Origin of the sequence: Acinetobacter sp. ACIN00229 (genome assembly GCF_016106645.1) — a bacterium.
Classification (GTDB): domain Bacteria; phylum Pseudomonadota; class Gammaproteobacteria; order Pseudomonadales; family Moraxellaceae; genus Acinetobacter; species Acinetobacter oleivorans.
Genome location: NZ_JADWOM010000001.1, coordinates 1 through 326,087, shown reverse-complemented (window position 1 = coordinate 326,087; position 326,087 = coordinate 1). Strand labels below are relative to the sequence as shown.

284 protein-coding genes, 2 tRNA genes, 1 other RNA gene and 1 pseudogene are annotated in these 326,087 nt (G+C 38.7%); 165 read left to right on the top strand and 123 right to left on the bottom strand.

Annotated features, from left to right (window positions below; genetic code table 11):
* Positions 1 to 74 precede the first annotated feature (74 nt).
* The 3 genes from I7H67_RS01435 to I7H67_RS01425 form a co-directional block, all read right to left on the bottom strand.
* Positions 75 to 1,421 carry an OprD family outer membrane porin gene (locus I7H67_RS01435; protein ID WP_198306894.1) on the bottom strand — a complete coding sequence of 449 codons (1,347 nt, stop codon included), beginning with the start codon at positions 1,419 to 1,421 and terminating at the stop codon, positions 75 to 77.
* Positions 1,422 to 1,498: 77 nt separating this feature from the next.
* On the bottom strand, positions 1,499 to 2,884 hold the full coding sequence (locus tag I7H67_RS01430; RefSeq protein ID WP_198306893.1) for an MFS transporter: 1,386 nt from the start codon (positions 2,882 to 2,884) through the stop codon (positions 1,499 to 1,501).
* A 172-nt stretch (positions 2,885 to 3,056) separates the two neighbouring features.
* Positions 3,057 to 4,001: a dihydrodipicolinate synthase family protein gene (locus I7H67_RS01425; RefSeq protein WP_192836569.1), complete on the bottom strand. Its 945-nt coding sequence runs from the start codon at positions 3,999 to 4,001 to the stop codon at positions 3,057 to 3,059.
* 187 nt (positions 4,002 to 4,188) lie between these two features.
* Here I7H67_RS01425 and I7H67_RS01420 point away from each other — a divergent pair, with 187 nt between their 5' ends.
* The 9 genes from I7H67_RS01420 (at position 4,189) to I7H67_RS01380 (ending at position 14,653) form a co-directional block, all read left to right on the top strand.
* The gene (locus I7H67_RS01420; protein ID WP_086354988.1) at positions 4,189 to 5,079 is read left to right on the top strand and encodes a LysR family transcriptional regulator; all 891 of its coding nucleotides are present in this window, start codon (positions 4,189 to 4,191) and stop codon (positions 5,077 to 5,079) included.
* Between the two features lie 136 nt (positions 5,080 to 5,215).
* Entirely contained in the window at positions 5,216 to 5,737 is a 522-nt protein-coding gene (locus I7H67_RS01415; RefSeq protein WP_005303210.1) for a sigma-70 family RNA polymerase sigma factor, read from the top strand.
* On the top strand, positions 5,738 to 6,754 hold the full coding sequence (locus I7H67_RS01410) for a FecR family protein (RefSeq protein ID WP_198306892.1): 1,017 nt from the start codon (positions 5,738 to 5,740) through the stop codon (positions 6,752 to 6,754).
* A 139-nt stretch (positions 6,755 to 6,893) separates the two neighbouring features.
* Positions 6,894 to 10,067 (top strand): TonB-dependent receptor domain-containing protein, encoded by a 3,174-nt coding sequence (locus I7H67_RS01405; protein WP_320158866.1) that lies wholly within the window; start codon positions 6,894 to 6,896, stop codon positions 10,065 to 10,067.
* A 193-nt stretch (positions 10,068 to 10,260) separates the two neighbouring features.
* A complete protein-coding gene (locus I7H67_RS01400) occupies positions 10,261 to 11,052 on the top strand; it encodes a Slam-dependent surface lipoprotein (protein ID WP_198306891.1) in 792 nt (263 codons plus the stop codon).
* Positions 11,053 to 11,154: 102 nt separating this feature from the next.
* Positions 11,155 to 12,621 (top strand): porin family protein, encoded by a 1,467-nt coding sequence (locus I7H67_RS01395; protein ID WP_198306904.1) that lies wholly within the window; start codon positions 11,155 to 11,157, stop codon positions 12,619 to 12,621.
* Positions 12,622 to 12,631: 10 nt separating this feature from the next.
* A complete protein-coding gene (locus tag I7H67_RS01390) occupies positions 12,632 to 13,552 on the top strand; it encodes an energy transducer TonB (protein ID WP_198306890.1) in 921 nt (306 codons plus the stop codon).
* 32 nt (positions 13,553 to 13,584) lie between these two features.
* Complete coding sequence (locus tag I7H67_RS01385) at positions 13,585 to 14,184, top strand: biliverdin-producing heme oxygenase (protein ID WP_191012747.1); 600 nt, start codon at positions 13,585 to 13,587, stop codon at positions 14,182 to 14,184.
* A gap of 28 nt (positions 14,185 to 14,212) precedes the next feature.
* Entirely contained in the window at positions 14,213 to 14,653 is a 441-nt protein-coding gene (locus tag I7H67_RS01380) for a YbaN family protein (protein ID WP_005303220.1), read from the top strand.
* Between the two features lie 5 nt (positions 14,654 to 14,658).
* On the opposite strand, the gene I7H67_RS01375 is transcribed toward I7H67_RS01380, so the two are convergent.
* A complete protein-coding gene (locus tag I7H67_RS01375) occupies positions 14,659 to 14,934 on the bottom strand; it encodes a hypothetical protein (RefSeq protein WP_013198670.1) in 276 nt (91 codons plus the stop codon).
* Positions 14,935 to 15,256: 322 nt separating this feature from the next.
* Here I7H67_RS01375 and I7H67_RS01370 point away from each other — a divergent pair, with 322 nt between their 5' ends.
* On the top strand, positions 15,257 to 15,964 hold the full coding sequence (locus tag I7H67_RS01370; RefSeq protein WP_151766820.1) for a YoaK family protein: 708 nt from the start codon (positions 15,257 to 15,259) through the stop codon (positions 15,962 to 15,964).
* 149 nt (positions 15,965 to 16,113) lie between these two features.
* Positions 16,114 to 18,027: an esterase/lipase family protein gene (locus I7H67_RS01365; RefSeq protein WP_198306889.1), complete on the top strand. Its 1,914-nt coding sequence runs from the start codon at positions 16,114 to 16,116 to the stop codon at positions 18,025 to 18,027.
* A 54-nt stretch (positions 18,028 to 18,081) separates the two neighbouring features.
* Here the strand turns inward: I7H67_RS01365 and I7H67_RS01360 are convergent, their stop codons facing one another.
* The 7 genes from I7H67_RS01360 to betI all read right to left on the bottom strand — a co-directional run bounded on the left by I7H67_RS01360 (position 18,082) and on the right by betI (position 27,073).
* The gene (locus I7H67_RS01360) at positions 18,082 to 19,416 is read right to left on the bottom strand and encodes a basic amino acid/polyamine antiporter (RefSeq protein WP_107881073.1); all 1,335 of its coding nucleotides are present in this window, start codon (positions 19,414 to 19,416) and stop codon (positions 18,082 to 18,084) included.
* Positions 19,417 to 19,421: 5 nt separating this feature from the next.
* A complete protein-coding gene (locus tag I7H67_RS01355; RefSeq protein WP_198306888.1) occupies positions 19,422 to 20,300 on the bottom strand; it encodes a homocysteine S-methyltransferase family protein in 879 nt (292 codons plus the stop codon).
* 216 nt (positions 20,301 to 20,516) lie between these two features.
* Complete coding sequence (locus I7H67_RS01350; protein WP_198306887.1) at positions 20,517 to 20,987, bottom strand: hypothetical protein; 471 nt, start codon at positions 20,985 to 20,987, stop codon at positions 20,517 to 20,519.
* Between the two features lie 91 nt (positions 20,988 to 21,078).
* A complete protein-coding gene (gene mqo / locus I7H67_RS01345) occupies positions 21,079 to 22,719 on the bottom strand; it encodes a malate dehydrogenase (quinone) (RefSeq protein ID WP_191899647.1) in 1,641 nt (546 codons plus the stop codon).
* 511 nt (positions 22,720 to 23,230) lie between these two features.
* Positions 23,231 to 24,889 (bottom strand): choline dehydrogenase, encoded by a 1,659-nt coding sequence (betA, locus tag I7H67_RS01340; RefSeq protein ID WP_198306886.1) that lies wholly within the window; start codon positions 24,887 to 24,889, stop codon positions 23,231 to 23,233.
* Positions 24,890 to 24,984: 95 nt separating this feature from the next.
* A complete protein-coding gene (gene betB / locus I7H67_RS01335; RefSeq protein WP_191899646.1) occupies positions 24,985 to 26,457 on the bottom strand; it encodes a betaine-aldehyde dehydrogenase in 1,473 nt (490 codons plus the stop codon).
* Entirely contained in the window at positions 26,450 to 27,073 is a 624-nt protein-coding gene (gene betI / locus I7H67_RS01330; RefSeq protein WP_004794057.1) for a transcriptional regulator BetI, read from the bottom strand. The genes betB and betI overlap by 8 nt, the downstream gene beginning before the upstream one ends.
* Positions 27,074 to 27,338: 265 nt before the next feature.
* Here betI and I7H67_RS01325 point away from each other — a divergent pair, with 265 nt between their 5' ends.
* The 4 genes from I7H67_RS01325 to I7H67_RS01310 all read left to right on the top strand — a co-directional run bounded on the left by I7H67_RS01325 (position 27,339) and on the right by I7H67_RS01310 (position 32,542).
* A complete protein-coding gene (locus tag I7H67_RS01325) occupies positions 27,339 to 28,961 on the top strand; it encodes a BCCT family transporter (protein ID WP_004794056.1) in 1,623 nt (540 codons plus the stop codon).
* Between the two features lie 120 nt (positions 28,962 to 29,081).
* A complete protein-coding gene (locus I7H67_RS01320) occupies positions 29,082 to 31,148 on the top strand; it encodes a choline transporter (protein ID WP_005303243.1) in 2,067 nt (688 codons plus the stop codon).
* 11 nt (positions 31,149 to 31,159) lie between these two features.
* On the top strand, positions 31,160 to 31,774 hold the full coding sequence (locus I7H67_RS01315; protein ID WP_004794054.1) for a MarC family protein: 615 nt from the start codon (positions 31,160 to 31,162) through the stop codon (positions 31,772 to 31,774).
* 252 nt (positions 31,775 to 32,026) lie between these two features.
* A complete protein-coding gene (locus I7H67_RS01310) occupies positions 32,027 to 32,542 on the top strand; it encodes an acyl-CoA thioesterase (RefSeq protein WP_005303245.1) in 516 nt (171 codons plus the stop codon).
* A gap of 115 nt (positions 32,543 to 32,657) precedes the next feature.
* Here I7H67_RS01310 and I7H67_RS01305 read toward each other — a convergent pair whose 3' ends face one another.
* On the bottom strand, positions 32,658 to 32,858 hold the full coding sequence (locus tag I7H67_RS01305) for a hypothetical protein (protein ID WP_000761577.1): 201 nt from the start codon (positions 32,856 to 32,858) through the stop codon (positions 32,658 to 32,660).
* Between the two features lie 499 nt (positions 32,859 to 33,357).
* Between I7H67_RS01305 and I7H67_RS01300 the strand changes: the two genes are divergently transcribed.
* On the top strand, positions 33,358 to 34,356 hold the full coding sequence (locus I7H67_RS01300) for a CobW family GTP-binding protein (protein ID WP_198306885.1): 999 nt from the start codon (positions 33,358 to 33,360) through the stop codon (positions 34,354 to 34,356).
* 45 nt (positions 34,357 to 34,401) lie between these two features.
* Here the strand turns inward: I7H67_RS01300 and dctA are convergent, their stop codons facing one another.
* Positions 34,402 to 35,664 carry a C4-dicarboxylate transporter DctA gene (gene dctA / locus I7H67_RS01295; RefSeq protein WP_151822883.1) on the bottom strand — a complete coding sequence of 421 codons (1,263 nt, stop codon included), beginning with the start codon at positions 35,662 to 35,664 and terminating at the stop codon, positions 34,402 to 34,404.
* A gap of 188 nt (positions 35,665 to 35,852) precedes the next feature.
* Between dctA and I7H67_RS01290 the strand changes: the two genes are divergently transcribed.
* The 5 genes from I7H67_RS01290 (at position 35,853) to pgaD (ending at position 40,826) form a co-directional block, all read left to right on the top strand.
* Positions 35,853 to 36,383: a YaeQ family protein gene (locus tag I7H67_RS01290; RefSeq protein ID WP_005303252.1), complete on the top strand. Its 531-nt coding sequence runs from the start codon at positions 35,853 to 35,855 to the stop codon at positions 36,381 to 36,383.
* Between the two features lie 87 nt (positions 36,384 to 36,470).
* Positions 36,471 to 36,809 carry an FKBP-type peptidyl-prolyl cis-trans isomerase gene (locus I7H67_RS01285; RefSeq protein WP_002117532.1) on the top strand — a complete coding sequence of 113 codons (339 nt, stop codon included), beginning with the start codon at positions 36,471 to 36,473 and terminating at the stop codon, positions 36,807 to 36,809.
* A 243-nt stretch (positions 36,810 to 37,052) separates the two neighbouring features.
* Entirely contained in the window at positions 37,053 to 39,047 is a 1,995-nt protein-coding gene (pgaB, locus tag I7H67_RS01280) for a poly-beta-1,6-N-acetyl-D-glucosamine N-deacetylase PgaB (protein WP_198306884.1), read from the top strand.
* 13 nt (positions 39,048 to 39,060) lie between these two features.
* Complete coding sequence (gene pgaC / locus I7H67_RS01275; protein WP_198306883.1) at positions 39,061 to 40,317, top strand: poly-beta-1,6-N-acetyl-D-glucosamine synthase; 1,257 nt, start codon at positions 39,061 to 39,063, stop codon at positions 40,315 to 40,317.
* An 89-nt stretch (positions 40,318 to 40,406) separates the two neighbouring features.
* Complete coding sequence (gene pgaD, locus I7H67_RS01270) at positions 40,407 to 40,826, top strand: poly-beta-1,6-N-acetyl-D-glucosamine biosynthesis protein PgaD (RefSeq protein WP_005303256.1); 420 nt, start codon at positions 40,407 to 40,409, stop codon at positions 40,824 to 40,826.
* 45 nt (positions 40,827 to 40,871) lie between these two features.
* On the opposite strand, the gene I7H67_RS01265 is transcribed toward pgaD, so the two are convergent.
* From I7H67_RS01265 to I7H67_RS01250, 4 genes are all read right to left on the bottom strand, one after another.
* On the bottom strand, positions 40,872 to 41,432 hold the full coding sequence (locus tag I7H67_RS01265; RefSeq protein WP_198306882.1) for a TetR/AcrR family transcriptional regulator: 561 nt from the start codon (positions 41,430 to 41,432) through the stop codon (positions 40,872 to 40,874).
* Between the two features lie 28 nt (positions 41,433 to 41,460).
* Complete coding sequence (locus I7H67_RS01260; RefSeq protein ID WP_198306881.1) at positions 41,461 to 42,339, bottom strand: alpha/beta fold hydrolase; 879 nt, start codon at positions 42,337 to 42,339, stop codon at positions 41,461 to 41,463.
* A 36-nt stretch (positions 42,340 to 42,375) separates the two neighbouring features.
* Positions 42,376 to 43,164: a crotonase/enoyl-CoA hydratase family protein gene (locus I7H67_RS01255; protein ID WP_198306880.1), complete on the bottom strand. Its 789-nt coding sequence runs from the start codon at positions 43,162 to 43,164 to the stop codon at positions 42,376 to 42,378.
* Positions 43,165 to 43,358: 194 nt separating this feature from the next.
* A complete protein-coding gene (locus I7H67_RS01250; RefSeq protein ID WP_198306879.1) occupies positions 43,359 to 44,303 on the bottom strand; it encodes a DMT family transporter in 945 nt (314 codons plus the stop codon).
* A 400-nt stretch (positions 44,304 to 44,703) separates the two neighbouring features.
* On the opposite strand from I7H67_RS01250, the gene pnuC reads away from it, so the two are divergent.
* Positions 44,704 to 45,285 carry a nicotinamide riboside transporter PnuC gene (gene pnuC, locus I7H67_RS01245; RefSeq protein WP_005303266.1) on the top strand — a complete coding sequence of 194 codons (582 nt, stop codon included), beginning with the start codon at positions 44,704 to 44,706 and terminating at the stop codon, positions 45,283 to 45,285.
* A 14-nt stretch (positions 45,286 to 45,299) separates the two neighbouring features.
* Positions 45,300 to 45,599 (top strand): hypothetical protein, encoded by a 300-nt coding sequence (locus I7H67_RS01240; RefSeq protein ID WP_198306878.1) that lies wholly within the window; start codon positions 45,300 to 45,302, stop codon positions 45,597 to 45,599.
* Positions 45,600 to 45,645: 46 nt separating this feature from the next.
* On the opposite strand, the gene I7H67_RS01235 is transcribed toward I7H67_RS01240, so the two are convergent.
* A complete protein-coding gene (locus I7H67_RS01235; RefSeq protein ID WP_013198655.1) occupies positions 45,646 to 46,458 on the bottom strand; it encodes an IclR family transcriptional regulator in 813 nt (270 codons plus the stop codon).
* Positions 46,459 to 46,731: 273 nt separating this feature from the next.
* On the opposite strand from I7H67_RS01235, the gene I7H67_RS01230 reads away from it, so the two are divergent.
* From I7H67_RS01230 to I7H67_RS01165, 14 genes are all read left to right on the top strand, one after another.
* Complete coding sequence (locus I7H67_RS01230) at positions 46,732 to 47,037, top strand: non-heme iron oxygenase ferredoxin subunit (RefSeq protein WP_002117586.1); 306 nt, start codon at positions 46,732 to 46,734, stop codon at positions 47,035 to 47,037.
* A gap of 27 nt (positions 47,038 to 47,064) precedes the next feature.
* Positions 47,065 to 47,364: a recombinase-like helix-turn-helix domain-containing protein gene (locus I7H67_RS01225; protein WP_005070730.1), complete on the top strand. Its 300-nt coding sequence runs from the start codon at positions 47,065 to 47,067 to the stop codon at positions 47,362 to 47,364.
* A gap of 16 nt (positions 47,365 to 47,380) precedes the next feature.
* Positions 47,381 to 48,448 (top strand): aromatic ring-hydroxylating oxygenase subunit alpha, encoded by a 1,068-nt coding sequence (locus I7H67_RS01220; protein ID WP_005303271.1) that lies wholly within the window; start codon positions 47,381 to 47,383, stop codon positions 48,446 to 48,448.
* On the top strand, positions 48,441 to 49,205 hold the full coding sequence (locus tag I7H67_RS01215; RefSeq protein ID WP_192836544.1) for an SDR family oxidoreductase: 765 nt from the start codon (positions 48,441 to 48,443) through the stop codon (positions 49,203 to 49,205). Before I7H67_RS01220 ends, I7H67_RS01215 begins: the two co-directional genes overlap by 8 nt.
* Before the next feature lie 11 nt (positions 49,206 to 49,216).
* Positions 49,217 to 50,146, top strand: a complete 930-nt coding sequence (locus I7H67_RS01210) for a VOC family protein (RefSeq protein WP_198306877.1) — start codon at positions 49,217 to 49,219, stop codon at positions 50,144 to 50,146.
* 28 nt (positions 50,147 to 50,174) lie between these two features.
* The gene (locus I7H67_RS01205) at positions 50,175 to 51,386 is read left to right on the top strand and encodes an NAD(P)/FAD-dependent oxidoreductase (protein ID WP_013198651.1); all 1,212 of its coding nucleotides are present in this window, start codon (positions 50,175 to 50,177) and stop codon (positions 51,384 to 51,386) included.
* A gap of 42 nt (positions 51,387 to 51,428) precedes the next feature.
* The gene (locus I7H67_RS01200) at positions 51,429 to 52,652 is read left to right on the top strand and encodes an MFS transporter (protein WP_144733237.1); all 1,224 of its coding nucleotides are present in this window, start codon (positions 51,429 to 51,431) and stop codon (positions 52,650 to 52,652) included.
* Between the two features lie 23 nt (positions 52,653 to 52,675).
* Positions 52,676 to 53,197, top strand: coding sequence for a cupin domain-containing protein (locus tag I7H67_RS01195; RefSeq protein WP_013198649.1), 522 nt, complete (start codon positions 52,676 to 52,678; stop codon positions 53,195 to 53,197).
* A 36-nt stretch (positions 53,198 to 53,233) separates the two neighbouring features.
* Entirely contained in the window at positions 53,234 to 54,058 is an 825-nt protein-coding gene (locus tag I7H67_RS01190) for an alpha/beta fold hydrolase (protein WP_198306876.1), read from the top strand.
* Positions 54,059 to 54,073: 15 nt separating this feature from the next.
* Positions 54,074 to 54,868, top strand: coding sequence for an SDR family oxidoreductase (locus tag I7H67_RS01185; protein WP_198306875.1), 795 nt, complete (start codon positions 54,074 to 54,076; stop codon positions 54,866 to 54,868).
* 15 nt (positions 54,869 to 54,883) lie between these two features.
* Positions 54,884 to 55,675, top strand: a complete 792-nt coding sequence (locus tag I7H67_RS01180; protein WP_198306874.1) for an aspartate dehydrogenase — start codon at positions 54,884 to 54,886, stop codon at positions 55,673 to 55,675.
* A gap of 13 nt (positions 55,676 to 55,688) precedes the next feature.
* On the top strand, positions 55,689 to 57,155 hold the full coding sequence (locus I7H67_RS01175; RefSeq protein WP_198306873.1) for an aldehyde dehydrogenase: 1,467 nt from the start codon (positions 55,689 to 55,691) through the stop codon (positions 57,153 to 57,155).
* 38 nt (positions 57,156 to 57,193) lie between these two features.
* Positions 57,194 to 58,834 (top strand): thiamine pyrophosphate-binding protein, encoded by a 1,641-nt coding sequence (locus I7H67_RS01170; protein WP_198306872.1) that lies wholly within the window; start codon positions 57,194 to 57,196, stop codon positions 58,832 to 58,834.
* A gap of 155 nt (positions 58,835 to 58,989) precedes the next feature.
* The gene (locus tag I7H67_RS01165) at positions 58,990 to 60,186 is read left to right on the top strand and encodes a hypothetical protein (RefSeq protein ID WP_198306871.1); all 1,197 of its coding nucleotides are present in this window, start codon (positions 58,990 to 58,992) and stop codon (positions 60,184 to 60,186) included.
* Positions 60,187 to 60,248: 62 nt separating this feature from the next.
* Here the strand turns inward: I7H67_RS01165 and I7H67_RS01160 are convergent, their stop codons facing one another.
* Positions 60,249 to 61,547: an MFS transporter gene (locus tag I7H67_RS01160; RefSeq protein ID WP_013198643.1), complete on the bottom strand. Its 1,299-nt coding sequence runs from the start codon at positions 61,545 to 61,547 to the stop codon at positions 60,249 to 60,251.
* Between the two features lie 234 nt (positions 61,548 to 61,781).
* Here I7H67_RS01160 and def point away from each other — a divergent pair, with 234 nt between their 5' ends.
* On the top strand, positions 61,782 to 62,264 hold the full coding sequence (gene def, locus I7H67_RS01155; protein ID WP_004703146.1) for a peptide deformylase: 483 nt from the start codon (positions 61,782 to 61,784) through the stop codon (positions 62,262 to 62,264).
* 177 nt (positions 62,265 to 62,441) lie between these two features.
* On the top strand, positions 62,442 to 63,764 hold the full coding sequence (locus I7H67_RS01150; RefSeq protein ID WP_151826934.1) for a glutaminase: 1,323 nt from the start codon (positions 62,442 to 62,444) through the stop codon (positions 63,762 to 63,764).
* Here the strand turns inward: I7H67_RS01150 and I7H67_RS01145 are convergent.
* Positions 63,731 to 64,519: an AraC family transcriptional regulator gene (locus I7H67_RS01145; RefSeq protein WP_069122469.1), complete on the bottom strand. Its 789-nt coding sequence runs from the start codon at positions 64,517 to 64,519 to the stop codon at positions 63,731 to 63,733. The genes I7H67_RS01150 and I7H67_RS01145 overlap by 34 nt on opposite strands.
* A gap of 105 nt (positions 64,520 to 64,624) precedes the next feature.
* Between I7H67_RS01145 and I7H67_RS01140 the strand changes: the two genes are divergently transcribed.
* Positions 64,625 to 65,845 carry an MFS transporter gene (locus tag I7H67_RS01140; protein WP_198306870.1) on the top strand — a complete coding sequence of 407 codons (1,221 nt, stop codon included), beginning with the start codon at positions 64,625 to 64,627 and terminating at the stop codon, positions 65,843 to 65,845.
* Positions 65,846 to 65,914: 69 nt separating this feature from the next.
* Here I7H67_RS01140 and I7H67_RS01135 read toward each other — a convergent pair whose 3' ends face one another.
* Entirely contained in the window at positions 65,915 to 67,060 is a 1,146-nt protein-coding gene (locus I7H67_RS01135; RefSeq protein WP_198306869.1) for an aldose epimerase family protein, read from the bottom strand.
* A gap of 172 nt (positions 67,061 to 67,232) precedes the next feature.
* Between I7H67_RS01135 and I7H67_RS01130 the strand changes: the two genes are divergently transcribed.
* Positions 67,233 to 67,679: a hypothetical protein gene (locus I7H67_RS01130; protein ID WP_198306868.1), complete on the top strand. Its 447-nt coding sequence runs from the start codon at positions 67,233 to 67,235 to the stop codon at positions 67,677 to 67,679.
* Positions 67,680 to 67,690: 11 nt separating this feature from the next.
* Here I7H67_RS01130 and I7H67_RS01125 read toward each other — a convergent pair whose 3' ends face one another.
* Entirely contained in the window at positions 67,691 to 68,566 is an 876-nt protein-coding gene (locus I7H67_RS01125) for a LysR substrate-binding domain-containing protein (protein ID WP_081037658.1), read from the bottom strand.
* A 184-nt stretch (positions 68,567 to 68,750) separates the two neighbouring features.
* On the opposite strand from I7H67_RS01125, the gene I7H67_RS01120 reads away from it, so the two are divergent.
* The 4 genes from I7H67_RS01120 (at position 68,751) to I7H67_RS01105 (ending at position 72,759) form a co-directional block, all read left to right on the top strand.
* Positions 68,751 to 69,500, top strand: a complete 750-nt coding sequence (locus I7H67_RS01120; RefSeq protein ID WP_198306867.1) for an SDR family NAD(P)-dependent oxidoreductase — start codon at positions 68,751 to 68,753, stop codon at positions 69,498 to 69,500.
* A 77-nt stretch (positions 69,501 to 69,577) separates the two neighbouring features.
* The gene (locus tag I7H67_RS01115) at positions 69,578 to 70,879 is read left to right on the top strand and encodes an MFS transporter (protein ID WP_198306903.1); all 1,302 of its coding nucleotides are present in this window, start codon (positions 69,578 to 69,580) and stop codon (positions 70,877 to 70,879) included.
* 19 nt (positions 70,880 to 70,898) lie between these two features.
* Positions 70,899 to 71,744, top strand: coding sequence for a transketolase (locus tag I7H67_RS01110; RefSeq protein ID WP_198306902.1), 846 nt, complete (start codon positions 70,899 to 70,901; stop codon positions 71,742 to 71,744).
* A 10-nt stretch (positions 71,745 to 71,754) separates the two neighbouring features.
* Positions 71,755 to 72,759, top strand: coding sequence for a transketolase family protein (locus I7H67_RS01105; RefSeq protein WP_198306866.1), 1,005 nt, complete (start codon positions 71,755 to 71,757; stop codon positions 72,757 to 72,759).
* An 80-nt stretch (positions 72,760 to 72,839) separates the two neighbouring features.
* Here the strand turns inward: I7H67_RS01105 and metH are convergent, their stop codons facing one another.
* Positions 72,840 to 76,526, bottom strand: a complete 3,687-nt coding sequence (metH, locus tag I7H67_RS01100) for a methionine synthase (RefSeq protein WP_198306865.1) — start codon at positions 76,524 to 76,526, stop codon at positions 72,840 to 72,842.
* A gap of 463 nt (positions 76,527 to 76,989) precedes the next feature.
* Here metH and I7H67_RS01095 point away from each other — a divergent pair, with 463 nt between their 5' ends.
* Entirely contained in the window at positions 76,990 to 78,621 is a 1,632-nt protein-coding gene (locus I7H67_RS01095) for an inorganic phosphate transporter (RefSeq protein WP_198306864.1), read from the top strand.
* Between the two features lie 164 nt (positions 78,622 to 78,785).
* Positions 78,786 to 80,120: a D-serine ammonia-lyase gene (locus tag I7H67_RS01090; RefSeq protein WP_198306863.1), complete on the top strand. Its 1,335-nt coding sequence runs from the start codon at positions 78,786 to 78,788 to the stop codon at positions 80,118 to 80,120.
* Between the two features lie 42 nt (positions 80,121 to 80,162).
* On the opposite strand, the gene I7H67_RS01085 is transcribed toward I7H67_RS01090, so the two are convergent.
* The 5 genes from I7H67_RS01085 to I7H67_RS01065 form a co-directional block, all read right to left on the bottom strand.
* Positions 80,163 to 81,710 carry a hypothetical protein gene (locus I7H67_RS01085; RefSeq protein WP_198306862.1) on the bottom strand — a complete coding sequence of 516 codons (1,548 nt, stop codon included), beginning with the start codon at positions 81,708 to 81,710 and terminating at the stop codon, positions 80,163 to 80,165.
* 553 nt (positions 81,711 to 82,263) lie between these two features.
* Positions 82,264 to 82,428: a hypothetical protein gene (locus I7H67_RS01080; protein ID WP_016138934.1), complete on the bottom strand. Its 165-nt coding sequence runs from the start codon at positions 82,426 to 82,428 to the stop codon at positions 82,264 to 82,266.
* Positions 82,429 to 82,535: 107 nt separating this feature from the next.
* A complete protein-coding gene (locus tag I7H67_RS01075; protein WP_198306861.1) occupies positions 82,536 to 83,540 on the bottom strand; it encodes an SUMF1/EgtB/PvdO family nonheme iron enzyme in 1,005 nt (334 codons plus the stop codon).
* Positions 83,537 to 85,213: an arylsulfatase gene (locus tag I7H67_RS01070; RefSeq protein WP_198306860.1), complete on the bottom strand. Its 1,677-nt coding sequence runs from the start codon at positions 85,211 to 85,213 to the stop codon at positions 83,537 to 83,539. Before I7H67_RS01070 ends, I7H67_RS01075 begins: the two co-directional genes overlap by 4 nt.
* A 170-nt stretch (positions 85,214 to 85,383) precedes the next feature.
* Positions 85,384 to 86,001 (bottom strand): rhomboid family intramembrane serine protease, encoded by a 618-nt coding sequence (locus I7H67_RS01065; RefSeq protein WP_151827422.1) that lies wholly within the window; start codon positions 85,999 to 86,001, stop codon positions 85,384 to 85,386.
* Positions 86,002 to 86,158: 157 nt separating this feature from the next.
* Between I7H67_RS01065 and nfuA the strand changes: the two genes are divergently transcribed.
* Positions 86,159 to 86,797, top strand: a complete 639-nt coding sequence (gene nfuA, locus I7H67_RS01060; RefSeq protein ID WP_005303330.1) for a Fe-S biogenesis protein NfuA — start codon at positions 86,159 to 86,161, stop codon at positions 86,795 to 86,797.
* Between the two features lie 169 nt (positions 86,798 to 86,966).
* Entirely contained in the window at positions 86,967 to 89,231 is a 2,265-nt protein-coding gene (locus I7H67_RS01055) for a TonB-dependent siderophore receptor (RefSeq protein WP_198306859.1), read from the top strand.
* Between the two features lie 23 nt (positions 89,232 to 89,254).
* On the opposite strand, the gene I7H67_RS01050 is transcribed toward I7H67_RS01055, so the two are convergent.
* Entirely contained in the window at positions 89,255 to 90,262 is a 1,008-nt protein-coding gene (locus I7H67_RS01050; protein ID WP_005303333.1) for a hypothetical protein, read from the bottom strand.
* A gap of 26 nt (positions 90,263 to 90,288) precedes the next feature.
* On the bottom strand, positions 90,289 to 91,314 hold the full coding sequence (locus I7H67_RS01045; RefSeq protein ID WP_151828185.1) for an alpha/beta fold hydrolase: 1,026 nt from the start codon (positions 91,312 to 91,314) through the stop codon (positions 90,289 to 90,291).
* 285 nt (positions 91,315 to 91,599) lie between these two features.
* On the opposite strand from I7H67_RS01045, the gene I7H67_RS01040 reads away from it, so the two are divergent.
* Positions 91,600 to 92,214, top strand: coding sequence for a carbonic anhydrase (locus tag I7H67_RS01040; protein WP_004793989.1), 615 nt, complete (start codon positions 91,600 to 91,602; stop codon positions 92,212 to 92,214).
* Between the two features lie 35 nt (positions 92,215 to 92,249).
* Here the strand turns inward: I7H67_RS01040 and I7H67_RS01035 are convergent, their stop codons facing one another.
* Positions 92,250 to 92,873, bottom strand: coding sequence for an arylesterase (locus I7H67_RS01035; RefSeq protein ID WP_151827993.1), 624 nt, complete (start codon positions 92,871 to 92,873; stop codon positions 92,250 to 92,252).
* Between the two features lie 44 nt (positions 92,874 to 92,917).
* On the opposite strand from I7H67_RS01035, the gene I7H67_RS01030 reads away from it, so the two are divergent.
* Entirely contained in the window at positions 92,918 to 93,610 is a 693-nt protein-coding gene (locus I7H67_RS01030) for an ABC transporter ATP-binding protein (RefSeq protein ID WP_192455493.1), read from the top strand.
* A 3-nt stretch (positions 93,611 to 93,613) separates the two neighbouring features.
* Complete coding sequence (locus I7H67_RS01025; RefSeq protein ID WP_198306858.1) at positions 93,614 to 96,073, top strand: ABC transporter permease; 2,460 nt, start codon at positions 93,614 to 93,616, stop codon at positions 96,071 to 96,073.
* A 1-nt stretch (position 96,074) separates the two neighbouring features.
* On the opposite strand, the gene I7H67_RS01020 is transcribed toward I7H67_RS01025, so the two are convergent.
* Positions 96,075 to 96,884, bottom strand: a complete 810-nt coding sequence (locus I7H67_RS01020; protein ID WP_107881116.1) for a rhomboid family intramembrane serine protease — start codon at positions 96,882 to 96,884, stop codon at positions 96,075 to 96,077.
* Positions 96,885 to 96,960: 76 nt separating this feature from the next.
* On the opposite strand from I7H67_RS01020, the gene mtgA reads away from it, so the two are divergent.
* Both mtgA and ppk1 read left to right on the top strand, forming a co-directional pair.
* Positions 96,961 to 97,638: a monofunctional biosynthetic peptidoglycan transglycosylase gene (mtgA, locus tag I7H67_RS01015; RefSeq protein WP_004793982.1), complete on the top strand. Its 678-nt coding sequence runs from the start codon at positions 96,961 to 96,963 to the stop codon at positions 97,636 to 97,638.
* 105 nt (positions 97,639 to 97,743) lie between these two features.
* Positions 97,744 to 99,825: a polyphosphate kinase 1 gene (gene ppk1, locus I7H67_RS01010; protein ID WP_004793981.1), complete on the top strand. Its 2,082-nt coding sequence runs from the start codon at positions 97,744 to 97,746 to the stop codon at positions 99,823 to 99,825.
* Between the two features lie 59 nt (positions 99,826 to 99,884).
* Here the strand turns inward: ppk1 and I7H67_RS01005 are convergent, their stop codons facing one another.
* The gene (locus I7H67_RS01005) at positions 99,885 to 100,013 is read right to left on the bottom strand and encodes a hypothetical protein (protein WP_081399186.1); all 129 of its coding nucleotides are present in this window, start codon (positions 100,011 to 100,013) and stop codon (positions 99,885 to 99,887) included.
* Between the two features lie 57 nt (positions 100,014 to 100,070).
* Between I7H67_RS01005 and I7H67_RS01000 the strand changes: the two genes are divergently transcribed.
* Positions 100,071 to 100,661, top strand: a complete 591-nt coding sequence (locus I7H67_RS01000; protein ID WP_198306901.1) for an SPOR domain-containing protein — start codon at positions 100,071 to 100,073, stop codon at positions 100,659 to 100,661.
* A 29-nt stretch (positions 100,662 to 100,690) separates the two neighbouring features.
* On the opposite strand, the gene oxyR is transcribed toward I7H67_RS01000, so the two are convergent.
* From oxyR to rubA, 4 genes are all read right to left on the bottom strand, one after another.
* A complete protein-coding gene (gene oxyR / locus I7H67_RS00995; RefSeq protein WP_004793979.1) occupies positions 100,691 to 101,599 on the bottom strand; it encodes a LysR family transcriptional regulator OxyR in 909 nt (302 codons plus the stop codon).
* A gap of 6 nt (positions 101,600 to 101,605) precedes the next feature.
* Positions 101,606 to 102,550: an esterase EstB gene (gene estB / locus I7H67_RS00990; protein ID WP_198306857.1), complete on the bottom strand. Its 945-nt coding sequence runs from the start codon at positions 102,548 to 102,550 to the stop codon at positions 101,606 to 101,608.
* Between the two features lie 52 nt (positions 102,551 to 102,602).
* Positions 102,603 to 103,784, bottom strand: coding sequence for a rubredoxin reductase RubB (rubB, locus tag I7H67_RS00985; RefSeq protein ID WP_198306856.1), 1,182 nt, complete (start codon positions 103,782 to 103,784; stop codon positions 102,603 to 102,605).
* A 94-nt stretch (positions 103,785 to 103,878) separates the two neighbouring features.
* Entirely contained in the window at positions 103,879 to 104,043 is a 165-nt protein-coding gene (gene rubA / locus I7H67_RS00980; RefSeq protein ID WP_000760495.1) for a rubredoxin RubA, read from the bottom strand.
* A gap of 435 nt (positions 104,044 to 104,478) precedes the next feature.
* Here rubA and I7H67_RS00975 point away from each other — a divergent pair, with 435 nt between their 5' ends.
* Entirely contained in the window at positions 104,479 to 104,919 is a 441-nt protein-coding gene (locus tag I7H67_RS00975; RefSeq protein WP_198306855.1) for an SRPBCC family protein, read from the top strand.
* A 52-nt stretch (positions 104,920 to 104,971) separates the two neighbouring features.
* Here the strand turns inward: I7H67_RS00975 and I7H67_RS00970 are convergent, their stop codons facing one another.
* Positions 104,972 to 105,460, bottom strand: a complete 489-nt coding sequence (locus tag I7H67_RS00970; RefSeq protein WP_004793973.1) for a YqiA/YcfP family alpha/beta fold hydrolase — start codon at positions 105,458 to 105,460, stop codon at positions 104,972 to 104,974.
* A 258-nt stretch (positions 105,461 to 105,718) separates the two neighbouring features.
* Between I7H67_RS00970 and lysS the strand changes: the two genes are divergently transcribed.
* From lysS to cysN, 5 genes are all read left to right on the top strand, one after another.
* A complete protein-coding gene (lysS, locus tag I7H67_RS00965) occupies positions 105,719 to 107,248 on the top strand; it encodes a lysine--tRNA ligase (RefSeq protein WP_004793971.1) in 1,530 nt (509 codons plus the stop codon).
* A 184-nt stretch (positions 107,249 to 107,432) separates the two neighbouring features.
* Complete coding sequence (locus tag I7H67_RS00960; RefSeq protein ID WP_198306854.1) at positions 107,433 to 108,875, top strand: capsule assembly Wzi family protein; 1,443 nt, start codon at positions 107,433 to 107,435, stop codon at positions 108,873 to 108,875.
* 254 nt (positions 108,876 to 109,129) lie between these two features.
* A complete protein-coding gene (locus tag I7H67_RS00955) occupies positions 109,130 to 109,261 on the top strand; it encodes a hypothetical protein (RefSeq protein ID WP_002117520.1) in 132 nt (43 codons plus the stop codon).
* The gene (gene cysD, locus I7H67_RS00950; RefSeq protein WP_000140408.1) at positions 109,254 to 110,162 is read left to right on the top strand and encodes a sulfate adenylyltransferase subunit CysD; all 909 of its coding nucleotides are present in this window, start codon (positions 109,254 to 109,256) and stop codon (positions 110,160 to 110,162) included. Before I7H67_RS00955 ends, cysD begins: the two co-directional genes overlap by 8 nt.
* Before the next feature lie 30 nt (positions 110,163 to 110,192).
* Positions 110,193 to 111,806, top strand: coding sequence for a sulfate adenylyltransferase subunit CysN (gene cysN / locus I7H67_RS00945; protein ID WP_151827535.1), 1,614 nt, complete (start codon positions 110,193 to 110,195; stop codon positions 111,804 to 111,806).
* Between the two features lie 54 nt (positions 111,807 to 111,860).
* Here cysN and I7H67_RS00940 read toward each other — a convergent pair whose 3' ends face one another.
* Positions 111,861 to 112,418 (bottom strand): DUF2239 family protein, encoded by a 558-nt coding sequence (locus tag I7H67_RS00940; protein WP_198306853.1) that lies wholly within the window; start codon positions 112,416 to 112,418, stop codon positions 111,861 to 111,863.
* Positions 112,419 to 112,632: 214 nt separating this feature from the next.
* Between I7H67_RS00940 and I7H67_RS00935 the strand changes: the two genes are divergently transcribed.
* Positions 112,633 to 113,145 carry a hypothetical protein gene (locus I7H67_RS00935; protein ID WP_198306852.1) on the top strand — a complete coding sequence of 171 codons (513 nt, stop codon included), beginning with the start codon at positions 112,633 to 112,635 and terminating at the stop codon, positions 113,143 to 113,145.
* A 40-nt stretch (positions 113,146 to 113,185) separates the two neighbouring features.
* On the opposite strand, the gene I7H67_RS00930 is transcribed toward I7H67_RS00935, so the two are convergent.
* The 3 genes from I7H67_RS00930 to I7H67_RS00920 form a co-directional block, all read right to left on the bottom strand.
* Complete coding sequence (locus I7H67_RS00930) at positions 113,186 to 114,523, bottom strand: CitMHS family transporter (protein ID WP_107881123.1); 1,338 nt, start codon at positions 114,521 to 114,523, stop codon at positions 113,186 to 113,188.
* Positions 114,524 to 115,091: 568 nt separating this feature from the next.
* A complete protein-coding gene (locus I7H67_RS00925) occupies positions 115,092 to 116,417 on the bottom strand; it encodes a hemolysin family protein (protein ID WP_004793961.1) in 1,326 nt (441 codons plus the stop codon).
* 112 nt (positions 116,418 to 116,529) lie between these two features.
* A complete protein-coding gene (locus tag I7H67_RS00920) occupies positions 116,530 to 117,519 on the bottom strand; it encodes a LysR family transcriptional regulator (protein ID WP_004703082.1) in 990 nt (329 codons plus the stop codon).
* Between the two features lie 587 nt (positions 117,520 to 118,106).
* Here I7H67_RS00920 and I7H67_RS00915 point away from each other — a divergent pair.
* A complete protein-coding gene (locus I7H67_RS00915) occupies positions 118,107 to 119,711 on the top strand; it encodes an isocitrate lyase (protein ID WP_005303365.1) in 1,605 nt (534 codons plus the stop codon).
* A gap of 58 nt (positions 119,712 to 119,769) precedes the next feature.
* Here the strand turns inward: I7H67_RS00915 and I7H67_RS00910 are convergent, their stop codons facing one another.
* On the bottom strand, positions 119,770 to 120,240 hold the full coding sequence (locus I7H67_RS00910) for a copper resistance protein NlpE (protein ID WP_192836516.1): 471 nt from the start codon (positions 120,238 to 120,240) through the stop codon (positions 119,770 to 119,772).
* 187 nt (positions 120,241 to 120,427) lie between these two features.
* Positions 120,428 to 120,751, bottom strand: coding sequence for a hypothetical protein (locus I7H67_RS00905; protein WP_005042208.1), 324 nt, complete (start codon positions 120,749 to 120,751; stop codon positions 120,428 to 120,430).
* 201 nt (positions 120,752 to 120,952) lie between these two features.
* Between I7H67_RS00905 and I7H67_RS00900 the strand changes: the two genes are divergently transcribed.
* From I7H67_RS00900 to I7H67_RS00865, 8 genes are all read left to right on the top strand, one after another.
* Positions 120,953 to 121,828: an urease accessory protein UreD gene (locus tag I7H67_RS00900; protein ID WP_198306851.1), complete on the top strand. Its 876-nt coding sequence runs from the start codon at positions 120,953 to 120,955 to the stop codon at positions 121,826 to 121,828.
* A 100-nt stretch (positions 121,829 to 121,928) separates the two neighbouring features.
* Positions 121,929 to 122,231, top strand: a complete 303-nt coding sequence (gene ureA / locus I7H67_RS00895; protein WP_002117495.1) for an urease subunit gamma — start codon at positions 121,929 to 121,931, stop codon at positions 122,229 to 122,231.
* An 11-nt stretch (positions 122,232 to 122,242) separates the two neighbouring features.
* Positions 122,243 to 122,551: an urease subunit beta gene (locus I7H67_RS00890; protein WP_013198608.1), complete on the top strand. Its 309-nt coding sequence runs from the start codon at positions 122,243 to 122,245 to the stop codon at positions 122,549 to 122,551.
* 37 nt (positions 122,552 to 122,588) lie between these two features.
* Entirely contained in the window at positions 122,589 to 124,289 is a 1,701-nt protein-coding gene (gene ureC, locus I7H67_RS00885; RefSeq protein ID WP_005303373.1) for an urease subunit alpha, read from the top strand.
* Positions 124,290 to 124,362: 73 nt separating this feature from the next.
* A complete protein-coding gene (gene ureE / locus I7H67_RS00880; RefSeq protein ID WP_198306850.1) occupies positions 124,363 to 124,845 on the top strand; it encodes an urease accessory protein UreE in 483 nt (160 codons plus the stop codon).
* The gene (locus tag I7H67_RS00875; protein ID WP_016138901.1) at positions 124,832 to 125,497 is read left to right on the top strand and encodes an urease accessory protein UreF; all 666 of its coding nucleotides are present in this window, start codon (positions 124,832 to 124,834) and stop codon (positions 125,495 to 125,497) included. The genes ureE and I7H67_RS00875 overlap by 14 nt, the downstream gene beginning before the upstream one ends.
* A gap of 24 nt (positions 125,498 to 125,521) precedes the next feature.
* The gene (gene ureG / locus I7H67_RS00870) at positions 125,522 to 126,136 is read left to right on the top strand and encodes an urease accessory protein UreG (RefSeq protein WP_002117800.1); all 615 of its coding nucleotides are present in this window, start codon (positions 125,522 to 125,524) and stop codon (positions 126,134 to 126,136) included.
* Between the two features lie 9 nt (positions 126,137 to 126,145).
* The gene (locus I7H67_RS00865; protein WP_198306849.1) at positions 126,146 to 126,715 is read left to right on the top strand and encodes a HupE/UreJ family protein; all 570 of its coding nucleotides are present in this window, start codon (positions 126,146 to 126,148) and stop codon (positions 126,713 to 126,715) included.
* Positions 126,716 to 126,756: 41 nt separating this feature from the next.
* On the opposite strand, the gene rsmD is transcribed toward I7H67_RS00865, so the two are convergent.
* Complete coding sequence (rsmD, locus tag I7H67_RS00860; RefSeq protein ID WP_198306848.1) at positions 126,757 to 127,308, bottom strand: 16S rRNA (guanine(966)-N(2))-methyltransferase RsmD; 552 nt, start codon at positions 127,306 to 127,308, stop codon at positions 126,757 to 126,759.
* A complete protein-coding gene (gene mrdA, locus I7H67_RS00855; protein WP_191899604.1) occupies positions 127,308 to 129,326 on the bottom strand; it encodes a penicillin-binding protein 2 in 2,019 nt (672 codons plus the stop codon). The genes rsmD and mrdA overlap by 1 nt, the downstream gene beginning before the upstream one ends.
* Positions 129,327 to 129,561: 235 nt before the next feature.
* Here mrdA and I7H67_RS00850 point away from each other — a divergent pair, with 235 nt between their 5' ends.
* From I7H67_RS00850 to I7H67_RS19825, 4 genes are all read left to right on the top strand, one after another.
* Positions 129,562 to 130,080, top strand: coding sequence for a hypothetical protein (locus tag I7H67_RS00850; protein ID WP_004793942.1), 519 nt, complete (start codon positions 129,562 to 129,564; stop codon positions 130,078 to 130,080).
* A 61-nt stretch (positions 130,081 to 130,141) separates the two neighbouring features.
* Positions 130,142 to 131,455 carry a membrane protein gene (locus I7H67_RS00845; protein WP_004793941.1) on the top strand — a complete coding sequence of 438 codons (1,314 nt, stop codon included), beginning with the start codon at positions 130,142 to 130,144 and terminating at the stop codon, positions 131,453 to 131,455.
* Between the two features lie 86 nt (positions 131,456 to 131,541).
* A complete protein-coding gene (adk, locus tag I7H67_RS00840) occupies positions 131,542 to 132,195 on the top strand; it encodes an adenylate kinase (protein ID WP_005303386.1) in 654 nt (217 codons plus the stop codon).
* A 71-nt stretch (positions 132,196 to 132,266) separates the two neighbouring features.
* On the top strand, positions 132,267 to 132,404 hold the full coding sequence (locus tag I7H67_RS19825; RefSeq protein ID WP_013198601.1) for a hypothetical protein: 138 nt from the start codon (positions 132,267 to 132,269) through the stop codon (positions 132,402 to 132,404).
* A 37-nt stretch (positions 132,405 to 132,441) separates the two neighbouring features.
* Here I7H67_RS19825 and nth read toward each other — a convergent pair whose 3' ends face one another.
* Positions 132,442 to 133,131 (bottom strand): endonuclease III, encoded by a 690-nt coding sequence (gene nth / locus I7H67_RS00830; protein ID WP_198306847.1) that lies wholly within the window; start codon positions 133,129 to 133,131, stop codon positions 132,442 to 132,444.
* On the bottom strand, positions 133,132 to 133,923 hold the full coding sequence (locus I7H67_RS00825) for an RnfABCDGE type electron transport complex subunit B (RefSeq protein WP_198306846.1): 792 nt from the start codon (positions 133,921 to 133,923) through the stop codon (positions 133,132 to 133,134).
* A 272-nt stretch (positions 133,924 to 134,195) separates the two neighbouring features.
* Here I7H67_RS00825 and gdhA point away from each other — a divergent pair, with 272 nt between their 5' ends.
* Positions 134,196 to 135,599 carry an NADP-specific glutamate dehydrogenase gene (gene gdhA / locus I7H67_RS00820; protein WP_198306845.1) on the top strand — a complete coding sequence of 468 codons (1,404 nt, stop codon included), beginning with the start codon at positions 134,196 to 134,198 and terminating at the stop codon, positions 135,597 to 135,599.
* Positions 135,600 to 135,653: 54 nt separating this feature from the next.
* Here gdhA and I7H67_RS00815 read toward each other — a convergent pair whose 3' ends face one another.
* The 5 genes from I7H67_RS00815 to I7H67_RS00795 all read right to left on the bottom strand — a co-directional run bounded on the left by I7H67_RS00815 (position 135,654) and on the right by I7H67_RS00795 (position 142,066).
* Positions 135,654 to 136,763: an META and DUF4377 domain-containing protein gene (locus tag I7H67_RS00815; RefSeq protein WP_198306844.1), complete on the bottom strand. Its 1,110-nt coding sequence runs from the start codon at positions 136,761 to 136,763 to the stop codon at positions 135,654 to 135,656.
* A gap of 170 nt (positions 136,764 to 136,933) precedes the next feature.
* Positions 136,934 to 137,710: a DODA-type extradiol aromatic ring-opening family dioxygenase gene (locus I7H67_RS00810; protein ID WP_198306843.1), complete on the bottom strand. Its 777-nt coding sequence runs from the start codon at positions 137,708 to 137,710 to the stop codon at positions 136,934 to 136,936.
* Between the two features lie 112 nt (positions 137,711 to 137,822).
* Entirely contained in the window at positions 137,823 to 138,302 is a 480-nt protein-coding gene (gene rlmH / locus I7H67_RS00805) for a 23S rRNA (pseudouridine(1915)-N(3))-methyltransferase RlmH (protein WP_004793934.1), read from the bottom strand.
* Between the two features lie 304 nt (positions 138,303 to 138,606).
* Positions 138,607 to 141,036, bottom strand: coding sequence for an endopeptidase La (lon, locus tag I7H67_RS00800; protein WP_005303397.1), 2,430 nt, complete (start codon positions 141,034 to 141,036; stop codon positions 138,607 to 138,609).
* 445 nt (positions 141,037 to 141,481) lie between these two features.
* On the bottom strand, positions 141,482 to 142,066 hold the full coding sequence (locus tag I7H67_RS00795; RefSeq protein WP_198306842.1) for a 5-formyltetrahydrofolate cyclo-ligase: 585 nt from the start codon (positions 142,064 to 142,066) through the stop codon (positions 141,482 to 141,484).
* A 223-nt stretch (positions 142,067 to 142,289) separates the two neighbouring features.
* On the opposite strand from I7H67_RS00795, the gene I7H67_RS00790 reads away from it, so the two are divergent.
* From I7H67_RS00790 to I7H67_RS00780, 3 genes are all read left to right on the top strand, one after another.
* The gene (locus I7H67_RS00790) at positions 142,290 to 142,634 is read left to right on the top strand and encodes a hypothetical protein (RefSeq protein WP_005303401.1); all 345 of its coding nucleotides are present in this window, start codon (positions 142,290 to 142,292) and stop codon (positions 142,632 to 142,634) included.
* Between the two features lie 113 nt (positions 142,635 to 142,747).
* Positions 142,748 to 142,861 carry a hypothetical protein gene (locus I7H67_RS00785; RefSeq protein WP_198306841.1) on the top strand — a complete coding sequence of 38 codons (114 nt, stop codon included), beginning with the start codon at positions 142,748 to 142,750 and terminating at the stop codon, positions 142,859 to 142,861.
* Between the two features lie 92 nt (positions 142,862 to 142,953).
* Complete coding sequence (locus tag I7H67_RS00780; RefSeq protein ID WP_198306840.1) at positions 142,954 to 143,274, top strand: hypothetical protein; 321 nt, start codon at positions 142,954 to 142,956, stop codon at positions 143,272 to 143,274.
* Positions 143,275 to 143,406: 132 nt separating this feature from the next.
* Here I7H67_RS00780 and ssrS read toward each other — a convergent pair.
* The 3 genes from ssrS to I7H67_RS00765 all read right to left on the bottom strand — a co-directional run bounded on the left by ssrS (position 143,407) and on the right by I7H67_RS00765 (position 144,620).
* Positions 143,407 to 143,590: non-coding RNA, 6S RNA (gene ssrS, locus I7H67_RS00775), on the bottom strand.
* Positions 143,591 to 143,778: 188 nt separating this feature from the next.
* Entirely contained in the window at positions 143,779 to 144,063 is a 285-nt protein-coding gene (locus tag I7H67_RS00770) for a cell division protein ZapA (RefSeq protein ID WP_003652859.1), read from the bottom strand.
* On the bottom strand, positions 144,060 to 144,620 hold the full coding sequence (locus I7H67_RS00765; RefSeq protein ID WP_003652857.1) for a hypothetical protein: 561 nt from the start codon (positions 144,618 to 144,620) through the stop codon (positions 144,060 to 144,062). Before I7H67_RS00765 ends, I7H67_RS00770 begins: the two co-directional genes overlap by 4 nt.
* Positions 144,621 to 144,684: 64 nt before the next feature.
* Here I7H67_RS00765 and I7H67_RS00760 point away from each other — a divergent pair, with 64 nt between their 5' ends.
* The 5 genes from I7H67_RS00760 to I7H67_RS00740 all read left to right on the top strand — a co-directional run bounded on the left by I7H67_RS00760 (position 144,685) and on the right by I7H67_RS00740 (position 149,628).
* Positions 144,685 to 145,314 carry a UPF0149 family protein gene (locus I7H67_RS00760; RefSeq protein WP_005303405.1) on the top strand — a complete coding sequence of 210 codons (630 nt, stop codon included), beginning with the start codon at positions 144,685 to 144,687 and terminating at the stop codon, positions 145,312 to 145,314.
* 67 nt (positions 145,315 to 145,381) lie between these two features.
* Positions 145,382 to 146,701, top strand: coding sequence for a Xaa-Pro aminopeptidase (pepP, locus tag I7H67_RS00755; RefSeq protein WP_198306839.1), 1,320 nt, complete (start codon positions 145,382 to 145,384; stop codon positions 146,699 to 146,701).
* A 31-nt stretch (positions 146,702 to 146,732) separates the two neighbouring features.
* Entirely contained in the window at positions 146,733 to 147,941 is a 1,209-nt protein-coding gene (locus I7H67_RS00750) for an FAD-dependent monooxygenase (RefSeq protein WP_198306838.1), read from the top strand.
* A complete protein-coding gene (locus I7H67_RS00745) occupies positions 147,938 to 149,170 on the top strand; it encodes an FAD-dependent monooxygenase (RefSeq protein ID WP_198306837.1) in 1,233 nt (410 codons plus the stop codon). Before I7H67_RS00750 ends, I7H67_RS00745 begins: the two co-directional genes overlap by 4 nt.
* A 206-nt stretch (positions 149,171 to 149,376) precedes the next feature.
* Positions 149,377 to 149,628, top strand: coding sequence for a hypothetical protein (locus I7H67_RS00740; protein WP_005303414.1), 252 nt, complete (start codon positions 149,377 to 149,379; stop codon positions 149,626 to 149,628).
* Positions 149,629 to 149,688: 60 nt separating this feature from the next.
* On the opposite strand, the gene I7H67_RS00735 is transcribed toward I7H67_RS00740, so the two are convergent.
* Positions 149,689 to 150,090, bottom strand: coding sequence for a MerR family transcriptional regulator (locus I7H67_RS00735; protein WP_198306836.1), 402 nt, complete (start codon positions 150,088 to 150,090; stop codon positions 149,689 to 149,691).
* A gap of 65 nt (positions 150,091 to 150,155) precedes the next feature.
* On the opposite strand from I7H67_RS00735, the gene I7H67_RS00730 reads away from it, so the two are divergent.
* Positions 150,156 to 150,797 carry a cation transporter gene (locus tag I7H67_RS00730; protein ID WP_198306835.1) on the top strand — a complete coding sequence of 214 codons (642 nt, stop codon included), beginning with the start codon at positions 150,156 to 150,158 and terminating at the stop codon, positions 150,795 to 150,797.
* A gap of 56 nt (positions 150,798 to 150,853) precedes the next feature.
* On the opposite strand, the gene I7H67_RS00725 is transcribed toward I7H67_RS00730, so the two are convergent.
* A complete protein-coding gene (locus I7H67_RS00725) occupies positions 150,854 to 151,456 on the bottom strand; it encodes a LysE/ArgO family amino acid transporter (RefSeq protein WP_004793913.1) in 603 nt (200 codons plus the stop codon).
* A gap of 105 nt (positions 151,457 to 151,561) precedes the next feature.
* Between I7H67_RS00725 and I7H67_RS00720 the strand changes: the two genes are divergently transcribed.
* Positions 151,562 to 152,452 (top strand): LysR family transcriptional regulator ArgP, encoded by an 891-nt coding sequence (locus I7H67_RS00720; RefSeq protein WP_198306834.1) that lies wholly within the window; start codon positions 151,562 to 151,564, stop codon positions 152,450 to 152,452.
* 2 nt (positions 152,453 to 152,454) lie between these two features.
* On the opposite strand, the gene I7H67_RS00715 is transcribed toward I7H67_RS00720, so the two are convergent.
* On the bottom strand, positions 152,455 to 152,841 hold the full coding sequence (locus I7H67_RS00715; RefSeq protein ID WP_198306833.1) for a hemin receptor: 387 nt from the start codon (positions 152,839 to 152,841) through the stop codon (positions 152,455 to 152,457).
* Positions 152,842 to 152,931: 90 nt separating this feature from the next.
* Entirely contained in the window at positions 152,932 to 153,768 is an 837-nt protein-coding gene (gene rsmI, locus I7H67_RS00710; protein ID WP_009390409.1) for a 16S rRNA (cytidine(1402)-2'-O)-methyltransferase, read from the bottom strand.
* Positions 153,769 to 153,976: 208 nt separating this feature from the next.
* Here rsmI and I7H67_RS00705 point away from each other — a divergent pair, with 208 nt between their 5' ends.
* From I7H67_RS00705 to I7H67_RS00695, 3 genes are all read left to right on the top strand, one after another.
* On the top strand, positions 153,977 to 154,378 hold the full coding sequence (locus I7H67_RS00705; RefSeq protein ID WP_003652834.1) for a YraN family protein: 402 nt from the start codon (positions 153,977 to 153,979) through the stop codon (positions 154,376 to 154,378).
* Positions 154,379 to 154,455: 77 nt separating this feature from the next.
* Complete coding sequence (locus tag I7H67_RS00700) at positions 154,456 to 155,163, top strand: BON domain-containing protein (protein WP_005303429.1); 708 nt, start codon at positions 154,456 to 154,458, stop codon at positions 155,161 to 155,163.
* A 3-nt stretch (positions 155,164 to 155,166) separates the two neighbouring features.
* Positions 155,167 to 156,030, top strand: a complete 864-nt coding sequence (locus I7H67_RS00695) for an alpha/beta hydrolase (RefSeq protein ID WP_151987249.1) — start codon at positions 155,167 to 155,169, stop codon at positions 156,028 to 156,030.
* Between the two features lie 28 nt (positions 156,031 to 156,058).
* Here the strand turns inward: I7H67_RS00695 and nudC are convergent, their stop codons facing one another.
* The 3 genes from nudC to dnaQ all read right to left on the bottom strand — a co-directional run bounded on the left by nudC (position 156,059) and on the right by dnaQ (position 159,952).
* Positions 156,059 to 156,802, bottom strand: coding sequence for an NAD(+) diphosphatase (nudC, locus tag I7H67_RS00690; RefSeq protein ID WP_005303431.1), 744 nt, complete (start codon positions 156,800 to 156,802; stop codon positions 156,059 to 156,061).
* A complete protein-coding gene (locus tag I7H67_RS00685) occupies positions 156,802 to 158,445 on the bottom strand; it encodes a chemotaxis protein (protein ID WP_198306832.1) in 1,644 nt (547 codons plus the stop codon). The genes nudC and I7H67_RS00685 overlap by 1 nt, the downstream gene beginning before the upstream one ends.
* Positions 158,446 to 158,575: 130 nt before the next feature.
* Positions 158,576 to 159,952: a DNA polymerase III subunit epsilon gene (dnaQ, locus tag I7H67_RS00680; RefSeq protein WP_198306831.1), complete on the bottom strand. Its 1,377-nt coding sequence runs from the start codon at positions 159,950 to 159,952 to the stop codon at positions 158,576 to 158,578.
* A 233-nt stretch (positions 159,953 to 160,185) separates the two neighbouring features.
* On the opposite strand from dnaQ, the gene I7H67_RS00675 reads away from it, so the two are divergent.
* The 6 genes from I7H67_RS00675 (at position 160,186) to I7H67_RS00650 (ending at position 170,346) form a co-directional block, all read left to right on the top strand.
* Complete coding sequence (locus I7H67_RS00675) at positions 160,186 to 163,401, top strand: lytic transglycosylase (protein ID WP_198306830.1); 3,216 nt, start codon at positions 160,186 to 160,188, stop codon at positions 163,399 to 163,401.
* A gap of 15 nt (positions 163,402 to 163,416) precedes the next feature.
* Entirely contained in the window at positions 163,417 to 165,252 is a 1,836-nt protein-coding gene (locus tag I7H67_RS00670; RefSeq protein WP_198306829.1) for an extracellular solute-binding protein, read from the top strand.
* Positions 165,253 to 165,283: 31 nt separating this feature from the next.
* Positions 165,284 to 166,336 carry a microcin C ABC transporter permease YejB gene (locus I7H67_RS00665; RefSeq protein ID WP_198306828.1) on the top strand — a complete coding sequence of 351 codons (1,053 nt, stop codon included), beginning with the start codon at positions 165,284 to 165,286 and terminating at the stop codon, positions 166,334 to 166,336.
* Positions 166,336 to 167,346 carry an ABC transporter permease gene (locus I7H67_RS00660; RefSeq protein WP_198306827.1) on the top strand — a complete coding sequence of 337 codons (1,011 nt, stop codon included), beginning with the start codon at positions 166,336 to 166,338 and terminating at the stop codon, positions 167,344 to 167,346. Before I7H67_RS00665 ends, I7H67_RS00660 begins: the two co-directional genes overlap by 1 nt.
* Positions 167,321 to 168,916, top strand: a complete 1,596-nt coding sequence (locus I7H67_RS00655) for an ABC transporter ATP-binding protein (RefSeq protein ID WP_198306826.1) — start codon at positions 167,321 to 167,323, stop codon at positions 168,914 to 168,916. Before I7H67_RS00660 ends, I7H67_RS00655 begins: the two co-directional genes overlap by 26 nt.
* A 185-nt stretch (positions 168,917 to 169,101) precedes the next feature.
* Positions 169,102 to 170,346, top strand: a complete 1,245-nt coding sequence (locus I7H67_RS00650; RefSeq protein WP_192455425.1) for an NADH:flavin oxidoreductase/NADH oxidase family protein — start codon at positions 169,102 to 169,104, stop codon at positions 170,344 to 170,346.
* Between the two features lie 5 nt (positions 170,347 to 170,351).
* Here the strand turns inward: I7H67_RS00650 and I7H67_RS00645 are convergent, their stop codons facing one another.
* From I7H67_RS00645 to pyrC, 5 genes are all read right to left on the bottom strand, one after another.
* The gene (locus I7H67_RS00645; RefSeq protein ID WP_198306825.1) at positions 170,352 to 171,035 is read right to left on the bottom strand and encodes a glutathione S-transferase; all 684 of its coding nucleotides are present in this window, start codon (positions 171,033 to 171,035) and stop codon (positions 170,352 to 170,354) included.
* Between the two features lie 228 nt (positions 171,036 to 171,263).
* Positions 171,264 to 173,378, bottom strand: a complete 2,115-nt coding sequence (locus I7H67_RS00640) for a TonB-dependent siderophore receptor (RefSeq protein ID WP_198306824.1) — start codon at positions 173,376 to 173,378, stop codon at positions 171,264 to 171,266.
* 183 nt (positions 173,379 to 173,561) lie between these two features.
* Positions 173,562 to 173,637, bottom strand: a tRNA-Glu gene (locus tag I7H67_RS00635).
* 18 nt (positions 173,638 to 173,655) lie between these two features.
* Positions 173,656 to 174,318 (bottom strand): ribonuclease T, encoded by a 663-nt coding sequence (gene rnt, locus I7H67_RS00630; protein ID WP_002117536.1) that lies wholly within the window; start codon positions 174,316 to 174,318, stop codon positions 173,656 to 173,658.
* Positions 174,303 to 175,337, bottom strand: coding sequence for a dihydroorotase (gene pyrC / locus I7H67_RS00625; protein WP_004793881.1), 1,035 nt, complete (start codon positions 175,335 to 175,337; stop codon positions 174,303 to 174,305). The genes rnt and pyrC overlap by 16 nt, the downstream gene beginning before the upstream one ends.
* A 149-nt stretch (positions 175,338 to 175,486) precedes the next feature.
* Between pyrC and I7H67_RS00620 the strand changes: the two genes are divergently transcribed.
* Positions 175,487 to 176,749, top strand: a complete 1,263-nt coding sequence (locus tag I7H67_RS00620; protein ID WP_198306823.1) for a GGDEF domain-containing protein — start codon at positions 175,487 to 175,489, stop codon at positions 176,747 to 176,749.
* Between the two features lie 62 nt (positions 176,750 to 176,811).
* On the opposite strand, the gene argG is transcribed toward I7H67_RS00620, so the two are convergent.
* Positions 176,812 to 178,170 (bottom strand): argininosuccinate synthase, encoded by a 1,359-nt coding sequence (gene argG, locus I7H67_RS00615; RefSeq protein WP_009390370.1) that lies wholly within the window; start codon positions 178,168 to 178,170, stop codon positions 176,812 to 176,814.
* Positions 178,171 to 178,434: 264 nt separating this feature from the next.
* Between argG and I7H67_RS00610 the strand changes: the two genes are divergently transcribed.
* The 3 genes from I7H67_RS00610 (at position 178,435) to I7H67_RS00600 (ending at position 181,131) form a co-directional block, all read left to right on the top strand.
* Positions 178,435 to 180,465: an NADPH-dependent 2,4-dienoyl-CoA reductase gene (locus I7H67_RS00610; RefSeq protein WP_198306822.1), complete on the top strand. Its 2,031-nt coding sequence runs from the start codon at positions 178,435 to 178,437 to the stop codon at positions 180,463 to 180,465.
* Positions 180,466 to 180,550: 85 nt separating this feature from the next.
* Positions 180,551 to 180,640 (top strand) — tRNA-Ser (locus I7H67_RS00605).
* A 317-nt stretch (positions 180,641 to 180,957) separates the two neighbouring features.
* Complete coding sequence (locus tag I7H67_RS00600; RefSeq protein WP_198306821.1) at positions 180,958 to 181,131, top strand: hypothetical protein; 174 nt, start codon at positions 180,958 to 180,960, stop codon at positions 181,129 to 181,131.
* Positions 181,132 to 181,187: 56 nt separating this feature from the next.
* Here the strand turns inward: I7H67_RS00600 and I7H67_RS19605 are convergent, their stop codons facing one another.
* Positions 181,188 to 181,550 carry a hypothetical protein gene (locus I7H67_RS19605; protein ID WP_227602507.1) on the bottom strand — a complete coding sequence of 121 codons (363 nt, stop codon included), beginning with the start codon at positions 181,548 to 181,550 and terminating at the stop codon, positions 181,188 to 181,190.
* Between I7H67_RS19605 and I7H67_RS00590 the strand changes: the two genes are divergently transcribed.
* From I7H67_RS00590 to I7H67_RS00475, 24 genes are all read left to right on the top strand, one after another.
* Positions 181,507 to 182,553 (top strand): DnaJ domain-containing protein, encoded by a 1,047-nt coding sequence (locus I7H67_RS00590; RefSeq protein WP_198306899.1) that lies wholly within the window; start codon positions 181,507 to 181,509, stop codon positions 182,551 to 182,553. The genes I7H67_RS19605 and I7H67_RS00590 overlap by 44 nt on opposite strands.
* A gap of 3 nt (positions 182,554 to 182,556) precedes the next feature.
* Positions 182,557 to 182,805, top strand: a complete 249-nt coding sequence (locus I7H67_RS00585; RefSeq protein ID WP_198306820.1) for a hypothetical protein — start codon at positions 182,557 to 182,559, stop codon at positions 182,803 to 182,805.
* 103 nt (positions 182,806 to 182,908) lie between these two features.
* Positions 182,909 to 184,018, top strand: coding sequence for a hypothetical protein (locus I7H67_RS00580; protein ID WP_198306819.1), 1,110 nt, complete (start codon positions 182,909 to 182,911; stop codon positions 184,016 to 184,018).
* A 110-nt stretch (positions 184,019 to 184,128) separates the two neighbouring features.
* Positions 184,129 to 184,422 (top strand): hypothetical protein, encoded by a 294-nt coding sequence (locus tag I7H67_RS00575; protein WP_198306818.1) that lies wholly within the window; start codon positions 184,129 to 184,131, stop codon positions 184,420 to 184,422.
* Positions 184,423 to 184,475: 53 nt separating this feature from the next.
* Positions 184,476 to 185,525: a DUF932 domain-containing protein gene (locus I7H67_RS00570; protein WP_198306817.1), complete on the top strand. Its 1,050-nt coding sequence runs from the start codon at positions 184,476 to 184,478 to the stop codon at positions 185,523 to 185,525.
* 790 nt (positions 185,526 to 186,315) lie between these two features.
* On the top strand, positions 186,316 to 187,125 hold the full coding sequence (locus I7H67_RS00565) for a class I SAM-dependent methyltransferase (protein ID WP_198306816.1): 810 nt from the start codon (positions 186,316 to 186,318) through the stop codon (positions 187,123 to 187,125).
* A gap of 37 nt (positions 187,126 to 187,162) precedes the next feature.
* On the top strand, positions 187,163 to 187,888 hold the full coding sequence (locus I7H67_RS00560) for a DUF1826 domain-containing protein (RefSeq protein WP_198306815.1): 726 nt from the start codon (positions 187,163 to 187,165) through the stop codon (positions 187,886 to 187,888).
* A gap of 29 nt (positions 187,889 to 187,917) precedes the next feature.
* Positions 187,918 to 188,829 carry an aldo/keto reductase gene (locus tag I7H67_RS00555; RefSeq protein WP_198306814.1) on the top strand — a complete coding sequence of 304 codons (912 nt, stop codon included), beginning with the start codon at positions 187,918 to 187,920 and terminating at the stop codon, positions 188,827 to 188,829.
* Entirely contained in the window at positions 188,804 to 189,220 is a 417-nt protein-coding gene (locus I7H67_RS00550) for a VOC family protein (protein ID WP_198306813.1), read from the top strand. Before I7H67_RS00555 ends, I7H67_RS00550 begins: the two co-directional genes overlap by 26 nt.
* A 190-nt stretch (positions 189,221 to 189,410) precedes the next feature.
* Positions 189,411 to 191,747: a TonB-dependent receptor plug domain-containing protein gene (locus I7H67_RS00545; protein ID WP_198306812.1), complete on the top strand. Its 2,337-nt coding sequence runs from the start codon at positions 189,411 to 189,413 to the stop codon at positions 191,745 to 191,747.
* A gap of 51 nt (positions 191,748 to 191,798) precedes the next feature.
* The gene (locus I7H67_RS00540; RefSeq protein ID WP_198306811.1) at positions 191,799 to 195,008 is read left to right on the top strand and encodes a non-ribosomal peptide synthetase; all 3,210 of its coding nucleotides are present in this window, start codon (positions 191,799 to 191,801) and stop codon (positions 195,006 to 195,008) included.
* Positions 195,005 to 197,635 carry a lantibiotic dehydratase gene (locus tag I7H67_RS00535; protein ID WP_198306810.1) on the top strand — a complete coding sequence of 877 codons (2,631 nt, stop codon included), beginning with the start codon at positions 195,005 to 195,007 and terminating at the stop codon, positions 197,633 to 197,635. Before I7H67_RS00540 ends, I7H67_RS00535 begins: the two co-directional genes overlap by 4 nt.
* 14 nt (positions 197,636 to 197,649) lie before the next feature.
* Positions 197,650 to 198,978, top strand: coding sequence for an MFS transporter (locus tag I7H67_RS00530; protein ID WP_198306809.1), 1,329 nt, complete (start codon positions 197,650 to 197,652; stop codon positions 198,976 to 198,978).
* Complete coding sequence (locus I7H67_RS00525; RefSeq protein WP_198306808.1) at positions 198,975 to 202,121, top strand: non-ribosomal peptide synthetase; 3,147 nt, start codon at positions 198,975 to 198,977, stop codon at positions 202,119 to 202,121. The genes I7H67_RS00530 and I7H67_RS00525 overlap by 4 nt, the downstream gene beginning before the upstream one ends.
* A 19-nt stretch (positions 202,122 to 202,140) precedes the next feature.
* Positions 202,141 to 202,839 carry a 4'-phosphopantetheinyl transferase family protein gene (locus I7H67_RS00520; protein WP_198306806.1) on the top strand — a complete coding sequence of 233 codons (699 nt, stop codon included), beginning with the start codon at positions 202,141 to 202,143 and terminating at the stop codon, positions 202,837 to 202,839.
* Between the two features lie 42 nt (positions 202,840 to 202,881).
* On the top strand, positions 202,882 to 203,082 hold the full coding sequence (locus tag I7H67_RS00515) for an MbtH family protein (RefSeq protein WP_265091379.1): 201 nt from the start codon (positions 202,882 to 202,884) through the stop codon (positions 203,080 to 203,082).
* A 17-nt stretch (positions 203,083 to 203,099) separates the two neighbouring features.
* The gene (locus tag I7H67_RS00510; RefSeq protein WP_198306807.1) at positions 203,100 to 206,297 is read left to right on the top strand and encodes a non-ribosomal peptide synthetase; all 3,198 of its coding nucleotides are present in this window, start codon (positions 203,100 to 203,102) and stop codon (positions 206,295 to 206,297) included.
* Positions 206,298 to 206,316: 19 nt separating this feature from the next.
* On the top strand, positions 206,317 to 207,015 hold the full coding sequence (locus tag I7H67_RS00505) for a 4'-phosphopantetheinyl transferase family protein (RefSeq protein WP_198306806.1): 699 nt from the start codon (positions 206,317 to 206,319) through the stop codon (positions 207,013 to 207,015).
* Between the two features lie 42 nt (positions 207,016 to 207,057).
* Positions 207,058 to 207,258 carry an MbtH family protein gene (locus I7H67_RS00500; protein ID WP_265091379.1) on the top strand — a complete coding sequence of 67 codons (201 nt, stop codon included), beginning with the start codon at positions 207,058 to 207,060 and terminating at the stop codon, positions 207,256 to 207,258.
* 17 nt (positions 207,259 to 207,275) lie between these two features.
* Positions 207,276 to 210,416 carry a non-ribosomal peptide synthetase gene (locus I7H67_RS00495; RefSeq protein ID WP_198306805.1) on the top strand — a complete coding sequence of 1,047 codons (3,141 nt, stop codon included), beginning with the start codon at positions 207,276 to 207,278 and terminating at the stop codon, positions 210,414 to 210,416.
* Between the two features lie 24 nt (positions 210,417 to 210,440).
* Entirely contained in the window at positions 210,441 to 212,795 is a 2,355-nt protein-coding gene (locus tag I7H67_RS00490) for a hypothetical protein (RefSeq protein ID WP_198306804.1), read from the top strand.
* Between the two features lie 30 nt (positions 212,796 to 212,825).
* Positions 212,826 to 213,323: a dCTP deaminase domain-containing protein gene (locus tag I7H67_RS00485; RefSeq protein ID WP_198306803.1), complete on the top strand. Its 498-nt coding sequence runs from the start codon at positions 212,826 to 212,828 to the stop codon at positions 213,321 to 213,323.
* 11 nt (positions 213,324 to 213,334) lie between these two features.
* On the top strand, positions 213,335 to 213,856 hold the full coding sequence (gene dcd, locus I7H67_RS00480; protein ID WP_198306802.1) for a dCTP deaminase: 522 nt from the start codon (positions 213,335 to 213,337) through the stop codon (positions 213,854 to 213,856).
* Positions 213,857 to 213,858: 2 nt separating this feature from the next.
* Positions 213,859 to 215,025, top strand: coding sequence for an alanine--tRNA ligase-related protein (locus I7H67_RS00475; protein WP_198306801.1), 1,167 nt, complete (start codon positions 213,859 to 213,861; stop codon positions 215,023 to 215,025).
* A 51-nt stretch (positions 215,026 to 215,076) separates the two neighbouring features.
* Here the strand turns inward: I7H67_RS00475 and leuS are convergent, their stop codons facing one another.
* Together leuS and I7H67_RS00465 are read right to left on the bottom strand one after the other, a co-directional pair.
* The gene (gene leuS / locus I7H67_RS00470; RefSeq protein WP_198306800.1) at positions 215,077 to 217,824 is read right to left on the bottom strand and encodes a leucine--tRNA ligase; all 2,748 of its coding nucleotides are present in this window, start codon (positions 217,822 to 217,824) and stop codon (positions 215,077 to 215,079) included.
* A gap of 465 nt (positions 217,825 to 218,289) precedes the next feature.
* The gene (locus I7H67_RS00465; protein WP_198306799.1) at positions 218,290 to 219,561 is read right to left on the bottom strand and encodes a tyrosine-type recombinase/integrase; all 1,272 of its coding nucleotides are present in this window, start codon (positions 219,559 to 219,561) and stop codon (positions 218,290 to 218,292) included.
* A 952-nt stretch (positions 219,562 to 220,513) separates the two neighbouring features.
* Here I7H67_RS00465 and I7H67_RS00460 point away from each other — a divergent pair.
* Together I7H67_RS00460 and I7H67_RS00455 are read left to right on the top strand one after the other, a co-directional pair.
* Positions 220,514 to 222,262, top strand: a complete 1,749-nt coding sequence (locus I7H67_RS00460) for an FAD-dependent oxidoreductase (protein ID WP_198306798.1) — start codon at positions 220,514 to 220,516, stop codon at positions 222,260 to 222,262.
* Between the two features lie 382 nt (positions 222,263 to 222,644).
* Positions 222,645 to 222,962 (top strand): hypothetical protein, encoded by a 318-nt coding sequence (locus tag I7H67_RS00455; RefSeq protein WP_198306897.1) that lies wholly within the window; start codon positions 222,645 to 222,647, stop codon positions 222,960 to 222,962.
* A gap of 154 nt (positions 222,963 to 223,116) precedes the next feature.
* Here I7H67_RS00455 and I7H67_RS00450 read toward each other — a convergent pair whose 3' ends face one another.
* A complete protein-coding gene (locus I7H67_RS00450; RefSeq protein WP_198306797.1) occupies positions 223,117 to 224,208 on the bottom strand; it encodes a M48 family metallopeptidase in 1,092 nt (363 codons plus the stop codon).
* 20 nt (positions 224,209 to 224,228) lie between these two features.
* Positions 224,229 to 225,317, bottom strand: coding sequence for a YjgN family protein (locus I7H67_RS00445; RefSeq protein ID WP_198306796.1), 1,089 nt, complete (start codon positions 225,315 to 225,317; stop codon positions 224,229 to 224,231).
* 927 nt (positions 225,318 to 226,244) lie between these two features.
* Here I7H67_RS00445 and I7H67_RS00440 point away from each other — a divergent pair.
* A complete protein-coding gene (locus tag I7H67_RS00440) occupies positions 226,245 to 226,799 on the top strand; it encodes a TetR/AcrR family transcriptional regulator (protein WP_198306795.1) in 555 nt (184 codons plus the stop codon).
* Positions 226,800 to 226,893: 94 nt separating this feature from the next.
* Here the strand turns inward: I7H67_RS00440 and I7H67_RS00435 are convergent, their stop codons facing one another.
* From I7H67_RS00435 to I7H67_RS00400, 8 genes are all read right to left on the bottom strand, one after another.
* The gene (locus tag I7H67_RS00435; protein ID WP_005303542.1) at positions 226,894 to 227,253 is read right to left on the bottom strand and encodes a hypothetical protein; all 360 of its coding nucleotides are present in this window, start codon (positions 227,251 to 227,253) and stop codon (positions 226,894 to 226,896) included.
* A gap of 378 nt (positions 227,254 to 227,631) precedes the next feature.
* On the bottom strand, positions 227,632 to 228,990 hold the full coding sequence (locus I7H67_RS00430) for an amino acid permease (RefSeq protein ID WP_198306794.1): 1,359 nt from the start codon (positions 228,988 to 228,990) through the stop codon (positions 227,632 to 227,634).
* Between the two features lie 147 nt (positions 228,991 to 229,137).
* Positions 229,138 to 230,583, bottom strand: a complete 1,446-nt coding sequence (locus I7H67_RS00425; protein WP_198306793.1) for an NAD(P)/FAD-dependent oxidoreductase — start codon at positions 230,581 to 230,583, stop codon at positions 229,138 to 229,140.
* An 18-nt stretch (positions 230,584 to 230,601) separates the two neighbouring features.
* Positions 230,602 to 231,933 carry an APC family permease gene (locus I7H67_RS00420; protein WP_198306792.1) on the bottom strand — a complete coding sequence of 444 codons (1,332 nt, stop codon included), beginning with the start codon at positions 231,931 to 231,933 and terminating at the stop codon, positions 230,602 to 230,604.
* A 187-nt stretch (positions 231,934 to 232,120) separates the two neighbouring features.
* Entirely contained in the window at positions 232,121 to 232,828 is a 708-nt protein-coding gene (locus I7H67_RS00415) for a cache domain-containing protein (RefSeq protein ID WP_192455814.1), read from the bottom strand.
* Positions 232,829 to 232,893: 65 nt separating this feature from the next.
* Entirely contained in the window at positions 232,894 to 233,613 is a 720-nt protein-coding gene (locus I7H67_RS00410; protein WP_005303556.1) for a FadR/GntR family transcriptional regulator, read from the bottom strand.
* Between the two features lie 55 nt (positions 233,614 to 233,668).
* Positions 233,669 to 234,439 carry a nuclear transport factor 2 family protein gene (locus tag I7H67_RS00405; RefSeq protein ID WP_198306791.1) on the bottom strand — a complete coding sequence of 257 codons (771 nt, stop codon included), beginning with the start codon at positions 234,437 to 234,439 and terminating at the stop codon, positions 233,669 to 233,671.
* A gap of 28 nt (positions 234,440 to 234,467) precedes the next feature.
* Complete coding sequence (locus I7H67_RS00400) at positions 234,468 to 235,898, bottom strand: gamma-aminobutyraldehyde dehydrogenase (RefSeq protein ID WP_198306790.1); 1,431 nt, start codon at positions 235,896 to 235,898, stop codon at positions 234,468 to 234,470.
* A gap of 524 nt (positions 235,899 to 236,422) precedes the next feature.
* Between I7H67_RS00400 and I7H67_RS00395 the strand changes: the two genes are divergently transcribed.
* The gene (locus tag I7H67_RS00395; RefSeq protein ID WP_198306789.1) at positions 236,423 to 236,872 is read left to right on the top strand and encodes a hypothetical protein; all 450 of its coding nucleotides are present in this window, start codon (positions 236,423 to 236,425) and stop codon (positions 236,870 to 236,872) included.
* 112 nt (positions 236,873 to 236,984) lie between these two features.
* On the opposite strand, the gene I7H67_RS00390 is transcribed toward I7H67_RS00395, so the two are convergent.
* Positions 236,985 to 237,407 (bottom strand): Lrp/AsnC family transcriptional regulator, encoded by a 423-nt coding sequence (locus tag I7H67_RS00390; protein ID WP_198306788.1) that lies wholly within the window; start codon positions 237,405 to 237,407, stop codon positions 236,985 to 236,987.
* Positions 237,408 to 237,543: 136 nt separating this feature from the next.
* Here I7H67_RS00390 and I7H67_RS00385 point away from each other — a divergent pair, with 136 nt between their 5' ends.
* The 4 genes from I7H67_RS00385 (at position 237,544) to I7H67_RS00370 (ending at position 242,339) form a co-directional block, all read left to right on the top strand.
* Complete coding sequence (locus tag I7H67_RS00385; protein ID WP_198306787.1) at positions 237,544 to 238,779, top strand: aspartate aminotransferase family protein; 1,236 nt, start codon at positions 237,544 to 237,546, stop codon at positions 238,777 to 238,779.
* On the top strand, positions 238,776 to 239,870 hold the full coding sequence (gene astA, locus I7H67_RS00380; protein ID WP_198306786.1) for an arginine N-succinyltransferase: 1,095 nt from the start codon (positions 238,776 to 238,778) through the stop codon (positions 239,868 to 239,870). Before I7H67_RS00385 ends, astA begins: the two co-directional genes overlap by 4 nt.
* A 399-nt stretch (positions 239,871 to 240,269) precedes the next feature.
* On the top strand, positions 240,270 to 241,733 hold the full coding sequence (locus I7H67_RS00375; RefSeq protein WP_004793843.1) for an amino acid permease: 1,464 nt from the start codon (positions 240,270 to 240,272) through the stop codon (positions 241,731 to 241,733).
* 267 nt (positions 241,734 to 242,000) lie between these two features.
* Positions 242,001 to 242,339: a hypothetical protein gene (locus I7H67_RS00370; RefSeq protein ID WP_227602505.1), complete on the top strand. Its 339-nt coding sequence runs from the start codon at positions 242,001 to 242,003 to the stop codon at positions 242,337 to 242,339.
* A gap of 51 nt (positions 242,340 to 242,390) precedes the next feature.
* Here the strand turns inward: I7H67_RS00370 and I7H67_RS00365 are convergent, their stop codons facing one another.
* Positions 242,391 to 243,851 (bottom strand): coniferyl aldehyde dehydrogenase, encoded by a 1,461-nt coding sequence (locus I7H67_RS00365; RefSeq protein WP_198306784.1) that lies wholly within the window; start codon positions 243,849 to 243,851, stop codon positions 242,391 to 242,393.
* 130 nt (positions 243,852 to 243,981) lie between these two features.
* On the opposite strand from I7H67_RS00365, the gene I7H67_RS00360 reads away from it, so the two are divergent.
* Positions 243,982 to 245,052 (top strand): AraC family transcriptional regulator, encoded by a 1,071-nt coding sequence (locus tag I7H67_RS00360; RefSeq protein ID WP_198306783.1) that lies wholly within the window; start codon positions 243,982 to 243,984, stop codon positions 245,050 to 245,052.
* Positions 245,053 to 245,072: 20 nt separating this feature from the next.
* The gene (locus I7H67_RS00355; RefSeq protein ID WP_198306782.1) at positions 245,073 to 245,513 is read left to right on the top strand and encodes a hypothetical protein; all 441 of its coding nucleotides are present in this window, start codon (positions 245,073 to 245,075) and stop codon (positions 245,511 to 245,513) included.
* Between the two features lie 34 nt (positions 245,514 to 245,547).
* Here I7H67_RS00355 and I7H67_RS00350 read toward each other — a convergent pair whose 3' ends face one another.
* The 9 genes from I7H67_RS00350 to I7H67_RS00310 form a co-directional block, all read right to left on the bottom strand.
* A complete protein-coding gene (locus I7H67_RS00350; RefSeq protein ID WP_198306781.1) occupies positions 245,548 to 246,453 on the bottom strand; it encodes a DMT family transporter in 906 nt (301 codons plus the stop codon).
* A gap of 145 nt (positions 246,454 to 246,598) precedes the next feature.
* Positions 246,599 to 248,350, bottom strand: coding sequence for a tannase/feruloyl esterase family alpha/beta hydrolase (locus I7H67_RS00345; RefSeq protein ID WP_198306780.1), 1,752 nt, complete (start codon positions 248,348 to 248,350; stop codon positions 246,599 to 246,601).
* 32 nt (positions 248,351 to 248,382) lie between these two features.
* Positions 248,383 to 248,772 (bottom strand): PaaI family thioesterase, encoded by a 390-nt coding sequence (locus I7H67_RS00340; protein WP_198306779.1) that lies wholly within the window; start codon positions 248,770 to 248,772, stop codon positions 248,383 to 248,385.
* 40 nt (positions 248,773 to 248,812) lie between these two features.
* Positions 248,813 to 249,349 carry a DUF3237 domain-containing protein gene (locus tag I7H67_RS00335; RefSeq protein ID WP_151745192.1) on the bottom strand — a complete coding sequence of 179 codons (537 nt, stop codon included), beginning with the start codon at positions 249,347 to 249,349 and terminating at the stop codon, positions 248,813 to 248,815.
* A gap of 58 nt (positions 249,350 to 249,407) precedes the next feature.
* The gene (locus I7H67_RS00330; RefSeq protein WP_198306778.1) at positions 249,408 to 250,658 is read right to left on the bottom strand and encodes an OprD family porin; all 1,251 of its coding nucleotides are present in this window, start codon (positions 250,656 to 250,658) and stop codon (positions 249,408 to 249,410) included.
* Positions 250,659 to 250,739: 81 nt separating this feature from the next.
* The gene (locus I7H67_RS00325) at positions 250,740 to 251,879 is read right to left on the bottom strand and encodes an acyl-CoA dehydrogenase family protein (RefSeq protein WP_198306777.1); all 1,140 of its coding nucleotides are present in this window, start codon (positions 251,877 to 251,879) and stop codon (positions 250,740 to 250,742) included.
* A gap of 75 nt (positions 251,880 to 251,954) precedes the next feature.
* Complete coding sequence (locus I7H67_RS00320; RefSeq protein ID WP_198306776.1) at positions 251,955 to 253,841, bottom strand: feruloyl-CoA synthase; 1,887 nt, start codon at positions 253,839 to 253,841, stop codon at positions 251,955 to 251,957.
* An 82-nt stretch (positions 253,842 to 253,923) separates the two neighbouring features.
* Positions 253,924 to 255,375 carry an aldehyde dehydrogenase gene (locus I7H67_RS00315; protein WP_198306775.1) on the bottom strand — a complete coding sequence of 484 codons (1,452 nt, stop codon included), beginning with the start codon at positions 255,373 to 255,375 and terminating at the stop codon, positions 253,924 to 253,926.
* Between the two features lie 37 nt (positions 255,376 to 255,412).
* Positions 255,413 to 256,252 (bottom strand): p-hydroxycinnamoyl CoA hydratase/lyase, encoded by an 840-nt coding sequence (locus I7H67_RS00310; RefSeq protein ID WP_171056853.1) that lies wholly within the window; start codon positions 256,250 to 256,252, stop codon positions 255,413 to 255,415.
* 248 nt (positions 256,253 to 256,500) lie between these two features.
* On the opposite strand from I7H67_RS00310, the gene mhpT reads away from it, so the two are divergent.
* The 3 genes from mhpT (at position 256,501) to I7H67_RS00295 (ending at position 259,075) form a co-directional block, all read left to right on the top strand.
* Positions 256,501 to 257,733: a 3-(3-hydroxy-phenyl)propionate transporter MhpT gene (mhpT, locus tag I7H67_RS00305; RefSeq protein ID WP_013198528.1), complete on the top strand. Its 1,233-nt coding sequence runs from the start codon at positions 256,501 to 256,503 to the stop codon at positions 257,731 to 257,733.
* Positions 257,734 to 257,803: 70 nt separating this feature from the next.
* Positions 257,804 to 258,259 carry a MarR family winged helix-turn-helix transcriptional regulator gene (locus I7H67_RS00300; protein ID WP_151799043.1) on the top strand — a complete coding sequence of 152 codons (456 nt, stop codon included), beginning with the start codon at positions 257,804 to 257,806 and terminating at the stop codon, positions 258,257 to 258,259.
* 123 nt (positions 258,260 to 258,382) lie between these two features.
* A complete protein-coding gene (locus tag I7H67_RS00295; RefSeq protein WP_198306774.1) occupies positions 258,383 to 259,075 on the top strand; it encodes a GntR family transcriptional regulator in 693 nt (230 codons plus the stop codon).
* A 43-nt stretch (positions 259,076 to 259,118) separates the two neighbouring features.
* On the opposite strand, the gene I7H67_RS00290 is transcribed toward I7H67_RS00295, so the two are convergent.
* The 5 genes from I7H67_RS00290 to I7H67_RS00270 form a co-directional block, all read right to left on the bottom strand.
* Positions 259,119 to 260,063, bottom strand: a complete 945-nt coding sequence (locus I7H67_RS00290; protein ID WP_198306773.1) for a PDR/VanB family oxidoreductase — start codon at positions 260,061 to 260,063, stop codon at positions 259,119 to 259,121.
* Positions 260,064 to 260,075: 12 nt separating this feature from the next.
* Positions 260,076 to 261,152, bottom strand: coding sequence for an aromatic ring-hydroxylating oxygenase subunit alpha (locus I7H67_RS00285; RefSeq protein ID WP_198306772.1), 1,077 nt, complete (start codon positions 261,150 to 261,152; stop codon positions 260,076 to 260,078).
* A gap of 233 nt (positions 261,153 to 261,385) precedes the next feature.
* The gene (locus I7H67_RS00280; RefSeq protein WP_198306771.1) at positions 261,386 to 262,573 is read right to left on the bottom strand and encodes an OprD family outer membrane porin; all 1,188 of its coding nucleotides are present in this window, start codon (positions 262,571 to 262,573) and stop codon (positions 261,386 to 261,388) included.
* Between the two features lie 12 nt (positions 262,574 to 262,585).
* Positions 262,586 to 263,539: a formylglycine-generating enzyme family protein gene (locus I7H67_RS00275; RefSeq protein WP_198306896.1), complete on the bottom strand. Its 954-nt coding sequence runs from the start codon at positions 263,537 to 263,539 to the stop codon at positions 262,586 to 262,588.
* Between the two features lie 25 nt (positions 263,540 to 263,564).
* Entirely contained in the window at positions 263,565 to 265,250 is a 1,686-nt protein-coding gene (locus I7H67_RS00270) for an arylsulfatase (protein ID WP_198306770.1), read from the bottom strand.
* A 372-nt stretch (positions 265,251 to 265,622) separates the two neighbouring features.
* Between I7H67_RS00270 and I7H67_RS00265 the strand changes: the two genes are divergently transcribed.
* The 3 genes from I7H67_RS00265 to I7H67_RS00255 all read left to right on the top strand — a co-directional run bounded on the left by I7H67_RS00265 (position 265,623) and on the right by I7H67_RS00255 (position 270,732).
* Complete coding sequence (locus I7H67_RS00265) at positions 265,623 to 266,969, top strand: MFS transporter (protein ID WP_198306769.1); 1,347 nt, start codon at positions 265,623 to 265,625, stop codon at positions 266,967 to 266,969.
* 31 nt (positions 266,970 to 267,000) lie between these two features.
* Positions 267,001 to 268,281: an OprD family outer membrane porin gene (locus tag I7H67_RS00260; protein WP_198306768.1), complete on the top strand. Its 1,281-nt coding sequence runs from the start codon at positions 267,001 to 267,003 to the stop codon at positions 268,279 to 268,281.
* A gap of 252 nt (positions 268,282 to 268,533) precedes the next feature.
* Positions 268,534 to 270,732, top strand: coding sequence for an OsmC domain/YcaO domain-containing protein (locus I7H67_RS00255; protein WP_198306767.1), 2,199 nt, complete (start codon positions 268,534 to 268,536; stop codon positions 270,730 to 270,732).
* Between the two features lie 65 nt (positions 270,733 to 270,797).
* On the opposite strand, the gene I7H67_RS00250 is transcribed toward I7H67_RS00255, so the two are convergent.
* From I7H67_RS00250 to I7H67_RS00235, 4 genes are all read right to left on the bottom strand, one after another.
* Positions 270,798 to 272,468 carry a GMC family oxidoreductase gene (locus I7H67_RS00250; RefSeq protein ID WP_198306766.1) on the bottom strand — a complete coding sequence of 557 codons (1,671 nt, stop codon included), beginning with the start codon at positions 272,466 to 272,468 and terminating at the stop codon, positions 270,798 to 270,800.
* Positions 272,469 to 272,495: 27 nt separating this feature from the next.
* Entirely contained in the window at positions 272,496 to 273,389 is an 894-nt protein-coding gene (locus I7H67_RS00245; protein ID WP_198306765.1) for an alpha/beta hydrolase, read from the bottom strand.
* A gap of 72 nt (positions 273,390 to 273,461) precedes the next feature.
* A complete protein-coding gene (locus I7H67_RS00240) occupies positions 273,462 to 274,316 on the bottom strand; it encodes an SDR family NAD(P)-dependent oxidoreductase (protein WP_057074190.1) in 855 nt (284 codons plus the stop codon).
* 44 nt (positions 274,317 to 274,360) lie between these two features.
* Positions 274,361 to 275,848 (bottom strand): flavin-containing monooxygenase, encoded by a 1,488-nt coding sequence (locus I7H67_RS00235; protein ID WP_198306764.1) that lies wholly within the window; start codon positions 275,846 to 275,848, stop codon positions 274,361 to 274,363.
* A gap of 135 nt (positions 275,849 to 275,983) precedes the next feature.
* Here I7H67_RS00235 and I7H67_RS00230 point away from each other — a divergent pair, with 135 nt between their 5' ends.
* Entirely contained in the window at positions 275,984 to 276,997 is a 1,014-nt protein-coding gene (locus I7H67_RS00230; RefSeq protein ID WP_035331466.1) for an AraC family transcriptional regulator, read from the top strand.
* A 43-nt stretch (positions 276,998 to 277,040) separates the two neighbouring features.
* On the opposite strand, the gene ttdB is transcribed toward I7H67_RS00230, so the two are convergent.
* The 3 genes from ttdB to I7H67_RS00215 are packed head-to-tail and all read right to left on the bottom strand — an operon-like array spanning position 277,041 to position 279,893.
* The gene (gene ttdB, locus I7H67_RS00225) at positions 277,041 to 277,649 is read right to left on the bottom strand and encodes a L(+)-tartrate dehydratase subunit beta (RefSeq protein ID WP_000722967.1); all 609 of its coding nucleotides are present in this window, start codon (positions 277,647 to 277,649) and stop codon (positions 277,041 to 277,043) included.
* A complete protein-coding gene (gene ttdA / locus I7H67_RS00220; RefSeq protein WP_002163154.1) occupies positions 277,646 to 278,545 on the bottom strand; it encodes a L(+)-tartrate dehydratase subunit alpha in 900 nt (299 codons plus the stop codon). Before ttdA ends, ttdB begins: the two co-directional genes overlap by 4 nt.
* 49 nt (positions 278,546 to 278,594) lie before the next feature.
* Positions 278,595 to 279,893: an MFS transporter gene (locus tag I7H67_RS00215; RefSeq protein WP_086400112.1), complete on the bottom strand. Its 1,299-nt coding sequence runs from the start codon at positions 279,891 to 279,893 to the stop codon at positions 278,595 to 278,597.
* A gap of 238 nt (positions 279,894 to 280,131) precedes the next feature.
* Here I7H67_RS00215 and I7H67_RS00210 point away from each other — a divergent pair, with 238 nt between their 5' ends.
* Entirely contained in the window at positions 280,132 to 281,052 is a 921-nt protein-coding gene (locus I7H67_RS00210) for a LysR family transcriptional regulator (RefSeq protein WP_016141783.1), read from the top strand.
* Positions 281,053 to 281,109: 57 nt separating this feature from the next.
* Here I7H67_RS00210 and I7H67_RS00205 read toward each other — a convergent pair whose 3' ends face one another.
* The 4 genes from I7H67_RS00205 to I7H67_RS00190 all read right to left on the bottom strand — a co-directional run bounded on the left by I7H67_RS00205 (position 281,110) and on the right by I7H67_RS00190 (position 285,506).
* On the bottom strand, positions 281,110 to 281,988 hold the full coding sequence (locus I7H67_RS00205; RefSeq protein WP_005299303.1) for a class I SAM-dependent methyltransferase: 879 nt from the start codon (positions 281,986 to 281,988) through the stop codon (positions 281,110 to 281,112).
* 113 nt (positions 281,989 to 282,101) lie between these two features.
* Positions 282,102 to 283,625 (bottom strand): flavin-containing monooxygenase, encoded by a 1,524-nt coding sequence (locus tag I7H67_RS00200; protein ID WP_151827267.1) that lies wholly within the window; start codon positions 283,623 to 283,625, stop codon positions 282,102 to 282,104.
* A gap of 22 nt (positions 283,626 to 283,647) precedes the next feature.
* A complete protein-coding gene (locus tag I7H67_RS00195; RefSeq protein WP_198306763.1) occupies positions 283,648 to 284,481 on the bottom strand; it encodes an SDR family NAD(P)-dependent oxidoreductase in 834 nt (277 codons plus the stop codon).
* A gap of 65 nt (positions 284,482 to 284,546) precedes the next feature.
* Positions 284,547 to 285,506 carry a metal-dependent hydrolase gene (locus I7H67_RS00190; RefSeq protein WP_005299295.1) on the bottom strand — a complete coding sequence of 320 codons (960 nt, stop codon included), beginning with the start codon at positions 285,504 to 285,506 and terminating at the stop codon, positions 284,547 to 284,549.
* A gap of 522 nt (positions 285,507 to 286,028) precedes the next feature.
* On the opposite strand from I7H67_RS00190, the gene I7H67_RS00185 reads away from it, so the two are divergent.
* Entirely contained in the window at positions 286,029 to 286,649 is a 621-nt protein-coding gene (locus I7H67_RS00185; RefSeq protein WP_002163161.1) for a TetR/AcrR family transcriptional regulator, read from the top strand.
* Between the two features lie 76 nt (positions 286,650 to 286,725).
* On the opposite strand, the gene I7H67_RS00180 is transcribed toward I7H67_RS00185, so the two are convergent.
* A complete protein-coding gene (locus I7H67_RS00180) occupies positions 286,726 to 287,448 on the bottom strand; it encodes a pirin family protein (RefSeq protein ID WP_005299292.1) in 723 nt (240 codons plus the stop codon).
* 572 nt (positions 287,449 to 288,020) lie between these two features.
* Here I7H67_RS00180 and I7H67_RS00175 point away from each other — a divergent pair.
* From I7H67_RS00175 to I7H67_RS00165, 3 genes are all read left to right on the top strand, one after another.
* Positions 288,021 to 288,248, top strand: a complete 228-nt coding sequence (locus I7H67_RS00175; RefSeq protein WP_013198505.1) for a hypothetical protein — start codon at positions 288,021 to 288,023, stop codon at positions 288,246 to 288,248.
* A 320-nt stretch (positions 288,249 to 288,568) separates the two neighbouring features.
* On the top strand, positions 288,569 to 289,888 hold the full coding sequence (locus I7H67_RS00170) for an NCS2 family permease (RefSeq protein ID WP_004793782.1): 1,320 nt from the start codon (positions 288,569 to 288,571) through the stop codon (positions 289,886 to 289,888).
* A gap of 116 nt (positions 289,889 to 290,004) precedes the next feature.
* On the top strand, positions 290,005 to 291,003 hold the full coding sequence (locus tag I7H67_RS00165) for an adenosine deaminase (RefSeq protein ID WP_192835077.1): 999 nt from the start codon (positions 290,005 to 290,007) through the stop codon (positions 291,001 to 291,003).
* A gap of 44 nt (positions 291,004 to 291,047) precedes the next feature.
* On the opposite strand, the gene I7H67_RS00160 is transcribed toward I7H67_RS00165, so the two are convergent.
* Complete coding sequence (locus tag I7H67_RS00160) at positions 291,048 to 291,605, bottom strand: cytochrome b (protein ID WP_192835078.1); 558 nt, start codon at positions 291,603 to 291,605, stop codon at positions 291,048 to 291,050.
* A gap of 236 nt (positions 291,606 to 291,841) precedes the next feature.
* On the opposite strand from I7H67_RS00160, the gene I7H67_RS00155 reads away from it, so the two are divergent.
* Together I7H67_RS00155 and rnhB are read left to right on the top strand one after the other, a co-directional pair.
* A complete protein-coding gene (locus I7H67_RS00155; protein ID WP_192835079.1) occupies positions 291,842 to 292,231 on the top strand; it encodes a hypothetical protein in 390 nt (129 codons plus the stop codon).
* A gap of 70 nt (positions 292,232 to 292,301) precedes the next feature.
* Positions 292,302 to 292,868, top strand: a complete 567-nt coding sequence (gene rnhB / locus I7H67_RS00150) for a ribonuclease HII (RefSeq protein ID WP_013198503.1) — start codon at positions 292,302 to 292,304, stop codon at positions 292,866 to 292,868.
* 67 nt (positions 292,869 to 292,935) lie between these two features.
* Here rnhB and csrA read toward each other — a convergent pair whose 3' ends face one another.
* The 3 genes from csrA to alaS form a co-directional block, all read right to left on the bottom strand.
* The gene (gene csrA / locus I7H67_RS00145; RefSeq protein WP_004793773.1) at positions 292,936 to 293,190 is read right to left on the bottom strand and encodes a carbon storage regulator CsrA; all 255 of its coding nucleotides are present in this window, start codon (positions 293,188 to 293,190) and stop codon (positions 292,936 to 292,938) included.
* Positions 293,191 to 293,435: 245 nt separating this feature from the next.
* A complete protein-coding gene (locus I7H67_RS00140) occupies positions 293,436 to 294,716 on the bottom strand; it encodes an aspartate kinase (protein ID WP_004793772.1) in 1,281 nt (426 codons plus the stop codon).
* Positions 294,717 to 294,781: 65 nt separating this feature from the next.
* A complete protein-coding gene (gene alaS, locus I7H67_RS00135) occupies positions 294,782 to 297,418 on the bottom strand; it encodes an alanine--tRNA ligase (protein ID WP_198306895.1) in 2,637 nt (878 codons plus the stop codon).
* A 270-nt stretch (positions 297,419 to 297,688) separates the two neighbouring features.
* Here alaS and gap point away from each other — a divergent pair, with 270 nt between their 5' ends.
* The 6 genes from gap to I7H67_RS00105 all read left to right on the top strand — a co-directional run bounded on the left by gap (position 297,689) and on the right by I7H67_RS00105 (position 304,027).
* Positions 297,689 to 298,708, top strand: coding sequence for a type I glyceraldehyde-3-phosphate dehydrogenase (gap, locus tag I7H67_RS00130; protein ID WP_005299057.1), 1,020 nt, complete (start codon positions 297,689 to 297,691; stop codon positions 298,706 to 298,708).
* 165 nt (positions 298,709 to 298,873) lie between these two features.
* On the top strand, positions 298,874 to 299,947 hold the full coding sequence (locus I7H67_RS00125; protein WP_198306762.1) for a hypothetical protein: 1,074 nt from the start codon (positions 298,874 to 298,876) through the stop codon (positions 299,945 to 299,947).
* 198 nt (positions 299,948 to 300,145) lie between these two features.
* Positions 300,146 to 301,312: an ATP phosphoribosyltransferase regulatory subunit gene (locus tag I7H67_RS00120; protein WP_003652693.1), complete on the top strand. Its 1,167-nt coding sequence runs from the start codon at positions 300,146 to 300,148 to the stop codon at positions 301,310 to 301,312.
* 63 nt (positions 301,313 to 301,375) lie between these two features.
* The gene (locus I7H67_RS00115) at positions 301,376 to 302,695 is read left to right on the top strand and encodes an adenylosuccinate synthase (RefSeq protein WP_198306761.1); all 1,320 of its coding nucleotides are present in this window, start codon (positions 301,376 to 301,378) and stop codon (positions 302,693 to 302,695) included.
* 119 nt (positions 302,696 to 302,814) lie between these two features.
* Complete coding sequence (locus I7H67_RS00110; RefSeq protein WP_013198498.1) at positions 302,815 to 303,132, top strand: hypothetical protein; 318 nt, start codon at positions 302,815 to 302,817, stop codon at positions 303,130 to 303,132.
* 115 nt (positions 303,133 to 303,247) lie between these two features.
* Positions 303,248 to 304,027 (top strand): M48 family metallopeptidase, encoded by a 780-nt coding sequence (locus I7H67_RS00105; protein ID WP_013198497.1) that lies wholly within the window; start codon positions 303,248 to 303,250, stop codon positions 304,025 to 304,027.
* A 55-nt stretch (positions 304,028 to 304,082) separates the two neighbouring features.
* Here I7H67_RS00105 and I7H67_RS00100 read toward each other — a convergent pair whose 3' ends face one another.
* Both I7H67_RS00100 and crp read right to left on the bottom strand, forming a co-directional pair.
* The gene (locus I7H67_RS00100; protein WP_151767709.1) at positions 304,083 to 305,132 is read right to left on the bottom strand and encodes an NADP(H)-dependent aldo-keto reductase; all 1,050 of its coding nucleotides are present in this window, start codon (positions 305,130 to 305,132) and stop codon (positions 304,083 to 304,085) included.
* Between the two features lie 159 nt (positions 305,133 to 305,291).
* Positions 305,292 to 305,999 (bottom strand): cAMP-activated global transcriptional regulator CRP, encoded by a 708-nt coding sequence (gene crp / locus I7H67_RS00095; RefSeq protein WP_004793675.1) that lies wholly within the window; start codon positions 305,997 to 305,999, stop codon positions 305,292 to 305,294.
* Between the two features lie 241 nt (positions 306,000 to 306,240).
* Here crp and I7H67_RS19600 point away from each other — a divergent pair.
* The 3 genes and pseudogenes from I7H67_RS19600 to I7H67_RS00085 form a co-directional block, all read left to right on the top strand.
* Positions 306,241 to 306,303, top strand: a pseudogene (locus I7H67_RS19600) (hypothetical protein); the annotation flags it as partial.
* Positions 306,304 to 306,438: 135 nt separating this feature from the next.
* Positions 306,439 to 306,861: an OsmC family protein gene (locus I7H67_RS00090; protein WP_005041936.1), complete on the top strand. Its 423-nt coding sequence runs from the start codon at positions 306,439 to 306,441 to the stop codon at positions 306,859 to 306,861.
* Between the two features lie 94 nt (positions 306,862 to 306,955).
* Entirely contained in the window at positions 306,956 to 307,381 is a 426-nt protein-coding gene (locus tag I7H67_RS00085) for a GNAT family N-acetyltransferase (protein ID WP_198306760.1), read from the top strand.
* Here the strand turns inward: I7H67_RS00085 and I7H67_RS00080 are convergent.
* Positions 307,378 to 308,187 carry a peptidoglycan DD-metalloendopeptidase family protein gene (locus I7H67_RS00080; protein WP_198306759.1) on the bottom strand — a complete coding sequence of 270 codons (810 nt, stop codon included), beginning with the start codon at positions 308,185 to 308,187 and terminating at the stop codon, positions 307,378 to 307,380. The genes I7H67_RS00085 and I7H67_RS00080 overlap by 4 nt on opposite strands.
* A 300-nt stretch (positions 308,188 to 308,487) precedes the next feature.
* Here I7H67_RS00080 and clpB point away from each other — a divergent pair, with 300 nt between their 5' ends.
* Positions 308,488 to 311,067, top strand: a complete 2,580-nt coding sequence (clpB, locus tag I7H67_RS00075; RefSeq protein WP_013198493.1) for an ATP-dependent chaperone ClpB — start codon at positions 308,488 to 308,490, stop codon at positions 311,065 to 311,067.
* A 51-nt stretch (positions 311,068 to 311,118) separates the two neighbouring features.
* On the opposite strand, the gene I7H67_RS00070 is transcribed toward clpB, so the two are convergent.
* A complete protein-coding gene (locus I7H67_RS00070) occupies positions 311,119 to 311,613 on the bottom strand; it encodes a CinA family protein (RefSeq protein WP_151822031.1) in 495 nt (164 codons plus the stop codon).
* 268 nt (positions 311,614 to 311,881) lie between these two features.
* Here I7H67_RS00070 and I7H67_RS00065 point away from each other — a divergent pair, with 268 nt between their 5' ends.
* Positions 311,882 to 312,298 carry a hypothetical protein gene (locus tag I7H67_RS00065; RefSeq protein ID WP_151826927.1) on the top strand — a complete coding sequence of 139 codons (417 nt, stop codon included), beginning with the start codon at positions 311,882 to 311,884 and terminating at the stop codon, positions 312,296 to 312,298.
* A gap of 18 nt (positions 312,299 to 312,316) precedes the next feature.
* Here the strand turns inward: I7H67_RS00065 and rlmKL are convergent, their stop codons facing one another.
* Entirely contained in the window at positions 312,317 to 314,527 is a 2,211-nt protein-coding gene (gene rlmKL, locus I7H67_RS00060) for a bifunctional 23S rRNA (guanine(2069)-N(7))-methyltransferase RlmK/23S rRNA (guanine(2445)-N(2))-methyltransferase RlmL (RefSeq protein WP_198306758.1), read from the bottom strand.
* Positions 314,528 to 314,766: 239 nt separating this feature from the next.
* Between rlmKL and I7H67_RS00055 the strand changes: the two genes are divergently transcribed.
* The 5 genes from I7H67_RS00055 (at position 314,767) to I7H67_RS00035 (ending at position 320,000) form a co-directional block, all read left to right on the top strand.
* Positions 314,767 to 315,111 carry a hypothetical protein gene (locus I7H67_RS00055; protein WP_005299015.1) on the top strand — a complete coding sequence of 115 codons (345 nt, stop codon included), beginning with the start codon at positions 314,767 to 314,769 and terminating at the stop codon, positions 315,109 to 315,111.
* 122 nt (positions 315,112 to 315,233) lie between these two features.
* Complete coding sequence (locus I7H67_RS00050) at positions 315,234 to 316,250, top strand: aspartate carbamoyltransferase catalytic subunit (RefSeq protein WP_003652674.1); 1,017 nt, start codon at positions 315,234 to 315,236, stop codon at positions 316,248 to 316,250.
* Positions 316,251 to 316,262: 12 nt separating this feature from the next.
* Positions 316,263 to 317,498: a dihydroorotase gene (locus I7H67_RS00045; RefSeq protein WP_198306757.1), complete on the top strand. Its 1,236-nt coding sequence runs from the start codon at positions 316,263 to 316,265 to the stop codon at positions 317,496 to 317,498.
* A 213-nt stretch (positions 317,499 to 317,711) separates the two neighbouring features.
* A complete protein-coding gene (locus I7H67_RS00040) occupies positions 317,712 to 319,127 on the top strand; it encodes an OmpA family protein (protein WP_111854727.1) in 1,416 nt (471 codons plus the stop codon).
* A 93-nt stretch (positions 319,128 to 319,220) separates the two neighbouring features.
* Positions 319,221 to 320,000, top strand: a complete 780-nt coding sequence (locus I7H67_RS00035) for a Rossmann-like and DUF2520 domain-containing protein (RefSeq protein WP_192836390.1) — start codon at positions 319,221 to 319,223, stop codon at positions 319,998 to 320,000.
* Positions 320,001 to 320,013: 13 nt separating this feature from the next.
* Here the strand turns inward: I7H67_RS00035 and I7H67_RS00030 are convergent, their stop codons facing one another.
* Positions 320,014 to 320,640, bottom strand: a complete 627-nt coding sequence (locus tag I7H67_RS00030; RefSeq protein ID WP_192836391.1) for a glutathione S-transferase family protein — start codon at positions 320,638 to 320,640, stop codon at positions 320,014 to 320,016.
* Between the two features lie 175 nt (positions 320,641 to 320,815).
* Positions 320,816 to 321,532 carry a tRNA (guanosine(46)-N7)-methyltransferase TrmB gene (trmB, locus tag I7H67_RS00025; protein WP_004642023.1) on the bottom strand — a complete coding sequence of 239 codons (717 nt, stop codon included), beginning with the start codon at positions 321,530 to 321,532 and terminating at the stop codon, positions 320,816 to 320,818.
* A gap of 145 nt (positions 321,533 to 321,677) precedes the next feature.
* On the opposite strand from trmB, the gene I7H67_RS00020 reads away from it, so the two are divergent.
* The gene (locus tag I7H67_RS00020; RefSeq protein ID WP_198306756.1) at positions 321,678 to 324,116 is read left to right on the top strand and encodes an ExeM/NucH family extracellular endonuclease; all 2,439 of its coding nucleotides are present in this window, start codon (positions 321,678 to 321,680) and stop codon (positions 324,114 to 324,116) included.
* 207 nt (positions 324,117 to 324,323) lie between these two features.
* Entirely contained in the window at positions 324,324 to 324,935 is a 612-nt protein-coding gene (locus I7H67_RS00015; protein WP_003652661.1) for a glutathione binding-like protein, read from the top strand.
* A 64-nt stretch (positions 324,936 to 324,999) separates the two neighbouring features.
* Here the strand turns inward: I7H67_RS00015 and I7H67_RS00010 are convergent, their stop codons facing one another.
* Positions 325,000 to 325,344, bottom strand: a complete 345-nt coding sequence (locus I7H67_RS00010; protein WP_005303582.1) for a hypothetical protein — start codon at positions 325,342 to 325,344, stop codon at positions 325,000 to 325,002.
* 172 nt (positions 325,345 to 325,516) lie between these two features.
* On the bottom strand, positions 325,517 to 326,087 hold a 571-nt coding region (locus I7H67_RS00005; RefSeq protein WP_198306755.1), incomplete at its 5' end, for an FAD-dependent oxidoreductase.

The window sequence follows — 326,087 nt, the reverse complement described above, 5'->3', positions numbered from 1 at the left end:
AACTCAAAAGTTTATCGATTTAAATTGGTTAATTAATAAATATAATAAAGTTAAACTAAACGTTTAACCTGCTCTTAAAATGTATAGCGATAATTAATAAATACACGGTGCTGGTCCCAATCTTTTCGAGACATACCATTTATTTTTTCACCTAGGTTTGCATTTTCAAACTTAGACTCATAATGCAAAAATGAATAACGCACATCTAAGTTTTTCACCCACGGCAAGGCATAACTCACCGTAAAGTCAAAATAACGCTCTTTACCCTCAATATCACTGCTAATGTTACTTTGGTGAGCACCAAAGCCATAAATATACTTCGCCTCGGTTTTTAAACCTTTGACATAGTCTTTCCAGTTATATTTCAGCCGAAGGGCAACGGCGGTTTCATCGTTATTGGTAAAGTCGGGGCCAATGGTCGCAGAAGTCGGAAACGGATTAGTGCCGTGGTCTTGCGTCAAAACCGAGTTGCGGGCGGAGTGCACGGCAAAGTTATCTTCAATCCAAAAACCATCAAACTTTGAAACGGCAATGCCGCCTTCAATGTTATTTTTGGCCACATTTACATCGACAAAATAACCATTGCCACTGTTGTTAATGTCTTGGCCTTTGACACAGTCCAGCTCGGACTCGGCACCACATTTAAACAGCTTGCCATCATCACGCGAGAAAAAAGCACCTGTGTTAAATGTCCACACCAAGCCATGCAAGGGCAATTTATATTGAGCAATCGCCCCGTACTTTTTTAAATAATCTTTGCTATTTAAATATTCGGCATTCACGCTCCAGTTTTTGTACTGATACTTGCCACCAAGCAAACCGACATAATCAATTCGCTCGTCATTCTCAGTCACAAACTTTTCAAAAGAGTCCATGCTGCGCGGTTTCCAGCGGTCATAGTAGGCTATATAAGTCTGTAGCTGATCATTCAGTTGAAACTGCCCACTCGCACCTGAAAAAGTGTCAGGCACCGCGCGGTTATTGGTACTTTTAAGTAACAGAGAGTCTTGCAACTGACGGCCTAACTTAATTTCGCCTTTGTCACCGAGTTTTGCTTTGAGGTAGAGCTGTCCTAAAGTCGCAAAGTTTTGGTCGAGCTTGCCGTTATTTTCGACCTCTAAAAGCTGAGCACTAGGCTTGCCAGAGTCAAATAACTTGGTGACTGCATAGAGTGAGCTATCTACCCCAAGCCAGTTCCACAAGTAAGGTGACTGATAATTTAACTCAAGCCCTAAAGCACTTTGCTCATATTCATTCGACGAAGGTGAAGGGTTGGCAAGCGTGGGGTGGGCGGTGCCTTCATCGTTCCAGTAACGGGTGTTGAGTTTTAATTCTAACTTGCCAAATTCTTGAGGAAGTTCTGCATAAGCGTTGCTCACACTGCCTAAACCAATACAGCCCCATAGCAAATATTTATTCATTTTAAATTCCTTTTTTAAGCATGAATAAGCCCTTTGCCTAACGCTGGGTTAGGCAAGCTTTTTATGAAATGGATGAATTAAGGAGAGAGTTTTTCGAGCACTTGGCCTTTGGTTTCAATGGCAAACAAGAAGGTCACAAGGCCACCAATCAGCGCCACAACGGCAAGCACACTAAACACATATTGAATGCCGTAACCACCAACCACAAGGCCCACCATAACAGGCCCAATCGCAGAGCCGGCACGGAGCCAAGCGGTACTAAATCCAATGCCCATCGCACGTAGGCGAGTAGGGTAAAGTTCGGCAGCGTAGAGGTATAAAGAGAATGAAATCGTCTGCAAAATGGCATAGCTAATTGTTGCGAAAATTACCACTTCCATCGCCGATTTTGCGCCTAAAACCGAGAGGCTCATGAGTGGAATAATTGCTAAGAAAAACGCTGCACTGTACCAAGGGCGGCGGCCGACTTTATCAATCATTAATGCACAGATAATAGAGGCAATCACACCCACGCCCGACGTAATCCAGCCATAACCTAAACTGGTTTGAAGTGACAGGCCAAAGTGTTGTTTGTAGAGAGATGGCAGCCAAGTCACCATGGCATTGTTCACCATATACACGCAAAACCACATGCCCCACAGTGTAAAGGTACGTTTGCGGTAAATGCCACGGAACAGCTCACGCCAGTCGGTTTTTGCCATGCCTTGCGGGTTAATTTCTTTAACCACAGGTTCAGCCAAAGTTTTACCGCTTTTGATGGCACCGTATTCAAAGCTTTTGACGACTTTATCTGCTTCTTTAAAACGGCCTTTGGAAGCAAGCCAGCGTGGTGACTCAGGCAAGAAAAACCGTAAAGGAATCACCAGTAAAGATGGAACTAGGCCCACAATAAACATGACTTTCCAGCCGTAAATGGGCATCAGAAAAAATGCTGCCATGCCTGCAAACATAAGACCGAGTGGGAATAAAACTTCATAGAGCAAGAAAAACTTACCGCGCTTTTCTGCACCAATAAACTCATTAATATAGGCACTCGCGACAGGTACTTCACCACCTGTTCCAATACCTTGTAAGAAACGGAAAATTAACAGTGACATTCCGCTCCACGCAAACAGACAAGAAATGTCCATTGCCACAAACAGTAAAATGGTAAAAGACAGTACTTTTAAACGACCGACTTTTTCGGCAAGTGAACCAAAAAAGATGGCACCGACCAGTTGCCCGACATAGCCCGCAGCAATGATCGCACCGACATAGGCAGGCGTCAGGTGCCATTCGGTAATGAGTTGGGGTAAAGCAAAGGCAATCGCAAGAACAGTATAGGCGTCAAAAAAGGTCGCTATACCAATGGTAATTCGCATAAATTGCAAACGTCCGGTGACTGGTAGCCGTTCAAGTCTTGCAATAATTTCCGCATTTTTTTGATGATGACTAATTGGTTCTACATCCGCTAGATTTGTCATCTTCTATCTCCTTATGACTACATTCCTCGTAGTTTTTTTGTTCTATTTCGCACTACCTGTTCACCACAGTTTGCATGCTTTTTATTATTATTTTTAAGTGACATGCCCGATGTTTGGCCTCAGGCAGCGTACAGGAAAAAAAGGCTAGCGTACATGCTAGCCCGAATAGAATTTAAGCAACGGCTTGGGTTAAATCGACCTTGCCAATTCCGGCTTGACGCATCGCATCATGAATTTCTTGCTCAGCACCATCTGCCAGTGGAAGCAATGGCGAACGCACAGTGGCATGGTCCAAAATTCCGCGAGCAACCAATGCATGTTTAAGTGCTACCGTGCCTTCCATGTGTGAACCACGGTGATAAACATTGCGAGTCACTGGTAAAAGTTGATCGTGAAGTGCACGTGCTTTGGCGTAATCTTTGGCTTTACCTGCTTTAATCATTTCAATTAAAAGCTCAGGGGCAATGTTGCCATAACCAACCAAAGCGCCGTCTACATCAAACATGGTGTGAAGCAAATATTCATCGTGGCACGTCAAAATCTGTAAGTCTGGACGTTCACGGCGAATAATTGGAATTTCGACATCCCAACGGCGCATGTTACGCACACCATTTTTCATGGCAAACACGCCTGGCTGTGCAGAAATATCGAGTAGGGTGTCTAGGTCGTAAGTGGCCTTCGTTGCGTCTGGGTATTGGAATAAAATAGATGGCAAACCACTTTCTTCATAAATCGCTTTATAGCGGTCTTGTGGTGCGCCTTTTTGATAGCCAAAACGCAACCAACCATGTGAAGGGTAAATTAAACCTGCCGAAGCACCAGCGCTGACTGCACGTTTTGCTTCTTCTGCTGCAACCGAAGTACCTTCGAGCGTAATCCCAGCGATTACGGGAATTTTGTCATCTACCGATTTAACAAAGCTTTCGATGACCTGCATTTGTTCTTTTTGCGACAAGAATGTTCCTTCACCTGCATGCCCAAGAACAACCAAGCCTTTCACACCATCAATACTGCCTAACCATGAACCTAAACGTTGAATTGCATTATGGTCTACTTGTCCGTCACGGGTAAAAGGAGTCACAGGTGCTGGGGTTAATCCACGTAAATCTAAACTCATAATCGTACTTCCTATACAGTGTAATTAAATATTCTCTGGTTCTTAATCTGACTTAAATCGTGTTGTAGAGAACATGATTGGAGTATAGAAATAGGTGAGCTATGTAGGAATTACCAATTCTTGAATTTCAGTTATACTGAAAATGTATAGCTCAAAATACTGCCTATTTACGATTTAGGAAGAATCGATGAATTATGAATTATGGAAAATATTTTTAGATGCGGTGGAACTCGGTAGCTTAAGTAAAGTCGCCATGCTGCATAACACCAACCAACCGCAAATCAGTCGGCAAATGAACGAACTTGAGGCCCAATGTGGCGGTCGTTTGTTTAACCGAACTGGACGCGGCGTCGAACTCACCGATTTAGGCCAGCATTTACTTCCTAAAATTCGTTCATGGCTGAACGTGACCGACCAACTTAATAATGAAATTTTGCACTCAACCGATACACCGATAGGTACGGTTCGTATTGCTAGTTTGCCGTCTACTGCACATCCGTTGTTATCGACTCTGTATAAAGTGCTTCAAGAGAAATATCCCTTAATTAAGCTGTCGGTGCGTGAAGGGCAAGGCGTGCATTTAGAAAAATGGCTTGAAGATGGCAGTGTCGATTTAGCCATACTTTATCGGTTTAACCCAACGCCTAAACAGGGCGATGTTTACCTTACCGAAGCTGATACTTACTTGGTCGGCTGTGAAGGAGATGCGCTCACTCAGGCCAATGAAGTCGAATTTAAAAAGGTAAGTCAGTTACCACTGGTCACGTTTTGTAGGCCAAGTAACTGGCGGAACTTTTTAGACCACATGGCTTATGAAAATGGGGTAGAACTAAATATTGTGTTTGAAGCGGACTCGATTAGTTTACAAACGCATTTGGTTTCCGAGTCTCGCATGTATACCATGCTGGGGCCACAAGCGTTAAAGAAGGCTAGCCAATACACCTCAATTCAAGCTGCAAAAATTATTAATCCCGCACTCAAGCGTTATATTTCTTTGTCTATTTCTAAACATGGCTATTTAACGCCTGCGTGTAAGGCGGTGATGGAAGAAATTAGGAATTTGGCCGATTTACTTTGAGAAAAGTGCAGTAAAGCGAGCGGGCAATTAATTTAATTTATTAAACAGTGATTTAAGTTTTACTTGAATTATTGCTTGACTTATTTAAATGATAATTATTATCATTTGTGGGTTCCTTGTTTTGAGTCCAATTGCTGTGAACAAAACTTCTTTGCTTGTAGATCAGTTATATAGAAGTCACCAAAGCTGGCTTCACCAATGGTTGAGACAAAAATTAGGTAATACTGATCAGGCCGCAGATCTGGTTCAGGACACATTTATTAAACTGCTACAAACCCGAGACGAGCTATTCGGCATTAAGGAACCGCGCGCCTATTTGACGTCGATTGCTAAAAACCTGCTGATTGACCAAGTACGCCGTAAACGCATTGAACAGGCTTATTTAGATGGCTTGAGTCAAATGGAATATATGCTTGAAGCGGTGGCTTCACCCGAAGACCAGATGCAAATTATTCAAGCGATTAACCAGCTTTGCAAAGCACTAGAAGGGGTTTCTGAAAAAGCACAGCAAGCTTTTATTTTGCATTATCTCGAAGGCTATACCCATAAAGAAATTGCCGAGCGTTTAAATGTATCGACCAAAATGATTCAAAAATATTTGGCGAGCTGTTTAATTCAGTGCTACCAAAACCGACAAGACATGGACGCTTGCATTTAAATGGCCATGGATAAAAGCAAACATCACCAACTGGTTGAAGAAGCCGCGCATTGGATTGTTCAACTGAGTTCGGATGATGAAAGCTCACGAAAAACTGCCAAGCAAAAATTTGAAGAGTGGAAAAAAACCAGTGAGCAACATCGCCAAGTGGCTGCCGATATTGAACAGTGTATTGGTTCAATTCAAAAACTTTCCCAAACCAGCGGACATAAAAAAGTCACCAAGGTTGCTCTTAAAGCTGGCCTAAGCTCAGGCAAAGCCTATAAACATTTGCGCGCAGGAACAGCTTTTGCTGTTGTGTTTGTTGCCATGACTGGGGCGTTATTTTATTTAACCGATACTACAGTGGCCTATGTGACTGCCGATATTCAAGGGCAATCGGGGCAGTGGACTACGCAAACCTTGCCAGACGGTTCACGTTTAATTTTACGTGGCAAAAGTGCAGTTAATCTTGATTTTAAAACCCACCAGCGAGTGGTTGAGTTGGTGCAAGGTCAAATTTATGTCGATGTTGCCAAAGATAAAACTAGACCGTTTTTGGTCAAAACCAGTCATGGGCAAATTCAGGCACTTGGCACAGCTTTTAGCGTTAGTTATGACCCTTCGGCAACCGAACTCAACATGTTGCACTCAAAGGTAAAAGTAGAAGCGACACAGATTAAAACGAGCCAATTGCATGCGACTCGCCAGGCCATTGTTGAAGCAGGGCAAGCTATTAAAATAGACCAAAATGGCGTACAAAAATTGCCTGCATTGAATGTTTATAACGAACAACAAAAATGGCAAAAGCATCAACTCATGGTAGAAAACCTGCCGCTGAATCAAGTGCTACAAGAGCTAGACCGTAACTACAAAGGCAAAATTATTTTTAATGATGCGGCACTGCAACATGTGCGGGTCAATGCTGTATTGCCTTTAGACCAAACCACAGAATCGCTTAAGCTTTTGGTTACGGTTTTTCCAAACCTGAAAATTAAACAAATCACGCCGTTTGTGGTCATGGTTTCTTTAAAATAATAAAAAATTAAATTTATTTTCGTTTTTAGGTTCCACTTTTTTGAAAGTCGTTCGTCATAGTAAGTAGAAGCAATAAATATGGATCATTTTAATCTGTTGGATTGAATGATTCTTATTACGATTTACTGGGGCGGGGCAAATGAAAAAAGTGGGAACGGGGCAAAAGCGGAATCGATCGATTTTTCGATTCTCAACATTGGCGTTTGCCATACATGCTGTGTCGATGGGGGGGCTTGTTACGCTACCTATGCAGCAGGCCTATGCAGAAACAGCTGGAGTTAAAAGCTATAACATTCCTGCTGGTCGCCTTGCTAACGTATTGAATCAGTTTGCCGAACAATCGGGTACTTCAATTGCAATGGATGCTCAGCAACTCCAAGGGTTACATAGCCTAGGCTTAAAAGGCAATTTTGTTGTTGAGCAAGGTTTTGAGCAGCTTTTAAAAGCAACCGAATTTAATGCTGTAAAGGTTGGGCAGGGCTACACACTCAGCAAAAAATCTACACCTCGGGTAAGTTCATCTAAGGTTCAGGCCGCTAGCCTGCCGCCAAGTAGTGCCGTAATTGAAGAAGATGCATCGGTACGACTTACGCCAATTGTGGTGTACGGCAAAGAAGACCGTGACACAGAAGGCTATAACAAAGTGTATGACGCAAACCGCTCTTCGGTCTATGCGGGCAAAGACTATGTCGAGCGCTTTAAGGGAACCAACCCAGCCGATGTTTTACAAGGCATGGTGGGAGTCTATAGTGGCGATGCCCGTAACAGTGGCGCACTCGACCCAAGTGTACGTGGTGTGCAGGGCGTTGGCCGTGTGCCTTTAACCATTGATGGTACCGAACAGTCAATTGCGGTATGGCGTGGTTACAACGGGGTAAACAACCGCAACTATATCGACCCCAATCTCATTGCGGGCATTGAAGTCATTAAAGGCCCATCTTTAGAGCGCAATACCACGACTTCTGTTGGCGGCGGTGTAGTCGTTAAAACGCTAGAGGCCGATGATATTGTTCGTCCGGGTAAGTCTTTTGGTGCCGAGTTAAAAGTAGAAGGTTCAACAAACTCAATCGATCCATCTTTGCCAGACATGAGTAAAGTAGGCCAAAACTACGATAACACAACGCCTTGGATCGATATGAATGGGGCCAAATATGACCCCGATATTTATAAAAAGAACCGGACCAGAAGTGATAACTCTCATTTTTCGGGCGATGACTTGGCGGGCCGACTGGCAATTGCCACCAAGCAAGATAAATTCGATTTACTGGCAGTTTATGCAGTACGTGAGCGCGGTAATTATTTTTCGGGGACACATGGCGCGGGCTACTATAAACGAGCGACGCCAGACAGTAGCCTCGACTTTATTCCTTACTTTGCCTATGCCTATCAACCGGGCGATGAAGTTCCCAACACTTCAAGCCATATGGAGTCGTGGTTATTAAAAGGGACCTATCGCCCAACAGATAACCAGACCCTTAAACTGACTTACCGAGATACCAAAAATATTTTTGGTGAAATTATGCCGTCTCGAATTGTTTGGGGCATTACGCCTGATTTGGGTGTTCCGCAGTGGCCTTTAAGCAATATTCACTCTAAAGCCTATAGTCTCGAATATAAATTTAAGCCTGAGAATAATCGCTGGATTGATTTTTATGCCAACATTTGGCAAACCGATACCGAAAGCCAGACATACACACGTGGTGGGTGGCCAACCACAATCGACTTTCGAGATAACACCATTATTAACACGGCGATAAGCCATTCTGACAATACGCGTAAAGGCATTACGGTCAGTAATAAAACTCGTTTGTTAGACCAGCTTGATTTGACGCTCGGTGGAAGTTTCTTAAAAGAAAAGCTGACGTCCGACGATATATATGGCGAATTTGGTCCAAGTTATTCGCTTTATCAGGCACTGCCACGGGCAGGGCGCCGTGAGGAAAAAACGTTCGACTTTAACTTTAATTATCGACCACTGTCTTGGTTAAGTTTTGATGCGGGTATGCGTTATCGCTCGTATTGGGCTGTTGATGACTTTTTAAATAAGTCTTTGCAGAGTGAGATTGACCCGAGTTTAAATCCGCTGTTTACCAAAAAAAGTAGGCTTAAAGAATATACCTTTGAATATCAAACCATGCCTGAGAGTTACACCTCGACTCAGCAGCGTTTAATCAATGTTTTAAAACAGCGCTATGCCTCAAAAAATCCTGAGTGGGATGGGCAGCTCGGCACTGTACCTGCATCAGAGAGCACGTTGTATAACATGATCTGGTCACAGAAAAATACGCTGAGCTGGAAAGCAGATGCAAATGGGCAATTGTCGCTTGCCGATAATCCTTTAAACCAACTCAATGCCTCTGGCCAAAAGTACGTCGTAACTGGCGGAAACTTTATGTCGGTGGTAGACCAAGTTCCGGTTGAGTCTGCCGACAAAGTTAAAGATAGCGGCTGGGCACCGCAGTTAGGCGCCTCAATTCATCTCACGCCAAACAGCAGAATCTATGCACGCTATGCAGAGGAATATCGCTTACCAAGTTTGTTTGAAAGCACTGTCGGTTTTTCTGCCATGTTGCCATATCAAGCAATCAAACCTGAACACGCTTTTAATTACGAAGTGGGTTATGTCTATGACATGCGTGATTGGTTCAGCACAGCGCGCAATGCCGACATTAAGCTCGCTTATTACTACAACAAAACCAAAAATGTGATTGAGCGTGACCAAAACCTTATTTTTACCAATATGGATGAGCAAAAACTATCAGGTCTAGAGTTACAAAGTCGTTTTGATAATGGTGGTTTTTTCACAGACTTGAGCGTGGCCTATAACTTAAAAAATGAAGTGTGTGACACCAATAGCGCCATTAACAAAATGATTTTAGGCGGTACGGTTCAAACCGAGCAGGGCCTTGCGTTCCGCGAACCGTATCAGCGTTGTGTCGATGACGGTTTCCCAAATGGCTACTTAGTAACAATGGCTACTCCTGAACTGAGTTTCCACGGTTTGCTTGGCGCACGCTTTTTTGATGAAAAGTTAGAGCTCGGTGCACGTGCAACATTCTATAAAGCTTATGAAAGCCCACTACGCAAAAACAATGATGCTAGTGTCAATAAAGGCTATTACCTCAATGTGCCTTTGGCTTGGGATGACACGTGGATTTTTGATGCCTATGCGCGTTATCAGGTCGATAACTACAACACGGTTGAATTTGTCGGCAGTAATCTTTCTAACCAGTTTTATATCGATCCTTTAACTCGTAGTGCCATGGCCGCACCTGGCCGAACGATGAAAATTAGTTGGACCACCAAATTTTAAACAGAATTTGATTCCCTCTACACATACATAAAAGGGGAGTCAGGTAACGGTAAATAATAATATTGAATGATTATTATTTACAAAAAAGACCGAGTAGGTTTGCAGCTGGGCCTACTCAATAAACTAAAAATAGCGAAATCGTTATTTTAAATTAAACAATAACTTAGTTTTAAAAAAGATGGAGTAACAACAAATGAAAATCTCTCAATTGTTCTTGGGTCTCGTTGCTTGTTCAACTGCATTTGCTTATGCAGGAATTGATGGTATTTCGAGTAATGAAAGTAACATCAAAATCGGTGCTGCTGCCAATGCAAACCATCCGGGTGGTGTAGCAGCGGTGTCGGTTCAAGCTGCCGGTGCACCATATAACGCTTTTACAGGTTTTAGTTCGTTAAAAGGTTTGGCTCAGGCTTTTGCTGCGCAGGGAACGAGTAATACCAATGTAACGGTTGGCAGCAAAACCTTTAATATTTCGCATATTCCAGTGTCTGCAATGCCACCTTCACACAGTGCGTTAGGTAATTTTAACTTTGGTCAGGTGGGCACACAGGAAGTCTATTTTGGTGAATGGTGGAAAGCGGGCGACACGTCGGCAAGCGCGAGCCATACTGTTTACTACGCGGGTGATAACACCAATACCACGGTTCCAACCGCGGGTACTGCAACTTATACCGTTGCAGGGATTAACGGTTCTGGAAGCAATCTGTTAAGTGGTACGTTCACGGCAAATTATGGCGCGGGTACACTTGAAGGAACGCTTACCGGAACAGGTACGGCTGTTTCATCATTAAGCCTAGATGGTGTGGCATTTAACCCGGGTACTGCTGCGTTTGCAGGTTTGGCAACGGCTAACGGTACGGCTGGTGTCGACAACTCTGGTGTGGTGCAAGGTCAATTCTTTGGTGCAAATGCTTCGGCTTTAGCGGGTATTGCCCAGTTTGATAACGTGTCTTACAACACTGCATTTGGCGGTGCTAAAAATTAATGAATGCGAAAGGAATCTACACACGTAGATTCCTTTCGTTTTTGGGCTTTTGCTTGGTTGCTTCAGGTTTATTGTTTTATGAAACGAACGCTTTTGTGCTGTCTGACATTGTTGAGTTGTCCATTTTTATATGCCGATGAAGACACACAGCTTCGTCTTAATCAAAGCTTGGACCAAACACTTTTACAAGAACAGCGCCAGTTTCATGAGCAGGGAACCATTCGTAGTACCGAGCAATTACCTAAACTTCAAATTAATGGACAAGAATACAGTGTTGAGCAAAACCCGAATGATCTTGCCAAGGCGTTATATTTGGCAGTCATGCAAAAACAGTGGCTCAAAGCCAAGGTTTATTTAGAACATTATAAGAAATATGTTGGCTATGATCGGGCTTTAACCGACTTTGCCGAAGGGGCAGTTGCACGTTCTCAGGGGCAACTGAAATTGGCTGAACAAAAATTTCAAAGCAGCCTAAAACAACAACCTCATAATTTAATTTGTGAACTTGAGTTAGCGCGCGTGCTGTTTGAACAACAGAAAAATAAGGAAGCAGCACGCCTTTTTATTTCCATTCAAGACAAACTGAAACAAAGTGACCCTGCGGTAATCCCGTCTGGGGTTTTAACAACAGTGAATACTTTTGTTCAGGCATTAAAAAAACGAGACTCTTGGCAAGGCTCGGTTTCAGCGGGTTATACCTATGTCAGTAATTTAAATAGTTCCTCTGAACAGAGTAAAACATGGACGCTTTATGGCAAAGATAGTAAAGGTAATATTATCCCGATTGAGCAAGTTACCCGTGGGACGCCTAAAGCTGAGTCGGCAACGGGTTTAGATTACGAAGCCAGTCTGATTAAACGCTATGCGATTAAGGGGCATCATGGCGTGGCTTTACGTGCGCTGGCGTTTGGACAGTCCTATAACGACCACGCGGCATTTAATGAATCTACCATTAACATTAATGCAGGCTACAGCTACTTTGACTTAAAAAATCAAATTGGGGTGAGTCCGCTATTTGAACATAAACGTTATGGCAATGATGGCCTTTACAATGCGTGGGGTGCACGTGCCGAGTGGATGCATTTTATCTCGGCAGATAAAGCCTTCAAGCTTGAGGCTGAGAGTAAAGATTTAAATTATCAGAAATATAAAACCCTAGATGGGGTAGAAAGCTCAGCTTTTGCTACTTTTTGGAAAATCCTCCCAAATCAGTGGACCGTTTTTAGTGGTTTAGACGTAGTCGACCATTCGACCCAAGAAAAATATATGGCTGCCTACCAACAGCAAGGTGTGCGTTTAGGCTTAAGTAAGTCTTGGAGTGCTGGTTTTAACACTACTTTATTGAGTTCTTACCGTTGGCGCCAGTTTGACAAATATGCAGAAACTTTCTTAGCACGCCGTCATGATTTTGAACAGAATTATACCTTTGTTATGCAAATGCCGCGCTTTGAGTTTTATGGCATGACGCCTAATTTAACCTATCGCTATAACCATAATAAAAGCAATGTCGATTGGCTGTATTCCTACGATAAACACAACATTAGCCTCAAGCTTGAGCATCGTTTTTAGGGAATAAGTCATGAAATCAAAATCTTTATTCCCAACACATAAGCCGATGGTTATGTTGCCTTTATTACAAGGGCCGAAGCATTTTTATAAGTGCTTAACCGTAGTGGTGGTGATTGGTCTGCATGTGTTTGTTATCTGGATGCTGAGTCATTTAATTGAACCTTATACTTTTCAAGCATCGCCAAAAGTAGATGCATTAAAAGTAAGTTTTGTGTCATTAGCGCCTGCTAAAAAGCCATCGACTGAAAAGACCGAAAGCCAACCTAAAAAAAGTGTAACGCCTCAATCTACTTTAAACAGTTCGGTATCTCATGCGCCCGATCAGCCAAAAAACTCGCCTACCAATGTTCAAACATTAGCGTCAAAAACTGCCTCTAAAGAGGTCGTGCAAAATAATTTAAATGACAAACAGCAAGCACAACCAAAAACGACTTTAAACAATTCAGCTTCAATCCAATTAGCGCAGCCTACAGAACGGCGAGCGGCTCATAACGATAAAAAACTGAGTTCGGCAGAACTTGAACAAACGCAAACTGAGCATTTGCCACAAAACATCAATAGCGAAGCCAAAAGTGGCGGTGTCAAAACACCCGCAATGCAGCAAGAGTATTCCAAAGCACCGAGCACTCAAGTTGAACACGATGATGTTGTTCAGGTGAGTAGTGTAGATGTGCTGAGTTTTGGCGGGCTTGACTATGATGACCGCGAGTTAAAACAACAGAATCGTTTGGTTGAGCTTCGGATTCGCATTAATGAAAAAGGCCAGCCGATCGACATCCAATTACGTCAAAGTTCAGGCATTCAAAGCCTTGATGAACGGGTCATGCAAGCTACACGTAAATCCAGATTTAAACCCCACAAAATTAATGGTCGAGCCGTGACCATTGTTGTGGATTTTCCAGTCCAACTCAAACTCAATCGGGGCCGTTAACCGATGAGCGATATCTATTTTGCAGGAGAAAGATGATGAACTCATCTACAGACCAAATCATTAGCAACAGCTTGTCTTTACGTTTGAAACAAGAAACTGCTGCTGAACACGAACGTATGCATCAATTAATGTCAGAGGCAAAGGTATTTTCAAGTAAAGAAAAATACGCGCAATTTACGTTGTCTCAATATTATTTCCAGCGTGAAATTGAACATCTTTTTGAAAAAGAGGGTGTGGCAGGACTGATTCCAGACCTCGACATTCGTGGCCGCTCAAAACAAGCACTTGCTGATTTAAATGATTTGGGTATTCAACCTAATGAACCGCAATTACAGAGTGAAAACGTACAACTACCCGAAGCTTTAGGCTGGATTTATGTGTCTGAAGGTTCAACTTTAGGGGCTGCATTTTTATTTAAAGAAGCTCAAAAGCATTTGGGTTTTTCTGAAACGTTTGCTGCGCGTAATTTAGCGGCCTATCCCGAAGGACGCGCTAAAGTCTGGAAACGTTTTGTTCAAGCACTTGATGAAACAGGCTTTGACCAAACCCAGCAAGACCGAGTCGTTCAGGGAGCTTTAGATGCCTTTGGATATTTTGGTCAAGCGCTTGATCAGCTTGATGAATTGAAATAATAAAAAGTGGATAAAGGGAATACCCGATATGGACAAACTCAATCAAGTAAATGTGATCGTAAAACATGAGCAGTCGCTAGCACCTGCTCAACCAGTCAGTAAGCTTGCCCGTTCTGTTTGGGCGCGTTGGGTGTTTATTGGTTTGGCTTGGTTGTGTATTGCGCTTGGCATATTGGGTATTTTTATTCCGGGTTTACCCACCGTTGATTTTATAATTTTGGCTGTGTTCTTTGCGGCTCGAGGCTCTGAAAAACTTCATCAATGGTTTCGAAATCATCGTTATATCGGTCCACTCATTCGCGAGTGGCAAGAACATCGACGTATTCCTAAAAAAGCAAAATACATCTCGACGTTGAGTATGAGTTTGGCTGCGGGACTGATGATTTGGACTATTCCACATCCGTGGTTTGTCTATCCGGCAATTTTATGTATGGCAGGGGTATTGGTGTGGATGTGGCTTAAAAAATGAAAGAATTATGATTGGCACTGTTGCATAGTACGCTTCATGGTTTTTACAAAATCACGCGGTACTTCAGGGCTTTGTAAACTTAAACTGCCAAGTTTATGCATGAGTTTAGGAGAGTATTGACGTTCTAAACGATGATAAATACATGTACAACTTGCACGGCTATGACCTGCTGCCATACATTTTAAATAGAAATCACGTTGAGCATTATTTTTTTGACCCGCGAAGGCAATAGATGCAAATAATAATCCACCTAGAAAAACTGAAAAATTATAAAGTGACATATATCTACTCTTGGTTGTTGTTTTTCATTATCCATATCTTGGCATAACTTTTTCAGGTTCAAAACCAATTGATATCAACTTGCGGCTTCATCATAGTTATAACAGTTTTAGAGGTCAAATTGATTTGAAGTTGAGAACCGTTTATTGTTTTAAAAACACTCAATTTTAATTGTTGCCATTTTAAAGACAGTGTTGCGACATTACACACCCTATTTTTTTACATCATTTTTTGTTTTCATAAACACTTTAGTATTACTTATTTTTTAAATCATTTATATACAACTTACTAGTTTTAAAACTCTAATTTAACAGGATATTTTATATGGCAGATACCCCAATTCAAAAAGAGACAGAAAGTACCTGGGCAATATGTCGAGATCCTGTTTTGTTGACTATGGTGGGTGGGGCAATTGATACCATAGGTTTTATTGCGCTGTTTGGTTTTTTTACCGCGCATGTTACGGGAAACTTAGTATTGGCAGGTGCTGCATGGGTTAAAGGCGGCGCTGGCATATGGATTAAGCTTGCTGCTATTCCGCTATTTATTTTGACGGTGGTGATCACGAAACTGTTAATTGACCGTAGTCAGGTTAAGCACAAAACCCTGTCTTATTTATTTTTATTTGAAGCTATTTTTCTATGTGCCTTTATGGTTGCAGGACTTTACTTTGAACCATTTAAAAATCCGGATGCATTAACAGTTGCAGTAACAGGCGGGTTGGGTTTAATTGCTTTGGCTATTCGTAATACGTCCAGCAAAACCCTCATTAAAAATATTAGCCCAAGTACCATGATGACAGGCAACACCACGCAACTTGGTATTGATATTGCCAACTTGCTTAAAAACAATAATGCAGCAAATCGGGCAAGTTTTCTAAAAAGTGCCAGTATTGTGATTGGTTTTGTAATTGGTGCTTTCTTGGGAGCGATACTCTATGTCTATTTTGACTTCTGGAGTGTAGCGCCATTTATTTTACCAATTTTCTATTTCTCATATTTAGCTTCACAGCAGAAGTTTAACCAAGCTTGATTAGAAAAAATAATAAATTAGCCTGAATTAAAATGAGTTCAGGCTTTTTTTCGCAATAAAGGAAAATGGAAGCTGAACCGAAATTGTTCGTTCACTGCTTTACAGGCATAATGACCAGATGGGGAATACATTCGATTAAGGAATGCACAATGACAAAGTCTTATCATTATTCAATCATAACAATAATGGCTTTGCTCAGTGGCTGTCAGGTCATTAATTTAAAAGAAAGTAATTTAAGCAATGCTTTAAAAAGTAAGAATGAAAGTATTCTGACCGATGGCACCTTAAGTCATCAAACTCAAAACTTGCTGTATTTAGTTAAAAAAAATGAAAAATCTTGTCTGCAAAATTTTGATGATTGTTTAAATAAAATTCAAAGTTTGTCTGAAAATAGCAGTCGAGAAGAACGCTATGCTGCGCTCAGTGAAATTTATTTGGCAAAAGCTTTAGACGTCGGACGTAATAGCCAATGTAATGTCATTAATAAAAGTAGTAGTTGCATTGAGCAAGAGTTAGCGCTGTTTGATAAAAGCTTGCGCTATAGTTATGTCTATTTATTTGACTCTGAAGAATCACCGTTTGATCGTGTATTTGACCATCGCCAAAATCAGGTGCGTATTTTTTATAACGTGGCTTTGTCGAAGCTCATGACCACGTATTTTAATCATTTAAATACGCATCGTTTTCCACCGCTGCTTAAAGCAGATGGGCATGAGTACCACGTCAATTTTGATCATGCTGTAGATGTACAAAAAATTGAAGTCGATACTTTTCGCTCTAGCTATAACATGAACTTTTCTGGTTTTAATACCGTTAACCGTAAGGATGGTTTAGGGGCAGAGTTTATTGTCGGGCGTAAAGAAAATGATGTAAATCACGGCTTCATTTTAGACCCCGATGCTTTTTACGCTCACCAGAATAATCCGAACATCCATTTACCGCGCTTCTTTCCAGTCACTGCCATTGCTTACCCAAAACAAAAAGCCACAGCAGAACAGGTCATTGCTGGAGCAGATTTAGAAATTGCGATGTTTGATCCATATCGACAAGACCGCGTAAAGGTTGAAGGTGTGGACTATCCGCTTACTGCAAACTATTCGGCGCCTTATGGGCTATGGCTGTCAAAATATAATTTAGGCGCAGCAGGTTATTGGTCTTTAATTAATAAAGAAAACAATTTAATCATGCCGCATTTATATATGCTGGAACCCTTTAACCCGAATAAGAAAATCATTGTATTTATTCATGGCTTGGCAAGTAGCCCAGAGGCGTGGGTGAGTCTAACCAATGACATTATGGGCGATGCTGAATTAAGGAATAACTATCAAGTCTGGCAGGTGTTTTATTCAACCAATATGCCGATTTTTGAAAGTCGTTTTCAGATTTATTCTTTGCTGAATCAAGCTTTTCAAAATGTTGCTAAAGACAGCTACGCTGCACATGATGCAGTGTTAGTCGGACATAGTATGGGCGGAGTGATTAGCCGTTTATTGGTAAGTGATGCCGATGTTTCAGAGCAAGCCATGCAAAAAATGAATGAAGCCCAGCTAAACAGTTTAAAAGAAAATCCTGTGGTGCTAGAGCGTTTTCAGTTCAAAGCGTTGCCTTATTTTAAGCGGGTTGTTTTTGTTTCGGCACCGCATCATGGTACTGACTATGCTGACCGATGGTTTACCCAAATTGCCCGCCGTATTATTCGTTTGCCAGCTGACTTTTTTATTGCAGTTGAAATGAGAGATGAGAAAAACACAAAGCTCAGAAAAGGTTTAATTGAAAATGGGGCGAGTAATTTAAGTCGTTCTTCTAACTTTATGCAGCTTACGCAAGCCATTCCACCATCGTCCAATGTGGTCTATCACTCGATTATGGGGAATATAAATGGGACGACTGATAAGTTAAAAAGCAGCGATGGGATTGTGCCATATCAAAGTTCACATTTAGGTGGTGAACAGTCGGAACTGATGATTAAGGGTGGGCATTCGATTCAAACTACCCCAGAAGCGATTTTAGAATTACGCCGTATTTTACGGTTGCATTTAAAGCAGTCACAGCCTTTAAAATAGAATTTTTTGATTTAGAAAACCACTGCTGAAATGACTCAACAGTGGTTGAAATGATTAATTAAGCTGATTTTGTTTGAGCGATTTTTTATGCTCGAAATAGCTGATGGAAAAAATAATCAAGCCGACCAAATACAACACTACAGACAGAAGTAATAAATCTAATCCTGCCGCATAGAGCAACCAAAGTGCATAAATGGAAGCGACACTTGCAATGGCAATATGCGGCGTGCGTTTATGGCGAATGGATTCTTTAAGATAAAAAGCCGACACCAGAAAATAAGGCAGCAAAATCATCACTGATGAAATTAATAAAAGCTGGGTGTAATTTTTATTGAAAAAATACACAGCAATCAATGCACCTTGCACGACAATGGTGGTTAGCCAAAGTGATGAAATGGGTACATTATTTTGATTATTCTTTAAAAATAATTTCGGGAATGCACCATTTTTTGCAGCCAAATATGGAATTTCAGTGGCGAATAACGTCCAGCTTAAATAAGACGAAGAAACTGAAATAATAAGCCCGATAGTAATAACAATCGTGCCCGGTAAACCGATGAGTTGCTGCAAAATGGTTGCCATTGATGGGTTGTGCATGCCAGCAAGAGCCTCACGACTCACCACGCCATAAGCCAATACGGTCACCATGACGTAAAAACTTAACGCCAGTAACACACCTAAAATGGTCGCTTTACCAATGTCATGACGTTTTTTTGCACGAGATGATAAAACCACAGCACCTTCAATACCGGTAAATACCCAAAGGGTAATGAGCATTAGGTCTTTCACTTGCTGCCAAAGCGGAACTTTTAAAGAGAAGTCATTTAAGTTGAGTTTGAACAAATCAAACTTAAAGGCAATGAAAGTAAAGAAGATGAAAACCACCATTGGAATGATTTTGGCAATGGTTGCCAGTAAATTCACAATCGCAGCTTCTTTAATGCCTCGACTCACTAACCAGTGCACCAGCCATACAAAAATGCTTGAACCAATCAGAGAGTAGAGTGTATTGCCTTCACCAAAAATAATATGGTCTTTACTATCGGTAAACATGCCGACGCCTGAAAAGGCAATCACCACATAACCGACAATACCAATGGTAGTACATAACCAATAGCCCCACGCCGAGCAAAAACCAATCAGGTCTCCAAAACCTTCCCGCGCATAGTTATAAATACCACCGTCAAGATCTGGTCGTTGACGCGTTAAATGCAATAGCGTGAGGGCCAAGAAAATAATGCCGACCCCGGTAATGAGCCATGCAACAAGAAGGGCAGAGCCGTTAGCGACTTGAGCCATATTTTGGGGTAGGCTAAATACGCCTGACCCCACCATAGAACTAAAGACCAGCGCTGTAAGAGACAATAGTCCAATTTTGGCAGCAGACATGGTATTTATTCTTTAAAAAATTGAGAAAGTTCAGCAATGTGTTCTGGACCAATGCCACAGCAACCGCCGACTAGACTTGCACCTGCTTTCTGCCATTGTTTAGCAAAACCAAGATAAGCTGGAGCGTCTAAGTCTTTACGAATTTCATCCAGACCATCGTTGGCAGTAGCGCTTTCATCTTGCGGTGGGAAGGCGTTGGCATAAGCACCAATCTGCACTGACTCTGGAATGAGTCCTTTAATTTGATTAATTGCTTGCAAGATCACTTCAGGTTGGCAGCAGTTAAATAACACTGCTTTAGCATTTGATTGTTTGATGAAATCAGCCACTTGTTGCATGTTTTCGCCAGAGCGAAGTAATGCTTGTTCGTGTTTAATTTCATCTTGCAGCGTGAATGACACCCAATAGTCTTTACCATCTTTTGGTAATAGCGCATGCACTGTTTCGACTTCTTTTAAGCACGATTGAGTTTCAGCGAGCCAAAAATCAACCTCTGGTGCCAATGTGTTAATGATTGGCTCAGCAAGGTTTTTAGCTTGTTCAGGTTGGAACAAGTCTGCACGGTAAGAGCCAAATAACGGCGGTAAGCAGCCTGCAATTTTGACATTTTTGCCGCTTTCTTTAACTGCATTTTTTGCTTGTTCGATTGCAACTTGAATTAAACGCACGCCGTCAGTTTCAAAGCGTTCTTGTCCGATATGAAAAGGCACAACAGCGTAGTTGTTAGTCGTAATGACTTCTGAACCTGCGTTAATAAAATCGAGATGTACTTCTTTTACTGTTTCTGGTGCTTCAATCAGTGCAAGAGCAGACCATTCTGGTTGACGAAACGGAGCGCCACGACGGGCCAATTCACGGCCTAAACCGCCATCTAAAATCTTCATAAATTACAACATAAAGGGAGAAAAAATATTTGATTAATCTAGCGTGTAGATGAGCCGTGTTCAATCGCGAATATGCTCGATATATTTCTAAATAAATTAGATTGTTATGAATATTTTTTCTTAAAAGGATTTCTGTAGATGATGTTCAGTTTTACTGATGAACTTCATGTGAAAAAGAACACGTATTTAATTGAAAATATAGAATAAAAAATAATCTTACAATGCGCCAAATTGTTGCCAGCTTTCACCTGTGTGCTGGGTTTGATAATAGGCTTGAAGTTGTTTTAGCTGGGTAAAATGTATGCTACACCAAATCAATAAACTGATTAATAATAAAAGCTTACATAAGCTGCGAGTCTTGTTCTGATAAATAAAAGCAAGCACAGCAAAAAACAGTGCAGGTAAAAATATAAAGAGCTGAATAGGCGAGAAAAATAAATGAGCAGTACTGAAATATAACGCCGCTGAACTCATCAGCACATTTAAAACCGAGCATAGCTTTTGATATTTACCGAGCTTAAATGTATAAGCTGTTATAGCAAGTAACACTGCTGAGCTGACATAAATGGCTGTACCACCAATCATCCACATATAAAAACCGCTTACCAAAAGATAAGCCAGTAGCAAAACAAGCACGAGCTTAAAACAAAATGACAAGAGGCGAGGTGATGAGTTTAAAGGCGTCATAGCAAATCTAAATATCTCAAGTGAGGGCTTAAAAAACAAAAGGACGAATCGAAATTCATCCTTTTGATATTTTATTTATACATCGTCAAACTTAGTTTGCTTTTGCAACTGGGGCAGCAGCAGTTTCATCGTTTGCAGCTTTGAACGGAGATGTATAGTTCAAGCCAAGCGTAGAACTTGTGTACTGACGAACTTTGTCGAGTAACACAGGGTCTTTGCTTAAGTCTTGTTTGTAAGACACTACAATTTCATGAAGCTTCTGATTCCACTTACCTTCAGTTTGCTGAGGGAACGCTTTTTCAAGTAAGTTAAGCATGATGTATGGAGAAGTCGAAGCACCCGGAGACGCACCTAACAATGCAGTTACAGCACCATCTTTAGACGCAAAGATTTCTGTACCGAATTGAAGCGTTGCTGGTTTACCCGGCTCTTTTTTGATGATCTGAACACGTTGACCACCTTGGCTTAAACGCCAGTCTTCAGCTTTCGCATCTGGGTAGTATTTACGAAGTTCATTTAGACGATCTTCATCTGACATCATTACTTGGCTCACCAAGTATTTAACAAGATCAAGGTTTTCCAAGCCAACAGTAGTCATTGGTAAAACGTTGTTTTTGTTAGTTGATGCAAGCAAATCAAGCTGAGAACCATTTTTCAGGAACTTGTTTGAATACGTTGCAAATGGTCCAAACAATACATATTTTTTACCGTCGATATAACGTGTATCAATATGTGGTACAGACATTGGAGGAGCACCAAGTTCAGCACGGCCATAAACTTTTGCTGTGTGCTGAGCAGTAATTGCTGGGTTATCAGTAATTAAGAACTCACCACCAACAGGGAAGCCAGCATATTGTTTCGCTTCTGGTAAACCAGTAAGTTGCAATAATTTAACTGCTGCGCCACCTGCACCAATAAATACAAAACGTGTTTTAACGTGATCTACTTTACCGGTTTTCAAATTTTTGAAAGACACAGTCCAAGTTTTGTCATCATTTTGGCTGATGCCAGTCACTTCAGTTGAAGTCTGTAATTTGAAATTCGGGTTTTGGTCTAAACGATTCACTAATTGTTTAGTGATAGAACCATAGTTTACGTCAGAGCCAACATCCATACGGGTCGCTGCAACTTTTTGACTAGGGTCACGATCGTTCATTACTAAAGGTGCCCATTGTTTAATCACAGCTGGGTCTTCAGTAAATTTCATGCCTTTGAACAACGGGCTTTGAATCATTGCAGCATAACGTTTTTCTAAGAATTGAACGTTATCGCCCCAAACGAAAGCAATGTGCGGAACTGGGTTAATGAATGATTTAGGTTCAGCTAAAACGCCTTGTTTTACCTGATATGACCAGAACTGTTTTGCTACTTCAAACTGAGAAGCAACTTTTTCAGCTTTGACAATTTCCATCTTACCGTTTTTTTCTTCGGTATAGTTCATTTCCATAAAGCCAGAGTGGCCTGTTCCGGCATTGTTAAAGCCGTTTGAACTTTCTTGAGCAACTTGGTCAAGACGCTCATACATACGAATTTGCCAGTTTGGTTCAAGCTCAGTTAAATAAGTACCAAGAGTGGCACTCATGATGCCGCCGCCAACAAGAACAGCATCAACAACTGGCTCATCTTTTGCAGTTTCGACTTGTTTTGACGCAGTTGGTCTAAACAAGAAAACAATACCTGCAATTAAAATAAGAATGATTAATACCAGAAGGTATTTCAAAAACTTTTTCATGTAAGGGGGACCTTAAAATAAGTTATTTGAGTCACTTAAGGAGTGAGGAAACCTAGACAGCGTATCCAGACAAAATGGATATAAATGCGAAACTGAATTCTCAAAATTAGAGAACTTCGAAAAAAATAAAAATGACTTGGGATTATCGCAAACACTCTATATTTTAGACTAATTTTGCATTGACAAGACAATTTTTATAATAAATGGGGTTCATCAAAATCATAAATATGATTTATATTTAATCAATTTGAGCTTTTGTAAGATAGTTTAAGTTAATTTTTTTTATTTTAAGTATTTGAAATTAAAATAATAATATTGATTTGACTAAAGTTAAATCATTTGAAGAATATTTGCCTATAAAAATAGATTAATTTTTATTTCATCCCATATTGATGTAAATAAGCTCCTTACACATGCTTATTTTCTGTCATACATAGTTCTTATTAATATTGGCTCAATGAATATGAAATTAAGGGCATATCTCTGCATAAGAAATATGCCCTTTAAGATTTTATGGTGCTACATAGAATGGTGCAGTTGAACGTGGTAATGCTTCACGTCCACGAATCTGGTCTGCAATTTTCTCGGCAATCATAATGGTGGTTGCATTTAAGTTACCGGTAATAATCAGCGGCATGATTGAGGCATCAACTACACGCAAACCATTCATACCGTGTACGCGACCTTGACCATCTACGACAGCCATTTCGTCTTCGCCCATCTTACAGCTACAAGATGGATGGTAAGCAGTTTCTGCGTGGTTACGAACAAAGTCATCAAGCTCTGCATCAGTTTGCAAATGTTTACCCGGACTAATTTCTTCACCACGATATGGATCAAGTGCAGGTTGCTGCATGATTTCACGTGTAATTCGAATCGCATCACGGAACTCACGCCAGTCTTGTTCAGTCGACATGTAGTTAAACAAGATACTTGGATGCTCAAACGGATCTTTTGATTTCAGTCTAATACGACCACGTGAAGGTGAACGCATTGAACCGACGTGTGCTTGGAAACCATGTTCTTTCACGGCATTACTACCGTTGTAGTTAATGGCAACTGGCAAGAAATGGTACTGAATGTTTGGCCATTTGAACTCGTCCGAACTACGGATAAATCCGCCCGCTTCAAACTGGTTGCTTGCACCAATACCTGTGCCGTTAAATAACCACTCGGCACCAATCGCAGGTTGGTTATACCATTTCAAGGCAGGGTATAAAGAAACGGGTTGCTTACATTTATACTGTAAGTACATTTCCAAGTGGTCTTGCAGGTTTTCACCTACACCCGGTAAATCATGAACGACATCAATGTCCATTGATTTTAAGAAATTGCTTTCGCCAACACCCGAGCGCTGTAAAATTTGTGGTGAAGCAATTGCGCCTGCACACAGTAACACTTCGCGTTTAGCCAGAGCACGTTGTAAGTTGTTTTGATCGGCGCCAATAATATATTCAACACCAATCGCTTGTTTTTGATTAAACAAGATTTTATTGGTCGTGGCATGAGTCAAAATAGTCAGGTTTGGACGACCTTTTGCCATATCCAAATAACCACGTGCAGTACTTGAACGGCGACCTTTTGGGGTAACCGTGCGGTCCATTGGACCAAAGCCTTCTTGTTGGTAACCATTTAAGTCGTCAGTACGTGGGTAACCTGCCTGTACACCGGCTTCAACCATGGCATGGAACAAGACATTGTTGCCATTTTTCGGCGTAGCAACCGACACAGGGCCATTGCCACCATGATAGTCATTTTCACCGATATCACGCGTTTCGGCTTTTTTATAGTAAGGCAAACAGTCGGCATAAGACCAGTTTTCAAGGCCTTTATGAGTTGCCCATTGCTCTAGATCCATTGCGTTACCGCGGATATAGCACATACCATTAATTAAAGATGAGCCACCTAAACCTTTACCACGACCACATTCCATACGGCGGTTATTCATGTGTGGTTCAGGGTCGGTTAAATAAGCCCAGTTATAGCGACGACCTTGAAGAGGGTAGGCCAAAGCTGCCGGCATTTGTGTACGGAAATCCAAGCGATAATCTGGGCCACCTGCCTCTAAGAGTAAAACGGTGGTATCTTTGTCTTCAGTCAGACGCGCAGCGAGTACATTTCCGGCAGATCCTGCGCCAATAATAATGTAATCATATTCTTTAATATTCATAACTATCCTTTTTTTACTAACAGTTTGCCTGAGCAATCTATAAAGACTGCTCGGCATATGTGATTTAGGTTGAAGTGTTTAGAGCGATTGAGGCATTAAAAAATGCTTTGATAATCGCCAAGTTCAACTTGAATAGATTTGATACGGGTATAGTGCCCAAGTGTGGTCAAGCCATTTTCACGGCCCACACCAGATTGTTTGTAGCCACCCACTGGCATTTCGGCAGGCGATTCGCCCCACGTGTTAATCCAGCAAATACCAGCTTCAATTTGGTGAATAATGCGATGAGCGCGGCTAATGTCTTGAGTAACAACGCCAGCAGCTAAACCAAAGGTCGTGTCGTTGGCTCGACGGATGACTTCTTCTTCGGTTTCATAGCTTAAAATGCTCATGACAGGTCCAAAAATTTCTTCTTGAACAATCGCCATTTGGTCAGTGCAGTCGCTAAATACCGTCGGTAATACATAAGCGCCGTTTGCAAGTTCGCCTTCTGTTGCACGGCCACCGCCAATTAACACTTTAGCGCCTTGTTGTTTGCCTGACTCAATGAAAGACAACACTTTTTCCATGTGAGGGAAACTAGTGAGTGGTCCGAAGTTTGTGTCTTCAGCCATTGGGTCGCCAATGCGAATACGTTTTACTCGTTCTACAACGGCTTTTTCAAAGTCGGCTAGAAGTGATTTTGGAACAAATACACGTGTACCGTTGGTACATACCTGACCTGAGCTAAAGAAGTTTGCCATGACTGCAATATCAGCTGCACGGTTAAGGTCAGCATCTTCACAAATAATCAGTGGTGATTTACCACCAAGTTCCATGGTCACTTCTTTAAGTGTAGAGCCAGCAGCGCTTGCCATGACTTTTTTGCCAGTTTCCACACCACCAGTGAATGAGATTTTTTCAATCACAGGATGTTCAGTGAGCCACTGACCGATTTCACGGCCAGCACCTTGCACCACGTTAAATACGCCGTCTGGAACGCCTGCTTCTGTATAGATTTCTGCAAGTTTAAATGCAGTAAGTGGAGTGGTTTCACTTGGTTTGAAAATCATGGCATTACCCGCAGCAAGGGCAGGAGCAGATTTCCATAGAGCAATTTGGATTGGATAGTTCCAAGCACCAATACCAGCAACCACGCCTAAAGGTTCACGGCGTGTATAAAAGAAACTTGATTCACGAAGCGGAACTTGGTCACCCTGAATGGCAGTTGCCAGTCCTGCATAATATTCGAGTACATCTGCGCCAGTCACGATGTCGACTGTAGATGTTTCGCTAAAAGCTTTGCCTGTGTCGAGTGTCTCAAGACGTGCAAGCTCATCATTACGTTCACGAAGAATGTCGACAGCACGACGCAAAATACGTGAACGCTCCATGGCAGTCATGGCAGCCCAGATTTTTTGTCCTTGTTGGGCACTTTGTACAGCAGCTTCAATATCTTGTTCAGAAGCTTGTTGAAGAGTCGCGATTGTCTCGCCGTTGGCAGGGTTAATACTATTAAATGTTTTTCCACTGGTTGCGTTAACGTAGCGTCCATGGATATACAGTTGATGAACTTGTGCATCACTCATTTTGTCTCTCCTGCAAAGGCTTGTTCGCAAATTGAACTTGCGTTTGTACATAATCGTAAGCAATGGAACGGGCAAGGTTGCTGTCAAATTCGTTATGACGGCTTAAACTGCCTCGTAACCATAATCCATCAATCAATGCTGCCAACCCTCTAGCGGCAACACTGGCCTGTTGTTCATTCATTAACTTGAGGAAATAAAACTTCAAGTTAGAGTACAGGCGTTGATCATTAATCTTTTGTAAGCGGCTTAAGTCTGGTACATGCATACTTGCTGACCAAAAGTCTAACCAGACCCGCATTGCTTTTTCATTGACCTGACTAATGTCAAAGTTCGAGTCGATAATGGCCTTAATTTGGCTCTCTGGATGCGAATCTGCTTCTGTTCTGTACTGTTCGGTTTTACGACGCAGAACATTTAACATTTCTTGCATACAGGTATTTATCAACCCTTGTTTGTCGCCAAAATAATGGCTGACAATGCCGGTCGACAGCTCGGCTTTTTTTGCAATTTGAGCAATGGTGGTATTGGATAACCCCACTTCATAAATCACGTCGAGTGCGGCATTCATAATTTCTTCACGTCGCACGTGCTCTGGTTTTACTCTGCGTTTTGTCATGTTTTTCCACATCAGCACTTTTAGTGGTGCTTTAAATTCAGCATGTTAACTTGCAGAGCATCATAGCACTTTTTTTATCATACTTGTTATTGATTGAACGTTCAATCAATAACAAGTATGATATGTAAAAATCAATGAATTTTTGAAGATTAGCACGAGGAATAAAGCGCTAAAATCAAAGATTCTTAAGGATAGGATGATGTGCATAAGTACATTACTTATCACGTTATTTTGAGAAAATACACCGATTGCAAGGAGCAATAAGATGGTGTTGAAAAGTGATAAATATTCTTCAGACCATATTCGGTTAAATCGTTTTGTATTTTGGAGTTCAGCCATCAGTATTGGCATTTTTGGCCTACTTTTTGTGCTGTTTCCAGAAAAAAGTCAGTTTTGGCTGACCTATGTACAAGAGCAGGTAAATCACTTTTTTGGGTGGTATTACATGTTGGTTATTGTGCTGTGTTTGGGCTTTGTCGCTTGGCTCGCTTTTTCAAAAGTAGGGCAGATTCCTTTAGGAAAAGATGACGATAAACCTGAGTTTAGTTATCTGGCTTGGACTTCAATGTTGTTCTCGGCAGGGATTGGTATTGCACTACTTTATTATGGTGTTGCTGAACCTGTTGATCATTTCTTAAGACCGCCGGAAGGTGAGTCAGGAACCATTCAGGCAGCCCGCAATGCCATGACTTATAGCTTTTTGCATTGGGGCATCCATGGCTGGGTACTCTATGCATTGCTCGGAGTCACGTTAGGTTATTTTGCTTTCAGACAAAATTTACCCCTAGCTTTGCGTTCGGCGCTTTACCCAATTTTTGGCGAGCGTGTCCATGGCTTGGTCGGTGATTTCGTCGATGGCTTTGGAATTTTAGCGACGGTTATTTCCTTGGTCACCAACTTGGGAATCGGAGCATTGGTGCTGGTATCAGGCATTTGTTATTTACTTCCGCAAATTCCTAATAACTCAGTGACCTTAATTGCTGCTGTTCTCATTATGATGAGTGTTGCCACGATCACGACAGTGGTTGGCATTGAAAAAGGTTTGGCGTGGTTATCACGTATTAATTTACGTCTACTGTATGCGTTACTTTTATTTGTATTTTTAACAGGTCCTACAAATCATTTATTAAATGGTCTTGTACAGAATATGGGAGATTATCTAAGCAATTTTATTGGTAAAAGTTTTGATATGTATTTATACAATCAAAAAGCCAGTGGCTGGTTAGGGTCGTGGACCGTATTTTATTGGGCTTGGTGGATTGCTTGGGCGCCTTTTGTCGGCATGTTTATTGCGCGCATTTCAAAAGGACGTACGATTCGTGAGGTTGTCTTAGGTGTATGCCTGATTCCTCTCGGTTTTACGCTGGCTTGGATCTCGGTTTTTGGAAATACTGCCATTTACTTTATTTTGAACCAGAAACAGAAAGTTTTGGGCGATATGGTTTTAACTGATCCGGCATTGTCTTTATTTAAGTTACTCGAATATCTGCCGTTTAATCCTTATGTTGCTGGCATTGTTGTTGTAATTTGTTTCGTTTTATTTTTGACACCAGTTGGCTCTGGTACACTAATGATCGCTAATTTGTCCTCAAAAGGGGGCACCAATGATAGTGATTCACCGATCTGGTTACGCGTTTTTTGGTCTGTGGTAATTACCATTGTAAGTATTGGCTTGCTTTTAGCCGGTAGTTTTAACTCCATGCAAAGTGCTGTGGTGTTATGTGGTTTACCATTTTCAGTCATTATTTTGCTCTATATGTTTGGTTTAGCCAAAGCGTTAAAGCAAGATGATTTTGACCCTCAATTAGTGAAAAAACAGTTAGCTGTTTCAAAAGACATTTCGGTTCCGTCGAATTGTGACCAGAATAAAGTGACTGAGGTTTTATAACCTCAACCGATCACATCTATATATTATTTTTTGCGTTTAAAGTCGTCTTTTCATTGTTTTAAATAAGAGTGAAAAGACGAAATTAAATATTTTGTTTTTATTTTATTCCTTGAGGATTGTATGGCAACAGATAATCCAAGAGCAGTTGATGATTTAACATTATCTAAATCTAAAAAAGACCCGCTCAACCGTGTGGTTTTTTATTTTTCAGCTGTACTTATTTTAATTTTTTCTCTCGTCACGTTTTTGTTCAATGATTTTGCAAATAGAGTCATGAACGCCGTACTCCAGTGGGTAACCTCAACCTTTGGTTGGTATTATCTGCTTGCCGCAACGTTATATATGGTTTTCGTGATTTTTATTGCCTGTTCAAGATATGGCAGTATTAAATTAGGACCTAAGCATTCAAAACCTGAGTTTAGTTTACTCAGTTGGTCTGCGATGCTGTTTTCGGCTGGTATCGGTATCGATCTGATGTTCTTCTCGGTCGCTGAACCATTATCTCATTATATGCAACCTCCAGTCGGAGCAGGCCAAACCTATGAGGCAGCACGCCAAAGTATGGTCTGGACCTTATTCCACTATGGCTTAACCGGTTGGTGTATGTATGCCTTGATTGGCATGTCATTGGGATACTTTAGTTATCGTTATAATTTGCCACTCACCATTCGTTCTGCACTTTACCCAATTTTCGGGAACAGAATTAATGGGGCAATTGGGCATAGTGTTGATACGGCTGCCGTCATCGGGACAATTTTTGGTATTGCGACGACCTGCGGGATTGGAGTGGTACAGCTGAATTATGGCCTACATGTGTTATTGGGGTTACCAGAAAATATCTGGATGCAATTTATCCTAATTGCTGTCGCGGTCGGTATTAGTGTTATTTCGGTGACATCTGGGGTCAATAAAGGCCTGCGGATTTTATCTGAAATCAATATTTATGTTTCGGTCGGGTTATTGCTGTTTATTTTATTCTTAGGAAATACTGAGTTTTTACTCAATGCCCTTGTTCAAAATATTGGTGACTATTTAACTCGTTTCCCTGCTTTAGCATTACAAAGTTTTGCTTTTGAACAGCCTAAAGAATGGATGAGTAGTTGGACTTTCTTCTTCTGGGCGTGGTGGATTGCTTGGTCTCCATTTGTAGGACTCTTTCTGGCACGTATCTCAAGAGGGCGTACCATTCGTGAGTTTGTATGCGGTACCTTAATTATTCCGCTTCTATTTACACTCACATGGTTATCCATTTTTGGTAATAGTGCATTGCACAGCGTTATTTTTGAAGGCAACCAAACCTTAGCTGCGACTGTGTTAGCAAATCCGGCTCATGGTTTTTATGACCTGTTAGCGCAATATCCGGGCTTTACCTTTATCGCTTCAATTGCCACCGTAACAGGGCTTTTGTTCTACGTGACTTCTGCCGATTCGGGAGCGCTGGTTTTAGGTAATTTCACGACTAAACTTACGAATATCGATAATGATGCTCCGCGTTGGTTAAGCGTATTTTGGGCAGTGGCAATTGGTTTATTAACGCTTGCTATGCTCATGACCAACGGAATTACTGCTTTGCAAAACGCGACCATCATTATGGGACTACCTTTTAGTTTCGTGATGTTCCTTGTGATGGCTGGACTTTATAAGTCACTGAGGCTTGAAGATTACCGGCAAGCCAGTCGAAGTATGAATGCAGCTCCGGTAGTAGGCAATGTCGATATTCTGAATTGGAAACAGCGTTTAACTCGAGTGATGCATCATCCGGGAACCACTGAAACTCAACGCATGCTAGATGCAGTTTGTCTACCGGCTGTTCAGGCCGTTGCAGGTGAACTTATTAAGCAGGGCATGAATGTAGATGTGCAGCAAACGCCGCTTGAAGATGAAGAAACGCTTTTCCATCTGGATTTCACTATTCATTTGGAAGAAGAACAAAACTTTGTTTACCAGATCTGGCCTGTACGCTATAGCGCACCGAACTTCAGTCAACGTGTAAAACGAGGTAAACAGTTCTATTACCGTCTTGAAACCTATCTTTATGATGGCTCTCAAGATAACGATCTGGTCGGTTACAGTAAAGAACAGGTTATTAATGACATTTTAGATAAATATGAAAGACATATGACGTTCTTACATATTAATCGTATTAGCCCAGGGAATCGTCCATTGTTCCCAGATCCACAAGCTTAAGAGGAAAATGCATGGCTTCTCCTTATCTACATTCTTTTGCTTTATTTTTCTCGTTGCTCAATCCATTTCTAATGAGCATCTACATGATTGGCCTGATCCGTCATTCAGAAGCCAAGGTGTTTAATAAAGCACTGATTCAGGGAAGTTTGATTGCTTTTGTCGTGTTCATGCTATTTGCATGGGGCGGCGAAACAATTTTTAGTAAATATCTGAATGTACGTTTTGAAGCCTTTCAGATATTTGGAGGCCTCATCTTTTTGGTGATTGGCTATCGCTATGTTTTTCAGGGTGCTGATACGATTGGTGAAATGCGCGGTGCACCAGAGCATCTGGCCGGCACCATTGCCATGCCGTTTATGATCGGTCCGGGCACCATTAGTGCTGCTGTGGTTACAGGTATTGAAATGTCAATTGGTGAGGCAGCTCTAGTGATTGCCTTTACCTTATTTTTAACCTGTAGTATTTTGATTTTGATGAAATTTTCACATGATCATTTACGCTATAAACATGCCAAGCATATCGACCGCTACTTTGATATTGTCGGGCGTTTATCCGCTTTATTAATCGGTACGATCGCCATTGATATGATCATTAATGGTGTGACAGGCGTTATTACTAAAGTATAGCGAGCGGCCTATAACATTGTGCTATGCCATTAAGTGTGAAATAAAATGGCATAGCATCTTCTAAAAAAACTAAGATAAATAAAAAAAGCTTTAAAAAAGAACTTTAAAAATAATGCCTTAAAAATTTAAATTTTAAAAAACAATCAAAGATATTAAAAAATACAATGCTATGTTGTGGATTTAAGCATGTTTTTTTTGTGAATTATCAACCATAATGTTTACTGAGCTTGTTTTAAGACACAGAGTTTAGCTATGCCTACATTAGATGAAATAACCACAGCAACTGATGATCAGTCTGAATTGACGATGTCAGTTTTGATGACGCCTGATATGGCAAATTTTTCAGGTAATGTTCATGGTGGTACGATTCTAAAACTACTAGACCAAGTCGCTTACGCTTGTGCAAGTCGTTATTCGGGTGGCTACGTAGTGACTTTATCTGTAGATAAGGTAAATTTTAAAGAACCTATTTATGTAGGTGAGCTGGTAACCTTCTTGGCAAGTGTTAACCATGTAGGCCGTACTTCAATGGAAGTCGGAATACGTGTTGAAGCCCAAAATATTCAGAAGCGCACAGTACGCCATACCAATAGCTGTTATTTCACTATGGTTGCTGTTGATGAACAGGGCAAGCCATGTGAAGTTCCTCATTTGAAACTTGATACAGAGTGGAAGCGTTGCCGCTTTGAAGCAGCTGAGCACCGTAAAGTTTTACGTCTACAAGAAAACCATAACCCATCTTGTAGCATGTATAAAAAATCTTCTTAAAAAAAAGGATCGAACCGCAGCATGGTTCGATCCTTTTTCTTCTTTACTAAAATTCAACGTCCATATTTCATTTCAGTAAAATTATCTCTGAGCTTGGAGGAGAGTGCTGAGAGAATTAACGAGTTGCAGGAGCAGCTTCAGAAGCAGAACCTACAGCATCAGATGCAGCATTTGCAGTGTTTGCTTGTTCTTGAGTTGAAACAACAACTTTTTCTTCACCAGCAGTGTTATGTGCTTGGTCGTGCTTAGAAGCAGCGAAAGTTGAAGCAGCAGTTAAAGCAAGTGTAGTAGCGAGTAAAGTTTTAGCTAATTTCATTTTATGGCATCCTTAAATTTCATTTAAAAATAAATTAAACCTAATCTTTCCTACATACATGAAACCTGTATGGCTGAATGACTAAGCTAGGACACATGCTAAGCCGAGGTTTGGATTACATCAATTAACTTAACAATCTATTACGCCTATCTTAACAATATGAAATATACGGGCCGTTTATGTGCGGAATCTGTAAAATTAAAGGGCTTAATTACACCTTAAAATGTGTAAAAATATTTCTTATCGAATGAAAAAAGATCAATTGTGTTACGTAAAACTTACACTTTGGCATGAATTGTGAATACGCATAAATAGAATATTCCGTTTGAATTTTAATTGTCAAAAGTTAATTTAGATTTTGAGTGAGATGTATGTCACATATTAAGTGTTTTGGCCTGATAATTGAAAAGTATATCTTCAAAGTGAAAAATCATTTTCATGGGATTTAAACAGTGATATACCTTTCTTAGTTTTGAAACCTTGTTGATTTGAGTCGCTTGTGAAATTTATTGCCCAAAAAACTGTTCCTACCCATATTATTTCCGGTTTTTTAGGGGCAGGCAAAACCACATTATTACAGCATTTATTAAGTCAAAAGCCTAAAGATGAAGTCTGGGCTGTATTAATGAATGAGTTTGGGCAAATTGGAGTAGACCAACAACTCTTACCTCAAGATGAAGGCTATGCAGTCAAAGAATTATTAGGTGGTTGCTTGTGTTGTAGCAGTCAATTGCCTATGCATATTGCTTTAGCTCGTCTATTGAGTGAACAAAAGCCAGATAGACTCTTTATTGAACCGACTGGACTTGGGCATCCTTCACAGTTATTTGAACAACTGACTGAGCCGCATTGGCAAAGTAGTTTAGCCATGCGAGCATTAATTACTGTTGTTGATGGTAGCCGTTTGCACGATACAAACTGGGTTAAACAAAACCTTTATAAAGATCAGTTAAAAGCTGCCCAGATTGTGGTGGTGTCACATACGGATGTGATGACTTTTGAAGATGATCAGGCGCTTGATTTATTAAAAGAAGAATACAAGCCTTATCACCAAGAGTGGATTAAAACTGAAAATGGTCAGTTAGCGTTAAATAAAATTGATGTAGCTGCTCGTTTAACTGAGCGATCTATACAGCCTTTACTTAAACTTCAAAAGCAAATGACTGAAACAGAAGCTAAGAAGGAAATTCAGCAATTACCTTATCATTATGTCGAGTCGGCACAAGGCTATATTGTGGCAGGTTGGAAATTACCTAAACGCTGGAAATTCGATTTTTATAATTTGCTAGATTTATTGTGTGCGCAGCAAGACTGGCTTCGAATTAAGGGAATTTTTAATACAGATCAAGGTTGGAAAGTTTTTAACTTTAATCCTGATCAGTTTAATTATAAGTCTGGCGAAGAGGGTATTGATAACCGTATTGAAATCATTAGCGAACATCATCACGATTGGTTGGCTTTTGAAACGTCGTTACTTGCTTGTCAGCTTGAAGAGTAGAGAACATTAAACCAAAAGTAATTCAATGTTCTCTGAAGAGTGGGATTAAGGTTTGCTATCTAACACAGCTTTAGCTTGAGCATGGTCAATATCTTTTTCCCAGTGTGCAATCACTACAGCAGCAACACAGTTACCGATGAGGTTGGTGCAGGCACGAATAATGCCAATGAACCAATCGACTGAAAGTAGAAGCACTAAACCAATTGCAGGAAGGCTTGGAATAACTGACAGTGTTGCTGCAAGAATAACTAAAGCAGAGCCGGGAATACCGTGGGCACCTTTAGAAGTGATGAGTGAAACCAGCAAAATAGCCAATAGGTCATGAGTGGATAAATCAATATTGCAGGCTTGTGCAATAAAGATTACCCCTAAAGTTAAGTAAATTGAAAACCCATCTAAGTTAAAAGAGTAACCCGTAGGAATGACCAGACCTACCGTTGAATCCTTAATTCCCAGATTTCTGAGTTTTTTCATAATTTGGGGTAAAACAGAGTCAGAAGATGCTGTACCCAAAACAATCGCTAACTCATCTTTAAAATAAGCCACAAATTTGAAAATGTTGAGACCGGCAAGTTTTAAAATTGAACCTAAGACAACCACAACAAATAAAATGCAGGTCGCATAAAACAGTAAAACCAAATAGCCCAATTGTAGAAGTGAATCTAAACCAAATTTGGCGGTGGTATAGGCCACTGAACCGAATACACCAATCGGTGCTAAACGAATAATCAGACCCATAATTTTAAAGAAGACTTCTGAAAAAGCTTCAAGCGCCTGACGTACTAACTCTGCCAAATGTTTAGGAATTAAAAGTAGTGATACACCAAATAAAATAGCGATGAGTAAAACTTGTAAAATATCGCCGTTTGCAAAAGCGGCAGTGAATGTTTTCGGAATAATATTGAGTAGAAATTCCGAACCTGTGTGCATTTCATGAGCGCGTTCGGTATAGGTGCTTAAATCTTTTGCATCTAAATGGCTGATATCGATATTCATACCGACGCCCGGTTTAAATACATAGGCCACAATAATGCCTAAAACTAAAGCAATACTGGTGACCACCTCAAAATAGAGAATAGTTTTTGCACCGACTTTGCCCATTTTTTTGATGTCGTTTGCACCATAGATTCCCAGTACAACGACACAAAACACAATGGGTGCAATCAGCATTTTAATCAAAGAAATAAAACCATCGCCCAATGGCTTTAAAGATAGGGAGAAATCATGAAAACCAGCCCCAACTGCAACTCCTAGCAAGAGAGCACAAAGAACCTGTAAAAATAAACTACGTTTAAGCTTTTGCCACATAAGTCATCAATTTTAGCAAGAGGAGAATATTTCTCTTTCAAGCAAAAAGCCGGCCAACTCTAAAGCAAGCTGAGCGTTTTGGAAGAATATGCAAATTTCCAATTACTATGCTTTGCATTGTTCAGTTTTTTTATAATTTTTACCTAAAATCGAGTATCCTTAGCGCCAAATTTTGGAACATATTAATCATGGCGCTTAAAGCAACAATTTATAAGGCAGACTTGAATATTGCCAATATGGATGACCATATTTATGGTGATTATCAACTGACGCTTGCCTTGCATCCTTCGGAAACTTTAGAACGTTTAATGGTTCGTTTGATGGCTTTTGCCCGTTTCGCAAGTGATGAACTTGAGTTTACTAAAGACCTTTTTGAAACTGACGAGCCTGCGTTATGGCAAAAAGATTTAACGGGTCAACTAGAAACTTGGATTGAAGTCGGTTTGCCGTCTGAAGATAAAGTTAAAAAAGCCAGTGCGCGTTGTAAAACGGTTGCGGTTGTTGTTTATGGCACACAAGTCGAAGACTGGTGGAAACGAAACAGTAAAATTAAAACCTTAAGTAATGTTCAGGTGTGGCAAATTGCTCCTCAAAGTACAGCCGAGCTTGAACAGCTCTGTGAACGTACCATGCAACTACAATTAAATGTGATGGACAACGAGTGGACGCTTTTAGGTGAAAAGGGTCAGGCAAATGTTGTTTGGACACAGTTACAGTAATTTAGAAAAGCGCAACAAATTCTACAGATTCAGTTGGTACACTAAGTACTAATTGCGATTTTAGAAATTCAGTTTAAGGGTTAAACCATGTCAAATGAATTAGAAATTATCGATTTAAAAGTAGGTGAAGGCAAAGAAGCGGTTAAAGGTGCTTTGATTACAACTCACTATACAGGTTGGTTAGAAGACGGTACTAAATTCGACTCTTCAATTGACCGCGGTAACTATTTTGAATGCGTGATTGGTACAGGCCGTGTAATTAAAGGCTGGGACCAAGGCATTATGGGAATGAAAGTTGGTGGCAAGCGTAAGTTAATCGTGCCTGCTCATTTAGCTTATGGTGAGCGTAAAATGGGTAAGATTATTCCGGCTAATTCTAATTTAATTTTTGAAATTGAATTATTTGATGTCAAAACTCGTGACTAGTGAAAATTGAAAGCCCTTTAGGGGGCTTTCTTGTTTATATGAGCTTTAAATATAAATACATTATTAATTTATATTTTAGCTTTTTGAATATTTAAGATTATTTTCAGATTATTTGATTATAAATGCTGACTGAAAAACTGTTCATTTGTGACCAGTGTGATATTAAGACCAACTTTCAAAAAGTTTGAGCTCTAACATCAAATTTCACATAAGTAATCTATATTGTTATTGAGACGCTATTTCATGATTATCCGCTTTGCATCTCCTTTGTTGAACATATCACTTGGCTTAGCCTTGGCAGGTTTGTCAGGCATGGCATTAGCCAAACCACCTAAACTGGACGCTTCAACACTCACGGTGATTGGTTATCATGAAATTACCGATACTAAAAATGCGTTAATTCCTCAATATGCAGTGACGACTCAACAATTTACACAGCACGTTGAGTGGCTACAGAAAAATGGGTTCCATTTTATTACGGTTGATCAGTTGATCCGTGCTCATCAGGGTAAATTTCAACTGCCTACAAAACCAGTTTTATTAACTGTAGATGACGGTTATCAGTCTTTTTATCAAAATGCTTATCCAGTTCTTAAAGCTAAAAAAATTCCGGTTGTTTTGGCTGTAGTGGGTTCATGGTTAGAGCCAAAAGCTGGCCAAAAAGTAGATTTTTCAGGGGAAGAAATTCCACGTGATAAAATCTTAAGCTGGAATGAACTTAAAGAGATGCAAGATAGTGGTTTTGTAGAAATCGCCAATCATAGCTATCATTTGCATCGTGGTATTACAGGGAATCCGCAAGGCAACTCTGAACCTGCTGCAACGACTCGTTTTTATGATGTTAAAACTCAAACATATGAGAACGATAAACAATATGAAGCACGAATCTATGACGACCTGAAAAAGAATAATGATTTATTAAAAGCGCATGGCTTACGTTCGCCGCGTATTATGGTGTGGCCATATGGTCGCTATAATATGCAAATTGTCCAAATTGCAAAAAAATTGGGTATGCCAGTGACCATTACACTTGATGATGGGGCAGACCATGCAAAACAATCTCTACAAAATATGAGCCGTATTTTGGTAGAAGGTGGAATGACAACTGATGATTTGGCTCAAGAAATTAAAAACCGTGAATTAAATTTAACGGATAATAATCGTCCGCAAAAAATCATGCATGTCGATCTGGACTATATTTATGATCCAGACCCGAAACAACAAGAGCGTAATTTAGGACACTTGTTAGATCGAATTAATGGCATGGGTGTAAATACAGTTTATTTACAGGCATTTTCAGATCCAGATGCGAACGGTTCTGCGGATATGGTTTATTTCCCAAACCGCCATATTCCAATGCGTGCAGACTTGTTTAACCGTGTTGCATGGCAAATTCAAACGCGCACTTCTGTAAGCCGTATTTATGCGTGGATGCCGTTATTGGCGTGGGAACTACCAAAAACCGATCCTGTTTCTAAGGACTTAGTGGTAACTCAGCAGGAAAAAGCGGGTGAGCACCTTAATATGGGTTATATCCGTTTAAGTCCGTTCTCAGCAGATGCACGCCAAACTATTCGTGAAATTTATCAGGATTTAGCTAAATCAACGCCGTTTAACGGACTTTTATTCCATGACGATGTCACCTTATCTGATTATGAAGATGCAAGCCCTGATGCTTTAAAAGCCTACGCAAAACAAGGTTTGCCAACAGATTTGGCAAAAATTCGTGATAACGATCAAGACTTGCAGAAATGGACTGCATATAAGACAAAATATTTAGATGATTTTGCAATGCAACTCGTTGATGACGTGAGACAATATGAACCGTTCTTGGTGACTGCACGTAACTTATATGCGCAGGTGGCTTTAAAACCATATGCAGAAAACTGGTATTCACAATCGCTTGAAGAGTCATTAAAGCATTATGATTTTACAGCTATTATGGCAATGCCTTATATGGAGCAGGTCGATAATTCAGATCAGTTCTATAAAGACATGATTGATCGCGTGAAACAATATCCTAATGGCCTCAAGAAAACTGTTTTTGAATTACAGGCAACCGACTGGCGTAAAAATGAAAAGGTACCTTCAACTGAAATGGCAGCAACAATTCATTCACTGTATCAGCAAGGTGTAATGCATGTCGGATATTACCCTGATGACCCAATCAAAGATCACCCGGATGTTGACGTAATGCATAAAGCATTTGCTGAAAAATCATCTCGTCTTGTGCCGTAGTCGAGGCTGAAACATGACAATCTTTGCTGCAATATGGTCGCATGCCTTAAAATTCGTTTTTTACTATCCATTATTCATGTCGTATTTATGGATGATGGGTGCGATCATTTTCTATTGGAGAGAACGTCAGGCTCCGTCTTATGATCAACCCGCTCCATTGGAAAGTTATCCAAAAGTCGCTGTATTAGTTCCTTGTTTTAATGAGGGGGATAATGCAGAGGAAACCATTAGCCATGCTTTAAAACTGGACTATCCTCATTTTGAAGTCATCGCGATTAATGATGGCAGCTCAGATAATACAGGTGAAGTACTTGATCGTTTAGCAGAACAACATGAAAAATTGCGTGTTGTTCATTTGGCGCAAAACCAAGGTAAAGCCATGGGATTGCAAGCCGGAAGCTTAATGACCGATGCCGAGTTTTTAATTGGTATTGATGGTGATGCTTTACTTGATCCACATGCAGCAAAGTGGATGATTCGTCATTTCCTTGAAAATCCAACGGTTGCAGCTGTTACTGGAAACCCGCGTATCCGTACTCGCTCAACTTTATTAGGGCGTATTCAGGTTGGTGAGTTTTCTTCGATTGTGGGCATGATTAAACGTGCACAGCGTACCTTCGGTCGCTTGTTTACTGTATCGGGTGTAATTACAGCTTTTCGTAAAAGCGCCGTTCACCAAGTCGATTATTGGTCACCAAATATGTTGACTGAAGATATCGATATTACTTGGAAGTTACAGCGTGCAGGTTGGGATATTGAGTTTGAACCGAATGCTTTGGTTTGGATTTTAATGCCTGAAACCCTCAATGGGTTGTGGAAGCAACGTTTACGTTGGGCAATGGGTGGCGCACAAGTATTAATTAAAAATATTGATGTGTTCACTAAACCAAAATTGAATTTTTTATGGCCTTTAATGTTTGAGCTTTGCTTAACTTTAGTCTGGTCATATTTAATGCTAGCGATGGCTTTGTTGTGGTTGGTACATTTTATTTTACCAGTCCCTGCATTAGCTGTTGTGAGCTCCCCATTTTTACCGTATGGTACCGGTATTTTATTGGGGGCAACCTGTCTAATTCAGTTTGCTTTAAGCAAATGGATGGATAGTCGTTATGAACCGCATCTAGGAAAAAACTATTTCTGGATGATCTGGTATCCATTGGTCTTTTGGCTAATCACTATTTCAGCAACCATTGTGGCATTTCCAAAAGTCTTACGACGTGGAGATGAGAAACGAGCACGTTGGGTGAGCCCAGATCGGGGCATTCGCTAGAATGAAATGCAAGAGTCATGAGATTTTAAAGATCGTGCTGTATTGATGTCTGGGGAAAAACCACAGCACTTCGTTAGGTAAAGAGAGAAATGAAGACAGATTCGTTGATTATTGATTTACGCCGTCAATTACCATGGCATAAACGCTATGCTTCTACAACAAGCACAGCCATGATGTGGGCGGTTTGGTTGTTGTTGTGGCGTCCGTTCGTGTTTGTATGGCTATTGGTTGAACTACAAAAAACTCATTTGGTACACCGTTTATTTAGTGCCTTTGGTGTAGGAATTGAACATGGCCTTACCGCATTAATTGCTTGTGCAATTTGCTTATTGTTATGGAGCCATTTGCTACCAGAGCGCCGTGTCGGTGGCAGTGCACTTAAAGCAAAACAGACTGATGATTATGCGCGCTATTTTGATTTACCTGAACATGAAATTGAGCAGGGGCGTAGCCAAAAAATTACAGTCGTTCACCACGATGAATTAGGTAAAATCGTTAGAGTTGAATAATGATTAGCTAAAAAATAAAGCCCACTTTAAGTGGGCTTTATTTTTTTAAGAATGAAGAAGTCCAAGAATACGTTGCTTAACTTGATTGATGTAAAACTCATCATGAGTGACACGGTACATCAAGATTGCCCCCTCATAATCAGCAATACTTTGTTTTGCTAAAATCTCAGCTCGATCTTGAGCAATGCAACAAGCAAAAATAGAGTGAATAGCCAGTTGCCAGTCCTGAAAAATACTGCGTATTTTGGCTAAAATTTCAGGTGAACCATACGCCGCTTCCATTGAAATTACCCCAATCAGACAACCATTCACCCCTTGGGTAAAAAACTGAACAGCACGTTTATGCATTTGCTCAAAACGTTCAATGGCTGAGAGTTCTGAACTTACGGTAGTTCCAAATAAAGAATGGATTAAATATTGATGAGTACCATTTAACACTTCAAGCAAAAGCGCTTCTTTATTTGGATAATAATAATAAAAAGAAGCTTTGGTGAGGCCGCAAGCTTTTGCCAGCATGTCCATGCTCGTTCCTGCATATCCATAAGTTTTGAACTGCAAAGCGCAGTGCTTAAGCAGATCTTCTTTGGTCAGTTTTTGCGGTCTCATTTCACATTATCCAAAACATAAAGCAGTTTTATAAAAAATCATCAAAAGTGGTTCGGATTTTATTCCAGATGTGTTCAGCATCTTTTTTAAAGTAGCCCATGTGGCCAATGGTTTTTATGGCAACATCTTGAGGTTGAAGACTGACGTATGAGACTTGAGCTTGTCGATAATGTTGCATAAATGCGCGACAAGAAGCGGGTAAAGCCCAATCATCATCTAGGGCAGAGACTGCATAAATTGGGGTTTTGACAGAAGCATATTGTTCAATTAAGTGTTGTTGTTCTGGATCAGCAAAAAAATACTTAGGGTTTTTACACCATTTACGCCACTGTTTATAAACATTTAAGGGTAAATCAGAACCCATATTAAATTTGCTCCAAGGCAAATAACCTGTCACGGCAACGATAGGTGGAAACACAATATTCCAGACCACTTGAACTTTAAAGCGTTCTTTCAGTGGCATATAGCCGTGCCAGCCAGCACCTGTACCAAATGTATAGCAGGCCAGTAATTTATCATGATTAGGTAGTAGACCTAGCGCATGGCCACCATAGGAATGACCAACCATGAAAAGAGGTAATGGTTCTTTTGATAAATATTCAATCGCACCTGCTAAGTCATATTGCCCCCAATCTAAATAAGACATATCAAATCCTTTCAAAGATTTTGGACTCGATTTTCCTACCCCTCGATAGTCAAATGTGAATATCTGATAGCCAAATTGTGTCATATATTCAGCGAAGCGGCGGTAAAACTCATGTGGCACACCCGTTGCTCCTGCAACGACAATATTTGCTTTAACTGGTATCGTTGTAAAGTAACGTGTGCCTTTAAGTTGATAACCATCTAAAGCTGGGAATTGTACAGTTTGGCTAAGCTGTTCATTTATTTGAGTTGCTGATTGCATTGCTTTTCTCTTTTATTTTTCTAGCGTGATGAAATTTTATTTACCTTTAAAAACAGGCGGTCTTTTTTGCAACATGGCAAACACACCTTCTTGAACATCTTCTGTGGTGAGTAAAGGCTGAAGATGGCCCTGTAATTGACTAAATGCAGTTTCATAACCTTCATTAATCGCTTCACGGGCAGAAGCGAGGGTCGCTTTTACAGCAAGTGGTGCGGCTTGAGCAATATGTTCAGCCAGTTCTATTGCACGGTTGATTTGAGTACCTTCTGGACATATCTCTGTAATCAGGTTCATATCAAAAGCGGCTTTTGCATCAAAAGAGTCACCGGTGAGTAAATAGCGCATGGCTTTGGCCCAACCCGCAGCTTGCGTAAATCGTGCTGTGGCTCCACCAAAAGGTAAGATGCCACGTTGCACTTCCATCTGTGCAAACTGGGTATTTTCACTTGCTAAAGCAATATCTGCATTCAGAAATAGTTCGATACCAGCGGTGTAGCAATAACCTTGTACTGCAACAATTAAAGGTTTACTCAGTTTTCGTCCAACTGTACCCCAAGGGTTCACTTCTTCATCACTAAAATCAAAAACACCTGTAGCGAGCTTGGGTTGTAACTCAACTAGATCTAATCCAGCTGTAAAATGTTCACCATGAGCAAAGATAATTGCACAGCGAAGAGCATTATTATTTTCATATTCAGTAAGCGCCAGTGATAAATCTTTAATTAGATGGCTATCAAAGGCATTACGTTTTGCTGCCCGATCTAGACCAATTAAAAAAATGTGTCCGCGAGTTTCACGGCTGACTTTTCCTTCTTGATTTGACATTTTTCCGATGTCCTTTGTTTATTTTTAATAAGTTTTTAAACGATCGTTTAAAAAGTGTCAAATAAAATTTGTTGACTATTCCGTAAACAAAAATAGAAGGGCGATTAAAATAAAACTAAGTTTTTATTATTAAGGTTAATGTAAGGATGAGGGAGAGAATAACCTGATGAGTGTTCTCAATCAGGTTATAAATATTATGTTGGACGACGTGAATACATCAATAACCCTACGCATAACAAGGTTAAGCCTAAAATAAGATGTGAGCTGAGCTGCTCATGGTTGAACCATGTTCCCCAAAATGTGGCTAACACTGGAGTGATAATGGTAATAAGTAGCACAGTCGTCGGTTGTAGTATTTTGATGAGCTGATAATAAAAAATCATGGCAAGCACAGAGGAAAAGACCGCGCTATAGACTACTGCTAGCGAAATTTTCAGGCTTGGAAATTCAGTGGGAAGATACGACCAAAAGAAAGGTAACAAGCATATATAACCGACCCATGAGACAAGGGTAGCACCTGTCATTTGTGTAATGGGTGGAATATGCGCTCCGACAGATTTCACGGCAAACGTCGACAAGACATAAAACAGCATCGCAATCAGCTCTAACATAATACCGATGCGGTTGAGCTGAAAACCTGATGAAGACAGTCCTAAAGTAAAACTCATCCCGACAAGAGCAATACCGAGACCAAGCCATTGCCATACTGAAAATCGTTCGCGTCCTAATAAAAAGGAGCTAATCAGTCCAGATACTAACGGAGAGGTGCCGTAAATAATTGAAATAATGGCAGAGGGGACTTTATCTGCACCCATATAGCAAAACGCCATAGAGCCAAATAAGCCAATGGCTCCAGCACAATAACTTAAAACAGCTTTTTTACTAAAGATGAGCTTTAAGCGAAAAAATCTTAGACACAGCAAGGCGATTGGAATCGCCAAACTGAATCGAATAAATAATCCCCATGCCCAGTGAATTTCTTGTACTGTCCAGACGGCCGCGAGTGGAGTAAGCGACCAAATAATGACGACAGCAATAAATTGGCCGGCTGTAGCAAGGCGAGTCGGAGATGAAGATAATGCTACAGCCGGCTGAATCTGCGGGGTGGATATACTCTGTTGTTCAAATAATGGCTTCATAGAAAGCTCCAGAAAGTTTGGTTTTTGTGTTTTAAAAGGACATAAAAAAAGCCGCGTTTTATGGCGGCTTGTGATGAAAATCAGAGGATATATTACAAATTAAATATCTCGATTTTCGTATCTAAAGCGCCAAATTGTCCTAAATAAGGACGTCGCCAATTGACCACATAGAACTTAATCTCTGGGGCGTATGATTGACGCGCTAGACAACAATAGGCTTTAGATAAAAACATGATAAATATATTAAAATATAGATGATATTTTTATAACATATAAATGGAAAAGTACAAATTAGATTCAAGCATGAGACATGGTTTTTTTGATTACTTTAAATTAGTAGTTTGCTTAGCTTCATATTTTTCTCATAATACCTCGTCAAATTGATCTCAATAAGCAGCTTATGTCACCTCTAGAAATCTTTGCGGTCTTAATTAGTCTCATTGGAGTTGGATTAACCGTCATCCGTAATATGTGGTGTTGGCTGTTTAATTTCTTTGCCTTTGTTTTATATGCCTATTTGTTTTACGAATTTAAGCTATATGGCGAAACAATTTTGCAGTTCTTTTTTATGGTTGTAAATTTTTATGGCTTTTACTATTGGTTCAAAGGAAAGCAGCAAGATCACGACATTCGTATTGAACCGATTGCAGTTCAAACCGCTATCATCCAAATGATTATTGCTGCGGTAGGTGGCTTACTGTTTGGTTTAATTCTTAAAAACTTTACCGATGCAGCAGTACCGATGCTCGACTCACAGCTTGCAGCATTTAGTTTACTGGCAACGTATTGGACCAGCCGAAAGCATATTGCGACTTGGGTACTATGGGTATTTGTCGATATTATTTATGTGGGCATGTTTATCTATAAAGATTTATTTTTAACAGCTGCTTTATATGCAGCATTTGTTTTGATGGCCGCTTATGGTTGGTATCAATGGGAAAAAGTTAAAAAGAAACAGCTTTTAGCCTCTAACCAGCTTTAATTTGGAGAGTGATCATGTTGTTGAGCTTAGATGTTTATAAACAACAACAGTTTGATCTGATTGCTGCAAAAATAATGGCAGAGCCAAAACAGTATTGTGAATTTAGTTCAGTATCGGATTTTTATAATGCTGCGTGGCTCAAAGATTTCCCACAAGGCAGCCAGATTTCTGCCACTGGCTTAGATGATGGTGCTGAAGAGTTTTATGCGGTTGTTCAATTTAAACAGCAGTATTTAAAATTTGATATTAAAGAAAGCCTTTCGGCACTGATTTTTCAAGATGTGAATGGGGACATATCTAAGTGTAATTTTTAATTTAAGAAATAAAATCACAAAAAAAGCGACTTAACGTCGCTTTTTTTTAATAAATAAATTTGGAAATTTTGTTTGCTGTTTCAACGACTAGGCTTGCGATATCTTCTTTAAATGTTTTTTCATCGTAAGTGGTAATTGGACAACTCACAGAGATAACAGCAACCATTTTCCCGTTTGACTGTTTAAAAATAGGTGCAGCACAGGCTGCCATATCATGATTGTAATGACCCCAGCTCACCATGGTTTTTTGGGTTTTTACATAGACTAATCTTTGTAATAGGGTTTTTAAATTGGTTGGAGTCAGTTCAGAAAAACTATCCCAATCATCAAAGTTACGGTAACGCTGACGTACTTCAGTTTCAGGCAAATCAGACAATAACATTTGACCAATGACGGTTGCATGAGCAGGCCAGCGAGTCCCTAAGCTAATGTTGCTCGTGAAGGTTCCCATCGACTGAATGTTATTTACAAAGACAATATGAGTGCCTTCTAAAATTGAAAGGTGTACCGCAAGTTTGGTTTGGTCACGTAGTTCTTTCATTAATGGTGTCGATAAATCGAGTAATGAAAGTTTAGATAAACTATTAAAACCAAGCTCCATGACTTTAGAATCGAGAGCATAAGTTTTTTGAGATGCTTTTCTTAAATAGCCACAAGATTCGAGTGTATAGATCAGACGAAATGCACTAGAACGGTTCACTTCTAAAATTTCAGCAATTTCTGTAATGGTCATTTCTTGCGCTTGTTGGTTAAATGCTTGCAAGATAGCTAAACCCCGTACAAGTCCGGGTACTAAATAACGATCATCATTTTTTGTTGTTTCTGATTCTTGCGAATCTTCTTCAATTGCTATGCTCATTCGTGTCATTTTCCTATAAATAAAACATGATTCAATTTGGGGCATGCTGCTTTATTTTATAACTATTGTAATTGTTAAAAATGCATAAAACAATTTTTATATTCAAAACTTTGTTTCTTGTTTGAAACGTAACAAAATATTTAAAATTAATTAAGTAAATGAATTTCATATTTATTTTTACTTTGACAAAAAATGATCAAGGGTATTATGCTTAGCCTGTGTTTTGAAAATCAAATTATGTTTTGTATATAAAACAAAATGAGGACGCAAGGTATGAGTTGGATCTCAGTTTGTCAGCAGGGTGACGTTAGCGAAGATGAGCCGAAAGCCATCGAAATTGAAGGGAAAAAAATAGGCGTATTTTTCGTCGACGAAAATTACTTTGCTATCGAAAATGTTTGCCCTCATGCGTATGCCTTATTAACCGAAGGATTTATCGAAGATCAAACTGTTGAATGTCCATTGCATGAAGCAATTTTTGACATTCAAACAGGTGAGCTAAAAAGTGGACCCGGGTGTAGAAACCTATGTACTTACCCAGTTCGTGTTGAAGGACAGGATATTCAAATTCAACTCTAGTCCTCACATGTACAAGGAAGCAGAACAATGAAGACATTTAATGAAAAGTTGGCAAGCTGGATTCATGCAACGCCGGCAACCGAAGCAGGTATCAACAATATTCAAATTCCTGGTCAATCTGAATTGTTGGTTTGGCAAACACGTTATAAAGAACCAACGCTCTACGAACAAGATTTTGTAAAGAACTTGATTCAGGCATTTTCTGCGGGCGCAACAGAGTTAGATGACGTTGTTTCTGCACTTAATCAACAGGGTTTCCGCTGTGAATCTGGTGATGAATGGACTTCTGCAAGCTTTACAGAAGAAATGCAACGTTTAGGTTATTGATTCAGGGACGAATAAAATGAACGCAATCGTATCAACTTCACAAAGCGCTGAAGAATATTTAGAACTTGGTTTACGTGACCAATGGCATCCTGTTTTAGCAAGTTGGGAAGTCGCTGCTAATCCAGTTGGAATTACTCGTTTAGGCGAAAACATTGTGGTTTGGCGTGATGCCGAAGGTCAGGTTCATGCACTTGAAGACCGCTGTCCACACCGCGGTGCTCGTCTTTCCCTTGGTTGGAACTTAGGCGACCGAGTGGCTTGCTGGTATCACGGTGTTGAAGTTCGTGCTGATGGTGTGGTTGCCGATGTGCCAGCCGTTCATGAATGTCCAATGACTGGAACGAAATGTTTAAAGAACTATCCGGTAATTGAGCAACATGGCGCAATCTTCATCTGGTTTGGTATCGATGCAAATGAACAGCCAAAACCGCTTGAGTTTCCAGAGCAACTTGCAAGCGAAGAGTGGAGTGCATTCCTTTGCCAAGCAGACTGGAAAGTAAACCATCAGTATGCAATTGATAACGTGATGGACCCAATGCATGGTAGTTATTTACATGCGACATCGCACTCGATGGCAGATGGTGATCGTACCGCAGAGATGAAACACCGCACGACCGATAATGGCTTTGTTTTTGAAAAAGAAGGTCAATTAGGCGTGAACTTCGACTGGGTCGAATACGGTTCAACAGGTGCGAGCTGGTTACGTCTTTCAATTCCTTACCGTAAACAATTTGGTCCAGGTGGTGAGTTCTGGATTGTGGGCTATGCAACGCCAATTGATGCCAACAATACCCGTGTATTTTTCTGGCGCTGCCGTAAGGTGAGTGGTTGGCAACGAAATGTATGGCGCTTCTTGTATCGCAATCATTTAGAACAATTGCATTGGGATGTATTGGAACAAGACCGAATTATTTTAGAAAACCTTGCGCCAAATGCGCGTGAAAAAGAGTTCCTATATCAACACGATGTTGGTCTTGCACGTTTACGCCGTTTAATGAAAAAAGAAGCTGAGAAGCAATTAAAGAAAATTGCTGCGCTAAATGCATCAAACCGTATCGAGATGCAGGAAGAAGCTCATGGCTAATGTAGCGTTGTTGCAAGGCAAAAAAGTTTTAGTAACTGGTGCTGCACGTGGTTTAGGCCGAGATTTCGCTCAAGCCATTGCCGAGGCAGGTGCTGAAGTTGTGATGGCAGATATTTTGTCTGACTTGGTGCAACAAGAAGCACAAGCGTTACAAAAACAAGGGCTAAACGTTCATGCTGTCACCGTTGACCTTGCCAATGCAGATTCTATTGAAAATGCGGTTGCAAAAAGCGTTGAAGTATTAAAAGGACTAGATGGCCTTGTGAATTGCGCGGCACTGGCGACCAATGTCGGTGGAAAAAATATGATTGATTACGATCCTGAACTTTGGGATCGGGTCATGAATATTAATGTGAAAGGTACATGGCTAATCAGTAAGGCATGCGTTCCCCATCTAAAGCAATCGGCGGCTGGCAAAATTATTAATGTTGCTTCTGATACAGCACTTTGGGGTGCACCGAACCTAATGGCTTATGTTGCGAGTAAAGGTGCAATTGTTGCCATGACGCGTTCAATGGCAAGAGAGTTGGGACAATCTAATATCTGTGTCAACACATTGTCACCAGGGCTTACTCTGGTTGAAGCAACCGAGTATGTGCCTCAAGAACGTCACGATTTATATGTGAACGGAAGAGCGATTCAACGTCAGCAACTTCCACAAGATTTAAATGGAACAGCATTGTATCTACTGTCGGATTTGTCCTCTTTTGTGACAGGTCAAAATATTCCGGTCAATGGCGGTTTTGTCTTTAACTAAGGAGTAGTCAAATGATTACAGGGATCGAGATTTTAAAGTTTGGAGTTGAAGATAGAGCCGCTTCAAACAAGTTTTTGGCAGATTTTGGTTTAAGCCAAAGTACTTCGGATATTGAAGGCACAGATCTTTACCAAACTCAAAATGGTAGCAAGATTTATCTATTTAATTGTGAAGATGACCGTTTGCCTGCTGCCATTGAACAAGGTTCAACTTTACGTGAAGTCACGTGGGGTGTTGAAAGCAAACAAGACCTAGGCGACTTGGCAGCTCGCTTGGCCGATGGAGAAGGTTTTAAACGTTCTGAAAATACAGTTCAGTGTCTTGACCCAAATGGCATGACCATTCGTTTTGAACAAAGTTTTGTAAAAGAAGTACCAGAACTTAAAACGGAAGGTATTAACCAATACGGCAACATTCAACGTGTGAATGCAGCAAGTCCTGTCTATGAAAAAGGTCAACCTGTTGCGATTGGACACGTGGTGTTCTTTACACCAGATTTGGCAAAAACTGAAAATTTCTATATTGAAAAAGTAGGCTTTCATTTATCGGATGCCTATAAAAATCGCGGTGCATTCTTACGTTGTCGCGGTAAAGGTTATCACCATGATTTATTCTTGCTCAGTGTTCCAAATAAACCTGCTGGCTTAAATCATGTTGCGTTTGTAGTACGTGATATCCATGAAGTAATTGGGGGCGGTTTAAATATGAATCGTTCGGAGTGGTCAACCTTTATTGGACCGGGACGTCACCCAATTTCTTCTGCTTATTTCTGGTACGTCAACTCACCATTGGGTGGCGCATTTGAGTACTACACCAACGATGATTATTTGACAGAAGAATGGCAACCACGTGTAGAAGAACATCGTCTAGAGCTTTTCACTGAATGGGCGATTGAAGGTGGTCTTGATGACACCACCCGCCGTCAGGTGAAGCCTGTTTAACAGGTATTGCTGAACAAGGAAGATGGCTATGGAAAAGATCGTAATTGTAGGTGCCGGACAGGCAGCGGGTTGGGCAGTAAGCACACTACGCCAAAACGGTTATGTGGGCGAAATTCACGTGGTTTCAAATGAAGACCAAGTGTTTTATGAGCGTCCACCACTGTCTAAGCAAGTACTTTCAAAAGAAGCAACTTATGAAAGTTTGAATCTGTTCTCTCCTGAGCAGGTTCAAGAGTTCAAGGTTCAATGGCATAAACCGGAAATTGCGACAAAAGTCGACCGTGAGCAAAAACAGGTTCATTTAGAAAGTGGCCAAGTTTTGCCGTATGACAAATTGTTGATTGCAACCGGAAGCCGTGCACGTGTACCGGTCAATACATGGCAGTTCATTCCAAATGTTGTGACCTTACGCAATGTGCAAGACTGTGAACGTTTGGCTGAAATTTTAAAGAATGCAAAAAATGTCGCTGTGATTGGCGGTGGCTGGATTGGTTTAGAAATTGCAGCAACTGCACGTAAGCAAGGTAAAGATGTTCATATTTTTGAATATGGCGACCGTTTATGTGCAAGAAGTGTGAGTCTGGAAGTGTCTGCATTTTTAAAAAATATACATGAAGCCCAAGGTACACAAATTCATTTAGACAGCAAGAGCCTTCATTTGGTTGAAGCGCCTAATCAGAAAGTTGAAGTGGTGAATCACCCACAAAATAGTCAGTTATTTGACTGTGTTGTGGTAGGTGCGGGCGCTGATATTGCCAAAGAGTTAGGTGTACACGCTGGTCTCGATGTGAAAGATGGCATTGTGGTGAATTGCTTTGGGCAAACTTCAGATCAAAACATTTATGCCGCAGGTGATGTTGCGATTCATCCGGGCTTGGGTTATTGCATTCAGTCTTGGGCGAATGCGCAAAATCAGGCGATTGCCGCAGCGAAATCAATGCTCGGAATTGAAACTGAATATAGCGATATTCCATGGCTTTGGTCTGATCAATATCACTTTAACATCCAGATTTTAGGTACTTATCAGCCTGAAAAAACAAAGGAAGTGGTCATTCGCCAAGGCGGTGAAGATCAGGTGAGCTATTTATATCTGGACCATGAAAATCGTTTGCTCAACATGATTGCCATTAATGACTCGAAGCTAGTCAAACTGGCAAAACGTTGGATGCAAGCCAACACCGTTTTAGATCCAAAACTATTAGCAGATGCTGAATTTAATGTCATGAAGTTAAAACCGTAAACATTAAATCTGGTTCTCATTACCAAATCGAAGGAATGACACATGAGTAATGAAGAAAAAAGTGGATTGAAGCATTGGGTACCTGCTTTTGTCCTTATGGTGTGTGTGGTACTGGCATTTTTCGACAAGATTAGTATTGCGGTTTTATTTTCAGATCCTCATTTTCAAAGTGCAATGGGAATTGCTGAAGATAAGGCCAAGCTTGGATGGCTCATGACAAGTTTCTTGCTTGCTTATGGTTTTTCATCAGTCTTTCTAAGCTTTTTGGGTGACATTTTTAACCCCAAGAAAATGCTGTTCTGGAGCGTGACCTCTTGGGGTTTACTCATGTTTTGCATGGGCTTCACCACCAGTTATTCAGGCATGTTGATTTTACGTGTACTGCTCGGTTTAGCAGAAGGTCCCTTATTTGCCTTGGCATACACCATTGTTAAACAGACTTACACAGACCATCAGCAAGCACGTGCTTCTACCATGTTCTTACTTGGAACACCGATTGGTGCATTCCTTGGGTTCCCGATTACTGCAAATGTTTTAGCGCACCATGACTGGCACACCACGTTTTTTGTGATGGCTGGTTTAACACTCATTGCCATTTTCAGCATTGTTTTTGGTTTACGTAACTTGCAGCTCAAGAAAACTGTCGAAATTGATGGTGAGAGTAAACGTACCAATTTCAAAGGCCACATTGCTAACACTAAATTGCTGCTCAGCAACAGCGCATTCTGGTTGGTGTGTCTCTTTAACATTGCGTTGATGACGTATTTGTGGGGCTTAAACAGCTGGGTTCCTTCTTACTTAATGCAAGACAAAGGATTCAATCTCAAAGAGTTTGGGATGTATTCAAGCTTTCCGTTCATTGCCATGTTAATTGGCGAAATTATCGGTGCGTTTTTATCTGACAAGTTAGGCCGCCGTGCAATTCAAGTATTTAGCGGTTTATTACTCGCGGGCATCTTCATGTATGTGATGGTCATTATGACTGAGCCACTATTGATTATTGCTGCCATGTCTTTAAGTGCTATGGCGTGGGGCTTTGGAGTAGCGGCGGTATTTGCTCTGCTTGCAAGAGTGACGACCTCAAATGTAGGGGCGACTGCGGGTGGAATATTTAACGGTTTAGGTAATTTTGCAAGTGCAATTGCGCCTGTTCTTATCGGTTACATCGTGATGCAAACACATAGTTTTAATTTAGGAATTACCTTCTTGGCTGCTGTCGCTGTCATTGGATCGTTGTTCTTAGTTCCTCTTTTAAAACGTTATTAATTCACTGTATAGGAGTTTAAAAAATGACTACACAACAATTCGAATCGTGGGCACAACCAGAAAATGCTTCTTTAGAAGATTGGTTAAACACGCGTATTGCTCGCTTTGAGACACGTAAATATGACTTTGAGGCTTTGAAGTTCCAAGCTGATTACGACCCGAAATATCGCCGTGCACAAATGCGTTACATGGGTACCGGTGCAACAGGTGTTGCAAATGACGGTAACACCGTTCCAGCAGAAAACTTCACGTTTTCAACCATGGTTCTGCCACCACAGTGTGAAGGTCCTTTGCACATTCATCACGATGTTGAAGAAGTGTTCTTTATGCTTCGCGGCGAAATTGATTTGTTCATTGAGCACAACGGCGAAAAATTTGAGACTCGTTTAAAAGAGCGTGACCTGATTTCAATTCCACCGGGAATTTACCGTGGTTTGTTTAACCCAGGTCAAGAAGATGCCTTGATGTGTGTGATGTTAGGAACAGGTAAACCAACCATTCCGAACTATCCACCAGAGCATCCATTGTCTCAAATCAAACGTTAATTGTTTGATGAAGTGAATAAAAGGAAAGAATTGAAAATGATGACACTCATTGAAAAGTTAGCAGAATTTCCGGTGAAAACCGTCACTGTTCAAGGCCAGCAGCAAGCCTATCGGGAAGCCGGTCAGGGCGAGTACCTTGTGCTGCTGCACGGCATTAGTTCAGGTTCTGCTTCATGGGTGAACCAACTTGAAGTGTTGTCTCATCATTTTCATGTCATTGCCTGGGATGCACCGGGCTATGGCAAATCAGATGAACTTTTAACTGATCAGCCGAATGCTACCGATTATGCAAAGCGTTTGGCAGCGCTGTTTGAAGTTTTAAAAATTGAAAAAGCAATTGTTGTTGGCCACTCATTAGGCGCCTTACAGGCGAGTGCATTTGCTGCACTTTACCCAGAGCGAGTAGAGCATTTGGTGATCGCCAATTTGGCTCAAGGCTACCAACGCCACGATGAACAAACACAAATTCAGGTTTTTGAAAAAAGACCAAAAATGTTGAAAGAGTTAGGCGCTAAAGGTATGGCAGAAAGCCGTGGGCCTCATTTGATTTATAAACAAGAACCACAAGCCTTGGCTTTAGTTTCAGAGGTGATGCAACAGTTGACCCTACAGGGATTCACCCATGCATCGTACTTACTTGCCTATGACGAAATACGTAATTATTTAACAGATTTACAAGTCCCATGCACAGTGATTGCAGGGCAGCAAGATCAAATCACTCCTGCGTTAGGTATACAAGAGCTTGCTCAGGAATTGCAGTTGGAACAGCACTACATCATCCAAGATGCAGGACATCTAAGTTATGTCGACCAACCGCAAGCATTTAACCAAATTATGTTGACGATTCATGAACAATCGTAAGAGAGATTAAGGATTATGAGCTTCCAAGTTGAAGGAAAAGTTGCAGTTGTTACGGGTGGCTCCTCTGGGATTGGGCTGGCTGCTGTTGAAATACTGGTTGCAGAGGGTGCAAAAGTAGCTTGGTGTGGTCGCGATGAAGAGCGCTTGAATGCGTCAAAGCTCTATATTTTAGAGAAATATCCACATGCCAATATTTTTACCAAAGCATGTAATGTATTGAAAAAAGAAGAAGTTCAACAATTTGCCAAAGACGTAAAACTCAATTTGGGCAATGTTGATATGCTCATTAACAATGCTGGACAAGGCCGCGTTTCAAACTTTGAAAATACGCAAGATGAAGACTGGATGAAAGAAATTGAGCTGAAGTATTTCAGTGTTTTACATCCGGTACGGGCTTTTCTTGAAGATTTAAAACACTCTGCAAATGCATCGATTACCAATGTGAACTCTTTACTGGCGTTACAACCAGAGCCACACATGATTGCCACTTCATCAGCACGAGCGGCGTTGTTGAATCTGACACATTCTTTGGCTCATGAGTTTACTCAGTATGGTGTTCGTGTGAACTCGATTTTACTCGGAATGGTCGAATCCGCGCAGTGGAAACGTCGTTATGAAACTCGCTCAGACTTAAACCAGTCATGGGAAGAATGGACAGGCAATATTGCTAAAAACCGCGGTATTCCAATGCAGCGTTTAGGCCGTCCTGAAGAACCTGCACGTGCTTTAGTTTTCTTGGCATCACCATTGGCATCTTACACCACAGGTTCGGCAATAGATGTCTCAGGTGGTTTTAACAAACATTTATAAATATTAGGTGCTGTCATGAAAAAGTTGATGATGATTGGTTTTGGCGCAATGGCAGCAGAAGTGTATGCCCATTTGCCTCAAGATCTGCAACTCAAATGGATTGTCGTGCCATCTCGCAGCATTGAAAAAGTGCAGTCACAAGTTTCTTCCGAGATTCAGGTGATTTCCGATATTGAGCAATGTGATGGTACGCCAGACTATGTCATTGAAGTGGCAGGTCAAGCAGCAGTGAAAGAGCATGCTCAAAAAGTTTTAGCGAAAGGCTGGACCATTGGTTTGATCTCGGTAGGTACTTTGGCTGATAACGAGTTTCTGGTTCAGCTTAAGCAAACTGCTGAAAAAAATAATGCCCATCTGCATTTATTGGCAGGTGCCATTGCTGGCATTGACGGTATTTCAGCAGCCAAAGAAGGTGGCTTGCAAAAAGTCACTTACAAAGGCTGTAAAAGTCCAAAAAGCTGGAAGGGCAGTTATGCAGAGCAATTGGTCGATTTAGACCATGTGACTGAAGCTACGGTTTTTTTTACCGGAACTGCTCGTGAAGCTGCCATGAAATTTCCGGCAAATGCCAACGTCGCTGCAACGATTGCACTTGCCGGGCTTGGAATGGACGAAACCATGGTCGAATTAACTGTTGATCCAACAATCAACAAAAACAAACACACCATCGTGGCAGAAGGTGGCTTTGGGCAAATGACCATTGAACTGGTTGGCGTGCCGTTAGCAAGTAACCCGAAAACATCAACTTTGGCTGCGCTTAGCGTGATTCGTGCTTGTCGCAACAGTGTAGAAGCAATACAGATTTAAGAAGGATTTGATCATGGCAAAGGAAATTTATATTGCAGGTGAATGGCGATTAGGCCGTGGTACAGTCATTCAAAGCCTGTTTCCGGCAGATCAGTCGGTAAACGCTGAGCTTTCAACAGCAACGCTTGAAGATGTAAATGAAGCAATTGAGAAAGCAGATCAGGCTTGGCGTCAACCAAGCTGGAGAAACAGCTTGCCGCATGAGCGCGCACGTATTCTCTACAAAGTTGCAGACATTATTGAAGCACGTGTAGATGAGTTAGCGAAATTACAAACCCGCGATAATGGTAAGCCTTTAACCGAAACTCGTGGTTTGGTGATGAGCGCTGCGGCGACTGCACGTTATGTTGCAGCAGCATGTGAAACAATGAATGACGAGCTCACCACTCAACGTGCTCCAGACTTTATGACCATGAGTGTGCATGAACCTGTGGGTGTTGTGGCAGCAATTACGCCTTGGAATTCTCCAATTGCGAGTGAAGTTCAAAAGCTTGCTCCAGCTTTGGCAGCAGGAAATGCAGTTGTATTAAAACCAGCAGAAGCGACTTCCCTCATTGCTTTAGAGCTTGCCAAAATTTTTGAAGAAGCAGGCTTACCCAAGGGGTTACTCAGTGTGTTAGTTGGTCGCGGTTCTATCATTGGTGATGCAATTGCTCAGCACCCATTGGTTCGTAAAATCTCTTTTACAGGAGGAACAACCACGGGCCGTCATTTAGCGCATATTGCAGCGGACAAACTCATTACCACTTCGCTTGAGTTAGGTGGTAAGTCACCAACAATCGTTCTGCCAGATGCTGATGTGGAACTCGCTGCCAAAGGCGTAGCGTACGGTATTTTTAGTTCGGCAGGCCAAGCGTGTATCGCAGGTTCTCGCTTGTTTATTCATAGCAGTCTTTACGATCAGTTTTTAACGCGTCTGGTTGAAATTACTAAAGGCTTACGCGTGGGCCATCCTGAACAGGCTGGTGTGCATTTAGGACCACTCGTGAATGACAAACATTTGCAGTCGGTTGATCGCTATGTGCAGCTTGCTAAAAGCGAAGGTGGTCAAGTTTTGGTTGGTGGCGAAGCATTAACAACTGGTGACTATGCCAAAGGCAGTTATTACTTACCCACTATTATTACGGGTTTAAGTAATAGTGCCCAAACCTGTCAGGAAGAAATTTTTGGCCCTGTTTTAGTCGTTATGAAATATGACAACGAACAAGATTTGATTGCTCAAGCCAATGACAGTTGTTTTGGTCTTGCAGCTGGCATCTGGACTGAAAGTTACCGTAAAGCTTGGTGTATTGCACGTGTGTTAGAAGTGGGAACCGTGTGGATTAATACCTACAAAAAGTTCTCGATTAGTGCGCCGTTTGGTGGCTTTAAAGACAGTGGTATCGGGCGCGAAAAAGGCCGTTTGGGCATTTTATCGTACATGCAGCAAAAGAGTATTTATATGGGGCTGAATGAACAGCCTAACCCTTGGTGCGATTAATAGATTCAAGGACTGAAAACAAATTTTGAGGAACAGACATGACTGAACGTGTAAATGTAGGCGAAGCAATCGCAAGAGTTTTAGAAGCGCACCAAGTTGATAGTATTTATGGTGTTATTTCCATCCACAATTTACCTATTGCCGACGCAGTAGGACGCCGTGAAAAAATGCGTTTTGTAGCAGCGCGTGGTGAAGCTGGTGCGGTCACTATGGCAGATGCACACTCACGCTTTAAAGGCTTGGGGGTAGCACTGACCAGTACGGGTGCTGGGGCTGGCAATGCGGTGGGTTCACTGATTGAAGCAATGAATGCTGGTAGCCCTGTATTGCATTTAACAGGTCAGGTTGAGCGTGAATATCTTGACCGTGATGCAAGTTTCATCCATGAAACCAAAGACCAACTTACGTTTTTACGTGCATCAAGCAAAGCGGCATTTCGTATTACAAGTCCAGACAATGCAGTGGGTGTAATCCGTGAAGCCATCCGTGTGGCAACCACTGTTCCAATGGGGCCAGTAAGTGTTGAATTGCCAATTGATGTACAAGCGGCAGAAATTGATTTGCCACTTAACCTTGGGCCAGTCAAAGCATTGCAATTGCCACAAGCAGATCAAGCTGAAATTGATCTTCTTGTAAGCGAAATCAAAAAAGCAAAACGTCCAATTTTCTGGATTGGCGGTGGAACTTTAAATAGCATTGCAGAAGTGAAAGCAATTGCAGATTTAGGTATTCCGGTTGTTTCATCGACTCATGCTCGTGGGGTGTTGGCAGATGATCATCCACGTAGCTTAGGTGCTTTTCATAACTCGGCAGGTGTTGAGCAGTTATTAAAAGATGCTGACTTAATGGTTGTGGTGGGTTCTCGTTTACGTAGTAATGAAACTAAAACTTATTCGGTTGAATTCCCTGAAAATATTATTCAGGTAGATGCAAACCCAGTGGCACAGCAACGTAATTACAAAATCCGCAACTTCATTTGTGGAGATGCCAAAGATGTCTTAACACGTGTATTAGAACAGCTTAAAGGAACCTCAAAAGTTGATGCCGATTACGATGCTGCTGTAGTAGCTGCTAAACAAGCTGCAATTGATGCACTGCGTAAGCAAATCGATAAGTACGCTTTAATTTGTGATCATTTGCGTGCAGCTTTACCTCAAGACGGCATTTTTGTACGTGATATCACCATGTCGGGTAGTACATGGGGTAGTCGTTTATTTCCTGTACAAGCACCAAACCAAAACATCCACTCACTTGCGGGTGCAATTGGGTTAGGCCTTGCAACAGCAATCGGCGCTTCAATTGCTAACCCTGACAAAAAAGTAATTGGTTTAGTCGGCGATGGCGGCTTAATGCTTGGCATTGGTGAGATTGCAACCATGGTGCAAGAAAACACCAATATGGTCCTAATGATTATGAATGACGGTGGTTATGGCGTAATGCGTGGCATTCAAAATAATTACTTCGGTGGTCGCCAGTATTTCAATGAACTGCATACGCCTGACTACAAACTTCTTGGCGAATCAATGGGTGTGAAAAGTTGGAAAGTCGGTAGTGCAGATGAGTTTAAAACGGTTATTCAAGAGGCTGTCGCTTTTGAAGGGCCAACTGTGATTGAGCTCGATATGAACTCGATTGGACCATTAAACTTCGCGGGTCCACCGCAAAAGAAACTGTATTAACCAGTTTGGATGGTTTAGTACATATGCGATGGGAGCTGCTAAGCCATCCTTTTTTTAGATAAATTTTTTTGTCTAAAAAACAATAAAAACGAAGTTTTACAGGTAAAACAAATAAAGTTCCAGCAGGATGCTGGAACTCAATAAAGGATGTAGAGATGAAAAAGACTTCATTGATCATGGCATTCATTGCACCGCTTACGCTGGGGGTAAGCGTCAATGCATTTGCAAAAGACTCATTGCTTGAATGGAAAAGTGATGATGGCACCGACTCATTAAAGTTAGGTGGGGTGGTTCGGTTAAATCAACGCTATGAAGATTGGGAAGGGCCAAACCGTGGTTTTGGTAAGCTCCATTTTGATATTTTCAGGGTTGATCTCAAAGGTAAATTTGATGATGCCTACATCAATGCCAGTTATATGTTTCAAGACCAACAGAAAACGTCCATTGAAAAAGCATACGTGGGTTATAACCTAGATGCCAATAACAGCATTGAAGCGGGTCTGGTCTATAAACCTTTCACGATTTATCCATACCCACAAAATGGCTGGACCTATCACATTCCTTTCTTTTTAGGTTATGGCAATAACATTGCACCGGGGATTAACTGGAATTATCACGACAAAGACTGGGATTTAAAACTCGGTTATTACCCGCAAATGTTAGAGACGAATTTGCGTTATTCACCAGAGAGTGCAACTTATGATGACTTGGCTGGAAATGCATTTCCATCTCAAAAAGCCTATCAAAATGAAAAGCGTAATCAGGTGAATACCCGCATTGTTCGCAAGTTAGAAACTGATTTCGGTAAGCAAGAGTTCGGTGTATCGGGTGCAATTGCTCAGTTACATAATGATATTACCGATAAAGACGGCAAATATTATGCAGTCGGTTTGCACACCGAAAACAACTACAAACGCTTTAATTTACAAAGTTCTGTTATTCATTATCAATACGATGCGAAAAATCCAGATGGTGTAAATAATGACATGACTTTAATGGGCGCGAATGGGCTTACACCAGCCTATTTCATTGCTTCGGAAGGGACCATTGCCAGTTTAAACCTTGCCTATACATTGCCTGTCACCAATATGGGCAAGCTAAAAGCCATTAAGTTTTATAATGACTATAGTTACCTTGATAAAAAACGCGATGATTGGTCCGACTCGCAAATGAATACCACAGGGATGATGTTTATTGCTTCACCCTTTATGGTTTGGGCAGATTATACGTGGGGTAAAAACTCCAACATTATTGGTGGCTCTACAAACTCAACGGGTTATACCTCTGCAACCTCGCCAAACAGCGACAAATGGTTATACCGTATTAACTTTAATATCGGCTTTACTTTCTAAAGTAAGCAGCAATAAAAAAACCACGCAATCGGCGTGGTTTTTTATCTAATAACTTAAGGCGTTTAATATCTGTTTTTTTCAAACTTATTCCAAAATACAAAAGCAGTCACAAAGGCTAAAATTGTTAGCGCGAAAATATAATACATCGCACCAATATCACTATATTGACTGAGCCAATGCACTAAAGGCAGTGTCATACCACCAACAATCGCATAAGACAAATTATAAGAAAATGAAATGCCCGAGAAACGCACAGGCGCGGGGAACATTTTGACCATACTGCTCGACACCATGCCGACTGTACCAGAGCATAGACCCAACAACATATATAAACCAAAAATGGTTGAGTGGGCCGCGTGCCCCAAACTGTTATAAAAAACTGCTGCTGTGAGTGCAACGGCAAGTGCACCGACCATCATGACTTTGCCACAGCCAAAACGGTCAGCAAAATAGCCAGCCAAAATACAGCCGACCATTTGCATGACAATGGCGGCACTTTGCATTTCAAAAGTCTGTGCGCGCTCAAAGCCAAATGAACCAATCAATAAATTTGGCATGGCTAAAATGACCACCACCACACAGCCCGTTAAAAACCATGTAAATAACATGCCAATGGCAACGGCTGTTTTATGCGTTTTTAACACTTGCTTGACTGGCATTTCTTTGGAAATTTCTTTACGAGCCTGCATAGCTTTAAACACAGGTGTTTCTTTTAAATAAGTCCGTAAATAAAGTGCGACTAGACCAAAAATACCACCTGCAATGAAAGGAATACGCCATGCCCAGTCGTGAATCTGTCCTTCACTAAAATTGAGTGAAATCCATAAAGACATCAGCGCGCCTAGTAAAATCCCTAAAGACAGCCCAGCGGTGAGTAAACCATTTGCCAGTCCGATTTTTCTTTCGGGTACATGTTCTGACACAAAGGTCCATGCGGCTGGAATTTCACCCCCAATCGCAATCCCTTGCACCACACGCATAAGTAGTAAAAGTAGGGGGGCCAAATACCCAATATTTTCAAAGGTCGGCAATATCCCGATAAACAGGGTAGGTAGCGCCATTAGCAAAATAGAAAGTGAAAATAGTTTTTTACGCCCGACCAGATCACCAAAATGGGCCATGACAACCCCGCCTAATGGCCTAAAAAAGTAACCTGCTGCGAAAATACCGTAAGTGTTAAGCATGGCCCAAAATGGGCTGAGTGTGCTGGGGAAAAACAGGTCAGAAATGATTTTGGCGTAAAACACATAAATCACGAAATCGTAAAATTCTAAAGCACCGCCCAATGAAGAAAGGGCAAGGGTTCGTTTATCTTCTTTATTAAGATAGTTCGCATCCTGCAAAGTTAAGTCCTGATCCATTTTTTACTTAATTGTTGTAATTGAAGTTTGGATATTAATGGAAAAGTGAAGTAAAAGTAAATGGAGGAAATTTGTTCTATGAAGAGGTGTAGATTTTCATTACTCAAATAAAAAAGCTTTAAAACAAAAAACGCATTAGATGAAACAAAAACAGATGTAGGAATGACTTTTCTTTTGAGCTGTTCAGCGACACAATAAAACTTGTCATATTGAGTTTAATGAGAGATTCAAAGGATGAGCGTAGTTTTACCAGTCGCAAAGCGTGGTGAAGATATCTTAAAACTGATTGCGGCTCCTGTCTCGGCAAATGAGTTGAACAGTGATTGGCTTTATCAGCTTGCCGCTGCTATGCAAGCAACCATGCTTGAGCGCAATGGAGTGGGGATTGCCGCACCGCAAGTTTATATTTCTAAACGCGTCATTATTGTGGCTTCTCGACCAAACCCACGCTATCCCGATGCACCTGAAATGGATGCTGTGGTGATGGTGAATCCTGAAATTTTAGAGTTCTCAAATGAAACGCTTTTGGGTGAAGAAGGCTGCTTAAGTGTGCCAGATGAGCGTGGACAAGTTGAACGTGCAGAAATGGTTAAGGTTAAATATTTAACACTTCAGGGTGAAGCCGTTGAAACAGTTTTCCATGGTTTTCCGGCTCGAATTGTTCAACATGAAGTGGATCATTTAAATGGAGTTCTATTTGTAGAAAGAATAATCTAATCTTCTATTTAAAGTTTTTAAAAACGTATAATGAGCTTGAAATAAATAAGCCATCGGAATTACAATACTTATATCGTGATTTTTATTTCACTAAAAAATTATAATTTTAATATTATCAGCAGGTTGTGCTGAAAAAATGATCGAAAGTGTAAATCTCCTCATTTAAGGTTACTGACCATGAAAACCCCTCTCCCAGATTATTTGGCAAATGTGATAGAAGCCTGTGAGGTAGATAATAGCGGACATCTAGCTGACTATATTCCAGAGTTAGCAAATGCAAATCCAGATCGATTAGCTTTGGCCATGTCTACGGTAGATGGCGAAATTTATTCGATTGGAGATGATGATGTTGAATTCACCATTCAATCGATTTCTAAACCGTTCGTATATGCCTATGTTTTACAACAGCTTGGCATTGATGCAGTACTTGCGAAAGTAGGGGTAGAGCCTTCGGGGGAAGCCTTCAATGAAATTTCATTGGGTAAAGACGGACGTCCGAAAAACCCGATGATTAACTCTGGCGCAATTACTGTACATTCCTTGATTCAGGTCAAGCATGGTTTACATAGCGCAGAAATTCTACGCCGTTTTATGAGCGAGCTTGCAGGGCGTGAATTAAGTTTTGATGAGTCTGTCTATGATTCGGAAGTCAAAACTGCTTACCGTAATCTTTCGATCGGTTATATGTTGAGAACGGTAGGGATTTTGGAAACTGACCCTGTCGATATTGTGAATGGTTACATTCGTCAATGTGCGATCATGGTTACAGTTAAAGACTTGGTACGTATGGGCAGTGTACTTGCCAATGGTGGGGTTGACCCTAAAACTGGAAAGCGTTTGTTAAACCGATCTGTGGTTAGACAAGTGCTCAGTGTCATGATGAGCTGTGGCATGTATGATGCCGCGGGTGACTGGCTGTCGACTGTAGGTATTCCTGCTAAAAGTGGTGTAGCGGGCGGTATTTTAGGTGTGCTGCCGGGGCAGGTCAGTATTGCTGCTTTTTCTCCTCGTTTAGATGAGCATGGTCATAGTATTCGAGGCATCGATATTTTAGAGCGGTTATCTCGTGACATGGGATTACACCTCATGGAAGGTACACCTTCTGCACAAACGATTGTACAAAGTCATTACCGTACCGGAAAAGATGCTTCATTAAGTGTATATGTGCTTCGCGGTGTATTGAAATTTACCGAAGCTGAAATGTTGTTGCGCATTTTACAAGATGAGACAACTGACCAAAGCACAATCGTCATTGATTTAACCCAGATTTCACTTATCCACGATGTGGGTAAACGTATGTTCTTAGAAGGCGTAGATCGTCTGATTGATGATGGACATACGCTTGTTTTAGTTGATCCTGAACAACGATTAGATCATGCGAGAACTGGTAAAGATCGTGAGCTTCATGTCTACCATGATTTTGATGATTTGCTCGAAAAGCATGACCTACCTGCAAAAAAAAAGACTTATAGCGACATCGCAGAATTTCTAAACTGCTGAGGTGTTTTTCCTAGATGTCGCTTAAACATCGCACTGAACGCACTGGGGTTGTTATACCCCAGTGATTCAGAAATTCGAGCAATAGATTCACCATTCGCGATTTTACTTAAGGCAAGTGCAATATGCATTTGCTGGACCCATGCCCGATAAGAAAGTCCAGTTTCTTTTTGGAACATACGCATTAGGGTTCTAGAACTCGCACCAATCTCATCAGCCCAATCTGTTAAGTCTTTTGAATGGTCAGGAGTATGTAATAACTCTTGGCAAATTTTTAATAGTCGTTTGTCTTTCGGCCATGGAATCTGAATAGGCAACAAATTGGCCCGATGGATTTCTTCAAAAATCAAAATTTGTAAAGAACGGGAAAGCTCTTGAGACGTCGCCGTATTGGGCGTGTCTTCTCGTTCAATTTCATTTAAACGAATCAAAAGTTCATGCAGCAGGTTAGTGACTCGAATAATAAAGCAATGTTGTCCCATTAAAGCTGCTGCATTTACTTCAACCAATGCCGTATTTAACTTCACGTGACTTAGTGAAATCACGCTGTGCTCAACATGAGCAGGAATCCATAAGGCACACATGGGTGGCACAATCCAGACATTGTTCGGTGTAAACACCTGAATGTTTCCTGTGGATGCATACAAAAACTGCGCACGTGTATGTGTATGAGTCGGCGTGATTTCTCGGTAAGAATGCTCAGAAGATAGTCCAATCACAAGTTCAGACAAATCAGACTGAATAAGAGAATCGGACATAAACCATCCTAAAAATTGTCACTTATACAATGATTATTGGAAGATAACTTTATAAGCGACAATTTACAATAAGCATCTTACTTAGAATATTGGAGTTTTTCAGGTATGACGTCTTCAATACAATTGAAAGATGGTATTGCCAATACCGTTGCAAATGATCAGCCTCAAGGAATGATTATTAAAATTGTAGGCGCTGTAGCAGTCGCACATTTACTGAATGATTTAATTCAAGCAGTGCTACCAGCTATCTATCCAATGCTAAAAGCAAACTTTTCACTTAGTTTTGCTCAAGTTGGCCTGATTTCGTTTGTATATCAAATTACAGGTTCACTGCTCCAGCCTTGGATTGGACTTTATACCGATAAACATCCAAAACCGTATCTTCTACCACTCGGAATGATGGTCACATTCTGTGGCATTATCTTGTTAGCATTTTCACCAAGCTTTACAGTATTGTTATGTGCATCTGCACTTATTGGGGTAGGTTCTGCAACTTTTCACCCTGAAGCTTCACGGGTGGCACGAATGGCATCGGGTGGACGCTTTGGTACAGCCCAGTCGACTTTTCAGGTGGGCGGAAACACAGGTACTGCCATTGGCCCATTGTTGGCAGCGTTATTGATTGTTCCATTTGGGCAGCATGCAGTTGCGGGCTTAGTAATATTTGCACTTTTAGCGATTTGGGTTTTATTTGGCGTAAGCCGTTGGACGGTAAGTCACGCTAAAAATCAGATAGCTACACGTGCAAACCAAGTACAAAGTAAATTGCATGGCCGTAAGCTAATTATTGCTTTGAGCACAATTAGTTTATTGATGTTTGCTAAATTTACCTACATTGCTAGCATTAGTAACTACTTTACTTTTTATCTGATTCAAAAGTTCCATATCAGTATTCAAACAGCTCAATTACATTTGTTTGCCTTTTTAGCAGCTGTTGCTTTAGGCACATTTGCAGGTGGCCCGATTGGTGACAAAATTGGCCGTAAAGCTGTGATCTGGGTATCATTTGTTGGTATGGCGCCGTTTGCATTAATGATGCCGTATGCAAACTTATTTTGGACAACAGTTTTCTCAATTATTGCAGGTTTGGTGTTGTCATCTGCTTTTGCTGCGATGGTGGTTTACGCACAAGAAGCTGTTCCGGGCCGTGTGGGTATGATTGCAGGTTTAATGTTTGGTCTTATGTTTGGGGTAAGTGGTATTGCCGCAGCTGGGTTAGGGCATTTAGCTGATATTAACGGCATTGAATGGGTATTTGGTTTATGTTCATTCCTGCCATTACTTGGATTTGCAACTGCATTTTTACCAAACACAAAAGTTAAATAAATGAAAAGACTCTCAGTCATATTCAGCTGAGAGTTTTTTTTTAGATAAATATAGTGTCAATTCACAATACTATTTCTGAATACCAAATTTAAATACGGTGACACTGTTATAAGTTTGATTTGGATTCAAACGTGTAGAAGGGAAAGATGGTTGATTCGGGCTGTCTGGAAAATGTTGTGTTTCTAATGCTAGCGCATCTGCTTGTCGATAGAGTACGCCATTTGCACCAGCAACATTTCCGAGTAAATGATTGGCTGTATACATTTGAAGGCTTGGTTCAGTGGTTAAGACTTGCAGTGTCCGTTTAGATTTTGGATCAAAAACATGAGCTGCAAGATTTAACTTCCCTTGAGACTTTTGATTAAGTACCCAAGTTTGGTCATAGCCATATCCATAGGCCAATTGCTGATGATTCGCTCGAATATCTTTCACAATTGCTTTAGGCGTTCGAAAATCAAAAGGTGTACCTGCAACCGAAGCTATTTCACCTGTGGGTAAAGAGTTTTGATCGGTTACCAATACACGGTCTGCATTAAGTTGTACAACATGATCCAGTACGCCATAAGGGTTATTACCAGCGCCTGACAAGTTGAAATAACTGTGGTTGGTGAGATTGACGACTGTCGGTTGATCAGTTTTGGCTTTATATTCGATCTGGAATTCATTTTGATCTGAAAGACTGTAGATCACTTCCACATCTAACTTTCCGGGAAAGCCTTGATCTCCATTTGGACTTGTTAACTTAAGAGAAGCTTTAACAGTTTCACCTTTGGAAACGAGGGGCTTAACTTGCCAAACACGTTTGTCAAAACCCGGATTACCGCTATGTAATGAATTCGGTCCATTATTTTTTTCAAGATTATACGTTTTTCCATCTAAGCTAAATTTAGCATTGCCAATACGGTTCGCATAACGACCAATTAACCCACCAAAATGAATGCCTTCCTTGGTATCAGTGACTTCATAGCCTTTTAGATCATCGAAGCCTAAAACGATATTATTTTGTTTACCTTGTGCATCGGGAGTCAAAATTTGTGTAATTACGCCCCCATAACTAATAAAAGAAACAGACACTCCTTTGTTATTGCTCATGGTGTACAGATCAACTTTTTGACCATCTTGAGTTGTGCCATATGGTTTTACATTTAATGTGGCTGCATTTGTAATTTGCGCAAAGCTATAAAGGGTGAAACTTAAAATTACTAATTTTTTCATGCTTATACTCTATTTTTTAATCGTAGGATTGGATGAATATAAGATTGATTTTTCGTCTTTTTAAAGAGTTTTTTATTATATATAGTGTTAATAATGATTAGCGCTGTTAACTCGAAGTATTGAACAAGCTGGTACTAATCCTATTAGTAAAACTCAACGGTAAGCTATTTTTATGAATCATCCCGAATCGGTTTTAAAATTTTCGCTTGGTTTTAATGGCTTATCATTTGACTTAGACAATCAGCACATCCAACTCGAACAAGGCTTGGGTTTCGTTGAGACGAACAGTATTCGTCATGGTGTTATTGATGAGCTTGCTATCGAAAAGATGATTTATTTTATTGAAGAGATCATAGAGTCTCAGCCCCTAAGAAATCTAAAGATAAGTGGGGTAGCTGTTACGTCTGATGCTGCTATGACACACCTCAGTGAGTTATTTTTTAGTGCAAAAAAGAAAATCAGCCGTATTGAGCTTGAACATGGTTTTAATAGTTTTATTGAGCGTTTGAGCTACTACACAAACCCAGTGGCTCCAGATCAGCTTTCTGTTTTTACCTACTTTGTATTTGTTCGAGAGATGATGCATCACTTAAGAGTGGAGGAAATTCAGATCCTTTAAGAAATGACTTCTCAATCCGCTAACTCATCATGAATCCAGTTTAAAAACAGTTCAATTTTAGGAATAAATTGATGGGTTCGTGGATATACCAAGTGATGAGCAGAGATAGGAATCGATAGCTCATCTGCAAAAACTCTAACTAATTTCCCAGATTCTAAATAATTTTGAGTGAGCAAATTACTTTCTAAAACAAAACCTAGCCCGTGTGTGGCTGCCTCAAGCGACATATAAGAGCGGTCAAAACTCAAAGTGTAGGGAAACTCAGGAATGCTTAAACCCTGATGGGCAAACCATTGTGGCCAAGTAACCAAGGTTGAGCGCGATAAAATCAGTTCTTTTTTTAATAAATCTTGAGGTTTATTTACTGGACTACGTTCAAGTAGTTTGGGGGATGCAAGTACTTCTAGCTTTTCATTACGAATCGTTCTGATTTCTACCCCTGTCCAGTTGGGCAAACCATGACGAATATCAATATCGATCTTGTCGCGAGTAAAGTGCAAATTTTCATAAGAACACGACAGATTGACCTGAATCATTGGAAACTTTTCTTTAAATGATTCGAGGCGAGGTAGTAACCAGAGCAAACCAAAACTTGGAGATGAGTGAATATATAGACTGTCTTTCGGGCTTTTATCAGCAGCTTTTTCAGTTGCTAACATCAGGTTATGCAAAATGGTCGTGACATCTTGAAAATAGCGTTCGCCAGAAGGGGTAAGCGTCACACCACGAGCACCACGAATAAATAAACTCTGCCCAATCATTTCTTCAAGCTTAGCAATTTGATGACTTACTGCTGAAGGGGTGAGATTCAAATGCTCGGCTGCCTTCGCAACATTGCCGAAACGGGCGGTTTGTTCAAAAGCCTGTAATGTTTTAATTGAGGGCATCTGGTTGAAATTGTTTTCACTACTATCCATGAAATGATCCGTTTTTATCCCTAAAACTTATTTAAAAATAGCATAGGCATGAATTTTTTTCATGCCTTGTTGAATTCGAGCTGATTGCTGGGCTTTGTGAAAAAAGAGATTCTAAGTCAGAACTCAGGAAATAAAGCGTAAAAGAGGATTGAACATGTTACTACAAGGAAAAGTGGCATTAATTACTGGTGCAGCATCAGAACGTGGAATTGGGCGAGCAACCGCAGAAATCTTTGCACAACAAGGTGCCAAAGTCATTATTGTTGATTTAGATCTTGCTCAAAGCCAAAACGCTGCAAAAGCACTTGGTGAAGGACATTTAGGTCTTGCTGCAAATGTTGCAAATGAAGAACAGGTCAAAGCAGCTGTTGAACAAGCACTACAGCACTACGGCAAGATTGATATTTTAATCAATAATGCTGGCATTACTCAGCCAGTTAAAACACTCGATATTCAGCGCAATGACTATGATCGTATTTTAGACGTCAGCCTGCGTGGAACACTCATTATGTCGCAAGCTGTTATTCCATCTATGAAAGCAAATGGTGGTGGAAGCATTGTGTGCTTATCTTCAGTTTCAGCACAACGTGGTGGCGGTATCTTTGGCGGACCGCATTATAGCGCTGCAAAGGCAGGGGTTTTAGGTTTGGCAAAAGCGATGGCTCGAGAGTTCGGCCCTGACCAAATTCGTGTAAATTCGCTTACTCCGGGTCTAATTCATACTGATATTACTGGCGGTTTAATGAATGATGACCGTCGTCACGACATTCTTACAGGTATTCCACTCGGACGTTTAGGTAAAGCACAAGACGTTGCAAATGCAGCATTATTTTTGGCAAGTGATCTGTCAACTTACCTAACTGGTGTAACGCTCGATGTAAATGGTGGCATGCTGATTCATTAAGGCTTGTCATTTAAAAACTAAAAATAGAATGATGGTCACAAGAGGATACTGTGGCCAAATGTAAAGGGATTCGCATGATGGATACAGTATTTTCATCTGAAGTAGATACGGCGCTTCGTAAGTCAGCCTATCGAAAAATTGCATTTCGGCTCATGCCATTTTTAATGCTTTGTTATTTTTGTGCCTATTTAGATCGAGTAAATGTGGGTTTTGCCAAGCTCCAGATGATGAGCGATTTACAGTTTAGTGAAGCTGTATATGGGCTAGGTGCAGGGATTTTCTTTATTGGTTATTTCCTTTGTGAAGTGCCAAGTAACATCGTACTTCACAAGGTAGGTGCAAGACGTTGGATTGCCCGTATCATGATTACATGGGGCATTTTGTCTGGCTGTTTTGCCTTTGTTGAAACTGAATGGCAATTTTACACCTTACGTTTTTTACTCGGTGTTGCAGAAGCTGGTTTGGCTCCGGGATTGTTGCTCTACCTCACTTACTGGTTCCCGTCTTACCGCCGTGCACGCATGACTGTACTTTGGTTTATCGCGATTCCAATTTCAGGAATGATTGGTGGGCCACTTTCAGGCTTAATCATGGACCGAATGAGCGGTGTACATGGCTGGTTCGGGTGGCAGTGGATGTTCCTCATTGAAGCCATTCCTACTGTGCTTGTTGGCCTATTGGTACTTGCTGTTTTAAAAGACTCTGTTCAAGACGCTAACTGGTTAACCCAAGATGAAAAAAACTTGGTGAAGCAAGAGCTTGCTCAAGATAACCAGCACAAGGAAGGTCATGCTAGCGTTAAAGATTTCATCGCAGATAAACGGTTATGGTTACTCGCAGGCATCTATTTTTGTGTAGTGATGGGTCAATACGCCATTACCTTTTGGCTACCAACTCTCATTCGTAACTCAGGCATTAGTGATAACTGGCATATTGGGCTACTTACGAGTCTTCCTTATATGTGTGCCATTGTGGTTATGCTTTTGGCAGGGCGTAGTGGTGACCATTTCCAAGAACGCCGTTGGCACTTAATTATCCCAATGTGTGCAGGCGCTATAGCACTCACATTTGCGACTTTATTCGCTTCAAATCTAACCCTCTCTTTAATTTGCCTTTGCATCGCAGCCTCAGGTGTGCTGACGGCATCCTCTTTATTTTGGATGTTACCGACCAACTTCTTGGGTGGTGTTTCGGCAGCGGCAGGTATTGCAGCCGTCAATAGCTTCGCCAACCTCGCAGGCTTCTGCTCACCTTATTTAATCGGTTGGGTCACCACCAACACAGGTTCAAATGCAATCGGCATGTTCTTAATCACAGCAGTATTAATTTTCGGTGCCAGCTTGGTTCTGCGTGTTCCAGCAAAACTGGTTAATCGTTAATAAGGAATAGTAAATGACAATGTTAAATATTGATAAATCAGGCCAAATTGCCGACTTGCAACAACGTGCCTACCACATTCGCCAGCATGCTCTACGTATGGGGCAAGTACAAGGTCAAGGCTATGTTGGACAAGCTTTAGGTGCAGCAGATCTACTGGCAGTATCATACTTCCATGCGATGAAATATCAGCCAGAAAACCCTGAATGGGAAGGCCGTGACCGTTTTTATCTCTCTATTGGGCATTATGCAATTGCACTTTATGCAGCCTTAATTGAAGCAAAAATTATTCCGCTTGAAGAACTTGAAACTTATGGAGCCGATGATAGTCGTCTACCGATGTCGGGCATGGCTTCATATACACCGGGCATGGAAATTACAGGTGGCTCATTGGGTCATGGTCTTGGAATTGCAGTCGGCGCATGTTTAGGACTGAAACAGAAAAAGTCGGATGCTTTTGTCTATAACTTACTGTCCGATGGTGAGTTAAATGAAGGCTCAACATGGGAGGCAGTGATGTCTGCTTCTCATTGGAAACTAGATAACTTAATTGCCATTATTGATGTGAATAATCAGCAGGCAGATGGGCACTCCAGCGAAATTTTAGCGTTTGAACCGATTGTAGACCGTTGGCAGTCATTTGGTTGGTATACCCAACGCGTAGATGGCAATGACATGGAGGCTTTACTTAAGGCATTTGATCAAGCACGAAACTATAAGGGAACATGCCCACGCGTCATTATTTGTGACACCAAAATGGGTAAGGGTGTGTCGTTCTTGGAAAGCCGCGAAAAAACGCACTTCATTCGTGTTGATGAACATGAATGGGACGATGCTTTAAATATTTTGACCCACTACGGACAGTAAGGAATACACCATGAGCCAGTTAGTCAATCCTCCTAAGAAAAAACTAACCACTTCGGCAATGATTGCTTCTATTGCTGCCGAGGGCCAACCGACCAAACCAGCCCCATTTGGACATGCACTAAATGTCTTGGCAAAGGAGCGTGACGATATCGTAGGTTTGTCAGCAGATTTATCAAAATATACTGACCTGCATATTTTTGCTAAAGAAAATCCAGACAAGTTTTTCCAAATGGGTATGGCAGAACAACTTTTGATGAGCGCAGCAGCAGGACTTGCTCGTGAAGGATTTGTTCCCTTTGCGACCACCTATGCTGTGTTTGCATCACGCCGTGCCTACGATTTTATTTGTATGGCGATTGCGGAAGATAACCTGAATGTCAAAATTGTGGCGGCACTTCCGGGCTTAACCACAGGCTACGGCCCAAGCCATCAGGCGACTGACGATATTGCGATTTTTCGTGCAATGCCAAACCTCATGATCATTGACCCATGTGATGCCTTGGAAATCGAACAAGTAATTCCTCAAATTGCCGCTCATAATGGCCCTGTATATATGCGTCTATTGCGTGGGCAGGTTCCATTAGTACTCGATAAATACAATTACCAGTTTAAATTGGGTAAGGCACAGGTGATTAAACCGGGTAAAGACTTACTCATCATTTCCACTGGTTTATTGACCATGCGTGCGCTTGAGGCAGCGGAAGAGCTTGAAAAAGAGGGCATTGAGGTTTCAGTGTTACATGTACCTACGATTAAACCTTTAGATGAACAAACCATTCTGGATGAAGTCGCAAAAGGTGGCCGTCCTGTTTTAACTGCTGAAAATCATTCAGTCATTGGTGGGTTAGGAGAAGCTGTTGGCTCATTACTTCTAAAAAATGGACAACATCCTCGTTTTGACATGATTGGTTTGCCAGATGCATTTTTAGATGCAGGGGCATTACCAACCTTGCATGATCGATATGGTATTTCAACTGAAGCAGTTAAAGACAAAATTAAGTCACATTTGAAGTAGAAATCTTAACTTTCCAAATTGAAAAGGGCGTGATGGAATTTCCTTCACGCCCTCTTTTTTAGACAGAGTTATTTAAAAACTCAAACAATCGAATCATCTAAATTCGGCCCTAACCAACGCTTCGCTTCATCCAGTGTCCAACCTTTACGTTTTGCATAATCTTCAAGTTGGTCTTGAGAGATTTTACCCACGTTAAAGTATTCACTTTGTGGATGCGAATAATAGAAACCACTGACTGAAGATGGTGGCATCATTGCAAAGTGTTCAGTCAGTTTAGTACCGATTTTGTCTGTAGAACCTAACCAGTCAAACAACACCGCTTTTTCAGAGTGCTCCGGACACGCTGGGTAACCCGGCGCAGGGCGAATACCGACATATTTCTCTTTAATGAGTTCTTCATTGGTCAGTGTTTCATCTGCTTTATAACCCCAGAACTCTTTACGAATGCGTTCATGTAAGTGTTCGGCAAAGGCTTCAGCAAAACGGTCTGCCAACGACTGAACTAAAATTGCAGAGTAGTCATCACCTTTGGCTTTGTACTCATTTGCCAATTCTTCTGCACCAAAAATCGATACAGTGAATCCACCTAAGTAGTCCTGTTGCTCACGGTCAGTACGAATGTAATCTGCTAAAGACAAGTTTGGTTTACCTGTTATTTTGTCTGATTGCTGACGTAAATGTTCAAAAGTATGCGTAACATTTTGACCAGCTTCATCAAATACGCTCACTGTGTCGGCATCTGTGCGCTGAGCAGGGAACATACCAAATACAGCACGTGCATCAAAAAGGTTGTTGTCGATAATATCTTTCAACATTGCTTGAGCTTGGTTGTACAAATCTGTTGCAGCTTCGCCAACCACTTCATCTTCTAAAATTTTCGGGAACTTACCTGCCAAACTCCAAGAAATGAAGAATGGTGTCCAGTCAAAATATTCTACAAGTGTTGCAAGTGGGTAATTGGTGAGGACTTGTGTTCCCAAAAGATTTGGTTTTGCAGGAACATAACTCTCATCAATTTTAAAGCCGTTTTTAACAGACTCTGCATAAGTTAGCTTGGCAGCTTTAGGCTGTTTGTTAGCTAAGCGCTCACGAATTTTGACATATTCAGCACGGTGCTCTGCAATAAAGTTTCCACGCATTTCTTTTGAAAGGAGAGTCGTTGCAACACCTACAGCACGTGAAGCATCGGCAACATAAATCACCGCATCGTTTTGGTACTGAGGGTCAATTTTTACTGCTGTATGTGCTTTTGAAGTTGTTGCACCACCAATCAATAAAGGAATGTTAAAACCTTTACGCTGCATTTCTTTCGCAACAAACACCATTTCATCTAAAGATGGCGTAATCAGACCTGATAATCCAATGATGTCACATTTTTCATCAATTGCAGTTTGCAAGATTTTCTCGCAAGGCACCATCACGCCAAGGTCAATAATGTCATAACCATTACAGCCGAGTACCACGCCTACAATATTTTTACCAATATCGTGTACGTCTCCCTTAACAGTTGCCATCAGGACTTTACCTTTAGATTGGCTACCTGTTTTTTCAGCTTCAATGTATGGGTTGAGCCAAGCTACAGCTTGCTTCATAACACGTGCAGATTTCACAACCTGTGGTAAGAACATCTTGCCTGAACCGAACAAGTCACCAACAACGTTCATGCCGTCCATCAAAGCGCCTTCGATTACATCTAAAGGACGTTTGGCTTTTAGGCGAGCTTCTTCTGTGTCTTCGTCAATGTATGTGGTAATACCTTTGACTAATGCATATTCAAGACGTTTCTCTACAGGTTCGTTACGCCATTCAAGGTTTTCTGCTTCGCGCTGCGCACCACTATGACCACGGAACTTTTCAGCGACTTCAAGTAGTTTTTCAGTAGCAAGTTGACCAGATTCACCTTGGTTCTGGTTTAAAACAACATCTTCAACTGCATCTTTGAGTTCTTTAGGAATATCGTCATAAATTGCCATTTGTCCGGCATTTACAATCCCCATAGTCATGCCTTGTTTAATGGCATGATATAAGAACACAGAGTGAATCGCTTCACGAACAGGCTCATTACCGCGGAACGAGAATGAAACGTTCGATACACCACCAGAAATCATGGCGTGAGGTAAGTTTTGTTTAATCCAACCTGTGGCTTCAATAAAATCGACGCCATAGTTATTGTGTTCTTCAATACCTGTTGCCACTGCAAACACGTTCGGGTCAAAAATAATATCTTCGGCAGGGAAGCCTACATCATTGACCAAAACATCATAAGAACGTTTACAGATTTCGCGTTTACGCTCAGCAGTATCGGCCTGACCAGTTTCATCAAAGGCCATCACAATAATTGCAGCACCATATTGACGACACAAGCGAGCTTTTTCGACAAACTCGTCATAACCTTCTTTTAAGGAAATCGAGTTAACAACGGGTTTACCTTGTACACATTTTAAGCCTGCTTCAATGATTTCCCATTTCGATGAGTCAATCATGATAGGCACACGTGAAATATCTGGCTCAGATGCCACAAGGTTTAGGAAATGTACCATCGCATTTTGCGAATCGAGCATCCCTTCATCCATGTTAATGTCGATAATCTGAGCGCCAGCTTCCACTTGTTGCTGTGCAACTTCTAAAGCTTCGGCAAAGTTTTCTTCACGAATTAAGCGTAAGAATTTTTTTGAACCAGTAACGTTGGTACGTTCACCGACGTTAACGAACAATGAGTCATCATAAATATTAAATGGTTCTAAACCACTTAAGCGACAAGCTGGTTTAGTTTCAGGAATTTGACGTGGTGCAATGTCTTTTACAGCATTGGCAATCGCACGAATATGGTCTGGTGTCGTACCACAGCAACCACCGGTAATATTGATTAAACCACTTTCTGCAAATTCTTTTAAGAAGGCGGCAGTTTGTTCTGGTGTTTCATCATATTCACCAAAAGCATTTGGTAAGCCTGCATTTGGATGAGCAGAAATAAAAGTATCAGCAACATCAGACACGGTTTTAACGTGAGGACGCATTGCATCTGCACCAAGGGCACAGTTGAAACCAATTGAAAGTAAGTCACCATGGCGTACAGAGTTCCAGAACGCTTCAGCAGTTTGACCTGTTAAGGTACGACCTGAAGCATCGGTAATGGTCCCTGAAATCATGAGTGGTAATTCATGACCAAGTTGTTTAAAGACTTCTTTCACCGCAAAAATTGCAGCTTTACAGTTTAATGTATCAAAAACGGTTTCAATCAGAATGATATCTGCACCGCCTTCAATCAGCGCATGAGTTGCCTCAATATAGTTTTCTTTTAGCTCATCAAAGGTAATGTTACGAAAGGCAGGGTCATTTACATTAGGTGAAATTGAACAGGTACGCGATGTTGGACCGAGTACACCTGCTACAAAACGCGGTTTATCTGGGGTTGAATATTTTTCACAAGCTGCTTTGGCTAAACGTGCTGCTTCACGGTTAATCTCTGGAACAAGATCTTCCATGTGGTAGTCAGACATTGAAACACGCGTGCCGTTAAAGCTGTTGGTTTCAATAATGTCTGCGCCTGCATCAAGGTAAGCTTCATGAATGCCTTGAATGATTTCGGGTTGAGTCAGCACAAGAAGGTCATTGTTACCTTTTAAGTCATATGCCCAATCGGCAAAACGCTCACCACGGTAGTCGGCTTCTTCTAGTTTATGGCGTTGAATCATGGTACCCATCGCACCATCAATAATCAGAATGCGTTTGGCAAGAAGCGCTTTTAGGGTGGCAAGCGTAGACATAAAAAACCCCGATATCGTACAAATTTAAAAATGCGGCGCTATTGTAACAGAATAGTTGCACAATTGATGAGCTATAACGACCCACCATTCACTTGTAATAGATTTATTAAAAAACGGCTTTTATGACAAATAGAGACTGTTTTTTCATCAAATATTCATAAAATGATCATGATATTGAAATATTTCATCGCCAATATTCCGTTTTATGACAATTATGCTGTTTAAAAAACAAGCATTCGGGTAATTTTTTATATATTTTTGCTTTAAAAATAGTCATAAATAAGGAAGATATAAATTGATTTAAATTATTGTATTTTAATAAAAAAATAAATTTCATAGAGGAAAGGTGCATCAAATGAGGTCAAAATATGAAAAATTGACTTCATCAGGCGCCGCTTTGTCATATAATTGTCATAATTTAATTTAAGAATACAGAGGATTTTTTTATCCTCTTACCGTCTGCATGAATTCTAATCTACCCCCTGTTTCGGATTCAAAACTTGCGGCAAACCTGCAAGTCAAATCGACGAATGTACATGTCCCGACACCTAAGTTTTTTATGCCGGTGTTTCTGACGATTATTGTTGCAACACTTATTTATATTGGATTTCAGGTGAGTGCTGATTTAGCACACGTACCACCTTTGAGTCTTTATTCGGTTATCCTTTTATCTACTGCACTCTTGATTGCTTTAGGCTTTGAGTTTGTAAATGGCTTCCACGATACTGCAAATGCAGTAGCAACAGTGATTTACACCAATGCTTTACCTGCACCAGTTGCAGTCATGTGGGCAGGTTTTTGTAATTTTCTTGGGGTAATGGTTGCAAGCGGCGCAGTCGCTTACGGCATTATTGCATTGTTGCCTGTTGAACTGATTATGAACATGGGTAGCGGTGCCGGTTTCGCAATGGTTTTTGCGCTTCTAATTGCTGCGATTCTCTGGAATTTAGGTACTTGGTTCTTGGGTATTCCTGCTTCTAGTTCTCATACCTTGATTGGTTCAATCTTGGGTGTGGGCATTATGAACCATCTGTTGAGTGCATCGACTGGCGTAACGACCAGCGGTGTTGATATGGATCAGGTGATTAAAGTCGGTAAGGCATTATTATTTTCGCCTTTAATTGGTTTTGCTTTTGCAGCGATTGTATTCTTGTTGGTTAAAACTGTTTTTAAACGCCAATTAGAATTATTCCAGCCGCCAGAGGGTAATAAACCACCACCAGCAATCATTCGTGCAATTTTAATCTTTACCTGTACAGGTGTAAGTTTTGCACATGGTTCTAATGACGGTCAAAAAGGTATGGGACTCATCATGCTGATTTTGGTTGGTCTGGTGCCGTTGGCTTATTCATTAAATAAAAACCTTGATACACAACAAGTTCAATCATTCCATCAGCTTTCTTCTCAAACTGCCGTATTTTTGAATCAAAATCAGCCAGAATTAAGCGATGAAAAAGCACGTCTTATTCTGACTAAATACATTCAAACTAAACAGCAAACTCCAGAAGTAGTGCCTGCATTGGCAAGCATGACTGACCACTTGGGTGAGCGTGTTTCTAGCTATAGCAACTTAAAAGATATTCCAGAAGCTGAAATTAGCGAAATTCGTAATGACATGTATTTAAGCACCACTTCGTTTAAGCGCTTGGATAAAGCAAATGCATTACCAAAAATGGATCAATCACAAGAAAAACTTGTGAAAGAATACCGTAGTAGCTTAGATTCATTCTTACAATACATTCCAACTTGGGTGAAAGTAGCAGTTGCTTTGGCACTTGGCTTAGGCACCATGGTTGGCTGGAAACGTATTGTTGTGACTGTAGGTGAGCGTATTGGTAAGCATCATATGACTTATGGTCAGGGGATGTCTGCTGAGCTTGTAGCAATGAGTACAATTGCAGCTGCTGACGGTTTAGGTATGCCTGTTTCAACAACACACGTTTTAAACAGTGCTGTTGCAGGTACCATGGTTGCGAATAAATCAGGCTTAAACTTCAATACAGTGAAAACAATTTTATCTGCATGGGTATTTACACTTCCTGCAACAATCTGTTTATCAGGCGGTTTGTACTGGTTATTCTTGCAGTTTGTATAAAAGCATTTAAAACATTAAAGCCACTGTGAACAGTGGCTTTTTTATTTGTTTCTTTTTTAAGTTCAGTCTATTTTCATGTACATTCAATTATAAATTAACAAGTTGTTATAGAGCATCAAGCAGCTTTAAAAGCTGAGCTTAAACTTTTTATATCAGGATAGATTATGGATGCGGTTCAAATAGATCAGCTAAAACAACAATTCCCACTTATTGAGACATTGCAAGCCTATAAAGAGACATTTTGGTTTACACCTCATCGCTATCCTTTAATAGAAGCTTTAGAAAAAGTTGGACTCACAGCAGAGGACGTAAGTGAAGCGGAAGCAAGACTAGCGCGTTTCGCACCTTATTTAGCAAAAGTGTTTACTGAAACTCAAGCACAACATGGAAAAATTGAATCAGATATCGTTGAAATTGCGAACATGCAGCAAGCACTTTCCTCAACAGAACAAGTGCAACTGAGTGGAGCATTCTGGCTAAAAAAAGATAGTCATTTACCTATTTCAGGTTCAATTAAAGCCCGTGGTGGTATTTATGAAGTCTTGGCTCACGCCGAAAAATTGGCAATTGAGGCAGGGCTTCTCAAGTTGGAAGACGATTACACTAAACTCGACCAAGACGCATTTCGCACGTTTTTTTCTAAGTATCAAATTGCAGTAGGTTCTACAGGCAACCTTGGGCTTTCGATTGGCATTATGAGCGCCAAACTGGGTTTTAGAGTCACAGTCCATATGTCTGCCGATGCTAGACAGTGGAAGAAAGACAAACTGCGTTCACTGGGCGTCAACGTGGTGGAATATGCTAGTGACTATGGTGTAGCTGTTGAAGAGGGACGAAAAGCCGCAGAACAAGATCCACACTGCTTTTTTATTGATGATGAAAACTCGAGAACATTATTTTTAGGTTATGCCGTTGCAGGAATACGCTTAAAACAGCAATTTGAGCAAAAACAGATTAAAGTTGATGCTGAACACCCATTATTTGTTTATTTGCCGTGTGGCGTCGGTGGTGGCCCAGGTGGCGTGAGTTTTGGGTTGAAACTTGCTTTTGGTGAGAATGTACATTGTATTTTTGCTGAACCAACCCATTCGCCTTGCATGTTACTTGGTGTGCACACAGGCTTGCATGATCAGATTTCAGTAAATGATATTGGCATCGATAATGTTACCGCCGCAGATGGACTTGCAGTAGGGCGTGCTTCAGGTTTTGTTGGACGTGCTATGCAACAGCTAATTGATGGCTATTACACCATTCATGATGAACGTTTGTATGAACTCATAGCACTTCTAAATCAAACTGAAAATATTCAGCTTGAGCCTTCAGCAGTGGCAGGAATGATGGGTCCATATTATGTTCAGACGAGTCCTGATTATTTAGCTTTACATCAACTATCAGCTGAAAAGTTGCAGCAGTCAAATCATGTGGTATGGGCGACAGGAGGTGGTATGGTACCACCTGATGAAATGCAAAAATATCTTTCACACTTTCAAAATAAATAAACACAGAAAAAAGCCCAATTCTAGAATTGGGCTTTAATTAAACTATTTTTTAGATGATTTTCCAAAAGGTAGTTTTTCGGTTGCAAAGCCATAGATTGCAGCAAAAGGCAGGGCAGTTCTTGCTAAATAAGCAACACGCCATAATCCGCCGTGGTTAGCACCTTCCATCATGAGTTCAAGCGGATGGTCCAGTTCAGTTTCAGGATTTGCTACAGAAGACTCATTTCTTAAGTCATGAATCCAGAGTGCCGCCATAATGGCATTGGTCGTTTCAGGGCTAAATGCTTCTACATCAAAAAGCTCTGCACCATTAAAAGCTGCTTTCAATAATGGATTTTTAGTCACAGAGTGAGTCGTTGTAGATGGAGCAATATTAATACTGACGTGTTGTCCTTGATGACGGGCCAAAATAGCACGCCATTGTTGAATGCGTTTTGCCAAAGCATAGTTTGGGCCTTGTTCAACCACTAGACAGTCGGCAATACCATAAGTTTTTCCATTTTCACAATCAATCAGGTCTTGATATGGTGCTTGGAAAAAACGATTTAAGGAAAGTGTAGAAACACCTTTCACCGCCATTTTTTGTAGTTTTGTGCGTGATTTAAATTTTTGTTGAGCAGCTTTTGCTACTTCTTTAGGAACTGCATAAACATCGGTTGGCGTACACATAAACATAAGGCTCGTATCAGACTTATGCTCGCTCACAAATTGCATGATGCTATCCATTGCCATGGATACACGAACGTGCTTTTCACCATCTAAATAGGCGATTGCGGCCAAATCTAACTTTTGTGGAAACTGCACTAGCCACTGTGCAATTTCTGGTAATTGAGTCAATAAATTTGCACCCAATTTATCTTTTAGTTCAGAAGCTTTTGCTGAAGATGCAATTTGTTCAACGCTTGGAGCAATGAGCGTTGCGTTTCCTTGTTGAATCGTATTTAAAATTTTGCCCCAGACACGTGGGTTTGGTAAGTCGACAGCAATAATATTCGCTTTCCATTTGGCTAACCAAGGTAGAGGACCAGCTTCTGAAGCCGCACCAAACAACACCATGGTACGGTCAGATAAATCAAACCATTCTGGATGAGCGGTAGCTTCACGCAAAGCTTTTGCATGACTTGGTTCAATAATACCAGTCTCTTCCCAACGTTGAATTTGGTCTAGTAAGCTTTGTCCACTGAGCTTTTGTCCTTTGTAAGGAACATACCACTCCGGAGCCGCATCACTTTCACCTTTAAGTTTTACTGTATGAAGGGGGGTAGATGAAGCAATATGAACCGCATCTTTTAAAAGGTAATGTTTACTATCACGATAGTAATCAAAAAGGTGGTGAGCTTTATGCAAGCCCTGCTTAGCAATAGTAATTGGATTGCTACTATTTGAGATGCCTTGCTTAACAAGCGCTTTAAAATAAATAGGGTAGTTTTTTCGCCAGTTTTTTTCATTCAACACTTGTTGCGCGGTTTTATTATCTACAACAGATAAAGCCTCTGACAAAATCTCTTGGCCTGTAAGAGATGTGCTTTGTTTTTTTGTTGAGGCGTGTACTGGAAATTGTAGACCTTCGACTTGACTTGTGCTGGACATAAAATATCTCGTTATAAGACTGGGTTAATATACAGATGTATACATTATCTATGCCAATGAAAGGAAACGAGTGGCAATAACTGACAAAATAATATTGAATATTTATGTGATGAAACATGAAAGAGCGATTTATTGTGATAAATTCATCTCATTTTGGTCTTAATTTTTTTCACATTTTTAGAACATTTTTATAGACTTACGTTACATAAATGATTATTTTGTATGGAGCAAATACATCAGTTTTAACCTGAAGGTAAAATGTTCAAAATGTATCAATAATACAGATGCAGAAATGATTAAAAACTAGACTTTTTTCTTAAAGGATAAGAGAAGTCAGACGGAATAAGAAAGAATTGGGGTGAAACTAGATAGAAGACAACGTAAGATTGTCTTTTAAAAATCTTGGGGATATGGTGATTTTTTTACACCATAATTTTCTAGTTTCATCCCATCTATTTTTGGGTTGGAACCCACTATTTTGTACTCAGCTTATCATTCAATCAAACTCTATTTCTTTAACGTAACTTCAAAATTACTTTAAGAATGAGTGTTTCTAACAGCGTCCTTTTTTAGCTTGTCCTGGTGGGCAAAAGTCCCCGGGATGATTGTGATAAGGTGAATCTGGATCAATCACAATACTACCTTCCCGTGTATGAACTGCACAGGCTGATAATGACATTGTGAAAATTGCTGCTACACAAAGAAATAATGCTTTCATCATGTTCTCACTTTTTTATCATTCTCCTTTGTACTATAGAAATATATTGATTATTTTTTGATCTACTTTTCGTTAAAAATATATTTACTAATTCCAATTAAAAGAAACTAATCAGATCTTAAAATTGTTCGAAAGCCAACATGGGTTGCTGCTAAATCAAAGTCTTGCGGATAACGACTGCTGTTTCGATAACGCGAACAATAATTTTGGGCACATAGAAAAGATCCGCCTTTAATTACATATTGTGTACTCGCAATTTGTTGTTGTCTTAAATCAGAATAATTTCCCATATGTTGGTCATGAGCACCTTGATAAGGAGAGGATGTCCATTCCCATACATTTCCAATCGTATCAAATAGTTTGAAATCGTTTGGCGCAAAACATCCAACGGGTGCTACATCTTTAAAGTGATCTTGATTTAGGTTTTGAAAAGGGAATTCACCTTGCCAGTAATTTGCTTGTGGATGTTGATGTTCATCGGTAGGCGCTTGATGTAAGGGCGTATCAGTTTTTGAGTTGGCTTTAGCTGCATATTCCCATTCTAGTTCTGTTGGTAAATCATGTCCGAGCCAGACTGCATAATGTTCAGCATCATTTTTACTCACATATCGCACAGGCTCATTCGAATTGGCTACCGCACCATTACTGCCATTTGGAGTTTTCCATGTATACCCCGATTTTAGCTGCCACCATTGCTGTGGATGATAAGGATCTGGTGAGAAAACAGCGGCCTGCTTTTGTTTTTCGGCATCGGTAATATAGCCTGTTGCTTTTACGAAGCTTGCAAATTGAGCAACGGTAACTTCAGTCTGATCAATCCAGAATCCTTTAACTTCTCGTTGTTTTTTTCCAAAATTAAGTTCATCGGGATAGGCTTTCTCAGAACCAAAATTAAAATTGCCATCGGCAATTAAAACCATTCCAGCTGTAGGTTGTTTGAGCCAACCTTGAGGTAGTCCAGAGTAGTTTTTACACTTTTCAATAGAACCCAGGTCAGCTAAAGACGTTGGCTGTTGAGGCGAGGGTGCTGATTCAGAAACTTTTGAAGATTGGCTACAGCCTGTCATAAAAGACAGACTGATTGCGGTAACTAAAAATAGTTTTAATCTCATTTGGGGTTATATTCCTGCACACCATTTTTCTCAGTATATTTTTGATAAACCGATAACAACTCTTGCACTTTTGCTGGATAAAGTTGCGCAACATTGTGCTTTTCTCCACGATCAGTGGCAATGTTATACAACTCCCAAGTTCCTGTGCCTAACTCAGGGCGCCCTTGAACTGCAATTTTCCATTCACCTTGTTTTGCATATTTGCTGCCATGTAATTCATCGGCAAAACTAAAATTTGCAGGGCGAATGGTAGTGGTTTTATTTTCAAGTAAAGGCTTCCATGAAATCCCTGATGGTGTATTAATGGTACGACCATTGTATTGGCCTTGAGGCACTGGAATATGGGCATATTCTAATAGGGTTGGGAAAACATCGAGTACAGATGCAAAGCTATTATTGGTTTCTTCTGCTTTTTTCTGGTTCGGTAATTTCACAATAGCAGGAGCAGTGGTTGCACCTTCGCCAGCTGTATCTTTCCATAAATGAAATGGTGCCGCGCTGACCTCGGCCCAACGTGGTCCAATATAGTGATATGAAGTTGGTGTGCCCACATTTGCTACAGAGTTATCAAAGCCAGATTCACTGCCATATCCGCCACGTACAAAACCTTCGGCACCGTTATCGGAAACAAAGAAAATTAAAGTGTTGTCATAAAGATTATTTTGTTTGAGGTATTGAATAATGCGGCCGACGTTAGCATCGAGGTTTTCTACCATGCCTGCATAGATTTCCATTTTACGTGCTTCTAATGCCTTTTGTTCGGTTGTTAACTCATCCCATTTTCCATATTTTTGTGGGGCATTTTGAGTTGCAATTGGTTCTGCTGCCTCAAAGTTTGCAGGGATAATTCCAAGCTGTTTTTGCTTAGCAATACGTGCGTTACGAATAGCATCGTAACCGACATCATAAACTCCGCGATATTTTTCACGGTATTCAGCAGGTGCTTGAATTGGCCAGTGAGGTGCTGTATAGGCAGCATAAGCAAAGAACGGTTTACCACTATTTTTGCCTGAGTCTAAGTAGCTCAGTAATTTATCGGTAAAATAATTTGTCGAGAAAAAGTCATCAGGCAAAGCGGAAACAGGAATAACTTGACCATCTTCTGTGTAAGTTGAATTTCGTTTAAACGCACTTGGCGCTTGCTTAAAGTGGTGATCTAAACCTTGTAATAAAGTAAATGAATGATCAAAACCTTTTGCATGTGCATTTGTTTCTGGAGTTAGCCCTAAATGCCATTTACCGCTGATGTACGTGCGGTAACCATTATCTTTAAGTACTTGTGCGATAGATAGAGAGCGTTCATTTAAATATCCCTCGTAGCCTGGTTGTCCTTTCAAATGTTCTGGTGTCAGTTCAGCCATTGCACCAATACCAGCTAAGTGGTGATCAGTACCAGAAATGAGTTGAGAGCGTGTTGGAGAACAAGTCGGAGCAGTATGATAATCCGTTAAAAGGCGGCCTTCTTGAGCCAAACTATCAATATTAGGTGTATGAATTTCACCACCGAAAGCTCCTAAATCGGAATAGCCTAAGTCATCCGCCATAATGAACAAAATATTAGGCTGCTTTGGAGTACTTGCCGCAGTTTCTTGATTATCGTTGTCATTACATCCAGCTAAAGATAAGCTAAATAAAGCAATGGAAAGGCTAGATAAAATTGCTTTGTACGTCATTGTATCATCTGAATTATTAAAAGAATTGGCACGAGTTTAATCAGATGGTTTTTGCAATCAAAACAAAGAAATGATCAAAGATAATCAGAAAAAAGACTGAGAATTTATAGTGATAAATTAATGAGAAAAAAAGAAAAGCCCACAAGGGGCCTTTCTTTAATTTATTTTGTTTAGAAAGGAAGGCGAGTTAGTTGGTCTAAGAAATGCGGAATAACTTTTGGTTCAAGTAGAATTGTTACGATGATTCCGTAAGCCGCACCCCATAAATGAGCACTATGGTTAATATGAGTATTACCACGCTTACCAGCCCAAATACTGTATGCCACATATAAAACTGCAAAAATAATAGCGGGTACAGGAATGAAAAATACGAAAATCAGCTTCCACGGCTGAAATAGAATATAAGCAAATAACACTGCTGAAACAGCACCTGAGGCGCCTAGGCTGGCCCAATTCGCATCATTTTTATGCTGTAAATAGCTTGGTAAAATCGCGAAGATTAAGCCACCTAAATAGAACAACACAAAACCCATGTCGTAGAAATATTGGCGATAAAAACTTTCAATAATACTGCCAAAGAAGAACAAGGTAATCATGTTGAAAAGTAGATGTGTTCCATCGGCATGGATAAAGCCATGAGTAATGAAGCGATCAATCTGTCCACGTTGCATTGCAGGTGGCCAAAAAATCAGCCGGTTCATCACGTTTTGGTTGCTAAAAGCAATTAAAGAGATAATGACCGTAATAATAATAAGAGTAACTGTATGGTTAAATGGCAAATGCAACATAAGAAATATTTAAAAAATGATCAATACTGGCTCAATAATGCCATTAAAAACTTAAGTTGAAACCCTGTTGTGTATAAATCCGACAAATTTAGTTGATTTTTTTTAAATCCACCTCATCTTCGGTTAATATAAAGGCATCAGCTTGAGGAATATTGTTATGTCGACTGAGAACACCAACACTGCTGTTGCAGAAGAAATTCCAAACCTTTTGATTACACCATCTGCACAAGAGTATTTGCACGATTTATTAACGAAGCAAAATACTCCGGGAATTGGCGTTCGAATTTTTGTTGAGCATCCGGGTACGCCACGTGCCGAATGTTGTATGGCATATAGTGCTCCAGAAGAAGTGATCCCAACAGATTATAAACAGGACTATCCTGATTTTCCTGCGTATATTGATGCACCATCTATTCCATATCTTTTAGATGCTGTAATCGATTACAATAAGGACCGTTTTGGTGGTCAGCTCACTTTCCGTGCACCAAATTCTAAGGTTCCACGTGTTGGTCCAGATGCATCAATTGAAGAACGTATTACTTACATTCTTCAAGCAGAAATTAACCCAGGTCTTGCAGGGCATGGCGGAAATTGTAGCTTGGTAGAAGTACAAGATGATCCAGAACATGGTTTAACTGCTGTATTGAAATTCGGTGGTGGTTGCCAAGGCTGTTCTGCGATTGACGTTACCTTGAAACAGGGCGTTGAAACCACTTTAAAAGAGCAGATTCCTGAGCTTCAACGTGTGGTTGACCAAACTGACCATACGCAAGCAGAAGGTGCTTATTTCAAATAATTAAATTATTTGAAAAGTGACATAAAAAAGCCTCGCAATGAGGTTTTTTTATTATTCAATATAAATAATGATAATTATTATCAATATCATTTGTAATTTTATTTAGATTTGTTACAATGCCGAACTTAAAATGAGAGATGTTTAATAAATCAATATATTGGGAATACTTATGTCGAAGCGTATTATCCAGTCAGTGCTTTCTGTTTCAGTACTGGCAAGTATGATGTCTATAGCTTATGCTGCACAAAATGAGCAAGAACAAGCTGAACAAGCATTAGAAAAGCCTGCTGAACCTGTGAAATTGGAAACAATTTTTGTAACTGCTGAAGAGCAAGTGAAGCAATCGCTCGGTGTGTCGGTTATTACCAAAGAAGATTTAGAAAAACTACCAGTTCGTAATGATATTTCTGACTATGTACGCCGTATGCCAGGTGTTAATTTAACAGGCAATAGTGCAACGGGGCAGCGTGGTAATAATAGACAAATTGATATTCGTGGAATGGGTCCAGAAAATACGCTCATTTTAGTGGATGGAAAACCAATTAACTCTCGTAATTCAGTTCGTTATGGCTGGAAAGGAGAGCGTGATACACGAGGTGATTCAAACTGGGTTCCAGCAGAAGCAATCGAATCGATTGAGGTTTTACGCGGACCAGCCGCAGCTCGTTATGGTTCGGGTGCAGCAGGTGGTGTGGTTAACATCATTACTAAAAAAGTGACGAATGAAACCCATGGCTCAGTAGAGTTTTATACTTCACAACCTGAAGATTCTAAAGAAGGCGCATCAAATCGTGTTGGCTTTAATGTAAGTGGGCCATTGATTAAAGACGTTTTGTCTTATCGTTTATATGGTAATTACAATAAAACAGAAGCTGACGATGTCGATATTAATAAATCAATAGGCAGTACCGCAGCTGGCCGTGAAGGCGTTAAAAATAAAGATATTTCAGGCCGTTTAGCTTGGCAGGCAACAGATCAACAAACTGTGTTACTTGATGTCTCTTCTAGCAAACAAGGTAATATTTATTCTGGTGACTCTCAGTTAAATGCAAATGCTGAAGCGGATGCGATTCTTTCGGAACTTATTGGTAAAGAAACCAATACCATGTACCGCGATAGTTATGCATTAACGCATGAAGGGGATTGGTCTTGGGGTAAAAGCAAGTTAGTTGCTCAATATGATAAAACTCACAATAAACGTCTTCCTGAAGGTCTGGGCGGCAGCACAGAAGGAAAAATTAATAATCTGGATGACAAAGCCACTTCACGCTTAGAAACTCTTCGGTTAAATGGTGAAGCCAATATTCCTTTTGAATATTATGTACCACACGTATTAACACTCGGTACTGAATGGGTTGAAGACAGATTTAAAGATAATATTTCGACAAATCAGGGAGCAGACAGCAGCGGTTCAGGTTACGGCGATCAATTAGCTAAAGGCAATCGCAGTAAAATGGAATCACGTATTGCTTCTGCATATATCGAAGATAACTTAAAACTTACCGACAGCACCGATGCCGTAATAGGTTTGCGTTTCGATGATCACAGCAAATCTGGTTCTAACTGGAGCCCAAGCTTAAACATTACTCAAAGACTCAATGATTATTTCACTTTAAAAGGTGGGGTAGCAAAAGCGTATAAAGCACCAAACATGTATCAAAATGCCGAAGGATACTTACTCAGTACGAACGGCAATGGTTGCCCGGCCAATATTGAGTCACGTTGCTTGTTGCAAGGTAATGGGGATTTAAAACCAGAAACTTCGGTAAACAAAGAGTTAGGCATTCAGTTCCAAAAAGATATCGTAAATGCGAGCTTAACTTGGTTCCGCAATGACTATAAAGATAAGATTGTGGCTGGTACAAATGTTGTTGGAACAGTTGATGGCTCAAGTACCAACGCAAATACAGGCGCTGTGACCAACACCAAGTGGAATATCTTACGCTGGGAAAATACACCTAAAGCATTAATTCAAGGTTTTGAAGGAAGTTTAGGCTTAGACTTTGGCGATATTCGTTGGACCAATAACTTTACTTACATGATGGACTCGAAAGATAAGCAAACGGGTAATCCATTATCTTTAGTTCCAAACTATACGATTAACTCAATTTTTGATTACGACATTACAGATCAGTTAGATGTGAATTTTGTATTCACTCAATATGGCCGTCAAAAATCTCGCCAGTTTGCTGAAAATAGACTCGAATCGGGCATTGGTTCAGGTGGAACAAATTCTGCGATTAAGCCAAGTACTGTAAAAAGCTATAGCACCGCTGGTATTAATGTTGGTTATAAAATTTCAGACAATATTAGTACGCGTGTTGGCGTAAGTAACTTGTTTGATAAACAAATTTTAAGAGACAGTAATTCGATCAGCCAAACCTACAATGAGCCAGGCCGAGCTTATTACGCTTCTTTAAAATATTCTTTCTAATCAAGACAAATAACAAAGGCGCTTTAAGCGCCTTTGTTGTTGATAATATTTAATGCTTTTTCAGAATAATAAAATTTCTCTAGGTAAACACGGGCGCGGCGTCTTAAATGTCCCGTTATAACTAATTGCTGTAATACAGGCACAAGTAACTGAGTCAGTTCATGTTGAATTAAACTTTCATTAATATTGAGATCATGCAGTAGCAAGTCAAAATTACGTTCCTGATTTCGAACATACCATGTGTAAATACCATCATGGACTTGTTGTTTCAGGTAATCAGTTTGACGCATGTGATCCCAAATCTCGTGTCCTAAACCTACAGTCTTTGATAAATCTTGAACTTCTACATAGTTTTTTAAAACAGAAAGTGGCATAGATTTAACTTTATGCCAAACATTTGCCTGAAAATGATAGAGCTTGTCATTGTCAAAATGTTGATTTAAAACGCGCTCACTCATTTGACTTAGTTTTAAAATATTCTTTTGCAAATAATGATTAATCGTGTCGTCTAAATTTGAATCAGTCACTGTTTCTAGAACAGATTTCCCCATTTTCATAAAACGGCCTACACCCGGTACACGTTTTGACATTGATTCATCTAAGTAATCATGCATTGTTTGTTGAATCAATTGAGTCAAGAGTGCTGAAAATGCAGGATTATTCACAATCATTTTAATGATTTTTTTACGATGCTCTTCTTTACTTGCAACGTATTGCGCAATTCCATCAATTGTTAAAACAGGAATAACATCTTCAATTGTTGTATTTTCATTAGCTGGATGAATAAGTGCAAAGCGAATATGTTCTGCAATTTGTTCAAGCAGAAAATCAGAAGCAGGAGTTTCTAAAATCTGCTTTTGAATCAGCTGCTGAATTTGTTCAAAGGTCCAGAGGTGTTGTAGTTGCTGACTACCCAACCAATGATAAAATTGCTCAAATTCTTGTTGAATGATTTGGGGCTGAGCAAATTCCTCATCTAAAAAATCAAGATGAGCTTCAATGAGTTTTTCTATAAGCGGTTGGGTAGACATAAGGTCTCACAAGTCCGAAGTTTTATTTAAGGTGTAGTCGTTTTTAAAGACTGATTTGTTTCTACTTTAAGTAAAAACGGTACATATTGTTGAATAACCAGTTGCTCGGCTTCCAATATTGGCATATGGCCGACATTCTCTAAAATAACCGGAGGCTGGGCATTCTTTAAAAGTCGTTTTAGTTCACTTGCTACTTCTACGTTAATAATCTTATCTTGCTTACCCCATAAAATCAGTGTTGGGGCATCGATTGTCTTGGTGAGCACTGCAAATGAATCTGGCGTATAGACTTTATTGAGTGCAATAAGCTGATCAACCAGTTTTTGCGTTTGAGGCGCCTGATTAATCATCAGCTTTTCTTGAGCTTGAAGGAACTCTTTAGGAATAAATGGAGGATTAAACATGGTTTGCTTTAACAAATAATTAAAGTCACCTTTTTTAGATACTAAAAGTTGTTTTAAGTAAGCTGGATCTTTTAGGTAAATTGTATTTGCAGAACGGAAAATACCGCCACTATCAACCAAGAATAGACTTTTAGTTTCAAATGGATATTGTCCAGCATAGAGTAGGGCAATCGAACCACCAAGTGAGTGGCCGGCAATATGAATTGGGCCTTTTAAATTGGCAGCTTCAACAAATCGACGTAACTTTTCAGCAAGATTAGGTACTGAGTAATCGAAATCCTGTGCAACTAAGGTTTCACCACTACCCGGTAAGTCTGGAATAATAACGTGGTAATTTGCTGTGAGATAACGTGCAACTCGGTTCCAGTTATCACGACTCCCTCCTAATCCATGAATAAGAAGCAATGTCGGTTTAGCCGTAGAACCACCTTCACTATATGACCATGTCACCTCGCCAACTTTTAAACTTTTACTTTGTAAACCTGCCCAACTGCGCTCTTGCTGTAAAATATTCTGAAAGTTTATATCTATGGTATCAGCTGCTTGCGTCTGAAAAACACCTGTTATTGTTGTAAGACTACAAGCCAAGGCAAGTGCCATAGCTGTTTTCTTTATGGTTGTTTTGGTTGATACAAACAGCGTCGTCATAAGATTTCATCCTTGAGGCATAAGCGAGTTTGAAAATTATTGAAAAACTTTGCCAATGAGTCATTTGCCAAATGATCAAAAGGAGAAAAATTATAGTCAATCCGAGAACCAAAGTATGTCTATTTTTTCGCTAAACAGTAAGGAATTTGCGATAAAAATTACATTCAAATAGAGATCGTATTTTTAAATTTTTTCATGGGAAATGATTTAATTTTTTGTCAGTGACATTCAAATTTTGACACATTAAAATGATTTCCAACCTTGAAAAAACAATGGAAATATAAAATGCCTACCGCGCAAGAAGTTTTAGATCGTCTGAAAGCTGGTAATCAACGATTTGTAAATGGAAATAGTTCCCTTGCAAAAACCTTATCGCATCATGAACGCGCTGAAATGGCAAAGGATCAAAATCCGTTTGCGATTGTATTAGGTTGTTCAGATTCACGTGTTCCAGCAGAAATGGTATTTGATCAAGGTCTTGGTGACTTATTCGTAATCCGTGTTGCTGGTAATGTGGTTGCTCCTTCACAAGTCGGTAGTGTTGAGTTCGCGGCAGAACGCTATGACTGTCCAGTTGTTGTTGTATTAGGACATAGTCATTGTGGCGCTATTCAGGCGACAATTGATACGTTAATGAATCCTGATCACCCGCCATCATCTAACTTAATGTCGATTGTGAACCGTGTTCGTCCGTCAGTTGAAATTTTAATGCAGACTGATTTAAAAAATGATTTGAAAAAACTTTCATGTCATGCGGTACGTTCAAACGTTTTTGCTTCGGTAAATCAATTACGTCATGGTTCGGCTGTATTGGAGAGCCTGATTGCGAAAGGTGAGTTGATTGTTGTTGGTGCAGAATATTCGCTAGAAACTGGTGAAGTAACCTTTTTTGATTTCTGATTATATTAAAAATAATGCTTAAAGATAAAAGGTGCCTACAGGGCACCTTTTATATATGGATAAGCTAAATTAAGTAATTTTGACTGTGCTTGAGCATTGGGATGAATCAAGTCATTTTGCATAAGCTGTTTTTGACCTGCGACTCCATCAAGAAAAAACGGTAGCAATTTCACCTGATATTTTTGGCTGACAACTTTATAGTTATTTTCAAAAGCTTTGCTATACGCAGCCCCATAATTTGGCGGAATTTTCATGCCAAAAAGAATAACTTGGGCTTTTTGTTTTTGGCTTAATTGGATGAGCTGATCCAGATTTTTTTGAATCATTTGAGGTGGTTGACCACGTAAGCCATCATTTCCGCCTAATTCAATCACGACCACATTTGGCTTATAAGTCTGTAATAGCTTAGGTAATCGGGCTAAAGCGCCGCTGGTTGTTTCTCCACTAACACTTGCATTGACCACTTTGTGTTGTTTGGGATACTGTTGGTCTAAGCGTTTTTGCAGTAATTGTACCCAACCTTGTTTGGGATCAATTCCGTAACCGGCACTAATACTATCTCCTAAAATTAAAATAGTTTTCGCCGATACAAGCATAGGCAGCATACTTAATGAGATGAGCATGATGCTTTTAGAACCAATCAAAAAAGATTTAGACATTTGTACTTCGACCCTGATTCTGAATACATAGGACTTTTTACATCATGCCACAACCCATCATTGCTGCCCATCAAGTTACACAAACTATTCAGATTAACCAAAATCAGTTTACGATTTTAAAAGATATCGATTTAGAAATTTTTGAAGGGGAGCAGGTGGCAATTACTGGGCGTTCTGGCTCAGGTAAATCAACATTGTTGGGAATTTTGGCAACTTTAGATCAACCATTTGAAGGTGAAGTTTGGCTGTGTGGGCAAGCTGTTCATCAGTTAACAGAGGAACAACGTGCCCAAATCAGAATGCAGCATATTGGTTTCGTATTTCAGTCGTTTCAACTCTTGCCTCAGTTGAGTGCGCTTGAAAATGTGATGTTACCTTTACGGTTACGTAAAGATTTCGATTATAAAACCGCAGAGAAAAAAGCTTTAGATTGGTTGCATCGAGTAGGTCTTAGTCGTCAAGTTGAACAAACACCTAAAGTCTTATCTGGAGGGGAGCAACAACGTGTGGCGATTGCACGAGCTCTTATTGCAGAACCACAAATTATTTTTGCGGATGAACCTACCGGAAACTTAGATGGTCAGACAGCACAAGAAATTGAAAGTTTGCTCTTTGATTTAAACCGAGAGTTAGGTACGACACTGATTTTAGTGACTCATGATCGTAATTTAGCAGCCCTTTGTCAGCGTCATGTTGAGTTAGATGATGGCCGACTAAAGACAGTACAGGGTGGTTAAATTATGCGTAATCTTCTCAAGCCGCTCTTCCTACAAAGTTTTCGTACGGGTGGATTATATCTACTCATTATTGCTTTATCGCTTGCGATTAGTGCGACCACAGCCCTGAAATTTAGTAATGACCAAGTGAAGAATGCAGTCAGTCTGCAAGCCTCGCAAATGCTGGGTGCAGATTTAGTTCTGTCGAATAACGAGCCTATCGAACAGCTGTGGAAAAAAAGAGCAGAACAGCTTGGTTTAAAGCAAACTAATGTCACTCTATTTAGTTCTATGGCTCATACACAAGATCAGTTTGTCATGGTCAATGTAAAAGCGATAGAACCTGCATTTCCACTCAGAGGACAGCTTGAAATTGCGCCAAAAACTCAAGCGATTCAATCTGGTGAAGTCTGGCTAAGCCAAAGAGCAGCGGATTTATTAAAAGTAAAAAGAGGAGATATTGTTTCTATTGCTGACGGTACCTTCCGTTTTAGCGGCGTGATTGTGCGTGATTCAAACCAAGAACTGGGTTTTTCTGGTTTTTCACCTACCGTTATTATTCATCAAGCCGATATTGCTAAAACTCATGCAATTCAAACTGGCAGTAGAATCGATTATCGACTGTTAATGTCTGGTCAACCTGAACAAATTCAGAGGTTTAGTAAGCAATTTAAGCAACAGCATCAACCTTCTAAAGAAACAGATGAAGCGGCGGGTCTACGTTTGCGTGATGCGAGCGAATCAAATAGTCGGTTATTACGCCCGCTTGAAAACCTAGATACCTTTTTGCAACTGGCCAATATTTTAACGATTTTGTTGTGTGGGATTGCCATCGCTTTAACGAGTCAAAGATATGTTCAGCAAAACCAAGATCATATTGCACTTCTCAGATGCTTAGGAGCCAGTAAGTTCCAAATTTTATGGGCCTATATTGGATTGCTTTGTATTGTCAGTGCGATTTCAATTGTGATGGGAAGCCTATTAGGTTTAGTCATGGGGTATGGCCTGCTGCAACTTATGCTGCAATTGATTCCTCAATTAGAGTTAAATTTTTCGCTAATACCACTTTTACTTGGGCCTTTACCAATCGCTATTTTTACGAGTGTGATTGTGCTGCTCGGTTTTATTTTGCCAAGCATTTGGGAGCTTTTAAATACACCTCCAATTCGGGTGATTCGCGAAGAAGCCAAATCTCGTAAATCTTTATTCTTTATGTTTTTTGCTGGCATTAGCAGTCTGATTGTTTTTAGTTTGGTGTTGAGTGAAAACTTGATGCTCAGCATTGTGGTTTTGGCTGCGATTATTGTTCTTTGTATTTTGCTGTATACCGTTGTTTGGCTTTTACTTCGTAGTTTAAAAAAGATGAAAAATCGTTTGTCTTTTTATATTCGTTCGCCCTCGCAAAGTGCCTTACAAATTACCGCATTAGCGTTAGGCTTAAGCCTCATTACTGTATTAAGCGTATTAAGAACAGATTTATTACAGCGTTGGCAGCAACAGCTTCCTGAAGGAACCCCGAATCAATTTGTATATGGTTTACCTCCATTCGATTTAAAACCTTTTGAGCAGCAATTAAAGCTACATGGTTGGCAAAGCACGCCGCTCTATCCAAATATCCGAGGCCGACTAGTAGCAAAAAATGATGTACCTTTTTCAGAAGAAGCCATAAAACAAAATAACTCTTTGCGCCGTGAATTGAATTTAACGCAATCAAATCAATTACCGAATGACAACGCAATTACAAAAGGACAAGCTCAGTTTAATGGCATTGGGCAAGTTTCAGTTGAAAGTAAAACTGCCGAAAGTTTAGGAATCCAAATTGGAGACAAGCTGACCTTTAGCTTGCCTGAAGGTACATTACAAGCCAAAGTTGTGAATTTCCGGAGTGTAGAGTGGGAAAGCTTTAGTCCTAACTTTTTCTTTATTTTTTCCCCTAAAACCTTAGATGAAAATGCTGGAAGTTATTTAGGTAGTTTCTATGTACCTAAGCAAGATCAACCTAAAATGATCAATATTATTCAGCAGTTCTCAAATACAGTATTTATTGATGTTGATCGAATTTTAGATGAAGTAAAACGCTTAATGAATGTCTTGGTCAAAATAGTGACTGTACTGGCAGCGTTGGTCGGTTTTTCAGGCGTATTGGTACTGATTGCATGTTTAAACCTATTAATGGACGAGCGACGCCGTGAGGTTGCTTTACTACGCTCATTTGGTTTATCTAAAAATAAAATGAAGCAAATGCTCAGTTTTGAGATTGGATTCCTTGGTCTGTTAGCAGGCATAGTTGCCTGCTGTTTTGCGGAGGTGATTAGTGCGATTGCTAGTTATAAAATGAATATGGCAATACAGTGGCATTTTGAAATATGGCTGATTTTACCTCTTGGCATGATGCTGCTTTGTGCATTGATTGGTCGTTATCGACTCGGTTATCTTTGCAACTTACCACCTTTACAAAGCTTAAGAGAATTAAATCAGCTTTAACTTAAGGGATAATTCCAGGATTTTGGATGATGATTTCATGCCATAGCGGAAGTAAAGGTGAGTTGAGTTGTACACAGTACATATAAAAACCACCCGTAATGATTACTGCGCCTAACAAGCCTAAAATCTTGAGCACACTTTTAAACTTACTGACGTAGCTTAAGTACCACATCAGTGCAAGAAATGCCCCAATAACCATGCCGCCAATATGTGCGGCATTATTAATACCAGTTGCGACAAAACCAAAAATAAGGTTGATTGCCATAATCATTAATAATGCTTTTTTATCGAGTATGTAGGCTTGATGCGGAAGTGGTGGAAATAAGGAAAGTACTGTTAACGCAGCACCTAATCCCATTACGGCGCCTGAAGCACCTGCACTGACATGAGGAAGTAAGCTCTGGTCAAAATGTTGCAGTAATTCATGTCCATTTTGAATGGTCATATAACTACTTAAAAGACTACCGAATAAACCAGCAAGTAAATACATGCCTATAAAATAGAAGCGACCAAATAGTGACTCGGCAACATTACCGAAAATATATAAGGCCCACATGTTGAGCATGAGATGGACTAAACCAAAATGAAAAAACATGCTGGTAAATAGACGTTCAGGCTGCCCAGAAAAAGTAAGTGGTGTAAAATCAGCTCCCCAATGAATAGCATCTTTCATGGCTGGGTCACTAATATCGACGCCAGATAGAATTTGCCAGACAAACAAACCTACATTGATTGCGATGAGCAGGGCAGTCAGCCACCAAGTTTGTACATTGAGTTTACGATTAATGTGCGGAGGCTGATATTGAGTCATGCTATGCTTTTGTTATATATGAACATGCTTTACAGCTTAACATGAAAAAAGTTGAATACAGGAGATCAGGACGAACATGAAAGCTTTTATTGTTCGCGTGTTGTTAATTTTTATTGGGGCGATTCTCCTTATTCAACTTTGGATTTTTTCGAGTTTGGTCTGGTGGCGGACACATGAAGTGGATACGACCATGTTCATGCGAATTGATTATTGGTCTGATACATCAGAGCCAATTGTCCATCAGTGGCTGGACTATGATGATATTAGCGACAATTTTAAACATGCAATTTTAGCAGGCGAAGACGCAAAATTTATCCATCATCATGGCTTTGACTGGCAAGGTATCCGTTTTGCCCTTGAGCGAAATAATGAAGAGGGTGAAGTAGTTGCGGGTGGTTCTACCGTGTCTCAACAGCTTGCAAAGAACTTGTTTTTATACAACAAACGTTCATTTATTCGTAAAGGCCAAGAAACGGTCGCGACTTGGATGATGGAGCGGATGTGGTCAAAACGCCGAATTCTTGAGGTATATATGAACTCAGTTGAATTCGGCAAAAATTTGTATGGTGTTGAAGCAGCCGCTCATCATTATTATGGTAAAAGTGCTAAAAGCTTAACGCGTGAACAAGCTGCTTTCTTAGCTGCGTTATTGCCTGATCCGAAATATTATCAAGATCACCGCAACGATCATAAACTACAATATAGAAAACGCGTTATTTTACGTTATATGAATAGCACCCAGATTCCTGAATAAAGCTGTTTTAAAGATGTGTAAATTTTTTAGTTTTTACCAAATTGTCATATTTTTGCAGCATACTGGTTTATAGAGATTTTGGCTGGATAGAGAATAGAGTTAGACATGAATACAGCGATTACAGCAACAACGACCCCAATAGAATATAGTTATAATGACCGTTATATAAATCGTGAATTGTCTATTCTTGACTTCCATTTGCGTGTATTGGAGCAAGCGGTAGACCCTTTACATCCATTGCTTGAGCGAATGAATTTCTTGCTCATTTTTTCGCGTAATCTCGATGAGTTCTTTGAAATTCGTGTTGCGGGAGTGATGGAACAATTTTCTCTAGGCAATGAAAGTCGTAGCCCTGATGGTCTTACACCAAGACAGGTTTTACAAAAAATCTCTGAAACTGCTCATGCTGCGATTGAGCGTCAATATCGAATTTTAAATGAGGAAATCTTACCTAAGTTACGTGAGGAGGATATTTGCTTCCTACGTCGTGGTGAGTTAACTCCAGCTCAATCTGCTTGGGTGAAAAAATATTTTCAGGAACAAGTTGCACCTGTATTAACACCAATTAGCCTAGATCCAGCACACCCGTTCCCTCGACTTGTTAATAAAAGCTTGAACTTCATTATTACGCTTGAAGGTAAAGATGCTTTTGGTCGTCAAATTGATTTGGCTGTTGTGCCTGCGCCACGTTCATTACCACGCGTTGTACGCCTACCAGACGAATTAACAGGTGGTAAAGAACATCATGTAATGTTATCGGCAATTATCCATGAACATGTGTCTGATTTATTCCCAGGAATGACAGCAACTGGGTGTTATCAATTCCGTGTGACACGTAATGCAGACTTGGCCTTGAATGAAGATGTTGAAGACTTAGCTAAAGCATTAAAAGGTGAATTAAGTTCTCGACGTTTTGGTCGTGCAGTTCGCTTGGAAGTAACCCATAACTGCCCACAGCATATTTATGAGTACTTACTGGAAGAGTTCGATTTAACTGATGAGCAATTATATAAAGTTGATGGCCCAGTAAATTTAGCTCGTCTAGTTTCAAACTTTAAACGTCCTCATTTACGTTATGACTCGCATACGCCGGTTGTGCCTAAAGTGTTTAAAAAGACCGAGAGCATTTTCTCGGCAATGCAGAAGCAAGATATTTTACTGCATCATCCGTTTGAATCTTTTGCTCCTGTAATTCAGCTACTTCGTGAAGCTGCTCGCGATCCGCAAGTATTAGCAATTAAGCAGACGTTATATCGTAGTGGTGCTGATTCTGAGATTGTGCAAATTTTGGCAGAAGCGGCGCGTAATGGAAAGGAAGTCATTGCCGTTATTGAATTACGTGCTCGCTTTGATGAAGAATCAAATATTGAAGTAGCAAACGTTTTACAAGAAGCTGGAGCAGTCGTTGTTTACGGTATTGTAGGTTATAAAACCCACGCCAAAATGATTATGGTCGTGCGCCGTGAAAATAATAAATTGGTGCGTTACGTTCATTTAGGAACGGGTAACTACCATGCGATGAATGCCCGAATTTATACCGATTATGGTCTCATGACCACAGATAAAGATCTGTGTGAAGACGTACACCGTATATTCCAAGAGTTGACCGGCATGGGCAAAATGGCGAAATTGAAAAAGCTATTACATGCACCGTTTACCCTACATGCTCAGCTTATTAACTTTATTGATGAAGAAATTGCCAATGCTAAAGCAGGCCGTAAAGCTCAGATCATTGTTAAAGTAAATGCATTAACCGAAGTCCAGTTAATCAATAAATTGTATGAAGCTTCTCAGGCGGGTGTTCAAATTGACCTGATTATCCGTTCGATTTGCTGCTTACGTCCAGGTTTGCCGAACCTGTCGGAGAATATTCGAGTGCGTTCAATTGTAGGGCGTTTCCTTGAGCATACTCGTGTTTATTACTTCAGTAATAATGGCGATGCACGTATTTACTGTTCAAGTGCAGACTGGATGGACCGTAATTTATTTAATCGTGTTGAAGCGTGTTTCCCTGTTGAAGACCCTGCATTGAAAAAACGTATTTATCAACAAGGTTTGGTAAATTACTTACAAGATAATCAACAGGCATGGCTGCTACAAGGGGATGGTACTTGGATTCGTGCTGAGCCAGCAGAGGGTGAAAAATTGCATAATGCTCAAAGGGCGTTATTAGAAATCATTAAATAATGAACTTTCAAGACTAAATAAAAGCCGACATTTTGTCGGCTTTTTTAATTGACTGAAATTCAAAGTAATTTAGTTAGTTTTTCTAAATGGTTGCTGGATAAACGATAATAATTTGAAGCACTGCAATATGTTTTGAAAATATGTGATTTTTTACATAAAACATTGAATTTTAAAAATATACAAATCACGAGAAATCTACTTTAATACGCCGCATTAAATATACTTAACTTTGGTAAATGAATAAGATGCAATGCTTTATTAGAAGTTTACTTATTAAAATACTTTTGGGGATAATACCAGTGACCGCTTACGCAGATCAGAAGTGTTATGGAGATATCATCGTCTTTCAAAGATTTGATGATCAAGCGATATATCCTTATTTTGTAAATCCTTCTAATGATAAAGCTAACAAAAGTGGAGAGAAAAATAAAAAAATAATCATCCAAAAGAGAAAACCAAAACAAGATGAGTTTTTAGCCCAAAAGAAAGTTGAAGATGTCCACACCAAGAAAGTAGAAGAAAAGAAAAATTTTGACAGTAAAAAGCAACTTGATGCAGCTGTCGCTAAAGAAATCTTGGAAAATGGTGAAAAGAAATGGATGGTACAAGTTGCGCTAGCATCTAATCAAAATAAGGCAAATATGGTTCAGTCGCAGTTAGAAGCAAAAGGGTACAAGGTTGTAACCAGTGCAACGACTAAAGGCATACGGGTCATGGTCGACCCTGCAAATGACTATGCCATTGCACAAATTATTAGAGAAAAAATTATTGCTGATAATAGTTTAAATATGCCATCTGCGTGGGTGTTTAAGTGGGCATCCTTAACGCCGCAATAAAATAAAAAGGAGTCCGAAGACTCCTTTTTTTATTCATGTATTCTTGTCGTGATTTTCTGCATAATTTGCAGTAATACATCGAACTCACTTTGCAATGGTGTACTTTTACGAGTCACTAAAGCTAAAGTACGGCTCGGAGCATCTTCAATTGGTTTTGCAGTAATCTGATCATTAAACTTGATCATACTATTTTCAATTGCAATTTCTGGTAAAAGCGTAAAGCCTAAATCAGAAGAAACCATTTCAACTAACGTTGGTAAAGAACTTGCTTTTAAACGGTTGTCGTTTTTACGCTCACCGATCGGGCATGCACTTAAAACATGGTCACGTAAACAGTGGCCTTCTTCAAGCAAAATTAATCTTGATAAATCAAGATCATCTAGAGAGTTTGCTTGAAGAGCATTTGTATCTTGCTTACTACATACAAGGTACAAGTTTTCTTTCGAAATTTCAGCGACTTTTAGGCCTCTAGTGTCAAATGGTAGAGCAAGAACGATCATGTCTAGATTACCGTGTTCTAAACGCTCTACAATTTTTTCACTTTGTGCTTCATGCAAATGCAGCTGAATTTTAGGTAACTGCTGATGCACTTCATCAAGTAACCGTGTCAGGATAAAAGGTGCAATTGTTGGAATAACACCCAAATGCAAATCACCCGTTAACGGCTCACTCATTTCACGGCTCAAACGCATTAAATCTTGAGCATCTGCTAGTAGTACACGGGCGCGAGCAACGACTTGTTCACCTAAAGGTGTTAAACGCACATTCTGGCGATCACGTTCTACCAAAACGCCACCTAATAACCGTTCAAGCTCCATGATGCCGCCTGATAAAGTCGATTGAGTGACAAAAGAGCGGCGTGCTGCTTCAGTAAAATGCAAAGTTTCCGACAACGTAACTAAATATGATAGCTGTCTTAATGATGGTAATGCAGCCATAGTGTCCTAGTCTGATGATTTAAAATGATGCGCAAATAAACCGCTAAGCTGTGGAATAAAATGTGCAGGGATATCATGCCCCATTCCATCAATTAATTCAAACTTAGCACCGGAAATTGCTTTTGCTACAGCCTTACCGTGGCTAGGCGGAAGTAAGCGATCGCGAGAGCCATGTAGGACTAAAGCGGGTTGCTTAATTTCACGGTCGAGTTGTAGTAAAGAGCCTGTACATAATATTGCTAAAAACTGTTGAAGTACACCAGCAGGATAGTAGCTACGTTGATAAAGTTTACGTGCTGTTTGTATTGCTTCAATCTGGTTGATATAACCAGGTGAACCAATCAATTGAAATAGTTTTAAACTATGATTAACAATACCTTCCTCGTCACGTGTCTCGGGTTTACCAATTAAACTCAAAAGTTGTTTCGGAAAAGGAGGTGGTAAAAAAGGCTGGTTATTGCTTGTAAACATAAGCCCTAACTTCTCAACCTTTTCTGGATATTTTGCTGCAAGAATTTGAGCAATCATCCCACCCATTGATGCACCAATTATATGCGCTTTGTTCACGCCTAAACGATCAATCAGCATAGATACATCATCTGCCATATCATGCAGCGTATAAGGTGCACCCTGATTAGTTAGCCCCAGTGCAAAGCGGCCCATCAATTTAACAGTATTTAAGCGTTTACCTTCGTGACGTACTTTTGAAGAAAGGCCAATATCACGGTTATCAAAACGAATAACACGAAATCCTTGATCAATCAGCGATTTACAGAAAAAATCTGGCCAAAAAAGCATTTGGGCGCCAAGGCCCATAATCAGCAAAATGGTTGGATGCTCTGGCTTTCCACCTACTTCTACATGTAACTCAATTCCATTGCCTAAGTTGACTTTGGTTTCTTGCATGAAAGATGTGTACGGTGAAATGTTAAACTGTAAGGCGCTATTCATGTTATTCATTCCTTAAAGGAATACCCTCTAATGAGTATTCCTGATACAAACCTTATGCTTGGGCTGGAATAAGATCTGGAACAAGCTTTGTTAAAGTTAAGCGTTGTTTACCTGCGGTTGCACCTAACAATACAAAACCACGCAATGTTCCTTCATTGTCAATTGCTTTGGCAAGCATACCATCGTCGAACTCTTCTGTTTCCCAGTTCACTTCTACATCAACCGGAGCAGGCAAAACTGTAAGTGGGGCTGCTGGCGTTTTTACTGCAACTGGCATAGCCGGGTAGTGCACAGCAGTTTGTTGCCCACTGAGTGTTTTTGCGAGAGCACGAGCCTGTTGCATAATCGGCATTACATATGGCAGTAAAGTACCGTTTACCTCTGCGCAATCTCCAATTGCGTAGATGTCTGCTTGATTTGTTTCTAATAAACCATTGGTAATAATTCCACGGCTCGTTTGAATATCTGCACTTTTAGCAAGTGAAATATTTGGCTGTAAACCAATCGCAGAAAGAACAAGGTCCGCAACCAATGTTTGTCCGTTTGCGAGTGTTATCGCATAGTCTTCGCCATTATTAATTTTGCTTACTTTTTCAACCGTGGTTCCAAGTGCAAATTTTACTCCAGCTTCCTCAAGATTTTGCTGGAAAGCAGAAGCAATATGTTCTGGAAGTAAACGGCCTAATGGTTGAGGAGCTAAATCAATCACAGTGATGTCATATTCACTATGCAGTAAGTCGTTGGCAAATTCACAACCAATTAAACCAGCACCTAAAATAACAACACGTTTATCTTTACGCTGAGCTAGATTTTCACGGAAAGCGCGGTAATCAATCAATGAGTTCACCACATGAATGTCATCGCTACCATCACCTGCAATTGCAAGGCGAATTGGGTTAGCACCTACAGCTAAAATCAGTTTTGAATAGGGTTGCTTTGACGTTACACCATCCCTTTCTAGAACAAGTTCATGCTCTTCAGCTAAAATCTCTTTTACAAAAGTAAAAGGCTCAATACGCATATTGAGTTGAGTACCCATTTTAGCCGCATCACCTAAAGGAATTTGTTCTGGTGCTTTTTTACCTGCAAATGCATTTGATAATGTTGGCTTTGCATAGTTCACTGCATCATCCGCACAAATCATCACAAGTTCTTGCTCTGGGCTAAGCTTACGGAACTCACGTGCCAAGGTATAACCCGCCATGCCTGATCCGATAATGACGATAGGATGCATTTTTTTCTCCAGAGTTAGAATTATTTATTTAATACGGTGATTGGTAATATTCGTAAAAAAGACCATGTCAATCATGGCCTTTTACTTTACGCTCTTAGATTTCGATCATTTCGAAGTCAGCTTTTGAAACGCCGCAATCAGGGCAAGTCCAGTCATCAGGAATATCTTCCCATTTTGTTCCAGCTGCAATGCCGTCTTGTGGCCAACCTTCCGCTTCGTCATAAATCCATCCACAAACGATACATTGATATTTTTTCATGAGACTCTCCGCACTGATAAGTTTGCTCAAAGCTGCCTTTCAGTAAAACTATTCCATCTATTAATAATGTAACTACGATCCGGTCAATAATAACCAATGTGCCTTTGATCGGATATCAAATTTTTACGCAGTTCTACATTCAAAGTAAAGTAAATAACGGAGTTTAATCATTCGTAAGCAAAGATGAATGGCAGGTTAGGACAAATAAGTGGTTATTTAGGCAAAACTTCGCCATAAACTAATAATAATTAATGCATTCTCACAGTTAATTTTATTTGTGAAAATATCATGAAATAAAGAGTGCCAAATCATTTAAAAAATTCATCTCATATGAAAGCTAAATAACAACAAACTACGATGCTACAGAATGTCATTATTAAAACCGAAAATTAAAATTTGCTGTCATTAAGACGGTATAAATCAGGGAAGTGAAATATGGAAAATTTAGTATATAAAGTGGAAATTGATGCTCCTATAGAAAAAGTGTGGGACATACTTTGGAATAGTGAGACATATAACGCTTGGACGAAATTCTTTGCACCAGATTCCTCTATGCGTACTGACTGGCAAGTAGGTGGAAAAACTTATTTTCTTGATGGCGAAGGAAATGGGATGGTTTCTACAATTGAACAAATGCAAAAACCAGAAATATTGATTTTTAAACATTTAGGAATGATTAAGGAGGGTAAAGAAGATTTAGAAAGTGAAGAAGTTAAAGGTTGGAGTGGTTCTCAAGAAAAATATTTTCTAAACCAAAAAGATAATATAACCACTTTAAAGGTTGAATTGGCCACCTTGCCCGAATATATGGGCATGTTGAAAAGTGGCTTCGTTCAAGGTTTTGATGTGGTTAAAAAAATGGCAGAAGCAAAATAAAGCTTTTTTTAATCACATATAAACCAGTTTCTTATAATCAAATGATAGAAATCTAGGCTAAATATTTTTTATAAATTTTTATAATCAGATCATTAATTCGAGAAGGATAGGCTAAGCGATGATGTCCACCTTCAAACGTTTCAATATTCATGTAGGGTGCAAGTTTTTCTTGAACCTGATACATATCAAGTTGCTCATCTCCTAATTCTAAATAGGCCATTTTAGGATTAGAGAGCATGAGTTCATCTTCAGAAAGCTGAGGGTAGTCTGCCCGAAAATTAGGGGTAAGACTTGGATTTGCCACAATCACCGCTAATTTATGTTGAGCAGCAGTTTTTAGCGCCCAATAGCCTCCAATGCTATGACCCACCAATAAATCTGGTTTGATCGTTTGAATAGCCTGATGGTAAAAATACTCAACAGATGCATAACTTAAGTTACGATAATCGACGTCAATACAAAATTTTTCAGGATGTAAAATGGCATGGAACTTTGTCGATTCCCGGGAAGAATCCAAGCCATGTAAAAATAGAATTTTCATTATTTACTACACAATCTCATTGATAAAATAAAAGGCAAATCGGGCCTTTTGAATATCGAGGTTATTTGGATTTTTTTATATTTTACTAAATGCTTTAAAAAATGATCTTAGCGATTGGTCTAAGTCACTTTGCCTTTAAAAAGTAGTGTTTTGTTCTATAAAATTGTCTTTTTTCATTTTTGTTTGATTGAAATCATTCGAAAAACTTCCGCAATCTGTTAGGATATAGCACTTAATTTTTACTTAATCGAGGCAGAGATGACGCAACAAAACGCTCAATCGACTTCTGAACCAACTATTTCCGAAAACGATTTAATTGCACAGCGTCATGCCAAATTAAAGCAAATCCAAGATGTTGCGAAGGAAACTGGAAAGAGTCCTTGGCCGAATACCTTTAAGCGTGAACACTACGCAGCTGATCTACAAGAACAATTTAAAGATCAGTCGAAAGAACAAATTGAAAGCGCTGAGCATGTCTATGTAAAAGTGGCTGGCCGTGTCATGTTAAACCGTGGTTCTTTCATGGTTATTCAAGATATGACAGGTCGTATTCAGCTATATGTTGACCGTAAAGGTTTACCAAAAGATATTCTTGAGACCATTAAAGGTTTAGACCTTGGTGACATTATTGCTGCTGAAGGTTATATCGGACGTTCAGGAAAAGGTGACTTATATGTTCACCTTGAAGGTTTTGAACTTCTTACAAAATCTCTTCGTCCGTTACCAGATAAATTCCATGGCTTAAATGACACAGAAGTTAAGTACCGTAAACGTTACCTTGACTTAATTGTGAATGAAGAAACACGTAAAACTTTTGAAATCCGTGCCAAAGTTGTTGCAGGTATTCGAGCATTCTTAAACAATGAACGTTTCATGGAAGTTGAAACGCCAATGATGCATGTGATTCCGGGTGGTGCGTCTGCGCGTCCGTTTGAAACACATCATAATGCTTTGGATATGCCTTTATTCTTGCGTATTGCACCTGAGCTTTATTTAAAACGTTTGGTTGTTGGTGGTTTCGAACGTGTGTTTGAAATTAACCGTAACTTCCGTAATGAAGGTGTGTCAACGCGTCACAATCCTGAATTTACGATGATCGAGTTTTATCAAGCTTATGCTGATTATAAAGACTTGATGCAATTAACTGAAAACATGCTTGAAAAATTGGCTTTGGATATTCTGGGTACAACTGATGTGCCTTACCAAGGTGAAGTGTTTAGCTTCAAAGGGCCATTCAAGAAAATCTCTATGTTTGATGCGATTTTAGAGAATAACCCACAATTTACGCCTGAAAATGTTGGTGACCGTGAGTTCCTTGCTCAATTTATTCGTGAAGAATTAAAAGAACAAGTTAAGCCTGGTTTTGGTTTAGGTAAGCTTCAAACGATTGTATTTGAAGAAACTGTTGAAACTAAACTTCGTCAGCCTACATTTATTACTGAATATCCAGCTGAAACTTCTCCACTCGCTCGCCGTAATGATGACAATGCACATATTACTGATCGTTTTGAGTTTTTCATTGGTGGCCGTGAATTGGCAAATGGTTTCAGCGAGTTAAATGATCCAATTGATCAAGCTGAACGTTTCCAAGCTCAGGTTGCTGAAAAAGACGCTGGTGATGATGAAGCAATGCATTACGATGCAGAATTCGTTGAAGCGCTTGAGTATGGTTTACCTCCTACCGCAGGTGAAGGTATCGGTATTGACCGTTTGGTGATGTTATTTGCCGATGCTCCAAGTATTCGTGATGTAATTTTATTCCCGCACATGCGCCGTAAAGAAGGTTAATCTTCTAGAGGCAAAAAGGCAGTATTTATACTGCCTTTTTTATTACTTTTATATCTCAAAAACTTACCTATCTACACTAATCTTAAAATAGCGTTAAATAATGTAATTGCACAGTTTAACAATTGCAAAGTTGTGATAAAAAATTTAAGGTGTTGCTCATAAATAACTTTGAGAATTGGCTGGCATGTTTCTAAGAAAAACACTTTCGATTGCAATATTGGCAACTGCTTCATCCGCTATTTTTGCACAAGGTTTAGTGCTAAATAATGAGGACTTGCGTACAGACTTAAACTGGTTGAATCAACAAGGTGTTATTAACATCAGCACCTCAACTTGGCCGTTAAGTGGTGATGAAATCCAGAGAGCACTCTCTCAAGCACAAGTGACGCATCCAGCTCAACAAAAAGTTATTAATTCAGTTCTTAATGCATTAAAAGCAGATAACGATACGGTTAAAGTGGGCGCTTTTGCTGAAACCGATATCAAAAATATTCCGCAAGCATTCGGTGATAACCAAAAAGCACAATATCAAGGTTCTTTAGAGTTTAATGCGGGCGGTGAAAACTGGGATGCAAAAATTCGAGTAAATGCAGAAAAAGACCCACAAATTGATAATGGTCAAGATGTGAATGTTGAAGGCTCATATGTTGCTGGTAAACTTTGGAATCAGTGGGTAGTTGCGGGGCAAATTCCAACATGGTGGGGTCCAGGCCATGATGGTAGCTTAATTCGTGGTGATGCTAGCCGTCCGGTTTATGGTGTAACAGCACAACGTGCAGTGCAAAATGCTTTTGAGAGTAAATGGTTATCTTGGATTGGACCGTGGCAATATCAGGCTTTTGCTGGTCAATTAGATGATTATAAAGCAATTCCAGATGCTAAGTTATTAGGTTTGCGTGTAACTGCAAGACCATTACCATATTTAGAACTAGGCGCTTCTCGAACTTTGCAATGGGGTGGTGAAGGGCGTTCAGAAAGTTGGAATTCTTTATGGAATGCCATTAAGGGAAATGATAATGTCTATGATGCATCTGAGGATAGATCTAATCAAATAGCAGGATTTGATGCCCGTTTAAATCTGCAAACTCTTTTAAACGCACCTGTGGGTGTTTATGGTCAATATGTAGGGGAAGATGAAGCTGGCTTACTTCCTTCTAAAAAAATGTATTTAGCAGGTGTTGATTACTCTTCTAGCTATAATGATATGCCTTATCAGCTCTATGCTGAATGGGCTGACACGCGTACAAATAACGATGTGAAAGGTATTTCTTATAATCATTATATCTATAAGGATGGCTATTACCAACATGGTTTCCCTTTAGGCCACGCGATGGGTGGTGATGGACAAATGTACTCAGTGGGTGGTGATATCCGCTTTGATGTCATGAACCGTTTAAGTGGTCGTGCAATGGTGGTTAAAGTTAATCAATCTAACTTGGCAATCAATAAAGCATTCCCTAAAGACGATGAAATTAAAGCCCTTGATTTAACTTGGACGCATTACATCAAACCTGATCTTCCATTAAAAATTAATGGTTGGGTAAGTGATTCTGATCTAGAAGGTAATGATGCGGGTGCATCTATTGGGATTGAAATTCCATTAGAACGTAAAATGTTCGGTTTCTAAGAATAGATCACGTTTTAGAAAAGAGAAGCGATCAAAGCTTCTCTTTTTTTATGGTTTTTAGAGAAATCTAAAGACTAGAACATGATTTGCTTAAGTGGGCTACACAAGCTACGATTGCAAAGTTACGCAAGTGAATCAGCATATTACATGTATATGATGAAATCGAATATCAATATGAAAAAACAAGCAAAAGGAATCGGTTTTAAATCACTATAATGCATAACTAATGCTATAAGCCATATAAAGGCTTGTGGTTGGATTATCTATCACGAAAAATTGGAGTTGTTATGGCACTCGTTCCTCCACATGGTCTTCTAGGTGGTGGTTTAATACTACTTCTAGATTTTATGGGCAAAATGGATAGAGAAGGACGTGTTCATGACTGAATCAAGACTCACACATCTCAAGCAACTTGAAGCTGAAAGCATTCATATTATCCGTGAAGTTGCTGCTGAATTTGAAAATCCAGTCATGCTTTACTCAATTGGTAAAGACTCTGCGGTAATGCTTCACCTTGCGTTAAAAGCATTTTACCCAGCGAAACTTCCATTTCCTTTATTGCATGTAGATACAGGTTGGAAGTTTAAAGACATGATCGCGTTTCGCGATAACATGGCAAAAACGCATGGCTTTGATTTAATCGTTCATCAGAACAAAGAAGGTCGTGAAGCTGGAATTAATCCATTCGATCATGGTAGTTCAAAATATACAGATATTATGAAAACCCAAGCTTTAAAACAGGCTTTGGATAAATATCAATTTGATGCTGCTTTTGGTGGTGCGCGTCGTGATGAAGAAAAATCACGAGCGAAAGAACGTGTTTACTCATTCCGTGATAGTAAACACCGTTGGGATCCTAAAAACCAGCGTCCTGAACTTTGGAATCTTTACAATGGTAAAGTGAACAAAGGTGAAAGTATTCGTGTATTCCCTTTATCTAATTGGACTGAGTTAGATATTTGGCAATATATCTATTTAGAAAATATTCAAATCGTTCCTCTTTATTTCTCTGCTGTTCGCCCAGTAGTAGAGCGTAGCGGTACATTAATCATGGTTGATGATGAACGTATGCGTTTAAAAGAAGGTGAAGTTCCACAGATGAAGTCTGTACGTTTCCGTACGCTTGGCTGTTATCCATTAACTGGTGCAGTTGAGTCTGAAGCAGATACGTTACCTGAAATTATCCAAGAGATGCTTTTAGCCACGAGTTCTGAGCGTCAAGGTCGTATGATTGACCATGATGAAGCGGGCTCAATGGAAAAGAAAAAGCAAGAAGGCTATTTCTAAGACAATTTCTAAATTTGTGGAGTTTGAGCAATGTCTCATCAATCAGAATTAATCAGTCAAGATATCTTGGCCTATTTAAAGCAACATGAACAAAAAGATCTTCTGCGTTTTTTGACTTGCGGTAACGTAGATGATGGTAAAAGTACACTTATTGGACGTTTACTCTACGATTCAAAATTGATTTATGAAGATCAATTGCAAGCTGTAACGCGCGATAGTAAAAAAGTAGGAACCACAGGTGATGCACCAGACTTGGCATTACTTGTAGATGGTTTACAAGCTGAGCGTGAGCAAGGTATTACCATTGATGTGGCTTACCGCTATTTCTCAACTGAAAAACGTAAGTTTATTATTGCTGATACCCCAGGACATGAGCAATATACGCGTAACATGGCAACTGGTGCGTCAACTGCTGATCTTGCAATTATCTTGATTGATGCGCGTTATGGTGTACAAACTCAAACTCGTCGCCATACGTTTATTGCTAGTTTACTTGGTATTAAAAATATCGTTGTTGCTATCAATAAAATGGACTTGGTTGAGTACTCTCCTGAACGCTTCACTGAGATTCAGATTGAATATGATGCTTTCGTAAGTCAGTTAGGTGACCGTCGTCCAGCCAATATTCAGTTTGTACCGATTTCTGCTTTAAATGGCGATAACGTAGTAAATGTTTCTGAGCATACAGCTTGGTACAAGGGTCAAACCTTGATGAGCATTCTTGAATCTGTGGAAATTAGTCGTGAATCAAACAAACACGAATTCCGTTTCCCAGTTCAATATGTGAACCGTCCAAACCTCGATTTCCGTGGTTTCGCAGGTACTGTTGCTTTGGGTGAAATCAATGTTGGTGATGAGATTGTTGCATTACCATCAGGTAAGCGCTCAACAGTTAAAGAAATTGTAACATTCGATGGAAATCTAGACCAAGCTGTTGCAGGTCAAGCGGTTACATTAACGTTGAATGATGAAATTGATATTAGCCGTGGTAACGTATTAGTACGTGCAGGTGAACAACCATTAATTTCTCGTAGTGTTCGTGCTTCAGTAGTATGGATGAATGAACATCCACTGGTGAAAGGCAAGTTGTACAACGTTAAAATTGGTACACAGACTGTTCCTGCCAAAGTAACTAACATTCACTATCGTGTGAATGTGAATACGCTTGAGCATACTCAGGTTGAAGAGCTTGAGTTAAATGCAATTGCAGACGTTGTGGTTGAGTTTGATGCACCAGTCGTATTTGATCAATATCAAGATTCACGATACACAGGTTCATTTATTTTCATTGATCGTTTAAGCAATGTAACGGTTGGTGCGGGTATGGTTGAGTCTGCGGTAGAGTGGACTGCACATAGCAATCCTGTTACTGCTGAAGATCGTGCTGCACGTTTAGGTCAAAAACCTGCGGTGATTGGGATTTCTGCACAGTTAATCGAGAAAGCTCAAGTTTTAGAAAGCTTATTGATCCAACAAGGTGTAGTTGCGATTGCAAAAGCTAACTTAACTGCTGAGCAAATTACTTTATTGCGTGAGACAGGTGTTGTGGTTATCACTACGGCTGTGGATGGTACAGATACAGAAGTTACTGCTGAAACTGTTGAAGAAGCAGTTGAAAAAGTTGTGGAATTAGTCCGTCTTTAATAGGCTGAATTGATTTTGAGAAAACCCGCGTAAGCGGGTTTTTTTTTATTGGGCTTAGAAAATACTTTGAGTTTTTAAAGTTAAATATTCTCTTAAATCTTTAGGATAGCTCTGAATCATCTTTAAAAATATATCTCGATCGCCTTGATATAAGGCGCGTGTTGCTTCTTCGTAATTTGGCATATTACCCAACATGGCAGACATAAAACGGTCGATGGCTTGTTTAGCGAGCATAATATTACCTTCAGAATTTGGGTTATTTAACTCTTTATCAATTAACTTACGAATTACTGCTGATGCACTCGCACTTTGTTGATCTAACCAATCCCAATGTTTTTTCTGTAAAGTGATTTCACGCGAAATTACTCCGAGTTTAGGTCGTCCAACCTTTTTAATTTCTTCTGGTTCAGCATAACGTTGTTGAAATTCTTGTTCCGAACCAGAAAGATCAAGATCAATTTGTTGACCTGTTTGATCATTAAAAATCAGAATATTTTCCGTTGTTTTCGGAAGATCTTTGAGTTTTTTTGCAAGTTCAACTAGGGAGTCGCTCGCAATAAGCGTGCTTCCAGTGAAAGCAGTATAGGTGATTTTAGTATTCATTTTAGTCATATATTTTTATCTGGGTAAAAAAATATTATCAGGGTAAAATTATTTTGGCAAATAATTAATTTTATAACCAAAGAATTATTTGATTTTATGAGTGTTGTCTATGAAGTTAGGACTATAAAAATAGTCAAGATAATAGGCTATTTAAAATTTTACTCTGCTTTGATATCGCTTTTATGAGACAATGTTTTTTTTATTTTTGTGTATTAGGACTCCCATGATTGAGCAATCTCCTGAATCTTTAAGCGATATCGAAATTTTAGACATTTTACAGTCTATGAAAAAAGATAAGCTGGATACGGAAGCAAATGAGATTATCCGTAATGGGGGGAAAGCTGGGCGTCAAGAAGCACATAAACAGGCTTTAGTTGCGTTGAATGCAAACTTTGAAGAAAAGTTTGTAGAAGCTGCTACGCTGGCATTAGGCTTGAATTCAGGTCAGGCGAAAAAGATTCGTTATAAAAAAGACCGTATCCGTATTTTTAAAGCACGTGGTATTGATTATTTAGCTATTGATGGTGCAGAAACCGCTCAGGTTTTAGCTCAAGTTGCTCAAGCGATTAGTCGTGAAGATGCGATCGTGACTGAAGGTCTACACAATATTTTTCCATTTTGGAAAGAGGGTTGGCCAATGGTTCAGTTTGATAATGCTTATAAAATTTTAGAAGAAGATATTACATTGCATTTTCAAATTGTGTTAGATCTCTTAATTGAATATGTACAGAAATAAAAAAAGCCCCGATTGGGGCTTTTTTATTGCATATGAATAATTAAAGCGTGCTAAATAGTGGGAAAACACCAATCACTAAAGCAGTACCCATTAATACCATACAAGTTATGAATGCCCACTTTAAAGTGAACTTTTGATGGTCAGCAAAATCGACTTTAGCAAGACCGCATAACAAATAGGTTGATGGAACAAGAGGTGATAGCAAGTGTACAGGTTGACCTACAATCGAAGCGCGAGCGATCGCTTCTGCACTAATACCATAATGTGAAGCAGCTTCAGCAAGAATAGGTAAAACGCCATAGAAGAAAGCATCATTTGACATAAAGAATGTCAAAGGCATACTTACTAAAGCTGTGATCGGTGCAAGGTATGGACCCATGCTTGGAGGAATCATTGCGACGAATTCTTTAGACATCGCCTCAACCATACCTGTGCCAGATAAAATACCTGTGAAAATACCCGCTGCGAAAATTAAGCCCACAACAGCTAAGACACTGTCTGCATGCATTGCAATGCGTTTTTTCTGCATATCAACATCTGGGTAGTTAATGAGCATTGCAATACAGAACGCTATCATGAACAACACAGACATAGGTAGAATGCCTTTGATCAAAGCAATCATAAGAAGGATTGTGAGCACCATATTTACTTTACGTAAATGTGGGCGAGTCGCTTCAGGATCTTTCGATACGGTAATATTGTCACCATGGTGAGTTTCAAGTTCAATAACGCCTAAACGTTTTTGCTCGTAACGACCATATAAGTATGCCAAGAAGAATAACCAACCAATACTAATGACCATTGGGATAATCATTGGTACGAAAATGTGGCTTGGGTCAATTTGCAAGGCGCTTGCAGCACGAGCTGTAGGGCCACCCCATGGTGTTAGGTTCATTACACCGCTACATAACAGCATAAGTGCAGTCATGATGAGTGTATTCATTCCTAAACGTTGATAAAGTGGTAGCATTGCAGCTACACAAATCATATAGGTTGTTGAACCATCACCATCTAAAGAAACCATTGTGGTTAAGAACACGGTTCCCATTGTGATTTTTAAAGGATCACCTTTAACCTTTTTCAAAATCCATTTAACCGGTGGATCGAAAAGACCTGCATCGATCATTAAGGCAAAATATAAAATTGCGAATAAAAGCATTACGCCAGTTGGCGCTAATTTTTTGATGCCATCCAGCATCATCTCACTGAGACCTTTGAGTTCAATGTGACTCAAACTTTCAAAGTAGTGACCTAGGCCCCAGGCAACAAGAGAAAAAATAAATGGGATGAGAATTAAAGCAATAATAGGGCTTAAACGTTTGGACATGATTAAGTACATGAAGCACAAAATCATGCCAACACCAAGTAATGTCAGCATACAATCAATCCTTTGCCTATAGTTTTACTGAACAAGTTTATTCAAAACTCTGACCTTGGTTATTCTTATTAATTTTTATTAAAAAGACAAATAATATATTTAGTTTATTTGGTTAATATATATTCAGTTGGAGGGGTATATTTAGGCGAAATACTGAACATATATATTAAGATTATAGTAAGCTTATAATAAATGTGATTCATTATAATAGATTATAAAGGTTTTATAAGAATAAAAATTATATGATATTTTTTTAAATTATATGTGGTTTGATGGGGGAAATGAGAAGAAGAACCATTTAAAGACTTGCTTTGAGCTAAGTTCCATAAGTTCTGAGGCAATGTAAATTGGGACTTAACTCTTAGTGGTAATTGATATATATGGATTATTCTATTATTTTTCAGTATTTAAGATTTAATATAAATGATGATTTAAATAATATTGCTTTTAAATTAAAAGAGCAACTTGAATTTATGAATCTAAAATAATTATTACACATATTTGAAAAATTTATTTAGATTTAAAAAATACCCCACATAAAATTGTGAGGTATTTAAATTAATATAAATCAGTTGTCATCAATTGATGAATGTACTTCAGTTTGTTCTAAAATTCGAGTTACAAGAAGTTGGTCAATTTTAAAATGATCGACATCGACTACTTCAAACTTGTATCCACCAAATTCTACAAAATCTGCCGGACGTGGAATTTTGCGCAGGCGGTACATCATGAAGCCTGCTAAAGTTTCATAATTTTCTTCATCAGGCATTTCATCAATTTCAAGCGCGTGTCTTAAGTCATCAATTGGTGTGCTGCCATCAATTAACCATGAGTTGTTGTCACGTTTAATGATTTGTTGCTCTTCATCAATTGGAGTGACCCAGTCGCCCATAACCGTAATCATAATATCGCTTAAAGTAATAACACCTACGACAAGCGCATATTCGTTTATCACAACCGCAAACTTTTCTTTTGTAGAGCGGAAGCGATCAAGTAATTCCGAGAGGGTTAAGGTGTCAGGAATCATCAAGACAGTACGAATGGTTGATTCATTCAATTGAGTTGGAGATTGGTTGTTTAAAATGCGAACAAGAAAGTCTTTGGCATCGACGTAACCAATGACTTGATCAATATTTTCATTACATACCAAAAATTTTGAATATGGATACTCTGCTAATTTTTGGCGAATGCTATCTTCATGTTCATTTAAAGTGAAATAAACAACATTTTCACGTGTAGTCATGCTCGAAGGTACGTTACGTTCTTCTAATTCAAAAACATTCTCAATAAAGTGATGTTCTTGTTTCTGAAGTACGCCTGCTTGAGCACCTGCATCCATTACTGCTGAAATATCATCAAACGTAATGTTGTCTTCTCGCGTTGTATTCACTTTAAACAAACGGAATAGCAGGTTGGCAATTGCATTAATTCCCCAAGCTAAGGGTTTGCAAATCTTAATAAAAACCTGAATTGGGTTAATAACACTAATTGCAATTTTTTCAGGTGCAATCATAGCCAAACGTTTTGGCATTAGATCGGCAAATAAAATAAAGAGTGAGGTTACTAAGGTAAAGGAAAGGGCAAAACCGATCGTTTGTGTCCAGGGACCTGTATAAAAGCGGTCCACTAAAGTGACGAAATAAGGACGAAAAGCAGCTTCACCCAAAATACCGCCTAAAATTGCAACTGCATTTAGACCAATTTGAGAGGCTGCAAAAAAGTCAGCAGATTGTTCTTGTAAATCTAGTACTTGTTGGGCGCGTTCTTCACCCGCTTCGGCTAGAATTTTTAGTTTAACTTTTCTGGCACCTGCTAGTGCAATTTCAGTTAAAGATAAAAAGCCTGCTCCGATGATAAGCAGTACGATGATAATGATATTTTGAAAGAGACTCACAAATCACCTGAGGTTCATCATTATTATGACTATGTTTTAACATAAAAAAGCGCTGAGGTAATCAGATTGATTGCTCAGCGCTTGAAGATAGGACAATTAAATTAAAATTTATTTAATAGTGAGAAAATTGTGAATTATTGGTTAGAAATTCACGGTTTTCTTCTTCAATCATTTGACGAGCAACAAATAAGATAAGTTGGCGCAGCCAGCGATGAGCAGGGTGATGATGTAATAACGGACACCAAGCCATTTTAAGTTCGAACTCTGGAATATAAAAAGGAGGATCCTTTATAACCAGTTTAGGATTCTGTGTTTGTAGGCGTGCCATGCGTGTTGGTAATGTAGCAATAAGATCTACATTTTGAGCAAGTAATGCAGGCATTTGGTAGTGGCGAGTAAATACAGAAATTTTACGACGTTGACCAATACGTTCTAATGCTTGATCAATCCAGCCTAAACCACCTTGTTTGTCGGGGTTTACACCAAAACCTACACCCATACCTGTTTTAGAAACCCAGATATGTTGTGCATCTAAATAGCTTTTTAAATTTAAATGAGTCACAGCAGGATGTTTGTCGTTCAGAATACAACTGAAACTATCGCGCCAAACTAAAACCTGATGGAAACTTTGCGGTATTTCATTAAATCTATTAATTGCAAGATCAACTTTACCTTGCTCCATATCTCTATAAGACACATCACTCGGTGTAAGAAAATCAAGAACAACGTTTGGAGCTTCAGAGCGGAGCGCTTTGACAAGACGAGGAACTAAAGTTGCCTCAGCATAGTCAGATGTCATAATGCGGAAAACGCGATTACTTGTATAAGGGCGGAATTCGGTACGGGGTTCCAAAATCATGGAGAGATCAGAAAGGGCATCACGAATACGAGGCTGTAATTCAAGTGCACGTTCTGTTGGAGTCATGCCTTCGGACGAGCGGATAAGAAGAGGGTCATTAAATAAATTACGCAAACGACGTAAAATATTACTCATTGCAGGCTGAGTTACCCCAAGCTGTTCGGCTGCGCGTGTAACATTTTTTTCACGAAGAAGTACATCAAGATATATTAATAGATTAAGATCTACTCGCTCCAGATTCATAAAAAAAATACCGAAAATAAAACCCTGAAATTGTTTCAAATTATGCCATATCTAATAACTATTGTGTGAAAAAATGATGAGAAAAACGACATTTTTTGTAGGAATTAAGTAGGGGTGGGAGGTGCTTCAAAGGCTCGATTTTATTGTCTTTGCTGCGTTTTTAAGTATGAAGGAGATAAATAGAATATATTTATATATAACTAACTACTTTCTAGCATGTAAATTGACTTTTTACATTGGCAAAAATAGCCTAATTTACAATTGACTTTTTAAATTAAAAATGGCTGGAAAAACTTCAAAAATTGTATAAAAATAAGACTTACTAGGTTTTTAGAATAAAATTCTATACTCCTTTAGAATAATTTTATTTTTATAAACAAAGTGTTAATGTTTTTGGTTTTATCTATAATATCGATTTATCGGTATATTTTTTAAATAAATACTGAAGATTAATAAAGGATATTGGATTAATTGATTGGCTAAGTCTAAGCTGTGTTCATGACGAAGCAGCTGGTGTCATAAGAAATTTAAGTACATGACTCTAGGCTTCAATCGATGAAATCCTAAAATGAATACAGGACAATATCATGACTACATATCAAACAGCGATTGATGCAATCCGCGAACTAAAAGCAAAATTCGGTAGCACTTGGCGCGATATTAGCCCAGAAGATGCTGCACGTATGCAAATGCAAAACCAATTCAAAACTGGTTTAGATATTGCTAAATATACAGCTGCGATTATGCGTCGTGATATGGCTGCTTATGATGCTGACTCTAGCAAATATACTCAATCATTAGGTTGCTGGCACGGTTTTATCGCACAACAAAAAATGATTGCGAACAAAAAATACTTCGGTACGACTGAACGTCGCTATATCTACCTTTCTGGTTGGATGGTTGCTGCTCTTCGTTCAGAATTTGGTCCACTTCCTGACCAATCTATGCACGAAAAAACTTCAGTACCTGCATTAATCGAAGAAATCTACACTTTCTTACGTCAAGCTGACGCAAAAGAATTAAACGATTTATTCCGTGCGCTTAAAAAAGCAAACGAAGCTGGTGATACTGCTAAAGCTGCTGAAATCACTGCTCAAATCGACGGCTTCCAAACTCACATTGTGCCAATTATTGCTGACATCGATGCTGGTTTCGGTAACGAAGAAGCGACTTACTTACTTGCTCGTAAGATGATTGAAGCTGGTGCTTGTGCGCTTCAAATCGAAAACCAAGTATCTGATGCTAAACAATGTGGTCACCAAGCTGGTAAAGTAACTGTTCCACACGAAGACTTCATCGCTAAAATCCATGCATTACGTTATGCATTCTTAGAGATGGGTCTTGATGACGGTATTATCGTTGCGCGTACTGACTCTGAAGGCGCTGACTTGACTCAAAAAATCCCAGTGGTTAAAGAGCCAGGTGACATTGCTTCTCAATACATCAGCTACTTAGATACTGTTGAAATTGACATTGCTGATGCTCAAGAAGACGAAATCTTGATCAAACGTAATGGTAAATTACACCGTCCTAAGCGTTTAGCTTCTGGTTTATATCAGTTCCGTGCTGACACGCAAATTGACCGTGTTGTACTTGACTGTGTATCTAGCCTTCAAAATGGTGCTGACCTTCTTTGGATCGAAACTGCGACTCCAAACGTAGAAGAAATCGCACACATGGTTAACCGTGTTAAAGAAGTTGTTCCAAATGCTAAGCTTGTTTATAACAACAGCCCATCATTCAACTGGACTTTAAACTTCCGTCAACAAGCTTACGACCGTTGGGTTGCTGAAGGTAAAGACGTTTCTGCATATGACCGTGCTAAATTAATGAGCGCTGAATATGATAATACTGAATTAGCTGCTGATGCAGATGCTAAGATCCGTACATTCCAAGCAGATGCTTCTCGTGAAGCGGGTGTGTTCCATCACTTGATCACACTTCCGACTTACCATACTGCTGCTCTTTCTACACATGAGCTTGCACAAGGTTACTTCGGTTCTGAAGGTATGTTGGCTTATGTTGCTGGCGTACAACGTAAAGAAATCCGTGGTGGTATCGCTTGTGTTAAACACCAAGCAATGGCGGGTTCTGACATCGGTGATGATCACAAAGAAATCTTCTCTGGTGACAACGCTCTTAAAGCACATGATGATGCTAAAAACACAATGAACCAATTCGCAGCTCACTAAGAATTGATTTCAAAAGAAAACCCGCTCACATGAGCGGGTTTTTTTATATTAAAAATAATTATTTTTTCAAAACATAATGCTCAGCTAAAGAGCCTTCAATTTTCTTACCTTCCATATCTAAAGCAGTTGCCGTATTTTCACCAATAAAAAATTTACGGTTTTGTCCTTTATCATCTAACGTAATGACTGAAGTATTATCTTTGTCAAAAGTAAATGTACCATGGGTTTCAAATGGTTTCTTATCACCTTTGCCAAGATAAGTTTCAGTCAATTCATAAGTTTTATCATCTTTTAACTCTAAATCAGTTTTGATGCCTTCACAGTCCGCACATGGAAGAGTGCCTTTATATGTGCCATTCCAATCTAGTGAGTTTTCAGCTGTATGAGCAGTATCTACTGCATTGTTATTCGCTTCAGTAGTTTGTGCTGGAGTAGAGGCTTGTGTCGTTGTATCGGCTTTATTTTCGTTTTTGCTACAAGCAACAAGAAGGGCACTTACAAGTGCAACTGATAATAATGTTTTTTTCATGATGATCTAAACCTCGGAAAATAAATAAAAAAGCAAATAACAGGCTATGAAATATAAGAGCTTAATAAAAGTTTAAGTATGTAATTTAATTTTAACAAAAGGTAAAGTGAGTAAATTTTGGAATAATTATTAAAACAAAAATAAAAAGCAGGTATCCACTAAAACGATTTAATGAATACCTTATAAATTAGGGTTGCGCTGAAACTCCACCTAGAGAGTCACATGCTGATTTATAGAGTTGGTATTGTTGCTTTAAAACTTCATCTAGCGGCATGTCGAATAATTCTTCACCATTTTTGTAGCTTTCTACGTATGAAGTTGCTTTTTCTTTGCTTACCGCTAAAGATTGCTGGTAATAAGAATTAATCGAGCTTGTCGCAAGCTGGCTTGTCTCAACATTTTTACATTCGAAATTGTGCAGGATTTTTTCTGCACGTTTGACCTCACTAGATTGGCCAAAAATACACCCAGTTAAAAAGACAAGTGGGGTTAACACGAAAAAAAGTTTCATGGAGAGCAAGTATAGAAGCAACGGTGGGCGCTATTGTATAAACAATTCCATAAGTTACTGTGGTTTTATGTTAGACATTGATGATTTTTTAACTTATTAAAATCGAAAAATTGTATCTAATTTTATCAGTGGGCTTATTTTCATATTTGGTGCGTATTTTGCTTATAACTTTAAGCACTTATTTTGAACATATGAACCAGAATGAATCAGGTACAAACGTTTTCAAAAAACTCTTTAGCACCATTTTGGTATGCACAATTAGAGCTCGGATTTTGTTTTGAAAATTCACGCACCATAATGAGTCATAGAAAGCATCATGGCCCCGTTAGGGTGCAAAAAATGCTCTGGCCTGAAAGAACGGGTGTATGTCATGCCATTATTGTTCATCCTCCAGCAGGAATTGCAGGAGGAGATCATCTGACGTTTGAAATTGAAACCAAAGATCAAGCTCATGCGGTAGTAACTACTCCGGGTGCAGGGAAATGGTACAAAACCAATGGTAAGCAAGCTTTTCAACATATTCACTTGCATGTGAAAGATCAGTCCATTTTAGAGTGGGTTCCACAAGAAACGATGCTGTTTGATGGAGCGTTAGCACATTCAGAAACTCATATTCACCTTGATTATGCTGCGAGTTTTATTGGCTGGGATATGTTGGTGCTTGGGCGACAGGCACGTGCGGAGCGCTTTGTTCATGGGAGTTATCACAACCAGTTTAAATTATGGCGAGAACATAAGTTATTGGTTGCAGATACATTGTATTTTGAAGGAGGAGATCGTTGGCTGAGTTCATGTTTGGGGATGAATAATCAAGCCGTAATGGGAAGTTTTTGGGCCGTCGCTCCCGAGAAGTATCGCTCAGCTTTTTATTTAGAACAGCAGTTAGAACTCATTCGTGAATTGATGATGCGTATGCAAGCACCTGTCACATTAACATTATTGGATGATGTGGTTTCGGCTCGTTTTCTGGGAAATGATGTACGACATTGTCATGATGCTTTTGCGGCTATACGGGCAAGATTAAGACGCTATTGGTTTGATTTAGATGAAGAATTTCCAAGAATCTGGAAAACTTAAGTTACGTTAAATTGCGTATTTAAAAAACAGTCAATACAAGTATGCTACTTTTGAGCACGTATTTTGCTTAAACAATATAAATGCAATTTAGGAAAGAGAAATGGAACTCAATCCAACGGAAAAAGATAAGTTACTCATTTTTACTGCAGGTTTAGTGGCTGAGCGTCGTAAAGCGCGTGGATTGAAACTGAATTATCCAGAAGCTATTGCTTTTATTTCAGCAGCTTTACTTGAAGGTGCACGAGACGGTATGACGGTCAGTGATTTGATGCATTACGGCACTACCTTATTAAAGCGCGAAGATGTGATGGATGGTGTGCCAGAAATGATTGCTGAGGTCCAGGTCGAGGCAACTTTTCCAGATGGCTCGAAATTAGTCACAGTCCATCAGCCAATCGTATAAAAGGAACGCTTATGATCCCCGGTGAAATCATTACTCCAGATGCTGATATTGAACTGAATGTTGGGCGACAAACTTTAAAAGTTGTAGTTGCCAACATTGGTGATCGACCTATTCAGGTGGGTTCTCATTTTCATTTTTATGAAGCAAATGATGCATTACAGTTTGATCGCGAAATGGCGAAGGGTTTTCGACTGAATATTGCAGCTGGTACAGCAATTCGTTTTGAACCGGGACAAACTCGAGAAGTGGAGCTTGTTGCTTTGGTTGGCAAACGAGAGGTTTATGGTTTCGCAGGTCGCGTCATGGGCAAGTTAGATTAAACATAACAACGATAATGAAAGAGATGAGTAATAAGTTATGAAAATGTCACGTCGTGCATATGCTGAGATGTTTGGTCCAACGGTTGGTGATCGTATTCGTTTGGCGGATACAGAGCTCTTTATTGAGGTTGAGCAAGATTTAACGACTTATGGTGAAGAAGTTAAATTTGGTGGTGGAAAAGTTATTCGTGACGGGATGGGGCAATCACAGCTTTTAGCTGATGAAGTTGCTGATACGGTTATCACCAATGCTCTAATTGTGGATTGGTGGGGAATCGTAAAAGCTGATGTTGGCTTAAAAAATGGCCGAATTTGGAAAATAGGAAAAGCTGGAAATCCAGATATTCAACCAGACATTACGATTCCTTTAGGGGCTGCAACAGAAGTGATTGCGGGTGAAGGACAAATTCTAACAGCAGGTGGTATTGATACCCACATTCACTGGATTTGTCCTCAACAAGTTGAAACTGCGTTAATGTCAGGTACAACAACCATGGTCGGTGGCGGTACAGGACCAGCAGCCGGAACCTCTGCAACGACAGTAACTCCAGGGCCTTGGCATATTGCTACTATGTTACAGGCCATTGATGATTTGCCCATGAATATTGGTCTATTAGGCAAAGGAAATTTGAGTTTACCTGACCCAATTCGTGAGCAAATTAAAGCTGGAGTAATTGGCTTAAAGCTGCATGAGGATTGGGGTTCAACACCTGCTGCTATTGATAACTGCTTGAGTGTGGCGGACGAGTTTGATGTGCAGGTAGCGATTCATACAGATACTTTAAATGAAAGCGGTTTTTTAGAAGAAACTCTAGCTGCATTTAAAAATCGTACGATTCATACATACCATACCGAAGGTGCGGGTGGTGGGCATGCACCTGACATTTTAAAAGCGATTGGGCAAAGTAACGTATTGCCGTCTTCTACTAATCCAACGCGACCTTATACCATTAATACCATTGATGAGCATTTAGATATGCTCATGGTTTGCCATCATTTAGACCCAGCAATTGCTGAAGATATCGCTTTTGCAGAAAGTCGTATTCGCCGTGAAACCATTGCAGCCGAAGATATTCTGCAAGACTTAGGCGCAATTGCCATGATGTCATCGGACTCTCAGGCGATGGGACGCGTAGGTGAAGTGATTTTACGTACTTGGCAAACTGCCCATAAAATGAAAATTCAACGTGGTCCTTTAGAGGGTGATAATGAGTTTCATGATAATAATCGGGTTAAACGCTACATTGCTAAATATACGATTAATCCAGCAATTACCCATGGCCTAAGTCATGAAATCGGTTCGATTGAAGTCGGGAAACTTGCTGATTTAGTGTTATGGAAGCCAGCCTTTTTTGGTGTGAAACCTTCGATGATTATTAAAGGTGGCATGATTGCAGCAGCACCGATGGGTGATATTAATGCTTCAATTCCAACCCCTCAACCAGTGCATTACCGTCCAATGTTTGGTGCCTATCCACGTGGTGTACATAACACTTGCATTACCTTTTTATCTCAAGCAGCGATTGATGAAAAAGTTGCTGAAAAATTAAACCTGAAGAAGCTAATTAGTCCGTGTAAAAACACACGCGAAATTAGCAAAACTGACATGAAACACAACACATATTGCCCTGTCATGCATGTACATCCCGAGACTTACGAGGTACGAGCTGATGGTGAGTTATTAACGTGTGAACCTGCTGATGTATTACCCATGGCTCAGCGTTATTTCTTGTTCTGATGAGTTTTATCGAGGTGAATTACCTCATTAATTTATACAACATGAATGAAATAAATAAGGAGAGAAGAGCTAAATGAAAATTTATACACAACGCCTTGAACATATTTCTACTGATCAAGCATTTGAAACGGTTGAACTGACTTTTGATACCCGCCAAAAATCCCGCTTTCGGGCGACTTTAGCGAGTGGTGTAGATATTGGCGCTGATTTACCACGTACTGGCATTTTGCGTAGTGGTTCATATATTGCAACTCAACAAGGTGATGTACTACGTGTAGATGCAAAGCCTGAACGTTTGATGCAAGTTAGGGCAGCAAGCGATTTTGATTTGCTTAAAGCGGCTTATCACTTAGGTAACAGACATGTGCCATTAATGTTGACGCCTACTGCTTTATATTTTGAACCTGATCATGTGCTTGCAGAAATGGTAGAAGGACTGGGGCTTGCAGTCTCAGAAACTGATCATCCGTTTGAACCTGAAAGTGGTGCCTATGCACAGCATAGTCATGACCACCGCTTAAGCCCAATCAAAGCTTTGCATCATGTCCATTCATAACGCAGCGCAATTACTTCAATTGCTGACATTGTCTTCTACGGCATTGCCAGTTGGAGCATATTGCTATTCACAAGGTGTAGAAACAGCCATCGATATTGGCTTAATACACGATGAAGCCTCGGCAATTGCTTATTTTGAAGAAGTGCTGGAAATGCTGTTAGTACGGTTTGAGCTACCCGTATTAAAACGACTCATGCAACATCATGATGATCAAGATCAGTTTCTGATTTGGGCAAATTTATATAAGGCAAGTCGTGAAACTAAAGAGCTTTTGGCAGAGTCTCAACAGCTGGCATTTTCTTTGAATGCGTGGATTAGAGATGTTTTAAAAAAACCTGTTGAAGTTAAAAAGCAGTTTGGTTTTGTGCCTGTCTATGCACAGCTCTGTGGTCGACTTGGGCTTAACGATGTTGATGTGCTCACAGCTTATACCTTTACCGTTTTAGAAAATCAGGTTTTAGCAGCAGTAAAAACTGTTCCTTTAGGGCAAATGGCTGGACAAAGAATTTTATGGCACTTACATGGTTTGGTGCCCCAAGCTGTGGAAAAAGCTTTGCAACTTGTTGATGAGCAATTGAGTAGTGCTTTACCCCGTTATGCGATGCTGAGCATGAAACACGAAACACAATATTCAAGGTTATTCAGATCTTAAGTTTAGGAAAGAAGGATAAAAATCATGACAGAACGTAGTCCATTACGAGTTGGAATTGGCGGACCGGTAGGTTCGGGTAAAACTGCGCTTACACTTAATTTATGTTTAGCCTTACGTAATAAATACAACATGGCTGTGGTGACAAATGATATTTACACCAAAGAAGATTCAAACTTTTTAACCCGTAACGAAGCGATGTCGCCAGATCGTATTGTGGGGGTAGAAACAGGTGGTTGCCCTCATACGGCAATTCGTGAAGATGCTTCAATTAACTTGGCTGCAATTGATGATTTGTGTGAAAAGTTCGAAGGCTTGGAGCTTATTATCATTGAAAGCGGTGGCGATAATTTAGCTGCAACATTTAGTCCGGAGCTTTCTGATTTAACTCTATATGTGATTGATGTCGCAGGCGGAGAAAAAATCCCTCGTAAAGGCGGGCCTGGTATTACTAAGTCAGATTTACTGATTATTAATAAAACAGACCTTGCACCAATGGTCGGTGCGAATCTTGATGTGATGGATCAAGATGCGAAACGGATGCGTGGAGAAAAGCCATTCTTATTTTCAAATATGAAAACCCAAGATGGTCTTGAAGAAATCATTCAATTTATCGAGAAGCAAGGGCTGTTTAAAGCTTAAGGAGAGATTATGAACTTCATTAAAAAATGGGGCATAGGGCTCCTTGCATTATTGCCGGCACTTGCAATGGCACACCCAGGACATGATCATGAACATTCGGGTTTTATAGCGGGTTTTATTCATCCATTTACTGGCTTAGATCATTTAATCATGGCTTTGGCTTTTGGTGTTCTACTCTGGTCGGCAGCTAAGCAATGGAAAATTGCAGGTGTCATAACTTTAAGTGTAACCCTCATTATTGGCTTTTTAATCGGTGCTCAAGGCTTAGTCCCTGTAAATGTTGCTGAATATGGAATTATTACTTCTTTAGTCGTTACAGCAATTGCACTATGGACAAAATCAAATCGGATTTTACCTATCGCTGCGGCATTGCTTGCAAGCTTTCATGGCATAGCGCATGGTGTTGAATTAGCACACTCAGGCCATGTCGTTGCATTAGTAATGGGTATGGTTTCAGCTATGGCTTTAATTTATTGTGGTGGCTTAGCATTGGGTGCTGCACTTACACGATATGTGCCATATGGCAAAAAAATTGTTGGCGCCTGTGCAGCAGTTGTTGCAGTGATTGGATTAAGTTAGTCATAACTTTGAAAGTAAAAGGTAGCATTAGGCTACCTTTTTTATTCAGCTACTTTTTGATAAAGCCCTGCGTGAACAGTACCAGCTTTCGTTGTTTTAACTTGTTGCCATGTTGAAGGGAGGAGAAGTTGAGATAAATCTCGATCAGCTTCAACATAAATATACCCATTCTTTTTAATATGGGGTTCTGCCAAGTTTGAAAGTTCTTGCCATAAATCTAGGCTATAAGGTGGGTCTAAAAACACAACATCAAACTGTTCTTTTAAACGGGGTAAAGCTTGCTGAGCAGTCGCATTGATTAAATGACAGTTTTTGGCTTTTAATAGCTCAACATTATCTTTTAAAAAACGTGCCTGAGTTTTGTCTGGTTCAATCATATAAACTGATGCAGCACCACGCGACAATGCTTCAAAACCTAATGCGCCAGAGCCTGTGCAAATATCAAGTACATGCGCATTTTGAATATCCCACATGAGCCAGTTAAACAGAGTTTCGCGTACTCTGTCTGGTGTTGGGCGTAAGCCCTCAATGCTAGCGAAGGGAAGTACTCGTCTTTTCCATTCGCCACCAATAATGCGTAATTGATTCTTCATTATTCATCGACCTCATTGGTTGCAGGGCGAGCTGGTGTAGCCTGTGGTGTTGAGGCTGCGGGTGCAGTTGAAGTAGCTGATGCTGGAGTAGAGCTAGCAACTTCGCCACCGCTTGATAGCTCACCTGGCTTAATTCCAGCGGTCATTAGTCCACCATTGACTTGATGGTTTGCTGGTCGGACTGGGTTTTTCTTACGAGTTAATAACCAGTAATCAAAAATAGGTCTTGCAAGTTGAGCAGCAGAACCACCATGACGACCATTTTCCCAAATCACGGCAATCGCAATTTCTGGCTTATCAGCTGGTGCAAATCCAACGAATAAACCATGGTCAAGTTGGCGTTCGCTTAGGGCTGCTTCATTGTAGCGTTTACCCTGTGCAATACTTTTAACCTGCGCAGTTCCTGTTTTTCCTGCAATTTGATAGAGAGGTGTACGAATGCCTCGACCAGTACCTGATTGAATTACATCAATCATGGCATCGCGCATTTGAATCCAGTCTTCATCTGTTCCGTTGAAGTTGATTTTGCCATCAGGTGCATTACGTACAGTAAATGGTTTTGCACCATGCGTTGCACGTAAAACATGAGGGGTGACATGAGAACCATGATTGGCTGTAATTGCAGTCGCCATAGCAAGCTGTAACGGTGTAGCAGTAAATGCACCTTGACCAATACTCACCGAAATCGTTTCACCTTTCATCCATTTGGCTTTGCGAGTACGCATTTTCCATTCAGGATTTGGGTAAAGACCTTCACTTTCACTTGGTAGATCGACACCTGTTTTTTGACCGAACCCAAATTGACGCATCCATTGGTTCATTTGATCAATACCCATTTGATGGGCAAGAATATAAAAATAGGTGTCACATGACATAATGATGGCTTTATGCATGTTTACGATACCGTGACCAGTTTTTTTCCAGTCGCGGAACTTATGCGAATCGCCAGGTAAGTGGAAATAGCCTGGGTCAGAAATGGCTGTTGACCAGTTTACAATACCGTAGTGTAAGCCGCCCATCGCTTCCATTGGTTTAATGGTAGAACCTGGAGGGTATGCACCTTGTACCGCACGGTTATAAAGCGGTTGATCTAAATTATCCCGTAAGGAACTATAATCTTTATGATTAATACCCGTCACAAATAAATTAGGGTTGAAGCTTGGGCTAGATACTAAAGCCAGAATTTCACCCGTACGAGGATCGATAGCAACAATGGCACCACGACGGCCTGCGAGCTGTTGAGATGCAACAACCTGTAAACCATAATCTAAAGATAAATAGAGGTCATTGCCACGAGTAGGATCTTTACGGCCTAAATGGCGCAATATGTTACTGTGAGCATCTGCTTCAACAGATTCATAACCTGGTGTTCCGTGTAGCAAATCTTCATAGCTTTTCTCAACGCCAATCTTTCCAATCAGGTTGGTTCCAGCATATAAATCTTTATCAATACTTTTTAATTCTTTATCGTTAATACGCCCTACATAACCAATCACATGAGCAAATAACTCACCGTGTGGATAGTAACGGGTCATCTGTGTTTCGATTCTTACGCCGGGAAATTTATATTTAGCTTCACTGAACTTGGCAATATTGGCTTCGGTTAGATTAAGTTTAATTGCGACACGTTCAGTTTTTCGAGCAGTTTTTATACGACTTTTGAAACGGTCAATATCTTCTTGTGTTAAATCTAAAATAGGCTGTAGCTGCTCAACAACACCATCCACATCTTCTACATCGGTTTTACTTAAAGTTGCTGTAAAAACAGGATAGTTATCTGCCAGTAATACACCATTTCGGTCATAGATATAACCACGAGCAGGTGGAAGTGGTTGCAAGCGAATTCGGTTTTTATCAGATGCTGTAGAAAATTCGTCGTAGTGAAAAATTTGCAGATAAGCGTATCGGCTAATCAGCACTAATAAGCAAACGATAACAAGACCTACGGCAAAAAAGATTCGTCCTCGATAAATGCGCTTTTCTTGCTGGATATCTTTTAAAGGAAAGTGCTGCTTCATAAGGATCGACTTAATGACATAGGGTAGAAAAATAGCTGCTTATTCTAACGCAAGAGCGCTTAAAATATTGCATAATTTTCAAAGTTTCCGTGCATTTCGATAAGATACGTTTTGACTTTGCAGACAACAAAATTGTAGATACTTGTATATAAGAAGCAAAATAATTCTGTTAAAGTCTCTCATTCAATAGAATAGGGTTGTTCTCACCATACGATTAGGGAAAATGGAGAAAATAATGAGAAAAATTTATCCCTTACTTGCAGTTTTGACGGTAAGTAGTTGGGCTCATGCTCAAGACTATTCGTTTCTTCCAGAAGCAAAATTAGCAGGCCATACTGCATCTACGTGGAATGTGGGTGCCGGTTTTACACAAAAATTATTACATTTAAACGGCGAATGGGTAAACCCTTATGGTATTGCCTATGCCAAAGTTGGCGCATTTTTGAATGGTGACAAAACTGCTGGTGGCCAAGTCGGGTTTCGATATCCGTATTATCTTACTGGCACAGATAAAAATGGTTACTATATTGGTTTTTATGCTGGGCATCTCGATAGTAAAGAGGTCGATGGTGATTATAAATCCCGTTTAGGCGCTGGTGTCGATTTGGCCTATGTATTGTTGAATTCAGAAAGAATTAGTACTTTTAGTGTGGGTATTGGCGCGGCGGAAAAACTAACTGACCAGAATGGGGCAGTTGCTGCGGATACTAAACCACAGATTCAATTTTCTTATTCTCTAAGTTTTGGTTTATAAAACAAAGCAGTTTATCGTTAACTCGCCATAAGCAGAGCACAAATAAATACGAGAGTCTTACATGTTAGAGTACGTCAGCGGATTGTGGCAGACCTTTTTACACAGACCTGATTTTTGGGCCGTTTTGAGTATCATTCCAGTCACTGCCTTTGTTACATGGGCACACGTTTGGATGGCTTTGAAAATGGTGTTTTACCCAATTAAATTTTGGGGATTCCATTTAGGTCCATTACCAGTAGGTTGGCAAGGTATTGTGCCACGTAAAGCTGGACGTATCTCGGGTATTATTACTGACAATACATTATCTAAGTTAGGTTCATTGCGTGAATTTTTAGAGGCAATGGACCCTGAAGATATGGCACGCATTATTGGTGAGCAGGTTGGATTTGAACTTGAACATCTGATTGATGAAGTCATGATCGATCGTAATGCTGTTCTTTGGGAAAATTTACCTTATTCGATTAAACGCCGTATTTATGCGCAGGCGCATAAACAATTACCAGGGGTATTAAGAGAATTAGTGACTGAGCTGACCATGAACGTCGAGTCACTGGTTAATATGCGTGAAATGGTAGTGAGCCAAATGGAAGGTGACCGCCGTTTAATGGTACGTATGTTCTTAAAAGTTGGGCAAAAAGAAATCAACTTTATTTGGCATATTAGTGCTTTAATTGGAATGTTCTTTGGTATTTTCCAAATGATTGTTTGGTTTGTCGTACCTTGGCACTGGACTGTACCGTTTTGGGCTTCAATTTGGGGCTTTTTAACGAACTGGATTGCGATCTGGATGGTATTTAATCCGATTGAACCACATTATATTCGTTACCCACAGATTTTTAGACTAACAAAAGATCGTAAGTTCCCTTGGATTGTACCTGTTCTTCGAATTGGGACTTATAATTTCCAAGGTGCTTTCATGAAGCGTCAAGAGGAAGTCTCTGATGTGTTTTCAAGCGTAGTAACAGAAGATTTAATTACGTTAAAATCGATTATGACCGAAATGATGTATGGGCCGCGTAAAGATAAAACTCGCCGCATTGTGAAGCGTCATATTAACGAAATTATGGAAACACCGTTAGTTCGTACATCTTTACAGCTTTCTTTAGGGCCAAGAGAGTACGCAAGATTAAAGACGGACTTGATTGATCGATCAATTGAAATTACGATGGGACCCGTATGTGACCCAGCGCTGAACGCAAGCCGGGCACAGAAGATTTTTCAAATGTTTAAAGAGCGTATTCGCGAACTGACACCAAAAGAGTTTCAGAATTTATTGCGTCCTGCATTTCAGGAGGATGAGTGGATTCTTATTGTACTAGGTGGGGTAACCGGATTTATTGCTGGTACAATACATTTGTTTGTGGCTTTCTTATAATTCGACGTCGGGCAGGATCTATTGAAGATTAACGAGACTTTTTCTGCCGGACTTCATATTCATTGTTTTAAATGAGGATGTTTTTTATGCGCATTATTTTACTCGGACCACCTGGAGCAGGCAAAGGGACTCAGGCTCAGTTGATCTGTAAGCGCTACAATGTCCCACAAATTTCAACCGGTGATATGCTCCGTGCTGCAATTCGTGAAGGTACTGAATTAGGTCTAAAAGCTAAAAGTGTAATGGAATCTGGTGGTTTGGTTTCAGATGAACTTATTATCGGTTTAGTAAAAGAACGTATTGCTCAGCCTGACTGTGTAAATGGCTGCATTTTCGATGGTTTCCCACGTACGATTCCACAAGCTGAAGCTTTGGAAAAAGAAGGGATTAACATTGATCACGTGATTGAAATTGATGTTCCTGACGAAGAAATCGTACAACGTCTTTCTGGTCGTCGTCAGCATCCAGCTTCTGGCCGTGTTTATCATACAGTTTACAATCCACCTAAAGTGGAAGGTAAAGATGATGAAACTGGTGAAGATCTTGTTCAACGTCCAGATGACCAAGAAGAAACAATCCGTAAACGTTTAGCTTCTTATCATACAGAAACTGAGCAATTGGTTGGATTCTATCAAAGCCGTGCTGCATCTGGTGAGAACGCACCGACTTATGACAAGCTTGATGGCTTGCGTACAATTGAAGATGTACAAAAAGATTTGTTCAACATCTTAGACAAATAATTTAATATTGTTTGTGATAATGAGCCCTCTTTGTGAGGGCTCTTTTCTTTCATTCAGTGCAGGAGAACAATATGAAAATCATATTGATTTTGGTGGTATTGCTAAGTCTGGCACTCGTTATATTTTTAAGTTATCAGAGCTATAAAATGCTTAGACAGGTACAAAAACAAGCAAAAGAAGGGCGTAACGAGAAAAAACGTCTAAAGTAAGATTGACTGGGTATATTACCTATACCCAACCATATTTTTAAGCTTCAATATTTTTAATAGCAATTTGCTTTTGTGCACCAAATTCAAAGCGATCAGGCCAGTTGCAAACATCTGCAACTACACATTCAGCACATTTAGGTTTACGGGCGATACAACAATAGCGGCCATGCAATATGAGCCAGTGATGTGAATCTAAAATAAATTCTTTAGGAATGACCTTAATTAAACGGTGTTCAACTTCAAGTACATTTTTACCTACGGCTAAACCAGTTCGATTTCCCACTCGGAAAATATGGGTATCGACAGCCATAGTCGGTTGTCCAAAAGCTGTATTTAAAACAACATTTGCGGTTTTACGTCCGACACCCGGTAAAGCTTCCAAGTCTTTTCTGTTGCTTGGAACTTCTCCGTTAAATTGTTCCATTAAAATCTTACAGGTCTTAATGACATTGTCGGCTTTAGCGTTGTAAAGGCCAATTGTTTTAATATATTCCTTTAATCCATCTACGCCTAAGTTGTAGATTTTTTCGGCTGTATTAGCCACAGGGTAAAGTTTATCAGTTGCCTTATTCACACTCACGTCGGTTGCTTGAGCTGACAACATAACTGCAATGAGTAACTCAAAAGAAGATGAGTATTTTAACTCGGTTTGAGGAGAGGGCCGTTGTTCACGAAGGCGTTCAAAGAAAATTTGAATCTGCTTTTTCGTCATATTTTTGACAGCCATTCAGACCTCCTGTAATTGCATGAGTTGCTGTTGTAGTTCTTCGAGTTGAAGACGTTTTTTAGCATCTTCACGTACACCTAGCTGTTTTTCCAGTTTCTTAATTTGTGTACGAATTTTAGCTAACTCAATTGTAGTTTTAGCATCAGTTGGCACAGTCTCTTTAGGTTTCTCAATGAGTTCAATTGAAGGTAATTCATCAAGTTCCTGAGAAAACTGCGCAAACAGTTGAGTATCTATTTCAGCACGTACCACTGGACCTTTACGGTGACTGCGACGCTTTTCTTCACGCTGAATGTGAGAGTAATAACGTTGTCTTAAATCATTTTGCTCTGCAGTACGTTGTTGTTCATTTGGTAAAGCTTGCGTGTCTTCAATCAAATCAATGCAATCTACGGGACATGGTGGAATGCATAACTCACAACCTGTACATAAGTCAGTCAAGATGGTATGCATGAGCTTACCACTGCCAATAATAGCATCTACAGGACAAGCACTAATACATTTGGTGCAGCCAATGCATTCATCTTCACGAATAATTGCCTTCATTCGCTGTGGGCGGCCATCTGTTTGTATAGGCCATACACTTCTTTCAGCAATTAACGGAGAGCGATTTAATAGATTTGCGAGTGCATCAGCAACAGGTTGTCCACCTGGAACACATTTATTTGCTTCTTCACCTTCAGCAATCGACTTTGCGTAGGGTAGACATCCATCACGATATCCACATAGACCACATTGTGTTTGTGGTAATAACGCATCAATCTCGCGTATGAGAGAAATAGATGAATTCATAGTGGGCAAATAGCTTGGTTAAAACGATGCGATAATGAAGAAAAAGCTAAGTAAGGTCAATGGATTTTAACGAATTTATCGGGTTTTTAATTGACCTAAAATGTCGCTAATTCTGCACAATAATAGATCAATAAAAGTGAAAAGTTAAATGACTATTTCTTATCTTTAAGTAGTTTTTCTAAAAATAAGTTTTTGATAATTAAGGTTAATAAAATAATTTAAAATAACTATTGTTAAAATTGATGGAAAGGGATTTAATATTTTGCTGCTAAATGATGCATTTTATAATGTATTGCACCAATTTAATTCATTACTATGCTGAGGACCGTGCATTGAAATATAACAACCTGAATGAATTCCTGAATTACGTGCAAGCGCGTGATCCGCATCAACCTGAGTTCTTACAAGCTGTCGAAGAAGTCATGACGAGTTTGTGGCCATTTATTGAAAAAAATCCGGAATATGCAGAGCAGGGTTTGTTAGAACGCTTAGTTGAACCTGAGCGTGTGATTCAATTTCGTGTTTCATGGATGGATGATCAAGGTCAGACTCAAGTTAACCGAGCTTTCCGTGTTCAATACAATTCAGCAATTGGTCCATTCAAAGGGGGAATGCGTTTCCACCCATCGGTCAATCTATCAATTTTAAAATTTTTAGGTTTTGAGCAGACTTTTAAAAACTCACTTACCACTTTACCAATGGGTGGGGGGAAAGGTGGTTCAGATTTTAACCCTAAAGGTAAATCTGATGCTGAAATTATGCGATTCTGTCAGGCATTAATCATTGAGCTTTATCGCCATTTAGGACCAAATACTGATATTCCTGCGGGTGATATTGGTGTGGGTGCGCGTGAAGTCGGTTATATGGCAGGCATGATGAAAAAGCTGAGTAATGACACCGCTTGTGTCTTTACCGGTAAGGGAATTTCATTTGGTGGTAGCTTAATGCGTCCTGAAGCAACTGGCTATGGTACGGTTTATTTTGCAGAGGAAATGCTCAAAGCACGTGGACAATCTTTTGCTGGTAAAACTGTTTCAGTATCTGGCTCTGGTAACGTTGCACAATATGCAGCAGAGAAGGCCATGTTCTTAGGGGCAAAAGTTGTTACTTTATCTGACTCAAACGGCACAGTTTATGTAAAAAATGGCTTTACAGATGAGTTGCTTGTTGAAGTCATGGAGCTGAAAAACGTTAAGCGTGGTCGAATTTCTGAGTTTGCTTCTAAACATGGTTTTGAATATTTTGAAGGAAAAACTCCTTGGCATATTCCTGTCGATATTGCTTTACCATGTGCAACGCAAAATGAATTAACAGGTGAAGATGCTAAAACGCTTATTGCAAATGGCGCAATTTGTGTGGCTGAAGGCGCTAATATGCCATCTACACTTGAAGCAGTTGAACACTTCATCGAAGCTAAAATTTTGTATGCGCCAGGAAAAGCATCTAATGCAGGCGGGGTAGCAACATCTGGTTTAGAAATGTCTCAAAATGCAATTCGTTTAAGCTGGACACATGCTGAGGTCGATGAACGTTTACATGCAATTATGAAAGACATTCATGCCAATTGTGTAAGATACGGTACTAAAGAAGACGGGACTGTCAACTATGTTGATGGTGCCAATATTGCAGGTTTTGTAAAAGTGGCTGATGCAATGCTTGCTCAAGGTATTTTCTAAAAATAGAAATAAAAAATCCGATGCAAAAGCATCGGATTTTTTTAGTCTAAAAACTTATTTTTTAGGTTTTTTAACTAATTCTTGCTCAACAACCATATCTAATACATCAGCTTGACTAGATTGATCTGCTGCTGGGTTTTTCACTTCAAAACGTTTTACACGTAAAATTACGCGTTGATCTGGATTGTGTTCAAAACCTTCAATTTGGCCATAATATAATGACCAGTTTTTGTCAGCGTAAGTTTTAACGCCTTTGTCATCATATTTAATTTCACGAACTTGCATACAAGTTTGTGGTGCAACACCAGTACATGATTTAGTTTGTGGAGCAACTTCTAGGAAAACAGTTTTTCCTTCAGATTGATATTTTGCTTCAGGTGTCATTTTACCAGTAAAGGTATATTTTTGACCTTGAGCATCAGATACCGTTAGTGTTGGTTGATCAACGTTTGTGGTATTGAGTTCAAACGGAACCGCACGTTTTTGGAAAAGGCTGCTAGAAAATTGTTCCTGTTTCATTAAAGCAGGTTCACACGCCATCATTGTTGACATTACATCAGCAGTTACGATGGTATTGTTTTCAACTTTCCAAGTTGTTCCTTGGCGGTTACAACCCGTTGCGATCGATAAACGGTCGTTAGTAAAGTTAAGAACGATAGGTTTTTTTGTGTTTTCAGGCTGATAAGACCAAGAGTAGTCTGTTAAAGCTTGAGTATTCACTGCTTTTTGACCTTGGAAAATATGCTTTTGACCAGTTTTGTCTGTCACGCTTAAAATCACCTGACCATTATTGTTGCTAATTTCGATTGGCAATTTTGCGTCACTAAAGATGCTATTCGACAATTGTTCTTGTTTCATTAAATCATCTTGGCAAGCCATCATTGTTGAAACAAGGTTAGAAGTAACAAGTTGGTTACCTTCAACTTTCCAAGTACCGCCTTGGCCATTACAACCTGTATTGATTGCTAATTTGCCATCTGCATTAAAGTTAAGGATAAGTGGTTTAGAAGCTTTTACATTTTGATAAGTCCAAGCATATTCACCTAAAGTGGCTGCAAGGTTTTGTTGTTGCTCAGATACAATTGGAGCAGGAGTATTGGTAACTGTTTGACACGCCATCAAAGAAAAAGGTAATAACGCAAGAATTAAATATTTAATTTTCATTTAAAAAAACTTCAAGTAAAAAAACAACAGCAATAAGCTTAAAACATTCTTAAAAAAAGAAAATGTAAACATTTGATTGTTTCGGTTTTTAAAATGTATAAGTTTGTAAGTTATTCTAATTTTCAACAAAAATAATGGTATACCCCGCGAAACGGGGTATTTGCTAATAATTAATCAAAACGATAGATATCCATGCCTAGCGAGCCCATTGTGAAGCTGCTGTGAACAATCGTAAAGCGATTGCCTGTACCCATAGCAAAAAACAATGGGGCAAAATGTTCTAAAGTAGGATGATTGCGTTTTACATAGGGCAATGATGGCCAGTCTAGTACGCCATCATAATCTTGATGGGTAAGTTTATTCACAACAGCATTTCTAAACGTTGAGGCCCATTCTGGAACTTTAGAGTTGTCTCCTTGCCAAGATAGCTCTGCAAGATTATGAGTGATACTGCCTGAACCAATGAGTAAAATCTGTTTGTCACGTAAAGGCGCGAGTGTTTGTCCTATGCGATAAATTTCTTGTGCGCTTAAATTGGTTGGCAAAGAAATCTCGACGACAGGAATGTCAGCATCAGGATACATATGCAATAGAGGCATCCATACGCCATGGTCACGAGGGCGCGTACTATTCGCATGAGCAACTAAATGAGCATCTGCCAGTAATTTTAAGATTTCTTCAGCAAGTTCTGGTTGCCCAGGGGCGCTGTAGCGAATTTCATATAACTCTTTAGGAAAGCCGCGGAAGTCATGCCATGTTTCAGGACGAGTCGAAATACTCACTTCAAGTGCTTTACTTTCCCAATGTGCCGACATCACAATGATTGCCTTAGGTGCTGGAAGATTAGCACCTAAGCGGTGTAGAGCAGGGCCTACTTGTTCTGGATCAAGTGCAAGCATGGGTGAACCATGTGAAATAAACAGTCCGGGAAGGGTTTGTAGTTCCATTGCATTACACCTGAGTTAAAAAGCAGAATAATAGTTATTATGCCAAAATCAGGACATGTTAAAAGTATCCTGATTTCAACGGATTGTTCCTGAAATGAAACGGTTGTTGTTTTTATGCACGGTGATAGGGATGATTATGATTAATAGTCATTGCTCGATATAGTTGCTCAATTAATAAAACACGTACCAAAGGATGGGGCATTGTAAGTTTTGAAAGTGACCAATGCCATGCGGCAGCTTTACGTACTTGATCTGATAAACCGTCTGGTCCACCAATAGCAAGTGCTACATCATTGCCTTCAAGCATCCACTGTTTCATGGTGTCAGCTAGTTTCTCTGTGCTGAGTTCTCGGCCACCGACTTCTAGAGCAATTAAAGTTTCATTCGGTTTTAAAGCATTTAAAATACTTTCACCTTCAATTTGACAATATTTTAAAATATCCGCTTCTGAATCATTCTTACCACGTTTGGCCATAGGAAGTTCAATGACTTGAGTTTGCACAAAAGGCTGAATACGTTTGAAGTAATCTTCAAAACCAGTGAGAACCCAAGCAGGCATTTTTTGACCAATAGTCAGAATACGAATTTTCATATTATCTATTCATTTAAAACAGCTGGCGCATTATACCTGAGGAAGAGATAAGTTCGTGGTAGTAAATAGGCATAAAAAACGCAGTCCAAAAAACGGTGTTGGACTGCGATCAAATGATCATCTGTCTGGAGTTCAGATGATCATAGAGAATAAAACAAGGCTATCTATAAAATAATAGATAGCGAAGAATACTTAATTTAATTAAATACTCTTAATACCTATTATGAGGATGGTTGGATATTTTTCAATCAAATTGTGTAACAAAAAAAAGAGAGCCGAAGCTCTCTTTTTTTTCACACTTTAATTAGTGACGTGCTGCTTTTGAACCTTCCACCGGTTTTACAATCGGTGTTTTAGGTAAAGGCTTTGGCATCGAAACTAATGCTAAAGGCAAGATGTCATCAATACTTTTCACAGCTTTGATTTCTAAACCTTCTTTAACATTGGCTGGAATTTCTGCCAAATCACGAACGTTATCTTGTGGAATAAATACAAGTTTAATTCCACCACGGTGTGCTGCAAGAAGTTTTTCTTTTAAGCCACCAATACGCATTGCACGACCACCTAAGCTTGTTTCACCAGTCATTGCAATATCAGGACGAATCGCAATACCTGTAAATGCTGATACAAGCGCAGTTGTTAATGCTAAACCAGCAGATGGACCATCTTTTGGTGTTGCACCTTCTGGTAAGTGAACGTGTACATCAGTTTCTTCAAAACGAGAAGCTTCAATACCTAGTTCATCGGCACGCGTGCGTACTAAAGTCATTGCTGTAGTAATAGATTCTTTCATTACATCACCAAGTGAACCGGTTGTAATGAATTTACCTTTACCTTTGACAGCTGCAACTTCAATGGTAAGTAACTCACCACCTACAGATGTCCAAGCTAGACCATTTACGCGGCCTACTTGCGCTTCATCTTCTGCAATACCAAAGTCAAACTTGTGTGGACCTAAGTATTCTGGAAGATTGGCAGAAGTCACATCAAGTTGTAAGTTTTTAGACTTTTTACTTACTGCTTCTTTTACCACTTTACGCGCAATTTTAGACACTTCACGTTCTAAACTACGTACACCCGCTTCACGTGTATAGCGCTGAACAATATCACGAATCGCTTCTTCATGAATTGTTAACTCTTTTGCACGCAGACCATTGTTCTTAATCGCTTTTGGAACAAGGTAACGCTCAGCAATGTTAACTTTTTCATCTTCGGTATAACCCGGTAGACGAATAACTTCCATACGGTCAAGCAATGCCTCAGGAATATTCATGCTGTTTGCAGTACAGATAAACATCACCTCAGATAGGTCAAGATCAAGATCTAAATAGTGATCGTTGAACTTACTGTTTTGTGATGGATCTAATACTTCAAGTAATGCAGAAGCAGGATCACCACGGTAGTCTTGTGCCATCTTGTCAATTTCGTCGAGTAAGAACAGTGGGTTCTTCACGCCAACTTTTGTTAAAGACTGCACGATTTTACCTGGCATCGCACCAATATAAGTACGACGGTGACCACGAATTTCAGCTTCGTCACGTACGCCACCGAGTGCCATACGAACAAACTCACGACCTGTTGCTTTCGCAACTGATTCACCAAGCGAAGTTTTACCTACACCAGGAGGGCCTACTAAACATAGGATCGGGCCTTTGAGTTTTTTAACACGAGACTGAACAGCTAAGTATTCAACAATACGATCTTTAACGTCATCTAAGCCGTAGTGATCGGTATCAAGAATCTCTTGAGCTTTCGCAAGGTTAATGCTGACTTTGCTCGCCTTATTCCACGGCGTATCTAAAATTACTTCTAGATAGTTACGTACAACAGCCGCTTCACTAGATGCAGGTTGCATTGCTTTAAGCTTACGGAACTCAGCTTCAGCTTTTTTACGTACATGTTCAGGTAAATCGGCTTCAGTAAGACGTTTTTCTATTTCAGCAACGTCATCTTCAGCGCCACCATTCATGTCAGAAAGTTCACGTTGAATGACTTTCATTTTTTCATTTAGAAAGTATTCACGTTGGTTTTTTTCCATTTGGCGTTTTACGCTGTCATGCAAAGTTTGTTCAATTTGCTGTTCGGCAGATTGATTTACCAAGTAGCTCATAAGCTCTTGCAAATGTGCTTCAAATTCATCGTGCTCTAAAAACTTCTGTTTAATTTCAATATTTAGAGGTACACGTGTTGCCACGAAGAACATAAGCTGTAGCAAGTCTTCAATTTTATTAGCAGCTGCAACCAGTTCACGTGCATTGCGTAATTTTGCTTCAGCATATTGAGCAAATAAATTACGCAACTCTTGTAAACGAGTCTCTTGAGTAGCTTTATCTACGTTAATTGTCATTGGACTTAAGCTATGCTCAGCAGTCAAATGGCTATCTTCATCGATAATTTTTTCAAGCTTAGAGCGCTGTAGCCCTTCAATCAGTACTTTTATACAGTTTTCATCATTCTCATGATTTACAACCTGAACAATCTTAGCGACAGTTCCGTACTGATAAAGGTTATCGTGATCAATATCTTCTGTAAGCGAATCTTTTTGCGCAACTACAAATACTAAATTGTCACTGTTACGAGCCACATCAACTGCATTGATCGATTTTTCACGACCCACGAATAACGCAATTTGCATGTGTGGGTAGACCACTACATCACGTAACGCTAAAAGTGGTAATACACTTGGAACCTGAGGCTCTAAGTCAGTTTTTTCATTCATAATAAGTTCAGACATGGGCACTCCTAATGAGTGACAACGAGGTTGCCATGTTTTTTATAGTGATGTGTATTTCAAAAATTACAAGGGCCTCTCTATAGAAAATGTGGAAAAAATGACTAATTTAGTCAACTTTTTTATTAAAATATTATGAATCAACGGATTAATTCTTAAGAAGAATAAAATTTTGTAGAAAGGATAGGTAATTTAGCTTAATAATTATGAAATATTCATATAGTAGAAAAGACGTTTGGATGGAAAATAACCATTTTCTTATGTCATTTATCGGCATTGTATAATTAACAATAATGCAAAACTTATTTAATATTGAACATTAAATAGCCGTGTTACTATAAGTTGGTAAAACGGTCTGTCACGTAGAAGTAACCATCCTTAGGGTGGTTACTTTTATGATTTTAGGGGCATTAAAAACTTAAGACTAATTTTAATTTTCATATAGATATTATCTTTTAAAATAATAAATATGTTGAGGGGTAAGTAAAGCATCTAAGGGTTGATCCCAACTTTGACGTTTTAAAGTATGTTCAATAAATTGAAATTGATGAGCCATTCCCAAACGATAAGGTCTATGTTTTGCGCTTGCTAATGTACGGTCATAATAGCCGCCTCCCATACCAATACGTGTTCCGTAGTGATCACAAGCTAAAAGTGGCATCAACAGTAAATCAAGTTTTGATACATGTTTTCCTCTTGTTGCCATGGGTTCTTTCATACCCAACGGATGATGTGAAAAGCGTCGATTTAAATATTGGTTTTTAGATATTTTTACCCAAACTAAACGTTGATTCATAGAGCAAATCATAGGTAAATAAACTTGTTTATTTTTTTGAAAACATAACTTTATGAGCAGTTCTGTATGAACTTCTCCGAAGGCGTGCAGGTATAAACCAATTTTTTTTGATGAATGAAAAATAGCAAGACTGTTTAAATGATGGAGAACATTAAGCTGAGCTTTTTTTTGCTCCAATGGGGACAAAAAGCGTCTTTTAGATCTTAAATTTTTTCTAATAAAACTAAGTTCATTCATGGGTAAATCTAACAAAGATTTGAGATCAGTCGAGCAAAATTATACCTATTTTTCTTAAGATTTATGGAAATAGAGAACTAATTAAGAAATAACTTTAAATTTACTTGATGCGAGGTATATTCTTTAGCGATAAAAAATTCTATTTCTTTACGTATTACCAGTATTTATTTACATTTAATCAGATAAGAATATTTAAAAGGATGAATGTGAAATTGTTAAGCCTATGAAGTTAAAAATTTTAACCATTACAATAAGCGCCGTATTGATGCTAGGCGGGTGTACAAAACAAACAGAACCTGAAGCTGCTGAAGTTGACTATAAAGCTCAATTTGAAGAGTCTGACCGTAAAATTGGAGAGTTTTTAGATCAACTGGATAATCCGAATACACCACAAGAAGTTAAAGTCAAAATCTTGTGCCATGACTATCCTGAGGTTTATAAGACCCAATATATGCCTGCATTAATTAAAATTTCACCTAAACCTTATACCGAAGAAAAATTATTGTCAGATTTGAAGAGTGCAACTGATTACTACAAAGATGCCTTTGCGATTCGGTGTAACCAATAATTAATTGATGTTTTAGCTCTCAAAAAATCTGATAAGTGTGAATTGATTGGCATTATTAAGTTGTGGTAAATTTCATTTTGTCTTTATAGTTGCTAATTTAGGGGGTTCTAGATATGGAAATCTTGAAATTCTTACAGAGTTTTAATACGGTTGGTACATACTTAACGATTGCTTCAACTGCTTTAGCTGGGCTTATTATTTATTTTTACGTGATTAATCCAGCGTAATCTTTTAAAAAGAAATAGTAAGAAATCTTCTATTTCTTTTTTTATAATTAAATTTTGTTATAAATTTCAAACTATAAAAATAAGGTAGGATCATGAAGTTTAAATTATTTATTCTTAGTTTTTTAGCTTTAGGATGTCATGCCGACGACAATGTAAGAGATCCTGATATTTGTAATGTAGTAAAAAAAGTCGCTTATACTGTCATGGAAGCACGTCAACAAAAAGTTCCATCTCAAGATTTGCAACAGATAGCGAATGGTCTTGAAGACCCAGAAGCCAAACAACTTTACCAAGATTTAATTAACTCGGCTTACTCTGCCAAAATATTTAGAACCAGTTTCTTTAAAAGAAAGGCAATAGAAGATTTTCAAGCAGGCTGGTATGAAGAGTGTCTGAGTAGAAATGAAAAATAATATTAGAGAAGGCGGAGTAGATTAATCAGATAAGCTGCAATTTAATGTTTAAAAAGAAAATTTTAGACTGAAAGGTCTGTATGGAAAGCTAAATTAAAATAAATATTTTGAATTTTTCTTAAAGTTAAAACTAAATGCTCCGAAGATGCCGCTGCATGTGTCGTTACCCTGAACCCGATGAGTTCAAGGTGGACGCGACGTATACTTGCTGGGTTTCCTACACGAGGGTAGGCATACACTCTAAATATACAGAACACATCCATAAGTTTAAGTATCGGCAGGGGAATAGACCCGCTGGCGAACATCCCAGAGACAGTTTAAGTATAACCGATCTGACCATGTTGGCAATCACCTAAACCTCTGGAACTGTAAACTTAGTTTGCGTTTGATGAAGCTTTGTACATTAACAGGCATAAAGTAATTTCAATTACGCTTAATAGTGCCAATAAAAAACGCCTTGCATCTATTATTCATAGAGCAAGGCGTTTTTGTATGGATAATTTATTAAACAATTTGTTCAACATCATCCAATATCGTTTGCAGTAAACGTTCACAATGAGTGTATTCTTGCAAAGACTTATTAAGGCTCAATACTTCTTGAGTCAATTGTAGAGCAACCATAATGACCAGTTTGTTGTGCTCAACACGTGGAGCACTACGACGCATCTCATTAAATTTCTCATTGAGAAGTTCTGCTGCACGTTCAAGTTCATCTTTTTTGTCTAAAGTAGTCGCGAGTCTAAAGGTCTGCTCAATCAGCCTAAGCTCTACCATGACTTGTTCACTCATGATTGGGTCTCCTCACCAGTTTCAGCATTAGGATGGGCAAGCTGCTGAATTTCTTGAGCATGCTGATCTTGAGCAGTGCCTAAAATTCCTAAACGTTGAATAATGGCTTCAACTTTTGATTTAGCAAGCTCATTTTTTTGTAACAAACGATCACGATCTTGTTGTAAATCATGAAGCTCTTGTTGAGTTTGACGCTGGTGGGCTTGTAACTTTTCTTTTGCGACACGTAATTCATTGCGCTCGGCAAGAATTTCTTGAAAACGATTTTTTAAGTCAGTCGTACTTTTTTCTAATCGGCTATAACGTTCCGCAAGTGTGTTAGCATCCTGATTCAACTGTTGAAATTGACCTTTTAACTGAGATAGTTGCTCAGTTACCGACTCAATTTCCTCTTGTTTTTTAGTGATAATACTATTTTTTTGCACAACTTGTGCGTGATGCTCTGTTTCAGCCAGTTCTTTAGCTTCTGAGAGTGCCGCATGTTCACTCTCTAAATGATGTAAGCGTGTTTTTAATACGCTAATATGCGCTTGTAGCCGCTGTAATTGTTCTAACATAACGAGGTCGCACAGAATTGCAATCAAAGGTAATATATACAAAGTATAGAGATTGGATAAACGAATGCAAGACGATATTTCAGGCTGGACAGATTGGAACGCTCATTTTGAAGGAATTGAAGAAATTTCAAGCCCTAGTGAGTTACATGGTCTATTAACAGGTATTGTTTGTGTGACAGAAGCGCCGACGCGTGAACAATGGTCACAAATTTTAACAACCCTTAATGTGCCAGAGTTAAGTGAAGATGCTCTAACGCTTTTAACTGATGAAGCAGAAGATGTTATTCATGCGTTATCTGAAGATGAATTAGATTATTTACCTATGCTTCCTGACGATGACCATCTACTTCAAGAGCGTGTACAAGCTTTATCAGATTGGTGTGCAGGCGTTGTATTAGGTTTTGGATTGGCATCGGGTCATATTCGTCCAGATGAGCTTGAGTTGATTGAGAACCTTCAAGATATTGCAGCAGTCGAATTTGAAGACTCTGACAATGATGAAGAAGGTGAAAGCAGCTACGAAGAGTTATATGAATTTGTACGCTTAATTCCTGTAAGTTTGTCTATTGGCAGAAAAAAAATTACTGTAGCTGAAAGTTCTTTATTGAAAAAATTTCATGCAAAAAGTAAATCTGCTGCGTTAGATACAGAACAAAATATTGTAGAAATGTTTACTCCACATCGCCCAAGCTAATTGAGGCGATGTGTTATTGGTTGTATTTTATTTTTTGACTTTAAAATTCTAAATCAAGTAGATCATTATGAAATTGCCTCAAGCTGATTTTCGACATCGTAGAGACCGTCTGGCAGAAAAAATGGGTCCAAACAGCATTGCAATTATTGCAACGCGTGAAGAAATGTACCGTAATCGTGATGCGGATTATAAATTCCGTGCCGATAGTAGTTTTTTCTATTTGACGGGCTTTGCTGAGCCTGAGGCAGTTGCTGTTATTGAAACCTTCGACGATGAAGACTATAGCTATAGTCTTTTTTGCCGTGAACGTAATCGCGAGATGGAAATCTGGAATGGTTTCCGTGCTGGAGTTGATGGTGCAGTTGAAGACTACGATGCTGATGAAGCATATGTAATTGATTTGCTTGATGAAGAAATTATTGAAAAATTATTAAATAAAGAGCGTCTTTATTATCGGATTGGGCACGATGCTGAGTTTGACGCGCGAGTGAGCCAGTGGATTAAAAAAGCAGATGCCGAGCACCGACATGAAAACGCTCCCGCTCAATTGCTACAGCTCGACCGTATTGTTGATGAAATGCGTTTAGTTAAGTCACCACAAGAACTTGAGCTAATGCAAATTGCTGCAAATATTAGTGCTGAAGCACATACGCGTGCGATGCAAACGGTGCACCCAGAAATGATGGAATATGCTCTTGAAGCTGAACTCAATTATATTTTTGGGAAAAATGGCTGTGTTCCGTCTTATAACAGTATTGTAGGCGGTGGAGCTAATGCTTGTGTTTTACATTATGTTGAAAATAACAAGCCACTCAAAGATGGTGATTTAGTCTTAATTGATGCTGCATGTGAATATGAATTCTATGCTTCTGATATTACTCGTACTTTTCCAGTCAATGGTAAATTTAGTGCTGAACAAAAAGCATTATATGAAGTTGTATTGGCTGCCCAATATGCAGCGATTGACGCAGTTCGTATTGGTAATTCATACCGTGAACCTCATGAAATAGCAGTTAAAATTTTAACTGAAGGTCTAGTTAATTTAGGTTTACTCAAAGGTGATGTTAACGAACTCATCGAAACTGAAGCATACCGTCAGTTTTATATGCATGGTACAGGTCATTGGCTAGGTATGGATGTACACGATGTCGGGTCTTACAAAAAAGGTGAAGACTGGCGTCAATATGAAGAGGGTATGGTGATTACAGTTGAACCTGGTTTATATATCGCACCAGATGATGAAACTGTAGATGAAAAATGGCGTGGTATTGGTATCCGTATTGAAGATGATGTGATCGCAACTTCGAAAGGACCACGAGTTTTAACTGCTAATGTGGTTAAAGATATTGCAGATATTGAACATTTAATGGCGCAAGCTAAAGCATAATTAAACGTTTTCGCCAAAGGAGCAAAACTCGATGCAACAACAAGTGATTATTGTAGGTGGGGGCATGGTGGGTTTGAGCCTTTCACTCATGCTCGCGAAGGCTAATATTGCGGTAAAGCTATTAGAAGCTGTGAAATACCCAAACTATGATGATCAAAATGTTGCTCCTTACCATTCGAGTTTTGATGCGCGTAATACGGCTTTATCGCGTCGTAGCGTACAGATTTATCAGAAGCTAGGGTTATGGGATGCATTACAGCAACATGCGACCCCAATTTTGCAGGTCCACATTACTGAGCAAGGCAGTTTTGGTAAAGCACGTTTAATTGCAGAACAAGAGAAAGTCGAAAGCTTTGGTCAGGTAATTGAAAATGCTTGGCTTGGGCGTGTGCTTTTAACTCAAGTACGTCAGCAACCTTTGATTGAACTCATTGATGGTGTACAGGTTACCGCTTTAACTCAAGATGCCGAACAAGTACATATTGAAGCTTTACGTGGTGAGGAAACCTTAAAACTTGAGTCAAAACTATTAATTGCGGCTGATGGACGTGATTCTTTTTGTCGTCAGGCAATTGGCGTGGGTGTGGATGTTCACGATTATGATCAGGTTGCAATTGTGACTACGGTTCAGACATCCAAACCACATGGACAGATAGGTTTTGAACGGTTTAGCGCATTAGGTCCTTTAGCCTTATTACCTCTACCGGGTGAGTACCGCCGCTCAGTGGTGTGGCCTGTGAAAAAAGGCACTGAAAATGAATGGTTGGGCGATGAAAATGACCAGCATTTCTTAAGTGCTTTACAACAAACTTACGGTGACCGAGCAGGTAAATTTGAAAAAACGGGTAAACGTTTTAGTTATCCGCTTTCGCAAGTGCTTGCACATAAACAAGCTGTTGGTCGCGTTATTCTAATGGGTAATGCAGCGCATACAATTCATCCGGTTGCAGGGCAAGGTTTTAATTTGTGCTTACGTGATGCAGATGTTTTAGTACGTTATTTAGTGAACCAATTAACTACTTCTGATGATTTAGGTAACCCTGATAACTTACTGGCCTATGAGCAAGCTCGTTTATCAGATCAGCAGCGCGTAATTAAGTTCTGTGACACTGTAGTTCGTGGTTTTAGTAACCAAAATCCATTATTAAAATTAATTCGTAATACGGGATTAATTGCGTTTGATGTCATTCCAGGTGTAAAACCATTAGTGGCTAACTATGCAATGGGGTTAAAAGCATGAGTGAAGTGTTGGATGTCGTCATTGTTGGTGGTGGATTGGTTGGTGGTTTAACTGCTTTATTACTTGCGCAAGGTGGCGTACAACCCACAGTGCTTGATGCGGCTCCTGTGCTTGATGTTGAAAAAACATTAAGCGTGATGAATCCACGTGTTTTAGCACTTAGCCAAGCGACCATTCATTTGCTTAAAACGGTAAATGTTTGGGATGATCTTGCACGTCAAATTCCTTATACAGGCATGCAGGTCTGGAATCTTAATGGCTACGGTGAAATTAATTTTGGTCAAGATTCTGCACGTCAGCCTTTAGCTGAGCAAGCCTTGGGTTCTATGGTGGAGCCCAGTGTACTGAACGTTGCCATTCAGCAAAAAATGTTGCAGCAGCTTACAGATTACCGTACTCAAGTTCGTGTTACACGTATTGAGCAAGGTGTTGGATGTTGGCATATTCAATTAGCAGATGGTACGACACTTAAAACTAAACTTCTTATTGGTGCAGATGGTGCGAATTCATTTGTACGCGAACAGGCTTTTATTGACCTCGATGTACTAGATTACAAACAAGCAGCTATTAGCTGTGCAATCAGAACAGCAAAGCCTCATCATTATGTTGCCCGCCAAATTTTCCTACCTACAGGACCTTTGGCATATTTACCAATGGCAAGTCTTGAAGAAACGCAAAATGGATATTGGCAATCGATTGTCTGGACACTACCAGATGATTATGCCGATGAATATTCAGCTTTAAACGATACAGCATTTATGCAGCTTTTAACTCAAGAAAGCCAACACATGTTGGGTGAGGTGTTAGAAGTTCGTTCAAGAGCACAATTTCCGCTCAAAGCTCGCGCTGCAAAACAATATGTAAAAGCAGGTTTAGCTTTGATTGGTGATGCAGCACATGTGATTCATCCACTTGCTGGGCAAGGAGTAAATATTGGCTGTCTTGATGCGGCAGTGCTGTGTGATGTATTGCTTCACGATTTAAACCGTGGTGTATGGGCACATGAGCAAACTTTATTGCGCTATGAACATCGCCGTAAAGGTCAGAATGATGCAATGATGCATAGCATGTCGGCAATTGGTTGGCTTGAAAGCAGTGAGTTATTTCCAGTCGTGTGGGCTCGCAATATGGGGCTTAAGCAAGTTGAGCTGACACCGGTTTTAAAAGACCGATTTATGCAACAAGCAAATGGTTTAGGGGCTTTACAAAGTACCCGCTATAAGCATTAAAATATTTACTGGGTCTATACTCTACTGAGTGAATTAAATACAAGTAGATATTTTTTGAACAATCATTTATATATCATTACCAATTTGGTCATAAAAGATACGGAATTGACCAAATTGGCTCTTTGCTAAATGCAAAGAGGTTGCTAAATTTCTGAGGTCTTGGGACCATAGCAATGATGCAATAAAATCATTCTGGGGAGTGTGAAATGTCAGATATCAATGATTATGAAGATGCAGAAGATTCTGCTGTAGATGAAGATGAAGCGAAAGCAGCCGAAAGCGGTGCAGCTGATGAAGAAGCAGGCAGTTTGAGTGATACAGACCTTGCCGAAGCAGAAACGCTGACTGTAACTGCTAAACAGAAACAGCGCCAAGCGTTGGAAGATGAAGTTGCCGCATTTTTAGCTCGAGGTGGTAGAATTACCGAAGTTCCTCCTGATGAACATAGCGACCATTAATCTTAAAAAAGCATCACATGAGTGGTGCTTTTTTATTTGTATGAATTTATCAAAATAGGTTTAAGGCGAGCTTTGCAGTTCTTTTAAAATTCCACACTCATCCACTGTTCGATTGGTAGAGCAGTGCTGTTTTAAATCAATTAAAGAGTCTTTTAAAAGTAATAATCTTTCAATTTTTTCAGTTACTTCATTTAAGTATTTATCTACTAAATTATCAATTTTTGTACATGCCTGTTTAGGCTCAGCTTTCATTTCTTTTAACGTTTTAATATCACTGAGTGAAATATCTAATTCGCGGCAATGTTTAATAAACAATAGGTCGTTGAGGGTCTGCTCGGTGTAAATACGATAATTATTTTCTGAACGTTGGATACGATCAAGTACACCTACTTTTTCGTAATAACGGATCGTATCAATTGGAACATCCGCTTTTTTTGATAATTGACCAATAGAAAGACTCATAAGGCTTGACTCTGGAGCTACTCAAGGGTTTTTAATCACTATAAAAGAGTTCTTGAGGAAATAAAATGGCTGGATGTGGTTGTGTTTCAACATGTTCTCCTTCAAAAAAAGGGAGTCCACGTTTTAGAAAAGCGTTATGGATTGCTCTTGTGATCAATGCGTTGATGTTTGTAGTAGAAATATTGGGTGGTTATAAGGCTCAATCTGTTTCGCTATGGGCCGATGCATTAGATTTTGCCGGAGATGCAGCAAATTATGCATTATCTTTAGTTGTGCTTTCGATGAGTTTATATTGGCGCGCAACAGCTGCATTACTTAAAGGAATAACGATGGCCGCTTTCGGTATTTTTGTTATTGCAAAAGTGGTTTGGTCTTATTTTTATGGTGTTTCACCTGAACCAATGGTCATGGGAGCAATTGGCGTGATGGCTTTAATTGCTAACGTTTCAGTCGCACTTATGCTCTATGCGTACCGTGATGGAGATGCCAATATGCGTTCTGTTTGGTTGTGTAGCAGAAACGATTCTATTGCCAATATTGCTGTGATTTTAGCGGCCGTTGGCGTATTTGGAACAGGTAGTGTATTTCCAGATTTATTTGTTGCCTTTGTAATTGCGTACTTGGGTGTGTCTTCTGGTTACGCTGTCATAAAACAGTCTCAGCAAGAAAGAAAACAGTCAAAACTGGTGTTGGGTTCTCAAGCATAATTTTGAGCGCATAAAAAGTACCATTCGGACATGGTACTTTTTACTGTTTGAATGCATTAGATGAGAAGCGATATTGCGATACTCCACATAACACAACCAATAATGAAATCTAAGATTTTCCATGCTTTAGGATTGATAAATAATGGTTTTAATAATCTTGCGCCATAACCTAAACTGAAAAAGAAAATCCAAGATGCAACAATGCTGCCCAAAGCGAAACTAATTTTGTCTTCTAGCTGAGTTGCAACTGAACCAATCAGAACAATGGTATCTAAATAGACATGTGGGTTAAGCCAAGTAAAGGCAAGACAGGTCACTAGTGCTTGAGTTAAAGTCTGTTTCTGGCTGCTATCAAGCTCCATACTCTGGGTGGTTTTTAAGGCAGCATAGAATGCTTTGGCACCGTAGACCAATAAGAACGTTGCCCCTAAATATTTAGCGACCGTAATTAAGATGGGTGATGCTGTCATGATTTCGGCAAAACCTAACACACCAAACGCGATTAGAATTGAGTCGGACAGCGCACAGATTAAACATAGCCAAAATACGTATTGCTGTTTGAGCCCTTGTTTTAGAACAAAAGCATTTTGAGCTCCAATTGCTACAATAAGGCCGCTACCAATACCGAAACCTTTAAAAAATATACTAAGAGAGAACATAACAATAAGGTGGAAAAATCAGATGTGGGAATTATCTGACTTTTTCTTAAGAAATAAGTAAAATTAAGAATATTTAGGTTTGGCTAAAAAATATTTAGGTTCTATATGTTAGATAGCAAACAGTGTGAAGCCTTTCTTGCAGTCGCAGAAGTGGGAAGTTTTGATGCAGCAGGTGAACATTTATATATTACGCCCTCGGCAGTGTCCTTACGTGTGCAAGCTTTGGAAAAGTATTTAGGCCAAATTTTAATTATCCGTGGGCGACCATGTGTACTCACACAAGCAGGGCAAACATTATTGCAACATTTACGTCATACGAGATTAATGGAGCAAAACTTATTACAAGGTTTGATGGGGAAATCATCTGAATCGGAATTCTATAAGATTGCTCTAGCATCCAATGCAGATTCGCTAGCGACTTGGCTTTTACCGAGCATTCAGCAAACACTTTTTAAAGAAAAAATAATCTTAGAACTAAAAATTGATGATCAATCGCATACGCATACTTTATTAGAAACAGGGCAAGTCAACGCATGCATCTCGGCAGAAGAACAGGTCATATCAGGCTGTTTAGCTCAACCACTCGGGAAAATGCGTTATAAAATGTTGGCTTCTGCTGAGTTTGCAGCTGACTGGTTTAAGCATGGCGTAAACCGAGAAACTTTAAGAAATGCACCAGCTGTAATTTTTAACCATAAAGATCTTATGCATTCAGAGGTATTACTGAAATATTATGGTTTGCCTTTGCAGAGCTATCCTTATAGTTTTATTCCTGCTACAGATGCGTTTGTGAAAGCAATCCAATTAGGTTTGGGATATGGCATGGTGCCTGAACTTCAGGTTCAATCTTTACTAAGCAATGGAACTTTAGTGGATGTTATACCTGAGGCTGGGCTCGACATTCCGTTATATTGGCACCATTGGAAAAGGCAGTCTAAACAGTTGGATGCACTTACGGAAACTATTGTCGAGTCAGCAAAACACATATTGAGATAGTTTTAGAGGTTTCTCTTTAAATGGCGAGTGGAAATATGCTGAATATAAAACTCTATATCTTGTGCTGAGTAACCTAAAAGTTGTCCAATTCTTCGTTCAAGCTCTATGCATTTTTCAAAATTAGTTTCTTTAAATAAAGTTTCAATACACATCATGAGTTCATTTAAATCTGCTAAAGCTGCATCTTTATAGATCAGCATAATTGAAAAGGGTAAAGGTAGAGAAGTTTCAATATCTTTACTCCGCATTGATAAAGTACCTTGTTCGAGATGCTGTAAAAAACTGACAGGTAATAGATCGTAAAATAGAGCGATAGATTTCTCGCCTAAAAGTAATAATTCTAGTTCTTGCCCTTCATGGGGGCCAAGTTTGCCCATTTGTTCAGTCATATTAGTACTCTTATTCTTATATCTTATTATGCAAAATTAACAGATGGTGATGACAAAGAGTCTGTGTCATCACCATATCTAATTAAAAAATTAAGATTGTGTTAACTCGAGCGCACGTTGATAAGCGACTTTCTTCTTAATTCCTGTTAAATCGGCAGCGAGTTGAGATGCTGCTTTAACTGATAAGTCTTGAAGTAAACGTTTTAAAAGTTCATCTAGTTTTTCTTGTTCTAGATCTGTTTTTGCAGCTGCACCACCCACAACCACTACAATTTCACCTTTTTCTTGGTTGTGGTCATTTTCAATGAAGCTGACCAAATCTTTTAAGGTCATTTTTTTAATGGTTTCAAAGGTTTTGGTAATTTCACGTGCAAACCCTACAGGGCGGTCTTCACCAAATACCTGAGCCATATCTTTAATAGACTCTAAAATACGATGAGGGGCTTCATAGAAAATTAAAGTCTGGGTTTCATTCTTAAGTTTTTCTAATTGAGAAATACGTTGCGAAGCTCTAGATGGTAAAAATCCTTCAAAGCTAAAACGATCACTCGGTAAACCTACCGCACTTAAAGCAGCAATAGCAGCACATGCGCCTGGCACTGGAACAACTTTAATACCGTTCTCTTGAGCAGCACGGACTAATTTAAAGCCTGGATCACTGATGAGCGGTGTACCTGCATCACTAATTAAAGCAACGCTATCGCCAGCAAGTAATTTTTGAACTAACTGCTCAATTTTATTGCTTTCATTGTGGTCATGGCATGCAGTAAGTTGAGTCGATATATTATAGTGCTTAAATAATTGTGCTGATTGACGCGTATCTTCGGCAGCTACAATAGAAACTGATTTTAAAATATCAATTGCACGGAAAGTCATATCATCTAAGTGCCCGATTGGGGTGGCTACAACAAATAACTGAGCACTCATTTGGTTTTACTCCGTACAGATAAACAATTTTAATGGGGTAGTTTACCCGAAATTATGATTTGGGCGTGAACAATGTCTGCTAGCTTGAGCTTTTCGAAAATGATCTGATTTTCATTTGTTCGATTTAGAACTGATATGTCAGATGAATTTAAGAAAATAACTTACGTATAAAAACATCTAGAGATGCTTTTCATTGGGGAAAATAAAAATGTTATTAGCGCAGCAGTTGGGGAAATGGGCAGAGCAAACTGCTTTAAACCTTTTACAAGCACAAAACTATGTATGGGTCACAAGTAATTACCATTCACGCCGTGGTGAAGTGGATTTAATCGTCAAAAGAGGGCAAGAGTTAGTTTTTGTTGAAGTAAAAGCACGCACTATAGGAAATTATGGACAAGCTTGTGAAATGGTAACGTGGACAAAACAGAAGAAAATTATCAAAACTGCGATGCGTTTTTTACAGCGCTATCCATCTTATCAGGATTTTTATTGTCGTTTTGATGTGATTTGTTTTGATTTTCCACAGAAAATTGCAAAAACAGTACAGCATGACTTTTCAAAATTCCATTATGATCTGCAATGGATCGAAAATGCATTTACTTTGGATTAAGAGTTCATTACTCTTTTGAGCAAATTTAAGTCTGATGCTTTATGATCAAGCCAAGAAATTGATAGGAGTCTGGTGGAGTGTTAAACCGTATTGCTGTAACAATGCTTTGTGTCGCAAGTTTATCAGGTTGCGCAAGTTTTATTTCTGGTGGAACAGGCACAGCTCCAGTGGGCACAGATAGCGGTGTCCGCAGTCTAGGCCAAGTATTCATTGACTCTTCAATTAAACGTACAGCGAATATCAACATTTATAAACTTGATCAACGTTTCAAGCAGTCACGTATTAATATTGAAAGCTTCCACAGTACAGTTTTATTAACTGGCCAAGTGCCAGACCCGTACTTGAAACAATTGGCAGAAGACAACCTTAAAGCCATGAGTGATGTGAAAGCCGTACATAACTATATTACGGTGGGTAACAAAGTTAGCTATAACACCATCATGCAAGATGCGGGTGTAACAGCAAATACACGTGCTCTTTTAATGAAAGCGCCAGTTGTATCGGACAGTAAAGTACTTGTCCATACTGAAGATGGTGTTTTATATGTGATGGGCCGTTTAAATACCGCTGAAATTAATGATTTAAATAATGTGCTTCAAAATGTTGGTAACGTGACCAAAATTGTGACGCTCATTGATAATGTTGATTTGGCGCCTGCTCCAGCAGCGAGTACTGGTAGCACAACGACTACACCAATTATTAATAACGTCATTGCTCAGCCAACAGTTCAAACACCTGTTGCAATTGATCCTGACCAAACAGATCCTGCTTCGACTGCACAGTAATATATGAATCTGATTGAACAACTACAAAGCAAAATTGAACAGGCGCGAACTCTCTATAAAGAGTTCCGCCTGTATGATTTGGGGAGTTTTGCTTTAAACCGTTTTACGCCAAAAGATGGTTTTGAACAGGTTCCAAATGTTCGTTATGGGCTAAAGCCTCGCCACCGTTTGGATATTTATCGATCTGTTAAAAAACTATCTCATCAGCCTCTCATTGTCTTTGTGCATGGTGGGGCGTGGCAACATGGTAATAAACGAGATTACCTTTTTATTGGTGAGACCTTTGCCAAAGAAGGCTATGACGTTGCTGTGATTAACTATCAGTTAGCACCTAAAAATATTTTCCCAAGTTTTGTTGATGACCTGACTCAGGCATTGAATTATTTGCATCAAAACCAAGACAAGCTAGAAATCTCTACAGAAAATATTGTACTTATGGGGCATTCAGCAGGCGCATTTAATGTCATGTCTGCTGTTTATCACCCTGATTCAACTAAAATTGAGTGTCTAGGGAAAATTAAGGCAATAATCGGTTTAGCTGGGCCTTATCATTTTGACTATAAGGGTGACCCACTGGCCGAAGATGCGTTTGATCAAGGCATCTCTTATAAAGAAGTCATGCCATATTATTTCGTCAATCAAAATAATATTAAACATTATCTTTTAATGGCTGAAAATGATCAGATTGTGAAAAAACACAATACTTTAGATATGGATCAAGCGCTTAGAGAGAAGGGTAATCACAGCCATATCGCCGTGATTCCTAAAACTGGACATATTACAATTTTGGCTAGCCTTTCTAGTTTTATTAGTCATTATTTCAGAACTAAAAGAACGATCTTACATTTTCTTGAAGAAGTGTTTTAAGCGAGAATATCGCTTAAAACACGGCAAATTACCCTGCTTGGGTAATCTGCATAATCATTGAATGAGCAATACTGCCTTTAAATGGAATTTCAGGTAATTGATCAATCTTGAAGAATTGTGCATCTGCAATTTCTTCTTCTTGCAGCTTAATTTCACCAGACTCATATTCTGCTCTAAATGCAACCATAAGGTTACTTGGGAACGGCCAAGGCTGACTTGACATATACTGAACATTTTTAAGTCTTAGGCCTACTTCTTCAAAAGCTTCGCGTTGTACCGCTTCTTCAAGCGTTTCACCGACCTCGACAAAACCTGCAATCAAACCATACATGTTGGTTTTATTGTGGACTGACTTCGCTAGTAAGATTTCATCATCACCTCGAGTAATGACCGTAATAATGCACGGGTTTACACGAGGGTATTGGTGATAGCGACAAGAAGGGCACACCATTGCATATTCAGTTGGATGAACTTCTGTTGGGTGTCCGCAGTGACTACAAAACTTATGATTGCGTCGCCATTCAAGTAATTGTACAGCGCGGCTTGCTTGCAAGAACTGTTCTTTCGACCAACTTGTAATGAGTTGACGAATTGGAACCAGTTGTAAGCCTTCGGGAATGGGTTCCTCAGCAAGCAAGTCACGTGCAATGACCTGCTCATCATGAGTGAAAAGTAAATCACTTGCTAACTTTTCGACTTTGGGTAGTTGAAGGTTTTGATCAACCAGTAATTGTTGATGATGAAAAATATAAGCAAGTGATAATTCAGACATTAAGCTGCCTTTTCTTGAAGTTGTTGACTACTCGACAATGCTACATTAAACATGGATTGTAGAACAGGTTGTTTATTTTTTAAATTGTCAACCAACATGTCAAGGCCCGCTAATACGTTAAAAATACAGTGAATTTGGTCTGTATTAAAAGGCTGGTTTTGCTCAAGTTGTTGTTGAACAAATTGAGCAGTTTGAAGTAAAGCATCTTGTTGAATGGCACTTCCTAGGAATTCGGCCGCGCCTGCTAGCTCTTTTAGTGAACCTGCAATTGCTTCAATATTCTGTGTTGAATCATTTGCATATAACGTAAGGCTCTGACAAATAAAATCAATTAGATTTTTTGTCTCGGTGAGTAAGGCTTGATGTGCCTCATCAAGGCGATCTAAAGAAATATTCGTATTATTCACGTTAAGTTGTAAGCGGCTAGACGTATATTGGCGGACCAAAATACCAATTGAGTTCATGGCAGACAAAATGCTGTCCATAAGCTGCTGTGCATAGTTTTCATTACTTAATATATTGAGCTGACTTAAACTGCTCGCTTGTTGAGAAAGCTCAACTGAGGCTTCATCAAGGTTAAGTAGTTTGAATGTATAAGCGAGCTGTAAAAGACTCGTTTGCAATTGTTGTGCTTTTTCAGTCGACATATTTTGATAGTTATATTCAATATCGTTACGCACTTTATTCATTTCGCTCAAAATCAATTGGCTCACAGAGTGCATGGTGTCGAAGTCAGGGCCAAAAAGATGGCGGCTTAAAACCAGTAGTTGCGTGTCTGTTTGTATTTCATCGCCTATATGGAGTTGGTTGCGAATATGGTGAGCAACCTCATCTTCTTGAGCAATAACTATACTTAAAATATCTGCAAGTGCAGGCAAATCAGGCTTGAAAGTTTCCGGCATTGCTAAGAACTGACCAATATAACTTTCAATATTAATGAGTACACGTAGGCGTGAATCATTTAAAAGCAAGTTATCAATATGGTCAAAAGTATAATTTACGAGTTGCCAATATTGTTGGCTTGGCTGGTGTTTTGCCAAGCTGACCAAATAGGTACCGATCAGTTTAAAAGCTTGATAATGATGATTAGATTCTGTTTTATTTAAAAATTGATGCAGAGATAGTTTATAGAGTTGATGGATAAACTGAGTTTTTTCATTAATGAATACTTCTGGGAATGGAAGTTCAAACGAAGCATTTGCAAGTAAAGGAGCAATCGCTTGCCCAGAAGAGGTCAGTGGTTTATTTAAAGCTAATTCTAAATTATTTAAGGTATTAAGAAGAAACTGAGGAACTTGTAATTCACGCAAGCAGATAAACTCAATATATCGCTTTACCATGGTCGTGCCTTCACTCAGCGCAACGACATCGTCGGTATTAATTTGGGTTGGTTTCGCAATAATTTTTTGCATCAGCTCAGTTGAATATTGAGTGATTTTTGCAAGATAGGGGATATCAATTAAACGTAGGACCTGAGTGCATTGCTTAAATTGTTCTAATGCATCATCAATACCAAAAGGGAGCGTTTGTTCTTCAATTAAAGTGCTTACTGCACCTTCAACCAGTTTTATTGAGCGATCAATTTCATGTTTGATGATGAGTAAAGCTGTTGGATCGAAATGAATCGAAGTATGCTCAGACATAAACGTTCCCCTTTGAAAAAAAATCAATTGTTATATTCGTAGTGCTCGGTAATTTGAGCTAAAAATCTATGTGACTAATATAACTTAACTTACAAAGGGGAAAAGCTAAAAACGCTAAAGAATCAAAAATTTATTTTGCAAAAAGGCAAGGTTCTCCATGTTTTTTCTCAAATTCTTTGACCCAAGTCTCATGTGTATTTAGCTCTTCTTCAGAAGGGTAAATAACTGGTAGGTCAATTTGAATCCTAGTTTTATTTGTTGTGTTCTGGCTATTTTCACTTTGGGATAAGGCATCTATATCAAAAGAAACCTGTCCACCTGTCATTGCTAGGTAAACGTCTGAAAGAATTTCAGCATCGAGTAATGCACCGTGGAAGGTACGGTCACGTGCCGGAATTTCATAACGTCTTACAAGGGCATCAAGCGAGTTTTTTTGTCCCGGATGTTTGCTTTTTGCTAAAGCTAACGTATCTGTTACCTCACATACTTCGGAAAGCGCGGGAAGACCAGCGCGTCTAAACTCCATATCAAGGAAGTTCATATCGAAGGTTGCGTTATGGGCAATAATCTCTGCGCCTTTTAGATAATCAAAGAGAGTGTCGGCAATTTCCGCATAGAGCGGTTTATCTTTTAAGAAATTATCACTGATACCATGGATATTTTCTGAGTCACCCACTGGTTTTTGCGGGTTAATATAAATATGAATTGAGCTACCGGTAAGTTTCCGGTTAATCATTTCAATAGCGCCTACCTCAATAATTCGGTCGCCATCTTGGAAATAAAAACCAGTGGTTTCCGTATCGAGAATCAGTTGTCGAGGCCCTTGTAATTGTAATTTGGCTTCAGTCACAACAATTTGAGGATGAATATTATTAATGGGTTGCTTACTTTCTGGCTCAGCAGCTTCAACTTCAATAACTTCTTCTTCCACAATAATCATCTTAACTTCTTCGGGCTGTTCAAGATCAATATTATCTTCTTCGGCTACTTCTGCCATATCAAACCCAAAAGGGTCATCAAGCAACCAATCCTCTTCAGGCTTTTTTATATCTTGCAGGGCAGTCGCTAGAACTGTTTTTTTTTGAAGTGCTGTTTGATCGGCTCCGATATTTGCAAGCTCATCGGCCATTTCGTTGCCTGCATGTCCAGCATGGCCTTTAATCCAGTTCCACTCAATATTTCTACCTGCACATACAGCATCTAATTTTTGCCAAAGGTCAGGATTTTTTACATCTTTCCAGTTTTTCTTTTTCCAGCCATGAATCCATTCAGTAATGCCTTGCTTCACATAATTTGAATCTGTCCAGATAATTAAGTGAGCATCGGGTGGGCAAAATGAAACGCCTTCAATCGCAGCAGTAAGCTCCATGCGGTTATTGGTTGTCTCAGGTTCACCGCCAAATAATTTATGCTCACCCTGCTCGGTAATGACATATGCGCCCCAACCACCTAAACCCGGATTGCCACGACATGCACCATCAACATACAGTGTGATTGTTTGAGACATAAATCGAAACCTAAACTAAAAGAAAAAGAACTGAATATGGTGTATTGTATACGCAAAAAGTTCGGTTCCATCGTTACAAAGCAAGGTTTTTTTAATTTCTTGTAACATTTCCATGCAAATGACATCAAATTATTGCCTTGTCTATCTTGCACGCTTTACTACAATGGCATCGAAGACCTAGGGTTTGTGGCCAGACCCCAAAAAAATATTACGCGAGTTGTTTGGAAGTTTTTATGTATAAACCAACCACATTTGTGTGGCAGCCATCTGCGGCATCATTGTTCAAAATTACCGTACTTAGCTCTGCTTTAGCTGCGTTGGGTATTACAACAGGCTGTTCATCGACTCCGCAATCTGCAAAAACCTCAAAATCGAAACAGGTCAGTGGTGCAGGTTATTTAGATGCGAGTAGTCTTGACTCTTTGGAAGACTTACTTTCAGCAACCGATATGCGCGCTGTAGAAGGCGATCGTCTGCTTATTTTGAAGCATGGTGATGTCTGGAAGCGTATGTCTGTGGGTTTCAAAATGGACTTGAATCATTGGGATTCACGTATTGAAGCTCAGCGTAGCTGGTTTATTTCTCGTCAGCCTTACCTTGATCGCTTGAGTGCTCGTGCCAGTCGTTATTTGTACCATACTGTAAAAGAAGCTGAACGCCGTGGACTACCGACAGAACTTGCATTATTACCTGTAATTGAAAGTTCTTATGACCCCGCTGCAACAAGTAGTGCAGCAGCAGCGGGCCTATGGCAGTTTATTCCAAGCACTGGTCGTATTTATGGCTTAAAGCAAACTGGTATGTATGATGGGCGCCGAGATGTGGTTGAATCGACTCGCGCAGCTTATGAGTTTTTAGGAAGTCTCTATAACCAATTTGGTTCTTGGGAACTTGCATTAGCTGCCTATAATGCTGGCCCTGGACGTATTCAGCAGGCGATTAACCGCAACCAAGCTGCTGGTTTGCCAACTGATTATTGGTCATTAAAATTACCTCAAGAAACAATGAACTATGTTCCACGTTTCTTAGCAGTTGCTCAAATTATTAAAAATCCAAAGGCTTATGGTGTAGAACTACCACCTATTGCAAATAGACCCCATTTCCGTGAAGTGACTTTATCAGCACCTTTAACGTTAAATGAAATTGCTTCTACAGCAGGATTAAGCCGTGCAGAACTTTATGCATTGAACCCGGGATATCGTGGTGAAGCAGTAGACCCTGCGAGCCCAATGCGTATTTTGATTCCAGCAGATTTAAGTCCTTCAATTGATAATAAATTAAAAGGCAAAAAAACGGGTGGTAGCTCGGGTTGGTGGGCAAATGCAACTTCACCGTCTACACCGACAACTGTTAGTCCTTCTACTACAGTGACAACAAGAACAACACCAACAACACAAGTTCAGCCAGTTAAACCTTCTTCACCAGTGAAGAATACTTCAACGATTTCAAAATCTACACCACGTGGTTCTGATGCATTGGCTGCCTTTGCAGCATCAGCGGATGTACCAAGTGCGCCGCGTATTCCTGTAGCTGTGACCAATGCAGCTAACATTACGAAGCCTGTTAAGATGGAGCCACCAATTTCAGCTGCAGAGCGTGAGAAGATTTTAGCGGCAGTACGAGCTGAAGGTGAGAAAGAAACAGTTCAACAAGCTTTAGAGCCGCAACCAACACAAGCTGAAAAAGATCAAGTCGTTGCTGAATTAAAAGCAATCGCGCCTAAAGGAACCGAAATTGTCGATCCGTATGATGGCAAAATTAGGTTAACCGCAATTCAGACGAGCCAGTCAGTTGCAGAGCAACAAGGTAAAGAGGTCAGTAGAGGTTTTGCCTATCCAAAAACTTTAGCTGAAGACGTGACTGTAGCTAACTCTGAAGATGGACAGCGTAATAAAGACAAACCTTACATCAAGACTGATACTGATGTAGTGGTTGTACAGCCTAAAGGTAAGCGTAGTACCTATACTGTTTTACCGGGTGATACGTTGGCCGTTATTGCAATGAAAAACGGGGTAAACTGGCGCGATGTTGCTAAGTGGAACCAGATTGACCCTGAAAAGACGTTATATGTAGGTTCAACACTTTACCTCTATGATGCTAAACCACAAGAAACTCAAACAACATCTAAAAGTACAGCTAAACCAGATGTATATGTAGTTGAAGCTAACGACAGTTTAAGCGGTGTTGCTAATCAGTTTAATTTGTCAGTAAGACAATTGGCTGAATATAACGATTTATCAGTAACAGATGGTCTATTTGTTGGGCAAAAACTACTGTTAAAAGAGCCGAAGAATAGTCGCTCAAGTGCTAAAGTCGAGCCGAAAGCAGTTCAGGCAAATGCAAAACGTATAGCAACGAAAAGTTATACTGTGAAGCGCGGTGAATACCTTAAATTGATTGCAGATCGTTATGCGCTCTCGAATCAGGAACTTGCTGAATTAACGCCTGGTTTATCTGCGGGTAGTAACTTGATGGTTGGCCAAAAAATTAATGTGCCAACACAAGATATTTCTGTAGATGAAGTTGCTGAAACTAAAACTTCTAGTAAATCTGAGAAGGCTGCTGCTAGTATTTCTTATAAAACAGAAGGCTATAAAGTACAGCGCGGTGATACTTTATCGAGTATTGCAACGAAATCAAAAATTAGCCTAGCTGAGTTAGCCGAGTTAAATAACTTAAAAGCAAATAGTCATGTACAGCTTGGTCAAACGATAAAAGTACCAGCAGGGTTAAGTGTTCCAGAACAATACGTTGTAAAGTCGGGTGATAGCTTAAATGCGATTGCGAGTAAATATAACTTGCAAACAGGTTATTTGGCTGACTTAAATGGTTTGTCTCGTACTGCTGGGTTACGTGCTGGTCAACGTTTAAAACTCACAGGTACAGTTGAAGAAGAAGCACCAACTAAGCCTTCTAAAAATACTAAAGAAGAAACACCAGAAACGTATACAGTCAAATCTGGTGATAGCTTAGGTAATATCGCTAACCGTTATCACTTACAGTTGGACTACCTTGCATCATTAAATGGTCTTTCACGTACCAGTAGCGTTCGTGTAGGGCAACGTTTAAAGCTAACAGGTGATGTACCTACAGTAGAAACAGCTAAAGTTGATACCAAGTCTTCAACTAAAACAGTTGCGGCTGGTAAAAACACTGAAAGATATACTGTTAAATCTGGTGAGTCTTTAAATAGTATTGCGAGCCGTGCAGGTATTTCAGTGCGTGAACTGGCTGAAATGAATGCATTAAAAGCGAGTGCTAATTTACAGCGTGGTCAAAATATTGTGATTCCAAAAACTGTTGTGGAATACAAAGTGAAGCGTGGCGATACATTAATTGGCCTTGCCAGCAAATATGGTTTAGAAACCAATTTCTTGGCTGAGCTGAATGATTTGACACCTTCTACTCAGCTTCGCATTGGCGATGTCATTAAAGTGCCTAATTTATAAAATAATTAGCAACTTATGCATAAATCATATTTTCAACTGAGCCTGCTAGTCGGGCTCAGTGTCGTTTCTCATGCTGTTTTTTCTGCACAGCAAACCACTTCATATATAGCGATTCATTCCAAGCCTAAATATTTAGGAATGCTGGCTATGCCATATGCAAATCCTAATGCACCTAAAGGTGGTTTGTTAAGTCAGGCGGCTCAAGGAACTTTTGATAACCTCAATAGTATGAATGGTAAGGGGAATGCTACAGAAGGCGTTAATTATCTTTTTGATACTTTAATGACCCAATCGCTAGATGAGGTCGGGGTTTTATATCCTCTTTTGGCAGAGAAAGTTACTTATGATCCAGAAAAAACGCAGTCTGTTACTTTCTATTTAAACCCTAAGGCGCGTTTTAGTAATGGACAGCCAGTCACTGCGGCAGATGTTAAATTTAGTTTTGATGCATATCAGACTAAGTCCAATTTAGGTTTACAGATGTACCTTGCTGATTTGGCAAAAACAGAAGTAATAAATGCCCATCAAGTAAAGTTTAGTTTTAAGTCTACGCATAATCCTAAAATGCCTTTCATTTTGGCAACCTTACCGATTTATTCAAAAACAGATTGGCAAAAAAGAGACTTTAGCCGAATTACTCTACAACCAATTGTTGGCTCGGGACCTTATGTGGTTGAACGAGTTGATGCAGGTAGAAGTATTAGTTATAAAAGAAATCCGAATTATTGGGCAAAAGACTTGCCTATTAATAAGGGGCGCTATAATTTTGATCGTTTAAAATATGTCTATTATCGAAATTGGGATATTGCTTTTGAAGGGTTTAAATCTGGGCAATACACTTTGCATGAAGAAACTAACCCAAAAAAATGGGTAACCGATTATCGCTTTCCAGCCGTAAAAGCAGGGTTAGTTACTCAATATAAGTTCCGTCACCATAACCCAATTGCAACTGAAAGTTATGTCTTTAACACACGACGTAAACCTTTAAATGATATTCGTTTTAGACAAGCCTTAACCTATGCCTATGACTTTGAATGGCAGAATAAAGCTTTGTTTTATGGTCAATATCAACGCCTTCAAAGTTATTTTGAAAATAGCGAATTGGCTGCAACGGGTCAGCCTTCGAAAACTGAATTAGCAATATTGAAACCATTGCTGCCTAAGTTATCTCCAATAATGCAAAAGGGTGTTTTAGCAGATTGGAAATACCCAGTGTCGGATGCGAGTGGATTTAACCGTCAAAATTTATTAATTGCGCGGCAGCTGCTTATACAGGCTGGTTATAAAGTTAAAGATGGACAGTTGTTGACGCCTGAAGGGAGAAAAGTTCAGCTTGAGTTTTTAATTCAACAAGATGGCAAACAACGAACACTCATGCCTTTTGTCCGTAATCTTAAAAAACTCGGTGTTCAAGTTAATTTACGTCAAGTCGACGCTCCTCAATATTTAGAGCGCACCCGCCGTTACGACTTTGATATGACTACGATGAATTTGCCGCAATCTCTCAATCCGGGCAATGAGCAGACTCAGTTTTGGGGGAGCATCGCCGCAGCGCAGGATGGAAATTACAATTATGCTGGAATTCGCAACCCCGTAATTGATCAAGTGATTTCAAAACTTGTTGCGAGTAAGAGCCGTGACCAACAGATTATTTATACTCGTATTCTCGATCGATTACTGAGGGCTGGTTATTATCAAATTCCGACCTATGGTAAAGGTGAAAACTGGTATGCTTATTGGAATATGTATCAACAACCTAAAACTAAACCAGCACTTTCGTCTGGAATAGATTATTGGTGGAGTGATGCAAATAAAGCCAAAAAAGTTGCCAAATATTTACATCAACAATAAAAAGCACCTGCCATAAAGGAAATCCTGTTATATGGGTTCATATATTCTCAAGCGACTTCTTTTAATGATTCCCACATTGTTTGTCATTTTATTGATTAACTTTGTGGTTGTGCAAATTGCACCGGGTGGGCCAGTTGAGCAAGCAATACATCAAGCTGAAGGTGATTTGGGAATTGGACGTGCATTAAGTGCAGAGACTTATTATCAAGGTGCTCAAGGTTTGAGCCCTGAAATGGTTGAACAAATTAAGGCGCAGTATGGCTTTGATCGTTCTGCTCCTGAACGTTTTTTCCTCATGTTAAAAGGCTATTTAACTTTAGATTTTGGACAGAGTTTTTTTAAAGATAAACCAGTCGTGCAATTGCTGTGGGACAAAATGCCTGTTTCTATTTCGCTTGGGATGGTAAGTACTTTTCTGATTTATTTAATTTCGATTCCGCTTGGTATTAAAAAGGCGAGACAGCAAGGTTCATGGTTTGATCGCTCCACCTCGTTAGTTCTTGTGGTGGGATATGCTGTACCAAGTTTTGTATTCGCTATTTTGCTTGTGGTTTTTTTTGCAGGTGGCTCTTATTTTCAATGGTTTCCATTACAAAATCTTGTGTCAGATAATTTTCATCAACTCAGTCTTTGGGGCAAAGTTACCGACTATTTATGGCATATGACTTTGCCACTTATTACGATGGTATTAGGCGGTTTTGCCAGTTTAACGTATTTAACCAAATATTCGTTTTTAGAAGAACTCAATAAACCCTATGTTTTAGCTGCTTATGCAAAAGGATTGAATAGCCAGCAAGTCTTATATAAGCATGTATTTCGTAATGCTATTTTAGTCGTACTCGCAGGGTTGCCAGAAGTGCTAGCGGGTATTTTCTTTGTGGGTAATCTCTTTGTAGAAATTATTTTTCATTTAGATGGTGTGGGTTTATTGGGCTTTGAAGCCATTGTCCAGCGGGACTATCCTGTTATTTTTGGTGTCCTATTTTTCTTTACTTTATTTAGTCTAATTTTACGTCTCATTTGCGATGTGCTGTACCAATGGATTGATCCTCGGGTTCACTTTGACGCACAAGGAGGCAAATAATGTCTTTGATTGTGCGGACACGATTACAACGTTTTAGACAACATAAATTAGGTTGGGCCAGCTTTATTTTATTTAGTCTGATTTTGATTTTGTCATTAGCGGCGGAGTTGATTGCTAACGATAAGCCGCTGTTAGTGAAGTATGAAGATTCTTACTATTTGCCTGTGTTAAAAACTTATCCTGAAACTGCGTTTGGCGGAGTATTTGAAACAGAAGCTGATTATAAAGACCCTGCTGTACAAGCGCTTATTGAGGCTAAAGGATGGGCAGTTTGGCCGCTCATTCAATTTTCATATCAAACACCCAATTTAGACTTGGCTGTTCCTGTACCGTCATCACCCTCCAAGCAAAATTGGTTAGGAACAGATGATCAGGGAAGGGATGTTTTAGCCCGCATTCTTTATGGATTAAGAGTATCGTTGCTTTTCGGTTTAGCCTTAACCTTTTGTTCCGCTTTATTTGGAATTACCGTAGGTGCCATTCAAGGTTACTATGGCGGTTGGGTAGATTTATTAGGACAACGTTTGGTTGAGGTCTGGAATGGCTTACCCATGCTTTTTATGGTCATGATTTTAGTCAGTATGTTTGTTCCAAATGTATATTGGCTATTTTTCATTATGTTGTTTTTTGGCTGGACCGTTTTGGTGGGAATTGTCAGAGCAGAATTTTTAAAAGCTCGCCAGCTTGATTATGTACGTGCAGCCCAAGTTTTGGGAGTGACCGATCGCGCTATTATTTTTAAGCATATTTTGCCCAATGCGATCAGTTCGAGTTTGTCTCAGTTACCTTTTATTTTAACGACCAATATTAGTGCTTTAACTGCTCTTGATTTTTTAGGGTATGGACTGCCGCCCGATGCAGCCTCATTAGGCGAGTTATTATTACAAGGTAAAAATAATTTAGATGCGCCATGGCTAGCAATTTCTGGCTTTTTTAGTCTGGCTATCGTTCTTTCACTTTTAATTTATATTGGGGAGGCGGCCCGTGATGCGTTTGACCCAAGAAAATAATTTAAATATCACCTCAACGTTGTTAAAGGTAGAGCATCTTTCGGTTCAAACCAAAGACCAAAAAGTTTTATTAGAAGATCTAAATTTTTACTTAAGCGAAGGTGAAACACTCGCTATTGTGGGCGAGAGTGGTTCAGGTAAATCGATGAGTTGCTTAGCAATAATGGGATTGCTGCAAGAAAAATTAGAAGTAACGGGTCAGGTCTGGATTGGCTCAAAAAACATGCTTGAGTTAGATGAGAGAGCTCAATCATATTTACGTGGTCGAAAAATCGCTATGATTTTTCAGGAGCCTGCTACTGCGTTAAATCCGCTACATCGGGTTGAGAAAATTGTAGGAGAAAATCTTCTTTTATCAGGTTGTTCAAAACGCGAGGTTCGACAGCGAATAGTTGAGCTGCTAAAAGATGTGGGAATTGTTGAACCCGAACAAATTTTAAAACGCTATCCACATGAGCTCTCTGGTGGACAAAAACAACGTGTCATGATTGCGATGACATTGGCGCTTCAGCCTAAAATTTTGATTGCTGATGAACCTACTACTGCGTTGGACGTGGTCTTACAGATACAAATTTTAGAGCTATTAAAATCTTTACAAGCAAAATATGGAATGGCACTTATTTTAATTAGCCATGATCTGAATTTAATACATCACTATGCTGAGAAACTGATTGTATTGCAAAGTGGGCGTGTAGTAGAGCAAGGTGAACTGAGCCAAATTTTTGCAAACCCTAAAACAGCTTATACAGCACAATTGTTAGATCATGATTTTGGAAGTGCAGAGTCTAGACCCGCTCAGCAGAATGTTTTATCACTTCGACAGCTCAGCGTGCAATTTCCTATAAGAAAAGGAGTTTTAAATCGCTTTCAAGGATATTTCACTGCAATAGAAGATTTGAGTTTCGATCTTGCACAAGGTGAATCACTGGGGGTAGTTGGTGAAAGTGGTGCGGGTAAGTCATCTTTAGCTCTGGCTTTGGTTCAGCTTATTAAGAGTAACGGGAAAATTGTTTTTTTAGGGCAAGATTTGAATCAGTTACAGCCAAAAGTGCTACGGTTGATGAGATCAGATTTTCAACTTGTATTCCAAGACCCATTTGGCAGTTTAAACCCCCGTATGACAGTAGGGCAGATTATTGCTGAAGGGTTAAAGTTAAAAGCTGTGAATGAAAAAGAGGTAACCCAGCAAGTTGAATCTGCTTTGGTAAAAGTTGAATTGGCGGAAGATTTTCAACATCGTTACCCTCATGAACTTTCAGGCGGGCAACGTCAACGTGTCGCCTTAGCCAGAGCTTTGGTGGTTCAGCCTAAACTTTTAATTTTGGATGAACCTACATCGGCCTTAGATCGAACCACGCAAAAAGCTATGATTAAGTTGTTGCGACAATTACAGCAGGCTGAGCAGTTAAGTTATATTTTTATTAGTCATGATCTAAATATAGTGAAATCACTGTGCCATAAAGTGATGGTATTACGTCATGCTAAAGTTGTTGAATATCAGGAAACTGAACTCCTATTTTCTAAGCCTCAAACTGAATATACCAGACAATTAATTAAAGCATCTCTTTAAGATTTTATTTTAATTATTTGTTTTTTAATAGAATAAATCTAATTTTAAACTTATGCAAAAGTTGCATATTTTTATATTCTTTAAAATTGACATGTGCTATTGTCAGTTATCGATTATGTCTTGATACGCTCAATAACTCATTTAAATTAGAGTAATTGCTCTATAATTCAAAAAAGAGGTTAACCATGAACCAGATTGCTCAACCCATCACAATTCGTAATACCACCTTTAAAAACCGAATTATTAAAGGTGCGATGAGTGAGGCGCTTGCAAATTATGAAGGCCAACCAAATGATTTACATTTGGGCTTATATGGTGCTTGGGCAAAAGGTGAACTTGGCTGTGCCATTACGGGCAATGTCATGGTAAATGCTGGAGCAAAAAATGAACCGGGTGTTGTGGTTATTGAAACTGAACGTGACCTTGATCGATTAAAAGAGTGGGCGGCCTTAGGTAAAAAATATGGCATGGTGCAATTGATTCAATTGTCACACCCAGGTCGTCAGTGTCCCAAAGGTTTAAATAAAGAAACTGTGGCGCCATCGGCAGTACCTTTTAGCCCAGCTTTAGCAACCATGTTTGGAACGCCACGTGAACTTACTCATGATGAAATTCTAGATATTATTAATCGTTTTGCGAAAGCAGCTCAGATCTGTGAAAAAGCAGGTTTCGAAGGCGTGCAATTGCACGGCGCACATGGTTATTTAATTAGTCAGTTTTTATCGCCATTAACCAATAAGCGCACAGATCAATGGGGCGGTTCAGTTGAAAATCGTAGCCGTTTTTTATTAGAGGTTTATAAAGCGGTACGTGAAGCAACCTCAGAAAATTTTATTATTTCCGTGAAGCTTAACTCGGCTGACTTCCAGCGTGGCGGTATTAGCGAAGAAGATGTGATTTCAGTGTTTAAAGCAGTAGATGAAGCTGGTATCGATTTAATTGAAATTTCAGGCGGTACTTACGAGGCACCAGCAATGGCTGGAGCTAAGGCGGATAAGCGTAAAGCTAGCACGATTGCGCGTGAAGCATACTTTTTAGATTTTGCTGAGAAAATCCGCCAGTATGTTAAATGTAAGCTCATGGTGACAGGTGGGTTCCGTACTGTAGCGGGCATGAATGCTGCACTCGCAAGTGGCGCATGTGACTTTATTGGTATTGCTCGCCCATTTGCCGTGGAAACCGATTTAACAGAACGTTTAATTGCAGGGCAAGACGTGCGTTATGCCGTAAAACCGATTAAAACAGGTTTACCTTTTGTGGATAAAATGGCAATTATGGAAATTATTTGGTATGCCGCTCAATTTAAAACCATTGGCAAGGGTAAAAAACCAAATCCAAAACTTTCACCACTTGTGGTGTTTTTAAATTATGCCAAAGGCAATATTAAAGCGGTGATTCAAGGACAAGTGAATTCGCGTAAGTCTGCATAATTTCATTACCATGCAGTGGTCCAGTAAGCGTTAAATGTAGAAGCAGACCATTGGCCTTTAATTAAAGCATTGTTAAAGGCAGGTCTGTTTTCTATTTGGGCAAGATAACGGTGTATATGTTTAAACTGACTATAATTTTGTGAGCAAGCTAGTAATGGAAACCACATCAAAATATCAGCAATAGTAAACTGATCTCCGGCAAACCATGCATGTTGCTCTAAATGTTCATCAATCATTCTCATTTGTTGTTGTAGTGATTGATTGAGATAGCCTTGATCGAATCCATATTTTAAAAGTTTAGGAATGAAACGGATCGGAAAAGGTGTGCGCTCTGCAATTTGGTGAAAGATTTGTTTGAGTACTAAATCGGGAATGAATGTTGCCTCACAATAATTTTTCCAATAATAAAAATTTAGGGGTTGTTGGCTTGATAGGCTGTTCGGTCCCAATTGTGGGTGTAAATGAGATAGGTAATCTAAAATTGCTGAGGTTTCAGCTAAGACTGAAGTCTTTTCTTGTTCAATAATTTCGAGAGTTGGAAATTTTGATAATTGATGAGGTGAGTTTTTATCTTCGCCTATGCCTGAATGATCTTTAATAGTGAGTTCATAGTCGAGTCCTAATTCTTCTAAAAACCAAATGATGCGTTGAGAGCGCGAATTTTTTAGGTGAAATAATCGAATTTGCATGTCATGTTCAAATTATAGTTTTGATCTATGTTGAGTATAGAACATAATTTAATTATAAAAATATTTATAAATCAGTAGATTATATTTTTTTATAAAAGTAGCTTAATAAAAAGCCACTGCCTTAAAAATGCAGTGGCTTTTTAGTGTTTGATATCCCTAACGAGATCTGACCTACAAGTTTGTCGCCTTGAAGAGACTACCGTATATCAGATCTTTTTATAGTTCAGTTTAGAACGTATAGCTCATACCTAATTGAACCGTACGTGATTCACCCGGATAAGCATATAAATTGAAAGCACTTTCATCATAAACTTTGTCAAAAATATTTTTCAGATCTAAGGTAAGACGAACTTTTGGTGTCGCTTGATAGTAAGAAACCAAATCTGTAACCGCATAACCTTTCATGGTGTAAGTACTATTGGCTGTTTGTCCTGCACGCTTATCAATATATTTTTGATTAATTCCTAGACCTAAGCCTTCTAAAGGGCCATCCTGAAACTCGTAGATATTTAAAAGATTAAAACTATTCTTTGGAATATTGGCTAAGGTGGTTCCTTTTTTCAAAGTATTGTCTTTGCTGACTTCTGCATCTGTATAGGCATATCCACCAATAATTTTCCAAGCTGGAGTAATTTGCCCTGCAACATTTAGCTCAATACCTTGGCTGCGGACTTCACCAGCAGCAACTTTATAGGCTGAATCTATAGGATCTAGAGTTAAGACATTTTCTTTTTTTGCATAAAAAATAGCAGAGTCAACCGATAGCATATTGTCGAGTGCTTGCCATTTAAAGCCTAACTCGTAAGCCATGCCTTCTTCTGGGTCAAAACTTTCTCCATTACGGCTAGCACCAGTGTTTGGTTTAAAAGATTTTGCAGCATTGCTATAGATTGAGAGGTCATCACGAGCTTTAAAAACCAACCCTAAACGTGGAATAAACGCATCATCACTGGTATTCCAGTTTGCAGTATTCGGTAATAGGTTTTTGTAATCATGTTCATAGTGCTCAAAACGCAAACCCAGTAGCGCGCTTAAGCGCTCATTTAAATCGATTTGGTCTTGTACAAAAAGAGCAGTTGTTTTTAAGTTTTCACGGTCATGTGTCGTAACCCGATTAAGCTCAGGCAGCGGTTGGCCTAAAACAGGATTATAAATATTAATAGGGTAACTACCGACATCACCACTTGAACGAATAATGTATGACTTGTAATCATAATTTTCATATTCAAGCCCAGTCACTAAGGTATGTGTTAAACCTAAAAGCTGGAAATTACCTGTTAAGTTAATTTGGGCATCTGTATCTTGCCATTTCAATTCACGATAGTTGTAATTCCGGCCTAAAGTTTCACCGTCATTTTGAATACCATTTGCCTCTACTGCATAGCCATGCAATTTGCCATTTAAATATTGCACACCAGCATTCAGCTTCCATTCATTTCCAAGGTCGTGCTCGACTCGTAATTGAGTCATATTGTTATCATTGTAGAGTCGATTATTGTATTTACCCGTTTCCCACAAATAAGTGTCTGGTGAACTAATAAAAGATTTCTGACCTGCATAACGTGTTTGCCCACGGTCAAGCGGATGCTGATTTCTTAAAATATCGGCTTCAAAGGTAACTTCAGTCGCGTCGGAAGCTTGCCATTGAATGACTGGCGCAATGCCGTAACGTTTAGATTCGACATTGTCGCGATAACTATCGCCACCTTCTGCAATCACATTTAGACGATAACCGATGTTCTCTGCATTAGGTACAGTTCCTGTCGTGTCTACCGTGGTGCGGTATAAACCTTCATTGTTAAGCTGGGCACCTAAAGTAGTTTGTTGCTCAGACTTTGGTGTTTTAGAAATTAAGTTAAAAGTACCACCCGGATCACCACGGCCATACAAGCTAGAAGAGGGACCACGTAAAACGTCTACGCGTTCAATCGTGTTGCTATCTGGAGCGTTCGGATAACCGCGGTTAATCGGGAATCCATTACGGTAAAACTCACCGCTAGTGAAACCACGAAGGTTAAACCCTGTTAAGCCTTGACCCCCAAAGTTATTAGCACGAGTAACACCGCCAGCTAAATCAAGCACTTCGATTAAACGTGTTGCTCCAATATCTTCAATTACTTTTTGAGTCACCACACTGACAGATTGCGGCGTATTTTTTAATGCAACTTCACTTCGTGTTGCGCTACTTGAACTATCAACTTTGTAGGTTTGGTCAGCTGTCTGTTGGGCTTTAATTTTGATAGTTGCAAGGGTCGTTGAGGAATCATTAGTTTCTGCGAAAGCACTTGAGATACAGCAGAGCTGAGCGATGCTCAGGGAGAGGAGGCGAAGCTTAAGATCCATTTAAAACCTTGTTGATAATAAATATCAGTATAAAAATAAGAATTATTATATTGTAAATCTATGTAAAGGAAATACTGTATCAGTGATATTTAAATACAAATGTATTTTATTTGGAAATAAGAGAGGTTAAAACAATAAATAGAATGTTAAGAAAAAAAAAGAAATTTTATAAGAATAGAATAATGGCGTCCCTACGGGGATTCGAACCCCGGTTACCGCCGTGAAAGGGCGATGTCCTAGGCCTCTAGACGATAGGGACGTTGAGGATGGCGGTATCTTAAGAAGCCGCCACCAAACTGTCAAGTAGATAAGGAGACAGTTTGTTCAAAATATAGCAAAACAGTTCAGCAGTCTTCTGAGTATCGTATAAAGCAGAGTGTGCTTCTTTACCATCGAACTCAATTCCAGCTTGAATGCAGGCTTTAGCAAGGACGGTTTGTCCAAACATAACAGCACTTAAAGTAACTGTATCCATGACTGAAAAACTATGAAAAGGGTTCTGGTTTTTTGTGCTTGTACGTGCAATTGCAGCTTGAACAAAACCAAGATCAAAATGAGCGTTATGACCGACCAATACTGCATGCGTACAGTGTTGCTGTTTACGAACTTCATTGACCGACTTAAAAATACGGCGTAATGCAGTGCGTTCATCTTCAGCCATTGCTATACGCATTGGATTGAATGGATCAATACCAATAAAGTCTAGCGAACGGCGGTCGAGGTTAGCCCCCTCAAATGGGTTAATGTGCGCATGAAATGCTGGACCAGGGACAAATTGTCCCTGAGCATCATACACAATTGGAATGCATGCAATTTCTAGCAATGCATCTGTCTGGGCATTAAAACCTGCCGTTTCAACGTCAACAACAACAGGTAAGAAGCCACGAAAACGTTGGCCAATGACCGGGACAGAGGTTTCTTGTGTCACACTTTTCTCCATTGCAGCGTTTTCCCGGCATGCAGCGGGATAATTTTTTGATCATCTAAATAATCAAAAGATTCTGGGACAAGGTTATCTTCTTTTACCAAAGTAATGGTAGAAGTATTACGTGGTAGACCGTAGAAGTCTGCGCCAAAATGGCTAGCAAAACCTTCTAAGCGCTCTAATTTACCCACTTGGTCAAATGCTTGGGCATAAAGCTCAATTGCATTAGGTGCACTATAACAGCCCGCACAGCCACAAGCATTTTCTTTTGCATTTTGTGAGTGAGGAGCGCTATCTGTACCCAAGAAAAATTTAGGGTTACCACTCGTTGCAACTTCAAGCAAAGTTGTTTGATGTGTTTGGCGCTTTAAAATTGGCAAACAGTAAAAATGCGGTTTAATGCCACCGACCAACATATCATTACGGTTAAATAATAAATGCTGAGGAGTGATTGTTGCCGCAACATTACGGTCATGCTCTAAAACAAAATGAGCCGCATCGCTTGTTGTAATGTGCTCAAGTACCACTTTAAGTTTTGGAAACTGTTTTAAGAGTGGGTTGAGTACTTCGTCAAGGAAACGTTTTTCACGGTCAAAAATATCGACATGGTTATGAGTTACTTCACCATGAAGTAATAATGGAACTTGATGTTCTTCTAATTGTTCAATAACTGCATAAACCTTACGGATATCACTCACACCATTATCAGAGTTGGTGGTTGCGCCCGCTGGATAAAGTTTAATTGCATTTACATGTCCAGATTCTTTAATTTTACGAACTTCGTCTGGTGAGGTGAAGTCAGTAAAATAAAGCACCATACGCGGGTCAAAATTGAGACCTTCTGGAACATGAGCAAGAATACGTTCACGGTAAGCCAGCGCTTCTTCCACAGTCTTTACTGGTGGAACAAGGTTTGGCATACAGATCGCACGAGCAAACTGTTTAGCCAAATCAGGTACAGTACGTTTTAATGCTAAACCATCACGTAAATGTGCATGCCAGTCATCTGGCTGGAGCAGGGTAATAGAGTCCAAGGCAGTTCAAACTTCGAAATAAAACAAATGATAATCGATAAAGTGTGAAAATGGTAACGAGAATTACGGACAAATGGCAAAATAAAGCGCAAGAGGCCTCAAAAAATAATGTTATATTTTGTTAATGTGTAAGAGGTAGGAATCGGGTAGTGGTAAATAGGGGAAATGTACAGGAATTACTCAAAGCAAAAGAAGAAATAGAATATCTGGTAACTTTACATACCCATCGTTATGCCAATACACCTTTGCCTCATCAATTAGAAAAAAAGTTCTGGTGTTTAAATCTTGAACGAACTAAACAAAATATCTCCAAATTTTTAGCAAGTGGCGTTCTCACCTATCTCATTTTTATTTTATTAGCGCTCCCTACAGACTACTTGGTGATTGGCGTACCTTACATTACTTGGGACTTTATTTATTGCTTACTGAGTGCAATTAATATTGCTTGTGCGCTGCTGCTATTTTGGGTTTTTGCCAAGTTTAAAAAACTCACTAAATATTTTTACGTCGCTGCGTGCGGGATTGTATTTTTTACCATTATTTTCAATGCAATGTTACTGCTTAGTGTAGGAAATATCGCTCTTAAAAATCAGTCGATGTTGCTACTTTCTTTTTTATATATGCTTGGCTTTATTTTGAGTGGTATAAAGCCTCTACATATGCTTTATGTGGGTTTAACAGCAGCAATTTTTGTTTTTTCTTCATTGATTTTATTGCAAGCGAATTGTGACTATATTGCTTTGGGACGGGCATTGTTTGGTAGCTGTATTTTAGGTTTTTCAATTAGTACGATGCTTACGTCTAGGGAAAGAAGTCTTTTTTTAAATAATCAGCTTGCTGAGCTTAACGAAAAGATTTTACGTATTGAGGCATCTGAATTGCTTCATTTAAGTCAGCAAGACGCACTCACTAAAATTTCTAATCGACGTACTTTCGATGAGATGTTCGACTTCTTTTACTATCGGGCAAAACAAGAGCAACGACCATTGGCCGTTTTATTTATTGATATCGATTTTTTTAAGAACTATAACGATTTTTATGGGCACCAGATGGGGGACAAGGTCATCTCGTCTATTGCCTCTGCAATTAAGAATTCGATTCGTCATGTTGATTTTGTTGCCCGATATGGCGGAGAAGAGTTTGTGGTTCTTTTGCCAAAAACACCTGCTCAAGGTGCATATGCTGTAGCTGCTAATATTTATAAAGCGATTGAGCGCCAAGCGATTCCTCATGCTGCATCTTTGGTCTCTACGCATGTAACGATTAGTTTGGGTTTTACTGTTTACACAGAGGGCTTGAAAGTTACTCAGGAAAATTTAATTCATGCTGCCGATCAAGCTTTATATCGGGCTAAGCAGCTTGGGCGTAACCAGATTTATTATCAGACTTTACAAGTCGCCGAAATTGCCTAAATAAATTATTAAAAATAAAAAGGCCACCTTAATAGGTAGCCTTTTTTGACGCTATAAGAAAATTATTTTTTCTTACTGTCTAATTGAGGAATAGCAGAACCTTGACCGATTGAAAGTAAACCAGCATCTGTATAGATACCAAGTTTTGCACGTGTATCGGTAATGTCGAGGTTACGCATAGTCAACTGACCAATACGGTCCATAGGCGAGAACATTGAATCGCCTTTTTCCATTGTTAAACGTTCAGCTTCGTACGTTAAGTTTGGAGATTCAGTGTTCATGATGGTGTAGTCATTACCACGACGCAGTTCAAGAGTAACTTCACCTGTAACAGCTTTAGCAACCCAACGCTGTGCAGTTTCACGCAACATAAGTGCTTGAGAGTCGAACCAACGACCTTGGTAAAGTAAACGACCTAAACGTAAACCGTTAATGCGGTATTGTTCGATCGTATCTTCGTTATGAATACCAGTAACCAAACGCTCGTAAGCAATATGAAGAAGGGCCATACCAGGTGCTTCATAAATACCGCGAGATTTCGCTTCGATAATACGGTTTTCGATTTGGTCAGACATACCTAAACCATGACGACCACCAATACGGTTTGCTTCAAGAATAAGCTCAACTGGATTGTTAAAAGTTTGACCGTTTAATGCAACAGGTACACCTTCTTCAAAACGTACAGTTACTTCTTCTGGTTTGATCTCAACTTCTTCTTTCCAGAAAGCAACGCCCATAATTGGGTCAACGATTTTGATACCAGCATTTAGATATTCAAGATCTTTTGCTTCGTGAGTTGCACCCAACATGTTTGAGTCAGTTGAATACGCTTTTTCTTTTGACATTTTGTAGTCAAAACCGTTGTCGATCAGGAACTGTGACATTTCTGCACGGCCACCGAGTTCATCGATGAAGTTTTGATCTAACCAAGGCTTATAAATTTTAAGATTCGGGTTGGTCAACAAACCATAACGATAGAAACGTTCAATATCGTTACCTTTATAAGTTGAACCGTCACCCCAGATGTTTACGTCATCTTCTTTCATTGCAGTAACTAACATTGTACCTGTTACTGCACGACCTAATGGAGTCGTATTGAAATAAGGAACACCACCTGTACTGATATGGAATGCACCACACTGAATTGCAGCAATACCTTCAAGTGCAAGTTGTAAGCGGCAGTCAATTAAGCGAGCTTTTACAGCGCCGTATTGTTCTGCTTTCTTTGGAATTGCATCGTAGTCATCTTCATCAGGCTGGCCTAAGTTTGCAGTATATGCATAAGGCTCTGCACCCTTTTGTTTCATCCATAATAAAGCAGCTGAAGTGTCTAGGCCTCCGGAGAAGGCAATCCCAACTTTTTTGCCTACTGGTACATGCTGCAAGATAGTTGCATTATCAGTCATTGCTAATCCTAACATTTATAAAAAAGACCCCGTACAGGTGGTCTCGAGAATTCTGAATGGCGGCTATTGTAGCACTATTCATGGTGCTTTTTTTGGCAAAAAAAGCATTAATTCACTTGTTATGATTGGTATTTATTATTTGGATAAAATACGCGATTGTCTTCTTTATATATAGATTGACCATAATCTCGAATAAAAAATAATTCTGGGTCATCCAAAATTATCAAAAAAGTATTAAAGTACTATGCAACAAGTTGCAAAAAATTATTGGGACGCAGCATGACAAGTTACGCCAATTTATTAAAACCATTACATTTAGGCTTTACCACCATTAAAAACCGTGTGGTGATGGGATCCATGCATACGGGACTTGAAGACCGTTTTTTTAACTATCCAAAACTAGCAGCTTATTTTGAAGAGCGTGCAAAAGGTGGGGTTGGCCTGATTGTGACAGGTGGTATTTCTCCGAACCGTCAGGGATGGTTGGCACCTGCAGGTGGAACCATGAACAGTCTTTTTGATGTTCCTCAGCACCGTTTGGTAACCCATGCTGTTCATAAACATGGCTCTAAAATCTTAATGCAGATTTTGCACGCTGGCCGATATGGTTACCAACCATTTGTTGTGTCTTCAACGGCAATTAAATCTCCTATTTCACCATTTAAACCACGTCAGCTTTCTGAAAAAAATATTCTCAGCACAATAGAAGATTACGCACAGTGCGCTGATATTGCCAAAAAAGCAGGCTATGACGGTGTCGAAATTATGGGCTCGGAAGGTTATTTAATTAACCAGTTTTTAAGTAGCCACGTTAACCAGCGTACTGACCGTTGGGGCGGTGAAATTGAAAACCGTATGCGCTTTTCAGTTGAGATTGTTAAAGCGATTCGCGCCAAAGTTGGTGAGAAATTTATTATTTGTTTCCGCTTGTCTTTACTCGACCTTGTGCATGATGGTAACACCATGCAAGAAGTAGTTACTGTTGCAAAAGCTTTAGAAAAAGCAGGGGTGACTTTATTAAATACCGGCATTGGCTGGCATGAAGCGCGTGTACCGACCATTGTAACCTCTGTGCCTCGTGCAGCTTTTGTCGATTACACGGCGCATGTAAAACAACATATTTCTATTCCGATTATTGCATCAAACCGAATTAATATGCCTGAAACTGCCGAAGAAATTTTGGCAACTGGCAAAGCAGATATGGTTCAAATGGCACGTCCTTTATTGGCTGACGCATTTTGGGTAAATAAAACTGCGACTAACCGCGTTGATGAAATTAATACGTGTATTGCTTGTAACCAAGCCTGTTTAGACCATGCTTTTAAAAATAAGCGTGTGTCTTGTTTAGTGAACCCACGTGCAGGCCATGAAACAGAACTGGTTTATTTAAAAACCAAGCAGCCTAAACGTATTGCTGTTGTAGGCGGTGGTGTAGCAGGTATGTCCGCGGCAACTGTTGCGGCAAGCCGTGGTCATGCAGTGACGCTATTTGAAGCAACTTCAGATGTGGGTGGTCAATTTAACTTTGCCAAAGTTGTGCCGGGTAAAGAAGAATTCCACGAAACGATTCGCTACTTCAAAGTACAACTCGAAAAAACAGGGGTGGATGTACGTTTAAATACTCGCGTGAATCGCGAGCAGCTTGAACGCGAAGGTTTTGATGAAGTGATTATTGCAACTGGTGTAATCCCTCGTGCATTAAAAATTGAAGGAAGTAATGCACCACAAGTTCTTTCATATGCTCAAGTTTTAAAAGGGGCAGAAGTGGGGCAAAAAGTAGCAGTGATTGGTGCTGGCGGTATTGGTTTTGATGTATCTGAGTTTTTACTTAAACCTCCACATCAACCACAGCCTCAACCTTTAGCCGAGTGGCAACGTGAATGGGGCGTAGACCCAGATCCGAATTATGTTTCTGAAGGTGGTATGCAGCCACCAGTGGTTGAACCAGCAATCCGTGAAATTTATTTACTACAACGTAAAACAACACCTCTCGGTATTGGCCTTGGCAAGACTTCAGGTTGGGTACACCGTGCACAGCTTAAAAAGCATGGTGTGCGTATGTTACGTGGTGTGCAATATAAAGCTGTCACTGATGAAGGGCTTTGGATTGAGCACAATGGTCAAGATCAGCTTTTACGCGTAGACACTGTTGTAGTGTGTGCAGGTCAAGAGTCGGTAAAAGACTTGATGCCAAAAGAAGGTGAGTCGACTATAGCGAACTACCATATTATTGGTGGAGCAAAGCTCGCAGCAGAGCTAGATGCGAAGCGTGCGATCAAAGAAGGAGCAGAATTAGCTGCTCGATTGTAAAATTGATGAAACAATATGCACTTGAACACAAAGCAATGATATTTTTCTTGAATAAAATGAATAAGCTTTGTATTCTTACGCACATGGAAGCGTGGCAGAGCGGTTTAATGCACCGGTCTTGAAAACCGACGAGGGTGTGAGTCCTCCGTGAGTTCGAATCTCACCGCTTCCGCCAAAATTCTTAATAAGCCCTTGTTTTTACAAGGGCTTATTTTTTATCTGTTATTTTACCCCTCAACCTACCCCACATTAAAACTTGGATAAGAATAGTCAAAATAAGAATAATTCACATGGCTTTGGATTGAGGTTTAGATTCCTTTAAGCATTTTCTAACTTCATTTATTAATTTTCAAAACCTATATAGAAGCACATGAATTGCAGCTTTCTTAATCGTTTGGATTCTTTAAAGCTAATATAGCGTCATTTGATGACGTACTTATCTTTTAATTATAGTGAGGTTGATTAGAATCCTAATTAAAGGAGGTTAGTCATATGAATAAAGCTGTCGTGCATTTAATGCAAAATGAAGGCAAGGAAATTGTCTTGCATTGTCAACGTGACACAAACAATGAAATTATGAGAATTTTTGATTTAGAGGGTAATGTTTTGCCTTTCAATCAAAGAACCAGATGTGTTATTTGGAATGCTGAAGTTTGGTATTATTGAGTCACATATAAGAGCAGCATGAAGGGAATCATGCTGCTCTACACAAAATTTTTTATTTAACGATCATAATGAGCTTGGCCCCGCTCAATCTTAAGACTCAACTCTTGACCTCGACTCCTAAACCAGTAATCGGGAACTGTGAGTTGAGTTTTTAATATATTTAATCTATTACCCACATGCACTTGATTAATATCATAGTAATTCTGCTCTTGTTCCTGATAAAGGGGAGCTATACCTGAGTTCATTGTGTAAACCTCTCCTAAAGCTACACGATCAAGATTTAAGTCTTTAAAGAATGGTTCGATGGCATTGTAAAGATGAGTATCTTTAAACGGAACTAAATCAGAAAACTTTTTCCGAACAAAGAATAGAAGCCTGATCGTACACGTCTGCTCTATATCGACCTCTTCCCGAGACAATATTTATTTTGCTCCAGTGGTTCCCAATAAAAAGCTGCAAGGTGCCATGACCTATCTTCCTCATGGCGTGAACCCTAAAGATGTATTGATGCTGATTGATGACACTGTATTTGGCAGTGCCAAGGTCGGGATGTGCCTTACGGCAAAGGGACTATTTTATAAAGCCAGTTTTGAAGATGAGCAGGCTTATCTGTTTGAGCATATCCACAGGGTGGATGCGGATATTGGCATGATTACCAGTTCCATTCTGATCAATGGCCATGATGAACTGAGCTTTAGCCAGCTTGATAAAGGTGCGACTCGTGCTTTGGTCGCATTCTTAAATGAATGTTGTCAGGGCAAACAAGCAACCAAGCAAACGAATGTAAATATTGATGTAGAGATGCAGATCATGATTGATCTGTTTGCCTATTTTATTACGTTTAGTGCGGGGCAGTGGAATACCCGATCGAAAGAAGCGGTATCCGATCATTTTACTAAACTGAATGATAAAGCAGTGCATCAGTATGTTGAGAAACTACTGAATGAACAGATGCGTTTCGATTATGAAGACTTATTACATCGTCTGGCAGACCTGAAAGATCAGCTTGCTTATAACTTCCGTAGAGAGATGATTGAACAACTAGTCTATGCCATGGCCCTAGGTCAAGTTGAGCAGAATCAAGCGGATTTATTCATGACTCATTTGTGCCGAGTATCTAACGTTTCTAGGGCTGTTTTTCCTGACCTCATCAAAATCATTTATCAATGTCTGGCTGGTGAGATGAATCAGAATAAAGCTCCTGATCTGAATAATGAGCAGCTACAGGCCTGCAAACTTCTTGAACTTCAGCCCGAAGTTCTTACCGAGCAAACTATTCAAGTCGCTTACCGAAAAAAGATGGCAGACTTTCACCCCGATAAGTACCAAAGCTTACCCGAGTCAGTACAGCAGCTTATTGAGCAACAGGCCAAGCAAATCAATCAGGCCAGAGCCGTATTAAAAGCCTATTTGGGAGCGTAGCTAATGAAGATCAATACCCTACGGCTCAAACGGCGCTGGAAATGGTATGCAGCTTATATGGTAATTTTTATCCTGTCCTTTACGTTGTTTTATGCCTATGACCATGCTCAAGATCAATCAACAGAACAGATGTTGGAAGAGATTAAAAGTCATTCAGTCACTGTTGATGATAGCGCCGTAACCAGTATTCACAGTGAATCGGAAGTCCCTGCTTTTAATCAAGCTGACCTTAATCAGGAAAAACATAAATAAAGAAAATTCAAATACACATTACCCCTGTGAAGAAGGTACTGATCTTAATTGGAATCTTTCGATTGGCCTTGCCAATCACATGAATAAATTTAGAGGACTTACCATGATGAAAAAACAATTACTTTGCTGCTGTATTGCCAGTGTTTTATTTTTAGGTGGCTGTTCAAAAAAAGAGGAACCACAAACAACGCAGGGTGAATATGGTGATGTCTCAGGTTCAGTTGAAACCGAAACAGGAGTACTTTCTCCTGTGATTCTGTCTAAAACGGCTGTTCAACCTTTGCGTCTGATTGATGGTGATATTCTGGGTAATTTTCCAGATGATGATTACCGATATGCAAGCCCAGCTAGATTTCCACTTAATATCGTTGAGAGACGGGATGATCAGGATACTCATTCATTTGACCAGATTGCTGCGATATTAAAACAAAACCTGAAATTACGTGACGATCAGATTTTAGTGATGGGACGTGAAAGCGGACCGATGGAAGGGATGGATCAGGTTCTGTTTGATTTAACCAATGACCAGCTTTATCAGTTTGCCAACAATCTGGTGATCAATTATGTCCGTATGTTAAAAACACCGATCATTAAACCAAAAGGTGAGTTTGAAACCACGGAACAGTACCAGTTACGTGTAGAGCAGACAAAAGCAGAGTTGGAAGCTTATCAGGTTGATTATGATGTTAACCTGTTACAGAACGCATTAAATAAAGCCATGCGTCGGCTTTATATCAATCAGGGATTTGCAAACCCTGATTATCAATACGATGTCGATAAAGGTATTCTGACTTTAAAGTTTGAAGAGAGCGCATCATCTCGAAGACTGGAAACCTTGTTAACTCTATCTATGGCAGCAGCAGAAGCACAGGAACTGGTCAAAGGTTCGGGTTGGGCACGAGCTTATATCATGGACTTTAAACAAAACCACTTAAAAGTGTCAGGGGTACTGTTCTTTAAGTTCCGTTCCCATATCACCCAGCAACAACGGGTAGGCGGTGAATCGCTCATCTATACCCAAGTGTATAAACCACTGAAGTTTGAACAAAAGTCGAATGACTCATGGCTAGAGCCGAACGTCGATTTTGCAACGCTACCATTTCAGGATGTATTGAGCTCACCAGCAAACCAGTTTGAATTTGGTTTAAAGCATTATCTTTCAGCAGAGACTTATACCAAACAATGGGAAGCAAAACGCCAACAGGTTGAATAGCGCTATTGTATTGGATTAGGTATTTCACTTGATTTAAAACTTACCCATAACAGAGGACTTGCCGATCAGGCAGGTCCTTTTTTTATGCCTTTTATTTAAGGAGGAACTACATGCACCAATGTCCTTACTGTCATTCATTACACATCACATTAGTACGCCAGACTGAGCCCAGTTCAGGTGTATTTGCCAAGCTTTCATCATTCTCGCCGATGTCTCTGGCAGCAGCCTGTATGCAGTTGTCAAAGCGAAGTCCCGTTCACCCTTTGGTAGGTGGTTTTGTTGGCTTGGTTATCGGGGGCATGTTTCTGCTCTATGTCCAGCATCAAGACAATATGGTGACGCTGTTTTACCAGTGTGAGCAATGTTTGGAGCATTTTGAAATCCAGCAATCAGGATTCGCGTAACTCTCATTATTTACAACATTCAAATTATTTAAATCACTTAAAGGAAATTACTTATGGCACATCAAATAGAAACGATGGCATTCGTTGGTCAAACCCCTTGGCATGGTCTAGGTAATCAACTCTCTCAGAATCAGCCGATAGAAATCTGGGCGCAGCAAGCAGGTATGGACTGGCGAATAGAATCATCCAATGTCAGTTATATGGCAAAGAATGAACGGGGACAAAATATCCTGATGCCTTATGAAGAACAACGAGTGCTATACCGTTCAGATACGCATGCACCGTTATCAGTAGTAAGTCAGCGCTACCAAGAAGTACAGCCGATGGAGATTTTAGAATTTTACCGTGACCTTACCGAGCAGGCAGGCTTTGAACTGGAAACGGCAGGGGTACTCAAAGGTGGGCGTAAGTTCTGGGCATTGGCAAGAACAGGACAATCGGCAGCATTAAAAGGCAAGGATGTCAGTAATGGCTACATTTTGTTGGCAACCGCATGTGATGGCACATTGGCAACCACGGCGCAGTTTACTTCGATTCGTGTGGTGTGTAATAACACCTTAGCGATTGCCTTACGCGGGCAGAATAGCAGTGCAGGTGTGGTGAAAGTTCCACACAGTACCAAGTTTGATGCTGAAAAGATCAAGCAACAATTGGGTATTTCAGTTCGTGCATGGGATGAACACATGTATGAAATGAAGCAACTCAGCCAGCGTAAAGTCACCCAACAGGAAGCAGCAGCTTACTTTGATGCTGTGTTTAACAACACGAACCTGAGTATTGCCGAACAGGACGAAAGTATCATTCAGTTCTACCGTAATGTAGCTAGGCCTAAACAAATCCATTCATCCAGAGCTGACAGTAAAACCGAACTAAATGGGCGTGCTATGTCTAAGGTCATGACCATGTTTAATGGGCATGGACGTGGGGCTGAGTTAGCCTCAGCTAAAGATACGGTGTATGGTTTGCTTTGTAGTATCACCGAGTTTGTAGATCACGAGCGACGTGCGATTTCCACGGATCACCGGATGGATTCAGCATGGTTTGGGGCAGGGGCCAACCTTAAACAACGAGGACTGGAGCAGGCATTAAGAATGGTGTCTTAATTCAATCATTTATTTAGTTTCATTTAAGCTTAGTGATTTAGCCTAAGCTTATTATGTATGCTGCATCTGAACAAATTGATAAAAAAGCCTATTTTAGCCAATTTTTCAGCTATGATTTTTTACCTTTTCTTTTGAATATAGAAATTGTGGTTACTTATAATAAACCTTTATGAGATTAAAAAATACTTTATTAAGGTCAATGTAATAATAGTTAATATTCTTAGAATTCTGACATATTAAACCTGCCTTTTAATAGCCATGCGTAGTAGGCTATCTATGAGAACCAATTACTAGAGTAAGGGGGATCTTTAAAAAGATAAATTTTTAATTTTTTTGTTCATAAAAATAGAGTGATATTTTGCATTAATATGGTGCAAATATTTTTATAATAGTGCATCTATATATTTTTTGGTGCAATTAATATGGGTATTTTTTATATAAAACTAATAGATAAAGCTATTAAAATTTTGGCATGATATATGCAACTTAATAAAATAAATTAATCATTTTGTATTTAAGGTGGCTTAAAGTGGGTGGTGTTTTTTTAGAAAATTATTTTATCTTAAAAATAGTTGGTTAAGTTGTGGGATATTTAAATTTTGCTAGATAAATAGATGTATGGAGCTTTGCTTATGAATTTTTTAGAAAAAAATAGCTCTTTAAAACAGATGAGTTAACAGTATTTATGCTGATATTAGTTTAGTAAATAATGAGTTATTTGGAAAATATGAATGATGCGTTTCATATTTAAAACATTATTTTATATTTGTAGAAGTTATTTGGAACTTAAATGATCAATAAAGAATTTATAGAAAATCTTAGTTATCCAGATTTTGTTGGGTTTATTAACCAATGGAATGTTTTGCCTGGTGCTTATGATACGATTAATAGATGGGCGATTTTTGGTCATGTGAATTCGTCATCAAAAATCCTTCAATTTGCATGTACAACAGGTTTTCAATCAAGAGAGTTGGCTCTTTTAACGGGGTGTAGTGCGGTTGGTGTTGATATATCAGCCTCATCTATTGAAATGGCTCGTTGGAATGCAGAGCAATATGCACCTAACGCGAATTTAAACTATATAAATACTGATGCTATTAATTTTGAAAGTAATGAAAAATTTACACATGTGGCTGTAGGTGCTGGTTTAAAATTTTTCCAGAAACCAGAATTAGCAATGAGTCAATGTTTATCTTTGTTAAAAGATGGGGGTTATATATTAGCGTCACCCTTTTGGATTATTAATCCCATCCCTGAAAAAGTACTTAAAGCTGCCTCAAGTGTTTTTGGAATAGAACCTACATGTACTGGTTATGATGAGGTTATGAATTTATATAGGGGATTGGATGTGGTTTATGAACAACATTTTGATTTACGCATTGAACCTGAGGAAGAAATAGAAAAATATTGTGATGCAACTATAAATCGTACAAGTGTGATCAGGAATATAACGGATCCTGATGTTCTATTAGTTATGAAAAATAGGCTAAGAGATATAAGGAAAATGTCAAACCAACTCAGAAGTTATCAGAAATATTCTGTTTTGGTTCTACGTTATAGAGAAAAAAATTATCCAAACAGATATGTAGAGCTATTCTGAAAATATTTTAATTGTACAAAATTAGGATGTGATTTAAATGCTTAGTAAAGAAGATTATAGTAGATTTTTAAATTCAGATTTGAATTATAAAATATTTGAAAGTCCAAAATTTCTCTGTTCTCAGGAATGTTACGATCTAACTTATGCATTACCTCATGATTTTGTTTTTCACTTTTTGCATCGTGATTTTACAGAATTTGAAAAATTATTATCAGATAAACTCATATCATCGCTTTCTAAAGAAATATGTGAGGGGGCGATAATAAGAATTGTTGATGAGCTCAAATATATATTGTCTAATTTTGTATTATTAACAGGGAATAAGAGACCTATAGCTTCTTTGCGTGTGGTTACCCCTGAATATTTAGAAAAAGAAAAACCTTCTGTATCTCAATACTATCATAGAGATTCAACAGCATTAACCATCACCAAAGTTTATTTTGGGGAAGGGGCTATTTACGTTGATAATAATAATGTACGACGTGAATATTTTTCAAAAAACTCAATTCAGAAGCCTAATATAAAAGATATAGAGATTCTATATGATCCTTTGAAGATACATACAGTACCTGATGGGGGGGTACTTTTGCTTAAAGGTGAGGTATATGAGGATATTGATAGTAGAAGCCGTCAGTTAATCGATATGTTTGTATCGGTGGATGAAATTCCAGACTTTAATCGAAATAATGGACTCATTCATAAAGGGGGAGGATTTGTAATGGGGAGTCGCAGGTTGGTATTTACTTCTAGTACATACTTATAAAACTGATATTAAATATTATTGGATTAATCATGAGATCAATTTTCTTTGGTACTTGGCAAACATCCTCTTCAAGTTGGTCAACAACTAATATTGATGATGTGAAAGATGGCTTAACATATGCAATTGAGCAAGGTGTTGCAAATTTTGATACAGCTCCAAGTTATGCAGATGGATTAGCTGAGGCTAGTTTGGGAGACATTTCTAAAAACTCTGAACAAAAAATACGAATAATGACTAAGATTCCTCCTGATATGTTAGCTTCAACTCTTGTTCATAAAAGTATAAATAATTCTTTAAATCGTTTACGAGTAGAAACTATAGACACTGTTTTTATCCATTGGCCTGCGGGTTCTATGGGAACAGATTTAATACCAGTTGAAGAAACTTTAAATACTTTGGAAGAACTACGTAAGGCAGGAAAAATTTTAAATATAGGTTTATCAAATTTTGAAACTAAGGAAATTATAGATATAACCCAATCATATCGTATCGATGCAATTCAAAATTGTTATTCATTATTATGGCGTTCACCTGAATTAGGTTTACTAGATTTTACTCGAAAGAATAATATTCCTTTTTATGCATATTCACCGGTTGCAGCAGGTTTATTATTTTTGCGTCAATTTGAGGATATTTTTGAATCAGACTCTGATCATAGAAAGTACATAAAATTACTTGGTGTTCATGGTGATCAAGTGAAAGCTACTATTAAGCTACTATTAAGCTGCTATGACAAAAATATATTGGCTGAAGTTGGTATTCGTTGGTTGTTATCAAAGGGTGTAATACCAATACTTGGTATTAAAAATAAAGACACAATTAATTTTGCAATAAGAGCTATGGCTTTAGGGCCGCTAGATCCACTTGAAGTTATGAAATTAGATAATTTGACACAATCATTAAAGGAATCTATTGGTGAAGATTATTGTCTCTGGGGATGAGTCAATCCCTATATTACATTTAGATCATGTCGCTTTTCGTATTACTAAACCAGAAGAGAGTATTAAATTCTATGAGGAAGTATTTAATTTAAAGCTAATAGATAAATATGAAGATAAAGAGTCTAAGTTTACTATTTTTTTTCTAGGCGGAATTCCACCACATCATGTAATTGAATTAATATGGAATTGGGAAGAAATAGAGATTAACAAAAGTCGTCAATTATCTCATATTGCTTTTCAAGTAAAAAATATAAGTTCTATTTTGGATGTGGCGTTAAAAAATTATGGAACCTTATTGGAATCTCCGCATCTGAAAAGTCCACAACACAAACGATGTTATATTGAAGATCCTAATGGTATAGCCATTGAACTTAATGAAATTATAAGATAATTCAAACCAAATATAAAATAATATAAATTTTGATTTAGGTTGGATTTATAGTCATATAATTTCATTTGTGAATTTTGCATAATATTTGCTTTAATTATTTTGTTTTTTTAATGCTTGGAGAGAAATTTTGTTTTATTAGAATAATAAAATATTAATTGCTCATTTGTGATTTGTGAAAAGAGTATTTCATATGAAAGAAATTAGTAGAAATAGTGTAGCTAATCTAATAGTTTTTATGAGTTTTAATTCAAATATTGATAGACGTGATACTAATTTTTTAATGAAGAGTATCAATAATCTCATTTATAAGTGTAAAAAAATTATATTGAAATTCTTCTTTCATAACTGCTTGCTGTGGTTATTATTAATTATTACTTTTAAAACAAATGCAGCGAGTGATGGAGAAACTTTAAATACTAGCAATTTAAATAAGAATATAACCTCTGTAATAAGAGTACCAGTTATAGGGAATGCCGCCACTAGCAATCGCCGTTATGCAACAGCATCTAAAATTATAGTTACACATGAAGATCTAATTCGATTTGGTGATGCAACCATTGCAGAAGCACTTCAGCGTGTGCCGGGTATTTCTATTACCCAAAAACAGGGTAAGGAAACAGAAATTGGGTTAAGAGGGCTTGGAAGTGGCTATACTCAGATACTTATTGATGGTTCTTCTATACCCAAAGGTTTTTCTGTTGAGTCACTTTCGTTAGACCTTATCGAACGTATTGAGGTACTAAAATCACCTACGGCAGATATTGGTTCACAAGCTATTGGGGGGACAATCAATATTATTATGAAAAAGTCGACTATTCGACCAACACGTTCAGCTAAATTAGCGATTGGCCAGCATGATAATCGTCCATTAACTAGTGTGTCAGCTGATTATGCCAAAAAAATCAATAACCTTTCTTGGCGTATCTCATCTAGTGCTTCATTAACTAATGATAGTTGGCCCACAAAATCAGAGACTTCTGCCTCAATGTCTAATGGAACATCAATTTTCTCACGTGATACTATTATTGATGAGCGTAATCGTTTGATAAGTTTTGATATTTCTCCTAGTTTGGACTACAAAATAGGAGAAAAGACTTCTTTGGGTTTAAATGGATGGATTCAAGCTAATGAGGCGAATTATTCTAATTTGGATCAGCGTATAAATATTGTTGATCAACCACCACAATTTATTAGTGATGTTTTGACTACAGATACTAATATATTGCAAGGACAATTAATTGCTCAAATTAAAACTTTGGTTGGAGAAGAGGGTAAATTTGAAAATAAAATAGTGTTTGCTGAGAGTCGGAGAAACTCTGAAGCAGAATTAAGCGGCTATGGGGTAGAAAGTCTTTTACTAAAGAGGTCAGTCCAATCTAAGGTATTAGAGCGTTCAGGTTCTTTATCTGGAAAATTCTTAGTGAATTTGATTGAAGAACATAATTTTTCTGCTGGTTGGGATGGGAAAATTGTCCAGAGATCAGAGAGTCGATTACAACATGAAACCAGTCCAGTAAATGATTACCCTACGGAAGATTTGGATGAAAATTATAAAGCCAGAATTTATAATCTGGCAATATTTGCACAAGATGAATGGGCAATCTCTTCAGAAATTAGTGCTTATTTAGGGTTTAGATGGGAAGGCTTGCAAACTAATACGGATGGCCAGGATTTAGTAAGCGTATCTAATCGTTCGAGTGTATTTAGTCCAATGCTTCAATTTGTGTGGAAATTACCCGATACTGATTCAAATCAGATTCGCTTTAATTTAGGGCGTACTTATAAAGCCCCTACAGCACGTGAATTGACACCCCGCCGATGGGTCGTAACGGATAATTCAGCAACTACACCAAACTTTCAGGGAAATCCTGACTTATTACCTGAACTGGCGTGGGGGATGGATGTTGGTTATGAGCATTATTTCGATAAATCTAGTTTTGTAGGAGTAAGTGCCTATGCTCGGCGTATTGATAATATTATCCTACCATCTGTAACGCAAGTTGATGATATATGGATTGAAACTCCAAAAAACTCAGGTAAAGCAAATGTACAGGGGGTAGAGTTTGAAGCAAAAGGTAAATTAAGTTCTTTGTTTTCTTTAGAGCCAACCCATGTACCTGATATAGATGTTCATTTGGGCTTTACACGAAATTGGTCAAAAATTGAAAATATCTTTGGTCAGGGCAATCGTTTGGCAAGCCAACCTGAAATAACAGCATCTATAGGTGGAGATTGGTATATCCATAATACTAAGTGGACAACTGGGTTCAATTTTATATTCGAACAAGGTGGCTTTTCACGGAATAGTAATACTAACTCAATGTTTAATTCTGATGGGAAAAAATTAGATATCTACTTTTTATGGACACCTGATAAGAATCGAAAAATACGATTCTCTCTAACGAATATATTAACTCCTACCAAGAGAAAAAGTATGTTCTATGAGGATGAAAATATTATTGTTGAAGATAATAGTTATACAAAATCATTCTTAACTGCTAAGGCACAAATAGAGCTAACATTTTGAATTATTTTGTAATTTATTTAGTGTCCGAACAGGGGTGAGAGTACATCTTCTATGAAAGAACTATTTTCTATTTTACCAGAGCAATATGATATTTCTGCAGCCATAAACAAAAATGGCTATGTAAACATTTCTAATAAAAGTGATGATGATTCTGAATGGTTTCCTTTATCTGCATACCAATTGAGGATCTGGAATGCAGATCAATTATTGAATGATGCTAGTTATAATATACCTATAACGTGGAAAATATCAGGAGCTCTAAATATTAATGCTCTTAGTTTTGCTTGGTATGAACTGCAAAAAAAACATGAGGCACTTCGTCTTCGAATAGAAAAGAGAGGTGTAAATGTGATGCAAAAAATCATTTCCTCTAGTAAAAGGGGGGGATTATCTCCTTTGTATTTTAGGGAAATAGATGAATTTGATTTAAGTTCAATAGTGAAAAATCAAGTCAATGAGTTGTTTAATTTAATAGAAAAACCACCTATTCGGGGATGTTTATTACGCTTGAATGATCATGAGCATTATTTAATAGTAATATTACATCATGTAGTTTCTGATGGTTGGACTGTTGGCTTATTAGCTAAAAATATTTCAAGCTATTACTCATTCGCCTTACATGAAAAGAATCCACTACTACTTACGAATACAGCATATTTAACAAAATTTGTAGAGCAAGAAAATTATTTAAGTGCTAATCGGTTAGATTCTGAAAACTTTTGGAAAACACATTTGACTGGGAGTAATAATAATTTAGAGTTGCCATATGACTATTCAGCTAACAGAGATAGTACCTCTAGTGGAGATTCTGTTTCTTTCATAATTCCTCAAGAAATTGGACAATCTCTTAGAGATTTTTCTATTCACAATCATTGCACAGTTTTTTCAATACTAGTATCAGTGCTACAGATTCTTCTATTTCGCCTTAGTGGTCAACATGATATACGAATTGGATATCCTGTTGCTCGTAGGACTGGTTCATTGAGAGCGCGAATAGCTGGATGTTTAATTAACACCCTAGTTTTGCCTATTTCTCTGGATGAAAATTATACATTAGATCAACTCGTTAGAAAAAATCAAGAATGGTTACAGCAGGCAAGTAATCATGAGGATACTCTTCTTGAGCAAATGCATGATATTGTGCAATCATCGGGTCTTTTCGAAGTCCTATTTAACTTTAATAAATTTGATGAGCCAACTTTAGAACTAGAAGGCCTGCATATCCAAACTTTGGCAAGACGTTCGACAAACTCGCCATACCCCATTACATGGATTGTTTCCGGCAAAGGGACCTCTTTTCAGGGGAGAATAGAATACCAAAAAGACAAGTTTAACCGTACTTCAATCGAATATTTATTGGATAATTGGTTAACACTAATTAAGTCATCACTTTCTTTATCAAATCAATCGATTAAAACATTGAACTGGATACACCCTGAGCAAGTAAAAAAAATATTTAGTTTAAGTGATGTTCTTGAGGAAAATATTCCAATTTTTGTCCATCAAGCTTTTGAAATGCATGTTCAAAAAACACCTGATGCTATAGCAGTATCTTGTAATAATGATAAGCTAACTTATCAAGAGCTTAGTTCAATAGCATCACGATTAGCATTGAAGTTAATAGAGATAGGTGTCCAAGATGAATCGCCTGTAGCAGTATGTGTATCACGTGGAGTAAATCTACCAGCTTGTTTGTTGGCTGTTTTTATGGCAATGGGAATGTATTTACCATTAGATCCATTATGGCCTGATGCACATATTAAGCGGATAATATCAGATGCAAGAGTACAATATGTAATTGTAGATTCTGCTCAGGCATCAAGATTTACTGATTACAATGCAATATTAGTCGAGGACTTTATTTGTAATGAACTCGTCCACATCATTAAACCAATAAAAAAATCAGCAAATCTAGCTAGTGCGGCCTACTGTATATATACATCTGGTTCAACAGGTATGCCTAAGGGAGTTATTGTTTCCCATTTAGCATTAGCACATCATATTAATGCTGTAAGTATGACTTATGCAATTAAGGAGACCGATAAGATACTACAGTTTGCTTCAGCTGCCTTTGATACCTCATTGGAGCAAGTCTTAATTGCATTGATTAATGGAATAGAGCTAGTTATACGAGATCATACTATATGGACTATTGATGAGTTGTTACGCCAAATTCAAGAGAATAATGTAACTATTGCAGATATCCCAACATCTTACTGGTATTTATTGTCTAAAAAGAGTTTTGATATACCTAAGCTGCGATTGCTTATCGTTGGTGGTGAAGCTGTCGTAGCATCAGAGGTGCCTAAAGTACCCAAGCTACTTCAGATACTCAATGCATATGGACCTACTGAAGCAACTATTACATCTACATTAGGAGATCTAGATGATACTCTTGGATGTAGAGGGCCTTATATTAGCATTGGCTGTCCTATACAAGGGACAGGTATACGTATTCTTGATGATCAGTTGCAGATGGTACCAATAGGTGTTCCAGGTGAAATTTTTATTTTTGGCAATCGACTGGCTCGAGGATATCTTAATAAACCGAATCTGACTGCAGAACGATTTTTACCAGATCCATTCGGTTCACCCGGTACACGTATGTACCGATCTGGGGATATGGGTAGATGGCTATCACATGGAAGAATTGAATTTCTTGGTCGGAATGATCATCAAGTAAAAGTACGTGGGGTACGTATCGAGCTTGGTGAAATTGAAGCTATTCTTTTGAGGGATCAAAGAATACAAAACGCTGCCGCTGTTATTCAACATGAAAATAATACTTGTATTTATGTTTTTATTAGTCCACAACTTCAAGATAAGGATTTGAATGATATTAAAAGCTTTGTCCGAGTAGAGCTTCCCGAAACTTTACAGCCAACACAATGGATTATGTTGGAAAATTTACCTTTAAATGTTCAAGGTAAAATTGATCGTTCAGTCTTAAAATCGATTATAAAGACCACTTCTAACAATAAAGAGAGCATTTCTTCTAGGGTAGAAAATATTAATTGTAGCGATACATTAAAATGTTTATTGACCATCCTGCAAGAGTTGTCTCCTACAGTTATAAATGAAACAAAAATTGATACACCTTTACATGATCTTGGAATTCACTCAGTTTTATTAATTCAGTTAATAGAACGCTGTAAAGATACGTTTAATGTTTCACTAAAAATTAGAGAAATATTAAAAGCCGGAACTATTCTTCGTATCGCAGAATTAATTGACTTTATTATAAAAAAAGAGGAAAAATGAAGATAAAATATATCGTGACATACGGTAAAAATTGTTCAAATGGTTTTGTAAAAGTGCCTTTTAACAATACTTGGCCGGATCATTTACTTTCCCCAAGTTCTTCTGGATGGACATGGTGGAAAAGTGCCGTATTAAGAAGTGCGGGATTTCCTGCAATAAACCTTTCAATATTATCAGATGTAGTAATTGGAGAATTAGCAGACGAGGCAAATAAAGCTGAATTAATATTTAATAATCAGTTAGCTAATTTCATTCAGGCTCTAGAAGATAAAGTAGTAATATTACGCAAAAGCGAAGAGTATAATTACCGAAAACAAGAACTTCGGAATATATATAAAATAAAAAAACTAATTAGAGTACTTATTGAACAAGGCTTTAGCGCGATATCTTCTAACGAAAATGCTACAGTTTTCCCCGAGGAATTAAGAATTGCATCAATTAAACGAGATGAGGCTTTCTCAAAACTAAAATTAGGATATCCCCAGGCGCTTGAAAGATTAAGTCAAGCTATCAAATCGTTCGCTAAAGATGAAAACTTTAGAAAAGCAATAGGATGGCAAAATCCTGAAGCAGTACAAACAACCGTTAATGCATTGGCATTAGATAAGTCAATGTCTGATAGCAAAAGAAAACAAAGAGAATCTTTAATTGCTAGTTATGTGCAACGTTATTGTGTAAAGAACGATACTATTGGTTTTTTCGGACCAATGGCTTGGGTTGGGATTGAAAAAGATTTAGATAGATCAGAGTTTAGGATAGGTCATAATTTAGTTCGTTCATCTTCTGTTCATTTTGAAGATTGGGTAATTGAAACTCTAGCACTAAAAATTGCATCAAATGATAAATATATTCCTTGGCTAGTGGCATTCCGGGAACCATTTCTCTATGTGGAAAACAATATTCTTTACTTTCCAAATGGTAATAAAGTCCAATTAAGTGAAAATGAAGCAAGATTATTAGTATTTTGTGATGGTATTAGGACGGCAGGTGAAATAGCAAAGATAATTCTAGCAGATCCATTTAGTTTATTTACAACAATGGAAGAAGTATTCGCTGGTTTGAGAGAATTAGAGCGAATGAGACGAATAAAATTGGCTTTTCCCATTCCATCATGTCCTGATAATCCTGATTTAGCATTATATCGTAGCCTCTTTGAAATTGATGACAATACTTTAAGAACAGAAGCCCTTATAGGTTTGGATTCGTTAGTCACATGTAAAAGAGAAATCCAAAATGCGACAAATTCATCAGAGAATCTTCTCAATGCCCTTAATAAATTAGATCAAAAATTTATAGATATTGTTGGTGGATCAAGTCGTCGCCGTTTAGGGGAAACTTACGGAGGGCGGGGTATAGTTTATGAAGACTGTCACCGAGACCTTACAATGGTATTAAGTTCTACAGCCTTAAAAGATACATTTCAGCCACTTGAATTGGTAATGACAAGTGCAAGATGGTTTACTCATTCGATATGTAGACAATTTGAAATTGCTCTAAAAAAAGAGTTTACCAAATTCCAAGCCGAACAAAAAAAAATTGAGATTTACCTTCCTGATTTTTGGCTTAAAGTTCAATCTATTATATTTAAGGGGATGTTACCCATTGAGGAATTAGCTTCTGAGCTTAGACTTCGTTGGGAAAATATTCTATTAGCTAATGTTTCCCCAATAGAAAATAAAGTAGAGCTATCGAGTGAAGATATCTATTCCCAAGTAACATCAAGTTTTCCTCAAAAAGGTTATGCTTGGCGTCTTGCAAGCCATCAATGCCCAGATATTATGTTCTGTGCACAAAGCCCAGAGCATCTACTTAATGGACAATATTTAGCTGTATTGGGAGAGGTGCATATTGCGAGCAATACACTTACTACTAATTCATTTGCTTCACAACATTCTAATGCCAATCGTCTTCTTAAAGATTTAAATCGTGATCTTGGAACGCCATATATCATGCCAAAATTAAGCCCAATGGCATCTGGTATACCCACTCGTACTCAATTTCTAGATGACCCCGAATCAGCTATAGAAATAGTATTTTCTAGTGGATTTATTCCTGTAAATCGGAAAACTGCGATACCTATTGCTGATCTAAATGTTATTGACTTACATGGATGTTTAATGGTGCAGCACAGAAAAAATACCTGGTGTGCACCTCTTATAGAAGTATTGGGAGACTTTTTATCTTTGAGTGTTATAAATCATTTCGGATTAATGCATAAGCGAGATCATACTCCACGCGTAACCATAGATAAGCTTGTAGTACAGCGTGAGACATGGTCTTGTTTGGCAGATGATCTCACTTTCGCGTGTATAAAGGAGGAGTGCGAGCTTTTCCGTATGGCTCGTATGTGGAGGGATGCTAAAGGTTTACCAAATACTGTATTCCTTAAAATGAGTTGGGAGGATAAGCCTATTTACATTGATTTCAATAGCATAGTCTCTGTCAGAATATTAGCAAAGCAAATTCGGAATGTAATGGGAGCCGTTTCAAATGAGTCTCATCGGCTTACTTTTTCAGAAGTTTTGCCGAATCTTGATGAGTTATGGCTTACAGATTTGGATGGTAAACGCTTCACTAGTGAGTTTAGGTTTGTTGCTATGCATAAGAATGATATTCAAATACATTAATTGGATGGGACAGAATGAAAGTAATATTTAAGAAAGAAAATTCTAAATTATTTGTTCCATATAGTGTTTATTGGCTATTAATAACTAGAGCTCTTAGTACTTTTGGAGCTAGCATGACTATATTTACAATTAATATATGGGTTTTTGAAAAAACACGGTCATATGCTTTATTTGCTACTATGATTTTATTGAGTCTGCTGCCTAATTTAGTTTTGGCTCCAATTGTTGGGGTGATAGTGGATAACTATAATAAGAAATATTTATTAGCTGCATGTGAAGGTATAACCGCTCTTATAGTTTTTTTTGCTCTAATTATATTCCTAAACAACTCTTTTGGGCTTTTTCAGGCATGTTGCGTGACATTTGCTCTAAGTACTGTAAGTAGTTTTAGATGGACTTTAATGGGTGCAACAATTGGAAACATTGTACCTTCAAAATTATTAACTCATGTCAATGGAATTGAACAGTCTTTAGCTGGTGTTGTTGAAATTGGAGCCCCTTTAATTGGAGCTGTAATGTTATATAGCTTGGGGCCTGAGTGGGTATTTTCTACTGATATTTTAACATCAATTGCTGCATTAGTTACAATAATAATGGTGCTTAACGGTAAATTGCTAGCACCTATAAAAACACAAAAAATAAATATTGGTTTTTTGCATAACGCATTATATGGCGTACGTTGGATTATAAAAAACCCTCGTTCTTTTAGGCTACTTATTTTTACTACTACCTATAACTTTGCAGGTGGAGTTTTTACAGTAAGTTTTATTCCGCATTTTTTATCATTTAGTAGTAAAGAGTCTCTAGGTGTTGCACTTGCACTCGAAGGTGCTGGTGCCCTTTTGGGAGGGATATTAATTGCTAAAATTCAGTATTTAGGAAATCGTCTAGAACAATTTATTTACCTTTATGCAAGTATTTTTGGGGTGTTGATGATTATATGGGGTGGGATTAGGAGTGATATTGGAGGGTTCATAGTCGTTATTTTTAGTGGGATGGTAGTTTCAATGTTAATCGCCACAGCACAAACAATTTGGCAGATGGATGTTCCATCAGAGATACAAGGGAAAGTATTCGCAGCACGTAGAATGATCTCATATTCACTTATTCCATTAGCCACTTTACTTTCAATTCCATTTTCAAAATATATTACTGATTTTTTGATAGGAAATTCTCCATTATTGCAAAAAATTTGGGGAACAGGCGGATCAGCTGGTTTAGGGATGCTACTTTCTATTTTAGGTATTATTTTAGTTATTGTTAGCTTATTTACCCTATATCGAGCCAGAAAATATATTTTTACAATATCAACTGTTAATTCTAAAGAGTCTTTTCTTTCATGAAAACTATAATTCCTATGAGTATTGGTCAACAAGGCATATGGTATCTTGCTAAAGTTAGTAGTGAATCTTGTGCTTCATATAATGTTGTCCTTGCATTCAATGCATCTAAATCAATTGATGAAAAACTACTTAGGCAGGCTTTGGATACTATTTTAGAAGAGCATCCCTGTCTTGGAGCATATGTAACGGTCCGAGACTTTATTCCTAGTTTTGATTGTACTAAACGCTTAAAAATACCAGTCAAACGAGTAAAAGGTAGTTTACAAGATTATGCATATATTGAAGCAGGAGCACCAATTGATCTAGATACAGGACCTTTATGTCGAGTGGTCATCGTGGAAAGTGATGTGGGTACAGGTTTACTAATTACAGTCCATCATATTGTATTTGATAGTGTGTCAGTTGGAATTTTGATTGATAAACTGTCGAGCTATTATCATTCTAATAAGCTATCAACTCATAAGACGGTCTTAGAGTATTCCTTTTTAGAAAGAGAAGATGCATTTTTAAAGAGTGATGTAGGAAAGACACTACTGCGAAAAACAGCTGAAGGCTTGTTAGATCTTTCTTTTCCTTTCTCTTTACCTATGGTTAGAGTAAAGCAAAAGATGAGTGTAGGACTGGCTGGTAGTGTTTCTATAAATATTTCCCCTGAATTAACGAAGAGTATTCGTAACCTTGCAATTGATATAGGAACAACTCCAGCAGCTATACATCTTTCTGTATTCTTTATACTTCTTTGGCAATATATACATAGTGAAGATTTAGCATTAGCTTTGCCTATGGATGCAAGAATAGCTAAAGATCAATCAACAATTGGTTATTTAGTTAATATGTCTATTTTACGGGTGGCGCTGAACCCAAAAGAAACGTTAATAAATTTTATTGAAAAAGTTAGCGATCAGCAATTTGAAGCATTAGAAGCTAGGAATATTCCTTTTCCTCTACTCATGAAAGAGGTAAGAAAATTGGGAGGAAAACCAAGTGAAGCATGGATGAATTTAGTTTTTGATTATTTACCTATCAGTAAGCGTGTATGGAAGCTGGGTGATATTGATTTAGTTGTTGATTCCATCCAGACTAAATATGCTAAGAATCAATTAAAATTGGAAGTTGAAGAGATACAGGATGATATTACACGTTGTGTGATGGATTTTGACACTACATTAATACAGATTAATATAGTTCAAAGGATGCTCAAGCACTATCATTTTCTCATAAAAGAAATTATCAATAATCCTTCTCTAAAGTTAGAAAGTTTACCTCTATTAACTGAGCTAGAACAACAAGAAATTTTGATTGACTGGAATAATACTGAAGTTAAATATCCAAGAGATAAAAATATATGTGAGCTTTTTGAAGAGCAAGTCCAAAAAACACCAGATGATATAGCAGTAGTTTTTGGAGATCAACAAATCACATATAGAGAACTTAATATTAAAGCTAATCAATTAGCCGGTTATTTAATCGGAATTGGTGTTAAACCTGATAGTTTAGTTACAATATATATGTCGCGCAGTATCGAAATGATCATTACTGTATTAGGAGTTTTGAAAGCTGGGGGAGCTTATGTCCCTATTGATATAGAGTATCCGATAGAGCGATTAAAATATATACTACAAGATACAGCAACTCAAATATTATTAACTAAAAGTATTTTATCTAATCAATTACCACAAGAAAATATCAAAATAATTTATCTTGACCAAAATTGGCATGAAATTCAGAAATATTCTCCATCAAATTTGAAGCAAATATGTTATGCCGATAATTTGGCTTATTGTATATTTACCTCAGGATCGACAGGAAAACCTAAAGGTACATTGAATACGCTTCGTGGTTTTACGAATCTCGTACAGTGGTATTCTGGTGAAATTATAAACAATATTAATCCAATAAAAATGTTACTAATTAGCTCATTTGGCTTTGACTTAACTCAGAAAAATATTTTTGGAACATTAGTTAATGGGGGAAGAATTATTATTCCACAAGGTGAAATTAGTGATATTGATCAACTGAGATTGACGGTATTAAAGCACAATCCTACTCATATTAATTGTGCTCCATCTGTATTTAATGCATATAAAGATATTTTAGCTAATGATTCAGTACATACTGTAATTCTTGGTGGAGAGGTTATTAATTCATCATTAATAGAGTTTTTTCAAAAAAGGCGAATAAATCTAATTAATTCATATGGGCCAACAGAGTGTTCTGATGTAGTTACTTTTTATCGATATGAGGCTAATTCAACAAATATAGCAGTCATACCGATAGGCCGCCCAATTTCAAATGTACAGATATATATTTTAGACTCGAATTTTATGCTTGTTCCTGTTGGAGTTACTGGAGAGCTTTATATTTCAGGGGATGGCGTAGGAAGGGGCTATTTGAATAGGCCTGATTTAACAGCAGAAAAATTTGTCCCAAATCCCTTTGGAAAACCTGGAAGTCGTATGTATCGAACTGGAGATTTGGCGCGATATTTGCTTGATGGAAGTATTGAATTTGAGGGTCGTAAAGATCATCAAATTAAGATTAGAGGATTTCGGATTGAGCTAGGTGAAGTTGAATCAGCTTTGCAAGAAATTAAAGCTATAGAAAAAGCCGTTGTATTAGTGAGCGAGGAGCTAGATAAAAGACTAGTTGCTTATTTAGTTACAGAGGATGGAGTAAATTTAAATATTATGGAATTAAGAGCTCAGCTACAGAAATTGCTTCCTGAATATATGATTCCATCGGATTGGATCTTTATTCATGAGTTTCCATTAACTCCTAATGGAAAAGTGGATCGTAAAGCGTTAGCTGGGCTTAAAGGTTCACGGGAGGCAGTTAGTAATGGATATATTGCGCCTCGTACAGAAATAGAAAAAATTGTTGCAACTATTTGGGAAGAGGTACTTAAGGTTGAGCGAGTTAGTATTAATGATAATTTCTTTGCTTTAGGAGGTCATTCTTTATTGGCTACCCAGATAATCTCACGTGTCAGTGAAAAGTTTGATAAAAAAATCGCGTTGAGGTTACTACTGGATGCTCCTAACTTGTGTGTGTTTTGTGAGCGACTGGATCAATTCTTTTTAACAGGAGAAAAGCAAATAATTCCAGCTCTGACACGCCTTACTCGACGTTCCTCTAATTTTTAATATATTCCTGTAAATAAGAATGCACTCTATTTTATCAGTAATGCCAAGTTCTGGACCATATATTTTACCTTTAGGGACTAAAAGCAGCATGTTGAGTTTGAATAAATTAGCATCTCAAATAAAAGAGAAAGAGCTTTTAGAGCATTATCCTTATCTTGCAGATGCTATCTTTCAAAGAAAATTAGAACATCATGCTGGTAGAGTTTGTGCTAAATGGGCTATTAAGGCACTCAATATTAATAATACCTCAAACACAATTTCGATTGGCAGTAAAGGTGAACCTATATGGCCTAGAGGTATTATTGGTTCAATAACACATACCCAAGATTTTGCCTGTGCTGTTGTTGCACCTGCATCTGCCTATATTGGGATTGGGATTGATTCTGAAAAATGTGTTGATGAGGATGGGTGTGCTGATATCACCAATGTTTGTCTAAGTATAAAAGAAAGTCAATTATTAAAAAATGAATTGTTGACCAAATGCCAGTTAGCAACGTTGATGTTCTCTACCAAAGAAGCTTTTTATAAAGCTGCCTATCCATATGTAAAGCGCTTCATTGATTTTGATGAGCTTGAAATCACTGATATTGACCCTTTATCTGGGCAAATATACATGAATTCGGATGTTTTAGGTTCTAGGAGTAGTTTTCATATTTGTGGGAGATACGTAATTAGAGACAATTATGTCCATACAAGTGTTGTGCTTTATAAAAAGTGAAAAATGACAATATTTTAGTAGAAATTAAATTAACGAATATATTTGGAGGCAGTAATGCAGCAAGATGAATACATTGTAGTAATGAATGAAGAAGAACAGTTTTCTATCTGGAAGGCTGATTATAAAGTCCCGGCTGGTTGGTTTATTCAACCGATGAGAGGTTCTAAGGAAGACTGCTTGGAATATATCAATATACATTGGACAGATATGCGTCCTGCAAGTTTAAGACGTCAAATGGATTAGATTAGAGGAGATTACTTATGTCGAATATAGACCTATTTCCAGCTTCTTATGCACAGCAGCGATTATGGTTTTTAGATAAGCTATATTCGAATACTAATATGTTCAACATACCCTTTGGCTGGTTTATTGAGGGGCAGTTAGATCCTGAGATACTCAGAAAAGTGCTCCTCCATATTACATATCGTCATGAAGCTTTCCGTACAAAATTTATAGAGAAGGATTCAGTCCTTTTTCAAGTGATCAATTCAGAAGCGCATTTATCATTAGAAGTTTTTAATACATCAGCTATGGGGGACTCCTGTAAGATTGCAAAATTAATACTTGGAAATATGGCAAGAGAACCTTTCGATCTTCAAATTGGTCCCCTATTTAGAATTGTTCTTGTGGAGCATTCCAACTTTCAGCATTCTTTACTATTTGTCATTCATCATATTATTTTTGATGGGTGGTCAATAAATGTATTGGCAGAGGAATTAGATCGTCTTTATGAGGCTTTTAGTAATGGTTCAGTTAACCCATTAGCAGATTTATCAGTTCAATATGTTGATTTTGCTGCATGGCAACATAACTGGTTAGGTGGGGATGTAATTGATAAGCAAGTTGATTACTGGAGAAATAAGCTAAAAAATTTAAACTCGATGCTTGATTTACCTTTTAATAAGTCTCCAACCACATTGACTAGTCATAGAGCTAACTCTATTAGTATTATACTTGAGGCAGATGTAGTCACTTCTTTGCGTAAAATAAGTCAGAAAAATCAAGTAACCATATTCATTTTTTTAATTTCAGTATTTGGCATATTAATTAGTCGATATAGTCGACAAAATGATATTTGTATTGGTTATCCTGTATCCAATAGAAATCATATTGAGCTTGAAGGAGTCATCGGTTTTTTTGTAAATATTCTTCCATTAAGAATTCAGCTAGAAGAAGTTACAACTTTTGAAGAGTTATTAAAAAAAATACGTGAAAATATATTTGAAGCAAGTGAATATCAAGATATACCTTTTGAAAAAGTTGTAGAAATATTGCAACCCTATCGTGAATTAAATAGGGCCCCTTTATTTCAGACCCTTTTTACATTAGATACTTTAATTCCAAAAAGAATACGGAATTCATATCTAAAAATGACCCCTTTATTGACTTCTTCAACAAATGATACCCAACTTGATTTGACTTTAAGTTTAACAGAAACAATAGAAGGTTCTATTTCAGGGGTAATTGAATATAAGGCTGATTTATTTGATCAAATTAAAATAGAAAAGATGGTGGAACATTTTAATGTACTTTTGAAATATGTGGTAGCAGATCCTCAATCTGAAATTAAAAAAATCCCTCTATTAACTGAGCTAGAACAACAAGAAATTTTGATTGACTGGAATAATACTGAAGTTAAATATCCAAGAGATAAAAATATATGTGAGCTTTTTGAAGAGCAAGTCCAAAAAACACCAGATGATATAGCAGTAGTTTTTGGAGATCAACAAATCACATATAGAGAACTTAATATTAAAGCTAATCAATTAGCCGGTTATTTAATCGGAATTGGTGTTAAACCTGATAGTTTAGTTACAATATATATGTCGCGCAGTATCGAAATGATCATTACTGTATTAGGAGTTTTGAAAGCTGGGGGAGCTTATGTCCCTATTGATATAGAGTATCCGATAGAGCGATTAAAATATATACTACAAGATACAGCAACTCAAATATTATTAACTAAAAGTATTTTATCTAATCAATTACCACAAGAAAATATCAAAATAATTTATCTTGACCAAAATTGGCATGAAATTCAGAAATATTCTCCATCAAATTTGAAGCAAATATGTTATGCCGATAATTTGGCTTATTGTATATTTACCTCAGGATCGACAGGAAAACCTAAAGGTACATTGAATACGCTTCGTGGTTTTACGAATCTCGTACAGTGGTATTCTGGTGAAATTATAAACAATATTAATCCAATAAAAATGTTACTAATTAGCTCATTTGGCTTTGACTTAACTCAGAAAAATATTTTTGGAACATTAGTTAATGGGGGAAGAATTATTATTCCACAAGGTGAAATTAGTGATATTGATCAACTGAGATTGACGGTATTAAAGCACAATCCTACTCATATTAATTGTGCTCCATCTGTATTTAATGCATATAAAGATATTTTAGCTAATGATTCAGTACATACTGTAATTCTTGGTGGAGAGGTTATTAATTCATCATTAATAGAGTTTTTTCAAAAAAGGCGAATAAATCTAATTAATTCATATGGGCCAACAGAGTGTTCTGATGTAGTTACTTTTTATCGATATGAGGCTAATTCAACAAATATAGCAGTCATACCGATAGGCCGCCCAATTTCAAATGTACAGATATATATTTTAGACTCGAATTTTATGCTTGTTCCTGTTGGAGTTACTGGAGAGCTTTATATTTCAGGGGATGGCGTAGGAAGGGGCTATTTGAATAGGCCTGATTTAACAGCAGAAAAATTTGTCCCAAATCCCTTTGGAAAACCTGGAAGTCGTATGTATCGAACTGGAGATTTGGCGCGATATTTGCTTGATGGAAGTATTGAATTTGAGGGTCGTAAAGATCATCAAATTAAGATTAGAGGATTTCGGATTGAGCTAGGTGAAGTTGAATCAGCTTTGCAAGAAATTAAAGCTATAGAAAAAGCCGTTGTATTAGTGAGCGAGGAGCTAGATAAAAGACTAGTTGCTTATTTAGTTACAGAGGATGGAGTAAATTTAAATATTATGGAATTAAGAGCTCAGCTACAGAAATTGCTTCCTGAATATATGATTCCATCGGATTGGATCTTTATTCATGAGTTTCCATTAACTCCTAATGGAAAAGTGGATCGTAAAGCGTTAGCTGGGCTTAAAGGTTCACGGGAGGCAGTTAGTAATGGATATATTGCGCCTCGTACAGAAATAGAAAAAATTGTTGCAACTATTTGGGAAGAGGTACTTAAGGTTGAGCGAGTTAGTATTAATGATAATTTCTTTGCTTTAGGAGGTCATTCTTTATTGGCTACCCAGATAATCTCACGTGTCAGTGAAAAGTTTGATAAAAAAATCGCGTTGAGGTTACTACTGGATGCTCCTAACTTGTGTGTGTTTTGTGAGCGACTGGATCAATTCTTTTTAACAGGAGAAAAGCAAATAATTCCAGCTCTGACACGCCTTACTCGACGTTCCTCTAATTTTTAATATATTCCTGTAAATAAGAATGCACTCTATTTTATCAGTAATGCCAAGTTCTGGACCATATATTTTACCTTTAGGGACTAAAAGCAGCATGTTGAGTTTGAATAAATTAGCATCTCAAATAAAAGAGAAAGAGCTTTTAGAGCATTATCCTTATCTTGCAGATGCTATCTTTCAAAGAAAATTAGAACATCATGCTGGTAGAGTTTGTGCTAAATGGGCTATTAAGGCACTCAATATTAATAATACCTCAAACACAATTTCGATTGGCAGTAAAGGTGAACCTATATGGCCTAGAGGTATTATTGGTTCAATAACACATACCCAAGATTTTGCCTGTGCTGTTGTTGCACCTGCATCTGCCTATATTGGGATTGGGATTGATTCTGAAAAATGTGTTGATGAGGATGGGTGTGCTGATATCACCAATGTTTGTCTAAGTATAAAAGAAAGTCAATTATTAAAAAATGAATTGTTGACCAAATGCCAGTTAGCAACGTTGATGTTCTCTACCAAAGAAGCTTTTTATAAAGCTGCCTATCCATATGTAAAGCGCTTCATTGATTTTGATGAGCTTGAAATCACTGATATTGACCCTTTATCTGGGCAAATATACATGAATTCGGATGTTTTAGGTTCTAGGAGTAGTTTTCATATTTGTGGGAGATACGTAATTAGAGACAATTATGTCCATACAAGTGTTGTGCTTTATAAAAAGTGAAAAATGACAATATTTTAGTAGAAATTAAATTAACGAATATATTTGGAGGCAGTAATGCAGCAAGATGAATACATTGTAGTAATGAATGAAGAAGAACAGTTTTCTATCTGGAAGGCTGATTATAAAGTCCCGGCTGGTTGGTTTATTCAACCGATGAGAGGTTCTAAGGAAGACTGCTTGGAATATATCAATATACATTGGACAGATATGCGTCCTGCAAGTTTAAGACGTCAAATGGATTAGATTAGAGGAGATTACTTATGTCGAATATAGACCTATTTCCAGCTTCTTATGCACAGCAGCGATTATGGTTTTTAGATAAGCTATATTCGAATACTAATATGTTCAACATACCCTTTGGCTGGTTTATTGAGGGGCAGTTAGATCCTGAGATACTCAGAAAAGTGCTCCTCCATATTACATATCGTCATGAAGCTTTCCGTACAAAATTTATAGAGAAGGATTCAGTCCTTTTTCAAGTGATCAATTCAGAAGCGCATTTATCATTAGAAGTTTTTAATACATCAGCTATGGGGGACTCCTGTAAGATTGCAAAATTAATACTTGGAAATATGGCAAGAGAACCTTTCGATCTTCAAATTGGTCCCCTATTTAGAATTGTTCTTGTGGAGCATTCCAACTTTCAGCATTCTTTACTATTTGTCATTCATCATATTATTTTTGATGGGTGGTCAATAAATGTATTGGCAGAGGAATTAGATCGTCTTTATGAGGCTTTTAGTAATGGTTCAGTTAACCCATTAGCAGATTTATCAGTTCAATATGTTGATTTTGCTGCATGGCAACATAACTGGTTAGGTGGGGATGTAATTGATAAGCAAGTTGATTACTGGAGAAATAAGCTAAAAAATTTAAACTCGATGCTTGATTTACCTTTTAATAAGTCTCCAACCACATTGACTAGTCATAGAGCTAACTCTATTAGTATTATACTTGAGGCAGATGTAGTCACTTCTTTGCGTAAAATAAGTCAGAAAAATCAAGTAACCATATTCATTTTTTTAATTTCAGTATTTGGCATATTAATTAGTCGATATAGTCGACAAAATGATATTTGTATTGGTTATCCTGTATCCAATAGAAATCATATTGAGCTTGAAGGAGTCATCGGTTTTTTTGTAAATATTCTTCCATTAAGAATTCAGCTAGAAGAAGTTACAACTTTTGAAGAGTTATTAAAAAAAATACGTGAAAATATATTTGAAGCAAGTGAATATCAAGATATACCTTTTGAAAAAGTTGTAGAAATATTGCAACCCTATCGTGAATTAAATAGGGCCCCTTTATTTCAGACCCTTTTTACATTAGATACTTTAATTCCAAAAAGAATACGGAATTCATATCTAAAAATGACCCCTTTATTGACTTCTTCAACAAATGATACCCAACTTGATTTGACTTTAAGTTTAACAGAAACAATAGAAGGTTCTATTTCAGGGGTAATTGAATATAAGGCTGATTTATTTGATCAAATTAAAATAGAAAAGATGGTGGAACATTTTAATGTACTTTTGAAATATGTGGTAGCAGATCCTCAATCTGAAATTAAAAAAATCCCTCTATTAACTGAGCTAGAACAACAAGAAATTTTGATTGACTGGAATAATACTGAAGTTAAATATCCAAGAGATAAAAATATATGTGAGCTTTTTGAAGAGCAAGTCCAAAAAACACCAGATGATATAGCAGTAGTTTTTGGAGATCAACAAATCACATATAGAGAACTTAATATTAAAGCTAATCAATTAGCCGGTTATTTAATCGGAATTGGTGTTAAACCTGATAGTTTAGTTACAATATATATGTCGCGCAGTATCGAAATGATCATTACTGTATTAGGAGTTTTGAAAGCTGGGGGAGCTTATGTCCCTATTGATATAGAGTATCCGATAGAGCGATTAAAATATATACTACAAGATACAGCAACTCAAATATTATTAACTAAAAGTATTTTATCTAATCAATTACCACAAGAAAATATCAAAATAATTTATCTTGACCAAAATTGGCATGAAATTCAGAAATATTCTCCATCAAATTTGAAGCAAATATGTTATGCCGATAATTTGGCTTATTGTATATTTACCTCAGGATCGACAGGAAAACCTAAAGGTACATTGAATACGCTTCGTGGTTTTACGAATCTCGTACAGTGGTATTCTGGTGAAATTATAAACAATATTAATCCAATAAAAATGTTACTAATTAGCTCATTTGGCTTTGACTTAACTCAGAAAAATATTTTTGGAACATTAGTTAATGGGGGAAGAATTATTATTCCACAAGGTGAAATTAGTGATATTGATCAACTGAGATTGACGGTATTAAAGCACAATCCTACTCATATTAATTGTGCTCCATCTGTATTTAATGCATATAAAGATATTTTAGCTAATGATTCAGTACATACTGTAATTCTTGGTGGAGAGGTTATTAATTCATCATTAATAGAGTTTTTTCAAAAAAGGCGAATAAATCTAATTAATTCATATGGGCCAACAGAGTGTTCTGATGTAGTTACTTTTTATCGATATGAGGCTAATTCAACAAATATAGCAGTCATACCGATAGGCCGCCCAATTTCAAATGTACAGATATATATTTTAGACTCGAATTTTATGCTTGTTCCTGTTGGAGTTACTGGAGAGCTTTATATTTCAGGGGATGGCGTAGGAAGGGGCTATTTGAATAGGCCTGATTTAACAGCAGAAAAATTTGTCCCAAATCCCTTTGGAAAACCTGGAAGTCGTATGTATCGAACTGGAGATTTGGCGCGATATTTGCTTGATGGAAGTATTGAATTTGAGGGTCGTAAAGATCATCAAATTAAGATTAGAGGATTTCGGATTGAGCTAGGTGAAGTTGAATCAGCTTTGCAAGAAATTAAAGCTATAGAAAAAGCCGTTGTATTAGTGAGCGAGGAGCTAGATAAAAGACTAGTTGCTTATTTAGTTACAGAGGATGGAGTAAATTTAAATATTATGGAATTAAGAGCTCAGCTACAGAAATTGCTTCCTGAATATATGATTCCATCGGATTGGATCTTTATTCATGAGTTTCCATTAACTCCTAATGGAAAAGTGGATCGTAAAGCGTTAGCTGGGCTTAAAGGTTCACGGGAGGCAGTTAGTAATGGATATATTGCGCCTCGTACAGAAATAGAAAAAATTGTTGCAACTATTTGGGAAGAGGTACTTAAGGTTGAGCGAGTTAGTATTAATGATAATTTCTTTGCTTTAGGAGGTCATTCTCTTCTTCTCCCGAAGGTCTTAATTAAGTTGCGCATAATATTAAAAGTGCAATTACCAATTCAAGAGTTATTTAAAAAAAGTACACTCGAAGAAGTTGCAAATTTAATTGCAGAATTAACTGATTATTAATATTGAAATAAAAGAGATTTTTTGATGATAAATGTAAATAATTTAAATGATAATTTTATTTTATATTTATGTAAAGATTTGCTTGATTATAATAATTTTTATTTTAAATATAAAAAAGTTAATGGGTGCAAGGAATGTATTAAAAATATAGGAATTCCTTTGCTGATTGAGGAAGGGATAGATGATAAATTTAAATTGTGGAGTCAATCTAGGAATATTTCACATTGTTTTTATAATTCTGATTTATTGCCAGAAAATATCATTTGTAATAACAAAGATAAGGTGGAAACTAAAGGCACAATTGTTTATATAGAAGATATATGGCTTCCATTTGTTAATTTATTAGCTGTAGCTACTAAAAGAAAAGTAATAAAATTAGCTGATGATAGTAGCTTAAATGAGAAACTTATATCATTAACGATAGATGGTCCAATCTGTATGTTAATTTCAGCTAGCCTATTAACAAATAATAAAATGACTTTTTTTTCGGAATTCTCTTCATTTTATGAATTTGGTGTTATTCCAGCTACTGATATTTATAATATGTCTTGGATTTTAGCAAAAATATTACATGCTCATTTTAATAAAAAAGAAAAAAGTCCTTTTCGATGCTTTATTCAAAATTCGAGTATGCGGTCAACAAACAAGAATGGATGTTTAATTTATGATGGTAGTGAGTTTTCTGGATCAGAATTAACTTCAACATTAGAGACATACCATTATTATTTAGGAGTTATGGGACATGGGGGGAATATTGATGTTTCATTAAGTTCTAATTTGGCGGTTCTATGTGGAAAGTCTATTGGAAATATAATCCATGAAGATAAAAAGACTCATTATTGCCAACAAGGAAGTTATTGTTCGCGTGTAGAAATTGGTCAAAATTTATTGATTCCAATTGTGAAAGTTCAAGCAGATATTTTATTTCTATTTACATGTATGGGAATTGCATCAATGCAAGGTATTTATCCATATGAAATAACGTTAGCAAAATCATCATTGGAGGGCAATGTATCATCATTTATATCAACAATAAGTGTAGCTTCTGCTCCTGACTGGTTACCTGTTTTATATGCATCATTAATTAATTCTGGTTTCTCATTAGGAGCTGCTTTAAAAAAAATAGCAAAAATATTAAATGTGATGACTAAAAGTCAGCCATGCTTATTAATTCTAGGGGACCCCACAATTTCTAAATTTCCATTAATTAATATGGAATATAATGTAAAAGTGGATATAATAGAAGATAATATAAAAATATATTTAATGGACTGTGAGTCTTATTATGCTGAAGTAGATTTATTGGAAGCTGTTGGACATGAATTAAATAATGAGGAATATGTAATAAGTTTTTTTGTTTATGATTTGGCTAATAATAAGATATTGAATCATGAAGAAAGCTATATTGATATAGTTGTTAGTATTCAGGAAATTGAAGGTAAGAAAACTTGTATTATTTGTAGCGCTATTGGATTAAAAGGAAAGAAAATTGAGATAAATCTTAAGAGGCAAATATATACAAACAAGTATTTAGAAGATTATATAAGATTGCTAGAGAAGAATGAGTGGTTTTTAAAAAAAGTGATTGAGCTTGATAATAATATAGATAATATTAATAGTAGTAAACTTTGGTATAAAAATTCTATTGATGAGTTTGTTAAAAACTCAAGAAAAGCAATTAACTTGTTTAAAATGGCTAGAGAAGTTCCTAGTAGAACGAATTATTTTCAGGTACCTATTGTTCAACGTAATACTATAGTTCAGAAAGTTCATAAAATAGTTAATGAAATAATAAGTGAAGAAATTTCTACATTCTCAAAATGGGGAATTAGATTTGATTTTTCAGAAATATATTCATCTGTATGTATCGATATTGAGAGTAATAGAGATAAGGAGTGTGAATATTGTGGTAGTGCAACTGATAGAACAAAGCTTGTAGCAATAGAAAGAGCAGATATTATTCGTTATCGTAGATTTTGCCATCAATGTTCAGTTATATCTGATATCTCCTTTGATATGCCGAAAGCTCGTATAGAATGTCCACAAACTTTTGAAAGAGGAAGAAAATTAAATATTGATATTGTTTTTGAAACTTTAGATTTAAATTTTTATGATGAACTATCATTATTTCATATTGCTATTGCTATAGAGGGAAAAATTCCATGGATAGATGTTAAAGCTAACCCTAGTGTTAAAAGTATTTATATATCAAAAAAATCTGAAACGGTAGTTTCATTTGAATTATATATTCCATCGGATACTGTTTTAGGTATTTATTACCTTACAGCAATTTATAGTGGAAACTTTGGATTATCTATGATTAGTCGACCTATAGGAGTGGTGAATAATATTTCATCTATTAGTAACGTGAACTTATAATTTTTAATAATAGTAAAAATGAGTGATATTATGATTCTTACTGGTAAAGAAATTGAAAAACAAGTTGAAAATGGAAATATTATAATATCTCCATTTTATAAAGAACAACTAAACCCTAATAGCTATAATTATCGGTTGGGTTCTCAATTATTAGTTCCTAAAAGTGATTCTGTAAATTCAAGTACATATGAAGAAGTTGAAATTCCAGATCAAGGCTATTTATTAAAACCAGGATGTACATATTTAGGTCATACTTATGAAACTTTAGGAAGTGATATCTTCGCTATGTCGTTAATAGGTAGGAGTTCAATAGGAAGATTAGGTCTATTTTTACAAGTTTCTGCTAACTTGGGACATATAGGATCTTGTCACTCATGGACCTTAGAGCTTGTTGCAATAAATCCAATAGTTGTTTATCCATTTATGAAGATTGGTCAAATTTCATTTTGGAAATCTATTGGCGATATTAATCATTACAAAGATGGTTACACTAAATTCAATCAACCATATCCATCGATAGGTTTCTAAAGGATAAAAAAATGATTCTTACAGGGCAACAAATTATTTTAGAAAGAAGTTTACAACGTATAACAATTGAACCATTTGATGTGGAAAAAATTACAACTAATTCTTTTGATTTATTATTAGGAGATGAATTAATTGAATATATTGACGAAATACTTGATCCGAAGAAAAAAAATGAGGTGAGGCGAGTACAATTTGATGAAAATGGAGAATATTTCTTAAAGAAAGGGAGTTTTGTGCTAGGGCATAGCAACGAGATAGTCGGAAGTAACCATTATGTTCCAATTATACATGCTCGTTCATCAGTTGCTAGATTAGGCTTATTTGTACATGTTACAGCAGACCTAATTGATATTGGTTCAATTGGACAAGTTACATTTCAGCTTTTTGCTACACAATCAGTAGTTTTAAAAAGAGGTATGAAGATTGGTCAGGTATCTTTTTGGGTTCCTCATGGAGAAATATCATTATATCGAGGTAAATACCATAATAGTATTGGTCCTCAAGCTTCTTTATCGCATTTAGATAAGAGTTAAAAATGAAAGTAAAAAACATAAGATATAATATTAATGATCCAATGACATTAAGTTCCAATCTCTTTAAAATTAGTAATCAATTTTTAAAATATTTTAGTAATCATGGGTTTGATATAGTAGAACCTTTTGGTCTCATCCCTGAACATGATAAAACAGTGCTATTCACCTCAGCAACAATTACAACATTTCGTTCCCTATTAAATATAAAAAATTGTAAAAAAGCTGTTCTTCAACCATGTTTAAGGTTGCAAAATCTAAATAAATTAGGAGATTTAAATTGTAGACTTAATTATATGAGTTATTTTAATATGCTCGGAATAATAGATACTTCTACTGAACTTATTCGAACAGAGGAGATAATTATAGATTTTCTGATTAATGAACTCCAATTATTAGATAGGCTTGTCATTCATGTAAAATCAGATGATATTAAACTATATAGTCAAATTATAGAGAGAGTAAATAATAAAATTACATGTATTTATGATGATCCATCAATAAACTTTAGGTGGACTTATGGAGGAAATGATAATTTAACTGGTAAGGGAATCCCATTGTGCTTAGAAAACAAAAATGGTTCTGTGGAAGAGTTTGGGCAAATTGTATATTTATTTCGAGACCATAAGTTAATAGGTTTAGAATTCGGTTTTGGGCTTGAAACATTTGCTTCTATACTTTATTCATATCGTAATCCATTTGAAATACATCCTGCTTGGGCTGTATTAAATAAACATAATAATTTTATCTTATCATGTCACAAATTTGATTTAATGATGATATTTTGTCAGTTGTTTTTATTGGGGTGTAAACCAGGTAAAGGAAGTTATGCCTCGATTATAAGACAAGTGGGCCGCAGGTTGGCTGCTTTGACTATTAAAGAGCCACCTGATGAGGTTGTAAATGATTTATTATATTTAATAAACTCTATATCTTATAAGGGCTCTGTTGATGATTTTATATCTATTTGGTTGGATATACGTGATCGTTATTATGGATGTGTCAAACGTTGGTATGATTATAAGAGAAATCAATATTATTTAGTAAAACTTGGTAAAATAGATAGTGATAAAGCTCATAAAAATCTTATACACTACTTTAAAGGCTTAAATCTTTATGGTGTTGATTTTTATGAAGATTTAAATCCATTAGTACTAACCAATATAGGTTAGTACTAATGGATATTATAATAAATATTTATTGCCTTCTTATATTTTTAATCCTCAATTAAGAACTAAGTTAATAATTTTATTTGGAACAAATATTATTTTTTTTAATTCTTTATCTTTTAGCCATTTCAAAATGACATCATTAGATAAAACGGTCTTTTCTGCTTCTTCCTGAGTAATGTCAGCAGGTAAGATAATTTGAGTACGAAATTTACCATTTATTGAAACAGCATAACTTACTTCTTCCTCGTGTATGAAATCTTCATTAAATTGAGGATAATCTTGATCTAATATAAATTTATTATTACCTAATTTTTCCCACAACTCCTCTGTTAAAAATGGAGCATAGGGATGTAAAAGCTGCAACAATATTGATAGAGAACGATGATCATGAACATTTAGTTTGGTGAATTTATTTACACATGTCATTAAATTAGCTATCGCTGTATTAAAATTCATGCTTTCTGTTAATTCGCTAACTTTTTTAATTGTTTGATGAGTAATTTTAATTACTTCTTCGCTTGGTTTTTCATTTGAAACAATAAGCTGATTTTTTTCGTTATAAAATAATCGAAAAACTTTGTTTAAGAATTTAGAAGAACCTTCGATTGCTTGAACTGACCATGGAGCTGATTGTTCTATTGGTCCTAAAAACATTTCATGTAAGCGGAAGCAATCTGCACCATACTGATCAATAATGTCATCAGGAATTACAACATTGTATTTCGATTTTGACATTTTTTCGATTACTCTTTCACATAATAACTTACCTTGATCATTAGTTATAACTTTAATATTACGATAATCATTACGCCAAGATTTTAATTTATTAATATCTACACTATTGTCACTATCAACAAAATCAATATTAATATGTAAAGGTTGAAGATTATCATCTTTGACCATATCAGAAGAAATAATAGTATTAGTATTTACTTCTCTATAAATAATGGCAGATTGTCCAAGAATCATTCCTTGACAAACAACTTTTTTAAATGGCTCTTCAAAATCAATATAGTTTATATCATAAAGAAATTGATTCCAAAAACGAGAATATAATAAATGACCAGTTGCATGTTCAGCACCACCTATATAACAATCTACACTATTCCAGTAAGATGTATTAACTGAGTCTGCAAAGTTGTTCTTATTTTTTGGGTCAGTGTATCGTAAAAAATACCAGCTAGATCCCGCCCAACCTGGCATTGTTGTTGTCTCTAAAGGGTAGCCTTTATAACTCCATGTTTCTACTCGTGCTAATGGAGGCTGACCATCTTCAGTTGGACGATAATCCGAAATGTTTGGAAGTTTTATAGGAAGATCTTCTATATTAACTGGCAATGGTATGCCTTTTTCATTATAGTAAATTGGAATAGGTTCACCCCAATATCTTTGTCTTCCAAAGATCGCATCTCGCATTCGGTATTTAACTTTATTTATGCTTAGCCCTTTTTCTTCTAAGATATTACAAATTGCTCCTTTTGCTTCAACTAAGTTAAGACCATTTAATATATCGGAATTAATTAGAGTTTTTGAAGATTCGGTTTCTGCAAATATATGAATTAACGGCAAATTAAATTGTTCAGAAAAACTAAAATCTCTCTCATCAGCAGCTGGTACCCCCATAATTGCACCAGTACCATATTCTGGTAAAACATAATCGGCAATCCAAATAGGAAGTTTTTCATTTGTCAAAGGATGGAGTGCATAGTTACCTGTAAATACACCTGTTACATTGTTCTTATCAGATATACGCTCTCTGTCACTACGAGACTCAATAGAGTTGATGTAGTTTTCTACATCATATTTTCTGCGATCAGTAGCTAATATCTTGGCTAAAGGGTGTTCAGGGGCTATTACTAAAAAAGTTACACCATAAATTGTTTCAGGATGGGTTGTGTAAATTGCTATTTTTAAATCATCACAACTTGTTGAAAATAAGATCTCTGTACCAGAAGATTTACCAATCCAATTCCTCTGCATGTCTTTTAGACTTTCTGGCCAATTAAGATTTTTAAGATTGTTTTCTAATCTATCCGCAAATGCGGTAATACGTAACATCCATTGTTTCATTTTTTTCTTTGTAACAGGATGTCCTCCTCTTTCGGAGCGACCATTTATTACTTCATCATTAGCAAGAACTGTTCCTAATGCTGCACACCAATTAACAGTTGATTCTGCTCTGTAAGCTAGACGATAGTTCATTAGAAAATCTGACTTTTCGACATCAGAAAACTGTTTCCATTGTAAAGCAGAAATGATCTCAGTATCTTGTGTTTGAGCACTATCTAATCCTGCATTTCCTTTTTCTTCAAGAATAGAGATTAATTCTACAATGGCACGAGTTTTTTTTTGTTTATTATCGTACCAAGAATTGAAAAGCTGTATAAAAATCCATTGAGTCCAGCGATAATACTCTGGATCACATGTTTGAAACTCACGATTAGGATCAAAGGATAAGCCAATTTTAGAAAGTTGCTCTTTAAATCGATTAATATTATTATTAGTGGTAATAGCGGGATGTTGTCCAGTTTCTATGGCGTATTGTTCTGCGGGGAGACCGAAAGCGTCGAATCCCATTGGATGTAGTACGTTATATCCTTGCATACGCTTAAATCTACTAAGAACATCACTTGCAATATAACCACGTGGATGACCAACGTGTAGACCAGAGCCAGAGGGATATGGAAACATATCTAAGCAGTAGAATTTTTTCTTATTGGATGGTTCGTGGGCATGATATACTTTTTCTTCACTCCAAATACGTTGCCACTTTTCCTCAATCGATTTAAAATTTCTCATTACTTCACAATCTCAATAAAAATTACTAGCAGATAAATGCTATTTAAGTTGAATTACCTCAAACTAGACCGTACAGTTATTTAAACTTTATTAACACTGTGGGTTAAGCTTTAGATAATTTATTCAGCCTAGATACATTTTCACTTAGGTATACTTAAAGTAGTATTTTTGCTACTGTACTACCTTATCCTAATTTAATGGTATCAGCTAGTATTATAAAATATCTTGCATCAGTCTAGATATTTTAGTAATTTTAGAATTGGGATTTGGTTGAATTGTGAGCAAATTTGTTGACTAAAGCTTATAAAATTTATCTTTTAAGATGAAAACGTTCAACTATATTATTTACTTGGTTTAAGAAGTTATGGCCCATTTTTTATAAAAGGTCTCCTAACTGTTGGTTGTATAAATCCGACTAAGCTCCCTCTTATTAGGCATTAGTTTGAAATTAAACTGTTTAATCTGCTAAGTATTACAGAATTTACCCCAATCTTCCATTAATCCCTTACGCTTTTCTAGATAAGCTCCGCGTAAATAAGCAGCTTCCACTTCATCTGGCAGCTTATGCGCTAATACATGTTCACAGACTTCACGAGGGTAATCTGTTTTATCAGCTGACCAATCACGGAAAGTGGAACGGAAACCATGTGTCGTGATTACTCGATTTTGCTTAGGATCAATATAGCCAATACCATCTTCTTTTAATTTCTTGTCATGCATTCGCTTAATTAAAGTGGTTAAAGACATACCAGACAGCATGCCACCACGTGGAGCAGGGAAAATAAAGTCATCTGGTTGAGGATGAGTTTCTTGATAAAGTTGTTCGAGTAATCTAATTGCTGCTTCAGATAAAGGAACCCGATGTTCTTTATCCGCTTTCATTCGTTCTTTTGGAATAATCCAGATCTTATTTTTAAAGTCGATTTCTTTCCATAAAGCTCCAAAGACTTCACCTGAGCGACAAGCAGTTAATATGGCAAATTCTAATGCTTTGGGAGAAATTCCATTCCTTTGTCTTAAGTCATGAATGAAAGTAGCCACTTGCATATATGGTAATGATGGATGAGGTCTAGATTTTTGCTTTAAATTTCTAAGAATAGGTTCTAAGTTACCTTTCCATGCGGCTGGATTATCTCCAACAAAATATTCCATAGCCTTAGCATAATCGAAAATAGTTTCTATTCGACCACGAACCCGTTTTGCCGTTTCATGTATTTCTATCCAGATTGGCTCAAGTGCTGTGACAATATCTGTTTTAGTAATAGACCCAATCACACGATCACCAATAATAGGGTAGATATAGGTCTCTAAGGTAGATGACCACTGTGCAATATGTTTCTCATTTTTAAGTTCTAATGTTTTCTTCTCAATTACAATCTTGGCGCATTCACGAAAAGTTTTTTCATGTCGTTGTTTAAGAAGTAAAGCTTCGCGTTGTTCCTGTTTATGTTGAATAGGATCAATCCCATTTCGGATTTGCAATCTTAATTCAGCAGCTTTTGCTCGTGCTTCAGCTAAAGAAACTTCAGGGTAGGGACCAAGACCAATATCACGACGATGTGGTTTTAGCTTTCCATCGCTGTCTAAGCGTTTGCCTACCACAGCACGCAAAATCCAGACACGAGAATTACCTTCTATATTCAAACATAAGCCATCAACACCCCCTACAGAATGTCGCCCAGTCTTTTTAATTTTTGATACACTGAGTGCTGAAAGCTCTTTAGATTTTTTTGGCATCTAACCTTTTACCCCACAACCTACCCCTCAAAAAATATCGAAAAGAGCTAGATTGTGCAAGACTGCATTGGATGGATTTTATTTTAATATAATGAATTATATAATTATTATTTATTTCGTTGGACTGTATAAGACTGCTGTTAGACGGACACCGCTTCCGCCAAATTCGAAAAGCCCCTGTTAAAAGCAGGGGCTTTTTTTATGTCTATATTTTCAATATTGATTAAATATAAATTGGTAAATATAAAACTTGAATATGACTCTCTTCAGCAAATAGTTCTCTTTAATGAATCTGTAATTGTTAGAAGAAAGATCGAAAGAAAAACTTAGTTTTACTTATGAGTAATTCACTAGATTATTTTGAACAATGAAATTATCTATATGTAGTTAATGTAAGGGAAGAATGCCTAACGATGGAGTAATAAGTAATCGGATAATTTGTAATCTTTGTATTATTAAAAAATTAATATTATAAATGAGTGCGTTCATCATATTTTCAGCAGAATTTTTTAATTTTATTTAATGATTTTGTGATTTTAAGTCTGGTAGTATCGAAAGAAATTTTAAAAAATTGACAACATAAATTTTATTTATTAGTAAAGAATTTATAAAAGTTAGCTAAATTTTATTTTTTGCGAGTTATAAAATATGCAGAGATTTGCCAATGCAACCAATAAATCTCTAATGTTATATTTGTTTTGGGTTCTAGATCATTGGTTTCTTTAAACTTTGCCATATTTATTAAAAGACTGAACTATGTTGATATAAAAAATCTTGATTAAAAATCTGCTTTATAACTTTTATAGACTTATTTAATACTTAATGTTGTGAAGTTTTTACCTACATGATCTAAAAGAGTTTTTAGAAGCACTATTATATCCCAAATGGTTATTTCGTTAATTTTATGCAATAGCCATTTACCTGCCAAAAATATGTAATTAATAGGATAAAAATGTTAGAAACTGATGTTTTAATTGTTGGAAGTGGTCCATCTGGTTCTTCTGCTGCACTTATGTTAAGTAGTTATGGAATCAGAAATATCATAATAACTAAATATAGATGGCTGGCAAACAGTCCTCGTGCTCATTATATCAGTCAAAGAACTATGGAAATTGTTCGAGATTTAGGGGTATCTGATGAAGTAATCGCAAAAGCGGCACCAAAAGAAGTTATGGGAGATGTTGTTTATTGCACATCTTTAACGGGTGATGAAATTGGACGCTTTCCTTATGGAATGAATCATCCTGAAAGAATGTCAGAGTATGCTAAAGCGAGTCCCTGTGAACAGTGTGATCTTCCTCAACACCTATTTGAACCTATTTTACTTTCAAATGCAGCATCACGAGGGAGTCATCCAAGATTTGATACGGAATATTTATCTCATGTACAAGATGAGGACGGTGTAACAGTCACTGTTTTAGATAGATTAACTCAACAAACATACTTAATCCGCTGTAAGTATTTAATCGGAGCTGATGGTGCAAGTAGCCAAGTCGTAAAAGATTTAGATTTACCTATGGCAGGTAAAATGGGGAAAAGTGGCAGTATAAGCATTATTTTTAAAGCCGATTTAACCAAATACGTTTCGCATAGACCTGGATACCTGTGGTGGATTATACAACCTGGAGCAAATATTGGAGGAATCGGGTTAGGGTTGTTGCGGATGGTCAGACCTTGGAATGAATGGCAGATTGTTTGGGGTTATGACATTGAAAAAGAAGAACCATCCCTTACCGATGATGAGGCGATTGCAATTTGCAAGCAGCTTATTGGCGATAACGATATTGAAATAAACATAAGTAGTAAGTCGTTATGGACAGTCAATGAAATGTATGCAGAGCAATATTCGAAAGGTCGAGTTTTCTGCATTGGTGATGCTGTCCATCGTCATCCACCTTCGAATGGATTAGGTTCAAATTCTTCTATACAAGATGCTTATAACTTATGTTGGAAATTAGCATTTGTATTAAATGGCAAAGCGGGTAGTGGTTTATTAAACAGTTTTAATGATGAAAGAGCACCTGTTGGTGAGCGAATTGTTAAGCGAGCAAATCAAAGTGTTAGAGAGTTCTCTACAATCTTTTCTGCTTTAGAGTTAGATGGAAAGTACAGTACAGAGACGATGCAAGGAAGCATAAATGCCTTAAGCGAAGGTAATGAAAAAGGTGCTGTTAAACGTCGTGATTTAAGATCTGCAATTGAATATAAAGCTTATGAATTTGCTGCTTTAGGAGTCGAAAATAACGTACGTTATCATTCAGCAGCAATTGTTGGGACAGAATATAATATTGAAAATAAAATAGATTCTAGTAGAGATGAAGATCTTCACTATTATCCTTCATTTACCCCTGGCCATAAACTCCCTCATGTATGGCTAGTCAAAAATCATAAAAAAATATCAACCTTAGACTTAATCGGAAATGGAAAGTTTACGTTGTTCTGTTGGCTACAAGGTGACAAATGGAAGTGTGCTGTAGACAACCTGAATAAACAGCTTAACTTGGATATTAACGTTATACAGATAGGTCCAAAAAGAGACGTTGAAGACTCTTATGGAGAACTGTCTCGCTCTTGGGGCAATGATGAAAATGCTTGCATAATGATCAGACCAGACGGTTATATTGCTTGGCAAAGCAATAAAATTGAATCGGTGGACAATGAGTTGCACAAAGCCATGTCATCAATACTTAGTTTGAATTAGGATTTCACCGATTCACCAAATTCGAAAAGCCTCTGTTAAAAGCAGGGGCTTTTTTTATGTGAATGTTTTAATGCTTAGAAACCTATATAAAAATTTGGGTTGAGTTAGGCAGATTTTGATTTCAATTTAATTTGATATTTTGTAGTTAATCGCATCCTCATAATGGTCAATATCTTGTCATTGTTTGAAGAATTCTTTCGAGTCAACTATTGCTGCTATATGTATAATTATAGGCGGAATAGCTCCTTATAATATAAACCCCTTTGCATCACTAACTTGTAAAGTAAAATCGCCTGTTATGTACCAAATTTAAATTAAGAGATATGGATAATTCATGAATTTAATAAAACCTAGTAGTAAGTTCTTTCTTGCAATTTTTCTTATGATGAATCTTTCAAATACATATGCAGCAAAAATACAGGCTGTAGATGCTGAAGTACAAGAGAGTGCTGTAGATGCAATGGAAGCTGCTGGAGCAGAAGCTGTAGGTGGGCAAGAGGATATGTGCCGTGTTGACGAGGCATGTGATGTTGCATCTGCTGTTTCTGAGGATGAAATGTACGGTGGGATTCAACAAGAATATGTCGTAAAAGGCTGTAAGGTAACAATCTACAATGATGGGCCTGTGAAAATGGTCAATGTAAAGACGGATCAACCATGTGATGCTCCACTTCCTAAAGACCATAAATTTTCTAGATAGACTCTGTGAGCCTATAAATTATTTTGAGTACCTTTAAAAAAGTTTTAGTACTTAGCAACTCATATGGAAATTTGGATTGAGTTAAGCAGATTGAGATTTCAGCTTAACTTTATATTTCATCGTGTCTTGGGACTGAATCCTCGTTTTCTACTATTTAATCTTTAGCATGTTGTTTTTTCTCAAAATCGTGAACCATTCGAATACGCTCTTCTGTTGCAGGATGAGAGGATAAAGTATCAAGCACAGCTGTAGATAGTTTATTCGCTGAAGATTCTTCTTGAGAAGTTGATGGGTTGGACTGATTATTTTTATCGATACCTTCTTCTGTTGTATCGCTTAAGCGTTGTAAGAAATTTGCGAAGTGAGAGACTTCTATATGCTTCCTATCCATCAGTTGTAAAGCATATAAATCGGCTTCGGACTCAAATTTACGTGAGTAATTTGCACCTATCATAGCCGCAGGTAATGACGTAAATAAGTCTGAATTATCTCCGGTCATTGCAATGTATAATATACTTAGGCCTAAACTAGTTAACCCTTGTTGCAAACTATGGCGATAAACCAAATGGCCTTGTTCATGGGCTAATACGCCTAAAACTTCCTGATTAGTATGGGCCATTTTGATCAGTTCATCTGTGACGATAATTGTATTATTAGGTAGCGCTACAGCATTTGCCCCTAAATGATCGCCTTTACGGAAGACTAATTTGGCTGGTCTGTTTTCAGCAATAGTATTCAAATATTGCTTAGTAATTTGGTCTTTTTGAGTTTGTGCTAATTGGCTGGGTGCAGTCCAATTATTTAATACATAATTCTCGGCTTCATCACCTAGTTTCTTTAAAGTATTCTCAGGTAATTGAAAAGCAAGATAATGGGATGTGGCTGGAACACCCCATTTCACTAGACTGATCGCGAAAGTAATCACAAAAATTACACTAAAAAGAATAAGACTTGGAGAGCGTTCAAGTTTCCAGATCGAATGTTGAACCTTTTTAGTTGTGTAATTAAACCAGTCTGGTAATGCGCTATGAAATTCAATCCGTGCATCATCAGATAATTCAATCACTGGGTGTAACTGTCCCAGCGCACCAATCAATTTCATATCAGTATATTGATAATGACGCTGCTGTTCTAATTGCTCACCATACCGAATCAGAACTTCAGATTTAGATTGAGCTGAAATCTGAGCACGGTGAGGTTTAGACACTATGCCATCATAGAAAATGATATCTACTGCTTGGGACATAAATTATTAAACTCAGATTATTATAAAGAGATGTCAATATCAAAAATATCACTGATTTCTTCAGCTAAAGCACTTTGTTCTTGCTGAGCGAGATTCATCATTTGATCTGGATCATCTAATAAAATTAAACTCATCGATTCAATCTGATATTTGTGAATACGAACCGCAGCCCAAGCAGACATTAAGCCGATGGTTAAGATTTTTACAATCCAGTTTGAAGCTACAATCCATGCAAAACGCCATTGATTACAGTCTGTTTTAAATTGACTATTTCCAACTGTAGTATTGTTCCATGTCGTAATAAAAATACGTGCAGCAATTAATGGATAAATAAATAATCCAATAAATGCATATACCATAACTATTCCGAAGACTGCAACGTTCGGTGAGAACCCAGCAATTGTTCCTGCCATAGCAAAGTAAATGATTGAAAAAATAGCAATTATACCAATTGCAATAAAAACTGGTATATAAACTGCAGCCATATATGCAGACCATTTTGCGTTTAATTTAAAATTTAATTGTCCAGCATATAAGTTGTTTAGATAATATTTTTTATATAGCCAAATAGCTACAGGTGTAAAAATTCCTAATGTGAAAATATATACCAATATACTCAAAAGAAAGACTTTATAAGATTCTTTTATCGTTCCACCAAAATAAAAACGTGCGTTGCCGAACTTACTATTTCTTGCAGTAAAACGCAAAGTAGCGCGAATTAGCCAAGGTATTGCTGTATATAATGCAACTAACCCAACCACAGTCGCAACTATTGAATACTGTGATGAAATTGCAAATACTGCGTAAATTCCTAATGCAATTAAACGTCCAATCAAAATCTTGGTTGGAATGCCTGTAAAATCAAAGCGACGTTCAAAAAATTCTGTATTGCCATAGAAATAGCGTAAGCGACGAACTTTAGCCCACGGTGCATATAAGCTTAAAGTAATAATAGTCAAAAGAATATTAACGATCCAGATTCCAAAATATTCTGAAGCTTTACCATGAAACTTAAAATGATAAATTCCTGATTGAGAAATTGGTGGTGACGTAATATTTTGATCCTCATTCAAATCTTGAGGAGATGAGGGTAAAGCTTGTTCTTGCATTTTATTCTCTTTATTGAAACTAAATGATCTTGATTGAAAGTAATAGATAATTAGAAAGCTATTGAGAATATTATATATTTTTTATAAATAGAAAGAAATAGAATGAAAAGCAAACAACTATTTTTACCATTATATTCTTATTGAATTGTTCAGAGCAGAAAGCAGATCGAGAGAAGTATAAATAATAGGTTTAAAGGCATATTGGTGACTTATTGCGATTTCTAAGTGAAACTTTCTACATAATTCATTTCATCATTTACCATTTTTATATTCTAATCTTACCTGTCGAAACTAATATATCTATATAAATTTCAATACCGTTATAAACCCTTCTTTAACAATAACTCACTCATTATTTATCCTTACTTTTTAATGATCTATTTTAAAGCAAATGTCGTTTAGTGTGCTTGACTGCCAAAGGGTAGAGCACTATCCTTTGCCTGCTGGCCACATTGCCAGTCGGTTGTCGCAGACCGGGAAAACAAAGTCGATATGCAAAACTCTTGTTTTGTGTGTCGGGAACTCGTTCGCCCCCTTTTTCTCTACGGTAGGGCGGAAGGGGGACACCTTCGGGTGTGCTGGTTCCTTTGTTTCCAGTCTGCGAACCCCCTTTCGTTCTGCCACCATAATTTTAATGTTTTGGCAGAACTCCCAATAAAAAGGAGTTGGCTTTGCACATTCATTATTTCTTGGCAGCCTTTGCTAAAAGCTATAACGACACAACTTAAACATTTAAAGCAGTTTGAAAGTCACTAGGCTTTTCAGGCTTTAAATCTTTATCACCTAAAACTTAATCAACAATAAAACTTGAGATGTGCCAAGCACAGTCTTTAGGGACTTTGCTATGCCTTTTTTCTCCCAAAAAACGGCAGTGGTTTTTATATCTCATTTATATACAACAAGAATTTATTTTATAACGGTAAAACTATGCCACATTCAGATCTCCCATCTCGTGCTTTAAGTGTGCTTCACACTTCCAGATATCTGTTTAACAACTATGGCTTTCACAATGTCGGGGTTGACCGAATTGTTGAGTCGGCAAAAATCCCAAAAGCGACTTTTTATAATTACTTTCATTCAAAAGAAAGGCTAATTGAAATGAGCCTGACTTTCCAAAAAGACGGTCTAAAACAGGAGGTACTTTCAATCATTCATGTTCAAAAAGAATTAACCCTAGTTGAAAAACTGAGCAAGCTTTACTTTTTACATGCCGATTTAGATGGACTTTATCATTTGCCTTTTAAAGCTATTTTTGAAATTGCGAAAACACATCCGAAGGCGTATCAGGTGATCATTGAATATCGAAACTGGTTTATTAATGAAATCTATAATTTGCTTTTAACCACCAACGCACATGCTTCAAAACAAGATGCGCACATGTTTTTATTTGTGATTGATGGAGCAATGGTTCAGCTTTTAGATCCAAACAAGCCAGATGAAAGAGAGAAGTTGTTAGATTATTTTTTTATTACTTTAGGATAAATTAGAGGAAAACATAAGTAAGGAAAGATACTAATAATTGCTTACTTTCCTTACTTTGAAAGTAAATTAAACCTGAGCTTAATTTAAATAAACATTACTTCTTTTGCTTAAAGCGATATTTACATTTTAGACAGCGATAATCCTGAAAAATGTTTTTATCGATCATTACGCCCGCTTTTTTACCAAAAATATTGCCAACTACACCGCCAGTAATACCTGCGCTAATTGCACCGACAAAAGTTCCTACAGTTCCACCAACAATTACACCTAAAGGGCCAGCAATCGTACCAATCGCTGCACCAACAGAAGCTCCAGTTGCAGCACCACCTACAGTGCCTGCTGTTGTACCAGCAGCTGTCAGTAAAACACCGCCAGTTGTTCTAAGTAATTTGTCATGGTCACGTGCTTCGATTTCTGTAGAACCACACTTAGGACATTGCAGAGCTTTTTCCATAAAATTTCCTGTCTTTCATCATTGAGTGACACAGTTGACGGTGCTAAATCAGTAAAGTGGGTAAAAAAACTGTCTTTCGATGAAGTGTCTTTTTCCTATTGAGTGATCGTAACGATAACTGGTCTGCTTTGATTTTAGCTGAACATGAGCGCAAATATTTATAGATCATGTAAACACTTGTACTTTAATAATTATCTCATTAAATACCAATGTTTAGAATGACTAAGGCTTACAGATCAATGTGTCTAGTAGAGAGCAATTCAATAATGATGAATAAAATGTGAATGGTTTTTTGAGTAGATTTTTTGAAGTTATTGAAGAGAACAAGCTATTCAATGATAAAAGGCTTATCCTGTTTGAATAAGCCTTCTTTGAAGATTAAATTGATTTTTTCCAACTCAAAAATTTATATAATCCAAACATAAATGCAATCCAAATTGGAATTAAAATAACTGATTTTTCAAAACCTTGAGTCCACATGATATATAAAATCATGCCAATAAAAATCAAAACGATATAGTTACTTAAAGGTGAAAATAGTGCAGGGAATTTGACAACTTTACCTTCAAGTTTCATGGCACGTTTAAACTTCAAATGAGTAAAGCTAATGATTGCCCAGTTTAAAACTAAAGCTGCTACAGCCATGTACATGAGATAGCTTAAAGCTTCTTCTGGGATAAAATAGTTCAGTAACACGCAACCAAAAATCAGAATAGAAGAAAAGATAACAGCCGGTGTTGGAACGCCTTGTTTGCTCACTTTTGTAAAAATTTTGGATGCGTGGCCTTGTACTGCTAGACCATATAACATGCGACTGTTTGCGTACATACCGCTGTTATAAACAGACAGTGCGGCTGTTAAAATAATAAAGTTAAGCAAATGCGCTGCCCAACCAATCCCAAGCTGGCTAAAAATCATCACAAATGGACTTTTATCTAGACCACCAAGGTCAAGCTGATTCCACGGAATGAGCGACATGATAATGGCAAGCGAAGCCACATAGAAAACCAAGATTCGAAAGATAACTTGGTTAATGGCTTGTGGAATGCTTTTTTCAGGATTTTCGGCTTCAGCAGCAGTCATCCCAATCAGTTCAATACCGCCAAAGGCGAACATTAAAAAGGCGAGCATATAAAACAGGCCCGAGAACCCATGTGGGAAAAATCCGCCATGCTGCCATAAGTTTGAGAAGCTAGCGATAGAATCACTACCTGCGGTGAGCAATAAATATAAGCCAAACACGATCATGGCAATGACTGCCGCAACTTTAATAATGGCTAACCAAAACTCAGATTCACCATAAAATTTAACGTTGCCTAAGTTCAAACATGTGACCAAAACAAAGAAAAATAAGGCTGATATCCAAGCAGGAATATGAGGCCACCAGTAATGCACATATTTAGCAACTGCTGTCAGCTCGGTCATTGCGACCAGAATGTAAACCACCCAATAGTTCCAGCCCGATAAAAAACCAGGGAATCTTCCCCAGTATTTTTGTGCAAAGTAACTAAAGGAACCGACCACAGGTTCTTCTACGATCATTTCACCCATTTGGCGCATAATTAAAAATGCGACCAAACCGACAATGGCATAACCTAAAATAATAGAAGGGCCAGCAGACTGGATGACTTGTGCAGAGCCTAAAAATAAACCTGTCCCGACAGCACCACCCATAGCGATTAGCTGGATGTGGCGATTTTTAAGTCCGCGTTTTAATTGGGAAGATGAGTTGCTCAAAATATATGCGTTGAATAAAAAAGCTGGAGCTATTGTAATGGATTGGCTAGGGATAACCTAATTTGAAAAGGATTTTACTCAGTTAAATAAAAAGGATCCGTACAAAGCTATACGAATCCTTTTTTAGAAAAATGATGTTTTTATAAATTAGAAAGACACCATTTTGCCCGGGTTAATCATTGCACCGATGCCATACATACTTTTCGCGAGCGGAATAACAACTGGTGCAAGGGTACGGCCAAACATAATATTTTGATGGTCAATTTTAGATAACATTTCAAAGTCATTAGATTGCCCAATAAAGTCATTTGCAATCGCTTTACCAATGCGTACCGTCTGTGCAACGCCGTGACCACTCCAGCCGTGAACAGCATAAATCGGGAATTTATTGCCAAACTTACGGCTATCGACTGCACCATTTACGGTTAAATCAGTTGTTCCACTCCAGACAAAATCCATCTCTAGATTTTTAATTTGAGGGAAAACGGTATGAATTCGATGCTCTAGGTAATTTAACGTTTTCTCAGGTCCCCAACATGTTCCTGTACCTTGTCCACCAAACAATAAGCGGTTGTTAAACACGGGACGGTAGTAATCAATCTGGAACTGAGTGTCATAAACAGGATGCCCAAATGGCAGAAGCTCTTTTGTATCAAGTTCTAGTGGGGCAGTCGTCGCAACATAGGTGTAAAACGGAATAGTAGTATTGCTTTGCTCTGATAAAAGTTTAAACGAGGCATGGTGTACCGCTAACACCACAGACTTTTTAGCTTTTACGACAGCATTTGCTGTTTGAACATAAATACCATCTGCTTTTTCTTCTATTGAAATAACTTCTGTTTGTTCATAAACAGTACCGCCATTTTGGCAAAAGCCATAAATTAAGCCACGGTTTAAAGCTAAAGGATGAATTTGTCCCCCTAACTCATCAATTAAACCACCTGTGTAATAATCAGACTTAATATAGTCCATGAGTTCGTGTTTACCTACAATGCGCGTATGGTCTTCACCTAAATATTTTCGAGCATCGGCGCCTTGGGTTAAGCCGACTAAATGTCCTTCGTGAACGGCGGCGGTAATGTGACCATGTTTTCGGTCAAAGTTGAGTTGGTATTTTTCTGAGATGTCATCAATAAGTTGCATCGCTTCTGTAGAGGTAAAATGCCAGAGCTTTTTGGCATCTTCATAGCTTAAGCGATCGGCCATTTCTTGGGCTTCCCAGCGAGCTAAACCGGGGGTAAGTTGTCCACCATTTCTGCCAGAAGCTGCACTACCAATCCGATTTTTTTCTAATAAGACCGTATCTACGCCTTGTTCAGCTAAATGTAATGCACTTGATGAACCTAATAAACCACCGCCAATAACCACCACGTCACATTCAATATCAGCTTGTAAACTGTCAAATGTATGCCAATCAGAAAGTGAGCTTTCATAGTAGTTGGCTGGATTATCTATCGTTACACCTTCTACATTTGTTGTGTCAAAATTTGCATGTTTTGGATTTAACCAGCTCCACTCTTTGCCCACTTGTAGAGATTTACTTGGTTTATATTGCACGTCTTTTAAAAGTTGAGGTTTAGAAATAATTTTCATGACGAAGTTCCTTAAAAATTAATAAGCATTACTAATCGCAATACTTTGTTTTTTAATCGTTTTATAGATAAATAAAAGAATGCCTAACGATAACCAGAAACATCCAAAAGTGAGCGAAGATGAATCAAGGTTAAGCCACAGGCAAATAATGCTGATGACGGATAAAAGCGGTAAAAAGAGGTTTAGAAATTTATTTTTAAACCCTGAGCGCTGTTTATCTTTAATATAAAATTTCATAAAAACTGAGAAATTTACGGCTGTAAAAGCGACTAGCGCACCAAAGCTGATCAGGCTTACGACTTGTGCTAGATCTAGAAAAACCGCAGACATTGAAATAAGACCAACAAATAAAACCGAAAAAAATGGTGTACCTAAGGAGATGTGAATTGTCCCAAAATACTTTTTAGGAAAAATATTATCGGTGCCCATTATATACAGTAAACGCGAAGCACTGGCATGTGAGGCAAGGCCAGAGGCGACTGTGTTCATAATTTGTCCGCATAAGAATACGGATTGGAAGAATGCACCACCGACATAAAGCACAATTTCAGGCAGTGCTTCAGTAGGGTGCTGAAAGCGTAGATTATTTGGAAAATAAAGCTGAATAAACCAAGCGGCTGTAAAGAAAATAAGTCCGCCAGCGAGAGTTGTTAACATGACTGCTCGGGGAATATTTTTAGTGGGTTGTTTGGTTTCATTTGAAAGCGTGGTAACCGCATCAAAGCCCAAAAATGAAAAGCACAAAACTGAGGCACCCGCAACGAGCGGTAGTATAGTTTGGTGCTCATGCCAGAGTGGGGCTAATGTAAGCACATGCTCATAACCTTGAGTAGAGCCAATACCCTTAATCACTAAATAGACAAAAATAACCATGAGTATGATGGGGGCAAATACAAACACGAGACTTAAGTTGGCAAGTAACCGAATGCGGAAACAATTTACTAAAGTGACTAGGCCTGCCGATACAAACACCCAAAACCAATAAGGCAAACTTGGAATAAGGGCTGTGAGATAAATTGCAGCTAGCAAAACATTAATGAGGGGTAATAACAGATAGTCGAGTAGGGAACACCAACCGACAAAAAAACCGCTTTTAGGACCTAAACTTTCAGCTGTATAGCTATATGCTGAGCCTGATTTTTCTGAATTTTTGCTGAATCTTGCATAGCTCCAAGCGGTGAGTAACATGGCACCAAGTGCGAGTAAATATGCGAGTGGTACGTGTCCATTGGTAATGCCAGAGACAATACCGAAAGTATCAAATACCGTCATGGGAGTCATGTAGGCAATACCAATAATTGTGACTTGCCAAAGAGACAGTTTTTTTAAGGAAGACGTTTTATTTTCCATGTCATTTCAACCTCAAATTTCGTTGTTTTGCTTTTCATCCGGAAAAGCGATGCTATTTTTGAGCCAAAACTTCCCCTAGACCTGAATAAACAAGTCTGTTTGAGGAAAGTTTGTACAAAAGCTAGGGGCTATTTCGCCTTGGTGATGCCCTAAAGCAAAGTCAAATATTTATATCTGTGACTTCGCTCTAGATCACGACCAGTTGAAAAGATTGACACGGTCGTGACAGAACCTGCTGCGGGCTTTGGCCTTTAAATAATGTGCCTGTTCTGATGGTAATGTCATTTGAAGTAATCACTCGAGAAGAGTCGTTGATCACAATTGCTTTTTGTTTGATGTTTTTAAGCTTCGGCATGAGTAGTTTTTCGAGTGCTGAAACTAAAATGTCGGTGGCAATTACACCGATAAATTGATCACGAATCATGACCGGATGGGCAAGGGTGATGGTATATGCACCATTGCAGATATAGTCGACATATGGTCCATGGATGCACGGACTTTTATTTTGAGCAGGTTTATGGAACCATTCAAAAGAGCGAAAATCTAAAAAGCGCTGAGCATTTTGATAGTTTTCAAGTTTGGCTTGTTGTAACTGATCTTCCTTTTTATACCACCATTCAAGTGTCCAATAATCTTGTTCTTCTTGGGTTGCAGGGCTATAACTTGCAAAGCCGATACCTTGACTGTAATGGCTTTCCTGTAAGGCCTTTTTAATTTCCTTTTGCAAAGCTGAACGTTCTGAACCTGAAAGCTTAATGTCTTTTGTTTTTTCAGGTTCATGTTTTGAGAGTATTTTGCTCGCTTTAGCTGCCAGTTTTTCTGTAATGGCTGTCGTTTCCTCAACCACCGTCTTTAACAAATTTTGAAGCTCTTCTATATCTAAATGTTGGGTCATTCCTATAACTCCTAAAATTCCATATTTCTCACTCGATATTTGATAAGTGCTCTGTTTTATTATTTTTATTCGATAGATAACTTATATCGAAGCATTTGATCCGTTAGCATCGAAATAATTTTTCGTGCTTGAATAACAGCATCATCTTCATTGGCTTGAACAAAAGATGATAAAAGTTGGTGATATTGAGCTACGACCAGTTGATGGAATTGATCATCTTGGTAAAGCACAGCAATGAGCGGTGCCCATTCGGCTTGTATAGTTAACTCTTGATTTGCTAGACGAGCTGATTGAGCAAAAGAGGTGAGGGTCAGCAAACAACGTAAATCAAGTTGGGCACGCGTGTCTGCTTCAACGGCCTGTTCAAATTGTTCAATCAGCTCTTTGATTTTGTTCAGTTCATATTCAGTGGTTCTTTGTGCTGCCAAATATGCACCATGGCTTAAAATTGCACTATGAAACTCGCCTAAATCAGCTAGATATTCGTTGGAAGCTTGACGTAGAGGATGCTTGTTTAAGAGTAAATCGGAAGGTAACTCACAAACAAAGCTTCCGCCGTTTCGCCCGCGTCGTGTATCAATCAGACCCTTTACGCGTAAAGTATTTAAAGCTTCACGAACGGTAATGGGTGACACTCCCATTAAGCGAGCTAGATCCGCCTCGTTAGGAAGTTGTTCATTGCTTTTAAGCAATCCAGAGATAATTGCATTTTCCAAGCGTTCCACAACTTGTTCCGATCGAGTTGCCTGAGCGATAGGTGCAAAAATTATCGTATATGCTGACATGGCGAATTCTCTAAAAGCTAAGTCAGTGACTTAGCTTAATGAAACGGATAAATGATTAAAACACGCCATATTGATGGACTGCCTGTTCATCTTCAGGCACGGCTGGTATTGCATCCCAAAGTTCAACAATTTTGCCGTTATCTACACGCCACAGTTCAAAATAAGCATGTCGATTTCCAGCAATATTTCCTTCGGAATGTGTCAATACAAATTGACCATCAGCAATGGAGCGATGAGTTTTGGAGTATACCAAACCTTGTCCTTCATTACGGATATTGTTCAAAAAATCAATGACGGCTTTAACTCCATCGCCAATATCTGGGCTATGTTGAATGAACTGATCGTTGTGGGTGTATTCTTTAAATGCTTCGTAATTGCCATCAATTAATGACTTCTTAAAGAAAGAGGTCACAATCTCACGATTTTTCTCCGAATCATGATGAGTCACGATTTCGGTTGGGCCATCTAATTGGGTTCTACCACTTACATTTGGAGCTGCCTCAGTCACTAGCCCATCCCAATGTTCCACAATTTTGCCGTCTTTCACTCGGTAAATATCAAAACCAACTAATGGGTTTTCATCTAATCCCTGAAAGCGGCCATGAATTGCGACCAAGTCGCCATCTGCCAATACACGTACAGCTTCATGCTGCATGTCGGGGCAGTCTTCTACCAGTTGGCGAAGGCCTGAAAGACCATTTGCAACGAGTGGCGAGTGCTCTATAAAATCTTCAGAAAAATAACGGTCTAGAGCAGTGGTGTCGTGCAAATTGAATAGCTCGTGATGGGCTTTAGTCACCAAGTCTTTCATTTGTTGTTTATTCATTTTGATCTCCTTTCAAAGTCCATTTTTATTATTCGTTTGAACTCATCACATGTTTAACGCGGGTATATTCTTCAAAACCGTAGCCAGATAAATCTTTACCATAACCTGATTTTTTGAAGCCGCCGTGTGGCATTTCTGCGGTTAAAGGAATATGGGTGTTAATCCAAACTGTACCGAAATCAAGTTCACGAGACAGACGAGTTGCACGGGCGTGATCTGTGGTCCAAACACTTGAAGCTAGGCCATACTCAACATCGTTGGCTTTTTCAATCGCATCATTTTCATCTGTAAATTTTTGAACGGTGATGACTGGTCCAAAAATTTCATTTTGAATGGCTTCGTCGTGTTGTTTTAAGCCACTAATAACGGTTGGTTCAAAATAGAAGCCTGGACGGTCTGCTTGTTTTCCACCTGTTTCAACTTTGGCGTGAGCAGGTAAGTTGTCAATAAAAGCTTTAACATTCTTTAATTGGTTAGCATTGTTAAGTGGACCATAAAGTGCATCTTGATCATCGGGTTCACCAAAACGGGTATTTTTTGCAGCTTCAACTAACTTGCTTAAAAACTCATCATGAACGGCTTCAGACACAATCACACGTGTTGCCGCAGTACAGTCTTGGCCTGCGTTGAAATAGCCCGTTAAAGCAATCATTTCAACTGCTTTATCGATGTCCGCATCTTCAAAAACCACGACAGGTGCTTTACCACCAAGCTCAAGATGGGCTTTCGCTAAATTTGCTGCGGCAGAGGCTGCAACTTGTAATCCGGCACGAACCGAACCTGTAATAGAAACGAGTGCTGGGGTTTTATGAGATACAACTTTTGAACCCACTTGAGCCTGACCTAACACCACGTTAAATGCGCCTTTAGGGAAAAAAGGTGCAGCAATTTCTGCCAGTAAAAGGGTGCTTTCAGGGGTGGTATCACTCGGTTTTAGTACCACTGTGTTACCCGCAGCCAAAGCAGGCGCAATTTTCCAAACAGCCATCATGAGTGGATAGTTCCAAGGCGTAACTTGACCAACTACACCAACTGGTTCGCGGCGAATAGAAGAGGTTAAACCTTCTAAATATTCACCTGAAGCTGTGCCATTGAGTAAACGGGCAGCACCTGCAAAGAAACGAACCTGATCTGCCGATGCACCCACTTCTTCCGATGCAATTAAGTGTTTTAACTGACCTGTATTACGACTTTGCGCCTCAATTAAACGCTCTGCATTTGCTTCAATAGCATCTGCCAAATTCAATAATGCTTTTTGACGAGTTGAAGGTGTGCTGCGTCCCCAAATTTTGAATGCTTCTTTTGCAGCAGCATAAGCTGCATCAACTTCGGCCTCGGTTGCATTCGGTGATTGTGCATAAACTTCACCAGTCACTGGGCTTACCAAGTCGAAATAATCATTTCCTTTGCTAGCAACATATTCGCCGTTAATAAAGTGTTGTAGTTGAGTTTTAGCCATTTTTTATACCTTGTCCTTAGGTTTTTAACATATAACATATAATACTATATGTTATATGTTTTAAATTTTCTGTCAAATGCTTTGATGAGGGGAGTGAGTGAAAAAAGTTGAGATTTAGATCAAATTAGAATTTAAGTTTTTGATTTGATTGTTTAAAAAAAATTAAAAATTTGTGAAGGTTTTTAATTGTTCTCTATTGATTCACTACCACAAGATAGTTCTGTACCTTTTTATGGGGGGCAAGTTTTTGGAAAGCTAGCATCATTTTTCAAAAAGTTAAGTGACTTACTTCAGCTTTATATTTTAACTTTGTAGTTTTATTCAAAGGTATTCTATACTTTAATGAGAATAATAAGTTGGAGATTCATTTAAATTCATATGGTAAAATAAGTTCAGTAAAGATTTCTTTCATATTCATAATGAGTAAGTTGTTATTAATGCTTAGTTAGACTAAGTATATTTATGGACTTATTTTAGTAATAATTTATTGAAAGAAACAATATCATTTTAAATGAGAATAATATATGGAAACTATGTATTTGGTATATCATGTTAGAGATAAAATAAGAAAAGATCCTAATTATATAAAAAAAGTTCAGGCTTTAACTTTAAATGAATTAAGACCAATGCATGGATTGAAAGGCACATATGGGCTATATGGTTCGCTTGAGTGGTTAAATAATTTAGAGTCGGGGACAATTCCACGTCAAGAAATATCAGGAACAATTCGGCGTATTTATACAACTGATATGGATAATGGCAACATACCAGACACTATGGATATCGAATTAAAAGATATCGGCAAAATTGTGAAGCAAGGTATTTTTTTAAATAATGAATCCGATATAAATCTCTTTATGGTAGGGAAGAGGGTAGAGATTATCTATTATATAGAAGATATGAAAGCAATTGATCATTCGACTGGTGAAAATAGAAAGCATGAGTTTGTTCTTGAAATGAAAATCTCAAACTGATCATAGATAGTCTTTCAATATATTCTACAGAAAGAGATATCCTATTCTGTAGAATAATATATTGAATATGTTTGTAGGCTATTAGCTTGAAAAAATAAGAAAACCATTAATCTTAGGTCTTATGACTCGCAAGCAGAATGCTAGTTTCACTGTTATAAATACCTGAAATGCTCCTGATTCTCTCTAAAACTTTGTCGAAATTTTCTAAGGTGTCAGAACGTAGCTCGACCAAAATGTCCCATTTGCCATTCGTTTTATGCAAACATTCCACGGCACTTTCTAGGCGTAATTCTTTAATCACAGACTGCGCTTTGGTCCCTTCAACCATAATGCTCATCCATGCACGAATAACGTTGCGTTCTGCATTGGGTTTAAACCGTACCGTATATCCGGTAATGATGCCCGAAGATTCAAGATACTCCATTCTTTTTTTAATAGTTGCTCTTGAAACGTGAACTTTTTCGGCTAACTCGGTAACAGACATCCGTGCGTTATCTTTAAGTAAACCTAAAATAATTTGATCAATGTTATCCATATTGTAATTGTCAATTATCAAATTGGTAAAAAATAATTCATTTTTGACTGAATTACAAATTTTGTGAATCAATTTGATTTTGAATAATAGGGTCATCAACTAACCCTCATAATTTTAATTTAATGGACTAGATAAAATGAATAATTTTGCAGTTTCACGTAGTGACTTTAACGAGTGGATGGTTCCAGTTTTTGCACCGGCAAATTTCATTCCAGTACGTGGCGAAGGTTCACGTATTTGGGATCAAGAAAATAAAGAATATATCGATTTTGCAGGCGGGATTGCAGTAAACGCATTAGGTCATACACATCCAGTGGCAGTGAATGCTTTAACAGAACAAGCAACAAAACTTTGGCATGTAGGTAACGGTTATACAAATGAACCCGTTCTACGCCTTGCAAAACAACTCACTGAAAATACATTTGCAGATAAAGTATTCTTCTGTAACTCAGGTGCAGAAGCGAACGAAGCAGCATTAAAACTGGCTCGTAAAGTTGGACTAGACAGCGGCGTTGCTGGCAAAAGTGGCATTGTGGCATTTAATAATGCGTTCCATGGCCGTACCTTATTTACCGTTTCAGCGGGTGGTCAACCTAAATATTCACAAGACTTTGCACCACTTCCAAACGGAATTAACCATGTTGCCTTTAACGATTTAGAAGCTGCAAAAGCGGTGATTAATGAGCAAACATGTGCAGTCATTGTTGAACCGATCCAAGGTGAAGGCGGCGTTATTCCTGCTGACATCGAATTTTTAAAAGGTTTACGTGCACTGTGTGATGAGTTTGGTGCCTTACTTATTTTTGATGAAGTGCAAACTGGTGTAGGCCGTACAGGCGCACTTTATGCCTACATGAACTCTGGTGTTATTCCAGATGTGTTAACGACTGCAAAAGCATTAGGCGGTGGCTTCCCGGTGGGTGCAATGTTAACAACTGATAAATTTGCTCCGCATTTTTCAGTGGGTACACATGGTACGACTTATGGCGGTAACCCGTTAGCAAGTGCGGTTGCCGGTGCAGTATTTGAATTTATTAATACGCCTGAAGTGCTTGAAGGTGTGAAAGAACGTCATGATTACTATAAAAACGCTTTAAATCAATTAAATGAAAAATATGAAATCTTTGAAACGATTCGTGGTGAAGGGTTACTGATTGGTTGTGCCTTAAAAGACAAATTTGCTGGTAAAGCAAAAGATATTAATAACCTTGCAGGTGAAGAAGGTTTACTGAGTCTTATTGCAGGTCCAAATGTTCTACGTTTTACGCCGTCTTTAATTATTCCATTTGCTGATATTGATGAAGGCTTAAAACGCTTTGAACGTGCGCTTGCTCGCTTTGTGGAAATTCAAAAGGACGAACAAGCAGCATGATGATTATTCGCTACATCGAACCTAATGATGTTAATGACCTTTACCTGTTGGCGCAAAAAGCGGGTTTTGGTTTGACATCTTTGCAGCCCAATATGGAAAAACTTGCTGCTCGTATTGAGCGGGCTTGTAAAACTGTCGCAGGAGAATTATCAAAAGCAGATCAGGTCTATTTATTTGTTTTAGAAGATACTGAACTCAACAAAGTCGTTGGTGTTTGCGGTATTGAAGTCGCACTTGGTTTAAAAGAGCCTTGGTACAACTTTCATGTAGGAACCCAAGTTCATGCGTCAGAACCGTTAAGTGTTTATAACGCTTTACCTACTTTGTATTTGAGTAATGACCATACCAACTGTAGTGAGCTTTGTACTTTATTTTTAGACCCTGACTATCGCTTAAATAAAAATGGCAAGTTTTTATCTAAAGTTCGCTTCTTGTTTCTGTCAGCATTTCGCCAATATTTCGAAGAAACGATTGTTGCTGAAATGCGTGGATACTCTGATGCAAATGGACAATCACCATTTTGGAATGCGGTAGGTCATAAGTTTTTTAATATTGAATTTACCAAAGCCGATTATTTGAGTGGAGTCGGGCAAAAGGCTTTTATTGCTGAGCTAATGCCAAGACATCCACTCTATGTCGATATGTTACCTGACGATGCTAAAGCTGCGATTGGTATTGTTCATCCAAATACTCGACCAGCCTACAACCTCTTGCTTGAAGAGGGGCTACGCTATAAAGGCTATGTCGATATTTTTGATGGTGGTGCGACGCTGCAAGCAGATATCGAAAATTTACGGGCAATTAAAGAAAGTCAGTCTGTAGCAGTAAAAATTGAACAACCTGAAAATATCGCTGTAGGTGATGACGCTTACATTGTGGCTAATGATGACTATGAAAATTATCGCGCCATTCTTGTGTATAGCAAACCTCATCAAAACATATTGCAGTTAACAAAAGAACAAGCAAAACAATTGAATGTTGAAAATGGCTCTTTAGTTCGGGTGCTAAGTGTTCAAGTTAAACAAGTTTTGAGTCCTGAAGTGGTCAATAAACTCAAAGCGACTGAACATTTTCGAATGGCTGTTAATTAAGCAGAAATTACTATACATTTCACCAAATTTAAGAAGGAATACTATATTATCGCTAGCGCAAGATGGGCATATGGATAAATGCAATCTTGCTCACTGAGCTGGGATTAATTAGCCTGATTTTCTATATAAAGAGTAAGTAAATAAAATATTTAATTAAATTATATATTTTAAATATTTATTGAAATTATATTGAGGAAAGCGGGCTAATATAATAATGAAGGAAAGGATTAATGATTAATTTTTATTGTTATAGGTAATAGCTTTTAAAAAGGAATTTATAAGGTTTTAAGTGGTTTAATAATATTTTCAACATGATTTAATGGACTAAATTAATAATCATATAATTTATTTATTATTAAAGCATTTACGACGGTTGCTATAAATTGGAGTAAATATTACATGAGTAAGAATAACGGAAAGCAGTTCCTGGAAGGAGATCTTCTTGGTAGTCAACATATGACTGAACAAGAAGAAGAGAAATTGCAGCGCTCATTAACCAATCGTCATATTCAGATGATCGCAATTGGTGGTGCAATTGGTACAGGATTATTTATGGGTTCCGGGAAAACATTAAGTGTTTCGGGTACTTCAATTGTTTTAACCTATTTAATTATTGGTTTCTTCTTTTTCTTCGTGATGCGGGCAATGGGTGAATTGTTGCTTGCGAATACCAATTTTAAAACATTCGCCGATTTTGCAACGGCTTATCTCGGCCCATGGGCGGGGTTTTTCCTTGGTTGGTCCTACTGGTGTAACTGGATTATTACTGCGATTGCTGATGTGATTGTGATCGGAGGGTACATGCAGTTTTGGTATCCCGATTTACCCGTTTGGATTCCTGCATTTACTTCATTGGCCGTCTTAACCATACTCAACTTTGTGGCTGTACGATTGTTCGGTGAACTAGAGTTTTGGTTCTCACTCATCAAAATTACTGCAATTATTCTGTTTATTTTGGCTGGTATTTATTTAATTAGTACTGGATTTACTTCTCCAAATGGGGTCAAGGCCTCAATGAGCCATTTGTTTGAAACACAATCTATGTTTCCTTATGGTGTAACAGGTTTTTTGGCTGGTTTCCAAATTGCCATATTTGCGTTTGTGGGTATTGAGCTGGTTGGTACAACTGCTGCTGAAACCAAAGACCCGCATACCTCACTTCCAAAAGCAATTAACTCTATTCCTTTACGTATTTTATTATTCTATGTGGGCGCATTGGTTTGTATTATTGCGGTCACATCTTGGGCTAAGGTTTCACCAGAAAAAAGCCCATTTGTGGAAATGTTTACTTTAGTTGGGTTACCAATCGCGGCAGGTTTAATCAACTTTGTTGTTGCGACTTCTGCGTTATCTTCGGCAAACAGTGGAATCTTTGCGACCAGCCGTATGTTATATGGCTTAGCTTTAGACAACGATGCACCTAAAAGCTTTAGTAAGTTATCTAAAAGAAAGGTTCCAATTAGAGGCCTCGTATTTTCAATGGCTTGTGTAACGCTTGGAACATCCATTTTGTTTATTGTTCCAAATGTTATGACGGCATTTACGATTATTTCAGCACTCACTTCAATTTTATGTATTTTTACATTCATGCTGATTGTGCTTTCATATATTTATTATCGTAAGAAAAGCCCAGAATTACATATCCAGTCAAAATATAAAATGCCAGGTGGTTTATTTATGGCATGGATGACGATGTTGTTTTTAGTCTTCACCATAGTAATTTTAGCTTTAGATCATGATACGTTAATTGCTTTAGAGTTTTCACCAGTATGGTTTATTGGTTTGTTTATTGCCTATAAATATAAAAAGAAAAAGATGTTGCAGCTTGATATTTTAAAAGCTCAAAAGGTTGATTATATTTAAGTCGAGTATAGTTGTTTTTATATTAAAGCTAGGTGAGTGCCTAGCTTTTTTTATTTTTAAAATAATAATTTATGATCAAGATAATTTGTTTATGGTTACAATATTTAGTAGAAAACTTACTCAGAAAATTTTTGTAATGTTTGAAATGTTTTTCAGGATTTTAAAAATAGTCATAAATATTAAAATGAATTAAATTGATTTTAAAACTAAAGATTACAAGGTAAAAGCAATAGTAAACCCATGATAGTTAAGTGTAATGATAGTGATTTGTACGATTTTACTATTGGGAAAAGATACATCTGTTTTGGGGTGCAATTTAATGAATATCGAAATGAAACAAAAGTATCTGTTCGCCGCGATTCAGATGGTACTCCTGTTATTGTAGAAATTTCTAAATTTGAAATAATTAATCCTAGTATACCTGAAGGTTGGGAAATTTCATTTTATAAACAGGAAGATACTATAACTACTACTATTGAACCTAAAGAATTTAGTGGAGCATTTTGGGATGACTATCATGATGGAAACCCTAAAATGGAAAAATTGTTTGAAGATACTTATTTAAAGATCTGTAAATTCCATAATTTTTCTATTACGTCTGATTGATTAATTAAAAGCCGATAAAAAAGCCTCATTACGAGGCTTTTTTTATACTCTTTATTTAATATTTGGATCGCCCTTTTTCAAGAAGAAGCGAATCGCTAACTTTTGCAGAAATGTTCCATAAGGAGGGTGGAAAAGCTGAGTCGGGAAAAACCGATGGCGTATAAATACAGTCTTTGCATGAGAAAGCTCACGGAAACCTTCTTCACCATGATATGACCCCATGCCTGAGTTACCGATACCACCAAAAGGAGCATCATGGTTGACTACATGCCAACCCCAATCATTAATGGTCACGCCACCCGAATGAGTTTCACGTAAAATACGATCACGTTCTACCGAGCTATGGGTAAAGAAATAAAGTGCTAAAGGTCGCTCGTCCGATTTCACATAGGTAATCGCATCATCTAAAGAATCATAAGCCACGACAGGTAAAATAGGGCCAAAGAGTTCTTCTTTCATAATGCGCATGTCTGGCGTGCAATTCAGCACAATCTGTACAGGCATTCTACGGCCTTGTTGATCAAAGCTATAAGTATCGCAAGGAATAACACGAGCACCTTTTTCTTGCGCATCGATCAAAATATCTTGAATGCGTTTTAAATGACGGTCATTTACAATCGATGTGTAATTTTCATTGTTCGTGATGTTTTGACCAAACATTTTTATAAAGCTGGATTTTGCTGCATCCACAAATTCATCAATACTTTCTTTTGGAACCAACGCATAGTCAGGTGCTACACAGATTTGACCACTATTAGTTGCTTTGCCATGGGTAATACGTTTTGCCGCATCGGCAAGCGGGTAGTTGCGGCTTACAATTGCAGGTGATTTACCGCCTAATTCGAGAGTAACTGGAGTTAGGTTTTCAGCAGCAGCTCGCATGACAACTTTGCCAATGGCAGGAGAGCCAGTAAATACAATATGGTTAAATGGTAAAGTGGTGAATCTAGCTGGGTCTGTAATTTCTTCACCAAACACGGCTACTTCATCTTCATTAAAGACTTCGGCGAGCATACGTCGTAGCATTGCATTGGTATTAGGTGTAATTTCAGACAATTTAATCATGACTCGGTTGCCCGCAGCTAATGCGGCAATGAGCGGACCAAGTGCTAAATAAACGGGGAAGTTCCAAGGAACAATTACACCAACCACGCCTTTAGGTTGGTATTGCACACTTAAACGATTTGATAAAAATAAAAGCTCGGTACGGCGTTTACTTGGGCGCATCCAGCGGCGTAAGTGATGAATTGCATGATCAGCCTCTAACACAGAGCCAAGTAAATCTAATAGTTTAGATTCATCCAGTGATCTTGAACTAAAGTCAGCATTAATCGCAGTAGCTAAAGCATCTTGATAACGAATAATTTGTTTTTTAAGTTGATGCAGTTTTGTTCGACGTGCCTCAAGACTTGGATATGGATCTGCCTCAAAATTAGCACGTTGTTTGGAAAAAATAAGTTCCATATGTTCGGTGGCAGAGCCGCTATATTCTTTTAAAGTGGAGCTTTCCATTTTTATTCCTTCCCATACTTTTGCTTATCATACTTTATGCTTGAAGCGTTGTATGGTCGATGTTAAATTGAGACAACAAGAGGTAGTTTAGTGCCATTATGCACGTCACTCTAGGAATGGTGTGAGTTAAATGGCTAATAATATTTATAAAAATACAAATCTTGTTATCGAAGGAAATTATGATAATACATCTTTTGGTTCGAATACATATTTGCTGGGGTTGACCAGTTTATTTGATGAAATAGGCCTGCAAGGCCATTCAATGTCAGATGTTCTATCTGGTACAAATATTTCACCAGATGCGATGAATCAACCCTCTTTATATATTTCTCAACTTCAAAAAATCCAGTTATTTCAAAATATTCAACGTTTATCTCATGATCCGTTAATTGGATTACGTGCAGGACAAAAGCAGCGGCTGTCAGATTTTGGGGTGTATAGTTATGCACTCTATTCTTCGCGTAATTTTAGACAAGCGGTAGAGCTTGGCATTCGACACATTAAGCTTGCAGGGCCTATTTTAAAGAAGTCATTCTATGTGCGAGATGATGTTGCCATTTTTGAAGGTCAGGACATTATTGCACTAGGTAAGCTTCTGCCTTTGGTGTGCGAGTTTTGGTTTAGCTCCATGCAAACCTTAATTGAACGTGTGCTTGAAGGACCATTTCAAGCGAAGAAGCTTTTATTACCCTATCCAGCGCCTGACTATGCAGAAGAATATGAAAAAGTTTTTCATTGTCCTGTTCAGTTTAATGCTGGGGTGATGCAATGGCATTTTGATTTAAAGTGGCTCGATGTACCTTGCCCAAATGCCAACCCGATTACTGCGGACATGTGTAAGTCCTTCTGTGAGCGAATGCTAGGTACTGCTGAACTTGAAGAGCCTGAGTTTGTGAAAACAATCCGTTTAATATTATTGGATGGAACAGGGCTTTTTCCATCAGCTCAAGAAATGGCTGAACGGTTACATATGTCAAAGCGAACCTTACATCGGCGCTTGGCAGGTTTTGATTTAACTTATCAAGAACTATTAGATGAGACTCGACGCCGACTTGCCGATGAATATTTGCGAGAGACGACTTTAACTGTAGATGAAATTGCCGAAAGAATTGGCTTTTCAGATACTTCTAATTTTAGAAAAGCCTATCGTCACTGGACAGGTATTTCACCAAATGAGTATCGTGAGAAATTAGTTTTATAAATAGTGATGGGTTGAATTGTATGGATAAAAAAGATGGTGATTTAAGTTTTGAAAGTTTTAAAAATATAAATAAGCCAAACTTCTTTGGTGGCATTGAATATATTTACTCAATTTTTAAAATTAAAGAACTACCCGTAGATTTACTTTTTAAGATTCTAAACTTGATTTTTCCTGATTTCCTTATAAATGAAAATCATATTTTTTTAGCGAGTGAGTTTGATCAAGACAAATTTGATAATTTGCAAAAGGTAGAAGAGACAAACAAAGCTCAGTTTTGGATGAATCTCATAGAATTGACGAGCCTACATGACGAGATGACAGCGGAGCAGGCTTTATTAATCGCGCAAAAAATCGTTGATTCTTGGAATGCAAAAATTAAATATGAGGGGTTAAATGCACACGGCAGAGCTAGAGTTTTTGAAGAAATTGAATATGGTGAGATTTTTATAACAATCGATTAGTTTTCAATTGTTATAAAACTAATATTAGAAGGAGTTATATCTGGATCTTAAATCGAGAAAGTAACTTTTTCTGCAAAAATGGATTACAGAGCAAAATGGCAAATAAAATAATAAATATACCGATAATGCTAAACAGATCCGGTAATTCATGCCAAAAAACAAATCCCCAAATTCCTGCAAAAATAATAGCAATGTAATTCATGGGGCCAATTTGGCCTGCTGGCGCTAAGCTATAAGCATAAGACATAAACAGTTGGCTAATGTTTGCTAAAAGTCCTGCGGCAATGAGTAGGCTTAATTCGTGCCAAGTAAAAATGCGCCAATGCCAGAACATTGGAATAGAGGAAATCAAACTACCAAAAATACAGAAGTAAAAAACAATACGTTCAGGCGGCTCTGTACTGGTTAAAGCTCTTACGGTGACAAAAGCCATTGCTGATAAAAAGCATGCACCCAAGCCAATAAAAGATAGTGCATTAAATAAACCTTGGTCGGGTTTAGCGACAAATAAAACCCCAACAAGCCCAATAACAGCAGCAAAAATCATTGATTTGGTAATTTTTTCTTTTAAGAAAAGCCATGCAATAAGTGGAATAAAGATAGGAGATGAATAACTAAAAACCATGGCATTTGAGAGTTTTAAGTTCGCTATGGCATAGAAAAAACCATACATTGCAGCAAGTCCCACTAGACTTCGCCACGTGTGCATCCAGAGTTTATCGGTTTTAATAAAGTCTAAACCCTGTTTAAACAGCATCGGAATAAAAATAAATAAACCTACTGCATTTCTAAAAAACACGACAGTCGCATTGTCTACCGTTTGTGAAGCAAAACGAATGCACACCCCCATAATCGAAAATAATAATGCTGATGTCATAAGACAAAGCAGTGCTTTTCCAAGTTGTGTAGAGGGGAGATTTGGAGCAGTCTGATTTTGCATAGAGAAATGAGTTTTTGGCTTTCGATGTTATCTTAACAGTGATGCTAGGTTTGAATGAAATATCATTTGATAATGATTCAATAGTGATATTTATTAAAATAAAAAAAGAGAGCCTGGGTCAGCTCTCTTTTTATCTTATTGGATGTTATTTACAGCTAAAGTTTTCAGCTTTTTCACTATCGCCTTGACCATTGTAACGGGCAATCAGTGGGTAAGGGCAAAGTGGGCGGGTACGGTCTGGTGCCCAATCTTGCGGAAGTTCAGTATTCACTTGACCACTTGGGTTACCTGTGCCGCGTGCGGTCGCAATGATTTTGTCAGGTGCTTGGCCATATTCGACCCAGTTAACTAAAGCAGTCAATGCGTCAAATTGGTCGGTCGCAATCCCATCGCGGGTATGGTTCATGCCCGGAACTCTAAAGAAACTCGCAAATTCAGGTGCTGTACCTTTTGCATCATTTTTATAGTGCTGGAGTAGTTGATCGTACCAATCTTGGGTGTCATCTACAGAGAAAACGCCGTCTGCTGTGCCTTGTACCACAATTATTTTTCCACCGTGATTGCGGAGTTTATCTAGATTAAGTTCATCAGGTGGCATCATGAAAGACATCGAACTTTCAGTATAAACATCATTGGTTGCCGAGAGTTTTGGATAGTCGGTGTCGAAGTTAAAATTAAAGGCAAATTGTCTAGAGTTTTGAGTCACGGTTGGGTCTGGTGGAACCTGAAAAAGAATGCCGACTGCAACTGGGTCACGTGCTGTTCCCACCGAAGATTCAAATTTCCAGCTTGCCCAGTTGCTTCCCACTAAACCAGGGTCAAAAGGTTGAGTTGCATAGAGCGCTTGTCCAGCCGAATTTATAGGACCACGGTAAATGTTGGCTAACACATCAATTTGTTCGGTACTTAAACAAGTACCATCTCTTGTGCTTGAGCAAACGGGTACATCTTTGTGAATATCAAAAGCTGTACGGCAAGATTCGACGTCTTGAACCAAGCCATCTGCAACACCGTCTAAGGCATCGCATCGATCTAAAATCGCTTTTGCTAAAACTTTACGCTCTGGAAGAGTAAGAGCGGTACTTAAGTCATTTTCATCTGTTGCGACACGACGAAGCTGCTGCGCTGTGTAGAGTTGAGCTGCGGCTGCACGAGGTAGGTGAAAACCTGGTGTGCTTGCCAAAATTCCATCATATTGGTCGCCCAAACGGGTTGCGGCAATCATGGCATGACGCCCACCATTAGATGTACCGCCTGCATAGGAGCGGTCTGGCAATTTACCATATGCGGCTTTAATTAGATTTTTTGCCATAGGCGTGAGTTTGGTAATTGCACCATAGCCATAGTTGATTCTGGCTTGAGGGTCTAAACCAAACATTGGATTTTGTGAAGCATTATGTCCAGCATCGGAGGAAATAACCGCAAAACCATCATGTAGAGCATTGGTGAGTGGTCCACCGCTACCAACCTGACCTGTTGCAGGGACTAAATTACCATCGGTTCCACCATTGCCTTGATAGAGAAAACGGCCATTCCAGTCTATTGGTAAGCGCATTTCAAAACCAATTTGATAGGTTTGTCCATCGACAGGGCTTATACGTTGATCCATATAGCCTTTGACCAAACAATGAGCGCCAATCGGTTTATTGGCGACAGTCAATGTGCCTGCTTCTTGAAGGGTAGCTGAGCTAATGACCGTATTGTTGTATTGAAATCCAAGTAAGTCCGTACAGCTTCCTGTCATTTTTACGCCCACAGCAGGAGACAGCTGCGGTGGTTTGGTTGTTGAGGGAGTTGTTGTGTCATCATTATCACTTCCACAGCCTGTCAAAGCACCAAGCATGGCAAGTACTAAAGCGGAGTGGGTCAAAATTCGTTTATTTTTGGTGTAATTCATTTATTCATATCCTTATTGAATGAATGGTTTAATTAATCTAAAACCAGAAAATTAGCTGTGCTTCGTGCAATCATTTTGTTGTTTTGCCAAGCTTCACTTTCGAGATTCAGTACAGTTTTGCCTTGTTTAATGAATCGGCATTTCGTAATGACTTCTCCCACAACACAGGGCCTCAAAAAATCCATCGTTAAGTTGATAGTGGTAGCGGGTTTATGGTCATTGGCGAGAAAGGCAAAAAGTCCCATCACATCGTCAAGCATGGCGCAGATCATGCCGCCTTCAACGGTGCCGCGTGGATTGGTAAAGCTTTCTAGTGCTGTGTAGTGGATGGTGAGTTCAGTGTTCTTGTCATTCCAATGGATATTATGTCCACCCAAATGGTGATGAATGGGGGGGAAGTGTTCTAAAATTTTTTGATCCATAGTTAAGGGTCCATCCTTTTTGTTGGTGTTATAAAAATTATTATTTCAGGGTATAGGCATCATAAATAACCGCTTTGCCCAAACGCATTGCACTACCTACTGCAACGGTCTGGTTCAGCCATGAGTATTTAGGTGAGCTGGTTTCAAACTGCATGGTAATTTTGAAATAGTAATTTTTCGGGTCAACATCTTTGCCTTGAGCAAGCTGTTTTAGTGTTTCGGCTGAGCCATGTCGGTAACCTTTGGTTTGAAGATAAATAAGTGCACCGTCATCGGTTTCTAACAAGTATCGCGTATCAATAATTGCTAGTCCTTTACTGTCAACGATTTGCCAATCTGCGCCATTATTTAAAATACGGCCTTTAAGTGTTTTGCCTTCGAATGACCCTCCTGTAATAGGAATAATTCGGCGTTTACCAGCATCACTGGTTGTGCCTAACTCCCAAATAGGGGCATTTAAATCAACACTAAATTTTGCTAAAGGTTCAAGCTGAATGGGTGGTGGGCTATATTGAGTTTCAGCGTGAGTCAGGGCAATCAGACTCATTGTGCAGAGTAGCGTTACAACTTTCTTCATGATGAATTTCTCGAAATTAAAAAGAGGTTCTATATGTGACAGAACCTCTTGTTTTGAATTATTTAAATTTCCATGTGTAGTCGATGTTGATACGGGTTTCGTTTACTGGTTTGATATTTGCTGTAGAAAGCATGTTATTGTCATAAATGGCATATCGTGCGCGTAACCCTAGATTTTTTAACCAGCCACTTTGAACGGTGTAGCCTAAATCGAAGTCTGTTTCTCGCTCTTTCAAATTAGTTCCGCCTAAGTTAGGTGTATAAATATTGTGACCTGTGGTGTAACGAGTCATAAAACGTAAACCCGGTACATAATCTTTAAAGTCATATTCATAACGGAAGCTATAGGCTTTTTCTTTTGGGTTTAAAAACTCACCTGGCCATGTGTCAATGAGAAGCCCAGTTTCACCTCCTGTTAAATACGGAAAGGCGGTGTCGCCGTGATGCTGAAAAGTTCCGAAAATAAATTTATGGTTTTGATGTTTGAGTTCGAAATGCGCATGATAAAGGTCATTATCGACTAAGCCTGCTTTTGCTTGTCCATCATCTCGGCTGCGGTAGTAACGTAATTGAGAGCTAAAGTTAGTGGTGTCATTAATTTTATGTTGGTGTAAGGCACCCACCATGGTTTGGTTATAAAGATCATCGACATCCATATAAAAAGCGGTGAGCTTGAGTGCGGGATTAAACTGATAGTTTCCACCTAAATAATAGAGTCCATCCGTTTCAGCACTTTTAAAGCGTCCATTTACGCCTGAAATTTTAATTTTTTCATAGTTGGTCGAATCACGATGATTCACTTTATCGAGGTAGGCTGCCTGTAAATCAAAATCTTTAATATCTTTACTGGTCAGCGAAATGCCTCGATAGGTTTGAGGAAGCAAACGAGCAGGTGACGCTACTAAAACAGGGTTCATCGGCATTAGCGTACCAATGCGTAGCTCGGTCTGGCTCATTTTCGCTTTTGCTGTGACCCCAATTTCGCCATAAGAGTCAGCAGGTTCATTGGTGCGCGTATCTCTAGGTAAGTTACCTGTACCTCCATGCTCTGCATCGGCATCAAGTTTAAAACCCGCCGTTGCAAGCACATCCAGCCCAAAACCGACAGTTCCTTCGGTATAACCTGAATTGGCTTTAAGAATAAAACCTTGTGTCCAGTCTTTGGCTGCAGGGTAAGCAGATTGCTCTTGGTAGTCGCGGTCAAAATAGAAATTTCGCGTGGTGAGTTCTATTGAACTGTTGTCAATAAAATTGCCAGCCCACACTGAACCAGAGAGCATGAGGGTAGAGTACATCCATAATTTCGACATAGCATTTCTTCCTGAAATAACATTTTTTTGTTTTAAACAAGGCATAGTTGTTGTGTCTGCCTTGTCTGGTTTTAAATCGAATTATTTTCCGAGCAGTTCTCGGGCTACGATTTCTTTCATAATTTCATTGGTTCCCCCATAAATTTTTTGTACCCGTGCATCCACAAAAAAGCGTGAAATCGGGTATTCCTGCATGTAACCGTAGCCGCCAAAAAGTTGAAGTAACTGATCAATCACTTCACATTGAACATCGGTGATAAAGCATTTCAGTGCGGCAACTTGAGTGACGCTTAACTGGTGTTGTTGATACAGCGCTGCACATTGGTCTACAAAAGCTTGGGCGGCTTTCGCTTTGATTTTTGCATTCGCGAGCACAAAGCGTGTGTTTTGCATTTGACTTAATGGTTGTCCGAAAGCTTTACGCTCTAGTACATAGTCTTTGGTAATTTCAATGGCGCCTAAAATTGACCCCAAAGCCATCATAGAAATGCTCAAACGTTCGCGAGGTAACTCTTGCATTAAATACGCAAAACCTTGTCCTTCTTCACCCAAACGTTGTGTGACAGGTACACAAACATCATCAAAAAACAGTTCAGCTGTATCTTGGGCATGGAGTCCGATTTTTTGTAATGAACGGCCTTTTTTAACGCCATCTAAAGCAGCATCGACTAATAAAATGGAAATGCCTTTTGCTTTGGCTTGCGGATCGGTTTTCGCCACCAGAACAATCAGGTTGGCATGCAAACCATTTGAAATAAACGTTTTTGAACCATTCACACGGTAGTGGTCATTTTCTAAAATGGCTTGAGTGCGTATAGCCTGTAAGTCTGAACCTGCATTCGCTTCGGTCATGGCAATTGCAGTGACGACTTCGCCTGTCACCATTTTCGGTAGCCAATAACGTTTTTGCTCTTCAGTTCCAATATTTTGCAGATAAGGAGAGACCAACTCATTTTGCCCGCCAATGGCAACCGCCAAAGACGCAAAGCCAGCTTGAGCCGTTTCTTGAACCAGCATCAGTGAGTAGTGCACAGGAGCGCCGTAACCGCCATATTCCTCGGGTACATCGACGCACAAAAAGCCATTTTCCCCAAGACGAAGCCATAGATCACGTGGGATAAGACCATCGTGTTCCCACTGTTCGTAATACGGAGCAACCTGTTCTTTTAAGAATCTGCGATAGCTGTCCCGAAATAGTTCAAATTCTGTATCGTGTGGCATGTTGAACCTTTTTTTAGGCAAAAGTGAGGCTATAGCCCAAACCGAAGTTTGAGCTTCCTTTTCTATTTCAATTGCTTATTGCTTTAAGGTAGGCACCCGAATAATCAGCGGGTTATCATTCTGCTTTTGATAAAGCTCATCAATTAAAGCTGCACGACGCTTGGTAATATTGCTTTGATTGAGGTTGCCTTTATCGGTGACTTCGCCTGCATCGAGTTGAGGTGGCTCGGTCATTAAATAAAGCATTGAGACTGTATTTGAGCTACCAGTCGCATCTTTATTAAAAGTGGTTAAAAATTGGCGGAACCATTGCTGGACTTTAGGATGCTGTAGTATCTCTGCTGGAGAATGTTCGCCCAGCTTAAGGCCAGCTTGTTGAGCACAAGCATCTAGTTTTGGAAAAATCAAAAAGCCAACCGCATTCAGGTTTGAACCTGTAATACAAACATCTTGAACCAGTAAATTACCTTGAATGAGTACTTTGTTGCGTAGTGTGCCCACATTCACAAAAGTGCCTGTATTGAGTTTAAAGTCTTCAGCAATTCGTCCGTCGTACATCAGGCCTTTAGTTGGATCATTCACATCGACCAAACGAACAGCATCGCCAGTGTGGAAAAAGCCTTCATCATCAAAAATAGTACTTTGCTGGTCCGCTTTTAAGCGCCAATAGCCTTTCATGACATGTTTGCCACGAACACAAAACTCAAGTTTGTCACCACATGGAACCAGCTTAATTTCACACCCCGGAGCAGGGTAACCAATAAAGCCAGCCATCACCCGTGGACCAGTGGTAAAAGCACAAGAGGGAGCAGTTTCGGTCATGCCCAATCCGCTCATAATACGAATTTTCTCTCCGCAATGCTGCTGAGCAATTTTGTCGAGCCTGTTCCAGCCCGCTTCTGAAAGCGCTGCACCTGCAAAGAATAGAATTTTAACTTTGGCAAAAAAGCGGTCTCTTAATTCTTCATCTTTTTCTAACGCTTCGGTGAGTTCTTCCCAGCCTTTTGGCACATTTAAATAAACTGTTGGAGAAATTTCTTTGAGATTACGAATGGTTTCATCAAATTTTCCTGCAACGGGTTTGCCGTCATCAATGTAAATGGTACCGCCGTTATAGAGTGCAATGCCGACATTGTGACTGCCGCCAAAGGTGTGGTGCCAAGACAGCCAGTCGAGTAGGACAGGCGGCGTTTCTTCAAACTCAGGGAAAGTCTGCAACAACATTTGCTGATTAACACACAGCATTAAATGCGTGGTCGGTACAGCTTTAGGTAATTTGGTTGAACCTGACGTAAATAGGAATTTGGCAATTTGGTTTTCATCAAGGGTTTGGTAAAACTCTTGAACATTTGAAACAGGCGTATCTAAAAGCGATTGAAAAGATGTGCAGATCTGATCGCCCACAATCCCTTTATTGGTCACCACTTCAATGTCAGGTGTAATACATGCCTGAATCGCTTTGGCAAAAGCTTGTCCATCGCTGGCATAAACCATACCAGGTGTAAGCACTTCAAACACATGTTTAAGTTTGCCAAAGTCTTGAGAAATCAGAGAGTAGGCTGGTGAAATTGCTGAAAAAGGCACACCTGCCAGCATGGCACCCATAGAGAGTGTTAAATGTTCGAGATCATTACCACTTAAAATAACCAGAGGTCTTTCTTGGTTTAACTTACGTTCATGTAATGCCTGAGCAATGTGCCATGCACGTTGTAAAACTTCTGCATAACTCAGTTTGACCCATTCACCTTGAGCATTGCGTTTTGCTGCAAAAATATGGTCTGGTTTGGTTTGTGCAAAATGAATTAACCGATCTGTAAGTTTTTGTGGATACGGTTTTAATTGCTCTTTTGGGCTGATATAGAGCATGTCATCTTTATGGTGATAATGAATATCATGTTGCCCTAATTTTACGAACCGTTCGCGGTCTTGTGATTGAGTGGCATTCATTTGCATTTCTTTCACTCCATGGAAAGCGCATCACTGCGCTTTATTTTTTTGCATCATGCAATTTTTATTTAATATGTTGTTGTCTGCATTACCCTGACTAAATCGGGTAATGACGTGATTGGGTTTGAATGGTAATCCAGCGTAAGTCGGTAAATTCGGCAACAGAGACTTTACTACCAAAACGTCCGTAACCACTCGATTTGGTTCCGCCAAATGGCATTTGAGCTTCGTCATGTACGGTTGCGCCGTTAATGTGACAAATACCCGAGTCAATCTGTTGAGCGACTTCTAATGCCTGTGAAATATTTTGGCTAAACACTGCTGAAGAAAGACCGAACTCGCTGTCATTTGCCAGTGCTATGCCTTCTTCAATGCTTGAAAAACGTTGAACTGTGCATACAGGCCCAAATGATTCTTCGCGGTAAAGCAGCATGTCAGGTTTAATATTGAGCACCAGCGTCGGTTGCATGGTGGTGTCTTCAATATGAATACCTAAAGGTAAGTCAGCACCTTTGTTTTGAGCATCTTCCAACAAATGCTGAATACGGTTTGCAGCGCGGCGACTTTCTAAAACACCGAGTACATTGTCTTTTGAGGTTGGATTACCTGCTCGAATAGAGCGAGTTTTTTCAATCAGTTTTTCAATAAATTGGTCGGCAATTTTGTCTTGAACCAAAACACGTTCGGTCGACATACAAATTTGCCCCTGATTAAAGAATGCTCCAAAAGCGACTGCATTTACGGCTTCATTAATATCAGCTTCATTTAAAACCACGACAGGCGCCTTACCACCTAATTCAAGTAAAACAGGTTTTAAATATTTGGCAGCAGTCTCGGCAATAATTTTTCCGACTTTGGTTGAACCCGTAAAATTAATACGCTTCACGGCTGGATGAGAGACTAAACGCTCCACGATTTGTGGTGCATCTTCAGCGGCATGCGTAATTACATTCACCACACCTTCGCCAAGCCCCGCTTCATGTAACACTTCACCAATTAAACGATGTGTTGCTGGGCAGGCTTCCGATGCTTTTAATACAACGGTGTTGCCACAAGCCAAAGGCATAGCAAGCGCACGTGTTGCCAAAATGACAGGGGCGTTCCAAGGTGCAATTCCTACAATCACACCACAAGGAACCCGCACACCCATTGCAAGATTGCCCGGCACATCTGACGGAATCAGACTTCCGTCAATTTGTGTGGTCATGGCTGCGGCCTCACGTAACATGTTGGCAGCAAGATGAACGTTAAACCCATACCATGTTGCAGTTGAACCTGTTTCTTGCATTCCAGTTTCAATGAATTGCTCGGTTTTTTGGTCCATTAGATCAGCTGCTTTTAACAAACGTAAGCGACGTTCGGTAGGCGAGAGTTTCGACCATACTTTGAAAGCTTGTTGTGCCGAGTCTATTGCACGATCAACATCTTCCAATGTTGCAGCAGCGGCTTTAGTTGCCACTGATCCATCAATAGGGCTAATACGCTCAAAAGTTGCCTGATTTGATGCATCAACAGATTGACCGTGAATAAGTAACTGTACATTTTGCATGGGTTGTGTCCTTACATTGCCATTAGAGAATCAAAAGTTAACCAGTACGTTTATAGCTCTGTAAACCCGGTTTAATTGATTTTTCATCTAAAAATTGTTTCAAACCTTCTTGGCGACCATTTTCTGTATCGCGGTGGATACATTGATCAAGTTTGGCATATAAATAGTCTTCGTTTTGATCCCAAGTCAGTTCACGACAACGCTTAAATCCATTTTTAGCGGTACGAAGAACCACAGGGTTTTTCTCAAGTAGACAGTTTGCAAGCTCAGTCACTTCTGCTTTTAATTGTTCAAGCGGTACGCTTTTATTCACAAGGCCCATAGTTTCGGCTTCTTTACCACTAAAGGTTTTACCCGTCATGATGTAGTACAAAGAGGCACGGTGACCAACAGTGTCTGCCATTGCTTTGCTTACAAGGTTACCCGGTGGGATACCCCAGTTAATTTCAGATAAACCGAAAGTTGCTTCATCTGCTGCAATTGCGAGGTCACAAGCCACTAAAGGTGAGAAACCGCCTCCAAAGCACCAGCCGTTGACCATAGCAATGGTTGGTTTTGAATACATGCGAAGAAGTTGCCACTGCCAACGGCATGAGTCGCGGCGGATGCGTTCTTGATAAATTTCTGGTTGAGTATCGACTTCACGGAAATATTCCTTCAAGTCCATGCCTGCTGTCCAAGAATCACCTGCACCCGTCAACACAAGCACACGTGCATTTTGATCAAGTTCTATTGCTTCAAGCACATCAATCATTTCACGATTGAGTGTCGGGCTCATGGCATTTTTCTTTTCTGGGCGGTTTAGTGTTACCCATGCAATTCCATCTTCAACTTTAACATCTACTGTTTCCCAGCGGTTTTCATAACTCATCTTCATACTCCTTGAATGATTTTTAGCTGTTCTGGGATTTAATTTAATATCAGTTAAACTTACATTCAAGTCTTTTTTATAAAATTTCATAAATATTTTATAATTCATTGTATTTTAAATATTAATTAATTTTATTGGTTATTTAATAGAAAAACATGTTGATTTTTTAGTAAGTTTAACTGATATTTTTGGTGTGTTTAAACAATAATACACAAAGGGCTAAATGGAACGACTAGTCAATAAGGGATAACACAATGGAAAAGATATTAGGACAGTCTGCAAGGGCAAAAATCACGTTGCTATTATGCTTTGCAATAGCAATTTTTGAAGGTTTTGATCTTCAGTCAATGGGGGTAGCCGCTCCAAGAATGCGGGCTGAGTTCATGTTGGACAATGGCCAGATGGCGTGGGCATTTAGTGCTGCAATTTTAGGAACACTACCAGGTGCCATATTAGGTGGTAGATTTGCTGATATTGTCGGGCGTAAGAAAATTCTGATTTTTAGTATTTTACTTTTTGGAATTATGTCTTTGCTAACGGCATATGCTGCTAACTTTAGTTTGCTGTTACTCATTCGTTTTTGTACTGGTTTAGGAATGGGTGGGGCACTTCCAATGATGATTACACTGGCATCTGAAGCTGTACCTGATAAATATAAAGGTACCGCGGTAAGTATTATGTATAGCGGTATTCCTTTTGGTGGATTACTTACTTCTGTCGTTGCTATGTCGTTGGCAGGTGATGCAGAGTGGCGTCATATTTTCTATATTGGTGGGATTGCGCCTATTTTACTCATTCCGCTGATTATGCGCTTTTTACCTGAGTCAAATGATTATCTACAACGTAAAGGTCAAGCGCAAAAAACGACGCCATTCTTGGAAGTTTTATTTGCGAAAGAACGTCGTATGTCAACGATTCAGCTTTGGGTCAGTTTTTTCTGTACGCTAGTTGTACTGTATTTCTTATTGAACTGGTTGCCGTTACTGATGGGCGCGCAAGGCTTATCGAAACTTCAGGCAAACTATGTACAGATGGGCTACAACGTTGGTGGAATTTTAGGTTCAATCCTCATGGGTGTATTGCTGGATAAGTTACGAATGAGTTTTGTGATTAAACTGATTTATCTCGGCATTTTATTTTCGCTTTGTTGTTTAGCGATATCCCCAACCGTTGCTTTACTTGCACTTTCGGCAGTGGGCTGTGGTTTATTCATTGTGGGCGGACAATCGGCGTTGTACGGTTTGGCTGCCATGTATTATCCAACCGAAATGCGTGGAACAGGTGTAGGTTCAGCGGTTGCGATCGGGCGTATTGGTTCTTTTGCAGGGCCTTTAATGGCTGGTTTTTTACTCTCGCTTGGACAAAGCTCGACCATCGTGATTGGTTCAAGTATTCCAGTGATTTTAATTGCAGCGATCTCTGCATTACTTCTTGTCAAAAAACCTAAACAGCCTGTACATTTAGTACAAAGCTCAGGTGCTCGCTAAGTTTTAACGAAAGTATGGGGTTAGAGCCTCATACTTTCACTACAGATTTTCTTATGATGATTGAAAGGTTATGGTACGTTCGAATTCAGTTCAAAAAAAAGTAGAAGATGAGCCTAAGTTAAGTTACATGATTGCTCGTGTTGACCGAATTATTAGTAAACATTTAACAGAACATTTAAAAGAGCTTGAGATTACCTTGCCGCAATTTACTGCGCTTTCTGTTTTAGCTTCAAAAAGTAATGTATCCAATGCTAAGCTCGCTGAGCGGTCTTTCATTAAGCCGCAATCGGCCAACAAAATTTTGCAAGATTTACTGGTCAATGGCTGGATTGAGAAAAAACCAGATCCAACACATGGCCGCCGTATTTTAATTACGCTGACTGAAAGCGGTATTGAAAAGCTAAATAAATGTAATGAAGTGGTTTTAAAAGTTGAAGAAAAAATGCTTGAAGGCATTGATATTAACTTGGCTTATTTAATCCGTAATAATCTCGATATTATGGTCAATAATCTTAAAAATTTTTGATGAAAGATAGTTTGCAATTTAATTTATTAAAAACTACAGAAATGCTTAAGCACTGATTCACACAGAAAATTTATTTCATTTTACAAATGAACTTGCTAGCATCGAAGTGACGTTTTTGGTGATGTGTGGCAGCGAATGTCTTCAGGACAACAAGTTTTACTTAAACTAAGAAAAATGATTATTTCAGGGGAACTTGAAGGCGGTGCCAGAATTGCCGAAATTCCGACTGCCGAGTTACTTGGTGTTTCAAGGCAGCCTGTTCGTATTGCCTTTCGGTTGCTCGAGCAAGAAGGCCTCCTCATTAAAAACCCAACTCGTGGTTACACGGTTCGTGAAATTTCAGAACAACTTGTTCATGATGCGCTTGAAGTGCGTGGTGTGCTGGAAGGATTAGCTGCGAAAACTTTGGCAGAACAAGGCTTAAGCGAAGAGCAGAAAAAGACGCTGCAACATTGCATTCAAGAGACTGAAAAACTATTTAATGATAAAGACGAGTTTGGTGATGCTGAACTAGAACGTTATCACCATTTTAACGTCATTTTTCATGACACCATTATTGAGGGCGCGCAAAACGTCGCACTCATACAAGCCTTGGCAAAAAACAACCAATTACCGATGGCTTCTGCTCAAGCTATTACCTATGACCAGAATCAAGCTTTGTCAGAATATCGCCGTTTGCACTATGCACATTTGCAGCATTGTTCGATTTTCGATGCATTGGTACATCGTCAGGCAGGGCGTGCTGAAACTTTAATGCGTGAGCACAGTAGTGTAGTGATTTTGGGTGAAACGCTAAGAAATGTTCTCAGCGTTTAAGCTGAAATAAGTTCCTTTATTTTTGAATAAAGGAACTTGAAAATTAAAGCTCAATCACAAGATTTTTAGTTTTTGCACGAGAACAGCAGGGCGTAAATTGGTCGTTCAAAGCATGTTCCTCATCAGTCATAAATAGATCCCGATGATCAGGCGTGCCTTGTACTACGCGGGTAATACAGGTCCCGCAAATGCCTTGTTCACACGAAACAGGAATATCAAAACCATTTGCAATTAATGCCTCAGTAGCAGTCTCCTCTGGTAATACTTCAATTAGGCGACCTGTACCTTTAACTTCAATGGTAAAAGCTTCATCATTAGACGTATCTACTTTTTGTGCGACAAAATGCTCTTGATGTAACTGTTCATTGTGCCAACCTGCTTGTTCGGCTGAGTTCATGACAAACTGCATAAATCCTGTCGGACCGCATACATATAAGTGTCTATCTGGTGAAGCTTGGCCCAAAACCTCTGCCATATTACATTCGGTGTCGGGTTGGTCTTGAATGTGAAAATGGATTTGGTCACCAAAGTGCTCGGTTAAGTTGCCATAGAAAGCAATCATTTCATGACTACGAACAAAGTAGTGCAGTTCGAAAGGTATATTGGCCGACTTAAGACGATACGCCATCGACAAAATAGGGGTAATACCAATACCACCAGCAAATAAAACTGCCTGTTTTGTTTGAGGATGAATCTCAAATAAATTGCGTGGTTCACCAATCTTTAAATGGTCGCCTTCACGATATTCGGTGTGGATGCAACGTGAACCACCGCGTGAATTAGCATCATGTAAAACACCAATGACATAGCGATGTTTTTCAGTGCAGCAGTTTGAAAGTGAATATTGACGGATTAGACCATTTTTTAGATGCACATCAATATGTGCACCTGCCTCAAAATTCGGCAGCTCCGTACCATTTGCTGCAACCAATTCAAAAGCACGAATGGTCGGGGTAAGTTGGTGAATTTTTTGAATAATAACGTCCATGTTCATACTCCTTTAAATAATCCGAATGTTTGGAAACTTCTGTGTGGATGTTTCAGGAGGTGTTTTATTTTCTTCGGCAAGCAGTCGCTCAATCACCTTACGAGACTGTACACCGCCTGCGTCGATGTTGAGCATGAGTAACTTGCGATGTGGATTGTTTAAAATATTTTGCTGCTGTTGCTCCAGCATTTCTAAATCTTCAGTAAAGATTTTGCCTTGGCCTTCACGAATTTGATCGGTGAGTTCTGCATTATCTGGCTGGAAGTTGCGTGCCATTCCCCAGAAATACCAGTGTGAGGTTTCGGTTTCTGGCGTAATAAAATCGACCACGATTGAGGAAACTTTTTTGTCACTTGGTGCGTGATAACCACCATGTCCAGCATGTGCGACACCCACTTCAATGTGAACATTACTTGGCGCAAAGAAGTGGCAACGTTGCCAACGGTCAACAGGTACATCATCAGCCAAATGATTGCCGCGAAGGGCCATTTGCCAAAATGGAGGTGCAATCACATTTTCCATGTAGCGTTCGGTAATCACATGATCACCATCAACTTTAGTGACTGGTAATGATTCATCAATTTCTTTTTGTCCGATGCTGCTTGAGTGAACATAGGTCTCGTGGGTTAAATCCATCAGGTTATCGACCATCAAACGATAGTCACACTGAATATGAAATAGGCCTCCGCCATAGCTCCATTCAGGATGATCTGCCCATTCTAAAGTTGGTAGTTTTGCTTCATCTGCTAAAGCTTTCTCGCCCGGCCATATCCAAATAAAACCGAACTTTTCGACAACCGCATATGCTTTGTTACAAGGAAAGCCAGTTACACGTTGGGCTGGCATTGAAACAGTCTTTCCGTCACAACCCATAACTAGTCCATGATAACCACATACAAGGTTGCCATCTTCGACATAGCCAAGTGAAAGTGGGGCACCGCGATGGGGACAAAAATCTTCAACGGCTGCAACTTGGTTTTCTTTACCGCGATAAAAAACAATTTTTTCACCACAAATAGTGCGACCTAATGGTTTGTCTTGGATTTCTTCTGGGCGGCAGGCAACATACCAAGCATTTTTAATAAACATTGTGACGGCTCCTTATCACTTATTGGATCCAATTTATAATAAATAAAAATATTGGTCAATTGATAGGCAGTATATTTTTTAAAAATATTGATTTTTTAATTTGGTTGTTTTGTATATTTTTAATTGCTATTAAAGACTGTTGTATTTACTTTGAATTTTAGAGGATAAATTTTTATTCATCTTAATTTGGATCCATAATGGCTATGGTTAAGCCATTATGGGAGTGTAGAGATTTAGAAATTAACCGTGTAGTGAAGCATCATGCGCTGTTCATCCAGACTTTTGCCATGTTTGGTGTCGTAGTTAATATTTAAGAAAAGAAACTTAAGATTTTTAATCCAAGCATTTAGGTCGTACTGAATCAATACATCACTTTCTTGCTCAAAATCATTTTGATTCATGGTTTGAAATGAATCGCCATAAATATATTTATAGGTCACTTTTAGACCCTTGATATAGTCTTTAAAGTCATACGAAGCAACGAAATGATACGATTTTTCATCTGCTTTGGTAAACGCGCCTAAGGTCCAGTTCACCATATGGGGGATGGGCATATTGTCGAGTTTTGGAATACCATCTTTGCCAAAGTTTTCTTGATAGCCAATTCCAGTTGTAAAGTTTCCATGTTTAATGAAATGCATGGCCCCTACAGATGTATTGTCATATTCACCAAGCTTTGATTTACCGATATCGTCGTGGCGAAACACACGTAATTTTGTGGTGTGCTGTTTTGTCCATTGATAATCAAAAGCAAAGTAACTTTGATTGATGAGATCTGTTAAGTAACCATTATAAAATTTCCAATGATATTGAGGCGTTTTCCCATCCCACTGGAAAAAGTAAAGCCCATCAGATTCATGTTTTGATATGGCGAGTTTGTGGTAGTCCTCCTCATTTTTTGGCGAATAACGGTTAATCAAACCCAGCTCGAAATTTTGTTGCGGTGTCTTATATTTTAATTCTAAGCCTTTATAGTTCACCCGTAATTGATGTGTATCGACTTGTGGGGTAAGGGGTGAGTCGGGAATAATTTCCCCTATATTCATGCGGAAGTTTTGATATTCAACTCCAGCACCTAAGCCATATTTAACTTGATCTTGTGCTTGTTTCTTAGTGTTAGGGTCAAAGGGTATGACCATATCGTTGGTGTGTTGGTCGTCACTTAGGCGATATGCATATTGGATGCTTGGATTGAGGTGTAGTTGAACCTCATTAAGTTTGGTTGACCAGTCGCCACGATAAATCAGACCTTGGCTCAAGCTGTGAGTATCGGGACTAGTACCATTTTCATATTGTCTGTCGAAGTTGAATGTTTTTAGTGTCAGCATATTTTGAAAATTAACATCTACTTCACTGTGAGCTAAACAGCAGGCAAGGGTTGACCCTGAGAATAAAATCCCATAAATAAAAATATGCTTCATTTTTAAATCCGTTTAAAAGCGTTTTACTGTTCTAAATCCGACATGGCTTGTGGCAAGGTCGAGTTCTTGTGGATGCCTCGCGGCAGCACGATAACGCGCGCAATAGTTGGTTGCGCATAAATAAGATCCACCTTTAATCGTGTATTGCAAAATCTGTTCGTGACTTTGCCGATATTTCGATGGATCTCCCATATGATGATCTCTTGGTCCTGTGTAGGGTGTTTGTGTCCATTCCCATACATTGCCAATCAAGTCGTATAATCCAAACGGGTTTTCGCTAAAACAACCAACAGGGGCAACATCCTTAAAACCATCTTCCTGAATGTTTTTATAAGGAAATTCGCCTTGCCAGAAGTTAGCTACAATATGGCCTTCGTGGGTCGGGCCAATATCGGAATTTTGTTGAAAACCTTTGGCTGCATATTCCCACTCAAGCTCAGTCGGTAAGTCATGACCTAGCCAGTTCGCATAAGCGTAGGCATCATTCCATGTCACCATGCGAACAGGCTCGTGAGGCGCAAGTTGTTTAGGGTTGTTTAAGCCCCATGGGTGTTTCCAATTGGCTCCTTTTTCAAATTTCCACCATTGTAGCTCTTCAACTGGATGATCTGGCTGTACAAACATGGCTGCACCGCCTTGCTTCTCTGCGTCGGTGACATGACCCGTTTGTTTAACAAACTCTTGAAATTGAGCATTGGTGACTTCAGTCGCATCAATTAAAAAAGCGGGAACTGAGGTTGCCTGTAAGTTTAATGGGCGTTCATCTTCATAACCTTGTGTGGTGCCTAAAACAATTTTTCCTTGCGGAAGTTTAACCATGCCTGCTTCTTTATTGTTAGGCCATCCCGAAGGAAGGCCTGAATAGGAAGAACATTTAGCTTTAGTGCCTAGGTCGGGCAAAGGATTTTGTTCTAGTCGAGGTGCAGTTTTTTGGCATGCACAAAGTAAGAGGAAAGATGAAAGCATTATGATTTGTTTCATCTGGTTTTCTCTACTTTTTGTTGTATTGCTCAAAATCCACAACGCCGTTTTCATCGGCATATCTTAAATATTTGTCATTTAAGATTTTGACTATTTCAGGATGTTCTGCGTAAACATTATGTTGTTCATTAAAATCTGTTTTTAAATTGTAGAGTTCCCAACCATGGCTCTTAAATTTAGAAGGTGAGTTTTCAACAAGTTTCCATTGGTCAGTTTTAGCGTAGCGGCTGCCATGTAATTCTTTAAAGTCATAATAATTAACAGGACGAATACGGGCAGTATTATCTTTAAACGCAGGGATCAGACTAAAACCAGATGGTTTAATTTTGGTGCTTGAAGTTGGATAAACCTGACTATTTTGAATCCCCGCTAGCTCCATCACAGTTGGGAATATATCTCTGACTGTCGCAAAGTTATTGTTGATTCCATGTTGTTTAGAAACCTGAGTTGGTGATTTAACAATAAATGGAACTCGAACTCCGCCTTCTGAAGCGGCTGATTTCCAGTACGTAAATGGCGTACTGCTTACTTCGGCCCAGCGTGGTCCCATGTATAGATATGAGCTAGCGTTACCTATATTTTCATAGCGATTGTCGGCATCACCCATTGGGAAATTATGATCACCACCCTCAGCGCCGTTATCTGACATAAACACAATCAAAGTATTGTCATATAAATGATGCTTTTTAAGATATTGAATGACATCACCCACGCGGTCGTCTAACTGGGTAACCATGCCCGCATAAACTTCCATTTTGCGCGCTTCGTATTTGCGCTCTTGTGGTGTAAGTTCATTCCAGCTTTTGGTGCCTAAAGCTTGATTGCCACGTTCGACTGGGTATTCTGCATTTGCAGGAATTAATCCTAGTTGCTTTTGTCTCTCAAAGCGTTGCTTACGAATTGCATCGTAGCCTTGATCGTATTTACCTTTATATAAGTCTCTGTAATGAGCGGGTGCCTGTATCGGCCAATGTGGAGCGGTATAGGCTAAGTAAGCAAAAAATGGTTTTTGCGCTTTATTTTTGTCTAAGTACTCAAACGCTTTTTGTGTAAAAAAGTCGGTCGAATAGTAGTTGTCAGGCAAAGTGGTCTTTTGACCATTTTCAGTGTATTGGGTGTTGCGCGGATAGTTTTTAGGTTGGTCTTTAAAGTGTAAATCGAAGCCATCGAGCAGAGCAAAAGATTGATCAAAGCCACGGGATTTAGGGTTTTGGTTGGGAGCATAGCCTAAGTGCCATTTACCGACCATGAAGGTGTAATAATCTTTAGTCTTTAAAATTTCTGCGAGTGTGTAAGCATTTTGCGTTAAATGACCTGAATAGCCATCAATTTTGAGGAGTGCACGCGGGCTATCGGCGCCAACCAATTTTTCTTGTCGTTTTGATGTTTCATACATCGCACCTAAACCTACCAAGTGGTTATCTGCACCAGTCATAAGCTGTGCACGAGTAGGTGAACACATTGATGAAGCATGAAAATTAAAAAGCATTTTTCCTTGCTTTAACAGGCTATCAATATGAGGGGTTTTAATTTCGCCGCCATAGGCGCTAATGTCTGAGAATCCAAGATCATCGGCCAAAATAATCATGATGTTAGGTGATTGTTGATTTTTTGGAGGTGCTGCTTGCGCTGTGTAAAACAATTGGCTGGCAAAAAAAAGTCCCAATGTAAGCTGACTTACTCTTTTGAGTTTCATAACAACAATCCTTTGATGTTTTATAAATGCATCTTGCATTTCCTAGAAATAAACTGAGCTTTTTTTGGCTAAAAAATGCTCTTGAATCGATCATAATAGATTTTTTAATATGGATCCATAAAAATATTTAAGCTTTCTGATTTATGTTTTTTAATAATTTTATAGTTATATAATTTATACATTTATATACTTTTTAATAATTCATTTATAATTTTAGTTGATTTTTTGGATCCAAATATTCAGTATAGAAAAAGAGCAGGATGCTCAAAAACAAATATTCCTCTAGGTCATTATGGATACGGATGTGCATAACCACCCAATCGCTCATATCAGCAATGTCGTGTGTATGTCTTATCCAATGGAGATACACAAATGGAAAGAGACGTTCTAAGTGAGATCAATCAAAACAACATGAGCCGCTATCAATGGTTCGTCATTTTGATCTGTATTTGTCTCAATATTATTGATGGCTTTGACGTGATGGTGATGGCATTTACCGCTCCATCTGTTTCGGCAGAATGGTCACTTTCAGGCGCACAAATTGGCTTGTTGCTTAGCTCAGGTCTTTTTGGAATGGCTGCCGGTTCCATTTTTCTTGCACCTTTAGCCGATAAAATTGGTCGTCGTTTACTCATCTTAGTTTGTCTTGTGATTGCAGGTCTCAGCATGTTGGGATGTGCTTTTGTACAAAGCCACGGCATGCTGGCAGCTCTGCGGTTTATTACCGGAATTGGGGTGGGTGGGATTCTTGCGAGTAGTAATGTGTTAGCAAGTGAATATGCCAATGCTCGCTGGCGCAGTCTTGCAGTGAGCTTAATGTCTACAGGTTATGGAATTGGTGCAACACTGGGCGGAGTACTATCACTGGCACTGATTGAGCATTTAGGTTGGCGCTCAATCTTTTTAGCAGGTGGAATCACCACCATTGCAATGTTGCTGATCAGCGTATGGTTATTGCCTGAATCTTTAGATTACTTACTCGCGAAACGACCAAAACAGGCACTAGAACGAATTAATGTAACTGTAAACCGCATGGGGCTTAACGAACTATCAGTTATGCCGCGCTATGAAAAAATGAGTACGCAAAATGGCAGTGAACTCAGCAAATTATTTGCAGGGCAACTGGGATTTCAAACACTTTGCCTTTGGTTTGCATTCTTTTTAGTGATGTTTGGCTTTTACTTTGTCATGAGCTGGACACCAAAAATTCTTATTTCAATGGGAATGTCACCAGAGCAAGGGGTAAGTACAGGTATTTTAATTAGTATTGGCGGTATTTTCGGTGCAGCCATTATTGGTTTACTCGCATCACGCATAAAAATTTTCTATGCCTTAAGCCTATTTTTAGGGCTAACGTCTGCATGTGTTTTTCTATTTGTCACAGTCTCATCTCAAGTCAGCATTGCACTCATGGTGGGGTTATTACTCGGCACACTTATTAATGGCTGTGTGGCAGGTCTATATTCTATTTCTCCAACAATTTATGACGCCGAAATCCGTAGTCGCGGTGTGGGTTATGCCATTGGTTTTGGCCGTATTGGGGCAATTTTATCGCCAACGATTGCAGGTATTTTTCTGGATAAAGGTATTGCGCCCGCAACGCTTTATGCCTATTACGGTGTGGTCTTTATTTTGGCTATTTTCCTGATTTTAAGTCTAGGTAGCGCTTTTTACCGAAGTAAGAAAGAGCAGAACTACTCGCTTAAAACAGCACCTTAATCCATTAAAAATTAAATAGTTGAGATAAAAAATGAAAAAGACACCATTGTGGGTGGGGGTATGCTTGTGCCCATTATTTAGTCAAGTTGTGCATGCGGAGTTTATTGCAGACAGTAAAGCTGAGCTAACACTGCGTAATTTTTACTTTGACCGAGACTATAAAAAAGATCCATATCCCTATACAGCTGCCAGAGATTGGGCGCAGGGTCTAATTTTTAAAGGACAGTCGGGTTATACCGAAGGAACAGTTGGATTCGGTGTTGATGTACTGGCAATGGCGGGTTTTAACCTGATGGGAAATCGGGCTGATGACTATGCACGTAGTGGCTTATTACCCGTCAATACTGATAACTCGCGTGACGATTATTATGGAAAAATTGGTATTACAGGGAAGGCTAAATTTAGGAAAAATGAGCTTTTTGTGGGTGATCTAGTTCCGCAATTACCAACCATATTTTCATCGCCAGCGCGCTTGTTCCCACAGACTTATCGCGGTATTCGCTTTGTTTCAAATGAAATTCCAAATCTTCAACTCGAAGGGTTTTATGTCGATGAAGTGCGGCAGCGCGATTCCATTCGTTATACCGATGTTGGAACGGACAATATCAACCGTCGTTTTGACAAGGCGGCAACCACTGATTCTTTTTACACGCTGGGAGGAAGTTATCAGTTAAAGGACTACCGTTTACGCGCTTACCATGCCGAACTCAAAGACATTTACCAGCAACAATTTTTGGGTTTTAACGGAAAACAGCCTTTAAATGACCAGCTTAATTTTTTAAGTGACGTGCGTTTTTTTAATAGTGAAGAAACTGGAAGCAAAAAAATAGGAGAGGTCGATAACCGCCATATGAGTGGTTTATTTGGTTTGAACTATCAAAACCATACGGTTTCTTTGGGCTATATGCAGTCGTTTGGCTCGACAGGTCTGCCATTTTTGTCGGGAACTGAAAGTCCAGTCGTGCTTGATTTTATGAGTTCGGACTATTCAAATAAAGATGAAAAAGTCTACTCAATTCGTTATGAATATGACTTTAAAAATGCCCGATTAGGCGATGTTTCATTAAACGGACTGCGTTTTATGACTCGCTATGCAAAAGGTGAAGACATTGATTTATTGCAATATGGCGACCAACGTTTTAAAGAGGAGTCGATGGAATTTGATTTGGGTTATAAAATTCCTGAGGGTAAGTTAAAAGGTTTGGGAATGCGAGCCCGTTTTTCTCACTACCGCAACGATATGCCAAGTAATATGACATTTCATTCGACCAATGAAACGCGGTTGAATGTTGATTACACCTTTAAATTTTAACGTTCAATATTTAACTAAATTCAAGACAAGTTAAAACATTGTGAGCAGCAATGTTTTAACTTTAGTTATCAACTGCACAAAATCCCTCTATAATACCGCCAATCTTATTAAAGCCAATTGAGTCTCTCATTAAACACATGGCTTTAATCTCTCATTTTTTTAAGTCAATTTCTTCGCTGTGATTCGGCTTATTTTTCAATATTTAGAATTTTATGTGTCTGTGCTGACACATAAAAATATTTAGGTGCCAGCATGGAAATCAAGGTTAATTATCTCGACAATCTTCGACAGGAAGCTAAGTTCGATGACTTTACGGTAATTGCCGATCAACCAATTCGCTACAAGGGTGACGGTTCGGCACCGGGCCCATTTGACTATTTTTTAGCATCGTCAGCATTGTGTGCAGCGTACTTTGTAAAAGTGTATTGTGCAGCTCGAGATATCCCAACCGATAACATTCGTTTATCGCAAAATAATATTGTTGATCCTGAAAACCGTTATAAGCAAACCTTTAAAATTCAAATTGAATTACCAGCCGATATTTCAGAGAAAGATCGCCAAGGGATTTTACGTTCGATTGACCGTTGTACTGTTAAAAAAGTGATTCAAACTGGTCCTGAATTTATTATTGAAGAAGTGGAAAGCATCGATGCAGATGCACAAGCATTGTTATTGCCAAGTCTAACTTCAGAAAGCCATACCTATATTCAAGGTAAAGACCTGCCATTAGAAGAAACCATTGCCAATATGTCTGCCATTTTGGCAAATTTGGGCATGAAGATCGAAATCGCGTCTTGGCGTAATATCGTGCCAAATGTATGGTCATTACACATTCGTGATGCACAGTCTCCGATGTGTTTTACCAATGGTAAAGGCGCAACTAAAGAAAGTGCTTTGGCGTCTGCATTAGGCGAGTTTATTGAGCGTTTAAACTGTAACTTCTTCTATAACGACCAGTTCTGGGGTGAAGAAATTGCCAATGCTGAATTTGTACATTATCCAGATGAAAAATGGTTTAAACCGGGTCCAAATGGTGAATTACCTAAAGAAATCTTAGATGAATATTGTCTTGAGATTTATAACCCAGATGATGAGTTACTTGGCACACATTTATATGACACCAGCTCAGGCAACGTAGAGCGTGGCATTTGCTCGTTACCTTTTGTGCGCCAGTCTGATGGTGAAGTTGTATATTTCCCATCAAATTTAATTGAAAACTTGTACTTAAGTAATGGTATGAGTGCTGGGAACACTTTGGCAGAAGCCCAAGTTCAATGCTTGTCAGAAATTTTTGAACGTGCTGTAAAACGTGAAATTTTAGAAGGTGAAATTGCACTTCCAGATGTTCCTGAAGACGTATTAGCAAAATACCCAAGTATTGTTGCTGGTATTAAAGGCTTAGAAGAGCAAGGTTTCCCTGTATTAGTTAAAGATGCATCGTTAGGCGGTCAGTTCCCTGTAATGTGTGTGACTTTAATGAACCCGCGCACGGGTGGTGTGTTTGCATCTTTCGGTGCGCATCCAAGTTTTGAAGTTGCGTTAGAACGTAGTCTGACTGAATTACTTCAAGGCCGTAGTTTTGAAGGCTTAAATGATTTACCTCAACCGACTTTCCAAAGTAATGCGGTCACTGAGCCGAACAACTTTGTTGAGCACTTTATTGACTCAAGCGGTTTGGTATCTTGGCGCTTCTTTAGCTCTAAATCTGACTATGACTTTGTTGAATGGGATTTTTCTGGCGAAGGCGAAGAGTCGAACGCAGAAGAAGCTGCAACATTGTTCGGCATTCTCGAAGAGATGGGCAAAGAAGTATATATGGCAGTGTACGAGCACTTAGGTGCGACTGCTTGCCGTATTTTAGTACCGGATTACTCAGAAATTTATCTCGTTGAAGATTTGATTTGGGACAATACCAATAAGGCACTTTCATTCCGTGAAGATATTCTAAATCTGCATCGTTTGGATGATGAGCAGCTTGAGGCATTGGTTGAGCGTTTAGAGGAATGTGAGCTAGACGATTATACTGAAATTACCACACTTATTGGTATTGAGTTTGATGACAATACAGTTTGGGGACAGCTCACAATCTTAGAATTGAAACTGTTGATTTATGTTGCTTTACAACAGTTTGAAGAAGCAAAAGAGCTTGTCGAAACTTACTTGCAATATAACACCAACACCGTTGAGCGTGGCTTGTTCTATCAGTGCATGAACGTGGTGCTTGAAGTGATGTTAGATGAAGAACTAGAGCTTGAAGACTACCTTACGAATTTCCGTCGTATGTTTGGTGACACGCGAATGGATGCGGTATTAGGTTCTGTCGATGGTAGCGTTCGTTTCTATGGTTTAACACCAACAAGCATGAAACTAGAAGGACTTGATCGCCATTTACGTCTGATTGAGAGCTATAAAAAATTGCATGCAGCTCGTGCTAAAGCCGTGGCGATGTAATTTAGAAAGCGAAAGAAAAAAGCCTATTTTTTAATAGGCTTTTTTTTATAAAACAAATTTCTATTTTAGGCAGAAGCTTTAGTGATCTCTAAAGACTCTGTCACTGTTTGATCACCTTGCTGCTCATCCAAAGTATGTTTAGCTGGAATATACGACATTGCACGTTCCGCAAGAGCTGTAATGGTAAGACTTGGGTTAACCCCTAAATTTGCACCTAACATTGAACCATCTACAACGTATAAGTTTTTATAGTTAAAGACACGGTTTTGTCCATCTACCACGCCACGCTCTGGACTTGAAGAAATCGCACAACCACCCATACAGTGGGCTGTAAAAGGCACGTTAAATAAAATTTCAGTAATGGTCGTCATTGGGTGACCGTTAAACATTTTTGCGACTTTTTCGGTAAATGCATTGGCCTGTGGAATATACACAGGTAGTTTTTTACCTTCGCTCGATAATACCTTGCCAAAAGGCCAGAACCAATTACGTTTCAAGCGCATGTTAATTGAGGCATCAGCTGTTTGCATCACCAAGAAAATTAAGGTTTGACGTGCAAAACTTACAGGGTTACTCATGCGAAGGAAAATAAATGGATGGCAAATAAGTGCCCATAACCAAAAGAAAATACGTGTCCAACCCGGTTTGCCTTTAGCCATGTAAGTACACATGAGGCCCATAGCATCTGAGCCAGTTTGGTAACGAGTCGCTTCAATGTGAGTGTCATGGTCAAGATAAATACTTGAACCAATGGCAACACCCTTGCTCATGTCGACATCTTTACCAAAAAAGCGAACACCTAAAATCGACTCGGCATTAGTACGAACCCGATTACCCAAATCATCAGAAATATTTGGCAGAGAACCTGATTGTTTTAAACGGAACAACATTTCTTGCGTGCCCAAAGAAGATGCTGAGAAAATCACGTTACGAACACGCCATGTACGGCGTTGTTTATTAAACCATGAGCTTGAACATTCAGTCGTGACCTCATAGCCATCGCTGCCATCGGCTTTACCATTAAGTGGTTTAACGTCAACAACTTTGGTTTCTTCGTAAACCTTGGCGCCATTTTTTTCGGCAAAATACAAATAGTTTTTATCTAATGTATTTTTTGCGTTGTGTTTGCAACCTGTCATACAGCCGCCACATGCCGTACAAGTTCCGCGGTCTGGACCTTCGCCGTTAAAGTACGGGTCAGGGTAGGTCTTGCCACCTTGTTCACCTTCGGGGGGAAAGAAAGTTGCAACACGAGTCGGTTTAAACGTATGTCCAACACCAACTGCGTCGCCCATTTTTTTTAGCATATGATCGGCAGGACCGAAAATTTTATTATCAGTCACCCCAAGCATACGTTCTGCTTCAGCATAGTGCTGTGGCATTTCTTTTTTCCAGTCCGCCGCATCTGCCCACGTGCCTTCATCCCAAATATGTTCAGGTGGAACCAGTAGGGTGTTGGCATAGGTAATTGAGCCACCGCCTACAGCATTACCGCAAATAATGGTGACATGGCGAAAAAAACGCATGTTGAAATAACCGAAAAGTTTCATGCCCGGGCGCCAAATCCAGCGACGGGTATTCCAGTTATTTTTAGCAAAATCTTTAGCTTCCCAGCGTCGCCCCATTTCCATTACAGCAACTGAGTAGCCCTTTTCGGTTAGACGGCAGGCAGAAACACTACCACCAAAGCCTGAACCAATAATGAGGTAATCATAGTCATAATTGTTTGTTGTCATGCCGAGGACTCCTCTCTGGCGATATTTTTATATTGACTGTGTATGTTTATCAATGAATTGCCTAATGCGCTCAATCGAGTCATTAGATTCTTTTAGTATACCCGCGTGAAATTGAAAAACATGTCCGACTCGGTCATAAACCTTCAAATTCGTCGGAATACCATACTTTTCGGTTTGTTTAGCGAGCCGTTTTGCATCGTCTAATAAGACTTCTTCGGTACCGACATGAATTAAAACAGGCGGTAATCCAGTTAAGTCGGCATAGAGTGGGGAACAGGTTGGATCGGTTGTCGATTTTTGTCCGCAATAGTTTTTTGCACACCACGCTAACCAGTCTTCTGACAACATCGCATCTTGAGCTGCATGAGTTTTCATCGTGTTTCCTGAAAGACTTAAGTCAACCCAAGGCGAGAGTAAAACTAAAGCCGCTGGTAAAGGTAACCCTGCGTCCCGTATCGCAATTGCAGTACTTAAACTCAGTCCACCGCCCGCAGAATCGCCAGCGATCACGAGTTTTTTCGGGTCCTGCCCTTGAGCAAGTAGAGCTTTATAGACTGCAACCACATCTTCAATAGCAGCAGGACTTGTGTGCTCTGGGGCTAGACGATATTCAGGTAACCAGACTTGTGCTTGAGCTGCATGTCCAGTTTGAGCAGCAAGCTTAGTGTGACTTTTTGAGCTACCCACCACATAGCCACCGCCATGTAAATACAAGATGCCGAGGCCTGATTGAGTCGTTTTGGGCTGAATATGAACTGTCGGTACTTGATCAATTGTTTGCTTTTTTGTTTTATAGCCACGTGGCCCAAGCACAATTGCACTGGCTGCATCGCTACAAAAACGTTGTAGCTTAAGTGGTGTTTTAGGGGATAAAGCTGGACGTAGCGTGGTACGAATAGTCCATGCAAGAAGCTGCTTCATAATAAGGACTCATACTAAGCATTTAATCTCAGTCAGCATCTCTTAAAATAAAGAGTATGCTGACCACTGTTTTTATTTTGCTGATTTGTTGAGTAGACGAGTTTGCAAGGCAGTCGCGGTTGCAAAAATCTTTTGATAACCCTGAGGAAGAATACGTTGAATCACATCAACGGCTTTCGCATCGGCTCCAATGAGTAAGCGGCGACGGTCTTTACGAACAGCTTCTAAAATTTGTTGAGCGGCATCGTCAGCAGGGGTGCGAAGTAATTTATCGAAAGCATCCTGACTTTTTAAAGGATCCATTCCTAAAGACTGGACGCTATTATTCATGCGGGCAGCTTTGGCAATATTGGTACGAATACCACCCGGATGCACACAAGTCGCACTCACTCCAGCATTTTGTAGATCGAGTTCTTGGCGTAGGGATTCAGTGAAGCCACGAACGGCAAATTTACTAGCGTTATAAGCACTTTGAGTTGGTTGAGCTGTTAAGCCAAACATACTGGAAATATTAATAATATGCCCATCACCACTTTGCTTTAAGTAAGGTAAAAATTCTTTGGTGCCATAAACTACGCCCCAAAAATTAATACCAATCAGCCATTCAAGATCTTCATAGCTCACACCTTCAGCCGTACTGCCTATTGCGACACCTGCATTATTAAAAATCAAATTAACTTGGCCATGTTCATCTACAACTGCCTTTGCCCAAGTTGCAACTTCATCACGCTTAGCCACATCGACTTTTTGTGTGGTTACTTTGACTGAATAAGGCGTTAACAGCTCGACTGTTTTAGCTAATCCAGCTTCACTAATATCGGAAAGTGCCAGATGGCAACCTTGTTTTGCGAGTGCAATGGCAATTGCTTGTCCAATACCAGAGCCAGCACCTGTCACAGCTGCGACTTTATTTTTAAAAGACTTCATAAAATTCTCCGTTTATTTTTCTCATTTCCTATGGTGAAGCTTTATTAAGAAATAGCCGAAACCTGAGTGTAGTTTTCAACATCGAAGCGACGAGTGCGTTGTCGATATTCAAGGGTAAAGCCCGGCCAGTTATTGGTATTTTTGCCATCAGCAGTTTGATACCAACTAGTACAACCTTGTGCCCAGACAGTTTTCTTCATTTTTTCTTGAATGCTTTGATTAAACTCATGTTGAACTTCTGTACGAACATTGGTGAACAGAAGTTTATTTTGTAGGGTTGTTTGAATGGCATCTAAAATATAATTCACTTGGCTTTCAATCATATAGACAATTGAGTTGTGCCCAAGATTGGTGTTTGGACCATAAAGCATAAAGAAGTTTGGAAAGCCGCTCACAGTTAAGCCGAGATAAGCTTCTGCACCATCTTTCCATGTGTCTTTTAAGGTGCGACCATCAAGACCTGTAATCTGCATTGGCGCCATAAATTCGGTTGCGGCAAAACCTGTACCATAAATAATGGTATCGATTTCACGTAGCTTTCCTTCCGTATCTAAAATGCCGTTTTCGGTAATTTCTTGAATGCCAGTATTAATCACATCGACATGAGGTTGAGTCAGTGTTTCATACCAATGGTTAGAGATTAAAATACGTTTACAACCAATTGGATAATCTGGCATTAAACGGTGGCGTAACTTCCCATCTTTAACGACTTTACGGATGTGGCGTTGGAATAAATATTCCACCAAAGGCATTTCATTAAGTGAAGTGGTAAAAGCAAGTAGGCGAATTTCATGGTGTCCATATTGCAAAGCACGGTCCAGACTTTGCAAAATAGGTAATTTACGGAAAGCCTTTTTCTCTAAAGGTTGGTAAACCCGATCTGGTTTTGGAATCACGTAAGGTGCTGAACGTTGATAAACGTCTAGGTGAGCCACTTGTTTTGCAATTTCAGGTACAAACTGAATTGCGCTTGCACCTGTACCGATCACTGCAACACGTTTGCCAGTTAAGTCATAGTCATGATCCCAACGCGCTGAGTGAAAAGCCTTACCTTTAAAGTTTTCAATACCTTTAAGTTTTGGATAGGCAGGGCGGTTGAGTTGGCCTACCGCGCCTACTAAGAATTCAGCTTCGAACTGTTCACCAGAAGTACTTTGAATGTGCCATACACCTTGCAAAGCATCAAATTCAGCACTGGCTATTTCAGTATTAAATTGAACATGTGGGCGAAGGTCATATTTATCGGCGCAGTGGCGTAAATATTGATAAATCTCTTGAGATGTCCCGTAGCGATTTTTCCAACCAAGTTCTTGCTCAAAAGAAAAGGAATACAGATGAGAAGGCACATCACAGGCAGCACCCGGATATGTATTGTCACGCCAAACACCGCCGACATCGGCAGCTTTTTCAAATAGGGTAAATTGTTCAAAACCTGCTTGTTTGAGGCGAATGGCAAGTCCTAGACCACCAAAGCCAGTGCCAATGATGGCGATGCGTACATTTTTATTTGAATTAGTCGACGAATTAAACATAGGCTGCTCTAAATCCTTAAAAACAGTGGGCGAAAGAATCGCAATTTCCTGTATGCAGAATAGACGTTTATTAACTTGATTTAGAGGATGGATGAGGACAAAATATTGTGATTCGAGGACATTTTGGAAAGTACAGTGACGTACGCTTGGGCATTTGAACGCAGCATACATAGTGTCCGACTCATGGCTGATTTTGCAGTAGAAGCAGGAGCTTCTTATCAGACCATTTTAGATGGAACAGGATTGAGTCAACAGCAGTTGCTTGACCCGAATATGGTGGTGTCAGGGCAACAGGAATTACAGCTCATTCATAATCTGGTTGCACAGTTTCCAGACCGACCAGTGTTGGGCTTAGAAGTAGGTACACGCTATCATTTCACAACATTTGGGCCATTAGGTATGGCGCTGATGAGTAGTGCCAGCATTCGTGAAGCGCTTGATTTAGCTCTCACTTATTTTTCACTTACTTTTGCGTTTACCCGTTTTTTAGTTTCAGATACTGATGCAGGAACACGTGTCGATATTGAAGAGGAAGGAATTCCATCTTTGGTTAGGCAATTTATTATTGAACGCGATGCTGCCGCTCTTATTACGGTGCAACGCGACCTCGTACAAGATAACTTTTGCCAATATTTGGCTTTTTCTTTTGAACCTACAGATCATTTAGAGGCTTATGAAAAATTATTTGGGGTCATGCCTGAATTTGGTTCTAGCAAAAGTTTTGTTCTGCTTGATGCACAGAAAATTAATCAAAAGCTGCAAATGGCAAATGAGCTGGTGCTATATACGGCAGAAGAACAATGTCGACAAATTTTAGATAAGCGTCAAACCCAAAAGAAATTTATTAATTTAGTACAACAGCAATTGATGACTGTGCGAGGTGAAATGCCTTCTATGGAAATCGTAGCTGAACGTTTGCATTTAAATATTCGTACTTTACGCCGTCACTTGGCATCTGAAGGAATGACTTTTATTCAAATACGTGAAGAAGTCAGACAAGTTCTAGCTGAGCAATATCTAGCTTTGCCTAAAGTATCTATCGAGCAGATTGCTGAGTGGTTAGGCTATGCGGAACCTGCTAGTTTTATTCATGCTTATAAAAGATGGCATGGGAAAACACCTCATGCCATGCGTTTAGTACAAAAATAAAAGATGAAGGGTGCTTTTGCTTTCCCTTCATCTAAAGAGTGGTTTATTTAATAAAGCTCAGCTGTTTGCTAATTTTTTCTAAAATCGGGGCTTTCTTGGCTTGAAACTCAACTTTGTTTTGTTGAATCAGGTTGTTGCCTTTAGTATCGATAGAAATAATGAGCGGACCAAATTCTCTCACTCGATTTATCCAAAGAGTTTCTGGCATACCTAAATCCTGCCATTCAGCACCTTCAATCTCTTCAACTAAGGTTGCTGCGAGTACCGCACAGCCGCCTGGAAAAATTGCATGAACGGCAATATTTTCCTGACATCCAGCAGCTGTTTCTGGTCCCATGCCACCTTTACCTACAATAAGCTTAACGCCAGTTTGTTTGATAAATTCCCGTTCGAATTTTTCCATCCGCATACTGGTTGTCGGTCCGATCGAAACCATTTCGAAGTCGTTTTCACCTTTCTTGCGCACAATAGGGCCAGCGTGAAAAATCGCTCCGCCTTCAAGGTTAACTGGTAGTTCTCGACCTTGTTCGATTAGTCTGCGATGGGCAACATCGCGACAAGTTACCAAACGGCCAGTCAAATAAACGACATCACCGACTTTAAGGTCTAAAAGATCTTCATCTTTAATAGGAGTGGTCAGAATTTTTTTCATAGTACAACTCCTTCATGAGATAAGATTTCATAAGACATATCTGGGTTAATCTTAATTTTGCCACGGCGATGTGCCCAGCAACCTGTATTTACGGCAACCCCAATAGTTGATGGGTGGCGTGCAGAAGATTCAATATTGACTCCCATCACGCTGTTATTACCTGTGAGTCCCTGAGGGCCAATACCAATTTCATTAAGACCTTGTTCTAACAGTTGTTCCATTAAGGCTGCGCGTGGATTATCACTTGTTGAATCAACCGGACGCATAATGGCGAGCTTAGAAAGTCGAGCTGCGGTTTCAACCGAAGTTGATACGCCAACACCAACCAGTAAAGGCGGACAGGCATTTACACCGCGTTCGGTAATAACATCCATCACAAATTCAGCAACACCTTCATAGCCTTGACCTGGCATTAAAACTTTTGCTGCACCCGGTAGGGTACAACCACCACCAGCCATATAGACATCAATGGTACAAGTGTCGAGTTCAGGCACAATACGCCAGTCTAACCATGGAATTTGAGTACCTGTATTGGTGCCCGTATTTTTTTCATCGAAGGTTTCAACAGCGTTGTGACGTAATGGACCTATGCGTGTTGCTTCAGCAGTTGCTTCGCTCAAAATATCTTGAAGTTCGCCAAGCAAAGGGAAATTGGCACCTGCTTCAACAAAATATTGAATGACACCCGTGTCTTGGCAGCTTGGGCGGTTGAGTTTATCGGCAGCTTGCTGATTTTCTTCCATCGAGTCATAAACTGATTTAGCCAATGGATTAGTTTCTAAAGTACGAAGTTCAATTAACTTGCTTTTCACATCTTTGGGTAAGCGTTTTCCAATATAAGCCGTAAATTTGGCCATGGTGTCCGTAAGGGACTGGACTGCAATATCTTTGTCCATGTTGTGCTCCTTGAAGAAACTTATTCAGATCTAATTGATGTAAATAGGGTTAGTGGGTGGCTTTGGCAGTGTTTACTTTCACCTTTTGGGAGAAGCTCAGCACTAGTGTCAGTAAGGTCGAAATAATGAGTAGGCCTGCCACAAAATAGAGTCCACCTGTGAAGTCTCCAGTTTGATCTTTAATCCAGCCGATCATCGCAGGGCCTGCAAACCCACCTAAATTTCCGATTGAGTTAATCGTGGCAATGCCTGCTGCTGCGGCTGATCCTGATAAGAACATGGTTGGCATGCTCCATAGAGGTGGTTTGGCACAGCTAATACCGACATTCACAATGGTAAGTGCTGCAATTAATCCAATGACATTGTGTGTTCCAGCTGCAATTGCGAGACCAACTGCTGCGGTTAAACATGCAAGAGCAACATGCCATGTACGTTCATTGGTGCGGTCAGAGTGTCGAGACCATAAAACCATGGCAATGACAGAAACGATTGGTGGAATGGCATTTAAAAGCCCGACAGTCATAGACGTTACACCAAGCTGTTTAATAATTTGTGGTGCCCAGATGCCGAGGGTATAAAGCCCAGCTGACGTTCCGAAATAAATCAATGCAAGGGCAAGTACTCGTGGGTTGGCAAGACCGCGAAGAATGCTGTGATGCTGAGGTGCATTTTTCCCTACATCTTCTTCCTTCATGGTTTTTACAAGCCATTCGCGTTCATCCTGTTTTAACCAAGTGGCTTGTTCAGGACGGTCAGTCATATATTTAAAAACCACAACGCCTAAGATGAGTGCTGGTATTGCTTCAATAATGAACATCCATTGCCAGCCAGCGAGTCCCCAAATTCCATGCATTTCAAGTAACGCGGCTGAGATTGGTGAACCAACTGCTGTGGCAATTGGGGCGGCTGCCATAAATAAAGCAATCACACCAGCGCGATGGCGTGCAGGAAACCAGTAAGTTAAGTACAAAATAATGCCGGGAAAGAAACCCGCTTCGGCAACACCGAGTAAAAATCGCATAACGTAAAAGCTGGTTGAGCTTTCTACAAATGCCATTCCCGCTGCAATCAGACCCCAAGTCACCATGACTCGAGCAATCCAGATACGGGCACCGACTTTATGCAAAATAATGTTGGATGGGACTTCAAATAAGAAATAACCCAAAAAGAAAATTCCGGCACCAAACCCGAGAACTGAGGCTGTAAAGCCTAGGTCTTCTTTCATGGTGAGTGCTGCAAAGCCAATATTGACGCGGTCGATATAGGCTACAAGGTATAACAACATAATAAACGGTACGATTCTCCACGTGATTCGACGTAACGTCCGCTTTTCAATATCCATTTCCATGTCATGACTCCATATTCATGACTACCAATCCTGATTGGTAGTTTTCGCTTTCTTTACCGCTATTCATTCGGCTAGATGGCTTTTTCCCGTTCATCCACAGCATTCCTTCTGCGGACGTTTTTATGCTCTTAAACAAGAGACGGCTTATGTCGGGAAACAATGAAATGGATGTTAAACCCTTTAAAAAACTGATGAATCGATATAAAGTTAAATCACTATTGCAAAAAACTTAATAATTATGAATGCAGATACGGAATTAGCTTTCTTTTGTTTATTGGTTAAACAAGGAAGTCTTGTCGCGACGGCACGAGAGTTAAACTTGACTCCACCTGCGGTTTCTAGACGTTTAACTCAACTTGAAGAGCGTTTGGGAGTAAGGCTTTTAAATAGAACAACACGCCGAATTAGCTTAACCAGTGAAGGTGAGGTCTACTTTGAAAATGCGGTTCGTATTTTAAAAGAGATCGATGAAATGGAGCGTTTGGTTTCAAGTAGTCGAGCAGCACCCAAAGGGGTATTGCGTGTGAATGCGCCTTTAGGCTTTGGTCGTTCTTATATTGCTCCAGCGATTTCTACATTTGCCAAAATCTATCCTGATGTCGATGTCCAACTGCATTTAACTGATCGCCCGATTAATCTGCCAGATGAAGCCATTGATGTGTCAATCCGCTTTGGTGAAATACCCGATTCGCGTCTCATTGCCAAAAAATTGGCAGCCAACCGCCGTTTATTATGTGCATCACCTAGCTATTTAAAAATGGCAGGGCAACCGCTCACTCCCCATGATTTAACGCAGCATCAGTGTATTGTGATTCGGCAAAATGATTCAGCTTATGGGAATTGGCGGTTGAGTCATGGCAAACAAGTTGAAACTGTTAAAGTTCATGGGCAACTGAGTACCAATGATGGGGCAGTCGCATTAAATTGGGCTTTAGAAGGCTACGGAATTTTGATGCGAGCAGAGTGGGACGTAGCGAAATATTTAAGAAGTGGTAGATTGGTTCAGGTGTTAGCGGACTATGAAACACCACCAGCAGATGTCTATGCGGTGTATTTAGAGAGACTTAATCTGTCACCTAAAGTCGCGCACTTTTTAGATCATTTGCGCCAATTTTTAAATCAGCATGTCGATGGGCCAGAGCCGCGTTCAAGCTGGTAATGATGGTATTAATCTTGATTAAAAAAGCCAACTTAAAGTCTAAGTTGGCTTTCAACATTATTTTCTATTTAAACGTAAATGCAATAAACGCGTTGCTGAGGTGTGGCGAATTTCATCGATTCGTGCATTAAAATATCGTTCAGTAATGGCTTCCCCTGAAAGATCTTCGACCACTTCAAATCCCATCTGCTCCACTGCATGATGTAAATCTATTGGTTTAAATTGACCTAATAAAGGTTCTTTCAGCAAATGGGTAAACTGTGCAACGCCCATACTTCCAAGTCGCTCAATACCATTTAATTCCTGAAAATCGGTTGAATAGTCGAGTACCACTTCACTACCGTTTGCAGCAAATTCTGCAATACTTTTTAAAGTTTCCAAGGTGGTTTGCGGGTTTAAATAGTGCGTTGTGCCTAACCAAGAAAAAAATGCAGGAGCAGATGAATCATAGGCACTTCTGGTCAGGGCTTCTGAAATAGACTCTTTTTCAAAGTTAATCGCGACAAACTCAACGGTAGTAGGAATATTTCCTAACTTTCTTAGCTTGGCTTGTTTGGCCGCTTGAGTATCAGGATGGTCCACTTCAAAAATTTTCAAAGTAGGGTAATGGTGTGATTCACGTAGTGCAAAAGAGTCTAGGCCAGCACCCACTAACACATATTGTTGAATATTTTGTTGAACTGATAGATCAAGTAAATCTTCGGCATAACGAGAGCGTCCGACCACTTGCCCAGTAAGTAAACCTAAAGTGCGGTTTAAAACCGAAGAATTCATGACTTTAACAATCAGTGGGTTAGAGAGCAGTTTTTTCCAGCCTTTACTGGTCAGCTCAAAAGCATAAGGATCTGAAAATACAGGGTTCTTCGTATTTTGAAAATGATTGGCTCTTAATGCAGCAGCGGCCTCGGCGGTACGACTTGATTGACCTTCTTTCATCTTTATCCTGTTTTTTTATTTCTTGAAGATACTCAACGAAGAAAGCAGTGTATTTCATGAAAACCTAAAATACACTGCCTCTTTCTTACAACTGATTTGATCGAAATTACAAATTAGTGAGTTTTTGTCGTTTGATACGTCACTTCATAATCTTTCAAATCCACTTTTTCCAAACGTTGTTTAAGTTTTTTCAGTGACCACGGCCATGCAGCAAAGTTACGTCCGTTGGCATCAAGGTAATAACTCTTACAGCCGCCGCTATTAAATACCGTTGTTTGTAAGTGCTTTTGCACTAAATCGTTATGCTTTTTAATCACATCAGATTTAACATTTAATTTGCTAATTCCTTTGTTTTTAATTTTCAATAAGCCATCTACGATATAGTCGAGCTGTGCTTCTGCCAAACCAATGAAAGAGTCATAAACCAGTACGTTAGGCCCTAAAACTAAAAATGCATTTGGTACATTTTCAATGTTGGTGCCCAAGTAAGCCTCTGGCGAGCTACTTTTCCATATATCTTGTAAACATTGACCTTTTTCATTGTGGACACGTTTACCAATCGGTGGGTGAGATACTTCAAAGCCTGTACCCCAAATAATCACATCAACTTCATGACGTTCACCATTGGCAGCAACCACCGTATTGCCTTCAACTTTCACTAAACCATGAGGGATTAGGGTGGTGTTTGGTGCTTGTAGTGCAGGGTAGTAGTTGTTAGCGAATAAAATACGTTTACAACCAATATCAAAGTTTGGCGTTACGTTTTTACGTAGTACAGGGTCATTAATTTGCAATTTAAGTAATTGCTTACCCAATACATTGACTGGTTTTAGGGCAAGAGGGTTACGTAAACCAAAGTTAATTGCATTCAGCGTTAACGCTACACTTTTACGCCAGCTCGCCTGAATAGACGGATATTTAGCAATCACTGATTTACTAAATTCGCCCAAATCTGTATCTGGTTTTGGTAGTACCCAAGGTGCTGTACGTTGGAACACAAAAAGTTCTTTCGCTTTTGGTTGAATTTGTGGCACAAACTGAATAGCAGATGCACCAGTACCAATCACGGCAATGCGTTTACCAGTTAAATCATAATCGTGGTTCCATTTAGCAGAATGGAACATCTCGCCTTTAAATGTTTCTAAGCCTTCAAGACGTGGAATTTGAGCTTCGGTAATTGGACCTGTGGCAAAAATAACAGTTTTAGATAAATATTGACCAGTACTGGTATCAAGTACCCACACATGACGTGAGTCATCCCACGCTGCGTTGAGCAGTTCGCTATTAAACTCGATTTTAGACGTAACATTAAACTCGTTACTCACATCTTCCAGATAACTTAAGATTTCTGGTTGGCGCGCAAATAAATGGCTCCATTTTGCACTTGGTGCAAATGAATAAGAGTAAAGAGCAGAAGGTACATCACAACCACAACCCGGGTAGGTATTTTCACGCCATGTTCCACCCACACGGCCAGCTTTTTCAATAATCTTATAATTGGTATAACCAACTTGATCTAGGCGAATAGCAGCGGCGATCCCTGAAATACCAGCACCCACAATAAAAGTATCGAAAATATGGTTTGGTGATTTGACAGCTTTTTTTGCTGAAGCATTTGTTTTCATTTGAGCAGTCATATGTGTACTACCTATAAATTTCTTATTTAAATAATTTGTACGATGTGCCAAGGAACTTGTTATACAAGCTTGGAGATGCACGTTTCATGAGCCAGAATAACTTTGCATCAATTTGAGGAATGGTATACAACTCATCCTGATCAAGGCGATTAAGTGTTAATCTTGCAACATCATCACTTGTTGTGAAGGCATAGTTCATCAGCGCATGGTCTGCTAGGTTTGAATAACGTCCTGGAATTCGACCATTTTTAATGATATTGGTTGGAACCAGCGTCGGGCAGAGTACATTCACTTTAATATTAAACTTATGCAGTTCAGCTGAAAGCGTTTCTGAAAGCGCACGCACACCTGCTTTAGTCACGTTATAAGCGGTCATTTCTGGTGCAGCAGTGTAAGATGCCGCAGATGCCACATTAATAATCGCACCGTAACCTAGCTTTTTAAACTTTGGAACAAATGCATGGCAACCGTGAATAACACCCCAAAGGTTAATATTCATAACCCAGTTCCAGTCTTCTAGGCTTAGCTCGTCAAACTTGCCACCCAAACCCACACCAGCATTATTAATGACAAGAGTTACAGGGTGTCCAAGTAAGATTTCAGCAGTTTCAGCTAGATGATTAACCTGTTCAGCATTACCCACATCACAACGCATAGCAAAAGCTTTGGCGCCTTCTTGTTCAAGAAGTTTTACTGTTTCCTCAGCAGCTTCGAGATTAATATCTGCGCACACTAAGCTGCCACCACGTTTTGCAAGTTCAAGTGCAAAACTTCGACCAATCCCACTGCCTGCACCCGTCACTACGGCATAAGCTTTTTGGCTTGGTTTAACTTTCTTTTTGCCAAATAAAATCATGATTCATCCATAAATAGCTTGAAGAGATACCAGCTATCTGTTCGATAGCTAGAAATACAGGACGATTAAGACATGCGTACTGGTGGGGTGAATTCTTTAACAAAGTAAGGTGCAATCGCGCCGCCTTCGTTCAGTAATTTCTGTTTGTAATACTCAAGATATTCAGTTGTATCATGATCATTTGGATGGAAGTCTGGACGTAAGTAGTCAAGAATTTGACCAATCGTACTGCCAAAAACACCATCTTTTGGACCAAAGATTAAGCCTACACCACGACGAGCATCTTTCCAGAATTTTAAAGTCAACATCTCTTGTGGCTTTCTTAATACAGGGACAAATAACGTTGTCGCAGGGATTAAACCTAAAATCGTAAATAGCGCAAGGAAGAAACCAGATGCGCGCAGTGGATAGCTGCCATTTAAGATTTGATAAACATCGTAGGCAATGTCTTTATGTTCAGATTCTTCAAGCATATGCCACATCCACAACGCACGGCTTTTTGCATCATCTGAATAATAGAAATTCTTTTCATGCTTCATCATGTATTCAGCAAGTACCGCAGTAAAATGCTCAATACCTGCCATCATTGACAATTTTAGTGGTTGTGGAAATTTCAAAAATACATATTTAAAGAAGTTCGAACCAAGAAAGCGATATAGCGCGACAGGATATTCAGCATCTTGAAGGGCATCATTATATTCATTGTGCAATTTAGAATGAATTGCTTCTTGTCCAATCAGTGAGGTAACACGTTGCTTTAAAACTGGGTCTTTAATAAATTCGCGGTGATGGCGAGCGGTTTCAATAACCAGATCTTCACCATAGGTTAAAAACACCGAAAGTGTGGCAAAAAACAAAGTAGCAAATTGATTGTCCATATAGAATCTGACATCAATTTCCTTTCCATCAAAACCAATATTTAAATGTCGGATTGGAATTGAGCTTTTGCTAGAAAAATCCGGTAACTCAATTTCACGCTGAAATTTAAGTTTGTTAAATGATTTTTTAACTGCGGTCGAGATCATGGCGACACCCTGAGGCAAAGTAGTGGTGCATTTTGATGAAAATCAATAAACTCAATGATCAACAAAGCACTGTAAAATTCCATTTTCAAAAGCAGATGATTCTCTGCATTGACTACGGTGTTGTTGCTCCGTTATTTGTTTGATTATTTGGCTGAATAACGGAAAGAAGAGGAAAGATAGACAAACTATTTAGTGACTCTTCTTTAATTTTTTCATATTAATCTGACTTTATGTTCGGATTCAATTCGGGTAAATTTTTAAAAATATCAAAGTATTTTATAGACATTCTTTGTAATAATAATTTTAAATAAATTTGATTTATATTTTTGAAATATAATAAATTAAAATTATTTTTGATCTCGGAAAATAGTAAATAAAAGCATCCATTGATTGATAAGTTGAGATCTGTTTTTCTCAGTTTTTTGACTAAGTTTGACAACTATTCGGATTTCATTTTTTTATTTCTAACTAGTTAGATTACATGCTAATCTGACTTTATGTTCGGATTATTGATTAGATCGTATGACTACGCGTAAACCTCGTCAAACTCGAGCCAAAGTCACTGTCGACACGATTATTGAAGCAGGTTTTATTGCAGTGGCACTTCACGGACCGAGTGGTACTACAACACGCCATATTGCAGAGATTGCAGGGGTGAGTGTCGGGTCTTTATACGAATATTTTAAAAATAAAGAAGAAATTTATGATGCGATGAATCACTTTTTTGTTCGGGAAATTCTGGACATGATTACAGAGCTTACACCGACTATTTTACAGTTGGAGTTAGAGCCTGTCATCGAAATGATTTTTTATACTTTTAGTGATTTATTAAAGAAAAATAACGACCGCTATTTGACTGTTTTGCGTTATGCAGGAGAGTTACAGTACGACAAATACATTCCCAAAATTGAACAGGCCTTAATGGAAGTGATCATGAAATATATGATGCACAATCCTAAATACCTAAAAATCAATAATTTGCCTGTAATTACCTACATTTGTATCAATAGCGGAATTTTTAATGTCGCACGGCATCTTATTTTGCCAAACCCTTATATTAGTTTTGATGAAATGGTGCAGGGGCTAACCACGATGATTATGAGCTATATCAATACAGAGATGGCACGTTCAGAAGAACATTGAGCTGAGTTAGAATTTTATAAGTCCGATCAACAATAAAAAAGCCCTCGCATAAATTTTATGCGAGGGCTTAGTTGCATTATGGCATGGTTGGAACTTCTTCAGGACGCATATCGAAAATCAAAATTTCGGCGTTATCACCATTGGTAAACGATAAACTTCCACCTTCACGAATACGTGCAGCATCGCCAGTGTTAAATGTTTTACCATTTACATCAACACGACCTTTGGCAACGTGTAGGTAAACATATCGACCCTCAGGAATTACAAATTCAGCAGTTTCTTCACCATCAAAAAGACCTGAGTAAATATTAATGTCTTGTTTGATCGATAAAGTTTTCTCGCCACCTTTTGGTGAGATGATCAAATGCAATTTACCACGTTTGTCTGCTTCATCAATATGAACTTGTTGATAGCCCGGATCTGTATTCACTTCATTTGGAACAACCCAAATTTGCAAGAAATGAACGCCTTCATGAGCTGAATGGTTAAATTCACTATGAGCAACGCCACGACCTGCACTCATGAGCTGAATGTCACCCGGCACAATCACAGAACCTGTACCCATTGAGTCTTTATGCTCTAATGCACCTTCAAGCACATAGGAAATAATTTCCATATTGCGGTGAGGGTGAGTACCAAAGCCTTTAGATGGAGCAACGTTATCATCATTAATTACAAGTAGATCAGAAAAACCAACTTGTTTAGGATCCCAATAGTTAGCGAATGAAAAGCTATGTTTTGATTGTAACCAACCATGATGTGCTGCACCACGCTCGTGAGATAAACGCATATCAAACATGATGTATTCTCCTGATTTAATTTTCTATCTGAGCGTAGTTTATCGTAGCGTTTATCGTAATAAAGCACTGAAAATGGAAAGCTTGGTACGATTTTTAGAACGATTAAATGAAAATTATTTTTTGACTAAGAAAAAGGGCTCTTTTGGTTAAAATTGAAATTTTACTTTTAAAGCTAAAGATGAAAATCGAGAAATAGCGAGATCGCCAAACACTTTTAAATAGAACAATTGAAAGAAAAATGAATCTTTTTATCCTATTTAATTGGTATAAAATTTAGAGATATTTCATGCGATATACACATTAGTCTACCCTGTGTATTTAAATGAACTTAATAATGGAAATGAATAAAAAGCTAATATTAAAAATAACTAAACCTAAACTGTTTTGAAATAAAGTTACTTTTCAATGGAAATGTTTTGTATTTATCATCTATTGAAATGATGAATTTAAAATCACCTTTCTTTTCAATAGTTTGAGTAAAAGTGTGTTATTGTAAATAAATGTGAAAATATTCACAAAGCTATAATTTTTTGTTAAGATCATTAACATTAAAAACATAGAGATAATAATAATGATCAATAAAGTATTAATAGTGTTGTGTGTGGGTATCGTCTTTGTATTGGGATATTGGGCCTATTTAGATACTCAAAATAAAAGACATCAAGAGCTAATGCGGATCATTCAAGAAGCAGAACAAAATTTACAAAGTATCGAACGCAATCCTAATCATGCTCACCACAGCAATTTGGCTTCTTATAATTTGCAAGGATATATAAGTGAGAAAAGAATTATTTTCTAAAAATATTGAATGATAAATTTCTGAATTTTACTTTGTCATTGGTCATATCTTTTCATAAATTTTGATCATGTTTCTGTTGAATCTGTTAAACTTATTTAACGTATAGTAAAAAAGCTGCATAGGGGTTATGCAGCTTTTTTGTGTTTCAAGAGGGGCTGTGGCTATTTCCTATGTAAGAAGTAGAAATCAAATGAGTGGCATATTTGTTGCTTCATAAGTTTGAGATTCTTGTTTATAGGGCTGAACAGAAAAACAATATTGTTCAGCGACCTACATAGACGTAAATATTCCACAGTTCAGATTTTGCATAGAGGCTACTTATGGCGGCGCCCAATTCTTCGGCAGGCTGGTTAGAGCGTTTATTTAAGTTAAGCGACAATAAAACCACTTTCCGAACTGAAGTTCTTGCTGGTGTAACTACATTCCTAACGATGTGTTACATCATTATTGTCAATCCACTCATTTTATCTGAAACCGGCATGGATCATGGTGCCGTATTCGTTGCGACCTGTTTGGCAGCAGCAATCGGATGTTTAGTAATGGGGATCATTGCAAATTATCCAATCGCACTGGCCCCTGGTATGGGTTTAAACGCTTACTTTACCTACTCGGTTTGTATGGGGATGGGCGTGCCGTGGCAAACAGCTTTAGCGGCTGTTTTTGTTTCAGGCCTTGTTTTTCTTGCAATTAGCTTCTTTAAAATTCGTGAAGCAATTGTCAATGCAATTCCGATGTCACTTAAGTTTGCAATCGGTGGTGGTATTGGTTTATTCCTAGCACTAATTGCACTAAAAAATGCAGGAATCATTGTTGATAACCAAGCGACATTAGTCGGTTTAGGTGATATCAAACAGCCTACAGTATTATTAGCGCTATTCGGATTTTTAATGATTGTAGTTTTACACCAGTTGAAGATTCGCGGTGCAATCATTATTAGTATTTTAGTCGTTACAGGCATTGCTACTGCTTTAGGTCTAAACGAATTTAAAGGTGTAGTGGGGCAAATCCCTTCAATTGCACCAACGTTCATGCAAATGGACTTTAAAGGTCTATTTACAGCAAGTATGGTCGGCGTCATCTTTGTATTCTTTATTGTCGATTTATTTGACAGTACGGGTACTTTGGTTGGTGTTTCACACCGTGCGGGTCTTTTACAAGACGGTAAATTACCTCGTTTGAAGAAAGCATTATTTGCAGACTCTACTGCAATTGTTGCTGGTGCTGCATTAGGTACATCTTCAACTACGCCATATATTGAATCAGCTTCAGGTGTAGCTGCGGGTGGACGTACTGGTTTAACTGCTGTTGTGGTTGCTGTCTTATTTATCTGCTGTTTATTTTTAGCACCTCTTGCTCAATCTGTACCAGGTTTTGCCACAGCGCCAGCTTTATTGTTCATTGGTGTGTTGATGATTCAAGGTATCACTCATATCGATTGGGATGATATTACAGAAGCTGTTCCAGCCTTTTTAACTATTGTATTTATGCCATTCACCTATTCAATTGCTGATGGTATTGCAATGGGCTTTATTAGCTATGCATTAGTTAAATTATTCACGGGTAAGGCAAAAACTGTACCGTACATGGTATGGATTATTGCTGCACTTTGGGTATTTAAATTTATCGCGTTTGGCGGTTAATATGATTTTTTATAATTTTTTTCTTGAGCTATCTTAGTCATAGTTTCTAATAAGAAGAAAGTTATAGAAGGGTGTGATTTTGACCACACCCTTTTTTCTTTAGATGTGGAGTTAATATGAATCAAGTCGAGCTGATTCGCGCCTTACCAAAAGCCGAATTGCATGTGCATATTGAAGGGACTTTTGAACCTGAATTAATGTTTGCAATTGCCCAGCGCAATCAGATTCAGATTCCTTACAAATCTGTTGAAGAAGTAAAGCAAGCTTATAACTTTCATAATCTTCAATCATTCTTAGATATTTACTATGCTGGTGCGAATGTTCTTGTACATGAACAAGACTTTTATGATTTAGCATGGGCCTATTTTGAGAAATGTGCTGAAGATCATGTCGTTCATACAGAAATGTTCTTCGACCCGCAAACTCACACTGACCGTGGTGTTGCATTCTCAACAGTGATTGGTGGTTTAAAGCGTGCGTGTGCAGATGCTAAAGCTAAGTTTGGTATCAGCTCTCAATTGATTATGTGTTTCTTACGTCATTTAAGTGAAGAAGCTGCATTTGAAACACTTGAACAAGCTTTACCATTTAAACAAGACATTATTGCTGTAGGGCTCGATTCAAGTGAAGTAGGTCATCCGCCAGCTAAATTTGAACGTGTTTTTGCTAAGGCTCGTGAAGAAGGTTTCTTAATCGTTGCTCACGCTGGTGAAGAAGGTCCACCTGAATATGTATGGGAAGCTTTAGATCTACTCAAAGTGAATCGTATTGATCATGGTGTACGTTCTGAAGAAGACGAACAATTAATGACGCGTTTAATTGATGAAAAAATGCCTTTAACTGTTTGTCCTTTAAGTAACTTAAAGCTATGTGTTGTTCAGGATATGAAAGATCATAATATCCGTCGTCTATTGCAAAAAGGCGTACACGTGACGGTTAACTCAGATGATCCTTCATATTTCGGTGGATATATGAATGATAATTTCTTTGCTATCCAACAAGCTTTAGACCTAAACAATGATGAGTTGAAGAAGCTCGCAATTAACTCTTTTGAAGCCTCTTTCATTTCAGATGAAGAAAAACAAAAGTGGATTGCAGAAATCCAAAAAATCTAAATAAAAAAACCGCCTATCTCAGGCGGTTTTTTTATACATACGTTTTATTTAGGTTGTTTGGTCATACTATTTAAAATATTGTCTTTATCAACAAAGTGATGTTTTAAAGCTGCAAGCACATGCCCAACAATCAGCAAGCCTGCAAACCAAGAAATATAAACGTGTAATGGTTTAACAACAGCTAAAAGCTCTGGGTTATCCTGTACTAAACGCGGAATTTCAAATAAATATAAAACAGGGGCAGGGTGACCAGCGCTCCAGCTAAATAAACAACCAGTGACAGGTAAAGCCACCAAAATCACATAAAGCAATAGATGACCAACATGTGCCAAAGTTTTCATTGTTGGAGACATGGTATCAGGTAGTTTTGGAGCTGGATGTGTATAGCGCCATAAAATCCGGATGATCACCAAAAAGATAATGGTGGTTGCAATATTTTTGTGCAGTGTAATGACATCGCCTTTAAAGGGACCATCAACGTCATAACTTAAAAAATTTCCACTATAGAAACCAATAGCCCATGCTGCGATGAAAATGATTGCCATCACCCAATGCAGGATTTGTGCGGTACGGGTGTAATACTGAGATGAAACAGCAGGCATAAAAAACCTATTTTTTTGTCGTTTTGATTTTCAATTTTATGAGAAAGCACTGATTTTGAGAAATGTTTTAAATGTAACAGAGCGTGCTAAAAACAGAACGTTTAAGGAAAAATGCATTTGATGAGCTGAGTTATGCTGGGAAAAAAGATTGCATAAATGCATCAAATTATTTGTTTCTTCTAAAGTCGAGTTTAGGCACAATACGCGCTGCCAACGTTCAATCAAAGGAAAAAATGATGAAAAAATTGATGCTCGCTCTAGCGCCAGTTGTTTTAGCTTTAACAGCGTGTGCAACGACTACAGGTACGGGTACAGGCGCTACTTCTGCACAAACAACAACTCAGCAGTTGGGTGTGGCTGCATTAAAAGTTGCTGTAAATGCGAAATGTATTACAGAGATTAATAATGTTGCCGCTTGGAAAACAGCAACAAAGCTTATGACTGCTGAGCAACGTGATAGCATTCAAACTAATGTTTGTGGTTGTGTGAGCGAAAAGGCACCAAATACTGTAACGGCAGTAGAATTGGCAGCGGCTGCATTTGATGTAAATGCACGTGCTACAATTGTAAACCAAGTGGTTTCAAAAACTGTAAATGAGTGTGTGGCAGAAGCTTTACAAAAGTAATTAATGATTTTTGTATTAAAGAAGGCTGATTACTATTGATCAGCCTCTTTTGTTTAAAGGTGAAGAGTAAATGTTTATTGCTGGTGTAGATGAGGCGGGACGTGGCCCATTAGTAGGTTCCGTTGTGGCAGCGGCTGTTATTTTAGATCCGAATAATCCAATTGAGGGATTAAATGATTCTAAAAAATTAACTGAAAAGAAACGTGAAAAGTTGTTTATTGAAATACAAGAAAAAGCCTTAGCTTGGTCAATTGCAGAAGCAACGCATGCTGAAATTGATGAATTAAATATTTTACAAGCGACTTTTTTGGCCATGCAGCGCGCAGTTGATGGTTTAAAAGCTCAACCACAAAAAGTGATTGTAGATGGGAATCAAATTCCCAAAGGAATCATTATTCCTTGTGAAGCTATTGTTGGGGGAGATGCGAGTCATCCTGAGATCAGTGCTGCGAGTATTTTGGCAAAGGTTACACGTGACCGACAAATGGCGGAATTAGATCAGCAATATCCATTATTTGGTTTTGCAAAACATAAAGGATATCCAACTAAAGCACATTTTGAAGCAATTGCAACGCATGGGGTAATCGATCAGCATCGCCGCAGCTATGCTCCTGTTAAACGTGCTCTAGGCCTATAAATACAAAGTCCTAAAAAATTTAAAGCGACTAGAAAGTCGCTTTAATTAGGGAGAGAATAACTTCATATTAACGATTGAAGTTTTTCTGTGCATAATTATCATCTTCAAAAGAAACTTGATAATCTTGATCAAGATGTTGAAGGTGTTCATGCATTGCACGTTCATGTTGAATACGTTGATAAATTTCTTCGCGATGAACAGAAACCTCTTTTGGTGCATTCACACCAATACGAACCTGGTTTCCTTTGACGCCAAGCACAGTAACACTGACTTGATCCCCAATCATTAATGTTTCCCCGACACGGCGGGTCAGAATCAGCATGTTTATCTCCTTGCTAAACGCTTAAAACTGCAATATTGGTACCCAAATAAAAGCTCAACCTCAGTTTTCAGTCAGATTCTAACAGAAATATGAGAACAAAGTCATATTTTGATAATCACTGCCAAAAAACTTTCCGTTTAATATAACAGAGCCGCTATAAAAAAAACTATAGCGGCTCTGTGTTTTCTTTGATTATTGTCGGACAAGTAAACATTTTTTAATGAATTATTGACCGTTTGGTAAAATTAAGCGCGGGCGCTGCTTTCACCATGTTCACGATCTAAACCAAAAGCGGTATGTAGACAACGAACAGCAAGTTCAAGATATTTCTCGTCAATAATGACAGAAACTTTAATTTCAGAAGTTGAAATCATAAGAATATTGATGCCTTCATCAGCTAGGGCAGTGAACATTTTACTTGCTACGCCTGCATGTGAACGCATACCTACACCTACGATAGACACTTTAACGATGTCGTCGCGTGTTGAAACTTCACGTGCACCAATATTTTTGGCAGTTTCGTTTAAGATTTTTTCAGCTTTCGCTAAATCAACACGGTTTACAGTGAAAGTGAAATCTGTTGTGCCATCTTCTTCAACATTTTGCACTATCATGTCGACTTCAATATTGGCATCACTTACTGGTGATAAAATTTTAGAAGCAATACCTGGTTCATCAGGTACACCTAAAATCGTTAATTTTGCTTCGTCACGGTTAAAAGCAATACCTGCAATAATTGGCTGTTCCATAGTATCTTCCGCCTCAGTCGTAATGAGTGTACCTACATTTTCTTTAAATTCTTCGTCAAACGCGCCGTCGTTATCATTATCAAAACTTGATAATACACGTAAAGGAACTTGATATTTTCCGGCAAATTCTACTGAGCGAATTTGTAAAACTTTTGAACCTAATGAAGCCATTTCTAGCATTTCTTCAAAAGAAATACGGTCGATTTTTTTGGCTTTAGGAGCAACACGCGGGTCAGTGGTGTAAACGCCATCTACATCAGTGTAAATTTGGCATTCATCTGCTTTTAGGGCAGCAGCAAGAGCAACACCAGAAGTATCTGAACCACCGCGGCCTAGTGTTGTGATATTTCCATTAGCGTCAAAGCCTTGGAAACCTGCAACAACAATAACACGGCCTGCATCTAGGTCATTGGTCATGACATCTGTATCAATAGACTCAATACGCGCCTTGGTAAATGCACTGTCAGTTTTAATACCGACTTGACGTCCGGTATAGGATTTAGCTTCCACACCAATCGAATTAAGTGCCATAGCTAACATGGAAATCGTCACCTGTTCACCGGTTGAAACCATTTGGTCTAACTCGCGTGGGTCAGGTGTTTCGGTAATGGCTTTAGCGAGAGCAAGTAAGCGGTTTGTTTCACCACTCATTGCAGATACAACCACAACAACCTTGTGACCGTGATCATGCCAACGCTTAACACGACGAGCAACATTTAAAATGCGCTCGGGGGTACCCATAGAAGTACCGCCATATTTTTGAACGATTAATGCCATAGTTTTTCCATATAAGCCATGACCCTGAGAGGCTTTTCAGGGTCAGTTACACAAAAAGTGAAGTCTTATTTTTGTTCAAGCCATGCAGGTAATGCAGCAATAACTTGTCCAAACTTCTCGTTAAGTGGCGCGCCACCTTGTGCTAAGTCAGGTTTACCACCACCTTTACCACCTAACTCGGTTGCTAGATGTTTGATGATGTCACCTGCTTTTAGATTTGCAGTGTATTGTGATGCAACTGAAGCAAGTAGGCTAACTTTGTCACCCTCTACGCCAGCTAACACAATAACCGCATTCTCTAATTTTGATTTAACACTGTCGTGCAAGTTGCGAAGTGATTTCGCATCTACACCTTGAACAGTGGTAATAAGCGTTTGACGACCAGAAATCGTTTGTACCTGATCAATCAATTCTGACGCTTGGAAGTTTGCCAATTTCTGATTGAGCTGTTCAATCTGCTTTTGTAATGCAGAAACAAGTTCTACATTAGCCTGTACACGCTCAACAGTTTGGTCTTTCTGTGCTTTTAATAAGCCATTAATGTGCTGGATATCAGCATCAGTTTTTTGTACTACTTCTAAAGCTTTAGTACCAGTCACTGCTTCAATACGACGTACACCAGCAGCTACACCGCCTTCAGAAGTGATTTTAAATAAACCAATATCACCTGTACGCTTAACGTGAATACCACCACAAAGTTCAATTGAGAAGTTTTTCTCATCAATCACTGAACCCATAGCGAGAACACGAACTTCGTTACCGTATTTTTCACCGAACAACATCATTGCGCCTTTTGCTTTTGCCGCTTCGATGTCAAGGAGTTCAGTGGTTACAGCTGTATTTGCAATAATTTCTGCATTAACTAGACGCTCAACCTGTTGTAACTGTTCAAAAGTTACAGGTTGGTCGTTAGCAAAGTCAAAACGTAAGATATCACTTGCAACTAAAGAACCTTTTTGTTGTACGTGTGAACCTAAGATTTGACGTAGAGCAGCATGTAATAAGTGTGTTGCTGAGTGGTTGCGTGCAGTAGCTTCACGAATATCTGCTTTAACAATTGCTTCAACGTTTTGATCAGCTTTAAGGTTGCCAACGGTCACAATACCTTGATGAACAAAGGCACCGCCTGACTTTTTGGTATCTTGAACTTCAAAAATACCAGTTTCGTTTTTGAAGATACCTGTGTCACCAATCTGACCACCACTTTCTGCATAGAAAGGAGTCTGGTTTAAAACGATAAGTGCTTCGTCGCCTTCAGAAACTTCATCAACTTGTACGCCATCTTTATAGATCGCTACAATTTGGCCTTGACCAGTAGTGTTGATGTAACCATCAAACTGAGTTTCGCCTTCAACTTGTACAATGCTGTTATAGTCAATAGCGAATTTACCTGCATCACGAGCACGTTGACGCTGAGCAGCCATTTCTACTTCAAAACCAGCTTCGTCAATAATAAAGTTACGTTCACGTGCAATATCAGCAGTTAAGTCTGTTGGGAAGCCGTAAGTGTCGTAAAGTTTGAAGACTGTCGCACCAGGAATAGTCTTGTCTTTTAACTGAGCAAGTTCACCTTCAAGTAGTTTTAAACCTTGCTCAAGTGTTTTTGCAAATTGTTCTTCTTCACGAACTAGAGTTGCTTCAATCACATCTTTACGAGCTGCGAGTTCAGGATAAGCCTCACCCATAACTTCGATTAAAGGTTGCAACATTTTGTAGAAGAACGTACCAGTTGCACCAAGCTTATTACCGTGACGCACAGCGCGGCGGATAATACGGCGTAGTACATAACCACGACCTTCATTGCTTGGGTTAACACCATCAGCAATTAAGAAACAGCATGAACGCGCATGGTCTGCAACTACACGTAAAGAAGGCTGACCTTCGTCTTCAATACCAATAATGTTTGCAGCAGCTTTTAATAAATGTTGGAACAAGTCAATGTCGTAGTTTGAATTAACATGTTGCAATACAGCAGAAATACGCTCTAAGCCCATACCTGTATCAACAGATGGGGCAGGGAGAGGGTGAAGCACGCCATCAGCAGTACGGTTGAACTGCATGAAAACGTTGTTCCAGATTTCAATAAAACGGTCGCCATCTTCTTCAGGTGTGCCTGGTAAACCACCCCAAATGTGATCACCATGGTCAAAGAAAATTTCAGAACATGGACCACATGGACCGGTGTCACCCATTGCCCAGAAGTTATCAGATGCGTATTTTTCGCCTTTATTATCACCAATACGGATAATACGTTCAGGTGCTAAACCAATTTCTTTATTCCAGATGTCATAAGCTTCATCATCGGTGTGATAAACGGTCGCATATAAACGATCTTTAGGGAGGGCTAACCATTCATCGCTAGTCAAAAATTCCCAAGCGAATTTAAGTGCATCACGTTTGAAATAATCACCAAATGAGAAATTACCTAACATTTCAAAGAATGTATGGTGACGAGCAGTGTAACCAACGTTGTCTAAGTCATTGTGTTTACCACCAGCACGTACACATTTTTGTGATGTAGTTGCACGTACATAGTCACGTTTTTCAAGACCTAAGAAGCAGTCTTTAAACTGGTTCATCCCAGCATTTGTAAATAATAAAGTTGGGTCGTTGGCAGGAACAAGAGAACTCGACGCGACACGTGTATGCCCTTGCGTCTCAAAGTAGCGCAAAAATGCTTCACGAATTTCAGCAGATGTCATTAAACGAGTACTCACAACCAAGTCACTCCATATTTTCGAATTTGGCTAAATGTATCAATGCCTGTTTGTTTTATGCCAAACCTTAGCATGTGATACGGGGCTTATTTTTTAAAAACGCTAAATTGTAGCGGAAAAACCCCACCGAACCAACGATTTTAAAAGGAATATCTTACAAAACTGTGATTTGGCTAAAAATCTATATTCAATTAGGCGTGACGTGCTTTACTATATGCCTTCTTTAGCCTGTAGTTTTGTAGATAAGGATAGGTTATGCAACGTATCGCCATTAATGGGTTTGGCCGAATTGGACGTAATGTGTTACGTGCCTGGTTTGAGAGCTCAAAACAATTTCAATTTGAAATCGTGGCGATTAACGACATAGCAGATGTGCAAACATTAGTGCATTTATTTAAATATGACTCAACACATGGCCGCTTCAATGGAAATGTGGAAATATTCATTGAAAATGAAAAAGTTTTTTTGAATATTCAGTCAAATCAACGAGCGTTAAAAGTTGAGGTTTTAAAGCAGGAACAACCTGAACTTTTACCATGGTCTAGTTTAGATATTGATGTGGTACTTGAGTGTACAGGACTGTTCCGTTCTCACGCTGATGCAACGCGTCATCTACAAGCAGGGGCGAAGCGGGTGATTATTGGGGCAGCGCCTTTTGATCATGTCGATGCAGCCATTGTTTATGGTGTAAATCATCATGAAGTCAAAGTGACTGATCAGATCATATCAAGCGTTTCATGTACTACGCAGGCTTTGGTTCCATTGGTGAAAATTATTGATGATGCTTTTGGTATTGAAACAGCGCTTATGACCGAAATTCATGCAGTAACGGCAGACCAATCTGTACTTGATCATGCACATCGTGATTTGCGCCGCGCTAGAGCTTCAGGACAAAATATTATTCCGACCACGTCTAGTGCACTTGGTGCATTAAAACGTGTTATGCCTAAAATGGAAGACCGTATAGACGGTTATTCAATTCGGGTACCTACTATTAATGTAGCTGCAATTGACTTAACTTTTATCGCGCAATCTCCAATTACTGTGCATCATATTAATGAATTGCTAATTAAAGCATCTCAAACCGACTATGCGGAAATTATGGCAGTGACTGATGAGCCATTAGTTTCAAGCGATTTTAACCATTCTCCTTATTCACTCATTGTTGATTTAACTCAAACTATGGTTGTCGGGCATCAAGCTAAAGTATTTGCTTGGTACGATAATGAATGGGGCTATGCAAATCGATTATTAGATTTGTGCGATTCTTTCTGAAAGTGAATTAAAGTAATAAAGGATGTTGAATAAACATCCTTTTTGTAATTATTAATTTGAAGTATAAAAAGTTAAAAATAATGAAAATTATAAATATTAGTGTTGTGTAAAATTATATCTATTTGTATGATTCGCAAACATTAAAATTTTAATTATAGAGTTCATATGAAATTTAATTCAAAAAGAATAAGTGTTTTTTTAATTTTTACATCTACTATTATTTTAATTGCTTGTGGTGGTGAAAGCTCAGATCAAAATACCAATGGTCAAGCTGAAAATAATTTAGAAAAAGATGGCTCGATTTACCAAGTTTATTATCAATCTTCTGATATTTCTTCAGGTATCTATAGTGATTCTTTTGAAATTACTCAATATCCAATTAATAATAACGAAATCTTTTTTGCAAAGTCACGCAATCAACCATTAAAAAATGATTTTTTAACTGAACAGAAAATTTTAAATAAAGAGACACTGCAAACAAATATTGTAAAAAGGTTAACACCTAGTAGTTGGACTTATGAGTTAACTCCTGATTTGAAAAAAAATTTAAAGTTTGAAATTGTGAAGTTAGATGGTGAAAATATCTTTGATCGTGTATTGCCGGGCTATAAAGAAAATAAAAATCTAGAAACAGGCCTTCATAATCAGCTTGATAAAAATTTAATTGAATTTTACCAAAACTATAAGAATGTTACGTTTCCAAAAAATAGTTATTGTTATCGTTTAAAAGAGACTCAATGGAATCAATCTTATATTTCATATATATCTAGTTTTAATGCCAATCCCACGTTTAGTGAAAAAAAGCAGTCAATAATCGAAAGATATAATAACTTAGGTCAAGATAAAAAGTATTTTAGGCTTCTAAACTCGCAGTGGCATGGCTATAACTTAACTGTTTTAGAAAACTTGGAAACTGGTGATATTGAAAGCGTACTGGGGAATAATAATGACCAGTCTGCTTCTATAGAGTTTGTATCAAGCATTGTATGGGATGCTGATAGAAGTTTGGCGTATGAGAAGTCTCACCTTTATTCTATAGAAGATAACCCGCTTAATAATACGCATTCATTAACTGCTTTCAGACAAAAATTAAAAATCGCAAATCTTGAAAAAGGTTGCTTTGCTTTTAATACTCAAGCAGCTCAAGCTATTCAAAGATTAAATTTAGTTAACTGGCAACCCGGCGATAGTTCAGATATTAGCCCTTTCTTTAGTCGAAGAACTTTAGTAAGTAACTAAATTGGATGAGAGTAAGGCTTTGAATACTATTGTTTATTCTTATTATCTTCTTTTTGACTTTAGAGTTTATTAAGAAAGATTTATGCAAATTGTCAGGTGCATGGCAGAAAGTATCATGCTACACTAAGAGAAATCGGGTGTGTTCCCGATTTTTTTATGTGGGGTCGTTCCACGTTGATCAGATTTTAGGCTTGAAATATGACCATTTCAGAGACATGGTTGCTGCCTGACGGGGTAGCAGATGTATTGCCGGAACAGGCACAAGTCATTGAAAAACTTCGCCGTGAAGCTTTAGATTTCCTCGCGGTGCGAGGTTATCAATTGGTATATACACCATTTATCGAATACATCGAATCGTTGTCTTCATTATCAGAATCAAATCAAGACTTAGATTTAGTAACTTTTAAGGTTATTGATCAGCTCTCAGGCCGTTTACTCGGTGTTCGTGCTGATATGACGCCACAAGTTGCACGTATTGATGCACATGTAAGACCAGTTGAAGGTGTTGCACGTTACTGTTATTCAGGGACTGTATTACATACTAAACCACAAAATTTCAATGCCACACGTGCACCTTTGCAATTAGGTGCAGAGTTATATGGCCACGATAGTATCGAAGCTGATGTCGAAATGGTCGATGTTATGCTGGGATTGATTGAAAACATCTACACATTACAAGGCGCACATTTAGATTTGGGCCATGTAGGCTTGTTCCGCAGTCTAGTGAAGTATGCTGGCCTGTCAAAAAATGAAGAACATGAACTGTCTGATCTTTATCAAAGAAAAGCATTGCCAGAGTTAGCAGAGTTTACTCAAAGCCTTAACATGGGTTCTGATTTCTATGCGCTTGGTCGTTATTCTAGTGATCTAGAAGCATTGCAGACGAATTTAAGTGCCAATATTTTGCAAGATGCTGAATTTAAGTCAGCATTAGATGCACTGAAGACGACACTTGAGCAAATAAAAGGTCGTTGGCCAAATCTCAACATCGGTATTGATGTTGTAGAGCTACGTAGTTATCACTATCACACTGGCTTAATGTATGCAGTCTATGCACCAAACCGTGCTGCGCCGTTAGCGCAGGGTGGCCGTTATGATGGTATTGGTGAGCACTTTGGTCGTGCGCGTCCTGCTACTGGCTTCAGTTGCGATTTATATGCCTTAGGTGCAAATCAGTTCGCCGAAATAGAAACTGTTGTTGCTCCAAAAGGCTCAGAACAAGATTTACTCTCAGCAATTTCGAATGCACGCGCTCAAGGTTTACGTGTCGTTCAATTGTTAGGTAATGATGATTTAAGTTCTATTCCATACGCGACCCATCAACTCGTGGCGCAAAATGGTCAATGGAATATTGAAAAGATTTAAACGCCAACAGTAAGTTTTTACTGGTGGTTTCCAATTTTAACAGCATGATGTAATGAGGCTATTATGGGCAAAAATGTTGTGGTACTTGGTACCCAATGGGGCGACGAAGGTAAAGGTAAAATCGTCGACCTGCTCACAGATCAGGCGGCTGCGGTAGTACGTTATCAAGGCGGACATAACGCAGGTCATACTCTTGTCGTAGGTGGTAAAAAGACTGTATTGCACCTCATTCCATCAGGCATTTTACGTGAAAACGTATTGTGCTTAATTGGTAATGGTGTAGTACTTTCACCAGCCGCGTTAATTGAAGAAATGGGAATTTTGGAAGCAGAAGGTGTTCCTGTTAAAGAACGTCTACGTATTTCTCCAAACTGTCCACTCATTTTGCCTAACCACATTGCACTTGATCAGGCACGTGAGAAGAAACGTGGTAATGCTAAAATCGGTACTACAGGTCGTGGTATTGGTCCTGCTTACGAAGATAAAGTGGCTCGCCGTGCAGTGCGTGTTGCTGACCTTGTTCGTGGTGGCGCAGCATTAGAAGAAAAACTGTCTGAAATGCTTGAGTTACATAACTTCCAGTTAACTCAGTTCTACGGTGTAGAAGCTGTTAAATTTGAAGATGTATTGGCTCTTTGCAACGAATGGCGCGAAGTGCTTGCTCCATTAGTGATTGACGTGACTAAAGTGTTACATGACTACCGCAAAGAAGGTAAGCCTGTAATGTTTGAAGGCGCTCAAGGTTCACTTTTAGACATCGACCACGGTACTTATCCATACGTTACAAGTTCAAATACAACTGCTGGTGGCGTAAGCTCTGGTTCAGGTATGGGACCTTTACATCTTGATTATGTATTAGGTATTACTAAAGCTTATACAACACGTGTAGGTGCTGGCCCATTCCCAACTGAATTGGTTTACGATGCAGCTGCTGATGCTGGTGACCCAGTGGGTAAACACCTTGGTACAGTTGGTCATGAATTTGGTGCTTCTACTGGTCGTCAACGTCGTTGTGGTTGGTTTGATGCTGAAATCCTTCGCCGTTCTGTAGATGTAAACTCACTTTCTGGTATTTGCTTAACTAAACTAGACGTTCTAGATGGTTTAGAAGAAGTAAAAATCTGTGTGGGCTATGAAAATACAGACTCAGGTTGTGTAGGTTCTTCTGATGCGGTTTCTTTTGAATGCTTGAAACCAATTTATGAAACTATGTCAGGTTGGAGCGAATCGACTGTTGGTTTAACCAGTATCGATCAATTACCAGCAAATGCTTTAGCTTATGTGAAGCGTATTGAACAATTAATCGAATGTCCGATTGATATCGTTTCAACTGGTCCAGACCGTGCAGAAACAATTGTTTTACGTCATCCATTCTCTGCTTAATTAGCAAAGATTAAAAAGGCCTCCTAAAAGGGGGCTTTTTTATACCCGACTAAAGTGCAGTTTTCGTTTTATTCGATTCAGATTAAAACGTTAGATAGATAAGGAATGATGGGCTCAGGATGAAGCTACAACCAACTATTTCGAAAACAATTTTTTATTCTTTTTTATTCGCTATTGGTGGTTCACCGACACTGGCGATGTTAGTTATTTATGGTCAAGAATATCATGAAGATTTCTTCATGACCGCGTTTATGAGTTTGTCGGTATTGTTCGCATGTGTGTTAATTCCTGTGGTGCTCATACAAAATAGTTATTTACTCTGGAAAAGAGAAAGTCCTAATCTTGAAGAGAAAGTTAAGTTTTTAAGTTATGTTTATCTTGGCTTAAATATAATATGTCTAATTTTCTGGATTTATTTGATGACTTTATCGGCTTGATCGTTACATAAATACTATGATCATGAAGAAATGAGACATTCAAAGTGTAAGCGGTATTTCTTATAATAAGTGCAAAAGAATAAACAGCTTTTTCTCGATTTAGGTGATCCATGTTATGAATAAAAAACTCTTTTTAAGCTTGTGTGCGGCAAGTGTGATGACCATTTCTGGCTGTGCAACAGTAGCGGACATGGCGGGTGCAGATACTGCAACCTTAAATGCCCAATCTGCTCAAGGTTTTAATAAGATGGTGCAGGAAGCACGTGGCAAAGGAACTTTGGATACAAGTTCAAGTACCTATAGCCGTATTAATGCTGTTTTTAACCGTTTAAAACCTTATGCGAACCAGATGAACCAGACTGGTCAGCCTTTTAGCTGGCAGTTGGCAGTACTGAAATCAGATACGATTAATGCTTATGTAGCACCAGGTGGTAAAGTGGTGTTCTATACAGGCATTGTAAATAAATTGAACCTGACAGATGCTGAAATTGCAGCTGTTATGGGACATGAAATGACTCACGCCTTAGAAGAGCACGCAAAAAGTAAAATCGGTGCTCAGGCTCTAACTGATTTAGCTCTTGGTATTGGTTTAAGCTATGCTGGCAATAATGTTGGCCAACTTGGTACTGCTGCGGCTCAGCTAGGTTCACAAGTGGGTGTAGGCTTACCATATTCTCGTAGTTTGGAAAGTCGTGCTGACCAAGGTGGCTTAATGCTAATGGCACGTGCAGGTTATAATCCAAATGCAGCGATTACACTTTGGGAAAAAATGAATAAGCTTGAAGGTGGTGGTGGTTCATCATTCTTATCTACTCACCCATCTAACTCTCAGCGTATTAGCGATATGCGTCAAAACTTGCCTGCAGCAATGGCTATTTATAATGGCCGTAAATAAGATATAAATTTTTTATAGATAAAGAAAACGGATGCTTAAGCATCCGTTTTTTTATTTAAGGAGCAGGGTTGGGCTGTTGGACATGAATAGCTTCAATACCTTGTAAAACTTCGGCAGGTAGTTCAATTTCAAATGCCTGAATATTTTCTTTAAGTTGGTCTAGATTAGTGGCACCAATAATTGTGCTGGTCACAAAGAATTGTTGTTTAATAAAAGCTAATGCCATTTGAGTTAAGCTTAACCCATGTTTCTCAGCTAGCTGTGCATATTGTTCAGTTGCCCACTCACTTTGAGGGTTACTATAGCGGCTAAAACGTGGAAATAATGTGACACGAGCATTCGCGGGACGAGCGCCATTTCTAAACTTGCCAGAGAGATAGCCAAACGCAAGAGGAGAGTAAGCGAGTAAACCAACATCTTCATATTTAGCAATTTCAGACATACCTATTTCATACGTACGGTTGAGAAGGCTATATGGATTTTGAACACTTACAAATTTACTTACACCTAACTTTTCAGCCAAATGTAAAAATTTCATAGTGCCCCACGGCGTTTCATTCGATAAGCCAATATAGCGAATGCGTCCTCGGTTAATCTCTTCTTGTAGAGCAAGTAATGTTTCTTCTAGAGGGGTGGTATCGTAATCATTTTGTGCTTGCTGGTTGCCATAAGCTAGCGTACCGAAAAAGTTGGTATGACGTTCAGGCCAATGTAGTTGATAGAGATCGATATAGTCGGTTTGGAGACGTTTCAGGGAGCCATCTAGGGCTTTAGCAATATGATCGTTGTTGAAGCGCGTATGGCCTTCTCTGATGTGAGTTCCTCCAAAGCCTGGCCCTGCAATTTTAGAGGCAAGAAAGACTTTGTCACGTTGACCATTTTGGGCAAACCAATTGCCAATAATCGTTTCAGTTGCACCATAGGTTTCAGGTTTTGGCGGAACCGAATACATCTCTGCCGTATCCCAAAAATATAAACCGTGTGCCAGAGCATAATTGAGTTGTTCAAATGCTTCTTGTTGGGAGTTTTGCTCACCGAATGTCATGGTGCCTAAACAAATTTCTGGAAGTTTGAGGCCTGTGCGACTAAGTGGGTTAAATTGCATACAGCGGAATCCTTGGAAATTTTGAGTTAGCCTAACGGAGAATATGTATTCAACTTAAATCATAAAATTAGAATAGTTTGTAAGTTTTGTGTATTAACTCATTGTTGCATATAAAAAAAGCAAACCGAAGTTTGCTTTTTATTAAAAACTTAATAAATATTATTCTTCATCATCATAGTCTTCATCAGAAACAGGTGCTTCTTCTAATGAAACATCAAAAATAAGAATAGCTTTACCATCTGTCTGTATCATGCCTTGATCTTCTAAGGTCTTAAGTACACGGCCAACCATCTCACGTGAACATCCCACAATACGGCCAATTTCTTGACGTGTAATACGAATTTGACGACCGTTTGGCAAAATCATTGCTTCTGGCTGTGAAGATAAGTCAATTAAACAACGTGCAATACGGCCAGACACATCAATAAACGCAAGATCTGTCATTTTACGAGTTGTATTTTTTAGACGGCGAACAAGTTGTGCAAAAACAGCATAACTTAAGTCCGGATATTGTTTGCTAAGTTCGTGGAAGTTGTCATAAGAAATTTCTGCAATTTCACAGACATCACGAGTACGAACTTCAGCTGTACGTTGAGGGTTCGGTTCGAAAAGCCCCATTTCCCCAAAGAAGTCGCCCGGATTCAAATACGCAACAACAATTTCACGTTCGTCATCTTCACGTAAAATAATTGAAACTGAGCCTTTTAAAATTAAATATAAAGATTTCGACTCTGTTCCGGCATCAACAATTGTGGTTCGTTTTGGATATCTGTTGATGTGAGCACGTTTTAACAATGCTTTAACGGATTCAGGTAGTTGCCCCGGAGATAAAGCATCTGTGCTGAGTTGTGAAAAATTTGAAGTCATGCTTAATATGTTCCGAATAGGGTAAACAATTCACACAAGCCCGAGATGAGCTATTACACAGAAGAGATGAAATTCCTTATCAACTCATTTTATGTTAGTGTACAAAACAAGGGTCTGTTGACATTTCACAGATGGTTGCGACATAAGACAATTCTTTTAGACGTTACCAAGCAAGAGCTATGAAATTTAGCCATTCTAAATAAATAGATCTTAACAACGGAACGTACAAAATAACATGGTCTTGCGCTGTGCCTGCGCTGCTTAAATGGCAACTCAGATTATGGCTGAAATTTCACAAACTATATAACAAAACTGGACAAAGGATTGCCATTGTCTGGGTTTTGCGTCTTATTTGGATTAATTTTTAGCTCTAACGCAATCCATAGATGAAATGTCAACAGACCCTGCTTAAATTTATAATTTTTTTTAGGTAGTTGCAATGCAAACAAGTGTACATTGGCTAGAGAATGTTGCTTTTGAAGCGAAATCGGATAGTGGGCATAGTGTCATTATGGATGGCTCACCTGAGTATGGTGGTGAAAACCGTGGTCCACGTCCTATGGAATTGCTATTAATGGGACTTGGTGGGTGTGCTTCGTTTGATATTGTGACCATTTTAAAGAAATCTCGTCAAGATGTGACGAATGTTGTATGTAATTTAAAAGCTGAGCGTGCTGACACAATTCCGGCTGTTTTTACTAAAATCCACTTACACTTTGTGGTAACGGGTAAAGCTGTTAAAGAAAAACAGGTTGCAAAAGCGGTTGAATTGTCTGCTGAAAAATATTGTTCAGCGAGTAAAATGCTTTCCGATGGTGGTGTAGAAATTACCCACGACTTTGAAATTATTGAAGCGGAATAAGACAGTTTTTTGATAGCTAAAAATTAAAAGAAGCTGACATTAGGGTTGGCTTTTTTATTGTCAAAAATAACTAAAAAATAAGAGGAGGGATGAAATGAATATTCGTACTGCTAAATGGGAAGATACTCAAGCAATATGCGATTTACTTAAACAGATGGGCTACCCACAGCCACTCACTCTTATCCAAGAAAAATTTGAAATACTGCATAATGACGCTAACTCACAAATTTTGGTTGCTGAAGAAAAGGGCAAGATTTGTGGTTTTTTATCTCTTTATTTTATTCCGCAAATTGCCTTAGAGGGTGACTTTGCCAAAATATGCTATCTGTGCGTTGATGAGAATATGCGTAGTAAAGGTGTAGGGCGGTTACTCCTACAAGAAGCTGAGCAACAAGCCAAGCGCCTTGGTTGTGATCGAATGGAACTTCATTCTGGAGTGCAAAGACCTTTGGCACATCAATTTTACCTAAGAGAAGGCTATATCGAAGCACCAAAGTATTTTCGTAAAGCTTTAAATTAACGAGCTGTATTTAGAAAAAGCTGAGGATCTACTCGAGCATTATTAAGGCTCATGCCCCAATGTAGGTGAGGACCTGTCACACGTCCAGTTTTGCCCACTAAACCTAGTGTTTCTCCTTGGCGGATATGTTGGCCTTTCTCTACTTTAATTGCGCTTAAATGGCAGAACATGCTGACTAGGCCTTGGCCATGATCAATCAACACGGTTTGACCATTAAAAAAATAAGATCCGGTTTGGATAACGACACCATCTGCGGGTGCAACAACTTTTTGTCCCACTGGCGCAGGGATATCTAGACCTGAGTGGGGAGCACGCTCTTCACCATTAAAAAAACGCTTTCTTCCAAAAGAGTTAGAAAACTTCCCTGAAGTCGGGCGTATAAATGCTGGTAAGGTTTGCCATGAACTCTTCGTAAATGAGCTATACACATCATTTTGTTCTTTAGCTTCTTGAGCATAACGGTCTAACTGGCTTTGGTTCGGGTTCACATAATCTTGGTTAGTGACTTTAATCCGTTGCTCCGCATAAGGATAGGACTTAATTTCTATTTGAATAGGGGTTTTATTTGTGTCGAGTTGTACATTGCCAAGTGGGGTAGATAAGGGGATACCCACAACAGCATAACGCTGCTGACCTTCGTGACTAATTAAAACTGGCTTTTGTTGAAAAGTGACCTGAGTAATATCAGCGGTTAATGGGACAACTGCGATGCCACCGGGTCTTCTTGAGTCTTGTGGAAGTTGAGCGACTGCCAGTGCTGAAGTAAAAAGACAAGTTGTTGTTAATAGAATGTGTTTAAAGTGCATTTTTCATTTCAAAACGAGTAGTAAACTAACAAGATAAACTAAAGCTTAATCAATAAATTCTCAATGAAGAGTTTGTGAAAACTGTAGTATGAATAAGCATGAAGCTAAATATTCAAGTATTTTAATAAAATGTAGCTGAACTGTACTTGAAATATATACAAAACAATCCCATATTATAATGGAGTTTTACTCATTGTTATTTTAATAACATTATGAAAAATATATAAAAATTTATTTGAAATCCGAAGAAATGTTCCCATCTATTAGACAAGTACAAATTTGTTGTGAGGAATAACAAGAATGCGTTTTGAAAAATTTACAAACCGCTTGCAGCAAGCCCTTTCAGATGCTCAATCTTTAGCGATGGGTAAAGACCATACCGCAATCGCGGGTATTCATATTTTGAGTACCCTTTTAGAAGAGCCATCAAATATTAGTTTGTTGCAACAAGCAGGTGCACGGTTACCTGAACTTAAACAAAAGCTTGAGCAAGCTATAAAAGATGCTCCGACCATTGCAAATCCGACTGGGGATGTCAATTTAAACCCTGAAGCTGTTAAAGCGCTTAATCTTGCAGATAGATATGCACAAAAAGCGGGTGATGAATTTTTGTCAACTGACTGGGTGCTATTAGGCTTAGCAGAAACAGGCGAAACTAAAAATATTTTAAGTGCCGTAGGTGTAACTCCCGACAGTCTACGTAAAGTAATTGAACATATTCGAGGTAGTGACAAAGTCATGAGTAATAATCACGAAGATCAACGTGACTCACTTAATAAATATACGATTGATTTAACTGAGCGTGCCTTATCTGGAAAACTTGATCCGGTGATTGGGCGTGATGATGAGATTCGCCGTACCATTCAAGTCTTGTCGCGTCGTACAAAAAACAACCCTGTTCTTATTGGTGAACCAGGTGTAGGTAAAACCGCTATTGTTGAAGGTTTGGCTCAGCGTATTGTCAATGGTGAAGTACCAGAAGGCTTAAAAAGCAAACGTGTTTTATCTTTAGATTTAGGTTCATTACTTGCTGGTGCTAAATATCGTGGTGAGTTTGAAGAACGTCTAAAAGCTGTTTTAAAAGATTTGGCAAAACATGAAGGCGAAATCATCCTGTTTATTGATGAGCTACATACGCTTGTAGGCGCAGGTAAAGGCGATGGCGCTATGGATGCAGGTAATATGTTAAAACCTGCATTGGCTCGTGGTGAATTGCGCTGTGTGGGTGCAACAACTTTAGATGAATACCGCCAATATATTGAAAAAGATGCAGCTTTAGAGCGTCGTTTCCAAAAAGTGTTGGTTGATGAACCAAGTGTTGAAGATACCATTGCGATTTTACGTGGTCTAAAAGAGAAATATGCCACTCACCATGGTGTGCAAATTTTAGACTCAGCGATTATTGCAGCGGCAAAAATGTCTCATCGCTATATTACAGATCGTCAATTACCAGACAAAGCAATTGACTTGATTGATGAAGCCGCTTCTCGTATTAAGATGGAAATTGACTCTAAACCTGAAGCACTTGATAAACTTGATCGCCGTTTAATCCAGTTGAAAATGCAATTGGAAGCTGTGAAAAAAGATGAAGATGTCGGCAGTAAAGCTGAAGTTAATCATCTTGAAAAACAGATTGCTGAAGTCGAGAAAGAATACAACGATCTTGAAGAAATCTGGAAATCTGAGAAGACTCTTGTTGAAGGTACTAAACAGGCTCAGGTTGAACTTGATAAAGCGCGTATTGCTTTTGAGAAAGCTCAGCGTGAAGGCGATTTGGCTGAAGCAGCGCGTTTACAGTATGGCGTAATTCCAGAGCTACAAAAACAACTAGAGCAAGATGAAGTTGCTGAAGAAAACGAAGAGCCAAAACTTATTCGTACTAAAGTGACTGAAAATGAAATTGCCGAAGTTGTGAGTGCTGCAACAGGAATTCCGGTTGCTAAAATGATGCAAGGCGAGCGTGAAAAACTCCTTAATATGGAAGAGTTTTTACATGACCGTGTTGTAGGTCAAGATGAAGCTGTTGTAGCCGTTTCGAATGCAGTACGTCGTTCGCGTGCAGGCTTGTCTGACCCCAATCGTCCCAGCGGATCATTCTTGTTCTTGGGTCCAACAGGTGTTGGTAAAACAGAATTAACCAAAGCATTGGCTAATTTCTTGTTTGACAGTGATGATGCCATGATTCGTATCGACATGAGTGAATTTATGGAGAAACATTCGGTTAGCCGTTTGGTTGGCGCGCCTCCAGGATATGTGGGGTATGAAGAAGGTGGTGTTTTAACTGAAGCTGTTCGCCGTAAACCATATAGTGTGGTGTTGTTTGATGAGGTTGAAAAAGCGCATCCAGATGTATTCAATATCTTGCTACAAGTGTTGGATGACGGTCGCTTAACAGACTCACAAGGTCGAGTAGTAGACTTTAAAAACACTGTAATTGTGATGACCTCGAACTTAGGTTCACAGGATGTACGTGAGCTAGGTGAGGGTGCAACAGACGATGAAGTGCGTACCATTGTAATGAATGCGGTAAGTCAGCATTTCCGTCCGGAATTTATTAACCGGATTGATGAGCTTGTGATTTTCCATTCACTCAAAAAAGCACAGATTCGAGGCATTGCCGATATTCAGTTGGATCGCTTACGTTCGCGTCTGGTTGATCGTGATATGAGTTTAACTGTAGATGACACTGCTTTCGATTTATTGATTGATGCTGGTTTCGATCCTGTTTATGGCGCGCGTCCATTAAAACGTGCGATTCAACAACAGATTGAAAACACATTAGCGCAAAAAATCTTGTCGGGTGATTTTGTCGCAGGTGATACCATTTTAGTGAAAGGTGAAAATGGTCATTTAGTCTTCGATAAAATGAAACTCAGCTAATCTTGTTCTGCTAAAACCGAAAAGAGAATATGGAAACATATTCTCTTTTTTTTATGGCGAAGCTATTTGAGTTTTTGATGTGAGTAAAGCAATTAAGGTGTCTGAAACTTTTTGAGTTAATGTCTTTAACTTTTGTTCGGGATGGCCAGATAAAAAATAATGGTAATGATAAATACGTTCTTGATAAGAAATGCAGATAAAAAAGGTACCTACAGGTTTTTCTGAAGTTTCACTTCCCCCAGATTTTAATAGTCCAGTACAACTTACAATAATATCGGCTTGTTGAAATAAAGTTTGTCCGAGCCTACACATTTCCTCTGTAACTTGTGGTGACTCAGCTGTGTAAGTCTCTATTAACTTGGGATTAATATTTAAAATACTAATTTTAATGCTGGGGTCATAACTAACTAAACCACCGAGTAAAATGTCTGCACCGCTATTTTTATGAATAGAAAATTGACTGGTTAAATAACCGGAACTGGCACTTTCAATAAAAGCAATTTTGAGTTGAAGATTTTCTAATAGTTGGCAGCAGTGCTGAAGCATTATTTCACCTCGAATGGTGTTTATTTATAAATAAAATCGATTTACAGATAAATTATAAAATTACAGTAAGTGATTTAAGGGAGTCATTCAAGTCTGGGATAAAAATCTATAAAACTACTTGAATATTCACAAAATGCCTGTGAAAAAATCAGGTTTTAAAATGTTCAATGTTAATTGTCGGGAAGTTTATTTATAACATTGCGACATGCGTAAAAAATTGTTAATTTTGTTCAATATAACGAACAATAACAATTTTAGGATGAATGAAATGAACAATAAGCAAGGGTATATGCTGGGAATTTTGAGCGGTGTATCTGTATTATTATCAAACACATGGGCAGCACAACCAATGTCGGAAAGTGCGCTTGCCACTCAAACAGGGGCGATAACCGCATCTTTACCCGTGATTATTGCCAAAGCTCAGGATGATGCTAAAAAACCTGCGATAGAACAACAACAAGTACAGCAGGCGTTAGGAGATAACTATTTACAGCAAGTTCGATGGAATGCACTGAGAACTAGCGTACTTTCTCCGTATCAAGAACAAAAACAGAATCATGTTGTTGATAGTAAAGAAAAGAAGAAGTTAGAAATGATTGCGTTACCAGAAAGAGCAGATCGTTTTACTAAATATGATTTTGAGTCAAAAAATGTTCATGGAGAGGTTATTATTACTGTGAAGTAATAATAACCTCTAGTCTCATTAATACTGATCTAAACCAGGGTGCTGAATTTTCCATGCACGGTGGATTTTTTGATTACGTTTAAAATCAAGGCCGATGGTTTCAGAAGTGATTTCTTCAACCTGAAAAATAGCTTCGATCTCTTCGTCCATTTCAAAACCACGATAGTTATTCGAGAAGTAAAGCGTACCTTCACTGTGTAAACGGTTCATTGCGCGTTTAATAAGTGAGATGTGGTCACGTTGTACATCGAATGTACCATAGAATTTTTTCGAGTTTGAGAATGTCGGTGGGTCAATAAAAATAAGATCGTATTGTTCATGGCCTTCTTTTAACCACTCAAAACAGTCACTAGCAAAGAACATGTGTTGTTCATCTGCATGATCTACAGTTAAGCCATTTAAAACGAAATTTTCTTTTGACCAGTTTAGGTAAGTGTTAGATAAATCCACACTTGTTGTACTAGCAGCACCGCCAAGCGCAGCATGTAAGCTTGCAGTAGACGTATAGCTATATAAGTTCAAGAAGTGTTTGCCACGTGCTTCTTGAGCAATACGTAAACGCATTTGACGGTGGTCAAGGAATAAACCTGTGTCTAGGTAATCAGTTAGGTTAACTAAAATTTTAGCTTTACCTTCTTGAACGATAAAGCGTTTTGAAGCTGTACTTTGCTTCGTATATTGAGTTGTACCAGTTTGGCGTGCGCGTGTCTTAATAAAGATAGCATCACGGTTTAAACCAGTAACAGCGCGAATTGCAGCAAGCGCTAAATTAAAACGTTTTTTAGCTTTTTCTGGATCGATTGTTTTTGGTGGTGCGTATTCCTGAACGTGTAAACGGTCACCATATAAGTCAACAGCGACATTAAAGTCAGGTAAGTCTGCATCATACAAACGTAAGCAATAAACATTTTCTTTCGTTGCCCATTTTTTCAAGGCAGTCATATTTTTTTGCAAACGATTAGCGAAGTCTTGAGCTTCTTCAATTTCAATAGGTTGAGCTTGCCAAGTTGCTAAAAATGGTTGAGTTACTTTTTCAGGTTTGATTACACCAAAACGAATATAAATTGGTAATTTACCATTCATTAAGCGTAAGGTTTCAGGCGCTTCAAATGCTAGAACATCAGATTGTTCAATTTGAGCTGCAATAACTGCTGCATATTGATTTGGAAAATGTTTTTGTAAAAGCGCTGATAAACCTAAGTATAGAGAACGGTTTGATGCTTTTTCACCTAAACGTTCACCATAAGGCGGGTTAGTCACAATAAATGCAGTTTTGCCTTCAGCAGCAAAATCTGGCCAGTCCGCTAAAGTACGCTCTTCGATTTGAATCTGACCTAATAAATTTTCAAAGCCTGCCGCAATAATATTTTCACGGGTTGCTTTAATTGCTTCCCAATCTGCATCGTAGGCATAAAATTTAGGTAAAGGTAATTGAAGTGCTTTTTCGTGACGTTCTGCTGCTTCTGCTTTAAGTGAAAGCCAAAGTTCACGGTCATGACCATGCCAGCCATTAAATCCAAAACGACGAACAAGTCCCGGTGCACGGTCAGTTAAAATCATTAATGCTTCAATGATGAATGTGCCTGAACCACACATTGGGTCAAGTACAATCTCTGGATTACGCTGTTTGAGCTGAGCTTTTTGTAAAATTGCCGCAGCAAGGTTTTCTTTAATTGGCGCATCGGTCATGTAACGGCGGTAACCACGCTTATGGAGCGAATCACCTGATAAATCTAGACAGTAAGTATGTTCAGTCTTACCTGCCAAAGCATAGATCGTAATTTCTGGTTGTTTAGTGTCAATGCTAGGACGGCGACCTACAGCTTCCATAAATGAATCAACGACACCATCTTTTACACGCAGTGTCGCAAATTGCGAATTGACCATGATTTCACGTTCTGCATGCAAGCGAATTGCAAAGGTACTTTGTGGTGCAAAAACAAGTGACCAGTCAAAGCTCATTGCACCTTCGTAGAGTTCTTCTGCCACATCACGTGCATCGTGCGTAAAATCAAGTTCATAAGTATGAATAGGAAGTAAAACACGAGAAGCGAGACGCGACCACATACAAATGCGGTAAGCTTGTTCAAGCGTTCCTTCAATGATTAAACGTCCTGCTTTACGTTCTGTCACTTTGGTGCCAAGTTGTTCTATTTCTTCTTGTAAGAGGGGTTCTAAACCATCAGCACAAGTAATCCAATAGTGGTTTAAACGTAAAGAGGTATTCATAAACTCGATTGACCAAAACATATAAATATTAACGATGCAAAGTTTAACTTATTTTGATGTCTAAAGGTTTTTAAATTATTGCAACCTTTCATTTAGCAACCAATAAACTGATTTTTAAAGAGTAATACCTTGTAATTGGTATGTATTTTGCTAGACCAAGATTATTGATGGTTATTTATTTAACAGACAAAGTCGATTTTTAACCATTTTTATAATTTTAATGGATGGGGACGTTATAAATGAAAGACATGATGGGGAATGGTTTTATTACTAATGCGGATGCTTTCTCAGTGGCCACACAAATATATGTACGTATGCGTCGGGTCACGGGGCGGGTAATAGATGCAATGTATGTAATTCAAAATAAAGATTATGCAAAATATGTAATTACGGTGGCGTTAGAAACAGAGGATGATGAATTAAAACGATGTGTTGAGCGATTAAGAGCGTTAGTTGACACACTGCCAGAACCTTCTCAAAAAGAAACGCTCGCTGTTGCTAAGGTCGATGAAGAGCCAGAAATAACAGCCGAAGACATTTATCGGGCACAAGTTCCACATCATTATATTGGTGCTTTAAGGTAATCTCGAATAAGACCTTAAATTTTGGTCAATTTAGGGTCTTATTCTGTAAAGTTCTTCTGCGAAAAGAGCGGAATTCAGCTACACTATGCACGTTTTCGCGATTCGACCCATAGGAATCCATTATGCATATTGCAGCGTTGCATCAGCCGAGCCAGGTTCAGCTCAATCAGGACGGAAATTTAAAACATTTTTTAACAATTGAGGGACTTTCAAAAGAAAACCTCACGAAGATTTTAGATACCGCACAAAGCTTTTTAGATGATAATAATAATTTAATTAATCGTCCGCTCTTAGAGGGATTGACGGTTATGAATCTTTTCTTTGAAAACTCCACCCGTACTCGTACTACTTTTGAAGCAGCAGCAAAACGCTTGTCTGCCAATGTATTGAATATTGATATTGCACGTTCAAGTACATCAAAAGGTGAAACGCTACGAGATACGCTTTGGAACCTTGAAGCAATGGCTGCCGATATTTTTGTTGTCCGCCATTCATCTTCTGGTGCTGCACATTTCATTGCTAAAGATGTATGTCCAAAGGTCGCGATTATTAATGCTGGAGATGGACGTCATGCTCATCCAACGCAAGCGATGCTTGATATGCTTACTATTCGCCGTGAAACAAAGAAACCTTTTGAAGAGTTGAGTGTTGCCATTATTGGAGACATTAAACACTCTCGTGTAGCGCGTTCGGATGTAGCGGCATTACAAACCCTCGGATGTAAAGATATCCGCGTAATTGCACCGAATACATTATTGCCAGTGGGCTTTTCGGAGTATGGCGAACACGTTCGCTTGTTTAATAACATGGATGCTGGGATTGCGGATTGTGATGTGATTATTGCTCTACGTATTCAAAATGAGCGTATTGACTCTCCGGCATTATCTTCACAGTCTGAATTCTACAGAATGTATGGTTTAAACAAAGAGCGTCTTGGTTTAGCTAAACCGGACTGTATTGTCATGCATCCGGGACCAATGAATCGGGGTGTGGAAATTGACTCAAGTGTTGCAGATGGAGACCAGTCGGTTATTTTGAAACAAGTAACCAACGGTATTGCTGTTCGTATGGCTGTGTTGGCACTGTCAATGCAAGGCCAACTCCAAGAGCAAGGTTTAATTGAAGCGATTACGTTGTAAGGAATGGATCACATGAGTATTGTAAAAATTGAAAATGTACGTGTGTTAGACCCAATCCAAAAAACAGACAGCGTACAAACTGTATATATTCAAAATGGCAAGTTGGTTGCTCAAGTCGAGCAAGTTGAACAAACCATCGATGGTCAAGGCAAATGGTTAATGCCAACCATGGTTGATTTGTGTGCGCGTTTGCGTGAACCCGGTCAACAGCAACACGGTACCCTTAAATCTGAAGGTAAAGCAGCACGTGCTAATGGCATTTTGCATGTGATTACCCCACCAGATTCAAAGCCGATTGTACAAGACAACGGTGCGCTTATTCATGGCTTGATTGAAAAGGCATGGCTTGATGGCGGCATTCATATGCATATTATCGGTGCTCAAACCCAAGGTTTAAATGGTAAACAACCTGCAAATATGGCGGGTCTTAAAAAGGGTGGTTGTACTGCTGTTTCAAATGCCAACGCTGCTTTTGAAAATGATGATGTGGTTATTCGTACTTTGGAATATGCAGCGGGTCTTGGCTTAACGGTTGTGTTCTATGCCGAAGAACCACAAATTGCTAAAGATGGATGTACACACGAAGGTTTTATTGCTTCTCGCCAAGGTCTGCCAATGATTCCGGCGCTTGCTGAAACTGTAGCGATTGCAAAATATTTGCTTATGATTGAAGCAACTGGCGTAAAAGCTCACTTTGGTTTGTTGTCTTGTGGTGCGTCGGTTGAATTAATTCGTGCGGCAAAAGCAAAAGGCTTACCTGTGACTGCTGACGTTGCAATGCACCAGTTACATTTAACTGAACACTTAATTGACGGTTTCAATTCACTTGCACACGTACGCCCACCATTGCGTTCTGAGCAAGATAAAGAACTTTTACGTCAAGGATTAAAAGAAGGCGTAATTGATGCAATTTGTACGCACCATGAACCTTTAAGCAGTTCGGCAAAAATGGCGCCATTTGCTGAAACTCAGCCGGGTATTACCGCTTTTGATACTTATGTATCTTTAGGCGTTCAACTCATTAATGAGGGTTTATTTGAACCTTTAGAATGGGTTGCTAAAGTTACTAGTGTGCCAGCGCAGGTTGCGAATATGACCTCGCGTTGGGAAGATGAGGCTGGCTGGGTATTGGTAGATCCTGCTTTAAGCTGGACAGTAAGCAAAGATACTATTTTATCGCAAGGAAAAAATACTCCATTGTTGGGTCAAACCTTGACGGGTAAAGTACTTCAAACTTTTGCTAACTGATAAAGTGCTTAGTTAAAGTAAATTTAAAATATAAACAGGTAGATCAATATGATCTACCTGTTTTGTAAATACTAGATGGAAAATTGTATATAAATTATATAAAAAACAACAAAAGATTGAAGGAAGATTAGAATAAAAAACTATCAGCAAAGAGAAGTATTTGAATAATCAAAAATTGCTGGTTACGACGTATAAGATTCGGGAGAATAACCAATGTCGATAAACCCTATAGAATTGCTTAAAGAAAAAGTATCTTCAATATTATTAAATGAACAGGATGGATACCTAGGCGAAAAATCGAATGCTTTATCTAAGTTTTATCCAATTTTACTTTCATTATTAGCTGCTAAACCTGATCTTATCGGACAATTGAAAAATAGTTTGGCTCCTTCCTTATCAGACCTTTTTTCTCATAATGACCAAATCAAAAATACTGTACTTACCCATTTAAGTGGTACAGCACCAAATAATGAAATTGAAAGCACGCTCAACAGTGCAATTAAACCCAGCCTTAATGCAATTTCAGATGTTGCAGGAAATGATCAGCAAAGTATTGTGAATTACTTGCGCCAGCATGCAGATACTATTCGTTCATATTTACCAGCATGGGCAGTGGGTCTATTAGCTCCGCTAGGACTTGGTGCAGGTTTATCTTCTGTCACGCCATCAACTGCACCTCCACTTGCAGCAGCAACTGAAAATACAGGTAAGTCTCGTGGATTCTTACCGATTATTGCCCTCATTATTCTGGGGCTGATCATTGCTTGGTTATGGCGTTCTTGTCAGCATAAAGAAGCTGTACCAGCCCCAGAACCTACGGCTGCCAGCGGTGTTGAAGCTGCTGCCGCACCCGCTAGCTTAACTTTAAGTACCGATGATAAAGGTACAGTGAGTGAGTGTCAGGCTGGAATTGGCGATCAAGGCTTCTTGGCAACGCTACAAACCAACGTTAAAAAAGTTTTTTCGACAACTCAAGATTGTAAGGTAGATACAAGCCAAACTTATGCAGCTTCATTTACCGACAAAGATGCGCTTGCAGGTGTGTTAGGTGCATTAAAAGGTGTGCCAAATGCATCTTTAGAATGGGTGGGCGACAAAATTACTTTGAAAGCAGGTGATGCGGCAGCATTAGAAGCTTTAACTGCAAAAGTAAAAGCATTGGTGCCACATACAGAGGTTGTCGGTACAGCACCAGTAACAGCTGAGCAATCTGTAAGCAATAGCTTAACTGCTTCGCAAACTGCTCTAGGCTCAATTGACCCGAACAATGTCGATGTAAATGCTTTGGTGAAAGCACTTAACTTGCAAATTATTAATTTTGCGAGTGGTTCAAGTGACATACCTGCCGATAACAAAGCCATTCTTGACCAAGCTGCAACACTTTTAAATAAAGTGACTAGCGTCAAATTAAATGTGGGTGGTCATACCGACTCAACAGGTAACGCTGCTGCAAATAAAGCTTTGTCTCAACGCCGTGCTCAAGCAGTTGTAGATTATTTAAAATCTAAAGGTGTGGATGCTTCTAAATTAGTTGCAGAAGGCCATGGTTCTGATCAGCCAGTTGCAGAAAACACAACAGAAGAAGGTCGCTTTAAAAACCGTCGAATTGAGTTCTCAGTAGCTCAATAATCGACTGATTTATGAAAAATTAGTTATTTTAATTTGAAAAAAGCTTCTCATTTTGAGAAGCTTTTTTGTTGAGACAAATAATGTTGGATTGATATGAAAATCAGTTTGGTGGGAAGTGGGCGAGTTGCCTTTCATTTGGCAAAGGCTTTATTGGGCCAAGGTCATAACATCGTACAAGTCTATGCACGTGATTCTGATAAAACCCAAAAATTTGCAGAGAAAATTCAAGCAAAAGCATGCCAAACTCTTCGTGAATTTCAACCGACCGATCTCATCATTCTTGCGGTTTCAGATAGTGCAATTGCAGAGCTTGTAAAACAAGTTCATGAATTCTTTCCTGACACACTCATTGTCCATACTTCGGGTAGTACTGATATTGAAGTCATCCGTCACGTACATGAAAAAGCAGGGGTGTTTTATCCATTACAAACATTTAGCTTAGAAAGAGATGTTGATTGGACTTCAACGCCGTTATTTGTTGAAGCAATAACAGATGTCGACCAGAAACTACTTTCAGATTTAGCAAATAGCCTAAGTAATCGAGTATATCAATACACCTCAAAACAACGTTTAACTTTACACTTAGCGGCTGTGTTCGCTTGTAATTTTAGTAATTACTGTTTTGATATGGCAAAGCAGGTTGTAGATAAAGAGCAGGTGGACTTTAGTTTGCTATATCCTTTGATTTTGGAAACAGCAAAAAAAGCCACTGAAAATGATCCGAAAAAAATGCAAACTGGGCCTGCGATGCGGGGTGATCAAAACATTTTAGCAATGCATCAAGACTTATTGGCTCAAGCAAATCAAGATGATTTAAAACAGGTTTATCAACTTTTAAGTGATGGCATCGTGAAACGCCATCACTCGGACTAAAAGTGATTTAAAATTAAGGTTCGCCGTTATTTCCCCATTTTAAGAAACCAGCACGTTGATTTAAACGTTCAAAATATTGGTCGACATGCTTAAGCGTTGGATGGTCAAAAGGAGTGGCCTTCCAGCGCTGTACAGATAGACCAATTGGAATATCGGCTAAGCTAAATTGTGAGCCTGCAACATAGGCCTGAGTTTTTGCGAGTTGTTGATCAAGAATCTGCATATGATGATTCCAGTCATCAATACCTTGTTGTAATAAGTTTGGATCTTGATGATCTGGAGAATGTCTAAGTAGAGACATAATCGTATAAGTCCAACTGTTATTCAGCTCGATCGCTTGCCAATCAATCCATTGGTCAACAAAGAATCTTTCTTTCGCTTGAGTAGGGTAAAGTTGATGCTTTTTATCATAAGCATTTGCCAGATAACGGATAATACTGTTGGATTGCCAAAGGACTAAATCGCCATCTAAAACTACAGGAATTTGCCCATTTGGGTTTAATTGTAAATATTCAGGTGATTGTGCTGAGCGAAAGCCTCGTCCCCAATCTTCTCTTTCATATTCAAGATTTAGTTCTTCACACAGCCATAAGACTTTGCGAACATTAATGGAGTTATCGCGCCCTAAAATTTTTAACATGTGTTGTCCTTAGCAATTTTTAGTATGGCAAGTACCAGTTTCTATAAATAGCTAGATTTGGCTCGATTGGCAATTATTAATTAAGAAGAAATAGAATAGGTAAACTATGATTATTTATTTTCTTTTTAATATTAAAATAAAAAGGCCTAGTTTATTACTAAGCCTTTTTTATTATTTACTTAATCTTTTTAAAGATAAAGTCATTAATCTTATGACCTGACTCAATACCACGGCGTTCAAACTTAGTCACTGGGCGCCAGTCTGGACGGGGGTAGCTGTTGCCTTTACCTGCCAAGTTTTCAAGATCTGGACGATTATCTAATACATCTAGCATCCATTCAGCATACGGTTCCCAATCTGTTGCAGCATGGAACGTACCACCAAGCTCAAGTTTTTGTTCAACCAATGGCATACGTTCATGAGCAACAAAACGACGTTTGAAATGACGTTTCTTTTGCCAAGGGTCTGGGAAGTAAAGTTGTACGCAGTTAATGCTGTTATCTGGCATTTCACGTAAAACCTGAATTGCATCTGCATCAAGTACACGTAAGTTTTTAACTTCTGCTATACCTGCTTCATATAGGCATTGAGCAATACCAGGTACATGGACTTCAATACCCACATAGTTGCGTTCAGGGTTCGCTTTTGCCATAAGTACTAACGAACGACCCATACCAAAACCGATTTCAACAGTTAATGGACGCTCTGGGTGTTCGAAGTGTTGACGTAGGTCGCCAACAGGATATTCCAAAATTAAATCGCGATGTTGTTCTAATGCCGTGCGTTGAGACGTATTAAGTGGTGCTGAACGACGCATAAACGTCACAATTTCACGGTGTTCAGGCAAATTGTCTAAGTCTGCAATTTGCGTTTCTAACTGATCGATCGACATAACCTTGGCAATATTGAAATTCAAATGCGGTATTTTAAGTCTTCATGGGATCAAGTCAAATGTTTCGGTGTTTTTCTTCATGTAGATGTCATGATCAATATTTACTCTAAGAGACTAATTAAAACTCATATGAACACTTTTACTCATGAAAACTTTTCAATTAAGAACACTTTCGGTCTTTTTAAGTGCATTAGGTGCATTTTCATATAGCTCAGTTGCTCAAGCGCAGCTCATGTTTAGCCAATATGTTGATGGCAGCAGTAATAAAAAAGGCTTGGAAATTTATAATCCAGATGGCGCTACGGTTAATTTAGCCGATTATGAGATTCAACAATTTAATAATGGCGGTACAGCAAAGACTGTGGCTTTTCGTTTACAAGGCACACTCGCGAGTAAGCAGAAGTTTTTAGTGGGCCGCTCAGAGTTACAAACTGAGCTTGGAAGTAAAGTTAATCAGGTGGCTGCTTTATCTTTTAATGGTGATGATGCGGTTGTACTTGTTTATAAAGGTACGCCTGTAGACCGTTTTGGCCGTATTGGTGAACGTCCAGCAGCGGGATGGGGGACAGCAGTTTCAAGCCTCGGAAATAGTTTTAAGCGTATTGAAACAGAAAACCCAGCTTTAAGTGTTGACGCAACCGCAGCATTTGATTTGGACCATTCATGGTCGGCTTGGACAAACCGAAATGACTTTTCAAATTTATCGGGTTCTACAACTCAGCCTCCTGTTGAAACGGTAAGTTGTTCAAGCTCAGATACACCAATTGCTGACTTGGCAGCAGTAACTCAAGACCAGACTTATACTGTGCGTGGTGTGATTACAGCTGATTATCGTTATGCAAATGGTTTCTCTGGTTTTTATGTTCAGACGCCAGATACAAAAGCACGTGCAAATGTTAGCAATGCGATTTTTGTTTATATTCCAAATAGCAGTGCGGTAAAAGGTGGGCAAGTTGGCGATGAGGTTATTTTACGTGGTCGTTTAACGTCTTATCAAAATCAGCTACAAATAGATCAATTACAACAAGATATTCAAACCTGTAATAGCAATATGGCAAATCAGGTTCAGCCGATTAGCCTCGAACTTCCGTTTGCTAGTTTAACGGGGGGCTCAACTAATTCACCGCAGCGTTATCAAGGTATGTTGATCAAACTACCTCAGACTTTAACGGTGAGTGAGAATTACAATTATGGTCGCTATGGTGAGTTATCGCTGAGTTTAGGCCGTTTATATATTCCAACCAATTTATATCCAGCGTTATCTCCTGAAGCCAAAGCTCTAGCTCAGAAAAATTTATTATCGAAAATTATTTTTGATGATGGTTATAACAATCAAAACCGTACACCGTGGCTACCAAGCAATTTTAGTGCTGCCAATACGCTACGTTCGGGTTATCAGCTTAAAAATGCTGAAGGTATTTTAGAATACCGTTTTAATGGTTGGCGTGTACAACCTGTGCTTGGACGTAATCAGCCTGAAGTTATTACTCAAACAAACCCGCGTCAAAGCGTCCTTACCAAAAATGCGAATCACATTCGTGTAGCTTCATTTAACGTTTTGAACTATGACAATGGTACAACAGGTTTCCCAACAGAGCGTGGTGCGACAACACAAGCTGAGTTTGATAAACAGCATCGTAAAATTGTGAGTGCATTAAAAGCGATTGATGCCGATGTTTACGGTTTAATGGAAATTGCGAACAATGGTTATGGGCCTAACAGTGCAATTGCCAATTTGACCAAAGCTTTAGGTAACGATTGGAAATATGTGGTTCCTGAAAATCTAGATCGTTTAGGTGGTGATGCAATCGCAGTTGCTATTATCTATAACAGCAAACGTGTTAAGCCTTTAAATAAACCTGTTGTGCTTGATTTAGGCGACAAGAACCGAACAACTTTGGCGCAAAGTTTCCAAGCAGTTCGTGGGAATAAAACGTTTACTGTTATTCCAAACCACTTGAAATCAAAAAGCTGTAGTGGGGTCGATGCTAGCTCTACTGACGCAGACCAAAAAGATGGTCAAGGCTGTTGGAACCCAACTCGTGTGAAAGCCGTTGATCAAATTGTGCAATGGCTCGCGAAAAATCCAACTCAAGTGCAAAAGCAAAATGCTTTACTTGTAGGGGATATGAATAGTTACGCAAAAGAAGAGCCTATTTTGTCATTTGAAAAAGCGAACTATAAAGTTTTACTTAATGACACTAAGGTCGGTCAGGGTACTCAGGCATATAGCTATGTTTTTGGTGTTGCGAGTGATGCCAACGGCAATGGTGGAGCTGGTAACTTAGATCATGCAATTGCTGATGCAGCTTTATATCCAAAAGTGGTTAGAACTTTTGCATGGCATATCAATGCAGATGAGCCAACGGTTCTAGATTACAACGAAGAATATAAAACGGATGAGCAAAAGGTATTGTTTTATGGTGAAGATGCTTATCGTTCTTCGGACCATGACCCTGTAATTGTCGATCTAGATTTAAATGGAAAAGACTCAAGTCATCCTGACGATGATAAGAAAAATGGGATTTTTGATTTCTTAACTGAATTAGTGAATTGGCTTAGCCAGCTTTTTAAGCGTAATTAACGGAAAAATTGCGTGACGCAAATGTGTTTTATCATATTTTAAACAATCGTCACGCAAGACAACTTGCAAGGAATGACTTTTTGAAGAATATTAGATGGTGTAAGTATTTTATAAGTTTACGCTTTTTTACAATTAAAGAATTGTGCAAACCTTGCAGGTTTTCTAGAAGCAATTTAAAACGTTAATATGAGATAACAAGGATCAGATATGAAATTATATTATTCGCCAGGCGCATGTTCTTTAGCTGCACATATTATTTTAAATGAAATTAATGTTGATTTTGACTTAGAACGGGTAAATTTAAAAACTCATAAAACAGAAAAAGGCGCAGATTATTACGAGATTAATCCAAAAGGATATGTACCAGCTTTAGAAATTAATCCGGGTTTAATGTTAACTGAAAACGTTGCGATTTTACCGTTCCTTGCTCAGCATGATCCTAAACAAGACTTAATTCCTCCATCGGGGATGGGCCGTGCGAAAGTATTGGAATGGTTGGGATATTTGAACTCTGAATTACATGATGCATATGCAGTCTTCTTTGGGGCGCCGTTAACGACTGATGAAAAAACTAAAGCTTATGCAGAAATTGATCGTCTTTTAAAATATATCGATAATTATTTGGCTGAATCTGATTATGATTATTTAGTAAATGATAATTTTGGCCCAGCAGATGCTTATCTATTTGTTTTAACAAACTGGTCAAACTCAATTGAACATGATTTAACGCCATATAAACATATTATTGCTCTACGTAATAAGGTAGCAGAACGTCAATCTGTACAAATTGCAATGCGTGATGAAGGTCTAATTTCTTAATCAGTTTTTAGACTTTAATAAAAAGCCCCTGTATGAACAGGGGGCTTTTTTATGCTAAAGATGATTAGTGTTGAGCATCTTTTTTCACATCAGCAGCAGTATTTTCAACAGCTTGGGCAGCATCAGCAGTTGCCTTACGAGCAGTCGCTTCAGTTTTTGCAGCAGCTTCAGCGGTTGCATCAGCAGCATGGTCAGTTGCAGCATCGATTTTTGCGGTAGCATTATCAGTTGCAGTAGCAATATCGCTTGCAGCTTTGTCACCAGCAGATTTGATATCTGCAGTTGCTTGTTGAGCAGCATTTTCTAAGTGTTCACCCGTTGTCGCACCTGTTTCTGGAGCTTTATCTTTATTACATCCAACAAGGGCAACGGTCGCAGCAAGACCTAAAGCAACAAGTAATTTATTCATTGTGTTTTTCCTTCTAATTCATGGCATCCAAATATGGATGTATAAAATATAAACATAAACTAACTGATTAATAAAGATCGAAAATTGTTAAAGAGTTGTAACTCTAATATTAAAAAAGCCTAGCATTTTGTAATGCTAGGCTTGGGTTAAATCATAGTAGTTGGACTAAATTTTATTGCCCAGAACGGATGATGTAATCAAACGCAGAGAGTGATGCTTTAGCGCCTTCACCTGTAGCAATAATGATTTGCTTGTAAGGCACGGTTGTACAGTCACCTGCAGCAAACACACCTTTGACATTGGTTTCGTTGCGATCATTCACAATGATCTCACCACGATTGGTTAACTCAACTTCACTGTCTTTTAAGAAGTCAGTATTTGGGAGTAAACCAATCTGTACAAAGATCCCTGCAAGTTCAACTACATGCTCTTCATCAGTGGCACGGTCTTTATATTTAAGACCAGTCACTTGTGAGCCATCACCTAACACTTCTGTACTTAAGGCATTCATAATCACAGTTGTGTTTGGCAAGCTATGTAGTTTGTTTTGCAAAACTTGGTCAGCACGAAGTTTTGTATCGAACTCAACCAAAGTCACATGCTCAACAATCCCTGCAAGGTCAATTGCAGCTTCAACACCTGAGTTACCACCACCAATCACCGCAACACGTTTACCTTTGAACAATGGGCCATCACAGTGTGGGCAGTACGCGACACCACGGGTACGGTATTCTTGCTCACCC

Coding starts and splice junctions, on each gene's coding strand:
- I7H67_RS00920 (WP_004703082.1), bottom strand. CDS start 117,519: ATGAATCTGGAGCGAGTAGATCTTAATCTATTAATATATCTTGATGTA.
- I7H67_RS00665 (WP_198306828.1), top strand. CDS start 165,284: ATGGGTTCATATATTCTCAAGCGACTTCTTTTAATGATTCCCACATTG.
- I7H67_RS00670 (WP_198306829.1), top strand. CDS start 163,417: ATGCATAAATCATATTTTCAACTGAGCCTGCTAGTCGGGCTCAGTGTC.
- mtgA (WP_004793982.1), top strand. CDS start 96,961: ATGAAAGCTTTTATTGTTCGCGTGTTGTTAATTTTTATTGGGGCGATT.
- I7H67_RS00510 (WP_198306807.1), top strand. CDS start 203,100: ATGTCGAATATAGACCTATTTCCAGCTTCTTATGCACAGCAGCGATTA.
- I7H67_RS00425 (WP_198306793.1), bottom strand. CDS start 230,583: ATGAAAATTATTTCTAAACCTCAACTTTTAAAAGACGTGCAATATAAA.
- I7H67_RS00660 (WP_198306827.1), top strand. CDS start 166,336: ATGTCTTTGATTGTGCGGACACGATTACAACGTTTTAGACAACATAAA.
- I7H67_RS00260 (WP_198306768.1), top strand. CDS start 267,001: ATGAAAAAGACACCATTGTGGGTGGGGGTATGCTTGTGCCCATTATTT.
- I7H67_RS00685 (WP_198306832.1), bottom strand. CDS start 158,445: ATGTCTGAGCATACTTCGATTCATTTCGATCCAACAGCTTTACTCATC.
- I7H67_RS00385 (WP_198306787.1), top strand. CDS start 237,544: ATGAATAATTTTGCAGTTTCACGTAGTGACTTTAACGAGTGGATGGTT.
- I7H67_RS01095 (WP_198306864.1), top strand. CDS start 76,990: ATGAATTCTAATCTACCCCCTGTTTCGGATTCAAAACTTGCGGCAAAC.
- I7H67_RS00210 (WP_016141783.1), top strand. CDS start 280,132: ATGAATGCAGATACGGAATTAGCTTTCTTTTGTTTATTGGTTAAACAA.
- I7H67_RS01085 (WP_198306862.1), bottom strand. CDS start 81,710: ATGTCCAGCACAAGTCAAGTCGAAGGTCTACAATTTCCAGTACACGCC.
- I7H67_RS00675 (WP_198306830.1), top strand. CDS start 160,186: ATGTATAAACCAACCACATTTGTGTGGCAGCCATCTGCGGCATCATTG.
- I7H67_RS00105 (WP_013198497.1), top strand. CDS start 303,248: ATGAATAAAAAACTCTTTTTAAGCTTGTGTGCGGCAAGTGTGATGACC.
- I7H67_RS00610 (WP_198306822.1), top strand. CDS start 178,435: ATGACAAGTTACGCCAATTTATTAAAACCATTACATTTAGGCTTTACC.
- I7H67_RS00420 (WP_198306792.1), bottom strand. CDS start 231,933: ATGGAAAATAAAACGTCTTCCTTAAAAAAACTGTCTCTTTGGCAAGTC.
- I7H67_RS01205 (WP_013198651.1), top strand. CDS start 50,175: ATGGAAAAGATCGTAATTGTAGGTGCCGGACAGGCAGCGGGTTGGGCA.
- I7H67_RS00910 (WP_192836516.1), bottom strand. CDS start 120,240: ATGAAAAAAACATTATTATCAGTTGCACTTGTAAGTGCCCTTCTTGTT.
- I7H67_RS00465 (WP_198306799.1), bottom strand. CDS start 219,561: ATGCCAAAAAAATCTAAAGAGCTTTCAGCACTCAGTGTATCAAAAATT.
- I7H67_RS01115 (WP_198306903.1), top strand. CDS start 69,578: ATGGATACAGTATTTTCATCTGAAGTAGATACGGCGCTTCGTAAGTCA.
- I7H67_RS01105 (WP_198306866.1), top strand. CDS start 71,755: ATGAGCCAGTTAGTCAATCCTCCTAAGAAAAAACTAACCACTTCGGCA.
- ttdB (WP_000722967.1), bottom strand. CDS start 277,649: ATGAAAAAAATTCTGACCACTCCTATTAAAGATGAAGATCTTTTAGAC.
- I7H67_RS00290 (WP_198306773.1), bottom strand. CDS start 260,063: ATGGACGTTATTATTCAAAAAATTCACCAACTTACCCCGACCATTCGT.
- I7H67_RS01320 (WP_005303243.1), top strand. CDS start 29,082: ATGGCAACAGATAATCCAAGAGCAGTTGATGATTTAACATTATCTAAA.
- I7H67_RS01215 (WP_192836544.1), top strand. CDS start 48,441: ATGGCTAATGTAGCGTTGTTGCAAGGCAAAAAAGTTTTAGTAACTGGT.
- I7H67_RS00390 (WP_198306788.1), bottom strand. CDS start 237,407: ATGGATAACATTGATCAAATTATTTTAGGTTTACTTAAAGATAACGCA.
- I7H67_RS00200 (WP_151827267.1), bottom strand. CDS start 283,625: ATGACTGCTCAAATGAAAACAAATGCTTCAGCAAAAAAAGCTGTCAAA.
- I7H67_RS00335 (WP_151745192.1), bottom strand. CDS start 249,349: ATGAAGAAAGTTGTAACGCTACTCTGCACAATGAGTCTGATTGCCCTG.
- I7H67_RS00250 (WP_198306766.1), bottom strand. CDS start 272,468: ATGACAACAAACAATTATGACTATGATTACCTCATTATTGGTTCAGGC.
- I7H67_RS00930 (WP_107881123.1), bottom strand. CDS start 114,523: ATGCTGACATTACTTGGTGTTGGCATGATTTTGTGCTTCATGTACTTA.
- argG (WP_009390370.1), bottom strand. CDS start 178,170: ATGTTAGGATTAGCAATGACTGATAATGCAACTATCTTGCAGCATGTA.
- I7H67_RS01305 (WP_000761577.1), bottom strand. CDS start 32,858: ATGAAATTAGCTAAAACTTTACTCGCTACTACACTTGCTTTAACTGCT.
- I7H67_RS00845 (WP_004793941.1), top strand. CDS start 130,142: ATGTTAGAGTACGTCAGCGGATTGTGGCAGACCTTTTTACACAGACCT.
- I7H67_RS01190 (WP_198306876.1), top strand. CDS start 53,234: ATGATGACACTCATTGAAAAGTTAGCAGAATTTCCGGTGAAAACCGTC.
- I7H67_RS00890 (WP_013198608.1), top strand. CDS start 122,243: ATGATCCCCGGTGAAATCATTACTCCAGATGCTGATATTGAACTGAAT.
- I7H67_RS01050 (WP_005303333.1), bottom strand. CDS start 90,262: ATGTCTACCCAACCGCTTATAGAAAAACTCATTGAAGCTCATCTTGAT.
- I7H67_RS01125 (WP_081037658.1), bottom strand. CDS start 68,566: ATGCCCTCAATTAAAACATTACAGGCTTTTGAACAAACCGCCCGTTTC.
- I7H67_RS00445 (WP_198306796.1), bottom strand. CDS start 225,317: ATGCAAGAACAAGCTTTACCCTCATCTCCTCAAGATTTGAATGAGGAT.
- I7H67_RS01120 (WP_198306867.1), top strand. CDS start 68,751: ATGTTACTACAAGGAAAAGTGGCATTAATTACTGGTGCAGCATCAGAA.
- I7H67_RS00440 (WP_198306795.1), top strand. CDS start 226,245: ATGCCACATTCAGATCTCCCATCTCGTGCTTTAAGTGTGCTTCACACT.
- I7H67_RS00190 (WP_005299295.1), bottom strand. CDS start 285,506: ATGATCTCGACCGCAGTTAAAAAATCATTTAACAAACTTAAATTTCAG.
- I7H67_RS00415 (WP_192455814.1), bottom strand. CDS start 232,828: ATGACCCAACATTTAGATATAGAAGAGCTTCAAAATTTGTTAAAGACG.
- I7H67_RS00810 (WP_198306843.1), bottom strand. CDS start 137,710: ATGGAACTACAAACCCTTCCCGGACTGTTTATTTCACATGGTTCACCC.
- nudC (WP_005303431.1), bottom strand. CDS start 156,802: ATGTCTGAATTATCACTTGCTTATATTTTTCATCATCAACAATTACTG.
- I7H67_RS00355 (WP_198306782.1), top strand. CDS start 245,073: ATGGATAAAAAAGATGGTGATTTAAGTTTTGAAAGTTTTAAAAATATA.
- I7H67_RS01045 (WP_151828185.1), bottom strand. CDS start 91,314: ATGACGACGCTGTTTGTATCAACCAAAACAACCATAAAGAAAACAGCT.
- ureE (WP_198306850.1), top strand. CDS start 124,363: ATGAAAATTTATACACAACGCCTTGAACATATTTCTACTGATCAAGCA.
- I7H67_RS00580 (WP_198306819.1), top strand. CDS start 182,909: ATGATGAAAAAACAATTACTTTGCTGCTGTATTGCCAGTGTTTTATTT.
- I7H67_RS01315 (WP_004794054.1), top strand. CDS start 31,160: ATGGCTTCTCCTTATCTACATTCTTTTGCTTTATTTTTCTCGTTGCTC.
- I7H67_RS00315 (WP_198306775.1), bottom strand. CDS start 255,375: ATGCAAAATGTACAGTTACTTATTCACGGTCAATCTGTTGATGCATCA.
- I7H67_RS00575 (WP_198306818.1), top strand. CDS start 184,129: ATGCACCAATGTCCTTACTGTCATTCATTACACATCACATTAGTACGC.
- I7H67_RS01350 (WP_198306887.1), bottom strand. CDS start 20,987: ATGACGCCTTTAAACTCATCACCTCGCCTCTTGTCATTTTGTTTTAAG.
- I7H67_RS00180 (WP_005299292.1), bottom strand. CDS start 287,448: ATGTTTGATATGCGTTTATCTCACGAGCGTGGTGCAGCACATCATGGT.
- I7H67_RS00300 (WP_151799043.1), top strand. CDS start 257,804: ATGGTACGTTCGAATTCAGTTCAAAAAAAAGTAGAAGATGAGCCTAAG.
- pgaC (WP_198306883.1), top strand. CDS start 39,061: ATGACAATCTTTGCTGCAATATGGTCGCATGCCTTAAAATTCGTTTTT.
- I7H67_RS00485 (WP_198306803.1), top strand. CDS start 212,826: ATGATTCTTACTGGTAAAGAAATTGAAAAACAAGTTGAAAATGGAAAT.
- I7H67_RS00020 (WP_198306756.1), top strand. CDS start 321,678: ATGAAAACTTTTCAATTAAGAACACTTTCGGTCTTTTTAAGTGCATTA.
- betA (WP_198306886.1), bottom strand. CDS start 24,889: ATGAATATTAAAGAATATGATTACATTATTATTGGCGCAGGATCTGCC.
- I7H67_RS00560 (WP_198306815.1), top strand. CDS start 187,163: ATGCTTAGTAAAGAAGATTATAGTAGATTTTTAAATTCAGATTTGAAT.
- csrA (WP_004793773.1), bottom strand. CDS start 293,190: ATGCTGATTCTGACCCGCCGTGTCGGGGAAACATTAATGATTGGGGAT.
- I7H67_RS00650 (WP_192455425.1), top strand. CDS start 169,102: ATGAACCAGATTGCTCAACCCATCACAATTCGTAATACCACCTTTAAA.
- I7H67_RS01055 (WP_198306859.1), top strand. CDS start 86,967: ATGTCGAAGCGTATTATCCAGTCAGTGCTTTCTGTTTCAGTACTGGCA.
- I7H67_RS01265 (WP_198306882.1), bottom strand. CDS start 41,432: ATGAGACCGCAAAAACTGACCAAAGAAGATCTGCTTAAGCACTGCGCT.
- pepP (WP_198306839.1), top strand. CDS start 145,382: ATGAAATTGCCTCAAGCTGATTTTCGACATCGTAGAGACCGTCTGGCA.
- I7H67_RS00770 (WP_003652859.1), bottom strand. CDS start 144,063: ATGAGTGAACAAGTCATGGTAGAGCTTAGGCTGATTGAGCAGACCTTT.
- ttdA (WP_002163154.1), bottom strand. CDS start 278,545: ATGGACAAAGATATTGCAGTCCAGTCCCTTACGGACACCATGGCCAAA.
- I7H67_RS01135 (WP_198306869.1), bottom strand. CDS start 67,060: ATGAAAAAATTAGTAATTTTAAGTTTCACCCTTTATAGCTTTGCGCAA.
- lysS (WP_004793971.1), top strand. CDS start 105,719: ATGACGCAACAAAACGCTCAATCGACTTCTGAACCAACTATTTCCGAA.
- betI (WP_004794057.1), bottom strand. CDS start 27,073: ATGACAAAACGCAGAGTAAAACCAGAGCACGTGCGACGTGAAGAAATT.
- I7H67_RS01040 (WP_004793989.1), top strand. CDS start 91,600: ATGCCTACCGCGCAAGAAGTTTTAGATCGTCTGAAAGCTGGTAATCAA.
- I7H67_RS00375 (WP_004793843.1), top strand. CDS start 240,270: ATGAGTAAGAATAACGGAAAGCAGTTCCTGGAAGGAGATCTTCTTGGT.
- I7H67_RS00795 (WP_198306842.1), bottom strand. CDS start 142,066: ATGAATGAACTTAGTTTTATTAGAAAAAATTTAAGATCTAAAAGACGC.
- crp (WP_004793675.1), bottom strand. CDS start 305,999: ATGACTTCAAATTTTTCACAACTCAGCACAGATGCTTTATCTCCGGGG.
- I7H67_RS00760 (WP_005303405.1), top strand. CDS start 144,685: ATGCAAGACGATATTTCAGGCTGGACAGATTGGAACGCTCATTTTGAA.
- I7H67_RS00035 (WP_192836390.1), top strand. CDS start 319,221: ATGAAAATCAGTTTGGTGGGAAGTGGGCGAGTTGCCTTTCATTTGGCA.
- I7H67_RS00455 (WP_198306897.1), top strand. CDS start 222,645: ATGATGAATCTTTCAAATACATATGCAGCAAAAATACAGGCTGTAGAT.
- I7H67_RS00115 (WP_198306761.1), top strand. CDS start 301,376: ATGGGCAAAAATGTTGTGGTACTTGGTACCCAATGGGGCGACGAAGGT.
- I7H67_RS01310 (WP_005303245.1), top strand. CDS start 32,027: ATGCCTACATTAGATGAAATAACCACAGCAACTGATGATCAGTCTGAA.
- I7H67_RS01000 (WP_198306901.1), top strand. CDS start 100,071: ATGCAATGCTTTATTAGAAGTTTACTTATTAAAATACTTTTGGGGATA.
- I7H67_RS00495 (WP_198306805.1), top strand. CDS start 207,276: ATGTCGAATATAGACCTATTTCCAGCTTCTTATGCACAGCAGCGATTA.
- I7H67_RS01430 (WP_198306893.1), bottom strand. CDS start 2,884: ATGACAAATCTAGCGGATGTAGAACCAATTAGTCATCATCAAAAAAAT.
- I7H67_RS00780 (WP_198306840.1), top strand. CDS start 142,954: ATGAAGTTTAAATTATTTATTCTTAGTTTTTTAGCTTTAGGATGTCAT.
- I7H67_RS01130 (WP_198306868.1), top strand. CDS start 67,233: ATGAATCATCCCGAATCGGTTTTAAAATTTTCGCTTGGTTTTAATGGC.
- I7H67_RS00790 (WP_005303401.1), top strand. CDS start 142,290: ATGAAGTTAAAAATTTTAACCATTACAATAAGCGCCGTATTGATGCTA.
- I7H67_RS01145 (WP_069122469.1), bottom strand. CDS start 64,519: ATGTCCGATTCTCTTATTCAGTCTGATTTGTCTGAACTTGTGATTGGA.
- I7H67_RS00645 (WP_198306825.1), bottom strand. CDS start 171,035: ATGCAAATTCGATTATTTCACCTAAAAAATTCGCGCTCTCAACGCATC.
- I7H67_RS00960 (WP_198306854.1), top strand. CDS start 107,433: ATGTTTCTAAGAAAAACACTTTCGATTGCAATATTGGCAACTGCTTCA.
- I7H67_RS00450 (WP_198306797.1), bottom strand. CDS start 224,208: ATGTCCCAAGCAGTAGATATCATTTTCTATGATGGCATAGTGTCTAAA.
- I7H67_RS00535 (WP_198306810.1), top strand. CDS start 195,005: ATGAAGATAAAATATATCGTGACATACGGTAAAAATTGTTCAAATGGT.
- I7H67_RS01425 (WP_192836569.1), bottom strand. CDS start 4,001: ATGAGTTTAGATTTACGTGGATTAACCCCAGCACCTGTGACTCCTTTT.
- I7H67_RS01405 (WP_320158866.1), top strand. CDS start 6,894: ATGAAAAAAGTGGGAACGGGGCAAAAGCGGAATCGATCGATTTTTCGA.
- I7H67_RS01410 (WP_198306892.1), top strand. CDS start 5,738: ATGGCCATGGATAAAAGCAAACATCACCAACTGGTTGAAGAAGCCGCG.
- rubB (WP_198306856.1), bottom strand. CDS start 103,784: ATGCATCCTATCGTCATTATCGGATCAGGCATGGCGGGTTATACCTTG.
- I7H67_RS00540 (WP_198306811.1), top strand. CDS start 191,799: ATGAAAGAACTATTTTCTATTTTACCAGAGCAATATGATATTTCTGCA.
- I7H67_RS00325 (WP_198306777.1), bottom strand. CDS start 251,879: ATGCCACACGATACAGAATTTGAACTATTTCGGGACAGCTATCGCAGA.
- cysD (WP_000140408.1), top strand. CDS start 109,254: ATGACTGAATCAAGACTCACACATCTCAAGCAACTTGAAGCTGAAAGC.
- def (WP_004703146.1), top strand. CDS start 61,782: ATGAGCGTAGTTTTACCAGTCGCAAAGCGTGGTGAAGATATCTTAAAA.
- I7H67_RS00975 (WP_198306855.1), top strand. CDS start 104,479: ATGGAAAATTTAGTATATAAAGTGGAAATTGATGCTCCTATAGAAAAA.
- leuS (WP_198306800.1), bottom strand. CDS start 217,824: ATGAGAAATTTTAAATCGATTGAGGAAAAGTGGCAACGTATTTGGAGT.
- I7H67_RS00365 (WP_198306784.1), bottom strand. CDS start 243,851: ATGGAAAGCTCCACTTTAAAAGAATATAGCGGCTCTGCCACCGAACAT.
- I7H67_RS01025 (WP_198306858.1), top strand. CDS start 93,614: ATGCGTAATCTTCTCAAGCCGCTCTTCCTACAAAGTTTTCGTACGGGT.
- rsmD (WP_198306848.1), bottom strand. CDS start 127,308: ATGAAGAATCAATTACGCATTATTGGTGGCGAATGGAAAAGACGAGTA.
- I7H67_RS00460 (WP_198306798.1), top strand. CDS start 220,514: ATGTTAGAAACTGATGTTTTAATTGTTGGAAGTGGTCCATCTGGTTCT.
- I7H67_RS01160 (WP_013198643.1), bottom strand. CDS start 61,547: ATGGATCAGGACTTAACTTTGCAGGATGCGAACTATCTTAATAAAGAA.
- adk (WP_005303386.1), top strand. CDS start 131,542: ATGCGCATTATTTTACTCGGACCACCTGGAGCAGGCAAAGGGACTCAG.
- I7H67_RS01200 (WP_144733237.1), top strand. CDS start 51,429: ATGAGTAATGAAGAAAAAAGTGGATTGAAGCATTGGGTACCTGCTTTT.
- I7H67_RS01090 (WP_198306863.1), top strand. CDS start 78,786: ATGGATGCGGTTCAAATAGATCAGCTAAAACAACAATTCCCACTTATT.
- I7H67_RS00265 (WP_198306769.1), top strand. CDS start 265,623: ATGGAAAGAGACGTTCTAAGTGAGATCAATCAAAACAACATGAGCCGC.
- I7H67_RS00120 (WP_003652693.1), top strand. CDS start 300,146: ATGACCATTTCAGAGACATGGTTGCTGCCTGACGGGGTAGCAGATGTA.
- I7H67_RS01170 (WP_198306872.1), top strand. CDS start 57,194: ATGACTGAACGTGTAAATGTAGGCGAAGCAATCGCAAGAGTTTTAGAA.
- I7H67_RS00100 (WP_151767709.1), bottom strand. CDS start 305,132: ATGCAATTTAACCCACTTAGTCGCACAGGCCTCAAACTTCCAGAAATT.
- I7H67_RS01435 (WP_198306894.1), bottom strand. CDS start 1,421: ATGAATAAATATTTGCTATGGGGCTGTATTGGTTTAGGCAGTGTGAGC.
- I7H67_RS00715 (WP_198306833.1), bottom strand. CDS start 152,841: ATGACTGAACAAATGGGCAAACTTGGCCCCCATGAAGGGCAAGAACTA.
- I7H67_RS00400 (WP_198306790.1), bottom strand. CDS start 235,898: ATGGCTAAAACTCAACTACAACACTTTATTAACGGCGAATATGTTGCT.
- I7H67_RS00435 (WP_005303542.1), bottom strand. CDS start 227,253: ATGGAAAAAGCTCTGCAATGTCCTAAGTGTGGTTCTACAGAAATCGAA.
- I7H67_RS00270 (WP_198306770.1), bottom strand. CDS start 265,250: ATGAAACTCAAAAGAGTAAGTCAGCTTACATTGGGACTTTTTTTTGCC.
- metH (WP_198306865.1), bottom strand. CDS start 76,526: ATGTCTACGCTTGCCACCCTAAAAGCGCTTCTTGCCAAACGCATTCTG.
- I7H67_RS00110 (WP_013198498.1), top strand. CDS start 302,815: ATGAAGCTACAACCAACTATTTCGAAAACAATTTTTTATTCTTTTTTA.
- I7H67_RS01180 (WP_198306874.1), top strand. CDS start 54,884: ATGAAAAAGTTGATGATGATTGGTTTTGGCGCAATGGCAGCAGAAGTG.
- I7H67_RS00720 (WP_198306834.1), top strand. CDS start 151,562: ATGTTAGATAGCAAACAGTGTGAAGCCTTTCTTGCAGTCGCAGAAGTG.
- I7H67_RS00475 (WP_198306801.1), top strand. CDS start 213,859: ATGAAAGTAAAAAACATAAGATATAATATTAATGATCCAATGACATTA.
- I7H67_RS01255 (WP_198306880.1), bottom strand. CDS start 43,164: ATGTCAAATCAAGAAGGAAAAGTCAGCCGTGAAACTCGCGGACACATT.
- I7H67_RS00750 (WP_198306838.1), top strand. CDS start 146,733: ATGCAACAACAAGTGATTATTGTAGGTGGGGGCATGGTGGGTTTGAGC.
- cysN (WP_151827535.1), top strand. CDS start 110,193: ATGTCTCATCAATCAGAATTAATCAGTCAAGATATCTTGGCCTATTTA.
- I7H67_RS00545 (WP_198306812.1), top strand. CDS start 189,411: ATGAAAGAAATTAGTAGAAATAGTGTAGCTAATCTAATAGTTTTTATG.
- nth (WP_198306847.1), bottom strand. CDS start 133,131: ATGGCTGTCAAAAATATGACGAAAAAGCAGATTCAAATTTTCTTTGAA.
- I7H67_RS00350 (WP_198306781.1), bottom strand. CDS start 246,453: ATGCAAAATCAGACTGCTCCAAATCTCCCCTCTACACAACTTGGAAAA.
- I7H67_RS00055 (WP_005299015.1), top strand. CDS start 314,767: ATGAAAGACATGATGGGGAATGGTTTTATTACTAATGCGGATGCTTTC.
- I7H67_RS00825 (WP_198306846.1), bottom strand. CDS start 133,923: ATGAATTCATCTATTTCTCTCATACGCGAGATTGATGCGTTATTACCA.
- I7H67_RS01220 (WP_005303271.1), top strand. CDS start 47,381: ATGAACGCAATCGTATCAACTTCACAAAGCGCTGAAGAATATTTAGAA.
- I7H67_RS01065 (WP_151827422.1), bottom strand. CDS start 86,001: ATGTTGCATTTGCCATTTAACCATACAGTTACTCTTATTATTATTACG.
- I7H67_RS01110 (WP_198306902.1), top strand. CDS start 70,899: ATGTTAAATATTGATAAATCAGGCCAAATTGCCGACTTGCAACAACGT.
- I7H67_RS00175 (WP_013198505.1), top strand. CDS start 288,021: ATGATCAATAAAGTATTAATAGTGTTGTGTGTGGGTATCGTCTTTGTA.
- I7H67_RS01285 (WP_002117532.1), top strand. CDS start 36,471: ATGTCAAATGAATTAGAAATTATCGATTTAAAAGTAGGTGAAGGCAAA.
- rsmI (WP_009390409.1), bottom strand. CDS start 153,768: ATGAGTGCTCAGTTATTTGTTGTAGCCACCCCAATCGGGCACTTAGAT.
- pnuC (WP_005303266.1), top strand. CDS start 44,704: ATGTCACCTCTAGAAATCTTTGCGGTCTTAATTAGTCTCATTGGAGTT.
- I7H67_RS01210 (WP_198306877.1), top strand. CDS start 49,217: ATGATTACAGGGATCGAGATTTTAAAGTTTGGAGTTGAAGATAGAGCC.
- I7H67_RS01030 (WP_192455493.1), top strand. CDS start 92,918: ATGCCACAACCCATCATTGCTGCCCATCAAGTTACACAAACTATTCAG.
- gap (WP_005299057.1), top strand. CDS start 297,689: ATGCAACGTATCGCCATTAATGGGTTTGGCCGAATTGGACGTAATGTG.
- I7H67_RS00570 (WP_198306817.1), top strand. CDS start 184,476: ATGGCACATCAAATAGAAACGATGGCATTCGTTGGTCAAACCCCTTGG.
- I7H67_RS01380 (WP_005303220.1), top strand. CDS start 14,213: ATGGACAAACTCAATCAAGTAAATGTGATCGTAAAACATGAGCAGTCG.
- I7H67_RS19825 (WP_013198601.1), top strand. CDS start 132,267: ATGAAAATCATATTGATTTTGGTGGTATTGCTAAGTCTGGCACTCGTT.
- I7H67_RS00285 (WP_198306772.1), bottom strand. CDS start 261,152: ATGTTTATTAAAAATGCTTGGTATGTTGCCTGCCGCCCAGAAGAAATC.
- I7H67_RS01070 (WP_198306860.1), bottom strand. CDS start 85,213: ATGACGTACAAAGCAATTTTATCTAGCCTTTCCATTGCTTTATTTAGC.
- I7H67_RS00730 (WP_198306835.1), top strand. CDS start 150,156: ATGGCTGGATGTGGTTGTGTTTCAACATGTTCTCCTTCAAAAAAAGGG.
- dcd (WP_198306802.1), top strand. CDS start 213,335: ATGATTCTTACAGGGCAACAAATTATTTTAGAAAGAAGTTTACAACGT.
- I7H67_RS00565 (WP_198306816.1), top strand. CDS start 186,316: ATGATCAATAAAGAATTTATAGAAAATCTTAGTTATCCAGATTTTGTT.
- rubA (WP_000760495.1), bottom strand. CDS start 104,043: ATGAAAAAATATCAATGTATCGTTTGTGGATGGATTTATGACGAAGCG.
- I7H67_RS01020 (WP_107881116.1), bottom strand. CDS start 96,884: ATGACTCAATATCAGCCTCCGCACATTAATCGTAAACTCAATGTACAA.
- I7H67_RS01325 (WP_004794056.1), top strand. CDS start 27,339: ATGGTGTTGAAAAGTGATAAATATTCTTCAGACCATATTCGGTTAAAT.
- I7H67_RS00915 (WP_005303365.1), top strand. CDS start 118,107: ATGACTACATATCAAACAGCGATTGATGCAATCCGCGAACTAAAAGCA.
- astA (WP_198306786.1), top strand. CDS start 238,776: ATGATGATTATTCGCTACATCGAACCTAATGATGTTAATGACCTTTAC.
- I7H67_RS00155 (WP_192835079.1), top strand. CDS start 291,842: ATGAAAAAATTGATGCTCGCTCTAGCGCCAGTTGTTTTAGCTTTAACA.
- I7H67_RS00695 (WP_151987249.1), top strand. CDS start 155,167: ATGAATCTGATTGAACAACTACAAAGCAAAATTGAACAGGCGCGAACT.
- I7H67_RS00490 (WP_198306804.1), top strand. CDS start 210,441: ATGATAAATGTAAATAATTTAAATGATAATTTTATTTTATATTTATGT.
- I7H67_RS00030 (WP_192836391.1), bottom strand. CDS start 320,640: ATGTTAAAAATTTTAGGGCGCGATAACTCCATTAATGTTCGCAAAGTC.
- I7H67_RS00530 (WP_198306809.1), top strand. CDS start 197,650: ATGAAAGTAATATTTAAGAAAGAAAATTCTAAATTATTTGTTCCATAT.
- I7H67_RS00310 (WP_171056853.1), bottom strand. CDS start 256,252: ATGAAGATGAGTTATGAAAACCGCTGGGAAACAGTAGATGTTAAAGTT.
- I7H67_RS00865 (WP_198306849.1), top strand. CDS start 126,146: ATGAACTTCATTAAAAAATGGGGCATAGGGCTCCTTGCATTATTGCCG.
- I7H67_RS01400 (WP_198306891.1), top strand. CDS start 10,261: ATGAAAATCTCTCAATTGTTCTTGGGTCTCGTTGCTTGTTCAACTGCA.
- I7H67_RS00725 (WP_004793913.1), bottom strand. CDS start 151,456: ATGTTCTCTCTTAGTATATTTTTTAAAGGTTTCGGTATTGGTAGCGGC.
- I7H67_RS00275 (WP_198306896.1), bottom strand. CDS start 263,539: ATGCTTTCATCTTTCCTCTTACTTTGTGCATGCCAAAAAACTGCACCT.
- I7H67_RS00740 (WP_005303414.1), top strand. CDS start 149,377: ATGTCAGATATCAATGATTATGAAGATGCAGAAGATTCTGCTGTAGAT.
- I7H67_RS00735 (WP_198306836.1), bottom strand. CDS start 150,090: ATGAGTCTTTCTATTGGTCAATTATCAAAAAAAGCGGATGTTCCAATT.
- I7H67_RS00905 (WP_005042208.1), bottom strand. CDS start 120,751: ATGAAACTTTTTTTCGTGTTAACCCCACTTGTCTTTTTAACTGGGTGT.
- clpB (WP_013198493.1), top strand. CDS start 308,488: ATGCGTTTTGAAAAATTTACAAACCGCTTGCAGCAAGCCCTTTCAGAT.
- I7H67_RS00125 (WP_198306762.1), top strand. CDS start 298,874: ATGAAATTTAATTCAAAAAGAATAAGTGTTTTTTTAATTTTTACATCT.
- I7H67_RS00185 (WP_002163161.1), top strand. CDS start 286,029: ATGACTACGCGTAAACCTCGTCAAACTCGAGCCAAAGTCACTGTCGAC.
- lon (WP_005303397.1), bottom strand. CDS start 141,036: ATGTCTGAACTTATTATGAATGAAAAAACTGACTTAGAGCCTCAGGTT.
- mqo (WP_191899647.1), bottom strand. CDS start 22,719: ATGAAAAAGTTTTTGAAATACCTTCTGGTATTAATCATTCTTATTTTA.
- pgaB (WP_198306884.1), top strand. CDS start 37,053: ATGATTATCCGCTTTGCATCTCCTTTGTTGAACATATCACTTGGCTTA.
- ureC (WP_005303373.1), top strand. CDS start 122,589: ATGAAAATGTCACGTCGTGCATATGCTGAGATGTTTGGTCCAACGGTT.
- I7H67_RS00600 (WP_198306821.1), top strand. CDS start 180,958: ATGAATAAAGCTGTCGTGCATTTAATGCAAAATGAAGGCAAGGAAATT.
- gdhA (WP_198306845.1), top strand. CDS start 134,196: ATGATGCATTTTATAATGTATTGCACCAATTTAATTCATTACTATGCT.
- I7H67_RS01370 (WP_151766820.1), top strand. CDS start 15,257: ATGGCAGATACCCCAATTCAAAAAGAGACAGAAAGTACCTGGGCAATA.
- I7H67_RS00235 (WP_198306764.1), bottom strand. CDS start 275,848: ATGTTTAATTCGTCGACTAATTCAAATAAAAATGTACGCATCGCCATC.
- I7H67_RS00280 (WP_198306771.1), bottom strand. CDS start 262,573: ATGAAGCATATTTTTATTTATGGGATTTTATTCTCAGGGTCAACCCTT.
- I7H67_RS01225 (WP_005070730.1), top strand. CDS start 47,065: ATGAAGACATTTAATGAAAAGTTGGCAAGCTGGATTCATGCAACGCCG.
- dnaQ (WP_198306831.1), bottom strand. CDS start 159,952: ATGTCTCAAACAATCACACTGTATGTTGATGGTGCATGTCGTGGCAAT.
- I7H67_RS00815 (WP_198306844.1), bottom strand. CDS start 136,763: ATGAAAATTAAATATTTAATTCTTGCGTTATTACCTTTTTCTTTGATG.
- I7H67_RS01375 (WP_013198670.1), bottom strand. CDS start 14,934: ATGTCACTTTATAATTTTTCAGTTTTTCTAGGTGGATTATTATTTGCA.
- I7H67_RS01150 (WP_151826934.1), top strand. CDS start 62,442: ATGAAAACCCCTCTCCCAGATTATTTGGCAAATGTGATAGAAGCCTGT.
- I7H67_RS00070 (WP_151822031.1), bottom strand. CDS start 311,613: ATGCTTCAGCACTGCTGCCAACTATTAGAAAATCTTCAACTCAAAATT.
- I7H67_RS00585 (WP_198306820.1), top strand. CDS start 182,557: ATGAAGATCAATACCCTACGGCTCAAACGGCGCTGGAAATGGTATGCA.
- I7H67_RS00505 (WP_198306806.1), top strand. CDS start 206,317: ATGCACTCTATTTTATCAGTAATGCCAAGTTCTGGACCATATATTTTA.
- I7H67_RS00640 (WP_198306824.1), bottom strand. CDS start 173,378: ATGGATCTTAAGCTTCGCCTCCTCTCCCTGAGCATCGCTCAGCTCTGC.
- I7H67_RS01195 (WP_013198649.1), top strand. CDS start 52,676: ATGACTACACAACAATTCGAATCGTGGGCACAACCAGAAAATGCTTCT.
- rnt (WP_002117536.1), bottom strand. CDS start 174,318: ATGGAGAAAAGTGTGACACAAGAAACCTCTGTCCCGGTCATTGGCCAA.
- rlmH (WP_004793934.1), bottom strand. CDS start 138,302: ATGAAAATTCGTATTCTGACTATTGGTCAAAAAATGCCTGCTTGGGTT.
- I7H67_RS00745 (WP_198306837.1), top strand. CDS start 147,938: ATGAGTGAAGTGTTGGATGTCGTCATTGTTGGTGGTGGATTGGTTGGT.
- I7H67_RS00525 (WP_198306808.1), top strand. CDS start 198,975: ATGAAAACTATAATTCCTATGAGTATTGGTCAACAAGGCATATGGTAT.
- I7H67_RS00245 (WP_198306765.1), bottom strand. CDS start 273,389: ATGAAGCAGCTTCTTGCATGGACTATTCGTACCACGCTACGTCCAGCT.
- I7H67_RS00405 (WP_198306791.1), bottom strand. CDS start 234,439: ATGAATAAACAACAAATGAAAGACTTGGTGACTAAAGCCCATCACGAG.
- I7H67_RS01185 (WP_198306875.1), top strand. CDS start 54,074: ATGAGCTTCCAAGTTGAAGGAAAAGTTGCAGTTGTTACGGGTGGCTCC.
- I7H67_RS00050 (WP_003652674.1), top strand. CDS start 315,234: ATGCATATTGCAGCGTTGCATCAGCCGAGCCAGGTTCAGCTCAATCAG.
- betB (WP_191899646.1), bottom strand. CDS start 26,457: ATGAGTGATGCACAAGTTCATCAACTGTATATCCATGGACGCTACGTT.
- I7H67_RS00785 (WP_198306841.1), top strand. CDS start 142,748: ATGGAAATCTTGAAATTCTTACAGAGTTTTAATACGGTTGGTACATAC.
- mhpT (WP_013198528.1), top strand. CDS start 256,501: ATGGAAAAGATATTAGGACAGTCTGCAAGGGCAAAAATCACGTTGCTA.
- I7H67_RS01360 (WP_107881073.1), bottom strand. CDS start 19,416: ATGTCTGCTGCCAAAATTGGACTATTGTCTCTTACAGCGCTGGTCTTT.
- I7H67_RS00875 (WP_016138901.1), top strand. CDS start 124,832: ATGTCCATTCATAACGCAGCGCAATTACTTCAATTGCTGACATTGTCT.
- I7H67_RS00970 (WP_004793973.1), bottom strand. CDS start 105,460: ATGAAAATTCTATTTTTACATGGCTTGGATTCTTCCCGGGAATCGACA.
- I7H67_RS00140 (WP_004793772.1), bottom strand. CDS start 294,716: ATGGCATTAATCGTTCAAAAATATGGCGGTACTTCTATGGGTACCCCC.
- I7H67_RS00215 (WP_086400112.1), bottom strand. CDS start 279,893: ATGGAAATGGATATTGAAAAGCGGACGTTACGTCGAATCACGTGGAGA.
- I7H67_RS00195 (WP_198306763.1), bottom strand. CDS start 284,481: ATGATTTTATTTGGCAAAAAGAAAGTTAAACCAAGCCAAAAAGCTTAT.
- I7H67_RS00165 (WP_192835077.1), top strand. CDS start 290,005: ATGAATCAAGTCGAGCTGATTCGCGCCTTACCAAAAGCCGAATTGCAT.
- I7H67_RS00255 (WP_198306767.1), top strand. CDS start 268,534: ATGGAAATCAAGGTTAATTATCTCGACAATCTTCGACAGGAAGCTAAG.
- I7H67_RS01260 (WP_198306881.1), bottom strand. CDS start 42,339: ATGCAATCAGCAACTCAAATAAATGAACAGCTTAGCCAAACTGTACAA.
- mrdA (WP_191899604.1), bottom strand. CDS start 129,326: ATGAAGCAGCACTTTCCTTTAAAAGATATCCAGCAAGAAAAGCGCATT.
- I7H67_RS00555 (WP_198306814.1), top strand. CDS start 187,918: ATGAGATCAATTTTCTTTGGTACTTGGCAAACATCCTCTTCAAGTTGG.
- I7H67_RS00935 (WP_198306852.1), top strand. CDS start 112,633: ATGATTGAGCAATCTCCTGAATCTTTAAGCGATATCGAAATTTTAGAC.
- I7H67_RS01075 (WP_198306861.1), bottom strand. CDS start 83,540: ATGAGATTAAAACTATTTTTAGTTACCGCAATCAGTCTGTCTTTTATG.
- I7H67_RS00395 (WP_198306789.1), top strand. CDS start 236,423: ATGGAAACTATGTATTTGGTATATCATGTTAGAGATAAAATAAGAAAA.
- oxyR (WP_004793979.1), bottom strand. CDS start 101,599: ATGGCTGCATTACCATCATTAAGACAGCTATCATATTTAGTTACGTTG.
- I7H67_RS00045 (WP_198306757.1), top strand. CDS start 316,263: ATGAGTATTGTAAAAATTGAAAATGTACGTGTGTTAGACCCAATCCAA.
- rlmKL (WP_198306758.1), bottom strand. CDS start 314,527: ATGAATACCTCTTTACGTTTAAACCACTATTGGATTACTTGTGCTGAT.
- I7H67_RS00015 (WP_003652661.1), top strand. CDS start 324,324: ATGAAATTATATTATTCGCCAGGCGCATGTTCTTTAGCTGCACATATT.
- I7H67_RS01420 (WP_086354988.1), top strand. CDS start 4,189: ATGAATTATGAATTATGGAAAATATTTTTAGATGCGGTGGAACTCGGT.
- estB (WP_198306857.1), bottom strand. CDS start 102,550: ATGAATAGCGCCTTACAGTTTAACATTTCACCGTACACATCTTTCATG.
- I7H67_RS01355 (WP_198306888.1), bottom strand. CDS start 20,300: ATGAAGATTTTAGATGGCGGTTTAGGCCGTGAATTGGCCCGTCGTGGC.
- I7H67_RS00940 (WP_198306853.1), bottom strand. CDS start 112,418: ATGACTAAAATGAATACTAAAATCACCTATACTGCTTTCACTGGAAGC.
- I7H67_RS00160 (WP_192835078.1), bottom strand. CDS start 291,605: ATGCCTGCTGTTTCATCTCAGTATTACACCCGTACCGCACAAATCCTG.
- I7H67_RS01390 (WP_198306890.1), top strand. CDS start 12,632: ATGAAATCAAAATCTTTATTCCCAACACATAAGCCGATGGTTATGTTG.
- I7H67_RS01230 (WP_002117586.1), top strand. CDS start 46,732: ATGAGTTGGATCTCAGTTTGTCAGCAGGGTGACGTTAGCGAAGATGAG.
- I7H67_RS00765 (WP_003652857.1), bottom strand. CDS start 144,620: ATGTTAGAACAATTACAGCGGCTACAAGCGCATATTAGCGTATTAAAA.
- I7H67_RS00240 (WP_057074190.1), bottom strand. CDS start 274,316: ATGAAGTCTTTTAAAAATAAAGTCGCAGCTGTGACAGGTGCTGGCTCT.
- I7H67_RS00090 (WP_005041936.1), top strand. CDS start 306,439: ATGCAAACAAGTGTACATTGGCTAGAGAATGTTGCTTTTGAAGCGAAA.
- ureA (WP_002117495.1), top strand. CDS start 121,929: ATGGAACTCAATCCAACGGAAAAAGATAAGTTACTCATTTTTACTGCA.
- I7H67_RS00360 (WP_198306783.1), top strand. CDS start 243,982: ATGGCTAATAATATTTATAAAAATACAAATCTTGTTATCGAAGGAAAT.
- I7H67_RS00080 (WP_198306759.1), bottom strand. CDS start 308,187: ATGCACTTTAAACACATTCTATTAACAACAACTTGTCTTTTTACTTCA.
- I7H67_RS01175 (WP_198306873.1), top strand. CDS start 55,689: ATGGCAAAGGAAATTTATATTGCAGGTGAATGGCGATTAGGCCGTGGT.
- I7H67_RS01290 (WP_005303252.1), top strand. CDS start 35,853: ATGGCGCTTAAAGCAACAATTTATAAGGCAGACTTGAATATTGCCAAT.
- I7H67_RS00330 (WP_198306778.1), bottom strand. CDS start 250,658: ATGTCGAAATTATGGATGTACTCTACCCTCATGCTCTCTGGTTCAGTG.
- I7H67_RS01240 (WP_198306878.1), top strand. CDS start 45,300: ATGTTGTTGAGCTTAGATGTTTATAAACAACAACAGTTTGATCTGATT.
- trmB (WP_004642023.1), bottom strand. CDS start 321,532: ATGTCGATCGATCAGTTAGAAACGCAAATTGCAGACTTAGACAATTTG.
- I7H67_RS00170 (WP_004793782.1), top strand. CDS start 288,569: ATGGCGGCGCCCAATTCTTCGGCAGGCTGGTTAGAGCGTTTATTTAAG.
- I7H67_RS01250 (WP_198306879.1), bottom strand. CDS start 44,303: ATGAAGCCATTATTTGAACAACAGAGTATATCCACCCCGCAGATTCAG.
- ppk1 (WP_004793981.1), top strand. CDS start 97,744: ATGAATACAGCGATTACAGCAACAACGACCCCAATAGAATATAGTTAT.
- rnhB (WP_013198503.1), top strand. CDS start 292,302: ATGTTTATTGCTGGTGTAGATGAGGCGGGACGTGGCCCATTAGTAGGT.
- I7H67_RS00345 (WP_198306780.1), bottom strand. CDS start 248,350: ATGAATTACACCAAAAATAAACGAATTTTGACCCACTCCGCTTTAGTA.
- I7H67_RS01165 (WP_198306871.1), top strand. CDS start 58,990: ATGAAAAAGACTTCATTGATCATGGCATTCATTGCACCGCTTACGCTG.
- pgaD (WP_005303256.1), top strand. CDS start 40,407: ATGAAGACAGATTCGTTGATTATTGATTTACGCCGTCAATTACCATGG.
- I7H67_RS01140 (WP_198306870.1), top strand. CDS start 64,625: ATGACGTCTTCAATACAATTGAAAGATGGTATTGCCAATACCGTTGCA.
- I7H67_RS00410 (WP_005303556.1), bottom strand. CDS start 233,613: ATGTCAGCATATACGATAATTTTTGCACCTATCGCTCAGGCAACTCGA.
- nfuA (WP_005303330.1), top strand. CDS start 86,159: ATGTCGACTGAGAACACCAACACTGCTGTTGCAGAAGAAATTCCAAAC.
- I7H67_RS01385 (WP_191012747.1), top strand. CDS start 13,585: ATGATGAACTCATCTACAGACCAAATCATTAGCAACAGCTTGTCTTTA.
- I7H67_RS00085 (WP_198306760.1), top strand. CDS start 306,956: ATGAATATTCGTACTGCTAAATGGGAAGATACTCAAGCAATATGCGAT.
- I7H67_RS01035 (WP_151827993.1), bottom strand. CDS start 92,873: ATGTCTAAATCTTTTTTGATTGGTTCTAAAAGCATCATGCTCATCTCA.
- alaS (WP_198306895.1), bottom strand. CDS start 297,418: ATGACATCTGCTGAAATTCGTGAAGCATTTTTGCGCTACTTTGAGACG.
- I7H67_RS00705 (WP_003652834.1), top strand. CDS start 153,977: ATGTTATTAGCGCAGCAGTTGGGGAAATGGGCAGAGCAAACTGCTTTA.
- ureG (WP_002117800.1), top strand. CDS start 125,522: ATGACAGAACGTAGTCCATTACGAGTTGGAATTGGCGGACCGGTAGGT.
- I7H67_RS01080 (WP_016138934.1), bottom strand. CDS start 82,428: ATGAAAGCATTATTTCTTTGTGTAGCAGCAATTTTCACAATGTCATTA.
- I7H67_RS00040 (WP_111854727.1), top strand. CDS start 317,712: ATGTCGATAAACCCTATAGAATTGCTTAAAGAAAAAGTATCTTCAATA.
- I7H67_RS00010 (WP_005303582.1), bottom strand. CDS start 325,344: ATGAATAAATTACTTGTTGCTTTAGGTCTTGCTGCGACCGTTGCCCTT.
- I7H67_RS00520 (WP_198306806.1), top strand. CDS start 202,141: ATGCACTCTATTTTATCAGTAATGCCAAGTTCTGGACCATATATTTTA.
- I7H67_RS00340 (WP_198306779.1), bottom strand. CDS start 248,772: ATGGATCAAAAAATTTTAGAACACTTCCCCCCCATTCATCACCATTTG.
- I7H67_RS00850 (WP_004793942.1), top strand. CDS start 129,562: ATGAGAAAAATTTATCCCTTACTTGCAGTTTTGACGGTAAGTAGTTGG.
- I7H67_RS00205 (WP_005299303.1), bottom strand. CDS start 281,988: ATGAAAGAAGGTCAATCAAGTCGTACCGCCGAGGCCGCTGCTGCATTA.
- I7H67_RS01235 (WP_013198655.1), bottom strand. CDS start 46,458: ATGAGCATAGCAATTGAAGAAGATTCGCAAGAATCAGAAACAACAAAA.
- I7H67_RS00900 (WP_198306851.1), top strand. CDS start 120,953: ATGAATCAGGTACAAACGTTTTCAAAAAACTCTTTAGCACCATTTTGG.
- I7H67_RS00065 (WP_151826927.1), top strand. CDS start 311,882: ATGAACAATAAGCAAGGGTATATGCTGGGAATTTTGAGCGGTGTATCT.
- I7H67_RS01365 (WP_198306889.1), top strand. CDS start 16,114: ATGACAAAGTCTTATCATTATTCAATCATAACAATAATGGCTTTGCTC.
- dctA (WP_151822883.1), bottom strand. CDS start 35,664: ATGTGGCAAAAGCTTAAACGTAGTTTATTTTTACAGGTTCTTTGTGCT.